This window comes from Klebsiella sp. WOUb02 (genome assembly GCF_050058015.1).
In the GTDB taxonomy this organism is placed as follows: Bacteria; Pseudomonadota; Gammaproteobacteria; order Enterobacterales; family Enterobacteriaceae; genus Klebsiella.
This window is the reverse complement of sequence record NZ_CP170106.1, coordinates 57,672-516,454: the sequence shown is the minus strand read 5'-3', so window position 1 is coordinate 516,454 and position 458,783 is coordinate 57,672. Positions and strand designations below refer to the sequence as shown.

General features: G+C 58.2%; 396 protein-coding genes, 6 tRNA genes, 2 other RNA genes, 57 pseudogenes and 1 riboswitch (2 of these 462 cut by a window edge). Of the genes and pseudogenes, 229 read left to right on the top strand and 232 right to left on the bottom strand.

Features of this window, described 5'->3' with window-relative positions:
- The 6 genes and pseudogenes from ABOC21_RS04625 to ssuD form a co-directional block, all read right to left on the bottom strand.
- On the bottom strand, positions 1-806 hold the 5' portion of the coding sequence (locus ABOC21_RS04625) for a MetQ/NlpA family ABC transporter substrate-binding protein (RefSeq protein ID WP_133600423.1). 73 nt of this gene lie to the left of the window's left edge; the window shows 806 of its 879 coding nt (coding positions 1-806); it begins with the start codon at positions 804-806; the stop codon falls past the left edge of the window.
- Positions 803-1,501, bottom strand: coding sequence for a methionine ABC transporter permease (locus ABOC21_RS04620; protein ID WP_426812097.1), 699 nt, complete (start codon positions 1,499-1,501; stop codon positions 803-805). Before ABOC21_RS04620 ends, ABOC21_RS04625 begins: the two co-directional genes overlap by 4 nt.
- Positions 1,498-2,517 (bottom strand): methionine ABC transporter ATP-binding protein, encoded by a 1,020-nt coding sequence (locus ABOC21_RS04615; RefSeq protein WP_426812096.1) that lies wholly within the window; start codon positions 2,515-2,517, stop codon positions 1,498-1,500. The genes ABOC21_RS04620 and ABOC21_RS04615 overlap by 4 nt, the downstream gene beginning before the upstream one ends.
- A complete protein-coding gene (locus tag ABOC21_RS04610) occupies positions 2,514-3,920 on the bottom strand; it encodes an LLM class flavin-dependent oxidoreductase (protein ID WP_426812095.1) in 1,407 nt (468 codons plus the stop codon). Before ABOC21_RS04610 ends, ABOC21_RS04615 begins: the two co-directional genes overlap by 4 nt.
- Positions 3,921-3,960: 40 nt before the next feature.
- A pseudogene (locus tag ABOC21_RS04605) lies at positions 3,961-5,356 on the bottom strand (FAD/NAD(P)-binding protein).
- A 27-nt stretch (positions 5,357-5,383) separates the two neighbouring features.
- A complete protein-coding gene (gene ssuD, locus ABOC21_RS04600) occupies positions 5,384-6,574 on the bottom strand; it encodes an FMNH2-dependent alkanesulfonate monooxygenase (protein ID WP_426812094.1) in 1,191 nt (396 codons plus the stop codon).
- Between the two features lie 271 nt (positions 6,575-6,845).
- On the opposite strand from ssuD, the pseudogene ABOC21_RS04595 reads away from it, so the two are divergent.
- Together ABOC21_RS04595 and xni are read left to right on the top strand one after the other, a co-directional pair.
- A pseudogene (locus ABOC21_RS04595) lies at positions 6,846-8,791 on the top strand (aliphatic sulfonate ABC transporter substrate-binding protein).
- Between the two features lie 157 nt (positions 8,792-8,948).
- Positions 8,949-9,706: pseudogene (gene xni / locus ABOC21_RS04590) on the top strand (flap endonuclease Xni).
- A gap of 103 nt (positions 9,707-9,809) precedes the next feature.
- Here xni and fucO read toward each other — a convergent pair.
- Together fucO and fucA are read right to left on the bottom strand one after the other, a co-directional pair.
- Positions 9,810-10,958, bottom strand: a complete 1,149-nt coding sequence (gene fucO / locus ABOC21_RS04585; protein WP_426812093.1) for a lactaldehyde reductase — start codon at positions 10,956-10,958, stop codon at positions 9,810-9,812.
- 27 nt (positions 10,959-10,985) lie between these two features.
- A complete protein-coding gene (fucA, locus tag ABOC21_RS04580) occupies positions 10,986-11,633 on the bottom strand; it encodes an L-fuculose-phosphate aldolase (protein ID WP_426812092.1) in 648 nt (215 codons plus the stop codon).
- A 567-nt stretch (positions 11,634-12,200) separates the two neighbouring features.
- Here fucA and fucP point away from each other — a divergent pair.
- The 5 genes and pseudogenes from fucP (at position 12,201) to fucR (ending at position 17,989) form a co-directional block, all read left to right on the top strand.
- Positions 12,201-13,512 (top strand): annotated as a pseudogene (fucP, locus tag ABOC21_RS04575) (L-fucose:H+ symporter permease).
- Positions 13,513-13,542: 30 nt separating this feature from the next.
- The gene (gene fucI, locus ABOC21_RS04570) at positions 13,543-15,318 is read left to right on the top strand and encodes an L-fucose isomerase (RefSeq protein WP_426812091.1); all 1,776 of its coding nucleotides are present in this window, start codon (positions 13,543-13,545) and stop codon (positions 15,316-15,318) included.
- A gap of 52 nt (positions 15,319-15,370) precedes the next feature.
- Positions 15,371-16,790 (top strand): annotated as a pseudogene (gene fucK / locus ABOC21_RS04565) (L-fuculokinase).
- A 1-nt stretch (position 16,791) separates the two neighbouring features.
- Positions 16,792-17,214 (top strand): L-fucose mutarotase, encoded by a 423-nt coding sequence (fucU, locus tag ABOC21_RS04560; protein WP_095098716.1) that lies wholly within the window; start codon positions 16,792-16,794, stop codon positions 17,212-17,214.
- 58 nt (positions 17,215-17,272) lie between these two features.
- Positions 17,273-17,989, top strand: coding sequence for an L-fucose operon activator (gene fucR, locus ABOC21_RS04555; RefSeq protein ID WP_426812090.1), 717 nt, complete (start codon positions 17,273-17,275; stop codon positions 17,987-17,989).
- A 62-nt stretch (positions 17,990-18,051) separates the two neighbouring features.
- Here the strand turns inward: fucR and rlmM are convergent.
- The 3 genes and pseudogenes from rlmM to gcvA (ABOC21_RS04540) form a co-directional block, all read right to left on the bottom strand.
- Positions 18,052-19,154: pseudogene (rlmM, locus tag ABOC21_RS04550) on the bottom strand (23S rRNA (cytidine(2498)-2'-O)-methyltransferase RlmM).
- Entirely contained in the window at positions 19,147-19,542 is a 396-nt protein-coding gene (locus tag ABOC21_RS04545; protein ID WP_426812089.1) for a DUF423 domain-containing protein, read from the bottom strand. The pseudogene rlmM and the gene ABOC21_RS04545 overlap by 8 nt, the downstream one beginning before the upstream one ends.
- Positions 19,543-19,561: 19 nt before the next feature.
- A pseudogene (gene gcvA / locus ABOC21_RS04540) lies at positions 19,562-20,480 on the bottom strand (glycine cleavage system transcriptional regulator GcvA).
- Positions 20,481-20,914: 434 nt separating this feature from the next.
- On the opposite strand from gcvA (ABOC21_RS04540), the gene csdA reads away from it, so the two are divergent.
- On the top strand, positions 20,915-22,120 hold the full coding sequence (csdA, locus tag ABOC21_RS04535; RefSeq protein ID WP_426812088.1) for a cysteine desulfurase CsdA: 1,206 nt from the start codon (positions 20,915-20,917) through the stop codon (positions 22,118-22,120).
- Positions 22,120-22,560, top strand: a complete 441-nt coding sequence (gene csdE, locus ABOC21_RS04530) for a cysteine desulfurase sulfur acceptor subunit CsdE (RefSeq protein WP_426812087.1) — start codon at positions 22,120-22,122, stop codon at positions 22,558-22,560. Before csdA ends, csdE begins: the two co-directional genes overlap by 1 nt.
- Before the next feature lie 19 nt (positions 22,561-22,579).
- Here the strand turns inward: csdE and tcdA are convergent, their stop codons facing one another.
- Positions 22,580-23,386 (bottom strand): tRNA cyclic N6-threonylcarbamoyladenosine(37) synthase TcdA, encoded by an 807-nt coding sequence (gene tcdA / locus ABOC21_RS04525; protein WP_426812086.1) that lies wholly within the window; start codon positions 23,384-23,386, stop codon positions 22,580-22,582.
- A gap of 67 nt (positions 23,387-23,453) precedes the next feature.
- Positions 23,454-24,551 (bottom strand): murein transglycosylase A, encoded by a 1,098-nt coding sequence (gene mltA / locus ABOC21_RS04520; protein ID WP_426812085.1) that lies wholly within the window; start codon positions 24,549-24,551, stop codon positions 23,454-23,456.
- A gap of 214 nt (positions 24,552-24,765) precedes the next feature.
- Here mltA and ABOC21_RS04515 point away from each other — a divergent pair.
- The 3 genes from ABOC21_RS04515 to ABOC21_RS04505 all read left to right on the top strand — a co-directional run bounded on the left by ABOC21_RS04515 (position 24,766) and on the right by ABOC21_RS04505 (position 25,088).
- A tRNA-Met gene (locus ABOC21_RS04515) sits at positions 24,766-24,842 on the top strand.
- Between the two features lie 48 nt (positions 24,843-24,890).
- Positions 24,891-24,967, top strand: a tRNA-Met gene (locus tag ABOC21_RS04510).
- A gap of 44 nt (positions 24,968-25,011) precedes the next feature.
- Positions 25,012-25,088: transfer RNA gene (locus ABOC21_RS04505), tRNA-Met, on the top strand.
- A gap of 166 nt (positions 25,089-25,254) precedes the next feature.
- On the opposite strand, the gene cobS is transcribed toward ABOC21_RS04505, so the two are convergent.
- The 6 genes from cobS to amiC all read right to left on the bottom strand — a co-directional run bounded on the left by cobS (position 25,255) and on the right by amiC (position 31,758).
- Positions 25,255-25,998 carry an adenosylcobinamide-GDP ribazoletransferase gene (cobS, locus tag ABOC21_RS04500; protein WP_426812084.1) on the bottom strand — a complete coding sequence of 248 codons (744 nt, stop codon included), beginning with the start codon at positions 25,996-25,998 and terminating at the stop codon, positions 25,255-25,257.
- Entirely contained in the window at positions 25,995-26,540 is a 546-nt protein-coding gene (gene cobU, locus ABOC21_RS04495) for a bifunctional adenosylcobinamide kinase/adenosylcobinamide-phosphate guanylyltransferase (RefSeq protein ID WP_426812083.1), read from the bottom strand. Before cobU ends, cobS begins: the two co-directional genes overlap by 4 nt.
- Positions 26,534-28,057 (bottom strand): cobyric acid synthase, encoded by a 1,524-nt coding sequence (locus ABOC21_RS04490; RefSeq protein WP_426812082.1) that lies wholly within the window; start codon positions 28,055-28,057, stop codon positions 26,534-26,536. Before ABOC21_RS04490 ends, cobU begins: the two co-directional genes overlap by 7 nt.
- 53 nt (positions 28,058-28,110) lie before the next feature.
- Entirely contained in the window at positions 28,111-29,070 is a 960-nt protein-coding gene (cbiB, locus tag ABOC21_RS04485) for an adenosylcobinamide-phosphate synthase CbiB (RefSeq protein ID WP_426812081.1), read from the bottom strand.
- Positions 29,071-29,404: 334 nt separating this feature from the next.
- Positions 29,405-30,490: a threonine-phosphate decarboxylase CobD gene (gene cobD / locus ABOC21_RS04480; RefSeq protein ID WP_426812080.1), complete on the bottom strand. Its 1,086-nt coding sequence runs from the start codon at positions 30,488-30,490 to the stop codon at positions 29,405-29,407.
- 14 nt (positions 30,491-30,504) lie between these two features.
- Entirely contained in the window at positions 30,505-31,758 is a 1,254-nt protein-coding gene (gene amiC, locus ABOC21_RS04475; protein ID WP_426812079.1) for an N-acetylmuramoyl-L-alanine amidase AmiC, read from the bottom strand.
- 229 nt (positions 31,759-31,987) lie between these two features.
- On the opposite strand from amiC, the pseudogene argA reads away from it, so the two are divergent.
- A pseudogene (gene argA / locus ABOC21_RS04470) lies at positions 31,988-33,320 on the top strand (amino-acid N-acetyltransferase).
- 65 nt (positions 33,321-33,385) lie between these two features.
- Here the strand turns inward: argA and recD are convergent.
- The 12 genes and pseudogenes from recD to rppH all read right to left on the bottom strand — a co-directional run bounded on the left by recD (position 33,386) and on the right by rppH (position 51,918).
- The gene (gene recD, locus ABOC21_RS04465) at positions 33,386-35,224 is read right to left on the bottom strand and encodes an exodeoxyribonuclease V subunit alpha (RefSeq protein ID WP_426812078.1); all 1,839 of its coding nucleotides are present in this window, start codon (positions 35,222-35,224) and stop codon (positions 33,386-33,388) included.
- Positions 35,221-38,766 (bottom strand): exodeoxyribonuclease V subunit beta, encoded by a 3,546-nt coding sequence (gene recB, locus ABOC21_RS04460; RefSeq protein ID WP_426812077.1) that lies wholly within the window; start codon positions 38,764-38,766, stop codon positions 35,221-35,223. The genes recD and recB overlap by 4 nt, the downstream gene beginning before the upstream one ends.
- Positions 38,763-41,648 carry a pitrilysin gene (gene ptrA, locus ABOC21_RS04455; RefSeq protein WP_426812076.1) on the bottom strand — a complete coding sequence of 962 codons (2,886 nt, stop codon included), beginning with the start codon at positions 41,646-41,648 and terminating at the stop codon, positions 38,763-38,765. Before ptrA ends, recB begins: the two co-directional genes overlap by 4 nt.
- Positions 41,649-41,776: 128 nt before the next feature.
- Entirely contained in the window at positions 41,777-45,148 is a 3,372-nt protein-coding gene (gene recC, locus ABOC21_RS04450) for an exodeoxyribonuclease V subunit gamma (protein ID WP_426812075.1), read from the bottom strand.
- Positions 45,149-45,160: 12 nt separating this feature from the next.
- On the bottom strand, positions 45,161-45,484 hold the full coding sequence (locus ABOC21_RS04445; protein ID WP_426812074.1) for a prepilin-type N-terminal cleavage/methylation domain-containing protein: 324 nt from the start codon (positions 45,482-45,484) through the stop codon (positions 45,161-45,163).
- Positions 45,469-45,876: a DUF2509 family protein gene (locus ABOC21_RS04440; RefSeq protein WP_426812073.1), complete on the bottom strand. Its 408-nt coding sequence runs from the start codon at positions 45,874-45,876 to the stop codon at positions 45,469-45,471. Before ABOC21_RS04440 ends, ABOC21_RS04445 begins: the two co-directional genes overlap by 16 nt.
- Positions 45,873-46,436: a prepilin peptidase-dependent protein gene (locus ABOC21_RS04435; protein ID WP_426812072.1), complete on the bottom strand. Its 564-nt coding sequence runs from the start codon at positions 46,434-46,436 to the stop codon at positions 45,873-45,875. The genes ABOC21_RS04440 and ABOC21_RS04435 overlap by 4 nt, the downstream gene beginning before the upstream one ends.
- Positions 46,427-46,894 (bottom strand): prepilin peptidase-dependent protein, encoded by a 468-nt coding sequence (locus tag ABOC21_RS04430; protein WP_426812071.1) that lies wholly within the window; start codon positions 46,892-46,894, stop codon positions 46,427-46,429. The genes ABOC21_RS04435 and ABOC21_RS04430 overlap by 10 nt, the downstream gene beginning before the upstream one ends.
- Before the next feature lie 333 nt (positions 46,895-47,227).
- Positions 47,228-48,023, bottom strand: a pseudogene (gene thyA, locus ABOC21_RS04425) (thymidylate synthase).
- Positions 48,024-48,029: 6 nt separating this feature from the next.
- Positions 48,030-48,906, bottom strand: a pseudogene (gene lgt / locus ABOC21_RS04420) (prolipoprotein diacylglyceryl transferase).
- Between the two features lie 221 nt (positions 48,907-49,127).
- Positions 49,128-51,375, bottom strand: a pseudogene (gene ptsP, locus ABOC21_RS04415) (phosphoenolpyruvate--protein phosphotransferase).
- A 12-nt stretch (positions 51,376-51,387) separates the two neighbouring features.
- Complete coding sequence (gene rppH / locus ABOC21_RS04410; protein ID WP_041147036.1) at positions 51,388-51,918, bottom strand: RNA pyrophosphohydrolase; 531 nt, start codon at positions 51,916-51,918, stop codon at positions 51,388-51,390.
- Positions 51,919-52,371: 453 nt separating this feature from the next.
- On the opposite strand from rppH, the pseudogene ABOC21_RS04405 reads away from it, so the two are divergent.
- The 5 genes and pseudogenes from ABOC21_RS04405 to ABOC21_RS04385 form a co-directional block, all read left to right on the top strand.
- Positions 52,372-52,512, top strand: a pseudogene (locus ABOC21_RS04405) (hypothetical protein); the annotation flags it as partial.
- Between the two features lie 88 nt (positions 52,513-52,600).
- Positions 52,601-53,296: a DNA mismatch repair endonuclease MutH gene (gene mutH / locus ABOC21_RS04400; RefSeq protein ID WP_426812070.1), complete on the top strand. Its 696-nt coding sequence runs from the start codon at positions 52,601-52,603 to the stop codon at positions 53,294-53,296.
- Positions 53,297-53,359: 63 nt separating this feature from the next.
- The gene (locus ABOC21_RS04395; protein WP_426812069.1) at positions 53,360-54,073 is read left to right on the top strand and encodes a TerC family protein; all 714 of its coding nucleotides are present in this window, start codon (positions 53,360-53,362) and stop codon (positions 54,071-54,073) included.
- 123 nt (positions 54,074-54,196) lie between these two features.
- Positions 54,197-54,415, top strand: coding sequence for a YgdI/YgdR family lipoprotein (locus tag ABOC21_RS04390; protein WP_004867116.1), 219 nt, complete (start codon positions 54,197-54,199; stop codon positions 54,413-54,415).
- A 220-nt stretch (positions 54,416-54,635) separates the two neighbouring features.
- Positions 54,636-55,676, top strand: a complete 1,041-nt coding sequence (locus ABOC21_RS04385) for an NADP(H)-dependent aldo-keto reductase (protein ID WP_426812068.1) — start codon at positions 54,636-54,638, stop codon at positions 55,674-55,676.
- Between the two features lie 58 nt (positions 55,677-55,734).
- Here the strand turns inward: ABOC21_RS04385 and lplT are convergent, their stop codons facing one another.
- Both lplT and aas read right to left on the bottom strand, forming a co-directional pair.
- A complete protein-coding gene (gene lplT / locus ABOC21_RS04380) occupies positions 55,735-56,928 on the bottom strand; it encodes a lysophospholipid transporter LplT (protein WP_426812067.1) in 1,194 nt (397 codons plus the stop codon).
- Positions 56,921-59,083: pseudogene (gene aas / locus ABOC21_RS04375) on the bottom strand (bifunctional acyl-ACP--phospholipid O-acyltransferase/long-chain-fatty-acid--ACP ligase). Before aas ends, lplT begins: the two are co-directional and overlap by 8 nt.
- A 423-nt stretch (positions 59,084-59,506) precedes the next feature.
- On the opposite strand from aas, the gene galR reads away from it, so the two are divergent.
- On the top strand, positions 59,507-60,523 hold the full coding sequence (gene galR, locus ABOC21_RS04370) for an HTH-type transcriptional regulator GalR (RefSeq protein WP_426812066.1): 1,017 nt from the start codon (positions 59,507-59,509) through the stop codon (positions 60,521-60,523).
- Here galR and ABOC21_RS04365 read toward each other — a convergent pair.
- The 4 genes from ABOC21_RS04365 to ABOC21_RS04350 all read right to left on the bottom strand — a co-directional run bounded on the left by ABOC21_RS04365 (position 60,484) and on the right by ABOC21_RS04350 (position 64,573).
- Positions 60,484-60,963, bottom strand: coding sequence for a GNAT family N-acetyltransferase (locus tag ABOC21_RS04365; RefSeq protein ID WP_426812065.1), 480 nt, complete (start codon positions 60,961-60,963; stop codon positions 60,484-60,486). The genes galR and ABOC21_RS04365 overlap by 40 nt on opposite strands.
- Positions 60,960-61,733, bottom strand: a complete 774-nt coding sequence (locus ABOC21_RS04360; RefSeq protein ID WP_045857414.1) for a GntR family transcriptional regulator — start codon at positions 61,731-61,733, stop codon at positions 60,960-60,962. Before ABOC21_RS04360 ends, ABOC21_RS04365 begins: the two co-directional genes overlap by 4 nt.
- Positions 61,734-61,800: 67 nt before the next feature.
- On the bottom strand, positions 61,801-63,228 hold the full coding sequence (locus ABOC21_RS04355) for a glycoside hydrolase family 1 protein (RefSeq protein WP_426812564.1): 1,428 nt from the start codon (positions 63,226-63,228) through the stop codon (positions 61,801-61,803).
- A gap of 7 nt (positions 63,229-63,235) precedes the next feature.
- Positions 63,236-64,573 carry a PTS sugar transporter subunit IIC gene (locus ABOC21_RS04350; protein WP_426812064.1) on the bottom strand — a complete coding sequence of 446 codons (1,338 nt, stop codon included), beginning with the start codon at positions 64,571-64,573 and terminating at the stop codon, positions 63,236-63,238.
- Between the two features lie 313 nt (positions 64,574-64,886).
- Here ABOC21_RS04350 and ABOC21_RS04345 point away from each other — a divergent pair, with 313 nt between their 5' ends.
- Positions 64,887-65,915 carry a LacI family DNA-binding transcriptional regulator gene (locus tag ABOC21_RS04345; RefSeq protein WP_426812563.1) on the top strand — a complete coding sequence of 343 codons (1,029 nt, stop codon included), beginning with the start codon at positions 64,887-64,889 and terminating at the stop codon, positions 65,913-65,915.
- Here ABOC21_RS04345 and lysA read toward each other — a convergent pair.
- Positions 65,885-67,147 (bottom strand): diaminopimelate decarboxylase, encoded by a 1,263-nt coding sequence (gene lysA, locus ABOC21_RS04340; RefSeq protein ID WP_426812063.1) that lies wholly within the window; start codon positions 67,145-67,147, stop codon positions 65,885-65,887. The two genes, ABOC21_RS04345 and lysA, sit on opposite strands and share 31 nt — an antisense overlap.
- A 135-nt stretch (positions 67,148-67,282) precedes the next feature.
- Here lysA and ABOC21_RS04335 point away from each other — a divergent pair, with 135 nt between their 5' ends.
- Positions 67,283-68,209 carry a LysR family transcriptional regulator gene (locus tag ABOC21_RS04335; RefSeq protein WP_426812062.1) on the top strand — a complete coding sequence of 309 codons (927 nt, stop codon included), beginning with the start codon at positions 67,283-67,285 and terminating at the stop codon, positions 68,207-68,209.
- On the opposite strand, the pseudogene ABOC21_RS04330 reads toward ABOC21_RS04335, so the two are convergent.
- A pseudogene (locus ABOC21_RS04330) lies at positions 68,199-68,279 on the bottom strand (aspartate/glutamate racemase); the annotation flags it as partial. The gene ABOC21_RS04335 and the pseudogene ABOC21_RS04330 sit on opposite strands and share 11 nt — an antisense overlap.
- A gap of 148 nt (positions 68,280-68,427) precedes the next feature.
- Here ABOC21_RS04330 and ABOC21_RS04325 point away from each other — a divergent pair.
- Complete coding sequence (locus ABOC21_RS04325) at positions 68,428-68,754, top strand: cupin domain-containing protein (RefSeq protein WP_426812061.1); 327 nt, start codon at positions 68,428-68,430, stop codon at positions 68,752-68,754.
- Between the two features lie 66 nt (positions 68,755-68,820).
- Here the strand turns inward: ABOC21_RS04325 and kduD are convergent, their stop codons facing one another.
- From kduD to ABOC21_RS04305, 4 genes and pseudogenes are all read right to left on the bottom strand, one after another.
- Entirely contained in the window at positions 68,821-69,582 is a 762-nt protein-coding gene (gene kduD, locus ABOC21_RS04320; protein WP_426812060.1) for a 2-dehydro-3-deoxy-D-gluconate 5-dehydrogenase KduD, read from the bottom strand.
- A 523-nt stretch (positions 69,583-70,105) separates the two neighbouring features.
- Positions 70,106-70,801: a porin gene (locus ABOC21_RS04315; RefSeq protein ID WP_426812059.1), complete on the bottom strand. Its 696-nt coding sequence runs from the start codon at positions 70,799-70,801 to the stop codon at positions 70,106-70,108.
- 257 nt (positions 70,802-71,058) lie between these two features.
- Positions 71,059-72,237: an acetyl-CoA C-acetyltransferase gene (locus ABOC21_RS04310; RefSeq protein WP_426812058.1), complete on the bottom strand. Its 1,179-nt coding sequence runs from the start codon at positions 72,235-72,237 to the stop codon at positions 71,059-71,061.
- 116 nt (positions 72,238-72,353) lie between these two features.
- Positions 72,354-73,224, bottom strand: a pseudogene (locus tag ABOC21_RS04305) (LysR family transcriptional regulator).
- A 140-nt stretch (positions 73,225-73,364) separates the two neighbouring features.
- Here ABOC21_RS04305 and ABOC21_RS04300 point away from each other — a divergent pair.
- The 6 genes and pseudogenes from ABOC21_RS04300 to mrkJ all read left to right on the top strand — a co-directional run bounded on the left by ABOC21_RS04300 (position 73,365) and on the right by mrkJ (position 78,716).
- Positions 73,365-73,826 carry a multidrug/biocide efflux PACE transporter gene (locus ABOC21_RS04300; protein WP_426812057.1) on the top strand — a complete coding sequence of 154 codons (462 nt, stop codon included), beginning with the start codon at positions 73,365-73,367 and terminating at the stop codon, positions 73,824-73,826.
- Positions 73,827-73,937: 111 nt separating this feature from the next.
- Positions 73,938-75,166, top strand: a pseudogene (locus ABOC21_RS04295) (amino acid permease).
- A gap of 115 nt (positions 75,167-75,281) precedes the next feature.
- Positions 75,282-76,148 (top strand): oxidoreductase, encoded by an 867-nt coding sequence (locus ABOC21_RS04290; protein ID WP_426812056.1) that lies wholly within the window; start codon positions 75,282-75,284, stop codon positions 76,146-76,148.
- Between the two features lie 399 nt (positions 76,149-76,547).
- A complete protein-coding gene (locus ABOC21_RS04285) occupies positions 76,548-77,252 on the top strand; it encodes a flagellar brake protein (protein WP_426812055.1) in 705 nt (234 codons plus the stop codon).
- A gap of 4 nt (positions 77,253-77,256) precedes the next feature.
- Positions 77,257-77,841 carry a LuxR C-terminal-related transcriptional regulator gene (locus ABOC21_RS04280; protein ID WP_426812054.1) on the top strand — a complete coding sequence of 195 codons (585 nt, stop codon included), beginning with the start codon at positions 77,257-77,259 and terminating at the stop codon, positions 77,839-77,841.
- Between the two features lie 158 nt (positions 77,842-77,999).
- Positions 78,000-78,716, top strand: a complete 717-nt coding sequence (mrkJ, locus tag ABOC21_RS04275; protein WP_426812053.1) for a cyclic-di-GMP phosphodiesterase MrkJ — start codon at positions 78,000-78,002, stop codon at positions 78,714-78,716.
- A gap of 87 nt (positions 78,717-78,803) precedes the next feature.
- Here mrkJ and ABOC21_RS04270 read toward each other — a convergent pair whose 3' ends face one another.
- From ABOC21_RS04270 to ABOC21_RS04235, 8 genes are all read right to left on the bottom strand, one after another.
- A complete protein-coding gene (locus tag ABOC21_RS04270; RefSeq protein ID WP_426812562.1) occupies positions 78,804-79,400 on the bottom strand; it encodes a fimbrial protein in 597 nt (198 codons plus the stop codon).
- Positions 79,401-79,468: 68 nt separating this feature from the next.
- Positions 79,469-80,464, bottom strand: coding sequence for a fimbrial protein (locus tag ABOC21_RS04265; protein ID WP_426812052.1), 996 nt, complete (start codon positions 80,462-80,464; stop codon positions 79,469-79,471).
- Positions 80,455-82,941, bottom strand: a complete 2,487-nt coding sequence (locus ABOC21_RS04260; protein ID WP_426812051.1) for a fimbria/pilus outer membrane usher protein — start codon at positions 82,939-82,941, stop codon at positions 80,455-80,457. The genes ABOC21_RS04265 and ABOC21_RS04260 overlap by 10 nt, the downstream gene beginning before the upstream one ends.
- Positions 82,942-82,952: 11 nt before the next feature.
- On the bottom strand, positions 82,953-83,654 hold the full coding sequence (locus ABOC21_RS04255) for a fimbrial biogenesis chaperone (RefSeq protein ID WP_426812050.1): 702 nt from the start codon (positions 83,652-83,654) through the stop codon (positions 82,953-82,955).
- Between the two features lie 94 nt (positions 83,655-83,748).
- Entirely contained in the window at positions 83,749-84,357 is a 609-nt protein-coding gene (locus ABOC21_RS04250; protein ID WP_426812049.1) for a fimbrial protein, read from the bottom strand.
- Between the two features lie 454 nt (positions 84,358-84,811).
- Positions 84,812-85,513 carry an ArsR/SmtB family transcription factor gene (locus ABOC21_RS04245; protein WP_426812048.1) on the bottom strand — a complete coding sequence of 234 codons (702 nt, stop codon included), beginning with the start codon at positions 85,511-85,513 and terminating at the stop codon, positions 84,812-84,814.
- Positions 85,514-85,519: 6 nt separating this feature from the next.
- Complete coding sequence (locus ABOC21_RS04240) at positions 85,520-85,909, bottom strand: amino acid-binding protein (protein WP_426812047.1); 390 nt, start codon at positions 85,907-85,909, stop codon at positions 85,520-85,522.
- Positions 85,902-86,228 (bottom strand): antibiotic biosynthesis monooxygenase family protein, encoded by a 327-nt coding sequence (locus ABOC21_RS04235; protein ID WP_426812046.1) that lies wholly within the window; start codon positions 86,226-86,228, stop codon positions 85,902-85,904. The genes ABOC21_RS04240 and ABOC21_RS04235 overlap by 8 nt, the downstream gene beginning before the upstream one ends.
- Before the next feature lie 384 nt (positions 86,229-86,612).
- Here ABOC21_RS04235 and ABOC21_RS04230 point away from each other — a divergent pair, with 384 nt between their 5' ends.
- Positions 86,613-86,825 (top strand): YdgH/BhsA/McbA-like domain containing protein, encoded by a 213-nt coding sequence (locus ABOC21_RS04230; RefSeq protein WP_095099001.1) that lies wholly within the window; start codon positions 86,613-86,615, stop codon positions 86,823-86,825.
- 103 nt (positions 86,826-86,928) lie between these two features.
- On the opposite strand, the gene ABOC21_RS04225 is transcribed toward ABOC21_RS04230, so the two are convergent.
- Positions 86,929-87,801, bottom strand: coding sequence for an EamA family transporter (locus ABOC21_RS04225; protein WP_426812045.1), 873 nt, complete (start codon positions 87,799-87,801; stop codon positions 86,929-86,931).
- Positions 87,802-87,882: 81 nt separating this feature from the next.
- Here ABOC21_RS04225 and ABOC21_RS04220 point away from each other — a divergent pair, with 81 nt between their 5' ends.
- Complete coding sequence (locus ABOC21_RS04220) at positions 87,883-88,389, top strand: MarR family winged helix-turn-helix transcriptional regulator (protein WP_426812044.1); 507 nt, start codon at positions 87,883-87,885, stop codon at positions 88,387-88,389.
- 100 nt (positions 88,390-88,489) lie between these two features.
- On the opposite strand, the gene ABOC21_RS04215 is transcribed toward ABOC21_RS04220, so the two are convergent.
- Positions 88,490-88,912, bottom strand: a complete 423-nt coding sequence (locus ABOC21_RS04215) for a MarR family winged helix-turn-helix transcriptional regulator (protein ID WP_426812043.1) — start codon at positions 88,910-88,912, stop codon at positions 88,490-88,492.
- A gap of 168 nt (positions 88,913-89,080) precedes the next feature.
- Between ABOC21_RS04215 and ABOC21_RS04210 the strand changes: the two genes are divergently transcribed.
- Positions 89,081-90,100 carry an alpha/beta hydrolase gene (locus tag ABOC21_RS04210; protein ID WP_426812042.1) on the top strand — a complete coding sequence of 340 codons (1,020 nt, stop codon included), beginning with the start codon at positions 89,081-89,083 and terminating at the stop codon, positions 90,098-90,100.
- A 71-nt stretch (positions 90,101-90,171) separates the two neighbouring features.
- Here ABOC21_RS04210 and ABOC21_RS04205 read toward each other — a convergent pair whose 3' ends face one another.
- Positions 90,172-90,645: an Lrp/AsnC family transcriptional regulator gene (locus tag ABOC21_RS04205; RefSeq protein ID WP_426812041.1), complete on the bottom strand. Its 474-nt coding sequence runs from the start codon at positions 90,643-90,645 to the stop codon at positions 90,172-90,174.
- Positions 90,646-90,796: 151 nt separating this feature from the next.
- On the opposite strand from ABOC21_RS04205, the gene ABOC21_RS04200 reads away from it, so the two are divergent.
- The 18 genes and pseudogenes from ABOC21_RS04200 to ABOC21_RS04115 all read left to right on the top strand — a co-directional run bounded on the left by ABOC21_RS04200 (position 90,797) and on the right by ABOC21_RS04115 (position 114,557).
- The gene (locus ABOC21_RS04200) at positions 90,797-91,408 is read left to right on the top strand and encodes a LysE family translocator (RefSeq protein WP_426812040.1); all 612 of its coding nucleotides are present in this window, start codon (positions 90,797-90,799) and stop codon (positions 91,406-91,408) included.
- A gap of 942 nt (positions 91,409-92,350) precedes the next feature.
- Positions 92,351-92,956, top strand: coding sequence for a tyrosine-type DNA invertase (locus ABOC21_RS04195; RefSeq protein WP_426812039.1), 606 nt, complete (start codon positions 92,351-92,353; stop codon positions 92,954-92,956).
- Positions 92,957-93,581: 625 nt separating this feature from the next.
- Entirely contained in the window at positions 93,582-94,178 is a 597-nt protein-coding gene (locus tag ABOC21_RS04190) for a tyrosine-type DNA invertase (protein WP_426812038.1), read from the top strand.
- A 495-nt stretch (positions 94,179-94,673) separates the two neighbouring features.
- Positions 94,674-95,222 carry a type 1 fimbrial major subunit FimA gene (gene fimA / locus ABOC21_RS04185; protein ID WP_426812037.1) on the top strand — a complete coding sequence of 183 codons (549 nt, stop codon included), beginning with the start codon at positions 94,674-94,676 and terminating at the stop codon, positions 95,220-95,222.
- A 71-nt stretch (positions 95,223-95,293) separates the two neighbouring features.
- On the top strand, positions 95,294-95,833 hold the full coding sequence (locus tag ABOC21_RS04180) for a fimbrial protein (protein ID WP_426812036.1): 540 nt from the start codon (positions 95,294-95,296) through the stop codon (positions 95,831-95,833).
- A gap of 35 nt (positions 95,834-95,868) precedes the next feature.
- A pseudogene (locus tag ABOC21_RS04175) lies at positions 95,869-96,595 on the top strand (fimbria/pilus periplasmic chaperone).
- A gap of 74 nt (positions 96,596-96,669) precedes the next feature.
- Positions 96,670-99,292 (top strand): annotated as a pseudogene (locus ABOC21_RS04170) (fimbrial biogenesis usher protein).
- Between the two features lie 13 nt (positions 99,293-99,305).
- Positions 99,306-99,833 carry a fimbrial protein gene (locus ABOC21_RS04165; RefSeq protein WP_426812561.1) on the top strand — a complete coding sequence of 176 codons (528 nt, stop codon included), beginning with the start codon at positions 99,306-99,308 and terminating at the stop codon, positions 99,831-99,833.
- A 12-nt stretch (positions 99,834-99,845) separates the two neighbouring features.
- Entirely contained in the window at positions 99,846-100,349 is a 504-nt protein-coding gene (locus tag ABOC21_RS04160) for a fimbrial protein (protein ID WP_426812035.1), read from the top strand.
- A gap of 17 nt (positions 100,350-100,366) precedes the next feature.
- Positions 100,367-101,272, top strand: a complete 906-nt coding sequence (locus ABOC21_RS04155; RefSeq protein ID WP_426812034.1) for a fimbrial protein — start codon at positions 100,367-100,369, stop codon at positions 101,270-101,272.
- Positions 101,273-101,300: 28 nt separating this feature from the next.
- Positions 101,301-102,743: an EAL domain-containing protein gene (locus tag ABOC21_RS04150; RefSeq protein WP_426812560.1), complete on the top strand. Its 1,443-nt coding sequence runs from the start codon at positions 101,301-101,303 to the stop codon at positions 102,741-102,743.
- 176 nt (positions 102,744-102,919) lie between these two features.
- On the top strand, positions 102,920-104,599 hold the full coding sequence (locus ABOC21_RS04145; protein WP_426812033.1) for a ShlB/FhaC/HecB family hemolysin secretion/activation protein: 1,680 nt from the start codon (positions 102,920-102,922) through the stop codon (positions 104,597-104,599).
- Complete coding sequence (locus ABOC21_RS04140; RefSeq protein ID WP_426812032.1) at positions 104,599-105,147, top strand: toxin-activating lysine-acyltransferase; 549 nt, start codon at positions 104,599-104,601, stop codon at positions 105,145-105,147. Before ABOC21_RS04145 ends, ABOC21_RS04140 begins: the two co-directional genes overlap by 1 nt.
- Positions 105,140-112,834, top strand: a pseudogene (locus ABOC21_RS04135) (hemagglutinin repeat-containing protein); the annotation flags it as partial. The gene ABOC21_RS04140 and the pseudogene ABOC21_RS04135, both read left to right, overlap by 8 nt.
- A 129-nt stretch (positions 112,835-112,963) precedes the next feature.
- Positions 112,964-113,521 carry a toxin C-terminal domain-containing protein gene (locus ABOC21_RS04130; protein WP_426812559.1) on the top strand — a complete coding sequence of 186 codons (558 nt, stop codon included), beginning with the start codon at positions 112,964-112,966 and terminating at the stop codon, positions 113,519-113,521.
- A gap of 3 nt (positions 113,522-113,524) precedes the next feature.
- Positions 113,525-113,962, top strand: a complete 438-nt coding sequence (locus ABOC21_RS04125) for a hypothetical protein (RefSeq protein WP_192480449.1) — start codon at positions 113,525-113,527, stop codon at positions 113,960-113,962.
- Positions 113,963-114,055: 93 nt separating this feature from the next.
- Positions 114,056-114,211: a polymorphic toxin type 25 domain-containing protein gene (locus ABOC21_RS04120; RefSeq protein ID WP_426812558.1), complete on the top strand. Its 156-nt coding sequence runs from the start codon at positions 114,056-114,058 to the stop codon at positions 114,209-114,211.
- The gene (locus ABOC21_RS04115) at positions 114,198-114,557 is read left to right on the top strand and encodes a hypothetical protein (RefSeq protein ID WP_426812031.1); all 360 of its coding nucleotides are present in this window, start codon (positions 114,198-114,200) and stop codon (positions 114,555-114,557) included. The genes ABOC21_RS04120 and ABOC21_RS04115 overlap by 14 nt, the downstream gene beginning before the upstream one ends.
- Positions 114,558-114,600: 43 nt before the next feature.
- Here the strand turns inward: ABOC21_RS04115 and ABOC21_RS04110 are convergent, their stop codons facing one another.
- The gene (locus ABOC21_RS04110; protein ID WP_426812030.1) at positions 114,601-115,062 is read right to left on the bottom strand and encodes a SymE family type I addiction module toxin; all 462 of its coding nucleotides are present in this window, start codon (positions 115,060-115,062) and stop codon (positions 114,601-114,603) included.
- A 602-nt stretch (positions 115,063-115,664) separates the two neighbouring features.
- Positions 115,665-116,561 (bottom strand): LysR family transcriptional regulator, encoded by an 897-nt coding sequence (locus ABOC21_RS04105; RefSeq protein ID WP_426812029.1) that lies wholly within the window; start codon positions 116,559-116,561, stop codon positions 115,665-115,667.
- A 100-nt stretch (positions 116,562-116,661) separates the two neighbouring features.
- Between ABOC21_RS04105 and ABOC21_RS04100 the strand changes: the two genes are divergently transcribed.
- From ABOC21_RS04100 to ABOC21_RS04090, 3 genes are all read left to right on the top strand, one after another.
- Positions 116,662-117,492, top strand: a complete 831-nt coding sequence (locus ABOC21_RS04100) for an SDR family oxidoreductase (RefSeq protein WP_426812028.1) — start codon at positions 116,662-116,664, stop codon at positions 117,490-117,492.
- A gap of 313 nt (positions 117,493-117,805) precedes the next feature.
- Positions 117,806-117,940 carry a glycohydrolase toxin TNT-related protein gene (locus ABOC21_RS04095; RefSeq protein WP_076945886.1) on the top strand — a complete coding sequence of 45 codons (135 nt, stop codon included), beginning with the start codon at positions 117,806-117,808 and terminating at the stop codon, positions 117,938-117,940.
- Position 117,941: 1 nt separating this feature from the next.
- Positions 117,942-118,358, top strand: coding sequence for an Imm63 family immunity protein (locus tag ABOC21_RS04090; RefSeq protein ID WP_426812027.1), 417 nt, complete (start codon positions 117,942-117,944; stop codon positions 118,356-118,358).
- Positions 118,359-118,901: 543 nt separating this feature from the next.
- Here the strand turns inward: ABOC21_RS04090 and ABOC21_RS04085 are convergent.
- Positions 118,902-119,189: a SymE family type I addiction module toxin gene (locus ABOC21_RS04085; RefSeq protein WP_426812026.1), complete on the bottom strand. Its 288-nt coding sequence runs from the start codon at positions 119,187-119,189 to the stop codon at positions 118,902-118,904.
- A 775-nt stretch (positions 119,190-119,964) separates the two neighbouring features.
- Here ABOC21_RS04085 and ABOC21_RS04080 point away from each other — a divergent pair.
- On the top strand, positions 119,965-120,429 hold the full coding sequence (locus tag ABOC21_RS04080; RefSeq protein WP_426812025.1) for a hypothetical protein: 465 nt from the start codon (positions 119,965-119,967) through the stop codon (positions 120,427-120,429).
- A gap of 310 nt (positions 120,430-120,739) precedes the next feature.
- Here the strand turns inward: ABOC21_RS04080 and ABOC21_RS04075 are convergent, their stop codons facing one another.
- From ABOC21_RS04075 to gcvA (ABOC21_RS04065), 3 genes are all read right to left on the bottom strand, one after another.
- Positions 120,740-121,069 (bottom strand): NIPSNAP family protein, encoded by a 330-nt coding sequence (locus ABOC21_RS04075; RefSeq protein WP_426812024.1) that lies wholly within the window; start codon positions 121,067-121,069, stop codon positions 120,740-120,742.
- 134 nt (positions 121,070-121,203) lie between these two features.
- A complete protein-coding gene (locus ABOC21_RS04070) occupies positions 121,204-121,686 on the bottom strand; it encodes a hypothetical protein (RefSeq protein WP_426812023.1) in 483 nt (160 codons plus the stop codon).
- Positions 121,687-121,951: 265 nt separating this feature from the next.
- The gene (gene gcvA, locus ABOC21_RS04065; protein WP_426812022.1) at positions 121,952-122,842 is read right to left on the bottom strand and encodes a transcriptional regulator GcvA; all 891 of its coding nucleotides are present in this window, start codon (positions 122,840-122,842) and stop codon (positions 121,952-121,954) included.
- Between the two features lie 120 nt (positions 122,843-122,962).
- Between gcvA (ABOC21_RS04065) and ABOC21_RS04060 the strand changes: the two are divergent.
- The 8 genes and pseudogenes from ABOC21_RS04060 (at position 122,963) to ABOC21_RS04025 (ending at position 129,842) form a co-directional block, all read left to right on the top strand.
- Positions 122,963-123,697: pseudogene (locus tag ABOC21_RS04060) on the top strand (DMT family transporter).
- A 656-nt stretch (positions 123,698-124,353) separates the two neighbouring features.
- Positions 124,354-124,875: a hypothetical protein gene (locus ABOC21_RS04055; protein WP_426812021.1), complete on the top strand. Its 522-nt coding sequence runs from the start codon at positions 124,354-124,356 to the stop codon at positions 124,873-124,875.
- A gap of 129 nt (positions 124,876-125,004) precedes the next feature.
- On the top strand, positions 125,005-125,238 hold the full coding sequence (bamE, locus tag ABOC21_RS04050) for an outer membrane protein assembly factor BamE domain-containing protein (RefSeq protein ID WP_426812020.1): 234 nt from the start codon (positions 125,005-125,007) through the stop codon (positions 125,236-125,238).
- A gap of 253 nt (positions 125,239-125,491) precedes the next feature.
- The gene (locus tag ABOC21_RS04045) at positions 125,492-127,225 is read left to right on the top strand and encodes an ABC transporter ATP-binding protein (protein WP_426812019.1); all 1,734 of its coding nucleotides are present in this window, start codon (positions 125,492-125,494) and stop codon (positions 127,223-127,225) included.
- A gap of 197 nt (positions 127,226-127,422) precedes the next feature.
- On the top strand, positions 127,423-127,968 hold the full coding sequence (locus tag ABOC21_RS04040) for a GNAT family N-acetyltransferase (RefSeq protein WP_426812018.1): 546 nt from the start codon (positions 127,423-127,425) through the stop codon (positions 127,966-127,968).
- Between the two features lie 149 nt (positions 127,969-128,117).
- Positions 128,118-128,522, top strand: coding sequence for a nuclear transport factor 2 family protein (locus tag ABOC21_RS04035; RefSeq protein WP_426812017.1), 405 nt, complete (start codon positions 128,118-128,120; stop codon positions 128,520-128,522).
- A gap of 326 nt (positions 128,523-128,848) precedes the next feature.
- Complete coding sequence (locus ABOC21_RS04030) at positions 128,849-129,436, top strand: TIGR00730 family Rossman fold protein (RefSeq protein WP_426812542.1); 588 nt, start codon at positions 128,849-128,851, stop codon at positions 129,434-129,436.
- Entirely contained in the window at positions 129,429-129,842 is a 414-nt protein-coding gene (locus tag ABOC21_RS04025; protein ID WP_426812541.1) for an NUDIX hydrolase, read from the top strand. The genes ABOC21_RS04030 and ABOC21_RS04025 overlap by 8 nt, the downstream gene beginning before the upstream one ends.
- Before the next feature lie 383 nt (positions 129,843-130,225).
- Here the strand turns inward: ABOC21_RS04025 and ABOC21_RS04020 are convergent, their stop codons facing one another.
- Both ABOC21_RS04020 and ABOC21_RS04015 read right to left on the bottom strand, forming a co-directional pair.
- Positions 130,226-130,690, bottom strand: coding sequence for a hypothetical protein (locus ABOC21_RS04020; protein WP_426812540.1), 465 nt, complete (start codon positions 130,688-130,690; stop codon positions 130,226-130,228).
- A 25-nt stretch (positions 130,691-130,715) separates the two neighbouring features.
- Entirely contained in the window at positions 130,716-131,177 is a 462-nt protein-coding gene (locus ABOC21_RS04015; protein ID WP_426812539.1) for a hypothetical protein, read from the bottom strand.
- A 791-nt stretch (positions 131,178-131,968) separates the two neighbouring features.
- On the opposite strand from ABOC21_RS04015, the gene ABOC21_RS04010 reads away from it, so the two are divergent.
- The 6 genes from ABOC21_RS04010 (at position 131,969) to ABOC21_RS03985 (ending at position 138,215) form a co-directional block, all read left to right on the top strand.
- Positions 131,969-132,376, top strand: coding sequence for an ExbD/TolR family protein (locus tag ABOC21_RS04010; protein ID WP_426812538.1), 408 nt, complete (start codon positions 131,969-131,971; stop codon positions 132,374-132,376).
- Positions 132,377-132,471: 95 nt separating this feature from the next.
- Entirely contained in the window at positions 132,472-133,317 is an 846-nt protein-coding gene (locus tag ABOC21_RS04005; RefSeq protein WP_426812496.1) for an IS5 family transposase, read from the top strand.
- 27 nt (positions 133,318-133,344) lie between these two features.
- Positions 133,345-134,031 carry an energy transducer TonB family protein gene (locus ABOC21_RS04000; protein WP_426812557.1) on the top strand — a complete coding sequence of 229 codons (687 nt, stop codon included), beginning with the start codon at positions 133,345-133,347 and terminating at the stop codon, positions 134,029-134,031.
- 36 nt (positions 134,032-134,067) lie between these two features.
- Complete coding sequence (locus ABOC21_RS03995) at positions 134,068-136,308, top strand: TonB-dependent receptor family protein (protein ID WP_426812537.1); 2,241 nt, start codon at positions 134,068-134,070, stop codon at positions 136,306-136,308.
- Positions 136,309-136,327: 19 nt separating this feature from the next.
- On the top strand, positions 136,328-136,975 hold the full coding sequence (locus tag ABOC21_RS03990) for a MotA/TolQ/ExbB proton channel family protein (RefSeq protein ID WP_426812556.1): 648 nt from the start codon (positions 136,328-136,330) through the stop codon (positions 136,973-136,975).
- Positions 136,976-137,009: 34 nt separating this feature from the next.
- Positions 137,010-138,215, top strand: coding sequence for a phospholipase D-like domain-containing protein (locus ABOC21_RS03985; protein WP_426812536.1), 1,206 nt, complete (start codon positions 137,010-137,012; stop codon positions 138,213-138,215).
- Between the two features lie 172 nt (positions 138,216-138,387).
- Here the strand turns inward: ABOC21_RS03985 and ABOC21_RS03980 are convergent, their stop codons facing one another.
- Both ABOC21_RS03980 and ABOC21_RS03975 read right to left on the bottom strand, forming a co-directional pair.
- Positions 138,388-139,371: an alpha/beta hydrolase gene (locus tag ABOC21_RS03980; RefSeq protein ID WP_426812535.1), complete on the bottom strand. Its 984-nt coding sequence runs from the start codon at positions 139,369-139,371 to the stop codon at positions 138,388-138,390.
- Between the two features lie 327 nt (positions 139,372-139,698).
- Complete coding sequence (locus ABOC21_RS03975; RefSeq protein ID WP_426812534.1) at positions 139,699-140,088, bottom strand: winged helix-turn-helix transcriptional regulator; 390 nt, start codon at positions 140,086-140,088, stop codon at positions 139,699-139,701.
- Positions 140,089-140,134: 46 nt separating this feature from the next.
- Here ABOC21_RS03975 and ABOC21_RS03970 point away from each other — a divergent pair, with 46 nt between their 5' ends.
- Positions 140,135-140,944: an SDR family NAD(P)-dependent oxidoreductase gene (locus ABOC21_RS03970; protein ID WP_426812533.1), complete on the top strand. Its 810-nt coding sequence runs from the start codon at positions 140,135-140,137 to the stop codon at positions 140,942-140,944.
- 24 nt (positions 140,945-140,968) lie between these two features.
- Here ABOC21_RS03970 and alaE read toward each other — a convergent pair whose 3' ends face one another.
- Both alaE and ABOC21_RS03960 read right to left on the bottom strand, forming a co-directional pair.
- Positions 140,969-141,406, bottom strand: coding sequence for an L-alanine exporter AlaE (gene alaE, locus ABOC21_RS03965; protein WP_426812532.1), 438 nt, complete (start codon positions 141,404-141,406; stop codon positions 140,969-140,971).
- A gap of 255 nt (positions 141,407-141,661) precedes the next feature.
- Positions 141,662-142,682: pseudogene (locus ABOC21_RS03960) on the bottom strand (alcohol dehydrogenase catalytic domain-containing protein).
- 174 nt (positions 142,683-142,856) lie between these two features.
- Here ABOC21_RS03960 and ABOC21_RS03955 point away from each other — a divergent pair.
- Together ABOC21_RS03955 and ABOC21_RS03950 are read left to right on the top strand one after the other, a co-directional pair.
- Complete coding sequence (locus tag ABOC21_RS03955) at positions 142,857-143,801, top strand: LysR family transcriptional regulator (protein WP_426812555.1); 945 nt, start codon at positions 142,857-142,859, stop codon at positions 143,799-143,801.
- Positions 143,802-143,988: 187 nt separating this feature from the next.
- Positions 143,989-145,227: an MFS transporter gene (locus tag ABOC21_RS03950; protein ID WP_426812531.1), complete on the top strand. Its 1,239-nt coding sequence runs from the start codon at positions 143,989-143,991 to the stop codon at positions 145,225-145,227.
- 212 nt (positions 145,228-145,439) lie between these two features.
- Here the strand turns inward: ABOC21_RS03950 and ABOC21_RS03945 are convergent, their stop codons facing one another.
- Together ABOC21_RS03945 and yjdI are read right to left on the bottom strand one after the other, a co-directional pair.
- Positions 145,440-145,712 (bottom strand): GNAT family N-acetyltransferase, encoded by a 273-nt coding sequence (locus ABOC21_RS03945; protein ID WP_426812530.1) that lies wholly within the window; start codon positions 145,710-145,712, stop codon positions 145,440-145,442.
- A gap of 11 nt (positions 145,713-145,723) precedes the next feature.
- Positions 145,724-145,954, bottom strand: a complete 231-nt coding sequence (yjdI, locus tag ABOC21_RS03940; protein WP_426812529.1) for a 4Fe-4S mono-cluster protein YjdI — start codon at positions 145,952-145,954, stop codon at positions 145,724-145,726.
- A 259-nt stretch (positions 145,955-146,213) separates the two neighbouring features.
- Here yjdI and ABOC21_RS03935 point away from each other — a divergent pair, with 259 nt between their 5' ends.
- The 4 genes from ABOC21_RS03935 to ABOC21_RS03920 are packed head-to-tail and all read left to right on the top strand — an operon-like array spanning position 146,214 to position 150,934.
- A complete protein-coding gene (locus ABOC21_RS03935) occupies positions 146,214-146,486 on the top strand; it encodes a YtcA family lipoprotein (RefSeq protein ID WP_426812528.1) in 273 nt (90 codons plus the stop codon).
- Between the two features lie 6 nt (positions 146,487-146,492).
- Positions 146,493-147,521 carry a multidrug transporter subunit MdtN gene (gene mdtN, locus ABOC21_RS03930; protein ID WP_426812527.1) on the top strand — a complete coding sequence of 343 codons (1,029 nt, stop codon included), beginning with the start codon at positions 146,493-146,495 and terminating at the stop codon, positions 147,519-147,521.
- Positions 147,522-147,530: 9 nt separating this feature from the next.
- Positions 147,531-149,471, top strand: coding sequence for an FUSC family protein (locus ABOC21_RS03925; RefSeq protein WP_426812526.1), 1,941 nt, complete (start codon positions 147,531-147,533; stop codon positions 149,469-149,471).
- The gene (locus ABOC21_RS03920; protein ID WP_426812525.1) at positions 149,468-150,934 is read left to right on the top strand and encodes an MdtP family multidrug efflux transporter outer membrane subunit; all 1,467 of its coding nucleotides are present in this window, start codon (positions 149,468-149,470) and stop codon (positions 150,932-150,934) included. Before ABOC21_RS03925 ends, ABOC21_RS03920 begins: the two co-directional genes overlap by 4 nt.
- A gap of 45 nt (positions 150,935-150,979) precedes the next feature.
- On the opposite strand, the gene ABOC21_RS03915 is transcribed toward ABOC21_RS03920, so the two are convergent.
- Complete coding sequence (locus ABOC21_RS03915; RefSeq protein ID WP_426812524.1) at positions 150,980-151,354, bottom strand: response regulator transcription factor; 375 nt, start codon at positions 151,352-151,354, stop codon at positions 150,980-150,982.
- Positions 151,297-152,427, bottom strand: a complete 1,131-nt coding sequence (locus ABOC21_RS03910; protein WP_426812523.1) for an AAA family ATPase — start codon at positions 152,425-152,427, stop codon at positions 151,297-151,299. The genes ABOC21_RS03915 and ABOC21_RS03910 overlap by 58 nt, the downstream gene beginning before the upstream one ends.
- A 273-nt stretch (positions 152,428-152,700) precedes the next feature.
- Between ABOC21_RS03910 and ABOC21_RS03905 the strand changes: the two genes are divergently transcribed.
- The 3 genes from ABOC21_RS03905 to ABOC21_RS03895 all read left to right on the top strand — a co-directional run bounded on the left by ABOC21_RS03905 (position 152,701) and on the right by ABOC21_RS03895 (position 155,520).
- Positions 152,701-153,480 (top strand): acetoin reductase, encoded by a 780-nt coding sequence (locus ABOC21_RS03905; protein ID WP_426812522.1) that lies wholly within the window; start codon positions 152,701-152,703, stop codon positions 153,478-153,480.
- Positions 153,481-153,697: 217 nt separating this feature from the next.
- A complete protein-coding gene (locus ABOC21_RS03900; RefSeq protein WP_426812554.1) occupies positions 153,698-154,336 on the top strand; it encodes a TetR/AcrR family transcriptional regulator in 639 nt (212 codons plus the stop codon).
- 20 nt (positions 154,337-154,356) lie between these two features.
- Positions 154,357-155,520 carry a TCR/Tet family MFS transporter gene (locus ABOC21_RS03895; RefSeq protein ID WP_426812521.1) on the top strand — a complete coding sequence of 388 codons (1,164 nt, stop codon included), beginning with the start codon at positions 154,357-154,359 and terminating at the stop codon, positions 155,518-155,520.
- 63 nt (positions 155,521-155,583) lie between these two features.
- Here ABOC21_RS03895 and ABOC21_RS03890 read toward each other — a convergent pair whose 3' ends face one another.
- From ABOC21_RS03890 to ABOC21_RS03860, 7 genes are all read right to left on the bottom strand, one after another.
- A complete protein-coding gene (locus ABOC21_RS03890; protein ID WP_426812520.1) occupies positions 155,584-157,137 on the bottom strand; it encodes a peptide MFS transporter in 1,554 nt (517 codons plus the stop codon).
- A 449-nt stretch (positions 157,138-157,586) separates the two neighbouring features.
- Positions 157,587-158,633, bottom strand: coding sequence for a ferric ABC transporter ATP-binding protein (fbpC, locus tag ABOC21_RS03885; protein WP_426812519.1), 1,047 nt, complete (start codon positions 158,631-158,633; stop codon positions 157,587-157,589).
- Positions 158,634-158,637: 4 nt separating this feature from the next.
- Positions 158,638-160,716: an ABC transporter permease gene (locus tag ABOC21_RS03880; RefSeq protein ID WP_426812518.1), complete on the bottom strand. Its 2,079-nt coding sequence runs from the start codon at positions 160,714-160,716 to the stop codon at positions 158,638-158,640.
- Positions 160,717-160,776: 60 nt separating this feature from the next.
- Positions 160,777-161,808 (bottom strand): ABC transporter substrate-binding protein, encoded by a 1,032-nt coding sequence (locus tag ABOC21_RS03875; protein WP_426812517.1) that lies wholly within the window; start codon positions 161,806-161,808, stop codon positions 160,777-160,779.
- 11 nt (positions 161,809-161,819) lie between these two features.
- Positions 161,820-163,121, bottom strand: coding sequence for an MFS transporter family glucose-6-phosphate receptor UhpC (gene uhpC, locus ABOC21_RS03870; protein WP_426812516.1), 1,302 nt, complete (start codon positions 163,119-163,121; stop codon positions 161,820-161,822).
- Between the two features lie 85 nt (positions 163,122-163,206).
- Entirely contained in the window at positions 163,207-164,748 is a 1,542-nt protein-coding gene (locus ABOC21_RS03865; protein WP_426812515.1) for an MASE1 domain-containing sensor histidine kinase, read from the bottom strand.
- A complete protein-coding gene (locus ABOC21_RS03860) occupies positions 164,748-165,377 on the bottom strand; it encodes a response regulator (protein WP_426812514.1) in 630 nt (209 codons plus the stop codon). The genes ABOC21_RS03865 and ABOC21_RS03860 overlap by 1 nt, the downstream gene beginning before the upstream one ends.
- A gap of 205 nt (positions 165,378-165,582) precedes the next feature.
- Here ABOC21_RS03860 and ABOC21_RS03855 point away from each other — a divergent pair, with 205 nt between their 5' ends.
- Complete coding sequence (locus tag ABOC21_RS03855) at positions 165,583-166,161, top strand: cytochrome b (RefSeq protein WP_426812513.1); 579 nt, start codon at positions 165,583-165,585, stop codon at positions 166,159-166,161.
- Positions 166,162-166,205: 44 nt separating this feature from the next.
- Here the strand turns inward: ABOC21_RS03855 and ABOC21_RS03850 are convergent, their stop codons facing one another.
- On the bottom strand, positions 166,206-166,784 hold the full coding sequence (locus ABOC21_RS03850; RefSeq protein ID WP_426812512.1) for a YceI family protein: 579 nt from the start codon (positions 166,782-166,784) through the stop codon (positions 166,206-166,208).
- Positions 166,785-166,956: 172 nt separating this feature from the next.
- Here ABOC21_RS03850 and ABOC21_RS03845 point away from each other — a divergent pair, with 172 nt between their 5' ends.
- Complete coding sequence (locus ABOC21_RS03845) at positions 166,957-167,376, top strand: GNAT family N-acetyltransferase (protein ID WP_426812511.1); 420 nt, start codon at positions 166,957-166,959, stop codon at positions 167,374-167,376.
- A gap of 196 nt (positions 167,377-167,572) precedes the next feature.
- Here the strand turns inward: ABOC21_RS03845 and ABOC21_RS03840 are convergent, their stop codons facing one another.
- The 8 genes from ABOC21_RS03840 to ABOC21_RS03805 form a co-directional block, all read right to left on the bottom strand.
- Positions 167,573-168,370 carry a transporter substrate-binding domain-containing protein gene (locus ABOC21_RS03840; RefSeq protein WP_426812510.1) on the bottom strand — a complete coding sequence of 266 codons (798 nt, stop codon included), beginning with the start codon at positions 168,368-168,370 and terminating at the stop codon, positions 167,573-167,575.
- A 42-nt stretch (positions 168,371-168,412) separates the two neighbouring features.
- Positions 168,413-169,138 (bottom strand): amino acid ABC transporter ATP-binding protein, encoded by a 726-nt coding sequence (locus tag ABOC21_RS03835; protein WP_426812509.1) that lies wholly within the window; start codon positions 169,136-169,138, stop codon positions 168,413-168,415.
- 10 nt (positions 169,139-169,148) lie between these two features.
- Positions 169,149-169,841 (bottom strand): amino acid ABC transporter permease, encoded by a 693-nt coding sequence (locus ABOC21_RS03830; RefSeq protein WP_426812508.1) that lies wholly within the window; start codon positions 169,839-169,841, stop codon positions 169,149-169,151.
- Between the two features lie 12 nt (positions 169,842-169,853).
- Positions 169,854-170,531: an amino acid ABC transporter permease gene (locus tag ABOC21_RS03825; protein ID WP_426812507.1), complete on the bottom strand. Its 678-nt coding sequence runs from the start codon at positions 170,529-170,531 to the stop codon at positions 169,854-169,856.
- 14 nt (positions 170,532-170,545) lie between these two features.
- The gene (locus ABOC21_RS03820) at positions 170,546-171,454 is read right to left on the bottom strand and encodes an NAD(P)-dependent oxidoreductase (protein ID WP_426812506.1); all 909 of its coding nucleotides are present in this window, start codon (positions 171,452-171,454) and stop codon (positions 170,546-170,548) included.
- A 21-nt stretch (positions 171,455-171,475) separates the two neighbouring features.
- A complete protein-coding gene (rpiB, locus tag ABOC21_RS03815; protein WP_426812505.1) occupies positions 171,476-171,922 on the bottom strand; it encodes a ribose 5-phosphate isomerase B in 447 nt (148 codons plus the stop codon).
- A 14-nt stretch (positions 171,923-171,936) separates the two neighbouring features.
- On the bottom strand, positions 171,937-172,689 hold the full coding sequence (locus ABOC21_RS03810) for a FadR/GntR family transcriptional regulator (protein ID WP_426812504.1): 753 nt from the start codon (positions 172,687-172,689) through the stop codon (positions 171,937-171,939).
- Between the two features lie 406 nt (positions 172,690-173,095).
- Positions 173,096-173,797 carry a helix-turn-helix transcriptional regulator gene (locus tag ABOC21_RS03805; protein WP_426812553.1) on the bottom strand — a complete coding sequence of 234 codons (702 nt, stop codon included), beginning with the start codon at positions 173,795-173,797 and terminating at the stop codon, positions 173,096-173,098.
- A 92-nt stretch (positions 173,798-173,889) separates the two neighbouring features.
- Here ABOC21_RS03805 and ABOC21_RS03800 point away from each other — a divergent pair, with 92 nt between their 5' ends.
- The gene (locus ABOC21_RS03800; RefSeq protein ID WP_426812503.1) at positions 173,890-174,288 is read left to right on the top strand and encodes a VOC family protein; all 399 of its coding nucleotides are present in this window, start codon (positions 173,890-173,892) and stop codon (positions 174,286-174,288) included.
- A 108-nt stretch (positions 174,289-174,396) separates the two neighbouring features.
- On the opposite strand, the gene ABOC21_RS03795 is transcribed toward ABOC21_RS03800, so the two are convergent.
- Both ABOC21_RS03795 and ABOC21_RS03790 read right to left on the bottom strand, forming a co-directional pair.
- Positions 174,397-175,272 (bottom strand): AraC family transcriptional regulator, encoded by an 876-nt coding sequence (locus ABOC21_RS03795; protein ID WP_426812552.1) that lies wholly within the window; start codon positions 175,270-175,272, stop codon positions 174,397-174,399.
- A gap of 479 nt (positions 175,273-175,751) precedes the next feature.
- A complete protein-coding gene (locus ABOC21_RS03790; protein WP_426812502.1) occupies positions 175,752-176,663 on the bottom strand; it encodes a LysR family transcriptional regulator in 912 nt (303 codons plus the stop codon).
- A 148-nt stretch (positions 176,664-176,811) separates the two neighbouring features.
- On the opposite strand from ABOC21_RS03790, the gene ABOC21_RS03785 reads away from it, so the two are divergent.
- Positions 176,812-177,585 carry an SDR family oxidoreductase gene (locus ABOC21_RS03785; RefSeq protein WP_426812501.1) on the top strand — a complete coding sequence of 258 codons (774 nt, stop codon included), beginning with the start codon at positions 176,812-176,814 and terminating at the stop codon, positions 177,583-177,585.
- Between the two features lie 140 nt (positions 177,586-177,725).
- On the top strand, positions 177,726-177,977 hold the full coding sequence (locus ABOC21_RS03780; RefSeq protein ID WP_426812500.1) for a DUF1471 domain-containing protein: 252 nt from the start codon (positions 177,726-177,728) through the stop codon (positions 177,975-177,977).
- Positions 177,978-178,449: 472 nt separating this feature from the next.
- Here the strand turns inward: ABOC21_RS03780 and ABOC21_RS03775 are convergent, their stop codons facing one another.
- Positions 178,450-178,857 (bottom strand): hypothetical protein, encoded by a 408-nt coding sequence (locus ABOC21_RS03775; protein WP_426812499.1) that lies wholly within the window; start codon positions 178,855-178,857, stop codon positions 178,450-178,452.
- Positions 178,858-179,065: 208 nt separating this feature from the next.
- Here ABOC21_RS03775 and ABOC21_RS03770 point away from each other — a divergent pair, with 208 nt between their 5' ends.
- Entirely contained in the window at positions 179,066-180,922 is a 1,857-nt protein-coding gene (locus tag ABOC21_RS03770) for a hypothetical protein (protein WP_426812498.1), read from the top strand.
- A 61-nt stretch (positions 180,923-180,983) separates the two neighbouring features.
- On the opposite strand, the gene ABOC21_RS03765 is transcribed toward ABOC21_RS03770, so the two are convergent.
- From ABOC21_RS03765 to actS, 6 genes and pseudogenes are all read right to left on the bottom strand, one after another.
- On the bottom strand, positions 180,984-181,205 hold the full coding sequence (locus ABOC21_RS03765) for a hypothetical protein (protein WP_426812497.1): 222 nt from the start codon (positions 181,203-181,205) through the stop codon (positions 180,984-180,986).
- 243 nt (positions 181,206-181,448) lie between these two features.
- Positions 181,449-181,955: pseudogene (locus ABOC21_RS03760) on the bottom strand (tyrosine-type recombinase/integrase); the annotation flags it as partial.
- A gap of 12 nt (positions 181,956-181,967) precedes the next feature.
- Positions 181,968-182,813, bottom strand: coding sequence for an IS5 family transposase (locus ABOC21_RS03755; protein WP_426812496.1), 846 nt, complete (start codon positions 182,811-182,813; stop codon positions 181,968-181,970).
- A 61-nt stretch (positions 182,814-182,874) separates the two neighbouring features.
- A pseudogene (locus tag ABOC21_RS03750) lies at positions 182,875-183,546 on the bottom strand (tyrosine-type recombinase/integrase); the annotation flags it as partial.
- 164 nt (positions 183,547-183,710) lie between these two features.
- A tRNA-Gly gene (locus tag ABOC21_RS03745) sits at positions 183,711-183,784 on the bottom strand.
- Positions 183,785-183,864: 80 nt separating this feature from the next.
- Positions 183,865-184,584 (bottom strand): amidase activator ActS, encoded by a 720-nt coding sequence (gene actS / locus ABOC21_RS03740; RefSeq protein WP_426812495.1) that lies wholly within the window; start codon positions 184,582-184,584, stop codon positions 183,865-183,867.
- Positions 184,585-184,852: 268 nt separating this feature from the next.
- Between actS and idi the strand changes: the two genes are divergently transcribed.
- Positions 184,853-185,404 carry an isopentenyl-diphosphate Delta-isomerase gene (gene idi / locus ABOC21_RS03735; protein WP_426812494.1) on the top strand — a complete coding sequence of 184 codons (552 nt, stop codon included), beginning with the start codon at positions 184,853-184,855 and terminating at the stop codon, positions 185,402-185,404.
- Positions 185,405-185,516: 112 nt separating this feature from the next.
- Here the strand turns inward: idi and lysS are convergent, their stop codons facing one another.
- The 5 genes from lysS to xerD all read right to left on the bottom strand — a co-directional run bounded on the left by lysS (position 185,517) and on the right by xerD (position 191,637).
- Positions 185,517-187,034 (bottom strand): lysine--tRNA ligase, encoded by a 1,518-nt coding sequence (gene lysS, locus ABOC21_RS03730; protein WP_426812493.1) that lies wholly within the window; start codon positions 187,032-187,034, stop codon positions 185,517-185,519.
- 9 nt (positions 187,035-187,043) lie between these two features.
- A protein-coding gene (gene prfB, locus ABOC21_RS03725; protein ID WP_143350158.1) for a peptide chain release factor 2 occupies positions 187,044-188,142 on the bottom strand; the annotation gives its coding sequence in 2 pieces (ribosomal slippage) (positions 187,044-188,066 and positions 188,068-188,142; 1,098 coding nt in all).
- 122 nt (positions 188,143-188,264) lie between these two features.
- Complete coding sequence (recJ, locus tag ABOC21_RS03720) at positions 188,265-189,998, bottom strand: single-stranded-DNA-specific exonuclease RecJ (RefSeq protein ID WP_426812492.1); 1,734 nt, start codon at positions 189,996-189,998, stop codon at positions 188,265-188,267.
- Positions 189,999-190,003: 5 nt separating this feature from the next.
- Positions 190,004-190,717 carry a bifunctional protein-disulfide isomerase/oxidoreductase DsbC gene (gene dsbC / locus ABOC21_RS03715; RefSeq protein ID WP_426812491.1) on the bottom strand — a complete coding sequence of 238 codons (714 nt, stop codon included), beginning with the start codon at positions 190,715-190,717 and terminating at the stop codon, positions 190,004-190,006.
- Positions 190,718-190,740: 23 nt separating this feature from the next.
- The gene (xerD, locus tag ABOC21_RS03710; protein WP_426812490.1) at positions 190,741-191,637 is read right to left on the bottom strand and encodes a site-specific tyrosine recombinase XerD; all 897 of its coding nucleotides are present in this window, start codon (positions 191,635-191,637) and stop codon (positions 190,741-190,743) included.
- A gap of 158 nt (positions 191,638-191,795) precedes the next feature.
- On the opposite strand from xerD, the gene fldB reads away from it, so the two are divergent.
- The gene (gene fldB, locus ABOC21_RS03705; protein ID WP_426812489.1) at positions 191,796-192,317 is read left to right on the top strand and encodes a flavodoxin FldB; all 522 of its coding nucleotides are present in this window, start codon (positions 191,796-191,798) and stop codon (positions 192,315-192,317) included.
- A 30-nt stretch (positions 192,318-192,347) separates the two neighbouring features.
- Here fldB and ABOC21_RS03700 read toward each other — a convergent pair whose 3' ends face one another.
- Together ABOC21_RS03700 and sdhE are read right to left on the bottom strand one after the other, a co-directional pair.
- On the bottom strand, positions 192,348-192,758 hold the full coding sequence (locus tag ABOC21_RS03700) for a protein YgfX (RefSeq protein ID WP_426812488.1): 411 nt from the start codon (positions 192,756-192,758) through the stop codon (positions 192,348-192,350).
- On the bottom strand, positions 192,739-193,005 hold the full coding sequence (sdhE, locus tag ABOC21_RS03695) for an FAD assembly factor SdhE (protein WP_045857153.1): 267 nt from the start codon (positions 193,003-193,005) through the stop codon (positions 192,739-192,741). Before sdhE ends, ABOC21_RS03700 begins: the two co-directional genes overlap by 20 nt.
- A gap of 369 nt (positions 193,006-193,374) precedes the next feature.
- Here sdhE and ygfZ point away from each other — a divergent pair, with 369 nt between their 5' ends.
- Entirely contained in the window at positions 193,375-194,358 is a 984-nt protein-coding gene (gene ygfZ, locus ABOC21_RS03690; protein ID WP_426812487.1) for a tRNA-modifying protein YgfZ, read from the top strand.
- An 83-nt stretch (positions 194,359-194,441) separates the two neighbouring features.
- Here ygfZ and trhA read toward each other — a convergent pair whose 3' ends face one another.
- Positions 194,442-195,101 (bottom strand): PAQR family membrane homeostasis protein TrhA, encoded by a 660-nt coding sequence (gene trhA, locus ABOC21_RS03685; protein ID WP_095100095.1) that lies wholly within the window; start codon positions 195,099-195,101, stop codon positions 194,442-194,444.
- A gap of 160 nt (positions 195,102-195,261) precedes the next feature.
- On the bottom strand, positions 195,262-195,573 hold the full coding sequence (gene yqfB, locus ABOC21_RS03680; RefSeq protein ID WP_426812486.1) for a N(4)-acetylcytidine aminohydrolase: 312 nt from the start codon (positions 195,571-195,573) through the stop codon (positions 195,262-195,264).
- A gap of 49 nt (positions 195,574-195,622) precedes the next feature.
- On the opposite strand from yqfB, the gene ABOC21_RS03675 reads away from it, so the two are divergent.
- The 6 genes from ABOC21_RS03675 (at position 195,623) to ABOC21_RS03650 (ending at position 201,560) form a co-directional block, all read left to right on the top strand.
- Positions 195,623-196,351, top strand: a complete 729-nt coding sequence (locus ABOC21_RS03675; RefSeq protein WP_426812551.1) for a MurR/RpiR family transcriptional regulator — start codon at positions 195,623-195,625, stop codon at positions 196,349-196,351.
- A 120-nt stretch (positions 196,352-196,471) separates the two neighbouring features.
- A complete protein-coding gene (locus tag ABOC21_RS03670; RefSeq protein WP_426812485.1) occupies positions 196,472-197,905 on the top strand; it encodes a 6-phospho-beta-glucosidase in 1,434 nt (477 codons plus the stop codon).
- Positions 197,906-198,039: 134 nt separating this feature from the next.
- On the top strand, positions 198,040-198,399 hold the full coding sequence (locus tag ABOC21_RS03665) for a copper resistance protein (RefSeq protein WP_426812484.1): 360 nt from the start codon (positions 198,040-198,042) through the stop codon (positions 198,397-198,399).
- A gap of 47 nt (positions 198,400-198,446) precedes the next feature.
- Positions 198,447-200,459 carry a protein-disulfide reductase DsbD family protein gene (locus ABOC21_RS03660; protein ID WP_426812483.1) on the top strand — a complete coding sequence of 671 codons (2,013 nt, stop codon included), beginning with the start codon at positions 198,447-198,449 and terminating at the stop codon, positions 200,457-200,459.
- A complete protein-coding gene (locus ABOC21_RS03655; RefSeq protein ID WP_426812550.1) occupies positions 200,459-201,070 on the top strand; it encodes a DsbA family protein in 612 nt (203 codons plus the stop codon). Before ABOC21_RS03660 ends, ABOC21_RS03655 begins: the two co-directional genes overlap by 1 nt.
- Entirely contained in the window at positions 201,060-201,560 is a 501-nt protein-coding gene (locus ABOC21_RS03650; protein ID WP_426812482.1) for a protein disulfide oxidoreductase, read from the top strand. The genes ABOC21_RS03655 and ABOC21_RS03650 overlap by 11 nt, the downstream gene beginning before the upstream one ends.
- 50 nt (positions 201,561-201,610) lie before the next feature.
- On the opposite strand, the pseudogene ABOC21_RS03645 reads toward ABOC21_RS03650, so the two are convergent.
- The 8 genes and pseudogenes from ABOC21_RS03645 to ABOC21_RS03610 form a co-directional block, all read right to left on the bottom strand.
- Positions 201,611-202,355, bottom strand: a pseudogene (locus tag ABOC21_RS03645) (SDR family oxidoreductase).
- A gap of 61 nt (positions 202,356-202,416) precedes the next feature.
- Positions 202,417-205,291: pseudogene (gene gcvP / locus ABOC21_RS03640) on the bottom strand (aminomethyl-transferring glycine dehydrogenase).
- Between the two features lie 175 nt (positions 205,292-205,466).
- Positions 205,467-205,856: a glycine cleavage system protein GcvH gene (gcvH, locus tag ABOC21_RS03635; protein WP_426812549.1), complete on the bottom strand. Its 390-nt coding sequence runs from the start codon at positions 205,854-205,856 to the stop codon at positions 205,467-205,469.
- Positions 205,857-205,878: 22 nt separating this feature from the next.
- Positions 205,879-206,973, bottom strand: a complete 1,095-nt coding sequence (gcvT, locus tag ABOC21_RS03630) for a glycine cleavage system aminomethyltransferase GcvT (protein WP_426812481.1) — start codon at positions 206,971-206,973, stop codon at positions 205,879-205,881.
- A gap of 424 nt (positions 206,974-207,397) precedes the next feature.
- Complete coding sequence (gene ubiI / locus ABOC21_RS03625; RefSeq protein ID WP_426812480.1) at positions 207,398-208,600, bottom strand: FAD-dependent 2-octaprenylphenol hydroxylase; 1,203 nt, start codon at positions 208,598-208,600, stop codon at positions 207,398-207,400.
- A 10-nt stretch (positions 208,601-208,610) separates the two neighbouring features.
- Positions 208,611-209,790, bottom strand: a pseudogene (gene ubiH, locus ABOC21_RS03620) (2-octaprenyl-6-methoxyphenyl hydroxylase).
- Complete coding sequence (pepP, locus tag ABOC21_RS03615) at positions 209,787-211,103, bottom strand: Xaa-Pro aminopeptidase (protein WP_426812479.1); 1,317 nt, start codon at positions 211,101-211,103, stop codon at positions 209,787-209,789. The pseudogene ubiH and the gene pepP overlap by 4 nt, the downstream one beginning before the upstream one ends.
- A 23-nt stretch (positions 211,104-211,126) precedes the next feature.
- Positions 211,127-211,707 (bottom strand): annotated as a pseudogene (locus ABOC21_RS03610) (YecA family protein).
- Between the two features lie 166 nt (positions 211,708-211,873).
- On the opposite strand from ABOC21_RS03610, the gene zapA reads away from it, so the two are divergent.
- The 3 genes from zapA (at position 211,874) to ABOC21_RS03595 (ending at position 213,156) form a co-directional block, all read left to right on the top strand.
- A complete protein-coding gene (zapA, locus tag ABOC21_RS03605; protein ID WP_426812478.1) occupies positions 211,874-212,203 on the top strand; it encodes a cell division protein ZapA in 330 nt (109 codons plus the stop codon).
- 40 nt (positions 212,204-212,243) lie between these two features.
- Positions 212,244-212,427, top strand: a non-coding RNA gene (ssrS, locus tag ABOC21_RS03600) — 6S RNA.
- A 126-nt stretch (positions 212,428-212,553) separates the two neighbouring features.
- Positions 212,554-213,156 (top strand): 5-formyltetrahydrofolate cyclo-ligase, encoded by a 603-nt coding sequence (locus tag ABOC21_RS03595; RefSeq protein WP_426812477.1) that lies wholly within the window; start codon positions 212,554-212,556, stop codon positions 213,154-213,156.
- Position 213,157: 1 nt separating this feature from the next.
- Here ABOC21_RS03595 and ABOC21_RS03590 read toward each other — a convergent pair whose 3' ends face one another.
- The 3 genes from ABOC21_RS03590 to rpiA form a co-directional block, all read right to left on the bottom strand.
- Entirely contained in the window at positions 213,158-213,769 is a 612-nt protein-coding gene (locus ABOC21_RS03590; protein ID WP_426812476.1) for a DUF2238 domain-containing protein, read from the bottom strand.
- A 36-nt stretch (positions 213,770-213,805) separates the two neighbouring features.
- The gene (gene serA, locus ABOC21_RS03585; protein ID WP_426812475.1) at positions 213,806-215,038 is read right to left on the bottom strand and encodes a phosphoglycerate dehydrogenase; all 1,233 of its coding nucleotides are present in this window, start codon (positions 215,036-215,038) and stop codon (positions 213,806-213,808) included.
- A gap of 268 nt (positions 215,039-215,306) precedes the next feature.
- Positions 215,307-215,966, bottom strand: a complete 660-nt coding sequence (rpiA, locus tag ABOC21_RS03580) for a ribose-5-phosphate isomerase RpiA (RefSeq protein WP_045857130.1) — start codon at positions 215,964-215,966, stop codon at positions 215,307-215,309.
- Between the two features lie 167 nt (positions 215,967-216,133).
- Here rpiA and argP point away from each other — a divergent pair, with 167 nt between their 5' ends.
- Positions 216,134-217,027 carry a DNA-binding transcriptional regulator ArgP gene (gene argP, locus ABOC21_RS03575; RefSeq protein ID WP_041147167.1) on the top strand — a complete coding sequence of 298 codons (894 nt, stop codon included), beginning with the start codon at positions 216,134-216,136 and terminating at the stop codon, positions 217,025-217,027.
- A 53-nt stretch (positions 217,028-217,080) separates the two neighbouring features.
- Here the strand turns inward: argP and ABOC21_RS03570 are convergent, their stop codons facing one another.
- From ABOC21_RS03570 to tkt, 7 genes are all read right to left on the bottom strand, one after another.
- Complete coding sequence (locus ABOC21_RS03570) at positions 217,081-217,848, bottom strand: oxidative stress defense protein (protein WP_426812474.1); 768 nt, start codon at positions 217,846-217,848, stop codon at positions 217,081-217,083.
- A gap of 83 nt (positions 217,849-217,931) precedes the next feature.
- Positions 217,932-218,573 (bottom strand): arginine exporter ArgO, encoded by a 642-nt coding sequence (gene argO, locus ABOC21_RS03565; protein WP_426812473.1) that lies wholly within the window; start codon positions 218,571-218,573, stop codon positions 217,932-217,934.
- A 139-nt stretch (positions 218,574-218,712) separates the two neighbouring features.
- Positions 218,713-219,570: a small-conductance mechanosensitive channel MscS gene (gene mscS, locus ABOC21_RS03560; RefSeq protein ID WP_426812472.1), complete on the bottom strand. Its 858-nt coding sequence runs from the start codon at positions 219,568-219,570 to the stop codon at positions 218,713-218,715.
- A 190-nt stretch (positions 219,571-219,760) separates the two neighbouring features.
- Complete coding sequence (gene fbaA, locus ABOC21_RS03555) at positions 219,761-220,840, bottom strand: class II fructose-bisphosphate aldolase (protein WP_426812471.1); 1,080 nt, start codon at positions 220,838-220,840, stop codon at positions 219,761-219,763.
- A gap of 202 nt (positions 220,841-221,042) precedes the next feature.
- A complete protein-coding gene (gene pgk, locus ABOC21_RS03550; RefSeq protein WP_426812470.1) occupies positions 221,043-222,206 on the bottom strand; it encodes a phosphoglycerate kinase in 1,164 nt (387 codons plus the stop codon).
- A gap of 48 nt (positions 222,207-222,254) precedes the next feature.
- Positions 222,255-223,274, bottom strand: a complete 1,020-nt coding sequence (epd, locus tag ABOC21_RS03545; protein WP_426812469.1) for an erythrose-4-phosphate dehydrogenase — start codon at positions 223,272-223,274, stop codon at positions 222,255-222,257.
- A 326-nt stretch (positions 223,275-223,600) separates the two neighbouring features.
- Positions 223,601-225,592, bottom strand: a complete 1,992-nt coding sequence (gene tkt / locus ABOC21_RS03540; protein WP_426812468.1) for a transketolase — start codon at positions 225,590-225,592, stop codon at positions 223,601-223,603.
- 277 nt (positions 225,593-225,869) lie between these two features.
- On the opposite strand from tkt, the pseudogene ABOC21_RS03535 reads away from it, so the two are divergent.
- Positions 225,870-226,629, top strand: a pseudogene (locus ABOC21_RS03535) (M48 family metallopeptidase).
- A gap of 42 nt (positions 226,630-226,671) precedes the next feature.
- Here the strand turns inward: ABOC21_RS03535 and ABOC21_RS03530 are convergent.
- The 14 genes and pseudogenes from ABOC21_RS03530 to ABOC21_RS03465 all read right to left on the bottom strand — a co-directional run bounded on the left by ABOC21_RS03530 (position 226,672) and on the right by ABOC21_RS03465 (position 239,390).
- Positions 226,672-228,312, bottom strand: coding sequence for a thiamine pyrophosphate-binding protein (locus tag ABOC21_RS03530; RefSeq protein ID WP_426812467.1), 1,641 nt, complete (start codon positions 228,310-228,312; stop codon positions 226,672-226,674).
- A 14-nt stretch (positions 228,313-228,326) separates the two neighbouring features.
- Complete coding sequence (locus tag ABOC21_RS03525; RefSeq protein WP_426812466.1) at positions 228,327-229,796, bottom strand: aldehyde dehydrogenase; 1,470 nt, start codon at positions 229,794-229,796, stop codon at positions 228,327-228,329.
- 15 nt (positions 229,797-229,811) lie between these two features.
- Positions 229,812-230,576 carry an aspartate dehydrogenase gene (locus tag ABOC21_RS03520; protein ID WP_426812465.1) on the bottom strand — a complete coding sequence of 255 codons (765 nt, stop codon included), beginning with the start codon at positions 230,574-230,576 and terminating at the stop codon, positions 229,812-229,814.
- A 9-nt stretch (positions 230,577-230,585) separates the two neighbouring features.
- Positions 230,586-231,380, bottom strand: a complete 795-nt coding sequence (locus tag ABOC21_RS03515) for an SDR family oxidoreductase (RefSeq protein WP_426812464.1) — start codon at positions 231,378-231,380, stop codon at positions 230,586-230,588.
- Positions 231,364-232,134: an alpha/beta fold hydrolase gene (locus tag ABOC21_RS03510; protein WP_426812463.1), complete on the bottom strand. Its 771-nt coding sequence runs from the start codon at positions 232,132-232,134 to the stop codon at positions 231,364-231,366. The genes ABOC21_RS03515 and ABOC21_RS03510 overlap by 17 nt, the downstream gene beginning before the upstream one ends.
- Positions 232,135-232,143: 9 nt before the next feature.
- Positions 232,144-232,674, bottom strand: coding sequence for a cupin domain-containing protein (locus tag ABOC21_RS03505; RefSeq protein WP_426812462.1), 531 nt, complete (start codon positions 232,672-232,674; stop codon positions 232,144-232,146).
- A 10-nt stretch (positions 232,675-232,684) separates the two neighbouring features.
- Positions 232,685-233,941, bottom strand: coding sequence for an MFS transporter (locus ABOC21_RS03500; RefSeq protein ID WP_426812461.1), 1,257 nt, complete (start codon positions 233,939-233,941; stop codon positions 232,685-232,687).
- A 26-nt stretch (positions 233,942-233,967) separates the two neighbouring features.
- Positions 233,968-235,165: pseudogene (locus ABOC21_RS03495) on the bottom strand (NAD(P)/FAD-dependent oxidoreductase).
- Positions 235,162-236,088, bottom strand: a complete 927-nt coding sequence (locus ABOC21_RS03490) for a VOC family protein (protein ID WP_426812460.1) — start codon at positions 236,086-236,088, stop codon at positions 235,162-235,164. Before ABOC21_RS03490 ends, ABOC21_RS03495 begins: the two are co-directional and overlap by 4 nt.
- Positions 236,089-236,176: 88 nt before the next feature.
- The gene (locus ABOC21_RS03485; RefSeq protein ID WP_426812459.1) at positions 236,177-236,965 is read right to left on the bottom strand and encodes an IclR family transcriptional regulator; all 789 of its coding nucleotides are present in this window, start codon (positions 236,963-236,965) and stop codon (positions 236,177-236,179) included.
- A gap of 14 nt (positions 236,966-236,979) precedes the next feature.
- Positions 236,980-237,729, bottom strand: coding sequence for an SDR family oxidoreductase (locus tag ABOC21_RS03480; protein WP_426812458.1), 750 nt, complete (start codon positions 237,727-237,729; stop codon positions 236,980-236,982).
- The gene (locus tag ABOC21_RS03475) at positions 237,729-238,751 is read right to left on the bottom strand and encodes a Rieske 2Fe-2S domain-containing protein (protein WP_426812457.1); all 1,023 of its coding nucleotides are present in this window, start codon (positions 238,749-238,751) and stop codon (positions 237,729-237,731) included. Before ABOC21_RS03475 ends, ABOC21_RS03480 begins: the two co-directional genes overlap by 1 nt.
- A 10-nt stretch (positions 238,752-238,761) precedes the next feature.
- Positions 238,762-239,070, bottom strand: a complete 309-nt coding sequence (locus ABOC21_RS03470) for a recombinase-like helix-turn-helix domain-containing protein (protein ID WP_426812456.1) — start codon at positions 239,068-239,070, stop codon at positions 238,762-238,764.
- Positions 239,067-239,390, bottom strand: coding sequence for a Rieske (2Fe-2S) protein (locus tag ABOC21_RS03465; RefSeq protein ID WP_426812455.1), 324 nt, complete (start codon positions 239,388-239,390; stop codon positions 239,067-239,069). The genes ABOC21_RS03470 and ABOC21_RS03465 overlap by 4 nt, the downstream gene beginning before the upstream one ends.
- 428 nt (positions 239,391-239,818) lie before the next feature.
- Here ABOC21_RS03465 and ABOC21_RS03460 point away from each other — a divergent pair, with 428 nt between their 5' ends.
- Entirely contained in the window at positions 239,819-241,030 is a 1,212-nt protein-coding gene (locus tag ABOC21_RS03460; RefSeq protein WP_426812454.1) for an MFS transporter, read from the top strand.
- 3 nt (positions 241,031-241,033) lie between these two features.
- On the opposite strand, the gene speB is transcribed toward ABOC21_RS03460, so the two are convergent.
- The 4 genes from speB to ABOC21_RS03440 all read right to left on the bottom strand — a co-directional run bounded on the left by speB (position 241,034) and on the right by ABOC21_RS03440 (position 244,511).
- Complete coding sequence (gene speB / locus ABOC21_RS03455) at positions 241,034-241,954, bottom strand: agmatinase (protein WP_426812453.1); 921 nt, start codon at positions 241,952-241,954, stop codon at positions 241,034-241,036.
- A 203-nt stretch (positions 241,955-242,157) separates the two neighbouring features.
- Positions 242,158-244,134 (bottom strand): biosynthetic arginine decarboxylase, encoded by a 1,977-nt coding sequence (speA, locus tag ABOC21_RS03450; RefSeq protein ID WP_426812452.1) that lies wholly within the window; start codon positions 244,132-244,134, stop codon positions 242,158-242,160.
- Positions 244,127-244,273: an acid stress response protein YqgB gene (yqgB, locus tag ABOC21_RS03445; protein WP_426812451.1), complete on the bottom strand. Its 147-nt coding sequence runs from the start codon at positions 244,271-244,273 to the stop codon at positions 244,127-244,129. The genes speA and yqgB overlap by 8 nt, the downstream gene beginning before the upstream one ends.
- Before the next feature lie 88 nt (positions 244,274-244,361).
- Positions 244,362-244,511 carry a hypothetical protein gene (locus ABOC21_RS03440; RefSeq protein ID WP_426812450.1) on the bottom strand — a complete coding sequence of 50 codons (150 nt, stop codon included), beginning with the start codon at positions 244,509-244,511 and terminating at the stop codon, positions 244,362-244,364.
- A 463-nt stretch (positions 244,512-244,974) separates the two neighbouring features.
- Between ABOC21_RS03440 and metK the strand changes: the two are divergent.
- The 8 genes and pseudogenes from metK (at position 244,975) to ruvX (ending at position 252,429) form a co-directional block, all read left to right on the top strand.
- Positions 244,975-246,130: pseudogene (gene metK / locus ABOC21_RS03435) on the top strand (methionine adenosyltransferase).
- Positions 246,131-246,521: 391 nt separating this feature from the next.
- Complete coding sequence (locus ABOC21_RS03430; RefSeq protein ID WP_426812449.1) at positions 246,522-247,916, top strand: sugar porter family MFS transporter; 1,395 nt, start codon at positions 246,522-246,524, stop codon at positions 247,914-247,916.
- 78 nt (positions 247,917-247,994) lie between these two features.
- Positions 247,995-248,495, top strand: coding sequence for a SprT family zinc-dependent metalloprotease (locus tag ABOC21_RS03425; RefSeq protein ID WP_426812448.1), 501 nt, complete (start codon positions 247,995-247,997; stop codon positions 248,493-248,495).
- 94 nt (positions 248,496-248,589) lie between these two features.
- A complete protein-coding gene (gene endA / locus ABOC21_RS03420; RefSeq protein WP_426812447.1) occupies positions 248,590-249,297 on the top strand; it encodes a deoxyribonuclease I in 708 nt (235 codons plus the stop codon).
- Between the two features lie 93 nt (positions 249,298-249,390).
- The gene (rsmE, locus tag ABOC21_RS03415; protein ID WP_426812446.1) at positions 249,391-250,122 is read left to right on the top strand and encodes a 16S rRNA (uracil(1498)-N(3))-methyltransferase; all 732 of its coding nucleotides are present in this window, start codon (positions 249,391-249,393) and stop codon (positions 250,120-250,122) included.
- A 20-nt stretch (positions 250,123-250,142) separates the two neighbouring features.
- Positions 250,143-251,090 (top strand): glutathione synthase, encoded by a 948-nt coding sequence (gene gshB / locus ABOC21_RS03410; RefSeq protein WP_426812445.1) that lies wholly within the window; start codon positions 250,143-250,145, stop codon positions 251,088-251,090.
- A gap of 359 nt (positions 251,091-251,449) precedes the next feature.
- Positions 251,450-252,013: a YqgE/AlgH family protein gene (locus ABOC21_RS03405; RefSeq protein ID WP_426812444.1), complete on the top strand. Its 564-nt coding sequence runs from the start codon at positions 251,450-251,452 to the stop codon at positions 252,011-252,013.
- On the top strand, positions 252,013-252,429 hold the full coding sequence (gene ruvX / locus ABOC21_RS03400; protein ID WP_426812443.1) for a Holliday junction resolvase RuvX: 417 nt from the start codon (positions 252,013-252,015) through the stop codon (positions 252,427-252,429). Before ABOC21_RS03405 ends, ruvX begins: the two co-directional genes overlap by 1 nt.
- Here the strand turns inward: ruvX and ABOC21_RS03395 are convergent.
- Positions 252,395-253,117, bottom strand: coding sequence for a LuxR C-terminal-related transcriptional regulator (locus ABOC21_RS03395; protein ID WP_426812442.1), 723 nt, complete (start codon positions 253,115-253,117; stop codon positions 252,395-252,397). The genes ruvX and ABOC21_RS03395 overlap by 35 nt on opposite strands.
- Before the next feature lie 345 nt (positions 253,118-253,462).
- Entirely contained in the window at positions 253,463-254,443 is a 981-nt protein-coding gene (locus ABOC21_RS03390; RefSeq protein WP_426812441.1) for a type IV pilus twitching motility protein PilT, read from the bottom strand.
- Positions 254,444-254,459: 16 nt separating this feature from the next.
- Between ABOC21_RS03390 and ABOC21_RS03385 the strand changes: the two genes are divergently transcribed.
- The 8 genes from ABOC21_RS03385 to ABOC21_RS03350 all read left to right on the top strand — a co-directional run bounded on the left by ABOC21_RS03385 (position 254,460) and on the right by ABOC21_RS03350 (position 261,278).
- A complete protein-coding gene (locus ABOC21_RS03385; RefSeq protein ID WP_426812440.1) occupies positions 254,460-255,164 on the top strand; it encodes a YggS family pyridoxal phosphate-dependent enzyme in 705 nt (234 codons plus the stop codon).
- 17 nt (positions 255,165-255,181) lie between these two features.
- A complete protein-coding gene (locus tag ABOC21_RS03380; protein WP_426812439.1) occupies positions 255,182-255,748 on the top strand; it encodes a YggT family protein in 567 nt (188 codons plus the stop codon).
- On the top strand, positions 255,745-256,035 hold the full coding sequence (gene yggU / locus ABOC21_RS03375; RefSeq protein WP_041147205.1) for a DUF167 family protein YggU: 291 nt from the start codon (positions 255,745-255,747) through the stop codon (positions 256,033-256,035). Before ABOC21_RS03380 ends, yggU begins: the two co-directional genes overlap by 4 nt.
- 26 nt (positions 256,036-256,061) lie before the next feature.
- Complete coding sequence (locus tag ABOC21_RS03370) at positions 256,062-256,655, top strand: XTP/dITP diphosphatase (protein ID WP_426812438.1); 594 nt, start codon at positions 256,062-256,064, stop codon at positions 256,653-256,655.
- The gene (gene hemW / locus ABOC21_RS03365; RefSeq protein ID WP_426812437.1) at positions 256,648-257,787 is read left to right on the top strand and encodes a radical SAM family heme chaperone HemW; all 1,140 of its coding nucleotides are present in this window, start codon (positions 256,648-256,650) and stop codon (positions 257,785-257,787) included. The genes ABOC21_RS03370 and hemW overlap by 8 nt, the downstream gene beginning before the upstream one ends.
- A gap of 317 nt (positions 257,788-258,104) precedes the next feature.
- Complete coding sequence (locus ABOC21_RS03360) at positions 258,105-259,151, top strand: sugar ABC transporter substrate-binding protein (RefSeq protein ID WP_426812436.1); 1,047 nt, start codon at positions 258,105-258,107, stop codon at positions 259,149-259,151.
- A gap of 62 nt (positions 259,152-259,213) precedes the next feature.
- Positions 259,214-260,026 carry an ATP-binding cassette domain-containing protein gene (locus tag ABOC21_RS03355; protein WP_426812435.1) on the top strand — a complete coding sequence of 271 codons (813 nt, stop codon included), beginning with the start codon at positions 259,214-259,216 and terminating at the stop codon, positions 260,024-260,026.
- 4 nt (positions 260,027-260,030) lie between these two features.
- Positions 260,031-261,278 (top strand): sugar ABC transporter permease, encoded by a 1,248-nt coding sequence (locus tag ABOC21_RS03350; RefSeq protein WP_426812434.1) that lies wholly within the window; start codon positions 260,031-260,033, stop codon positions 261,276-261,278.
- Positions 261,279-261,339: 61 nt separating this feature from the next.
- On the opposite strand, the gene ABOC21_RS03345 is transcribed toward ABOC21_RS03350, so the two are convergent.
- The 3 genes from ABOC21_RS03345 to trmB are packed head-to-tail and all read right to left on the bottom strand — an operon-like array spanning position 261,340 to position 263,155.
- Complete coding sequence (locus tag ABOC21_RS03345) at positions 261,340-262,059, bottom strand: DUF2884 domain-containing protein (RefSeq protein WP_426812433.1); 720 nt, start codon at positions 262,057-262,059, stop codon at positions 261,340-261,342.
- Between the two features lie 50 nt (positions 262,060-262,109).
- Entirely contained in the window at positions 262,110-262,436 is a 327-nt protein-coding gene (locus ABOC21_RS03340; protein ID WP_095099367.1) for a YggL family protein, read from the bottom strand.
- On the bottom strand, positions 262,436-263,155 hold the full coding sequence (gene trmB / locus ABOC21_RS03335; protein WP_426812432.1) for a tRNA (guanosine(46)-N7)-methyltransferase TrmB: 720 nt from the start codon (positions 263,153-263,155) through the stop codon (positions 262,436-262,438). Before trmB ends, ABOC21_RS03340 begins: the two co-directional genes overlap by 1 nt.
- Before the next feature lie 136 nt (positions 263,156-263,291).
- Between trmB and mutY the strand changes: the two genes are divergently transcribed.
- From mutY to ABOC21_RS03315, 4 genes are all read left to right on the top strand, one after another.
- Positions 263,292-264,350 (top strand): A/G-specific adenine glycosylase, encoded by a 1,059-nt coding sequence (mutY, locus tag ABOC21_RS03330; RefSeq protein WP_426812431.1) that lies wholly within the window; start codon positions 263,292-263,294, stop codon positions 264,348-264,350.
- 28 nt (positions 264,351-264,378) lie between these two features.
- Entirely contained in the window at positions 264,379-264,654 is a 276-nt protein-coding gene (locus tag ABOC21_RS03325) for an oxidative damage protection protein (RefSeq protein ID WP_045857046.1), read from the top strand.
- 50 nt (positions 264,655-264,704) lie between these two features.
- Entirely contained in the window at positions 264,705-265,787 is a 1,083-nt protein-coding gene (mltC, locus tag ABOC21_RS03320) for a membrane-bound lytic murein transglycosylase MltC (RefSeq protein ID WP_426812548.1), read from the top strand.
- A 236-nt stretch (positions 265,788-266,023) separates the two neighbouring features.
- Entirely contained in the window at positions 266,024-267,277 is a 1,254-nt protein-coding gene (locus tag ABOC21_RS03315; protein ID WP_426812430.1) for a nucleoside permease, read from the top strand.
- 60 nt (positions 267,278-267,337) lie between these two features.
- On the opposite strand, the gene ABOC21_RS03310 is transcribed toward ABOC21_RS03315, so the two are convergent.
- A complete protein-coding gene (locus ABOC21_RS03310) occupies positions 267,338-269,476 on the bottom strand; it encodes an ornithine decarboxylase (protein ID WP_426812429.1) in 2,139 nt (712 codons plus the stop codon).
- Positions 269,477-269,906: 430 nt separating this feature from the next.
- On the opposite strand from ABOC21_RS03310, the gene ABOC21_RS03305 reads away from it, so the two are divergent.
- Both ABOC21_RS03305 and ABOC21_RS03300 read left to right on the top strand, forming a co-directional pair.
- Positions 269,907-270,620, top strand: coding sequence for a DUF554 domain-containing protein (locus ABOC21_RS03305; protein WP_426812428.1), 714 nt, complete (start codon positions 269,907-269,909; stop codon positions 270,618-270,620).
- 105 nt (positions 270,621-270,725) lie between these two features.
- A tRNA-Phe gene (locus tag ABOC21_RS03300) sits at positions 270,726-270,801 on the top strand.
- Positions 270,802-271,660: 859 nt separating this feature from the next.
- Here ABOC21_RS03300 and ABOC21_RS03295 read toward each other — a convergent pair.
- The 3 genes and pseudogenes from ABOC21_RS03295 to ABOC21_RS03285 form a co-directional block, all read right to left on the bottom strand.
- Positions 271,661-272,128, bottom strand: a pseudogene (locus tag ABOC21_RS03295) (MFS transporter); the annotation flags it as partial.
- Positions 272,113-272,847 (bottom strand): FGGY family carbohydrate kinase, encoded by a 735-nt coding sequence (locus ABOC21_RS03290; protein WP_426812427.1) that lies wholly within the window; start codon positions 272,845-272,847, stop codon positions 272,113-272,115. The pseudogene ABOC21_RS03295 and the gene ABOC21_RS03290, both read right to left, overlap by 16 nt.
- Before the next feature lie 64 nt (positions 272,848-272,911).
- Positions 272,912-273,142: a substrate-binding domain-containing protein gene (locus ABOC21_RS03285; protein WP_426812426.1), complete on the bottom strand. Its 231-nt coding sequence runs from the start codon at positions 273,140-273,142 to the stop codon at positions 272,912-272,914.
- A gap of 12 nt (positions 273,143-273,154) precedes the next feature.
- Between ABOC21_RS03285 and ABOC21_RS03280 the strand changes: the two genes are divergently transcribed.
- The 4 genes and pseudogenes from ABOC21_RS03280 to ABOC21_RS03265 form a co-directional block, all read left to right on the top strand.
- Positions 273,155-273,724 carry a hypothetical protein gene (locus tag ABOC21_RS03280; protein ID WP_426812425.1) on the top strand — a complete coding sequence of 190 codons (570 nt, stop codon included), beginning with the start codon at positions 273,155-273,157 and terminating at the stop codon, positions 273,722-273,724.
- Positions 273,725-273,736: 12 nt separating this feature from the next.
- A complete protein-coding gene (locus ABOC21_RS03275; protein ID WP_426812424.1) occupies positions 273,737-274,015 on the top strand; it encodes a hypothetical protein in 279 nt (92 codons plus the stop codon).
- Positions 274,015-274,281, top strand: a complete 267-nt coding sequence (locus ABOC21_RS03270) for a hypothetical protein (RefSeq protein WP_426812423.1) — start codon at positions 274,015-274,017, stop codon at positions 274,279-274,281. Before ABOC21_RS03275 ends, ABOC21_RS03270 begins: the two co-directional genes overlap by 1 nt.
- A gap of 38 nt (positions 274,282-274,319) precedes the next feature.
- Positions 274,320-274,598 (top strand): annotated as a pseudogene (locus tag ABOC21_RS03265) (phage tail protein); the annotation flags it as partial.
- A 44-nt stretch (positions 274,599-274,642) separates the two neighbouring features.
- Here the strand turns inward: ABOC21_RS03265 and ABOC21_RS03260 are convergent.
- Positions 274,643-275,896, bottom strand: coding sequence for an IS256 family transposase (locus tag ABOC21_RS03260; RefSeq protein WP_426812422.1), 1,254 nt, complete (start codon positions 275,894-275,896; stop codon positions 274,643-274,645).
- A gap of 164 nt (positions 275,897-276,060) precedes the next feature.
- Here ABOC21_RS03260 and ABOC21_RS03255 point away from each other — a divergent pair, with 164 nt between their 5' ends.
- From ABOC21_RS03255 to ABOC21_RS03245, 3 genes are all read left to right on the top strand, one after another.
- Positions 276,061-276,960, top strand: coding sequence for an HIRAN domain-containing protein (locus tag ABOC21_RS03255; RefSeq protein ID WP_426812421.1), 900 nt, complete (start codon positions 276,061-276,063; stop codon positions 276,958-276,960).
- A 266-nt stretch (positions 276,961-277,226) separates the two neighbouring features.
- On the top strand, positions 277,227-278,201 hold the full coding sequence (locus ABOC21_RS03250; protein WP_151389655.1) for a hypothetical protein: 975 nt from the start codon (positions 277,227-277,229) through the stop codon (positions 278,199-278,201).
- Positions 278,201-278,539, top strand: coding sequence for an STAS-like domain-containing protein (locus ABOC21_RS03245; protein ID WP_265813463.1), 339 nt, complete (start codon positions 278,201-278,203; stop codon positions 278,537-278,539). The genes ABOC21_RS03250 and ABOC21_RS03245 overlap by 1 nt, the downstream gene beginning before the upstream one ends.
- A 48-nt stretch (positions 278,540-278,587) precedes the next feature.
- Here the strand turns inward: ABOC21_RS03245 and ABOC21_RS03240 are convergent, their stop codons facing one another.
- Together ABOC21_RS03240 and ABOC21_RS03235 are read right to left on the bottom strand one after the other, a co-directional pair.
- A complete protein-coding gene (locus tag ABOC21_RS03240) occupies positions 278,588-279,619 on the bottom strand; it encodes a phage portal protein (protein ID WP_426812420.1) in 1,032 nt (343 codons plus the stop codon).
- A complete protein-coding gene (locus tag ABOC21_RS03235; protein ID WP_426812419.1) occupies positions 279,619-281,382 on the bottom strand; it encodes a terminase ATPase subunit family protein in 1,764 nt (587 codons plus the stop codon). The genes ABOC21_RS03240 and ABOC21_RS03235 overlap by 1 nt, the downstream gene beginning before the upstream one ends.
- A 140-nt stretch (positions 281,383-281,522) precedes the next feature.
- Between ABOC21_RS03235 and ABOC21_RS03230 the strand changes: the two genes are divergently transcribed.
- From ABOC21_RS03230 to ABOC21_RS03150, 17 genes are all read left to right on the top strand, one after another.
- Positions 281,523-282,356, top strand: coding sequence for a GPO family capsid scaffolding protein (locus tag ABOC21_RS03230; RefSeq protein ID WP_395347198.1), 834 nt, complete (start codon positions 281,523-281,525; stop codon positions 282,354-282,356).
- 16 nt (positions 282,357-282,372) lie between these two features.
- Positions 282,373-283,425, top strand: a complete 1,053-nt coding sequence (locus ABOC21_RS03225) for a phage major capsid protein, P2 family (RefSeq protein WP_426812418.1) — start codon at positions 282,373-282,375, stop codon at positions 283,423-283,425.
- A gap of 3 nt (positions 283,426-283,428) precedes the next feature.
- Positions 283,429-284,082 (top strand): phage terminase small subunit, encoded by a 654-nt coding sequence (gene gpM, locus ABOC21_RS03220; RefSeq protein WP_101824776.1) that lies wholly within the window; start codon positions 283,429-283,431, stop codon positions 284,080-284,082.
- A gap of 95 nt (positions 284,083-284,177) precedes the next feature.
- Positions 284,178-284,642: a head completion/stabilization protein gene (locus ABOC21_RS03215; RefSeq protein ID WP_101824778.1), complete on the top strand. Its 465-nt coding sequence runs from the start codon at positions 284,178-284,180 to the stop codon at positions 284,640-284,642.
- Complete coding sequence (locus ABOC21_RS03210; RefSeq protein ID WP_004151001.1) at positions 284,642-284,845, top strand: tail protein X; 204 nt, start codon at positions 284,642-284,644, stop codon at positions 284,843-284,845. The genes ABOC21_RS03215 and ABOC21_RS03210 overlap by 1 nt, the downstream gene beginning before the upstream one ends.
- A gap of 3 nt (positions 284,846-284,848) precedes the next feature.
- Positions 284,849-285,064 carry an HP1 family phage holin gene (locus ABOC21_RS03205; protein ID WP_049090061.1) on the top strand — a complete coding sequence of 72 codons (216 nt, stop codon included), beginning with the start codon at positions 284,849-284,851 and terminating at the stop codon, positions 285,062-285,064.
- Complete coding sequence (locus tag ABOC21_RS03200) at positions 285,045-285,554, top strand: lysozyme (RefSeq protein ID WP_049092348.1); 510 nt, start codon at positions 285,045-285,047, stop codon at positions 285,552-285,554. Before ABOC21_RS03205 ends, ABOC21_RS03200 begins: the two co-directional genes overlap by 20 nt.
- A gap of 4 nt (positions 285,555-285,558) precedes the next feature.
- A complete protein-coding gene (locus tag ABOC21_RS03195) occupies positions 285,559-285,942 on the top strand; it encodes a DNZ54_00345 family protein (protein ID WP_101824780.1) in 384 nt (127 codons plus the stop codon).
- Positions 285,939-286,367, top strand: a complete 429-nt coding sequence (lysB, locus tag ABOC21_RS03190; RefSeq protein ID WP_103814693.1) for an Rz-like lysis system protein LysB — start codon at positions 285,939-285,941, stop codon at positions 286,365-286,367. The genes ABOC21_RS03195 and lysB overlap by 4 nt, the downstream gene beginning before the upstream one ends.
- Complete coding sequence (gene lysC / locus ABOC21_RS03185) at positions 286,255-286,500, top strand: Rz1-like lysis system protein LysC (protein WP_227633066.1); 246 nt, start codon at positions 286,255-286,257, stop codon at positions 286,498-286,500. The genes lysB and lysC overlap by 113 nt, the downstream gene beginning before the upstream one ends.
- On the top strand, positions 286,463-286,894 hold the full coding sequence (locus tag ABOC21_RS03180) for a phage tail protein (RefSeq protein ID WP_426812417.1): 432 nt from the start codon (positions 286,463-286,465) through the stop codon (positions 286,892-286,894). The genes lysC and ABOC21_RS03180 overlap by 38 nt, the downstream gene beginning before the upstream one ends.
- Complete coding sequence (locus ABOC21_RS03175) at positions 286,887-287,333, top strand: phage virion morphogenesis protein (RefSeq protein WP_101824788.1); 447 nt, start codon at positions 286,887-286,889, stop codon at positions 287,331-287,333. Before ABOC21_RS03180 ends, ABOC21_RS03175 begins: the two co-directional genes overlap by 8 nt.
- Positions 287,334-287,401: 68 nt before the next feature.
- Positions 287,402-287,974: a phage baseplate assembly protein V gene (locus ABOC21_RS03170; protein WP_426812416.1), complete on the top strand. Its 573-nt coding sequence runs from the start codon at positions 287,402-287,404 to the stop codon at positions 287,972-287,974.
- Positions 287,971-288,333, top strand: a complete 363-nt coding sequence (locus tag ABOC21_RS03165; protein ID WP_426812415.1) for a GPW/gp25 family protein — start codon at positions 287,971-287,973, stop codon at positions 288,331-288,333. Before ABOC21_RS03170 ends, ABOC21_RS03165 begins: the two co-directional genes overlap by 4 nt.
- Complete coding sequence (locus ABOC21_RS03160) at positions 288,320-289,228, top strand: baseplate assembly protein (RefSeq protein WP_426812414.1); 909 nt, start codon at positions 288,320-288,322, stop codon at positions 289,226-289,228. The genes ABOC21_RS03165 and ABOC21_RS03160 overlap by 14 nt, the downstream gene beginning before the upstream one ends.
- The gene (locus tag ABOC21_RS03155) at positions 289,221-289,811 is read left to right on the top strand and encodes a phage tail protein I (protein WP_426812547.1); all 591 of its coding nucleotides are present in this window, start codon (positions 289,221-289,223) and stop codon (positions 289,809-289,811) included. Before ABOC21_RS03160 ends, ABOC21_RS03155 begins: the two co-directional genes overlap by 8 nt.
- 10 nt (positions 289,812-289,821) lie before the next feature.
- Positions 289,822-291,066, top strand: a complete 1,245-nt coding sequence (locus ABOC21_RS03150; protein ID WP_426812413.1) for a hypothetical protein — start codon at positions 289,822-289,824, stop codon at positions 291,064-291,066.
- A gap of 30 nt (positions 291,067-291,096) precedes the next feature.
- On the opposite strand, the gene argE is transcribed toward ABOC21_RS03150, so the two are convergent.
- The 5 genes from argE to ABOC21_RS03125 all read right to left on the bottom strand — a co-directional run bounded on the left by argE (position 291,097) and on the right by ABOC21_RS03125 (position 295,916).
- The gene (gene argE, locus ABOC21_RS03145; protein WP_426812546.1) at positions 291,097-292,248 is read right to left on the bottom strand and encodes an acetylornithine deacetylase; all 1,152 of its coding nucleotides are present in this window, start codon (positions 292,246-292,248) and stop codon (positions 291,097-291,099) included.
- A complete protein-coding gene (locus ABOC21_RS03140; protein ID WP_426812412.1) occupies positions 292,241-292,915 on the bottom strand; it encodes a DUF1028 domain-containing protein in 675 nt (224 codons plus the stop codon). Before ABOC21_RS03140 ends, argE begins: the two co-directional genes overlap by 8 nt.
- Positions 292,916-292,924: 9 nt before the next feature.
- A complete protein-coding gene (locus tag ABOC21_RS03135) occupies positions 292,925-293,347 on the bottom strand; it encodes a RidA family protein (protein WP_426812545.1) in 423 nt (140 codons plus the stop codon).
- 28 nt (positions 293,348-293,375) lie between these two features.
- Complete coding sequence (locus tag ABOC21_RS03130) at positions 293,376-294,641, bottom strand: flavin-containing monooxygenase (RefSeq protein WP_426812411.1); 1,266 nt, start codon at positions 294,639-294,641, stop codon at positions 293,376-293,378.
- 345 nt (positions 294,642-294,986) lie between these two features.
- On the bottom strand, positions 294,987-295,916 hold the full coding sequence (locus ABOC21_RS03125) for a LysR family transcriptional regulator (RefSeq protein WP_426812410.1): 930 nt from the start codon (positions 295,914-295,916) through the stop codon (positions 294,987-294,989).
- Positions 295,917-296,446: 530 nt separating this feature from the next.
- On the opposite strand from ABOC21_RS03125, the gene ABOC21_RS03120 reads away from it, so the two are divergent.
- Positions 296,447-297,937, top strand: a complete 1,491-nt coding sequence (locus tag ABOC21_RS03120; RefSeq protein WP_426812409.1) for an aldehyde dehydrogenase — start codon at positions 296,447-296,449, stop codon at positions 297,935-297,937.
- Between the two features lie 48 nt (positions 297,938-297,985).
- Positions 297,986-299,368: an aspartate aminotransferase family protein gene (locus tag ABOC21_RS03115; protein ID WP_426812408.1), complete on the top strand. Its 1,383-nt coding sequence runs from the start codon at positions 297,986-297,988 to the stop codon at positions 299,366-299,368.
- Positions 299,369-299,431: 63 nt separating this feature from the next.
- Here ABOC21_RS03115 and ABOC21_RS03110 read toward each other — a convergent pair whose 3' ends face one another.
- The 6 genes from ABOC21_RS03110 to ABOC21_RS03085 form a co-directional block, all read right to left on the bottom strand.
- Positions 299,432-300,847 (bottom strand): purine-cytosine permease family protein, encoded by a 1,416-nt coding sequence (locus tag ABOC21_RS03110; RefSeq protein WP_426812407.1) that lies wholly within the window; start codon positions 300,845-300,847, stop codon positions 299,432-299,434.
- Positions 300,848-301,055: 208 nt separating this feature from the next.
- On the bottom strand, positions 301,056-302,522 hold the full coding sequence (locus ABOC21_RS03105; RefSeq protein ID WP_426812406.1) for an aldehyde dehydrogenase: 1,467 nt from the start codon (positions 302,520-302,522) through the stop codon (positions 301,056-301,058).
- A gap of 11 nt (positions 302,523-302,533) precedes the next feature.
- Complete coding sequence (locus tag ABOC21_RS03100; protein WP_426812405.1) at positions 302,534-303,571, bottom strand: LLM class flavin-dependent oxidoreductase; 1,038 nt, start codon at positions 303,569-303,571, stop codon at positions 302,534-302,536.
- Between the two features lie 19 nt (positions 303,572-303,590).
- A complete protein-coding gene (locus tag ABOC21_RS03095; protein WP_426812404.1) occupies positions 303,591-304,517 on the bottom strand; it encodes a flavin reductase family protein in 927 nt (308 codons plus the stop codon).
- Complete coding sequence (locus tag ABOC21_RS03090) at positions 304,504-305,349, bottom strand: alpha/beta fold hydrolase (protein ID WP_426812403.1); 846 nt, start codon at positions 305,347-305,349, stop codon at positions 304,504-304,506. The genes ABOC21_RS03095 and ABOC21_RS03090 overlap by 14 nt, the downstream gene beginning before the upstream one ends.
- Complete coding sequence (locus tag ABOC21_RS03085) at positions 305,321-305,923, bottom strand: amino acid synthesis family protein (RefSeq protein ID WP_426812402.1); 603 nt, start codon at positions 305,921-305,923, stop codon at positions 305,321-305,323. The genes ABOC21_RS03090 and ABOC21_RS03085 overlap by 29 nt, the downstream gene beginning before the upstream one ends.
- 493 nt (positions 305,924-306,416) lie before the next feature.
- Here ABOC21_RS03085 and ABOC21_RS03080 point away from each other — a divergent pair, with 493 nt between their 5' ends.
- From ABOC21_RS03080 to ABOC21_RS03070, 3 genes are all read left to right on the top strand, one after another.
- Complete coding sequence (locus ABOC21_RS03080; protein ID WP_426812401.1) at positions 306,417-307,094, top strand: GntR family transcriptional regulator; 678 nt, start codon at positions 306,417-306,419, stop codon at positions 307,092-307,094.
- Between the two features lie 3 nt (positions 307,095-307,097).
- On the top strand, positions 307,098-307,388 hold the full coding sequence (locus tag ABOC21_RS03075; RefSeq protein ID WP_426812400.1) for a DUF1330 domain-containing protein: 291 nt from the start codon (positions 307,098-307,100) through the stop codon (positions 307,386-307,388).
- A gap of 267 nt (positions 307,389-307,655) precedes the next feature.
- Positions 307,656-307,844, top strand: a complete 189-nt coding sequence (locus tag ABOC21_RS03070; RefSeq protein ID WP_426812399.1) for a hypothetical protein — start codon at positions 307,656-307,658, stop codon at positions 307,842-307,844.
- Between the two features lie 282 nt (positions 307,845-308,126).
- Here the strand turns inward: ABOC21_RS03070 and ABOC21_RS03065 are convergent, their stop codons facing one another.
- Positions 308,127-309,308 (bottom strand): PLP-dependent aminotransferase family protein, encoded by a 1,182-nt coding sequence (locus tag ABOC21_RS03065; protein WP_426812398.1) that lies wholly within the window; start codon positions 309,306-309,308, stop codon positions 308,127-308,129.
- Between the two features lie 131 nt (positions 309,309-309,439).
- Positions 309,440-311,312: pseudogene (gene gss / locus ABOC21_RS03060) on the bottom strand (bifunctional glutathionylspermidine amidase/synthase).
- A 221-nt stretch (positions 311,313-311,533) separates the two neighbouring features.
- Between gss and ABOC21_RS03055 the strand changes: the two are divergent.
- On the top strand, positions 311,534-312,094 hold the full coding sequence (locus tag ABOC21_RS03055) for a DsbA family protein (RefSeq protein WP_426812397.1): 561 nt from the start codon (positions 311,534-311,536) through the stop codon (positions 312,092-312,094).
- A 145-nt stretch (positions 312,095-312,239) separates the two neighbouring features.
- Entirely contained in the window at positions 312,240-313,106 is an 867-nt protein-coding gene (gene yghU / locus ABOC21_RS03050) for a glutathione-dependent disulfide-bond oxidoreductase (RefSeq protein WP_426812396.1), read from the top strand.
- A gap of 31 nt (positions 313,107-313,137) precedes the next feature.
- Here the strand turns inward: yghU and ABOC21_RS03045 are convergent, their stop codons facing one another.
- The 3 genes and pseudogenes from ABOC21_RS03045 to tnpA form a co-directional block, all read right to left on the bottom strand.
- Complete coding sequence (locus tag ABOC21_RS03045; RefSeq protein WP_426812395.1) at positions 313,138-313,428, bottom strand: DUF2623 family protein; 291 nt, start codon at positions 313,426-313,428, stop codon at positions 313,138-313,140.
- A gap of 79 nt (positions 313,429-313,507) precedes the next feature.
- Positions 313,508-314,397 (bottom strand): annotated as a pseudogene (gene yghX / locus ABOC21_RS03040) (YghX family hydrolase).
- A 213-nt stretch (positions 314,398-314,610) separates the two neighbouring features.
- Positions 314,611-315,039, bottom strand: a complete 429-nt coding sequence (gene tnpA / locus ABOC21_RS03035) for an IS200/IS605 family transposase (protein WP_426812394.1) — start codon at positions 315,037-315,039, stop codon at positions 314,611-314,613.
- A gap of 119 nt (positions 315,040-315,158) precedes the next feature.
- Here tnpA and mgrA point away from each other — a divergent pair, with 119 nt between their 5' ends.
- The gene (mgrA, locus tag ABOC21_RS03030) at positions 315,159-316,199 is read left to right on the top strand and encodes an L-glyceraldehyde 3-phosphate reductase (protein WP_426812393.1); all 1,041 of its coding nucleotides are present in this window, start codon (positions 315,159-315,161) and stop codon (positions 316,197-316,199) included.
- 41 nt (positions 316,200-316,240) lie between these two features.
- On the opposite strand, the pseudogene ABOC21_RS03025 reads toward mgrA, so the two are convergent.
- From ABOC21_RS03025 to exbB, 3 genes and pseudogenes are all read right to left on the bottom strand, one after another.
- Positions 316,241-316,736, bottom strand: a pseudogene (locus tag ABOC21_RS03025) (TIGR00645 family protein).
- 139 nt (positions 316,737-316,875) lie between these two features.
- Positions 316,876-317,301 (bottom strand): TonB system transport protein ExbD, encoded by a 426-nt coding sequence (gene exbD / locus ABOC21_RS03020; RefSeq protein WP_426812392.1) that lies wholly within the window; start codon positions 317,299-317,301, stop codon positions 316,876-316,878.
- Positions 317,302-317,307: 6 nt separating this feature from the next.
- Positions 317,308-318,039 carry a tol-pal system-associated acyl-CoA thioesterase gene (gene exbB, locus ABOC21_RS03015; RefSeq protein WP_426812391.1) on the bottom strand — a complete coding sequence of 244 codons (732 nt, stop codon included), beginning with the start codon at positions 318,037-318,039 and terminating at the stop codon, positions 317,308-317,310.
- A gap of 249 nt (positions 318,040-318,288) precedes the next feature.
- On the opposite strand from exbB, the gene metC reads away from it, so the two are divergent.
- Positions 318,289-319,476, top strand: coding sequence for a cystathionine beta-lyase (metC, locus tag ABOC21_RS03010; RefSeq protein ID WP_426812390.1), 1,188 nt, complete (start codon positions 318,289-318,291; stop codon positions 319,474-319,476).
- Positions 319,477-319,606: 130 nt separating this feature from the next.
- Positions 319,607-320,266 carry a DedA family general envelope maintenance protein YghB gene (gene yghB, locus ABOC21_RS03005; protein WP_426812389.1) on the top strand — a complete coding sequence of 220 codons (660 nt, stop codon included), beginning with the start codon at positions 319,607-319,609 and terminating at the stop codon, positions 320,264-320,266.
- Positions 320,267-320,318: 52 nt separating this feature from the next.
- Here yghB and ABOC21_RS03000 read toward each other — a convergent pair whose 3' ends face one another.
- Positions 320,319-321,218: an AraC family transcriptional regulator gene (locus tag ABOC21_RS03000; RefSeq protein WP_426812388.1), complete on the bottom strand. Its 900-nt coding sequence runs from the start codon at positions 321,216-321,218 to the stop codon at positions 320,319-320,321.
- Between the two features lie 196 nt (positions 321,219-321,414).
- On the opposite strand from ABOC21_RS03000, the gene yqhD reads away from it, so the two are divergent.
- Both yqhD and dkgA read left to right on the top strand, forming a co-directional pair.
- Complete coding sequence (yqhD, locus tag ABOC21_RS02995) at positions 321,415-322,578, top strand: alcohol dehydrogenase (RefSeq protein WP_426812387.1); 1,164 nt, start codon at positions 321,415-321,417, stop codon at positions 322,576-322,578.
- A 145-nt stretch (positions 322,579-322,723) separates the two neighbouring features.
- Positions 322,724-323,552, top strand: a pseudogene (gene dkgA, locus ABOC21_RS02990) (2,5-didehydrogluconate reductase DkgA).
- A gap of 119 nt (positions 323,553-323,671) precedes the next feature.
- Here the strand turns inward: dkgA and ABOC21_RS02985 are convergent.
- The 5 genes and pseudogenes from ABOC21_RS02985 to ABOC21_RS02965 all read right to left on the bottom strand — a co-directional run.
- Positions 323,672-325,955 (bottom strand): annotated as a pseudogene (locus ABOC21_RS02985) (YgiQ family radical SAM protein); the annotation flags it as partial.
- Positions 325,956-325,973: 18 nt separating this feature from the next.
- A pseudogene (ftsP, locus tag ABOC21_RS02980) lies at positions 325,974-327,385 on the bottom strand (cell division protein FtsP).
- 84 nt (positions 327,386-327,469) lie between these two features.
- Positions 327,470-328,207, bottom strand: a complete 738-nt coding sequence (plsC, locus tag ABOC21_RS02975; RefSeq protein ID WP_426812386.1) for a 1-acylglycerol-3-phosphate O-acyltransferase — start codon at positions 328,205-328,207, stop codon at positions 327,470-327,472.
- Between the two features lie 252 nt (positions 328,208-328,459).
- A pseudogene (parC, locus tag ABOC21_RS02970) lies at positions 328,460-330,719 on the bottom strand (DNA topoisomerase IV subunit A).
- 147 nt (positions 330,720-330,866) lie between these two features.
- Entirely contained in the window at positions 330,867-331,274 is a 408-nt protein-coding gene (locus tag ABOC21_RS02965) for a YgiW/YdeI family stress tolerance OB fold protein (RefSeq protein ID WP_426812385.1), read from the bottom strand.
- Between the two features lie 151 nt (positions 331,275-331,425).
- Between ABOC21_RS02965 and qseB the strand changes: the two genes are divergently transcribed.
- From qseB to ABOC21_RS02945, 4 genes are all read left to right on the top strand, one after another.
- On the top strand, positions 331,426-332,085 hold the full coding sequence (gene qseB / locus ABOC21_RS02960) for a quorum sensing response regulator transcription factor QseB (RefSeq protein ID WP_426812384.1): 660 nt from the start codon (positions 331,426-331,428) through the stop codon (positions 332,083-332,085).
- A complete protein-coding gene (qseC, locus tag ABOC21_RS02955) occupies positions 332,082-333,431 on the top strand; it encodes a quorum sensing histidine kinase QseC (protein ID WP_426812383.1) in 1,350 nt (449 codons plus the stop codon). The genes qseB and qseC overlap by 4 nt, the downstream gene beginning before the upstream one ends.
- A 106-nt stretch (positions 333,432-333,537) precedes the next feature.
- Positions 333,538-334,119, top strand: a complete 582-nt coding sequence (locus ABOC21_RS02950) for an NAD(P)H-dependent oxidoreductase (RefSeq protein WP_426812382.1) — start codon at positions 333,538-333,540, stop codon at positions 334,117-334,119.
- 35 nt (positions 334,120-334,154) lie between these two features.
- Positions 334,155-334,469, top strand: a complete 315-nt coding sequence (locus tag ABOC21_RS02945; RefSeq protein ID WP_045856859.1) for a putative quinol monooxygenase — start codon at positions 334,155-334,157, stop codon at positions 334,467-334,469.
- 92 nt (positions 334,470-334,561) lie between these two features.
- On the opposite strand, the pseudogene parE reads toward ABOC21_RS02945, so the two are convergent.
- From parE to nudF, 5 genes and pseudogenes are all read right to left on the bottom strand, one after another.
- A pseudogene (gene parE, locus ABOC21_RS02940) lies at positions 334,562-336,459 on the bottom strand (DNA topoisomerase IV subunit B).
- Between the two features lie 30 nt (positions 336,460-336,489).
- A complete protein-coding gene (gene yqiA / locus ABOC21_RS02935; RefSeq protein ID WP_045856855.1) occupies positions 336,490-337,065 on the bottom strand; it encodes an esterase YqiA in 576 nt (191 codons plus the stop codon).
- The gene (gene cpdA / locus ABOC21_RS02930) at positions 337,065-337,892 is read right to left on the bottom strand and encodes a 3',5'-cyclic-AMP phosphodiesterase (RefSeq protein WP_426812381.1); all 828 of its coding nucleotides are present in this window, start codon (positions 337,890-337,892) and stop codon (positions 337,065-337,067) included. Before cpdA ends, yqiA begins: the two co-directional genes overlap by 1 nt.
- 24 nt (positions 337,893-337,916) lie before the next feature.
- Positions 337,917-338,339, bottom strand: coding sequence for a DUF1249 family protein (locus tag ABOC21_RS02925; protein WP_041147275.1), 423 nt, complete (start codon positions 338,337-338,339; stop codon positions 337,917-337,919).
- Positions 338,336-338,968 (bottom strand): ADP-ribose diphosphatase, encoded by a 633-nt coding sequence (nudF, locus tag ABOC21_RS02920; protein ID WP_426812380.1) that lies wholly within the window; start codon positions 338,966-338,968, stop codon positions 338,336-338,338. Before nudF ends, ABOC21_RS02925 begins: the two co-directional genes overlap by 4 nt.
- A 195-nt stretch (positions 338,969-339,163) precedes the next feature.
- Between nudF and tolC the strand changes: the two are divergent.
- From tolC to ABOC21_RS02905, 3 genes and pseudogenes are all read left to right on the top strand, one after another.
- Positions 339,164-340,638 (top strand): annotated as a pseudogene (tolC, locus tag ABOC21_RS02915) (outer membrane channel protein TolC).
- Positions 340,639-340,809: 171 nt separating this feature from the next.
- Complete coding sequence (locus tag ABOC21_RS02910; RefSeq protein ID WP_426812379.1) at positions 340,810-341,478, top strand: DUF1190 family protein; 669 nt, start codon at positions 340,810-340,812, stop codon at positions 341,476-341,478.
- A 5-nt stretch (positions 341,479-341,483) separates the two neighbouring features.
- Positions 341,484-342,645, top strand: a pseudogene (locus ABOC21_RS02905) (glutathionylspermidine synthase family protein).
- Between the two features lie 49 nt (positions 342,646-342,694).
- Here ABOC21_RS02905 and ygiD read toward each other — a convergent pair.
- Positions 342,695-343,486: a 4,5-DOPA dioxygenase extradiol gene (ygiD, locus tag ABOC21_RS02900; RefSeq protein WP_426812378.1), complete on the bottom strand. Its 792-nt coding sequence runs from the start codon at positions 343,484-343,486 to the stop codon at positions 342,695-342,697.
- Positions 343,487-343,689: 203 nt separating this feature from the next.
- On the opposite strand from ygiD, the pseudogene ABOC21_RS02895 reads away from it, so the two are divergent.
- Positions 343,690-343,785 (top strand): annotated as a pseudogene (locus ABOC21_RS02895) (zinc transporter ZupT); the annotation flags it as partial.
- 61 nt (positions 343,786-343,846) lie between these two features.
- On the opposite strand, the gene ribB reads toward ABOC21_RS02895, so the two are convergent.
- Positions 343,847-344,500: a 3,4-dihydroxy-2-butanone-4-phosphate synthase gene (gene ribB, locus ABOC21_RS02890; RefSeq protein ID WP_045856843.1), complete on the bottom strand. Its 654-nt coding sequence runs from the start codon at positions 344,498-344,500 to the stop codon at positions 343,847-343,849.
- A gap of 105 nt (positions 344,501-344,605) precedes the next feature.
- A riboswitch (FMN riboswitch) is annotated at positions 344,606-344,757 on the bottom strand.
- 120 nt (positions 344,758-344,877) lie between these two features.
- Here ribB and ubiK point away from each other — a divergent pair.
- The gene (ubiK, locus tag ABOC21_RS02885; RefSeq protein WP_426812377.1) at positions 344,878-345,147 is read left to right on the top strand and encodes a ubiquinone biosynthesis accessory factor UbiK; all 270 of its coding nucleotides are present in this window, start codon (positions 344,878-344,880) and stop codon (positions 345,145-345,147) included.
- Positions 345,148-345,178: 31 nt separating this feature from the next.
- Here the strand turns inward: ubiK and glgS are convergent, their stop codons facing one another.
- From glgS to ABOC21_RS02865, 4 genes and pseudogenes are all read right to left on the bottom strand, one after another.
- The gene (gene glgS, locus ABOC21_RS02880; RefSeq protein WP_095099573.1) at positions 345,179-345,388 is read right to left on the bottom strand and encodes a cell surface composition regulator GlgS; all 210 of its coding nucleotides are present in this window, start codon (positions 345,386-345,388) and stop codon (positions 345,179-345,181) included.
- A gap of 263 nt (positions 345,389-345,651) precedes the next feature.
- Complete coding sequence (gene hldE / locus ABOC21_RS02875) at positions 345,652-347,085, bottom strand: bifunctional D-glycero-beta-D-manno-heptose-7-phosphate kinase/D-glycero-beta-D-manno-heptose 1-phosphate adenylyltransferase HldE (RefSeq protein ID WP_426812376.1); 1,434 nt, start codon at positions 347,083-347,085, stop codon at positions 345,652-345,654.
- 58 nt (positions 347,086-347,143) lie between these two features.
- Entirely contained in the window at positions 347,144-349,981 is a 2,838-nt protein-coding gene (gene glnE / locus ABOC21_RS02870; protein ID WP_426812544.1) for a bifunctional [glutamate--ammonia ligase]-adenylyl-L-tyrosine phosphorylase/[glutamate--ammonia-ligase] adenylyltransferase, read from the bottom strand.
- A gap of 21 nt (positions 349,982-350,002) precedes the next feature.
- A pseudogene (locus ABOC21_RS02865) lies at positions 350,003-351,302 on the bottom strand (inorganic triphosphatase).
- A 214-nt stretch (positions 351,303-351,516) separates the two neighbouring features.
- On the opposite strand from ABOC21_RS02865, the gene ABOC21_RS02860 reads away from it, so the two are divergent.
- Together ABOC21_RS02860 and ABOC21_RS02855 are read left to right on the top strand one after the other, a co-directional pair.
- Positions 351,517-352,137, top strand: a complete 621-nt coding sequence (locus ABOC21_RS02860) for a TIGR04211 family SH3 domain-containing protein (RefSeq protein ID WP_426812375.1) — start codon at positions 351,517-351,519, stop codon at positions 352,135-352,137.
- 61 nt (positions 352,138-352,198) lie between these two features.
- The gene (locus ABOC21_RS02855; protein ID WP_426812374.1) at positions 352,199-353,440 is read left to right on the top strand and encodes a multifunctional CCA addition/repair protein; all 1,242 of its coding nucleotides are present in this window, start codon (positions 352,199-352,201) and stop codon (positions 353,438-353,440) included.
- 11 nt (positions 353,441-353,451) lie between these two features.
- Here the strand turns inward: ABOC21_RS02855 and bacA are convergent, their stop codons facing one another.
- Positions 353,452-354,273 carry an undecaprenyl-diphosphate phosphatase gene (gene bacA / locus ABOC21_RS02850; RefSeq protein ID WP_426812373.1) on the bottom strand — a complete coding sequence of 274 codons (822 nt, stop codon included), beginning with the start codon at positions 354,271-354,273 and terminating at the stop codon, positions 353,452-353,454.
- A gap of 224 nt (positions 354,274-354,497) precedes the next feature.
- The gene (gene folB, locus ABOC21_RS02845; protein WP_426812372.1) at positions 354,498-354,866 is read right to left on the bottom strand and encodes a bifunctional dihydroneopterin aldolase/7,8-dihydroneopterin epimerase; all 369 of its coding nucleotides are present in this window, start codon (positions 354,864-354,866) and stop codon (positions 354,498-354,500) included.
- Positions 354,867-355,096: 230 nt separating this feature from the next.
- On the opposite strand from folB, the gene plsY reads away from it, so the two are divergent.
- Both plsY and ABOC21_RS02835 read left to right on the top strand, forming a co-directional pair.
- Complete coding sequence (gene plsY, locus ABOC21_RS02840; RefSeq protein WP_426812371.1) at positions 355,097-355,717, top strand: glycerol-3-phosphate 1-O-acyltransferase PlsY; 621 nt, start codon at positions 355,097-355,099, stop codon at positions 355,715-355,717.
- A gap of 210 nt (positions 355,718-355,927) precedes the next feature.
- Positions 355,928-357,397: an MFS transporter gene (locus ABOC21_RS02835; protein ID WP_426812370.1), complete on the top strand. Its 1,470-nt coding sequence runs from the start codon at positions 355,928-355,930 to the stop codon at positions 357,395-357,397.
- 152 nt (positions 357,398-357,549) lie between these two features.
- Here ABOC21_RS02835 and ABOC21_RS02830 read toward each other — a convergent pair.
- Positions 357,550-357,633 (bottom strand): annotated as a pseudogene (locus tag ABOC21_RS02830) (short-chain dehydrogenase); the annotation flags it as partial.
- On the opposite strand from ABOC21_RS02830, the gene ABOC21_RS02825 reads away from it, so the two are divergent.
- The 8 genes from ABOC21_RS02825 to ABOC21_RS02790 all read left to right on the top strand — a co-directional run bounded on the left by ABOC21_RS02825 (position 357,623) and on the right by ABOC21_RS02790 (position 364,350).
- Positions 357,623-358,447: an urease accessory protein UreD gene (locus tag ABOC21_RS02825; RefSeq protein ID WP_426812369.1), complete on the top strand. Its 825-nt coding sequence runs from the start codon at positions 357,623-357,625 to the stop codon at positions 358,445-358,447. The pseudogene ABOC21_RS02830 and the gene ABOC21_RS02825 sit on opposite strands and share 11 nt — an antisense overlap.
- A gap of 9 nt (positions 358,448-358,456) precedes the next feature.
- Positions 358,457-358,759 (top strand): urease subunit gamma, encoded by a 303-nt coding sequence (locus ABOC21_RS02820; RefSeq protein WP_331834903.1) that lies wholly within the window; start codon positions 358,457-358,459, stop codon positions 358,757-358,759.
- A gap of 9 nt (positions 358,760-358,768) precedes the next feature.
- Positions 358,769-359,089 (top strand): urease subunit beta, encoded by a 321-nt coding sequence (locus tag ABOC21_RS02815; RefSeq protein ID WP_426812368.1) that lies wholly within the window; start codon positions 358,769-358,771, stop codon positions 359,087-359,089.
- The gene (gene ureC, locus ABOC21_RS02810) at positions 359,082-360,785 is read left to right on the top strand and encodes an urease subunit alpha (protein ID WP_426812367.1); all 1,704 of its coding nucleotides are present in this window, start codon (positions 359,082-359,084) and stop codon (positions 360,783-360,785) included. The genes ABOC21_RS02815 and ureC overlap by 8 nt, the downstream gene beginning before the upstream one ends.
- A 9-nt stretch (positions 360,786-360,794) precedes the next feature.
- Positions 360,795-361,289, top strand: a complete 495-nt coding sequence (ureE, locus tag ABOC21_RS02805; protein WP_095099600.1) for an urease accessory protein UreE — start codon at positions 360,795-360,797, stop codon at positions 361,287-361,289.
- Entirely contained in the window at positions 361,290-361,964 is a 675-nt protein-coding gene (locus ABOC21_RS02800) for an urease accessory protein UreF (protein ID WP_426812366.1), read from the top strand.
- 8 nt (positions 361,965-361,972) lie between these two features.
- A complete protein-coding gene (gene ureG / locus ABOC21_RS02795) occupies positions 361,973-362,590 on the top strand; it encodes an urease accessory protein UreG (RefSeq protein WP_095099606.1) in 618 nt (205 codons plus the stop codon).
- A 152-nt stretch (positions 362,591-362,742) separates the two neighbouring features.
- Complete coding sequence (locus tag ABOC21_RS02790) at positions 362,743-364,350, top strand: purine-cytosine permease family protein (protein ID WP_426812365.1); 1,608 nt, start codon at positions 362,743-362,745, stop codon at positions 364,348-364,350.
- Between the two features lie 42 nt (positions 364,351-364,392).
- On the opposite strand, the pseudogene tsaD reads toward ABOC21_RS02790, so the two are convergent.
- Positions 364,393-365,407, bottom strand: a pseudogene (gene tsaD, locus ABOC21_RS02785) (tRNA (adenosine(37)-N6)-threonylcarbamoyltransferase complex transferase subunit TsaD).
- A 349-nt stretch (positions 365,408-365,756) separates the two neighbouring features.
- Here tsaD and rpsU point away from each other — a divergent pair.
- From rpsU to rpoD, 3 genes and pseudogenes are all read left to right on the top strand, one after another.
- Positions 365,757-365,972: a 30S ribosomal protein S21 gene (gene rpsU / locus ABOC21_RS02780; protein ID WP_001144069.1), complete on the top strand. Its 216-nt coding sequence runs from the start codon at positions 365,757-365,759 to the stop codon at positions 365,970-365,972.
- Between the two features lie 229 nt (positions 365,973-366,201).
- Positions 366,202-367,950, top strand: a pseudogene (gene dnaG / locus ABOC21_RS02775) (DNA primase).
- A 150-nt stretch (positions 367,951-368,100) separates the two neighbouring features.
- Positions 368,101-369,945 (top strand): RNA polymerase sigma factor RpoD, encoded by a 1,845-nt coding sequence (gene rpoD / locus ABOC21_RS02770; RefSeq protein ID WP_426812364.1) that lies wholly within the window; start codon positions 368,101-368,103, stop codon positions 369,943-369,945.
- A 75-nt stretch (positions 369,946-370,020) separates the two neighbouring features.
- Here the strand turns inward: rpoD and mug are convergent, their stop codons facing one another.
- A complete protein-coding gene (gene mug / locus ABOC21_RS02765; protein WP_426812363.1) occupies positions 370,021-370,527 on the bottom strand; it encodes a G/U mismatch-specific DNA glycosylase in 507 nt (168 codons plus the stop codon).
- A 124-nt stretch (positions 370,528-370,651) separates the two neighbouring features.
- Between mug and ABOC21_RS02760 the strand changes: the two genes are divergently transcribed.
- Positions 370,652-370,727, top strand: a tRNA-Ile gene (locus tag ABOC21_RS02760).
- Positions 370,728-370,797: 70 nt separating this feature from the next.
- Here ABOC21_RS02760 and ABOC21_RS02755 read toward each other — a convergent pair.
- The 12 genes and pseudogenes from ABOC21_RS02755 to ABOC21_RS02700 all read right to left on the bottom strand — a co-directional run bounded on the left by ABOC21_RS02755 (position 370,798) and on the right by ABOC21_RS02700 (position 384,427).
- Positions 370,798-372,128: pseudogene (locus ABOC21_RS02755) on the bottom strand (HlyD family type I secretion periplasmic adaptor subunit).
- Positions 372,125-373,928, bottom strand: a pseudogene (locus ABOC21_RS02750) (type I secretion system permease/ATPase). Before ABOC21_RS02750 ends, ABOC21_RS02755 begins: the two co-directional pseudogenes overlap by 4 nt.
- Positions 373,929-373,978: 50 nt before the next feature.
- Positions 373,979-374,485 (bottom strand): heme acquisition protein HasA, encoded by a 507-nt coding sequence (locus tag ABOC21_RS02745; protein ID WP_426812543.1) that lies wholly within the window; start codon positions 374,483-374,485, stop codon positions 373,979-373,981.
- Between the two features lie 136 nt (positions 374,486-374,621).
- Positions 374,622-377,291 (bottom strand): TonB-dependent hemoglobin/transferrin/lactoferrin family receptor, encoded by a 2,670-nt coding sequence (locus ABOC21_RS02740; RefSeq protein ID WP_426812362.1) that lies wholly within the window; start codon positions 377,289-377,291, stop codon positions 374,622-374,624.
- A 135-nt stretch (positions 377,292-377,426) separates the two neighbouring features.
- Positions 377,427-378,245: a FecR family protein gene (locus tag ABOC21_RS02735; protein WP_426812361.1), complete on the bottom strand. Its 819-nt coding sequence runs from the start codon at positions 378,243-378,245 to the stop codon at positions 377,427-377,429.
- Positions 378,246-378,481: 236 nt separating this feature from the next.
- Positions 378,482-378,979 (bottom strand): RNA polymerase sigma factor, encoded by a 498-nt coding sequence (locus ABOC21_RS02730; RefSeq protein ID WP_426812360.1) that lies wholly within the window; start codon positions 378,977-378,979, stop codon positions 378,482-378,484.
- 124 nt (positions 378,980-379,103) lie between these two features.
- Positions 379,104-379,661 carry a histidine phosphatase family protein gene (locus ABOC21_RS02725; protein ID WP_426812359.1) on the bottom strand — a complete coding sequence of 186 codons (558 nt, stop codon included), beginning with the start codon at positions 379,659-379,661 and terminating at the stop codon, positions 379,104-379,106.
- A gap of 69 nt (positions 379,662-379,730) precedes the next feature.
- On the bottom strand, positions 379,731-380,366 hold the full coding sequence (locus tag ABOC21_RS02720; RefSeq protein ID WP_426812358.1) for a hypothetical protein: 636 nt from the start codon (positions 380,364-380,366) through the stop codon (positions 379,731-379,733).
- Positions 380,287-380,721, bottom strand: coding sequence for an MBL fold metallo-hydrolase (locus tag ABOC21_RS02715; RefSeq protein WP_426812357.1), 435 nt, complete (start codon positions 380,719-380,721; stop codon positions 380,287-380,289). Before ABOC21_RS02715 ends, ABOC21_RS02720 begins: the two co-directional genes overlap by 80 nt.
- On the bottom strand, positions 380,718-381,746 hold the full coding sequence (locus tag ABOC21_RS02710; protein ID WP_426812356.1) for an ABC transporter ATP-binding protein: 1,029 nt from the start codon (positions 381,744-381,746) through the stop codon (positions 380,718-380,720). The genes ABOC21_RS02715 and ABOC21_RS02710 overlap by 4 nt, the downstream gene beginning before the upstream one ends.
- A complete protein-coding gene (locus ABOC21_RS02705) occupies positions 381,734-383,446 on the bottom strand; it encodes an ABC transporter permease (protein WP_426812355.1) in 1,713 nt (570 codons plus the stop codon). The genes ABOC21_RS02710 and ABOC21_RS02705 overlap by 13 nt, the downstream gene beginning before the upstream one ends.
- A 3-nt stretch (positions 383,447-383,449) precedes the next feature.
- On the bottom strand, positions 383,450-384,427 hold the full coding sequence (locus ABOC21_RS02700; protein ID WP_426812354.1) for an ABC transporter substrate-binding protein: 978 nt from the start codon (positions 384,425-384,427) through the stop codon (positions 383,450-383,452).
- 133 nt (positions 384,428-384,560) lie between these two features.
- Between ABOC21_RS02700 and ABOC21_RS02695 the strand changes: the two genes are divergently transcribed.
- Positions 384,561-385,349, top strand: a complete 789-nt coding sequence (locus ABOC21_RS02695; RefSeq protein WP_426812353.1) for a DeoR/GlpR family DNA-binding transcription regulator — start codon at positions 384,561-384,563, stop codon at positions 385,347-385,349.
- 4 nt (positions 385,350-385,353) lie between these two features.
- Here the strand turns inward: ABOC21_RS02695 and dhaR are convergent, their stop codons facing one another.
- Both dhaR and ABOC21_RS02685 read right to left on the bottom strand, forming a co-directional pair.
- Positions 385,354-387,267, bottom strand: a complete 1,914-nt coding sequence (dhaR, locus tag ABOC21_RS02690) for a dihydroxyacetone kinase operon transcriptional regulator DhaR (RefSeq protein ID WP_426812352.1) — start codon at positions 387,265-387,267, stop codon at positions 385,354-385,356.
- Positions 387,268-387,385: 118 nt separating this feature from the next.
- Complete coding sequence (locus ABOC21_RS02685; RefSeq protein WP_426812351.1) at positions 387,386-388,483, bottom strand: glycerol dehydrogenase; 1,098 nt, start codon at positions 388,481-388,483, stop codon at positions 387,386-387,388.
- Between the two features lie 744 nt (positions 388,484-389,227).
- Here ABOC21_RS02685 and dhaK point away from each other — a divergent pair.
- The 4 genes from dhaK to ABOC21_RS02665 all read left to right on the top strand — a co-directional run bounded on the left by dhaK (position 389,228) and on the right by ABOC21_RS02665 (position 394,101).
- Positions 389,228-390,298 (top strand): dihydroxyacetone kinase subunit DhaK, encoded by a 1,071-nt coding sequence (dhaK, locus tag ABOC21_RS02680; RefSeq protein WP_426812350.1) that lies wholly within the window; start codon positions 389,228-389,230, stop codon positions 390,296-390,298.
- Between the two features lie 10 nt (positions 390,299-390,308).
- Positions 390,309-390,941 (top strand): dihydroxyacetone kinase subunit DhaL, encoded by a 633-nt coding sequence (dhaL, locus tag ABOC21_RS02675; protein WP_426812349.1) that lies wholly within the window; start codon positions 390,309-390,311, stop codon positions 390,939-390,941.
- Positions 390,942-390,951: 10 nt separating this feature from the next.
- A complete protein-coding gene (gene dhaM / locus ABOC21_RS02670) occupies positions 390,952-392,373 on the top strand; it encodes a dihydroxyacetone kinase phosphoryl donor subunit DhaM (protein ID WP_426812348.1) in 1,422 nt (473 codons plus the stop codon).
- Positions 392,374-392,451: 78 nt separating this feature from the next.
- Positions 392,452-394,101, top strand: coding sequence for a glycerone kinase (locus ABOC21_RS02665; protein WP_426812347.1), 1,650 nt, complete (start codon positions 392,452-392,454; stop codon positions 394,099-394,101).
- A gap of 85 nt (positions 394,102-394,186) precedes the next feature.
- On the opposite strand, the gene ABOC21_RS02660 is transcribed toward ABOC21_RS02665, so the two are convergent.
- Positions 394,187-394,963, bottom strand: a complete 777-nt coding sequence (locus ABOC21_RS02660) for a siderophore-interacting protein (RefSeq protein WP_426812346.1) — start codon at positions 394,961-394,963, stop codon at positions 394,187-394,189.
- Positions 394,964-395,199: 236 nt separating this feature from the next.
- On the opposite strand from ABOC21_RS02660, the gene ABOC21_RS02655 reads away from it, so the two are divergent.
- Both ABOC21_RS02655 and ygjG read left to right on the top strand, forming a co-directional pair.
- The gene (locus tag ABOC21_RS02655) at positions 395,200-395,739 is read left to right on the top strand and encodes a PadR family transcriptional regulator (protein WP_426812345.1); all 540 of its coding nucleotides are present in this window, start codon (positions 395,200-395,202) and stop codon (positions 395,737-395,739) included.
- A gap of 254 nt (positions 395,740-395,993) precedes the next feature.
- Entirely contained in the window at positions 395,994-397,373 is a 1,380-nt protein-coding gene (ygjG, locus tag ABOC21_RS02650) for a putrescine aminotransferase (RefSeq protein ID WP_426812344.1), read from the top strand.
- A 74-nt stretch (positions 397,374-397,447) separates the two neighbouring features.
- On the opposite strand, the gene lsrG is transcribed toward ygjG, so the two are convergent.
- The 6 genes and pseudogenes from lsrG to lsrA all read right to left on the bottom strand — a co-directional run bounded on the left by lsrG (position 397,448) and on the right by lsrA (position 403,182).
- A complete protein-coding gene (lsrG, locus tag ABOC21_RS02645; protein ID WP_426812343.1) occupies positions 397,448-397,741 on the bottom strand; it encodes a (4S)-4-hydroxy-5-phosphonooxypentane-2,3-dione isomerase in 294 nt (97 codons plus the stop codon).
- The gene (gene lsrF / locus ABOC21_RS02640) at positions 397,738-398,625 is read right to left on the bottom strand and encodes a 3-hydroxy-5-phosphonooxypentane-2,4-dione thiolase (protein ID WP_426812342.1); all 888 of its coding nucleotides are present in this window, start codon (positions 398,623-398,625) and stop codon (positions 397,738-397,740) included. The genes lsrG and lsrF overlap by 4 nt, the downstream gene beginning before the upstream one ends.
- An 11-nt stretch (positions 398,626-398,636) precedes the next feature.
- The gene (gene lsrB / locus ABOC21_RS02635; protein ID WP_426812341.1) at positions 398,637-399,650 is read right to left on the bottom strand and encodes an autoinducer 2 ABC transporter substrate-binding protein LsrB; all 1,014 of its coding nucleotides are present in this window, start codon (positions 399,648-399,650) and stop codon (positions 398,637-398,639) included.
- A 7-nt stretch (positions 399,651-399,657) separates the two neighbouring features.
- Positions 399,658-400,663 (bottom strand): annotated as a pseudogene (gene lsrD / locus ABOC21_RS02630) (autoinducer 2 ABC transporter permease LsrD).
- The gene (gene lsrC / locus ABOC21_RS02625; protein ID WP_426812340.1) at positions 400,663-401,697 is read right to left on the bottom strand and encodes an autoinducer 2 ABC transporter permease LsrC; all 1,035 of its coding nucleotides are present in this window, start codon (positions 401,695-401,697) and stop codon (positions 400,663-400,665) included. The pseudogene lsrD and the gene lsrC overlap by 1 nt, the downstream one beginning before the upstream one ends.
- Positions 401,694-403,182 (bottom strand): annotated as a pseudogene (lsrA, locus tag ABOC21_RS02620) (autoinducer 2 ABC transporter ATP-binding protein LsrA). Before lsrA ends, lsrC begins: the two are co-directional and overlap by 4 nt.
- 219 nt (positions 403,183-403,401) lie before the next feature.
- Between lsrA and lsrR the strand changes: the two are divergent.
- From lsrR to ABOC21_RS02605, 3 genes and pseudogenes are all read left to right on the top strand, one after another.
- A complete protein-coding gene (lsrR, locus tag ABOC21_RS02615; protein ID WP_045856735.1) occupies positions 403,402-404,373 on the top strand; it encodes a transcriptional regulator LsrR in 972 nt (323 codons plus the stop codon).
- Positions 404,374-404,410: 37 nt separating this feature from the next.
- Positions 404,411-406,061, top strand: a pseudogene (gene lsrK, locus ABOC21_RS02610) (autoinducer-2 kinase).
- Positions 406,062-406,173: 112 nt separating this feature from the next.
- Positions 406,174-408,195: an FAD-dependent oxidoreductase gene (locus ABOC21_RS02605; protein ID WP_426812339.1), complete on the top strand. Its 2,022-nt coding sequence runs from the start codon at positions 406,174-406,176 to the stop codon at positions 408,193-408,195.
- 59 nt (positions 408,196-408,254) lie between these two features.
- Here ABOC21_RS02605 and rlmG read toward each other — a convergent pair whose 3' ends face one another.
- Entirely contained in the window at positions 408,255-409,391 is a 1,137-nt protein-coding gene (rlmG, locus tag ABOC21_RS02600; RefSeq protein ID WP_426812338.1) for a 23S rRNA (guanine(1835)-N(2))-methyltransferase RlmG, read from the bottom strand.
- 85 nt (positions 409,392-409,476) lie between these two features.
- Here rlmG and ABOC21_RS02595 point away from each other — a divergent pair, with 85 nt between their 5' ends.
- The 4 genes from ABOC21_RS02595 (at position 409,477) to sstT (ending at position 413,789) form a co-directional block, all read left to right on the top strand.
- On the top strand, positions 409,477-409,980 hold the full coding sequence (locus tag ABOC21_RS02595; RefSeq protein WP_426812337.1) for a M48 family metallopeptidase: 504 nt from the start codon (positions 409,477-409,479) through the stop codon (positions 409,978-409,980).
- Positions 409,981-410,050: 70 nt separating this feature from the next.
- On the top strand, positions 410,051-411,040 hold the full coding sequence (locus tag ABOC21_RS02590) for a Gfo/Idh/MocA family protein (protein WP_426812336.1): 990 nt from the start codon (positions 410,051-410,053) through the stop codon (positions 411,038-411,040).
- Between the two features lie 279 nt (positions 411,041-411,319).
- A complete protein-coding gene (locus ABOC21_RS02585; RefSeq protein WP_426812335.1) occupies positions 411,320-412,288 on the top strand; it encodes a TerC family protein in 969 nt (322 codons plus the stop codon).
- 253 nt (positions 412,289-412,541) lie between these two features.
- On the top strand, positions 412,542-413,789 hold the full coding sequence (gene sstT / locus ABOC21_RS02580) for a serine/threonine transporter SstT (RefSeq protein ID WP_426812334.1): 1,248 nt from the start codon (positions 412,542-412,544) through the stop codon (positions 413,787-413,789).
- A gap of 143 nt (positions 413,790-413,932) precedes the next feature.
- On the opposite strand, the gene ABOC21_RS02575 is transcribed toward sstT, so the two are convergent.
- Entirely contained in the window at positions 413,933-415,420 is a 1,488-nt protein-coding gene (locus tag ABOC21_RS02575) for a UxaA family hydrolase (protein WP_426812333.1), read from the bottom strand.
- Positions 415,421-415,438: 18 nt separating this feature from the next.
- Positions 415,439-416,852: pseudogene (gene uxaC / locus ABOC21_RS02570) on the bottom strand (glucuronate isomerase).
- Positions 416,853-417,333: 481 nt separating this feature from the next.
- Between uxaC and ABOC21_RS02565 the strand changes: the two are divergent.
- The 11 genes and pseudogenes from ABOC21_RS02565 (at position 417,334) to ABOC21_RS02515 (ending at position 424,773) form a co-directional block, all read left to right on the top strand.
- Positions 417,334-418,635 (top strand): MFS transporter, encoded by a 1,302-nt coding sequence (locus ABOC21_RS02565; protein WP_426812332.1) that lies wholly within the window; start codon positions 417,334-417,336, stop codon positions 418,633-418,635.
- Positions 418,636-418,765: 130 nt separating this feature from the next.
- Positions 418,766-419,542, top strand: coding sequence for a transcriptional regulator ExuR (gene exuR, locus ABOC21_RS02560; RefSeq protein ID WP_426812331.1), 777 nt, complete (start codon positions 418,766-418,768; stop codon positions 419,540-419,542).
- A 463-nt stretch (positions 419,543-420,005) separates the two neighbouring features.
- On the top strand, positions 420,006-420,668 hold the full coding sequence (gene yqjA, locus ABOC21_RS02555; protein ID WP_426812330.1) for a DedA family general envelope maintenance protein YqjA: 663 nt from the start codon (positions 420,006-420,008) through the stop codon (positions 420,666-420,668).
- Complete coding sequence (mzrA, locus tag ABOC21_RS02550) at positions 420,668-421,054, top strand: EnvZ/OmpR regulon moderator MzrA (protein ID WP_426812329.1); 387 nt, start codon at positions 420,668-420,670, stop codon at positions 421,052-421,054. Before yqjA ends, mzrA begins: the two co-directional genes overlap by 1 nt.
- Before the next feature lie 148 nt (positions 421,055-421,202).
- Positions 421,203-421,571 (top strand): DUF1090 domain-containing protein, encoded by a 369-nt coding sequence (locus ABOC21_RS02545; RefSeq protein ID WP_426812328.1) that lies wholly within the window; start codon positions 421,203-421,205, stop codon positions 421,569-421,571.
- A 32-nt stretch (positions 421,572-421,603) separates the two neighbouring features.
- Positions 421,604-421,909: a DUF883 family protein gene (locus ABOC21_RS02540; RefSeq protein WP_426812327.1), complete on the top strand. Its 306-nt coding sequence runs from the start codon at positions 421,604-421,606 to the stop codon at positions 421,907-421,909.
- A 2-nt stretch (positions 421,910-421,911) separates the two neighbouring features.
- Positions 421,912-422,311 (top strand): annotated as a pseudogene (locus tag ABOC21_RS02535) (phage holin family protein).
- On the top strand, positions 422,308-422,604 hold the full coding sequence (locus ABOC21_RS02530; RefSeq protein WP_331834944.1) for a YqjK-like family protein: 297 nt from the start codon (positions 422,308-422,310) through the stop codon (positions 422,602-422,604). Before ABOC21_RS02535 ends, ABOC21_RS02530 begins: the two are co-directional and overlap by 4 nt.
- A 220-nt stretch (positions 422,605-422,824) precedes the next feature.
- Positions 422,825-423,217: a DoxX family protein gene (locus ABOC21_RS02525; RefSeq protein ID WP_004867955.1), complete on the top strand. Its 393-nt coding sequence runs from the start codon at positions 422,825-422,827 to the stop codon at positions 423,215-423,217.
- Between the two features lie 73 nt (positions 423,218-423,290).
- Positions 423,291-424,278: pseudogene (locus ABOC21_RS02520) on the top strand (glutathione S-transferase family protein).
- A 126-nt stretch (positions 424,279-424,404) separates the two neighbouring features.
- Positions 424,405-424,773 carry a DUF805 domain-containing protein gene (locus tag ABOC21_RS02515; protein WP_426812326.1) on the top strand — a complete coding sequence of 123 codons (369 nt, stop codon included), beginning with the start codon at positions 424,405-424,407 and terminating at the stop codon, positions 424,771-424,773.
- A 38-nt stretch (positions 424,774-424,811) separates the two neighbouring features.
- Here ABOC21_RS02515 and ABOC21_RS02510 read toward each other — a convergent pair whose 3' ends face one another.
- Positions 424,812-425,708 carry a LysR family transcriptional regulator gene (locus ABOC21_RS02510; RefSeq protein WP_426812325.1) on the bottom strand — a complete coding sequence of 299 codons (897 nt, stop codon included), beginning with the start codon at positions 425,706-425,708 and terminating at the stop codon, positions 424,812-424,814.
- 104 nt (positions 425,709-425,812) lie between these two features.
- On the opposite strand from ABOC21_RS02510, the gene ABOC21_RS02505 reads away from it, so the two are divergent.
- Positions 425,813-426,514 (top strand): pirin family protein, encoded by a 702-nt coding sequence (locus tag ABOC21_RS02505; RefSeq protein ID WP_426812324.1) that lies wholly within the window; start codon positions 425,813-425,815, stop codon positions 426,512-426,514.
- A gap of 24 nt (positions 426,515-426,538) precedes the next feature.
- Positions 426,539-426,700 (top strand): hypothetical protein, encoded by a 162-nt coding sequence (locus tag ABOC21_RS02500; protein WP_426812323.1) that lies wholly within the window; start codon positions 426,539-426,541, stop codon positions 426,698-426,700.
- A gap of 372 nt (positions 426,701-427,072) precedes the next feature.
- Here ABOC21_RS02500 and rnpB read toward each other — a convergent pair.
- The 5 genes and pseudogenes from rnpB to garP all read right to left on the bottom strand — a co-directional run bounded on the left by rnpB (position 427,073) and on the right by garP (position 431,692).
- Positions 427,073-427,450: RNase P RNA component class A (rnpB, locus tag ABOC21_RS02495), an RNA gene on the bottom strand.
- Between the two features lie 32 nt (positions 427,451-427,482).
- Positions 427,483-428,628 (bottom strand): glycerate 2-kinase, encoded by a 1,146-nt coding sequence (gene garK / locus ABOC21_RS02490; RefSeq protein ID WP_426812322.1) that lies wholly within the window; start codon positions 428,626-428,628, stop codon positions 427,483-427,485.
- A 64-nt stretch (positions 428,629-428,692) separates the two neighbouring features.
- Positions 428,693-429,584 (bottom strand): annotated as a pseudogene (gene garR / locus ABOC21_RS02485) (2-hydroxy-3-oxopropionate reductase).
- A gap of 28 nt (positions 429,585-429,612) precedes the next feature.
- Positions 429,613-430,383, bottom strand: a complete 771-nt coding sequence (gene garL, locus ABOC21_RS02480) for a 2-dehydro-3-deoxyglucarate aldolase (protein ID WP_426812321.1) — start codon at positions 430,381-430,383, stop codon at positions 429,613-429,615.
- A gap of 28 nt (positions 430,384-430,411) precedes the next feature.
- A complete protein-coding gene (garP, locus tag ABOC21_RS02475; protein ID WP_426812583.1) occupies positions 430,412-431,692 on the bottom strand; it encodes a galactarate/glucarate/glycerate transporter GarP in 1,281 nt (426 codons plus the stop codon).
- Positions 431,693-432,149: 457 nt separating this feature from the next.
- Here garP and garD point away from each other — a divergent pair.
- A pseudogene (gene garD / locus ABOC21_RS02470) lies at positions 432,150-433,720 on the top strand (galactarate dehydratase).
- Between the two features lie 56 nt (positions 433,721-433,776).
- On the opposite strand, the gene ABOC21_RS02465 reads toward garD, so the two are convergent.
- Positions 433,777-434,586 carry a DeoR family transcriptional regulator gene (locus tag ABOC21_RS02465; protein ID WP_426812320.1) on the bottom strand — a complete coding sequence of 270 codons (810 nt, stop codon included), beginning with the start codon at positions 434,584-434,586 and terminating at the stop codon, positions 433,777-433,779.
- Positions 434,587-434,824: 238 nt separating this feature from the next.
- Between ABOC21_RS02465 and kbaZ the strand changes: the two genes are divergently transcribed.
- The 12 genes from kbaZ (at position 434,825) to ABOC21_RS02405 (ending at position 445,096) form a co-directional block, all read left to right on the top strand.
- Positions 434,825-436,132, top strand: coding sequence for a tagatose-bisphosphate aldolase subunit KbaZ (gene kbaZ / locus ABOC21_RS02460; protein ID WP_426812582.1), 1,308 nt, complete (start codon positions 434,825-434,827; stop codon positions 436,130-436,132).
- Positions 436,133-436,151: 19 nt separating this feature from the next.
- On the top strand, positions 436,152-436,625 hold the full coding sequence (agaV, locus tag ABOC21_RS02455) for a PTS N-acetylgalactosamine transporter subunit IIB (protein WP_095099794.1): 474 nt from the start codon (positions 436,152-436,154) through the stop codon (positions 436,623-436,625).
- 10 nt (positions 436,626-436,635) lie between these two features.
- The gene (agaW, locus tag ABOC21_RS02450; protein WP_426812319.1) at positions 436,636-437,415 is read left to right on the top strand and encodes a PTS N-acetylgalactosamine transporter subunit IIC; all 780 of its coding nucleotides are present in this window, start codon (positions 436,636-436,638) and stop codon (positions 437,413-437,415) included.
- Positions 437,405-438,283 (top strand): PTS N-acetylgalactosamine transporter subunit IID, encoded by an 879-nt coding sequence (agaE, locus tag ABOC21_RS02445; protein WP_426812318.1) that lies wholly within the window; start codon positions 437,405-437,407, stop codon positions 438,281-438,283. Before agaW ends, agaE begins: the two co-directional genes overlap by 11 nt.
- Before the next feature lie 17 nt (positions 438,284-438,300).
- Positions 438,301-438,735 carry a PTS galactosamine/N-acetylgalactosamine transporter subunit IIA gene (agaF, locus tag ABOC21_RS02440; RefSeq protein ID WP_426812317.1) on the top strand — a complete coding sequence of 145 codons (435 nt, stop codon included), beginning with the start codon at positions 438,301-438,303 and terminating at the stop codon, positions 438,733-438,735.
- Entirely contained in the window at positions 438,732-439,865 is a 1,134-nt protein-coding gene (gene nagA / locus ABOC21_RS02435; RefSeq protein WP_426812316.1) for an N-acetylglucosamine-6-phosphate deacetylase, read from the top strand. The genes agaF and nagA overlap by 4 nt, the downstream gene beginning before the upstream one ends.
- A 300-nt stretch (positions 439,866-440,165) precedes the next feature.
- Positions 440,166-441,320, top strand: coding sequence for an SIS domain-containing protein (locus ABOC21_RS02430; RefSeq protein ID WP_426812315.1), 1,155 nt, complete (start codon positions 440,166-440,168; stop codon positions 441,318-441,320).
- Between the two features lie 12 nt (positions 441,321-441,332).
- The gene (gene kbaY, locus ABOC21_RS02425; RefSeq protein WP_426812314.1) at positions 441,333-442,211 is read left to right on the top strand and encodes a tagatose-bisphosphate aldolase subunit KbaY; all 879 of its coding nucleotides are present in this window, start codon (positions 441,333-441,335) and stop codon (positions 442,209-442,211) included.
- A 66-nt stretch (positions 442,212-442,277) separates the two neighbouring features.
- The gene (agaB, locus tag ABOC21_RS02420) at positions 442,278-442,754 is read left to right on the top strand and encodes a PTS galactosamine transporter subunit IIB (RefSeq protein ID WP_426812313.1); all 477 of its coding nucleotides are present in this window, start codon (positions 442,278-442,280) and stop codon (positions 442,752-442,754) included.
- Between the two features lie 52 nt (positions 442,755-442,806).
- On the top strand, positions 442,807-443,604 hold the full coding sequence (agaC, locus tag ABOC21_RS02415; protein WP_426812312.1) for a PTS galactosamine transporter subunit IIC: 798 nt from the start codon (positions 442,807-442,809) through the stop codon (positions 443,602-443,604).
- A complete protein-coding gene (agaD, locus tag ABOC21_RS02410; RefSeq protein WP_095099821.1) occupies positions 443,594-444,385 on the top strand; it encodes a PTS galactosamine transporter subunit IID in 792 nt (263 codons plus the stop codon). Before agaC ends, agaD begins: the two co-directional genes overlap by 11 nt.
- A complete protein-coding gene (locus ABOC21_RS02405) occupies positions 444,386-445,096 on the top strand; it encodes a galactosamine-6-phosphate isomerase (protein ID WP_426812311.1) in 711 nt (236 codons plus the stop codon).
- A 50-nt stretch (positions 445,097-445,146) separates the two neighbouring features.
- Here ABOC21_RS02405 and rsmI read toward each other — a convergent pair whose 3' ends face one another.
- The gene (rsmI, locus tag ABOC21_RS02400; RefSeq protein WP_426812310.1) at positions 445,147-446,010 is read right to left on the bottom strand and encodes a 16S rRNA (cytidine(1402)-2'-O)-methyltransferase; all 864 of its coding nucleotides are present in this window, start codon (positions 446,008-446,010) and stop codon (positions 445,147-445,149) included.
- 63 nt (positions 446,011-446,073) lie between these two features.
- Between rsmI and ABOC21_RS02395 the strand changes: the two genes are divergently transcribed.
- Genes ABOC21_RS02395 through dolP form a run of 4 tightly spaced genes read left to right on the top strand, consistent with a single transcriptional unit; the run spans position 446,074 to position 449,752 of the window.
- Entirely contained in the window at positions 446,074-448,209 is a 2,136-nt protein-coding gene (locus ABOC21_RS02395) for a penicillin-binding protein activator (protein WP_426812309.1), read from the top strand.
- Entirely contained in the window at positions 448,167-448,553 is a 387-nt protein-coding gene (locus ABOC21_RS02390) for a YraN family protein (RefSeq protein WP_426812308.1), read from the top strand. Before ABOC21_RS02395 ends, ABOC21_RS02390 begins: the two co-directional genes overlap by 43 nt.
- A 23-nt stretch (positions 448,554-448,576) precedes the next feature.
- Positions 448,577-449,167, top strand: coding sequence for a DnaA initiator-associating protein DiaA (gene diaA, locus ABOC21_RS02385; RefSeq protein WP_041147373.1), 591 nt, complete (start codon positions 448,577-448,579; stop codon positions 449,165-449,167).
- 9 nt (positions 449,168-449,176) lie between these two features.
- On the top strand, positions 449,177-449,752 hold the full coding sequence (dolP, locus tag ABOC21_RS02380; RefSeq protein WP_041147374.1) for a division/outer membrane stress-associated lipid-binding lipoprotein: 576 nt from the start codon (positions 449,177-449,179) through the stop codon (positions 449,750-449,752).
- 50 nt (positions 449,753-449,802) lie between these two features.
- On the opposite strand, the gene ABOC21_RS02375 is transcribed toward dolP, so the two are convergent.
- From ABOC21_RS02375 to ABOC21_RS02365, 3 genes are all read right to left on the bottom strand, one after another.
- Complete coding sequence (locus ABOC21_RS02375; protein ID WP_426812307.1) at positions 449,803-450,843, bottom strand: permease; 1,041 nt, start codon at positions 450,841-450,843, stop codon at positions 449,803-449,805.
- Positions 450,844-450,888: 45 nt separating this feature from the next.
- Positions 450,889-451,533, bottom strand: a complete 645-nt coding sequence (locus ABOC21_RS02370) for an NAD(P)H-binding protein (RefSeq protein ID WP_426812306.1) — start codon at positions 451,531-451,533, stop codon at positions 450,889-450,891.
- 91 nt (positions 451,534-451,624) lie between these two features.
- The gene (locus tag ABOC21_RS02365; RefSeq protein ID WP_426812305.1) at positions 451,625-452,062 is read right to left on the bottom strand and encodes a YhbP family protein; all 438 of its coding nucleotides are present in this window, start codon (positions 452,060-452,062) and stop codon (positions 451,625-451,627) included.
- Between the two features lie 55 nt (positions 452,063-452,117).
- Between ABOC21_RS02365 and ABOC21_RS02360 the strand changes: the two genes are divergently transcribed.
- Positions 452,118-452,402, top strand: coding sequence for a GIY-YIG nuclease family protein (locus ABOC21_RS02360; RefSeq protein WP_426812304.1), 285 nt, complete (start codon positions 452,118-452,120; stop codon positions 452,400-452,402).
- On the opposite strand, the gene ABOC21_RS02355 is transcribed toward ABOC21_RS02360, so the two are convergent.
- Both ABOC21_RS02355 and ubiT read right to left on the bottom strand, forming a co-directional pair.
- Positions 452,389-452,892, bottom strand: coding sequence for a GNAT family N-acetyltransferase (locus tag ABOC21_RS02355; RefSeq protein ID WP_426812303.1), 504 nt, complete (start codon positions 452,890-452,892; stop codon positions 452,389-452,391). The genes ABOC21_RS02360 and ABOC21_RS02355 overlap by 14 nt on opposite strands.
- Positions 452,886-453,410, bottom strand: a complete 525-nt coding sequence (ubiT, locus tag ABOC21_RS02350; protein ID WP_095099851.1) for a ubiquinone anaerobic biosynthesis accessory factor UbiT — start codon at positions 453,408-453,410, stop codon at positions 452,886-452,888. The genes ABOC21_RS02355 and ubiT overlap by 7 nt, the downstream gene beginning before the upstream one ends.
- A gap of 228 nt (positions 453,411-453,638) precedes the next feature.
- On the opposite strand from ubiT, the gene ubiU reads away from it, so the two are divergent.
- From ubiU to ABOC21_RS02335, 3 genes are all read left to right on the top strand, one after another.
- Positions 453,639-454,628: a ubiquinone anaerobic biosynthesis protein UbiU gene (gene ubiU / locus ABOC21_RS02345; RefSeq protein ID WP_426812581.1), complete on the top strand. Its 990-nt coding sequence runs from the start codon at positions 453,639-453,641 to the stop codon at positions 454,626-454,628.
- A gap of 8 nt (positions 454,629-454,636) precedes the next feature.
- Positions 454,637-455,515 carry a U32 family peptidase gene (locus ABOC21_RS02340; RefSeq protein ID WP_426812302.1) on the top strand — a complete coding sequence of 293 codons (879 nt, stop codon included), beginning with the start codon at positions 454,637-454,639 and terminating at the stop codon, positions 455,513-455,515.
- Between the two features lie 143 nt (positions 455,516-455,658).
- Positions 455,659-456,666, top strand: a complete 1,008-nt coding sequence (locus ABOC21_RS02335; RefSeq protein WP_426812301.1) for a luciferase-like monooxygenase — start codon at positions 455,659-455,661, stop codon at positions 456,664-456,666.
- 51 nt (positions 456,667-456,717) lie between these two features.
- On the opposite strand, the gene mtr is transcribed toward ABOC21_RS02335, so the two are convergent.
- Positions 456,718-457,962, bottom strand: a complete 1,245-nt coding sequence (gene mtr / locus ABOC21_RS02330) for a tryptophan permease (RefSeq protein ID WP_426812300.1) — start codon at positions 457,960-457,962, stop codon at positions 456,718-456,720.
- A 141-nt stretch (positions 457,963-458,103) separates the two neighbouring features.
- On the bottom strand, positions 458,104-458,783 hold the final stretch of the coding sequence (locus ABOC21_RS02325; protein ID WP_426812299.1) for a DEAD/DEAH family ATP-dependent RNA helicase. The gene runs 1,288 nt beyond the window's last position; 680 of the gene's 1,968 nt are visible here — the last part of the coding sequence; its start codon lies off the right edge, out of view — the gene reads right to left on this strand; it ends in the stop codon at positions 458,104-458,106.

Below are 458,783 nucleotides of genomic sequence, written 5' to 3'. Positions count from 1 at the left end.
CGCGGGTCGGAAAACGCCTGTTTTAATTTGACGATATTCTCCTGCGACAAATAAGGCGTGCCGATGACCAATTGCGAAGCGAAGGTGCGCGGCGCCGGCGGGAATAAAATGCCTCTGTCACGCGATACTTTTCCGGCATCAAACTGCGAGACGTAGCCGATTGCCGCATCCACCGAATTGAGCGCCCGCGGCATGGTTAACAGGTCCAGCTCTTTGAAATTAAACTGATGCGGGTTGCCGACGATATTTTTCAGCTTCGCCGTGCGCGGCTCTACCGCCGGGTCGAGCGTAATCAGGCCGATGCGCTGCAGCAGCCACAGCGCCTGTCCCTGGTTGGCGCCATCGTCCGGCACCACGATCGTCGCCCCGTTCGGTAGATCCTTAACCGATTTATAGCGATCGGAGTAAATGCCAAAGGCCCACTGGAACACCGGCACCGTGGTGGAAAGCGCGAAGCCGTTAGCGTCCACCACCTGCTTCAGCCACCACTGATGCTGATAGATGGTTCCGGCGTACTCCCCCTGCGCCACCGCGCGATCCGCCTGCACCGGATCCTGAACCCCCACCGCCTCCAGCTTGAGACCGTAATCCGGCGCGATATGCTCGCCAATGTACTCGATGATCCGCTGCTCGCCGGCCATCGCCGGTTCATAGTGAATTTTCAGGGTGGTGCCGAACACCACCTGCTGCGACCGGGCCTCTCCCCGCCACCACCAGAAGGCGACGGCCAGCGCCACAATCACTACCAGCGCCGCCAGCCACGGCCAGCGGCGGGCCTTACGTAACTCAAACTGTTCTGTTGTCATGAAGAGATCCCCTGCGTGTGGCGAAGTTTGTTGACCAGACGGTCACCGAAAAATTGAATCAGCTGGATAGTGGCGATCAGCGCGATAATGGTGGCGATCATGATGTGATTGTCGAAGCGCTGGTAGCCGTACACCACCGCCAGATAGCCGATGCCTCCCGCGCCGATGGTGCCGGCGATGGCGGAATATTCGATCATCGACACCAGGTTGAGCGTCACCGCCGCCACCAGCGCGGGCAGGGCTTCGCTCAGCTGGGCGCTGCGGATAATCTGCCAGCGCGAGCCGCCGCAGACGATCCCCACGGCGGTGACCTCCGCCGGCAGCTCGCGCAGGGCGTTTTCCACCAGCCGGCCGAAAAACGGCACTCCGGCGGCGATCATCGGCACCACGGCGGCAGGAATGCCGATCGTTGTCCCGGTGAGCCAGAAGGTGAAGGGAATAATCGCCGCCATCAGCACCAGAAACGGCAGAGAGCGCCCCATATTCACCACCCAGTTCAGCACCCGGTACAGCGCGGCATGCGGGAACAGGCCCCGCGACGAAGCGTTGAACAGCACCACCCCGACCGCTCCGCCGAGGGTCACCACAAACAGCATTACAATGGCCACCATCAGCCAGGTTTCGCCGTAGGCGGGCAGCAGCAGCATATGGATCTCGCTCCAGGGGGTATCCTGGCTGATTACCGAAGGTTTCATACCGCCTCCTTAAGTTCCGGCGCGCCGTCAAGCACCTCCGCCGCGATACCGAGCTGCGCCAGCAGCGCCAGAATCCTACCTGCCGACAAGCGCTCGCCCTGAAAGCGCACTCCCGCCTGCAGCCGCCCCGCCAGCCGGCCGTTGATTACCTCAACGTGGCCGCCGAGCAGGTCGATCTGCAGCGCAAACTGCTGGCTCAGGCGGCTGATCCAGTCGGTGGCCACCGGCACATCCCAGCGGTAGCTCAGGCGCAACAGCAGATCGCCCTGGGCCGCCACCGGAGAGAGCGGCAGCAGCTGCTGGCCCAGCAGAGAATCCGGGCGCGCCAGCAGCTCTTTCACCTGCCCGAACTGGAGGATCGCGCCATCACGAATTTCCGCCACCGCATCCGCCGCCGCCCGTACCGCGTCCATCTCGTGGGTAATCAGCACGATCGCCAGGCGATACTCATCGCGCAGGCGTTTAAGCAGATTGAGCACCGCGGCGGTGGCCTGCGGGTCCAGCCCGGAGGTGGCTTCGTCCGCCAGCAGCACCGAAGGACGCAGCGCCAGAGCGCGGGCGATGCCGATGCGCTGACGCTGGCCGCCGGAGAGCTGGGCCGGCCAGGCGTCCGCTTTATCGCTCAGGCCGACGCTTTCCAGCAGTTCGCCGACCCGGGTTTTAACATCCCGCTCCACCACCCCGAGGTACTCCAGCGGCAGGGCGATATTTTGCCACGCCGTTTTGCGGTTCAGCAGCGCCGAGGACTGGAAAACGGTGCCGATCGCCCGCCGCTCGCGGCGCAGCGCCTCGCCGCCGAGCAGCGACAGGTCGTTGCCGTTAACCCGGATGCTGCCGCTATCGGGGCGCTCCAGCAGACTGATGCAGCGCGCAAGGGTCGATTTACCCGCGCCGCTTGGCCCCACCACCGCGGTGATAGAGCCGGTCGGCACCCGCAGCGACAGCCCTTTCAGCACCTCGCTGACCCGCCCGTCCGCCGTGCGGTAGCTTTTATGCAGGTCGTCTATCTCGATCATGTCACCTTCTCCCCCGCCCCGGCGTCGATGCGCACGCCGCGCCGGTAGCTGGCCCCCGGATGCGGGGCCACCAGGCGCGGCCCGGCGCCGAACAGTTTTTCGCGCAGCGTGCCTTCGCGGTACTCCTGCTTGAAGACGCCGCGCTTTTGCAGCTCGGGAATAAGCAGATCCACCACGTCGCGGAAGGTTTCGTGGGTGACGGCGTAGGCGAGGTTAAAACCATCGACATCGGTCTCTTCGACCCACGACTGCAGCTCGTCGGCCACGGTTTGCGCGCTGCCGACGATCAGCGGGCCAAAGCCGCCAATGCCTACCCAGTCGGCCAGCGCCTGCACCGTCCACTGGCGGTCCGGATCGGCGGTGGAAAAGGCCTCGACCGCCGACTGAATGGCGTTGGTATGTAGATACTTCAGTACCTGATCCGGCTGATACTGGCCGAAGTCGATCCCGGTCCAGCCGGAGATCAGCGCCAGCGCCCCCTCGTAGCTGACGTAGGATTTATACTCCTGCCATTTGGCCTGCGCCTCGCGGTCGGTTTCGCCGACAATGACCGTTTGCAGGTTAAAAATCAGGATGCTGCGCGGATCGCGCCCGGCCTCCGCGGCGCGGCGGCGAATGTCGGCCACGGTCTTTTTAAGCAGCGTTTTTGACGGCGCGGCGACAAACACGCACTCGGCGTGCCCGGCGGCAAACTGCTTGCCGCGGCTCGATGCCCCGGCCTGATAGAGCACCGGCGTACGCTGCGGCGAGGGTTCGCAGAGGTGGATGCCCGGCACCGAGAAGAAGTTGCCCTGGTGGTTGATCGGATGGATTTTTTGCGGATCGCTGAAGATCCCCCGTTCACGATCGCGCAGCACCGCGCCGTCTTCCCAACTGCCTTCCAGCAGCTTATAGACCACGTCGAGATACTCGTCGGCGTAGTCGTAGCGCACATCGTGATCGGTCTGCGCCTGATGACCAATGTTGCGCGCCCCGCTTTCCAGGTATGAGGTGACGATATTCCAGCCCACCCGGCCCTTGGTCAGATGGTCAAGGGTCGACAGGCGGCGAGCAAACGGGTACGGGTGCTCAAACGACAGCGACGCGGTCAGGCCAAAGCCAAGATGCTCCGTCACCAGCGCCATCGGGGTAATCAGCGCCAGCGGATCGTTCACCGGCACCTGCGTCGCCTGGCGAATGGCGGCATCGCCGTTGCCGTTCAGCACGTCGTAGATGCCCAGCACGTCGGCAATAAACAGGCCGTCGAACTTACCGCGCTCCAGCAGACGCGCGAGGTCAACCCAGTAGTCCAGATCCTTGTACTGCCATGAGCGATCGCGCGGATGGGTCCACAGCCCCGGCGACTGGTGGCCGACGCAGTTCATATCAAAAGCATTAAGACGAATTTCGCGTTGTGATGACATAGCACTTCTCCACGGCGCGTCCCGATCGAGGGGCGCACGCTTAATCATGAATAACGAAAGAACCCTCGAGCCCCAGCGTCGCCAGCGCTTCGGCGGCGACCGCGGCGGCATGGTCGGCGACCTGCGGCAGCCCCATCAGCTCGCCAAAACGCCCGCGGGCCGCCGGGCCGGAAATCAGTACCTTTGGCGTCACCACGCCATCGCGGCCAATCGCCCGGGAGCGCGAGTCGACGTCGAGCCCGAGCCCGAGCGCGTCGGCGCGGATCAGCCCCTCCTGCGCCAGGCCGCGCAGCAGCGGCTGGCTGTCGATCAGGCCGCCGTGCGCCGGGCCGGTGGTTAGAATCAGGCGATCGACGGTCAGCGATTGAGGGTCGCCGTGGCGCGGAGTCAGGGTCAGGGTCAGCCGGCTGCCATCGCCCTCCAGCGCCGTCAGCCTTGCCGCCTGCACCTTCAGGCTGCCGTCGCGCTGCCGTTGGCTAAGCACATCGGCGACCTGCGGGGCGATGCGGTAGCGATGCACATCCCAGTAGCTGCGCAGATGGCGCAGGAAGCGCTGGCGGTCGGCAAAGCTCAGCCCCTGCCAGATGCTCTGCCCCTGGTTACGCACCGCGTCCAGCACCACCTGCCACGGCAGCCCCTGCTCCGCGGCGTGACGGATATCTTCCCGCACCCGCCGCAGCCGCTGGCGCAGCGAGCCCTGGCGATAGTCGCCGGGCCACGGCTCGGCAGCGCCGCTGATGTTTCCTCTGGGCAGCAGGCCGTGGCGCGAAAATACCGTCACCGGACCGCGATGTCCGAGCCGCGCCAGGGTGGCGATGCTGTCGGCCATCGTCAGCCCGGTTCCCATCACCGCCACCCGCGCATCCGGCGCCACGTCGGCAAGCGCATCCGCACGCCACGGATTGGCAATCAGCGCCGGATGGTCGTGAAACGGGGCTGCCAGGCGCGGCAGCGCCGGCGGCGGATGGCTTACCGCGAGGATCAGCAGATCGCTTTTCAGCAGCCGGCCGCTGGCGGTGGTGACGCCGCGCGGGCCATAGCCGATCGCCTCTTCCCGCAGATGGATCAGCCGTCCCGCGCTCGCCCGCAGCGCATCGGCAAAACGCTGGCTGACGTAGCGGCCAAACTGGCCGCGCTGCGGATAGAGCGCGCCGTCCTCACGCCGCGCCTGCGGGTCGTCGGCGAACGCCGGCTGGCCGCGATACCAGCGGTCGAAAGCGCCCTCCTCCTCGCCCGCCAGCCTGCATCCGCGCGGCGGGAACGTTGATGCGATGGGAGGGCTCGGCGGTGGAGTAGGCCACCCCCGCGCCGGGCACCGCGCGCGGCTCCAGCAGCGTCACCCGCAGCCCGTGCGGGGCCAGGCGCAGAAGCTCAATCGCCACGGCGGCGCCGCTGAACCCGCCGCCGATAATGACCACCTGCGGTTCAGCGCTCATCGGCAATCCCCCTCTGGAGGCAGAAAATCATGTCCACCTCCCGCTCAGCTCGGCGCTGACCTGTTTAACCGGCCGCTTATCGCCGCCGATGGTTTCGCCAAACGGGCCGGTATTCACGCCGCGCGCTTTGGGCTGGGTGTTGCCGGCAAGCGGCAGCAGCGGCATGACCAAATCGGCAAAGCGGTGGGCCTCTTCAAGATGCGGATAGCCGGAGAAGATAAAGTTGGTAATGCCGAGGGCCTGATATTCGCGAATGCGGTCCGCGACCTGTTGCGGGCTGCCGACCAGCGCCGTCCCCGCGCCGCCGCGTACGAGGCCAACGCCCGCCCACAGGTTCGGGGCGATGCGCAGGTTGTCGCGGGAGCCGTTATGCAGGGCGCTCATGCGCGCCTGGCCTGCGGAGTCCATGCGGGCAAAAATTTTCTGCGCTTGGGCGATGGTGTCATCATCCAGATGGGCAATCAGACGGTCGGCGGCGGCCCACGCCTCTTCTTCCGTTTCACGGACGATGACGTGCAGGCGAATGCCGTACTGCAGGGTGCGACCGCGGGCGGCGGCGCGCTCGCGCACGATGGCCAGCTTCTCCGCCACCAGCTCAGGCGGCTCGCCCCAGGTCAGATAGCTATCGATTTGCTCAGCGGCGACGTCAATGGCCTCCTCCGAAGAGCCGCCGAAGTAGAGCGGCGGGCCGTTTTCCTGCACCGGCGGAAAGAGCACTTCCGCCCCTTCAACCCGAATATGCTCGCCGTGATAATCCACCTTTTCGCCTTTCAGCAGGCGCGAGTAAACGTCAAGAAATTCACGGGTCACCTGATAACGCTGGCTATGGTCGAGGAAAATCCCGTCGCCCTTGTTCTCCACCGGATCGCCGCCGGTAACCACGTTGATCAGCAGCCGGCCCTCCGACAGGCGGTCGAGGGTCGCCGCCATGCGCGCCGCCAGCGTCGGCGGCTGCAGTCCCGGACGTACCGCCACCAGATAGCGCAGGCGGCGGGTTAACGGCGCCAGCGCCGAGGCCACCAGCCAGGAGTCTTCGCAGCTTTTACCGGTCGGGATCAGCACGCCGTAGTAGCCAAGGCTGTCGGCGGCCAGCGCAACCTGTTGTAAATACGCTAAATCAACGGGACGTCCACCTTCGGTGGTGCCCAGATAGCGGCCGTCGCCGTGGGTGGGTAAGAACCAAAACACGTTGATCTTATCGCTAGCTTTCTGCGTCATTATCCATTTCCTATATAACCATATTCGATATTCATCGAAGAGTTGTTTAAATTTGGTTATATGAGTGTTAGCGATAATCGTGCCAACGCGGAGAGTTGAATTAAGTAAGTAAAATCAAATAATTAATAAAATTCGGCGCCCGCCAGGCTGTTGCAAATGCGCCAGCGGATGGGGCGAAGCTGCCGCTTTTGCAACAAAACCACAGAGTTTGCCCGTGTTTAGCGCCGCCGCCAGAGGATAAGTTCAAGGCGTTATTTAGCGGAGGACTACCATGCTCAATCCTGAATCCCCGGCCGATACCCCGGTGCTGATCGACCCGGCGTCAAAAGCCTTTCAGAACCTGTTGGATAAACTGGCGCCCACGGAGGCCACCGTGCTGATCGTCGGTGAAACCGGCACCGGTAAAGAGGTGGTCGCCCGCTACCTGCATCACCACAGCCATCGCCGCCAGCAGCCCTTTCTCGCCGTAAACTGCGGCGCGCTCACCGAAAGCCTGGCGGAGGCGGAGCTCTTCGGTCACGAGAAGGGGGCGTTTACCGGCGCGGTGCAGGGGCACCCCGGCTGGTTTGAGGCCGCCGAGGGCGGCACGCTACTGCTCGATGAGATTGGCGAATTAAGCCTGCCGCTGCAGGTTAAGCTGCTGCGCGTGCTGCAGGAGCGCGAGATTACCCGCGTCGGCTCGCGCAAGGCGATTAAAGTCAACGTGCGGGTCATTGCCGCCACCCACGTGGATTTGGCGCAGGCGATCCGCGAACGCCGCTTCCGTGAAGACCTCTATTACCGCCTGAATATCGCCATCGTCCCGCTGCCGCCGCTGCGCCAGCGCCGCCAGGATATTCCGCTGCTGGCCAACCATTTCTTATCGCTCTACGCCCGTCGGCTGGGGCGTCCGACCCGCTATCTGGCGCCCGAGGCGCTGGACCGGCTAATGGACTACCCGTGGCCCGGCAATATCCGCGAGCTTGAGAACACGCTGCATAACGCGGTGCTGCTCAGCAAAGAGGAGGAGATTACCCCAGCCCAGCCTGCGCCTGACCACGCTGCACGCCGCGCCGCAGACGACAACGGATCTTGAGCTGGACGACTTTATCCACCAGCAGCTCGCCCAGCCCGGCGACGCGCTGTGGGAGCGCATGACCGGCGCGCTAATCCGCGGCGCGATGGCCCACTGCGACGATAATCAAAGCCAGGCCGCCGCCCTGCTGGGGATCAGTCGCCACACTCTGCGTACCCAGTTGGCCAACATCGGCATGATTAAAAGCCGCCGCCGGATGGAGTCGGCGCCACGCCGGTTAGCCGAAACCGCGTCCGTAGACCGCGAGCTGCGCATCGGCTATCAGCGCTTCGGCAACCTCGGCATTTTAAAGGCCCGACAGAGCCTCGAGAGCGCCTTCGCCAGCCTTGGCGTCAGCGTGCTGTGGAGTGAATTTCCGGCCGGACCGCAGACTGCTGCACGCCCTCGCCTGCAATGAGATCGATTTTGGCACCACCGGCGAAGCGCCGCCGATCTTTGCTCAGGCCAGCAACGCCGAGCTGGTGTACGTCGCGTGGGAGCCGCCGGCGCCGCAAAGCGTGGCGATGGTGGTGCCGCAGCATAGCGATATCCGCGCCCTCAGCGATCTGCGCGGCAAGCGGATTGCGCTGAATAAGGGCTCCAACGTGCACTGGCTGCTGCTGCAAATCCTGGAAGAGGCCGGGCTGGGGCTGAACGACGTGAAGGTGGTCTACATTCCGCCAAAATACCCTCTCACCGCCAGCGATTATCTGGCGGTCGACGCGTGGATGATGTGGGACCCGCTGCTCAGCGACGCCGAACATACCGGAGAGCTGCGGGTGGTCGCCAGCGGCGAGGGCCGGGTGCACAACCATCAGTTCTATCTCTCGCGCCGCGATTACGTCAATCGCAACGGCGACATCATGCAGCGCCTGCTGCACGAGCTGACGCAAACCGGGCAGTTTATTGATCGCCGGCGCGAGGAGGCCGCCGGCCTGCTTGCCGCCGAATTAGGCATTAACGTCGATTCTCTGGCGATGGCCCTGGCCCGCCGCAGCCACCGCCCGCGGATGATGGATCTTAAGGTCATTCGCGCCCAGCAGACTATCGCCGACCGCTTTTATGCCCTCGGACTTATCAGCAAACCAGTTTCCGTGCGCGAAGCCGTTTGGTACGGGGAAGCGGCCCATAGCGACCTGGGCCTGCTGCTGCACGCCGATTAGCCCGCTTTTACGAGACGCGTTCCGGATTATCCCCGCGCCGATAGCCTCGTTCGCACGGCAATGATACCCTTACATTTCTGAGAACACGGGTCGGGCACGGCGCCCGGCCAGGTCGGCGGGCCGCTCATCCGCCGGGCTAAATGATAAGGAGAGACCTGTGGCCGTTCATCTGTTAATCGTCGACGCGCTCAATCTGATCCGCCGCATTCACGCGGTGCAGGGTTCACCCTGCGTTGACACCTGCCTGCACGCGCTGGAGCAGCTGATCGTCCATAGTCAGCCAACCCACGCGGTGGCGGTATTTGATGATGACGATCGCGCCCACAGCTGGCGGCACCAGCGTCTGGCGGAATATAAGGCCGGCCGCGCGCCGATGCCGGAGACGCTGGAGGCCGAAATGCCCGCGATCCGCGCGGCGTTTGAACAGCGCGGAGTACGCTGCTGGGCCTTAGCGGGCAGCGAAGCCGACGATCTCGCCGCCACCCTGGCGATGAAGGTCGCCCTGGCCGGGCACCAGACCACCATCGTCTCCACGGATAAAGGCTACTGTCAGTCTGCTTTCGCCCACGGTTCGCATCCGCGACTACTTCCAGAAGCGCTGGCTGGACGCCCCCTTTATCGCCAACGAGTTTGGCGTGACCCCGCAGCAGACTGCCTGACTACTGGGGTCTGGCGGGCATCAGCAGCTCGAAAGTACCGGGCGTGGCGGGGATTGGGCCGAAAAGCGCCGCCCAGCTGTTAACCGAGTTTGCGGATCTGGAGGGAATTTACGCCCACCTCGACAAGGTTGCGGAGAAGTGGCGCAAGAAGCTGGAAGAGCATAAAGAGATGGCGTTCACCTGCCGCGAAATCGCCCGTCTGCAGACCGATTTACAGCTCGACGGCAACCTGCAGCAGCTGCGGCTGACTGCATAGTCGGTGTCGCTGGCATAGTCGGTATAGCTGGTATAGCTGGCGGCCGCCGTTTAGCCGGAAAGGGCGATACCAGCATCGCCCTTGCCCCCGGCAGCGGCAGCGTTTACCAGGCGGAGTGGTAAAGCTCGATAATCTCCGTCAGGCTGGCTTCCCGCGGGTTGCCGCCGGTGCAAACGTCATCAAACGCCGCCTGCGCCAGCGCCGGAATATCCTCTTTACGCACCCCGACATCGCGCAGATGCGGCGGGATCCCCACGTCACGATTGAGTTTACACACCGCCTCTACCGCCGCCTGGCGTACCTCCTCTTCGCTTCTGCCTTCAACTTTTTCGCCCATGGCCCGGGCGATATCGGCAAACTTGCCTCCGCAGTACGCGGCGTTATAGCGCATCACGTGGGGCAGCAGAATGGCGTTGGCCACGCCGTGCGGCGTGTTGTAAAACGCGCCTAAAAGATGCGCCATGCCGTGCACCAGCCCGAGGCCGACGTTGGAAAAACCCATCCCGGCAATATACTGTCCCAGCGCCATCGCCTCACCGGACCGGCTCTCGCCGGCCACCGAGCCGCGCAGCGCGCCGGCAATAATCTCTATCGCTTTCAGGTGCAGCGCGTCGGTTAGCGCCCAGGCCGCCCGCGTCGTGTAGCCCTCGATGGCGTGAGTCAACGCGTCGACGCCGGTGGCGGCTTTCAGCGCCGGCGGCATCCCGTCCATCATGTCGGCATCGATAAACGCGACCTGGGGAATATCGTGCGGATCGACGCAGACAAATTTACGCCGCTTTTCCTCATCGGTGATCACATAGTTGATCGTCACCTCCGCCGCGGTTCCGGCGGTGGTCGGAATAGCCATAATCGGCACGCTCGGGGCGCGGGTCGGCGATAGCCCTTCCAGGCTACGCACGTCGGCAAACTCAGGGTTAGCGCTGATAATCCCCACCGCCTTACAGGTATCCTGCGGCGAGCCGCCGCCGATGGCGATCAGGTAGTCCGCCCCGCTCTGCTGAAAAACCCGCAGCCCCTCCTGCACCACCGCGATCGTCGGATTGGGGATCACGGCGGAAAAGATCTCCCACGCCAGACCGGCGGCATCCATCCGGTCGGTGACCTTGCTAACCGCGCCGCACTGAACCAGCGTCTTATCAGTGACAATCAGCGCTTTACGATAGCCGCGACGCTTCACTTCGTCGGATAATGCCGCTATCGCCCCTCGGCCAAACCACGCCGTTTCGTTCAAAATCATTCTGTTCGCCATCGCCCGTCTCCTGTGTGTCGTGCGGGATCACTCTTCGATACGTAGCCCATAGGTTTTGAATTTTTCCAGCACGATGGCTATCGCTTCGTCATCCAGTACCGGCACCGGATCGATAATCGCCAGCGTGCTGAGGTACAGCTGGGCCAGCACCTCCACCTCGTGCGCCAGCCACAGCGCTTTTTCCAGACTCTCTTCACAGGCAATCAGCCCGTGATGCTGCAGCAGGGTCGCCTTGCGGTTTTTTAGCGCGACGGCCACATATTCGGAGAGCTCGCGCGTGCCAAAGGTGGCGTAGGGCGCGCAGGGAATCGAGTTGCCGCCGGCGGCGGCAATCATGTAGTGGATCGCCGGAATGGGCCGGTTAAGGATCGACACCGCGGTACAGTGCACCGCGTGGTTATGCACCACCGCCTGCGCGTCGGGGCGGGTCTGGTAGGCCGCCATATGGAAACGCCACTCGCTTGACGGCAGTTTGCCCTGCTCATGCTTGCCGTTGGCGTCAATCCAGACGATGTGGGATTCGGTGAGCTTTTCATACGGGATGCCCGTCGGCGTAATCAGCATGCCGCCTTCATAGCGCACGCTCACGTTGCCTGCGGTTCCCTGATTCAGTCCCAGCCGGGTCATTTCCAGGCAGGTATCAATAATCTGCCGCGCCAGCGTATTTCGTTCCATTATTTACCTCTCTCAGCGTTTCAAAACAGACCAACAGAATCCTCACGTAACATCATCCCGGCTCTGTCGAATTAATCGGATATTTGCTTACCATCATCATATTGAATAATCAGAATGGAATTGCCATCAGCGTATTCTGTGACCGCCGTCAATTAATCGCCGAGAATAAATAAAACGCCGGTTATTCCCTCCCAAAGAAAACTGCCCGTTATTATTTTTCTTTTTTAATACGGGCATTTTTCTCCGCCTTTAAAAATTGCCCGTTTGCGCAGTAATAAATTAAATCGGGCAGCACCGCTGTGGCTTTTAAATTAAATAGTCTCAAACGGTCATCGTTTTAGATAAATTAAAGTGATGCTAATCACATAAAGCTATAGTCTTCGGGCTAAATGTGACCGCCATCATATTAAAAGGCATTGTTTATTTGAAAATGAATTCATGAGTTCATCCATGAGAGCATTTTATTCGCTGCCGCTTAATCGGAACTCACCTTGTTTTGCCGGCTGGAGAGAGTTGCCAGCCGCATGCTAAAGATGCTGGATACGCTTCTGAACTGATGAGGATGCTATGGGAAACACAACAATACAAACGCAGAGTTTTCGTGCGATAGATGTCGGCCAAAGTAAACGCTATATTATTCCATTCGCTCTGCTGTGCTCGCTATTTTTCCTGTGGGCCGTTGCCAATAACTTAAATGATATTTTACTGCCGCAGTTCCAGCAGGCTTTTACCTTAACTAACTTTCAGGCCGGGCTGATTCAATCCGCATTTTATTTCGGCTACTTCATCATTCCGGTCCCCGCCGGGATCCTGATGAAAAAGCTCAGCTATAAGGCCGGAATAATTACCGGGCTGTTTCTTTACGCCCTCGGCGCCGCTCTATTCTGGCCAGCAGCAGAAATAATGAATTACACTTTATTTCTGCTTGGCCTGTTTATTATTGCCGCCGGACTGGGATGCCTTGAAACCGCCGCCAACCCTTTCGTTACGGTCCTTGGCCCGGAAAGCGGCGGTCATTTCCGCCTCAACCTCGCGCAAACCTTTAACTCCTTTGGCGCCATTATTGCCGTCGTCTTTGGGCAAAGTCTTATTTTGTCTAACGTGCCGCATCAATCTCAGGAAGTGCTCGATAAAATGGCCCCCGAGCAGCTCAGCGCCTATAAGCACAGCCTGGTGTTATCGGTTCAGACGCCGTATATGATTATCGTGGCGATCGTACTGCTGGTTGCCGTACTGATCGCACTGACCAGGTTCCCTTCCCTGCAAAGCGACGACCACGGAGATAGCGCCCAGAGCCTCTTTGACCGCCTCCTTCTCCAGGCTGGTGCGCATTCGCCACTGGCGCTGGGCGGTTCTGGCGCAGTTCTGCTACGTTGGCGCGCAAACGGCCTGCTGGAGCTATTTGATTCGCTATGCTATCGAAGAGATCCCCGGCATGACGCCCGGCTTCGCCGCGAACTACCTGACCGGCACCATGGTCTGCTTCTTCATCGGCCGCTTTAGCGGTACCTGGCTCATCAGCCGCTTTGCCCCGCATAAAGTGCTTGCCGCCTACGCCCTGCTGTCGATGGCGCTGTGCCTGATTTCCGCGCTCAGCGGCGGGCATATCGGCCTGCTGGCGCTCACCCTGTGCAGCGCGTTTATGTCGATTCAGTACCCCACCATTTTCTCTCTGGGGATCAAAAATCTGGGACAGGACACCAAATACGGTTCGTCGTTTATCGTCATGACCATTATTGGCGGCGGGATCGTCACGCCGGTCATGGGCTTTGTCAGCGATGCGGCGGGCAATATCCCGACCGCCGAACTGGTCCCGACGCTGTGCTTCGCCATCATCTTTATTTTTGCCCGTTTCCGTTCACAAACGGCAACCAACTGAACATTTTCCGCATAACGTGAGGAGTCTGGAATGAAAAAAATCAGCTTACCGAAAATAGGCATTCGCCCGGTCATTGACGGACGTCGCATGGGCGTACGCGAATCGCTGGAAGAGCAAACCATGAATATGGCGCAGGCCACCGCCGCGCTGATCGGCGAGAAGCTTCGCCACGCCTGCGGCGCGCAGATCGAGTGCGTCATTGCGGATACCTGCATCGCCGGTATGGCGGAGTCGGCGGCCTGCGAAGAGAAATTTAGTCGCCACAACGTCGGCGTAACCATTACCGTCACCTCCTGCTGGTGCTACGGCAGCGAAACCATCGATATGGACCCGCTGCGCCCGAAAGCCATCTGGGGCTTCAACGGCACCGAGCGCCCGGGGGCGGTCTATCTCGCCGCCGCGCTGGCCGCCCACAGCCAGAAGGGCATTCCGGCCTTCTCGATCTATGGTCACGACGTTCAGGACGCGGACGACAGCTCGATCCCTGCGGACGTCGAAGAGAAGCTGCTGCGCTTCGCCCGCGCCGGGCTGGCGGTTGCCGCCATGAAGGGCAAAAGCTATCTCTCCGTCGGCGGCGTATCCATGGGGATTGCCGGCTCCATCGTCGATCATAACTTCTTCGAATCCTGGCTAGGCATGAAGGTGCAGGCGGTCGATATGACCGAGCTGCGTCGGCGCATCGACCAGAAAATCTATGATGAGGCGGAGCTGGAAATGGCGCTGGCGTGGGCGGATAAAAACTTCCGCTACGGCGAGGACCAGAACGCCAGGCAATACAAACGCAATGCGGAGCAGAGCCGCGCCGTCCTGAAAGAGAGCCTGCTGATGGCGATCTGTATCCGCGACATGATGCAGGGCAACGCGAAGCTGGCGGAGAAGGGCCTGGTAGAAGAGTCGCTGGGCTATAACGCCATTGCCGCCGGTTTTCAGGGCCAGCGCCACTGGACCGATCAATACCCGAACGGCGATACCGCCGAGGCGCTGCTGAACAGCTCATTTGACTGGCACGGCGTGCGCGAGCCGCTGGTTGTCGCGACCGAAAATGACAGCCTTAACGGGGTGGCAATGCTGCTGGGCCACCAGCTCACCGGCACCGCCCAGGTCTTTGCCGACGTCCGGACCTACTGGTCGCCGGAGGCGGTCAAACGGGTGACGGGCCAGCCGCTTACCGGGCTGGCGGAACACGGCATTATCCACCTGATCAACTCCGGTTCCGCGGCGCTGGACGGCTCCTGTAAACAGCGCGATGCCGAGGGCAATCCGACCATGAAACCGCACTGGGAAATTTCGCAGCAGGAGGCCGACGCCTGCCTCGCGGCCACCGAGTGGTGCCCGGCGATCCACGAGTATTTCCGCGGCGGCGGCTTCTCCTCGCGCTTCCTCACCGAAGGCGGCGTGCCGTTTACCATGACCCGGGTGAACATCATTAAAGGCCTCGGGCCGGTTCTGCAAATCGCCGAAGGCTGGAGCGTCGAGCTGCCGAAAGAGATGCACGACCAGCTGGACGCTCGCACCAACTCCACCTGGCCAACCACCTGGTTCGCGCCGCGGCTGACCGGCAAGGGCCCGTTCTCCGACGTCTATTCGGTGATGGCGAACTGGGGGGCCAACCACGGCGTGCTGACCATCGGTCACGTCGGCGCGGACTTTATCACCCTCGCCGCCATGCTGCGCATTCCGGTCTGCATGCATAACGTGGAAGAGGCGAAAATCTATCGCCCTTCAAGCTGGTCGGCGCACGGTATGGATACTGAAGGTCAGGACTACCGCGCCTGCCAGAACTATGGCCCGCTGTACAAACGTTAATACGCTTCCGCCCTTTCATCCTGAAAGGGCTTTTTTTGTTGCAGGAGCAATGATGAAACAAGACGTTATTCTGGTCCTCGACTGCGGGGCAACCAACGTCCGGGCCATCGCTGTCGATCGGCAGGGGAAGATTGTCGCCCGCGCATCGACCCCCAACGCCAGCGACGCCGCAGCGGAAAACGGCGCGTGGCACCAGTGGTCCCTGGAGGCGATCCTGCAGCGCTTCGCCAGCTGCTGTCAGACGCTCGCGGCGGAGCTGGCCGCCTGTCGCATTCGCGGTATTACGGTCACCACCTTTGGCGTGGACGGCGCGCTGGTCGATGAGCGCGGCGCCCTGCTCTACCCGACGATCAGCTGGAAATGCCCGCGCACCGCGGCGGTGATGCACGACATCGGGCGAATCATGCCGGCCCGGCGGCTGCAGGAGATCTCCGGCGTCGGGGCCTTCAGCTTCAATACCTTATATAAGCTGGTGTGGCTGAAAGAGAACCACCCGCAGTCTGCTGGAAAAGGCGCACGCCTGGCTGTTTATCTCATCGCTTATTAACCACCGCTTAACCGGCGAATTCACCACCGATATCACGATGGCGGGTACCGGCCAGATGCTGGATATTCACCGGCGGGAGTTCAGCCCCGAGATCCTGCAGGCCGCGGGGATCCCGCGCCGGCTGTTCCCTACGCTGGTGGAAGCGGGAGAGAAGATTGGCGCCCTCCAGCCCGATGCCGCCGCGCTGCTGCAGCTCCCCGCGGGGATACCGGTATTCTCCGCCGGGCACGATACGCAGTTTGCGCTGTTTGGCGCCGGCGCGCAGCAGAATGAACCGGTGCTCTCATCCGGCACCTGGGAAATTCTGATGGTGCGCAGCGCCGAGGTTAACACCTCGCTGCTGAGTCAGTACCCCGGCTCAACCTGCGAGCTGGACAGCCGGCCCGGACTAACCAACCCCGGGATGCAGTGGCTGGCGTCCGGCGTGCTGGAGTGGGTCCGCCAGCTGCTATGGACGCCGGAGACGCCGTGGCAAACGCTGATTGAGGAAGCGCGCCTCATTCCCGCCGGCGCCGAAGGCGTGAAGATGCAGTGCGATCTGCTGGCCTGTCAAGACGCAGGCTGGCAGGGCGTAACGCTGAATACCACCCGCGCACACTTTTATCGCGCCGCGCTGGAGGGCTTAACCGCCCAGTTGCAGAGCCACCTGCGCACCCTGGAGAAAATCGGCGGCTTTAAGGCCAGCGAGCTTCTGCTGGTGGGCGGCGGCAGCCGCAACGCGCTGTGGAATCAAATAAAAGCCAACGCGCTCGATATGCCGGTTAAGGTTCTGGACGACGCTGAAACAACCGTCGCCGGCGCGGCGATGTACGGCTGGTTTGGCGCGGGCGAGTTTGCCAGCCCGGAGCAGGCCAGAGCCGAGGTGCGCTACCAGTACCGCTATTTTTATCCACAAACCGAACCTGAACTGATAGATGAGGTATGACATGCTAAAAACGATCTCGCCACTCATCTCCCCCGAGCTGCTTAAGATCCTGGCCGAGATGGGCCACGGGGATGAAATTATTTTTTCCGACGCCCACTTCCCGGCCCACAGTATGGGGCCGCAGGTCATTCGCGCCGACGGCCTGCAGGTCAGCGACCTCCTGCAGGCGATCGCGCCGCTGTTTGAACTCGACGGCTACGCGCCGCCGCTGGTGATGATGGCGGCGGTTGCCGGCGACGCGCTCGATCCCGGCGTTGAGCAACGCTATCGCGATGCGCTCTCCCGGGAATCGCCCTGTCCGGAAATCACCCGCATCGATCGCTTTGCCTTCTACGAGCGGGCGCAAAAAGCCTTTGCGATCGTTATCACAGGGGAACGCGCGAAGTACGGGAATATTCTTTTAAAAAAAGGAGTAACGCCGTAATCTCATGCCGGAGCGCCCGCCTGATGCGGGCGTTTATTGACTGACAGGGTGAGAGAAAATGAAAGCGGCACGCCAGCAGGCGATAATAGATCTGCTGATCAACCATAGCAGCCTGACGACTGAAGCCCTATCGCTGCAGCTCGCGGTCAGTAAAGAGACCATTCGTCGCGACCTCAGCGAGCTGCAGTCGCAGGGCAAAGTGCTGCGTAACCACGGGCGCGTCAAGATCATCCACCGGCAGAGCCAGGATAGCGGCGATCCGTTTCATATTCGCCTCAAAAGCCACTATGCCCACAAAGCCGATATCGCCCGCGAGGCCCTTGCCTGGATAGAAGAAGGGATGGTTATCGCCCTCGACGCCAGCTCCACCTGCTGGTTTCTGGCCCGTCAGCTCCCCGACGTCAACCTGCACGTGTTTACCAACAGCCAGCCTATCTGCCAGGAGCTCAGCAAGCGCGAGCACATCCAGCTCACCTGCTCGGGCGGCACCCTGCAGCGTAAATACGGCTGCTACGTCAGTGCCTCGCTTATCCCGCAGCTCAGGTCGCTGGAGATCGATCTGTTCGTTTTTTCCTGCGAAGGCATCGACAGCAACGGCGCGCTGTGGGATTCAAATACGGTTAACGCCGAGTTCAAATCCCTGCTGCTCAAGCGGGCGGCGCAATCTTTACTGCTGATCGATAAGAGTAAGTTTAATCGCTCGGGCGAGGCCAGCATTGGCCACCTCAATGACGTAACGCACATCATTTCCGATGAGCCCATCGCGGCAAAATAGCGGCAGGAAGCGGAAGAAGAGAGCCCGGATAGCGGCGCCACTATCCGGGATACGACGCCAAATTAGCGCTCGTCGCGACGGCCGCCGACGGCCGCCCACAGACGACGGACGTGAACCGTCACTTCTTCGCGATCGTGATACAGCTGGCGTGCCTGAATCTGCGCATTGATGCCGTGTTCATCCAACTGCTCCTGGATGTAGGCCAGATTGCGCGACAGGCTCTTCATAGCGCTTTTTCATCGGTAGCTTCAGGTTGAAGATAGTCTCGCGGCACCAGCCGTTGACCAGCCACTGCGCCATCAGCGCCGCCACCTTAGCCGGTTTTTCTACCATGTCGCACACCATCCACGAGATATTGTTACGGGTCGGACGATAGCGAAAGCCGTCTTCGCGCAGCCAGGTCACCTGCCCGGTATCCATCAGGCTCTGCGCCATCGGGCCGTTATCGACCGACGAAACCCACATGTTGCGCTTCACCAGCTGCCAGGTCCAGCCGCCGGGACAGGCGCCAAGATCCACCGCATACATGCCGTTGGCCAGCCGCTCATCCCACTCATCGGCCGGGATAAAGACGTGGAACGCCTCCTCCAGCTTCAGCGTAGAGCGGCTCGGGGCATCGGCAGGGAATTTAAGCCGCGGGATCCCCATATAGAACGGCGAGTTGTTGTTGGAGTAAGAGTAGCCGGCATAGCAGCAGCCCGGAGCGATAAAGAACACGTGCACCACCGGACGCTTCGACGTTTCGTAGTTGGTCAGCACGCCCGCTTCGCGCAGGGCCCCGCGCAGCGGAACCGTAAACTTGCGGCAGAACTTCATCAGACTCTTTGCTTTCATTGGTATCGGCCACTTCCACCCGCAGGTCGCCGCCCTTCTCCACCACGCCCTGCAGCATGCCGACAATCGGCGTGATGCGATCTTCCGGCGGCAGGTCGCGCAGCAGCTCGCCCACCACAAACATCTGGCGGGCAAAAACCAGCGAGCTGAACGGCAGCTCGCGCGCCAGCTTGTCGCCATCTTCCGCCTGATAGCATTCAAAAACCACGTACCCGGCGTTATCTTTGACGCGGGCAAAACCAAACACCTCAAGGCGGGACGCCTTATCGGTAATTTCTGCTGCGCACTCCTTCTCAAACCCGGGGCGACAATAGAGGACAACCTTATTCATTAACAACGCCCTTACGTTTCAGACGAATTGCACCAATTAACATTAAAATCCAGCCGGCGAGGAAGCTAACGCCTCCCACCGGCGTAACGAACGCCCACAGGCGCAAATGCGACAGCGCCAGGCAGTAAAGGCTGCCGCTGAACAAAACGGTACCCAGCGCCATAAAGACGCTGCTCCAGTAGAACCAGATGCTGATGCGGCGCTGCATCGCCACCGCCAGGCCAAAAATGGCCAGCGTATGGAAGGCCTGGTACTCAAGGCCGGTATGGATCCAGCCCATTTCCGCCACGCCCAGCGACCGGCTTAACACGTGCGCGCCGAAGGCGCCCAGAGCAACAAAGATAAAACCGCTTATCGCGGCGAATATCAGCATAAAACGGCTGGTCATGTTATTACCCTACAATCATTTATTGTTCGTAACGAAAGCGAAATTTTTCTTGTTCACTCGCCGCTTTCGCCAGTATCCACTGCCGGAAGGCGGCTATTTTACCCAGTTCAGCCTGGCTGTCATGACAAACCAGATAAAAGGCATTTTTGCTGACCAGAACATCATTAAACGGGCAGACCAGGCGGCCGGCCTCGATTTCAGACTGGGACATCACGTTATTGGCGAGAGCCACTCCCTGCCCGTGGATGGCCGCCTGCAGCACCATCGCGCTGTGGCTGAAAATCGGCCCCTGCTGGACGTTAATATGGCTTAGACCCAGGCTGGCGGGTATAAGTTTGCCAGTCGCGGCGGGAAGCATCGTGCAATAGCGTATGTTGCGCCAGATCCGCAGGCGTTTTCAACGCCTTGTCACCGGTCAGCAGCATCGGCGAGCACACCGGCAGCAGATACTCGGCGTACAGTTTTTCGACGCGCAGCCCCGGCCAGTTGCCGCGGCCGTAGAAAATCGCCACGTCAACGTCATCCGCCAGCTTATCCTCCTGACGGTCCACCGCCTGGATTCTGACGTCGATTCCCGGATAAGCTGAGTTAAAGCTTGAAAGGCGCGGGACCAGCCACTGAATCGCAAAACTGGGCAACAGGCTGACCGTTAACGCCCCTTTTGCGCTTCGCGCCTGCAGTTTACGCGTCGCCTCCGTCAGCTGCGAAAAAATCTCTTTAATATCCTGAAAATAGCTCTGGCCCTCTTCCGTCAGCAGCAGCGATCGGTTGCGCCGCCGAAACAGCTTCAGCCCCAGAAAATCCTCTAGTGACTTGATTTGGTGACTGACTGCGGCCTGGGTCACAAAAAGCTCATCGGCTGCGCGAGTGAAGCTTAAATGACGTGCGGCTGCATCAAAAACACGTAATGCATTCAGAGGTGGTAATCGCTTTGACATGGTTATTCTGGCTTAGATGTTAAGGCAATTTAACAAACAGGAAACAACAGTTAACCTATTAGTTTTTTTTATCTGAGACATTATAATTTGTCCGTTGAGGTTCTACCAGAAAATACCTATAGTGGCCGCACTTCCTGAGCCGGAACGAAGAGCTTTTTTTTGGAATGCGTGTTCCAACAAGCTTTTGGCTTACGGTTGTGATGTTGTGTTGTTGTGTTTGCAATTGGTCTGTCTTTGCGGACCATGGTGGCTAAGCTACCCCTTTTCACTTCCTGTACATTTACCCTGTCTGTCCATAGTGATTTAATGTAGCACCGCAACGCGCGGTGCTTTTTTTTACCCTCAATTTCCCCTCTATTCCCTGTCCCGCGCTGGTCAGCCTTGCCCTGACGGATAAATTGCGCGACGATCGGCGTATTGCAACGAGGAGTTCCATGAACGCATTCAATCCCGCTCAGTTTCGCGCGCAGTTTCCTGCTCTGGCCGATGCCGGCGTTTACCTTGATAGCGCGGCGACGGCGCTAAAGCCGCTGGCCGCCATCGATGCCAGCGATCGCTTCTATCGCCTCAGCGCCGGTAACGTGCACCGCAGCCAGTTTGCCGCCGCCCGGCGCCTGACCGAACGTTATGAAGACGCCCGCGAGCGCGTCGCGGCGCTGCTAAACGCGCCGTCGGGCAAAGATATCGTCTGGACCCGCGGCACCACCGAGGCCATTAACATGGTGGCGCAGAGCTACGTTCGCCCGCGCCTGCGGCCCGGAGACGAAATCATCGTCAGCGAAGCGGAGCATCACTCCAATCTGGTTCCCTGGCTGATGGTGGCGGAGCAAACCGGCGCCCGGGTGGTGAAGCTGCCCATCGGCGCCGATCGCCTGCCCGACGTGGCGAGCCTGCCCTCCCTTATTACGCCGCGCAGCCGGGTGCTGGCCATTGGCCAGATGTCGAACGTGACCGGCGGCTGCCCGGACCTGGCGCTGACGATCCGCCTCGCGCACGAGGCCGGAATGGTGGTGATGGTCGATGGCGCCCAGGGCGCGGTGCATTTCCCGGCCGACGTTCAGGCGCTGGATATCGACTTTTACGCCTTCTCAGGCCATAAGCTGTACGGCCCGACGGGGATTGGCGCGCTGTATGGTAAAAGCGCGCTGCTGAACGCCATGTCGCCGTGGCTCGGCGGCGGTAAAATGATTACCGAAGTCACGTTCGCGGGTTTTAAAACCCAGCCCGTGCCCTATCGGCTGGAGGCCGGCACGCCAAACGTCGCCGGCGTCATCGGCCTGAGCGCGACGCTGGAGTGGCTGCAGGAGACGGACGTCGCCCAGGCCGAAAGCTGGAGCCGCAGCCTGGCGACGCTGGCTGAAGACGAGCTGACGAAGCGTCCCGGCTTCCGCTCCTTCCGCTGTCAGAGCTCAAGCCTGCTGGCGTTTGATTTCGCCGGCGTGCACCACAGCGATATGGTGACGCTGCTGGCGGAGTCCGGCATCGCGCTTCGCGCCGGGCAGCACTGCGCCCAGCCGCTGCTGGCGGCGCTTGGCGTCAGCGGAACCCTGCGCGCCTCGTTTGCGCCTTATAATACCCAGGATGATGTTTACGCGCTGGTGCATGCCGTTGACCGCGCTCTGGAAATTTTGGTGGACTAATGACGACTCCCAACCTGCAGAACCATCCGTTTGGCACCGCCATCACCGAAGCGACGCTGCGGCAAACCTTCGCCCCGCTGAGCCAGTGGGAAGATAAGTACCGGCAGCTGATTGTGTTAGGCAAAAAGCTGCCGCCGCTGGCGGACGAGGCTAAAGCCCGCGCGACGGAGATTGCCGGCTGTGAAAACCGCGTCTGGCTGGGGCATAGCGTGCGCGACGGTCGGCTGCACTTCTTCGGCGACAGCGAAGGCCGGATCGTTCGCGGCCTGCTGGCCGTGCTGCTGACCGCCGTTGAGGGTAAAAGCGCCGCCGAGCTGCTGAACCACGATCCGCTGGCGCTGTTCGATGAGCTGGGGCTGCGTGCGCAGCTGAGCGCCTCTCGCGGCCAGGGACTCGCCGCGCTGGGCGCGGCGGTGCTCGCGGCGGCCCGCGAGGCTTAACCTGCAATAAGAACGGCGCTTAGCCCTGGCGCCCGGCTTTCGCCAGCATCTTCTTCAGCGCGTGGGATACGGCGACAAAGCCAAAGGTGGCGGTAACCATCGTTGCCGCGCCAAAGCCCGACGCGCAGTCCATCCGCTTAGGTCCTTCCGCGCTGCTTTTCATCGCGCATACGCTGCCGTCGGCCTGGGGATAAACCAGCGCCTCGGTGGAGAACACGCAGTCGATGCCGAGTTTGCCCTTACTGTTTTTCACCACCCCGAACTGGCCCTTCAGGCGCTCGCGCAGCTTCGCCGCCAGCGGGTCCTGGATAGTTTTCGCCAGGTCTGCCACCTGAATCTGCGTCGGGTCAATTTGCCCGCCCGCGCCGCCGGTGGTCACCAGCGGCACCTTATAGCGACGGCAGTACGCAATTAACGCCGCCTTCGGCCGCACGCTATCTATCGCGTCAATCACGTAGCTGAAGCCCGCGCCCATATATTCGGCCACGTTCTCCGGCGTCACGAAGTCGTCAATCACCGTCACCTGACATTCCGGGTTGATCAGCCGGATGCGCTCGGCCATCACCTCGGCCTTCGCCTGCCCGACGTTGCCGCCCAGCGCATGAATCTGCCGGTTGGTGTTGGTGACGCAGACGTCGTCCATATCGATAAGGGTGATGGCGCCAATTCCGGTTCGGGCCAGCGCCTCCGCGGCCCAGGAGCCGACGCCGCCGATGCCCACGACGCAAACGTGCGCGTCGGCAAAGCACTGCAGCGCTTTTTCACCATACAAACGCGCCGTACCGCCGAAACGCTGGCGCCAGGCGTCGCTAATTACAACAGACATATAACCTCAGAATAAAAGGCAGGCTCCCCGACGCGCGCGTGCCGTCGGGGAGCCGGAGAAAGGAGAGTTAACCGCTAAAGACGTTGCCCGCACCCGGAGCGTTTTTCAACACCCAAACGCGGCCATAGTGGTTATACCAGCCTGCGCGGTGCCCGGCCTCCGCGCCGATACCCTGATAGATATCGAAGTGCTGGCCTTTAATCGCGCCGCCGACGTCCAGCGCAACCATCAGGCGCAGCTCGTACTGACCGTTAAACTTGCCGCTATTATCCAGCAGCGGCACTTCCGCCAGCAGAGTGGTGCCCGCCGGGATAATGCTGCGGTCAGAGGCGACCGACGCGCGGCCAATCAGCGGCACCGCGCTGGCGCCCTTCACCGGGGCGAAGGATTGCGGCTTAAAGAAGACGAAGGACGGGTTCTCTTCGAGCAGCGCGCGAACTTCAGCTTCGCTATGGGTTTCGCCCCATTCGCGGATCGCCTGCATCGACATATCTTCTTTCTTCACTTCGCCGCGATCGATAAGCACCTTGCCGATGCTGCGATACGACCAGCCGTTCTTCCCGGCATAGCTGAAGAAGTTCAGCGGCGAGCCGTCGCCAAAATCAATATAGCCGCTGCCCTGAACATCCATAATGAAGTTGTCCATCAGCGAGTTGCTGTAAGCCAGGATATAGCTGTCGCTCAGCCCGCCGGCGTAGATGCTGGCGCGAGACGGAAGCTTGCCGCGCTTCGGCGGCATGCGGTAAATAGGATACTGGAACTCACCCTGACGGGTGTGGCGCGCCTGCACCACCGGGGTGTAGTAGCCGGTAAACTGCACGTTGCCGTAGCTATCGGCGCCCTGCATCTGCCAGGCGTCAATGCCGAACTGGCTCAGCGTGCGGGTATCGCCGCCGGCGCGTAGCCACTGCTGCAGGGAGTTATAGACGTTACTCTGGCTATTATAGAGGCGCGGAGAGGCGCTGCGGATCTGTCTGACCTGTTCGGAGAAGTCGCCCGCGTTAATCGGCGTACCGACCGCATCAGGCTGGTTAACCAGTGAAAACGGCTGGGTGAGCTTTCCTTCATTATACTGCTGACCGCGATCGGTCGGTTTCGAGGAGCAGCCGGCGAGCATCGCCAGTATTGCTCCGGTTGCCACATACTTTGCCCAACATCCTTTCATGGTATCTCTTCTTTTGCTGCTCAGTACCGGTTGGTGATGAGGGAAGATAACAAACCGGCAGGGCTATTGAAATGCGCGATAGCAGCACAAATACAAAATCGGCTAAAAAACGCGCTAAAAACGATTCTTTCTACATCATTCATTACAAAATTATCGATTTAGCAGAAAAAGGGTTGCATCAAAACGTTAGCAGAGTATAGTGCGCATCCACGGACGCGGGGTGGAGCAGCCTGGTAGCTCGTCGGGCTCATAACCCGAAGGTCGTCGGTTCAAATCCGGCCCCCGCAACCAATTAAAATCAGAGAAGTAAGCTTTACTCGATGGAAGAGTAAAGACGGACGCGGGGTGGAGCAGCCTGGTAGCTCGTCGGGCTCATAACCCGAAGGTCGTCGGTTCAAATCCGGCCCCCGCAACCAACTAAAATCTGATGCAAGTTTACTCGATGAAGAGTAAAGACGGACGCGGGGTGGAGCAGCCTGGTAGCTCGTCGGGCTCATAACCCGAAGGTCGTCGGTTCAAATCCGGCCCCCGCAACCAACACAATAAACACCCTGGCGGGTGTTTTTTTGTTTCTGCGTCCCCCGCACGATAGCCTCAGCCCGGCCGGTTCACCGCGCCGCACAACCTCTCTTCGCGCCAATACCTGGATCCGGCCTCATCGCCAGATGCGCCATCGCCGCCTGCAGCCATGGCGCAGGCTGACCTACAGCAGCGCCAGCAGGAAGACCAGCTCGCCGAGCTCAATGGCCGCCCCCAGCGTATCGCCGGTTTGCCCGCCGAGGGTGCGCTTTAAGAGCTGGCCGAGAATGAAAATCGCCGCTACGGTGACCGCCAGCGCCGCCACTCCGCGCATGCCCGGCAGCAGCACGGCGGCCAGAATCGCCGCCAGACCCAGGGTCACGCAGGTTTGGCGCCCGCTCACCTTGCCGATGAATACGTTGCCCAGCCCCTCTTCCCGCGCGTAGCGCTGACGGTACATCAGCAGCACGCTGGTCCCCCGCCCTGCCGCGCAGGCCGCCGCCAGCGCCGCCAGCATCGGCGTGCCGCGCAGCGCCAGTTCGCTGACCACCAGCACCTTCGCCAGCAGGACAAAAACCAGCGCCAGCCCGCCGTGGGTTCCCAGCCGGCTGTCGCGCATGATCTCCAGCATCCGTTCCCGACCACGGGCGGAAAACACCCCATCGCAGGTATCGGCCAGCCCGTCGAGGTGGAAGCCGCCGGTAAGCAGCGCCAGCGCCAGTACGGCAAACAGCGCCGCCAGCGGGAGCCCGCACCACGACTGCACGGCGAGAAACAGCAGGCCGCTCAGTAACCCCAGCAGCGCGCCGACCACGGGAAAGGTGACAATGCCGCGAACGTAGCGGTCGATATCCAGCCCCTGCGACCAGCGCTCCGGTACCGGTAAACGGCTGAGAAAAGAGAGCGTTGCCCAGAATAGTTTGATCATTTTATTTTGACTCCAATACCTGATACCACCAGCCAGACCTCATCCGCAGCCGCCGCCAGGCGCTGGTTAACCCGGCCGGCGATATCGCGAAAATGCCGCGCAAGACGATTCTCGGGGACAATCCCCATGCCCACTTCATTGGTGACCACCACGATCTTCGCCGGGGAGCGCTGGCAGGCGGCGATCAGCGCGTGGATCTCGTCGTCGATCGTCCGCTCCATCGTCGCATAATCCCAGCCGTCGGGATCGCTGTCGCCGCCTTGGGCAAACAGCAGGTTGGTCACCATGGTGGTGATACACTCCAGCAAAATAGCTTCGTCGGGATCGCCGCGTGGGGTAATCAGCCGATCAAGATGCTGCCAGCCCTCGACGGTGCGCCAGTGCGCCGGCCGGCTATCGCGGTGGTGCTGGATCCTCGCGGCCATCTCCTCATCAAAAATCTGCGAGGTGGCGAGATACAGCACCTGCGGTGAGCCGGCGATCAGCGCTTCGGCGTGACGGCTTTTTCCGCTGCGCGCGCCGCCGGTAACCAGAATCAGCATGATGGCTCCTGATGCTGCTGCATAATGTGGTAAATTTTTTCAATATCAATATGTTGACGCATTGCATCCGCCAGAATATCGAACTGCTGCGACTTGTACTGCGCGTAGTGGAGGGTGCTATCCAGCGCCGCCAGGCCTTTGCGCAGACGCAGGCCGTTGACCAGCGCGCGGGTGAACTCATCGCTGTCGAACAGGCCGTGCAGGTAGGTACCAAACGCCAGCCCGTCGTCCGTCATCGCCCCATCCGCCACCGGCCGTCCCTCTTTTTCCAGCTGCAGCAGCGGCCGGCAGTCGCCCTGGCGGGTCGTTTCGCCCATATGAATTTCGTAGCCGCGCACGCGCAGCGCGGAGGCGCCCGCCAGCCAGCCCGGAAGCGCGGCCGCCATCGTCGCCTCAACCAGCGTCGTGGTTTTATGGCGGGCAAACTGCGTCACGGTATTGAGCAGCCCCAGGCCGGGTAACATGCCCAGCCCGGACTCCACGTCATCGAAGATGGTCTCACCGAGCATCTGGTAGCCGCCGCAGATCCCCAGCACCGGGATCCCCTGCCGATGCGCCTGCAGCACGCCCTGCTCCATCCCGCTTTCGCGCAGCCACTGCAGATCCCCCAGCGTATTTTTGCTGCCGGGCAGGATCACCAGGTCGCTCGTCGTCAGATCCTGGGGATGACGGACGTAGCGCACGCGGACGTCCGGCTGCGCCGCCAGCGCGTTGAAATCGGTGAAGTTGGACGTATGCGGCAGCTGAACCACCGCAATCTCAATCTCCCGCTGCGCGGTGCTCAGGTATTTTCCCTTCTGCAGCGCTACGCTATCTTCATCTTCCAGCTCGACCTCCAGCCACGGCAGCACGCCCAGCACCGGAACGCCGGTCAAAGCTTCAATCTGTTCGATGCCCGAGTACAGCAGCGCCACATCGCCGCGGAACTTATTGATGATCACCCCTTTCACCCTGGCGCGCTCCTGCTCCTCAAGCAGCGCCAGCGTCCCGTAGATGGCGGCAAACACGCCGCCTCTGTCGATGTCGGCAACGAGGATCACCGGACACTGCGCCATCTCCGCCATGCCCATATTGACGATATCGCGATCGCGCAGGTTGATCTCCGCCGGGCTGCCGGCGCCCTCCAGCACCAGCACGTCATACTCCTGCGCCAGGCTGCGGTAAACCTCAAGGATCTGCTCGCGCAGCCGCGGCTTGTACTCGTGGTAGCTCACCGCGTCCATATGGGTCGCCACTTTTCCCATCAGCACCACCTGCGCGCTGAGATCGCTGGTCGGCTTTAACAGTATCGGGTTCATGCGCACGTCCGGCGCGATGCCCGCCGCTTCGGCCTGAAAGATCTGCGCCCGTCCCATCTCTTTGCCATCGGCGGTGATGCCCGAGTTCAGCGCCATGTTCTGTGATTTAAACGGCGCCGTGCGCAGGCCGTCCTGGTAAAATATTCTGCACAGTCCCGCCACCAGCACGCTTTTTCCCACGTCGGATGCCGTACCCTGCAACATGATTGCCCGCGTCATAAGGCCTCCTTTATCGCGTTCTGTCGCCTTCGCATTAACACTCACCTTTCGCTTTACGCCGCGCCGGCCAGCAGATAGCGCGCCAGCATAAACAGCGCCAGCGCCAGGGTTGATGCCACCCACATCAGCCGGATTGTGCGGGGGATGTCGTCGACTGAAATGTCGCGCACGTCGTCGCCAATCCACGGCTTTTCTACCCGCTGGCCAAAATAGTTGTTTGGACCGCCCAGCCGGATCCCCAGCGCGCCGGCTACGCTGGCTTCCGGCCATCCGCAGTTGGGGCTGCTGTGGTTATAGCGATCGCGCCAGCCGATACGTACCGCTCCGGGACCATCGTTGCGGCATAAGAAGGCCGCCATACTCAGCAGCAGCCAGCTCAGACGAGCGGGAATAAGGTTGGCGACATCGTCAAGGCGGGCGCTGACCATGCCAATGGCGCGATACTTTTCGTGCTTGTAGCCCACCATTGAATCGAGGGTATTCACGGCTTTGTAGGCCATCGCCAGCGGTGCGCCGCCGATCAGCAGGAAGAAGAGCGGGGCAATAATGCCGTCGACGGTGTTCTCCGCCACCGTCTCCACCACCGCGCGGTTAATCTGCTCCGGCTGGAGCTGAGACGTGTCCCGCCCGACGATCCACGAGAGCTTCTCGCGGCTCTGCGCCAGGTCGCCCGCGCGTAGCGGACGTTCAACCGCCCGGGCGCAATCCGCGAGGCAGCGGCCGGCCAGCAGCGTAAAAATCATCCACACCTCAAGTACCCAGCCAAGCCAGGGATGGATGCTCTCCGCCAGCGTCAGCGCGCCCCAGGATACGCCCCACGTCAGCCCCACCACCACCAGCCACATCAGCGCGCCGCCGAGGCGCAGCGCCCTGTCGCTATGGCAATAGCGCCTGACGACGCGTTGCACGCCGGTAATGAGGTGGCCTATCCAGCGTACCGGGTGGGGCCAGCGCGGCGGATCGCCGATGATGATATCGAGGAGCCAGGCAGCGCACCAGGCAAGCAGCGTCATCGCGCGAACCTCGAAGGCGCCTGCCGGCGTACGGAAATAGATGAATGGAGTCCTGCCGCCATACCCGGTTCCTGTTCAGGGCGGTCGGGGGGGATAAAGGTGCGCCGCGGGATCCTTTCGCCGGTACGCCTCTGAACACCCTACTTACCACCGAGATTGTTGGTGATGACCAACGGGCAGGATTTCTGGCTTAGCGTCAGCATCGCAGCGGCGGAGAATTTTGCTCCCGTCGCTGGCGCCCGTTGGTTTCTATCGCGAAAGCGTCCTGAAGCTCTGGCGTTCGCTTAATAAGGAACGGCATTATGCCACACGGATGCGCCGACGGCTTGCGAAGTCAGACGTTGGGGGAAAGGATCTGCGCCAGCGCCGCCAGCAGGCGTTGATTCTCCTCCGCGCTGCGGATCGCCACGCGGAAATAGCCAGCCCCGAGGCCGGGATAGTTGGCGCAGCTGCGAATCAAAATATGCTGCTGCAGCAGCGCATACTGCAGGTCGATGCCCGACATATCGAGGCGCAGAAACAGATAGTTTGCCTGGCCCGGATAGACCGTCAGGCCGGGAATCTGGCGGAGCCGCTGGTAAAAGCGCGGCCCCTCTTCGCCCAGCCACTGCCGGGTTTTCTGCTGGTAGACGCGATCCTGCAGAATGATCTCCCCGGCCAGCGCGGCGAACGCGTTAATTGTCCACGGCATTTGCCGCTCGCGCATCCGGGCGACGGCGCGTTCATCGCCGTTGACCAGATAGCCCAGGCGCAGGCCGGGGATAGCGTAGAACTTGGTCAGCGAGCGCAGTACCCAGATATGCGGGTTATCGCGCAGCAGAGGAATAAACCCCGGCTGGTCGGGAATAAAATCGATAAAGGCCTCATCGAGGATCAGCGCGATGCTTAGCGCTTTGCAGCGCGCGGCAATCGCCGCCAGCAGCCGGCGATCCGGCAGCAGGCCGGTTGGATTGTTGGGCGTACACAGGAACAGGCAGTCAAGATCCGGCGTCAGGGCCGCAAGAAGAGCCTCGGTCAGCTGCCAGCCGTCCTCTTCCCGCAGCGCGAACTCGCGGATCGCGCAATCCACCGAGCGCAGCGCGCGGCGATATTCGGCAAAGCCGGGCACCACAATCATCGCCTGACGCGGCTTCAGGCCGTTTACGACGGTGAAAATCGATTCGGTTTCGCCATTGCCTGCGACGATCCACGAGGCGGGAATATGATGGTGTTCGGCCAGCGCCTCGTGCAGCTGCTGATAGTCGACGTCGGGATAGCGCTCCGCGCGCTCAAGATTAGTAATCAGGGCGCGTTTCAGGCTTTCAGGCATGCCCAGCGGATTAATGTTGGCGCTAAAATCGAGCAGCAGCTCGGGCTGAATGCCCAGAAGCGCCGCCGCCTCCCGCGTATTGCCGCCGTGGGCGCTCTGTAACAGGGCCATCTCCGCTCCTTCTATCAGCCAAGCCTTGCCAGCGTTGCGCCATCGGCGAAGTAGGCCTTAATCCCCGCCAGAATCGACTCGGCGACCTGCTGCTGGAAGGCCGCCGTTTTCAGCTTGCGCTCTTCCTCAACGTTACTGATAAACGCCGTTTCCACGAGGATCGACGGAATATCCGGCGCTTTCAGCACCGCAAAACCGGCCTGTTCAACCTGGTTTTTGTGCAGATTATTGATTCGGCCCATCTTCTGCAGCACGGCCTTCCCAAACTTCAGGCTATCGGAGATGGTCAGCGACTGCACCATGTCGAACATCGTATGGTCGACGTAGCGATCGCCGCTCTTGCTGACCCCCCCCACCAGATCGGAGGCGTTCTGGGTTTGCGCCAGATACTTAGCCGCGGTGCTGGTGGCGCCTTTGGTGGAGAGCGCGAAGACCGAAGAGCCGCTCGGCTGGCGGCTGGTAAAGGCATCGGCGTGAATGGAGACGAAGAGGTCGGCGCGCTGCTTTTGCGCCTTGGCGACGCGCACCTTCAGGGGAATAAAGATATCTTCATTGCGGGTCATATAGGCCTTCATATTCCCCTCTTTTTCGATCAGCGCCCGCAGTCGGCGGGCGATCTGCAGTACAACATCTTTCTCGCGGGTGCGGTATTTGCCGACCGCGCCGGAGTCTTCCCCGCCGTGTCCCGGGTCGAGCATAATCACAATCGGCCGGTCGCGCCCGGCTTTACCCGGCTTCGGCCCGCTTTCCGCCGGCGGCACCTGACGCTCGAGATCGCCCTTGTTGTAATCCTCCAGCAGCGCCAGCAGCGGATCCTGTACGTCGGTCGCCGTAGACGGATAGAGATCCATCACCAGGCGCTCCTTAAAGCCGGCAACCGGCGCGAGGGCAAAGAGCTGCGGCTTCACATTCTGTTTGAGCTCAAACACCATGCGCACCGTTTGCGGATCGAACTGCCCGACGCGCGCGGACTTAATATAGGGATCGTCGTCGCGAATGCTGGTTCCCATACCTTTTAGCACGGAGTTAAGGTTGACCCCTTCCAGATCGACCACCAGCCGCTCCGGATTGCTCAACGCAAACTGCCGATATTTCAGCACATGGTTGGATTCCACCGTAACGCGCGTATAGGTTGACGACGGCCAGACGCGCACCGCGACGACTCGTGCAACGGCGGCTAAACCAACCGGACTGACGCTCATTAACCACATCGCGCTCGCCCCCTGTAAAAAACGGCGACGGCTTAATCCTGACTTGTATCCCGGCATGCCACTCCCAAGCAATAAAAACGCATTCGTATCTAAAACAAACAGATTGACCAGAAACTTTAACGAAAGCCGTATAACCTGTCATCAATAAAAGGGTAAACAATCTTTGGTGGCGCGCTTTAAGTCACAGTTCTTTCGCCGTTTTGGGACAAATTGGGGCTTGCGTTTAGCGGGAAAACAGAATAAAAATACACTTATTACGAATAATCATGCATTGAGGGTTGTTGTCATGGTGAAGGAACGTCGCACCGAACTGGTAGAAGGATTCCGCCATTCTGTTCCCTATATTAACGCCCATCGGGGAAAAACGTTTGTCATCATGCTGGGTGGCGAAGCCATTGAGCATGAAAATTTCTCCAGCATAGTCAATGACATTGGTCTATTACATAGTCTGGGCATTCGCCTGGTGGTGGTCTATGGCGCGCGTCCGCAGATCGACGCCAACCTGGCCGAACATCATCATGAGCCGCTTTACCACAAGCAGACGCGCGTGACTGACGCCAAAACCCTCGAACTGGTTAAACAGGCCGCCGGCATGCTGCAGCTGGAAATTACCGCGCGCCTGTCGATGAGCCTCAACAACACCCCGCTGCAGGGCGCGCACATCAACGTCGTAAGCGGCAACTTCATTATTGCCCAACCGCTTGGCGTGGATGACGGCGTCGATTATTGCCACAGCGGGCGCATTCGTCGTATCGATGAAGAAGCGATCCACCGCCAGCTTGATAACGGCGCCATCGTACTGATGGGCCCGGTTGCGGTATCGGTCACCGGCGAAAGCTTTAACCTGACGTCAGAAGAGATTGCCACCCAGCTGGCTATTAAGCTGAAAGCGGAAAAAATGATCGGCTTCTGCTCTTCGCAGGGGGTGTATAACCAGCAGGGCGAGATCGTTTCCGAGCTGTTCCCGAACGAAGCCCAGGCGCGGGTTGAGGAGCTGGAAGCGGAAGAGGATTACAACTCCGGCACCGTACGTTTCCTGCGCGGCGCGGTGAAAGCCTGCCGCAGCGGCGTGCGTCGCTGCCACCTGATCAGCTATCAGGAAGATGGCGCGCTGCTGCAGGAGCTATTCTCGCGCGACGGTATCGGTACTCAAATCGTTATGGAGAGCGCCGAGCAGATTCGCCGCGCCACCATCAACGATATTGGCGGCATTCTTGAACTGATCAGCCCGCTGGAGCAGCAGGGGATTCTGGTACGCCGCTCCCGCGAGCAGACTGGAGATGGAAATAGATAAATTCACCATCATCCAGCGCGATAACACGACAATTGCCTGCGCCGCGCTCTATCCCTTCCCGGAAGAGAAAATCGGCGAAATGGCCTGCGTGGCGGTCCATCCGGACTACCGCAACTCCTCGCGCGGGGAGGTGCTGCTGAACCGCATTGCGGCCCAGGCAAAACAGATGGGGCTAAGCAAACTGTTCGTGTTGACCACCCGCAGCATCCACTGGTTCCAGGAGCGCGGCTTTACGCCGGTGGATATCGACCTGCTGCCGGAGAGTAAGAAAGAGATGTACAACTATCAGCGCCGCTCCAAGGTGATGATGGCCGACCTCGGCTAAGTGAGCGCCCCCTTCCCGGCTAAGCGTCGCGCGGGCCGGGAAAGGCGAAGCGCTGAAAGCTGAGGCTACCCGCCGCTGGCGAAGATGTCCGCCAGCCCGCTGCGCCGTTCGGTGCGCGCCACGATAGCCTGAGTAAGCACCTGTTCATCGGCATAAATCGAGAGCCGCCGTTTGGCGCGCGTTATCGCGGTATACACCAGTTCGCGCGTCACCAGCGGCACGCTGCGGGAAGGCAAAATCAGGGCCGCGTGGTCAAACTCCGAGCCCTGGGATTTATGCACCGTCATCGCCCAGGCGGTATCGTGTTCCGGCAGACGGCTCGGCTGCACCGACTTAATGCTGCCATCCGGCATCGGGAACCAGACGCGCAGCCCTTCTCCCCTTTCCAGCGCAATCCCAATATCACCGTTAAACAGCCCCAGCGCGCTATCGTTGCGCGAGATCATCACCGGGCGGCCTTCATACCAGCGCGAATGCCGCGGCAGCGCAATGACCCGCTGACGATTGAGCATCAGCTCCAGCTGTTCGTTCAGCCCGCTAACGCCGTAGGGACCGTCGCGCAGGGCGCACAGTAGCCGGAACTCGCCGAAAGCGGCAATCACCGCCTCCGGCTCCGCCCGTTCGCGCAGCAGCTGGAGATAGCGAGCGTAGCCGGCCTGCGCCTGCGTCAGCATCGTTTCATACTCCTCGGTGGTGCTGAGCGGGTGCAGGGCGATATCGTCGAACGGCTGACGCAGGGTCGTTTTGACGCCGCGCCGATCGCCGGCGTTAACCGCCCGGGCCAGGCTACCGATACCGGAATGGCTGCCAAAACGATAGCTTTTCTGCAGCAGGCACAGGCTGTCGCGCAGGGCGCCCGCCGCCTCGTCTTCGCTGGCAGGTACCGGCAGGCCGGTAAGCCGCTTCAGCTGCGCCGCGCGCTCGACGGTATAGCCGGCATTAACCCAGGCACAAATATCCCCCAGCACCGCGCCGGCTTCCACCGACGCCAGCTGGTCGCGGTCGCCGAGGAAAATCACCCGACCGTGCGCCGGAAGCGCATCAATCAGGCGAGCCATCATCGGCAGATCGATCATTGAGGCTTCATCCACTACTAACACGTCAAGATGCAGAGGATTACCGGCGTGATAGCGCATACGCTGGCTGCCCGGCTGCGCACCCAGCAGACGGTGCAGGGTGCTGGCTTCCGTCGGCAGCAGCGCCTTCTGTTCATCCGTTAGCGGCAGCTGGCGCAGCGCGCTGCCCAGCGATTCGGTCAGGCGCGCGGCGGCTTTCCCGGTAGGCGCCGCCAGGCGGATACGACAGCGGGGCCTATCCGTCGTCTGAATCAGCGCCGCCAGCAGCCTGGCGACGGTGGTGGTTTTCCCGGTGCCGGGACCGCCGGAAATAACCGCAATGCGCCGGGTCAGCGCCACCGCCGCCGCCACCTTCTGCCAGTCGATATCCTCCCCGGCGGGGAATAGCGCATCCAGCGTCGCCGCCAGCCGCGTTTCATCCACGCTCAGCGCCTGATTGGCTTCGTTAAAAAAGCGCGCGACGGTCAGCTCGTTGCGCCACATGCGGTTAAGGTAAAGCCGTTCGCCGCAGAGGATCATCGGCGTCGGGCGCTCCCCGCGGCTCACCGCCGCCGAAGAGAGCAGCAGCGTCGACCAGTCATCAGGCGCGCCGGCCTGCGCCAGCAGCTGCTCGCGCAGGTCGACGGCTTTCCCGCTCAGCACGTCGTCAGCGGCAAGGCGGGAGAGCGGCAGGCAGACGTGCCCTTCGCCGGCATCGCGGCTTAGCACCGCCGCCGCCAGCCTCACCGCCGGGTGCGCATCCTGAGCGACCATCAGCGCAAACTGGACGTCAAGCGGACGTAACAAACGCTGGTTTGCTGCCTCAAGCAGCAGCTCATCCATGGTCATGAGGCGATCTCCTGAACTTCACCGGCAAACAGGGCGTCCAGGCCGTCGATTAGCGGCCGCTCGGGGCGCGTGGTAAATATCCCCTGCCCGCCGTCCTGTCCGTCCATTCCGCGTAAAAAGAGATAAATGACGCCGCCAAAGTGGCGCTCATAGTCATAGTCAGCGATGCGGTGGCGTAAGTAACGGTGCAGCGCCAGGCTATAGAGCTGGTACTGTAAATCATAGCGGTGCGCGCGCATCGCCTGCGCCATCGCCTGTCGGGTGTAGGCTTCGCGATCGTCTCCCAGCCAGTTGGATTTGTAATCCAGCAGGTAGTAACGATCATTATGACGAAACACCAGGTCGATAAACCCTTTCAGCATTCCGCGTACCTGGCGGAAATCAAGCTCCGGGCACTGCGCCGAAAGCGGGTCGTAGCGGCGAACCAGCGCGTCAAGGCGCCGCGGATCCAGCGGGGCCGCAATGGGTAAATAGAACGCCATCTCAACCTGCTTGTCCGCCGCCGCGAGCTGATTCAGCGCGATATCGGCGCCCGGCAGCGGCGTACGCAGGACGTCATCCAGCCATTGGCTCAGCACCGGCGTCCACTGTTCGCCAAATCCGCCGGAGCGCAGCTTTTCCGCCATCCAGTCGGCGGGAACCGGCTGGGTAAAATCGAGGTTTTCAAACAGGCCGTGCAGAAATGTCCCCGGCGACGCCCCGCGCGGGAACTGATGGGGAGTGAGCTGCGGCTCCTCGATCACCTCCCCCACGCCGGCGGCGTCAACGTCAAGACGGGGCAGTAAATCCTGCGCCGGGCTGTGGCCATGCTGCTGTAGCCCGGAGTAGCTGGTGACCCGCCAGTCATCGACGATCGCACGCGCCAGCATTCGCGCCGACAGCGGGGGGAGAACCTCCTGCGGAGCCTGCCAGGGCTGCCGATCGGCGACGCCGGGGGTTTGCAGCGCAATATCCGCGCTGCAGAATGCCTGCAGGCAGGCCGTCAGCCCCGCGGCATCCATCGCTTCGCCTCCCTGCAGAAGACGCCCCAGCGCGCTGTGGTGAAAATCGCTATCGCCCGGCTTATCGCTGCGCCGGGTGCTGAGCGGCGCCACGCCAAGGCTGCAGTGCCAGACCGCTCGCGTCAGGGCCACGTACAGCAGGCGTAAATCTTCCGCCAGACGCTCCGCTTCCGCCAGCTCGAGGCTCCCCTCATTCTGTTCAAGGTCGAGCACCGCCGCAAAGGAGTCGCGATCGTGATAAAACGCCTGATCCTGTTTACGGAAGCGGGCGATAAACGGCAGCCACACCAGCGGATACTCCAGACCTTTCGATTTATGGACGGTGACGATCTGCACCAGATGCTTGTCGCTTTCCAGGCGCATCTGCTGGCTGGAGGCGTTGCTGTCCGGCTCGGCGATGCGCTGCGTCAGCCAACGCACCAGCGCATGCTCGCTTTCCAGCTGGTTGGCCGCTTCCTGCAGCAGTTCGCTGATATGCAGGATATCGGTTAACCGGCGCTCACCTCCCGCCGTCACCAGCAGATTTTCGGCGATGTTCCGGGCGGTCATCAGCGCTCTTAGCATCGGCATCACCCCGCGCTGACGCCAGATGCGGCGATAGTCGCTAAATTCTTCCACCAGCGCATCCCACGCGCGCTCATCCTGGTTAAGGTTTTCAATATCGCGGGCGTTCAGGCCGAAAATCGAGGTCGCCAGCGCGCTGCGCAGCGTGTTTTCACGTTCGGGCGCCAGCGCCGCCTGTAGTACCCACAGCAGCTCCTGCGCTTCCGGCGTTTCAAATACGCTATCGCGGTTGGAGAGATAGACCGAGGGAATGGCCAGAAGCTGCAGCGCATCGCGGATCAGCGACGCCTCCTGGCGATTACGCACCAGCACCGTGATATCGGAAGCCTGCACCGGCCGAGCGCGATCGTCGCGCCACAGCAGCGCCCGCCCCTGCTGGCCGGCGCTCAGCCAGTCGCGAATTTGCGCAGCACAGAGCTGGGCCATAAAGGCTTGATAATCCCCCGCGCCCACCGCTTCGCCCGGCATCAGCCAGATGTTCATTGCCGGAACCGCATCGTCGTCGACGGTAAAACGCAGATGCTGGTTTTTCGGCGCCGACTTCACCGGCAGGAACGGGATTTCGCGGAACATAAACGGATTATCGCTGAGGCTAAACAGGCGATTGACGCTCTCCACCATCCCCGGAGCGGAGCGCCAGTTGGTATCCAGCGTGTAGTGCGCGGCAACGTCGCCGCGCGCCTTCATATAGGTAAAGATATCCGCGCCGCGAAAGGCATAAATGGCCTGTTTGGGATCGCCGATAAGCAGCAGCGCCGTCTCCGGCTGCCGCCGCCAGATGCGGCGAAAAATGCGGTACTGCTGCGGGTCGGTATCCTGGAACTCATCGATCATCGCCACCGGAAAACGCTGCCGGATCGCGCTGGCCAGCGCTTCGCCGCTTTCGCTGCGTAGCGCATCGTCGAGGCGGCTGAGCATATCATCAAAACCGAGCTCGCCGCGGCGACGTTTTTCCCGCGCCACCGCTTCGCGGATCTCCACCATTGCCCGGGCGATTACCAGATCGGTGAGGGTCAACGGCGCGGAGAGCAGCGCCTCAATCGCGCTAAACAACGGGTGAACCGGCGGTTCGCCATCCGTTTTGGTGCGTTCGTGCAGGAACGGCCGGGAGAATTTTTCCAGCGCCTCCGGCAGCCGGTAACTGAGCGTCTCTTCCTGCGCCCAGGCGTTGACTTTCTCTATCCATTTTCCCTGATTGCCGCGGTTGAACTTACGCCGGTCGAGGCCGGAGTTTTCCAGCACGCTTTCAATCTCGCCCACCTGCTCGCGCCACTGCCGCTTCACCGCGTCGATGCGCGCGATGATTTGCTGATGGCGTTCGGCCAGCGTCTCTTCCTGCGCCGGCGGGGATTTCAGCTGCGGGGCTTCGCCCTGTAGCCAGCGGTCGAGGGATTTCAACAGATCGCGCGGGCCTTTCCACGCTTCGTGGATAACCGCCGCGATCTCGCGCGGCAGCGGATAGCAGTGGCGGCGCCAGAAATCGGCGCAGGCCTGGTAACGGAGCCGGGATTCGTCCTCGATCAGCTGCTGTTCGAAGAGCATGCCGGACTCAAACGCGTTGAGGCTGAGCATGCGCTGGCAGAAGCCGTGGATGGTGAAAACCGCCGCTTCGTCCATCTGCCGCTCCGCCAGCATCAGCGTTTGTGCGGCGTGGTTTTTGTCCGGGATTTCCGCCAGCAGCGCGGCGTAGAGAGGGTCGGCGGCGGTTTCACGCAGGCAGGCGATACGCAAAGCGTGGATATTGCTGCGGATGCGACCGCGCAGCTCCTCGGTCGCCGCCTCGGTGAAGGTCACCACCAGCAGCTCCTCCACGCTTACCGGCCGGGGAAAGGCGGATTCTCCGCCCAGCCCCAGCAGCAGCCGGAGGTACAGCGCCGCGATGGTAAAGGTCTTTCCGGTGCCCGCAGAGGCTTCTATCAGGCGCTCGCCCGTCAGGGGCAAGCGCAGGGGGTCAAGAGGCTCGGCGGTTTCGGTCATTCATTCTCTCGCATCAGGGGTAAGGATTTCTGCAATGCGCTGACGGTTTCCCAGACTTTGCTGCCCGGCAGCAGGGCGTAATCGGTTTTACCATTCTGGCTACCGGATACTTGGGACAATATCGCCATGCCCTGCGGATCCACCACCGTCTGATGGAAGAAGTCGGCAAGTTTTTGCGGCGTCAGCAGTTTAATCTGAGCCACTACTTTATCACGTGAATCGAAGCGCATATTACCGCGATCGAAATCTTTGCTCAACTGCGAGGCTTCCCCGCCCAGCGTTTGCGGCGCCTGCATCATCTGGGCGATCGTCGCCTGCTGAATTTGCGCAAACTCTTCCGCGGTCATCGCCCTCAGCTTTGCTTCCGCCGTCGGGAAGAAGGCCTGGAAGCGCTGCCACAGGAAGGCGGGCTGCTTATCGCTGCTTTGCAGCAGGAAGCCGACGCCCCACTGGCGGCCAACGTTCATCGAGAACGCGAAGACCGCATAGCCCAGCTGTTCTTCAGTACGCAGCTGGTTATAGAACCACGGCTGGATAATTTGCCCGAGTAGAGAGCTGGCGGCAGAGCTGCTGTACTCATCGATATTCGGCGGCGCAAAGACCGCGGCCAGGGCCGAGTCGGTGCTGCTGCCGGTTTTTTCAAAAATGGCCAGCTGCTTGCTGTTCACCAGCACGTCTTTGTTGCGGCACCATTCGTTGCCGTCGGAGCCCAGCTGTTGCTGAATATGGCGCGCCATATCGGTGGATTGCCCGGCGCTCAGGTTGCCAATCACCAGCAGCTCCGGACGCCCTTTCGCCTTCAGGTTGCCACGGTAGGCCAGAACCTCCTTGAGGGTGATTGACGGCAGCAGCGCCCGGCGCTCCTCGCGCTGGAAGTACGGCACCTGCGACACCATCTGGGCCGGCATAATCGCCTGATCGTACGCTTTGCCTTTATCCGCCGAGTCCATCATCTGCGCGTACCAGGATTTCGCCTGTTCCAGCTGCTCCTCGGTCGGGACGTAGCTGAAGTAGCCGTCCAGCAGCGCGGTGAACAGCTGCGGCAGCCGCTGGGTGTAGCCGTTAGCGTTAACCATCAGCCCGTTGTTGGCGCCGGTAGAGAAAGTGATGCCTCCCACCGCCGCCTGGTTGCTGAGCTGGTCGAGGGCAATCCCCGCCAGATAATCGTTGAGGGCAAACATCACCTGGCTGCGGGCGCTGTCCATGGCCTGCGGGTTACGCAGCACCAGCGACACGTCGGCCTTCGGCTCGCTGGCGAAGTACTGGCTCGGGGCGTAGACCACCCGCAGGGTCGGCTCATCGACGATCAGCTGCGGATGCGGATAGGCTTTATCGCTGTTGATAAGCGTGAAGTCGTCCGGAATATAGGGATTCAGCGTCGGCAGCTTAAGGTCAATCGCGCTGGCTTTCTGCTGCCAGTCGGCAAAGGTCTGCGCGCTGATTTTATCCACCTGATACGGGGCGTTGACGAAGTAGGCGCTCTTGTTATGCGGCTCCTGCGGGCTGATGTACCACACGCGCGCGTTTTGCGGGGTCATCATCGCCAGGCGGTCTTTAATCGCCTGCGGATCGTAGCGATCGGCAATATTCACCACGTCGAGGGTATGTTCTACCGGCACGCGGATCATGGTATCCGCCAGCCATTCAACGTAGTCCATATCGCGGTTGATTGAGGGATAGCGGAAGTCGAGCGCCAGCACATGCGCCAGCTCGTCGAAATAGCGCTTATCGATGCCCTGGGTGCGCAGCAGGTTGAGGTAACTGAAGATCGCCGCTGCAACCTCGTCGCGATGCGCCAGGCCCTTATCGGTCAGGGTTGCGGAAATCGCCAGCACCCCGCTGTTGCCGTTCACCACCGGATCGGAGTCCGCGCGGATGCCTTCAACCAGGCCCTGCTGCTGCAGCCAGTCGGACAGCGTGCCGGGGCTGCGGTTGCCGATCATATAGGTCACCAGCTCGTCGGTCTTGCTGCGGAACTGTTCGCTGTTGTTATCGATGCGGAATTCGACGCGCAGCACCTTGCGAGGCATCGCCGGCACGTAGTGAATGATGATGCCTTTTTGCGCATCGGTCACTACCGGGACGTTAATCACCGGCCTGTCGATATTGTGATTCGGTACCCGGCCGTAGGTTTTGGCGGCGATACTCGCCAGCTCCGGCAGCGGTTTATTGCTGTAAATAACCGCCTTCATCAGGTTCGCGGAGTACCAGCTGTCGCGGAAGGTATGCAGCGCAGCAAGAACCGGTTTTCCCGGCTTATCGCTCAGCGTTTCAAGGTTGCCGCCGGAGAAATGCGCCGCCGGGTGCGCCGGGTTTATGGTTTCGGCGCTCACCTGGGCCATGCGCATCCCGTCGCGGGTACGCGCCATGGTTAATTCGGCATTGACCGCATTACGCTCGCGGTCGGCATATTTTTTATCCAGCAGCGGAGAGGCTATGGCATCCGCCAGGCGATCGACCGCCCCGTCCAGCGCATCGTTCTCAACTTCCAGATAGAAGGCGGTACGATAGGGGGCGGTGCTGGCGTTGTGGCTGCCGCCGTGCATTTTCAGGAACTCGGCGAGGCTGTCGGGCTGCGGATAGTTCTTCGAGCCCATTAGCGTCATGTGCTCGAGAAAGTGCGCCAGACCCTGGTGCTCTTCCGGATCCTGCAGCGACCCCACCGGCACCACCAGCGCCGACAGTGATTTTACCGCCTGCGGATCGGAAACCAGCAGAACGATCATGCCGTTATCGAGGTGGATCGCCTGATACTGACGCGGATCTTTTTCGCTTTTGCGGATGGTTTCCTGAACGGGCTGCCATCCGCTATCTGCCTGACTTAACGGCGCCCAAAGGGCAGCCAGCACTACAATAACCTTGAACCATAAACTACGGGGCATTCACGGACCTCACCATTAACAAACTTTCGCTGCGCTGAGCACAGCGTTGATAAAAACATCAGTCCGTGATTCGTTGCGCATGATAATTGAAGAGCCGTCATCTGCGCAATTTTTATACTATGACAATTCTATTCGGACTGATGGAAACGAAATACCGGCAACAGATAACGCTGCGCCTGAGCAATGATTTCGTCATAGTAAGCCGGCTCAAGGGTGCGCCACAGGCGCTGGTACCAGACATCGCTACCCTCGCCGCCAACCACCATATTGCCTTCATACGCCTGCAGAAACTTGCTGCGCGCTTTTTGTTGCGTCTCGTCGTCCATTAACATGACATCCTTTTCGGCGTCATAACAGGCTTTTAGCCATGCCCCCGCGCTTTCAGGTAGCAGCAGCAGCGGTTTTGACATGCCCTGCAGATAGCCGTCAACCAGCTCATCAAGATATCCCTTCGCCTGCTCCTGCGCCAGCGGCGGGAAACGCCATTCGCCTTCCTTACGTACCAGTAGCCGACTAGTGCCGGTTCCGCCGCCAGCACAGTAGACAAGGTGCTCCAGCCAAAGTTGCATTCCCTGCGCCACGCTGAGCAGCGAGGGCCGCCAGCGCAGCAGGCCGTCAGATTGTACCTGCTGCAGCCATCCGGTTATGTTGACTCCGTTACATTGCAAATCGATTTCCATGCTTTGTCCCGGCTGGCGGCTGGCCACCACCCGTTCCGCGAGGTTCTGCATCTCCTGGCGCTGGGCCTCCCAGGCCAGTTCGCCGAAGGCTCCGTAGGGCAGTTCGCCCGCCGCGCGGAAGCGGCGGTACATCACCGAGGCGTCCTGCTGTTCAATTAGCGTATTCAGCAGCTGCTGGTTGAGCTGGTAGCGGCTCAACCCTTCGAGGGTGAACGGTTCGTCGTCCGGGATCTCGCTCTCCTCTGAGCGGAAATTTACCCGCAACCGCTGCTGGAAGAAGGCGCGAACCGGATGCTGCCAGAAGCGCAGCAGCTGTTCAAACGGCAGGGTGTCGATGTCCGCCGCCGGAAGCGGCTGGATAAAGTCGCCGTGCGCCTCCCCCTGCTGGCTGGCGGCAGCCAGCCATTCCCGGGCGTAGCTTTGCTCTTCATCGTCGCGGAAGTTGGCCGTATCGAAGGGCATGCGGCTATGCAGATGGGTAATATGCGCTTTGACCCGCCGCTCGCTGGCGTCGCAGTCCAACGCCTCGTCTCCCTCCAGGCAGTGGCTCTGGCCGATATAATCCGCCAGCTCCTGTACCAGCACCGACGGGTAGCGCTCGCTATTATCCTGGATTGAGCGGCCGATATAGCTGATATAGAGCTTCTGCTCGGCCGACATCAGCGCTTCGAGGAACAGGTAGCGGTCATCATCGCGACGGCTACGATCGCCGCGCTGCGGCTTCTGGCTCATTAAGTCGAAGCCCAGCGGCGCCAGGGCGCGTGGGTAAACGCCGTCATTCATCCCCAGCAGACAAACGACTTTGAACGGAATAGAGCGCATTGGCATCAGGGTACAGATATTGACCGGGCCGGCCAGGAAACGCTGGCTGATACGCTGCTGATCGAGGCGCTGCGCCAGCTCATCGCGCAGCAAAGAGAGTGGCACCGTCTGCGTATACTGCGCCTGCGCGCCTTCGCCAATCACCGCCTGCCACTGCTGTTCAATCAGCGCCAGCGCGGCTTCCGTTTCGCCGTCGGGCAGGAAAAAGTCGTCCAGCAGGCCCCGGCACAGCGGCAACCATTCCGCCAGCGGACGTTCAACCGCTAGCTCCCGACGCCAGAGGTTTAGCTGCATCAGCAGCGACGCCAGGTTGCCTACCAGTTCGGCAATCAGCCCGCTGGACTCGTCGTACGGCAGGACCGACTGCCACTCTCCCTGGCTGCTGTCCATCGCATAGCCCAGCAGCATCCGCGTCAGGCCAAAGCGCCAGGTGTGCTGCCCGGTGGCGGGGAGATCCAGCTCGCGCACGTTATCGTCATCCATGCCCCAGCGCACGCCGGATTCGTTCACCCACTGACGCAGATAGCGCAGCCCTTCTTCATCGATATTGAAACACGCCGCCAGCACCGGGACATCCAGCAGAGCCAGCACGTCTTCGCTGGCAAAGCGGCTGTCGGGCAGGGAAAGAAGCGTGATGAACGCCTGCAGCGCCGGATGCGATTCGCGGGCCCGGCGGTCCGAGATGGCCCACGGCAGCCAGCGCTCGCCGCTGGCGGCACCGAACACCGCTTGTATATAGGGGCTGTAGCTGTCGATATCCGCCACCATCACGATAATATCGCGCGGCGTCAGGTCGGGGTCCTCCTCCAGCATCGCCAGTAGCCGGTCGTGCAGCACTTCTACTTCGCGCTGCGGGCTATGGCAAACGTGAATGCTCAGGCTGCGATCCTTCGGGGCCAGCAGACGCTTATCGCGGCTATGGGCGAACTCTTGCGCCGTACGCCCCGCCACCGCCTTGGTGCGCAGCTCGAGGATATCCGACTGCAGGTTATGCAGCAGGTTATCCGGGGCGATATCCACAAATGCGTCCAGCTCTTCGTAACGCTCCAGCCCGGCCAGCAGATAGATGTAGTCCCGTCCCAGCTTGCCCCATGAGGCCAACAGCGGGTTGCCGACATCCTGCTCGCCTTCGTCGTTAAACAGACCAGGAGCCTGCTCCGCATCGCGAAATAGCGGCAGCTCTCGCGGCTCGCGATGGTGGCGGCGCTGGCGCGACATCAGCTTTGCCAGAAAAGCCGGGTCTTTAATATCGCCCCAGTAGTAGCGGCACGGGTTGGTGAAAAGGACGTAGACATCAACGTGTTTGCCGAGCGCCTGCAGCGCCTGCAGGTAGACCGGCGGCAGCGCCGAGATGCCACAAATAAAGACCCGCGACGGCAGCCCGGCCGGCGGCTCATCCGTGTCCTCAAGCGCGCGGATAAAGCGCTGGTACAGGTTGGCGCGATGCCACAGCGGCTGTCCCAGCTCGGCGGTATGTTCGACTAACGCTTTCCACAGCGGCGCCTGCCACTGCTGGGCGTCTCCCAGGCCGTCAACGCGTTCATCGGCTTCCCAGCGCATCAGCCATTCCGGGCGATAGACCAGATACTGGTCGTAGAGATCCGCCACCCTGGCCGCCAGTTGAAAGAGCTTACGCTTGTCGCTATCGTCGCTGAGGTAGTGGCGCAGCAGGGCGAAGGAGTCGTCATCCAGCCGCTGCGGCAGCAGGGTCATCAGCTTCCAGCTCATGCTCTGTTTGCTAAAAGCGCTTTCTCCGGGGATATCGGAGAGCACGCGCACAAACATATCCCAGATAAAGCTCGCCGGGAGAGGAAAGTCGATGTTGGCGGCAATGCCGAAGCGTTTTGCCAGCGTCATCTGCAGCCATTGCGCCATCCCGGTACTTTGCACCAGCACCATTTCCGGCTTGAAAGGGTCGTCCAGCCGCTGGCGCTCGACGATAAACTCCATCAGCGCTTCAAGGACATCCAGACGGTTTGAGTGGTACACCCTTAACATATTCGCTCCTGGCTACTGGCTGACCGGGCAGTGCAGCCGGGTCATCTGTACCCGCTTTTCCAGCGGCATAGTGATCGTTACCGTGATGCTGACACATCTTGCTGTCGATGTCTGCAAGCGGGTGACGCTCCCGCCTGTCGGGGATTCCGGCGGCTTAAGCTGAGCATAACGCCACGCATCGCGCCACAGCTGGCGATACTGGTTTAGCTGAGTAAAGCCGCTGGCCAGCCCGCGCTGGTAGCCGCTTAGCGCAGTGATAACCATCACCAGCAGCGCCGTTGCGAGGATCGTTTCCGGCAGGCTGAAGCCCCGCTGGCGGGTCAGGGGATCTGACATAAATTCGGCTCCTTCAGCGGGCAAAAATCGCTCCAGCCGTGGGGCGAGAAGCGCACGCTTCCCTGCTCAACCCGGGCAGAGTGCCACAGCAGCACGCTGCCGCTGGCGGCGATCAGCAGCGCCGACGCATCGCTAAAAATCCGCAGACAGACGCGCCAGCCTTCGGCGCCCGAGCGTCGACACGCCTGTTCTTCCTGCGCTGACCAGGCTTGCGTTTTTCCCCACTGCAGGGCCGAGTGCGCGCCTGCGGTATCGCGCAGCGCCCGGGTTTCACCAGCGGTTTGCGCCAGCAGCGATCGCTGCTGCTGGTTCAGCCCCTGCAGCAGCAGGCTGCCGAGCGCCAGCAGGAGCAGCACCATCAGCAGCGAAGAGAGCCCGCGCTGACGGTTCACAGGTTATACCCCGTCACGCTATATTCCGCCTGCGCCGTGATGCGGGGATCCAGCGTCGAGCGCGCGGCCAGTACGATGCTAAGCTCCGGAGCGAAACCGGTAATATTGTGACGCTTAACCTGAAAGCGGGTCACCTCGATGGCGCTGGGGTTGGTCATGCGCTCCCAGCCTTGCTCGCCGCAGCTGGTCGCGCCGCGCCGGGTTTCGAGCGCGCCGTTGCGCAGCCGAAACCCCGTCGCATCGGACATAGCCTCCGGCGAGGTATTCCAGACGCCGTCGCTCGCGCTGTCCCAGCGGACGATCGCGCAATCGCCGCTGCCGGCAATGTGCAGCGGCTGCCCAACGCAGCTGCCGCGACAATAGCCGGCGCGCTGCAAATGCTTAGCGATCGCGTACAGCCGCTGCCAGAGCTCATTCTCCAGAGAGTGCTGCTGGGTCTGTTTCAGCACCTGTCGTTGCAGCGCGGGCAGAAAGCGCGCGGTTCCAAGGAGTAAAATGGAACCAATAGCCATCGCAATCAGCGTCTCCGGCAGCGAGAATCCTCGCGCGTTTACAGACATGATGCCGTCTCCATGCCGCGACAAAGGCGGATACGCCCCCAGTTAGAGACAATGATATTCCAGCCATCGCCGGCGCTTTGCAGACGGATATGCCCGGCCCAGGCGCTGTTGCGCAGGCCGTAAAAACCCAGGCCCGGCGTGATGTTAGTCAGCGAGACTTCAGGCCAGTGCGGACGCAGCGTAAAGGGGCCCTTCGCCGCGCAGTCGGCCGGGGTATCAGCGGTGCTCAGGCACCAGCCCTGCTCCGCCTGGCCAACGCTCAGCAGCCGATCGCGGTTATGCCAGTTGGCGTCATCGCGCAGCAGCACCAGATAGTCGCGAACCTGAACGGCGGTTTGCCACAGGCGCTGTTGCTGCTGCCAGCGGTTCCAGCCGAACATCCCGCTGGCGCCGAGTATCGCCACCAGCGCCAGCGTCACCAGGGTTTCAATTAGGGTATAGCCACGTTGTCTGTTCATAGGGCGAGTATGGGGATGACCCGGTCCCGGCGCGAGGGGCCGTTCCGCGGTTAGCGTAGCGCGTCGAAGAGTATCGGGAGATTTACAGGGAGTTGCAGAAAATCAGGAAGCAGGCGAGCAAAAGCGGCGTCGGCCAGAACGCGTAGTCCGGCGAAAGGCCCGAGAAGTCCGGGCGCAAAAACCGGCGCAACGCGCGTCATCGCGGTTGGTTAACAGAAGTTACGCCCGGCGTCGATTATCGCGGCAGGGACAAAAAAATGCCAGTCGGCGGCTTAGCTGACTGGCATGGATGCGATGGGCGTCGGCCCGGCTTACCGCGAGATAGCCCCGGAATTAAATCGCCACCGGCGCTTTAATTCCCGGATGCGGATCGTAGCCTTCGATTTCAAAGTCCTCAAAGCGGTAGTCAAAAATCGACGCCGGTTTGCGCTTAATGACCAGCTTCGGCAGCGGGCGCGGCTCGCGGCTCAGCTGCAGATCGGTCTGCTCAAGGTGGTTGCTATAGAGATGCGTATCTCCGCCGGTCCAGACAAAATCACCCACTTCCAGATCGCACTGCTGCGCCACCATATGCACCAGCAGCGCGTAGCTGGCGATATTGAACGGCAGACCGAGGAACACGTCGCAGGAGCGCTGATAGAGCCTGACAGGAGAGCTTGCCGTCGGCGACGTAGAACTGGAAGAACGCGTGGCACGGCGCCAGCGCCATTTTATCCAGCTCGCCGACGTTCCATGCCGAAACGATGATTCGGCGCGAGTCCGGGTCGTTTTTCAGCTGTTCCATCACGGTGCTAATCTGGTCGATATGGCGGCCGTCCGGCGCTGGCCAGGAGCGCCACTGCTTGCCATATACCGGCCCCAGATCGCCATTTTCATCCGCCCATTCATCCCAGATGGTGACGTTGTTTTCGTGCAGATACGCCACGTTGGTATCACCCTGAAGGAACCACAGCAGTTCATGGATGATGGAGCGTAAATGACAGCGCTTGGTCGTCACCAGCGGGAATCCTTCCTGCAGGTTAAAACGCATCTGATGGCCGAAAATCGAAATCGTGCCGGTACCGGTGCGGTCATTTTTTTGCGTACCCTCGGCGAGCACTTTCTGCATCAAATCAAGATACTGTTTCATGGTTCCTCAAGAAGTTTGTTGCTGCGGACGACGGCGGTACGCCCAGACCATCATAATGATACCCGCAAGCACCATTGGAATCGAAAGAATCTGCCCCATGCTGATGTACTGGACCCATTCGCCGGTGAACTGCTGATCCGGCTGGCGGAAGAATTCAACGATAATACGGAACAGACCGTAGCCGATCAGGAACAGGCCCGAGACCGAGCCGGTCGGGCGCGGTTTGCGGATAAACAGGTTCAGGATCAGGAACAGGACGATGCCTTCCAGCGCCAGTTCGTACAGACTGCGAGGCGTGTCGCGGCAGGGCTCCGTAGGTGTCGAACAGCGATTGCCACTCCGGGTGCGAAGGTAGCAGCGCCATGTCTTCCGCCCGCGAGCCGGGGAAGATCATCGTGTAGTGGAAGCTCGGATCGACGCGGCCCCACAGCTCGCCGTTAATGAAGTTGCCCAGGCGACCGGCGCCGAGGCCAAACGGGATCAGGGGCGCAATAAAATCAGAAACCTGGAAGAAGGTGCGTTTGGTGCGTTTGGCGAAAATGATCATCACCAGGATCACCCCGATCAGACCGCCGTGGAACGACATACCGCCGTCCCAGACGCGGAACAGATAGAGCGGATCCTGCAGAAATACCGGCAGGTTGTAGAACAGGACGTAGCCGATACGGCCGCCGAGGAAGACCCCGAGGAACCCGGCATACAGCAGGTTTTCAACTTCGTTTTTAGTCCAGCCGCTGCCCGGACGATTGGCCCGACGGGTGGCTAGCCACATCGCAAACACGAACCCAACCAGGTACATCAGGCCGTACCAGTGAAGGGCGACTGGCCCAACGGAAAATATTACCGGATCAAACTCCGGAAAATGCAGGTAGCCACTATTCATCTGTCACCATAAAGACTTGTTATTCCGCCGGAAGTGGACGGCGGTGATCTTGCGCACTCGCAGAAAACGGGCGCTCCAAAGGTTGCGAATGATAGCATAAGCGCCAGGCACGATCCGCGCCGGGCGTGTAAAAGATATGTATACGAATGCGAATAAGCGCCGGAAAATTCCCCGCAGGCGGCGCGCTATGCCCGGACTGCGGCGCAGGCGCCTTAGCAAAACTATCTTCCGCCGCGAATCAGGCCGCCCAGCCCCCGACGCTCCATAAAGGCCGCAACCTGATGGCGAACTTCCGTCGTCATCTGCGCCTCCAGGCTACGCCGGGAAAGCTCCTGGGCCTCTGCGATATCAATGCGGCGCAGCAGGTATTTGACCCTTGCCACCGACCGGCCGTTCATCGACAGATGGCGATAGCCAAGGCCAATCAGGATGGTGACGCACATCGGATCCCCGGCCATTTCACCGCAAAGCCGCAGATCGATGCCGAAACGCTCGGCGTCGCGGGCAATCATCGCCAGCGCCCGCAGCACCGCCGGGTGCAGGCTGTCATACATATTCGCCACCCGGGTATTGTTGCGATCGACGGCGAGGATGTACTGCGTCAGGTCATTGGTGCCAACGGAGATAAAATCAACGCGGCTGGCCAGCTGCGCCAGCATGAAGACCATCGACGGCACCTCCAGCATCACGCCAAGGCGCGGGCGCGGAATGGCGTAGCCAATCATCTCTTCAACTTCGCGGCTGGCGCGGTCGATCAAACGGCGCGCTTCATCGACCTCATCGAGGCTGGTAACCATCGGCAGCAAAATGCTGAGGTTGCCGGTGGCGGCATTCGCGCGCAGCATCGCCCGCACCTGGATCAGGAAGATCTCCGGCTGATCGAGCGTAATGCGGATCCCGCGCCAGCCGAGGCACGGATTCTCTTCGCTGATCGGCATATACGGCAGCTGCTTATCCGCGCCGATGTCGAGGGTGCGCAGCGTAACCGGCTTCTCGTTAAACATCTGCAGCATGCCCTGATACTGGGCGACCTGCTCCTCTTCCGACGGAAAGCCGCTCTGCAGCATAAAGGGGATTTCGGTACGGTACAGGCCGATACCATCGATAAAGCCGCCGAGCTTCTCTTCATGGCCGAGGCTCAGGCCGGCGTTCAGCATGACCTTCACCCGCTCACCGCTTTTCAGCTCAGAGGGGCGTTCAAGGTCATCTTCCGCCAGGCGGCTGAGCTCGTTCTCTTCGCTGATTAAACGCTGATACTCTTTCAGCAGCGCCGGCTCCGGGTCGACCAGCAGCTCGCCGCGGTAGCCGTCCACCACCAGGGTGTGGCCATGCAGCAGTGAAGGCTGAATATCGGCCCCCATCACCGTCGGGATCCCCAGCGCGCGCACCATGATGGCAGCATGCGAGTTGGCCGCTCCGTCGCGTACGACAACGCCGGCCAGCCTGTCCTGGGGGACTTCCGCCAGCGTCGTCGCCGAGAGTTCGTCGGCGACCAGGACGATCCGCTCCGGCCAGGTGTTTGGCCCCTGAGTGGTATCGTCAAGATGAAACAGCAGCCGCTGGCCCAGCGTGCGCAGATCGCCGGCCCGCTCTTTAAGATAGCCGTCGCTGAGCGCCGCAAACTGCTCGGCGAATTTCTCGATAATTTTTTTCACCGCCCATTCGGCGACGGCCCCTTTGTCGACTTCCGCAAAGAGTTCGCGACGCAGGCGCGCATCGGAGAGCAGGTGTGAATAGAGGTCGAAGATAGCCGACGTCTCTTTTTGCGCCCCGGCGGCGTAGCGCTTACTGTAGCGACGAAACTCGTTGGCCGCCTCTTCCAGCGCGCCGGTCAGACGCTCGCGTTCGGAAACCGTGTCCAGCGTCGAGGCTTCGTATACCTGCTCCATCTGCGGCAGGCTGACGTCCATCCAGCCTTCGGCGATGGCCACCCCCGATGAGGCGGGCAGCGCGCGGATCCGCGTCTGGCGATACTGGCCAAATAGCGCGGTCAGCTGCGACTGGGAGAGAATGGCGGCCATCTGCGTCGCGAGGGTAACGAGGAAGGACTCCTCGCTTTCGTCAAACTGACGCAGCTCGCGCTGCTGCACCACCAGCACGCCCAGCAGACTGACGGCGCTGGATAATCGGCACGCCGAGAAAAGCGCGGAAACGGTCCTCTTTGACGGCCGGAATATATTTAAAGCTGGGGTGTTTTTGCGCATCGGCAAGGTTGATGGGCTCCGCAAGGCGCCCGACAAGGCCCACAAGGCCTTCGTCAAAAGCGAGCGCAACGGTGCGCCCGCGAGGTTTTTTCAGCCCGCGAGTCGCCATCAGGTAGTAGCAGCGTCGGTCGTGGTCGGCCAGATACACCGAGCAGACTTCCGTTTCCATCGCTTTGCAGATATCCGTGACCAGAATATCCAGCGCCTCGTTTAAACGCGGCGCGCTCGCGACCTTCTCGACGATTTCTCGTAACCGAGTGAGCATAATGTGCGTGGCTTAACCTCTTTTACGTCGATATGCAGGCGCGCTTTGCGGCTTAGGTGCGGTTTCGGCCAGCGACATGGTGACGCTGGCGAACTCTTTCATCACCCGGCGGTAAACGTCGCGCTTAAACGATACCACCTGACGAACCGGATACCAGTAGCTTACCCAGCGCCAGCCGTCAAACTCGGGGGTGCTGCTGGTCTGCATATTGACTTCCGCATCGCTGCCGATTAACTGCAGAAGAAACCACTTCTGTTTCTGGCCGATACAAACCGGCTTCGTGTCCCAACGCACCAAACGTTTAGGCAATTTGTAACGCAACCAGTTACGGGTAGAGGCCAGGATGCGGACATCTTTACGACTTAGCCCAACCTCTTCAAACAATTCCCGATACATTGCCTGCTCGGCTGATTCTCCTGGATTAATGCCCCCCTGCGGGAACTGCCACGAGTGCTGGCCATAGCGCCTGGCCCACATGACCTGGCCCTGGCGATTACAGATTACAATACCGACATTTGGGCGGTAGCCATCGTCATCAATCACCGGACTACCTCAAAATAATCTTCAATGTGAACGATTGTTTCACACTCGCCGGAAACGGTAAACCACTCTCTTGTCACACGGCTCACGAATAACATTTGAATAACTCACAGTTATCAGCAGAGTTATAAACAGCGTCGGCTATCGCAGCGCCATTTTATTCACTTTTTCTGTGGATAGAGTTGTGAAGAAGTATGGAATTACCCAGGGAAAACCCGGAGTAGTCCGAACCGCTTAGCGGTAGCAATATTTAATAATGGCATTATATTCATTAAGTTATAATTCATTCCTTTCATAACTTGCAGCGCAACGTGATGATCGTCACACATGAGATCCCGACGCTGATGAAAGATCGAGCAATGTCGGTTTTATCCACAGATTACGCGAGCTCATTGGGCATATTTTGTCTAAAAATTCGATTTTCGTCGCACGTCAAGGCTGTAAATGGAAACAGTAGTGACGCTTTTCCCCAGTTATCCCACTTTTCTGTGGATAACATGGTGTAAGATCCTGTTCATTGCCAGTGACCAGTTCTGGAAAACCCGCCGCACTCATTTTCAGGGCGGCAAAAAATATAAAAAAAAGTCATATGAATCATCAAATTGTCATACTTACCCAGGAAAAGGTAAACTCTATCCACAATGCACAAAAATAGCGTTCATTTTTTAGCCAGAGGTTTGATCTTATGCCCACCCTTTCGCCCCTGCTTGCACCGCCGCAAACCCAGCAGCAGCTTTTAGCCCAGGCCCAGCGGCTGGCGGGCTATTCGCTGGGCGAGCTGGCCGCGCTGGCGGGAATTCCGATTCCGCGCGATCTCAAGCGCGATAAAGGCTGGACGGGCATCCTGCTGGAGATTTGGCTGGGCGCCAGCGCCGGGAGTAAACCCGAGCAGGATTTCGCCGCGCTGGGCGTCGAGCTGAAAACGATCCCCGTAGACGCTCAGGGGCGGCCGCTGGAGACCACCTTTGTCTGCGTCGCGCCACTCACCGGCAACAGCGGGGTCACCTGGGAGAGCAGCCACGTTCGCCACAAGCTCAAGCGCGTGCTGTGGATGCCGGTAGAGGGCGATCGCGCGATCCCGCTCGCGCAGCGTCGGGTCGGGGCGCCGCTGCTGTGGACCCCCAGCGAAGAGGAGGATCGCCAGCTGCGAATGGACTGGGAAGAGTTAATGGATCTGATCGTGCTGGGCCAGGTCGAACGCATTACCGCCCGCCACGGCGAAGTGCTGCAGCTGCGTCCAAAGGCCGCCAACAGTAAGGCCCTAACCGAGGCAATCGGCGCGCACGGCGAACCGATCCTCACCCTGCCGCGCGGTTTCTACCTGAAGAAAAACTTTACCGCCGCCCTGCTGGCCCGCCATTTTCTGCTTAGCCACGATTAATTTTTTGTTCTGCCTGCCGGGTTGCATATAATTGCGACTTTCTTTTTTGCAGGACTTTGAACAATGTTATTTGCATGGATAACCGATCCTAACGCCTGGCTGGCGCTGGGTACGCTGACGTTGCTGGAGATCGTACTCGGGATCGACAATATTATTTTTCTCTCTCTGGTTGTTGCCAAACTGCCCACCGCCCAGCGCGCCCACGCGCGACGTATCGGGTTAATGGGCGCAATGCTGATGCGTCTTACGCTGCTGGCCTCTATCGCCTGGGTCGTTAAGCTGACCAACCCGCTGTTCAGCGCGTTCGGTCACGACGTCTCCTTTCGCGATCTGATCCTGCTGCTCGGCGGCCTGTTCCTGATCTGGAAAGCCAGTAAAGAGATCCACGAATCGATCGAGGGGGAAGAGGAAGGGCCGAAGACCAACGTCCACTCGTTTATGGGCGCCATTGTGCAGATTATGCTGCTGGATATCATTTTCAGCCTCGATTCGGTGATCACCGCCGTTGGCCTCTCGGACCATCTGTTCATCATGATGGCCGCGGTGGTTATCGCGGTGCTGGTGATGATGTTTGCCGCCCGCTCGATTGGCGACTTTGTTGACCGCCATCCGTCGGTGAAAATGCTGGCGCTGGCATTTTTGATTCTGGTTGGCTTTACCCTGATGCTGGAAAGCTTTGGTATTCACATCCCGAAAGGCTACATCTACTTCGCGATGTTCTTCTCGATTGCCGTCGAAAGCCTCAACCTGCTGCGTAATAAAAAAAATCCGCTGTAGCCCGCAAAAATGCAGCCCAAACCTGGGCTGCAATCTTTTTTAAGACTTTACTGCTTTTTATGTCCCACAAATCAGGCTATTAATACACTGGTGTGAGGTGCGACCATTATAGAGGTGTTAACGATGAAAAAATGGGCAGTGTTGATTTCCGCCGTAGGACTGGCCTTCTCGGTTTCCGGTTGCAGCAGCGATTACGTTATGGCGACCAAAGACGGGCGCATGATTTTGACCGACGGCAAGCCGGCGGTTGACGACGATACCGGTCTTATCAGCTACGAAGATCAGCAGGGCAATAAAATGCAGATCAATCGTGACGACGTTTCCCAGATTATTAAGCGCTAAAAGATTGCCGCGGCTAAACGCCTGGCAACGCGCCTTCGGCAATAAATCACGGTGTTGAGAAAAGAGTCGGGTAAACCTGATACGTCCGCTGTAGCAGCCCGCGGACCCTACCGGCCCGGCTTTTTTGATCTTTTTACTTCCTCTTTTTCTTCCCCTCTGCCATTTTGATACTCCTTTGTCGGGGAAAGCCTGATCTTGTCAATAAAAAAGGAAGCCGGCTATGCAGTATCACCGTATCCCACACAGTTCTCTCGAAATCAGCACGCTGGGGCTGGGCACTATGACTTTTGGTGAACAGAATAGCGAGGCCGACGCTCACCAACAGCTCGACTACGCTGTCAGCCAGGGCATCAACCTGATCGATGTCGCTGAAATGTATCCCGTCCCGCCGCGCCCGGAAACCCAGGGCCTGACGGAAACCTACGTCGGCAACTGGCTGGCGAAACACGGTAGCCGCGAAAAGCTGGTTATCGCCTCTAAAGTCAGCGGCCCTGCGCGTAACAACGACAGCAGCATCCGTCCGAATCACGTCCTGGATCGCAAAAATATCCGCGACGCGCTGCACGATAGCCTGAAGCGCCTGCAGACCGATTATCTCGATCTTTACCAGGTTCACTGGCCGCAGCGCCCAACCAACTGCTTCGGCAAGCTGGGCTACACCTGGACCGACTCCGCGCCGGTGGTCACCCTGCTGGACACCCTGGAAGCGCTCACCGAATTCCAGCGCGCCGGCAAAATCCGCTATATCGGCGTCTCCAACGAGACGGCGTTCGGCGTGATGCGCTATCTGCACCTCGCGGATAAGCACGACCTGCCGCGCATCGTCACCATCCAGAACCCGTATAGCCTGGTGAACCGCAGCTATGAAGTGGGCCTGGCGGAAGTCAGTCAGTATGAAGGCGTTGAGCTGCTGGCCTACTCCTGCCTGGCGTTCGGCACGCTGACCGGCAAGTATCTCAACGGCGCGAAGCCGGCCGGGGCGCGCAACACCCTGTTCAGCCGCTTTACGCGCTACAGCGGCGAGCAGACGCAGCTGGCGGTAGCGGCATACGTCGATATCGCAAAACGGCATAATCTCGATCCGGCGCAAATGGCGCTGGCCTTCGTGCGCCGTCAGCCGTTTGTCGCCAGCACGCTGCTCGGCGCCACTTCGCTGGAACAGCTGAAGACCAACGTTGAAAGCCTGCATCTTGAGCTTAGCGAAGAGGTGCTGGCGGAGATTGAAGCGGTGCACCGGGTTTATACCTACCCGGCGCCGTAAGGGGCCTTTGTGGGCTACGGCACGCCCGGCGCCGTAGCCCGTCTAAGCGCAAGACGCCTTAGCGCCGCCGTCCCCAAAACCACAGGGAGGCGATAGCCAGCGCGAACGCCGCGCCAAAGACCACCCCGATGCCAACCACCGGAATGCCCGCTTTGACCGCCATCGAGTAGAACCCCAGCATCAGCAGCATGGCGACGTTTTCGCCAAGGTTCTGCACCGCAATCGCGTTGCCCGCGCCGACGGTATGCTTCCCGCGCTCCTGCAGCAGCGCGTTGAGCGGCACGATAAAGAAACCGCCGAACGCGCCGAGCAGCAGCAGCAGGCCAAACGCCGGCAGAAGCGCATGCTGGAGGGTAAAAAAGATTACCGCGACGCCAATCAGAATCCCGGCAGGCATGCAGCGGGAGACCGTTTGCAGCGTCACCAGCTTCGCCGCCGCTCCCGCGCCCAGCACGATCCCCACCGCCACCATCGCGTTCAGGTAGGTGGGCATAGCGTTGTTCGAAATCCCAAGCGCCACGGGAACCCATAGCACCAGCAGGAAGCGCAGCGTTACGCCGGCGCCCCAGAACAGGCTGGTTCCCACCAGCGAAAAGCGGGTCTCCCCGTTGCGCCACAGCGTTTTACAGGCGCTGAAGAAGCTGTGGGTCATCGGCGTAAAGCGCCAGGATTGTCCCGGACGCGCCGCCGGCAGTTTCGGGATCCACAGGTTCGCCACTACCGCTGCGCCGTAAACCAGCGCGCAGAGGGCCAGCGCCGCCAGCACGTGCCAGTCCGCGAGGATGCCGCCCGCCATCGAGCCCAGCAGAATCGCCGCGATGGTCGAGGACTCCATCAGGCCGTTGGCTTTCACCAGCTTATCACCGGTGGTCAGCTCGCCGAGAATGCCGTATTTCGCCGGGGAGTAGGCGGCCGCGCCGATACCCACCAGGGTGTAGCCGAGAAACGGGTTCACGCCGAAGCAGATACAGCCGGCGCCAACCAGCTTCATGCCGTTGGCGACCATCATCACCCGCCCCTTGGCGAAGCTGTCGGCAAACTGCCCGACAAACGGCGCAAAGAGAATGTAAGCACCCACAAACAGCATCTGCATCACCGGCTGGCTCCAGTCCGGGTAGAACTGCTGCTTCATCAGCGCAAGGGTCGCAAACAGCAGCGCGTTATCGCCAAATGCCGACAAAAACTGGGCGCAGATAACCGCCACCATCCCCTTCGAATACAGCGAATTGTTAGTATGTACTGACTCACTCATCAGAATGTTCCGTCTCTTCAACCATACTTTTAAGGGTGACAAAGTCCGGCTTGCCGCTGCCGAGAACCGGGAGTCTGCTTCAGCCAGCGAATGTCGCGCGGCACCGCCAGCTCAGGCACGCCGTGTTCACGAGCGTAGCGCAGCAGCTTTTCGCGATTCAGTTCATTATCAGTGGTGAAGAGCACCAGGGCCTCGCCTTTGCTGGCATCCTGCCTGATGGCCGTACCGTGCATCCGCTCAGGAGAGACCGCCAGCGCCATCTGCTCGACCATCTCCAGCGACACCATCTCACCGGCAATTTTAGCAAAGCGCTTCGCGCGCCCCTGAATACGCACATATCCCTGCTCGTCAAAGGTGACGATATCCCCGGTGTCGTACCAGCCGCTCTCCGTTTCGCCATGCTGATTTTCCGCCGCGGGGGCCTCCAGCACGCCCGGATTTTCCACCCGCAGATAGCCGTTCATAATGTTCGGCCCTTTAAGCTGCAGACGACCGCCCTGTTCAATGCCCGGCATCGCCAGCAGGCGCGCGTCCATTCCCGGTAAGATCCGCCCAACGGTGCCCACCTTCGCCGCCATCGGAACGTTAATCGACACCACCGGCGCGCACTCGGTTACGCCATAGCCTTCGAGGATGCGCAGGCCAAACTTGTCCTGCCACAGCCTGCTTAGTGCTGTCCTGAAGTTTTTCCGCCCCGGCCACCACGTAGCGCAGACGATAAAAATCGTAGGGGTTGGCGAAGCGGGCATAGTTCCCGAGGAAAGTTGAGGTGCCGAACAGCACCGTACAGTTACGGTCATAGACCAGCTCCGGCACCACGCGATAGTGCAGCGGGCTAGGATAGAGAAACACTTCCGCTCCGGTAAACAACGGCGTGAACAGGCCGACCGTCAGGCCAAAGGAGTGGAACAGCGGCAGCGCCGACATAAAGCGGTCGTTGGCGGTAAAATCGGCGATGGTTTTAATCTGCTCGACGTTGGCAAGGATGCTCTTGTGGCTATGCACCACGCCCTTGGGGTGGCCTTCCGAACCGGAGGTGAAGAGAATGATTGCCGCATCTTCCGGCTGCTGCCTGACCTGCGCCAGCTTCGGCATCAGCAGATGGCTGAAGATCCACAGCTTATCGGCGCTGGTCACCTCGCCTTTTAAATCCTCAAGAAATACCCAGCGCACCTGGGTCAGCCTGCTCCGGCAGGTGCCAGAGCTTGCCCTTATCGAGGAAGGTGCGGGAGGTGAACACGGTTTTGATTTCAGCGGCGGTAATCGCGCTGCTCAGGCCTTTTACCCCGGCGGTATAGTTCATCATCGCCGGAATGCGCCCGCGCGCAATCGCGCCAAAAATCACCGCCGCGCTGATCCCGGCGTTCGGCAGCATCAGGCCGATTTTTTCGCCCTGAGCGCTGTATTTTTCCAGAATACGCGCGACAAACAGCGTTTTGGTCAGCAGCTTGCGATAGGTATCCGGCTGGAAGTTAATATCTTCCACGCAGTTTTTCCGCGCGCCGAAACGGTCCTGCGCCGCCAGCAGAGATTCATACAGCGTTTCCCGCGGGCGCACCGCCATCCGCGCTTCCATCATTATCTGATGCAGCATTTCGCCGGCAATTTTGCGGCGATCGCGGGCCCGGGGCGCTTCCGGCATCGGCAGATGGGTGGGCGGCAGCAGGTGCAGCCGAATGCGCGGGAACGGGCGGCGTCTGACCAGCCCTTTCAGCCGGCTGAACGGGGTCAGCTCGGCGCCTTCGATACGCAGCGGAATAATGGTGGCCTGCGACTTCGCGGCAACGAATGCGGCCCCATCGTATATTTTCATCAGCGATCCGCTCACCGAGATGCGCCCTTCCGGGAAGATAACCACCGGCCGTCCCTGCTCAATCAGGCGCACGAGGTGTTTAATCGACATCGGTTTTGTCGGATCGAGGGGGACAAAATCGATAATCGGCGACAGGGCGCGCATAAACCAGCGCTGGCTAATGGAAGAGTACACCGCAAAGACCGGGCGAACGGGAAGAAACAGCGCCAGCAGGACCCCGTCGAGGAAAGAGACGTGGTTCGGGGTAATGAGGACTTTTTTGCCATGCAGAGCCTGCGTGTCACCGGTCAGCCTGACCCGGTACATTCCTTTGAACAGCAGCCTGAAAAATGCCAAAAGCATAACAACTCCATTTGACCGGTTATTAAGTCATTGCAGGTTACACGAGAAGGCGCTTGAAAGCAGTGTGGGGGAGAATTTTCAGGATAAAAAAAACCTGCGCATCTGCGCAGGTCGGTGCAAGATAATCAGTACGAAAAGCGTACTTAAGAAACTCACCTATCAATACCTCTGGGACAAGCAGAATATCAACGCAGTGAACGGAGAAACCAGCGAACATTCGCAACAGCTAATCGCAAAGTGTAACCAAAGGTGTGAATTTCCCCCCTGCCGTTTCATTCACCGCGCCGGCTGTGTGTAACTTAGTCATCAGCAGAGCAAACCTGCATCACATTTGCGTTAACCCGTAAGCCCTTATCCTTGAATCTGCCGCGCTTTCCCGTAACATAGCCTAAATGTAAACGCTTTCCCTATAAAAGGTCTGGTATGGCGACAATTAAGGATGTAGCCCGACTCGCTGGAGTGTCCGTCGCTACCGTATCCCGCGTGATCAACAACTCCCCGAAAGCCAGCGAGGCTTCCCGTCAGTCGGTCAGCGCGGCGATGGAAACGCTCAACTACCACCCGAACGCCAACGCCCGCGCGCTGGCGCAGCAGTCAACGGAAACCGTCGGCCTGGTGGTGGGCGACGTATCCGACCCCTTTTTCGGCGCCATGGTCAAAGCCGTCGAGCAGGTCGCCTACAATACCGGCAACTTTTTGCTGATTGGCAACGGCTACCACAGCATCCAAAAAGAGCGCCAGGCGATTGAGCAGCTCATCCGCCACCGCTGCGCGGCGCTGGTGGTACACGCTAAAATGATCCCCGATGACGAGCTCGCCGGGCTGATGAAGCAAATTCCCGGCATGGTGCTTATCAACCGCATACTGTCCGGCTTTGAGCAGCGCTGCGTCGCGCTGGACGACCGCTACGGCGCGTGGCTGGCGACCCGCCATCTGATCCAGCAGGGTCATACCCGCATCGGCTATCTGTGCTCCAACCACGCGATTTCGGATGCCGAAGATCGTCTGCAGGGCTACTACGACGCGCTCAAAGAGAGCGGCATTGCCATTAACGATCGGCTGGTGACCTTTGCCGAGCCAGATGAAAGCGGCGGCGAACAGGCGATGACCGAACTGCTGGGACGCGGCAGGAATTTCACCGCCGTCGCCTGCTACAACGATTCGATGGCCGCGGGCGCGATGGGGGTGCTGAACGATAACGGCATCGACGTGCCGCGCGAGATTTCGCTGATTGGCTTTGACGACGTTTTGATATCCCGCTACGTTCGCCCGCGTCTGACCACGGTGCGCTACCCGATCGTCACCATGGCGACCCAGGCGGCCGAACTGGCGCTAGCGCTGGCGGACAGGCTCCCGCCGCCGGAAATCACCCACCTGTTCAGCCCGACGCTGGTTCGCCGTCACTCGGTGGTCGCCCCGTCGGAGAGCGACAGGTCGTAGCGGTAGAGGTGCACGGCGGTGGCCGGATAGTCCAGGCCCTCGCCGATATAGCGCCAGCCGAAGCGCTCATAAAAATCCCGGCAGGCGGAGTAGAGATGCAGCTGCGGATAGCCGCTCCGGCGGGCATAATCAATAACGTGCCGCTGCAGTTCACCCGCCAGCCCCTGCCCGCGCGCCTCTTCGGCGACGTACAGCGCCGCCATCCACGGAAACAGGTCCTGACGGCTGATCAGATCGCAGCGCCAGAGCCCCACCGTTCCCAGCAGAAGATCGCCCTCAACGGCAATAAAGGTCAGCGGCAGCGCCCCCGGCGTCTGGCTGTAGGCGACGATGCTGGAAAAAAAAGCCTGCGGCAGCGTCTCGCCGCCGAAGGACTGCCACAGCCACTGTGCGACCTGCGGCGCGTGCTGCGGAGCGGCGTAGAGGGGCAGAATGGTCATACCGGCTTTCCCTGAAAGATCGGTACCGACTCAAACAGATAGCCGTCGAAGTCCGGCGCGTCTTCGTCCGACAGCTCCAGCAGGCTGTTTTTAACATTTTCCAGGTGCTGCCACATCGCCTGCCAGGCGCCCATCACGTCGCGACGGCGCAGCGCGGCGAGAATCGCCTGCCGCTCGCCGAGCCACTTCAGGCGATAGGCGCGGCTGGCGATATGCACATTAAACTGCTGCCAGAGCGGGCTGCTGTCCATCTGTAGCCAGATACGCTCAACCGTTGCCAGCAGCATCTGGTTTTGCGTCGCCCCGGCCAGCACCAGGTGAAACATCCGCGCGTTATCCTGGGAGGCGTCGTTGCCGGCAATCGCCCGCTGCTCCTGCTCGATGATGCGCTTGAGGTTGTCGATATCGGCGCGCGTCGCCATTTTCGCCGCAAAGGCGGCAATGTTGCTCTCCAGCAGCTGGCGGGCCTGCAGAATCTCAAACGGACCGACGTCGCTGCTCAGCATCTGCTCTTCCTCGCTATCATCCTCGTGGGGGATACGCATCACGTAAACGCCCGAGCCCTGGCGAATATCGACCGTGCCCTGCAGCTCCAGCATCAGCAGGGCTTCGCGGACGATGGTGCGGCTGACGCCGTAGGTTTCGGCGATATTGCGTTCCGGCGGCAGCCGCGACCCGATGGGATAACGCCCCTGCGCAATCTGGGCGCGCAAATCATCGCCAATTTCCTGGTAGGGTTTCTTTTCCGGCGGAATGATGGCCTTCTCCACAATATCACCTGTGCCTTATCTGCGAGTGAATCCATATCGGCGCTATCTTAGCAAAATTTACGCCGGGCTAGCGCAACTCATCGTCGATATCCAGCGTCAGCTCGCGGCTTTCGCGCAGCGTGCGAAACCAGCTGGCGGAAGCCTTCGGCCGCCGCGCCCGGCCGTTCTGCAGATCGATTTCAATCAGCCCGTAGCGATTTTTAAAGGCGTTCATCGGCGACACGTTGTCGGTAAACGCCCACAGCATGTAGCCGTGACAGTTGGCTCCCGCCTCCCGCGCGAGCAGCGTTTGCCAGAGATGCTCGCTGATAAAGCGAATGCGGTACTCGTCGACAATCGTGCCTTCGTCGTTGCGAAACTGGCTTTCGTTTTCGACGCCCATGCCGCTTTCGGCGATAAACCACGGAATATTGCGGTAATCATTTTTAATCCGCATCGCCATATCAAAGACGATACGCGGATAGATTTCCCAGCCGCGGGAGGCGTTCATTCGCCGCCCGGGCAGCTCGAAGGGTTCGTAATACCAGGCCGGATGGAACGGCGTCTGCGGGTGCCAGGCGCGCGACGGCGCCTTAACCCGGTGCGGGTAGTAGAGGTTAATGCCCAGCTCATCCACGGTATTGTCGCGGATAATCGCCAGCTCTTCGGCGCTGTAGTCCCAGGCGACGTCGTGCTGCGCCAGCAGCGCAAACAGCTCTGGCGGGTATTCGCCGTGGACCAGCGGGTCGAGGAAGATGCGGTTATAGAACAGATCGTAAACTTCGGCGGCGCGCACGTCGTGAGCCGCCGCTGAGCGCGGGTAGGTCACTTCCGGATTGAGAATGCAGCCTACCGTTCCGCGATAGCCCTTGTCGCGAAACAGCCTGACCACCTTCGCCGTCGCCAGCACCTTGTGGTGGTTCCACTGCATCCAGGTCCCGGTATTTTGCTCGTAGGGCCAGCGCAGCGCGTCAAGGTAGACGCGGGTTTGCACGACAATCGGTTCATTGAAGGTAAACCAGCGCGTGACCTTTTGGTGATAGCGGGCGAACACCTTCTCCGCGTAGCGGACGAACAGCTCGACGACCTTTTTTGCCGCCCAGCCGCCGTACTGCTCCAGCAGGTAGCCCGGCAGCTCGTAGTGTTCAAGGCAGATCATCGGCTCGATGCCGTTAGCCAGCAGCTCGTCAAACAGCTGGTCATAGTAGGCCGCATACTCCTCATCAACCGTGACGTTTTCATAATCGGTCAGAAAGCGCGACCAGTTGATTGAGGTGCGGTAGTGGGTCAGGCCCGCCAGCTTCATCAACTGGACGTCCTCGCGAAAGCGGTTGATAAAATCGGTGGCCACCGCCGGGCCGTAGCCGTTATGCCAGACGTGGCGGTCGCGTTTGTACCAGAGATCGGGCCAGGAGTCCTGCCCCGCTTTCTTACCGCTCCAGCCCTCGGTCTGCCAGGCGGAAGCCGCCGCGCCAAGGATAAAATCGTCGGGAATCGCAATCCTTTTTATGCTCATCATATCCTCAGGCATTGTTGGCGATCTGTGAGTTTTCCGCCTGCCGCTGCGCGGTTTCCAGACGGCGGGAGGCAATCTTCACAAACGGCAGGTAAATCAGTACCGCGGTGATGATACAAACCAGCTGGGTCACCACCGCCCCCATCGAACCGGCGGTAGAGAGCCAGGCGTTAATCAGCGGCGGCGTGGTCCAGGGCACCATCACCACCGCTTTTCCGGCAAAGCCGGCCGCCGTCGCGAAGTAGCCGATGCTGCCGGTCACCAGCGGCGTGATGATAAAGGGGATCGCGAGGATCGGATTGAGCATGATCGGCATACCGAAAATCACCGGCTCGTTAATATTGAACAGCCCCGGGCCAATCGATAGTTTGGCGATCTCTTTCATCTCCTTGCGCCTGCTGGCGATCATTACCGCAATCAGCAGGCCGATGGTCAGCCCCGAGCCGCCGATGCTCATGTAGACGTCCCAGAACGGCATGGTGATAATATTCGGCACCTCTTTTCCCTGCTCGAAGGCGCTCATATTGACGGTAATCGCCCCCAGCAGCAGCGGCTCGCGGATCGGTTTGATCATCTGATTGCCGTGAATACCGATCACCCAGAACAGCTGGGCGACGAACATCAGCAGCAGGATCCCCGGCAGGCTTTGCACCACGCGCTCCAGCGGCTGCTGCACCACCAGGTAGACTGCGTCATACAGATACATGCCGGTTAGCTGATGGAAAATAAAGCCAAAGGTGGCGATGGCGGTGGTGGTAATAATCGCCGGGATCAGCGCCGAAAACGACGCCGCTACGTTCGGCGGCACGGTATCCGGCATCTTTATCTTCAGGCCCTTGCGCGTCTCCAGCCAGCAGTAAATCTCTACCGACAAAATGGCGATAAACATGCCGAGGAACAGGCTTCGGGTGTCTGAAAACTGGCGCAGCAGCACGTCTTTGACCACGTGCATCTGGCCGTCAACCATCATCTCGACGGTGGTTGGGGTGACGCAGATAAAGCAAATCACCGCCAGCAGGCCGGGGAACAGGCTCTTGATACCGTTAATGCGCCCCAGCTCGATGCCGATCAGAAAAACGGCGCCGATATTAAGGAAGTTGAGGGTCGCATAGTTGATAGCGCTGGTAATCGGCTTGAGCGCGGCGAGAAACGATAGCGACTGAAAGCTGGCGAGTCCGTTTTTCGGGTCCAGCACCATGTTTGAGATCAGCACCGAAAAGGCGCCAACGATGATCACCGGCATCAGGGTAATAAAGGCGGATTTTATCGCCATGATGTAGCGGTAGCTGTTGAATTTCGTGGCGAAACTCCCCAGCGAGTCGATCAGTTTTTCCTGCAATGCCATAGAGGATACCTCAGGTTGAAGGGCTTTTTGCGCGCCAGGTGTACAGCCGAGCACCTTTTGGCATACCAAAAAATAGTAACTGGCGGCAAAAAGTTCTGTGATTAAGATCTCAACGCGCAATTTGGCATTCCAGATTTTTATAAAATTAAATATTGGCATACCGCATTGGCGGCATCGATTTTCACCGCGGCGCAGTTCCTGCAAAAAGCGTGATCCCGATAGTTTTTTGCACGGCGTAGAGGTCATATCCCCCTGAATGTCTGTGATAAACTGCGAAACACCACGTGATATCAGGAATCGATGAATGGCTACAATGCTGGATGTCTCAATTCGCGCAGGCGTCTCTAAAGCGACGGTTTCCCGCGTGTTGAACGGCACAGGTCAGGTAAAAGAGAGTACCCGTCAGCAGGTATTCAAAGCGATGGAGGAGCTGGGGTATCGGCCGAACTTTCTCGCCCGTTCGCTGGCCAACCGCACGAGTAACAGCATCGGACTGGTGGTTTCCACCTTCGACGGCTTCTACTTTGGCCGTCTGCTGCAGCAGGCCTCGCGCCAGACCGAAGCCTGGGGAAAGCAGCTGATTGTCACCGACGGCCACGATGCGCCGGAGCGCGAAGAAGAAGCGGTGCAGATGCTTGCCGATCGCCAGTGCGACGCCATCATCCTCTATACCCGCCATATGAGCGAAAAGAAGATCATGTCGCTGATCGACTCCGTCGATATGCCGCTGGTGGTGATTAACCGCGACGTCAGCCTCGCCCGCGAGCGCTGCGTGTTCTTCGAGCAGGAGGATGCCGCCTTCCAGGCGGTGAACTATCTGATTACTCAGGGCCATCGCGAGATCGCCTGCCTGACGGTCCCCATGCACACGCCAACGGGCAAAGCCCGCCTGCAGGGCTACCGTAAGGCGCTGAAGAAAAATGGTATTGCGTGGGATCCGGCGAAAGTAAAATACGGCGATTCAACGATGACCCGCGGCTACGAGCTGTGCCGGGAGCTGCTGGAGGAGAAAACGCCGTTCAGCGCGCTTTTTTCCTGTAACGACGATATGGCGCTCGGCGCCTCAAAAGCGCTGCATCAGGCGGGGCTGCGGATCCCGCAGGACATTTCGCTATTTGGTTTTGATGACGCCCCGAGCGCAAAATGGCTGGAGCCGGGCCTGTCGACGGTCTATCTGCCCATCGATAATATGATCACCACCGCCATCGATCAGGCGATCAAGCTGGCTAACCATCAGCCGATCGAAACGATCCCGCCGTTTACCGGCACGCTGGTGCTGCGCGAGTCGGTCACGACGGGTCCCTTTTTAGATCAGATTTGCTCTAAGGCCAGCAGCTCCTGAATGGTCTGGCGGCGGCGAATCAGCCGCGCGCTGCCGTTATCGAACAGCACTTCCGGCAGCAGCGGGCGGCTGTTGTAGTTCGAGGACATCGACGCGCCGTAAGCGCCGGTATCGTGCAGCACCAGATAGTCGCCCGGCGCCACGTCAGGTAGCAGGCGCGTTTCCACTTTCCCCCCTTCCTGCTGGGTGAAGACGTCACCGGATTCGCACAGCGGCCCGGCGACCACGGTTTCAATCATCGGCGCCGCGCTGAGGTCGCGACCGTCCGCCGCCAGGGCGCTGATATGGTGGTAGCTGCCGTACATCGACGGACGCATCAGGTCGTTAAAGCCGGCGTCAATCAGCACGAAGTGACGGCTGCCCATCTCCTTCACGCTGCGCACCTGGGAGACCAGCACGCCGGATTCCGCCACCAGGAAACGGCCCGGTTCGATCTCCAGCTTCACCGGATGCCCCAGATGCTGCGCCACCTGCTCGCGCGCGGCGTTCCACAGGCCGTAATAGTGATCGGTATCGATCGCCTCTTCGCCTTCACGATAGGGGATCGACAGGCCGCCGCCGGCGGAGATCGCCTGCAGATCCTGACCAAACTCGATCACCTGGCGCACCATCGCGCCGCACACCTGCTCGAGGTGGGCATAATCCACCCCTGAGCCAATGTGCATGTGAATCCCCACCAGCTGCAGCTGATAGCGGCGCATCACCTCCAGCGCCGCCGGCAGATGGCTATACCAGATCCCGTGCTTGCTGTTTTCACCGCCGGTATTGGTTTTCTGGCTGTGGCCGTGACCGAATCCCGGATTGACCCGCAGCCATACGCGATGGCCCGGCGAGACTTCGCCCAGCTGGCTCAGCATATCCACCGATCCGGCGTTGACCGGGATCTGCAGCGCCTTGACCCGCTCCAGCGTTGCGTCGTCGATCAGATCGGCGGTAAAGACGATATCTTCCGGATGCTGCTGCGGATCGTAGCCCGCCGCCAGCGCGCGCTCAATCTCGCCAAGCGAAACGGAATCCACCTTCACGCCCTGCTCGCGCATCAGGCGCAGGATATGAATATTCGAGCACGCCTTCTGCGCAAAGCGCACCACGTCAAACTTGCCGAGCTGGGCAATCTGGCGGCGAATAATCTGCGCGTCGTAGACCCATACCGGGCAGCCAAACTCGGCGGGCAGGCGCAGCAGGTTATCTGCGGTCAGGTCGGTATCGGTGGCGTAAAGCGAGCGTGGCATGGTGAACTCCGGCGTTGTCTGCGTTGGGCGTGTTTTTTTATGATTACGCCATAGCCTGAAGGGAATAAAAAATATCGTTTTGTCGTGAGCCTATGCAAAAATGATATGGATACCTGATGCCACCCGAGAGCCGCCATGCCCGCCGTCAATTTGCGCCATATCGAAATCTTCCACGCGGTGATGACCGCCGGCAATCTGACCGAGGCCGCCCGCATGCTGCATACTTCGCAGCCGACGGTCAGCCGGGAGCTGGCGCGCTTTGAAAAGGTGCTGGGACTGAAGCTTTTTGAGCGCGCTCGCGGCCGCCTGCAGCCCACGGTCCAGGGGCTGCGGCTGTTTGAGGAGGTGCAGCGGTCGTGGTACGGGCTTGACAGGATCGTCAGCGCGGCGGAAAGCCTGCGCGAGTTTCGCCAGGGCGAGCTGTCGGTGGTGTGCCTGCCGGTCTTTTCCCAGTCGTTTTTACCGCTGCTGCTGCAGCCGTTTCTGGCGCGCTATCCGGAGGTCAGCCTGCAAATCGTCCCCCAGGAGTCGCCTCTGCTGGAGGAGTGGCTCTCCGCCCAGCGCCACGATCTTGGCCTGACCGAAACCCTGCATACGCCCGCCGGCACCGAACGTACGCCGCTGCTGACGCTGAATGAAGTCTGCGTCCTGCCGCAGGGCCATCCGCTCGCCGCGAAGCAGGTTCTGACCCCCGCCGATTTCCACGGCGAAAACTACATCAGCCTGTCGCGGACCGACAGCTATCGCCAGCTGCTTGACGCTCTGTTCCTCGAGCATCAGGTCAAGCGGCGGATGGTGGTCGAAACCCACAGCGCCGCGTCGATTTGCGCGATGGTGCGCGCGGGCGTCGGCATCTCGATCGTCAATCCTCTCACCGCCCTCGACTATGCCGAAAGCGGCGTCGCGGTGCGCCGCTTCAGCGTCGATGTGCCCTTTACCGTCAGCATGATCCGCCCGCTGCACCGCCCCGGATCGGCGCTGGTCGACACCTTTATTCACCATTTGCAGCACAGCCTGGCGCAGATTCAGCGCCCGCTCGATACGGTGCTGAAGAAAGCATAAATGCCATCGCGTCCGCGGCATGAATGGCCGCGGTATCAAATCCCGGCCCTTCTGCGGGCACCAGCGGGCCGCTCGTTTTCACCATGCGTTCCTTTGATGGTTCCCCGGAGAAACAAACTTGTGATCGGCTTTCCACTTCTCTCGTCGAGCGTTTCCATTTAGAAAATTATCCTATAAATTAAATGAAACATTGTTTCATTTAACTACAGGACCAGCGGATGTTTATTTTTCATAAAGAGACCACCCTCGACGATCTGGGTAACGGCGTGACCCGGCGTATTCTGGCGCACGATGGCAAAATGATGGCGGTTGAGGTTAATTTTGACGCCGGGGCCGTCGGGCCTATGCACAACCACCCTCACGAGCAGCTGACCTACGTGCTTTCAGGCGAGTTCGAATTCACGATCGGCGATGAGAAACATGTGGTTAGCGCCGGCGACACGCTCTACAAGCGCCCGCATATTATGCACGGCTGCGTGTGCCTGAAGGCGGGAACCCTGCTGGATACCTTTACGCCCATGCGTCAGGATTTCCTGCAAGGCTAAATTAGCGTTAAGGCATAAAAAAACCTGCCCTCTGCGGCAGGTTTTTGTACGCCACAGCGGGGATAACTAGCGCGCCAGCCAGCCGCCATCAACCGCCACGGTATAGCCGTTGATGTAGTCAGACGCGCTGGAGGAGAGAAACACCACCGGCCCCATCAAATCGCCCGGCAAACCCCAGCGGCCCGCCGGAATGCGCTCAAGGATTTCGGCGCTGCGCTGCTCGTCGGCGCGCAGCTGCTGGGTATTATTCGTCGCCATGTATCCCGGCGCGATAGCGTTAACGTTGATGCCGTGCTTCGCCCACTCGTTCGCCAGCAGACGGGTCACGCCCATCACGCCGCTTTTTGACGCGGTGTAGGAAGGTACGCGGATGCCGCCCTGGAAAGAGAGCATGGAAGCGATGTTGACGATCTTGCCGCCGCTGCCCTGGGCAATGAAATGCTTCGCCGCCGCCTGAGACATAAAGAACACGCTCTTGATGTTCAGATCCATCACGTCATCCCAGTCCTTTTCGCTGAACTCAAGGGCATCCTGACGGCGAATCAGGCCAGCGTTGTTGACCAGAATATCGATATGGCCAAATTCAGCGACGGCACGCTCCAGCAGCTGCGGGATCCCCTCAATCTGGCGCAGGTCGGCGGTCAGGCTCAGAAAACGGCGGCCCAGAGCGGTGACGCGCGCAATTGTCTCCGTTGGCTCAACAATATTGATACCGACAATATCGCAGCCCGCTTCCGCCAGACCTACCGCCATGCCCTGGCCCAGCCCGGTGTCACATCCGGTCACAACCGCCACTTTACCCTGGAGAGAGAATGTATCGAGTATCATACCTGGTTCCTTTATCTTTCAGATGGCCCGTACTACACAGGCGCGGTTCTATCGATTTGACCGGCTGCTTGCGCTGGCCATTATGGTAAGAAGAACTCTCTGGGGCTGGCCCATCATAAAAATAAAACAGAGTTCCGTTTTTTAGTGGGCCCATCTTAGCTCCGGGCAAGGTCATTTTCAATAATAATTAAAACATCGTTTCATTTTTAAGACTGGCAAATATTAAAAATGCAAAACAGATCACGAAGCGTCGATCCACTCTGCGGATAAAACCAATTAAATTCTTTTAAATACAAATCATTACATCAACTTAGAAAATCATCATCAGATCTCAAAAAGTCGGTATAAAAACAAAGTTGCCTCTCCATGCCGCCGGCCGCATTCAGGCGAACGGGGGTCGCTGTAACGGACGCCCCCGCCCCTTTCGCGCCAGCTGGCATGAATGATAAAAGGAGAAATGTGGCGGATTAACGGCAAAACCCCGGCTAACCGCGCCGGGGTAAAGGATGGGCTTGGGTTGATCTCAGAAGGTATAGGCCACGCCTACGCGGAAGCGGGTCTGACGGTCGCTGCGGTCGTTGACGCCAACGTTACCCACCTCGCCGTAGGGAGCCCAGTTTTTATCCAGCTTATACGCCAGCTTAACGTTATATTCCTGGGAGTAGGGTTTATTGTTATTACGATTTATGCCTTCGCTACTGCGGGCATAAACGTAGTTCAGCTCGGTACGCCAGTCGCCCATCACGAAGCCCGCCCACGCGTCGCCGCGGTTAACCTTATCGTCCTCTTTGCCCGCGCTTGCCGGATAGCGGGTGTAGTCATAACGGTAGCGGGCGGCCACGTAGAAACCGTTATCGAAGCTGTACTGCACGCGCAGGTTCGGCTTATAGATCGAGCGGCTATCGTTACTTTCAATATTAAAACCCGGAGCGATGGAGAAATTCTTGTTCGCCTTCCACTGCCAGCTAATGGTTTCTTCATGCCCGTTGCCAACAAAGTCTGAATAAGGCTGCGCGGTGTTATCCCCGCCTGACTTCCACTTCGCCTCGACGGAGAAACCAAAGCCGTTGGCGAACCGGTGCGATACCAGGGCACGGTCGGCGTTGGTTTTATCAGTTTTACCGCCGTCGATAAATTCATGACGCAAATCCACCGTCACGGCAGAAGCGGCAAAAGAGGCGGCGCAGAGAGTAGCAAGGGCCAGAGATCGTGCAAACATAGGATACCCCTTAAAAAGTAAAATGGTGTTTCTATTTTCTGAAACTGAATTTTATTTTTTAAGATATGGTGCTTTAGTGATCGAGATCGTAATTATTTGTTTCAAAAATCGTGGCGCTTAACGGCGTGATAAAGCTCAACAAAAAAGACCGCTATTCGCGATTTTTGCCGAAATACGCTGTGGAAATGGGGCTTAAAACCTATAAAAAAGCCTCCTGGATCACAGAAGGCTGAGGAGGGAAAATGCATTTGGCGCCGCTACGCTCGCTCCACCGCCAGCGCGACGCCCTGACCGCCGCCGATGCACAGCGTGGCCAGCCCTTTACGGGCGTCCCGCTTGATCATTTCGTGGACCAGCGAAACTAAAATGCGGCAGCCGGAGGCGCCGATCGGGTGACCGAGGGCAATGGCGCCGCCGTTGACGTTGACCCGCCGCTCGTCCCACTCCAGCACCCTGCCCACCGAAATCGCCTGCGCGGCAAACGCCTCGTTGGCTTCAATAAGGTCAACCTCGTCCAGCCGCCAGCCCGCTCTTTCCAGACAGCGGCGGGTCGCATGTACCGGCGCAATCCCCATCAGCGCCGGATCGACGCCTACGCTTGCGAACGCGCGGATCCGCGCGAGGATCGGCAGGCCAAGCTCCAGCGCCTTCGCCTCGCTCATCATCATCACCGCCGCCGCGCCATCGTTAATCGTTGAGGCATTGCCTGCGGTTACCGAACCAAGGCGGTCGAAAGTCGGCAGCAGGCGGGCCAGACCTTCCGCGCTGGCGTCCACCCGCGGCTGCTCATCGGTATCCACCCGTCGCGGCGCGCCGTTGTGTTCGGTTATCACCGGGACAATCTCGTCGCGAAAGCGGCCGGAGTCGATCGCCCGCCGCGCTTTGTGCTGCGAGCTCAGCGCCCAGGCGTCCTGCTGTTCGCGGCTGATGCCGTACTCCCGCGCCAGGTTTTCCGCCGTTACGCCCATATGGTAATCATTGAACGCGTCCCACAGGCCGTCGTGAACCAGGCTATCGATCAGCTGGCTGTTTCCCAGCTGCGCCCCGGTGCGGCTATCGGTCAATACGTGCGGCGCGCGGCTCATATTCTCCTGGCCGCCGGCAATCACCACATCCGCCTCACCGCACTGAATGGCCTGGGTGGCGAGATGCAGGGCCTTCAGCCCGGATCCGCACACGTCGTTAATTGTGATTGCCGAAACGGTATTCGGCAGCCCGCCGCGGATCGCCGACTGGCGCGCGGGGTTCTGCCCGGTGCCGGCGGTTAAAACCTGCCCGAGGATCACTTCATCAATCGCCTGGGGATCGATTCCGGCGCGTTCGACCAAAGCCTTAACCACCAGACTCCCCAGCTCCACCGCCGAGTGGCGCGATAGCGTCCCCTGGAAGCAGCCAATAGGCGTCCGCAGCGCGCCGACGATCACGACATCTTTCATCCTCTACCTCTGCCTGGCTCTGTGCAAAGAAACACCAACATAGTAGAGAATTGTTATCAAAAAATTTCGCAAATGTTTAAAAAAAGTGAGGCAAATCACAAAGATTTGCGGCGATTTTACTGCCCCTGACGCTGTAAATGCTGGCGCAGCCAGCTGCCCGCCTCTCCCGGAGGCGCCCGCTTATTCCATAATAAATCGACGGAAATAGCCCGCGGCCAGCCCGCAATGTCGAGCGGCACCAGCGTTCCGCCGCCGGCAAACTCCTCAACCAGCGCGCAGGGCAAAATGCACCACCCCAGCCCCTGTACCGTCATGCTGAGCAGCAGCAGGTAGTTGGGCGCCGACCATACCTGCCCCTGGGCGGGACCGCTCCTGCTTTCCAGATAGGTGCTCAGCCGCAGGCTCGCGCCAGCTGTGCAGCTCATCCCAGACGACCCTCTCCTGCGCCGCCAGCGGGTGCCGGGGCGCCACGTAAATCGCCATTGCGGTTTGTAGCGGCAGGCGCGTACAGCCGATTTCCGGAGGGTAGCTATCCCGGGCCTCAATCAGCCCTACCTGCGCGCGCTCCTTTTGCAGCAGGTCGACAACGTCCTCATCCTCACCGATCAGGCACTCAAATTCGGTGTGCGGAAAACGGCGGTCGAACTGCTCCAATAGATCTTCAAGGACATCGGGATGCAGCGTATCGGAGAGCACAAAGGTGAGCCGGGCCTCCGTTTCGCCGGACAGGGAAATGGCCAGCTCATCGAGGCGGTCGCTTGCCGCCAGAATCGCCTTCACGTAGCCCAGCACCTGCTCGCCCTGCGGAGTCAGCACCGGCTGACGGGCTGAACGATCGAACAGCGTCACGCCGAGATCGGCCTCAAGGTTTGAGATAGCGGTGCTAACGGTGGACTGGCTTTTGCGCAAGCGGCGCGCGGCGGCGGAGAACGAGCCGCAGGCCGCCGCTTCGACAAAAGCGGTGAGTGCTTCGGGAGAATAGCGCATGAACTATCTACTTTATCGATGGATACTATCTTTTGTTTATCATATTTACCCATAAAATGCGGAGTAATTTCTTATCACGCGTTCAGCCGACATCGCTAATAAAGGGCTGTGAACGCCGGCGTTACCCGGAGGTAAACACCATGCAACAGAACAACCTGCAGCGTAAGTCGCTGACGGAACGTATTATTCACGCGGTCAGCTTTGAGGGCCTCGCCACGCTGATCCTCGCCCCCACCGCGGCCTGGCTGATGCAGCGATCGGTAGTCGAAATGGGCGGCCTGAGCATTCTCCTCGCGACGCTGGCGATGGTCTGGAACCTGATTTATAACGCGCTCTTTGACCATATCTGGCCGGTTTCCCTCGTGATCAGAAACCTGAAAGTTCGCGCCCTGCACGCCATTGGCTTCGAGAGCGGATTTATCGTTATCGGCGTCACCGCCGTCGCGCTGCTCCTCGGGGTCTCGCTGCTGCAGGCGTTTATGCTGGAAATTGGCTTTATGCTGTTCTTCCTGCCCTACACCATGCTGTTCAACTGGGTCTGGGACACGCTGCGGGTACGGGTGCTCAAGTATCGCCAACGGCGGATCCCCGCGCGAAGCTAAACGCGGCCGCTCCCGGCGCGGCCCGTCATCGAAAACTATCACCACGACCAAAAGGTAGATGTGGTAAATTACACTCCTTTTTTTTGGTTTTATGGTTGATAAATTCACACAATGTCTAAAATTTGGTCAAAAGAAGAAACTCTCTGGAGTTTTGCCTTATATGGCACTGCCGTAGGCGCTGGCACTCTGTTTTTGCCGATCCAGCTAGGGTCCGCCGGCGCCGTTGTTCTGCTCATCACCGCGCTGGTCGCATGGCCGCTGACCTACTGGCCGCACAGGGCGCTGAGTCAATTTATCCTCTCCGCTAAGGTTGTTCCCGGCGCAGGCATCACCGGTGCGGTCAATCACTATTACGGCAAAAAGGTCGGGAATCTGATCACCGGGCTCTACTTCCTCGCCTTTTTCGTGGTGGTCCTGATTTACGCCGTGGCGATCACCAACTCCCTGGCCGAACAGCTGGCGCGACATATACCGATTACCGCCGGCGTGCGCGCGCTGCTCAGCCTTGCCGTCGTTCTGGTCCTCAATCTGATCTTCCTGATGGGGCGTCACATCACCATTAAGGTGATGGGCTTTCTGGTGTTTCCGCTGATCGCCTGCTTCCTGTTCCTCTCTATCTACCTGATCGGCGACTGGCAGCCCCGGCACCTCACCAGCCAGTGCAGCTGGACGCGCATACGTTCCACCAGGTTTGGATCTCAATCCCCGTGATGGTTTTCGCTTTTAGCCATACGCCGATTATTTCAACTTTTGCTATCGACCAGCAGGAGAAATACGGCGAGCAGGCGATGGGTAAATGCAAAAAAATCATGAAAGTGGCCTATACCATCATCTGCGCCAGCGTGCTGTTTTTTGTCGTCAGCTGCCTGCTGGCAATACCGGCTCCCTATATCGAAAGCGCGCGCAAAGAAGGCGTCACTATCCTCTCCGCGCTGTCGATGCTCCCCGGCTCCCCGGCCTGGCTGGCGGTAACCGGGATCGTCGTGGCGGTGGTGGCGATGTCAAAATCCTTCCTCGGGACCTACTTCGGGGTGATTGAGGGTGCCAGCGAAATCGTGAAAACGTCGCTGGGGCAGATGGGAATCCGCAAAAGCCGCGCCTTTAACCGCGCGATGTCGATCCTGCTGGTTTCGGCGCTGACCTTCGCGGTGTGCTTTATTAACCCCAACGCCATCTCGATGATATACGCCATCAGCGGACCGCTGATCGCCATGATCCTGTTCATCATGCCGACCCTATCGACGTACATCATTCCCGCCCTCAGACCGTACCGATCGCCGGGGAATTTCATTACCCTGGTCGTCGGCCTGCTGTGCGTTTCGGTGATGTTCTTTAGCTAATCCTCCCCTGCGGCGACGGCCACCGCCGTTGCCGCACGTTCTGCTAATATTCCCGCCGCTGAATATCCCCTGACCGGTTTACACTTAGGCAGTGCATACTACAGGGGGAGTCTCTATGTCCAACGTACGGCAATCCGGAACCGGCACCTTAGGCGACCGTCAGGTTTATCGCCTGGGATACGGGGCAATGCAACTGGCGGGCCCCGGCGTATTCGGCCCGCCTGCCGATCCTGAAAACGCGATTCGCGTACTGCAGGCGGCGGTGGCCGCGGGGGTCAACCATATCGATACCTCCGATTTTTACGGCCCGCACGTCACCAACCAGCTGATCCGCAGGGCGCTGCATCCCTACCCTGACGATCTCTGTATCGTGACCAAAGTCAGCGCCCGCCGCGATGAAAAGGGGAACTGGCTGCCGGCCATGTCGCCGGCGGAGTTAACCCAGGCGGTTGAGGATAATCTGCGAAACCTCAATCTCGACGTGCTGGAGGTCGTAAACCTGCGCAGCATGCTGGGCACCCACGGCCCGACCGAAGGATCGCTGGAAGGCCCGCTGACGACGCTGCTCGAGCTTAGAGAGCGAGGGTTAATCCGCCACATTGGGCTCAGCAACGTCACCGCCACGCAGGTCGCCGACGCGCAAAAGCTGACGCCCGTCGCCTGCGTGCAGAACCAATATAACGTCGCGAATCGCCAGGATGACGAGCTTATTGACGCGCTGGCCGCACAGAATATTGCCTACGTTCCCTTCTTCCCGCTCGGGGGCTTTACGCCGCTTCAGGCGCAGGAGCTGAACGATATCGCCGCCGAACTTGCGGCGACGCCGATGCAGGTCGCCCTCGCCTGGCTGCTGCAGCGGGCCCCCAATATTCTGCCGATCCCCGGCACCTCATCGCGCCAGCATCTTGAAGAAAACCTTGCCGCAGCCGCCTTAACTCTGCCCGCCGGCGCTCTCAGCACCTTAGATAACCTCAAACTTTGAGCTCCGTCCCCTGCCGCCAACGTTTCTAAGCGCATGGCGACAGGGGTCTTCTGGCGCTAATATTTGCCTGGAATTAACTCAACGCTGCTGGCACTATAGATCCTACAAATGGGTATTTGCCCCGCCGTCCTTTCGCACGTACCCCTATAGCAAGCGTCATTTTATACTATTTAGACCGGCCTCCTTATTGGAGGCCGATGTCGTTTGTATCTATCCTATTCTTTGAACTCTTGATTACAGGAAAAACAACTGCTGATTCGACGTTTATACAAATCAATTTAGCCACAAAGATAGCTAATAACATCAAACGCTCATTAAAACATCTGATTAACACAATCAGAATGTTGCTATTGCTATAAAAAAATCCACACACAATATAAAAATTAACAAGGACTTCACATGACAGAGGGAACAATAAAGGCCAGTAAGTATGAGATCATTGCTATTTTCAGGGAGGAACTCAGAAAACAGTCTGAGATAGAAATTTTCTATAATAACAAAAGTTTTATCACTAAACTGGCACGTGTAGATTTTGCAGAATTTCACATCGTCACCCACAGTAAGCTCCCTCCGGGGCACAAGTTCAAATTTGTTCTGCATAGCGATTCAGGGAAGATAGAGTTCTGCTCAACGCTGAAGAAACATTCGGGGAGCGGCGCCGCTAAAGGTAATAAATTTTCATTTACCTTACCGGAATGTATCCAGGTGGTTCAAAGACGACGAGACCCGCGCTTTCGCCTACAGCATCAGCATGATTTTTTTTGTCATGGCCGCCATAAGAATGGCGAGAACTATACTTTTGAAATTAAAGATATTTCAGACGGCGGCTGCGCGCTGATGGCCAAGAACCCCAACCTCAAGTTTCTGACTCACAATGCAATCCTCAAAAATGCGATTCTTTCAGTCGCCGAATATGGGGAAATCACCGTCGACCTGGTGGTTAAAAATGTCGTGACGGTGACCCTCGACGAGGAGGATGAAAAAGAGGAAAGCTATCATCAGATTTCCTGCCAGTTTAAGTTCCGGCATCAGGACGATAAGAGAAAAATAGAGAAAATACTGCTTGATTTGATCCTCGAAGCGAAGAGAAAAAAGAGAGTCTGAGCCCTTGGAGAGTATATTTATGTATACCGATGACAACCTCATCGGTCAATCAATACATCGTTATATGATTGATAACAATAAAAACGTTATCACCTTAAGCTATCACAATATTATGCGAGGGGAGACCCTTCCTCAGGCTAAAATTATTATTTTTAACGTCATTCATAAGGATATTTCTGCTGCCAATATGGTGCGCTTACTTAACAAAATGCGCTTCTGCCTGGCGCGTTGCGTCCGGCTGGTGCTGATCGTCAGGAGCGATATCGCCGGACTGTGCCGGGAGCTGATTTTTTTAGAGAATTTGCTTATTTTAACTGAAAAATCATCGCTTAACGATTTTTCAGAGAGCACAAAGGTGCCGACCTCCGCCGTCGATTACCGCTTTATGTTAACCCATAAAAAGCTCTCGGTCCGAGAGCTTCAGGTGCTGGAGCTGCTCATGGCCAGCTATAACAACAAGCGTATCGCGACGCTTCTCAACATTGATCATAAAACGGTGCACAGTCATCGCATTCATATCATGAAAAAGCTCGGTATGGACAGCTCCCGGGTTATGAATAAAAAAATAGTCACCATGTATCAGTGTTAGACGTTTTTCGCCACGCCCTGAAAACCAAAACAAGTGACCAATCAAAATATCGTCATCAATTGGTCACTTGCTTTTAATAAAAATTCACATCGGCAGCAAGGTCCCCTATAATATTTTCACCCTGCAGCCTCCGCTTGCTAAATTTCCGACACGAGAAAATGAACGCTAACATATTTTCAGACCATAACTTATCACGTGGCGATATCTCTGTTCGTTATGTTTTTCAGAAAATGTTCTCGCCGCAGGACAAACTGGTTGCCGTTGAATGCCTGAGCCGCTTCGATTATATTCCCGTAGCGCCTGAATTTTTCTTCCGTCATGCCAATAAAACGCTCCGCGAAAGTATTTTCATGGAGCAGCTGGCGCTGATTGAGAAGCATAAGGCGTGGTTTATTAAGAATAATATTTCTGCCACCATCAACGTAGACGACCATATCCTCAGTATTTTACGCCAGCCACAGATCGAAGAGTATATTCAGCGCCTGGGCTGCGTCCATTTTGAAGTGACGGAAAATTCTAATAACCTGCTTAATAATGCACTTAGCGCCTGGCAAAGCACGCAAACCACCACCCTCTGGCTGGATGATTTCGGCGCTGGCAATGCGGGCATTAACGCCATTCGCGGCTATCATTTCGATTATGTAAAAATCGACAAAGACTTTTTCTGGCATTTAATGCAAAAAGAGTCCGGGCGACCGCTAATGGATGCGCTGGTGACTTTCCTTGCCCACAATAACCATAACGTTATTATTGAAGGGGTAGAAAGCGAGGTGCATAAAAAATGGCTCCAGGGAATGTCGTGGTTCGCTATTCAGGGACACTACTGGAAAGAAGTTAGCATTGAAGAACTGGTCGAAGAAGATAAAGTCATTTAAAAAATGCCGGGCTCTCCGGCATTTTTTTGTTCAGACAGAATCATTAACTTAGCGAAAAGTGCGCTTTACGTCCAGGCGCGCAGATTGTTAATTATAAACCAGCTCCCAGGTGGCCCAGCTGGTCATCGGACCGGAGGTGGCTTTTTCCGGCGCCGGGGAAACGTAGCCGATATAATAGGTAAATACGCCGCCATCTAGCGCTTTTTCTTTAATCGGCACCCGATTTTGCAGCGGATCGGCCGGCACAATTTTATTGCTCTTATCCAGAGTATTATTGTCATTGGTCGACAGCGCCAGGTAAATGTTACGCGCGCCGTCCGGCAGGGTATTCGCCAGATAGCCCGCATTTTCATTGTTGACATTATTGACCATAAACCCGTCGATCCAGCGAACGTTCACCGCACGGACTTCGCTTTGGTCCGCCGCGCCGCCGTCGTGACGCAGCTGACAGTTCGACAGTTCAAGAGTAAAGGGCTGCGCTTTCATAAAGGCCCCGGCCCCGCGATCGTGCACCTCCGCCAGGCTCACCGGCGCCAGCCAGACGCTGCCGCTGCCGGCATTATGGCCGCCGTTCAGCGCCACGCTGCAGGAGATATCCGTTACCCGGCCGGCAAAATCCACCCGCCCGTTATCATAGTTGGTCATAAAACCCGCGGCGGAAGAGGCAACAAGCAGGCCGCTCATCGCCAGCAGGCCGGCAAATCGTTTGCCGCTGCGCTTATATCCATTTTCCTTCATACCCGCCTCCCGAATTAATCGTACGTCAGGTTAAAGATCATATGCGACTCAACCTCGCCGGTGCTGGTGGCCGCCGCGTACTGATAAAAACGCGCCAGGAAAGGTATCGTGATGTAGCGCGTTTCCTGGTTGCTTAGGGTACCGACGTTGTAATTCTTATTGAACTCAACCGGCACGCCGCCTTTTAGCACCTGAATCCCAATCCCTTTAGCCATCGCGCTGCCAGCCTTTTCGTTCAGCAACGCTCCCTGGGTGACGCTCGTGCCGGTGGCAAGCGTACCGGAGAAAGAGGCCTCGATATTGGCGTAGCCGGTCGCGCTCAGCCCGCCGCTGCACTGCAGCTCAATATTAAAATTTTTGCCGCCGGCGTAGGTGCCGACGCCGTTCAGATCGCTGCGTTTAATGGTCCCGACGTCAACGTTCATATTCTTACCGCTGAGTACCGTACAGGAGGGCGAGACCACGGTAATCGCATTGGCGCTGAGGTAGGTTTCCAGAATCGGGTTGTTGCCCCGCTCCCAGTCGTAGGAGGTATATTTCCCCGCCGCCAGAGTACCGCTGCCGGTAGTCGCGGCGGTTTTAATAATCTCCAGCGTAAAGCGGGAGCCTTCCAGCGAGTAGTTGGTGGTACGGTTGATGGTGGAGGAGTAGACATCGGGATAGGTGATGTTTACCGTCGAGCCGCCGCGGCTAAAGCGCATGCCGATGCCCGGCACGTTGGTGGAGTAGACCTTATTCCCCAGATCGGTGGCGCCGGTGGAGACAATCTTCGCCGCAAAGCGGTTGGTGCCGGCGGTACAGCTGTAGCTGGCCCCGCCCGACGCGCTCATCGTCCAGTCCCGGGAGACAATCACCGAGCCCACCGGCAGATCGGGCGGCACGACGACCCTGCCGACGACCATATCCAGATTCACCGTCGGCTGCGACAGGCGCGTACAGGCAGCCCAGGCGGAGGTGGTCCCCAGCGCCATTAAGCCAATAAAAAGCGTCAGTTGTTTACTCAGCGACATACCGTTTCCTTTGATTTTGCCTTGCCCAGTTCCACCGTGCACTGTCCGCCGCTCCACTTAACGGTCGCGTGCTGAACGCTGGCGTCACTGATAAACATCATGCTGCCCTGGCCGACCACGCCGATCTCTTTACCGCTCGGATCGAAAATGCTGGCAGCGAACGGCAGCGGCTGGCCATTCGCCTGGCGCGCCTGAATCGTAATGTTGTTCTGTACCGTGGTGCCAAACGACACCTTCACGACGCTGCCTTCCCACGGCACCACCTGCGCCACGGTGCGATCGAAGGCGATATCGTCATGGCTGCCCTTCGGATCGATCTCGATGGAGTTAATCCGGTACGGGCGCAGATACGGCAGGATGGCGTAGCCGTTGCCGTCGACGCGGGTACCCGGCGAACCCGGCAGCATCGCGCCTGCGGCATCTTTCGCTTCGATAAGCGCCATCGTGCTGCCGCTTTCCGGCGAGAACACCACGCCGTGACGATGGGCGATCAGCGTCCCGCTGGCGCCCAGGCCGCTCTGACGATACCCCTCGCCCTGGCTATAGCTGCCGTTCAGGGTGGTCCACGGCGTGCGGTAGCTTCCGTTCAGCGCGACGTCATGCTGGCCGCCGGTGGCGGTGGTCGTCGAGACGCCGTAGTTAAGGTTGTTCTCGCTATCCAGCGAACCGTTAATCCCGATCTGCGAACTGCTAAAGCGCGAGTTATTAAACGAAGTATTCGACGTCAGGTTGGCGGTCCGGTTCTCGCCAAACCACAGCGGATAGCTGAAGTTAAGCGAGATGCGATCGTCGCGATTGTGGCCGGAGCTGTCCGGCGTATACACGCGCTGCGCGCTGGCGGACCACGAGAGGCGGCCGAACATATTGTTGTAGCTCAGCTGATACTGCTTCTCGGTGCCCGAACGGTTCCAGTAATCAGAGATCCGCCCGCTGAGATAAAAACCGCCCCAGCCGTCCGGCAGGTTCTGGTTAACGGTGAAGGTCATGCCGTTTTTCTGCCGCCACAGGGTGTAGCTGCTGTTGCGGTTCTTCTCCTGGTCGACGGCGTACAGCGCGTCGTTCAGGTTGTAGTAGCCTTTGGTGGAGTAGCGATAGGCCGCCAGCACGATGCTGGTCTGGGTATCGGTAAACATCCGGTTAAAGGTGGCGCGGTAGCTCTGGCCGCTCTCGTCGAGGGTGTCGCTTTTCAGCCGCGACTGGGTAATATCCAGCGACAGCGCGCCGATACCGGTATTCATCCCGGTCCCCAGCAGGAACGCCTGGTAATCGTCAAAGCCGGTGACGCCGGTATAGCCGGTAAAGACGTTATTCAGGCCATGCTGCCAGGTCGCCTGGTAGAGCATCGGCTTATTCCGCAGCCCGCTGTCATCGACCTTACCGGCCGACAGCGCATAGCGGGTCATCCCCGGACGCAGCAGCTGAGCCACCGAGGCATAGGGAACGCTAAACACCTGCACCGAGCCATCGGCCTCTTTGACCGAAACTTCAAGGTCGTTACCGTATCCGGAAGGGTAGACGTCCTGCAGGGTAAACGGACCCGGCGGTACCGAGGTCTGATAGATAATGTTGTTTCCCTGACGCACCGTCACCAGGGCGTTGCTCTGCGCCACGCCGCGAATTTCCGGCGCGTAGGAGCGCATTCCGTCAGGGAACATGTTGTCATCAGTCGCCAGGTTTACCCCGCGCAGGCCGATGGTGTCGAAAAACTCACCGTTGGTGAAAATCTGCCCGCCGCTGACGATCGAGTTGATCTGCGGGATCGGCCGCTGAAGATAGGTCTGGTTGCTGTTCCAGTGCGCTTTCCCCTGCTGCTGCTGCCAGTTCAGGTTACCGACGTGCTTGAGCAGCCAGCCGTCCCAGGAGAGACCCGCGTTAAGCCCCAGATAGGCGCTGCTGTTATCGGAACCGTTATTCCCGGAAGTGTGGCTGGTCCAGGTATTGGCCATCCAGCCGAGATTCAGCGCCGTAATGCCTTTATCCCAGAACTCCGGGCTGACATAGTTTTTCAGGCGCTGATCTTCGTAGATTTGCGGCACGGAAATTTCCAGCCGTAGGGAGGACTGAATCAGGTTGTCCTTGACGTTTTCTTCGTTACGCCACTCTTTCAGACGCCCGCAGTAGCCTTCCTGCTTTCCCAGCTGGGGGTTGAGCTTTTCCGCGGCGATGCCGTAGCGTTCAAGCATCTCTTTGGTGTAGCAGATCCCCATGTTGCCGTCTTTATCACGGGTGACCTTCAGATCGTAGCGTCCTTTCCACTCGTTGTTGGTATAGACGTCAAGCGAATAGGTCCCCTCAGAGATGGCGCTGGAGGAGAAGCGTGACAGATCGACCTTTTCCCGGCTGCCAACAATGAAGCCGTCGTTAAACTGGTATACCGTTCCCGGATTTTCCTGTCCGCTGGAAAAGGGTGGAAAGCAGAGCAGCGCCATGGCGATCGCCGAACTTAACCTTCCCGGGCTGATAGTCCTCTGCTTCATGGTAGTGTCCCTTATTTAACGGCTACTTTCACTGCCACATCTGCGCCATAGTCATTGATATTATTAATCGTCAGGGTCTCGCCTCTGCTCACGGCGGAAGAGAGGGCAACGGTCTGACTGGACTGTGGAGCAAGCATCACCGTTTTGCTGTTCAGGGCCTTGCCGCCGTCACGGGAAATACGGCTCACGGTGAGATAAAATGGCGTAGGGTTGCTGACCGACAGGCTGCTACCGCTGGCAGAAAGCGCTAATTTCTCCGGCGCAAGGTCACGGTTGCCCAATCCGGTCGGGCGGTAGATAAACTTAAAGCGCGAACGAATTGCCAGCTGCAGGATGTTCTGCCCTTCATTTTTTGGATTAGCTTCTACCGGCGGTATTTCCAGCAGATTAAGCCACCACAGCGTCTCTTTATCTTTGGCAAGCCCCGCGCTGCTGCCAAGCTTAATACGTAAGGTCTGCCCGCTTTTGGCATCCACGCGGGATATTGGCGGCGTAATAATAAATGGCGTGGTAATCGTATCCGGCGTGGCGTCGGCGTTGCCGTTATCCAGCCAGGCCTGCGCCAGCGCCGGGCGATCTGCGGTATTAGAAAGCTGTACCGTTATTTCTTTTTCATTTCCGGGATAAATAAAGCGGGTGCCGTTAACAATGATATTGTTGGCATGGGCCGCAAAACTAAAAATGAAACAGAAACAAAGGGCAATACGCTTCATGCTGACCTCAGACGGGAAAAAAATAAGCGGCAGCGGCTGCCGCTTTATCAGGCATATAACCGCCTCAATCGAGGCGACTATTTTCAGACGATAATTACTGGTAGGTAATTTCGTAAGTAGCGTAGCTGTTAACCACACCGGTAGTTACGGTAGCCGGGGTGCTGGTTGCATAGCCAACGTAGTAGGTGAAGCGCGCGCCATCCTGAACGGCAGAAGCATCGCCAGTTGCTTTAGGCTGAGTGCTGTCGCCCGGGATGATTTTGTTGCTCAGAGTAGTAGCGTCGTCTGTAGACAGAACCAGCTGGATGTTTTGCGCGCCGGAAGCTTCGGTGTTAGCCAGGTAGCCAACCTGTTTGCCAGCAGCGCCGGCCAGCAGGTTACCGCCGGTCCAGTTGACGCCCAGTTTAGCTACGTCGTCCTGTTTGGTGCCGTCAGCAGCCTGGCAATCAGAGACGTCAATGGTGAAAGATTTCGGTTTCAGGTAGGTGTCTGCACCCGCCGCTTTCACTTCAGTTAAGGTTACCGGAGACAGGTAAACGTTAGCATCGCTGCCCTGGCCGTTTACGGAAACAGTACAAGATACGTCGGTAACTTTACCGAAGAAATTAACCTGGCCACCGCCAACATTGGTATCAGCCGCATTTGCCGCTGCCATACCGAAAAATGCCGTGGCCATTGCTGCAGAGAGAAGAACCTTTTTCATTGCCATTTCCTTGTCAGAGTGAGTTTTGTATCAATAAACCAACAGTAAATCTGCAGGCGATAAGAAACGTTATGCGATGCCCACCGCTGCAACTGTGAATAGAAACTTCGACTGACCGGAAGCCGCAATATTTAAGGCGTCAGGACGCGAATTCAAATAATGAATTCGATAATGCTGTCGGCGTCAAAGAATGCTATTTTTCGCTGGTAAATATACATTTGCTTATAACTTGTTACATCACGCTGACGATAGCCAGAGCCTATTAATTAATAACAAACAATAATCACAAACGATGGCTTTGTTATTTACTTCAGGAGGGATAAGGCGCCAAGGATATATCTGTGGAGAGTAAATATAATGACAAATATTGCTATTTGATGGCCATCGGGAACAATCTGAATAATATCGAGAATGGGTTACGCGAGATCCAATACACCAGGTTCAGCCGCCGCTCCTACAGCGGCAGCCGGAAGTGGCGGGCCAGGGCGCGCTTTCCTTCCGCGCTAACGGAAACCTCGCGAAAACCCGGCGTCAGAATAAACCAGCCCTTTTGCTGACCATGCTGCAGCAGCGCGGCGCCAACGCTCCCGCCGGCATGAAAGCGCCTTTCGCTCCAGTCCAGGCAGGCGCAGCACGCTTTGCGTCGGCGATCGCCGGTCAGGACGATCCCAAGACGGGAAAAGTGCGCTTCCCCTGCCGGCGTCACCGCCGATCCGTCGGGCGTAATCCAGGCCTCGTGCAGTAAAAAGTGATAAATATCCACCGCCAGCTCGCCGGCGAGGTGATCGTAACAGGTCCTGGCCCGGCGTAAATTAACCGGCGTACGGGTGGTCAGCGTCAGCGCGCCCTTCCCGGCCATCGTCATCATATTCTCCACTAAGCCGGCGACGTCCGCCCCCGCCAGCCGATAGTAGCGGTGCCGCCCCTGCGCCAGGCACACCAGCAGCCGGCCGTTCACCAGGCGACTCAGGTGCGCGCTGGCGGTGGAGGCGGAAATGTCCGCCGCCGTAGCCAGCTCCGTGGCCGTCCACGCCCGGCCGTCCATCAGGGCACAGAGCATTTTCACCCGCGAGCTATCGGCCATGGCGGAAGCCATCGCCGCCATGGCGACGGCCAACGACTCATCATCGGTAATGACTGCGGCAGGTTTGAGCATAATGCCTCACGCGTTAGTGGCCCAGCGGCGCGTCGCCTCCTGCGCCAGCGGGAAATTATCGGTAACCAGAATCAGGCGATTAGCATGGTCGCTGTACTGGGTCAGAATATTGACCCCCTGCCCGGCCAGTGCGCGGGCGATGGCCCCCAGCTCTCCCGGCTGCTCCTGCTTCAACCGACGAATAAGCGGCTGCGTGACCGCCGCCACCGGGATCCCGGCCTGTTCCAGCGTCGCTCTGGCGCGCTCGCCGTCGGTCACCAGGAAGTGGGCATGACACCGGTCGTCAACGGTGAAGACGCCCCCGCCCTCCAGGCCCACCCCGCCGCTGCCGAGCGTTTGCCCAAGTCGCGCCAGCTCGCCCGGCCGGTTTGGCAGAATCACATAAATATCATACATGGCCGCGATCCTCGCCTCTTTCCGTGCCGTATTCGCGCATCAGCCGGGTAATGCGAATCTGATAGTCGGCAAAGATACTCTCCTTACCCTCCTGCTGGGCCTCCCGGTGGGCGAGGTTATTTTTCCACGCCAACACCGCCTGCTCGTCGCGCCACCAGGAAAGCGACAGAATTTTCCCCGGCGTCGTCAGGCTCTGAAAACGCTCAATGCTGATAAAACCATCGATAGTGCTGAGCAGCGGCTTAAGCTCCGCAGCGAGCTCCAGGTAGCGCGCCTGGCCTGCTGGCGCAACCTCGGCTTCAAAGAGTACGGCAATCATTGTGTCATCCTTATTTATTCAGCGGTGCCGCCACTCTATGCCGCCCGCCCCGCCAATACTTCGCCGGCGGACGAAGTATTGTCCACGCCGCGCGGTTCAAAAAACAACCAAATAATTCACCAAAACAATAACCAAGCCCCGTGGAAGAAAAATCTCCGCGCGGTCGGCGTTTATTTTTCCGCAGCAATAAATCACAGAAGCTCTCAACAACCTGCTGTTTTTATTGATTAAGAGAAATTTAAACGTCACCTGACCGTCATCTTAATGGCACAAAAGTGTGATCTAAATCGCACTTTTTGCAACGCACGTTATAGTTAGCAGACTTATTATAAACCCATCGAAAGTGCAGCGCTTTCCACCTGTAAAGTTAAAAGGAAAAACACCATGAAAAACGTAAAATTACTTGCCGCCGCCGGTATGCTGTCCCTGGTTTCTTTTGCTAGCTTCGCTCAGCACCCGGTCAGCGTGACCGCAGATACCCTGGACAACGCGGAGGCTAAAATCGCCACCATCGCTAAAGACCAGGGCGCGTCTTACCACATTACCGAAGCCTACACCGGTAACCAGGTACATATGACCGCCGAGCTCTCCAAATAAGAGAATGGTTGCAGAGGGAACTGCCGGACCGGCCGCCTGAAGGCGGCCCGTTTGGCTCCCGCCGCGCAGTAACCATGCAGTAATGTCGCAATGTCGGGCCCCTTTATGGGGCCTTTTTTGTTAGCGCGCGCTGAATCGACAGCACGCTAAGCAGCACCACGATCAGCCCCACCAGCGCCAGCCCCTGAATCTTCTGCCCGAGAATAATCCAGCCCAGCAGCACCGCGGTCACCGGGCTGAGCAGGCTTAGCGCCGATACCGCCACCGACGGGAGGCGGCTAATCCCGCGGAACCACAGGCCGTAAGCCAGCATCGCCCCTGCCACGCACAGCCACAGATAGCCCGCCGCCTGGATCAGGGTCACCTGCTGTAAAGGCGGATCGACCAGCAGCGCAATCGGCGCCAGCACCACACCGCCAATCAGCAGCTGCCAGCCCGTCAGCGCCACCACCGGCAGCGAAATCGCCCAGCGCCGGGAGAGCCAGGTGCCCAGCGCCATGCTGAGCGCTCCTAAAAACGCCGCGCCGATGCCCAGCGGATCCAGCACCGTCTGCGGAGAGAGCAGCAGCAGCGCCATGCCGATAACGCCGGTACAGGCCGCAGCGACCGCCATCCACGGCGACCGCTGCCTGTCCACGGACCAGGCCTGCAGCATCACCAGCAGCGGCTGAATGGCGCCGATCACCGCCGCCAGACCGCCGGGTAAGCGATAGGCGGCAATAAACAGCAGCGCCTGGAAGGCGCCAATATTGAGGATCCCGGTGACCGCCAGCTTCCACCACTCATTGCGCAGAGGAACGCGACGGCACCAGATTAACAGGGCGATCCCCGCCGGAAGCACCCGCAGCAGCGCCGCGATAAACGGCCTGTCCGCCGGTAATAGCTGCGAGGTTACGATATAGGTCGTCCCCCAGATGGCCGGAGCCAGGGCGGTCAGTAGCAGATCAAAAATGGGCGAACGCGAGAGAAAGGTCATGATTTTATCTTCACATCAAGGTAAATTAGTCAGCCAAGTATGTATCGATAAATATCTTGATATCAAGGTAACCAGGCACAAATGGACAAATCACCGCAAACAGACGCCGTAGACCGCATTCTTGAACAGTGGAAACGGGAGCGTCCCGATCTTGACTGTAGCCCGATGGGGCCGATTGGCCGCCTGAAGCGCTGCGCCATGCTGCTGGAACCGCGCGTCGAGGAAGCGTTTATCCAGCACGATCTGGTGCGCTGGGAATTTGATATGCTGGCGACCCTGCGCCGGGCGGGAGAGCCGTTTACCCTCTCGCCGACCCAGCTTTTTTCGACGCTGATGATCACTTCCGGCACCATGACCCATCGCCTGAAAGCGCTGGAAAAACGGGGATTCATCTGCCGCCTGGCGAATCCGCAGGACGCGCGGAGCATGCTGGTGGCCCTGACGCCTGCGGGTCGGGAGCTTATCGATCGCGCGGTTGAAACGCACGTCGAGAACGAACGTCGGCTGCTGGCGGGACTCACCGCGCAGCAGCGCCAGCGGCTCAACGACGCGCTGGCGGAACTGATGCGCCTGCTGGAAGAGGACTAGCAGCCGGTCCCGGCAGCCTGAGGCGCCACCGCTGCCGGCAAACGGACCGACCGCCGGAGTAAAAACAAACAGGATGGCGCCCCCGTCCTGCACGCCGCAGCTATAAGTCTTCCAGCAGATTTTTGGCGAGCTGTTTGAGGACATTCAGCTCATCATCGTTCATCGTCATAAAGCAACGCATCTGCTTTGGGATATCAACGATCTGTTCCTTCAGCGCCTGCGCCTTTTCGGTCAGGACGACTTTCTTCATCCTTTCATCGCCGGCAACCGAAACCCGGTTTAAAAACTCTTTGGCTTCCAGTTTCTGTACCAGCGGAGTCAGGGTTCCCGAATCAAACAGCGTTTTCTCGCCCAGCTCCCTGAGCAGGATATTATCCTGCTCATAGAGTGCCAACAGCACAACAAACTGTGGATACGTTAAATCAAACGCTTTCAGCAGCGGCCTGTATTGACGGATCAACGCATTGGCGACCGAATACAGGGAGAAGCATAGCTGATCGCCTAATATACTGTTTTCTTTCATTTTAATAGCCCTACGCAAGCGTTCTGATGAAAAAAGTATAAATAATATTTGACTAAAAGTATATTGCGCGCATGTATTACTCACGCAATCAAGTTGCACGAAGAAGAGAACGTGAAGACTCTCTTCTGCACAACACGCGAAATACAAACTTTATCGAGGGCCGTTATCATGAAAACCGTATCCACCATCCTGACTTCTACTCTGTTCGCTTCTATCGCCTCCGTTGCTTCCGCACAGCCAGTCAATACTCCGGCGCCGACGGCTGGCGTACGGGCATTTCTTGACGTCCTGAATTCTGGCCACGGCAAGCCGATGGAGCAGATGACTCCGCAAGAGGCTCGTCAGGTGCTGATTGGCGCGCAAAAAGGGGTAAAACTGCCGGCTGCGCAGGTGTCCGAAAAAACCATCAGGGTAGATGGCCAGGACATTACGTTGAAAATTGTTAAGCCGGAAAATGTAGCCGGTAAGCTGCCGGTGTTTATGTTCTTTCACGGCGGCGGCTGGGTGCTGGGTGATTTCCCGACCCATGAGCGTTTAATCCGCGATCTGGTCAGAGAGTCAGGCGCCGCGGCCGTTTATGTCGATTACACTCCCTCGCCTGAAGCGCATTTCCCGGTGGCGATCAATCAGGCCTATGAAGCGACAAAATGGGTGGCGACGCACGGCCAGGAAATCGGCGTTGACGGAAGCCGTCTGGGGCTGGTGGGGAATAGCGTTGGCGGTAACATGGTCGCCTCCGTTGCCCTGCAGGCAAAACAGTTCGGCGGGCCGAAAATTCGCTATAACGTGATGCTGTGGCCGGTAACGGATGCGAACTTCGATAGCGCCTCGTACAACCAGTATGAGAACGGCTATTTTCTGACGAAAAATATGATGAAATGGTTCTGGGACAACTATACAACCAGCGCCGCCGACCGTAATAACATCCTTGCCTCTCCGCTGCGTGCGACCACTGAACAGCTGAAGGGCTTCCCGCAGACGCTGATTCAGACGGCCGAGCTTGACGTACTGCGCGATGAGGGCGAGGCGTTTGGACGCAAGCTTGATGCGGCAGGCGTGCCGGTGACCGTCACCCGCTATAACGGTATGATCCACGACTTTGGCCTGCTGAATCCGCTGAGTGAAGAACCGACGGTTAAAACGGCTCTGGAGCAGGCAGGAGCAGCGCTGCACCAACATCTGCAATAAATGAAAACGCCGCACCAAATGGCGACGGTGCGGCGTGCTGCTTGCATAAACTCGTCGCGCCTGCAAAGGCGCTATCGCGACGAATTCAGGCTCTCCAGCGGAAAAGGTCGATCCTGCACCACGGTTTTCATCACCAGGGTCGATCGCAGGTGCTGAACGCCGGGCATCGCGGAGAGCTTGTCATCATACAGCTTCTGAAAAGCCGGCAGATCGCGGGTCACCACGTGCATCAAATAGTCCGGATCGCCGAACAGACGCTGCGCCAGCACGATCTGCGGGATCTCTTCGACCGCCTCTTCAAAGGCGCTCACCGCTCGCTTATCCCCCTCTTTTAAGGTTGCAAAGACGATCGCCGTGAAGTTAAAGCCCATCTTCACCGGATCGAGACTGGCGCGATAGCCGGTGATGGTCCCGTCCTGCTCCAGCGCCCGCAGCCGCCGATGGCACGGCGAGAGGCTGAGATTGACCCGCTCCGCCAGTTCAGTTATCGAGAGGCGGCCGTCGGCCTGCAGCTCGGCAAGAATTTTTCGATCTATGCTGTCCATTTGGAAGATTTTCGCTTTTAAAGGGTATTTTAAGCATAACATTGAAAGCTCATTGCGCGTCATTCCCGATATTCTTGCGGTTAACTTTTCCCAGGCGTGTGAGCGCAATCGCCATGCAAAATACATCCAGGCCCGGTGGGGAGACCCCACGATGGAAATGAGTTTTATCGCGAGCTTCTGGCTGGTCTCTTTTCTGCTGATCGTCACGCCGGGGGCCGACTGGGCCTACGCTATCAGCGCCGGCATTGACGGACGACGGGTGGTTCCTGCCGTGGCAGGACTGATGTCAGGACATCTGTTGGCAACCCTCGTGGTGGTCGCCGGCGTTGGGGTGCTGATCGCCGGACATCCGCTGGCCCTGTCGGCCATCACGCTGCTGGGCGCAGCCTATCTGCTGTGGCTCGGTATCGGCATTTTACGCCATCCGTCGACGCCGTCGGCCGCCGAACGGCGGGCGGACAGCTGGCAGGGCTGGGCAATAAAAGGACTTTGCATTAGCGGCCTGAATCCAAAAGTCTTTCTTTTGTTCCTCGCCCTGCTGCCGCAGTTTACCGATCCTCACGGCAACTGGTCGCTGGCGATGCAGATGTTGGCGCTGGGCTGCCTGCACCTGATAACCTGCACGGCAATCTATTTACTGGTCGGCTACGGCTCCAAAACGGTATTAGGCGCCCGCCCCCGGGCGGCGCAAAGAGTCAGCATGCTTTCAGGCATCATTATGATTATTGTTGCCCTGCTATTATTCTACGAGCAGCTCAGATAATGCCGACGCTAAGGGGTAAACGGGAATCAATATTGCTCTGCGCGTTTAATCGCTGATTCCGCTGCGTAAATTTATTGCGCGGCGGTCAGCGCTATTTCCACCAGCCTCCCGGGACGCTTCCCGCATCATAAAATATCCTGCCAGGTGGCTCTAAAATTGCGTTTCCGCTGCCAATGATCGCCATCTCAAGCTACGCAATAAAATTAGCGCGCTTATTTATCCGTAAAAAAACCGACACAAAAAACTCCAGATGGCTCCAAAAGACTCCAAACAATTCGCAGGCAAAGCGTGCTGCTGGCTCAGCGATGCCGGAGGAGTTTCTTCCCGATCGACGGCGTAAATAATTCACCGCCGGCGCCGCACATATCGCTTTACTTATTATTACTATTCTCCGCATTAATTTTGCAGTATGGTTTAGGCGCTGTTGTAGTGATGCAGTGAATGCTATCCGCCGTGCATATCGTTGTTCGCCGGCTGCGGGACATTTACGCGTTATTCATCTGCGGTCCGCGGCCTGAATCCTCCCGTCAGGGAATGATGACAAGCCCGCCGGGAGTTTGATTATTACACTACCATGCGTCGGGCGTGCGCCAGACCACAGCCTATGCCTCTATATTTATGGCGTGCATAACCAGGAGAAAAGCAGGATGAAGCGGACGTTAAAGCCACCAGCAAAACCTCATGTTTTCAATAATATAAACTACCATAATGACCCTTTTATGAAGCTACCGATCCTCAAGCGCGGAGATACTTTCTGCTTCATTCATTATCTCAAACGTAATGCACTAACCCGGCTGTAATATATGCCGGAATACCTTTCCTGTCCTCTAAAAGCACGGCGGAAAGGTGAAGTTAACAATTTAAAATTACAGTCGGATGTAAAAACTGGTCTGCAGACGTTGACCAGAACGTAATGTATGCCTGAAATTAAAAGGGATGATAATGAAAAACAATGCTGATATCAAAAAAAGGAACTTCCTGACTCAAGCCGAAATAGAGTCGCTGTTAAAAGCAGCTAATACCGGAGCGCACGCCGCGTGTAATTACTGCCTGACGTTATTGTGTTTTATTCACGGCCTGCGCGCCAGCGAAATATGCCGTCTGCAAATATCCGATATCGACCTCCGCTCTAAATGTATTTATATTCATCGGCTGAAAAAAGGATTCTCTACCACCCACCCGTTGCTGAATAAAGAGATTCAGGCATTAAAAAACTGGCTGGATATCCGCAGCGACTATCCCGATAGCGACAGCGAATGGCTATTTTTGTCACGCAAAGGCAATCCCCTCTCGCGCCAGCAGTTTTACCAAATTATTTCTTCATCCGGAGGTCATGCCGGGCTGTCGCTGGAAATACATCCGCACATGCTCCGCCACTCCTGCGGATTTGCGTTAGCCAATATGGGGATCGATACGCGACTGATCCAGGACTATCTCGGACACCGTAATATCCGCCATACCGTCTGGTACACCGCCAGTAACGCCGGGCGCTTTTACGGTATCTGGGACAGCGCCGAAGAGCAGCAACGCGTTAGCCTTATCCAGTAATCGCAGCCAACGCCAGGGAGGGCGTTGCCACGAACCGCGGCCGGGGGAAACATTAATAAATATTAACCATGCGTTAATTGCGATTAATGTTCCCGCAAGTTCTTATTTCATCAATATAGAATCAAATAGCGATACCCCTGGATATATTCCGGATATCCATGCGCTATTTATCACCAGGCGTAACCATTGCTATGCGAATCAACTCGAATGCCGCGACGGCTGAGGGTTATTCGCTACGGTCGCCCAGAAGGGTCTGTGAAATCATAAGGTTCCGGCAGCTGTGGCCGGCTAATCCGGCAAACTAAAATAGCCTCACGGGACAAGTTTTAAACTCTTGCGCGCTATTTCACATCTATAATATCGCCAGCGATAGCTTTTTCCCTTTTGATTTTATGAACCTGGCAACAATTACCGGCGACGCTATTGTGGGATGCCATAAAATCCATAAAAATAAGAATTATCGCGTGGCGTTATTTTGGCTATGTGTAAATGTAATGTGATCGCCTATTTGAACTTAAATACCTTCATATAATACGGTTTTAACATCGCAGATTATTTTTCGATCAGCCTGATCGTTTTTTCAGGCTGAGGCCTTGGTATAAATTAAATACAGGAGCAATGTATTGTGAATCGACGTCGTTTTCTTACCGCCAAAGAAGTTCAGGCTATGATGCTGGCCGTCCGGGACGGGCCCACCGGCGAACGCGATTATTGTCTTATTCTGCTGGCGTTTCGCCACGGCATGCGCATCAGTGAACTACTCAACCTGCACTACCGCGATCTTGACCTCAGCGAGGGGCGCATCAACGTCCGCCGGCTGAAGAACGGATTTTCAACCATCCACCCGCTGCGCTTTGACGAACTGGAGGCGATTGAGCGCTGGACCCGGGTTCGCGCCGGCTGGAAGGCCGCACAAACCACCGACGCTATTTTTATCTCCCGCCGCGGCAGCCAGCTCTCGCGCCAGCAGGCGTACCGCATTATCCGCAGCGCCGGCGAAGAGGCCGGAACCGCCACCCACACCCATCCGCACATGCTGCGTCATGCCTGCGGCTACGAGCTCGCCGAAAGAGGGACAGATACGCGTTTGATTCAGGATTATCTGGGACATCGCAATATTCGCCATACGGTGCGCTATACCGCCAGCAACGCCGCGCGTTTTGCCGGATTATGGGAAAGAAATAATTTGCTGGATAAAAACGTCCCTGAACAGAAGAAATAAATTATTACTTTGATAAATAAGATAAATTTCTTGAATGAACAGGTCAATTGGGGCCAAACTGTTTATATCATAAAAATGTTTTGTAATCTTTTGCAACCGGCAAGTGCATACATTTCCAAAAATAATAAATATCTAACTGATTAACAACATTTTTTACCTCGACATTTCTTTACTTTCATTTCTCTGACATTCGTAACCTCGCCTTTTCTTCTCCGCCGAATCCCCCGCTCCGCCTACGCTATTAAAAATAAAAAATTAGCATAAAACACCAATATAAAGCGCAAAAAACCCAACAACAAAACAAAAACCCCAAAAAATTCAACATAAAAAGCACTTTAACCCAATGAGTCAAAATGGCCCCAATTGACTCATCGTTGGGGCAAAAACTGAGCACAGCCGGCAGTCGGACCATTCGGCTGACATATGGAATGCCTGGAAGGCACAAAGACTGCCAATTTCGGTTCGTAATATCGACATTGTTTAAAGGAAAACAACATGAAAATCAAAACACTGGCAATCGTTGTTCTGTCAGCCCTGTCCCTGAGCTCCGCGGCGGCTTTGGCCGATACCACCACGGTAAACGGCGGGACGGTGCATTTTAAAGGGGAAGTGGTCAACGCCGCCTGTGCAGTTGACGCCGGCTCAATCGATCAAACCGTGCAGTTAGGCCAGGTGCGTTCAGCTAAGCTCGCTACCGCGGGCAGCACCAGCTCCGCCGTTGGTTTCAACATCCAACTGGACGACTGCGATACTACCGTTGCAACTAAAGCCTCTGTTGCCTTCTCCGGCACGGCGGTCGATAGCACCAACACCACCGTACTGGCGCTGCAAAACTCCGCAGCCGGCGGCGCAACTAACGTCGGCGTCCAGATCCTCGACAAAACCGGCACCGCTCTGGGTCTGGACGGCGCAACCTTCAGTTCGGCAACCACGCTGAACGATGGCACCAACATCATTCCATTCCAGGCTCGCTACTACGCGACCGGCGCGGCCACTGCCGGTACCGCTAACGCCGACGCTACCTTCAAAGTTCAGTACGAGTAATTCACTCATCACGCACGGATGCTCGTCGGGCCAGGATGGCCCGTTATCCATACAGGACTGGGGTAATCACGATGCAAGGAATGAAATCAGGTCTGCTGATCGTTTTGCTGCCGCCGCTGGCGCTGGCCGGTAACCAGTGGAACGTCACCCTGCCCGGCGGCAGCATGCGTTTCCAGGGCGTGATCATCGCCGAATCCTGCCGCGTGGAAGCGGGAGACCGGCAGCTGACGGTCAATATGGGGCAAATCAGCAGCAATCGGTTTCATTCAGCGGGCGAAGATACTGACCCCGTTCCTTTCGCTATCCATCTGCAGGATTGCAGTACCGCGGTCAGCCAGCGGGTGGGCGTGACCTTTCACGGCGTGGCCGATGGCAAAAATCCAGACGTGCTCTCGGTGGGCGAAGGCCCGGGGATTGCGACCGGCGTCGGCGTGGCGCTGTTTGACGGCGAGGACCATCCGATCCCGCTCAATAGCCCGGCGGCGGCCTGGTCACGGCTGTATAGCGGACCGACCACGCTACATTTTGTCGCCAAATATCGGGCGACCGGACGTCAGGTGACCGGCGGAGCCGCGAACGCTCAGGCCTGGTTTGCTTTGACCTATCAGTAACCAGCCAGCAGGCATACCGGATACGGGAATCAACGGTGAGTATAAAAGGGGAAAACGTGAGAAAGAGACTGGGGATGACGCAAAGCCTGGTGGCGGGATTGTTGATGATCGCCACCGCCGGGTTTAGCACCGCTGCCGATGCGGGCGTGGCGCTGGGAGCCACCCGGGTTATCTATCCTGCCGGGCAAAAGCAGGTCCAGGCTGGCGGTAACCAATAACGACGACAGCAGCACCTATCTGATTCAGTCGTGGGTAGAAAACGCCGACGGTCAGAAGGACGGCCGGTTTGTGATCACCCCGCCGCTGTTCGCCATGCAGGGCAAAAAAGAGAACACCCTGCGGATCATCGACGCCACCAACAATCAGCTGCCGCAGGATCGCGAAAGCCTGTTCTGGATGAACGTTAAGGCGATCCCGTCGATGGATAAATCGAAGCTCAGCGACAATACCCTGCAGCTGGCGATTATCAGCCGCATCAAGCTCTACTATCGCCCGGCTAAGCTGGCGCTCTCGCCGGACCAGGCGACGGAGAAGCTGCGCTTTCGCCGTAGCGCAGGCACCCTCACGCTGATTAACCCGACCCCCTACTACCTGACGGTGACCGAACTCAACGCCGGAACCCGGGTGCTGGCAAACGCGCTGGTTCCACCGATGGGCGAAGCCTCGGTGAAGCTGCCGCCGGACGCCGGCAGCGAGATCTCCTGGCGGACGATTAACGACTACGGCGCGCTGACCCCGCGGATGAAGGGCGTCGCGCAATAGCTACGGGGAAACCAGCGTTATCCCCTGAAATATAATAAGAACTGACAGCCGGGCGACTTCGGACCGGAGGGATTATGTCACATCTGAAATATGGACCGAACCGTTTGGTTTCTCCGCGCGCCCGGCGTCATGCCCCACGTTTTGCGGGGGCGCTGCTGCTTGCGCTGGCCGCGCAGCCCTTTGCCGCGCGGGCGGAGCTCTATTTTAACCCGCGTTTTTTGGCCGACGATCCGGCGGCGGTGGCGGACCTCTCCAGCTTTGAGAAGGGTCAGGAGGTGCCGCCCGGCACCTATCGGGTCGACATTTATCTGAACAACGGCTTTATGACCACCCGCGACGTGACCTTTAAGGCCGGGGAGGAGGATCATCGCCTGGCGCCCTGTCTGACCCGCGGGGATCTGGCGAGCATGGGCGTCAACACGCCCGCCGTGGCGGGAATGGAGACGCTGGCCGCCGACGCCTGCGTACCGCTCGCCGCCCTGATCAAAGAGTCCACCAGCCGCTTCGACGTCGGCCAGCAGCGCCTGTACCTGACCGTTCCCCAGGCCTTTATGGGCAACCGCGCGCGCGGCTATATTCCCCCGGAACTGTGGGATGACGGGATTACCGCCGGGCTGCTGAACTACAACTTCACCGGCAACAACGTGCACAACGATATTGGCGGCAGCAGCAACTATGCTTACCTCAATCTGCAAAGCGGCCTCAACCTCGGCGCCTGGCGCCTGCGCGATAACACCACCTGGAGCTACAGCAGCGGCGGCAGCTCATCGAGCAACGAGAATAAGTGGCAGCACGTCAACAGCTGGCTGGAGCGGGATATTGTTCCCCTTCGCTCGCGCCTGACGCTCGGCGACAGCTATACCAACGGCGACGTGTTCGACGGCATCAACTTCCGCGGCGCCCAGCTGGCCTCTGACGACAATATGCTGCCGGACAGCCAGAAAGGCTTCGCCCCGGTCATTCACGGGATTGCCCGCGGCACGGCGCAGGTCTCGATCAGGCAAAACGGCTACGAGATCTATCAAAGCACGGTGCCGCCGGGACCGTTTACGATCGACGACCTCTATGCCGCAGGTAACGGCGGCGATCTGCAGGTCACCATCAAAGAGACCGACGGCACCCGCCAGGTCTTTACCGTGCCGTGGTCAACGGTGCCGGTGCTGCAGCGCGAGGGCCATTCGCGCTTCGCCCTGACGGCGGGGGAATACCGCAGCGGCAACGACCAGCAGGAGAAACCCAAATTCTTCCAGGGAACGCTGCTGCACGGCCTGACGGCGGGCTGGACGCTGTACGGCGGCTCCCAGCTGGCCGACCGCTACCGCGCCTTTAACCTCGGCGTCGGCAAAAACATGGGCGAGTTCGGCGCCGTATCGCTGGACGTGACCCAGGCAAACGCCACCCTGCCCGATGACAGCAAGCATCAGGGGCAGTCGCTGCGCTTCCTCTATAACAAATCGCTTAACGAGGTCGGCACCAATATTCAGCTGGTCGGCTACCGCTACTCCACGCGGGGCTACTACAGCTTTGCCGATACCACCTATAGCCGGATGAGCGGCTACGACGTCGAGACCCAGGACGGCGTTATCCAGGTGAAGCCCAAATTCACCGACTACTACAACCTCGCCTACAGCAAGCGCGGCAAGGTGCAGGTCAGCGTCACCCAGCAGACTGGGACGCACCGCCACGCTCTACCTGAGCGGCAGCCATCAGACCTACTGGTCAACCGGCAAGGCGGACCAGCAACTGCAGGCCGGACTCAACGCCGCGGTGGACGATATCAACTGGACGCTGAGCTACAGCCTGACCAAAAACGCCTGGCAGCAGGGGCGCGACCAGATGCTGGCGGTCAACGTCAACATTCCGTTCAGTCACTGGCTGCGCTCGGACAGCAAATCTGCGTGGCGCCACGCCAGCGCCAGCTACAGCATGTCGCACGACCTCGATGGCCGGATGACCAACCTCGCCGGTCTCTACGGCACGCTGCTGGAGGATAACAACCTGAGCTACAGCGTGCAGACCGGCTACGCCGGAGGCGGCGCCGGCAACAGCGGCGGCACGGGCTATACCGCGCTGAACTACCGCGGCGGCTACGGCAACGCCAACGTCGGCTACAGCCGCAGCGACGGCTTTAAGCAGCTCTACTACGGCGTCAGCGGCGGCGTGCTGGCCCACGCCAACGGCGTGACCTTAAGCCAGCCGCTGAACGATACGGTGGTGCTTATCAAAGCGCCCGGCGCGGAAAAGGTGAAGGTGGAAAACCAGACCGGCGTGCGTACCGACTGGCGCGGCTATGCGGTGCTGCCTTACGCCACCGAGTACCGGGAGAACCGGGTGGCGCTGGATACCAACACCCTCGCCGACAACGTCGATCTGGACGACGCCGTGGTCAGCGTGGTGCCAACCCATGGCGCGATCGTCCGCGCCGACTTCAGGGCCCACGTCGGGATGAAGCTGTTGATGACGCTCACCCACAACGGCAGGCCGGTGCCGTTCGGTGCCATGGTGACCTCGACGAGCAATCAGAGCGGCAGCATTGTCGCCGATAACGGCCAGGTCTACCTGAGCGGGATGCCGCTGGCCGGCCGGGTACAGGTGAAGTGGGGAGACGGGCCGGATGCCGGCTGCGTGGCCGATTATCGCCTGCCGCCGGAGAGCCAGCAGCAGGCGCTCAGCCAGCTCTCCGCCGTATGCCGCTAAGGAAAGGATCATGATGACAAAATCGCTCTATTTGCTGCTGGCCGTGCTGTCGCTTGCCGTGGCCAACGCTTTCGCCGCCGACAGCACCATCTCCATCAGCGGCTACGTACGGGATAACGCCTGCGCGGTGGCGGGAGAATCAAAGGATTTTACCGTCGATCTGCTGGATAACGCCGCCAAACAGTTTCATGCCGTCGGCGCAGTCACACCCGCGGTGCCGTTTCGCATCGTCCTGTCGCCCTGCGGCAGTTCGGTTACCGCGGTAAAGGTTGGCTTCACCGGGGTGGCGGATAGCGACAACACCAGCCTGTTAAAGCTGGACAGCGGCGCGTCGGCCGCGGCGGGAATGGGGGTGCAGATCCTCGATACTCAGCAGGCGATGCTGCCGCTGAACGCCGCCTCCCCGGCGATAGCCTGGACCACCCTGACCCCGGGGCAGACCAATATCCTGAACTTTTACGCCCGCCTGATGGCGACCCAGGTCCCGGTCACCGCCGGGCACGTTAACGCTACAGCGACCTTTACGCTGGAATTTCAGTAACCGGAGGCTGAGATGAAATGGACTCCCCCAGGATGGCTTGCGGCCGGCGCGCTGCTGATGGCCGCCTTCTCGCTACAGGCCGCCGACGTCACCATCACCGTTAACGGCAAGGTGGTGGCCAAACCGTGCACGGTTTCGACAACCCACGCCACCGTCGACCTCGGCGATCTCTACACCTTCAGCCTGGTGTCGGCGGGGGCCGCTTCGGCGTGGCACAGCGTGGCGCTCGATTTAAGCAACTGCCCGGTGGGCACCTCGCGGGTGGTCGCCACCTTCAGCGGCACCGCGGACGGCACCGGCTATTACAAAAACCAGGGCACCGCCGGCAATATCCAGCTTGAGCTGCAGGACAGCGGCGGCACCACGCTGAACAACGGCGCCAATAAATCGGTGCAGGTCGATGACGCCACCCAGTCCGCCCATTTCCCGCTGCAGGTCAGAGCGCTGACGGTAAACGGCGGCGCCACCCAGGGAACCATTCAGGCGGTGATTAACGTCACCTACACCTACGCCTGAATCAGGAGAGTACGTTTATGAAAAAAATAGTCACCCTGCTGGCCGCGCTGGCGATGATGGGCTGGTCAATTAACGCCTGGTCCTTCGCCTGTAAAACCGCCAGCGGACAAACCATCCCCATCGGCGGCGGTAGCGCCAACGTCTACGTCAACCTCTCTCCCGCGGTGAGCGTCGGGCAAAACCTGGTGGTCGATCTATCGACGCAGATTTTCTGCCATAACGACTATCCGCAGACCATCACCGACTACGTGACCCTGCAGCGCGGCTCCGCCTACGGCGGCGTGCTATCGAGCTTCTCCGGTACCGTAAAATACAACGGCAGCTCCTATCCGTTCCCGACCACCACGGAAACCTCGCGGGTAATTTACGACTCAACCACCGATAAACCGTGGCCAACCGCGCTCTACCTGACGCCGGTCAGCACCGCCGGCGGGATCGCCATTACCTCCGGATCGCTTATCGCCGTACTGATCCTCCATCAGACCAATAACTACAACAGCGACTCCTACCAGTTCGTCTGGAACATTTATGCCAATAACGACGTGGTGGTGCCGACCGGCGGCTGCGACGTCTCCGCCCGCGACGTGACGGTGACGCTGCCGGACTATCCCGGCTCGATGGCGGTCCCGCTAACGGTGCACTGCGCGCAGAACCAGACGCTGGGCTACTACCTGTCAGGCAATACCACCGGCTCCGGCAACGCGATCTTCACCAATACCGCCTCCGCCTCGCCGGCGCAGGGGATCGGCGTGCAGCTGACCCGCGGCGGTACGGCGGTAGCCGCCAACAGCCCGGTATCGCTGGGTACGGTCGGAACCTCGCCGGTTAGCCTTGGGCTGACCGCCGAGTACGCGCGCACCAGCGGGCAGGTCACCGCCGGCAACGTGCAGTCGATTATTGGGGTGACGTTTGTCTACCAGTAAGGCGCCCGTCCCGCCGCCCGACCCGGCGGTGGAGTACATCCTCTCTCCCTGTTCAATGGCCGCGGAGGGGCTCTCTTCGCTGATCGGCGCAGGCGGGCGGCGGCCGAGGTTTTTATCGCCCCAGGCCCATGACGCGCCGTCGCTGCCCGCCCCGGCGACCGTCGGGCGGATCGTGGTGTTTCTACCTGACGATCCCTTCTGGCTGCTGTTTACCCTCCGCCAGGCGGCGCTGCTACTTGACCGTAGCGCCAGCGCGCTGCCGATGCTGATCCTCAGCCGCAGCCCCGCCGGCTGGCTGTGGCAAACGCTGCTGCATCTGGTGGGCAGCCGGAGCCGTCTGGCCGCCGTCAAAACCGCCGCCTCCGACCTGCCCTGCCGACAGCTGGCCTCGCTGCTGGGCCAGGCGGCGCCGGACTACCCGTCGCTGGAGACGCTGGCCGGCGACGAAGCGGCGGCGCGCGGCATTCCCCCGACGGGGCTGAGCAAACCCGAATTCAACGCCGCGCTGGACTGGCTGCGCGGATACAGCATTACCCGCCAGGCCGAGCTGCGCGGGGTTAGCCATAAGACCCTCTATAACCAGAAACTGTCAGGACTGAAAAAGATGGTGGAACAGCATCCGCATCTCGCCACCCGCTTCCCCGGAAGCCAGGCAAAAGGGCACAAAGCGCAGGCTTTCGCCACGCTTTCGGCGTTTGAGCGCGAGTTCGTGCATGCGATCCACTGTCGGCAGGTGTTTCCGGTATTCCAGCCCATTACCGATGGCCGGCTGATGCTCAAGGGGATCGAGGTGCTGTCGCGCTGGCGACGCGGCGGCAATGTGCTGCTGCCCGGCGAGTTTCTGCCGCTGGTGCGCGCGGAATATGCCTGGCTGCTGCTGACGGCCTTTGCGCTGCGGGAAGCGGTTCAGGGCATCAACCAGCATCGCGGCGAGTTCTACTTCTCGGTGAACGTCCCGCCGGCTATCGCCGGGCATAACAATCTCACCCGGATGATGGAAGCGGCCCGCCAGCAGCTGGGCGATCCGCGCTGGGCGGAGAGGCTGGTACTGGAATTTGCCGAAACCATCGATCTCAACCGCCAGGGCGAGATCGGCAGCAATATCGTGAAATTACAGCAGCAGGGCTTTCGCATTATGCTCGACGACTGCTTTTCACAAAGCAGCGTGTTGTTTCCGGTCCGCGCGGTGCGCTTTAGCGAGTACAAGCTCGATATGAGCATCGTGAATGACTTCCAGCACGACCTCCACGCGCTGGCGCTGGTAAAAAGCCTGATCTACTACTGCCAGCTGACCGGCAGCCGCTGTGTTGCCGAGGGGGTGGATAGTCTGGAAAAGCTGAATATGCTGAAGGCGCTGGGGATCGACCGCTTTCAAGGCTATCTGATCTCACCCCCGGTCAATCGCGACAACCTCGAAGATCTTATTCAACGCTTTTCACCGGGACGCTGCGCCGCGCCCGCGGCCGGATAAAACGCGCTTCCTGCTGAAATCACAGCGGTTTATTCCGAATCCCACCCTCCACTCTCCTGCGTCCCGGCAGGGGGCGCGCTCTTTTTCGGAATATGCCTGGTTCCCTTTTCTTGACAAAAATTGAACAATTTTACACAAACTCACATTTTGTTCATTTTCACATTGCAAGGATGCCAATGAACCGCAAAGCCATTCTTTGCCAGGCGATCGCCGCAGCTATAGGCCTGTTTTTTCTACTACCGGCCCACGCCGCCGGCCCTGACGATCAGTTTATTATCCAACAGCAGCGTCAGAAGGCGCTGGAGCAGCAGCTGACGCCGCCGACCCCGGACGTGCGCCTCTCAAAGCCCTCCTCCGGCTTCGGTCAAATTCCCTTCCCGACGGAAACCCCCTGCTTTCCCATCCACCGCGTGGCGCTGAGCGGTCAGGAAGCGCTCCCCCGCTGGCTGCCGCTGCAGCGCATCGCCGACCAGGCGCAGGGGCGCTGCCTCGGGGGGAAAGGGATTAACCTGCTGATGAGCGCCCTGCAAAACCGGCTGGTCGACGGCGGCTGGATCACCACCCGCGTGCTGGCGCCCTCCCAGGATTTAAAAAGCGGCACCCTGAAGCTGACGATCGTGCCGGGCTACGTACGTCACGTACGGCTAACGGAGCAGAGCGACGACTATATCCGGCTGTATAGCGCCTTTCCGGCCCATGAGTGCAATTTGCTCGACCTGCGCGATATCGAACAGGGGCTGGAAAATCTCCAGCGTCTGCCTACCGTCGAAGCCAGCATGGAGATTGTCCCCGGTGATAATCCCGGCGAGAGCGATATCGTTATTACCCGCAGGCAGGCGAAGATGTGGCGCCTGGGGCTGTCGCTGGACGACTCGGGCACCGAAACCACCGGCCGCTATCAGGGCGGCGTGACGCTATCTCTGGATAACCCCTTCTCGCTCAGCGATCTACTCTATCTCTCCGCCAGCCACGATCTCGACGATAGCGGCGGCAAGAGCAGCCGCAACTACATTGCCCACTACTCGGTACCTTACGGCTACTGGATGCTGGGGGTCACCGGCAGCGACTACGACTATCACCAGACGGTGGCCGGGCTGAACAGCGATTACCGCTACAGCGGCAAAAGTAAAAATCTCGACGTGCAGCTCAGCCGCGTTCTGCACCGCAGCGGGACGCAGAAAACGACCTTCACCTACGACGTGCTGGCCCGCGAAACCCGCAACTACATCGACGATACCGAAGTGGGCGTCCAGCGTCGCCAGACCGCGGCCTGGCGCGTGGGGCTACAGCATCGCCACTATATTGGCCAGGCCACTCTCGACCTCGGCGCCAGCTACCAGCGCGGCACCCGCTGGTTTGGCGCGCGGCCCGCGCCGGAAGAGTACGTTGGCGATGCCACCGCGCTGAGCAAAATCACCCAGCTCAACGCCCAGCTCGACCTGCCTTTTACTATCGGCGGCGAGAATTTCCGCTACAACGTGCAGTATCTGCGCCAGATCAGCAACACCCCGCTGACGCCGCAGGACCAGTTCGCCATCGGCAACCGCTGGACGGTGCGCGGATTCGACGGCGAGCGCACCCTCAGCGCCAGCCACGGCTGGTACGTGCGCAACGATCTGGCCTGGCGCACGCCGCTGGAGAATCAGGAGCTCTATCTCGGCGCGGACTACGGTGAAGTCGGCGGCTATAGCGCTGATTATCTTATCGGCCAACACCTGGCGGGCGGCGTGCTCGGCGTTCGCGGCAGCGCCTTCAATACCGGCTACGACCTGTTCGCCGGAACGCCATTCTCGAAGCCGGATGGGTTCCACACCAGCGCCGTGACTCTAGGCTTCAACCTGAACTGGAGCTGGTGATGCGTACTGGACAATACGAGATTAAGGCGCCGCTGATATTCGGCGGCTCCGACAACGAAGCCGAAGTGCTGGGAGCCAGCGTCTGGCTATGGATGCATTCGCCGATGCACCGCGACGCTCCGCTGCATGCTCTGCCCACCCTGCTGATGCCGATTATCAAGCGCCGCCAGTATGTGCTGGTTATCAAAAACGAGCGGCCGGTGTTTTTTCTCAGCTGGGCATGGCTCAACCGCGAGTCGGAAGCCCGCTATCTCACCCGTCCGGCGATTGAGATGCGCGAGGCGGACTGGGACAGCGGCGACCGGATGTGGTTTTGCGACTGGATCGCGCCGTTCGGCCATACCGCCGCCATGAACGCCCTGATGCGCCAGGACGTCTTTGCCGATCACTGCGTTCGGGCGCTCTATCACCGCGGCGAACAGCGCGGCAAACGGGTGGTGATGTTCCACGGCCGCCGCGTCAGCCGCGAACAGGCCAGGCTCTGGCGGCTGACCCACCCGCTCGCCGTCAACCTGCCGGAAGCGTTTAAAGGACTAAACCATGAATAAGAACCTCTACCGTATTGTTTTCAATAAAGCACGCGGCATGCTGATGGTGGTGGCGGACATCGCCCGCTCCGGACGCGCCGGCTCCGCACGTTCTTCCGCGCCGGGAAGCCTACCGCGCCGGCTGCACGGTAAAATCAGCGCCATCAGCTTCAGCCTGTGGCTGGCGATGGGGGTGATTCACCCGGCGCAGGCCAATATCGTCGCCGACGCCGGCGCGCCGAAAAACCAGCAGCCGACGGTGATGCCGAGCGCCAACGGCACGCCGCAGGTCAATATTCAGACCCCGTCGGCCGCCGGGGTATCGCGCAACACCTACAGCCAGTTCGATGTCAACCAGCAGGGGGCGATCCTCAATAACTCGCATAAAAACGTGCAGACCCAGCTGGGCGGCATGGTGGCGGGGAACCCCTGGCTGGCGAAAGGCGAAGCGAAGGTCATTCTGAACGAGGTGAATTCGCGCGACCCCAGCCGGCTGAACGGGATGATTGAAGTGGCCGGCAAAAAGGCCCAGGTGGTGATCGCCAACCCGTCCGGCATTACCTGTAACGGCTGCGGCTTTATCAACGCCAACCGCGCCACCCTGACCACCGGCCAGGCGCAGATTAACAACGGCAATCTCACCGGCTACCAGGTCGAACGCGGCGAAGTGGCCATCGAAGGCGCCGGGATGGAGAGCTCGGGGGCCGACTACACCGATATTATCGCCCGCTCGGTGAAGGTTAACGCCGGGCTGTGGGCCAAAGATCTGCGGGTCACCACCGGGCGCAACCGGGTGGATGCCGCCCACCAGCGCATCGAAAAAACCGGCGACGATCCGGCAACCCGCCCGCAGTCTGGCGGTGGATGTCGCCAGCCTCGGCGGCATGTACGCGGGTAAAATCCGCATGGTCGGCACCGAGAGCGGCGTCGGGGTGCGCAACGCCGGCGCCATCGGCGCCCAGGCCGGGAGCGTAAGCCTGAGCGCCGACGGCCGCATTGAAAACAGCGGCACGCTGCGCGCCAGCGAAAACGCCGCCGTCCGCACCGCCGGCGAGTTCAGCAACGGCGGCGCGCTGACCGCCGGCCAGAACGTGGATATTCAGGCGGCCAGCCTCACCGGCAGCCGCGGCAGCGTGCTGGCCGCCGGGGTAAAAAATGACGGCAAGCTGGCGGAGAGCGGCGACCTGCGGCTGCACGCCGACGGCCAGCTGAGCGTCCACGGCCAGACGCTGGCCGGCGGAAACCTGAACGCCAGCGGCCAGGGGGTGGACATCAGCGGCAGCCAGACCCAGGGCCGGCGGGTCGAGCTGGACAGCGGCGCGGGCCACCTGCTCACGCAAAACGCCGGGGTCAACGCCCGGGATCTGACCCTGCGCAGCGGCCAAACGCTCAACAACGACGGCGGCACGCTCAGCGCCGACGCAATAACCCTCTCCGCGCAGCATCTTTCGAACCACAAAGGCAAGCTGGTGCAGACCGGCGGCGGCGCCCTGGCGGTGAATCTGCCGGGCGATATCGATAACCGGGAAGGTGAAATTGCCGCCAACGGCGATATTCAGCTCGCGGCGCGCGCCGTCGATAACCGCGGCGGGAAAGTGCTGGCGGCGCAGGGCGGCAGCCTGACGGCGCAGACCCGGACAGCCCTGGATAACCGTAAAGGCACCCTCGCCGCGGCGGGAAATACCCGGATCGACGCCGGGGATCTCAACAATAGCGAAGGGCTGATCTCCGCCGCCACCGGTAGCGGCGAGATCCGCAGCGCGCAGGCGATCGGCAACAATAAGGGCCGCATCGAAGCGGCCAAAACCCAGACCATCAGCGCCGCCGGGCTGGATAACCAGCAGGGGGTTATCGTCGCCGACGGGGCCACGCTGGCGCTCGCCGACGGCACCTTCAACAACCAGTTCGGGTCGCTGTATTCGCACAGCGCGCTGGCTATTTATAGCGGCGCGCTCAATAACCAGTCCGGCTACCTCGCCAGCGGCGGGACGCTCACCTTCAAAGGGGGCGCTGTTGATAACCGTGCCGGTCAGTTCGCCGCGGAGCAGGCCCTGAACGCCAGCTTCGGCTCCTTCCTGAACCACGAGGGCAGCCTGAAGGCGCTGGGCGCGATGACGCTGCGCGGCGGCACGCTGGACAACGCCCACGGGATCGTCGGCGCGGGCGGCGCGCTCGACGTTGGCGTCACCAGCCTCGACAACCGCCTGGGCACCCTGTTCAGCAACGCGGACGCCCTTCTCCACGCCGACCGGCTGGACAATCAGGGCGGCCAGCTGGCGGCGCAGCGGACGCTGAGCGTTAGCGGCGGGCAGCTGATCAACGATAGCGATGGCCTGATCCAGAGCGGCGGGAATCTGACGCTCGCCGCGGACGACATCAGCAACCGCAGCGGCAGCATCATCAGCAGCGCAGCCGCCACCCTGCGCAGCCGGCAGCTGCGCAACGGCGGGGGAGAGATCCAGAGCGTCGGCGACCTGCTGATCGATAGCGGCCGCGGCATCGTGGACAATATTTCCGGGCTGATGCGCAGCGGCGCGACGCTAACGCTCACCGCCGCCAGGCTTATCAACCACAATACCCCTGGCGACAATCAGGGGCTGGAGGCGCAGAACATCGCCCTCGCCACCGAGACGATCGATAACCAGAGCGGGATGATCCTGGCCGATAAATCGCTGACGGTACGCAACGACGGCGAGCTCAACAACCGCAGCGGCGGGCTGGCGGCCTCCGGGACGGTGGATATTCGCGGCGACGGGCTGGCGCTGCTTAACCAGGACGGCACGGTGAAAGCCGGCGAGATGCTGCGCATCGACGCGGAAAGCCTCGACGGCGGCGGCCAGTCTGCTGTCGCTCGGCGACATGTCCCTGAGCAGCCGCCGGTCGCTGAATAACAGCGGGACGATGGTGGCCAACGGCAGCTTCACGCTCACCTCAGCGGGGGATATCACCAACGGCGGTAAGCTGCTGGCGGGCAGCAGACTCGACCTCACCGGCCGCAGCCTGAGCAACGGGGCCAGCGGCGAAATTAACGCCGGGCAAAACACGCTTAACGTCAGCGACACCCTGTTCAACGCCGGACTGATCGACGGCGGCTATACGCGGATTAACGCCGGAACCCTCACCAACAGCGGCAGCGGGCGCATCTACGGCAACGCCGTTGGCGTCAATGCCGTCACCTTCAACAACCTGGCGGAAAACGGCACGGCGGCGACCCTTGCCGGGCGCGAGCGCGTCGATCTCGGGGTACAGACCCTGAACAATCGCGACCACGGGCTGATCTACAGCGGCGGCGATCTGCTGATTGGCGGCGCGCTGGGAGATAACGGCGCCGCGATCGGCCGGGCGGGAACGATCGATAACCACAGCGCGACGATCGAATCCGCCGGGGATATGACGATCGCCGCCGGGCAGATCAACAACATCAACGATCGCTTCACCACCGGGATCGTCACCGTTGCTCAGGAGCAGGTAACCGAATATCAGCACACCGGTTCCCCCAACCGCTGGAACGCCGCGGACGAGGGCGTGTTTGTCGACGGTAATTCCGCCGACGGCCTGCGCAATCTGAATACCCCGGACGACACCGGCAGCAATAACGATAGCTTCAACCAGTTCGACTATACCCGCACGGTGGAAGAGACGCGGATCCTCGAATCCGACCCGGCGAAGATCCTCGCCGGCGGCAATATAACGCTCACCGGCGACCGCCTGCTGAACGATAAGAGCCAGGTCATCGCCGGCGGCACCCTGGCGATCGCCGGCCTGCGGGAGGTGAAAAACGACGACGTAACGGGCGAGCGGCGGACCACCGATGTCGGTACCGCCACCCACTACTACCGCATTCGCCACAAAGGGGGCGACGAGCAGGGCCGCGACCGTACCGCTTATACGCCGCCGACCGAAATTCAAAGCATCTCCCTGAAGCCGGGGCAGCTCATCAGCGGCGGCAGCGTCGAGGGCACGCCGCTCACCATCGCGCCGCTGACCCCGCAGGGCACGGCGGCGGCGATCGGCGTGGCGGGCGCCGTCGCCGGTCAGCACGCCGTTTCGCCCGGCGAGCCGGTCACGCCGCCGGCGGGCCAGCAGTTTGAGGTCACGCCCGCGGAAGGGGCGATTCGCATCGTCGGCCCGAACACCACCCTGCCGGATAACAGCCTGTTTACGGTCAACCCGGCCGCCGACGTGCCGTCTCTGGTGGAAACCGATCCGCGCTTCACCAACCAGAAGCAGTGGCTCGGCAGCGACTACATGCAGCAGGCGCTGGCCGGCAACGGCGACACGACGCTAAAACGTTTGGGAGACGGCTACTATGAGCAGCGGCTGATCCGCGAGCAGGTGGTAGCCCTGACCGGCCAGCGCTATCTTGACGGCTACACCAGCGACGAAGAGCAGTTTAAGGCCTTGATGGATCAGGGCATTACCTTCGGCAAACAGTACGCGCTGAAGAGCGGCGTGGCGCTGACCCCCGAACAGATGGCGCTGCTGACCGGCGATATCGTCTGGCTGGTGAACACCACGGTGAAGATGCCGGACGGCTCGCTGCAGAGCGTGCTGGTGCCGCAGGTCTACGCCAAAGTTAAACCGGGCGACATCGACGGCTCCGGCGCGCTGCTCGCCGGGAATAACGTCAGCATCAGGCTCAACGGCGACCTCTTCAACAGCGGCACCCTTAACGGCCGCCGCGTCCTGCAGCTTGACGCCGACAATATCACCAACCGGGCGGGAACCCTGCTCGGCGACGACGTGCGCCTGAACGCCCGCAACGATATCAATAACATCGGCGGCATCATCCAGGGCGACAGCAGCCTGCAGGCGGTGGCCGGACGGGACATCAACGCCACCACCACCCTCGCCGACGCCCGGAGCGTCAGCGGCGATAACCGCTTCAGCCGCACCACCATCGACAGCGTCTCCGGCATTTATGTCCAGGGCGACGACGGCAGGCTGACGCTGCACTCCGGCCGCGATATCACCCTCAGCGGCGCGCAGGTGGTCGCCAGCGGCGAACGCGGCGAAGTCCAGCTGGTGGCCGGGCGCGATATCCAGCTCAACGACGTCACCACCGCCTGGCGCGATAATCTGGTGTGGGATGCCGACAACGCCCTCAGCCAGAGCCAGAGCAGCAGCACCGGCAGCGAAGTGACCGGCAAAGGCAGCGTCACCCTCAGCGCCGGAAACGATCTCAGCGCCCGCGGCTCCCTCCTCTCCTCCGGCGCGGCGCTGAACCTCGGGGCGGGCAATAACCTCACCCTCGCGGCGGGCGAAAACAGCCAGGACCTGGACGAGCGCCACAAGGTCACCGGCAGCAGCGGCTGGCTGTCCAAAACCACCACCCGCACCCAGGACAGCGTCTCGCGGCAGACGGCCCAGGGCAGCGAGCTGAACGGCGACAGCGTCGGCATCACCGCCGGCAACGATCTCACCGTGCGCGGCAGCAGCGTGGCCGGCAGCGGCGACGTGGCGCTGTTGGCGGGCAACGACCTGCGGATCGACACCCGGGATGAGTACAACAGCGAGCAGCACCTGAAGCAGGAGAAAAAATCGGGGCTAATGAGCTCCGGCGGGATCGGCTTCAGCTACGGCACCCAAAGCGTTAAAATCACCGATACCGGGGCGGATGTTACCCGGGCAGGCAGCACCGTCGGCAGCGTGAACGGCGACCTGACGCTACGCGCGGGCGACAACCTGACGGTCAACGGCTCCGATCTGATCGCCGGCCAGGACATGGCCCTGAGCGGCAAAAACGTCGCCATTACCGCCGCCGAAAACCAGAGCCGGCAGACCCACGTGGTCGAACAGAAAACCTCCGGCCTGACCCTGGCCCTCTCCGGCGCGGCGGGCAGCGCCCTCAACAGCGTGGTGCAGGCCACCCAGGACGCCAAATCCGCCGGCAGCAGCCGCCTGCAGACCCTGCAGGGGGTGAAGGCGGCCCTCTCCGGCGTGCAGGCCGGCCAGGCCGCGCGTCTGGATGCGGCGCAGGGCAACGATCCGGCCAACAACAATACCGTTGGCGTCAGCCTCTCTTACGGTAGCCAGTCGTCGAAATCGACTCAGCGCAGCGAGCAGACCACCGCCCAGGGCAGCAGCCTGACGGCGGGGCGCGACCTTAGCATCACCGCCCGCGAAGGCGATCTGAACGCAGTCGGCAGCCAGTCTGAAGGCGGGCAACGATGTGGCCCTCTCCGCCAGCCGCGACCTGAACCTGATCTCCGCTGAAAACACCTCGCTGCTTGAAGGCAAAAACGAAAGCAAAGGCGGCACGGTCGGCGTCGGGATTGGCGTGGGCTCCGGAGGCTGGGGGATCAGCGTCTCCGCCAGCGCCAACAAGGGCAAAGGCAGCGAAAGCGGCAACGGCACCACCCACAGCGAAACCACCGTCGATGCCGGCAACAATCTGATCCTCAACAGCGGGCGCGACACCACCCTCACCGGCGCTCAGGTCAGCGGGGATACAGTTATCGCCGATATCGGCCGCAACCTGACCCTCACCTCTGAGCAGGACAACGACCGCTACGATTCAAAACAGCAGAACGCCAGCGCCGGAGGCAGCTTCACCTTTGGCTCCATGAGCGGCTCCGCCAGCGTCAACCTCAGCAAGGACAAGATGCACAGCAACTACGATTCCGTGGTGGAGCAGACGGGCATCTTTGCCGGCAAAGGCGGGTATAACATCACCGTCGGCGGGCATACGCAGCTGGATGGCGCGGTGATTGGCTCGACGGCGACGGCGGACAAAAACCGCCTCGACACCGGCACGCTGGGCTGGGGCGATATCGACAACCGCGCCGATTTTAAAACCGAGCACCAGAGCGTCGGGTTCAGCAGCGGCGGCAGCATCGGCAGCCAGTTTGCGGGGAACATGGCCAACGGCCTGCTGACCGGCGGGAACAACGAGGGCCACGACAGCAGCACCACCCGCGCGGCGGTCTCCGACGGTACGCTCATTGTCCGCGACCAGGGTCAGCAGACCCAGAACGTGGCGAACCTCAGCCGCGACGTGGAGCATGCCAACCAGACCCTGTCGCCGATCTTCGATAAAGAGAAAGAGCAGCAGCGCCTGCAGCAGACCCAGCTGATTGGCGAGATTGGCAATCAGGTGGCGGATATTGCGCGCACCGAGGGACAGATTAACGCCATCAACGCAGGCAAGGCCGAGCTGGCGAAGGAAAAGATCAACGAGCCGGAAAAAGGCGCCAGCAAGGAGGCCTGGGAGAAATATAACGCTAAGCTGGCCGCAACTGACGGCTATAAGGCCGCGCAGCAGCAATGGGGGACCGGGAGCAGCGTCCAGCAGGCGATTCAGGCGGCAACCGCCGCCGTGCAGGGGCTGGCGGGCAGCGACCTAAAGGCGGCGCTGGCAGGCGGCGCGGCGCCGTATGTGGCGGAGGTTATCGGCCACTACAGCAATCTGGACGATGCGGGCAAGGTCGCCGCGCATGCGGTGGTCAACGCCGCTCTTGCCGCCGCGCAGAACCAGAGCGCCCTCGCCGGTGCCGCTGGCGCTGCAACCGGTGAACTGATCGGCATCATCGCCACGCAGATGTACGGCAAAACGGTCAGCGAACTGGACGAAACTCAGAAGCAAACCGTCTCGACCCTGGCAACCCTGGCGGCGGGACTGGCGGGTGGGCTGGCTGGTGACAGCAGCGCATCTGCGGTTTCCGGCGCGCAGGCCGGGAAGACGACGGTGGAGAATAATAATCTGGCTCTGATTGCACGTGGTTGTGCCGCTCTCTCGCCGTGCAGGAATAAGGTTGCAGAGCAGCTACTGGAGATAGGTGCAAAAGCTGGAATAGTGGGTCTTGCCGGAGCAGCCATCAAGGATGTTGCCGATAAGATGACGTCAGATGAACTGGATCACCTGATTACCCTGGAAATGCTGGGTAATGATGAGATCACCGGAAAATATCTGAGTTCTCTTCAGGATAAGTACGCTCCCTCACATACAGGGAATAATGATGGTCAGGTTAATATCGGGCCAAATAATACAGGGAACAATGACAGTCAGGCGAATACCGGGCCGAATGATACTGGTAATAATCAGGTTTCAGGTCAAGGTGCCACAAATACCGGGAACACGGAAGGTGCGCCGGATACTGGCGGAAATACCACAGTAACACCGATCCCGGATGGACCGAATAAGGATGATTTGGCTTATCTTGCTTTAAAAGGAAAAGAAGCCCAAGAGGCTGCTGGGAAATTAGGCTTTGACCGAAGAATACCAGCACAAAAAGCACCATTTAATTCACATGGTCAGCCAGTCTTCTATGACGGGAAAAATTACATTACACCTGACATTGACAGTCATAATGTTACCAATGGCTGGAAAATGTTTGACCGTAGAGGGAATCGTGTGGGAACTTATGACAGCGATTTAAACAGGATTAAGGACTGATATATGTTTGGTATTTTCCCTGAGGATAAACCATTAGATATCGAGGGTGAATGCGTTTTACCTGCGTCAATAGTCATTGATGATTTTTCAGAAATGATGAATATACCTCTATCTTATTGGAATATAAAGAACTACAAAGATAGCTGGAGAGACTCTCTTAAAGAGGGTCTGGAAAATAAAAAGCATGCTACTTTAGCTGTTTCAATGTACGAGCCTGAAAACGTGAATTTTATATTTACTTGGGTTCTATATTTCTCGGGTGATGATGTATTTGTTCAAAATAGCATTTTATTTTTAGATGAATGCCCAGGGTTCACTCCTGAAACTATAAACAACTTCACTGAACCACGAACAACGCATAATGAAGATGGTATGAAAATATCGGAATGGAGTACTAATTTAAAAAGCGTTCTTGATTTTTATCATAGCCTTAAACGTTAGTAAAAGACCACCTCCTGAGGAGGTGGTCTTTTTCGAATGTCTTCTGTAAGAGGGGCTACTGTCACCTTCCGATAACGAACCCAATAATTCCATATATTTTCCATAAGCCTGCACCGAGATCATGTTAGTTTTTCCTTCTCTGTCGGGTCAAGTATAGGTTTTACTGGTTCTTCCACTGCCCCTCACGGTGAAAAAATAGAACTGAACGGCGATACTACTAAGGAAATTTACCACCATGATTTCAAATGATATGGCGCTTAATACATCAGCGCTAGTTATGTTGTTCTTCTTAGCCGCATGGGGAGCATGTTTTTTTATATTTGTATATAAAAAACTTGGTGGATCGAAAGTAGGTAGAGATGCGTTGCTATACTTCAACTTTATGTTTTTCAAGAAGGATACGTTTTCAAACATCGCCTTGATTTTTCTCGTGCTGGGTTATATTTCAGCAGCATTTCTAGAATATCGAAGAGAGTTTTATGATTTGAAATTGTTTGCTGACTTATCTGGAGGAGTCTCTTTTCTTCTCTTCGCTGCATATGGGAAATATTTTTTTCATGATTACACTGAATACGAAATCATTTACCAGGGTTGAATAGTCAAATCCCGGCTGCTGAGCCGGGATTTGACCTTAAGGATCAGTCACGGCTTCGCTTCAGGCAATCATAGCGGGGCTTCTCCCGCCGGATGACCGACAGATCACCGGTATCGTTAAGCGCACCGGGGAACGTCTTGATCCACAAGTCCATTTTCTTCTTGCTGAAATGAGCCGTGCTTAGCCCTTCGGCACAACCGAACAGCTCCCGGCTGTTCTGGGCGGTGATCACAATACAATCTGGCATCACTCTGATTTTTACCGGCATACCCAGCGTAAATCCGGCCTGCGAAAGCCAGTCACCCTGGAGCGGGATATAGTCATGTCGCATACGGTCGTAAAACTCCGTGCGGTTAAGCGGTTGTGATGACTCCGTAGTGGATCTATTCTGCAAGTGCTTAACTGGTTTTTTACGTAACAGCTCGCAATTTTCGCCACTAGTTTCTGATTCATCAGATTCTATTTTGGCAATAGCACTTTCTGGCTTAAAATTCTGCTCAGCCATATTCAACTCCTGTTCAGTTGTCTGTGGTTAGCGGTAAGAAGGTGTTCCACCACCTCCTTACCGCGCTCTTTAAAAATCGTTCTACCTATTCCATCCTTCCGTTATGACAAATGACAATTTTTCTGCCTTCATTATATCGCACTGAATAAAAACACAGTATATATTACATGGACAGTTTTGATTATTGCGAAGTTGATTCAGGAAATAATATATACCTAAGTAACTTCAAGATGCAGAATGGTAGTACTCAAACAAGATACCCTTATCGCTATCCGGACTATTGCTCCTGCAACTTGAAGTATCATGGATATAACTTCATGTAACGTTGCATTATTAATAAGAGCACGCAATTTTTCTGTCATCAGTAGCGGTATTGATGGTATGTATCCCCTGCCCTCCGCCAAGAATGGTGGACAGTCAAATCCCCAGGATATGGTGGTACGTCAGACGGTCCAGGCAACGGGTCGAATGACCACACCAAAGAGCAGCTTTGAGCAAGAGCGAACGTTGAAAATAAGACAATACTTTTAATAACAGAGTGTTATGCCAGTAATTCTTTTTCTGGGTCAGATATGTCCATTGGCCCGAGTAGTCGAATAGTTTCAGACGCGCGTTGTTGCTTTGATTATGTCGACAAACAACCGTAACGCGACGGGCATATGACGATTATGCGAAAAATAGAGCGCGATACCTTGCGAGGCTATTGTCCAGTCGTCAAGCAATGTCACCAGGCGCTGTGTATCCAGCCCGTGCTGAGCATAGCGCTCCGGCACATAAGCCACCCCTAATCCGGCGGCGGCAGCTTCTGCCATTAAAGCACCGCTGTCGAGAGTCAGACTGCCAGGTACATCCAGCGCAAATCGTTGCTCACCCTGCTGATATTCCCAGTGATAGCGTTTACCGCTTGGCAGACGCTGTCGCAGGCATACGTGCTGCAAGATATCATGCGGATGCTGAATTGGTGGTCGTGATGCTAAGTAATCAGGTGACGCTATAGTAACAAAGCGTAACGGCCCGCTCAGGAAAATGGCCACCATATCTTTAGGCACATCTTCAAACAGCCGTATCCCTGCATCAAACCCTTGCTCAACAATATCAACCAGTTGCCCCTGCGCGACTAAATCAATTTCAATCCCTGGATATTTTTGGATGAATGTCGGCAATATTGTTTCCAGCAGGAGGCTGATAGCTGCATCACTGGCGCTGATGCGCAATCTACCATAAGGCTGGTGATCGCTGGCGGTAACGTCATTCAGTAGCTCGTCCATCTGACTGAGTAGCGGAGCCATGCGCTCAATCAGCATTGCACCTGTTTCGGTCAACGACACACTTCGCGTCGTTCGATGGAAAAGTCGCACGCCAAGCGCAGTCTCAAGCCCCTTTATTGTGTGACTGAGCGTTGAGCGTTTAAGTCCGAGTACATCTGCAGCGCGACGAAAGCTGCGCTGGTCAGCAACAGTTTTCACCGCCAGTAATTCATTCCAGGACGGGCGCTTCATTGTTTAATATTTCCCACCATCTCATGCCAATTTGAGGAGATTATGCCATCAATCATTCGTTATATGATGATCGTCGGTTCACTAAACGGAGAGAAAAGTAATGAAAACCTGGCTAATTACCGGAGCATCCAGCGGCCTGGGCCACCTGATGTGTGAAAATCTGCTGGCCCGTGGCGATCGGGTAGTAGCAAGCGTCCGGCGTGAAGGCGCATTAGATGATATGCGCGCGCAATACGGAGATAATTTACAGTTAATCGTGCTTGATATCAGCAAAACAGCAACCATTAAGCCCATCATTGAAACTGCATTCGCACAGGCGGGTCAGATTGATGTTGTGGTGAGCAACGCGGCTTATGGGCTGTTTGGAGCAGCGGAAGAACTGAGCGATATGCAGATTGAACGGCAGATTGTGACTAATCTTACCGGCTCAATTCAGCTGATTCGCGCCGTGATTCCCTTTTTACGGAAACAGGGCGGCGGTCGTATTGTGCAGGTTTCCTCGGAAGGAGGCCAGATTGCATATCCTGACTTCAGTTTGTATCACGCCACTAAATGGGGAATAGAAGGTTTTGTCGAAGCAGTTCGACAGGAAGTTGCGACTTTTGGCATCGACTTTTTGCTAGTGGAGCCGGGACCGACGGCGACGAAATTTGCTGCGGGGCTGGATATTGCCGATGCCTTACCCGTTTACAGAGATACCGCCGCAGGAAAACTGCGGACAGCGCTGATGAGTGGCGAGTTTGAGATCAGAGGTGATGCGCAAAAATGCGTGACGGCGATGATCGCTGCTGCTGATGCTGACGATGCACCACTGCGCTTACCGCTGGGCAGCACTGCATATAACAATATTGAAACGGCGTTAAACATGCGACTGCATGCACTGCGGGAAATGAAAACCGTGGCATACAGTGCAGATAGACTGAAGGCGTAGGCAGATTCATTCGATGGGGTAACCGGAAAAAAAGATTTACTGAGTTCCCCCCTTTAAATAGCGGATGTCCGCTTTTGGCACGGAGCGGACTGTCAGATTAGGCCTCAACCAGTTCATACGCTGCATCGGATCACCAGGAATCTCCTTCTCTTCCGCCCACATACCCCCCTATCCTATTACGCCAACAATTAACTAACATGCTAATAAATAATAAAATACTACAGAATCAAGGGACCATTTTTCGCTAAACTACATGCATGGCAGATCTGTGGATCATGGTGAGCGGTAGCCTTGCCTGCTGCCACTTAACGGTATGTCGCTTATCCAGGGAAAAATAGCGCCTGCTTTTGGTGAACCTGGCGGAGGTATTCAGATCCTGCCTGATATGAAGGAGCGAGTAGATGTGCAATGGTTATTAGATAACAAATACATTCGGAAGGTTAATTAAGATGTTAACAAATATTAACGTTCTTCAGAAACAGGTCGATATACTGGTTGCAAAAATCGATTTTCCAGCCCAGTCGATCATTCTTCATACTTCACCTGTCGGTGATGGTACACCCTACATTTCTTTTGAGAACGGAAAATATAATTATATCTGTTCCGAGAGAGGATATGAGTTTTCCAGAAAGGTGACTTCATCTATAGATGAGCTACTTTATTGGATAATCTATGATTTTGTACACGCCGTTGCAGTGGATTATGAACTCTCTAACCGAATTCCTGGAAAAGACAGTCGACGCATATATTTTCATAAGATTATAGAGCTTATGCACATGATAAGTGAAAGTTGGGGGCTAAAAGCGCAGAGTCATCTTGATGAGATACTTATTAACAGCCCTTATGAAGACAGTCTTTATCCCTGAACTTACATTTTAAACAACATTCCCTCTTCTAGCGGGAATGTTGTTGAGAATAATGTGCTGGCCTCCCGGGATTTGGGTGATTGCCGGACAATGTCAGCGGAAGCCTGTGGTAAAGCCAAAGAATTAAGCCAGAAGGTCCTCGATAAGGATCTGCCTTCTGTTGAAGATATGCGCGATAAGCTATACAAAATAGTTATTAAATAAACTTGTGTAGAAAGATACACCTAAACAAGATAACGAAGGTAAAAAATGATTTCATATATCAAACTATTAATTTACTCTTGCATTTTCTGCATATTGGTCTGCTTTATTTTAGGCGCTGGAGCTTCATTCATTGCATATATTAAAAACGGTTACTTTTTGATCCCCGAAGGACAGATAAAAAGAGCAATTGTTTTTGGATGCATTGCAGGGGTGGCTATTACGTTAGCAACTATAGTTTTTAATTTAATAGATAAATACAACTCGCGAAAATCACCTCCTTCAGATCCTGATTGATGTTCACAAAACCCCGGTGTCAGAGCCGGGATTTTACCTTAAGGGTCAATCACGACTTCGCTTCAGGCAATCATAGCGGGGCTTCTCCCGCCGGATGACCGGCAGGTCACCGGTATCGTTAAGCACACCGGGGAACGTCTTGATCCACAAGTCCATTTTCTTCTTGCTGAAATGAGCCGCGCTTAACCCTTCGGCACAACCGAACAGCTCCCGGCTGTTCTGGGTGGTGATCACAATGCAATCTGGCATCACTCTGATTTTTACCGGCATACCCGGCGTAAATCCGGCCTGCGAAAGCCAGTCACCCTGGAGCGGGATATAGTCATGCCGCATACGGTCATAAAACTCCGTGCGGTTAAGCGGTTGTGGTGACTCCGTTGTGGATTTATTCTGCGAGTGCTTAACTGATTTTTTACGTAGCAGATCGCAATTTTGCTATTAGTTTCTGATTCATCAGATTCTATTTTGGCAATAGCACTTTCTGGCTTAAAATTCTGCTCAGCCATATTCAACTCCTTGATAGTTGTCTGTGGTTAGCGGTAAGAAGGTGTTCCACCACCTCCTTACCGCGATATTTAATAATCTTTCTACCTATTCCATCCTTCCGTTATGACAGGTGAAAATTTTATCTGACTTCATTATATCGCACTGAATAAAAACACAGTATAGATTGCATGGACAGTTTTGATTATTGCGAAGTTGATTCAGAAAATAATATAACTTCATGTAACGTTGCATTATTAATAAGAGCACGCAATTTTTCTGCCATCAGTAGTGGCATTGATGTTTGTATCCCCTGCCCTCCGTCAAGAATGGCTGGCTGTCGAACTCCGCCTCCTATCCCCTGGATACTGTGGCTAGTCAGATGTACAGGCACCGAGGTGAACGGCAAAACTAAAGGGCAGTAATGAGCGATAAACCGAAGTTCACAACCCCATGACTAACATTGAAGTGTCCTAAGCAAAGGGGAACAGGTCACCGTCAGTCAAAAGAACCCGAGTATTCGTGAAATATTGTCAGTTACGATTTAGCTGTAAAAATCATCCTGGCGCTCTTACCGCCATTCGGCAAAAATATGCCAATGAGTAATTTACTGAGCAGGCCTGGAATGATTCTAAACTCAATTATGTGGCTGGCATCAACACTGCTTTTTTTCGTCTGGATCTTTGGTATCACACTGAAGAATACTTTCCGCACCAATGCGAAGCATTTTGTCATCCTGCTGGTCGTGCACCTAACGCTTAGCTTTGCTGCAATTGCGCTTAAAAAACATGGTGTCGTCCTTTTGCACAAGGGCGACAGTCCATGGCTGCGCCTGAGCCTGGGGCTTCTGGTGAAAAGCTATATGGCACTAGTTATGACCATGATGACAAGTTTTATGATGGCTCTAGCCAGCAGAGGCGCGCAACAGATGACGCACTTTCATAAAACTCACAATGCGGCCAACATGCACCGTAACCCGCTGAAATTTTACCTGCGGCAGGAAAACGCCATTGTCTGGGTCTATCGCCTGTTATTTCTCGCAGGTGGCGCTTATATCCTGTGGGCCATATGGTTTCGGTTGTCGTTTTAGGGGATGGAGGAATACGATATACCCAAGCCAAACTCTGTGTTTACCTGCTTCACTGATAGCCCCCAGCGGTATGGAAGGGGTCAGTTTGGATATCGAAAATTATTGTACGTTAAGGTGATTTTTTGTACCTCTGAGCTGTGGTAGAGCTTAACCACTTTGACAGGCAGTTTTGAGCGAGAGGCAGAAGTTTAGCTTGCAGCATAACGTTGGCATTATGTGTATTAGCTCCTACTCGATCTAGCACGTTTGATATCCCGAGCCAGAACTAATATGACAGTATGTCTGCAATCTTCACGGGATAGAATTGGGCTTACACTCGTAGCCCATCCACACTTACCGGAGACAGTGGCATCACTGTTTTAATGCATGTTTCGATGCAGTCAATGATGGATTCGCGTGGCCCGCTGCGCCAGTCTGTGCTCGCGTAGAAGGATTCAAGCACCGTATTCATATTTTCAGCACTTTCAAAGGCTCGAATGAGATAGTAGCAATCGGAATCATGCAGAGAGTTACCAAACGCCACGACATCAATTCCGTGGCGTTGATGAAGAGGAACACTGATTTCCTGCATGATGGTGTGAAACGTAGCTCCAGTGCCTTTGTGTAATGTGTATTGCAGTATCTCGACCGTTTTTTTCATAAATGCTCTTCCGATGTTGGCTCGAGGCAGACATGCCCGGGGACGCAAAGCATCTGTTATGAACGATGAGAGGAAGTTTGCGTTCGTTGTTACCGCTGATGGAGGTCACATCCGTGGCAGGGTGGCAGGTAATGTTACTCATACATCCACGGCACAGGCTCACCAATATAGGTGAGTGTACAACACCGGCAAGTAACCTTAACGTCCTTTCCCGTAATCGAAGGGTTTACCTGTTGTAGAATTCCATTTCCATCAACGAACAGGCCCGGATAAAAACTGCTGTCGCCAATGCGGACTAAATCCCTTTGTTGATGCTCATGCAGCGCGACCAACCAGAATACAGGAACGGTGGTATCAAGACGTCCACATACCTCGCTGAATATGTCATCCCACGGGTTGCCAATCTGTTTGATAAGAAAGTTAAACAGTGGTGTGTAGTCCCGGCCACGCTTCTGCCTGCCATGCATTGTTTCGCGCTTTGGCAGCAGATCATCTCCGACTCTTTTACGATTACGTTCCCAGCGGTACTCAGCACCCGGATTAGTAGAACAATGCCGCGTAGTCGTGTTGTCGCTGCGATATAGTTTACGAGACTTGTTCAATAGATGAGTGCGCATAGCTCGCTCTTTTGCATCCTTCCTTTTGTGAGTCCGTAACCCGCCGGAGCCAGATTCAGTAGCTTGTGACCGCATAAACAATGGGCAAATCTTAAAACGTTCTCATTCTGCTGAAATATCTCCCTACTGACAACTACCAAAAAGTCCGCTGCTGGCACGGAGCAGACACGCTCCTGGAACTGAAGGTCTGCTGAGAGCGAAGAGCGGAATTTGCGACCTTATGAATTAGATTGAACCTGAATCAACATCTTTATTTTCTCTCACCTTATATTGCAGGGTATTTATTGGCTGCTGTTGTAATCCAGTCACGGAACCGGCGACTTATTTTCTGTAATATAGCGGACTCTTCGTACACCAGGTAGTACGCAATCGGCGAATCAACCGGAATTTTCAGCGGGTTAATCAGCAAGCCACTTGCAAGTTCTTCCTGAACAAGAGCACTGCGAACAAGCGCGATGCCTTTACCTGCGATTGCGGCCTCAATCACGCCGTTGGAATCGACGAAAACAGGACCAGTATCAGTATTCACATTGGCAATACTCTGTGCACGAAACCAGACGGACCAGTCCAGCCGGTGTTCATCATGCAACAGCGTATACTCTGCAATATCGTTCGGTGATGAGAGTTCGTGTTCTGGTACAATTAATCGGGGGCTACAGACCGGGAGAAGTTTATCGTTCACCAGGCACTCAGACTCCATTCCAGGGTAGCTACCAGCGCCGTGCCGGATAGCGAAATCAATCCCCTCAGACAGTAAATCAACCTGTCTGTTGGTTGTACTGATTTGTACTTCCACACCCGGATTGGCTTTTTCAAATGCAGGCAGCCGCGGCAGCAGCCATTGAATGGCAAAACCACTTGTGCAACTAATCGTTACTTTGTTTGCCTTTCCATCATTCGTTAAGCGTTGTGTTGCTTCTGCTATCTGGCTGAAAGCGGGCCGTATCGCCCTCAGATAGATACGCCCCTCAGTTGTCAGTTCGAGACGACGAGGACTGCGTATGAACAATCGAGTGTTCGTCACGTTTTCGAGTTTTGCAATCTGCTGGCTGACAGCGCTGGACGTTACACATAATTCTTCAGCAGCGGCCTTCATACTCATAAGTCTTGCCGCAGACTCAAAACACATAAGCGCATGTAAAGGTGGAATTTTCATCAGATATCGTGCTTTATAAGTTAGAAAATCTTAAGTATAAACAAAAATCTTGTTTGTCGACATGTCTGGCATGATTCACAGTTTCGTTGTTACTTCCCCTTCAAAGAAAAAGGAACTGTTATGCGTGTTGCTGACTATCTCCGGTTACTCCTGCTTGCCGTTATTTGGGGAGCGAGCTTTCTCTTTATGCGTATAGCTCCCTTTCTGATGTATTGCCTTGCGGCCAAATGGCTACCTGCCGGGTATTCAGCCATTTTGAATGCAACAACGCCTTTGATGGGGGCACTCGTTGGATTTTCATGTTTTGCGGAAAAACTGACACTTCGAAAATAGGCTGGCATATTCCTGGGACTTGTCGGCATCATTGTGATCACCACAATTGGTAAAGTATTGTCTGCGGATAAGCAAATTGCCGGTGTTATTGCCTGTCTCATCGCTACCGGTTGTTATGGGGTCGCCAGTTTTCTGACACGAAGCTGGATTGCCAACAAAGGCGGACTCGATCCTAAAATTGTCGCTTTCGGTAGCCAGATGGGGGCATCTATTTTTCTGATGCCTTTTTTTCTATGGAGCACCAGCATTGGTCCTACTGTTAACTGGCAACAGCAAGAGGCATGGATAAGCGTAATTGCAGTGGGAGTGATCTGTACTGCGTTTGCTTACATATTGTATTTCCGTCTGATTGCCGATGTCGGGCCATTACGTTCATTAACAGTGACATTCTTAATTCCTCCGTTTGGCATGCTGTGGGGATATACTGTGCTGGGCGAAATCATTAACAATGGCTTCATTATAGGGGCGACAATTATAGGTGTTGCTGTCTGGATGGTTGTGAGCCCGGAAAAAACTAATTAATGGTTAAGTATGATGAATAAAAACAACGAGCTTTCATAACCAGGAAGCCTGGAGGGGTTTAATTAAGAACTAATTAACTCAAAAGCCTATATTTATCAGTAATTATTTTTTAATTGACTATAAAAATAAACGTCCGTTTATGGCACTTAGCTGCCAGAGCAGTGTGCTGAGCCCGCTTCGAGCGAAAAGCCGAAGCGAGCCTTACAACACCATGATTAGTTTGTCGAAAGATACCCTAAAGTGAATGCTCTGGTTTAGCGGGATATTTAAACTGAGATCATCACCAGTCGCGGAGCAGATTTGTGCTGGTACAAGGAATAAAACTACCCGCTGGGGTCTTCCGCCCCTCTCTCCCTTTTGAATCCTATTACGGACTCTGATTACATGAAACTCTACCAACTCGCTAATAAATAATAAAATATAATAAATCCGCCATTTTTGATAGACTACGAGACCGATAGCCCACGGTTCATCGTACAGTGGTGGCATTATTTCCCCACGATAACGACGATCCCGGCTTCTGGCTTAGGTTCTTGTTATGAACCATCGTTTTGCCCGCTGTTAACAGGCGAAGTAGTTCGCCATCAGCAACAGGCTACGATGGAAAAGTGTCGGCATCATTGCCGCCAGGATTCATTTTTAATAAAAGGATTATTATGAAATCAACACTCAACTCATTCATTATTATTATAAGTTCCGGCTTATTATCAGGGTGTGCATCCTACTGGGGGAAGGTGCCCTATACGCCACCACCCGAATCGGAAACCAATATTGCTAAAATTCGGTTAATTGGTAACCCTCCCGGGTTTACCATCAGCCAGCACGGTAAAAAGCCTGGGGCGGTTGATGATACAAGCATCGTAATATTGCGACCGACTCACGACCTTGGTTTTCCGAAAGCCTCAAGCGATAGCGCAAGATATAAAGAAACATATTATGATACAACCGTGTATGCCAATACCCCGACCCGGGTGGGCTTCAGGTTTTTGTACGGCTGCCGCGATGTTGGTTACGCCTTTGTTCCGCAAAAAGGAGAAACGTACGAGTTTAAACTATCCACAAGCGATAAAAGTGGCTACTGCGTACTTTATGCAACCCATCTAAAATATGATGCTGAAAATAATATTTATGTAGATGACTCTGTCGAAAAATACCCGAATTATACTTATTCTGAATAATCGACAAAGGGAATAAATGAATAGAATAACCACTTTATTGGCCTTATGTTTAACCCTGCTGATTTCAGGTTGTATCGGCCATATAGACAGAACGCATGAAGGGAGTGTACAAAAACTCTCAGAAAAAGAGTGAGTAAAAACTTAATACCCGGTAAAACGACAAAAAGAGATGTCCTGCTGCTGCTCGGCCGCCCGACGCTACCTGAGGACTATAACGTTAAAAATGACTGGGTTTATCATTCTAAAACCACCGGTAAGGCACTCTATGTCATTGCCCCGGTAAACTATGACAAAGAGGTAACATTGACTTTAAAATTTAACGACAACAAGACGTTAGTCAGTAGCCAATATCGCGCAAACTGACCCGGTTTGTGGGGCGCGTGATATTGCTTCATCAACCTGAAATAAATGCGCCGGTGTTCATCGGCGCATTTATTTCAGGCATGGTTAGACACAACTGAGGCGTATGGCTTCTGCTACGGGTGAGAGATAGAGGTGCTTGTTTGCAACCCATTTCCCTACTCAATAAATTCATTAATGCAATTGACATCCATTCTCATCTATTATTACCCGCACATCGCACGATCCATGGCTGCTGCAACAAGGGAGGTCGTCAGTGCTACTGGCTATCAGGTACGTCTTTGCTTCATGTCCACTCCGTATTACCGCGCTCATCGCCGTTGTATTGCTTCAGGGGCTGATACCGGCCCTCAACGTCTTTATGACCGGCCAGATCATCAATACGCTGCATGCAGCGCAAACCACCAACGGCGAGCTGATGCTGAACGTCGCTGTTTGGTGTGTCTCACTCCTCGGCATGCAGCTGATGCAGCCCCTGGTCAATCTTGTTCAGGGGGATGTCACGGAGATTTCGACCAATTACTTCAGCGCTAAGATCATGCGCCGCATGAATGACTCCTTTTCCCTGAGCCTGTTTGATAACAAGGCGCGTTACGAGCAGCTGGAATATTTGAAAAAAGAAGCCGCCTACCGGCCGCTTAATTTCATCATCTGTATCATTTACGTCATCCGGGCAATTATCATGGCCGGCAGTTTGCTGTTGGTTCTGCTCAACTATTCAGGAGCAGGAGCGGCCATTTGCGCACTCTCCGCCATACCGATGATTGTTACCAATATACGTATTCAGCAGAGATATGTGCGGGACTTATTCCTCACCTCTAAAGATGCGATTGCGATGCGCTACGTATACGGCGTCAGTATGGACAAGAGTTTTTTGCAGGAGATCCGGCTATACGGCCTTGGAAAATATCTGCTGAATAAATTTAACGTATCTGCCCGCCATACCTACTCACGCATGCACAAACAGCGCATCCGCGCGCTCATCGCGCCCGTGCCAGCGATGGTGCTGAGCCTGGGGATGCTGTTCGCCGGAGTAACGCTGTTTTTAAGCAACTTACGCACCAGCGATATTGCCGTGGGCGCGCTGGTGATGGTGTTCCAGTCTATTGTGATGATGAAATCGCACCTCGACGAGATAGCCAACTTTGGTTCGAATCTCGTCAGCATGAGCAGTTTTTTCACTCACTATCATTCGTTTATGACGGATAAGATCGAACCGGTGAAAAACGGCCATCTTACCTTACCCACCGAAACGCCTTTTGCACTCAGCATTCAAAATCTCCGATTTCAGTATGAGGGGCGTAATCATCCCGCCCTGGATGGGGTTAACCTTGAAATTGCCCCCGGCGAGAAGGTCGCCATTCTCGGCGATAACGGCAGCGGAAAAACAACGCTGGTTAAAATGATTCTACGTATGTACGCCTTCAGTGAGGGGGCGGTGTCGGTGTCAGGCGTGCCGATCGACAGGCTGGATATTGAAAGCTATCGGAATCAGATCGCCACCGTGTTTCAGGATTACGGAAAATATGAGTTCACGGTGGGCGAAAACATTGCCCTGAATAATTACGACGCAGAGACCCCGTCACCCGCGGTTGATGAATTGCTGAAACAGGTAGGGTTCCCGTATGGCCAGCACACCCGGCTGGGCAAGCAGTTCGGCGGCGATGAGCTCTCCACTGGGCAGTGGCAACGGCTGGCGATTGCGCGAGCGCTATACCGCAAGGCCAGTTTGTTTATTTTTGATGAGTTCTCTTCGTCGCTCGATCCCGAAACCGAGCATCGGCTATTTAATGACATTCTCGCCCTCAACACGACGGTCCTCGCCGTGACGCACAGACTCGGTAACATCAAAGAATTCGACCGAATTATCGTGATGTCTGCCGGAAAGGTCATCGAAAATGGCGACTTCGCCACGCTAATGAGCCAACGAGGAAAATTTCACGACATGTGGCACGCGCAGTTTAAATCGGTGATGGCTCAGGCGGTTTAATTCTACGGGAGTCGTACGCAGTTGTTTTGTACGTCACTGCGGATGTCACTGCGCCAAAGTTAACATTATTACCCCCTGGCGTATGGCGGACATACCCGAAATCGAGCAAGGCGATGGCTTCGCAGCCGAAGTGTGCTTAAATCAACCTGCGGAGCCATCGAAGCCAATACATTGAAATCAGCAATCGGGAGGTAAGTTTGCAGCTTGAAACCAGGCGTTTATGTCTTAGACCAGTAGTTGCATCAGATGTAGCCGATCTATTCAGGATATATGGCGACCCTGCCACGAACCAATTCAATCCGGCTGGACCTTATCCTGATATTCAACATGCGCAGGCGGTTTTGAATCGATGGATAGACCATTGGGTCGCCAATGGTTTTGGTAACTGGGCAATATCCCTTTTCGACCGCCCCGAAGATATCATTGGTTTCGGTGGGTTGAGTATCCTCAGCTATACCGATCAGCCTTTCAATAATCTGGGGTATCGGTTTGCGACTGAAGCGTGGGGAAAAGGGCTGGCGACGGAGTTTGCTGAATATGCCGTCAGGTATGGGTTTGAGGTAATTAAACTTGCAGAAGTTAATGCTGTTGTAAGAGCAAACCATCTGGCGTCGCAAAAAGTTCTGCAAAAAGCAGGACTGAGCTACATCAGAGATATAGATGATGTCAAAGACGCCCCACCAAGCATGCTATATGCGCTTCGTTTTGATGACTGGCATATAAGTAAAAGCATGCCCGGTTGATAAACCGGCAGATCGTATGGTGAATGCAGCCATAAGAATGAGTCACTTGCCAACTGCTCTCAATTACATCACTTAACGGCACTGCGGGATAAGGTGATTGTTAAGACAATCAATTAATCTAAAGACCCTTAACTACGGATTGACAAGCTATGACAATTCAAACACCGCAGGCAGTAACGGAAGCTTTTTTTCATCGTATAGCCACAGCAGAAGATGTGAATGAAATAGCTGAACTGGTTAGTGAAAATGTGGACTGGCTGGTCGCCGGGAATACTCAGGTAGTTCCCTGGATTGGCCGCAAACACGGCAGAAAAGGTGTAGCAGAATTCTATGCGCAAATCCGCTCACAGATTTCATCAGAACATTTTGAAATCAAAGATATCCTTATCAAAGATAAGCATGTAGTGGCTATCGGTGAGCTTGCATCACGCGTTAAAAAAACGGATAAGCTGATTGAAACCGAGTTTGTACTCGATATGCGCATTGAAGATGGCCTTATTACCCGTTTTCGCATGTTTGAGGATAGCCACGCAGTTTCCGAAGCATGTCTTTGATTTGTAGCTATCCTTGCGCCCTCCAGATATCCATTCAAACGAGCGTACAGCGAACTTTTTCGTTATTGAGAGCTCACTGACTTAATACCATTTCAATATTGGCCTGACCCTTGTTCAATCATACTAGCTCACATTCGCTCCGGGTACGAAGCGGATGTGAGTGCTGTTGGTCAGTTGAGAGCAAGGAACTGTCGTTTGGTCTACAAATCATTTGCCTTCTTTTACTGAAGAATATCACTCATCCACTTTCCCGCGGGGGACATGTTAAGATGTACCTCCCTGGATCTCCCATCACGTGGATTTGTTCATTTTTTTGAGGAGAAAATATGCGCACTGTAGGAATATTCTGTGGTTCTTCTGAAGGCTGTACACCAGCTTACATGGAGGCTGCTCGTCTTGTTGGTAGATGTTTAGCTGAACAGAGTATAAATATCGTTTATGGTGGCGGGCGCGTTGGTTTAATGGGTGCCGTAGCCGACTCAGCTCTCGCATATGGTGGTCATGTAACAGGTGTTATTCCAAAATCCTTGCTGGAACGTGAAATTGCCCACACCGGGTTGTCCGAGCTGCAGGTGGTGGATAACATGCACCAGAGAAAATCTGTGATGGCAGAGTTAGCATCCTGTTTCATCGCATTACCGGGTGGTGCAGGGACTGCTGAGGAGATATTTGAACAGTGGACCTGGGCCCAATTAGGAATACATGACAAACCCTGTGCGTTTCTGAACGTTAATCACTTTTACAATCCTCTAAGAGTGATGGTACATCAGATGGTAAGTGAAGGTTTTATGAAACAGGATTATGCCGACATGCTTATTTTTTCTGAGAATTTGCACGATATTATCGATTATTTTAAAACCTATACACCACCTGCTTCAAAATGGACAACGTGGAGCGGAAATCGCCATGCTTGAGCAAAAAACGATTCATATTGCTGCAGCGGTCATGATGGATGACAAAGGGCGATTACTGCTGGTCAGGAAAAGAGGCTCCGTGTATTTTATGCAACCCGGAGGAAAAATTGAGCCAGGAGAAGACGCTCACTCAGCACTGATTCGGGAACTCAGGGAAGAGCTTAATCTTGAACTATCACAAGAAGAGCTTACTCCGCTTGGCGAATTCACAGATAGCGCTGCTAACGAACCCGGATATCTGCTTCATGCCTGCATGTTCAGCATGGAAAGGCGCATTCAGGATGTGAAGCCTGCTGCTGAAATTGAGGAAATTCTCTGGTTATCTCCTTCCAATATATCGTCCAGTCAACTGGCACCGCTAACGTTAAACAAAATTGTCCCGCACGTGTGGCCATCGACACCTTAGGTCATCTGTTGCCCGGTTTCATATAGTCATCTCTACCATCGTCTGGAAGGTGGCTATATGATTATTAAAGTTCCTCGCCGATGAACCCTACCTGATGTTATAAACTACCCCTATTGGCACTTAACGGACAAGTACGTAGGTCTGTCATGAGTGAGGAGCTAAAGTTCGCCTATAGTAGTAATACTCATATTGCCATGTGGAAATTAGCGGGGAGCAGGTCAGGTTTTATATCAGTCGTCTTTTGACATCCATTTTTAGGCACAATGCTATCTAGGAGTAAATCAGCTGGAAGTTTTCACGTATTTTCCTGGGAATGTTGGAGATAGTATCCATGAGTTGAATGAGCGGGAAAGCAACGGCTTTCCCTTTTCTATACATTATTTTCAATATGTCGTTCTGACTAACCCGATGAAAAGTAACAGTCCTACTATAATTATCATGATGAGGGCAAAGCGACGAAATGCCATCCATTGCTTATACTCTCTGGCATCGGCTTCACGAATCAGTTTTTCTACGTCTGTTTCCTTTTTTTCGTATTTTTCTCTTTCCAGTATATGGCGATAATGTTTCCTCATCCCATAAACAGAAAACTGAAACCAGATGAGCATGGCTGGATATACAACAACTACTGTTCTTACTATATCTCTCGGAAATGAGTTTTGCCCCGGCAGTAAATAATCATAAACCCTGAAGAAAAATAAAATAAAAAGAAATGCCACGCCCGCTCCGACCCAATATTCAATGTGGGTGGATATGGCATTATATGCATCTTTAAAATTTTTCCTTCTTAAATCCCGAGGAAGCCCTGCTAGTTCTGGAATGCTTTTTTTGGCCCAGTAAATTTTCATGTGAATATCCCTATCATCATTGACGTTAGTTTATGAAAACCTCTTTCGCTCTTTTTGATAAATAAACATACAAGAGAGGGAGTGAAAAAATAGACATATCAATCAACAAGTTATTAATGTATCCAGCAGCAATAATATCGACGCCAACATCTACCACATAAATCCCATATGCATAACTTGTGGCATGAAGCAATATATAAATAGAATGAATGTAGAGAAGTAGTTTTTTAGTTATTCTTTTTCTTTTAAAGAAAGCATAAAGAAAAACAACACATAAAACAGATAGAATAAAAAGAGCAACAAAAGAAGTTATGAAGTACCCTCTTATCTGAGAGTCACCATCCAGTGACCTGTATATAGTAAAAAACGTATACATTAGATCTATTCTTGTTATTAATATGTAGCAAACCGATAGCATCATAACAAAAAGGATCAAGCCAAATTTCATCTCTTTTGTTTTTTTTGCGGCTATATTTTTTCCTTGCATAAGGCATCCTTGTTATTTTAGCAGTCCTGTTAACTCATTTTTTATTCCATTTCGTATATAAACATATTTCCGAAGGATAATTTCTCGCTGCCGGTAAAAATCATTTTTTCTTCTCAGGTCACATAAGCCCCCTTAATTGCCTGATAATTATAGCTATAAATGGTACTGTTGCAAAACTGAAAATGGTGGCTATCAGCGCACTAATGAGGAAACTGGTTAACTGGTGTTATGACGTACTGAAGGCGAAAACCGCGTTTTGTGACGAAATATGAGGTCTGTGCTGCATACCGACTTTCGCTAAGCTGAAAACATAGCTAATGAAAACGCTCATAAGGATCACCGGGCGTGGTCCAGTTAGTACAGGCAATTTTTACGTCCGCTCCTGGTACTTAGCTGCCAGAGTAGTGCGCTGAGCCCGCTTCTAGCGAAAAGCTGAAGTTAGCCTTACACCACCATGATTAGTATGTCGAAAGATATCCAAAAGTGACTGGTCTGGTTTAGCGGGATACTTACAGATGCATTCTAAGCCCGGTTCTCAGGCTTTAGTCTGACCTATACGTCATGGTTATTAAATAGTTACCTTCCCGGACAGGCAATGTGTCGCATCGCCGACTTATACCCCAGCAATGTTCTGATCCTAACCGGATCCAAAATTCGATTTATTTAATAAAGCATATAGATGGTTGTTTTTCACAAAAATGAGTGACTTGTGATAATAAAATAATAAATTTGTAACAAAAAACAAACAAAGCGCTTCTATATTGACCCCTTCAATTTTTGGGGGGAGTGCCATGCGTAACTGGAGTGAGCCTAAAAAGAATAAAGCCCATATCGAACTGATCCCGATGATCGATGTGATGATGTTTTTACTGGTTTTCTTTGTCCTGATTAGCCTGAATGTGATCCCGGCTCTGGGCCTGAAAACCCAGCTGCCGTCGGCCAGTAGCGCCCAACAGCTTAAACCGCAAAAAAAAGCCATTATCACCCTCGGAGCCGGTGAACAGCTGCAACTGGACGGTCAACCGCTGGCCCTTGATGCGTTGGTGCGGACCTTGAAGCAACAGCAGCAGGAAAGCCAAACCACCACCATTATCGTGAACAGCGATAAAGACGTTGTGGTGGAACGCCTGGTCGCGGTGATGGATACCTTACGTCAGGGCGGCTTCTTCTCTATTTCCATCTCCACACGGAAGCAGTGATATGTATCTGCTTTATCGCTCACGTCACGTTGTTAGGCTGTGTCCCGTAATCACCTGAGCTATAGTAACTGTCTGTTTCCACAACATATTAAACTATGGCTCGCTACGACATTCCCGATGAAGCATGGACTATCATCCAACCCTTTCTGCCAGCAGCGTCTGCCTCTCCACAGGCCGGGCGTCCGTGGGCGGAGCATCGTATGATCATCAACGGCATGTTCTGGGTGCTGTGTTCAGGTGCACCATGGCGTGATTTACCTGAACGGTACGGCCCATGGAAGACCGTTTATAACCGCTTTAACCGATGGTCAAAATCGGGTGTGATTAACATTATTTTCAACAAGTTACTTTCAGACTCTGGATGCACATGGCCTCGTGGACTGGTCGGCCACTGCACTGGATGGCAGCAATATCCGGGCGCTGAAATGTGCTGCCGGTGCGCAAAAAAACAACCCGATATCACCGGAGATAATGGGCTGGGTCGCTCTCGCGGTGGTTTTGGCACCAAAATTCATCTGGCGACAGACGGAAGTGGTCTGCCGTTAAACATCGTACTGAGTCCCGGTCAGGCTCACGAAAGCCAGTTTGCACAACGTCTTCTGGACGGTATCGGTGTTCAGCGCCAGAACGGAAGTATCAAGCGCCGTGGTCATGCAGTACTGGCTGATAAAGCCTACTCCGGACATGCGTTACGTAACGAACTGAAAAGAAGAGGGATAAAAGTTGTCATCCCGCGTAAATCCAATGAAAAAATGGCCACAGATGGTCGTTCACCACTCGATCGTGAAGCCTACCGCAATCGCAATGTTGTTGAGAGGTGCTTTGGTCGCCTGAAAGAATACCGCCGCATTGCCACACGTTACGACAAAACGGCGAGGAATTATCTGGCGATGGTGAAACTGGGTTGCATCCGATTGTTTTACAAGAGGTTATGTAATTAAGGGACACAGCCTAGCTGGCTACCCGCGATAGTTGTCGCCGGATGCTTACTGTTCGTTAGCCAGCATGCCGTGCTGCAGGTTAAACCGCATTATGACGATACGGTAATGGAGCTGTCACTGGCCGAGCCAGAGCCGCCGCAGCCGCAGCCCGTCCCGGAACCTCAGCCAGAACCGCCGCCGGAACCTCAACCTGAGCCGGAAACGATTGCTGAACCCGTCGTTCCTGCCCCGGAACCCATTATCCAGGCCAGACCGATTGTTAAGCCGAAACCTAAACCGAAGCCAAAACCGGTCCATGAGAAAGCCCCGAAGCCGCAGGAGCGCGAGGCTCATCAGCCCGCCGCCCTTCGCAGCCCGGTGAGTAAACCAGCCGCGCCCTCTTCTCCTCCGGCACCGAAAGCAAACGCGCAGGCGGCGGAAAACGGCTACATGCAGGCGCTGCGCCGCGAGTTGGAGCAGCGTAAACGCTACCCGAGCGGCCGTCAGGCTTCACTGGAACGCCCACAGGGCAACGTTGAGGTCTGGCTGGAAGTCGACCGCAGCGGCAGAGTGCTGTCTTCCGGTATTGCCAGCAAGGCCCCGAGCATGTTGCTCAATCGCGCAGCGCTTAGCTCTTTACAAAGTATCAGCCAGCTGAAGCCCTTTCCTGAAGAGGCTTTTGCCGGGCAAAGAAGCAAAAAATTTACCGCAACGTTTAATTATCACGCTCCATAAAACCTAATTAATAATTTGTTTTTTATAGGAAAAAAAATGAAGAACTTTAATTATTCTGGGATTGCGTTAGCCGTGGTGTCGGCATTGTTATCGGGTTCCTCGCTGGCGGCGGAAAGCAGCGATGTGGGAGAAATTAACGTCAAAGGGCAGTCGCTCGGCGGCGGTCTGATGGTGCAGGAAGACAGCAGTAAAGCGCGTTCTACTCTGACTAAAGAAGCCATGGACAAAGCTCCCGGCGCCAGCAACGCCATCGATATGCTGAAATATACGCCGGGTATGAACGTCAACAGTAATGACGCCAGCGGCCTGAGCGGTATCGACTACACTATGCGCGGGATGAACTCCGATCAAATCGGCTTGTCGATGGACGGCATTCCGATTAACGACTCGGGCAACTACGCGGTTTATCCAAACCTGCTGGGCGATGCGGAAAACCTTGAGCAGATCTTTGTTACCCAGGGCTCTTCCGAAGCGGATGGTCCGCATATCGGTTCCAGCGGCGGTAACATCGGTCTTGTCACAAAGCGTCCGGCAAAAGATTTCGGCGGCTTCGTCAAGCAAACGCTGGGGAGCAATAATCTCAGCAAAACCTTCGCCCGCCTGGAGACCGGTGAGTATAACGGCTTCAGCAACTGGCTCTCTTACTCACATACCGAGGCCAAAAAATGGCGCGGAGAAGGACGCCTCTATTCTGATAAGTTCGAGATGAACTCACTGTACGAAGACGGGAACGGCAACAGCAGTAACCTGATCATGAAGTATAACCGCCAGGATAACAGCAACTACAACACCCTAAGCAAAGCGCAGTTTGAAGAGGACCCGCGCCAGGACTACTCGACCACTCCGGCCTATAACAACAAAGGTCAGTTGAACAAATATTACAAACTTAACCGTAATCCGTTTGAAACCTTCACCCTCTCTTTTTCACAAAGACTGCAGCTGCGGGACAACCTCGCGTTGACCGTTCAGCCCTATTACTACTGGGGTAACGGCGGCAGCTTTACCGGTCAAACGGCCTCAGTACTGTCTAATACCTCCGATAAAGCCGGGCAGTACGACCTGAGCAATTTAAGTTCTAATACCTACTACCGGCCTTCGTGGACCCAGACCTGGCGACCGGGCGTCACCACCAAATTGAAGTGGGATATTAACGACGAGCATAGCCTGGATATCGGTTACTGGTATGAGCGTGCGCGCCAGTCGCAGACCCAGCCGTTTATCAGCATTCAGGATGATGGCAATCCGGCGAACGTCTCAGGTAAACCAGGCGGATCCGATCAGGTGAAAGACGCCAACGGCAACACGGTACAGGGCCGTAACCAGTACACCATCACTCCGGCGCAAAAAGTATGGCTTCAGGATACCTGGTTCGTGACGCCGGACTGGACGCTGGTGGGTGGGCTGGCGTATCAGTACGTCGAGCGCATTGGTGATAACAAAGGTAGCCTGTATAACGCCCCGGAAAAACGTAAGGCGACCTACCATGAATTCCTGCCGAACTTTAGCATCAGCTACAAGCCGGATATGGAAAACCAGCTGTTCTATAACCTGACGCGCAACATGCGTACGCCGCCAAACTACGTACTCTACAACGTGGGCGATTCAATCAGCACCAAGCCGGAGCTGAGCTGGAACCACGAGCTGGGCTGGCGTTTCCAGCGTGAAGATATGCTGCTGAGCGCGACGCTTTTCTATATGCGCTATACCGACCGTCAGATTTCGACCACCAATGCTGACGGCGACTACGAAATGATGAATATCGGCAGCGTCGAAAGTAAAGGCGTGGAGCTCGAGTGGAGCGGTGAGCTGCCGTACAACTTCAACTACTACACCTCTTACACCTACACTCATTCCGAACAAAAAGATGACATTGTCAGCAACGGCGGTAATCCACTGCCAACGGCGGGCAAAACGGTACCGAACGTCCCGAAAAACATGCTTAACATGTCGCTGGGCTATGACGATGGTCTCTATTACGGCAGCTTCGGCGGCAAATACGTCAGCTCGTTCTATGGCGATTTGACCAACGACGAAAAAATCGGCGGGCGCACGGTCTTTGATGTTGCCGCGGGCGTTCATCTGCCGGTGGACAAAAAGATTGTTAAAAGCGCCACCCTGCGTTTTGGCATCGATAACCTGTTCGATAAACAGTACCTGACCTCCGTACGCTCGACGACCTTTAACGCGGCTCCTTACGATGGCGTGAAGGCCAGCAACCCGTATTACAACGTCGGCGAAGAGCGCACCTTTAGCGTTTCGCTGGAAGCAACCTTTTAATTAACCGGAGGGCACTTTGATGGATGCCAACCTGATTCACGACATTATTTTCTACGTTATGTATGCCGCGCTGGCGATCGCCGTGGTGATACTGGTCGAACGCGGGCTCTATTTTTCGTGGGCCCAACGTCAGGCTCAGCGCTTTGAGAAGGCGCTGACGCCGGAGGTACGCCGTGTGTCGGACCTGCCGGAATCGCTGACCAGGCGCAATAGCCTTCCGCTGACCCTTATTCTGCCAGTACTGGAGAAAAAACTGGCGGCAGAAGACCGGGAGGCGGTGAGCGATTTGATTGACGCCCAATATCTGCTGAGCAAACCGCAGATGTCGCGTGGGCTGTGGATGCTCGAAACCGTCGTCACCGCCGCGCCGCTGCTGGGCCTTCTCGGTACGATTCTGGGGATTATGGATACTTTTAAGGCGCTCTCCGCCTCGGGCGTCTCTGATGCCAGCATGGTTTCCGCCGGCATGGGCACCGCGCTATACGCCACCGGCCTGGGGATCGCAATCGCGCTGCTGTGCCTGGTGGGTAATAACTACCTGCAAAGCCGCATGGAGGGTATTAACGAGCTGCTGAAGGTGCTGCTGATCCGTGCCGGAAGCCCGGTCAGTCGTCCGGAACAGGGCGGTAATCGCTGGGAAGGGCGCGAGGCGCAGCGCTATGCCTGATTATCGTCGATACGGGTGGCCGGGTGGCCGCCTGATGAGTCTGCTCATGGGCACCTGGATGCTATTCAGCCCGTCCGCACAGGCGGAGTTCTCGATACCGGGCTACGAACTGGTATATAACGCGCCGCAGGAAACCACGCTACAGAATAATGATTTGCGCAATGCTGCCGAGGTCTGGCAGCAAATGTTTGACTCGGCGCGCAGCCATATCGATCTGGCGCAGTTTTATGTGGCAAATGAAAAAGGCTCTCTGCTGGACGGCGTGCTGAAGCATCTGCAGGCCGCCGGGGAACGAGGAGTGAAGATTCGTTTTCTGATGGAGGAGAAAGGAGTTGGCCTTTCGACGCCAGAAACGCTGGCGGCGCTGAAAACGATCCCGAACCTCGAGCTGCGGATTATTCCGTTCCATCGGCTGACCGGTGGTATTGTCCACGCTAAGTATCTGCTGGTGGATGGCAAAGAAGCCTTTGTCGGTAGTCAGAATTTTGACTGGCGCGCGCTGGAACAGATTCAGGAAACCGGCTTGCGAATCAGCGATGCGCAGGCGGTGCGGCAAATTCAGGCTATTTTCGATCAGGACTGGCAGGCGCAGGCCCTGCTTGAAGAGAATAAGCCGGTGCCGAAGCTGGCGTGGCAGGCGCCGGAGTCGGCCCCGCAGGGCAATTATCTGGTTGCCAGCCCGCGCGATTATAACCCGAGCGGGGTGATTGACTCGCAGGTTGAACTCCCGCGTCTGATAGCCAACGCCAAATCACGGATTCGGGTACAGGTGATGGATTATGCGCCGCTATCGTGGGGAGAAAAGGGGAAGCGTCCCTTTTACTCCCCCATTGATAACGCCCTGCGCAGCGCGGCAGCGCGTGGTGTGCAGGTTGAACTGATGGTTGCCAGCTGGAATCTGAAGAAGCCGGATGTGTTCTGGTTAAAGAGCCTGTCGCTGGTGCCTAACGTTCAGTTGAAAGTGGTGACGATCCCTCCCGCAAGCCGTGGATTTATCCCGTTTGCAAGGGTGGTTCACAGTAAGCTGATGACTATCGACGGCTCGACAGCCTGGGTGGGAACCAGCAACTGGAGCGGCGGCTATTTTGATAACTCACGCAACCTTGAGCTGGTACTGAATAGCGTGCCGATGGCCGAGCGTGTGGATGCGCTTTACAGCCAACTGTGGAACAGTCGCTATGCGGAGCCGATCAAGGTTGATTTTGATTATCCGCTCCCCCACCCCGCCCGCGAACACTAAAATAGAAACGTAGCTGATGATTCAGGCGGGTACTGTGTGATTACACAGCCCGTCTTCTGCGTAAGGTGGTTGGTACGCCGAGAGTGAAAAGCAGACAAATGCGTTAAAGCATGGTGAATACTTTTAAAAAATAAATCGTTTTTTTGGCAGAACACTGAGGCCAGAGTAGCTGTTACTTTTCGGGTAAAGGTGAGTTGTGGATCAGGAAATGCTCAATCGAGTCGATTAAACCGGGAGCTAAGGGGAGCGCTGGTTCAGCGTATGAAGCGATATTCACCATGCGATCGACCGAAGTAATTTCCTTCATAACATGGTTCATATTGGGCAGTATAACCAGGGACGCTTGAGGATTCGCGGCTTTAAGCCGTCTTGCATCCGTTTCTTCCACCTGGAGATCGCGTTGCCCTTGTAGCACTAACACGGGTTTGGAGATACTCGAAATGAGCTTACCCGGATTATATGAAAACGCATTGATCAAAAATCCCTGAACCGCAGGATTAAAGAGATTTTGCAATGCTGGATGCATATTCGTAATATCGACCCGCCGCCGATGCTCCAGAGCATCAATTATCGGTAGCGCCTGCTTTAATAACATTTCGTTTTCCGGATTAGCGTTAAGCTGCCCCCTCAACACCTCCCCCATCGGCCTCCCGGGCGTTGCGATAAGAACCACGCCGCACACATCATCTTCTTGAGCCGAAGCAAGTGCGACTACGCCTCCTTCGCTGTGTCCCAAAACCCAAACACGGGGAGTTTGCATCTGACGTCTAAGTACTTTTACCCAGGTTCGAACGTCGTCAACATAGTCAGAAATCGTCACCGCATTGGCATCCTCTACGGCCATTGCGCTAGCGAACATTCCACGTTTGTCGATACGAAGCGTTGCAAAGCCTTTTGCAGCCAGGCCTTCAGCAAGAAGTCGGTAAGGCGATGCATTCACACCAAGCGGGTTGTTTCCATCCCGATCGGTCGGCCCGGAGCCAGGAACGATAAGAATAACGGCGGTCGGTTTTGAATTTGGGGTGAGTAACGCGCCTTTCAAAGGACCTTTTGGCCCAGCAGCATCCAGGACAGTTTCGGGAAAGGTCATCGGCACTACCGCCAGACTTACAAATGGGCATGCGCTCAAAAGAGCAATAGAGGCGGTAATATTCATCGGTGATGTCCCTGTAAAACTCAGCGCGCCTGTCAATTTATATTATAAACATGGCCTGCTCTCCATTGTTTAATACATCAGTGGCGTTAGTAAAGTCCGCTCCTGGCATATAGACGATCGTCATATTACGCTCCGCTCATCAGTCCCCTTTTCTCCAGCGAGCGAACTGCGGATCATGGCAAAATAGTAGCCTCGCGCCCAATTCTCACTGACGCACAGCCCATCTCCGGCAATGATGTTCAAAGCGATGATGGCACAATATCGCCTCCGCCTGACACAACGTCTGATATGCCGTGCCAACACACCTGATTGGGTCGCCCCCTCCCGCTAAGTATCATCCGTCTTTTCAAGATAATGCCGCGAAAACTCTCTCATCGAAATCAACACCGGCAGCAGGGCCATCCCCGTTGCGGTCACTGCATATTCAACACGCGGGGGCTGTTCGCCAAAATCGGTCCTGAAGATGAGCCCGTCGCTTTCCAGCTTGCGCAGATGCTGAGTCAGCACCTTATGGGATATTTCAGGCATGCTTTTTAAGAACTGCGAGTGGCGCATGCCGGGCTCGGCGCAGAGCCTGAAGAAGATCGGCAGCGTCCATTTTGCGGAAATTAATTTAACCACCTGAGTCACATAGGCAACGGAGCCCTCTGGCCCCAGACAGCGTTCTCTTTCTTCATACTCTACAGGCACTTTTAGGTGCCTAATTGATTCATTCATCGGTTTATCTTCCAATGGGCGGCAATAGGGTTACAGGAGAAAAGCGATGGACCTGAAGCTTAAAGGTAAAGCTGCGCTGGTAACCGGCAGCAGCAAAGGTATCGGTGAGGCTATCGCCAGAGCGCTCGCCAGTGAAGGGGCTACCGTCATTATACACGGCCGCGATCGGTCAAAAGCGGAAAGCGTCGCGAACGACATTAAAAATCAGGGCGGGCAGGCCTACTTTGTCAGCGGTGATTTGACGAGTGACGATGATGTCAGGCTTCTTTTCGAGCGGGTCAATTCCTTCCCGGAGTCGGTAAATATTCTGGTCAACAACGCCGGCGGTTCCGGACCCACTGAAGAGTGGACGTCAACCCGTCCGCAAACATGGGCTGAAGGATATGATAGAAACGTCCTCTCCGCCCTGCGGGTTATCAACCATTTTCTTCCGGGGATGCGCGCTCAGGCGTGGGGAAGGATCATCAATATTTCGAGCCTGGCGGCGCTGATGCCGCCGGACAAGCGGCCAGATTATGCTGCGGCGAAGGCCGGGATGCTTGCCATGACCTCATCCCTGTCAAAGGCGGTTGCGCAAGAAGGTATTACGGTGAATACCGTTTCACCCGGCACCATTCATAGCCCCAGCCTGGACAAAGCCTTCCGGCAAACGGCTAAAAATATCGGCCTGGCTTACGATGCGCAATGGGGAGATATTGAACGGTCGGTGCTTCCCATGTTCGCCCAGGTTCCGATGGGCCGCGTTGGCACGCTTGAGGAAATAGCCGATGCCGTTACATTTCTTGCCAGCCCTCGGGCAAGCTACATTACCGGAACAAATTTAAGACTTGATGGCGGCATGTGGCCCGGACTCTAAAGGCGCAGCGAGTCGTAGCCCCGCTCAGCTGTTCAACGACATCGGCTTACTCCCCCCAGGAGGCAGGCCAAATAACCGACGCACCCAGTTAAGAAACGCGCCGTAAGGCCTGCCCAGACAAAGCATCATCAGCGCGGCGCCGAGGGTGCCTCGAATCAGCCCGCTTCCCGAGGCGCCGCTGAAGGCAATAATCAGCGCATAGATCGGCACCTGGAAACTGACGAGGGCCGCGCTATCCCATAGCAGCTGAGACACCCGCCCGGGACCGGCGCGGCGCATCAGCCAGTCCCGCCAGATGCCGTAGGGCCTTGCGACCGGAAGCATCAGCGCCGCCCCCAGCAGGCGGGCGTGGAGAACCTGCTCCCAGGTCATACCGGCGATCGCCTGTTCGTTAATGATGCCGGTTGTGGTGAAAAAGAGGATCAGCGCAGCGGTATCTGCAATAAATGCGGTCCGACGCATCGACCGTTCCGGGGGTTGAGACAAATTACATTTCCTGTCGTGGTGGGGGGATTAAACGCCCTCTCATTCACCGAGAAGCTTAAAACTATAGCATACGAGCATAATCCATCACCCCGCCCTGCTATCCGCTGCCCGCCTTCCCCATGCCTCTTAAAGGTCTCCCCTGCCTCGGCCCCGGAGCGGCCGCCTGCCGGGGCAATAAAACGCCGCCCTTTCAGCTCCGCTCTTGCGCGGTGAATAGCGCCTCCGCCCGCATCACCGCGCGGGCGTAAACACGCCCCGGAAGCGCATCTTGCCGGAGGCCAGACGCTCGTAGGCTTCCGTAGCCTGGTCCAGCGAAAATGTCTCCACGATCGGCTTCACTTTGCCTTTTGCCGCCAGATCGAGCACCTCGCTCAGGTAGTGCTGCCCGCCATGCGTTGAGCCGATGACGCGCTGACGCATCATGTGAAACGGCACGCCCTCTGAGGAGATCGAAAACGGCCGGTTAAAATCAAGCCCGCAGAGCACCACTCTGCCGTCGGCCCGCAGGCCGGTGAGCGCATCCTCCGCCGCATTGAAGTGGTTGGTGGTGACCAGCAGCACGTCCGCGCCGCCCATTTCCCGCAGCGCTTTCCCGTTCGCCACCACATGGTCGGCCCCCAGGCTGGCGGGCCAGCGCATGCTTATCCGCTGAATGGGTAACGGCAATAGTTTCAAACCCGCAGGCGCGGGAGAGCTGCAGCGCGACATGCCCCAGCCCGCCGATACCGACAATCGCCACCTTCTCACGAGGCTGCGGCGCGGCATCGCGTAAACCGCTCCAGGTGGTATAGCCTGCGCACATCATGGGCGCCGCATCGACATAATCCAGTCCGTCGGGCAGAAGCACGGTTCCTTCAGCCGCAATCGTAATATACTCCGCGTGGCCTCCCTGCGCGGCAAAGCCGGTGGTACGCGGCTGAACGCAGTTCATCGCCGTCTGGCCCGTCAACGGCCGGTTTTCACGGCAGTACGGGCAGCGGCCGCAGGACGATTGCACCCAGGTGGTTCCCACGCGATCCCCCACCACGCGCGTGTGGACCCCAGCCCCGACTTCGACAACCTCCCCGACAACTTCATGACCCGGCGTTTGCGGATAAATATCGCCCCCATACCCCTGCGTCGCCCAAACGTCGGTGTAGCACATGCCTGAAGCATGTACTTTTACCAGCACCTGCCCGGGCTCGACCTTAGGAACAGGGACTTGCTGGACTTCCCACGGCCGGTTGGCGCCGGTCATAACAATCGCTTTCATTTTCATTTAGTTGTCCTTATTTCACTGGTCGTTGATGAAGGAAGCAGGCTCGCGCGTGACGGCGCGCGGTTACCATTAATGGGAAACGCAAAGTTAACGAAGCATGTTGAGTTCCTGCTATTTCGAGTCTATGGTTCGTGGATTATCAAAACAATCCACGCAATTTTTGATGTGATGATGAAAGACATTCACCAATTGAAGGACGCTGATTTTTCAGCCTTTACCGCTTTTCTGGCCGTCGCGGTTAACCGCAGCTTTCGTGCGGCGGCGATCCAGCTGAACATGACGCCGTCGGCAATCAGCCATTCGATCAAGGTCCTAGAAAAGCGGCTGAACGTCCGGCTTTTTCATCGGACCACGCGCAGCGTTTCGCTGACCGAGGCGGGAGAGCGCCTGGTTGCCAAATTACGTCCGGCGATGGCTGCGATTAGCGATGCGCTGCAGGAACTCGACTCACATGACCAGACGCCCACTGGAACGGTGCGGATCAACGCCAGCGAGGGCGCCATTCGCCTGGTCCTGAAACCCATCCTGGCCGACTTTCTGGCGCGCTATCCCGGCATTCACCTCGATATCGTTAGCGATGGCAGACTCAGCGATATTGTCGCCGACGGCTTCGATGCCGGCATCCGTCTGGCCGAGGCGGTGCCAAAGGATATGGTGGCGATTTCGCTTATGGGGCCGGTCCGTTTCGCCGCGATCGCCTCGCCCGATTATTTCAAGCGCCGCGGGCGCCCCACCGTTCCGCAGGATCTTTATCACCACGATTGCATACGCTTTCGCTTTGACAGCGGGGCGATCTATCGCTGGGAGTTTGAACGTAAAGGATTCATTGAAAAGATTAACGTCACGGGGCCGCTGACGTTGAGCGATCAGCCCATAATGGTGGAGGCGGCGATCGATGGAATCGGGATCGCCTTTGTACCCGATCACCTTGCCATGGACGCATTGCGCGACGGCCGTCTTGAACGGGTTTTAGAGGAGTGGTGTCCATCGTATCCCGGACTTTGCCTTTACTATTCCGGCCATCGTCACGTTTCACCCGCCCTGCGAGCGCTGATCGATGAGCTGACCCGGTGCGCTAAGCCCGAGCCGCCGGGCAAAACGGCGAATACTTAGACACGCATGCTGAAACCCATTTAAGATAATCAACCGCATGCTAAGCGCACGCCTCGCCACTGTCCGCACGGACAAGATGCCGCACTCTGCAATGTGCAAAAAAAGATAACAAGAGCCCGTTACGGGCTGCTCACCGGACCGGCGCCACGATGCCGGCCGGAACATTGGTTTTGAATGGGATAAGACTATGGGTTCACTGGTATCCGCAGCGGACGATTCGCTGCTGCGGCACAGGTCGTTCGTCACTTTTTGGCTGGCGCGCACCTGTTCATCGTTTGGCTTTCAGATGTTTTCGGTTGCCGTTAGCTGGCAAATTTACGCCATCACCCACAGCGCGATGGCGCTGGGGATGATCGGACTGATGCAGTTCCTCCCCTCAGTGCTGCTGGCCCTGCCCGCCGGACACCTCGCGGATCAGTTCGATCGCCGGCGCATCGTGCTGCTAGGCCAGCTCATCGAATGGGCGGCGCTACTCGGGCTGGTGGCGCTGACGCTGCTGCACTGGGCGGACAAAGTTGAGATTTGGGGGCTGGTCTTCTTAATCTCGGTGGCAAAAGCGCTGGAGTGGCCGGCGATCACCTCGATGCTGCCGGCGCTGGTGCCGCCGCCGATCCTCGCCCGCGCGATGGCGGCCAGCTCCGTCGGGGGACAGGCGGCGGTGATCGTCGGCCCAACCCTGGGCGGCCTGCTGTACGTCGCCGGTCCGGAAGTGGTGTACGGCGTCTCCGCCCTGTTCTATCTGTTCTCGATTGTGCTGGTGAGCCGGCTGCGCTACGAACGGCCGCCGCAAACCCGCCTGCCGATGAACCTCAAGAACCTGTTTGCCGGCGTGCATTTTATCCGCGAGAGAAAAGACGTGCTGGGGGTGATCTCGCTCGATCTGTTTGCCGTGCTCCTCGGCGGGGCGACGGCGCTGCTGCCGATCTTCGCCCAGGATATTTTGCACACCGGCCCGTGGGGGCTGGGGATGCTTCGCGGTGCGCCGTCGGTCGGCGCGCTGCTGGTGGGCGTCTGGCTCAGCCGTAACAAGCTGGAGAAGAACGTCGGCCTGATCATGTTCGCCTCGGTGGCCGGCTTTGGCCTGGCGACGCTGCTGTTTGCCCTCTCGACGAAGCTGTGGCTCTCCCTGCTGGCGCTGGCCGCGCTCGGCGGGTTCGATATGGTGAGCATGGTCATTCGCGGCGCGCTGGTGCAGCTGGATACACCGGATGATATGCGCGGCCGGGTGAACGCGGTGAACGCCATCTTCATCAATACCTCGAACCAGCTTGGCGAGTTTGAGTCCGGCCTGCTGGCGGCGTGGATGGGGGCCGTACCGGCCGCGGCGCTTGGCGGGATTGGCACGCTGGTGGTGGTGGCGATATGGATGACTATTTTCCCGCATCTGCGCAAACGGCAGAAGCTGGAAAATGAAAGCACCCGCTGATAGCAGAATCGCCGCTTGAAGATGCGGCGTACTTTATGCGCGAAGCCGCAAACGCGCTGTCGAAATAATATTGACGCGCGCGGTTGTGGTAAAAATTTCTGGCTAAGCTGTTTCTCAACGAAATAAGCGCCAGAAAAGAGATCCCGGATGCGGCAAGCGCGCCTGCCTTCATCCCCTAAAATTTAGCGCCGGCGAAAGCCGGCGCATTTATATCAGGCGCGGATATCATCGTATTCGCGGGTATTATCAAACTCGTGTTTAGCAAACGGACATAGCGGGATAATTTTACGCTGCTCGCCGCGCATTTTTTCCACCACCTTCGCCACCAGCTGTTTACCCACGCCCTGCCCTTTCAGACTCGCGTCAACGTCGGTATGTTCGATAATGCTGAGATGATCTCCGGTGGGGACAAAGACAATTTCGGCAAGCTGATTGCCTTCGGCGTCATTGACGTAAAACTTGTTGTGGCCTTCCAGTATTTCCATCAGGTCCCCACTTATTTTTGGCGATACTTCAGGGCGCCGCTCGGGCAGGTATCGATGACGCGCACGACCGTGGCGATATCCACCTCGTCCGGCGCGATCCACGGCTTACGCTTCAGATTGAAGAGCTTCGCGCTACCGCGTACGCAATTCCCCGAGTGCTGGCAGATTTGCGTATTGAAGTAGACATCGATTTTCTCTCCGCTGTAGACGCGAAACCCCGCGTCCAGTAGTTCCTTATCCATGACATTGCCCCATTATTTTTATTGTTCAGATCCTAAGCATAGTCGTGGCGCCAGGCGCTGACTACGGGCGGCGGCAGAAACCCTCCGCCTCTATTTCGCCGTCCCATCGCCATTAATGCAAAATAAATGCGTTGATATTCACCAGCTTTGTAAAACCGAGCCTCAACCGGAGGCAGAAATATAGGCCTTGAGTCTTCCTGATTGCGCGCAGGGGGATTAAACTCATTCCATAATGATATGAGCGCTCAGGAACTCTCCCTTGAATCGTATAGTGAAGCTGGCCCCTCCGGCACTATTATTAGCTGCGCCTTTAATTTCTGGCTGCTCTTTATCGCCGGCAATCCCGGTATTAGGCGCCGCATTTCCCGGCTGGTTCTTCTGTTTATTAGGCGGCGTATTTTTACTCATTCCCTGCCATATCCTGATCGTCCGCCGGGGCTGGCAGCCGCGATTTTCGCCGCTGGTCTTCAGCTACCTGGCGCTGATGTTCCTGTTCGCCACGATCCTGTGGTTCCTTTTCTTTGTTAACTAAGCCGCTATGACAAACTCCAGCCCAAGCGTATTACGGAAAAAGTGGCCCCTGCTGGCCCTCGTCCTCGCCGCGATCGTGGCGCTTATTGTGGTTATCTGGCAGCTCCAGACCTCGCCGGCCACCAACGACGCCTACGTCTACACCGACACCATTGACGTGGTGCCGGAAGTGAGCGGGCGGATCGTCGAGATGCCGATCCGCGACAATCAGCGGGTGAAAAAAGGCGATCTGCTGTTCCGCATCGATCCGCGCCCCTACCAGGCGATGCTCGACGATGCCAAAGCCCGGCTGACGACGCTGGATGCGCAAATCATGCTGACCCAGCGCACGGTTAAGGCCCAGGAGTACAACGCCCAGTCGGTGGCCGCCGCCGTAGAGCGCGCCAGGGCGCTGGTTAAGCAGACCACCTCATCCCGCACCCGCCTTGAGCCGCTGGTGCCGCAGGGCTTTGCCTCGCAGGAAGATCTCGACCAGGCGCGAACCGCGGAGAAGGCCGCCCGCGCCGAACTGCAGGCGACGCTGCTGCAGGCGAAGCAGGCCTCCGCCGCCGTCTCCGGCGTAGACGCGATGGTTGCCCAGCGGGCGGGGATTCTGGCGCAGATTGCGCTGGCGGAACTGCATCTTGAATTCACCGAAGTCCGCGCCCCCTTCAACGGCGTGGTGGTGGCGCTGAAAACCACCGTCGGCCAGTACGCCTCGGCGCTCAAGCCGGTGTTTACCTTAATGGATGACGACCGCTGGTACGTGATCGCCAACTTCCGCGAAACCGATCTTAAAAACGTCCGCCCGGGGGTTCCGGCGCGGGTCACCGTCATGACCAACCACGACAGATCCTTCGCCGGGGTAGTGGATTCCGTGGGCTCCGGGGTGCTGCCCGAGGGCGGGAGCGTGATTGAAGGCCTGCCGATTATTCAGAAGAGTATCAACTGGGTCCACGTTTCCCAGCGCTTCCCGGTGAAAATCGCCGTCAAAGATCCCGATCCTGAACTGTTCCGCATGGGCGCCTCCGCCAGCGCCGTGCTTCAGCCGCAGTAAGGGGGCGGCATGCAGAACCTGTGGTCGTTTCTGAGCCGGGAACTCCGCGATGTGTCGGGTCGGGCCAACTATACCCTGCGCCTGACGCTGAGCTGCGCGGTGCTGATCGTCCTGTTTATGACCTTGCAGATCCCCTTTCTGGCCGTCGCGCTGATCGTGGTGTTTTACGTCAGCCAGCCCAACGTGCTGATGATCAAGCTGGTGAGCGTGGTGTTTTTTATCACCGTCAGCGTGGCGCTGGGCAGCGTGCTGCTGATCATCAAATGGACCTATGATTATCCGCTGATCCGCCTGGTGGCCTCGGTATTCCTGTTTTTCGGCGCGATCTACCTGATGCGGGTGCTGGGCAAGCTGGGGATGGCCTTCTTCGTGGTGGCGCTGGTGGTTATCTACGCGCAAACCTTCCCGTCGATGACCAGCCAGAGCGAGATTCTGGTGCGCCTGCTGCTGTGGCTGTGGGTGGTTATTAATACCGCCATCGTGGTCACCCTGCTGGTTAACGCCTGTTTTCAGCAGGCGTTTCCCGGCTACCAGTTCAAGGCGCGGATCGTCGTCCTGCTGCGCCAGGTTGCGCAGCTCCTCGAGCAGCCGGGGCCGCTGAAAAACCAGCCGACGTTTAAAGAGATCGCCGGAAACTTTGCCCAGCTCAACGCGCTCTATAAGCAGGCCACCCGCTCCAGTCCGGAGATTGCCGCCGACCCGCAGGGGTGGCAATCGCTGATGGCCGCAGCGCTGCATTGCTACCACCTTGCCGCGCTGCTTCAGCCGGGGGATGACCATCCCGCGGAGCGCCAGCAGCTCTCCGCCGCGCTCTTGGCGCTGGCCGGGAACCTGCACCCCGACGCGCTGCCCGCGCAGCCGGAGATCGTCGCCCGGGATAGCGCCAACGGCGTGATCCTCCAGGAGATGACCGCCACCCTGGGCAAGCTGGCCCGCGGCGAAGCGGTTGCGCTGCCGGCCGGGGAAGAGGAAAAAGCCCCGCTGCTGCTGCCCGATGCGTGGAGCAATCCGGCCTACCTGCACTTCGCCCTCAAAACGCTGCTGGCGACCCTGCTGTGCTACGTTTTCTATACCGCCGCCGACTGGCAGGGCATTCATACTATTATGCTGAGCTGCGTGATTGTCGCCCAGCCGGGGCTAGGGGCGACCCTGCAGAAGACCTGGCTGCGCATCGGCGGCGCCCTGCTCGCCACCCTGCTGGCGCTGCTGATGATCGTCTACGTTCAGCCGCATACCGAGTCTATCGTCGGGCTGCTGGCGATGGCGCTACCTGTGATGGCGCTGTCGGCCTGGATCGCAGCCGGTTCGGAGCGTATCGCCTACGCCGGGATCCAGATTGGCTTTACCTTTTCGCTGGCCTTCCTCAACTGGTTCGGGCCGCTGGCTAATTTAACCGAACTGCGCGATCGGGTTATCGGCATCCTGCTCGGGGTGCTGGTCTCGTCGATCGTCCACCTCTACCTGTGGCCGGATAGCGAAGCCGTGCAGCTAAAATCGCGCCTGGCGCGGCTCTACCGGCAGATCGCCGGCTACCTGCGCGCCGGGGATGATGAGGTCAAGCTGGTGCCGCTGTTCCACTCCCTGAACGGCACCGAAACGCTGATGCATCGGGTGGCGGCCGAGCCGCTCAACGCCTGGGCCCACCCGCATCCGGAGGCCAAAACCTGGCCGGTCAAAGCGACCTGGCTCCAGGCCCAGGAGATCGTGCGCTTAAGCGAAGGCTACCGGCTGTACGCCGCGCCAGGAGATGATTTCCTGCAGCGCAGCGCCGCGCAGCTCCAGGCCTACGCCGAGGATATCGAACGCCAGCAGGCCGCGCCGGAGCCGCTCCGCGGGCTCCATCCGGATCGCCGCAATCCCTTTGGTCCGCCGCTGGCGACCCTACTGACGACATTACCGACGTGGTCGTCCGCACCTTCAGATCTTCCGCGACAGGCAGATAAGTCATGAGAAAAATGGACACCGCAGCACGCTATCTGCGCTACTCACCCCTCGCTTTCCTCCTGCTCGCCGGGTGCGCGCTGATTCAGGACGAGCCGGCGCAGGTCAAGATAGTCAACCCGCAGCAGGCGGAACTCGCGCAGGTGATTCATCTGGCGAACAGCGGCTGGCCGGCGGCCAGATGGTGGGAAGGCTATGACGACGCCCAGCTCAACATGCTGGTGAACCGCGCGCTGCAGAACTCCCCGACCATGCAGGCCGCCCGGCTGCGCATTTCGCAATCGCAGTCCACTGTCGAGCTGGCGCAGTCGGCACTGGGCGTGCAGGCCACCGCGGTGGCGGCGCAAAACCGCCTGCGGGTGACCAACAGGCAGTTCACCTGGCCCTACTCCTACTCTCTGCCGGTCGATAAAAACGGCCCCTGGTACACCCTGAATACGGTGGGCGTCGGCGCGACGCTGAATATCGATTTATGGGGCGCCGACCGCGCCCACGTCGCGGCGGCCATCGGCGAGAAGAACGCGCGCCAGGCGGAAACCGCCGGTATCGAGCTGGATCTCGCCAGCAGCGTGGCCCAGCTGTACTTCGCGATGCAGGCCACCTTCCAGAAAATCGAGCTGCTCAACCAGCTGGAAGAGATCGCCCGCCTGTCGGTGCAGGCGCACGAGCACCGCACCAGCCGGGGCGTGGAGGATAGCGTCGATATCGCCAACGCCCGGGCCGAGCTGCTGGCGGCGCAGCAGCAGACGATTGCCGCCAAAGGCGCCCTGACCCAGTATCGCGAAACCCTGCGCGCGCTGATCGGCGCCGGCGCCCATAGCATGCCGGAGATCCATCCGGCGCCGCTGCCGACGCTGCAGGAAACGCTGCCCGACGCGCTCTCCTTCGAGCTGCTGGCCCGCCGCCCGGATCTGCAGGCGCTGCGCGGCTACGTCAGCGCTTCGTTAAGCCAGGTCGATGCGGCGAAGGCGGCGTTTTACCCGCACTTTGATATCAAGGCCTTCTGGGGATATAACGCGCTGAGCGTCGGGGATCTGTTTAAATCGACGTTCCAGCAGATCAACCTGCTGCCCGGCCTCTATCTGCCGATCTTCGACGGCGGCCGCCTGAACGCCAACTTGCGCTCGGTGCGCACCGCCAGCAATATTCTGATTAAGCAGTACAACCAGGCCGTTCTCGACGCCGTTCGCGACGTGGCGATAAGCTCCAGCCAGCTCAACGATCTCAACCAGCAGGCGGCGCTCCAGCAGCTGAAGGTGACCGCCGCCCTCGCCACCACCCACAGCGCCAGCGCGCACTATCAGCGCGGGCTGCTCAGCTATTATGCCGCCCAGGAGGCGCGTCGCCCGGCCATTGCCGAACAGCTGATGCTGCTGGATATCCAGGCCCAGCGCCTGAGTACCGACGTTACGCTGATCAAAGCGCTGGGCGGCGACTATCGCAGCCCGCTGGCTGAAATTAGCGAGAAGTAATCCATGCGGGGCGGCGAACGCAGCCCCGCAGAAGTGCCTATGCGCTTAGTTTAATAGCCGCCACTCCCGCGCCTGATTGAGCGCCTGGATGCGGCCGCTGACCTGCAGCTTTTCGTACAGCTGCTTGAGATGCCATTTCACGGTTTCCGCCGAAATCCCCAGCTCCCGCGCCATTCCCTTATTCGAGTAGCCTTCGGCAATCAGGCGCAGAGTTTGCCGTTCCCGCTCGGTTAAGCGTACGTCCGGCGGCGCGACGCGTCCGGCGCTGGGCTGGATCCCGGCGGCGGCAAACTGCGCCAGCAGTTCCTGCAAATCGGCGCTGAACTCCGCCCCCGCCGCGCCGCGTTTAGCGATCAGCTGAATTAACGACGCCAGCGCCGGGCCGCCGTCCAGCAGGCTGCGCAGCAGCTTCTGACGCATTGCCCGCCGCAGGGCGGGAACGCCGATCGCCGCGGCCTGCTCCCGGGCATTCGCCTGCCACAGGGCCTGGGCCTGCAGCAGCCGCAGGCGCACGGCGAACAGCCACTCCCCGCAGCGCTCCTGCTCGGCCGCCAGCGTATCGAGGCGCTGCGCAGCCGGTTGAGCACCGACGTTTGCAGGAGAAACTCGAGCGCCTCGGCGGGCAAAGGAGCAAAAATGACTTCATCAAGATAGCGGGCGATCGAGCGCGAGCCGGCGCTCAGCCCGCCCGCTGCCGGATGGGAGTGCGCGCGGCCGCTGGATAAGGTGGCCATTTTCATCCCCGCGACCCAGCCCTCCGTCAGGGCCAGCAGCCGGGGGATCTCCTGCTGGCCGTATCCCGGCGCCAGCGCGGCGGAAAAATAGGCGCTGGCTTCGCTGACGTTAAAGCGCAGCTCGCTATCGTCCACCTCCACCAGCTGATCCTGCATTTGCAGCCGGCCGAGCGCCAGCGTCGGCTGGCAGCGGCTGCCGATAATCAGGTGCAGGGCGGGCGGGGCGTGGTTCAGCAGCCAGCTTAGCCCCGCGTGGATCGCCGGGTGGGAGATGTTCTGGTAGTCGTCAATGATGAGATACAGCGGGTGCGGGCAGCGCTGGAGCTGGTTAACCAGCTCCGCCAGAAACAGCGGGAAATCGGCCGCCAGGCCGTCATCCGCCGACTGGAGAAAGACCGGGCTCCACCCTTGCCACAGGGGCGCCAGCGCCGCCTGAAGATAGCGCATAAACAGCGGCGGCGGGCCGTCGTCTTCATCAATGCTCAGCCAGGCGAGGGCATCCCCCTGCCGCTGGCGATGGTGGTACCACTGGGCCAGCAGGGTCGTTTTGCCGAACCCGGCCGGGGCGCACACCAGCGTCAGCGCGCTGCCTGCTGCGGCATCCAGACGCCGCAGCAGGCGCTCGCGCAGCTGCAGCGAGCCGGGTGAGCGAGGCGGCGTAAAGCGGGTGGCGATAAGCGGCAGCTTACGCGTAAAAGCCAAAGGTTGTTCGGGAACAAACTCGCTCAGAGGGTCATCCGTTGCGGGCAAAAATTCCATCGTGCCGTTACCTTTTCAGCCAGTCCATGCCCCGAGTGTACCCAAGGAGAGGCGGTTGAACCAAGCCATCGCTGCGATATCCGAGCGCGCTCCAGCTTTTCATCACTGCGCCCCATTCCCCCCCGGCTGGGGGGTAGGCCACGCCTATCCGCCGCTATAGAGTAGGGTCATTCTCTGCCGCTGATGCTCCCCTGGTCCGCTGCGCCCTTCCCGCACCGGGCCCGCTACGCATCGGGCAGCCGTCGTTTATTAATCAGCTCAAGGTGAGTAGAAATGGCTATCGAAAATAAAGTGGCGTTGGTCACCGGCGCAGGTCAGGGCATTGGCCGCGGGATTGCTTTACGTCTGGCGAAAGATGGCGCATCGCTGATGCTCGTCGACGTTAACCCGGAAGGAATTGCCGCCGTCGCCGCTGAGGTTGAGGCCCTGGGCCGCAAGGCGGCCACCTTCGTCGCCAATATCGCCGACCGCGATCGGGTTTACGCCGCGATTGACGAAGCGGAAAAGCAGCTGGGCGGCTTCGATATTATCGTTAACAACGCCGGGATTGCTCAGGTGCAGGCGCTGGCCGACGTGACCCCGGAAGAGGTCGATCGCATCATGCGCATCAACGTCCAGGGCACGCTGTGGGGCATTCAGGCCGCGGCGAAAAAATTTATCGACCGCCAGCAGAAGGGTAAAATCATCAACGCCTGCTCCATTGCCGGGCACGATGGCTTCGCCCTGCTGGGGATCTACTCCGCCACCAAATTTGCCGTCCGCGCGCTGACCCAGGCGGCGGCCAAAGAGTATGCCAGCCGCGGCATCACGGTAAACGCCTACTGTCCGGGAATTGTCGGTACCGGCATGTGGACCGAAATCGATAAACGTTTCTCCGAGATCACCGGCGCGCCGGTGGGGGAAACCTACAAGAAATACGTGGAAGGCATCGCACTGGGCCGCGCCGAAACTCCGGACGACGTGGCCAGCCTGGTCTCTTATCTCGCCGGCCCGGACTCTGACTACGTTACCGGTCAGGCGATCCTGATCGATGGCGGTATCGTCTACCGCTAAATCCTGACGCCGGGCCGCGCTCACCGCGCGGTTCGGCCCCTGGCCTCTCCTTCAGTCCACACGCCTTCTGTCGCTTAATTTCTCGCTTCACCTCACCCGCGCGCACGCCGGCTATCCATCATCGTACTGGACTTAATTTTATATCGATCATAATATTTTACCCGACATAAAATTATCCTGTCGACATCGACACCAGCCCGACGGAGCGAATACGTGAATACCCACCAGCAGGCGCAGGGTCTGCGCGAGCAAAAAAAGCGCCTTACGCGCCAGCAGTCTCTCCAATACCGCCACCGAACTGTTTATTCAGCACGGTTTTGATAACGTCACCATTGCCGATATTGCCGCCGCGGCCGGCGTCTCGAAAATGACCGTGTTCAACTATTTCCCGCGTAAAGAGGAGCTCTACTTCGATCGCATCGACGAAATCCACCAGCTGCTGCAGCAGGCCTTCGATCGGCATCCCGAACGGACGCCGGTCGCGGTGCTGGAAACGCTGGTCCAGGAGCTGATGAGCCAGCAGCATCCGCTGGTGAGAATGGATCGCCGGGTGGCGGCATTCTGGCAGGGCGTTGAGGCCAGCCCGTCGCTGCAGGCCTACGCCCTTGAGCAGTTTGCCCTCCTGACCCGGGCGCTGGGCGCAATGCTCGCGTCGCACCTTCAGCGGCCCGATAAGGACCCGCTGGCGCAGCTGATCGCCAGCATCGTGCTCAACGGCTGGCGCATTGCCTTTAGCGACGCGCTGCGCCTGCAGCAGGACCCGCCCGCCGACGCCGTTCGCGAGCATTTCCTCACGCTTCTCGAACGTAGTTTTCATGCCGCCCGCGCCGCCGCGCAGGATACGCCCTATGCGTAGCTCCCCGCGGTGAGCCGACCATGAACCGAACCCTGAGCGTTATTTTTATCACGATCTGGCTCGACGCCGTCGGTATCGGGCTGATTTTCCCACTGCTGCCGCAGTTGCTTAAAGAGGTGCTCCACACCGCCGATATCGCCCCCTACATCGGCGTTCTGGCGGCGCTGTACGCCCTGATGCAGTTTATTTTCGCTCCCCTGCTCGGCGCGCTAAGCGATAATTTCGGCCGCCGCCCGATACTGCTGATTTCACTGGCCGGAGCGGCGCTCAACTATCTGCTGATGGCCTTTTCCAGCCACCTTTGGCCGCTGCTGCTCGGGCGGGCAATCGCCGGCCTCACCAGCGCCAACCTTTCGGTGGCGATGGCGTGGCTAACGGACGTAACGCCGGCAGAAAAGCGCGCCGGCCGCTTCGGGCTGTTCAACGCTACCTTCGGCGCGGGATTTATCATCGGCCCGGTGCTCGGCGATTACGCCCTGCGCCTGCCGTTCCTCGTCGCCGCGGCGCTGAACGGAGCGAACTTCCTGCTGGCGCTGCTGGCCCTGAAGGAGTCGCGTCGGCCGGCGAAGCACAAAATGGCGATCGCCGAACTCAATCCCCTGCGGCCCATGCGCTGGCTATTCTCGGCCAAAGGGCTGCCCAGCATCGCGCTGGTGTTCTTCTTCTTAAGCGCCACCGGGGAGGTCTACGGCGCCTGCTGGACGCTGTGGGGACAGGATATGTTTCACTGGAACGGGCTGTGGGTCGGCCTGTCGCTGGGCGCGTTCGGCGTGTGCCAGATGCTGGCGCAGGCGTTTTTGCCCGGCCCGGCAACCCGCAGGCTCGGCGAGCGCGGAGCTATTCTCTGCGGCATCGCCTGCGCCGGAGTAGCGCTGATTATCCTGGCGCTGGCCCGCCAGGGCTGGATCGTCTTTGCGGTGATGCCGCTGATCGCCCTCGGCGGGATCGGTACGCCCGCGCTGCAGGCGCTGGCCACCCGCCAGGTCAACGCCGATCGGCAGGGGCAGCTGCAGGGGGTGCTGGCCTCCACCGTCAGCCTGGCGTCGATCGTCGCGCCGCTGGCCTTTTCGTCGCTCTATTTCGCTCTCAAGACGCGGTGGCCCGGGGCGATCTGGCTGTCGGTGGTGGTGCTGTACGCCGTTGCCGTGCCGCTCATTTACCGCTGCACGCGCCGGAAGCCGTAGCTCGCAGACGAAAAAAAACCGGCGCATCAGGCGCCGGTTTGCCGGATATCGTTTCTTTTACCGTCAGGCGTTAGTCGCCGGTTTCTGAGCGGTTTTAGTCTGGGTATTTTCCAGCATCCGGCGTACCGGAACGATCAGCACGCAGAGTACGGCGGCGCAGATCAGCAGCGCGATCGAGCAGCGGGCGAAGAGATCAGGCAGCATATCCAACTGGTCGGCCTTGACGTGGCCGCCAATCAGGCCGGCGGCCAGGTTACCCAGCGCGCTGGCGCAGAACCACAGCCCCATCATCTGGCCGCGCATTCTTTCCGGCGCCAGCAGGGTCATGGTCGCCAGACCAATCGGGCTCAGGCACAGTTCGCCCAGGGTCAGCATCAGAATGCTGCCGACCAGCCACAGCGGCGACACGCCCGCCCCGCCGCTGCTCAGCACGTTCTCAGCGGCCAGCATCATCAGGCCGAAGCCGCCGGCGGCGCAGAGAATGCCGATAACAAACTTGGTGATGCTGCTCAGGCGGACGTTTTTACGCGCCATCGCCGGCCATGCCCAGCTGAATACCGGCGCCAGCAGAATGATAAACAGGGCGTTAATCGACTGGAACCATACCGCCGGAATTTCGAAGCTGCCGATGGTGCGGTTGGTGTAGTCGTTGGCGAACAGGTTAAACGACGTCGGCTTCTGCTCGAAGGCCGACCAGAAGAAGGCGGCGGAGACCAGCAGGATAAAGCACACCAGCAGGCGAGCGCGCTCTTTGCGGTTCAGGCCGGCGAAGGCGAACAGATAGATAAAGTACAGGGCGACCGACGCCGCAATGACGTACACCAGAGTGCTGGCGACCGCCACGGGGTTAATCACGATAACGCCCTGAGCAATCAGGACAATCACCGCCGCAACCCCGACCGCCAGCGCCAACAGCCAGGCGCCGACACCGTTTTTCTTCGCCACCGGACTGTTCCAGGTGGAGTCGAGGCCGACTTCGCTGTCGTAGCGCTTCATGGCCGGAACGGCGAACAGGCGGAAGATAACCAGCGCCACCAGCATCCCGATACCCCCGATGCCAAAGCCCCAGTGCCAGCCGTGGGATTTGATCAGCCAGCCGGAGATCAGCGGGGCAATGAACGAGCCCATATTGATGCCCATATAGAACAGCGAGAATCCGCCGTCGCGGCGCGCGTCGCCCTTCTTATACAGCGTGCCGACCATCACCGAGATACAGGTCTTAAACAGGCCGGAACCGAGCACGATAAACATCAGCCCGATGAAGAACAGGGTGTCGCCCATCCACGCAGAGAGGGCAATCGACAGATGGCCGAGCGCAATCAGAATCGAGCCGTACCACACCGCCTTCTGCTGCCCCAGCCAGTTATCCGCCAGCCAGCCGCCCGGCAGCGCCGCGAGATACATACTGCCGGCGAAGATACCGACGATCGCCGACGCGTTTTCGCGCGCCAGCCCCATTCCGCCGTCATAGACGGTGGCGGCCATAAACAGGATTAATAGCGGGCGAATGCCGTAAAAAGAGAATCGCTCCCACATTTCGGTAAAAAACAGCGACCCTAGCGGATAGGGGTGACCAAAGAAGGTCCGAGTTTCGTTTTTATTAACAGAGGAATGCATAACTTCTCCCAATAAGGTGCGCCGAAGCGCCTGTAAATCGCGGAAAGCGCGTTGACCATTTTTTCATTTGGCCAATCATTTACTTAAAACTTAATATTATTTAACCATTTGATAACCGGATGGTGGTTTTGTCTAGCCCCTTACCCGGACTTTTTAGATGAAAAGTCGACAAACGTCTGCTTTTATAGATTTTAAGTTGGTTGAGCCGTGAATGCTGTTGACATTGCCATCGCGGGGATTTTTATTATTTTCTTGTTTATAAACATAATGTTAATGAATATCTATTCTGCAAAGATGGATCGCCAGCGGCGGCGGGATTGCGTGATTAAAACCGGGATAAATGTAGGGTTGGCAGGGTCTACGGCGGGAAAGGTTGATAAACAGGGCTCTTGATTTTGCGTTGCCGGCGAACGCCGGCGGCCCCCTGCCGCGAAGCAGGGGGCGGACTCCTATGCGACATCCTGTAACAAAAATATCCCGTAGGGGTGAATCTGCAGGAAGTAGCTCTCCCCGACGTCGGGCTGCAGGCGGGTGGCGTTGATTTGCAGCAAAATTTGCTGGCCGTGCCACTCGACGATCGCCTCATACTGCGGCCCCATATAGGCCACGTGGCGGATGACGCAGCGCTGGCTCTCAAGCCCCTGCTGGCTGAGGGTAATCGCCTCCGGGCGAACGCCGACGGTACCGCTTCCGCTGGCGATAAAGTGCGGCGGGCGCGGCAGGCGATAGCCGTGGATCTCCACGCTTTCGGCGCTGAAGCTGGCCGGGAACAGGTTTGCATCGCCCATAAAGCTGGCCATAAAGCGCGAAGCGGGCTGACGGTACAGCTCCTGCGGCGAGCCAATCTGCATGATGCTGCCTTTGTTCATCACCAGCACCGTATCGGAGACCGCAAAGGCCTCGCTCTGATCGTGGGTGACGTACAGCGAGGTAATATTGAACTGCTTTTGCAGTTCGCGGATCTTATCCCGCATGCTGCGGCGCAGGTTGGCGTCAAGGTTGCTCAGCGGCTCATCAAACAGCAGCACCTTCGGCTTGAGGATCAGCGCCCGGGCCAGCGCCACGCGCTGCTGCTGGCCGCCGGAGATCTGATCGACAAAGCGATCCTCGTAGCCCTCCAGATCGACCATCGCCAGCGCCTCCTTCACCCGCGCTTTTGTCTCGCTGCGCGATACGCCGAGCATCTTCAGGCCGTAGCCGACGTTCTCCCCCAGCGACATATGGGGAAACAGCGCGTAAGACTGGAACACCATGCAGATATCGCGCTGCTGGATGGAGCGGTGGGTGACGTCTTCGCCATCGATAAAAATCTGCCCGCTGGTGGGCTTTTCCAGCCCGGCCACCAGCCGCAGCACCGTGGTTTTCCCGCAGCCGGACGGCCCGAGCAGCGTCACCATCTGCCCCTGCGGAATGGCAAGGTTAATGGTTTCGATAACGGTGTTATCACCAAAGCGCTTGCCGACGTTGCGCAGTTCAACGAAATGTTTTTGAGTCATAGAATTACGCCTGATTTTTGGCTTTTGAGCGGGAGATTCGCGCCTCGCCGATCAGCCAGTCAAAGAGGAAAATAATCGCCAGCATCACGACGATCAGAATGGAGCCGTAGGCGATCGCCACGCCATATTCGCCGTCCTCGACCCGGTTCAGAATATAGGCCGTTGCCACCCGGGTATCCGGCGTGACGAGGAACACGATCGCGCTGACGGTGGTAATGGCGCGCACAAAGCTGTAGATCAGCGCCGACAAAATGGCCGGGCGCAGCAGCGGCAGCAGGATATGGGTAATGGTGCGTAAGCTCCCGGCGCGCAGGCTGAGCGAAGCCTCATCCAGCGATTTATCGATCTGGCCCAGGCCGGCAATGCCCGCCCGAATGCCGACCGGCACGTTGCGCATCACCATCGACATAATCACAATCGCCGCCGTGCCGGTGAGATAAACCGGCGCGCTGTTGAAGGCCAGAATGTACGACACCCCCGCCACGGTGCCGGGAACCGCGAAGCACAGCATGGTGGTGAACTCGATGGTCTTTTTGCCCCTGAACTGCTGGCGCACCACCACCCAGGCGATCAGCAGGCCGAAGGCGGCGGTGATCGGCGCCGCAATTCCGGCGTACAGCAGGGTATCCAGCAGCGAAGGCCACGCGCCGTCGCTCATCCCCTGGCCAAAGAGCTTAATAAAGTTATCCAGCGTCAGGGTGTAGTCCACGCCCCAGTTGACGGTGAAGCTGCCGTAGAAAATGCTGCCGTAGAGCAGGGCGTTAAACGCAATCCAGATCGCCAGCAGGGCCACCACGCCGCGCACCAGCATCGCCGGCAGCGGCTGCACGTCGCCGCGGTAGGACTTGCCGGAAACGGTGACGTAGGAGCGCTTGCCGATCCACATATACTGCACGCAGAACACCAGCAGCGAGAACAGCAGCAGGAACGCGCCGAGGGTGCTGGCGGCCTGATAATCCAGCTGCGAGCCGGTAATGTAGAAGTAGATCTGCGTCGCCAGAACGTCGAAGTTGCCGCCCAGCACCAGCGGATTGCTGAAGTCGGCCAGCGACTGCACGATAACGATCAGGAAAGCGTTCGCCAGCGCCGGTTTGAGCAGCGGGACGAATACGCCGTTAAAGGTTTGCCAGCGGCTGGCGCGCAGGGTATACGACGCCTCCTCCAGCGAGGGATGGATAGTCTTGATGGCGCCGTCGAGGATCATAAACGCCATCGGGGTAAAGGCCAGCACCTGCGCCAGCCAGATGCCGGAAAAACCGTACAGCCAGTTGGTGTTGGTCAAACCGAACCAGGTCACCATAAATTCGGTCACGTAGCCGGAACGCCCCATCATCAGCGTGACGCCAAGCCCCACCACGAACGGCGGGGTAACGATCGGCAGAATCGAGAAGATGCGCCCGATGATGGCGCTGCGCTTCGCGATGCGGGTGGTGTAAATCGCCAGCACCAGGCCGAAGAAGGTGCAGCCGATCCCGACGGCAATCGACAGCAGGATCGAGTTGATAATGACCTGCACGATATGCGCCTGGGAGAGGACGCTGACAAACGCCAGCGGCGCGAACTCCCCGGCCGCGTTGGTGAACATCGGGATAAAAATGGCGATGCTCGGCCAGACGATAAAAATGCCGATCAGCGCGATGATGGTAATCAGCGAGCCAATCACAAAGCGATCGCCGCCCAGCCACTCGAGGCGCGTCAGCGCCAGGGTCACGATCGCGCCCAGCACCACGAACAGCACGATGGCGGCGTAGCCCAAACCCCGGCCCTCTACGCTGGCGCTGATGACGATAAAGGCCATGCACAGCAGCGCCCAGCCGGCGTCAAAGTAGTGGCGGGCCCGCTGCTCGCGGCGCGCTTCGCTCAGCGGGCGAACCAGCAGCAGGCTCGGCAGCAGATACCATAGCCAGCTAACGTTGACCTGCGACCAGCCGTAGGCGGCGAGGATCTCGTCGCGCGTCGACTCCAGCAGGCCGTAATCCAGGCTCCAGCCCGGCAGCAGGGCAAACGCCAGCCAGCCGAGTAAAACCCACAGGAATACCGCATCCCGTTTTTTCGCGGGATGAAGAGCTAATGTGTGTGACATAAGTTTTCCGGGTGTTGTTGGCCCGACGGGGACGCCGGGCGATAACCACTTGTCGCGGGCTTATTGACCCATCTTCACGTCGGCAACCCATTTGTTAATGAGCGCCTTGCGGACTTCCGTTGAGCCGTACTTATCCATGTCATAGCTGATAAGCTTGAGGTCATCGAGCTTCAGCGAGTTTGGCGAGGTTTCCGCCGTGGTGTTGGTGAGGATTTGATAGGATTTGCCCTTCTTCCACGCCAGCTCCTGGGCATCCTTCGACAGCACCCAGTCAACGAACAGCTTCGCGTTATCCGCGTTGCGCGCGCCCTTCAGAATGCTGACGCCGCCAATCTCATAGCCGGTACCCTCGCACGGGGAGATCAGATCCAGCGGCGCGCCCTGCTCTTTTTCCAGCGAGTAGTCGTGGAGGAAGCCGATGCCGATCGCCGTTTCGCCGCGCGCGGCGTTACGCGCCGGGGCGATGCCGGATTTGGTGTACTGGGAAACGTTGGCGTTGAGCTGCTTCAGATAATCAAACGCCTGGTCCTCACCCCACAGCTGGACGAAGGTCGCCAGCGCGGTGTAGGCGGTGCCCGAGCTCTGCGGATCGGCAATCTGGATCTCGCCTTTGTACTCCGCTTTGGTCAGATCTTTCCAGCATTTCGGCACCGGCAGATTCTTCTCTTTCAGCCGCTGCGTGTTGACGCCGAAGCCGAGGATCCCGACGTAAACCGCCGAGGAGAGGTTGCCTTTCACCTTCGCCGGATCGCGGAACTTCTCCATGATCTGCGCGAGGTTCGGAGATTTATACGGCTGCAGCAGCCCCATTTCGCCGGCCTGCGACTGCGGATCGAGAGTACCGCCGTACCAGACGTCGGCCTGCGGGTTTTTCTTCTCCGCGTCCACCTTCGCCAGGGTACTGCCGGAGCCGTTGCGGATAAACGAGGTTTTAACGTCGTACTTGTCGCCGAACGCTTTGGTTTCGGCTTCGCACATTTCGTTGGTGGCGCTGCAGTAGACCACCAGACGGCCTTTAGCCTGCGCCGCGCCGCTGAGGGCGGCGAGCGCGAGTCCGGAAGCAATGAGGGTAGAGAGAAGCGTTGTTTTCATTATTCAGCCCTTCAGGATGTTGTGTGATTGCGAGAAACGGTGACGCCCGACATCAGCAGGGGCATCAGTAATAAACCCATCAAAACGGCGGCCAGCGAGAGCAAGCTGAACATCCCCGACCAGCCGTAGCGTTCGATAACCTGCGACAGCGGCCAGCCGGCCAGCGCGGCCCCCAGATAGGCAAACACGCCGAGAAAACCGCTGATCGAACCCGCCGCCTGCTTGTGCCCATACTCAACGGCGGCAAGGCCAATGAGCATCTGCGGACCAAAGACAAAAAAACCGACGCTGAAAAAGCACATCGCCAGCAGCGCGTAGTGGTGCACCGGCGCCAGCCACAGCGCGGCGACCGAGACCATTAACCCCAGCGTGAACAGCAGGAGCATCGGCGCGCGCTGGCCGCTGAACAGCAAATCTGAACCCCAGCCGGCAAATAGCGCCCCGAGCAGGCCGCCGGCCTCGAACAGCATGACCGTGGCGTTGGCGCTCAGCAGGTTGACGCCGTGGCTCTCCGCCAGCCAGATGTTGCCCCAGTCGTTGAGCGCGATGCGGATCAGATACACCAGCACGTATGAGGCGCCCAGCAGCCAGATCATCGGGTTTTGCAGCATGGTGGCGCGCAGCATCTGCCACAGCCCCATCGGCGGGCTCTGCAGCTCCTGGCGCAGCTCCAGCGGATCGTTGCGCCACTCGCCCACCGTTGGCAGCCCCTCCTCCTGCGGCGTACCCCGCAGCTGGGTAGTCAGCCAGATACCGAGCACGATGCTGATGAGACCCGGCGCCAGCATCGCCGCCCGCCAGCCCCAAAAGTGGGCGGCGAAGGCGCAAATCAGCGGCACAATCGCCCCGCCGATATTGATGGAGGTGTTCCAGCATCCCCACCAAAAGCCGCGTTCGTTGCGCGAGTACCAGTGGGTTAACAGCCGGGCGCAGGGCGGCCATCCCCATCCCTGGAAAAAGCCGTTTAGCGTCCAGATAAACAGCAGCGCCGGCAGGGAGTGGCTAAACACGAACAGCACGTTCAGCACCCCGGTCGCCAGCAGGCCAATCCCCATAAACGCCCGCTGTCCGTGGCCGTCATGCCACAATCCGGCGGCAAATTTCGACAGGCCGTAGCTCAGATAGAACAGCGAGCCGATCAGCCCGATGTCGCTTTTGCTCAGCCCCATGTCCAGCTGCAAAACCGGCAGCACGTAGTTGATGCTTTTGCGCGTCAGGTAGAACGCGGCGTAGCCAATGACCATGCACAGCAGCAGCCTCGGGCGCTGGGTCCGGTAGCGTTGGGCGATCTGTGCGGCAGACAGTGCGGGCATGGCGTTCTCCGTTTAGGCTGACGATATAAAAGCGCGAGGCAAAATGGATGAGAGAAAGTCCGGTGCGGCTAAGACTTTTTCCTGGTTAACGAAGTGTTTGTGACGAAAATGTGGGCAGGTTAACAATTACGCGCGTGCCGCCGCGTGATTCCAGGGTCAGCTCGCCGCCGAGGGCGTGAACCCGCTCGCGAATGCCCTGCATGCCAAATCCCGGCGTATTCTGCGGTCCGAGGCCGCTGCCGTTGTCCCGCACCTCGAGGTACAGGCGGTCGCCCTGCTGGCAAAGCAGGATCGCCACCTCGCTGGCGCCGGCGTGCTTGCTGACGTTATTGAGCAGCTCCTGCAGCAGGCGATAGAGGGTAAAGACCAGGGTTTCGTTGGCCGGCGGGGCCGCCAGCCGGTAGTCAAAGCGGCAGTTAATCCCGCGTTCGGCAAAGGCGAACTCCTTCACCAGATGGTGCAGCGCCTCCTTGAACGACAGTTCGTCCAGCGCCGGGGGGCGCAGCTGGCGCAGCATCTGACGGGTGGAGTGGTGAATGCGCTGGGCCAGCTCGCCGATCTGTCCGGCGGCCTCAATCGCCAGGGCGGTGCCGCCGGCCCGTTTGACCAGCTGCGACTGGATCTGAATGGCGGTGATGTTCTGCCCGATTTCATCATGCAGCTCGCGGGCGAGATGCTTGCGGGTGTCCTCCTCCGTGTGGATCAGCTTCTCCGTCAGCTCGCGCCGGGTCTGCAGCTCCTGCTCCAGCCGGCGGCGATAGCGATCGAGATTGAGCGCCAGATGCTGCTGGCGGCTGATAGCGATGCCAAGGCCGATCCCCAGCAGCGACTGGGTGGCGAGGAAAATCTCAAGCTCCAGCAGATCCGTAAACCCGCCGCCCACCTGGCGCGCGATGGCGATCATCATGCTGCCGAGCAGGCCGGACAGCACACCGCCCTGCCAGCCAAACTTCCACGCTATCACCACGTTAGGCAAAAACACCACGATCAGCAGCAGCCGCTCCAGCGCCGGGGAGAGCACCATCTGGGTGCCGATGCCGATGATAAAAAACAGGCTGCACCAGATAATCAGCGAGGCGCGCAGCGGCGGGTTGCTGGTATCCAGCCCCAGTAGCTGATAGCGATGCTGCTGGCGCAAAAACTCGAACATCAGATAGACAAACGGCGCCAGCAGCACGCCGCCGGTAAACGAGGCCAGCCCGAGCAGCGTCGCGGGGCTTTGCAAAAAGGCGATCAGGGCCAGGGTCTGGAGCAGCGCGTTGGCGCTGACCGCGGCAATCAGCAGCGACAGCCGCTGCCAGTAGAGCGGAAAACGGTACCAGAAACGCTGCGCCATATACGCCGACAGCAGGCCCACCAGTGGAACGATCGCGATCGTGTAGCCGGTCAGCAACTGTTCGCTGCGCAGCCAGACGATCGCCGCCAGCGGCGGCAGGACCACCGCCGGCCAAAAGCGGCGCGGCAGCAGGATCAGCAGCGCCAGATAGACGCCCTGGGGCAGGAACAGCACCGCCTGCTGGCCGTTGTGGGTCAAATAGAAGCTGAGCGTCCACAGCATCAGCCAGCCGCTTCCCCAGGCCAGGGTGATAAATAGCGTCAGGATCGGATGACGGGACGCGCGTGTCATCAATGGCCCATCAGCAGCTGATTATCGAGAGCGAAATGCACCAGCTCAATGGTGCTGCCGCACTGCAGCTTGCTCAGCACGTTAGCCCGGTGAACGTGGACGGTTTTATGGCTCAGCGCCAGGCTGAAGGCGATCGCCTTAACGCTCTCCCCTTTCACCAGCAGCTCGAATATCTCCCGCTCGCGCGGGGTCAGGACATCGAGCGCTTTTGGCGACGATTCGCCGCCGCGCAGCGCCTTAAGCGCATCAACGCACAGGTAGTGACCGCCCATCCCCACCGAACGTACCGCCTGCACCAGCTCTTCCGGGCCGCAGCGTTTGGTCAGATAGCCGCTCGCCCCGGCATCGATGGCGCTCTGCACAAAAGCCGGCGTGTCGTAGATGCTGAGAATAATGGCGCGAAACCCCGACTGCCGCTGGCGCAGGCGTTTGAGCAGGCTCAGACCGTTCTCATCGGGCATGGCGACGTCGAGCACCGCAACGTCAATTTCGCTGCGCATCAGCGCCGGCCACGCCTCGGCGGCGCTGCTGTACTGCCCCGCCACGATGAGATCGTCTTCCAGATTTAATAGCTGGGCAAAACCGGAGCGAACGACCACATGGTCATCCACCAGGGCGACTCTGATCATGATGAAATACTCTTGGCGGAAAGTTGTTTTATGATGCCTGTTAGCGCGGCGCAGGCAATGCCGCAGCCGCCGTTATGTAATGAATGTAACAAAATTGCAATAAACCGGCCCGTGCGGGCGATCGCCCGATAGAAAAATTTTCCGAATAGATATTCCCCCTGGCGCGTTTACCCATCATCAAACACCGCTGATGGAGTCCCCTGCTATGAAAGAACTGTCCCCCACCGCGCAGCGCCAGCGCTATGACCGCCTCACGCTGACGCTGCACTGGCTGACCGCCGCCTGCGTCATCTTTCTCTTTTCCAGCGCGCATATCTGGGCGTGGCTGGAACGCGGCACGCCGTTGCGAAAAGAGCTGCAGGCCCTGCATATCTCGTTCGGCATCGTGCTGGCGCTGACGATCGTCGTGCGCCTGCTGTGGCGTATTATCAGCCAGCGCATCCCGCGCTACGCCCTGCCGCCGACCCGGGATTCGCGTCCGATGAAGTTCGTCGCGCACGCCGTCCACGGGATGCTGTACCTGCTGCTGTTCGCCCAGGCCGCGCTGGGCTTTCTATTTCGCTGGGCGCAGCAGGAGCCGTTCCGCTTTTTTGGCGGGCCCGATCTCTCCGGCTGGGTGAGCATCGCTCCCGCACTCAGGCATACCCTGGGCGAGTGGCACAATAACGTGGCGTGGGCGCTCATTACTCTCGCCTGCGCCCACGCCCTGGCGGCGCTGGCCCACCACTACCTGCTTCGCGATAACGTGCTGTCCCGCATGCTGCCCGGCCGCGCCGGGCGTTAATCCCCGTCGTTAGATAACTCCCACGCGAATAGCGCGCGTGGGAGTTATGCCCGATGCCGAATTTTAGCCTCAATGGCGATATCAATGGTGACGGTATCGCCCACCAGCGCCGCCAGGCTGTCCATATTAAAAGCCGCACGAGAGATGGCGGTCGTCGCATGCAGCGACAGCACCTCCCGGCCGACGGGGTTGCTCGTCGGATCTTTAAGAGCCGCCTCCAGCATGACCGGGCGCAGAATATTTTTTACGCCGAGGTAGCCGAAAACCCGAAAGCGCCCGCCTCCCAGCGCCACCACGCGGCTGCTGGTAAAGCGGATCGCCGGGTAACGATCGGCATCGAAAAAAAGAGGGCCCTTCATTTGCCAGGTCAGCAGATTATTGGAAGCCGCGAGGGTGGCAACCGGGATGTTGACGCTCAGCCGATCGTCCATGTCATTATCCGTATCCAGCGTCAGCTCCCCCGTTACGCCGGCAAGGTGCGCCTGCGAGGTGCCGCCGAAAGCGTGCCATGAAAGCCCGATTGCGGTATCGGGGGTGCTGATGCCGTAACTAACCGGCATCGCGTACAGCGGCGCCGGGCCGAGCAAGAGCCCGAAGGCGATAGCGGAAACAGTGCGCGTCATAGTGGGTTATCCTCAATATTGATAACCGGTAAACGCGCCCGGCCCCGTTTTTATTCATTTCTATTTTTGCTGGCGGATCGGTAATGAGCAGGTTTGCCGGCGACGCGCGCAGCGGTTGAGCGAATGAGTTGTTGATGGTAAACAGGGGAACGCTTAATACGGAGCTCAATAAATGTCAGCAGCCTACGCCATTGTGGAAACCGTTCCCCCGGCAGACGATTTTTGCCGCCTGCGCGTCATCTCCGGTTTAACGCCCCGCCCTCTTGAGGCAGCTAAACGCGCGCTGCCCCGCAGCTGCCACGGCGTATACGTGGAGTATTCCGGGCTGATTGTCGGCATGGGACGCATCGTTGGCGACGGCGTGCTTAACTTCGAGATTGTCGATGTTGCCGTCGATCCGGCGCATCAAGGCAAGGGACTGGGGCGAAAAATCATGGCGCATCTGATGGCCTGGCTTGAGCTGCATGCACCGGCGGGCGCCTACGTCAGCCTGATCGCCGACGTTCCCGAGCTGTATAAAAAATTTGGCTTTCAGCTGGTGCGCCCGGAGAGCGAAGGCATGGCGCTGGTGTGGGGATCGCACAGGAGTTGAAGGTATGCATCGATTTCCTGATGGACTATTTTCAGCAAGATCCTCCCGTTGGCGAAGCGCTGTGGAGGAAAATAACCGCTGAGGATGGGGAGAGCCGGCTGGTTTAGCCAGGGGCCGGCAGGCGCGCTATCGGGGCCGCTAAGCGGCCCTTACCTCCCCGGGTTAGCTAAATTCCCCTGTGACAAGGGGCGATAAACTATTTACGGTTTATTATTTCCGCCGGGATAGCTTCGCCGTGGTATTTTTCGTAAATGGCGTTTAGTTTTCCATTTTTAAGATTGGTGACAATCCATTCATTTAATTTTTCTTTCAACTCCGGTTCACCTTTTTTAACTCCGATAGCTAAATCAAATACCGTTAGGGTTAATTTGGGCTCAAAGCTTAATTTAGGATTCTGTTTTTTAATCTGGTTAACCAGCGTGGCGGAAGTGGCGACCGCATAAGCCTGACCGCTAACGGCGGCGGTGACTAAGGTTGCATCATCATCATAGCGTTGAATGCTATAGCCCTTTTTCATCGCATCCTGGCTCAGCATTGAGTCCTGAGTGGTGCCGCGCGTAACGGTAATGGCGTGCCCTTTTAAATCGGGCCAGTCGCTGACTTTGGTGGCGGCTGGGGCGGCGATAACGGAGCGCAGGCCGGCATAGGCGCGAGTAAAATCAATCACCTGCGCACGCTGCGGCGTGACGGATAGGGTTGAAATGACGATATCTGCCTTACCGGTTTGCAGGTTCGGAATGCGCGTCGGCCCGGTCGTTTCAATAAATTTCAGCTTTAAGCCCCAATCCTTCGCCAGCAGTTCAGCGGTTTCGACATCAGAGCCTACCGGTTTCATCGCCGCATCGAGCATGCCTGAAGGCGGCAGTGACATATCGGTGGCGACGCGCAGCTCGCCGCGTTGTTGGATATCTTCCAGCGCATTTGCCGAGGCCGGCTGGGCGATGAGGACTGTTACCATGCTGGCAAGCAGGGCAATCGATTTTGCGTATTTCATTATTATTCTCCTGATGAGGATGGGTACAGGGTATCGGGTGAATTAAAGATCGTTGGCGATAAACTCCTTTAACGCCTCGGTTTCCGGCGCTTGCAAAATGGCGGCGCTACCGCTTTCATGCACTTTTCCCTGATGCATGAAGATCACTTTATCGGCGACTTTGCGGGCGAAATTCATCTCATGGGTCACCATGATCATCGTCATACCGCTACCGGCCAGCCGCTCAATCACGCGCAGCACTTCGCCGGTTAATTTGGGATCCAGCGCCGAGGTGACTTCATCAAACAGCATCACTTTTGGTTTCATCGCCAGCGAGCGGGCGATAGCGGCGCGCTGCTGCTGCCCGCCGGAGAGCTGCTCAGGATAGCTGTCCACTTTATCCGCGAGCCCGACCTGTTCCAGAACGGAGAGCGCTAACCTTCTGGCTTCCGCTTTCGGCAATTTTTTCACCGCGACCGGACCAAGCGTTATGTTCTGCTCAATGGTGAGATGGGGAAACAGGTTGTAGCTCTGAAATACAATACCGACGTCCTGGCGTAGCTTACGCAGGTCGACTTTGGGATCCTCCACTTTATAGCCGCACACTTCGATGCTGCCGCCGTTGATGGTTTCCAACCGATCAATACAGCGCAGCGCGGTACTTTTGCCCGAGCCGCTGGCGCCAATCAGCGCCACAACCTGACCCTGATTGACTGAGAACGAGACATCTTTCAGCACTGAATTATGGCCAAAACTCTTCTGTACGTTGCTTAAGGTAATGATTGACATAACTTTATCCTTATCCTCGGTTAACGCGTGCCGTAATGGCCTGCAGGCGCTTCGCCTGCTTCTGTGGTGCTCCGCGCTCCAGCCTGCGGCTTAATGCGGAAACCGGAAAACACAGGCAGAAGTAAATGGCGGCAACGGTCAGGTAGATAATAAAGGGCTGGAAAATCGAGTTATTGATGAGCTGGCCAGCACGTGCCAGCTCGACAAAACCCACCACCGACGCCAGCGAGGTGTTTTTGATTATCTGTACCGAGAACCCCACGGTAGGCGGCGTTGCCAGCTTGATAGCCTGCGGCATAATCACTTTGAACATGCGCTGAGTGCACGACAGCGCCAGGCATTCGGCCGCCTCCCACTGCGCGCGCGGAACCGCTTGTATGCAGCCGCGCCAGATCTCACCGAGATAGGCGCTGGCATAAATGGTGAGAGAGATGCCGGCGGCCAGCAGAGGCGCAATCGAATAGCCGAGTTGCGGCAGACCGAAGTAGACCATAAACATGATGATCAGCAGCGGCGTGCCCTGAATCAGCTGCACCCACGCGCTAACCAGAAGACGCAGCGGCTTCAATGGCGCAATGCGACCCAGCGCAATAAGGAACCCCACCAGACCGCCGCCGCCAAAGGCCATGAGCGACAAAATCACCGTCCACAGCGTGCCATCCAGCAGAAACTGCAGATGGGCAAAGTTAAGAGGAATATTCATCAACGGCTCTCCTTAAATCGACGTGCCGAGACGGCGGCGGCGCGGGAAAATCACCTGACCAAATAGCCAGAATATCATCCGCATCAACAGCGACAGCGCGATGTAAATACAGGCCACGATGAAGAACGTTTCAAAGGGGCGATAGGTTTCTGACTGGATAAAATTGGCCGTTGCCGTGAGCTCTTCCGCGGAAATTTGCGATGTCACCGATGATGCCAACATCAGCAAAATAAACTGGCTGGTGAGCGAGGGGTAAACGCGCTCGATCGCCGGGCGCAGCGCCACGTGCCAGTATTGCTGCCAGCGATTCAGCCCCAGCGTTTCTGCGGCTTCCCACTGGCCTTTGTGAATCGACTCGAAGCCGGCGCGCATAATCTCCGCCGTATACGCCCCGACGTTGATGGTGAGCGCAATGACTGAAACCGTGAAAGCGCTGAATGAGAAGCCCAGACTGGAGAGACCAAAATAGACCAGGAAGATCTGCACCAGAAAAGGCGTATTGCGAATCGACTCGACATAAACGCCCGTCAGGCGCGCTAACCAAACCGAATCAGAACGACGCGCCGCTGCGCACAGCGTGCCGATCAGAAAACCGGTTAACGTCGTCACCAAAGCCAGTTTGGCGGTGAGTAGCGCGCCGCTCCACAGAAGCTGCCACTGCGCGAGAATTGCTGTGAAATCGAGCATCATAAGGTCAACCCCGGTTATTTTGTTACGCTGTTTTGCTGGCCGGTCAGGCGGTCGTAAACTTTAAAGAGCGCCTGATTGCCGTTTGCGCCCTCACCATAGGCCTGCGCGTTTTGATACTGCGAGGCGACCAGCGCGGTAGCGGGCAGCGGGACCGGATGCTTCTGAGCGGCCTCCAGCACAAGACGCAGATCTTTCATCATCAGATCGATGCGAAATCCTGCGGAGACGTCGCCTTCAATCATGGCGCTCCCCAGCTTGTCGAGCATCCAGGATGCCGCCGAACCGCCCATCAGCACCTCGCACATCTGAGGAAGATTGATATCCCAGGCGCGCGCCAGCGCTAACGCTTCGCAAATCGCCTGAATATTGATGCCACAAATCAGCTGGTTACATAGTTTTACCGTCTGCCCCGCGCCGGATGCGCCGACGTGATTGAGCGTGGTGCCCATCGCGCGCAGATAAGGAGTAGCCTGAGCAAAGCCCTCGGCGCTGCCGCCCACCATGATCGTCAGATTGCCGTTTTTTGCGCCGACCGGGCCGCCGGAAACCGGCGCATCCAGCATCGTGACGCCAATAGTCGCCAGAGATTCGCTGAGCTGGCGCGTTGCGGCGGGTGCGATAGTGCTCATATCAACAAACAGTTTCCCGCGCGGCGGGTTGCTCAGCAGTCCGCCTGCACCGCGGACGATCTCTTCAACCTGCGGGGTGTCCGGCAGCATCGAGATGACGATATCGGCATCAATGATAGCGCTGGAAAGATCGCTGACTACATCCACGCCATACTGGCGGAGCGCATCACCTGCCGCTGCGACGACATCGAACGCGCGAACGGTAAAACCTGCCTGCGCCAGATTACGCGCCATCTCGCGGCCCATGACGCCAAGTCCAATAAACCCGACAATGCCGGAAGTGCTGTTACTCATCGTTATGCTCCAGATTGATGGTTAGTTAAGTTGTTCCAGCTGAGCGAGCTTCGCGACGCGACGAACAAAGTCGTCGTCATGCACAAATTTCGCTTCGAGGAAGCTGGTAATCAGATCGCGAGCGAGCCACGGCCCGACAATTTGCGCCCCCATACACATGACGTTGACGTCGTCATGCTCCACCGACTGGTGCGCGGAGTGCACGTCGTGACAGACCGCCGCGCGGATCCCTTTTACTTTGTTCGCGGCGATAACCGCTCCGACGCCGGTGCCGCATACCAGAATGCCGCGCCGATCTGCGCTGCTGCGCACCTTGCTGCATAACGCTAAGGCGATATCCGGAAAATCAACCGGTTCGGGATCGTGGCTGCCGACATCGTCAATCTGATATCCGGCCTGATGCAGCCACTGCTTAAGCTCCTGCTTGAGGTGAAATCCTGCGTGGTCACTGCCAATCACAATCTGCATCTGCTGTTTTCCTTTTACGGGGTAGTGAAGGTCGATGAACTGCTGCTGGCCTTGAGGATGGTGGCGCGGCGGCGAAAATCTGAGCCAATCTCGAAGTGGCGGCCAAGTAACTCATCGGCTTTATTTTCATCACGTTCGACGATGGCGGAAAAAATGGCGCGGTGATGGTTAATGAGGAACTCCTCAATCCCCTCGACCTGAATGATCTGCTCGCGGCGGTCAAGGTGCGAACGACGCATCAGCATGCTGATGGACTGGTAAATATTGATAAGCGTGGGCGAACCGGATGCGGTGACGATGCTTTCATGAAACCTGAAATCCGCCAGGGCGCCGAGTTCGGGGGTGCGAATGGTTTCAATGATTTCGCCGAGACAGGCGGCCAGGCGATCGTAGTCACTTTGCGTCGCCCGGCGACAGGCTAAGCGAACGGCCTGACGCTCAATAGCGATTCGTGCCTGCATGACGTCATCAACCACGTTGGGCTGGTGGGCAAGAACGAAAGTAAAGAATTCGCCGAGAATTGAGACATCAGGTTTGGTTACCACGGTACCAATGCCGTGGCGGATCTCCACCGCCCCGACCATGGCGAGCGCCCGCAGCGCCTCGCGAAGTACGGGGCGGCTCACGCCTAACTTTGCCGAAAGCTCACGCTCCGGCAGCAGGCTATCCCCGGCTTTCAGTTCGCCAGTGAGTAACTGGTCCCGCAAAAACTTTACAACTCGGTCATAGCCGCTGCCGGCTTCTGTCTTTTCGCGCCTGATTTCCATGTGATCTCACCAGTGGTCTGTAGTGGTAATACCAATGGTAGATGTGTTGATGAAATATTAACGTGATGTTGATCGTTAATTGACCAGTTGTTTTTGTGATGTAAGCAACAATGAGTGGAGAGAGCTGGACGGAACAAGAAAATGCTTAGCCGCTGGCTGACAAAAGGTTGCTATGAACTGAGCAACGGCGGGCAGATGGGAAACGATCAGATAGCGGAGAGGCTGCTGGTAGCATGCGTTAGGATTTAGCTGAACCGGGAAAAGGACCCGCACAAAAAATGATAGCGGAGCCGTCGCCCGGACCTATCGGGAATGATTAGAGATATCTCCGAACGGAGATCGGCCTGATTTTTTCCAGGCGGCGAGTTAACCCTCCTTCCCTCGAATAGCGGGGAGTGCCTGTACATTACTCTGCACTGCGTTGTTTCATCTCATTATCCCGCCAGCGTTCCCAACGGTTTCTGAGTTCACTCCTGCTGGCGCCAATATTTTCATGCAATATCGTCGCCTGGCGTATTCGATCAACCCGGAAATGACGAAAGCCGCCGCGTAGCTCACACCAGCTAATGAGGAGACAGCTGCTCTGGTCATAGCCCAACATCACCGGCCAAACGGTCCTTTCAGTGATGTCGCCGGATTTGGAGCAGTAATCCAGTAAAAGCTTTTTACCTTCCCGAATGGCGATGCGTATTTTCCGCGTATCGGGTTTGAAGCTGCCTGATTCATCCGGTTTTATCCCTACAGCCGAATAAGATAAATAACCGAGCAGCCGTGCGGGGACTGCCGAGGCGATTTTTGCCAGCACATCGCTGGCGTTATTCGCCAGAGTCGCATCCGGTAAGCGCCGCACCAGCTCTGCGCCAAGAAAGATGGCTTCCAGCTCCTCGGCCGTAAACATCAAAGGCGGCATGTCGTAATCTGCACTTAAAACATAGCCGCAACCCGCCTCCCCCTCTACCGGAACCCTTTGCCCTGCGAGATCCGCAATATCCCGGTAAATGGTTCGCTTTGATACTTCAAGCTCTTCGGCCAATTTCGCCGCGGTGACCGGAAGCGTCGAACGCCTGAGTATCTGGAGAATCTGAAACAGCCTGTCTGCACGTCGCATTTTTTCATCCTGTTGCCACCACGCTGTCAGCATACCTGAGTGAAGATATTTTTCAGAGGCCGCGCTATTCGCCGCCATAATGGAGCTTCGCTATGAAATTCGTATCTGTCCGCCTGATTGCGCAAAACATCAAAGACGTTGTGCAGTTTTATGAATTAGTTACCCGCAGCAAGGCCGACTGGTTAGCGCCGGTTTTTGCCGAAATCGTCACGCCGGTAGCCGTTATCGCCATAGGTAGCGTTGAGACGGTAGCCCTGTTCAAAGAGGGCAGCGCCCAGCCCGCATTGAATCGCTCGGTAATTTTGGAGTTCAGGGTCGAAGATGTCGATGCCGAATTTAATCGCTTAAAGGAGCAAGTTGAAGTGGTTCACCCCCCGAAAGATTTACCCTGGGGAAACAGGACGGCACAGTTTCGCGATCCCGAAGGCTCGTTGATTTCACTTTATACTCCGGTAACGGAAGCAGCGAAAACGCGCTTTAATCGGGGATAAGAGAGAGGCGAACCGATAAGAAGCTCTCCCGGCCGAAAGAAAGCCGGGAGAGCTGCTCGGGGAAGTCTCACGCCTGAGGCGACGACGAACGGGGCCGGCCGAATCAGTTTATTTCAGCGGCAAATAGATATCCGTGAGCAATTCATGTTCCGCCACTTCATGCACAAAGTTGTGGTAGTGAAAGAAGAGCGGGAAGTCGCGCAGCTCTTCTCCGCTACCGGGCAGCCAGTCGCGGTACAGAGCCTGCGCCAGCCCGGTTAACGCGTCGTGCGATCCCTGATGGCGCAGCACCGCGCACCGGCCCGCAGGGATTGCGCTATTAATCACCCCGAAGCGATTGTCTTCGGCAATCGGTGACGTTATCGTTCCGCAAATATGGAACTCAAACTCATCCGCTGGCGTTGTGGCCGGATCGTCCGGAGCAATACCATACGTCTGGCTGCTGGCTACGGGCGAAAAACCCGTACCTTTGCGCCATTCAATAAAGCGGGCCGCAGTTTCGTTTATGAGCTCCGGCTGGCCGCGGTGGCTCAATATGGCAACCGACGTGGCGGAAAAGTTAATGATCCTGACCTGACCTTGCATCGTTTTTCTCCTCGTTTGATAAGGTTCTGATATCCGCTGATGCCACGCTACCCAAGGGGGCTGCTGGCGAAACTGCGTCGGTGACAGGCCAAACATTTGCCGGAAGGCGCGGCTAAATGATTCGGCATGCTGAAAACCGGCGTCGAACGCGATATCAGTGATTTTCTCTAACGGATTAAAAGCCAGCCGATAGGATGCGCGTTTTAAGCGCATCATCTGGATGTAACGACCAGGCGGCATGCCGCAATAGCTGCAAAACTGACGATGGAAATGAAATGGCGAAAAGTGGGCCACTTCGCTGAGCTTTTCCAGCAACAGCGCGTCGTCAAGATGGCGGTCAATATAATCGAAAACCTGATTAAAACGTCTGGCGTAACTATCGGTTTTGTTATCACACATGGCTTCCTCCGTGCCTCTTAATATGCGCAAAGGCGATGTGATTTGCCTGACCGATCTTGCGCAAAATAACAAAACGTCAAAAGAAACCAGTCGCAAGGTGCGGCTTTAGCTGCCGCAGACAGACGCCCTCCCTATGCGGCGTTATCAATGATGGCGCCGGGGAAATAGGTCTTTACGCTGGGTTATTGCCCCTGACCTTCTCTTTGTCTACTTGCTTTAACTCTCTTCCAGAGGCACATACCATTTATCCAGCAAATGAGCGGCAAACGTTCTGGCGTTTGCATGGCGGGCTATACGGGGAGATACATGAATTTCGCGCAGCCCTACAGAACCCGGAGAAGGCAAAAGTGATGATAGTAGCGCTTGCGAAGACGACAGACTGTTCTGGAAGCAAAGAACCTGCGGCAGGATTTGCGCCGGGCAGCGATTGAGCCCTGGACATGGGTTGTTAATAACACCCTGGCCGCGGCTTAACCTTCTTAACCTTTCCTGAGGACCAGAGCTAACCGTGAGTTGCCACTTATCTCAGATGTGGAAGAGCAGTATGCAAAACGTATTGCATTCACAGCGCTACAGAGCGAAGAGTCGGTTGGTATTGACCTGCCGGGAGAAATTGCGAAGTAACATGACTTTATATAATCCTGCACTCTGTCTTCAGGTATACAGGCGATGCCAAAACCGGATAACGCCGCATCAATTCTTTCCGCCTGCAGATTAAACGTTACCTGCCCTTCCACTCTGACCCTTAACGGTTTCCCTTCCTTCTCAAACTCCCAGTGGTAAAGCCCACCGGCTGTCGGCAGGCGCATATTGATACACCGATGATTTTGTAGCTCGTGCGGCGTTTCAGGTGCCGGATTTGCCGCGAAATAAGACGGCGCTCCTACGACGGCCATTCTCATGTCCGGCCCAATTCTTACCGCAATCATGTCCTTATCCACGCTTTCGCCCAGGCGGATCCCGGCATCAAAACGCCCCTCAACAATATCGACAAAGCCGTTATCCACCACCAGTTCGAGATTAATTTCCGGATATTCCCTGAGGAAAGGTTTTAGCTTCGGCCATACCAGGCTTCGAGCGGCATGCTCCCCGGCAGATAAACGGATATTGCCGGAGGCGGTGCCGTTCAGCTGAACCAGCGATTCCAGTTCCTGTTCAAGATCGGCAATACGCGGTTCAAGGCAGGCAATAATTCTCTCACCGGCTTCCGTGGGGGCAACGCTTCGGGTCGTGCGGGTCAGAAGGCGGATATTCAGCCTTTCCTCCAGGGCCTTCATCGCATGGCTGAGTGCAGACTGAGAGACGCCCAGTTTGCCCGCTGCTTTGGTAAAACTTCGCTCCCTTGCCACCACAAGAAAGATTTGTAGTTCGTTGAAGTTTTCTTTGAGCATCGGCGATTTCCTTGTGGAGGCATTCCCTTCATCGCACACTCATGAAGGGTGTTCATAGACACAATCATTTTAGCCCTATTACTGACAATAATGATAATTGATATTCTGACAGTATCAAAAATAAGTCTGAATTATCAGTAGGTTTATCATGAAAATACTTATTGCAGGGGCGACAGGAAGTATTGGCCTTCATGTCGTCATTACCGCTATCAAAATGGGCCATCAGCCTGTAGCGCTGGTCAGAAATAAGCGCAAAGTAAAATTGCTTCCTCGTGGAACGGATGTTTTTTACGGCGATGTTTCATTGCCTGAAACACTCACCGAATTACCGAAAGATATTGATGCCATCATCTTCACTCTCGGTTCCGATGGTCAGGGTCGTATTGGTGCCAGGGCGATAGATTATGGCGGAGTGCGCAATATTTTACGAATATTCAGGGATGTATCTGTTCGTATCAGCCTGATGACCACGATTGGCGTGACTGAACGACTCAGCACCTGGAATCAACGCACTGAGGTTCATGACTGGAAAAGACGTGCCGAGCGTCTGGTCAGGGCCACTGGTCACCCCTATACCATCGTCAGGCCCGGCTGGTTTGATTACAACAATGATGATGAACACCGAATCGTTATGCTTCAAGGAGATCGTCGCCATGCGGGAACACCGGAAGATGGCGTGATATCCAGGGAACAAATCGCCCAGGTTCTGGTCAGTGCCCTGACCAACGACGAGGCAAAAAATAAAACTTTTGAGCTGGTGGCCGAGCGAGGCGAAGCACAGCAGGATCTTACCCCACTGTTTGCAGACCTGCAGACTGATGATCCACAAAAAAATGATGGGGTTTTAGACATAGACAATATGCCTCTCAGGGAAGAACCGGAGTGCATTGTTAACGAGCTGAATATGTATTCCAAAAATTAACTAATCTACAACCCTGACAATTTTGTCATATAGCGGTCAGCCTCATGACAGCTTAAGTCTGTATATTTGAATACACAGATGGAGGAAGTTACTCCTGATACAAGTCCAGTTTCAAGCATATTGTTAAAGAGGTACTAGATATGAAAACACTACTTATTACTACATTGGTCATGGGATTTGTTTCAGTGAATGCCGCATCTGCCGCTCAGGAAATTAACCACGCAGATGGGAAAGAAAAGATGGGTGTAGTCTCAGCCAGCAATGCCTATACGCTTGATGAGTTATCGCATGTTCTTTCTCGTAAGGCTGATGAGCAAGGGGCTACCTCATTCAAAATCCTGTCTACAACGGGAAAAAACAGACTGCACGGCGTTGCTGAAATTTATAAGTAACTCAGAAGCATCTCGAAGGTAGGGTCTTTCCTACAAATAAAAGCAGGAAGCCAAAAATTTTAATCTGTCGAGTCGTCAGCTTCATTTGGCTCTCCAACAGCAGTGAGTACAACTGAGTTCAGTAGACTACTAGAATTCTCTAACAGCTTATTGTAAGGGTAACATTGATATTAATGAGCTTCAGAGGGAATTGGAGCGGACGAAGCAGCTAGACATTCAGGTGTTTCCGTCCATGTATGCAAAATGGCTGCCGATACACCTTCAGGAAATCACTGTAGTTGACCGGCAGCTTTGAGCAAAGAGCGGAACTAACGCTCACTACACCGGGATATCTGGAGCATAGTAGCTGCGTGCAAGTTTGGTTACACAGTTGATTTCGTAACGCTAATGGGTAACCTTACTATCTTACTAAAGGGCCCCAGAAAATGATTAAACATAAATCACTTTGTGCCCCTACTGTAAGTACACTCGTTTAAGTGCCAAGCACTTTTTGAGGTTTCCGGGAGGAAGGAGCATAAACCTTCATGCTCAGCAGTAGCAGTTGGTCACCACTGGTAACCGTTGAACCACAAGACACAGGATCGCCCTCACAGACTACAGGCATACCGTCGATAGTTATCCATGGGCGTGTAGATAACGCTGTGCCTTCATAAGAGGTTTTCCCGTCAGGGTGAGAGGTGTAGGCATTGCCTTGGGCGAATAGACCGAAGCCGCTGAACGTAATAAAGTCCACGGCTTCAGTTGGCGGGCAGGAAGGGAACTTACCGTGCCCAGAGCAACTTGAGGTTTTGACTGCGATTTTTGGCATAAAAATGCCCACAGTTGTTGTACGTGTGGGCAGTTTATTAATAGTTACATTTGAAATGCGGAGAATTTTCATTTTTTGTTGTGATCACTTAAAGACAACTCCTCATTTTTTGTAATGCTTTAGAGGAGGAGGTAAGTTAAAGTATCCTTTTATTGAATTCTCTTACAATGGATTAGTTTAAACAATGGTACTTCACACATATCAAATAAACGAAAATCTTAAACTTACACTGTCCAAAAATGCTCTTAATCATGTCATCCACGGCGAAGTCACGGATAAGGTGTTTGAAACTGATAATGGGGGTATTGCTAAAAAAGTAATCTCTGGAGGATTACACACCTATTCAGGATGGCAGTCTTATTTAAGTAAAGTTCCTGGACTGAAAAATATTTTACTCTATAATAACAAAACCAATGACGAATGGTACTACGAGCGAGAGCTTCAAAATGGAGCTATTTTGTTAAAGTTACCAGAGTCAGTTTTCACCTCTAAAGCAGCAAAGATGACATTATTTCCTGAGAATAATTATAAATCAGGATTTCTCTGGAAAACACTATTTCCAAAGACAGTTGGTGATAGCGAGATTCTTGATTTACTGAATGATGCTTTGTTGAACATCAGCAAACATGAAAGCCGTGATGGTGAGTTAATTTGTTATTATAAAATAGACGAACCGTTGAATTGCATGAGGATCGCTGTTCTATATCGAAACGGTGAAATTAATTCATTCTATCCTACATGGTCTCAACCAAATACCGGGAATAATGGTAAACCTTTCTCATTCTTTGATAACATTGGGCATGTTATTTCAGAGTCTTCATTTGTTAATGAATCTGAAATTATTGACGTTACAGATCAGGGGCTGTTTTCGAAGTTATCTACCCTTGTGGAAATTCAAGATATGACGCCTGAATTATTTCTCACTCGGGGTGCAGTTTCCCAAGACATTAAGGAGTGGGACGACAAACGAATCGACTCAATAAATTCATTTGCGGAGAATTGTAGCTTCGCTGAAATACTGGAGCTATATAATTATGTGAACGATGACGGGATATCTAAGTACCATGACATAGTTTCACAGCATGCGTACTCTCATTTCTTACCAAATATTAAATTATCAGTTGGATTTTTTAATGCAATAAGTTTCAATCAGAATATAGCCGAAGGGATTATGGCTTTGTTTCTTTACGATCAAAAAAACAAATCAAAGTTATATGCCAATACCGTTTTAAATTTAATCAGTAATATGTTTACATCCCCATTTATGGATATGTGGGCTAAAAAGAGAATTCATTTTATAATTGCTAATCTTACTTTAGAGTATCATGATAGAAACTTCCCTGCGGAGTATATTGACTGCCTTTCAACATCGCCAACTCGCAGAGAGTTCTATTCGGAATATTTCTATGATAGTCACAATAAGAAAAAAGACTATAACTCCATTGAAACCTATGAAGAAATCGCTGATCTTTTTGGTTTAATATTAACCCCTCCGCAGTATGAATCAGTCTCCTACTCACATTTTTTACATTATTTTTCAGACAATTTAGGTGAATCATATTCTACTAACTTTACTGACGAGGAAAGGACTGTTTTTTTGCTAGAAGCCTACCCTGGTGATTACTATGAAAATTATGTTCAGGATAGTCTGAAGTTCTTTAATCAAAAAGTTTTCACTCACTCCAGTTTTATTCTAGGAGAATATTTGGAACTTTTTGCTAAAGAGGGGGTTGCAAAACCAATCAAGCTTCATAGAGTAATATATGAATACTTTAAACTTCAAGTCGCTCAACGCTACAGAATTAACTTAAATTACTCCGATTATTATGAAATCCCCGAGGTGGTTACACTCCCTATCGAGAAAAATGATGTTTACGCCACTATATTAAAGCATGAAAGAAATTCTAATCGGTTTATGACGGACACGATTATAGAATCCGTTAAGAAATATTTATTGACTGTTGAAGATACTAATTTATCGAAGGTCTTAAAGGATATTGAAAGAGTGGATAGAAAAGAGATCCCGAGATTTCCAATTCCATACCATTTGATTATTGAGATGGTGAAAAGGCCGGACTCAGTAGATGTTAATTACCTAAAGGCTTTAAGAGTATTAGAGGTAGATGCCACGGTTTAATAAATTATAACCTTCTGTTAAGAGGTCAAATTATCTGGCCTCTTAACCTATATCCATCAAACTAGAATTCCCAAGATGTCAGAAATAAACTAACGACCGTCGCCTTCGCAGGAGATAGATCGTAAAGCGTGAAGGGACTTAACTTGAAGCCTTTGCTTTCGTATAACTCGATGATTGAGGGGGCATTGCTGTTCGTTACGACAATACTGGCGACACGCTGATGGGCTGCTACCAACTCTTCTGCAAGACGGATCTGCTCCTGGAAGGTGAATGGTTTACGCATGCCCCCATTTATGATGAATGGGGGGCACTGGCACCTGAAACATAACCTTGGCAATTAGAGGGGAATGTCCGTAAGCGGCAATAAGTAGACAGTTAAACGCAAATGTAACGTTTAAGAAGTTAGCAGAAATGAAAATCAGTACAAAAAAATTACTGGAGTTCAACTCCTCCAAAACGGAGGAGCTAAGCTATAGAATTCTCGCTACCTACTAATAACTAACTAATTTAACGATAGTCTCAAAAGCTATGATTGATTTTTACTTGCTATAAAATCTCCATACCACTGCATCATCTCCCTCCTCCCGTCCAGATAATGCGCATGGTTATACGTCCCACGAATTGAGTTCTTATCGACGTGAGCCAGCTGTAACTCAATCCAGGCCGAATTGAAACCCTGCTCATGCAAAATGGTACTCATCGTGTGGCGGAATCCATGCCCTGTAACGCGCCCGGCATAGCCGATACGCCTGACCAACACAGTCAATGCCATGTCACTCATCGGTTTCTTAGGATCATTACGCCCAGGGAACAACAACGCTCCTGTACCTGTCATGGGTTTAAGCTGGTTAAGCAGGCCAATTGCCTGGCTTGATAATGGGACCAGATGAGGGCGGCGCATTTTCATGCGTTCCGCTGGTACATTCCAAACCTTTTTCTCAAAATCAAACTCCTGCCACTCCGCTTGCCTCAACTCCCCAGGCCTTACTCCCGTTAAAATAAGCAGTTGCATAGCAATCTTAACAAGCACACTAGGCTGTGTCCCTTAATTACATAACCTCTTGTAAAACAATCGGATGCAACCCAGTTTCACCATCGCCAGATAATTCCTCGCCGTTTTGTCGTAACGTGTGGCAATGCGGCGGTATTCTTTCAGGCGACCAAAGCACCTCTCAACAACATTGCGATTGCGGTAGGCTTCACGATCGAGTGGTGAACGACCATCTGTGGCCATTTTTTCATTGGATTTACGCGGGATGACAACTTTTATCCCTCTTCTTTTCAGTTCGTTACGTAACGCATGTCCGGAGTAGGCTTTATCAGCCAGTACTGCATGACCACGGCGCTTGATACTTCCGTTCTGGCGCTGAACACCGATACCGTCCAGAAGACGTTGTGCAAACTGGCTTTCGTGAGCCTGACCGGGACTCAGTACGATGTTTAACGGCAGACCACTTCCGTCTGTCGCCAGATGAATTTTGGTGCCAAAACCACCGCGAGAGCGACCCAGCCCATTATCTCCGGTGATATCGGGTTGTTTTTTTGCGCACCGGCAGCACATTTCAGCGCCCGGATATTGCTGCCATCCAGTGCAGTGGCCGACCAGTCCACGAGGCCATGTGCATCCAGAGTCTGAAAGTAACTTGTTGAAAATAATGTTAATCACACCCGATTTTGACCATCGGTTAAAGCGGTTATAAACGGTCTTCCATGGGCCGTACCGTTCAGGTAAATCACGCCATGGTGCACCTGAACACAGCACCCAGAACATGCCGTTGATGATCATACGATGCTCCGCCCACGGACGCCCGGCCTGTGGAGAGGCAGACGCTGCTGGCAGAAAGGGTTGGATGATAGTCCATGCTTCATCGGGAATGTCGTAGCGAGCCATAGTTTAATATGTTGTGGAAACAGACAGTTACTATAGCTCAGGTGATTACGGGACACAGCCTACCAGCATAGGTGTTCAGAGTCCGAAGAAACTCAGGCAATTCATCCTGGGTTAAAAAAGCATAGTGCTCTTTCTCATGAGGACTCACGGCGCTGGCTAGATCAGGTGCTGGATTGTACTCGGCCCTGCCAGTCACAACAGCATACTTCCAGACCTCTCCACAGCGCTGGCGAACCTTACGGACCTTCTCAGTTGCCCCTCGTGCTTCTATCTTTGAAAGAACTGCAAGCAACTCCATCGGCTTGATATCTTTGATTGGCCGGTGACCGATATAAGGAAATACATCTTTCTCAAAGGTTCTCATCATCTCTTCACGATAGGACACAGACCAGCGGTCATAGCGACGCTGATACCACTCCCGCGTAAGAGCCTCAAACGAGTTTTCAGCGTCTTGTTGACGACTTAGTTTCTCAATTTTTCTTTCAAGAGAAGGATCATTGCCAGCCGCCAATGTCCTTTTAGCTTCCTCACGTTTGCTTCTGGCTTCAGCTAAAGAAACATCGGGGTAAACGCCAATAGCGAGCAGTTTCTCTTTACCTAGTGAACGGTATTTGAGACGCCAGTATCTTTTGCCGTTGGGATTAACCAGCAGGTAAAGACCACCACCATCAGCGAGTTTGTAGGGCTTCTCTTTAGGTTTTGCAGTTTCAACCTGACGAGCAGTCAGCTTCATTGGGGGTACCTCTCAGCAGGGGGTACAATTATACCCCCATTCATACCCCCATATTGAGCTTGACCCTGGGGGAGTACAATTGAGTTCAATAGACTAATAGAATGCTATAACTGCTGATTTATCAAGGAAAAATTGAGTTAGATGGACTTCAGGAGACTTGAGTTTGGAGCGGGCGAAGGGAATCGAACCCTCGTATAGAGCTTGGGAAGCTCTCGTTCTACCATTGAACTACGCCCGCAAAGAGGTGCGAGGGCCATTATAGACCTTACGCACCGTCTGACAAGACTGAACTATGCTAACTGCTGATAAAATAACCCGTTAGCACTTAGGCTTACTGCCCTGCGGCGGTAAATAGCGCAGCGGATCGATGGCCGTTGCCCGGTAGCGGATCTGGAAGTGCAGACGCACGGAGTCGGCATCGGTGCTGCCCATCGTGGCGATCTGCTGGCCTATCTTCACGCTCTGGCCGTTGTTGACCATCATTTTATCGTTATGCGCATAGGCGCTGATGTAGTCATCGCTGTGCTTAATCATGATCAGATTACCGTAGCCGCGCAGCTGGTTGCCGACGTACACCACCTTCCCCGCGCCGGCCGCGTATACCGGCTGGCCGCGCGTACCGGCGATATCAATCCCCTTATTGCCGCCATCGTTTGAGGAATAAGGCAGGATGACCTTACCGCTGGTCGGCCAGCGCCAGCAGCGCTGCCCTACCGGCGGCCACGTGACCGGCGGCAGAGCGGCCGGCGGCTTAGCCGCAGCGGTGCGGGTCGCGCCGCTTTTCTTCACGCTCTTTCCGCCGCTCGCTCCCAACGCGCTGTTCAGCTTCAGGCGCTGTCCCACTTCGATGGTATAGGGCGGAGAAAGATTATTCAGCCGGGCCAAATCTTTGACGCTGGTGCCGGTGGTGCGGGAAATGCGGTACAGCGTATCGCCGCGTTTGACGGTATAGACGGAACCGGAATCAGATGAGCTGGAGCATCCGGCAATCACCAGGCTGCTGACCAACATCATCGTGATATAAAAGCGTTTTCTCATCGGGCTTCCTGCACTCAACACAAACTCTCACCTCGTCGGAATGGACGATTATCATACCAGCCCGCAGCCGGATCCCCAATCGATACGCCTCTTACCCTTAAGGATTAAACGCCCGGCGGACGGCCGCCTGTGACGCGCCTTCCCGTCAACTGTCCGTTTCATGGGCTTGTTTTGGTAATGCCTTTCGTCCGCGAATAGTCTACCCTAACGGCCTGAGTACATGGCCCGGCGGGTTTGTACCGGGTCATTTTTATTTTCAGGAGTCGTTATGACCGGGGAACACGTCATTTTGCTGGACGAGCAGGATAAGCCAGCCGGCATGCTGGAAAAGTATGCCGCTCACACCTTAGATACCCCACTACACCTCGCGTTTTCCTGCTGGCTGTTTGACGAACGGGGCCAGCTGTTGGTCACCCGCCGTTCGCTGGAGAAGAAAGCCTGGCCGGGCGTGTGGACCAATTCGGTCTGCGGACACCCTCAGGAGGGCGAAACCTTCGAGCAGGCCGTTACGCGGCGCAGTCGCTTTGAGCTCGGCGCCGAAATCACCGCTATCGTGCCGATCGCCCCGCGCTTTCGCTACCGGGCCGTCGCCCCCAACGGCATCGTCGAGAACGAAGTCTGCCCGGTATACGCCGCCCGCGTCACCGGCCCGCTGCGGCCGAATAGCGATGAGGTCATGGACTATCAATGGTGCAGGCTGGCGGATCTGCTAAACGCGCTGGCGATAACGCCGTGGGCCTTCAGCCCGTGGATGGTGCTGGAAGCCATGGATGAGGACGCTCGCGCGGCGCTGCAAAACTACGTTGCGTCACTGCGCTAAGGATCGATAGCGCCTCCTCGCACGGTCAGCGCGCGCAAGCGCGGCGGCGGCCATAAAAAAACCCCGGCGCGCAGGCCGGGGTTTTATCGTTCGCGGTGGGTCGCGGTCGGTCTTATTTAACCGGACGCATCGCCGGGAACAGGATCACGTCGCGGATGGTGTGGCTGTTGGTAAACAGCATCACCATGCGGTCGATACCGATACCCAGGCCAGCGGTCGGCGGCAGGCCGTGCTCCAGCGCGGTCACGTAGTCTTCGTCGTAGAACATCGCTTCGTCGTCGCCGGCAGCCTTGGCGTTCACCTGGTCGAGGAAACGCTGCGCCTGGTCTTCGGCATCGTTCAGCTCGCTAAAGCCGTTACCGATTTCACGGCCGCCGATGAAGAACTCAAAGCGGTCGGTGATTTCCGGGTTCTCGTCGTTACGACGCGCCAGCGGAGAAACTTCAGCCGGATACTCGGTGATGAAGGTCGGCTGGATCAGGTGCGCTTCCGCCACTTCTTCGAAGATCTCGGTCACGACACGGCCCAGACCCCAGCTCTTCTCAACCTTGACGCCGACGGCGGCGGCAATCGCCTTCGCGGAGTCGAAGTTATCCAGATCCGCCATCTCGGTTTCCGGACGGTATTTCTTGATAGCCTCGCGCATGGTCAGCTTTTCAAACGGCTTGCCGAAATCAAAGGTCTGATCGCCATAAGGCACCGCGGTGTTGCCGAGAATATCCTGCGCCAGGGTACGGAACAGGGATTCGGTCAGCTCGATCAGGTCCTTATAGTCCGCATACGCCATATAGAGTTCCATCATGGTGAACTCTGGGTTATGACGTACGGAGATGCCTTCGTTACGGAAGTTACGGTTGATCTCGAACACGCGCTCGAAGCCGCCGACAACCAGACGTTTGAGGTACAGTTCCGGCGCGATACGCAGGTACATGTCCAGATCCAGCGCGTTGTGATGGGTGATGAACGGACGGGCGGAGGCGCCGCCGGGGATCACCTGCATCATCGGGGTTTCAACTTCCATAAAGCCGCGGCCGACCATGAACTGGCGAATGCCGGCCAGGATCTGCGAACGCACTTTAAAGGTGTTGCGGGATTCGTCGTTGGAGATCAGATCCAGGTAACGCTGGCGATAGCGCGCTTCCTGATCCTGCAGGCCGTGGAACTTGTCCGGCAGCGGGCGCAGGGCTTTGGTCAGCAGACGCAGCTCGCTGCAGTGGATAGAGAGCTCGCCGGTTTTGGTTTTGAACAGCTTGCCGCGGGCGGCGATGATGTCGCCGAGGTCCCACTTTTTGAACTGCTCGTTGTAGACGCCTTCCGGCAGATCGTCACGCGCCACGTACAGCTGAATGCGACCGCCGACGTCCTGCAGGGTGACGAAGGAGGCTTTACCCATGATACGACGGGTCATCATGCGGCCAGCGACGGAAACCTCAACGTTCAGCGCCTCCAGCTCTTCGTTTTCTTTCGCATCGAAGTCAGCGTGCAGAAGGTCTGAGGTATGGTCACGACGAAAATCGTTGGGGAACGGGATACCCTGCTCGCGCAGCGCAGCCAGCTTTTCACGACGGCTTTTCAGCTCATTATTAAGGTCAATTGCCGCGTCAGCGCCCTGTGCTTGTTGTTCAGACATGTTGGTTCCTCATAACCCTGCTTTCAGACTTGCTTCGATAAATTGATCCAGGCTGCCGTCAAGCACCGCCTGAGTGTTGCGGGTTTCCACCCCGGTGCGCAGATCTTTAATGCGGGAATCATCCAGCACGTAAGAACGGATCTGGCTGCCCCAGCCGATGTCGGATTTGGTATCTTCCATCGCCTGCTTCTCGGCATTTTTCTTCTGCATCTCCAGTTCATAAAGCTTGGCTTTCATCTGCTTCATGGCCTGGTCTTTGTTTTTGTGCTGCGAACGGTCGTTCTGGCACTGCGTGACTAACCCGCTTGGAATGTGGGTAATACGCACCGCGGATTCGGTACGGTTAACGTGCTGACCGCCCGCGCCGGAGGCACGGTAAACGTCAATACGCAGGTCCGCCGGGTTGATCTCGATATCGATATCGTCATCGACTTCCGGGTAAACGAATGCGGAGCTGAAGGAGGTGTGGCGACGGCCGCCGGAGTCGAACGGGCTCTTACGTACCAGGCGGTGAACGCCGGTTTCTGTACGCAGCCAGCCGTAGGCGTAATCGCCGATAATCTTGATGGTCACGGACTTGATGCCCGCCACTTCGCCTTCCGACTCTTCGATAATTTCGGTCTTAAAGCCGCGCGCTTCGGCCCAGCGCAGATACATGCGCGTCAGCATGCTGGCCCAGTCCTGCGCTTCGGTGCCGCCGGAGCCGGCCTGAATATCGAGGTAGCAATCGGCGCTGTCGTACTCGCCGGAGAACATGCGGCGGAATTCAAGCTGCGCCAGCTTCTCGTCGAGCACGTTAAGCTCGGCGACGGCTTCGTTGAAGGTCTCTTCGTCTTCGGCTTCAACGGCCAGCTCCAGCAGGCCGGAAACGTCTTCGAGGCCCTGGGACATCTGATCGAGGGTGTCAACGATGGCTTCCAGTGAAGAACGCTCTTTGCCCAGCGCCTGTGCGCGCTCGGGCTCGTTCCACACGTCTGGCTGTTCCAGCTCGGCGTTTACTTCTTCCAGACGCTCTTTCTTAGCATCATAGTCAAAGGTACCCCCTAAGAACGTCGGAGCGCTCCGTGAGGTCCTGAATACGGTTTTTTACCGGATTTATTTCAAACATGATCGATTTTCTTTTAATGGATTGGTCAAAATGCGGTGATAAGAGCGGAATTGTACCGGATCCCCGCTCTCTTTTATACACACTTCAGCCTTCAGGCGGCCTCTTTGTTGCCGGTTTTTTCGTCACAGCGGCCAAAGATGGTCAATGATAAGCTGCAGGCTGCGGTTGCCGCGAAACTCGTTGATATCGAGCTTATAGGCGAGGGTCACTTCGCGCACGCCGTTATCCGGCCAAATCGAGGTATCGACGTTGAAGGCGATCCCGTCCAGCAGCGGGCCGCCGCCAACCGGCTCGACCATCACCTTGAGGTGCCGCTCGCCCACCAGACGCTGCTGCAGCAGGCGGAAGCGGCCGTCGAACAGCGGCTCCGGGAACATCTGCCCCCAGGGCCCGGCGTCGCGCAGCATCTGCGCCACCTCCATGCTCATCTCCCCGGCGGCCAGCGGACCGTCGGAAACCACTTCCCCCTGCAGCAGCGCGGGGTCCAGCCACTCGGTCACCAGCTCGCCGAAGCGCTGCTGGAACTCATCGAAGCGGGCATCTTCCAGCGACAGCCCCGCCGCCATCGCGTGGCCGCCGAACTTGAGGATCAGCCCCGGGTTCAGCGTGTCGAGACGCTCCAGCGCGTCGCGCATGTGCAGCCCTTGCACCGAGCGGCCGGAACCTTTTAACAGCCCGTCGCCCGTCGGCGCGAAGGCGATAACCGGACGATGAAAACGCTCTTTAATGCGCGAGGCGAGAATGCCGACCACGCCCTGATGCCACTGCGGGTGATACATCGCCAGCCCGCCGGGCAGCGCCTCGCTGCTGCGTTCAAGCTGCTGGCAGAGGGTGAGCGCCTCCGCCTGCATCCCCTGCTCTATCTCTTTGCGGGTCTGGTTCAGGGCATCCAGCTCGTTGGCCAGCACTCGCGCCTCACCGGCGTTATCGCACAGCAGCAGCGCCACGCCGACCGACATATCGTCCAGCCTTCCCGCCGCGTTCAGCCGCGGGCCAAGGGCAAAGCCGAGATCGCTGGCCGCCAGCTTCTGCGGGTCGCGGTTGGCAATTTCCAGCAGCGCCTTAATTCCCGGACGGCACTTGCCCGCCCGAATGCGGCTCAGCCCCTGCCAGGTAAGAATGCGGTTATTGGCATCCAGCGGCACCACGTCGGCCACCGTGCCCAGCGCCACCAGATCCAGCAGCTCCGCGAGGTTAGGCGCGGCAATTCCCCGCGTTTCGAACCAGTTTTTATCGCGCAGGAAGGTGCGCAGCGCCAGCATCAGGTAAAACGCCACTCCGACACCGGCCAGCGATTTTGACGGGAAGCCGCAGTCGCGCAGGTTCGGGTTGACGATGGCCTCCGCCGCCGGCAGCGTGTCGCCCGGCAGGTGGTGATCGGTAACCACCACCGGGATCCCCAGCTCGTGCGCGCGATCGACGCCGCTGTGCGAGGAGATGCCGTTATCGACGGTCATAATCATCTGCGCGCCGCGGGCGTGGGCCTGCTCGACCACTTCCGGACTCAGTCCGTAGCCATCTTCAAACCGGTTCGGCACCAGATAGGAGACGTTGCCGTAGCCCAGCGCGCGCAGCGCCAGCACGCTCAGAGCGGTGCTGGTGGCGCCATCGGCGTCAAAATCGCCGACGATCACAATATGCAAATCCTGCTGGAAGGCGTCGTAGAGCATCTCCACGGCTTTATCGATGCCGTTGAGCTGCGCCCACGGCAGCATGCCTTTAACGCCGCGCTCCAGTTCCTGCGCGCTGCGTACGCCGCGGCTCGCGTAGAGCCGCTGCAGCAGCGGCGAAAGGTCGGCGGGAAGCTCCGCGCCATCGGCCGCCTCGCGGCGGCGCAGTTGTGTCTGTTGTTTCACGCGAATTATTTACCGCTGGTTTGTTTTTGATGCTCATCGAGGAAGGCTTTCAGCTCTTTCGGCCCCTGATAGCCCGGCAGCAGGTAGCCGTCGCTCAATACCATTGCCGGCGTACCGTTGACGCCGAACTGCACGCCAAGCGTGTAGTGCTTGCTGATATCCACGCCGCAGCTGGCCGGCTGTACGCCCTTGCCGCCCATCGCATCATTAAGGGCTTTATTGCGATCTTTGGCGCACCAGATGGCCTGCATATCCTGCTCGGTCTGGCTCTGCAGCCCCTGCCGCGGGAAGGCCAGATAACGAACGGTGATGCCCAGCGCGTTGTAGTCGCTCATCTCCTCATGCAGCTTGTGGCAGTAGCCGCAGGTGATATCGGTAAAGACGGTGATAACGTGCTTTTCCTGCGGCGCCTTGTAGATAATCATCTCTTTTTCCAGCGCGTTCAGCTTACCCACCAGCAGCGAGTTAGTGACGTTAACCGGCTGGGCGCCGCTGACGTCATACATCGGCCCCTGAATAACGTGCTTGCCGTCGTCGGTCACGTACAGCACGCCGCCGTCGGTCAATACAGTGCTCATGCCGGCGACAGGCGAGGGCTGGATATCCGTGCTCTGCACGCCCAGCTTGGCCAGCGACTGCTTGATCGTCGCGCTGTCGGCGTGCGCCGTGCCGGAGAGCGTTGCCGCCAGCAGGGTGAACATCAGTAAACCTTTTTTCATACTCAATCCTTTTTATTCAGCACTCACGCCCGCGGGTGGTGCTGTTGATGAAGTTGTCTCAGACGCTCGGTCGCCACGTGGGTGTAAATTTGCGTCGTCGAGAGATCGCTGTGTCCCAGCAGCATCTGCACCACGCGCAGGTCGGCGCCATGATTGAGCAAATGCGTCGCAAACGCGTGGCGTAAAACGTGCGGGGAGAGCTTCGCGCTATCGATCCCCGCCAGCACCGCGTAGTGCTTAATGCGATGCCAGAACGTCTGCCGGGTCATTTGCTGCGCGCGCTGGCTGGGAAAGAGCACGTCGGAGGCTACGCCGTTCAGCAGCCAGGGACGACCGTACTCAAGGTAGTTCTCAACCCACAGCACCGCCTCTTCGCCGAGCGGCACCAGCCGCTCTTTGTTGCCTTTCCCCACCACCCGCAGCACGCCCTGGCGCAGGCTGATATCGCTCATCGTCAGGCCCACCAGCTCCGAGACGCGCAGGCCGGTGGCATACAGCACCTCCAGCATCGCCTTGTCGCGCAGCTCCAGGGGCTGCTCCACCAGCGGCGCCTGCAGCAGGCGGTCCACCTGCGCTTCGCTGAGATCTTTCGGCAGGCGCTGCGGCAGCTTTGGCGACGCCAGCAGCGCGCTGGGATCGTCGGTACGGATTTTTTCCCGATACAGATGCTGGAAAAAGCGGCGCACCGCGCTCAGCAGCCGCGCGGTGCTGGTGGCCTTGTAGCCGCCGGTTTGCCTTTCGGCCAGCAGCGACTGGAGATCCTCCCCGCTAACGCTGACAAGCGTCAGCCCGCGATGGTGCAGCCACTCCACGACCATCGTCAGGTCCCGACGGTAGGCGCTTAGCGTATTTTCCGCGAGGTTGCGCTCCAGCCACAGGGCATCAAGAAACTGTTCGATTTGTGCCAGATCCTGTTCCACATCGGCCTCTTTGCTCGTTAAATCGTCCCCAGTATACCCAAATAAGCCGCACGACTGGACAAAAACGGCGGCGACGGGCTGCCTGAAGTATGACGGGTATCATCACCTTTCTGGTAGACTAGACGCAAAGTCACAGCATGAATTGAGATGTTTACGCCATGAACATAGGCCTTTTTTACGGTTCCAGTACCTGCTACACCGAAATGGCTGCGGAGAAAATCCGCGATATTATCGGCCCTGAATTAGTGACCTTGCACAACCTGAAAGATGATTCCCCCGAGCTGATGACCGGCTACGACGTGCTGATCCTCGGCATCCCGACCTGGGATTTCGGCGAGATTCAGGAAGACTGGGAGGCCATCTGGCCGCAGCTCGAGACGCTGGATCTGCAGGATAAGATAGTGGCGCTGTACGGCATGGGCGACCAGCTGGGATACGGCGAGTGGTTCCTCGACGCGCTGGGCATGCTGCACGACAGGCTGGCAACCCGGGGCGTGAAGTTTATCGGCTACTGGCCGACCGAAGGCTATGAGTTCACCAGTCAGAAGCCAATTGTTGCAGATGGCCAGCTGTTCGTTGGCCTCGCGCTCGATGAAACAAACCAGTATGACCTGAGCGACGATCGTATCCAGAGCTGGTGCGAGCAAATCCTTGCGGAAATGGCCGAACAGTTCGCCTGAGCTTAGCGACGAGCCTGGCGCGCCAGGCTCTTAGTCCTGCGCCGGTTTGTGCAGCACCAGCCGGCGCAAATCGCGCCACTCCCTCGCATCCATGCTATCAGCCGCCACCCACAGGTGCTGGCTGCGACGCGTTTGCGTATGGCGCAGACGCAGCAGCATCCCGCTGTTAATCACCCATGGCATGCCGACGATCTCCCACTCCGCTTTTTGCCAGCGCAGCCGGGAATCGGTCAGCAGCTTTATTTCTCCCTGGCAGGCGTGGATCCGCCGCTGGCTGCGTACGCAGTCAAACACCACCAGAGAGAGCAGCAGTAGCCATAACGGGGTGTAGCTGAGCGGCCAGGGCATCAGCAGGACGATAGCCGCCACCACGCCGTGGAGCAGCAGCGAGAACCACTGCGAACGCCAGGAAATGCGTAAATCAGATTGCCACAGGACCACGTTCCCGATTCCGAGTCTGGATTAATTTTACCATCCGCTGCAGCTGCGCGTCGGAGGGTTCGCCGTGATTCATCAGCCAGTTGAACAGATCCGGGTCGTCGTTTTCTAACAACCGGATGAACAGCTGCTTGTCTTCATCGCTGAGCGTATCGTACTCATACTCGAAAAACGGCATGATGGAGATGTCGAGTTCACGCATACCCCGGCGGCATGCCCAGTGGATGCGGGCTTTATTAGTAATGTCCATGTTATCCTTCCAGCGTAAAGGTATATACCCGTCATACTTCAAGTTGCATGTGCGTTAGCCGCGTTCGTTCCCCCCAGTCACTTACCCGAGTAAGCCCCTGGGGACTCGCTCACTTGCCACCTTCCTGCAACTCGAATTATTTAGGCTATAGGTTAGTTTAACCCGTTTTTAGCTCTTACTTTACAGCATTATCGAGAAGCGCGAGCAGCATTCCACAAAAACCGTAAATTTATTATGGTATTATCCGTTCCCTTCGTTCGCCCCCTTACGCCCTTAGGGCACAAATGGCCTGCCAAAAGCGCTTGCATTGCACCATAGCTCTTTTACCATTAGTCACTCACTCTGCGTTAAGCTATTCAGGACATGACTATGGCTTTTACACCTTTTCCTCCACGTCAGCCCTCCTCTTCCGCGCGGCTGCCGTTAACGCTGATGACCCTGGATGACTGGGCGCTGGCGACGATCACCGGTCAGGATGCGGAGAAATATCTGCAGGGGCAGATCACCGCTGATGTCAGCGCGCTGACTGACGATCGCCACCTGCTGGCCGCGCACTGTGACGCCAAGGGTAAAATGTGGAGCAACCTGCGCGTGTTTCGCCGCGACGGCGGCTTCGCGTGGATTGAGCGCCGCAGCCTGCGCGACGCGCAGCTGACCGAACTGAAAAAGTACGCGGTGTTCTCTAAGGCGACCATCGCCGCGGATGATGAACACGTCCTGCTGGGCGTCGCCGGTTTCCAGGCCCGCGCCGCGCTGGCTCCGCTGTTCAGCGAACTGCCGAATGCCGATAAACAAGTGGTGACCGACGGCGCGACCAGCCTGCTGTGGTTTGCCCATCCGGCGGAACGTTTCCTGCTGGTTACCGACGCTGAAACCGCCGTCCGGGTGACCGAAGCCCTGCGCAGCGATGCCCAGTTGAATAATAGCCAGCAGTGGCTGGCGCTGAATATTGAAGCGGGCTTGCCGGTCATCGATAGCGCCAACAGCGCGCAGTTTCTGCCGCAGGCCACCAACCTGCAGGCGCTGGGCGGCATCAGCTTTAAAAAAGGCTGCTATACCGGGCAGGAGATGGTCGCCCGGGCAAAATTCCGCGGCGCCAACAAGCGGGCGCTGTGGTCGCTGACCGGGAAAGCCAGCCGCGTACCGCAGGCCGGGGAAGATCTTGAGCTGCAGATGGGCGAGAACTGGCGCCGCACCGGCACAGTGCTGGCCGCAGTACAGTTAGATGATGGTCAACTGCTGGTACAGGTGGTGATGAATAACGACATGGAGGCGGACAGCGTGTTCCGCGTACGCGATGATGCCGGCACGTTAAGCATCACTCCGCTGCCGTACTCGCTGACCGAAGAGTAGCTTTCCGTTGCGAATAGGCGTCAGCGCCCTTGCCCCGAGGCGGCGCTGACGCTCCTTTCCCCGCTCGCCGCACGCCCGCCGATTTAGACCTGCCCGACGTACAGATAGATCGCCAGGAAGTGACAAACGCTGCCGCCGAGCACAAAGCCGTGCCAAATAGCATGGTTGTAGGGTATCCGCTTGCAGACGTAGAAGATAACCCCCAGCGAATAGACGATCCCTCCGACCGCCAGCAGCGTCACGCCGCCAACCGCCAGCTTAATCGCCAGCTGATAAACCACGATGAGCGACAGCCAGCCCATCGTCAGATAGGTGACCAGAGACAGGATTTTAAAGCGGTGCGCGATGGTCAGCTTAAACAGGATCCCCAGCAGCGCCAGGCTCCAGATAACGATCATCAGGCCGCGCGAGAGCGGCGAGTTGAGCCCCACCAGCAGAAAAGGGGTATAGGTTCCCGCAATCAGCAGATAAATGGCGCAGTGATCGAATTTTTTCAACCATAGTTTCGCCCGCTGGTGCGGAACCGCGTGATAGAGCGTGGAGGCGAGGAACAGCAGAATCATGCTGCCGCCGTAGAGGCTGTAGCTGGTAATCGCCATCGCGCTGGCGTTAGCGTCCACCGCCTGCACCAGCAGCAGCACCAGGCCGACGATCCCAAACACCAGTCCGATCCCGTGGCTGATGCTGTTGGCAATTTCCTCTGCCAGAGAATATCCCTGGGTGATTAATGGTTTGCGAACCATATTTGACTCCGAAAACGTAAAAGCTTTCAACGCCCACCTAGGGTAACTGAGAATTATTCCAGTGAACACCTGTTAGCTAAAATAAAACGATGAATATTTTTAAGCAGTTTAAAATCATAATGTTACAGTTAAATTTCACCTAACAGTCGTTCGCTATTTATCAAAGCAGTTTGAATTCAATGACATAAAACTGGTCTTCATCCGGGTAGATCTCCGCGATAACCTGCCGCAGCTGCGCGAGGGTCATATTTTCCTGCTGCGCGTGCCGTTCGCTCAGCGTCGCCAGGGTTACCGTGGAGGTCGCGACCACGCTAATCGTGCAGAAATAGCCGTCATCTTCATAGCGCCCGACGCGTAGCACGTCGCCGACCTTGAAGTGCGACTCCTCGGCGTTGCGGATGGTGATCGTTTTGCGGCCGCTAAGGATGTCGTCCTGAAAGCGCTGAAAAAAGGTTATGTCATTCGGCTGCATGATATGATTCCGTCCTGGTCATTCTGAATTGTGAGTTATTACCGTGAGTATGTTCTCCCACGCCGCTATTGCCAGTCTCAATAATCTTGAGATGATGGTCTACCACTACGTCATTAAGAATCGTGACAAAGTGATGTATATGACCATCCGCGAGCTGGCGGAAGCCGCCGGCGTTTCCACCACCACCGTGCTGCGCTTCTGCCGCAAGCTGCAGTGTGAGGGGTACTCAGAGTTTCGCATACGCTTTAAATTATATCTCGAGCAGAATGAGCCTCTACAGGCAAATATCGGCGCCAGCGAAATAATGAGCTTTTTTAAAAGCGTCAATAACGATGAATTTGATAATTTGCTCGAGCGCGCGGTGGATATTATCCTCGCCTCAGAACGTATTATTTTCGTCGGTGCCGGAACCTCCGGCGCGCTGGCGAAATATGGCGCACGGTTCTTCTCCAACGTTGGAAAATTCAGTAACCATATCGACGATCCCTATTTTCCGGTAACTAACGATATGGCCCGCAACGCGCTGGCGATCGTCCTCTCCGTTTCCGGCGAAACCGAAGAGATCCTGCGCTTTGCCAGCCAGTTCAGCCTGCACCACTGCAAGGTGATGTCGATAACCAGCCACGAACACTCGCGGCTGGCGAAGCTGGCGGATTTCAACCTCTCCTGGCACATACCGCAAACGCGCATCGGCGGCGTCTACGATATTACGACGCAAATTCCGGTGATTTATATTCTTGAAAGCCTGGGGCGTAAATTAGCCCGTAAAATAGCCTGAAAATAACACCCTGTTTTTTCGCTGTAACATATTCCAGGCACGACAAATTGTTATATCGTGACATTTATATGCCCTTTGCTAGACTCGAAACCAACGAAACATCAGACGAGATTAGCAGCAATGAAAAAAATCCCCTTAGCGAAAGATTTTTTATGGGGCGGCGCGGTGGCGGCGCACCAGGTGGAAGGCGGCTGGAATAAGGGCGGCAAAGGCCCGAGCATTTGCGACGTACTGACCGGCGGCGCCCACGGCGTACCGCGCGAGATTACCCGCGAGGTAGAGCCGGGTAAATATTACCCCAACCACGAAGCCATTGATTTCCACGGCCGCTACAAAGAAGACATCAAGCTGTTCGCCGAAATGGGCTTCAAATGTTTCCGCACCTCCATCGCCTGGACCCGCATCTTCCCGCTCGGCGACGAAGCTCAGCCGAACGAAGAGGGGCTGCAGTTCTATGACGACATGTTCGATGAGCTGCTGAAGTACAACATCGAACCGGTTATCACCCTCTCCCACTTTGAAATGCCCCTGCACCTCGTGCAGCACTACGGCGGCTGGACGAACCGTAAAGTGGTCGATTTCTTCGTGCGCTTTGCCGAAGTGGTCTTCGAACGCTATAAGCACAAAGTGAAATACTGGATGACCTTTAACGAGATCAACAACCAGCGTAACTGGCGCGCGCCGCTGTTCGGCTACTGCTGCTCCGGCGTGGTCTATACCGAGCATGAAAACCCGGAAGAGACCATGTACCAGGTGCTGCACCATCAGTTTGTAGCCAGCGCGCTGGCGGTGAAGGCGGCGCGACGCATCAACCCGCAAATGCAGGTTGGCTGCATGCTGGCGATGGTCGCCCTCTACCCGTTCTCCTGCAAGCCGGAAGACGTGATGTTTGCTCAGGAGTCGATGCGCGAACGCTACGTCTTCACCGACGTGCAGCTGCGCGGCTACTACCCAACCTACGTCCTGAACGAGTGGGAACGCCGCGGCTTCAGCATCAGGATGGAAGAGGGCGATGAACAGATCCTGCGCGAAGGCACCTGCGACTACCTCGGCTTCAGCTACTACATGACCAATGCGGTGAAGGCCGAAGGCGGCAGCGGCGACGCCATTTCCGGCTTTGAAGGCAGCGTACCGAACCCGCACGTGAAGGCCTCCGACTGGGGCTGGCAGATTGACCCGGTGGGCCTGCGCTACGCGCTGTGCGAGCTGTACGAACGCTATCAGAAGCCGCTGTTTATCGTGGAAAACGGCTTTGGCGCCTATGACAAAGTCGAAGAGGACGGCAGCATCAACGATGACTACCGCATCGACTATCTGCGCGCCCACGTTGCAGAGATGATCAAAGCGGTCACTTACGATGGCGTCGAGCTGATGGGCTACACCCCGTGGGGCTGCATCGATTGCGTCTCCTTCACCACCGGCCAGTACAGCAAGCGCTACGGCTTTATCTACGTCAACAAGCACGATGACGGTACCGGGGATATGTCCCGCTCGCGGAAAAAGAGCTTCAGCTGGTACAAAGAAGTGATTGCCAGCAACGGCGAAAAGCTCTGATTTCTCGTTCTGCCTTCTCCTCTCCCCTCGTCGGGGAGAGGCATAATCCCCCGCCCGGACACTTCTTTACAGCTTTCGCATTGCCAAAACGCTTTCGCCCGCTAAGATAGGCCACGTGAATATTTGAGGCGATCATGATTAAGCGACAGCGCAAAGCCATTCTTCTTGTAGTTCTTGCCTGCCTGGTGGTGCTGGTATGCACCGCGCAGCGTATGGCGGGGCTGCACGCGCTGGTGATGGACGCCGCCGCCGTGACGCAGTCGGCCCAGCAGGGGCCGGACAACGCCGAAGCGCCGGTCACCCCCTGCGAGCTGAGCGCTAAGTCGCTGCTGGCCGCGCCGCCGGTGCTGTTTGAAGGGGCTCTGTTCGCTTTCGCCCTCCTGCTGACGGTGCTGGCGGCGGTGCCGCCGCGCATCAAGCGGCTGTGGCCGCCCCGCGTTATCTCCCCTCCCCGGCTACGGGTGCATCTGCAGCTATGCGTCTTCCGTGAATGAGATTCCCCTGACAGTTCAGGTTAATCAATCATTTACGGAGAAAATTTATGCTTATGGTATTCAGGCGACTGCTGGTCTGCCTGCTTTGGCTATGGCTGCCCGTCAGCCAGGCCGCCGACAGCGGCTGGCTGCGCGCCGCCGATAATCAGCACGCCAGCGTCAGGCTGCGCGCGCAAAACGAGGGCGGCGGCGCGGCCCGCCTGCTGCTGGACGTGGCTCTGGAAAAGGGCTGGAAAACCTACTGGCGTTCGCCGGGCGAAGGCGGGATCGCGCCGGCGATCGTCTGGGATCAACCGCTGGCGGTTAGCTGGCGCTGGCCGGTGCCGCAGCGTTTTGAAGTCGCCGGTATTTCGACCCAGGGCTATCACGGCAGCGTCAGCTTCCCAATGGCGCTCCAGGGCCAGATACCCGCGACGCTGAGCGGCGTGCTGACGCTTTCCACCTGCAGCAACGTCTGCATTCTGACCGACTACCCCTTCTCGCTGGATATGACCGCTCCGGCGGGCAACGACTTTGGCTACGATTATACCCGCGCCATGGGCGCCCTGCCGCGGCCCGACGGGCTGACGACGCACCTCTCCGCCGGCTACAGCAGCGGCAGACTGACGGTAACCGCCGTTCGTGAAGCCGGCTGGCAGCAGCCCTCCCTGTTTATCGACAGCATGGAAGACGTCGATTTCGCTAAACCCACCTTTACCATCAAGGGCGACACCCTTACCGCCACGCTGTCGGTCACCGACGGCTGGGGCGAGGCGGCGCTGGACCTGCGCAATAAGCGCCTCTCGCTGGTGCTGGCCGACGGCGGCCAGGCGCAGGAGAGCTCGCTCATCATCGGCGCAGCGTCCCCGGTTCCCGCTACGTCGTGGTGGTGGGCGTTGCTGATGGCGCTGGCCGGCGGGCTGATCCTCAACGTCATGCCCTGCGTTCTGCCGGTGCTGGCGATGAAACTCGGCTCGCTGGTGCAAACCGGCGTTCACCAGCGCGGCGCGGTGCGGCGACAGTTCCTAGCTTCGGTTAGCGGCATCGTGACTTCTTTCCTCGCCCTGGCGCTAATGATGACGCTGCTGCGCCTCGGTAATCAGGCCTTAGGCTGGGGGATCCAGTTCCAGAACCCGTGGTTTATCGGCGTCATGGCGCTGGTGATGGTGCTGTTCAGCGCCAGTCTGCTGGGGCTGCTGGAGATCCGCCTCTCCTCCCGCGCCAGCACCTTCCTCGCAACCCGCGGCGGCAATGGCCTGATGGGGCACTTCTCCCAGGGCGCGCTGGCCACGCTGCTGGCAACTCCGTGCACCGCGCCTTTTCTCGGCACCGCGGTTTCGGTGGCGCTGGTGGCGCCGCTGCCTCTGCTGTGGGGCATCTTCTTCATGATGGGATTAGGCATGAGCCTGCCGTGGCTGCTGGTTGCCGCCTGGCCCGGACTCGCCCTGCGCCTGCCGCGCCCCGGCCGCTGGATGAACGCCGTCCGGGCGGCGCTCGGGCTGATGATGCTCGGATCGTCGCTGTGGCTGATGAGCCTGCTGACGGTACACACAGGCCGCACGCCGGTGCTCGCGCTGGCGGTGATATTAGCGGTCGTACTGCTGATTGCGACGGCCCGGCGCTACCGCTGGCGTACGGCGCTGCGGGCCGGCGCGCTGGCGCTGGTTGTCGCGGCGGCGGTCGCCTTCGTTTCCCCGCCGGAGGGTCAGGGAGCCAGACGCGACCGGGTGAAGTGGCGGCCGCTCAGCGAGCAGGCCATTGCCGCCGCCCTTGCCGACCATAAGCGGGTCTTTATCGACGTGACCGCCGACTGGTGCGTGACCTGCAAAGCGAATAAATACAACGTGCTGCTGCGGGATGAGGTGCAGGACGCGCTCTCCGCGCCTGACGTGGTGGCGCTGCGCGGCGACTGGAGCCGGCCGTCGGAAACCATCAGCCGTTTTCTGAACGCTCGCGGCAGCGCCGCGGTCCCTTTCAACCAAATTTATGGGCCGGATTTAGCCCAGGGCCAGATACTTCCCGCGCTGTTAAATCGTGAAGAGCTGCTCGCCACGCTATCCGCCGCCAAAGGACAACAATGATGAGAACGATTACCGCCCTCCTGCTGCTGTGCATTTCGGCTTTTGCCTTCGCCGCCCCGGCGCCGCAGGCAGAGTCATCTTCCGACGCTCAGCTGGCGAGCCTGCTGTTTAACGACCCCAATAGCCCGCGCATCGGGGCCAAAGAGCCGCGTCTGACCATCGTTTCATTTACCGACTACAACTGCCCCTACTGTAAGCAGTTCGATCCGCTGCTGGAAAAAATCGTCCACGATAATCCCGACATCCTGCTGATCGTCAAGCTGCTGCCGTTTAAGGGGCAAAGCTCGGTAAACGCCGCCAAAGCGGCGCTCTCGACCTGGCGTCAGCAGCCGGACAAATTCTGGGCGCTGCACCAGCGGCTGATGGCGAAAAAGGGGTATCACGACGATGCCAGCATTCTCGCCGCCAGGCAGAAGACCGCCACCGATGGCGTAAAGATAGATGATGGCGCGGTGGATTCGTTGAAGATGAACCTGATTTTGTCCCAGGTGCTGAACATTCAGGGGACTCCCGCAACCATCATCGGCGACGAAATGGTCGCCGGCGCCATTTCATATGCCGATCTGCAGGGGCTGGTGAAAGAGCAGCTGGCACAACCCCATGAGCAGTAAACTGCGCCGCTGGCTACGCGAGCTGATTATCCTGCTGCTGCTCGCGGCGGCGGCTATCGGCGGGATGGATTATCTGCGCCGGCCCGCGCTGCCGCAGAATTTTACCGGCACGCCGCTGCAAACCGTTGACGGGCGGACGGTCGATCTGCGCGCCATGAGCGAGGAGCGCCCGCTGCTGCTCTACGTCTGGGCGACGTGGTGCGGGATCTGTCGCTATACCACGCCCTCCGTCGCGGCGCTGGCCGCCGATGGCGGCAACGTGATGACGGTGGCGCTGCGTTCCGGCGATGGCCCGGCGCTGGAGAGGTGGCTGGCGCGCAAAAAAATGGCGCTGCCGACGGTTAACGATCCCGACGGGCGGCTTTCAGGCCAGTGGGACGTACAGGTGACGCCAACCCTGGTGGTGATTTCTCGCGGCGAGGTGAAATCCGTCACCACCGGCTGGACCAGCGGCTGGGGGATGCGCCTGCGGCTGTGGCTGGCGTCATAACCCGCTGAGCCCGGGCAGACCGTCGCCCGGGATTTCGCACCGGCCGGAGGCTATTTTCCTCCGGCCAGCTCAAGGAAGCTGCCGGTGACGTAGGAGGCTTTATCGCTCAGCAGCCAGGCGATGGCCTGGGCGACCTCTTCCGGCTGCCCGCCGCGCTGCATCGGCAGCATCGACTTCACGCGATCGACTCGTCCAGGCTCTCCACCGGAGGCGTGCATTTCGGTATAAATCAGGCCCGGACGCACGCCGTTAACGCGAATGCCCTGCGCCGCCACCTCCAGCGACAGGCCGGTGGTCAGCGTATCGATCGCCCCTTTCGACGCGGCGTAGTCGACATACTCAAACGGCGCACCCAGCCGCGATGCGGCGGAAGAGACGTTAACAATCGCACCGCCCTTGCCGCCGTGACGGTGCGACATCCGCTTTACCGCCTCGCGACAGCAGAGGAAATAGCCGGTGACGTTGGTGCTCAGCACCCGGTTAATCCGCTCGGCGCTCAGCTCTTCAACGGGAGCTCTGGGTAAACAGAATGCCGGCATTATTTACCAGCGCGCTCAGGGGTTCGCCAAGCCGGTCGATGCCGGCAAACATCGCCATCACCTGCGCTTCGTCGCTGATATCCGCGCGTAGCGCGATAGCTTTGCCGCCCCCGGCAATAATCTCATTCACCACTTCCGTCGCCGCGTTCACGTTGTGATGATAATTCACCGCCACGGTATAGCCTTCCTGCGCCAGCAGCAGCGCCGTCGCCCTGCCGATTCCGCGGCTGGCGCCGGTAATCAATACTACAGCCATCTTAGCCTCCCAAAAAAATAAAGGCGCCGGAGCGCCTTTAAAAGATAGTCTAATCAGCCAATTACTGATATTCACTCAGCGGAACGCAGGAGCAGAACAGGTTACGGTCGCCGTAAACATCGTCCAGACGCTTCACCGTCGGCCAGTATTTGTTCGCCTGCCCTGCCGGGAACACCGCCAGCTCGCGGGTGTACGGATGGCCCCATTCGGCAACCAGCTCGCCCTGGGTGTGCGGGGCGTTCACCAGCGGGTTATCCGCCAGCGGCCACTCGCCCGCCTGCACGCGGTCGATTTCGCCGCGGATCGCCAGCATCGCCTCGATAAAGCGGTCCAGCTCGGCTTTGCTTTCCGATTCGGTCGGCTCAACCATCAGCGTACCGGCCACCGGGAAGGACATCGTCGGCGCATGGAAGCCAAAGTCGATCAGACGCTTGGCAATGTCCAGCTCGCTAATGCCGGTTTCTTCCTTCAGCGGACGAATATCCAGAATACATTCGTGCGCCACGCGGCCGTCGCGGCCGGTATAGAGCACCGGGAAAGCCTCTTTCAGGCGCGTCGCAATGTAGTTGGCGTTGAGGATCGCCACCTGGCTGGCCTGCTTCAGCCCTTCCGCACCCATCATGCGGATATACATCCAGCTGATCGGTAAAATAGAGGCGCTGCCGAACGGGGCCGCGGAAACCGCGCCCTGACGGGTCAGCATGCCTTCAATCTGCACCACGCTGTGGCCCGGCACGAACGGCGCCAGGTGCGCTTTAACGCCGATCGGTCCCATGCCAGGGCCGCCGCCGCCGTGCGGAATGCAGAAGGTTTTATGCAGGTTAAGGTGCGACACATCCGCGCCGATAAAGCCCGGAGAGGTAATGCCCACCTGCGCGTTCATGTTTGCGCCGTCGAGGTAAACCTGGCCGCCGAACTGATGCACGATTTCGCACACTTCGCGGATGGTCTCTTCGTAAACGCCGTGGGTTGACGGGTAGGTCACCATGATGCAGGAGAGGTTCTCACCCGCCTGCTCCGCCTTGAGGCGCAGATCGGCGAGATCGATGTTGCCGTTTTTATCGCAGGCCACCACGACCACCTGCATCCCCGCCATCTGCGCCGATGCCGGGTTGGTGCCGTGCGCCGAGCTTGGGATCAGGCAGATATCGCGATGACCTTCATTACGGCTTTCGTGGTAGTGGCGAATCGCCAGCAGGCCCGCGTATTCCCCCTGAGCGCCGGAGTTCGGCTGCATGCACACGGCGTCATAGCCGGTCAGCTTCACCAGCCAGTCGGAGAGCTGGGCGATCATCTGATGGTAGCCTTCCGCCTGTTCTGCCGGGCAGAACGGGTGCAGTTCGGCAAACTCGGGCCAGGTGATCGGGATCATTTCCGCCGCGGCGTTAAGCTTCATGGTGCAGGATCCCAGCGGGATCATCGCCTGATTCAGCGCCAGATCTTTACGCTCCAGCGAGTGCATGTAGCGCATCATCTCGGTTTCGCTGTGGTAGCGATTAAATACCGGGTGGGTCAGGATCGCATCGTCGCGCAGCATGCTGGCCGGGATCGAGCGGCTGTCGAGCGCCACGTCTTTGTCCAGCGCATCGATATCCAGCCCGTGCCCTTCGCCAACGATCGCGCGGAACAGGTTGAGCACGTCTTCGCGGGTGGTTGCTTCATCAAGGGTGATGCCGACCGCGTTGTGAATGTCGCTGCGCAGGTTAATTTCCAGCGCCTCGGCGCGCGCCAGCACCGCGGCTTTGTCGGCAACGTCGACGCACAGGGTGTCAAAGTAGTGCGCGTGGCGCAGCTTGAGCCCTTTCTTCTGCAGGCCGGCGGCGAGAATATCCGTCAGGCGATGGATGCGGCCGGCGATACGCTTCAGGCCAGCCGGACCGTGGAAGACCGCGTACAGGCTGGCGATGTTGGCCAGCAGCACCTGGGAAGTACAAATATTGGAGTTCGCTTTCTCGCGGCGGATATGCTGCTCGCGGGTCTGCATCGCCATGCGCAGCGCGGTGTTGCCGGCGGCATCTTTCGATACGCCGATAATACGGCCGGGCATGGAGCGTTTGAATTCATCTTTTGCCGCGAAGAAGGCCGCGTGCGGGCCACCGTAGCCCATCGGCACGCCGAAACGCTGGGCGGAACCGAAGACGATATCGGCGCCCTGCTTGCCCGGTGCGGTCAGCAGCACCAGGGTCATAAAGTCGGCCGCCACGCTCACTACCACTTTGCGCGCCTTCAGCTCGGCGATCAGGCCGGAGTAATCGTGCACTTCACCGGTAGTACCGACCTGCTGCAGCAGCACGCCGAAAACGTCCTGATGATCGAGCGCTTTGTCCGCATCATCGACGATAACATCGAAGCCGAAGGTTTCCGCGCGAGTGCGCACTACATCCAGGGTTTGCGGATGCACGTCGGCAGCCACGAAGAAGCGGTTCGCGTTCTTCAGCTTGCTGACGCGCTTCGCCATCGCCATCGCTTCCGCGCCGGCGGTTGCTTCATCCAGCAACGAGGCGGAGGCGATATCCAGCCCGGTCAGATCGAGCGTAACCTGCTGGAAGTTGAGCAGCGATTCCAGACGGCCCTGCGACACTTCCGGCTGATAAGGGGTATAAGCGGTATACCAACCCGGATTTTCCAGCATATTACGCTGAATAACCGGCGGCAACTGCACGGCGGTGTAGCCCATGCCGATGTAAGACTTAAAGCGCTTGTTACGCCCGGCGATCGCCTTCAGTTCCGCGAGGGCGGCGAATTCCGTCGTCGCGTCGCCAACCTGCGGCGGCGTTGCCAGTCTGAATATCCTGCGGCACAATCTGGCCAATCAGGGCGTTAAGCGAATCGGCGCCAACGGTTTTCAGCATCTCCTGCTGTTGCTGAGCATCCGGACCGATGTGACGTTCAATAAAGGCGCCGCGGTTTTCAAGCTGACCTAAAGTCTGAGTCATGAGCGATGGTTCCTGAAACGTGCAGTGAATCGTAATTGTCTGACAGGTTTGCCCGCTGGAGCACAAACGCCAGCCGGGCTTTAATACGCAAAATCATTCACGCGGCGGGCGGCGACGCTCCGCGGCTTACAAAAGCCAGCGACCGACGCGCCTGCGGCGTGAAGGATGGAGGTACTTACTCGTCTTCTAACAGCGCGGCGTAGCCCGTCGCGTCCAGCAGCGCCGCGATCTGAGTTTCATCGCTGGCTTTGATCTTGAAGATCCAGCCGGCGGCGTACGGTTCGCTGTTAACCAGATCCGGAGAGTCGTTCAGCTCTTCATTCACCGCCACGATCTCGCCGCTAATCGGGGCATAGATATCCGAGGCCGCTTTTACCGACTCCGCAACGGCGCAGTCATCGCCGGCGTCAACGCTCGTCCCGACTTCCGGCAGATCGACGAAAACCATATCGCCAAGCAGCTCCTGCGCGTGCTCGGTGATGCCAACGGTGTAGGTGCCGTCGGCTTCTTTGCGCAGCCATTCGTGTTCTTTACTGTATTTCAGTTCTGCTGGTACGTTGCTCATCATTCATCTCCAAAAGGGGGAATCACGCAACGGCTTTGCCGTTACGCACAAAAACGGGTTTAGTCACTTTTACCGGCATTTCGCGGTTGCGGATCTGTACGACGGCCGTTTCACCGATGCCCGCCGGTACGCGCGCCAGCGCAATACTGTAGCCCAGCGTCGGGGAGAACGTTCCGCTGGTGATAATGCCCTCTTGCTGATTACCGTCAGCGTCGGTAAAGCGCACCGGCAGACCGCCGCGCAGCACGCCCTTCTCGGTCATCACCAGGCCAACCAGCTGTTCGGTGCCTTTTTCACGCTGCAGCTCCAGCGCTTCACGGCCAATAAAGTTGCGATCGGCAGGTTCCCAGGCGATGGTCCAGCCCATATTGGCCGCCAGCGGGGAGACGCCTTCGTCCATATCCTGGCCGTACAAGTTCATCCCAGCTTCCAGGCGCAGCGTGTCGCGAGCGCCGAGGCCGCAGGGCTTCACGCCCGCATCCAGCAGGCTGCGCCAGAAATCGGCGGCCTGCTCTTTCGGCAGCGCAATCTCATAGCCCGCCTCGCCGGTATAGCCGGTGGTGGCGATAAACAGATCTCCCGCCTGTACGCCAAAGAACGGCTTCATGCCGGCAACGGCCTGGCGCTGCTGCTCGTTAAACAGGGTGGCGGCTCTCTCTTTCGCCTGCGGCCCCTGGACGGCGATCAGCGCCAGATCGTCGCGCACAGTTATCTCCAGGCCATAAGGTTCAGCCTGCTGGCTAATCCAGGCGAGGTCTTTTTCGCGGGTCGCGGAGTTAACCACGAGGCGGAAATAGTCTTCCGTCAGGAAATAGACAATCAGGTCATCGATAACGCCCGCCGAAGCGGTCAGCATTCCGCTGTACAGCGCCTTGCCCGGGACGGTGAGCTTCGCCACATCGTTAGCCAGCAGATAGCGCAGGAACTCGCGAATCCGGCTACCGTGGAAGTCGACGATGGTCATGTGCGAGACGTCGAACATGCCGGCATCGCTGCGCACCGCGTGGTGCTCATCAATCTGGGAACCGTAGTGCAGCGGCATCATCCAGCCGTGGAAGTCCACCATGCGAGCGCCGCACAGCGTGTGTTGTTCATACAACGGAGTCTGTTGAGCCATCTTTTCCTCGTCGAATAAAACGGAACCAGCTACTTTTTTTGGCGGCGATTTCGCCCCGCGAAATCCGGCATCGGAGCCCTTCTCTGGCGCCGACGCAAACGTTACCTTTGGCCTGAACTTACCACCGAAACCGGCGTTAAACCATAAGGTAAATCAGGACATCACATTAGCTTATGACCAAATCTCGCCGAAAACTCTACAGAATTATTGACTGGTAAAAAGCGATTTATGCCACATAAAATTAACATAAAAAAACAACCAGGCAGGTGATGATGATATTTTATGCGAAAAAATGGGCCTGATTTCTTTCACAAAAAAAGAGAGGCATTAATAAAACTAATGCGAAAAAATGGCTGAGATTAGATTATTTCAAATGAGAGGGGGAAACCCGGCGCGAGGGCCGGGGGAGAGAAGTGTGACGCGCTTAACGTAACCAGGCCGGAAGGTCGTTCAGGCCCATCGCCTGGCGGATCAGTTGCGGCTTGACGCCCGGCAGCGTATCGGCCAGCTTGAGGCCGATATCGCGCAGCAGCTTCTTCGCCGGATGGCTGCCGGCAAACATTTCGCGGAAGCCCTGCATTCCTGCCAGCATCAGCGCGGCGCTGTGCTTGCGGCTGCGCTCATAGCGACGTAGATACAGATGCTGGCCAATATCCTTGCCCTGGGCATACAGGCGCCGGATCTCATCGATAAGCTCGGCGGCATCCATAAAGCCGAGGTTCACCCCTTGCCCGGCCAGCGGGTGGATGGTGTGAGCGGCATCGCCAACCAGCGCCAGCCGATGGGCGGCAAACTGGCGCGCGTAGCGGCCGGTGAGCGGGAAAACTTCGCGCTCGCTCTCAAGCTGGCACAGGCCGAGGCGGTTATCGAAGGCGATATTCAGCGCCTGATTAAACGTCGCCTCATCCGCCTGCTGCATCTGCTCCGCTTCCTGCGGCGATAGCGACCAGACGATAGAGCACAGGTGCGGATCGCTGAGCGGCAGGAAGGCGAGGATGCCGTCGCCGTGGAAGGCCTGGCGCGCGATGGCCCGATGCGGATCCGCGGTGCGGATAGTGGCCACCAGCGCGTGATGGCGATAGTCCCAGAAGGTCAGCGGAATATCGGCTTTGTTGCGCAACCAGGAGTTGGCGCCGTCAGCGCCGACCACCAGCCGGGCGGTCAGCATGCTGCCGTCCTGCAGGCTGAGAAAGGCTTCGTTCTCACCCCATGCCACCTGCTGCAGCTGCGCCGGGGCCAGCAGCGTGACGTCAGAACAGCGCTGCGCCTTTTGCCACAGCGCGTGGTGCACCACCGCATTTTCAATAATGTGCCCGAGGTGGCTGAAGCCCAGGCTTTGGTCATCAAAGCTGATGCGGCCAAAGCCGTCTTTATCCCACACTTCCATACCGTGATAGCAGCTGGCGCGGCGGGCGATAATGGTTGACCAGACGTCAAGCTTGCTCAGGAGCTTCTCGCTGGCGGCGTTAATCGCCGAGACCCGCAGCGCTGGCCGCGCATCGGCGCCCAACGGCTGTGGCTCAGCCTGCTCAAGTACGGCGACGCGCAGCCCGCTGCCCTGCAATCCGCAGGCCACCGCCAGCCCCACCATGCCACCGCCCACAATGGCCACATCAACACTTTGCACGTTCAACTCCTTAACGGGGGACCCAACCGAGGGTACGCTGCGCCAGCGCATCGCGCGCCGGAGTAAATAATTCCATCGCCATCAGGCCGACGTTGCGCCCCGCGACCAGCGGCGTCCAGCGGTTGGCAAACAGATGAACCAGGCCATCGGTCACGCCAATAGTGGCGGACTTATCGTCCGCGCGCCGCGCCTGATACTGGTCAAGCAAGGCATAATCGCCGGGGTCACGGCCGCTGGCGCTGGCCCCGGCGACGATTTCCGCCAGGCTCATCACATCGCGCAGGCCGAGGTTAAACCCCTGGCCGGCAATGGGATGCAGCGTCTGCGCCGCGTTGCCAACCAGCGCCAGGCGATGGGAAACCGCGCGGCTGGCGCTGGTTAGCGCCAGCGGATAAACGCTGCGCGCCCCGGCGTGGGTAATACGCCCCAGCCGCCAGCCAAACGCCTGCTGCAGCTCGTGACAAAAACGTGCATCCGACCAGCTCAGGATGTCGTCATACCGTGACTGAGGATGGCACCACACCAGCGAGCAGCGGCCCTGCGACATCGGCAGCATCGCCAGAGGACCGTGCTCGGTAAACCGCTCAAAGGCGCGCCCCTCGTGGGGCAAAGCGGTGCTGACGTTGGCAATGATCGCCAGCTGTTGATAAGGCTGCTGCTGCCAGCTGATACCGCAGCGGGCGCCGATGGTCGAACGCGATCCGTCCGCCGCCACCAGCAGCCTGCCGTCGATCGTTTCGCCGCTGTCCAGCGTGATGCTGACGCCCTCCTCCCATCGGCTGACGTTTTCTACTTTTGCCGGACAGTGCAAAGTAATACCCGGCGCATCGCGCAGCTGCGCAAACAGGCGCTGGCCGACGTCGTGCAGTTCAACGACCTGGCCCAGCGCCGCCAGGCCATAGTCCTGCGCATCCAGCGTGACGAACCCCGCGTGGCCGCGGTCGCTGACGTGCACGCGCTGAATCGGCGTCGCGCAGTCGGCGATCTCCTGCCAGATACCGACGCGCGCCAGACTGCTGGCAGGTGCCTGCCGCCAGCGCAATCGCCCTGGCGTCAAATCCAGGATGCTGCGAGGAGTCCGGCGCCGCCGCTTCCACCAGATGAACCGGCAGCGCGCCGTCGGTCAACCGGGAGATAGCCAGAGCCAGGGTCGCGCCGGTCATTCCGCCGCCAACGATCAGCACGCTCATGATCGCGGTGCCGCCGCCATCAGCGCTTCGATGTCGTCCGCGCTTTTCACTACCCCGGCGGTCAGATTTTCATTGCCGTCAGCGGTGATCACAATATCGTCTTCGATGCGAATACCGATACCGCGATACTGCGGCGGCACATCGGCGTCCGTCGCAATATACAGACCCGGCTCAACGGTCAGCACCATGCCCGGTTCGAGAACCCGGGAGCGGTCGACATCGTAGTTTCCGACATCATGCACGTCCAGTCCCAGCCAGTGGCTCAGGCCGTGCATAAAGAACGGGCGGTGCGCATTGTTAGCCAGCAGCTCGTCAACATCCCCTTTAAGGATGCCGAGGCGCAGCAGGCCAACGACCATTATCCGCACGACTTCCTGATTTACCTCCTGAATAGAGGTACCTGGGCGGTAGAGCGTCAGCGCGGTTTCCAGCGATTCGAGGACGATGTCATAAATCTCGCGCTGGGCCGGACTAAATTTGCCGTTGACCGGGAAGGTGCGCGTGATATCGCCCGCATAGCCGCGGTATTCGCAGCCGGCATCGATCAGCACCAGATCGCCATCGCGCAGCTCGCACTCGTTTTCGGTGTAATGCAGAATGCAGCCGTTGTCGCCGCCGCCAACGATGGTGTTATAGGAAGGGAAGCGGGCGCCGTGGCGGTTGAATTCATGAAGGATTTCGCCTTCCAGCTGATATTCGTACATCCCCGGCTGACATTTCTCCATCGCCCGGGTGTGGGCCAGCGCGGAAATTTCTCCGGCGCGGCGCAGCACGTCAAGCTCTTCTGGCGATTTGAACAGGCGCATCTCATGCACTATCGGCCGCCAGTCGATGACGGAATTTGGCGCCTGCAGGTTCTGGCGCGAGCCTTTACGCAGCTTTTCCAGCGCCGTGAAGACGATTTTATCGGCGTAGGCATATTCGCCCTGCGCAAAATAGATGGCGTCGAGGCCGTTCAGCAACTGGAACAGCTGCTGGTTAATTTCGCTGAACGCCAGGGCGCGATCGACGCCGAGCTTCGACGGCGCGGCGTCCTGCCCAAGGCGACGGCCGAACCAGATTTCCGCCGTCAGATCGCGGACGCGGTTAAACAGCACGCTGTGGTTATGGGTCTCGTCGCTTTTAATCAGCACCAGCAAAGCTTCAGGCTCATTGAAGCCGGTGAAGTACCAAAAATCGCTGTTCTGCCGGTAGGGATATTCTGAATCTGCGCTGCGTACCGCTTCCGGCGCGGCGAAAATGAGCGCCGCGCTGCCCGGCTGCATCTGCGCTAACAGAGCCTGGCGACGAGAAAGAAACTCCTGCTGTGTCATGACGCCCCCTCAACAAATTGTAATTAGTGTAGTGTCGGCTTGCGTACTTCCGGCGCGGTTGGCTGCTGGCGCGAGAAGTTTTCGTGGCACAGCAGCGCGGCAACGCGTACGTACTCGATAATCTCTTCCAGCGACATCTCCAGCTCTTCCTGGTCTTCGTCTTCGTCGTAGCCCAGCCTGCGCAATGTTGCGCAGATCGTCGATGGCTTCGCCGGTTTCATCTTTGACTTTATCCAGCTTCGGCTGAGTCACGCCAAGGCCCAGCAGGAAGTGGTTCACCCAACCGGCCAGCGCGTCGGCACGTTCAAACACGCTCACGTTCTCACCTTCCGGCAGATAGAGGCTGGAACAGAAAGCCGTCGTCTTCCAGCGAGTCGCTGGTCGCGGAATGCATGCTGCGCAGAGACTGCGCCAGTTCATGGCCGAATGCGAGACCTTCGTTCGTCAGGTCGTGCACCAGCGGCTGCCAGCTGCTGTCTTTATTGCCGCCGCACAGGATGCCGCTGATTAGGCCGTGCATTTCGGCCGGGGTTAAGCCCACGCCCTGTTGGTTCAGTAACTGGTCTACGGCGTTGTAACCAGGCATTTCGTTCTGTATAGACATGCGCATTCGTCATCGTTGGGAGGAATATTCATGATATGCTACCACTTTGGACCCTGGTGAACCAGAATAGGGCTTGTACCTTCGCATCAGGGTAGCTATAGTGTCGCCCCTTCGTCGTCCCGGGTACGGGCGTGAAGGCCGCGCAGTCAATCAGCAGGAAGGTGGCATGTCTGCACAACCCGTCGATCTCCAAATTTTTGGCCGTTCACTCCGCGTGAATTGCCCGCCTGAACAAAGGGATGCCTTGAGTCAGGCAGCTGACGACCTGAATCAGCGGTTGCAAGATTTAAAAGAACGCACTAGAGTCACAAATACTGAGCAGCTGGTCTTCATCGCCGCGTTGAACATCAGCTATGAGTTAACTCAGGAAAAAGCGAAGACCCGCGACTACGCCTCCAGTATGGAACAGCGTATTCGGATGCTTCAGCAGACCATCGAGCAGGCGTTGCTTGAGCAAGGTCGCATAAGCGAAAGAGCCGGGCCGAAGTTTGAATAACACTTTGCAATGAACTGTGTTAGAGTAATCGCAGAACAAAATTTCTCTGAGATGTTTGCAAGCGGGCCAGTCCCCTGAGCCGATATTTCATACCACAAGAATGTGGCGCTCCACGGTTGGTGAGCATGCTCGGTTCGTCCGAGAAGCCTTAAAACTGTGACGACGCATTCACCTTGAACCAAGGGTTCAAGGGTTACAGCCTGCGGCGGCATCTCGGAGATTCCCTTCTTTATTCGCGCTTCATTTCTTACGACTTCACTTTTAGCATTTCATCTACTCTGTATTACACTACGCTACATGCACAACCGGCTCACGCTGTGACGTGATAATGCCAAATCAGGCGATCTCTCATGACCCAAGTTTCCGATCCCCGTTTAACCCGACCGCAGATTCGCCAGCACATCCGCCAGCTTCGACGCGCGCTGACGCCCGAACAGCAGGCCCGCTTCGCCGGGCTTGGCGCGAACCGCATGATGGCCTATCCGCCGGTGAACCTCGCGCGAACCGTGGCGCTGTTTCTTTCCTTTGACGGCGAGCTGGATACCCAACCGCTGATTGAACAGCTGTGGCGGGCGGGAAAACGCGTCTATCTCCCCGTGCTCCACCCTTTCAGCCCGGGAAACCTGCTGTTTTTGCACTACCATCCGCAAAGCGAGCTGGTGATAAACCGCCTGAAAATTCACGAACCAAAGCTCGACGTGCGCGACGTTCTGCCGCTCTCCCGGCTGGATGTGCTGATTACGCCGCTGGTGGCCTTTGACGCGCTCGGCCAGCGCCTGGGAATGGGGGGGGGATTTTACGACAGGACGCTGCAAAACTGGCGGCAGTATCCTCTGCAGCCCGTCGGCTACGCCCACGATTGCCAGCAGGTCGACGCGCTGCCGGCGGAGCCGTGGGATATCCCGCTGCCCGCGGTGGTTACGCCGTCAAAACTGTGGCAGTGGCCGTCGTAGGTTATTTGCCGTCGAGCGCCCTCAGCTGCCGGTTATGCCGGGCGCTTAGCAGGAAGATCGTCGCCAGCGACCCCAGCAGGGCGCAGAACATATCCGACTGGGTGTCCCACGGATCGCCCTGGGTACCGAGAAAATCATCCGCCCCCTGCCCCATCGCCAGCGCCGCCCACCATTCAATCAGCTCGTAGGTCGCGCTGATGGCCAGGGCGATGCAGCACACCAGAAATGACAGCATCTTGCGCCCGCGGACGTAGCCGCCGCGGATAAGTATTTCCCGCGCCGCCAGCGCCGGCACCAGCCCCTGGAAAAAGTGGCCAAGTTTATCGTACGGATTGCGGCTTAGGTTCAGCCACGCCTGCACGTCAAAACCAATTGGCACTTTGGCATAGGTATACATCCCGCCCACCATCAGAATAACGGCGTGAAAGAAGATAAGCGTGTACAGGAGCGGCGTGAGCGGGTAGCGCGAACGCGTCGCCAGCAACAGCGGAACGATGATAATGACCGGTGTCACTTCCATCAGCCACGTGAGGCGGTCATGAGTGCCAAATCCTGTCCATGCCAGGATCAGCAGCAGGAGCAAAACGCCGGTATTAAGCAGAGTTTTATGCATAGGTTAAAGGGATCCCCGCAGGGATCCTTTAGTTAATCAGAACAACAGACGCGCGCGGATGGTGCCCGGAATCGCCTTCATCGCCTGCAGCGCCTGCTGCGCCACGTCCTCGTCAGCTTCAATATCGATAACCACGTAGCCCATCTGCGGGGTGGTCTGTAGATACTGCGCCGCGATGTTGATGCTCTGAGCGGCAAAGATTTGGTTGATTGCGGTCAGCACGCCGGGGCGGTTTTCGTGGATATGCAGTAGACGGCGGCCGCCGTGCAGCGGCAGCGACACTTCCGGGAAGTTAACCGCGGAAAGGGTTGAGCCGTTGTCGGAGTACTTCGCCAGCTTGCCCGCCACTTCCAGACCGATGTTCTCCTGAGCTTCCTGGGTAGAACCGCCGATATGCGGCGTCAGGATCACGTTGTCGAACTCGCACAGCGGCGAGGTGAACGGATCGCTGTTGGTCGCCGGTTCGGTCGGGAAGACGTCAATTGCCGCGCCCGCCAGATGCTTGCTCGCCAGCGCAGCGCAGAGGGCCGGAATATCGACCACGGTGCCGCGAGAGGCGTTGATCAGCAGCGCGCCAGGCTTCATCAGCGCCAGCTCTTCCGCGCCCATCATATTTTTGGTGGAGGCATTTTCCGGCACGTGCAGGCTCACCACGTCGCTCATATTCAGCAGGTCGGAGAGATGCTGTACCTGGGTGGCGTTACCGAGCGTCAGTTTGCTTTCAATATCATAGAAATAGACGTGCATCCCCAGCGATTCGGCCAGAATGCCCAGCTGCGTACCGATATGGCCGTAGCCGATAATACCGAGCTTTTTGCCGCGCGCTTCAAAGCTGCCGACCGCCAGTTTGTTCCACACGCCGCGGTGCGCTTTGGCGTTCGCTTCAGGGACGCCGCGCAGCATCAGCAGCAGCTCGCCAATGACCAGTTCGGCAACGGAGCGGGTGTTAGAAAACGGGGCGTTAAAGACCGGGATACCGCGTTTAGCCGCCGCGTCCAAATCTACCTGGTTGGTACCGATGCAGAAGCAGCCGACGGCGACCAGCTTTTCTGCGGCAGCGAAAACCTCTTCCGTCAGATGAGTACGGGAACGCAGGCCAATAAAATGGGCATCACGGATCGAGGCCTTCAGCGCTTCGTTATCGAGCGCGCCTTTGTGAAATTCAATGTTGGTATAGCCTGCAGCGCGGAGGTTATCCACCGCCTTTTGATGCACGCCTTCAACCAGCAGAAACTTAATCTTGTCTTTTTCCAGTGATACCTTAGCCATTTCCCCGTCCTGTTTTGTCTTATCTGATGTCGTGCGGAACGACACTTCATCCCAGCAACATATCAAAAAAAACTATCGCAGCAATATGAACGTTTGCGTCGACGTCCTGAAGAAATATCACTCAGAGGGAAATAGCAGGACAAAAAACCAGAAAGGGAAAGAAAGGTAGATTGTTACTCAGGCTAGTTGCATAAATGTGACAGAAGTCACCGAATTCATCCTGACGAAAAAATATTTGCGAGGGAGCGATTCGCTCCCTCCGAGCGGATTATTTTACGATGGTTTTGACGCCATCGGCGGTGCCGATCAGCGCGACATCGGCGCCACGGTTGGCGAACAGCCCCACGGTCACGACGCCTGGGATACCGTTAATGGCATTTTCCAGCGCGATCGCGTCGAGGATCTCGAGGCCGAAAACATCGAGGATGACGTTGCCGTTATCGGTGATCACGCCCTGACGATACTCCGGACGGCCGCCCAGCTTCACCAGTTCGCGCGCCACGGCGCTACGAGCCATAGGAATAACTTCTACCGGCAGCGGGAATTTGCCGAGGATATCGACCTGCTTGGAGGCGTCAGCGATACAGATAAACTTGTCCGCGACCGAGGCGATAATCTTCTCGCGGGTCAGCGCCGCGCCGCCGCCTTTAATCATCTGCATATGGCCGTTGATCTCATCCGCACCGTCCACGTAAATACCTAAACGGTCGACGCTATTGAGATCGAATACCGGAATGCCCAGGCTTTTCAGCTTTTCGGTGGAGGCATCGGAGCTGGAAACGGCCCCCTCAATCTGCCCCTTCATTGTGCCCAGCGCATCAATAAAATGCGCGGCCGTGGAGCCGGTGCCGACTCCCACGATGGTGCCCGGCTGTACATACTGCAATGCCGCCCAGCCTACTGCTTTCTTCAGTTCATCTTGCGTCATGGTTATGGTCCGAGATGTGAATACCTGAGGCGCATTATAGAACATCGGGGGTGTTATTGTCCCTGCGACGGGGATCACACATCTGAGCAGACTATTTTCGTCTTCATCAAAAAGAAATTTATGTCATAGTGCAAGTTAATGAAAAGTTATGGGGGTACGCCAGAGCAATGAAACGACCGGACTACAGAACACTACAAGCGCTGGACGCGGTGATAAGAGAACGTGGGTTTGAGCGCGCCGCGCAGAAGCTATGCATTACACAGTCCGCCGTCTCTCAGCGTATTAAACAGCTGGAAAACATGTTCGGCCAGCCGCTGCTGGTGCGTACCGTACCGCCGCGTCCGACCGAGCAGGGGCAGAAGCTGCTGGCCCTGCTGCGCCAGGTTGAGCTGCTGGAAGAGGAGTGGCTGGGCGATGAACAAACCGGCTCGACGCCGCTGCTGCTGTCGCTGGCGGTAAACGCCGACAGCCTGGCGACCTGGCTGCTGCCGGCGCTCTCCAGCGTGCTTTCCGACTCCCCTATTCGCCTGAATCTGCAGGTGGAAGACGAAACCCGCACCCAGGAGCGCCTGCGCCGCGGCGAGGTGGTCGGAGCGGTCAGTATCCAGCCGCAGGCGCTGCCAAGCTGCCTGGTCGATCAGCTCGGGGCGCTGGACTATCTGTTTGTCGCCTCGAAAGAGTTTGCGCAACGCTATTTTCCCAACGGCGTAACCCGCTCGGCGCTGCTCAAAGCGCCGGTGGTGGCCTTCGATCATCTCGACGATATGCACCAGGCGTTTTTGCAGCAGAACTTCGATTTGCCGCCGGGCAGCGTGCCATGTCATATCGTTAACTCATCGGAAGCCTTTGTGCAGCTCGCGCGCCAGGGCACCACCTGCTGTATGATCCCACATCTGCAGATTGAGAAAGAGCTGAACAGCGGCGAGCTTATCGATTTAACGCCGGGCCTGTTCCAGCGCCGGATGCTCTACTGGCATCGTTTCGCGCCGGAAAGCCGAATGATGCGCCGGGTCACCGATGCGCTGATTGCCTACGGCCACAAGGTGCTGCGCCAGGACTAAACGCCGGGCATAAAAAAAGCCACTTCAGCTGAAGTGGCTTTTTTGCATCTGGCTTACTGCGCCGCGGCGGCCGGTTTCTCCGGCTGGGCTGGCTGAGCCGGCTGGGCTGACTGACCCGGCTGCAGCTCAAAGACCACATCCACCTGATCGTCGAACTGGATCGTCGCCTGCTCGTAGGTTTCCTGAGCGGAAACCGGCGCGGCATCGGCGGCTTTCATCATGCGAACCATCGGGCTCGGCTGATAGTTCGAGACATGGTAGCGAACGCTATAAACCGGGCCCAGCTTGCTGTGGAAGCCGGCAGCCAGCTCCTGAGCCTGGTGCACGGCGTCGTCGATCGCCGCCTTACGCGCCTTATCTTTATAGGCGTCCGGTTGCGCAACGCCCAGCGACACCGAGCGAACTTCGTTCAGACCGGCCTTCAGCGCGCCGTCCAGCAGACCGTTAAGCTTGTCCAGCTGGCGCAACGTCACTTCGACGGTGCGCACGGCGCGGTAGCCTTTCAGGATGCTTTTGCCGTTCTGGTAATCATAGTCAGGCTGGGTACGCAGGTTCGCGGAGTTGATATCCTTCTTGGCGATGCCGTTCTTTTCCAGGAAAGAGAGGTATTGCGCAACGCGGTCATCGGCCTGCTTTTTCGCCGATGCGGCATCTTTCGCGGCCACGTTGACCTCAATTGCCAGGGTCGCAATATCGGGCGCCGCAGCAACGCTGGCGGTCCCCGAAGTCACAATGTGGGGGCCATTTGGCAATTCATTTGCCTGAGCCGCCATTGAGCTGAATCCGATTGCTGCCGCCAGGGCCATGAGCTTTAACTTCACTGTCGTTTCTCCATCTACATTGGTCGCCGATATACGGACGCATGTCAGCAAGCTTAACGCGTATACGCGGAAAGTCCATCGGACTAAGCCTGGTTGAACAAAACCTGTAGGTGTAGAAGGCCATCTTTCGCCAGCTGGACGGCAATCAGCCACATCACCAGGCCAACCAGCAGGTTAATGATCCGCTGCGCCCGGGCGGTGCGCAAACGCGGCGCCAGCCAGGCCGCCAGCAGAGCGAGGCCGAAAAACCACAGGAACGAAGCGCTGATAGTGCCGAGCGCAAACCATCGCTTCGGCTCAACCGCCAGCTGCCCGCCCAGGCTGCCGAGCACCACAAAGGTATCGAGATAGACGTGCGGATTCAGCCAGGTTACCGCCAGCATGGTGACAATAATTTTCCAGCGCCCCTGCTGCATCACCTCCGCGCTCGCCAGCTCCAGATTGTCGCTAAAGGCCGTTTTCAGCGCGCCGAAACCGTACCATAGCAGGAAGGCCACGCCGCCCCAGGTCACCAGCGCCAGCAGCCACGGCGATTGCATCAGCAGCGCGCTGCCGCCAAAAATACCGGCGCAGATCAGCAGCAGATCGCTAATGGCGCACAGCAGCGCAATCATCAGATGATACTGGCGGCGAATCCCCTGATTCATCACAAACGCATTCTGCGGCCCAAGCGGCAAAATCATAGCCGCTCCCAGGGCAAGCCCCTGAAAGTAATACGATAACATAGTGGTTTTTCCGATGAGGTCGTTAATGCAGCTGAATATAACGCGCCAGAATCATTAGAGGAAATTGATAATATTAATCATTGATAAGACGTGCTAATAAAGGCCAGCGGGCGCTGGCCTGGTGAGTGCGGGTGTGGAGCTACTCCGCCTGTTCCTGCGGGCGGATAACGTGCACGTCCATCTGCGGGTACGGGAAGCCGATACCGTTGGCATCAAAGTCGCGCTTGATGCGCTCCAGAACGTCCCAGTAAACGTTTTGCAGATCGCTGCTCTGGCTCCAGACGCGGACCACATAGTTAACTGACGACGCCCCCAGCTCGTTGAGACGTACGGTCCTTTCGCGATCTTTCAGAATGCGCTCGTCGGATTCGATAATGTTGGTCAGCAGCTGCTTCACCTTATCAATATCGGCATCGTAGGCGACGCCAATAATAAATTCGTTGCGGCGAACCGGTTCACGCGAAAAGTTAATGATATTACCGGCGATGATTTTACCGTTCGGGATCACCACAATTTTACCATCGGCGGTGCGCATGGTCGTGGAGAAAATCTGCACGTTCAGTACGGTGCCGGCCACGCCGCCGAGATCGACGTATTCACCCGCGCGGAACGGGCGGAACATCACCAGCAGCACGCCAGCGGCGAGGTTGGACAGCGAGCCCTGCAGCGCCAGACCAACGGCTAAACCGGCGGCGCCGAGTATGGCAATCACCGACGCCGTCTGCACGCCGACGCGGCCTAAGGCGGCAATCAGGGTAAAGGCGATAACGGCGTAGCGCACCAGTGCGGAAAGAAAATCGGCAACGGTGGCATCAATCTTACGTGCCAGCATCAGACGGTTAACCGTGTTCGACACCATGCGCGCGACGATCATCCCGACGATAATAATCGCGATCGCCGCGACGATATTGACGGCATAGCTCAGGAGCAGCTCCTGATTACGCACCAGCCACGAGCTGGCGTTGTGTATGCTATCGGCAACGTTCAAATCTTCCATTTAACATTCCTTATAACTAACCCGGGCGGGAAATAAAAAACCAGGCCTGCAAAACGGCAGGTAGGTTAAGGGTAAACAATAAGCGCCTGTTTTGCCAAGTCGATCACAGTTTCTCTCTGGAATATCCTTTTGGCGTAGAAACGAAAAAGCCCGCAGTTAAGCGGGCTTCAGGGTAAGAAACAGAATTTTCTTACAGAACGTCGATCGCGTTCAGCTCTTTAAATGCCTGCTCCAGACGAGTCACCATGGACGCCTGAGCAGCGCGCAGCCATACGCGCGGATCGTAGTATTTCTTGTTCGGCTGGTCTTCGCCTTTCGGGTTGCCCAGCTGGCCCTGCAGGTAGGCTTCGTTAGTTTTGTAGTACTGCAGGATACCGTCCCAGGTTGCCCATTGGGTATCGGTATCGATGTTCATTTTGATCACGCCGTAGCTTACGGAGTCTTTGATTTCCTGAGCAGAAGAACCGGAACCGCCGTGGAAGACGAAGTTCAGGCTGTTGTGCGGCAGGTTGTGTTTCTTAGAAACATATTCCTGAGAGTCGCGCAGAATAGTCGGAGTCAGAACCACGTTGCCCGGTTTGTACACGCCGTGTACGTTACCGAAGGAAGCAGCGATGGTGAAACGCGGGCTGATCTTGCTCAGTTCAGTGTACGCGTAATCAACGTCTTCCGGCTGGGTGTACAGAGCAGAAGCGTCCATGTGGCTGTTGTCCACGCCGTCTTCTTCGCCACCGGTGCAGCCCAGTTCGATTTCCAGAGTCATGTCCAGTTTGGCCATGCGCGCCAGGTATTTAGAGCAGATTTCGATGTTTTCGTGCAGGGACTCTTCGGACAGGTCAATCATGTGGGAAGAGAACAGCGGTTTGCCGTGAGCGGCGAAGTGTTTTTCACCCGCGTCCAGCAGGCCGTCGATCCACGGCAGCAGTTTCTTCGCGCAGTGGTCGGTGTGCAGAATAACCGGCACGCCGTAGTGTTCAGCCATCTGGTGAACGTGGTGCGCGCCGGAGATAGCGCCGAGGATTGCCGCGCCCTGAGGAACGTCGGTTTTCACGCCTTTACCCGCGATGAACGCCGCGCCGCCGTTAGAGAACTGAACGATAACCGGAGATTTAGCTTTTGCAGCTGCTTCCAGAACGGCGTTGATGGAGTCAGTACCCACACAGTTAACCGCTGGCAGTGCGAAGTTATTCTCTTTAGCTACCTGGAACACTTTCTGAACGTCATCACCAGTGATCACGCCAGGTTTTACAAAATCAAAAATTTTAGACATGTTACGTAGTCCTGTATCTTCGGCCGTTTCTGCTCGTCACAATTCGTGCTGCCGGTGCGTTGGCTCTTCTCGCTTACCGCCGCCGCTAACTTGCGTAAGCCGCCGGGGTTCGCCGTGTCGCTGCCTGCCGGCAACGCGAATTATTTAGAGCGACAATTGAATAGAATTTGAAAAACAGGCGGTGTTACCCGCCTGTACAAACTTACTTCTTAGCGCGCTCTTCGAGCATTGCTACTGCTGGCAGTACTTTACCTTCCACGAATTCGAGGAACGCGCCGCCGCCAGTAGAGATGTAGGAAATTTTGTCCGAGATGCCAAACAGGTCAATGGCCGCCAGGGTATCGCCGCCGCCGGCGATGGAGAACGCTTCGCTGTCGGCGATAGCGTTAGCCACGATTTCGGTCCCTTTACGGAAGTTCGGGAACTCAAACACGCCGACCGGGCCGTTCCACAGGATGGTTTTGGCATTTTTCAGGATCTCAGCCAGCCTCTGCGCGGAAACGTCGCCGAGGTCCAGAATCTGCTCTTCATCTTTGATGTCGTTAACAGATTTCAGGGTTGCGGTTGCCGTTTCGGAGAATTCAGTCGCGACGCGAACGTCGGTCGGAACCGGGATGTCGCAGGTCGTCAGCAGACGCTTAGCTTCGTCAACCAGGTCAGCTTCGTACAGGGATTTGCCCACGTTGTGGCCCTGAGCGGCGACGAAGGTGTTGGCGATGCCGCCGCCGACAATCAGCTGATCGGCGATTTTAGACAGAGAGTCCAGAACGGTCAGCTTAGTGGAAACTTTAGAACCGCCGACGATGGCAACCATCGGGCGAGCCGGCTCTTTCAGCGCTTTACCCAGCGCGTCCAGCTCGTCAGCCAGCAGCGGGCCGGCGCAGGCGACGTCGGCAAATTTACCGATACCGTGGGTAGAAGCCTGGGCGCGGTGGGCGGTACCGAACGCATCCATAACGAACACGTCGCACAGCGCCGCGTATTTTTTAGACAGCTCTTCGTCGTCTTTCTTTTCGCCTTTATTGAAGCGAACGTTTTCCAGAACGACCAGTTCACCGGCGGCAACGTCAACGCCGTCCAGGTAATCTTTAACCAGACGTACCGGGCTGGAGAGTTTGTCTTTCAGGTAATTAACAACCGGCAGCAGAGAGAATTCTTCGTTGTACTCGCCTTCGGTCGGACGACCCAGGTGAGAAGTGACCATCACTTTAGCGCCCTGCTTCAGAGCCAGCTCAATGGTCGGCAGAGAAGCACGAATACGCGCGTCGCTGGTTACTTTACCGTCTTTAACTGGTACGTTCAGATCGGCACGGATAAAAACGCGTTTACCAGCCAGATCCAGATCGGTCATCTTAATTACAGACATGGTGAATCCTCTCGTTGATTCATAAAGTTTTGCAAGCGCTCACGCGCTTTACCTGAAACCTTGAGCGGCCATCGCTAACGTGGTGTCGAGCATCCGGTTAGCAAAGCCCCATTCGTTATCGCACCAGACCAACGTTTTGATCAAATGCGCTCCACTCACCCGCGTCTGGGTGCCATCAACGATGGCGCTGTGCGGATCGTGGTTAAAATCTGTCGAGACTAACGGTAATTCCGTATAGTCAACTATACCATGAAATGTTCCCTGCGCTGCTTTTTGCAGCAACTGGTTGACTTCACTAGTCTTTACCGGTTTTTTCACCGTTACGCTCAGGTCGATCGCCGTCACATTTATCGTCGGTACGCGAACCGCGATCGCTTCAAAACGGTCGTTAAACTGCGGGAAAATACGCGCGATCCCCGCCGCAAGTTTAGTATCAACCGGAATAATTGACTGACTGGCCGCGCGCGTGCGGCGCAAATCCGGATGGTAGGCGTCTATAACCTGCTGATCGTGCATGGCGGAGTGGATCGTCGTTACCGTCCCTGACTCAATCCCCCAGGCATCATCTAACAACTTAATGACCGGAATAATGCAGTTGGTGGTGCAGGAGGCGTTGGAGACAATACGGTGCTCTGCACGCAGCTCGTCATGGTTCACGCCGAACACGACGGTGGCATCGAGATCGTTGCCCCCGGGATGCGAGAAGAGAACCTTCTTCGCGCCAGCCTGAAGATGGGCTGCGCCATGTTCACGGCTGCCGTAAACCCCGGTGCAATCCAGTACGATATCAACCGCCAGCTCTTGCCAGGGCAGCGCCTCTATTGAAGCTTCGTGCAGCAGGCGAATGACATCATCGCCAACGTAAAGCTGCTCCCGCTCCTGGCGAACGTCCCAGGCAAAGCGCCCATGGCTGGTGTCATATTTCAACAAGTGCGCGATGCCCGTAGCATCCGCCAGCTCGTTGATAGCCACCACGGTAATTTCCGCACGACGCCCGGATTCATATAAAGCGCGAACCACGTTGCGTCCTATGCGACCGAAGCCATTAATCGCAATGCGTATGGTCATAGGTCTCCTGCAAGGTTATCCCTGATGTGAGGTGGCTGACAGAGTAATCCAGCAACGCCCGGAGGGAAACCTTACCCGTCGCAAACTGCGACTGATTGATTAATTGTCGAACATTTAGACAACTGAAACGCTTCAGCTAGAATAAGCCAAACGCGGAATAAAAGGAATGCTTGTCCAGCACGAGAAGCCTGTAATCTGACCTATATCACATTTTCACTGGAATAATATGCAGCCTCGTGACGAGCATCGGGAATAACGGCCACAAAAAAGCCGGGCGTTAGCCCGGCTCATTCTTATACCACCGTCGCGGTGCGCGTTGCTCAGAACTACAGCAGCGCTTTCGCCTTCGCGACAACGTTCTCCACGGTGAAGCCGAACTCTTCGAACAGCAGCTCCGCCGGCGCAGACTCGCCGAAGCTGGTCATCCCGACTATCGCGCCGTTCAGACCCACGTATTTGAACCAGTAGTCGGCGATACCCGCTTCCACCGCCACGCGGGCAGAGACCGCTTTCGGCAGCACCGATTCACGGTACGCCGCATCCTGCCTGTCAAACGCGTCGGTGGACGGCATGGAGACCACCCGCGCCTTCACGCCTTCGGCTGTCAGTTTATCCCACGCGGCAACCGCCAGCTCCACTTCCGAACCGGTGGCGATGAAGATCAGCTCCGGCTGCCCGGCGCAATCCTTCAGCACGTAGCCGCCGCGGGCGACGTTTGCCAGCTGCTCTGCCGTACGCTCCTGCTGCGCCAGGTTCTGACGCGACAGGATCAGCGCCGTCGGGCCGTCGTGACGCTCCACGCCGTATTTCCACGCAATCGCCGATTCCACCTGGTCGCACGGACGCCATGTGCTCATGTTCGGCGTCACGCGCAGCGAAGCCACCTGCTCGACCGGCTGGTGCGTCGGGCCGTCTTCCCCCAGACCGATGGAGTCGTGGGTGTAGACCATCACCTGACGCTGTTTCATCAGCGCCGCCATACGCACCGCGTTGCGCGCGTATTCCACGAACATCAGGAAGGTGGAGGTGTACGGCAGGAAGCCGCCGTGCAGGGCAATCCCGTTGGCAATCGCGGTCATGCCGAATTCACGCACGCCGTAGTGGATGTAGTTCCCGGCGCTGTCTTCGTTAATCGCTTTCGAACCGGACCACAGGGTGAGGTTGGAAGGCGCGAGGTCGGCGGAGCCGCCGAGGAATTCCGGCAGCAGCGGGCCAAAGGCTTCAATCGCGTTCTGCGACGCTTTACGGCTGGCGATTTTCGCCGGGTTCGCCTGCAGCTTAGCGATAAATTCACTGGCTTTGGCGTCGAAGTCAGCCGGCATTTCGCCCTTCATACGACGGGTGAATTCAGCGGCTTCCTGCGGGAAGGCGCCGGCGTAGGCGGCAAACTTCTCGTTCCACGCCGCTTCTTTCGCCTGACCGTCCTCTTTCGCATCCCACTGCGCGTAGATGTCAGACGGGATGTCGAAGGCCGGATGATGCCAGCCCAGCGCTTCACGGGTCAGCGCGATTTCCGCGTCGCCCAGCGGCGCGCCGTGGGAGTCGTGGGTGCCGGCTTTGTTCGGCGAACCGAAGCCGATGATGGTTTTGCACATCAGCAGGGACGGTTTGTCGGTCACCGCGCGCGCTTCTTCCACCGCGCGTTTGATGGCCTCAGCGTCATGGCCGTCCACGCCGCGCACCACGTGCCAGCCGTAGGCTTCAAAGCGTTTGGCGGTGTCGTCGGTGAACCAGCCTTCCACGTGACCGTCGATGGAGATGCCGTTGTCGTCATAGAACGCCACCAGCTTGCCCAGCTTCAGGGTACCGGCCAGGGAGCACACTTCGTGAGAAATGCCTTCCATCATGCAGCCGTCGCCCATGAAGGCGTAAGTGAAGTGGTCAACGATATCGTGGCCCGGACGGTTGAACTGCGCCGCCAGGGTTTTCTCGGCAATCGCCATGCCGACGGCGTTGGCAATCCCCTGGCCCAGCGGGCCGGTGGTGGTTTCCACGCCGGGGGTGTAGCCGACTTCCGGGTGGCCCGGGGTTCTGGAGTGCAGCTGACGGAAGTTTTTCAGTTCTTCAATCGGCAGGTCATAACCGGTGAGGTGCAGCAGGCTGTAAATCAGCATCGAGCCGTGGCCGTTGGAGAGCACGAAGCGGTCGCGGTCGGCCCAGGCCGGGTTGTTCGGGTTATGGTTCAGGAAATCACGCCACAGGACTTCGGCAATGTCAGCCATACCCATCGGGGCACCCGGGTGGCCGGATTTGGCTTTCTGTACCGCGTCCATGCTCAGCGCACGAATAGCGTTAGCAAGCTCTTTACGTGAGGACATTTTGACTCCAGTTCGGACTGTTGAAGGCCATACCCTTAACGACTTGACGAGAGCGCGTTTTGGGCTACGCCAGAAAAAAGTGTCAACAATGTAACCCAAGCGGCAAAGCATGTACATGGAGCATCCTTTTGTGGTTTAAGAAATCTCCGGAACACGTTGTGCTGCCCCGGAATCCTCTCGCCCGTCTCACGCAATACTCTTTATAATTTGTGCAGGATGCGACATGCTGATCGTCGCCTTTTTCAGACAAAAAATCGTAAGATTGTGGAAGATAAAAATGAAAATTCGCTCAACTATTCTTGCCCTTGGGATTGCAGCAACCCTTACCGGATGTCAGAACATGGACTCCAACGCCCTCCTCAGCTCCGGCGCCGAAGCTTTCCAGGCCTATTCTCTGAGCGACGCGCAGGTCAAAGCCCTCAGCGATCAGGCCTGCAAAGAGATGGACAGCAAAGCCACTCTTTCGCCGGCCAGCAGCGAATACAGCAAGCGTCTGAATAAAATCGCCGCCGCGCTGGGCGACAATATCAACGGCCAGCCGGTCAACTACAAAGTCTATGAAACCAAAGACGTCAACGCGTTTGCGATGGCTAACGGCTGCATCCGCGTCTATAGCGGCCTGATGGACATCATGAACGATAACGAAGTGGAAGCGGTTATCGGCCACGAAATGGGCCACGTCGCGCTGGGTCACGTGAAGAAAGGCATGCAGGTGGCGCTCGGCACCAACGCCGTTCGCGCCGCCGCCGCGTCGGCGGGCGGTATCGTCGGCAGCCTGTCCCAGTCTCAGGCTGGGCGATCTGGGCGAAAAGCTGGTGAACTCGCAGTTCTCCCAGCGCCAGGAGTCGGAAGCGGACGACTACTCGTACGATCTGCTGCGTAAGCGCGGAATTAATCCGTCGGGACTGGCCACCAGCTTCGAGAAGCTGGCCAAACTGGAAGCCGGGCGTCAAAGCTCAATGTTTGACGATCACCCGGTATCGCAGGAGCGCGCTCAGCACATCCGCGATCGCATGCAGGCGGACGGCATTAAATAGTCCCGGCGCCCCTCTCTGCACGCGCCAGAGAGGGGGAACGACTTAATACAGCGTTTTCTGCGGCGGCCCGGCAAAGCGCAGGGCGCCAATCTCTCCCATTTTGATCTCCACCACCGACGGCCCCGGCATCGCCAGCGCTTCGGTCATCACCGCCAGGAAATCCTCCGCCCGCTCAACGCTCCACGCCTGCAGGCCGATGGCCTGCGCCAGCAGCGTGAAATCCGGGGTATGCAGCTCGTTGTAATACTGGCGGCCGCCGAAATACTTATCCTGAATCCCGCGCATCACGCCGTAGCCGCCGTCGTTCATAATCAGCAGCGTGACGTTAGCTTTTTCCTGCGCCAGGGTCGCCAGCTCCCCCAGATTGAGGCTCAGACCGCCGTCGCCGACGAGGCCGACCACCTTACGCTGCGGATTGGCAATCGCCGTGCCGATCGCCATCGGCAGGCCCATGCCAATGGCTCCGGCCAGCGAGTGGATGTTCATTAACGGGCCGTGGGCGCGGAACAGACGGCTCCCCCACAGGCTGCCGGAAACGGTGATATCGCGCACCAGGATCCCGTCGCCAGGCAGCGCCTGGGCGATGGCGTCGTTCAGCTGAGCGTAGGCGCCGCACTGCTCGCGCAGCCCGCGATCCGCCAGCGCGACCGCCTCTTTGACCTTCTCATCCCACTGGACATTGCCCCATTCGCGGCCCTGCGCTTTTTCCGCCAGCGCCGCCAGCAAAGTGGCGCAGTCGGCGATCAGCGTGTTATCCATCAAATAGTTACGGCTGGCCGCCGCCGGGTCGATATCAATCTGCACCCTTGGCGACGGCAGCTCCAGGGTCCAGGAGCGGGTTTCGTTGCTGCGCAGGCGCGAGCCCGCCACCAGGGTAAAGTCACATTGCGCCATCAGCGCTTCAACGGACGGCGAATTGTGGAACGCGCGCAGGCTGGCGCGGTGCCCGTCCGGCAGCACGCCGCGGCCGTGGGTGCTGGAGATCACGGTCATCCCGGCATCGGCCAGCTTTTTCACCGCCGCCGCGCTGCCGATGGCCCCGCCGCCCAGCCACAGCAGCGGCCGTTTAGCCTGCCGGAGCTGCGCCCACAGCGCATCGACGGCGGCGCTATCGGCAGCCGCCGCCGGAGCCGCTTTCAGCGCGGCGGTCACCAGCGATGCCGAAATTTTAGCGCCCTGAATATCAATCGGGATCTCAACCGATACCGGCCCGCACGGCGGCGTTTGCGCCTCCTGAATCGCCTTATGCAGAATCGCAATCGCCTGGTTAGCGTTGCTGATGCGGTACGCGCGCTTCGAGCTGGCCTTCAGGAAGGTCAGCTGGTCGCGGGTTTCGTGAATAAAACCGGTATCGGCATCGAGCCAGGTCTTCTCCACCTGGCCGGTGAGGTGCAGCAGCGGCGTACAGGCGTTCATCGCCTCCACCAGCGCCCCTACCGCGTTGCCGGCTCCGGCGCCGGTGCTGGTCAACGCCACGCCCAGCCCGGAAAAGCGGCCGTGGGCGTCGGCCATGGTGACCGATCCGGCTTCGCCGCGCGCCGGGACAAAGCGGATATTTCCGCGCTGGCCTACCGCATCGGCGATCGGCAGGTTGTGAATAGAGATGACGCCGTAAATAGCCTCAACCTTGTACTGCTCCAGCGTTCTGGCGATGGCTTCGCCGACGGTTATCATTTCGCTCATTGCACACCCTTCTCTTAGTCGCACCAGTGGTTGACGCTATTACCCGTCGCCAGATAAATGCTCTTTTGTTGCATCCAGGCCTTGAGCCCCTGAATCCCTTTTTCGCGGCCCAGGCCGCTCTCTTTAAAGCCCCCGAACGGGGTCGAAATGGAGAAAACCTTGTAGGTGTTGATCCACACCGTCCCGGCTTCCAGGCGATCGCTTAAGCGCAGGGCGCGTCCGCTATCCCGCGTCCAGATCCCCGCCGCCAGGCCGTAGACGGAATCATTGGCTTCGCGGATCAGCGCCTCCTCATCGCTGAAGGTCATCGCCACCAGCACCGGGCCGAAGATCTCCTCCCGGCAGGCGCGGGCCGCGTTGGTCAGCCCTTCAACGATGGTCGGTTGAAAATAGCTGCCTGCCGCCAGCGCCGGATCCGCCGGGATCTCGCCGCCGCACAGCACCCGGCCGCCTTCGCGTTTCGCCAGCTCGACGTACTCCAGCACGCTGTCGCGGTGCTTAGCATTAATCAGCGGCCCGACGTGGGTCTCCGCGCTAAACGGATGGCCGATCCTGAGCCCGCGGGTCAGCTCCAGCAGGCGCGCCATCAGCTGCGGGTAGACTTTTTCATGCACAAACAGCCGCGAACCGGCGATGCAGGCCTGGCCGCCGGAGCTAAAGATGCCGTAGCAGATGCCCCGCGCCGCCTGCTCAATATCGGCATCTTCCAGCACGATAGTCGGCGATTTGCCGCCGAGCTCCAGCGACGCCTGGATCAGCTTGTCCGCCGCCACGTGCGCCAGATGACGTCCGGTGCTGGTGCCGCCGGTAAACGAAATTTTACGCACCAGAGGATGGCGGGCCAGCGCGTCGCCAATCACCGATCCTTTCCCCGGCAGGACGCTGAGCAGGCCCGCCGGCAGGCCGGACTGTTCAAAGATCCGCGCCAGCTCCAGCGCCATCAGCGGCGTGGCCTCCGCCGGCTTGAGGATCACCGCGTTACCGGCGGCGATCGCCGGGGCCACTTTTTGCATTTCGCTGGCGATCGGCGAGTTCCACGGGGTGATTGCCGCCACCACGCCCAGCGGCTCGTAGCGGCTGAGCGTCAGCAGATCCGCCTGCCGGGGGGTCGGCAGTTCGCCCTCCAGCAGTTCGCAGGCGGCGGCGAAGTAGCGGGCGCTGCCCGCGGCGCTCATCACCAGGCCTCGCGCCTCCGCCAGCGGCTTGCCGTTGTCGCGGCTCTGCATCCGCGCCAGCTCATCAAGGCGGGATTCGATAATATCCGCCACCTTATGCAGGATCTTTGCCCGCAGATGGGGCAGCATGCTGCGCCACGCCGGCTGGCGCCAGGCGCTTTCGGCCAGCGCGATCGCCTCATGCAGATCGTCAAGACTCGCCGCGTGAAGCGTGGCGTTGACCGAGCCGTCGGCGGGAAACAGGCTGTGCATCAGGTTGCCGCCGCCGCAGCGCCAGCGGCCGCCGATAAAAATCTTTAACTCATCCATCGTCGCCTCTTTGCGCTATGCCAGTTCGCGGCAGGCGCGAACCGCGCTCAGTGCCGCCAGGGTGGAGGTTTTTGGGTTGCTGGCGAGCGGTAGTCCGCTGAGCTCCAGGTGGAACTCGCCAAACGCGCCCTGCACGTGCAGCGTATGGGTATTACGTTTGGTCGTCGGATCGACCATCAGCTGTACCCGGGTATCGTCCATCCCGATGCCGCCCAGCGCCACGGTTGCCGCAACGTTGGCGTTCGCCGGAAACAGGCGAGCCGCTTCGCGCGCACTGCCTTCAAAAAATATTTTCGCTTCACTGACCGCGTTGAGGTCGATGAGCATTTCCGCATAGCTGCCGCGCCAGCTGGCCGGGCTTTTGCGCGACCGGTAGGTCACCTGCTCAAGACCGCCCTCTTTCGCTGCCGCCAGGCCGTCGATACCGGCCACCGCTCCGGCAAGCAGAGTTAGCCGGCCTCCGGCGCTCGTTAAACGCTTTTCCAGCTCGCCATCCGCCAGCGCGCCGGTAGAGATCACCGCCAGATGCCAGCCGCGCTTGAGGATCCCTTCGCCAAACTGCGCCACCGCCTGCTGGCTGGCGCACTCCAGCACCAGATCCGGGGTGTCCATGCAGGATTGCGGGTCCGTCAGCGCCACCACCGCATCGCCGAAGCGCCGGCGGATAGCCGCGTGATGCGCCTCGCGCGCCACCACCCAGCCCAAAGCGACCTGCGGCGGCAGCCGTTCAATCACCGCCTGCGCCATTGCGCCATAGCCGATGAGCATGATCTTTTTCATCTCAACTCCTTACAGATGGCGGCAAAAGCCGCCGGAGACATCCAGCGCCGCGCCGGTGGTAAACGACGCCAGCGGCGAGGCGAGGAACAGCAGCGCCTGCGCCGGCTCGTTCGGCCTGCCGAGACGCGCCATCGGGATCCCGCGTTTCCGGGCGATATCCGCCGTCCACGCGGGCCAGCACTGGCTCTTGTCCGCGCGGTTTTCAAAGCGCCGCCGCCACTGCCCGGACTCCACCATGCCGAGCAGAATGGAGTTCACGCGAATGCCTTTGCTAATCAGCTCCTTCGATAGCGTCAGGGTCATGTTGAGCAGCGCCGCACGGGCGGCGGAGGTGGCGATCATGTGCTCCTCCGGCTGCAGCGCCAGCAGCGAGTTCACGCAGGTGATCGAGGCGATATCCGAGCGCTCAAGCTGCGCCTGGAAGGCTTTTACCGGGTTAATCACCCCGAACAGCTTGAGCTCAGCCTCGTGCAGCCACGCCTCGCGCGGCGTATCGGCGAAGTGCGCCACGTACCCCTGGCCGGCGTTATTAATCAGCATGTCGGTATCGCCGAAACGGGCCGCGACCGCGTCGGCAAAGCCCTGCACCTCCTCTTCTTTCAGCACGTCGCAGCGGTAAGAGAAGACCTCCGCGCCGGGATATTCGTTTTGCAGCGCCGCGTGGGCGCCGGCGAGCCGGTCCGGATCGCGGCCGCAGAAGGCGACCTTCGCCCCTTCGGCCAGCAGCAGGCGCAGCGTTTCAAAGCCAATCCCTGACGACCCGCCGGTGACCACCGCTACGCGGCCCTCAATTTGTGCATTCATCGCGCACCTCTTCCCCTACCCGTAAAAGCTGTTGATTGAAAAATGTGTCGTTATCGAGATAGCTGGCGTGCCCCGCTCGCGGGATGCTGACGTACGGCATCCGGTAGCGCAGCGCCAGGCCGTGCACCAGCTCCGGCTGGGTAATGGCATCCTGTTCACCGCACCACGCCTCAAAGCGACCGCCAAAATCGCCAAGCCAGCGGTGAATATCGTCATGGGCCAGCATCCACGCCGCGGCCAGGTAGCCCTCGGCGCGCAGCCTGCGCATGCCGGCGGCGACGACGGCGACGTTGGCCTCATCGCTACAGGGGTGCAGCAGCTTTGCCGCCCGGTCCTGCGCCATCGCTTCGCCGCCGGCGGCCATCTGCCGCTGCCGGCCGCGCCAGACTTTTTCACGCTGCGCGGCTTCTGCCCGGCCGTAGCCCTGAGCGGCATCGGCTAAAACCAGGCGCAGAACCCGCCCGGGATACTTTGCCGCAAAGGCGCTGGCCACCAGCGCGCCCAGCGAGTGGCCCACCAGCACCGCCCGCTCAACGCCGGCGCGGTCGAGCAGCCGCGCCAGCGCTTCGGCGTAGTCGCCGGCATCCGCACGCTCGGTCGAGAGCATCGGGCTTTCGCCATAACCGGGCATATCCCAGGCCAGCACGCGGTAGCCGGGCAGCGCCATCTGTTTATGCCAGGAGGCCGCGCCGGAGCTGATGCCGTGCAGCAGCATCAGCGGCGTGCCGCTCCCCTGTTGACGAAAACCCGTCATACCGCCTCCTTAATTCCGCTTCACTTTCGACAGGGGATGATCTTCCGGGTAGGTCGGGATATTCGGCTTGCGGGTGCCGAGCATCACGCACATCAGCGCCTCCTCTTCGCCGTGGTTAAACAGCCCGCGATAGATCCCCGGCGGGACGGAGATCAGGTCGCGCTCGCGCAGCACGGTTTCGGTGTAGCTATCGCCGTCCTGAACCATCAGGGTGATCTGCCCCTTGAGCATGAAAAACACCTCTTCGACGTCATCGTGCAGGTGCAGCGGCCCTTCGCACTTCGCCGGCAGCACCATGGTGGAGAAGGTGAAATTCTCCGCCGCCACGGTATTTGTGTCGCTGGCCACGCCGGTGGCGCCGGTGCCGATGTAGCGCATCTGGGCGCGGCGGTATTTCGGGTCGAAATCGGCCTGGAACTTCAGCGCGTTCCAGTCATATTTGCGCCCTTCAAAGCGCGCGATACGCGACTCAATCCACTCTTCCATCGTCAGGTGCTCAGGCTTAAGGCCCCGTTTTGCAGTTACGCTTGTATCTGTCATCGTCTTCTCCTCAGTAACGTCTTAGCAGCGGCAGCAACAGGAGACAGCCTACGACCGCCATCACCGCCAGAAAGATCAGTCCGGAATCCATGCTATCGGTGAAGGCGATCAGCGCGCCCATCACCGCAGGCGACAGCGCGCCGGCAAAGTTTCCCAACCCGTTGAAAATCCCACCCGCCGTGGCGCTGACCCGGGGATGGGTCGCCTTCGCCAGCAGCGCGAAAATATTGGGAGCGCCGGTTCCCCACATGAAGGTGCTCAAGCTCATCGCCGCAATAACCGTCAGCGGGCTGGTGAAGTGCATCACCGCCGCCAGCCCCAGCGCCGCCCCGGCCAGCGAGATAAAGCAGGCCGCCGCGCGTTTATCCACCCGGTCGGAAAGCCACGCCCCGATAATTTCGCCGAGCAGCATGGCGATAAACGGCATCGACGACAGCCAGCCGGCGTGCTCCAGGTGGATGCCCTTGCCCTTAATCAGGTAGCCGGGGAGCCAGCCGTTGATGCCCCACAGATAGGCGAGGAAGGCGATATTGAAGACGCAAATCATCCAGAAGTGCGGGCTGACAAACAGCTCCCGGCGCGCGCTGCGCCGCTCTTCCCGCGGGCTCTCGGCCGCGGAGGTTTTGCCCTCCAGCCGGATGCCGCGCAGGCTGATACGGACAAAAATCAGCACCGGCACCGTCAGCATCGCCATCGCAAAGAAGGTGCTTTGCCAGCCGAAGGTGCTGAGCAGCCAGATGGAGAGCGGGAAGCCGATGGCCGCGCCAACCGGCGTACCGAGCAGCCACAGCATGGTGGCGCGCGCCTGCAGGCGCTGCGGGAAGGTATGGCGCACGATGGCGAAAGCCAGCGGAAACAGCGGCCCCTCGGCGATACCGAGCAGCACGCGCAGCACGATCATGGCGCCGTAGCTGTGGGTGAAGCCCATCATCACCATCAATACGCACCACGCCACCATCATGCCGGTAAGCAGGCGCAGCGGCGCGATGCGGTCGCCCAGCCCGCTGAGCAGCACCGAGGAGAAGCCGTAGCTCAGTAAAAAGGCGCTCATCAGGATGCCGAGGCGCGTGGTATCAAAACCGATGCCCATCGCCTGCTGGAAGTGGCTATCGGAAAACAGCGCCGCAATGCTGATTTTGTCGAAGAACGCCAGCAGCACGCAGGCCAGCAGCGCCAGCGGAATGGCCCAGCGAACCGTTTTTTCAGGCGCGTGGACGCCCTCACCGCCCGCCACGGAGGGCGCGGTGTTTGTCTCTAATGTGGTCATCTCTCCCCCTTAAGGGTGCGCGGGTGTTATCGCAATGACATCAGCGAAAAGGTCAGATCGTCGAGCGGCACCGCGGAAAGATCCCTCCCCGTTGCCATCCAGCGCTTCGCCAGCTTGACGGTGCGCGCATCGTTAAACGCCACCAGCCTGGCTGAGCCGGCCGTCGCCAGCGATCGAGAAAAACAGCGGCCCTTGCGGATCGCGGCGAACCACCGTCCGGGTTCCCGGCTGGGGAATACCGAGGATCTGAATATTGTGCGCGTATTGATCCGACCACAGCCACGGCGCTTCGTCGTAGCCCTCGGCCTGCGGATCGAGCATCGCCTTCGCCGTCGCCACCGCCTGATTCTGGGCAAAGGCCCACGACTGAATGCACAGACCATACCGATGATGGCGGGCGACATCGCCGGCGGCGAAAATAGCCGGATCCGCGGTCCGCCCCTGGGCGTCGACCACGATCCCACGATCGACCGGCAGACCCGCCTCCTGCGCCAGCTCGAGGTTAAGATCGACGCCGATCCCCACCACCACCGCGTCGAATGTCTGACGCTGGCCATCGCAGCGAATAACCGGCAGGCCGTCGCTATCTTCGAGGCCAAGCGCGCCGCATCCCGTGCGCACGTTGACCCCCTGCTCGCGGTGCAGCCACTCCAGCTCCTGCGACACCTCGCCGCTTACCGAGCGCATGCACAGCGCCGGCTGCTGTTCATACAGCGTGACCTCGACGCCGCTTTTGCGCGCCGAGGCGGCGATCTCGAGGCCAATCCAGCCGCCGCCGACGATCGCCAGCCGGGTGCTGGCCGCCAGGCGCGCCTTCAGGCGCCGGGCATCCTGCCAGTGGCGCAGGGTGTAGACCTGCGGGTGCTGCGCCCAGGCCTCGCCGGGCAGGCGGGCGCGGCCGCCGGTGGCGATCAGCAGGCGGTCGTAGGCCAGCCGCTCGCCGCCGCTCAGGCGCACGGTTTTCGCCTCGCGATCGATGGCCTCAGCGCGCTGCGGGCGATACCACTTCAGGTCCAGCGCCCGCTGAGCTTCCGCGCTAAACAGACGCGGCAGCGTCGGTTCGGCCTCCAGCAGCGCCGCTTTCGACAGCGGCGGGCGCTCGTAAAAATCCCATTCTTCTTCGGCGATGACGCAAATCTCGCCGTCAAAGCCTTCATCACGCAGCGTTTTTGCCGCCCAGCCGCCGGCCTGGCCGCCGCCGATAATCACTATCCGCACCGTCATACCGCCTCCGGCTTTTTCTGCTGGCGGCGGGTATCGTGGTCGATACCGCCCTCCACCGCCCACTCGGTAAAGGAGACCAGGGAGTGTTCCAGTTCGCGCGGCTGCCAGTTTTCCGTCAGATAGTCGTCGTTGGTGTAGTACTCAAACGCCCCGCCGGTCGGGCTGTTGACGTACCAGAAGTAGGCCGAAGAGACCGGGTGGCGGCCGGGGCCGATAAAGGTGCTCCACTGGCTTTTGTTCATCGCGATCCCGCCGCCGATCACTTCGTGAATATCGCGCACCGTAAAGGCGACGTGGTTAAGGCCGCGCCTGGGGGTCGGCAGCTGTAATAAGAAGAGATTGTGATGCCCGCCGCGGGCGCCGCAGCGCAGGAACACCGCGCGGTTGATATAGCGATCGGAAACCTGGAAACCCAGCACCTCGCGATAGAAGGTCTCTACCGCCGCCAGTTCCTCAACGAAGAACACCACGTGGCCGATGTTGATCGGCTGGGCGCGGTCATAAACCGGGCTCGGCGTATCGATCCGCCGCACGTCGCCCCACTGGTTTATCGGCTCAACGTCCAGTTCAACCGGCGTCTGCTGGCTTACCTGGACCCGCAGCGTCATGCCGTTCGGATCCTGGCACTCGAGGGCGCCGTCCACTTCGCGAAAGGCCGGCTGCAGCGCCAGCTTCGGCCGCAGCGCGTCCAGCGCCGCCTGGTCCGCCACCCCCCAGCTCATCCGGCGCAGGGTGTTGCCCGCCTCAAAGGCGGGCGGCAGATCCGGGCTGTTGATCGGATTGAGCATGACCCGGGCGCCGCTCAGGGTGGTAAAACCCCGGCCGCCGGCATCGCTCGTCAGGCCAAAATCACGCATAAATTTGGCGCTATGGGTCAGGTCGTCGACGCCAAATTCCAGCGTTTCAATTCCGGTTACACTCATCGTTCGTTGCCTCTTTACCGTTCTGTCGCCCGGATTTGGGCGTAAAACATGCCCGACGCAGATCAGCGCCTGCAGTTAAAATATTGATTTAAATGGCCTGAGCTAAATGCCCGAGGAAGCCTGAAATTTTGTCCGCCGCCATGCTGACATCGTTTTGCAGCCGCTCGCGATCGGCCTGCGGGATCTCATCCGACGGCACCAGGATACTGACGACCGCCGCCACCCGTCCGCTGCGATCGTAGACCGGGTAAACGATGGAGGAGATGCCGTGACGGTAGAAGGACTCGCCAATCACAAAGCCCCGCGCTTTATCCTGCTGTACCATCTGCCACAGCGCTTCGCGGTCATGCATTTGCCCCGGCGTATTGCCCGGCAGCCGCTCGTCAGGGAACAACTGTTCGAACTCGCGGCGGGAGACATCGGTCAGCAGCATGCGGCCAAGCGAGGTGCAGTGGACCGGCAGGCGGGTGCCGATACTGACCTGATTGATGCGCGAGCCGGCGGCGCTGACGCGGGCGATGTAGATAATGTCGCGCCCGTCGCGGATCGCCAGGTGGCTGCTGCACTGGCTGGTATCGCGCAGCTGTTCAATCACCGGCTGACCGACCTGCGCCACATCCAGGGAGGCGATATACTCAAAGCCCAGACGCAGGACGTTCATCCCGAGCGAAAAGGTATTGGTGCGCGGATTGCGCTCCAGAAAGCCCATATATTCCAGCGTCTGCACCACGCGATAGGCGGTCGCCTTCGGCATATCCACCAGCCGATGCAGCTCGGCGAAGGTGAGATCGCGATGCTGCTCGCCAAACGCCAGCAGCAGCTCCAGCCCCCGCTCCAGGCCCGGCACCAGGTACTTCACTTCCCGCTCGTTTGCCATACCGCCTCGCCTCTTTAGTTAAAAACAAATCCGCCGTTGACCGGGATCAGCTGTCCGGTGATAAACCGCGACAGCTCGCTGAGCAGCCACACCACGCTGCCGGTGACATCTTCCGGCTGCTGGGCGCCGCTCAGGGCCCGGCCGTTCTCATACAGCTGATGACGTTCAGCCGGAACGTACTCGGTGGCCTCAACCCGGGTCAGACCCGGCGCGATAGCGTTAATGCGAATGCGCTTCTCGCCGAGCTCCCGCGCCATTGAGCGGGTCATGGCGATAACCGCGCCTTTGCTGGCGACGTAGGCCATCAGGCGGGGCGCGCCCCACAGCGCGGTATCCGACGCCACGTTAACGATCCCGCTGCCTTCACGCAGCAGCGGTATCGCCGCCCGGGTCACCAGCCAGGTGCCCTTGACGTTAACCGACATCACCCGATCCCACAGATCCGGATCGTAATCGATCATATTCTTGCCGCCGACGCCGGTGGCCATCGCGGCGTTATTCACCAGCCCGTCGATGGAGCCCCGTTCGCCAATCGCGCTAAAAACCTGCGCGATTGAGCGCGGATCGGCCAGATCGATAACGTAAGACTCGATGGCAAAACCCCGTTCGCTGAGCCCATGCGCGCTCTCGGCCAGTTGGCCCTCGAGGATGTCGCACATCACGACTTTCGCGCCCTGCTCCGCGCAGGCTTTGGCAAAGTGATAGCCCAGCCCGCGCGCGGCCCCGGTCACCACGATACGTTTTTCGTTCAGCAGCCCGTTCATCAGGCGGCGCCCTGCTGTTCTTCGCGCGCCGCCAGCTGCTCTTTGGCCGCTTTTTGCATCATGCGGCGCAGGCGCGATAGCCCGACGTCGTGCTGATAGAGGTATTCATGGTCGCGGGCGTTCGGCGCCAGGCTCTCCAGCACCACGCGATCCTGCTCCAGCACTTCCCAGTGCAGTTTTTCCAGACGGTTGCGGTACATAAAGCGCCACATATCGCGCTGCCAGCCCTGCACGCCGCGAATACGCCAGAAAAAGACCCGACAGTTGTCGTTATCTTCCGGCACCACCATGCCGACGATAAAGAAGTGGCCTCCTGGCCCAAAGCGTTTCTGGTACGGAATTGACAAGCGCATCCAGCAGGCGCCGCTGTTGCCGAGCTCCACCCAGTCAAAGTTGACGCCGCTCTGCCCTTTCTTCTCAAAGATGAAGCCGGTTTTGGTCGGCTGCAGCACCATGTCCGCTTTACGCTCGCCCTCCGCCATCGAGTGCGAAGAGGAGTGCAGGTAGGTGCCGTGCATCGGGTCCATAACGTTTTCCAGCGCGTACTGATAGTTGCATTTCCACGCGGCGGTACAGAGAAAATTGCTGTATTTGTCGCCGTTAGCCAGCTCTTCCGGGAAGCTCAGCTCATCCGGCTGCTGGTTCGCCGTGGCGCCAAACCATAAAAAGATCGCCCCGTGCGCTTCCTGAACGCTATAGCTGCGCACGCACTGCTGGCCCACCAGCGGACACTTGTCGACCGCCGGGACATCTTTCACTTCGCCGCTTCCCGCCACTTCCACGCCGTGATACCAGCAGGCGATGCGGTCGCCGAGGTTCCAGCCCATCGACAGGCGCGCGCCGCGGTGCGGGCAGCGATCTTCCAGCGCCTGCACCTGACCGTCTTTATTACGCCAGATAACGATCTGCTCGCCGAGGCGGGTAATGCCCACCGGCGCGGACTGCACCTCCCAGCTTGCCAAAACCGGATACCACAGGCCGCGTAAACCTTTATCGAGATAGTTTTGTACCGTTGTCGTCATCGCTGTGTCCTCAGTATCCGTTTACCTGCAAAAAAGCCTCAAAGCTGGCTTCGCTCCACGGTTCGCCCTGCTGGTCGTGCATGCGGAGACCGTTCAGCCCGTCCACCAGCTGCGTCAGGCTCTCCGCGCCCTGCTCAAACAGCCCTTCGAGGGTGGCGATAAGCTGCAGTTCCCAGTTCTCCGGAACGCGGCTGCGGGTTTGCCAGATAAGATTTTCGTAGTCGCCCGGCTTGTGGATATGGCCGTTTCCGCCTTCGGCGGGCGGCGTAAACTGGCGGCTTTCCGGCAGCGCCGGGTTGAAGTTCAGGGTTTCGCTCATGCGACGCTCTCCTCGATAAAAGTAATCTGGATCTGATTGTCGAATACCCGCACCGGATAACGATTGAGGTTACGACCGCCCGGCCCGTGCAGGCATTGACCGTTTTTCACATCAAATACCGCTTCATGCAGCGGACATTCGACCTTGCCGTCCTCCACAAAGCCCTGGCTTAGCAGCGCGTAGGCGTGGGGACAGACGTCCTCCAGCGCGTAATACTCGCCATCAACCAGATAAATGCCGATCTCTTTACCGTCGATATTGCCGCTATAAGGGAAATCTTCCTGTACCTGCTCTGCGTCACATACGCCTATCCAGCTCATCACGATCCTCCAGGCTTTGTTTCATATATGAAACTCTGTTTCTTATTTAATACGGTCAATATAAAAGCGTTCAATCTTTCGTCAAGCGGCAATGTGAAGGATTTGTTAATAGATCGTGATTTAATTATCTAAGTGTGCAATCGATCACGAAAAATTGCTGTGATATGAAATTGTGATATTTAAAAGGTGGCGTGAAAATACATTAAGCAGGCGCTTAAATTTTCGAAAATGACTATTGACTTCTTTTCATGATAATCATTAAAAATGATAAATCCGGTTTAACATCGGGTTTCACTGGTGAAACAGAAATAAATTAATTTATTATAAAACAACAAGCTTCACCTATGAATCATTTTACATGCGTGACTATCACCGCTATTTAAAAATAGCGCCATTGATTCATAACAGACCGGGAGAAAAGAATAAAAATGACCGCAAGATGGCAGGGAACAATCGCGCTGACGTTGTTAATTATCATCTCTTATATTGACCGGGTGAATATATCCGTGATGATAATTAATCCTGATTTCGCCGCCCACTTTCAGCTAAATGAAAACAGAATGTTACAGGGAATGCTAATGACCTGCTTTCTCGGGGGTTATGGGCTGTCGGCATTACTATTGACCCCGCTGATAGAAAACCGCCTCCACTATCGGCAGGGGCTGTTAATCAGCATCGCTATCTGGGCGGCGGTATGCGCCGTTTCTCCGCTGCTCGGCTCGCTGTTCGGGATGCTGATCGCCCGCGTTATCTTAGGCATTGCGGAAGGACCGCTATTTTCACTCAAAACGCGGTTTATCAGCGACAGCTTCGCCGCCGGCGAGATCGGCAAACCGAACGCGATCACCGCGCTCGGGGTCTCATTGGGGCTGGCGGCGGGCTTCCCGCTGGTCACCTTTTTAATCGAACATCAGGGGTGGCAGGGCTCTTTCTATAGCCTGGCCGCGCTGAATCTGCTGCTCGGCGGCGGGCTGATCTGGCGCTTCCTGCCGGCTCCGGCGGCGGCGGCGAAAAGGTGCCGTTCCGGCTTCAGGCAGACTTTTCGGCTGGCCTGGCGGACGCCGCTCCTCGGCTGGATCCTGCTGGTCGAGATCGCCACCCTCAGCTATCTGTGGGGCAGCAGCGCCTGGCTGCCGGCCTGGCTGCGCGATGAGCACCACTTCTCGCTACAGGCGACCGGCGTGCTGGCGGCGATCCCCTTTCTGCTCAGCCTTGGCTCAAAATTTCTTGGCGGCGTGCTGCTCGATAAAATGAGTCCCGAGCAGGCCCCGCTGCTGTTTATTAGCGGCGGCTTTCTGACCGCCTGCTCGATACTGGCGCTGATGCTCAGCCATCAGCCGGCGTGGCTGGCGCTGTTTATGCTGTCGGCCAATATCTTCTGGGGGCTTCAGGGGGCGGCGATACCGGCGGTGGTGCAGCACCACGCGGAGAAGGAGGCGGTAGGCAGCGCCTACGGGATAATTAACGGTATTGGCAATATCTGCGCGGCGTTTATCCCGCTGCTGATGGGGCTGGTGATGAAGACGGTAGGCTCGGTCAGTTCAGGGTTTTCGGTACTGGTGGCGTCGCAGGTCGTGACCCTGCTTGCCGGTGGCGTACTGCTGCTGCGCATGCGTCGCGCAGCAGCCGTTAGCGCCTGAGGCTTATTCGCCCTTTTTCGCCGCCTGGATATAGAGCATTTCCAGCGCCAGAGTCGCCGCCGCCAGGGCGGTGATCTCGGACTGGTCGTAGGCCGGCGCCACTTCCACCACGTCCATGCCGACGATGTTGAGATCCTTCAGGCCGCGTACAAGCTTGATCGCGCGATCCGAGGTCAGCCCGCCAATCACCGGCGTACCGGTGCCCGGCGCAAACGCCGGATCCAGGCAGTCGATGTCGAAGGTCAGGTAGACCGGCATATCGCCGACGATCTGTTTGATCTGAGCGATAACATCGTCAGCGGTGCGATCGTTAACCTGGCCCGCGTCCAGCACGGTAAAGCCGTTGTCTTTGTCGAACTCGGTGCGGATACCGATCTGCACGGAATGGTTCGGATCGATCAGGCCTTCGTTCGGCGCGGTGTAGAACATGGTGCCGTGGTCAAACTCGCAGCCGTTGGCGTAGGTGTCGGTATGGGCATCGAAATGCACCAGCGCCATTTTACCAAAATGTTTTGCGTGCGCGCGCAGCAGCGGCAGAGTGACGAAGTGATCGCCGCCGAAGGAGAGCATACGTTTCCCGGCCGCCAGCAGCCTTTCCGCATGCGCCTGCAGCTTCTCGCTCATTTCCCGCGCGTCGCCGAAGGCGTAAACCAGATCGCCGCAGTCAACAACGTTCAGACGCTCGCGCATATCGAAGTTCCACGGGAAGCGGTTACCTTCCCAGGCCAGGTTGGTGGAAACCTGACGAATCGCTGCCGGGCCGTGACGCCCGCCCGCGCGACCGGAGGTTGCCGCATCAAAAGGAACGCCGGTGATCACCCAGTCGGCGTCGCTGTCGTACGGCTGGAAGTTCAGCGGCAGACGCAAAAAACCAAACGCGTTAGAGACCAGGGAATTATCGTATTGATGACCTAAAGTGCTCATGGGTGTGACCTCTTTTTACAGGCGATGTAGTTAAAAATGCACATAAAAAAACCCCTCCGCGTCGTTAGGCCCGACGAGGAAGGGTTTGAATAGGGTGACTGCTTGTTGGGCGAATTATCGCCGTTAATGCGTGCGGGTTCAAGTCGGTATCGCGTTTGCGTGACCTGATGCCCCCTCCTTCAGCAGAGAGGGCCCGGCGCATTTTACTCGTCTTCCAGATAAGTGTAGCCGTACAGTCCCGCTTCGAACTCCTCGAGGAACTGCTGCTGCAGCGCCTCGTCGAGACCGGAGTTTTTCACCTGATCGCGGAACTGGGTCAGCAGCGTGTTCGGGTCCAGCTGCACGTACTGCAGCATATCCGCCACGGTATCCCCTTCATCGGAGAGCTCGACTTCGACGCTGCCGTCAGGGAAGACGAACACGTCCACCGCTTCGGTATCACCGAACAGGTTGTGCATGTTGCCGAGGATCTCCTGGTAGGCGCCGACCATAAAGAAGCCCAGCATCGGCGGATTCTCAGGATCGAATTCCGGCATCGGCATGGTGGTGGCGATGCCGTCGCCGTCGACGTAGTGATCGATCGCGCCGTCGGAGTCGCAGGTGATATCGAGCAGCACCGCGCGGCGTTCAGGCACCATGTCCAGGCCTTCCAGCGGCATCACCGGGAACAGCTGATCGATACCCCACGCGTCCGGCATCGACTGGAACAGCGAGAAGTTGACGTAAATTTTATCCGCCATCCGCTCCTGCAGCTCGTCAATGATTGGGCGGTGCGCGCGGTTGCTCGGATCGAGCTGTTTCTGCACTTCATGGCACATGTTCAGATACAGCTGCTCCGCCCAGGCGCGCTCCTGCAGGTTAAAGGTGCCGGAAGAGTAGCCGATATGAATATCGTGCAGATCCATCTGGCTATCGTGCAGCCATTCACGCAGGGAGCGGCGGTTGCCGGTCTCGTGCATCTCTTGCCAGGTTTCCCACATGCTCTGCAGCGGGCGCGCCGCATCTTGTGCAGGCGGGGTCGCCTCGGTGTATTCGTTGCGCTCAACGCCGATAATATTGGAGACCAGCACGGTATGGTGCGCGGTAACCGCGCGCCCGGATTCGGTAATCACCGTCGGGTGCGGCAGGCCGTTCTCTTCACAGGCATCGCCGATCGCCCAGATAATGTTGTTCGCGTACTCGTTGAGGCCGTAGTTCACCGAACAGTCGGACTGCGAACGGGTGCCCTCATAGTCCACGCCCAGGCCGCCGCCGACGTCAAAGCACTGAATATTGACGCCCAGCTTATGCAGCTCGACGTAGAAGCGTGAGGATTCGCGCACGCCGGTGGCGATATCGCGAATGTTGGCCATCTGCGAGCCGAGGTGGAAGTGCAGCAGCTGCAGGCTTTCCAGATGCCCCGCCGCGCGCAGAATCTCAACCAGCTGCAGAACCTGCGTTGCCGCGAGGCCGAATTTCGATTTCTCGCCGCCGGAGGACTGCCATTTTCCGGAGCCCTGCGAGGCCAGACGCGCGCGGACGCCAAGACGCGGCACCACGTTCAGGCGCTCGGCCTCTTCCAGCACGATGGCGATTTCCGACATCTTTTCGATGACCAGATAGACCTTGTGGCCCATCTTTTCGCCCACCAGCGCGAGGCGGATATATTCACGGTCTTTATAGCCGTTACACACGATCACGCTGCGGGTCATGCCAGCATGCGCCAGCACCGCCATCAGCTCCGCCTTCGAGCCCGCTTCGAGGCCCAGCGGTTCGCCGGAGTGGATCAGCGACTCAATTACCCGGCGATGCTGGTTAACCTTGATCGGATAAACCAGGAAGTAGTCGCCGTTATAGCCGTAGGATTCGCGCGCACGCTTGAAGGCGGCGTTAATCGAGCGCAGGCGATGCTGCAGGATCTGCGGGAAGCAAAACAGCGCAGGCAGGCGTTGCCCTTGCGCTTCGCGCGCTTTGACTAATTCGGCAAGATCGACGCGCGCTTCCGGTACGTCAGGATCCGGGCAAACGCTAATATGGCCCAGTTCGTTGACGTCGTAGTAGTTATTACCCCACCAGGCAATATTATAAGTACGTAGCATTTTGCTAGCTTCCTGGGAGCTCATCGCCACCTCCTGCATAGAACGTAGTACACCGTGTTCGCCTGCTGACGAAGGCGAAACCATAGACATGTCGTCAGACATAGCGAACCTCAATTTTAGTAATAAGTGTAAGACAGTTAACCACTATCGCAGTCCAAAGACGCGATAACAACCCATGAACAGTCCTAAACCCCAGCAGATAGTGCTGGCGCTGCGGCTGCGCGACCGGTTTCTTTTTCATATGATAATAAAACACGTACCCGAACGTAGTGTGACAGTCCGGAGAAACCACGAGAAAACTCTTGCGATAGCGGCAAGAGAGCCCTTGTTCAGTTTTCTGACGACCTTCCGGCCCTGGAATCCTGAGAAGCGCCGAAATGGGTAGAACATCGGCAGGTATGCATGAAAGAGATGCAGATTGCGGGATAGTGACGCGCGACGGAACGACGCGACGAATCAGGTGAAAAACGTGGGTTCATTATCTGGTATCACCTCCACACTGCCCCGAAACGGGCCAGCGACAAGCCAAAGCTATCTACCTGGCAGCAGGCGGAAGGGCCGCTGCGGGATTCTGTTAACACAGAGTGCTTAACCCGGCTGGAAGTGGCGTCACGAGGTACTCTTCGTGCGCTGTCATAATGAGCCGCGCGCGGCGTTTTATACCGATAAGCAGGCTAAAATGCAAAATAAAAATATGCGTGTTGCCGCGTCTGGCAGGAAAAATTTCCACCGGCTATTGCGCATAAATGCGATGCGCATCAAAAAAGTCTGGAAATGGGATTAAGATTTGACCTAAAATAGCCGTCCAGAAGTTAATCCGTCTATACTGATTAACACTCAGACTGCTCGTGTCACTACCTGCAAGCTTTGGTAGAGTCGTCTAACAAAGCCTCTCCACACAACAGTATGAGCTATACGAATACTCCACAGGTAAAATAAAACATGGCAAAACACCTTTTTACGTCCGAGTCCGTATCAGAAGGGCATCCAGACAAAATTGCTGACCAAATCTCCGATGCCGTGCTTGACGCGATCCTTGCCCAGGATCCGAAGGCCCGCGTCGCGTGTGAAACCTACGTCAAAACCGGCATGGTTCTGGTTGGCGGTGAAATCACCACCAGCGCATGGGTTGATATCGAAGAGATCACCCGTAACACGGTTCGTGAAATTGGCTACGTGCATTCCGATATGGGCTTTGACGCCAACTCCTGCGCCGTGCTGAGCGCTATCGGCAAGCAGTCCCCGGACATCAACCAGGGCGTTGACCGTGCCGATCCGCTGGAGCAGGGCGCGGGCGACCAGGGCCTGATGTTTGGCTACGCCACCAACGAGACCGACGTGCTGATGCCGGCGCCGATCACCTACGCCCACCGTCTGGTGCAGCGTCAGGCTGAAGTGCGTAAAAACGGCACGCTGCCGTGGCTGCGTCCGGATGCGAAGAGCCAGGTGACCTTCCAGTATGACGACGGCAAAATCGTCGGCATCGATGCGGTGGTGCTGTCGACTCAGCACGCGGAAGATATCGATCAAAAATCGCTGCAGGAAGCGGTGATGGAAGAGATCATCAAGCCGGTTCTGCCGACCGAATGGCTGAACAGCGCCACCAAATTCTTCATCAACCCGACCGGCCGCTTCGTTATCGGCGGCCCGATGGGCGACTGCGGCCTGACCGGACGTAAAATCATCGTTGATACCTACGGCGGCATGGCTCGTCACGGCGGCGGCGCGTTCTCCGGTAAGGATCCGTCGAAAGTTGACCGTTCCGCGGCTTACGCGGCGCGCTATGTGGCGAAAAACATCGTTGCCGCAGGCCTGGCCGACCGCTGTGAGATTCAGGTTTCCTACGCTATCGGCGTGGCCGAGCCGACCTCTATCATGGTTGAAACCTTCGGCACCGAAAAAATTGCTTCCGAGCAGACTGACTCTGCTGGTGCGTGAATTCTTCGACCTGCGTCCGTACGGCCTGATCCAGATGCTGGATCTGCTGCACCCGATCTACAAAGAAACCGCGGCGTACGGCCACTTTGGTCGCGAACATTTCCCATGGGAAAAAACCGACAAAGCCGCCCTGCTGCGCGAAGCCGCCGGCCTGAAATAAGCGCGCGCTTTACCGTTTCAAAGGCCAGCCTCGCGCTGGCCTTTTTCTTGCTGTTTTCCCCCACTCCGTTCCGCGCCTCTCCCCCGTTCGTTCCCGCATGGCGGGATAATGAAAGCGATTACATCAGGTTAATAGCCATTAGTTAGCTGCGATGCAGCGCAAATGAAACAACCATTCACAATGTTACATCTTGTTTCAGGAAAGTCTGATTTCGGTTTTTTACCCTGTCGACTAAAGTTATACATTACATTGATTTTAATAAATTTTCTCTGATTACACTTCCTTACGTTAGTGTAACCGATTACACAGTCGTGATTGCAATCACATTTTTTTGCTACCTACTCCCCTACTCTAAGCATCGACAGAATCAATAACTCAACTGGAGGGCGTTATGCCTGACAACAAAAAACAAGGGCGCTCGAACAAAACGATGACGTTCTTTGTCTGTTTCCTCGCCGCACTGGCCGGCCTGCTTTTTGGCCTTGATATCGGCGTCATTGCGGGTGCCCTGCCCTTTATTGCCAAAGAGTTTCAAATTAGCGCTCACACTCAGGAATGGGTGGTGAGCACCATGATGTTCGGCGCCGCCGTCGGCGCGGTCGGTAGCGGCTGGCTCTCCTTCAAGCTCGGCCGTAAGAAAAGCCTGATGATCGGCGCTATCCTGTTCGTTGTCGGCTCCCTGTGCTCCGCCGCCGCGCCGAACGTTGAAGTGCTGCTGATTTCCCGCGTACTGCTCGGCCTCGCGGTGGGCGTCGCCTCCTACACCGCCCCGCTGTACCTCTCCGAAATTGCGCCGGAGAAAATTCGCGGCAGCATGATCTCGATGTACCAGCTGATGATCACCATCGGTATTCTCGGCGCCTATCTGTCGGATACCGCGTTCAGCTACAGCGGCGCATGGCGCTGGATGCTCGGGGTCATTATCATCCCGGCCGTCCTGCTGCTGATTGGCGTTTTCTTCCTGCCGGACAGCCCGCGCTGGTTTGCCGCCAAACGCCGCTTTATCGATGCCGAACGTGTGCTGCTGCGCCTGCGCGATACCAGCGCGGAAGCCAAACGCGAGCTCGATGAAATCCGCGAAAGCCTGAAGGTCAAACAGTCCGGCTGGGAGCTGTTTAAAGAGAACAGCAACTTCCGCCGCGCGGTGTTCCTCGGCATTCTGCTGCAGGTGATGCAGCAGTTCACCGGAATGAACGTCATCATGTACTACGCGCCGAAGATCTTTGAGCTGGCGGGCTACGCCAACACCACCGAGCAGATGTGGGGCACGGTTATCGTCGGCCTGACCAACGTGCTGGCGACCTTTATCGCCATCGGCCTGGTTGACCGCTGGGGCCGGAAGCCAACGCTGATCCTCGGCTTTATCGTCATGGCCGTCGGCATGGGCGTGCTGGGCAGCATGATGCATATCGGCATCCACTCCACGACCGCGCAGTACTTCTCCGTGCTGATGCTGCTGATGTTTATCGTCGGCTTCGCTATGAGCGCCGGCCCGCTGATCTGGGTGCTGTGTTCAGAAATTCAGCCGCTGAAGGGCCGCGATTTCGGCATCACCTGCTCCACGGCCACCAACTGGATCGCCAACATGATCGTCGGTGCGACCTTCCTGACCATGCTGAATTCGCTGGGCAGCGCGAACACCTTCTGGGTCTATGGCGGCCTGAACATTCTGTTCATCTTCCTGACCCTGTGGCTTATTCCGGAAACCAAAAACGTTTCGCTGGAACATATCGAACGTAACCTGATGCAGGGTCGCCCGCTGCGTGAAATCGGCGCTCGCGACTAGCCATCACCGCGCTTCCTCCCCTCGCGGGAGGAAGCTTCTTCTTGCTCTCCTCTCCTCGCCGCACTATCCTCTGGCGCTATGAAGACGCCCCGAATTCCCATCGCTACGCAGCAGGCCGTGATGCGCAGCCTGCGGGAAAAACTCGCCCTCGCGAACCGCAAGCTTGAGCGCCGCTATCCGGAACCCGTGCTGGTTTATCAGCAGCGGGGAACCTCCGCCGGCACCGCCTGGCTGGACAAGAATGAAATTCGCCTCAACCCGGTGCTGCTGCTGGAGAACCAGCAGGCGTTTATCGATGAGGTGGTGCCGCACGAGCTGGCGCATCTGCTGGTGTGGCAACACTTCGGCCGCGTGGCGCCGCACGGCAAAGAGTGGAAATGGATGATGGAGAGCGTGCTGGAAGTGCCGGCCCGCCGCACCCACCGCTTCGAACTGGACTCAGTGCGCCAGAATACCTTCCCCTACCGCTGCCGATGCCAGCAGCACCAGCTTACCGTTCGCCGTCACAATCGCGTGATGCGCGGAGAAGCCACCTACCGCTGCGTTCGCTGCGGCGATCTGCTGGTCGCTGAAGAGTAAATATCGGCTATAACTGGAAATTTTCTGCTCTGACTGATTGTATCTGACAATCGCATTCGCTACGTTGCGGGCTCGTTTTGCCACGGAGTTCACGATGTCCCGTACGCATTTTTTTGCCGCAGCGTTGCTGACTGCGGCCTGTAGCGGCCAGGCTATGGCCGAAGGAATCCACAGTTTTTCCCAGGCAAAAGCCGCCGGAGTGAAGATTAACGCCGATGCCCCCGGCGACTTCTACTGCGGCTGCAAAATCGACTGGCAGGGTAAAAAAGGCGTTATCAATCTGCAATCCTGCGGCTATAAGGTGCGGAAAAACGAAAACCGCGCCGGCCGCGTCGAGTGGGAGCACGTCGTTCCGGCGTGGCAGTTTGGCCACCAGCGCCAGTGCTGGCAGGACGGAGGGCGTAAAAATTGCGCCAAAGATCCGGTTTACCGCCGGATGGAAAGCGATATGCACAACCTGCAGCCAGCGGTCGGCGAGGTCAACGGCGACCGCGCTAACTATATGTACAGCCAGTGGAACGGCGGCGAAGGCCAGTACGGTCAGTGCGCGATGAAGGTCGATTTTAAAGATAAAGTCGCCGAGCCGCCGGCGCGCGCCCGCGGCGCAATTGCGCGAACCTACTTCTATATGCGCGATAGCTATCAGCTCACCCTTTCCCGCCAGCAAACCCAGCTATTTACCGCCTGGAATAAGATCTACCCGGTCACAAGCTGGGAGTGCGAACGCGATGAGCGGATCGCTAAAGTTCAGGGCAACCACAATCCTTACGTCCAGCAGGCTTGCCAGGCGCAAAAGAGCTAACCTACACTAGCGGCAATTGTTAATTTGCAGATCCCGCTATTCTCCCGCGACGGCGGGGAAGAGAGGATCTGCGCGAAGAACGGAATATCAAGCATGCGCACTCCCCGCATCCACCACCCTGAGCCGATTATCGTCGGTAGCCAGATAGCCCTTTCCGACGACGCGGCGAACCACGTTGGTCGCGTATTGCGAATGAGCAAAGGCCAGGCCATTCAGCTTTTTGACGGTAGCAATCAGGTATTTGCCGCGACTATCGTCGACGCGGGCAAGAAAAACGTGACGGTTGAGATCGTCAGCGGCGAGAGTGACGATCGCGAATCGCCGCTGCATATTCACCTCGGCCAGGTGATGTCGCGCGGCGAAAAGATGGAATTTACCATCCAGAAATCGATCGAGCTCGGAGTAAGCCTCATTACGCCACTGTTTTCCGAGCGCTGCGGCGTTAAACTGGATGCCGAACGCTTGCAGAAGAAGATTCAGCAGTGGCAAAAAATCGCCATCGCCGCCTGCGAGCAGAGCGGCCGCAACGTGGTGCCAGAGATTCGTCCGGCCATGCAGCTGGAGGCCTGGTGCGCAGAGCAGGATGATAGCCTGAAGCTGAACCTGCATCCTCGCGCCAGCGCCAGCATCAACACGCTGCCGCTGCCGGTGGAGCGCATTCGTCTGCTGATTGGCCCTGAAGGAGGGCTGTCAGCGGAAGAGATCGCGATGACCGCTCGTTACCAGTTTACTGATATTCTGTTGGGACCGCGCGTTCTGCGTACAGAGACAACTGCGCTAACCGCCATTACCGCGCTACAGGTGCGTTTTGGCGACTTAGGTTGAAGCGTTAACGGAGAATAATAATGATCAAGCTCGGCATCGTGATGGACCCCATCGCAACCATCAACATCAAGAAAGACACCAGCTTCGCCATGCTGCTGGAAGCCCAGCGTCGCGGCTACGAACTCCATTATATGGAGATGAACGACCTGTACTTAATCAACGGTGAGGCCCGCGCCCGTACGCGCACGCTGAGCGTAGAGCAGAACTACGACAAGTGGTACGAGTTCAGCGGCGAGCAGGATCTGCCGCTGGCGGATCTCGACGTGATTCTGATGCGTAAGGATCCGCCGTTCGATACCGAGTTTATTTACGCTACCTATATTCTGGAACGCGCGGAAGATAAGGGCACGCTTATCGTCAACAAACCGCAGAGCCTGCGCGACTGTAACGAAAAGCTGTTTACCGCCTGGTTTGCCGACCTGACGCCGGAAACGCTGGTCACCCGCAACAAGGCGCAGCTGAAAGCCTTCTGGGAAAAGCACGGCGATATTATTCTCAAGCCGCTGGACGGCATGGGCGGTACATCTATTTTCCGCGTGAAAGAGGGCGATCCTAACCTGCCGGTGATTGCGGAAACGCTGACCGATCTGGGCAGCCGCTACTGCATGGCGCAAAACTATCTGCCGGCCATCAAGGACGGCGATAAGCGCGTGCTGGTGGTCGACGGCGAACCGGTTCCCTGGTGCCTGGCGCGTATTCCGCAGGGCGGAGAGACGCGCGGTAACCTGGCCGCCGGCGGCCGCGGCGAAGCGCGCCCGCTGACCGAGAGCGATTGGGCGATCGCCCGCCGCGTCGGCCCTACGCTGAAGGCCAAGGGCCTGATTTTCGTCGGTCTGGATATCATCGGCGATCGCCTGACGGAAATTAACGTCACCAGCCCGACCTGCGTGCGCGAGATTGAGGCCGCCTTCCCGGTCTCCATCACCGGGATGCTGATGGACGCCATCGAGAAGCGTCTCGCTAAGTAATCCGCCGCTTCTGGATGAGCCCGCTGGACGCACAGCATCCTGATTGCATCTGGAACCAGCCAGCTTGCTTCAACGAAAGAGTAAAGGGGCCAACGCCCTTTTACTCTTCGTTTTTTTTGTTATTCGTTATTCGCTTTTTTACCTTTCTCCCTTCGAGCCGATAGATTCAACGAAAGATTTCGCGCTACAGGAAGGCGGCGACGCAGCGAGCGCCCGGGAGCATAGTTTACTATGTGACCGGGGCGAGCGAGGAAGCCAACGCACCTGTAGCGTGAAAGATAAAGTTGAATCGACAGGGCGGCACTTTGCCCGCATACTAAATGCTGCTTTTTGAACCACCAGGAACAGAACCTCTGACAATGAATTTACAGCATCACTTTCTGATTGCCATGCCTGCTCTTCAGGACCCCATATTCCGCCGCTCCGTGGTTTACATCTGCGAGTATAACGATGACGGTGCGATGGGCATCATCATCAACAAACCGCTGGAAAATCTGCAGATTGACGGGATTCTGGAGAAGCTGAAAATTGTCGCTGAGCCGCGCAATCCCGATATTCGTCTCGATAAGCCGGTCATGCTTGGCGGCCCGCTGGCGGAAGATCGCGGCTTTATTCTGCACTCGCCGCCATCTGATTTCTCTTCCAGCATCCGTATTTCCGACAATACCGTGATCACCACGTCGCGGGACGTGCTGGAAACCCTCGGCACCGATAAACAGCCGAGCAACGTGCTGGTCGCGCTGGGCTACGCCTCCTGGGAGAAGGGACAGCTGGAGCAGGAGCTTCTTGATAACGCCTGGCTCACCGCTCCGGCCGATCAGAATATTTTGTTTAAAACGCCGATTGCCGATCGCTGGCGCGAAGCGGCAAAGCTGATTGGGATCGATATTGTGACGATGCCCGGCGTTGCGGGGCACGCATAATGAGCGGAACCTTACTGGGCTTTGATTTTGGCACCAAAAGCATCGGCGTGGCGGTTGGGCAACGCATTACCGGCACCGCCCGTCCTCTCCCGGCGCTCAAAGCGCAGGACGGGAAGCCGGACTGGAACGTTATCGAAAAGCTGCTGAAAGAGTGGCAGCCGGAAGCCGTTATCGTCGGCCTGCCGCTGAATATGGACGGCACCGAGCAGCCGCTAACCGCGCGCGCGCGCAACTTCGCCAATAAAATTCACGGCCGCTTTGGGGTACAGATTACCCTGCACGATGAGCGCCTGAGTACGGTTGAGGCCCGCGCCGGGCTTTTCGAGCACGGCGGGTTTCGCGCCCTGAATAAAGGCAGCATCGACTCGGCCTCGGCGGTGGTTATTCTGGAAAGCTACTTCGAGCAGGGTTTTTAAGCCCGCCGATGGCGGCGCCGAAGCCGGTGCCGTCATTGTGATAAACCTGGTGACGGAGATGTTCGTTAGCCCAGCTCACCGCCTGGGTACGATTCTTCACGCTCAGCTTGCGAAAAACGTTATACAGATGAGTGCGCACCGTATTTTCACTAATGAACAGCGCCCGGGCGATATCCATATTCGTCGCACCGCAGCGCAGCTCGTTTAAGATCTCACATTCCCGCTCCGTCAGCGGAGAGCTTTCCGCCGGTACCGATGCATGATTCGCCGCGTACATCGCCGGATGCATCACGCTCAGTTCAGCCGTCTGTTCGCCGTTCAGCACGGCCTTAACGCCCTCAATTAAACGCGATGCGTCATCGTCATGGCGGAAGACGCCGTAGAGCGCGGGCCACTGCGCCATCTCATAGAGCTCATACTTTTGCGCGCTGTTGATAATCAGCAGTCGCGGATTCTCTGCGTGCGTTCGAATAATATCCCGCCACGCTCCGTTCAGTTTTTTATTCGATACGGCAATATCAAATAATATTACGGAGTCCTTCGCCAGGGGCTTATTGATATTATGCAGGGTAACTGCCATCGATAAAGTTTCTGCCAGTCCGCTGACAAACGATTTACTCTGAATCGACGGCTGAGTAATAAAGAAAACCTGACGAGAATGAGAATATTTACCTGATAAATTAATCACTTAAAACCCTCCTTAGCAAGCGTCCACCATCATGGTGGTTAAATGAATTAAAACAAAAAATCACATACTTATTAATAAACTGAAATAAACTTACATATCAAAAAAATATCTTGTGGGAATCATCCTATCCCCACAAACAGCATAAGGTGAATTCATTAAAAGTGTCAAAAGGTAATCTGAACTTTTTCCCGTTTCTGCGAGGATAATACCAAATAGAATCCCTGCGGCTCATTATTCTGACGTTGTCACTGACTCTTACCTATATTTAAAATCAATATCAAAGAACATTAATAAAACATTCTGCTAACAACAAACTGGCACGATGACTGAATATAAAATCTCCGGCTACAGGCGACCTGCGGAGACACGCTGTTGAAAACTTTGCGTAAAAGTCTGCATTCCGCTCTGCTGTCCGGTCTGCATAACGCCGGGCAGCTGATGGGTTTTCCCTTCGCGGATCAAATTTGCCACCGCCGGGGTATTAACCAAAAGCTCGAATAGCGCAACTCTCCCGCCGGATATATCCGGTAATAATTTTTGCGCCAGTACGGCGCATAAACTTCCCGCCAGTTGGCCGCGAACCTGCTCTTTTTCCTGCGCAGGAAAAACGTCAACCAGGCGCTCAACCGCCTGCGCGGCACCGCGGGTATGCAGAGTCGCCATCACCAGGTGCCCGGTCTCCGCCGCCGTCAGCGCCAGGCGGATAGTCTCGCTGTCGCGCAGCTCGCCCAGCAAAATGACGTCCGGGTCCTGGCGCAGCGCCACCCGCAGCGCCGCGGCAAACGACGGCGCGTGGCGGCCAATTTCGCGCTGCTGGACCAGGCATCGTTCGCTGTCATGGACAAACTCCACCGGGTCCTCAAGGGTCAGAATATGGCCATCGAGGCGCTGATTGAGATAGCCAACCATCGCCGCGAGGGTGGTCGATTTACCGCTGCCGGTGGCGCCGGTGACGAGGATCAGCCCGCTCTCTTCATTGAGCAGCTCGGTTAGCGCGGCGGGGACGCTCAGTTCATCAAGCCGCGGGCAGGCTTCCGGCAGCAGGCGCAGCGCCAGCGATAGCCCGCGCGTGTGGGCAAATGCGCTGGCGCGCAGGCGCAGCCCGCCGGGTAGCGCCAGCGCAAAATCAACCTGTCCGCCGGCCTGCCACTGGCCCTGCTGCTCATCATTGAGCCACTGCGCGAGTATTTTGCCGATCTCCGGCGAGGTGAAGGGCGCGGGCTCCAGCCTCCCCTGACGACGCCAGCGCGGCGCCGAGGCATTGCACAGGTGTAGATCGGAGACGTTATGCTTTACACTAAGGGCCACGATTTCTTCCAACTCCATAACTCATCCTCGGAATATGAACGATATTGCGCATAACCTGGCACAGGTCCGGGACAAAATCTCAGGCGCTGTCGCCCGCTGCGGCCGCTCTCCAGAAGAAGTTACGCTGCTTGCAGTGAGTAAAACCAAACCTGCGAGCGCGGTTGAAGAAGCGGTGGCTGCCGGTCAGACGGCGTTCGGTGAAAACTACGTGCAGGAAGGGGTGGAAAAAATTCGCCACTTTCAGGATGCCGGGGTTCGCCATCTACAGTGGCACTTTATTGGCCCGCTGCAGTCCAACAAAAGTCGTCTGGTGGCGGAACATTTCGACTGGTGCCACACCGTCGACCGGCTGAAGATTGCCGCCCGGCTTAGCGAGCAGCGTCCGGCGCATTTGCCGCCGCTTAACGTGTTGATTCAAATTAATATCAGCGACGAGCAAAGCAAATCGGGGATCCCGCCAGAGGAGCTCGATGCGCTAGCGGCAGAGATCGACGCCCTGCCGAATCTGCGGCTGCGCGGATTAATGGCCATTCCGGCCCCCGAGTCAGAATATGTCAGGCAGTTTGCCGTCGCCCAACAAATGGCGGTAGCATTTGCGCGACTTAAGGCGCACTACCCTGCGGTCGATACGCTGTCTCTGGGAATGTCGGATGATATGGAAGCCGCTATCGCGGCGGGAAGCACTATGGTGCGCATCGGGACCGCAATCTTCGGTGCGCGCGACTACAGCAAAAATTAAGGAATCTGAGGAACGCCATGAAGACGTTGACTTTCCTGCTCTCAACGGTCATTGAACTCTACACTATGATCATGTTGTTACGCGTCTGGATGCAGTGGGCACGCTGCGACTTTTACAATCCCTTCTCGCAGTTTGTGGTGAAGGCAACCCAGCCGGTGGTTGGGCCGCTGCGCCGCATTATCCCGGCGCTGGGGCCGCTCGATAGCGCCTCGTTGCTGCTGGCCTTTATTCTCTGCGTCATCAAAGCCATCGTGCTGTTTATGGTGGTCACCTTCCAGCCGATCATCTGGATTTCCGCGCTGCTGATCCTGATTAAGACTATCGGCCTGCTGATTTTCTGGGTCCTGCTGCTGATGGCGATTATGAGCTGGGTGAGCCAGGGCCGCAGCCCGGTTGAATACGTGCTGATGCAGCTCGCCGACCCGCTGCTGCGCCCGATTCGCAGAATGCTGCCGTCGATGGGCGGGATTGACTTCTCGCCGATGGTGCTGGTTCTGCTGCTGTACGTGATTAATATGGGCATTTCCGAACTGCTTCAGGCAACCGGTAACGTGCTGCTTCCGGGGCTGTGGATGGCGCTATGAGTGCCGTCGAAGCCTGCGCCGACGGGCTGGTCCTGCGGCTGTATATTCAGCCCAAGGCCAGCCGCGATAGCATCGTTGGTTTACATGGCGACGAGCTCAAAGTCGCCATTACCGCCCCGCCCGTTGATGGTCAGGCAAATGCCCACCTGATTAAGTTCCTCGCCAAACAGTTTCGCGTCGCGAAAAGCCAGGTGCTTCTTGAAAAAGGCGAACTGGGCCGCCACAAGCAGATAAAAATCATCAACCCGCAACAGATCCCGACTCAGGTCGCGGCGCTGACAGAATAAGAGCCTCGCTCTAAACAGGATTAATCATGCAAAAAGTTGTTCTCGCCACCGGCAATGCCGGAAAGGTCCGCGAGCTGGCCTCGCTGCTGGAAGATTTTGGTCTGGATATCGTTGCTCAAACCGAGCTGGGAGTAGACAACGCCGAAGAAACCGGCCTGACGTTTATCGAAAACGCCATTCTGAAGGCCCGCCATGCCGCACAAATTACCGGCCTGCCGGCGATTGCCGATGACTCCGGCCTGGCGGTAGATGCGCTAGGCGGCGCGCCGGGGATCTACTCCGCGCGCTACTCCGGCGAAGATGCCAGCGACCAGCAGAACCTGGAAAAGCTGCTCGTCGCCCTGCGCGACGTCCCTGACGATAAGCGTCAGGCGCAGTTCCACTGCGTGCTGGTCTACCTGCGTCATGCCGCAGATCCAACGCCGATTGTTTGTCACGGCAGCTGGCCCGGAGTGATTGCCCGCAGCGCCGCAGGCAGCGGCGGCTTTGGCTACGATCCTATTTTCTTTGTTCCGTCTGAGGGTAAAACCGCGGCGGAGCTGAGCTGTGAAGAAAAAAGCGCGATATCCCACCGCGGGCGCGCGCTGAAACTGTTACTGGAAGCATTACGTAATGGCTAATTTGCCACCTCTGAGCCTGTATATTCACATCCCGTGGTGCGTGCAGAAGTGCCCGTACTGCGATTTTAACTCGCACGCGTTGAAGGGCGAGGTACCGCACGACGACTACGTGCAGCACCTGCTCAACGATCTGCGGGCCGACGCGCACTACGCCCAGGGCCGTGAAATCAGGACTATTTTTATCGGCGGCGGTACGCCAAGCCTGCTCTCCGGGCCGGCGATGCGGACCCTGCTTGACGGCGTTCGCGCCTGCCTGCTGCTGGCCGCCGATGCCGAGATTACCATGGAGGCCAACCCCGGCACCGTGGAGGCCGATCGCTTTGTCGAGTATCAGCGTGCGGGGGTCAACCGGATCTCCATCGGCGTGCAAAGCTTTAGCGAGGCAAAGCTGCAGCGTCTGGGACGTATTCACGGCCCGGCCGAGGCGAAACGCGCGGCGCATCTGGCCACCGGCCTCGGCCTGCGCAGCTTCAACCTCGACCTGATGCACGGCCTGCCGGACCAGTCGCTGGATGAAGCGCTGGACGATCTGCGCCAGGCCATCGAGCTCAGCCCGCCGCACCTGTCGTGGTATCAGCTGACGATTGAGCCCAATACCCTCTTCGGCTCCCGTCCGCCGGTGCTGCCGGATGACGATGCGCTGTGGGATATTTTTGAGCAGGGGCATCAGCTGCTGACGGCGGCAGGCTATCAGCAGTATGAAACCTCCGCCTATGCCAAACCCGGCTACCAGTGTCAGCACAATCTTAACTACTGGCGCTTTGGCGACTACCTCGGCGTCGGCTGCGGGGCGCACGGTAAGGTGACCTTCCCTGACGGACGCATTCTGCGTACGGCAAAAACGCGTCATCCGCGCGGCTACATGGAAGGCCGCTACCTTGAGCGCCAGCACGACGTCGAGGCGGCGGACAAGCCGTTCGAATTCTTTATGAACCGTTTCCGCCTGCTGGAAGCCGCGCCGCGTGACGAATTCAGCCGCTACACCGGCCTTGATGAGAGCGTGATTCGCCCGCAGATTGATGCCGCTATCGCCCAGGGCTACCTGGCAGAAGACGCGCACTGCTGGCAGATAACCGAGCACGGTAAGCTGTTTTTAAACTCGCTGCTGGAGCTGTTTCTGAGCGAAGATTAAGCATCCGGGCGGCCCTTCGCCGCCCGTTTTTTTGCCGCACGCCCCCCCCCCCTTTTCACGGTCGTTTTTTCCTCCGCGCTTCGGTCAAAGCGCCTGCGCCTTTTTTATTCAGATCTTTGCAGCCAATCACAAATACGCATCGATATTTTTCCATTTCTTGACTCCTTTTTTGCGCAGTGATAATCCTGCTTCATCGGTTGAGCAAATGTAAAACCGAAGTATCCTACATGTGAATTATTGGTAACTCTTATTAAAAAAGTCTTTATGACGTCGGCCCATGCCGGCGGGCTCAAGCATATAAAAAAGAGGGTAAGGCAATGAATTACCGTAAAGTTTTTATCGCACTTGCAACAATATCCGCCGGCGTTACCGCTTCAGCACAGGCCGCGGACTCCGCCACGGTCGCCTTTTTAATGCCCGATCAGGCATCAACACGCTACGAGCAGCATGATTTTCCCGGCTTCAAGGCGGAAATGAGCAAACTGTGCGCCGACTGCAAGGTCATTTATCAAAACGCCAACGCCAGCGCCAGCCTGCAGCAGCAGCAGTTCAACTCGGTCATTGCCCAGGGAGCGAAAATCATCGTTCTCGATCCGGTGGACTCTTCCGCCGCCGCCGCGCTGGTTGCCAACGCCCAGGCGCAGGACGTCAAAGTGATCGCCTACGATCGCCCTATCCCGGCGAAACCGGCTGATTTCTACGTCTCGTTTGATAACGAGGGCATTGGCTATGCTATCTCTAAGTCCTTGACCGACCATCTGAAAGAGAGCGGCGTACCGCAGGATGCCGGGGTGCTGCAAATCAACGGCTCCCCTACCGACGCGGCGGCGGGTCTGATCCGCGACGGTATCCATCGCGGCCTGAAAGAGTCGGGCTACAAAACTCTGGCGGAATTTGATACGCCGGAATGGGCGCCGCCAAAAGCGCAGGAGTGGGCGGCCGGGCAGATAACCCGCTTTGGCGACAAAATCAAAGGCGTGGTTGCCGCCAACGACGGCACCGGCGGCGGGGCGATTGCCGCCTTCAAAGCCGCCGGCGTCCAGCCGTTACCGCCGGTGACAGGCAATGACGCCACCATCGCCGCGCTGCAGCTCATCATTGCCGGCGACCAGTACAACACCATCTCAAAACCGTCTGAAATCGTCGCGGCGGCGGCGGCGAAAGTGGCCGTCGACTTTATTCAGGGTAAGAAGCCTCAGGCCAGCACCACCCTGTACAACACCCCTTCGCAGCTCTTCACCCCGGCGGTGATCACCGCGAAAAATATTAAAGCGGAAATCTTCGATAAAAAGATCCAGACCTACGCTCAGGTTTGTACCGGCGAATACACCGCAGCCTGCCAGAAGTTAGGCATCGAAAAGTAATTTTGCCCACGCGCCCGTCATCCAACGGCGGGCGTAGTTTCGCAATAATTGAGGTCTCTTCCATGTCGCAAGAACAAGAGAAAACATCCACCGCCGGGCAACCGATCCTGAAGCTCAGCAACGTCTCTAAACACTTTGGCGCCGTCTGCGCCCTGGCGGATATCGAGCTGGAGGTCCACGCCGGTGAAGTGGTGGCGCTGGTTGGCGATAACGGCGCGGGGAAATCCACGCTGGTCAAAATCCTCGCCGGCGTGCATCAGCCCACCGACGGAACCATCGAGTTCGACGGCAGGGTCGTCACCCTTGATAGTCCGGGGAAAGCGCTGGAATACGGCATCGCCACGGTTTTTCAGGATTTAGCGCTGTGCGAAAACCTGGACGTGGTGGCTAACCTGTTTTTAGGCCAGGAGATCTCGCCTTTACAGCTGGATGAAGTTGCCATGGAGGTACGGGCGTGGACGCTGCTGCAGGAGCTGGCGGCCCGCATTCCGTCGGTGCGCGAGCCCATCGCTTCGCTCTCCGGCGGCCAGCGCCAAACCGTCGCCATTGCCCGCTCTCTGCTAATGAACCCGAAAATTATCATGCTGGATGAGCCGACCGCCGCCCTCGGCGTCGCCCAGACGGCGGAAGTGCTCAACCTGATCGAGCGCGTTCGCGAACGCGGCCTCGGCGTCATTATTATCAGCCATAACATGGAAGACGTGCGCGCGGTGGCCGATCGCATCGTGGTGCTGCGCCTCGGGCGCAATAAAGGGGTCTTCACCCCCGACGCCACCAACCAGGAGCTGGTCGCCGCCATTACCGGCGCAACGGAAAATGCCGTTTCGCGCCGCGTTGAACGTAAATCACAGTTAAGTTCTTCTGGAGTGATTTAATTTTATGAACAGCAAGACAGAATCCCGCCCGGCCCTGGATCGCGGCGACGAGCGCGTCCAGCACAACGATGGTCTGTTCGGCGTGGTGCGTGCGCAAATCAATCGTATCAAGACCGGCGATCTCGGCACCGCCCCGGTGATTGCCGGACTGATCGTTATCTCCCTGGTGTTTACCTGGCTCAACCCGGTGTTTATTGCGCCGAATAACCTGGTTAACCTGCTTTTTGACTGCGCCACCGTCGGCTTTATCTCCCTGGGGATCGTCTGCGTGCTGATGCTGGGGGAAATCGACCTTTCGGTAGGTTCGATGAGCGGCCTTGCCTCGGCGATTGTCGGCGTCTTGTGGGTCAACGCGGGCTGGCCGGTGGCGGCGGCTATTGGCGTGGCGCTGCTGTGCGGTATCGCCGTCGGTCTGATTTACGCCCTGCTCTATAACCGCGTCGGAATGCCGAGCTTCGTGGCGACGCTCGCTGGCCTGCTCGCGCTGCTCGGGATGCAGCTGTACATTCTTGGCCCCAGCGGCAGCATCAACCTGCCCTACGCTTCGCCGCTGGTTCGCTTCGGCCAGCTGATGGTGATGCCGGGCTGGTTCTCCCATACCCTGGCCCTTCTGCCCGGTCTGGCGCTGCTGACGTTTGGCCTGAAAACCCGCGCACGCCGCCTGCAGGCCAACCTCTCCGCCGAGTCCGTCAGTTCGCTGCTGCTGCGCGCGGTGCTGCTGACGGTGATTTTTGAGGCCGCCGTTTTCTACCTCAACCTGGGCCGCGGCGTGCCGTGGATTTTCGGCCTGTTTGTCGCGGCGGCGATGGTGCTCAACTATGCGCTGAAGCGGACAAAATGGGGCCGCTCGATGTTTGCGGTCGGCGGTAACCGGGAGGCCGCGCGCCGTTCGGGAATTAACGTCAGGGCCATTTACGTCAGCGCCTTTGTGCTTTGCACAACGCTGGCGACATTCGGGGGGATTCTGGCGGCTTCGCGTCTGGCCTCGGCCAGCCAGCAGGCCGGTACCGGCGACGTTAACCTCAACGCCATCGCCGCGGCGGTGATCGGCGGCACCAGCCTGTTTGGCGGGCGCGGCAGCGCCTGGTCCGCGCTGCTGGGGATCATCGTGATTCAGTCGATTTCGAACGGTCTGACGCTGCTGAATCTGCCCTCATCGCTGCGCTATATCATTACCGGCTGCGTGCTGGCGATTGCGGTGATTATCGACTCGCTGGCCCGCCGCTCCCGCGTGTCGCACGGGCGCGCCTGAATCGAGAGGCTTAAAGAGAATAGTGCGCGGCTCGGGCGTTACGGGCCGCGCAATGAAAAGGTTATTGCAGTGAACTCACCAGCGTCTTGCGGCTCTCTTCAAGGGAAACCACCCGGCTGCAGACGTCTTTGCCGAACTGCTGGAAATCCGCCTCCTGATTCTTCCACTCCTCCTGAATCGCCGTTTGCAGACCGCCGAGGCTACCGAGGATCCCCTGCAGCGGATTGCCGCCGCCCTTGAGAACCGCCTTCGCGCCCATCTCGTTAATGCTGTCCTGCAGGATGCCGCCCATCGCCTGATTGACCAGCTGCTGGCCGTCGGCGCGGACCTGATCGATCGCTTTGTAGTGGAAGGTCAGCCCATCGCTGCGGTGTTCAATAATACGATTCATCTGCGTTTTTAGCTGCGCGTCCAGTTTGGTCAGGCGGCCGTGCATGCTGCTGCTGGTTCCCACCTGCTCGGTGATGATTTTATCCAGCGCCGTGCGGCCTTTTTCAACCCGCGCGCGGGCGCCGTCGTCAATCCACGGCAGGCTGCTGCGCAGGCTGGCCTGATAGTCCTGGGCCTGCTCGCGCTGGGCCGCGTTCAGGGAATACTGTTTTCCGTTCCAGGTCAGGCTGCCGTCCGGCATAATCACCAGATCGCCGTTTTCCCCTTTCACCTGCACCTGCTGCGGGCTGAGGATCACGTCGTCACGCGGCGTGACGCTACACTGGTAGTCCGCATGCGCGGTTAAAGCGGTAACGGACAGCGCCACCGCCAGCAGCGTTTTGCGCATCATAAAACTCCCTTCAGACAAAGCGGGCCGGCAATTGCCGACCCTGGTCAAACTTAGTCCCACCAGACGTCAAAAAGTTCGCTGGTGCGCACGTCGGCAAGCTGCCGCTCTTCCAGCCACTTGCGGACAATGGCCTGATGCTCTTCGGTGCATTTACCGATCTCCTGCATGCAGATCAGGCCTTCCCAGGAGAGGTAGCCGCTGCCGTCAAACGCCAGCTTGTTCGGCTCGATCACTTCGTTGATCAGGTCATTTACGGTCTGGTCGATATGCTCTTCGCTGCTCCCTTCCGGGAAACGCCAGGCGACGGAGAAGCCCATTTCCTGAAACTCGTCGATATGCATTTTCTTACGCAGACGACGGCTACGATTCTTTGCCATTATTTCACCCTCTCGAACATTAAGTCCCATACGCCGTGGCCAAGACGATGGCCACGCTGTTCAAATTTGGTTACCGGGCGCGATTCCGGGCGCGGTACATAGTCGTTGCTTTCAGACCGGTTACGATAGCCGTCGAGCGACGACATCACTTCCAGCATATGCTCGGCATATTGCTCCCAGTCGGTCGCCATATGGAAAACGCCGCCGAGCTTGAGCTTGCTTTTCACCAGTTCAGCAAACGGCGCCTGCACGATGCGGCGTTTATTATGCCGCGCTTTGTGCCACGGGTCAGGGAAAAACAGCTGCACCATATTGAGGGAGTTATCGGCAATCATGGTGTGCAGCACTTCGACCGCATCGTGGCACATCACGCGCAGGTTTTGTACACCCTCTTCCTCGGCGGAAGCGAGGCACGCCCCGACGCCCGGAGAGTGGACTTCAATACCGAGGAAATTCTGCTCCGGTTTCGCCTTAGCCATCGCCACCAGCGAGGCGCCCATGCCAAAACCGATCTCTAAGGTGACCGGCGCCTCGCGGCCAAACAGCGAAGCTAAATCAAGCGGCGCATCGGTGAACTCAACGCCCATCACCGGCCAGAGAGTATCCAACGCGTGCTGTTGCCCTTTGGTCAGGCGGCCCTGGCGGCGGACGAAGCTACGAATGCGGCGCAGAGGACGGCCGTTTTCATCGAACTCCGGAGATATGACGTCGTTTTTCATAAAGGTTAGGTCTGCTTGTGAATGTGGGCGGAAAACGGGCATTATCCAAAGTTACCCGACGGATGCAAGGGTTTACAGCCTCTCGCCCTTGTGCTGCAATCTGCCACCCTGTTATCGCAATTCCGGAGCTGCAGCTTTGACTTTTCTCGCCGCGCAATTTTCAGCCCAGGTGCTGGAGTGGTACGACAAATACGGGCGTAAAACCCTGCCATGGCAAATCGGCAAAACGCCCTACAAAGTATGGCTCTCCGAGGTGATGTTGCAACAAACGCAGGTGGCAACGGTTATCCCTTATTTTGAACGCTTTATGGCGCGTTTCCCAACGGTTAGCGATCTGGCGAAGGCCCCGCTGGACGAAGTCCTGCATCTGTGGACCGGCCTCGGCTACTACGCCCGGGCGCGTAATTTACATAAGGCGGCGCAGCAGGTGGCCAGCCAGCACGGCGGCGAATTCCCGCAGACCTTTGAAGAAGTGGCCGCGCTGCCCGGGGTCGGGCGCTCGACGGCGGGCGCCATTTTATCGCTCTCTCTGGGTAAGCATTTTCCAATTCTCGACGGCAACGTGAAGCGCGTGCTGGCCCGCTGCTATGCGGTAAGCGGCTGGCCGGGAAAAAAAGAGGTTGAGAAGCGGCTTTGGGGGATTAGCGCGGAGGTCACGCCGGCCAAAGGGGTCGAGCGTTTTAACCAGGCGATGATGGATCTCGGGGCGATCGTCTGCACCCGCTCGAAGCCCAAATGCGAGCTTTGCCCGCTGAATAACGGCTGCGAGGCGTACGCCAATAATTCATGGACTCAATATCCAGGCAAGAAACCGCAGCAGACGATTCCGCAACGCACCGGCTATTTTCTGCTGATGCAGCACGGCGACGAGGTGTTTCTCGCCCAGCGCCCGCCGGTGGGCCTCTGGGGCGGATTATTCTGCTTTCCACAGTTTGAAGACGAAGAGACGCTGCGCGAGTGGCTGGCACAGCGGCAGATCAAGACCAATAATCTGACGCAGTTGACCGCATTTCGCCACACTTTCAGCCATTTCCACCTGGATATTGTGCCGATGTGGCTTACAGTGCACTCATCAGGCGCATGCATGGATGAAGCCGGCGCACTCTGGTATAACTTAGCGCAGCCGCCGTCGGTCGGTCTGGCGGCTCCCGTGGAACGTCTGTTGCAACAGCTGAAGGCCGGAGCGCTGGTATAGCGTTCAGGCGAATCAAAGAGGATTTATCATGAGCAGAACTATTTTTTGTACTTTCCTGCAGCGCGAAGCGGATGGCCAGGATTTCCAGCTCTACCCGGGCGATCTCGGCAAACGCATCTATAACGAGATCTCCAAAGAGGCCTGGGCCCAGTGGCAGCACAAGCAGACCATGCTAATCAACGAGCAGAAGCTCAACATGATGAACGTCGAGCACCGCAAGCTGCTGGAGCAGGAGATGATCAAGTTCCTGTTTGAAGGCAAAGATGTGCATATCGAAGGCTATACGCCGCCGGAAAAATCGTAAGCGCCAGACGGCGGTTACGCACAATCCACACAACGCACGCTCCCGGAATGATGAAAAAATATTTAGCGCTAGCGCTCATTGCGCCTTTGCTCGCTTCGTGTTCCACCTCGAATAAACGAGGTGGCGAGTACAACGAGGCCTGGGTTAAAGATACCAACGGCTTCGATATCCTGATGGGTCAGTTCGCCCATAACGTCGAAAATATTTGGGGCTATAACGAGGTTCTGCTTGCCGGGCCTAAGGACTACGTTAAGTACACCGATCAATATCAGACCCGCAGCCACATCAACTTTGATGAGGGGACCATCACCGTTGAAACCATCGCCGGCATCGATCCTGCCGGGCGCCTGCGCCAGGCGATTATCAAAACCCTGCTGATGGGCGACGATCCGAACTCCATCGACCTCTATTCCGATGTCGACGACATTCAGATTTCGAAAGAGCCGTTTCTCTATGGCCAGGTGGTGGATAACACCGGCGCGTCGATTCGCTGGGAGTGGCGTGCCGCGCGCTTTGCCGACTATCTGCTGCAAACTCGCCTTAAGAGCCGCAGCAACGGCCCGCGAATGATCTACAGCATCACCATCAACCTGGTGCCGAACCACCTCGATAAGCGTGCACATAAATATATCGGCATGGTGCGCCAGTCGGCGCGGAAGTACGGCATTGACGAGTCGCTGATTCTGGCGATTATGCAGACCGAATCCTCTTTCAACCCTTACGCCGTCAGCAACTCCGACGCGCTGGGCCTGATGCAGGTCGTCCAGCACAGCGCCGGGAAAGACGTTTTCCGCTCCCAGGGGAAATCGGGCCTGCCGAGCCGCAGTTTCCTGTTCGATCCGGCCAACAATATCGATACCGGTACCGCGTACCTGGCGATGTTGAACAACATCTATCTTGCCGGTATCAACAACCCCACCTCGCGGCGCTACGCCGTCATCACCGCCTATAACGGCGGCGCGGGGAGCGTGCTGCGGGTCTTCTCCAGCGATAAGGTCCAGGCCGCTAACATCATTAACAGCATGACGCCGGGCGACGTCTACTCGACGCTCACCACCCGCCACCCCTCCGGGGAATCCCGCCGCTACCTGTATAAAGTCAACACGGCGCAGAAATCCTACCGCCGCAAATAGGATCGCCATCCTCTACCCGGCTCTCAGCGCGAGAGCCGGGTCGTCCAGCACTTTTCCGCGCCGCTCCATACGAAAACGTTATTTGCGTCACAATCTAATCTGCAAATTAATATGGATTGCATTTATTTGCGGAAGGTAACAAAACATGATGCCGCTTACTGATAGAATTTCACCAAATCGTAGTCCTGAATGTAACCATAACAACAGATCCCCCGCTTACTCGTGAGGAAAATAACATGAACCTTAAGCTGCAGCTTAAAATATTGTCGTTTCTGCAGTTCTGCCTGTGGGGTAGTTGGCTGACTACGCTAGGCTCCTATATGTTTGTGACGCTTAAGTTTGACGGAGCGTCTATCGGTGCCGTGTACAGCTCGCTGGGTATTGCCGCCGTGTTCATGCCTACGCTGCTGGGGATCGTGGCGGATAAGTGGATCAGCGCGAAATGGGTGTATGCGCTATGTCATCTGGTCGGGGCGGGGACGCTGTTTATGGCGGCCCAGGTCACCACGCCGGGTGAGATGTTCCTGGTTATTCTCCTCAACTCGCTGGCCTATATGCCAACGCTGGGGCTGATTAACACCATCTCCTACTATCGTCTGAAATCCTCCGGGATGGATATCGTCGCCGATTTCCCGCCTATCCGTATCTGGGGAACCATCGGTTTTATCATCGCCATGTGGGCCGTCAGCTTCGCCGGCTTCGAGCTGAGCCATATGCAGCTTTATATCGGCGCAACGCTCTCCGTCGTGCTGGCGCTGTTCACCCTGACGCTGCCGCATATTCCGGTCTCTAACCAGCAGAAAAATCAGAGCTGGAGCACCATGCTGGGCCTGGACGCATTTGCCCTGTTCAAAAACAAGCGGATGGCGATCTTCTTTATCTTCTCCATGCTGTTAGGCGCTGAACTGCAGATCACCAACATGTTCGGCAATACCTTCCTGCACAGCTTCGACAACAACCCGCTGTTCGCGGGCAGCTTTATCGTCGAGCATGCGTCGGTAATGATGTCGATTTCCCAGATCTCCGAAACCCTGTTTATCCTGACCATTCCGTTCTTCCTGAGCCGCTACGGCATTAAGAACGTCATGCTGATCAGTATCGTGGCGTGGATGCTGCGCTTCGGCCTGTTCGCATACGGAGACCCAACTCCGTTCGGCACCGTGCTGCTGGTTCTGTCGATGATTGTCTACGGCTGCGCCTTCGACTTCTTCAACATCTCGGGTTCGGTGTTCGTCGAGAAAGAGGTGAGACCGGAAATTCGCGCCAGCGCCCAGGGGATGTTCCTGATGATGACCAACGGCTTCGGCTGCATTCTTGGCGGCATCGTCAGCGGGAAAGTGGTGGAGATGTATACCACCAACGGCATCACCAACTGGCAGCCGGTATGGCTGATCTTTGCCGGATACTCGCTGGTTCTGGCCTTCGCCTTCGTCGCGCTGTTTAAGTACAAGCACGTCAGACAGCCTGCCGCTGTCCAGCAGAGCGCCTGATAGCAGGACGCCTGCCGGGCAACCACACACCACGCCCCGAGCTCGCGCCGGGGCGTTTTTTTATGCCTTCAGCACGTTGCCGTACAGCCGCTTGATGCCGTCGGGATCCGTTTCGCTGTAGACGCCCTGCAGCTCCGGCGAGAAGCCGGGCAGCATATTGACCCCCTCCTCCAGCGCGAGGAAGTAGCGCAGCACCGCCCCGCCCCACACCTCGCCCGGCACCACGCACAGCACGCCCGGCGGATACGGCAGCGCCCCCTCCGCCGCAATGCGGCCTTCGGCCTCGCTCAGGCGCACGAGGTCAACGTTGCCGCGGATAAATTCGCGGTTCGCGTCCTGCGGATTCATCACCACCCGCGGGAAGCTCCGCTTACGGAACATCTCTTTTTGCAGATCCTTAACCGCAAAACTGACGTACAGATCGTGCATCTCCTGGCACAGCTCGCGGATCGTGTAATCGCGATAGCGCACCGGATACTTGTTATAGATGGTCGGCAGCACGTCGGCCAGCGGGCTATCGGCTTCAATATGCTGTTCAAACTGCGCCAGCATCGCCACCAGCTGGGCCATTTTTTCAGCGCTCTCGGCCGGGGTCAGCAGGAACAAAATCGAGTTCAGGTCGCACTTCTCGGGCACAATGCCGTTCTCGCGCAGGTAGTGCGCCAGAATCGTCGCCGGGATCCCGAAATCGGTATATTCGCCGCTTTGCGCGTCGATGCCCGGCGTGGTCAGCAGCAGCTTGCAGGGGTCAACAAAGTACTGATCGCGCGCATAGCCCTCAAAACCGTGCCAGCTGGCGCCCGGCTCAAAGCTGAAGAAGCGCCGCTCGCGGGCGATGGCTTCGGTCGGATGATCCTGCCACGGGCGCCCGGCCACCGTCGGCGGCACAAACGGCTGAATCATTTTGCAGCGGGCGAGGATCGCCTTGCGCGCTTCAATCCCCAGCGCCACGCAGTCAGCCCACAGCCGACGGCCGCTTTCGCCTTCATGAATTTTGGCATTCACGTCCAGCGCCGCAAACAGCGGGTAAAACGGGCTGGTTGACGCGTGCAGCATAAAGGCGTTATTCAACCGCTTGTGCGGGCAGAATCGCGCCTGGCCACGCAGGTGGTTATCCTTTTTGTGGATCTGCGACGTTTGCGAGAAACCGGCCTGCTGTTTATGCACCGACTGGGTGACGAAAATGCCCGGATCTTCCGGCGTCAGATCGAGCAGCAGCGGCGAACAATCGGCCATCATCGGAATAAACTGCTCATAGCCGACCCACGCGGAATCAAACAGGATGTAGTCGCACAGGCTGCCAATTTTATCCACCACCTGACGGGCGTTGTAGACGGTGCCGTCGTAGGTGCCAAGCTGAATCACCGCCAGGCGGAACGGCCGCGGCGCATCGGCCTTCTCCGGCGCCGCTTCGCGAATCAGGTTGCGCAGGTAGCCTTCGTCAAAGCAGTGCTCATCGATGCCGCCGATAAAGCCGAACGGGTTGCGCGAGGCCTCCAGGTAGACCGGCGTGGCCCCGGCCTGAATCAGCGCCCCGTGGTGGTTGGATTTGTGGTTGTTACGGTCAAACAGCACCAGGTCGGCGCGGGTGAGCAGCGCGTTGCAGACCACCTTATTCGCCGCCGAGGTGCCGTTAAGGACGAAATAGGTCTTGTCGGCGTGGAACACCTTCGCCGCGAACTTCTGCGCATGTTTGGCGGAGCCTTCGTGAATCAGCAGGTCGCCCAGCTTAACGTCGGCATTGCACATGTCGGCCCGGAAGAGGTTCTCGCCAAAGAAGTCAAAGAACTGGCGGCCCGCCGGATGTTTTTTAAAAAACTCCCCGTGCTGATGTCCCGGACAGGCAAAGGTGCTGTTGTCCATCTCGACGTACTGGGTCAGGGTGTTAAAGAACGGCGGCAGCAGGTTATCTTCATAGCGGCAGGCGGCCGCTTCCAGCTCCAGCCACTCCTGCTCTTTGCCGGCGATCACCGCCGCGACGCCGTCCGGCTTTGCCACTTCGCTTTCGCTGAGCAGATAAACCGGTAGATTAAACCCGCTACGCTTAAGCAGGGAGAGGATGCCGCTGCGGCTGTCCGCCGCGGTAATGACGACTGCCGCCACATCGGTAAAATCGGTACTGTCCAGCGCCACCACGCGACGGTGGGTGGAAAGATGGGGGACCAGCTCGCAGCTGGCGGCAATGTGCATTGATTTCATTAGCGCGAATACCCGTTTCCGGAGAGTAAAAGGCCTCAGACAGGGCGTTCACGCCTTGTCCAACGAAATGTCAGGGTCCGACTGGATTCCAGCTCCGACCGCCCGACATCAGTAAAAGCAGACCGGGTCCGCTTTTACTGTTGTCCTGCAGTGAGCATACGCTGCCTTCACCGCATGAGGGGAAGAGGATCGAGACTAAGAGTAGCAAGATGAGGCGGCTTACGCATCCGCGCGCGGCGGCAATGCGTTGGCGATGTGGTCATCCCGGCGGCCTCATAGTTGAAGAGAAGAAAATTCGCGCAATAATGTCACCTTTGCCATACCCAGGCAAGATGAATTACATATGCAGTTACATCACTGTTCCACGAGCCTTTACGCCGTGGCAGGTTCATAATAATGCACTTATTAGGATAATTAACGGGAGCACGCTGTGGTTACAGGGCCTTTTATTAACGCCGGCGCGGTGCTGGCAGGCGGCATCGTTGGCGCACTGTTAAGCCAGAGATTGCCGGAGCGCATCCGCACATCGATGACTTCTATTTTTGGTCTCGCCTCCTTGGGCATTGGTATTCTATTAGTGGTTAAATGCGCCAACCTGCCGGTGATGGTGCTCGCCACCCTGTTGGGCGCCCTGCTGGGCGAAGTGTGTAATATGGAGAAAGGCACCAACGCGCTGGTCGGCAGGCTGCAGCAGATATTTTCGCCGAAGGGCAAGCAGCGGGTCGCCGCCCATGACTCTTTTGTTCAGAGCTACGTCGCGATTATCGTCCTGTTCTGCGCCAGCGGAACCGGGGTCTTCGGCGCGATGCGCGAAGGCATGACCGGCGATGCCAGTATTCTTATCGCCAAAGCGTTCCTCGACTTTTTCACCGCCACCATTTTTGCCTGTTCTCTTGGCATTGCCGTCGCGGCGATAAGCGTTCCGATGCTGGCTATTCAGCTCAGCCTGGCGGCCTGCGCCGCGTTAATTATGCCCTTGACGACCCCGATGATGATGGCCGATTTCAGCGCCGTTGGCGGAATGCTGCTGCTGGCGACCGGGCTGCGCATCTGCGGTATCAAAATGTTTGCGGTGGTCAATATGCTGCCGGCGCTGGTGCTGGCCATGCCGCTATCGGCAGCCTGGAGCCTCTTTTTCGCCTGAAGCTGCGTGCTTTTAATGCAATGTGGTGATAGATTGTCCATCCTGCGTTGATTTGATGAAATTTCGTTGACGCAGCGAGGTGAATCGGTTTTAATGCGCCCCGTTGCCCGGATAGCTCAGTCGGTAGAGCAGGGGATTGAAAATCCCCGTGTCCTTGGTTCGATTCCGAGTCCGGGCACCACTAATTAGAAGAACCAGCCTACGGGCTGGTTTTTTGCTTTTCTGCAGCCGGACTCTCCATCGAACTACGTTCGATTATTCGCCGCCAGCGGCTCACCCCTTCGGGGCCGACGCGACAGGTGCGCCGTTCAACGCCTTCGGCGTTAGTCCGAGTCCGGGCACCACTATTTAGAAGAACCAGCCTACGGGCTGGTTTTTTGCTTTTCTGCAGCCGGACTCTCCATCGAACTACGTTCGATTATTCGCCGCCAGCGGCTCACCCCTTCGGGGCCGACGCGACAGGTGCGCCGTTCAACGCCTTCGGCGTTAGTCCGAGTCCGGGCACCACTATTTAGAAGAACCAGCCTACGGGCTGGTTTTTTGCTTTTCTGCGGCCGGACTCTCCATCGAACTACGTTCGATTATTCGCCGCCAGCGGCTCACCCCTTCGGGGCCGGCGCGACAGGCGCGCCGTTCAACGCCTTCGGCGTTAGTCCGAGTCCGGGCACCACTAATTAGAAGAACCAGCCTACGGGCTGGTTTTTTGCTTTTCTGCAGCCGGACTCTCCATCGAACTACGTTCGATTATTCGCCGCCAGCGGCTCACCCCTTCGGGGCCGGCGCGACAGGCGCGCCGTTCAACGCCTGCGGCGTTAGTCCGGGTCCGGGCACCACTATTTAAAGAACCCAGCCTATGGCTGGTTTTTTGCGTTTGTAGATTCCGTTTCGGCGAATTCATCATTTCCTTCGACAGACGGCGGAAAAATGACCGGCTCTTCTGGTAGGCCCTGCCGGTATCCCGTGGATGCCGCATTTGATGTCGTTAAACCGGGAAACCTCGAAATACCGGCTTACGGTCGGGCAAGCCCGACCGCCATCCGTCAGAAACTGATCCTTTCGACTTTACCCACCACGAAAATGTAAGAAAGCGCACCAATTAGCGCCACGCCAGAGACAAAAATAAGGGCCGGGGCAAAATTGCCACCGCTGACCAGGTATCCGATAACAATCGGAATAACGATGGAAGATAAATTACCGATAAAGTTGAACGTTCCGCCAGTCACACCGATGGCTTTCATCGGCGCAATTGCCGATACCAGCGTCCAGGTGATAGAGGAGAATCCATTACCAAAAAATGCGAGCGTCATAAAGCAGACAATGAAAGTGGTATTATCGGTAAAATTGGCGCCGACAATGGAGGTAGACAGCAGCAGCCCCAGAATTATCGGGAGCTTCCTTGCAAGGGTGATACTATGCCCCCGTTTGATAAGCCAGTCCGAGAATGTCCCGCCGAGCAGCACACCGGCAAAGGCCGCCAGAAATGGAATAGAGGTCAGGAAACCGGATCGTTCCAGCCCAGAATCACGGGGATACCTGCCAGGAGATTGAGGTTAGCGGCCGGAGATGAACTCAGTTTGCCGGCAATGACCCAGGGCTGATCATAAGGGGGGATGAGATGGTCAGGCACTCCGGCCCAGCGGAGTAGCCGGGTAGAAGGGCGCTGTGTGCGCTGGTTAACAATGCCTTTAAGGCTGGTGAGGTCAGAACGCCACTCGCCTGTCAGTTGCCAGATCGCATACTCTTTCAGCTGCACGAGATGGCGGGCACGGGATAACAGATCCGGTTCATTTCTGGCCAGCCATTTCAGTTTTGGCGCAATAAAGGCAGGGCCAATCAGCATATCCATGCCAAGTTCGTCGTGGAGCTCTTCTCTGGAGAAGGTTTCAATCAGCTCTTTCGCTTCCTGGCTTGCTCTGCTGTCCATCCATGAAATGACATTCGTGAGAGGCTCACCGTCATTATCCACGAGGAAGTGCGCACTGATTTGTGAGCTAATAGCAATGGCTTCAATACAGTATGTCTGCCCCGCCTCGCTGGATAAGCGCATCAGCATTTCACAGATATTTTTCCAGATCTCCCGGGGGTTCTGTTCCACGTGGCCCGGTGACGGGAAATAAAGAGGGTAAGACGCTTTATCAGAAAACAACTCATGCCCGAACTTATCGATAAGCACCAACTTACTGGAAGTAGTCCCGATATCTAATGTAAGAACGACTGAACTTTTCATTATTTAAGCCTTATTCTGGGTGAGCCCCAAAAAATGAAACGTTTCATTTTTGGTTAAAAAAAAATCAAATGGCCCGGGTGGACTCCCGGACAAGTAATTCAGGTTTCAGAAGCGTTGTTGTTACAGGTGCCGTGTTGTTACTCTGAAGACGGTTAAAAATAGTGTTCGCCGCATGCATGCCAATCAGCAACGGTGACTGTGTAACCATCGTGATCTGCGGTGAAACGATATCCCACATAAAGTTATTCTCGTTAATAAGAATGAGTGAGACATCTCCCGGGATATTGATACCCATGGTTCTGGCTTCATGTACTGCACCGGCGCACTGTGTGTTATTGACCGCATCCTGAACGGGTTTCAGGCGCGGGGAAAATATTACTGCGGGTTCCGTAGCTACAGTGAGTCCACGTTCGGCTTCGCCAGCACCGGCGGAAGTGCTTATAACTTCTATGCCTCCGGCGGCACGCGTGGTGCATATCTTTGGGGGAACGTGTTTGGGTTGATTATCAAGGATTCCAGCTCATACGCATTCCAGTACCAGGATGCCGAAAACAACTTCATCACGGGTATGGATGCTTCCGGGCGCTGGCAGCGCATGAAGTGGTCATTTACAACCACGGATATGGGGGCTGTTGCCTCGTCTTACAGCTGCATCACTGCGGCCAGTCCGACAGCAGATAGTTCAGCGATAACCATGCCCCCGCAGAGCCACGGTAAGGTTTTCTTTGTCCGTAATTTCTCGGCCGATGTCGCGCTGACGTTGATTGGCAGTTTTGAAAAAGGCGCAGGTACGTTCCAGGTGCCGGCGCTTAATACGATGGTTTTTTTTTCTGACGGTACCTACTGGTATCCGATGACCCGTTATTTACCGGTTTAATGCGAGGCCGATATGTCATTTTCTGTTTCCCGTACGCTTGAGCGTCACATTGAATACCCCGCGCTGGGTGTGGTGAACACCTCGACGTTTTCCACTGAGCTGATTATTTCTGTCAATTCCGTCGGCGTGATGGACGAGACTGCAAAGCTGGCCGTCGTGGCGTTCAGCCTGACGCTGAGCACTGACAGCACGGTCTCACTGACCCGCGAGGAGCTGTTTACGTATTCCGACAGCGAAGCGCTGGCAGCGGAAGCCGAATCCTTCCTGATATCTCTTTACAATAAGGACTGATGATGAAAACGAAACGCGAGCTTGAGCTTGAAATTGAACTGTATTCCACCAGAGAACAACTGCTGAACGCGCATTACGAAATCATGGCGCGTGACGGTGAGATGAACTCAGTATTGTTACATGAAGCCAGGGTAGAACTGGAAAAAATGAATGTGGACGGTGATATGCAGTCAGATACCGCAGCTCAGGGAGAGCAGGCGCGCGACACCCGGAAAACCCACGCTGGTACAGGTGAAAGAACAGACCAGACCGCTGTCGCGGGTTGAGTCAGTGTCTTCTGTTCTTGTAAAAATGAGGTGGCGGCGTGAGTGAGAAAAAATATATTTCGCTGGTAACCACTGCCGGACTTCAGCGGATTGCCGCCGCAGTTGTGAGCGGAGAAAAGGTCGGCATCACGCGGATGGCCGTAGGTGATGGCAATGGCGTGCTGCGTCTGCCTGACTCCGGTCAGTCAGGTCTCGTGAATGAACTTTTTCGCACCACGCTGAATGGCCTGAAAGAGGCCGGGGACGTAAAAAATATTATCGAAGCGGAAATGATAATGCCCCCGGAGGTCGGCGGTTTTACCCTGCGTGAGGCGGCATTGTTTGATGATGGAGTTATTGTCAAATCTGGTGTACGAAGACATCAGGCGACGCTCCGATCTGATGCTTCATCTTCCACCTGTTCGCCGTCTTTAAACGGCACGTTGTTGACCACCAAAGTCAACAGCTCGAATCCCTTAAGTCGATTCCAGTTTTTCTGCGCTGACTGGAGCAACTTGAATACCATCGCCAACGTCGTCGCTCTCGAGCCACAGTTCTTAGCTCGTTTGCTGCGTAACCGAACTGTCGCAAATGCCGATTCGATGGGGTTAGTCGTCCTTATTGACGCCCAGTGTGCCGCCGGGAAATCGTAGAAGGCGAGCAGATCTTCTCGATCCTTCGTCAGCTTCTTCATCGCTGCCGGATATTTGTCGCCATACTTCACCAGCATCGCATCCAGCGCCGTGTCTGCTGACACACGGTTCTCTGCCAGCCAAATATCCCTCAATTCACTTTTTATCTTCGGCTGCACCGACTTCGGCAACGAGGTCAGTATGTTAGCGGTTTTATGTACCAGACAGCGTTGGTGCCGGGTGTCAGGAAACACTTTCGACAGTGCATTCCAGAAGCCCATTGCGCCATCACCGGTTGCCAGCTTCGGTGATATCGTCAGGCCACGTGTGCGCAGCCCGCTCAGGAGCTCGTACCAACTCGCCTCCGACTCCCTGTAACCATCTTCAACAGCAATCAGCTCCTTACGACCGTGTTCCGTGACCCCGATGACAACCAGCAGGCACAGCCGATCGTCCTGCCGTACGTTGCTGTAAATACCATCAGCCCAAAGATAGGCATACCGCGTATCGCTCAGGTCGCGTTGTGCCCAGATATGGTGCTCATCCAGCCACTGAGCCTTAAGACGACTGATGGTGCTGGCCGAGAGGCCGGAAGCCCCTTCGCCGAGCAGAGCCGACAGGGCTTCGTGGAAATCGCCGGTAGAAATCCCACGAAGGTACAGCCAGGGTAGCAACTCGTCTACGGATTTAGCCCGCTTCAGGTAGGGCGGTAACAAGGCACTGTTGAAGCGTATGCCGTTGCCACTGCGATCCCTGACCTTTGGGACTTTGACGCTGACATCGCCGATACCGGTCTGAATGCGTCGCTCAGGTAGAAAACCGTTACGCACCACCGCCTGGCGGCCATCATCGAGTCGGCGCCCGGCAAACCGGGCGAGCATAACTGCCAGTTCTGCTTCAACGGCACTGGCGATCAACTGCTGTGCGCCGGTTCGAAGTAAATCATGGAGTGGGTCGGTGGCCTCAAGTAGCTCAGGCAACACCTGTAGGGTAGACTTGGTCATGGCGTATCATCTCTCTGTTGTTGAAATCCGGGAAGAAATCAATCAGCAGGATACGCCACCCTCTTCGGATCCCCATACACCACAAATGAACATAACTCTACATCCAGAAAGGAAGCCATCATCTCAGATGTACAAGAACGGACACTAAGGTCAGGCTTGGACATTTGCAGTCAATTCAAGACTTAACCCATGAGCCAGCAACGTTGCTACTTATTAATGAGCGACTAGGCTTTAATATAGAAGATCTTTGCGGCAGAATACGCGCGCTTACAGGTATAGATGCAGGAGAAGGGGCGCTTTCTTCAGCTAGGGCCGAGTGGGTGATTAGACTGTTACGACGCCGACATTCGAGGTTAAAACTAATAACTAACATGCGAACTATCAATCACATTGTCGAGCCATTGCGGTTGTGGCTTACTTGGCAGCCTGCAGGTGGTGGTTCTCGTTATGTCGTAGGGCATATTGATCGAAATGAAGGTGATCAATACACCTTCACGTACAACTTCGGGACTGCTGATTTCGATACAGCTATCGAAAAAGGGTTTCAAGGGCACCCGGCATTTCAGTTCAAGCCACAAGTTCACACTAATAACGTGCTTGAACCATTTTTACGCCGTTTGCCTCCAAGAAAACGTAAGGATTTTACTGAGTATCTGGCTCAACACTTGTTACCTGCTGATTTTCCTGGTTCTGACTTTGCCTTACTGGGCTATACGGGGGCAAAGTCTCCAGCAGATGGATTTAGTCTCATTAACGATTCGTCGGTTTTTGAGCGTAGCTGTGAATTACTCTTAGAGGTGGCAGGTACTCGTTACCAGGAGGGGCTGGACCTCTCGTTGGTTCAAGTTGGTGATCCTGTGGAATTTGTTGCTGAACCAGATAACCCGCATGATAACGATGCTGTTGCGGTTATGCATGCAGCAGGAAGATTGGGATACGTAAACAAAGTCCATTGCAAAATAGTAAAAGCCAGTGCTAAGGCTAAAAAGCTCAATGCTTTTGTAGCCAAAAAAAATGGCACTAAAACTAGGCCGTTGGTCTACCTGCTGGTTGAATGTCAGTAGTGTGCATGTCCATGCTGCATGAATCCGCATGGTAGTTCGACGATCGTTTTAGCTTAGGCCCGCCAGGAATGGCGGGCTTTTTCGTCTCTCATGCAGGTGCATGAAAACCGCTACACAAAGCGGGCAGGCGTGGCGGGGATACGAGCGCGCGCTACCACTCGCAATAGGGATGGTGCGACTTATGTACCCTCAAGAGCCGTGTTGGTTTTGCTCTAGCAAGGGGGAAGTTATATGATGAGCAAAAATGAACAAAAAAGGCTCAGTCAATGGGGTTAGGATTAAAAGACGGTATTTTACATACAGCAGCGTTTCATAACAAAGACACTAACCAGCTACTTTTACCTAACAACCACTGCCATCCGGGATTTATAACTGTGCTGGCAGCTTATGTTAATCATTATCGAATTACGGAAGAAAACTGCTCTTTGCCTGGTCGTGACTACATGAGTGCAATCAATATGCACGGAGCTCTCTGGGGGGTAGACCGATATCAACAGGAAAGGCTTAATGTAGGTAGGCATTATAGCTTAGTCACTGCACTTACTAATGTTGAAGCGGTTGATATCGCTACGAGCAGCATCAATAACTGTGTAAGACAGTTAACTTTTCCTGATCGAGCTCCGGGAGAGTACCCAAAGGGGCTAACTGACCTGACGCATGTCATTGGCGAGTTGCATGACAACGTATGGTCGCATGGCAAATCGTCAGGTTTTTCATTTGCCCAACGTTCTGCTGTTCCGTATACGCAAAGAAGGGAACATTATCTAGAGTTCTCCCTGGCAGACTGTGGTTTAGGCTTCTTGCGAGAGTTACGGCGTGCTGGTATTCCCGGTATTGAAACGCATCAGGACGCGATTGCATGGTGTATACAGGAGGGAAACTCCTCAAAACATGCCGATTTGCAAGATGATTGGGCTCAACAAGTACCCGGGGACTTTATGGGAGGGAACTTGTTCGGCGCAGGTGTTAAGGTAAAAGAAAAAGACAATAATCATCAAGGTCTTGGATTAGATCACTTGATGAAATTGGTTAAAACTTATAACGGAGAATTGCAACTGGCTACAGGAAATGTATGCTTAGAGGCAATTGGTGACGAAGTAACCTACACTCAGTTACGTAATGATTGGCCTGGAGTGGCTATTTCTTGTCGTTTTAAGATTCATGAACTGGCAGTTGATAAAGATAACGAAGAAAATGACCCTCAGCTTATGGAAATCATGCGGGCGTTAGGAGGAGAGTAATGAACAAAATCGCATACAAGTTACCCGAGGGTGACCTGGCTTCGCGCAATCAGGCTATCCCCCAGCGGCATCAGATTGAAGTGCTTATCAAAGACGGGAATGCAGTTGATCTGGATTTAAGCGGCGTTTACTCGATCTCTGAGTCTTACTCAGATGAAATATTCGGGGTCCTAGTTGTTAAATTTGGTGTTACTAGGGTGCTTAGCCAGATTAAAATTCGTAACGCATCACCGTCAATCTTGAAAAGCATAGCGAAAGTGATCCAGCGTCGTAGCAACGAAGTTGCAACAAAGAAGTCTCAGTCTGCTGGATTTGATGGTGTATGTGCAGTTTGCTAAATATCATTCAGATATAAAAAGGCGCTCCAATCGGGCGCCTTTTTTCTATTAGCTAATATCCAGCGTGTAAGATTCGAACTGGATCACCTCTTCACCCAACCACTTATTCAGCTCCTGCAATCGCTTCTGCAGTGGCATCAGTTCGTTGCGGACAAAGACGCGGCTGGCCTTTTCCACGTCACCGAATCCGCCTGTGTTGTTGGGGATGATGCCCATCATCTGCGGCGGTACGCGGTGCGCGGCCATCATGTCATCCCGACTGACGTTTTTGATATTCAGAAACTCATCCTTTGCCGCTACTTCTGACAGTGGGATGATCTGGATGCCGTCCTTTTTTCCGTTGGGCGAGTACATAAACAGGTTGCGGAAGTTCCCCGGTCCTTTGGCGCTTTTCATCGCATGGCGGATGTTGTTCACGTCCTCCTGGTTCTGCGCCGCGTCGGTCATGTACATGATAAATCCTGCGTGGCTGCCGTTGAGATAATACTTCCGGCGGAACAGCGTTGCGGACTCATTCAGCAGGGTTGACGGGATGGCAGAAAGATAACCAGGAAGCCCGTAGACTTCCTGGTTAATGTCAGGTTCCAGAAGGTGAAAAATGCTGCCTTCGGTGAACTCATACGGCTGAGTGGTCATGCCGTATTGCACGAACCAGTATGTATCGAGGTCAACTCCGCGCCGCGTGTATTTCGCCAGGGTAGGCTCCAGTGACAGCACGCCACCGAGCCGGTTAGTGCGCTTTTCCAGGTAGGCATTACCAAACACCAGGTAATCCTGAACAAAACGGGTAAAAGCCTGCTGGCTAAGCAGGCGGTGCGGGATGTAGGTACTACTGAGAATGTCACGCTTAACAGCGATCGGCGAGCTGTGATGCACGGCGGCGCGGTAGGTGCGGGACAATCCGTCAAAGCTTACCGGCGGTTCGTACCAGCGATCCATCTGTACGCATTCCACATAATCCAGAAGTTCGCGGCGGTCCAGTACAGGAATGGGATCGCCAAAGCTGAACGCCTGGGTAGATGCTGAATCATTGTTTTGTACGTCAGGCGGCATGACGTCCTGTACGGTGTTCTCAGTCATTAAAAAATCTCCACGATGTTACTGGTGTTTGCTGCCTCGCCCTGCAGCGGTTCGTTAAACAATGCGTGCATGGTCGCCCAGGCCAAATCTGCATGGCTGGCTTCTTCGCTGCGGCTGGCTTCGTAGGTGGGGCGGTTGCCGCTGGCGGTGGTGGCCCGGCGGATAGCCATGAATGACTGCGCAATGTCGGTATGACCGGCGTCAAACTCAATGCGGCGGTGACTGATGATGTCGTATGCCTTGAGCACAAGGGCGTTTTTGACGTTGGGGTTATAGACAAACTCCCGGACGGCAGGGAAAAAGCCTTTGACGTTTTCATAGACGCCGTGACCGACGCCGGTAGAGTCAATGCCGATATAGGTCACGTTGTATTGCAGTGTGAGCTGGCGGATGGCTTCTGCCTGGGCGCGGAAGTCCATTCCCCGCCACTGGTGGCGCTCCAGTATGCGGAACTTACCGCCGGGAACGGCAGGCGGGGCGATAACGACGCACCCGGCGCTGTCACCGTTCTGCGTGCCTTTCGCCGGGTCATATCCGATCCATACCTCGCCCCAGCCAAACGGACGCAGAGCCAGTGCATGAAAATCTTCCCAGACCTCCCAGCTGTCCACCATGCAGGCCTGCAGGTCGGAAAGCGGGAACACGGACGCGAGATCATCAATAAACTCGCACATCAGCAGGTTCTGGTATTCGTCCGGGCTGTATTCCAGTCGCAGCTGGTCGAGGTCGAACAGGTTACAGCCCCCGCGCACGGCATCTTCTACCGTCACGATCTGCCTGAACTGACCATCAGCACAAAGCAGGCCAGCCGCCAGCGCCGAGTGGGTCAGGTCGATATCCACACGGTCCGATTTTGAGCGACCACGGTTATACAGCGCACCAGACCAGAAGGGGTAGGCGCTGTGCGTCAGGCTGGACGGGGTGGAGAAATAGGTTTGCCGCCACTTTTTGTGCAGCGCCATACCGGAGGCGACTTTGCGCAACTCCTGGAATTTCGGTATCCAGAAATATTCATCAAGGTACAGATTGCCATGGTAGCTCTGCGCGGTGCGGGCATTGGTCCCCAGAAAATAGAGCGTGGCACCGTTCGGTAGGACCATCGGATCGCCTTTAAGCTCAACGTCTACTTCTTTGGCAAACTCAATGATGTACTGCTTAAACACGTGCGCCTGAGCTTTACTTGCTGACAGGAAAATTTGGTTACGTCCGGTAATCAGCGCATCGATCAGAGCCTCACGGGCAAAGTAAAACGTCGCCCCGATCTGGCGAGATTTAAGCAGATTACGGATTCGGTTTGTTTTTCCTGCCTCCCACCAGTGGCGCTGATAATCGAACATCGAGCTGTGGAAAACCTCTTCCAGCTTTTCGATCTGTTCGTCGCTGAACAGGTTTTTTTCAGGGGGTTTGCGGGGGCCGCGGTTGCGGTTTTCCACGTTCGGGTTTAAATCGGCCTCGTTGCCGCCGTTGTTAAATTTCCCGATGCGGGCGTGGCGCTCGGACTGGCGCGCCAGCAGGTCAATCTCCTTAAAGTCCTTCCCTTCTTTTTGCTCCTTCATGATCAGCTGGCAGTACCGTGCGGCCGTAGTGAGCTGCATCTGGTCAAGCGGACCGTAGCTGCCCCATTTGTCGCGCTTTTTCCAGCTGTGAACGGTTGCGGCTTTCTCGCCCAGCATTTCTGCAATGCGGGCTATGCGGTATCCCTGAAAATACAGCAGTAGTGCCTGCCGACGGGGATCGAGGTCTGCGGGGGTCATCGTTTCCATGGGACAAACATACGGGCTTGCCCTGAGCCTTTCCCCGGCTGGCTTTTGTGTGGTTTACCGCACAAGGTCTGCGCGTTGTTTCACTCCCTCCATCACAGCAACCATAAGGCCTCACTGAGTTATTTGATGGAGTCGCTCAAATGGCAGTTAAAGCAAAACGCTTCCGCATTGGTGTGGAAGGGGCAACAACCGACGGGCGCACCATTGAGCGCGCCTGGCTGGAGCAGATGGCGGCCAGTTATAACCCGCAGGTCTATACGGCGCTGATTAATCTGGAACATATCAAGGGCTACACCCCGGACAGTCCATTCCGCCGTTTCGGGACCGTGGATAAGCTGGAGGCTGAAGAAATTGCGGATGGCCCGCTGAAAGGGAAAATGGCCCTGTATGCGTGGATCACCCCGTCAGATGATCTGGTGGCGTATACCCGCAAGCTGCAAAAGCTGTTCACCTCGATGGAGGTCAATACCAGTTTTGCTGATACCGGCAAAGCGTACCTGGTTGGTCTGGCAGCGACTGACGACCCGGCAAGCCTGGGTACAGAAATGTTGCAGTTTAGCGCCAGCGCCAAAAGCAACCCGCTGGCAGGGCGCAAACAAAGCCCGGAAAACCTCTTTACCGCCGCAGAAGAAACGCTGATCGAGTGGGAAGAGGTCCAGGGCGAAAAACCCTCCCTCTTTGCCCGCGTTACCGCGATGTTTACCAAAAAAGAGCAAACCGATGATGCGCGTTTTTCTGATGTGCATCGTGCTGTTGAGCTGGTCGCCACCGAGCAGCAGAGCCTGAGCGAACGCACCGATCAATCCCTGTCCGCGCAGGGTAAGCGCCTTGCTGCGCTGGAAACCTCCCTTCAGGAGCAGCAGACCGCCTTTGCGGAACTGGAGCAGCAACTGCAACAGGAAGACAGCCGCAAAGATTATCGCCAGCGCGCGCCGGGCGGTAACGCGCCGGCAGGCACCCTGACCAATTGCTGATGGAGCATAAGAACCAATGAAAAAGAAAACACGTTTTGCCTTTAACGCCTACCTGCAGCAGCTGGCGCGCCTGAATGGCGTAGAAGTTGAGGAGCTGTCCAGCAAGTTCACCGTGGAACCATCGGTGCAGCAGACACTGGAAGACCAGATCCAGCAGTCCGCCGCATTCCTGACCATGATTAACATCATTGGGGTGACTGAGCAATCAGGCCAACTGCTGGGGCTGGGCGTCGGCAGCACCATTGCCGGGACGACTGACACGACCACGAAGGAGCGCGAACCAACCGATCCGACGGTCATGGTTGATGTTGAGTACAAGTGCGAGCAGACCAACTTTGATACGGTGCTGACCTACGCAAAACTTGATCTGTGGGCGAAATTCCAGGATTTCCAGGTGCGCATCCGTAACGCCATCGTCAAGCGCCAGGCGCTGGACCGCATCATGATCGGGTTTAACGGTGTGAAGCGTGCCAAAACCTCAAAGCGTACCGATAACCCGCTGCTGCAGGATGTTAACAAAGGCTGGCTGCAGAAGGTCCGCGAAGATGCGGCAGATTGCGTGATGGGCAGCACCACGGCTGAAGATGGCACCACTACTGCAGACCCGGTGAAGGTAGGCAAGGGCGGTAAATATGCCAACCTGGATGCACTGGTGATGGATGCCGTCAATGAGCTGATTGATCCGATTTTCCAGGATGATGCGGAATTGGTTGTGATCTGTGGCCGTGAGCTGCTGTCTGACAAGTATTTCCCGCTGGTCAATAAGGAGCAGGCAAACACGGAGGCGCTGGCCGCTGATCTGATTATTAGCCAGAAACGCATGGGTGGCCTGCAGGCCGTCCGCGCCCCGTCATTCCCGGCTAACGCCGTGCTGATCACCCGTCTGGATAACCTGTCCATCTACTGGCAGGAAGATACCCGCCGCCGTTCGGTCATTGATAACCCGAAACGCGATCGCATCGAAAACTTCGAATCCGTCAATGAGGCGTATGTGGTGGAGGATTACCGCTGCGTGGCACTGGTGGAAAACATCACCATCGGCGACTTCAGCGCCGGAGCAGGGGAGTAACGCATGAGCCTGAGTCCCGCACGGCAGCACCGCCTGCGCGTTCAGGCTGAACAGGCCGCCCGTCAGGGCGGCAGTGTTCGCCATGCGTCGGGGTATGACCTGATGCTGCTGCAGCTGGCGGAGGACCGCCGCCGCCTCAAGGGGGTGCAGTCCACCGTGAAAAAGGCACAAATCAAGGTGGAGCTGTTACCCAAATATACCGCCTGGGCGGATGGTGTTCTGGCAGCCGGTGGAGCGCAGCAGGATGACGTGCTGATGTTTCTCATGCTCTGGCGTATCGATGCCGGTGATTTTGCCGGCGGCCTGCAGATTGCCGCGCACGCGCTTAAGCATGGCTGGGTGATGCCGCAGGCGCTGGGCCGCCGCAACGTGCAGACCGTTGTCGTGGAAGAGCTGGCAGACCAGGCGGAAGCCGCGCAGCGAATGAAAGCTGAATTCCCTGCTGACGTGCTGCTGCAGGCACTTTCGCTGACGGATGCGCTGGATATGCCGGACCAGTCCCGCGCCCGACTGCATAAAGCCATCGCCGCCGTGATCAGCGAGTCCCGCCCCGCCGCAGCCCTGAACCACTACACGTTTGCGCTGCAGCTCGATCCCCGCTGCGGTGTGAAAAAAGACAAAGAGCGGCTGGAGCGCCATTTGCGTAACAGCCACTAACGGAACGTGCCCCGCGCACGGGCGGCACGGGATGGCGACAGGCAGCGCCTTATCAAAATCCCGTTCACCGCCCACCTTTTCAGGAGAAAACCCGCATGAGATTTGTTGCGCCAGAACAGGCGCCGGAACAGGCGGAGGTCATCAAAAACACCCCATTCTGGCCCGATGTGGATTTGTCGGAGTTTCGCAGCGTGATGCGAACGGATGGCACGGTGACGTCGCCGCGTCTCGGGCAGCTTATCCGGTCTGCTATGTCGGAGGTCAACGCGGAACTGTACGAATACCGCAAGCGCCAGCAGTTGCTGGGGTTCCAGACCCTGGCAGACGTACCGGCGGAAGTGCTGGACGGCAAAAGCGAGCGCATCCACCACTACCACAACGCCGTGTATTGCTGGGCACGTGCGCAGGTAAATGAGCGTTACCAGGACTATGACGCCACGGCATCCGGCGTCAAACGAGGCGATGAGCTGGCGGAGGCCAGCGGCGATCTGTGGCGTGATGCCCGCTGGGCAATCAGCCGGGTGCAGGATGCACCCCACTGTACGGTGGAGCTGATCTGATGAAAGTGCGTGCGTACCAGGGTGACACGGTGGATGCGCTTTGCTGGCGTCATTACGGGCGCACGCAGGGCGTCACGGAGCAGGTACTGCAGGCAAATCCGGGGCTGGCTGAGCATGGCCCTTTTTTACCTCACGGGCTGCAGGTGGAGCTGCCGGATATTGCAACCACTACCACGGTGCAGACCGTCCAGTTATGGGACTGAATGATGACGCTTGAACGGATCAGCGCCTTTATTACGTATTGCATCGCTGTGCTGCTGGCGATGTTGGGCGACTTATCGCTGAAAGATGCCTCTACGGTGGGCGGTGTGCTGATTGGTCTGCTGATGCTGGCGATCAACTGGTACTACAAACACAAAACCTATCAGCTGCTACGCGGCGGGAAGATAACCCGGGGGGAATATGAATCCTTCAATCGTTAAGCGCTGCCTGGTGGGTGCAGTGCTGGCCATCGCTGCCACGCTGCCCAATTTCCAGCAGCTCCACACCTCAGTGGACGGGCTGAAGCTGATTGCCGATTACGAGGGGTGCCGCCTGCAGCCGTACCAGTGCGACGCTGGCGTGTGGACCGATGGCATCGGTAATACCTCGGGCGTGGTACCGGGGAAGACCATCACAGAGCGGCAGGCGGCGGGGAACTTCATCACCAACGTATTACGGGTAGAAACCGCGCTGGCGCGGTGTGTCCTGGTGAACGTGCCGCAGTACGTTTATGACGCCCTGGTGTCGCTGGCGTTCAACGTCGGCACGGGCAACGCCTGCAGCTCAACCATGGTGAAGTTTATCAATCAGAAGCGCTGGCGCGATGCCTGCTATCAGCTGCCGCGCTGGGTATATGTCAAAGGCATATTTAATCAGGGGCTGGATAACCGCCGTGGGCGTGAGCTGGCCTGGTGCTTAAAAGGAGCATAACGAAATGAAAAAGAAATTTATCAGTGGGTTGCTTTCGGTGCTGTACGCAGCGCTGATGATTTTAAGTCTCTTTGTCCCAAACGGCATGGCCTCGGCGCTGGTCACTGGATTGACCTGGGTAGCCTGTTTGTTGGTCTGGGTGGCGGTGCTGCTTTGCCTGGCTGGGTGGTATGCGGGTGGCATTCATCGGGAAGAGGCAACGCAGGCGCTGACCCGCTTTTTCAGTACGCCAGGAAACCAGGTGATCAGATGGGCCAGGCGTTCACTGCTTGTGATTTTTCTCGCCTTTACGGGCCACGTTGTCACCCTGGTATTTTATCTGCTGACGCTGGTCGCGCTTAAGGTTCTGCGTGCACAGGTTGTTGATGCGCAGCCGGTGACGGCATGACGCGCGCGCTGGCGGTAATTCTTGCGCTCGTACTGGCGGCGCTGGGCTGGCAGTCATGGCGACTGAATGAGGCCAGTCGCACCATCGATAAGCAAGGCAACGACCTGAAAGTGAAGGGCGACAAACTGGCAAAAACGAACAGCCAGCTGATCGCCCTGTCCATCCTGTCAGAAACCAACAACCGGGAACAGGCGCGGCTTTACGCGGCGGCAGAAAGCACAAACGCACTGCTGCGAAGCCGCCAGCGCCGGATTGAGGAGCTAAAACGTGAAAACGAGGATTTGCGCCGCTGGGCTGGTACTCCTTTGCCTCCTGACATTATCAGGATGCGCGAAAGACCGGCCCTCGCCGGAGGTGCAGCTTACCGTGAATGGTTGTCCCAGGGTGACGCAGTGCCGCCTGGAAAAGTCAGCGGCCAGCACTAACGGCGATTTGCTGGCTGCGCTGGATGACGCTGAGGCGGCCTGGTCAGTCTGTGCTGACAAGGTGGACACGATAATTTCCTGCCAGGAGCGAAACAGTGAACAAACCTCAGTCCCTACGCCTCGCCCTGAATAAAGCCGTGGCGTATGTCCGGGACAACCCGGACAAACTGCATTTATTCGTGGATAACGGATCGGTGGTGGCGACCGGCGCAGCGTCGTTGTCCTGGGAGTATCGCTATACCCTTAACGTGGTGGTCGTGGATTTCAGCGGCGATCAGGGATTACTGATGGCTCCCATGCTGGCCTGGCTGATGGAGAATCAGCCCGATGCTATCCATAACCCGGAACTGCGTGAAAAGCTGTTTACGTTTGAGGTCGATATCTTGCGCAATGATATCTGCGATATCAGCCTGAACCTGCAGCTGACAGAGCGCGTGATCGTCAGTGCTGAGGGTGACGTGTCCAGTGTCGAAGCGGTGCCGGAACCGGACGAACCGGAAGAAATGTGGGCGGTGCGCCGTGGCTGAGCTGCAGGAAGTTGAAGCCTGGTTAGATGCGCTGCTGGCGGGGCTGGAGCCTGCTGCACGTAAGCGCATGATGCGGGAGCTGGCGCAGCAGCTGCGCCGCAGCCAGCAGAAAAATATCAGAATGCAGCGAAACCCGGACGGCACGGCATACGAACCACGACGGGTAACGGCACGCACTAAAACTGGCCGCATACGTCGGCAGATGTTTGCCAGACTCCGCACCACAAAATACCTGAAAGCCGTAGCCAGCCCGGACTCTGCCAGTGTCGAATTTGAGCGCAGGGTGCAGCGTATTGCCCGCGTTCATCATTACGGTCTGCGTGACCGTGTCAGCCGAAGAGGGCCGGAGGTTCAGTATTCACAGCGCCGGTTACTCGGCATCAATGACGAAGTGGAGGACATTACGCGCGATACATTTTTGCGCTGGCTGTCTGACTGATTTTGTGTCAGGGACGACACAATCCGCCGCGCTGCCTCACGCACTCCGCGCGTGGCAATCTTGCCCTCATGAATACCCAATTAACCGAAATCATGCGCCTTATCACCAATCTGATCCGCACCGGTATTGTGACCGAAGTGGACCGGGACGGCTGGCTGTGCCGGGTGAAAACAGGCGACCTCGAAACCAACTGGATTAACTGGCTGACCTACCGTGCCGGGAAGTCACGCACGTGGTGGTGTCCGTCGCCGGGGGAGCAGGTGGTGCTGTTCAGTCTGGGCGGCAATCTGGAGACAGCGTTTGCGCTTCCGGCCATCTACTCCGACGCGTGCCCGCCGCCGTCAGACTCTGAAAGCGCGGACGTGACCGCATACGAGGATGGCGGCTGGTTCGAATACGACCCGGCCACCGGGCGCTGGATTATCCGGGGTGTTAAAGCCGTACTTATCGAATCCTCGCAACTGGTTTCCTGCAAAACAGGGGAGCTTGTGATCGAGGCTGACACGACGCGGATTAACAGCAACGTGATCCTGAATGGCGATGTGACCCATGGCGGCGGGGAAATGACCTCAAACGGCATTGTGGCCGATAAGCATAAACACCCTGGCGACAGTGGCGGGACGACAGGAGGCCCAATTTGACGCTCTATATCGGGATGAATCGCGAGACCGGCAATGCCATTACGGAAACCGACCACCTGCGCCAGTCCGTACGGGATATTTTGCTGACGCCGCAGGGCAGCCGCCTTGCTCGCCGGGAATACGGTTCCCTGCTGTCCGCGCTGATTGACCAGCCGCAAAACCCGGCGCTGCGCCTGCAGATCATGGCGGCGGTGTACGTCGCGTTGCAGCGCTGGGAGCCGCGGCTACAGCTCGACACCATCACGATTAACAGCAGCAGCATGGATGGCGCAATGGTGATTGAGCTGGCAGGCCAGCGCAATGACGGCGTGCCGGTTTCCCTTTCCGTATCGACAGGAGCAGCCAATGGCAGTTATTGACCTTTCCCAGCTGCCACCACCGCAAATCGTGGATGAGCCGGATTTTGAAACCCTGCTGACAGAGCGTAAGGCGGAGTTTGTTGCGCTCTATCCTGCAGAAGAGCAGGAAGCTGTGGCCCGTACCTTAACACTTGAATCTGAACCGGTGGTGAAAATGCTGCAGGAAAATGTGTACCGGGAGCTGCTGCTGCGCCAGCGGATTAACGAGGCGGCACGGGCTGTCATGGTGGCCTATTCCGGCAGTGATGACCTGGATAATTTAGGCGCTAACAATAACGTGCAGCGCCGGGTGATCACCCCCGCAGACGATACCACCACGCCACCGACTGAGGCGGAAATGGAATCGGACGCGGATTATCGGCAGCGCATTCCGGCTGCCTTTGAGGGGATGAGCGTTGCCGGGCCCGTCGGCGCGTATGAATATCACGCACTTAGCTCGGATGGCCGGGTGGCCGATGCCTCGGCGTTCAGTCCTTCCCCGGCGGAAGTGGTGGTGACAGTTCTGGCCCGCGACGGTGATGGCACCGCGCCGGATGATTTGCTGCAGGTGGTCGGGGATGCCCTGAATGATGAGACTGTGCGCCCGGTGGCGGACCGGGTGAGCGTGCGATCTGCTGAGATTATCAGCTATGAGATCGACGCGGTTTTGTATGTTTACCCCGGTCCGGCGAAAGAGCCGATTCTGGCGGCGGCGAAAGCGCAGGGCGCGGCATATATCAACGAGCAGCGCCGCCTGGGGCGTGACGTCAGGCTATCCGCGATTTATGCCGCGTTGCATGTGCAGGGCGTGCAGCGCGTTGAGCTGATGAAGCCCCTGGCTGACATGGTGTTAGATAAAACCCAGGCGTCCTATTGCACCGACTTTAAAGCAGAGATTGGTGGCTCTGATGAATAGCCTGTTACCGCCGGGATCGTCCGCGCTGGAGCGCAGGCTGGCGCAGGTCTGTTCTGGCATCAGCGATTTAAACGTGCCGCTGCGCGACCTGTGGAACCCGTGGAAATGCCCGTCCAAGTTTCTGCCTTATCTGGCCTGGGCATTTTCTGTAGATGGGTGGGATGAGTCCTGGAGTGAACAGGAAAAGCGACGTGTTATCGGTGAATCATTCTGGCTGCACCAGCGCAAAGGCACTGTGGCTGCTCTCCGCCGGGTGGTGGAAAGTATGGGTTACAACCTGTCAGTTGAGGAGTGGTGGCAGATAGCTGATCCCGCAGGAACATTCCGTTTAGAGGTAGATGTTAATGCTATTGGGATAACAGCGGCATTGTTATCAGAGCTTGAACGGCTGATTGAAATCACAAAGCCGATCAGTCGTCATCTGGCAACTATGAGCATCTCCACCCCAACCAGCGGCGCGGTATTTATGGGGGCAGCTATATGCAGCGGCGAAATTATTACGGTGTACCCGGAAGATTATCAACCGGAAGATAATGTGACTTATAACGGCCAGATCTTCCACGATGGCAATTTCAGTTATTAGGTGAATATTAATGGCAAATATCAGCGAATTACCCTCATGGGATTCAGTTAATCTTATTTCCCGCTCGGAGCGCGTGGAAGGCGGTCAGGACGGTGCGGCCAACCGGCCGCTAAAGCAACTCGCGAACCGCACGGCGTACCTGAAAGAGCAGCAGGATAATTTCAGCGAAGATATTTCCGGCAAGGTAGATGCGAGAAGCACATTCAGTGCGGGCGCAATGCTGCATTCCCCGCGGGATGAAATCTGTTACGGCCAGCTGCGCCTGGTCTGGACGGGAGATTTCCCCAAAAGCGTTCCGGCGGGGTCGTCCCCGGAGACAACAGGGGGGACCGGACCGGGAAACTGGGCTTATGCCTCTGATGCTGTCATGCGTCAGCAGATGGTCTCGGAAAATATTGAATTGGGTGATGCACTTTCAGTCGTTAAACAACCGTTCAGCGGCTCAAAAGCCCGTCGACAGCATGACTTTAACTCGGAAAGGTTCAGCTTTTTTGATGTGCCTGGTGCTCACCTGGGATTGTTCAACCCGTATACCGATTACGAAAATAAAGCTCGCGCCGAGGCGGTCAGCCGACGCGCGGTTTACTACGGCGTTGGCCAGCTCGTAGCACCGAGAATGGGGTTTAAAACATGGAAACATCTTGATGGTGCCTATGACCGTTCCTGCATCGTTTCCATCCGTAACACAATGACGCCCGATGATATGTCGGAGCCTTCAACGCAATCATTCGGAATCAGCTCGGCGGCGGCGCTGGCAAAGTACGCCAACCGCGACGGGGTCGGGATTTACTGCCACATTGTGGCACCACCGGAACTACTGAAGAGCGTGAATACGACCTTCACCGCCACCACGGTAACCTGTTCTGACCTGACGCCGGAGGTGATTGCAAAGCTGAGATACCATCAGATTATTGACGTCAACGGCAGCGACGGGGTGTGGTACTCATCCCTGATTGTTGCCGTCGATGCTGATACGCAGACCATCACCATCGACACCGGCTGGTATATCGTTTCCGGGACCGGCACCGGCATACCTGCGGCTGGCGCGACGATGCGTGTAGCCGGTCTTACAAAGGTATGGGGTGGTAACTGGCTTGTTTCAGTTAATGAAGACTCCCGCGCGACGTCGATGGCAGGATTTGAACTCGGCATGTACAACCGCAAGGCAGCGATTGCCGGGGTGGGCTACGGGTATGACATGTACAGCGGCGGAGATTACAACATCGAGATCGGCCAGGCACAGATCGGGAAGTAAAAAACGCGCCTTAATTCAGGCGCGTAAACGTTAAGACAGCATCATCCAGCGGCGCAGATTACCCAGCATCGTCAGGCACTTCTCCAGCTGAGCCACGGCAATAAACTCATCCGCTTTATGCCCTTGATCCATACTTCCGGGCCCGCAGATAAGCGTGGCGACCCCCGCTTCGTCAAACAGACCGCCCTCGGTGCCGAAGGCCACGGTGGAAAACGCTTCGCTTCCCACCCACTGCGCCAGCCAGCCGGCAAATTCCGACTGCGGATCGCTGAGCAGGCCCGGATAGCGGCTGAGCGGACGAAAGGTAATATCCGCCTGCGCCGCAGTCGCCCGCATCGAGGTCAGCAGCTCGCCCGCGGCATAGCCGTGCAGCTCGGCGAGCGTCGGCTCGATCGAGACGTCCGGCAGATGGCGGATTTCAAAATCAAACTGGCAGCTTTCCGGCACAATATTGAGCGCCGCCCCGCCGTTAATCACCCCAACCTGCAGGGTGCTGTAAGGCGGGTCAAAGCGGCTATCCTGGCTTTGCGCCAGCTTTTCGCCGAGCGTACCTAAACGGGTAATCAGCTTTGCCGCATATTCGATAGCGTTGACGCCGCTGGGGGCGTAGGCCGAATGGCAGGCCTTGCCCTGCACCGTACAGCGCATGGCCAGCTTGCCTTTATGGCCGTAGACCGGACGCATCTCGGTGGGCTCGCCGATAATGCACAGCGCCGGCTTATCCTTTGAGGCTTTAAGATGCTCCACCAGGCTGCGTACGCCCAGGCATCCGACCTCCTCATCGTAGGAGAAGGCCAGATGCAGCGGCATGCGTAAAGGTTGGGAGAGAAAGTCGGGAACGGCGGCCAGCACGCAGGCGATAAAGCCTTTCATATCGGTGCTGCCGCGGCCGTAGCACCGGTCGTCGCGCAGGGTGAGTTCAAACGGGGGCACCGTCCAGCGCTGCCCGTCAACCGGGACCACGTCGGTGTGGCCCGACAGCATCACGCCTCCCGGCCCCTCGGGGCCAAAGCGGGCGTAGAGGTTGGCTTTTTTGCCTTCCTCATCAAAGAAAAGCCGCGTGGCTATGCCATAACCGCGGAGATACTCATCGATATAGTTAATCAGCTGCAGATTCGATTCGCGGCTGGTGGTGTCGAATGCCAGCAGCGTTGCCAGGATCCGTTTCAGGTCGCTATTCATCACCGGGTACTCCGTAACTGGGGGCCTCCCGCGGGTCGAGCGCGCGCGTAATATAGGCCTGCATCTGCGGCTCGTACGCCAGCCACAATGCGCTAAGTTCGCCAATCGGATCCTGCTCATGCCAGTCAACGCGCAGGTCGACCAGCGGCCAGGAGTAATCATCCACCACTTTCACCGCCGCAGAGTGCACCGGCCCGGCCTCGCCGCCGCAGTCCAGCCCCGCCTGCAGCGCGGCCAGCAGGCGCGTCGCCATCTCCCCTTCGGCCTGCTGGAATTCGGTAACTATCGCCTCAACCACCGCGGGGCTGGCCAGCATATTGCCGCCGGCAATACAGTTCACCCCTTCGGCGACGTGATAGATGCCGAGGGTTTTATCGCCGCTAAACGAGGCCGTTTCCCCGCTGGCGTTGATGGCGATAATTTGACGATAGCGGCTGAAATCATCCTCCGCCAGCGCCTTGCGTAGCGCCTTTTCCGGCGCCAGCCCCTGCTCCAGCTGCGCGAGCGTCAGCTGGCCGAGGGCAGGCAGGGTGATATTTTGGCTGGATACCGCGCCGACTCCCGCCTGCAGCCACGGACAGCGGGCGCCGACGGCTATGCTGGAGGAACTTATGGCGATGCCAAACTGCCCGGTTTCCGGGCAAAATGCCGCGATAGAAAACGTCATGGCGGCTCCTTATTTCACATAGCCATCGGGGATCACGGCGATCACGTCAATTTCCATCAGCCACTGCGGCTGCGCCAGGGCGGAAATAACCAGCCCGGTGGAGATAGGAAATACGCCCTTCAGCCACCTGCCGACTTCCTGATAGACCGGCTCGCGATAGCGCGGGTCGATAATATAGGTGGTGGTTTTCACAATATGCGAAAGGTCGCTTCCGGCCTCTTCCAGCAGCTGCTTGACGTTTTTCATCGCCTGCTCGGCCTGCGCCTGCGGGTCGCCCAGCCCCACCAGATTGCCTTCAAAATCCGTGCCCACCTGGCCACGCACGTAGACGGTGTTACCGGCGCGCACGGCCTGGCACAAATCGTTGTCCAGGCTCTGATTGGGATAGGTCTCTTTGGTGTTAAACATGCGAATACGGGTATGTGTCGGCATCATTTTTATCCTGATTAATAGCTACAGTTCAGCGCTGACCGGCATCCCGGTACTGGCTGTATTTCCGCTGGGTGGCGATATGGTCGGCAATGTGCTTCGCATCGTGCCAAACGCCCCAGATAAAGGTCGAACCCCGCCGCGACAGCCACGGCAGGCCGAGGAAATAGACCCCCGGTTCGCTGGATACGCCGCGCTGGTGCTGCGGGCGATTCTGCTCGTTAAAGGCGTTAACGTTGAGCCAGCCGTAATCGACGGCGTAGCCGGTCGCCCAGATAATGCTCGTCACCCCGGCCTGCGCCAGATCCAGAGAGAGGATCGGCGACGTCATGCACTGCGGATCGGCTAAAAATTCACGCGCCGCGGGCTCCGCCGGTAAATCGAGGCCGTTGGCGGCAACGTAGGCATCGGCGGCGTCCAGCAGCGAGAGGTAGTTTTCATCGCCGCGGCGGATGTTGTCGCACAGATCCGCCTGGAAGGTCGCGATGCCGGATGCAAACGCCTTCGTCAGCCCGACCAGGGTGATGCCGCGCTGCGCCAGCTCGCGAAAATCTACCGTCCGCCCGCCGTGGGCGCCGCTCACCGCGATGGTGACGTGCTCTTTCCCCGGCTCGCTGGCGGGAGCGTCCCACAGGCCCAGCACCCCCAGCCACCAGCAGAAATCGCGGCTGCGGTAGGAGCGCGGCGGCCGGTCGTGGGCGCCGACGGAGAGATAGACCTGGCGGCCCGCGCGCTGGAGCTCATCGGCGATCTGCACGCCGGAAGAACCGGCGCCAACCACCAACACCGCGCCGGCAGGCAGCTGCTCCGGGTTGTAGTATTTGGCGGAATGGATCTGATGAATGCTGCCCTCTTTCGGCGCAATCGGCGGAATAACCGGTTTCTGGAATGGCCCGGTCGCGGCAACGATACGCTGCGCTTCGATCACCCCATCCGTGGTTTCAACGGTAAAACCGGGACGTCCGCTGTTGCGCACCGCGCTTTTTACCTCCACGCCGGTACGCACCGGCAGGGAGAATTTCCTGACGTAATCTTCAAAGTATTGCGCCACGTCGCCCTTGGGAATAAAGCTATCCGGCTGGCCGCCTTTAAACTCCATTCCCGGGAAGCGGTCGTGCCACGCCGGGCCGTTCGCGACCAGAGAATCCCAGCGTCCGGTTCGCCAGGCCTCCGCGATACGGTTTTTCTCGATAACCAGATGCGAGATCCCCAGCTGAGTCAGATGCTCACTCATGGCAATACCGGCCTGACCACCGCCAACAATCAGCGTATCAATTTCTGTTTTTTCTACGGTCATAAATGTGTCCTTCGAATGGAGTTTAATCGCCAGGAATAAACCACTGCGCAGGACCGAGGTTAATAAACAGTAACAAACAGGTAAATTATTATAAATTTAGACCCTGAAAATAAAATAGTGATGCAGAGCGCAGCGCCTTGAATCTACAAGGTAAAAATGACGGCATCGCAAAAAAGCCGCTGAATAATTTTATACTTAATGCTGATTTATCGCCGCTAAGAGAGCAAAGGCGCGAGGATATAAAAAATATATGCAGAGGATCGTTTTTTTATATTCAGAAAATAAGGCGCGCAATATAAAAACGGCCCGTGCGGGCGCGGGCCGCTGCGCCGAATAAAATCCGCGTCAGGCTACCTGCACCTCCTGCTGCGGCGGGCTGAGTACCGCGTTGCGGCAATATTCCATAAACAGCTTAGCGGGATTAGTGGGCTCGCTGCTGCGCAGATGGGCCATTACCAGCGTCGAGTTGGCCATCTCATCCTGAATTTCGACGCAGCGCACCCGCTGCCCGTCGTAGGTGATATCAGAAACCGGGCGGGTCACCAGAACCGAAAAGCCCAGCCCCTGGCCGACCATGCAGCGCACCATCTCAATCGACGGCGAACTATAGGCCACCTGCGGGTTGTAGCCTTTATCTTTGAAAATACTGATGAAATAGTTACGGCTGGGGACGACGTCCAGCAGCACCATCGGCAGATGGCTCAGCTCCGACAGCTTAACCGACGCCCGCTGCGCCAGCGGGTGATTCGCCGGCAGCAGCGCGTAAGGCTTTTGCGGGGCGTTCAGGCTCTCGGTCTGAATGGAAATATCCAGCTCGAGATCGTACATAAACGCCAGATCGAAGCGGCCACGGTGCAGGCCGTGGGCAATTTCATGCTGCTCGCCGTCGTAAATTTTAATGGTGATATCCGGATAAATAGTCTTAAACCCGGCGATCAGCGACGGTAAATAGAGCGGCGCCGCGGTCTCAAAGCAGCCGATAGAGATAATTCCTGACACCAGTTCGTTATCGGCCCTCGAGTTTTGCTCGAACTGGTACGAGAGCCGGAGCAGCTCCTTCGCTTTTTCATAAAAGCGCTGCCCGCTGGAGGTCATGGAAACCCCCTGCGCATGGTGGCGAATAAAAAACTGCTGCTCAAACATATCTTCCAGGGTTTTCACCGCGATGGAGATAGACGGCTGCGCGATATGCAGCTGCCGGGAGGCTTCGGCAATGCTCTCCGCTTCGACAACGGCAACAAAGTATTTGAGCTGTTTCAGGGTGAAATGGGGCATACGATACCTTATTTTTTGTTGGCAAAGAGATAGGCTGAACAGGATTAAACTATGCTCCCCTTCGGGCGCAACCCCGCCGGCAAATAAAGATCAACAATCCGACATCGGTCAGATTTTTACAGAAAATTAACATGCAGGCGCTGGAAAAACGGCGGCCTCGTCACGGGACGGCGGCATAGCGACAACGGCCAAAAAAGACCGGTTATATTTTTTTAGTTACTTTACACCATTAATAACAATATTAGATATTTCCAGACGCGCCATCATAAGCCGACGTTAAAAGTCCGTCGTGAAAATAAAATCTCTTTAATTACATATCATTAAAATCTCAGATAGCGAGTTCCTTTGAGCAGCGTCACATAAAGCACCAGCGCAAAAATCATCGGGCCGGCGGCCGTTTGCCGGGCTAACAAAGTTTTTTATAGAGGTTACCTAAATTTTTAGTCCTTTCTCACTTCTCCCCCCTTCGGCATCATGAATTAACGGCAACAAACAAATAACAATTACGCAACACGATAACGGAGAGGCTTATGACTGACAGAAACTATTGGCACAGCAGGCTGCAGGAGCAGCGCTGGATCAGCCATGCCATCGTCGATGGCCAGCCCTACGTCGCCAAAAGCCGCCGCGTTTTCCCGGTTATCAACCCCGCGTCCAACGCGGTGCTCGCCGAGGTCACGGCGCTTCAGGCAGAAGATATTGCTATCGCGATCCAGTCTTCCCGTAAGGCCTTTGACTCGGGCGTCTGGTCGGGGCTCTCCGCGCAGGAGCGCAAGAGCGTTCTGCTGCGACTATCGGGGCTGATCCTCGAACATCGCGAAGAGCTGGCGCTGCTGGAGAGCGCGAGCATGGGTAAGCCGGTCAACGATGCGCTGAACGTTGACGTTCCCGGCGCGGCGCACGTTTTCTCGTGGTACGCCGAAAGCGTGGATAAGATTTACGACGAAGTGGCGCCCGCCAGGAAGGGCTCTCTGGCGACCATCACCCGCGAAGCCATTGGCGTCGTGGCAGCCATCGTGCCGTGGAACTTCCCGCTCGACCTCGCCTCATGGAAGCTCGGTCCGGCGCTGGCGGCGGGCAATAGCGTGATCCTCAAGCCGTCGGAGAACTCGCCGTTTTCGGCGCTGCGCCTCGCGGAGCTGGCGCTGGAAGCGGGTCTCCCGGCGGGGGTCCTGAACGTCGTTACCGGGCTGGGGACCGAAGCCGGCAGCGCCTTAGGCCTGCATAACGACGTCGATACCATTACCTTCACCGGCTCTACCGCCGTCGGCAAAGCCTTTATGGCCTACTCCGCGCAGTCCAACCTCAAGCAGGTCTGGCTGGAGTGCGGCGGCAAAAGCGCCAATATCATCTTCGCCGACTGCGAGGATCTCGATCTGGCCGCCGAAAAAGCGGCTTTCGCCATCTGCTTCAACCAGGGCGAGGTCTGCTCGGCTAACTCTCGCCTGCTGGTCGAGCGGACGATTTACGCCGAATTTATCGCGAAGCTGCAGGAAAAAATGCGGGCATGGGCGCCGGCTCACCCCTTCGATCCTGAGGCCAAAATGGGCGCCATGGTCAGCGCGGCGCATGCGCAAAAGGTCATGAACGCCATCCGCGCCGCCGAACGCGCCGGCGCCCGCGTCCTCGTCGGCGGTCGCGAGATTGAGATCGACGGCGTCGCGAACTACGTGGAACCGACGCTGATTGAAGCCGCGAATACCGATACCGCTCTGTGGCAGGAGGAGATTTTCGGCCCGGTGCTTGCCGTGATGCCTTTTGACGACGAACAGCAGGCCGTCACCCTGGCCAATCAGCACATTTACGCCCTCGCCGCCTCGGTGTGGACCGACGATCTCCACCGCGCCCATCGCGTTGCCGGAATGCTCAACGCCGGGACCGTATCGGTGAATACCGTCGATGCGCTGGACGTTACCGTGCCGTTTGGCGGCAATAAACAGTCTGGTTTTGGTCGCGACCTGTCTTTGCACGCCTTTGACAAGTTCACCAGCCGCAAAACGACCTGGTTCCAGTTTCGCTAGCACCCGGCAGCTTTCGCATTTTTAGATTCCGCTTACAGGAGAGAGAAGATGACTACCTCGAACAACCCGCAGCGCAGCACCCCGGATTACCAGAGCGCGGACGCCGCGCACCATATCCACGCCTTTCTCGACCAGAAGGCGCTGAACGCCGAGGGGCCTCGCGTGATGGTACGCGGGGAGGGTCTGTACCTTTGGGATAACGACGGCAACAAGTACCTCGACGGCATGTCCGGCCTGTGGTGCACCCAGCTCGGCTACAGCCGCCAGGATCTGGCGGATGCGGCAGCGGCGCAGTTCGCCAAACTGCCGTATTACAATATGTTCTTCCATACCACCCACCCGACGGTGATCGAGCTCTCCGAGCTGCTGTTCAGCCTGCTGCCGCCGCACTACAGCCATGCGATTTACACCAACTCAGGCTCTGAATCGAACGAAGTGCTGATCCGCACCGTTCGCCGCTACTGGAAGATCCTCGACAAGCCGCAGAAGAAGGTGATGATTGGCCGCTGGAACGGCTATCACGGCTCAACCCTGGCCGCCTCCGCCCTCGGCGGGATGAAGGCGATGCACGCCATGGGCGGCATGATCCCCGACGTGGCCCATATCGACGAGCCCTACTGGTATATGCACGGCGGCAGCCTGACGCCGCACGAGTTTGGCCTGCGCTGCGCAGGTCAGCTTGAGGAGAAAATACTGGAGCTGGGCGCGGAAAACGTGGCCGGTTTCATCGCCGAGCCGTTCCAGGGCGCGGGCGGGATGATATTCCCGCCGGAAAGCTACTGGCCTGAGATCCAGCGCATTTGCCGGAAGTACGACGTCCTGCTGTGCGCCGATGAGGTTATTGGCGGCTTTGGCAGAACCGGCGAGTGGTTCGCGCATCAGTACTTTGGCTTCGAGCCGGATACGCTGTCTATCGCCAAAGGGCTGACCTCCGGCTACGTGCCGATGGGCGGCCTGGTGCTGAGCAAACGCATGGCGGAAGTGCTGGTTGAAAAAGGCGGCGTCTTCGCCCACGGCCTGACCTACTCCGGCCACCCCGTTGCCGCCGCCGTGGCGATTGCCAACCTGAAGGCGCTGCACGACGAAAACCACGTCACCAACGTGCGCGACAACACCGGCCCGTATCTGCAGAAAATGCTGCGCGAGGTGTTCGACAATCACCCGCTAATCGGCGAAGTTCAGGGCGCCGGCCTCGTTGCGGCCCTGCAGTTCGCAGAAGATAAAAGCACCCGCCGTCGCTTCGCCAATGAGAACGAGCTGGCCTGGCGCTGCCGGACGATCGGCTTTGAGGAGGGGGTGATTATTCGCTCGACGCTGGGGCGGATGATTATGGCGCCGGCGCTGATCGCCGGACGTAGCGAACTGGACGAGCTGGTCGAAAAGACCAAACGCGCCGTCGACCGTACGGCGAAGGAGGCCGGCCTGCTGTAACTCTCTGCCCGCCGACAGGCCGGCGGCAGCGCAGGCGCGGGCATCCAGCCCGCGCCGCATCCTTCAGGAACCGTTATCCAACAGACCGCGCGCAACGTGCTCCTGCTCACGCATTGCGAACGGCAACGGGTCCCGACGATGAAAACGCAGATACGCCGCGCTGGTCAGGACCAGGCTTATCATCCACGAAATATCGGCGCCGGGGATCAGGTGCGCCCAGGGTCCGGTGAAGAAGGCGTTTTCAACAAACGGGATCTGAACCAGCACCCCGGCAAAGTAGATCAGCAGCGCGCGGCCGTTCACCAGACCGTAGCGCCCGCCGTCCGCGCTAAAGATGGCCGCAATATCGTAGCGCTGCTTGTTGATAACGTAGAAATCGAGCAGATTGATCACACACCACGGGATCAGCACGCCGATCAGCGCCCAAATCAGATTGAGGAAAAAGGCGACAAAGTTGGCCGCTGCCGCCACGGAAACCAGCACGCCCCCCACCAGTACAATGGCCGAGAAAATCATTCGCACCCGAGCATCCGGCCGCCACTCCGGGCGAAAAGTCTGCACAGCGGTAATCAGCGATAGCACCGATCCATACAGATTCATCGAGTTATGGCAGATAATATTCAGCAAAAACAGCACCATCAGAATCGGCCCCAGCCAACCCGTCGCCTGGCGCACCGCCATCATTGCATCGCCTTCACCGCCCACCGTATTGATGGCCACCACGCCGACCATAAACGCCAGAATGGTGCCGCTACAGGCGCCAAGCCATGTGCAGATAAACGGCTTAAAGACGCCGATACCGGCGGGTAAATAGCGCGAGTAGTCAGAGGTATAGGGTGAGAAGCTCATTTGCCAGACCGCACAAATGCAGAAGGTCGCAAACCATCCGCTGAGGTTAAACGCGCCGCGATGCCAGAAGCTGGCGGGCAGCGGCTGCAGCAGCATAATGACAAGCCCCGTCACCAGCGCAATCCCCATGACCCAGGCGCCAATTTTATTAATGCGATGGATAAAACGATAGCCAATCACACCGATAATCGTCGCCGCAATGGCGCCAATAACCGTCGCGCTGGTCACCGGCAGCGTGGGGATCACGTTATTGATGACCTTGCCGGACAGCGTGACGTTAGAGATAAAAAAGCCCAGATAGATCGCGGTGGTAAAAGCCACCACCAGCAGCGAGCCGTAGCGGCCAAACTGTGCCCGGCTTTGGACCATCTGCGGGATACCCACCCGCGGCCCCTGGGCCGACGTCAGGGCCAGAAATACGCCCCCGAACATATGGCCGGCAACAATTGCGCTGATGGCCGACAGAATATTGAGATGGAAGGTCTGGACAGATATTGCTCCGGTCACCACGGCCAGAGGGGCAATATTCGTACAGAACCACAGGGTGAACAGGCTGCGCGCCTGACCATGCCGCTCGTTCTCCGGCACATAGTCAACCGTCTTATTTTCAATTACGTGACTCCGGGACATTCGATCCTCCGCTAATGGGGATTTTTTATTTAATATGTAGGGTTCGGATACTAAAAAAGAGCACGACCTGGCCTGGGCTCATCATGATCCCGGTGGACTACAGGCTGGGTGGGTTATTCCATTAAGACAGCGGCCGCGCGCTCTTCATGAGACAACAGCAGCTGCCGTCGCGCCGGCCATAGCGCGACGAATACCGATCGAGCGCGATTCAGCGCATGATAAAAGGGTCGTCGATAGGCTCATCGCTGGTGCGTAGCCATACCGTTTTGGTGGTGGTGAACTCCAGCGCCGCCTCCATTCCCCCTTCCCGACCATGGCCGGAGAGACCGTAGCCGCCAAAGGGCGCCAGCGGGGAGACCATCCGGTAGGTGTTGATCCACACCACGCCGCAGCGCAGGTCGCGCGTCGCGCGATGGGCTCGCGCCAGGTTGCGGGTGAAAACCCCCGCCGCCAGGCCGTAATCTGTGGCGTTAGCCAGGCGAATCGCCTCAGCTTCGTCGCGGAAGGTCACGACGGAGAGAACCGGGCCAAAGAGCTCGCGCACAACGCTTTCGGCCTGCGGCACAGAGGAGCAGTCGAGTATCGTTGGCGGAAAGTAATAGCCCGGGGAATCGACGGAATAATTGCCGACGATACAGCGCGCGCCCTGCTCCAGAGAACGATTAACAACCTCTTCAATAAGCGATTTTTGCCGTTGGGTGCATAGCGGACCAAACTGCGTCGCCGCATCGTCAGGAGCACCGATAACGATGCGCTCCACGCGCGCCACCAGCTTTTCGAGCAGCCGTTCCTTCACGCTTTCGGCAACCAGCAGCCGCGAGCCGGCCACGCAGCTCTGCCCCGATGCGGCAAAAATCGCCGCCACCTGCGCGTTGGCGGCGCTATCCAGATCGGCATCGTCAAACACGATAAACGGCGATTTGCCCCCCAGCTCCAACGTGGTTTTACTGAGGTTTCGCGCACTATTACGCACGATATGGCGCGCCGTTTCCGGCCCACCGGTGAAGGCGATATGGGCAACGTCAGGGTGCGTGGTCAGCACGGTGCCGCACTCCTCAGCAAATCCGGTAATCACGTTGCAGACTCCCGGCGGGAAGCCGGCCTCAGCGATCAGGCGAGCAAAGGCCAGCAGCGGCGCCGGTGCGCTTTCCGCGGCTTTCACCACCAGGGTGCAGCCCGCCGCCAGCGCCGGGCCGATTTTCACCGCCGACAAAAATAGCTGGCTGTTCCACGGAATAATTGCCGCCACCACTCCTACCGGCTCGCGCCGGGTCCAGGTCTCGGTGTCCACCTTATCGATGGCCAGCGTCCGTCCTTCCATCTTATCCGCCAGGCCGGCGTAATAGCGGTAGTACTCCGCGACGTAGGCTATCTGCGAGCGGGTTTCGCGAATAATCTTCCCGGTATCCGCGGTTTCAAGCCGCGCCAGCTCTCCGGCATGTTGTTCCACCAGATCCGCCAGCTTCAGCAGCAGCTTTCCGCGCGCGCTGGCGGTCAGCCCGCGCCACTCCGGGGCCTCAAAGGCGCGCTTCGCAGCGGCAACCGCGCGGTTCACCTCGTCGCTTCGCGCCTCGGCTATCTCTGCCCAAGGCTGCGCCGTGGCCGGGTTAAGCGATACGAAGCTGGCAGCACCAGATTCAAAACGACCATCAATATAGAGCTTGAACGATTCCATCTCGACACCTGTTAATGAAATTCGGGCATAACCTGCTGGATAAAGCGGGTCAACGAGGCTTTCTTACGCTCGAACGACATTCCGCTATCGATCCACAGGGCGAACTCGTCATAGCCCAGCGCCTCATACTTCTTCAGCCGGGTAATCACCTCGTTTGGCGTACCGATAGCGAGATTCTTGCGCATCACCTCTGCGGAGTAGTAGCCGTTAGCCGCAATCTCCTCCTCGCTCAGCGGCTGAATAAGTCCCTGGCTGACCGGACGCTCGTTTTTAAACCATGTGCCGAAGTAGTTGTAAAAGCGGTTCAGCTCCCGAGCTGCCTGGCAGGCATCGGATTCATCTTCCGCCACAAAACCGTGCTGGAGCAGCATAATTTTCAGCGGTTTTTCCGGCGCCAGGCGGGCGCGCGTTTCGTGGAAGCACTCGGCGAGGCGGACGATCTCCTCTTCACCCTGGTGCAGCGGCGTCACCTGCACGTTACAGCCATTGATCACGGCAAACTCATGGCTGTTGGGGTCGCGGGCGGCAATCCAGATCGGAGGATGCGGCCGCTGCTTCGGCTGCGGCGAGGAGGTGGATGACGGGAACTGCCAGAACTCTCCCTGATGTGCATAATCGCCCTCCCACAGTTTTTTCACCGCCGGCACCAGCTCGCGCATCCGCTGTCCGGCTTCCCAGGCGGTGAGACCGGGCATCATGCGCTCATACTCATAGCTATAGGCGCCGCGAGCGATTCCCAGCTCCAGGCGACCGCCGGTAATTATATCGGTCATCGCCGCTTCCCCGGCCAGCCGCAGCGGGTGGTTAAACGGGGCGACAATGGTGCCGGTACCCAGGCGCACGTTTTTGGTTCGGTTGGCTAAATCGGCAAGGTTGATAAACGGATTCGGCGCAATCGTGAAATTCATACCGTGGTGCTCACCGGTCCAGATGGCATGCATTCCCGCCTGGTCAGCCATTTCACATAGCGTCATCATCTCACTGTAGAGCCGATCCTGCGGCTCATCCGGCGAGATTCGTTCCATATGGATAAATAATGAGAGTTTCATCAGAGGCTCCAGATTAGGTTCAGCTGGCGAATTGTTTGACCAGGCCGTTGAGCTCGTCGCCGTAATAAATGCTGTAATTACCGACGGCATTTTCCCGAACAAAGCGGTTCATCAGCGATTTCAGCGCTGAGTCACTAATCGGCAGTGCGGCGATTTTTTCCAGATCGAACCACTGCGCGTTTTGCAGCACCGGCAGCTCGCCTTCCGCCTCGGTCGGCAGCGCGCACAGGAAGACAATATGCTGCTTGTTGTTCTGGCGATTTTCATAAACCGAGTAGACAAACCCCGGACTGGCGTGAACGGCCAGTTCGCTGATTAACGCGTTGAGGGTATCGCTGACGCTGCCCTTTGCGACGCTGCGGGTCGGCAAACGATAGCTGCCCTCATGCCCGACCATCACCGCCCGGCCCTTGAGCTCAATCAGCGCGCTGACCTCAACGCTGAGCCGGTTAATTAGGGCTTGCGCGTTGTGGTACGGCGTGAAATATGCGCCGCGGTAGTAGCCCAGGCCGGCCGTACCGGTCGAGTCAAAGTCCTCGACCCTGCCGATTAAAATGGCGTGGTCGCCAGCGTCCACCACCTGCTCCAGCGCGCAGTCAAACCACGCGGAACAGTCGTCAATCAGCGGCGTACCGTTTTCGCTGGCGCGCCAGTCGATCGCCCCGAAGCGATCGTCGACCTTCTGCGCAAAGATATTGGAAGTCTCCTGCTGCTGCTCGGCAAGAATGTTAATGGCAAAAAAGCGGCACTCGGTAAAGTTGGCGTAATTTGCCGAACGCTTATCGATGCTGACCAGCAGCAGGGCCGGATCCAGCGAGACCGATGAGAATGAGTTAGCGGTGAAGCCAATGGGTTCGCCGCTTTTACCGCGGCTGGTCACCACGGTGACGCCGGTCATGAAGGCGCCAAACGCGTCGCGAAGCTGTCTACGTTTATCTGTTTGCATAAGAAAGTCCTGCCGTTTCGGTTTTGTTGCCCTGTGACGCGGGGTCGTACTGCAAAAAGCTCAGCATTTCGTGATTTACCCGTCGGGCATCTGTCAGGCTGACCATATGCCGCGCCCCGGCCACGATCACCACCTGCCCCTGCGGCGCCGCGGCGGCCATCTCCCGCGCCATTTGCGGGCTGGAGTTAGCGTCCAGCTCGCCGGTGAGCACCAGCACCGGACAGCGCATCTCCTGCCAGCGGTCGGCGTACAGCCGGTCGCCGTCGGCGAAGGCCTGATAGGCCGCGGCGTAGCCCTGCTGATTGACTTCGGCCAGCCAACCGCCGACCTGCTCGCGCAGAAGAGCCTCCTGCGCATCATCGCTAAACCAGCGCGAGAGTGGCGAATCGAGCTGAGCTTTGCCCGCCGCCAGCTCCCTGGCCCGCTGCCGCACCGCGCGGCTGGCGGCCTCATTGCGGCGATAAACGCCGCTCATCACCACGGCATGGCTAATCTGCTGCGGATGGTCGATTGCCAGCCCGGCGGTAATCAGCGCACCCATAGAGTGCCCGGCGACGGCAAAACACTCCTCCGGCTGGGTGTGAAGAAAATCGGACAGCCAGCCAACATAGTCCGTTAGAGCGACGGGCTGGCGGAACGCATCGCTCTCCCCATGTCCCGGCATGTCGACGGCGATCACCCGAAAATCACGGCTTAGCACCTCTATCTGCGGATACCACGAGGCCGCATTCATACCGACGCCGTGAATCAGGACCAGAGGCTCGCCTTCACCCGCCTCCAGGTAGCTGACCCGCATCTGGCGGTCAGACAGCAGCTGGGTTTTGCGCATCATGGCCTAACTCTTTCAGGTCGGAATAACGGTTGCCAATGCGGTGATGCGGACGGCCGCCGGTTGCGGCGCCTAAGGCCACCAGGATTTCGTCATAGCGCGGCGCATCGCTGATATTGAACTGCATCGTCAGGTAGTGCTCGCGGCTACCTTCGTCGTTTTTATGCATCATCGGGATGAGCACCGCCGAGTTAGCCGGACCGCGCGTATTGTTGAAGGCCAGATAGTTTTTGCTCTGCACCGCGCTGCGGTAATGGTTACCGAAATGCAGAGTGTGAATCAGCGCGGAGGCGTGCTCCAGCTCGCCGTCGAGACCGACAAGCGCGCTCTTGCCAAAGGCTTCGATATTCTCGCCGCTGCCCGTCTCGTTGATAATCAGGCGGGTCAGCAGTTCGCCCAGAATCGGCGCAAACTCACGGATCTGCGGCGTCAGGTCATCGACAAAACCCTGCCCTGCCCACGGGTTGCGAATGACTGCCGCGGCCGCAATCATCACCAGCGGTTTCGCCGCCGCTTTCCCCCCATCAACATAGACCGTTTCCGTTGTAACTAACGTTTTACGAATCGCGGGATGCATAAACTCTCCTCAACATGGTTAATGAATTGATAATTAAATGTTTCGGGAGTGGTATAGCATTGGCGAAATTAAGCTGTCAAAATATGGTATACCATAATACGGTATGATTAATTTTGCGGTTTTGTCATCTCCCTGACAGCCTGCGGTATGAAGTAACTCAGTGATTACCTTCGCGTTTAGCCAAGGGGAACCGTTGACCGATTTAGCAAATACGTCCCCCGCGCCCCGCCTTCGGGATGGCGGAAAGAGACAAATAAAAGAATAATAAAATCAACAAATTAATTAATTTTTCGCCGGGAGGTGTTTTTTTATTCAGCAGAGTTTAGATTTGTGAGCCAGCGCAATTTTGCTCATTTCAGACCACGGAAAAGCGGGGTTATCCTGCATGAGCGGGCATTGCGTCAGCGAACAAAAGGGTGCTAATAGTAAAACGATTCTCCTCTGCGGGCCGTGTAGCCGCTTTTGACTCATTCGATAAACACAGAGGGATTTGATGGTTGATAACCATTCGCTAAAAATTGAGACCGTACCGATCACGCTGCGCGAGCTGGCCCTGACCAAGGTCCGTCAAGCGATTATCGCCGGCTATTTCAAAGCCGGCGACCGGCTGGTTGAGCGCCAGCTTACCGAACAGCTTGGCGTCAGCCGCAGCGTGGTGAGGGAGGTCATTCGCTATCTTGAAGCCGAGGGGCTGATCGAAACCCTACCCAAAAAAGGGCCGATCGTTGCGGTGCTCAACTGGGAGAGCGCCGAGCAGATCTACAACATTCGCATGCTGCTTGAGCAGGAGGCGGCCTGGGATTGCGCAAGGCTGGCAAATGCGGAGGATAAAGCTCGCCTGTATGCGCAGCTGCAGCAAATTGCCCAAGCCTCGCGCGAGCATGACGATATCAAACGGGTTGAAGCTTCTCAGGCCTTCTATGAGACCCTGTTTCAGGTTGCGAAGCACACTATCGCGTGGGAAATCGTGCAGCGCCTCAATAGCCGAATCAGCCGCCTGCGCGCGCTAACGCTGGCGTCGCCCGAACGCCAGGTCGCCGGCTTTGAGCGGATGTCACGCATTTATCACGCTATCGACAGCAACGATCCGCCGCTGGCAAAGCAGGCGGTTTTTGATCACCTCAGCGAAGCCTCGCTGCTGGCAAAAGAGATCCTTTCCCGACAGGAGTAGACGATGGCAGCGTACTGGATTGCCCACGTGAATATTCACGATCCGGAGCAGTATCAACACTATATGGATTTAGCGCCAGCGGCCTTTAGCCGCTATAACGCGCGCTTTATCGCCCGCGGCGGCCAGGCGCAAACCCTTGAGGGCCAGCCCTTCGCCAAACACGTGCTGATTGAGTTTGCCGATATGGAAAGCGCCCTGGCCTGCTACCACTCAGCCGAGTATCAGCAGGCCAGGGCGGCGCGAGCGGAGGTTGCCGAAGCGATGATTACTCTCGTCGAAGGCCTGCCGGCCTGATGGCCCGAACGCCCACGGGCCTCCGCCGGAAGCTGAGACGGTAACAATTTCATCTTAAACGTCGCCCCGCCGATGATTTGCGCAGCACCCGGCGGGATCGACGAAACGTTACGCGATGCGTAAAGGTGAAACAGAAATTATGTTGCAAAAAATCAGGGAGTTCGCTTGCATAACCGTTGGCAATGGTTGCTGTTACCACAAAAAGTAGTTGATCTGATACGCACAAGCTCTTATTTTGCTTATCAGTTTTTCAAATGAGATAAAACCATGCCTACTATTACAGCCGGTAGTATGAAAGAAGCCAAAGAATTAATTAACTGCGGAAAATACAGGGAAATTGTTCTTAACTTTGATATTGATGCCGACGATTTTTTCATTCTCGCGACATCCCAGCACACCACCAAAATCACCATTTCCGACAAAAGCACCCACTCACCGGTAAAATTAGAAAAATAATTAAAAACCTCTGAGGTATTTCTTATGTTGCTATTTATTGGCACAGCGGCAGTTGCTTTTCTCTCTTCATTAATGCTGATCTGGCTCGACGATCGCATCAGCGAGCAGGATTAACCTCCAGCGCGCAGTTCTCTTCTCTTATTTTACATGCCCGTATGCGCTCGTCGTGAAGCGCTACGGGCTGTTCCAGCAGGCGTCATTCAACCAGGCTACGGCTCATCGTTGTGCGGAAAAGCGTGAAGGCTCCGCGCCGTCCGGCGACGCGGAGTGAAAGCGCGGTCGTTACAGCGATTTCGCCAGGCGTTCGACGGCGGTCAGCAGACCCGCTTCCGACACCGTTGAGTAGGAGAGGCGCAGCGTGCGGGTATCCGGATTGTCGTTATAGAACGCTTCACCCGGCACGTAGACCACGCCGTTTTCGAGGGTCTTTTTCATCCATTCCATGGTATCGAACGGATAGCGGAAGCGCGCCCACAGGAACATGCCGCCTTTTGGTCGGCTGAACTCCAGATGCTCGCCAAGCTGGCTCTCAAGGGCATCGGCCAGCCCGACGCACTTCTTGCGATAGTCTTCACGAATCAGGGCGATCTGGCTCTCCAGGCGATTCATCGCCAGATATTCCGCGGTAATCACCTGCGACAGCATGTTGGTGTGGAGATCCGCCGCCTGCTTAACGATCACCGTCTGCTGCGCCAGCCAGTCCGGCATCACGATCCAGCCAATGCGCATGCCCGGGGCGAGGATCTTGGAGAAGGTCGAGGTGTAGACCACCTGGTCTTCGCAGCCGAGCTCCTGCGCGTACTGATACAGCGGACGGCGGACTTCGTCGGTAAAGCTGATTTCGCCGTAGGGATCGTCTTCGATAATCACGAAATCATGCTGCTTCGCCAGCTCAACCACCCGACGGCGGCGATCGGCGCTCAGGGTTTTGCCGCCCGGGTTGCCGAAGGTTGGCACCAGATACACGGCCTTCACCTTCGTCGTCTCCAGCAGGTCCGCCAGCTGTTCCACCAGCATGCCGTCGTCATCGGTATCGACGCTAAGGATATTCGCCTGCGCCAGCTGGAACACCTGCAGCGCGGCCAGGTAGGTCGGGCGCTCGACGACGATCGCATCGCCCGGATCGAGCAGCGTACGCGCGACGATATCCAACGACTGCTGCGAACCTGAGGTGATATAGACATGGCTTGCCGGGCAGGCAACGCCGCGCGCCTGACACAGTTCGCTGACGGCCTGACGCAGCGGCGGATAGCCTTCGGTCAAACCGTACTGGAACGCATCGTTGAAACGCCCGCCCATTGCCTGCTGCACCGCCAGATTCAGGCCTTCGGTATCAAACAGCTCCGGAGCCGGGATCCCACCGCCCAGTGAAATAACGCCGGGCAGTTTACTGTGCTTGAGAAGTTCGCGGACGGCGGAGGGCTTAAGTTCACCCGCGCGGGCGGCGAGTCGCCGATCGTGCATATTATTTTCCTTTTTTGTCTGTCTTGTTGTTGTGGTTTGTTAACTATTTAGTACCCGGTTTTAGCGAAAATGCCCCGGCAGCGCGACGCTTCCGGGGCTTTTGCGGGCCGTGCGATTCGGCGCCGCCGGGATTATCGTCTATCGTTGTCTTTCAACACAATTAGCGGTTCGATATCGCTCTCTTTTTTGACCACCAGCGAATCGTCGCCGCGCAGGCAGGTGCCGCCGTAGTTGCCGCCAACGGTAAAGGTGCATACCTGAATGTATTTACCATCCACTTTCGGCAGGCACCACAGACTGCTGGTAAATATTTTTGCGATCGACAAACTTCCCGCTGGTCTTATCCAGCACCTCGTCGTCGGGACTTATCAGATCGATATTGTTCCCGCAGCGCCCGGAGATGGGCTTAATGGCATAGCCGGTTTTCGCCAGATCGTCGTTGACGACGAAATCAGTATCCAGCAGATAGCGATGGTTCGGGAACAGCGACCACAGCACCGGCAGAATCGCCTTGTTGCCGGGGATCACCGTCCACAGCGGTTCGAATACCAGCACCTCGGGGCGCAGCAGAACGTCAATCAGCCGCACCTCATTTTGCGGATGCCCGGTACGGATCGGCACGGCGGCGTACTCGTCGGCGCTGACCTCGCGCACCTGCTCGATGGCGGTTTCCCATGCCCAGGTTTTCCAGACGCAGTTAACCAGCCGCCCGTCGCCGTCAATCAGCTGTCCGGCGGCGTCCCAGCGCAGCTCATCGAGGCCAAAGAGGATTTTGCTGTCGAAGCCGGCCTGGGTGAGCGATCGCTGAATAAACAGCGCATGATAGTTCTCCTCCAGATCCTTATCCTGCATGATGTGCACAAAAGGCCGCGCCCGGCTGTGCTTCCACGCCCCCGCCAGCTCATCCAGCAGATCTTCCGCCGGGTTATGCCCGCTGCCGTAGTAGCCCTGCTTCAGCCACTGTTCGAGGATCAGCCCGCCTTCGGTATGACAAGAGGCGGAGTCGGCGTTGTATTCATAGACCTTCAGCCCGCGCTCGTCCATACAGAAATCCATGCGGCCGGTAATCATATGGTGGCGACGTCGCTGCCACGAGAGGCGCAGACGCGGCCAGAGAATTTTGGGGATATCGAACAGCGCCAGCAGGCTGTCGTCTTTCATCACCTTATCGGTGGCGTGCAGGTACATCAAATGCAGCTCGTTGGTCGCCTTGATCAGCTCCTGCTCGGCGCTTTCGGTAATGGTGAAATACTGGTAGGGATCGGCGTTAATAAAGTGGCCGTTGGCGTCAACGTAGGCTTTCTGCAGCGTATCTTTTTCGTTCAGCCACTTACCGCGAAACTGCCCGTTGTTCGGCAGGCGGGCGCCGCGAATGGTCATCGCTTCGCCCGGCAGCACCGGCTGCGGCAGGCTGTGCTCGGTATCGGCGGTCTGGATCATCCAGCCGAGGATCTGGGTATCCGTAAAGGTATCTTTCAGGGTGTAGATGCCGTCCTTCACGTCGAGGATTAATTCACGGGTCCACTGCTGGCCCTGCGGCAGCGGCCTGTGGATAACGTTTTGCTCGGCGATCCTGACCTTATTACCCACCAGTTGGGTAATCACCGCCACGTGGCCGGTATGCTTGAACTCGCCGCCCTTCTGCCAGACCAGCAGAGAGCCCGCCATCGGCGGACGACGCGAGCCGTTAGCAAAGGCCTGCAGCGGCAGAATGTTGTCGTTAACCACCTCGCGCAGAAAGCGCAGGGAGAAGATTTCGTACGCCATGCCGACGTCGGTGAAGACAAAACCGTAGGTGAGAAACAGGAAGCGGCGCGCGAACTCAACGCACTGCCATTTGTGCCCCATATACTCGTTATTGATATAGCTGCGGAACGTGGCGTCATCCGGATAGTCTTGCGGATTTAAGCTGCTGTAGTTCGATGAATAGATTGCCACGCCGCCCGGCGCGTAGCCTAACAATGTACCAAAAGGGGCATCGCTGCTTGTCGATCCTTTGCTCATTAGCCTGACCTCAAATTAATGCAGCCCGGGCAGTTGGCGGAACAAAACTCCCTCTTCTTATCCTGCCGCAGGCACTTACCAGACAGAGGTGGAATAATGATACCACTCATTCGGTTTGCGAATTGTGCCCTTACGGAAAATAACCCTGCGCCGCAGGGCAAAAGTGATATCGTTTATCTCAGATATAACAACAAATCGCGAATTAACGTCAGGAGTTGATTATGAGCACACAACCACATCTGCAAGCACAACCGCTGGTCTGGGGACATGGCCCGCGTACCTTCGAGGTTTTCCTGGAGCCGACCTGCCCGTATTCGGTACGCGCATTCAATAAGCTCGACGACCTGCTCGACGAGGTCGGCGCGGATAACGTGACCATCAAAGTTCGCCTGCAGTCCCAGCCCTGGCATATGTTCTCGGGGGTCATCGTACGCTGTATTCTGGCGGCCTCCACCCTGCCGCACGGCAGAGAGCAGGCGCATAAGGTACTGCAAGCAGTAGCCGATCATCGCGAAGAGTTCGAATTCACCGACCACTGCAGCGGGCCGAATATGAACGCTACCCCGCAGCAAATCGTTGAGCGTATCGAGCGCTACAGCCACGTTCTACTGTCCGACGCCTTCGCCCGCCCAGAGCTGCAGGCGGAGATCAAATGGCACAGCAAATATGCGCGCCAGAACGGTATCCACGTGTCGCCAACCTTTATGGTCAACGGGCTGGTGCAGGCGGATCTCGGCAGCGGCGACGATATTAGCGTCTGGGCCGCGCGGATAATGGCCTGATTTAGGGCGCAGCCCCGGCGTGCGTAACGCGGCCGGGGAAGCCGTCCGGGTATATCGCCAGCGGGTGAATAAGCCTCACACTGTTAAATCCTTAATACGCCACCTGCTACACTCCCTGAACACCTCACTACAAAGGCAGATCAGCATGTCAGAGAATAACTACCAACCCCCGAAAGTGTGGGAATGGAAGCAGAACAATGGCGGCGCGTTCGCCAACATCAACCGTCCTGTCTCCGGCGCAACCCATGAACAAGAGCTGCCGGTCGGCTCGCATCCGCTGCAGCTTTACTCCCTGGGAACGCCTAACGGCCAGAAGGTGACGATCCTGCTGGAAGAGCTGCTGGCGCTGGGCGTGAGCGACGCGGAGTATGATGCCTGGCTGATTCGGATCGGCGAAGGCGATCAGTTCTCAAGCGGCTTCGTTGCGGTGAACCCGAACTCAAAAATCCCTGCGCTGAGCGATCGCTCAACCACGCCGCCAACGCGCGTGTTCGAGTCCGGCAACATTCTGCTTTATCTCGCGGAGAAGTTCGGTTTCTTCCTGCCCAAAGATCCGGCCGGGCGCACCGAGACGCTGAACTGGCTGTTCTGGCTACAGGGCGCGGCGCCGTTCCTCGGCGGCGGTTTTGGCCACTTCTTCAACTACGCGCCGGTGAAAATCGAGTACGCCATCGACCGCTTCACCATGGAAGCCAAGCGCCAGCTCGACGTGCTGGACAAACAGCTCGCCGCTAACCGCTACGTAGCCGGGGAAGAGTACACCATCGCCGATATGGCGATCTGGCCGTGGTACGGCAACGTGGTACTCGGTGGCGTCTACAATGCCGCCGAATTCCTCGATGCCGGGAGCTATAAAAACGTTCTGCGCTGGGCGCAGGACGTAGGCAGACGCCCGGCGGTTCAGCGCGGACGGATCGTTAACCGCACCAACGGCCCGCTTAACGAACAGCTTCACGAGCGCCATAGCGCCAGCGACTTCGACAGCCAAACCGAAGACAAGCGTCAGGCCTAAGGCTACGCCAGCCGAAGGCTTCGGCCTTCGGCTACTTGCGCTCCAGGCGGTATCCCGCCATAAAGTAGCGCATCGCGGTGCAGGAATTTCCCTCCTTAAAGAAATCCATAACCATATTCCGGTCCAGACCATAGCGTCGGGTGAGAATCCCGGCCTCCCACGCGCTCAGCTGGCGATCGCCGGTCTTTTCAAACATCCGCTGAGAATAGCCGAGCACAAACCCGCGCTTATAGTCGGCACAGAAATTCGCGGCGCTGCTGGCGCTGTCGGCCTGAGCCGCCTGCAGCCCGGCCATTAAACCTTTACCAAAATGGTTATCCATCGCTTTCCCCTCAATCGTTATATACAAAATTATATAGCGACTTTTTGAGCAATGGGTAGCGCTATTTCAGCCGATCGCGCTAGCGTAAATACTTCCCGAACCAGGCGAGGGTTCTCTGCCACGCCAGACTCCGCGGCGGCCCGGTCATAGCGCGGCGTGGAGTCGTTATGAAATCCGTGATTAACCCCCTGATAAATATAGGCCTCATAGATCTTATGCTGCGCTTTCAGCGCCTCTTCATAGGCCGGCCAGCCTTGGTTGATGCCGCTATCGAGGCCGGCGTAGTGCAGCAGCAGCGGCGCCTGAATCTTATCGACCTCGTTGAGCGGCGGCTGCCGGCCGTAGAACGGCACCGCGCAGGCCAGTTCAGGGATCGCCACCGCGGCGGCGTTGCAAACGCCCCCGCCGTAGCAAAAACCGGTGATGCCGACTTTTCCCGTCGCCTGCGGATGCTTCGCCATAAACGCCACCGCGGCAAAAAAGTCGTTCATCAGCTTCACGGGATCGACTTTCTGCTGCAGCTCCCGCCCCTCATCATCATTGCCGGGATAGCCGCCGACGGAGCTCAGGCCGTCCGGCGCCAGGGCGATATAGCCCGCCTTCGCCACCCGCCGGGCAACGTCTTCAATATAGGGGTTGAGGCCGCGGTTCTCATGCACCACCACCACCGCCGCGGCTTTGCCGGTCATCTTCGTCGGTGTTACCTGGTAAGCGCGCACTTCGCCATGACCGTCCGCAGAGGGGTAGTGAATATACTCCGCGCGGATATCCGGGTCGGTAAACGCCACCTGTTCCGCCAGGGCATAGTTGGGTTTTAGCAGGTTAAACAGCGCCAGCGCAGTCATGCCGCCCACCGTATATTTCCCCGCCAGCCTGGAGAAATTCGCGTTTGCTGATTTTGCCGTGGGCATAGTAGTCATAGTACTCGAGCAGCTGCTGTGGAAAATCTTTGGCCGTCAGTCGCGTCATCGCATGTTCTCCGTAAGTGAAGGCCCTTTAAGCAAAGCATAAGCTCGCCGGGATGCCAGAAATCTCGCGCAGTGTGATCCAGCAAACGCCTGCTCAGCGGTTTAGCGTATAAAGTAGAACGTCGTTTTAAGTAAGTATCCTCCGGCAGAGCCGGAGGCTTTAGGGTGAGCGCCTCAAAGGCGCCGACAAACCATGAGCCGCCCAGGGCGGCTGCTATACGTTCAGTTTCATTTGATCGTATCGTTCGTCTTCTCTCTCCTGGTTGCGTATGTACGCCCTGACCGTGGCTTCATCCAAACCAACGGTTGAAACGAAATAACCTCGAGCCCAGAAAACTTCACCGGTGAAGTTTTTACCTCTGCCGAAGTGTCGTGCTATCGCTATCGCACTTTTTCCCTTCAGATAGCCGACTACTGTCGATACCGAGTACTTTGGCGGTATGCTGATGCACATGTGGACATGATCGCGCATCAGATGCCCCTCCAGAATCTGACAGCCCTTCTGGCTCGCAAGCTCGTGGAATATTTTTCCCAACTCATGCCGCAGCGCACCATATAACCGCTGCTTCCGGCGTTTAGGGATATAAACCACGTGATATTTACAGTCCCATTTCGTATGGCTTAAGCTCTGATAGTCTCTCATCACGAATCCTCATCTCTTGGCGGAGATTTCAGATTCGCGCGACTGACTTAAAGGTCAAACCTTTCGGAGTCCCCCGGCAAAGCCGGGGGTTTACCGGATTTAATTAAAAAGGAGAGAGCATGTCCTGGTTCGCTAACCCTGGCCGCTACGATCGGATGCAGTATCGCTACTGCGGCAAAAGCGGCCTGCAGCTTCCCGCGCTGTCGCTGGGCCTGTGGCACAACTTTAGCCACGGTAACGCCCTCGATGACCAGCGCGCTCTGCTTCGCAAGGCCTTCGATCTGGGCATTACCCATTTTGACCTGGCCAATAACTACGGGCCGCCGCCCGGCAGCGCCGAGGAAAACTTCGGCCGCCTGCTGCGCGAGGAGTTTGCCGCCCACCGTGACGAACTCATTATCTCGACCAAAGCCGGCTATTCGATGTGGCCGGGGCCCTATGGATCCGGCAGTTCGCGTAAATATCTGCTGGCCAGCCTCGACCAGAGCCTGCAGCGCATGGGGCTGGAGTACGTCGATATTTTCTATTCCCATCGCGTGGATGAGAACACGCCGATGGAGGAGACCGCCGCCGCGCTGGCGCAGGCGGTGCAGAGCGGTAAGGCCCTGTACGTCGGCATCTCCTCCTATTCGCCGGAACGCACGCAGCAGATGGCGGCGCTCCTGCGCGAGTGGAAAATTCCGCTGCTGATCCATCAGCCCTCCTATAACCTGCTTAACCGCTGGGTCGATAGCAGCGGACTGTTGGACACACTCGAGGAGAATGGCGTCGGCTGCATCGCCTTTACGCCGCTGGCGCAGGGCCTGCTGACCGGCAAGTATCTTCAGCAGATCCCGGAAGGTTCGCGGATGTTCTATGAAGGGAAACGAGATCGCGGCCTGACGGAAACGATGCTCAGCGAGTCGAACGTCCGGAGCCTGCGCCTGCTGCAGGAGATGGCGCACGATCGCGGTCAGAGCATGGCGCAAATGGCCCTGAGCTGGCTGCTGAAGGATAACCGGGTGACCTCGGTACTGATTGGCGCCAGCCGTCCGCAGCAGCTGGACGAGAACGTAAAAGCGCTGGAAAACCTGACTTTCAGCGCCGAAGAGCTGACGCAGATCGACCAGCACGTGGCCGATGGTGAGCTCAATTTGTGGCAGGCTTCGTCGGATAAGTAAACCGCTGGCCCGGTAGCTAAACGCCGCCGGGCAGCCAGGGATCAGTGCTTAACTTTGGTCAGGCGATCGAGATAGCCCATCACAAACGCCGACAGCACAAAGGTCAGGTGGATAATGACGTACCACATCAGCTTATTGTCCGGCACGTTCTTCGCGTCCATAAACACCCGCAGCAGGTGGATGGAGGAGATCGCGACGATGGCGGCGGCCACCTTATTTTTCAGCGAAGTGGCATCCATTTTCCCCAGCCAGCTGAGCTTCTCTTTGCCCTCGTTGATATCCAGCCTGAGAGACAAAGTTTTCATACCCCGAGAACATCACCATCACCAGCAGGCCGCCAACCAGCGTCATATCCACCAGCGACAGCAGGGTCAGGATCAGGTCCGACTCCCCCACGCTGAAGATCTGCGGCAGGATGTGGAGAATCTCCTGAAAAAATTTGATCGATAGCGCCACCAGCCCCAAAGAGAGACCAAAATAAACCGGTGCCAGCAGCCAGCGTGAGGCGTACATGGCATTTTCCAGAAAACGTTCCATAAGACCCTGTAAGTTAAAAAAATGAGCGGCATTATATCGCAACCCGCCAGCCTGAATGCAAGATCCCGTCGGCGCTGCGGATCGGCAGACGTAAAAAAGGCTGGCGCAAGGCCAGCCTGGGGAGAGATGTCGGTGAGGGCTACTGCGCTTTAACGGTCTCTTCGCCCACCAGACCAATCTTCAGATAGCCCGCCTGATGCAGGGTATCCATGACCTTCATCATCGTCTCATAGTCCACGGTTTTATCGGCGCGGAAGAAGACGGTGGTGTCTTTCTTACCTTCAGTCAGCGTATTCAGCGCATTAACCATAGTCTCTTCGGTAACCGGATCGTTGCCGAGGAACATGGTTTTATCCGCCTTCACCGACAGGTAGATCGGTTTTTCCGGACGCGGCAGCGGCTGGCTGGAGGACGCGGGCAGGTTCACCTTCACATCAACCGTCGCCAGCGGAGCCGCCACCATAAAGATAATCAGCAGCACGAGCATGACGTCGATAAACGGCGTCACGTTAATATCGTGCATTTCGCCGTTATCATCGAGGTTTTCGTTAAAATGCATCGCCATAAAGCATCAACCTACTCGTAATTTCTGCGCGGTACGCACCGGCGCAGTGCCGCTGGCGCTGAGGTCCAGATCGCGGCTCTGCAGCAGCAGGACCTGGGCGGCGACGTCGCCGAGAGTGGCTTTGTAGCTGCCGATCATGCGAGCGAAAACGTTATAGATAACCACCGCCGGGATAGCGGCAAACAGGCCGATTGCCGTTGCCAGCAGCGCTTCCGCGATGCCCGGGGCGACAACCGCGAGGTTGGTGGTTTGCGTCTGCGCGATGCCGATGAAGCTGTTCATGATGCCCCAGACGGTACCAAACAGGCCGACGAACGGGGAGATGGCGCCGATGGTCGCCAGGTAGCCGTTACCGCGGCCCATATAGCGACCGACAAACGCCACGCGGCGCTCAAGGCGGAAACCGGTACGTTCTTTAATACCTTCGTTATCTTCGACGCCGGCCGACAGCTCGAGCTCGTTCTGCGCTTCGTTGATAAGCTGCGAGCTCAGGCTTTTCGGATGGAAAGCGTTGGCGATATCGCTGGCCTGGTCGAGGGAGCGGGCTTCGCCGAGAAGCTGCTGTTCGCGCTTGAGGCGGCGCTTGCTGGAGAGCATTTCAGCACCTTTGCCGAAAAAGATAGCCCATGTGACTATCGACGCCAGAATCAGGCCGATCATCACGACCTTAACGACAATATCGGCATGATGATACATACCCCAAACGGAAAGATCCGCCTGCATCAAATTATTACCCACTCTGAGTCTCCAGGACGTAAATCACAAAATCTGAGCATAATAATATCAAAACGGCATCGAATTGATAGTGGTTCTCATTAGTATTTACACTGTGCAGCAAATCACGTTTATTTTCCCTGCGCTTACGCAGTAAAAAAGTGGCCGCCGGGGGATTTGGTAAAATTTTTGCCTGTATCCGCCCTAAGTCGGTACACATCCGGGTATTCATGCTAGTTTAGACGTCCAGACGTATAAAAACAGGCAAAAAACATGGCTGACAAACATCTTGATACCGCCCTGGTCCACGCCGGGCGCAGTAAAAAATATACCTTAGGATCGGTCAACAGCGTGATTCAGCGCGCTTCATCGCTGGTGTTCGACACCGTCGAAGATAAGAAACATGCCACCCGCAACCGGGCGAAGGGCGAGCTGTTTTACGGCCGTCGCGGCACGCTGACCCACTTCTCGCTGCAGGAAGCCATGTGCGAGCTGGAAGGCGGCGCCGGCTGCGCCCTGTTCCCCTGCGGCGCGGCGGCGGTGGCCAATACGATTCTGGCGTTTGTTGAGCAGGGCGACCACGTTCTGATGACCAATACCGCCTACGAGCCGAGCCAGGATTTTAGCACCAAAGTTCTTGCCAGGCTCGGCGTAAGCACCGGCTGGTTCGATCCGCTGATTGGCGCCGATATCGCCCGCCTGGTCCAGCCGAATACCCGCGTGGTGTTCCTCGAGTCTCCGGGGTCGATAACTATGGAGGTCCACGACGTTCCGGCGATCGTCGCGGCCGTACGCCGCGTTGCCCCGGAAGCGATCATCATGATCGACAACACCTGGGCGGCAGGCGTGCTGTTCAGGGCGCTGGATTTCGGCGTCGATATCTCGATTCAGGCCGGCACCAAATACCTGATCGGCCACTCCGATGCGATGGTCGGCACCGCGGTCGCCAACGCGCGCTGCTGGGACCAGCTGCGTGAGAACGCCTATCTGATGGGGCAGATGCTCGACGCGGATACCGCCTATATGACCAGCCGCGGCCTGCGCACTCTCGGCGTGCGCCTGCGTCAGCACCACGAGAGCAGCCTGCGCATCGCCGAATGGCTGGCGCAGCATCCGCAGGTGGCGCGGGTCAACCATCCAGCGCTGCCGGGCAGCAAAGGGCATGAGTTCTGGAAGCGCGACTTCACCGGCAGCAGCGGCCTGTTCTCGTTTATTCTCAATAAGCGGCTGAACGATGCCGAGCTGTCCGCTTATCTGGACAACTTCAGCCTGTTCAGCATGGCCTACTCCTGGGGCGGTTTTGAATCGCTAATCCTCGCGAACCAGCCGGAGCACATCGCCGCCATCCGCCCCGAGGCTGAAGTCGATTTCAGCGGCACGCTGATCCGCGTCCATATCGGTTTAGAAAATGTTGACGATCTGTTGGCGGATTTAGCGGCGGGCTTCGCGCGTATCGTGTAAAGTGACGGCCAGTGGCAATAATTGCGGACGTTCTGTTAGAGGCGGCCGCTTTTGTTGCGCCCGGGATCAAGGTGTTCTGGGCTCTTCAGGAGTACACTAGGCAAAAATACGGTACCACTTAGGAAAGTCCATGGTTGTTATTCAAGAGATTGTCGCCGCGCTCTGGCAACATGATTTTGCCGCATTGGCGAACCCTCACGTTGTGGGCGTTGTATATCTGGTCATGTTCGCGACCCTGTTTCTCGAGAACGGTTTGCTGCCGGCCTCATTTTTACCCGGAGACAGCCTGCTGCTGCTCGCCGGCGCGCTGATTGCTAAAGGCGTCATGGACTTTGTGCCCACCCTTGCCATTCTGACGACGGCGGCCAGCCTCGGCTGCTGGCTGAGCTATGTCCAGGGGCGCTGGCTCGGCAATACCGAGACCGTTAAGGGCTGGCTTTCCCATCTACCGCAAAAATATCATCAGCGTGCGACCTGCATGTTTGACAAGCACGGGCTGCTGGCCCTGCTGGCCGGCCGTTTCCTGGCCTTTGTCCGCACCCTGCTGCCTACGATGGCCGGTATTTCGGGGCTCTCCAACCGCCGCTTCCAGTTCTTCAACTGGCTCAGCGCGCTGCTGTGGGTCAGCGTGGTTACCGGACTCGGATATGCGCTAAGCATGATTCCTTTCGTCAAGCGCCACGAAGATCAGGTGATGACCTGCCTGATGGTACTGCCTATCGCTCTGCTGGTTGCCGGCCTGCTGGGTACGCTGGTGGTGGTCATTAAGAAAAAGTTCTGCAACGCCTGATTGACCTTCCCGGGAGGGCGCCAGCGCGCCTTCCCGCAGCGTGCGTTTCCCGTTACATCCCCTGAATCGTTCTGATCCGCGCCGCATCTTCGCCCGGCGTCATGCCAAAATAGCGCTTAAACTCCCGGCTGAACTGCGACGCGCTTTCGTAGCCTACGCGCATCGCCGCCGCGCTGGCCTTCATCCCGTCGTGGATCATCAGCATCCGCGCCTTATGCAGGCGATAGCTTTTCAGATACTGCAGCGGCGAGGTGCTGGTGACCGATTTAAAATTGTGATGAAACGCCGAGACGCTCATGTTGGCCTCCGCCGCCAGCTGATCGACGCTCAGGTTCTCGGTGTACTGGCTTTCAATGCGTTTGAGGACACGGCTGATCAGGCTGAAGTGCGTTTGCCGGCTGACCAGCGCCAGCAGCGCCCCGCCGCACGGCCCGGTCAGCACGTAGTAGAGCATCTCGCGAATAATCTGTTTGCCCAGAATGCGCGCATCCAGCGGCCGCTCCATCACGTCCAGCAGCCGTTCAGCGGCGCACAAAATCTCCTCCGAGAGCGCCGCCGAGTTGATTCCGCTCGATGCCACCGCGGGCTGGAAGCGCTCATCCTCGCCAATATCCATCAGCAGCTCCTGCAGCTGCAGAATATCCACGTTCAGCCGCAGCCCCGCCAGCGGAACCTCCGGCGTCGCGAAGGTCTCGCACTCAAACGGCAGCGGTACCGTCAGCAGCAGATATTCATTGGTGTCGTAACGGAAAGTCCGCTCATTTATATAGCCAATTTTATGACCGGAAAAGAGAAAAACGATGCCCGGCTGATACATCACCGGCGTGCGCGTTCCCGGCTGCGTGCCGTACAATAACCGAATATCAGGCAGCAGCTCGCTGAGTTTTTCTTCGTTATTTTTCAGCGTATTAACTTTTTCAGTTAGCAGCTGACAGATCCGGGAACGCTTCATTTACGATGACTCTCCAGTCGTTTTTTCACGACTTCATTGTGCGCATTCCGCAGCTTTTTCTCCAGTCCTGCGGAGAAATGGGCAAGACATCGGCAGGAATGTGCATTGAGGGTAACGGATGAGGAGACCACAATGTCCGTCATCTGGCCGGGATATCTTCTCCGTCGGCAGTTTTCTCTTATTGAGGTGATGAGCAATGAACAATTTCGATCTGTATACCCCAACCCGTATCCTGTTTGGTAAAGGCGCCATCGAAAACCTGCGCGATCAAATCCCGGCGGGAGCCCGTATTCTGGTCACCTACGGCGGCGGCAGCGTGAAAAAAACCGGCGTACTGGATCAGGCCCTGAGCGCGCTGAGCGATTTTGAGGTGCTGGAATTCGGCGGCATTGAACCGAACCCATCCTACGAAACGCTGATGAACGCGGTCAAAATTGCCCGTGAACAGCAGATCACCTTCCTGCTGGCGGTGGGCGGCGGCTCCGTGCTCGACGGGACGAAGTTTATCGCCGCGGCCGCGCATTATGATGAAAACGTCGATCCGTGGGAAATCCTTGAAACCCACGGTAAAAACGTCAAAAGCGCGATCCCGATGGGCTCCGTGCTGACCCTGCCGGCGACCGGCTCCGAGTCCAATAAAGGCGCCGTCGTTTCGCGTAAAACCACCGGCGACAAGCGCGCCTTTATGTCTTCCCACGTGCAGCCGGTGTTTGCGATCCTCGATCCGATTTACACCTACACCCTGCCGCCGCGCCAGGTTGCCAACGGCGTGGTTGACGCATTTGTCCATACCGTTGAGCAGTACGTGACCTATCCGGTTGATGGCAAAATCCAGGACCGCTTTGCCGAGGGCATCCTGCTGACCCTGATCGAAGATGGCCCGAAAGCGCTGCAAGAGCCGGAGAACTACGACGTGCGCGCCAACATTATGTGGGCCGCGACCCAGGCGTTAAACGGCCTGATCGGCGCCGGCGTTCCGCAGGACTGGGCAACGCATATGCTGGGACATGAGCTGACCGCCATGCACGGCCTTGATCATGCCCAGACTCTGGCCATCGTACTGCCGGTACTGTGGAATGAAAAACGCGATGCCAAACGCGCTAAGCTGCTGCAGTACGCCGCCCGCGTGTGGAATATTACCGAAGGTTCTGAAGATGAGCGCATCGACGCGGCCATCGCCGCAACGCGCAATTTCTTCGAACAGCTCGGCGTGCCGACTCGCCTGAGCGGCTACGGTCTCGACGGTAGCTCCATCCCGGCGCTGTTGGCTAAACTGGAAGAACACGGCATGACACAGCTCGGTGAAAACCAGGATATCACTCTCGACGTCAGCCGCCGTATTTACGAGGCTGCACGCTGATTTTCCCCTGCTGATCCCCCCTCTCCTTCGCGTCATCGGATGCGAAGGAGAGGAGTTTCACTACCGTTTTTAGCTATTTCGTCCAGACTTAATGCTACCCCTTAGCGAGATGTACCCCGCTAAGCTTCATTAACAGGAGGAAGGCATGACACATCCAACCGTGATAAAACTGCACGACGGCAACCTGATGCCACAGCTGGGCCTCGGCGTGTGGAAAGCAGGCAACGAGGAGGTCGTCTCCGCCATTCACAAGGCGCTGGAAGTCGGTTATCGCTCTTTTGACACCGCCGCCGCGTATCAAAACGAAGCCGGCGTCGGCAGCGCGCTGAGCCAGGCAGACGTCCCTCGCGATGAGTCTGTTTATCACCACCAAGCTATGGAACGACGATCAAAAACGCCCGCATGAAGCTCTGCAGGAGAGCCTGAGCAAGCTGCGGCTCGACTACGTCGATTTGTATTTAATGCACTGGCCGGTTCCGGCGATCGACCATTTCGTTGAAGCCTGGAAGGGCATGATTGAGCTACAAGAACAGGGGCTGGCCAAAAGCATTGGCGTCTGTAATTTCCAGGTCCACCACCTGCAGCGGCTGCTTGACGAAACCGGCGTCGTGCCGGTGATTAATCAGGTCGAACTCCATCCCCTGCTGCAGCAGCGCCAGCTGCACGCCTGGAACGCGACGCACAAAATTCAGACCGAATCCTGGAGCCCGCTGGCTCAGGGCGGCGAAGGCGTATTCGATCAGAAAATCGTCCGCGAGCTGGCCGACAAGTACGGTAAAACGCCGGCGCAGGTCGTGATCCGCTGGCATCTCGATAACGGCCTGGTGGTGATCCCTAAATCGGTGACCCCTTCGCGTATCGCGGAAAACTTTAACGTCTGGGATTTCCGTCTCGATAAAGACGAACTGGGAGCAATGGCGAAGCTGGATATCAACAAGCGCCTCGGGCCAGATCCTGACCAGTTTGGCGGCTAACCTTCCTACCTGACCGCAGGGCGGTTTTCGCGTATCCCGGACGGCGACGCAGCGGCCACCGTCCGGGCGACCTTATCCCTTAACTCCTTCACCCCGGCAAGCCTTGCGCTGCCGGGGAATTTCGCCTTAGCGGGACGCCGGGCGCAGGCGTTTTTTCGCGCCAACAGCAGGCGTCTGGCGCTGATGCTCAACCGGCGTATGCCTGGTCAGGGCCGGACGAATATGGCGATTCTGGCGACGCGCTTCCCGCATCTCGTCCAGCGTCGGCGCAGGCACCAGACAGTCGCGGCGTGAACCGATCAGATGCTTTTTGCCCATGGCTTCCAGCGCCTGGCGGATCAGCGCCCAGTTTGCCGGATCGTGGTAGCGCAGCAGCGCTTTATGCAGGCGGCGCTGCTTATCCCCTTTCGGCACCACCACGTCTTCGCTTTTATAGCCAATCTTACCCAGCGGGTTCTTGCCGGTGTAATACATGGTGGTTGAGTTGGCCAGCGGCGACGGATAGAAGTTCTGCACCTGATCGAGACGGAAACGGTTTTTCTTCAGCCACAGCGCCAGGTTCACCATATCTTCATCGCGAGTGCCCGGATGCGCGGAGATAAAGTACGGAATCAGATACTGCTCTTTCCCCGCCTGCTTTGAGTAGGTGTCGAACAGCTCTTTGAAGCGATCGTAGCTGCCCATCCCCGGCTTCATCATCTTCGACAGCGGGCCCTCTTCGGTATGTTCAGGGGCGATCTTCAGATAGCCGCCGACGTGGTGGGTCGCCAGCTCTTTGATATAGCGCGGATCCTCCACGGCAATGTCATAGCGCACGCCGGAGGCGATAAGGATTTTTTTGATCCCCTTCAGATCGCGGGCGCGGCGGTAGAGATTAATCGTCGGCTCGTGGTTGGTATCCATATGCGGGCAGATGTCCGGATAAACGCACGACAGGCGACGACAGGTCTGCTCCGCACGCGGCGACTTGCAGCGCAGCATATACATATTGGCCGTTGGGCCGCCGAGGTCGGAAATCACCCCGGTGAAGCCGGGAACCGTGTCGCGAATCGCCTCGATTTCGTTAACGATCGAGTCTTCGGAGCGGCTCTGAATAATGCGCCCTTCATGCTCGGTAATCGAACAGAAGGAACAGCCGCCAAAGCAGCCGCGCATAATATTGATAGAGAAGCGGATCATCTCATATGCCGGGATGCGGCTATCGCCGTACGCCGGGTGCGGAACGCGCTTATACGGCAGCGCAAACACGCTGTCCATCTCCTCCGTCGACAGCGGAATGGCCGGCGGGTTAACCCAAATATAGCGCTCGCCGTGCTTTTGCATCAGGGCGCGGGCGCAGCCGGGGTTGGTTTCATGATGAAGAATACGCGACGCGTGGGCGTACAGGACCTTATCCCCTTTGACCTTCTCAAAGGACGGCAGCAGAACATAGGTTTTTTCCCACGGTTTCGGGCGCGGCGGCTGCACGGTGACCGGTTTAACCTCTTGTTTTGCCGGCTGAACGGTTTTGTTATCCGCACACGGCAGATCTTCGCCGTACGTATGCGGGATCGGATCGATTTTGCCCGGCGTATCGAGACGGGTGGAATCGACGCCGCTCCAGCCCGGCAGCGCTTCTTTCACCATGATTGCGGTATTGCGCACGTCGCGAATCTGCGTAATCGGCTCGCCGGCGGCCAGGCGGTGCGCCACTTCTACCAGCGGACGTTCACCGTTGCCGAACATCAGCATATCGGCCTTCGAATCAACCAGCACCGAACGGCGCACGGTATCGGACCAGTAGTCATAGTGCGCGGTACGACGCAGGCTGGCCTCAATGCCGCCGAGAATAACCGGGACGTCTTTCCACGCCTCTTTACAGCGCTGGGTATAGACCAGAGTCGCGCGATCCGGGCGCTTGCCGGCGACGTTGCCCGCGGTATAGGCGTCGTCATGGCGCAGCTTGCGGTCGGCGGTGTAGCGGTTGATCATCGAGTCCATGTTGCCGGCGGTGACGCCGAAGAACAGGTTCGGTTTACCCAGACGCATAAAGTCATCTTTATTATTCCACTCCGGCTGGGAAATTATCCCAACGCGGAACCCCTGCGCCTCCAGCATGCGGCCGCAGATGGCCATACCGAAGCTTGGGTGATCGACGTAGGCATCGCCGGTGACCAGAATGATGTCGCAGCTATCCCAGCCAAGTTGATCCATCTCTTCGCGTGACATGGGTAAAAACGGCGCGGGGCCAAAACAGGCGGCCCAGTACTGCGGCCAGGAAAACAGGTCACGACCCGGTTGGATCAGGGATATTGCGCTCATATTGCTTCCGGGGAAAAATGATAAAAAAATAACCAAAGGGCGGCGATTATAAGCCGGATTGACGCATAAAATGAAGGGAGATTTTGTTACCCCGGCCGGGATTCGGCCAGGGGATGGGCGTTACGGCGCCGGATTCACCAGGATCTGGCCAATCGAGCCGCGATCGGCGAGCTCCAGGGTCTGGCTGAGGTACTGGAACGGGAAGTGTGCCCAGGAGGGCTGGGCGTAATACACCAGCAGCTCCACCTGGCCGTCGATCCAGACGGTATCTTTCCAGCCGCGATCTTCCGGGAACGGCGTGGAACCATTGACGTTGCGCACCTGGAACATCACCCCTTCGATATGGAACGACTGCGGCATGTCGGCGCGTACCGTCCAGCGCTCCCAGGTTCCCTGCAGGGCGGTAATATCGATACGCTGCGGATCCCATAGCTGACCGTTAATTCCCGGATCGTCGCCGAGGGAGATATCGCGGCTGCGGGTCGGCGTGCCGGTCAAAATTTCCGTCGGCAGCAGGCGTACCGGCAGGCTGTCGGTGACCAGCGGCAGCAGGCCCGTTGGGCGCAGGGTTAACAGCAGCGTCGAAATCAGAATGCTTGAGGGCTCGAAGAAACCGCGAATGCGATCGACGATGCTCGCCGCCTCGCCGCAGGTAATCGACACCTCATCGCCGTTGGTCATGTCCACCAGGATCTCACGCCGTTCGCCGGGAGCCAGAGAGACTGTTTCAGCGAAACCGGCGCCGGCAGAAACCCCTGATCGCCGGAGATAACGTGCAGCAGTCGGCCATCGCTCATCTGCAGCTGGTAGCGGCGGGAGTTAGAGGCGTTCAGCAGGCGCAGACGCACCCAGCCGCGCGAGACCTCCACGTACGGGCCCTGTACGCCGTTAACCAGCAGCGTATCGCCGACGAAGCCGCCGCTGCCCGGTTCGCTGTATTCCGGCGTGCCGAAATTATCCAGCCGCTTGTCCTGAATGATGACCGGAAAGTCATCCACGCCGTAGTGGTTAGGAATGGGAAGATTTTTGCTGACCTCGTCTTCCACCAGCCACATCCCCGCCAGGCCGTTATAGACCTGTTTGGCCATATGGTTTGGCGTATTCGCCTGATACCACAGGGTAGCGGCGCTCTGGCGGATGGGCAGCACCGGCGCCCAGTCGGCGTTCGGCGACATCATGCGCGCCGCGCCGCCAATTAGCGGGCCGGGAACCTGCAGGCCGCGAATGGTCATAGCGACGTTTTCCGTCAGCCGGTTGCTATAAATCAGCTTAACGTCATCGCCGTTCCACACGCGAATCGTCGGCCCAAGATAGCGACCGTTTACGCCCCACACCGACGCGCGGGTGCCCGGCGTAAACGACCAGTGCGCGCGCTGCAGGGTCAAAAACAGCGGCTGGCCGCGGCGCGACTCGAGCAGCGGAGGAACGGGCAGTTCTGGCTGCTGGCCGGCGGCATGTGCGTTCAGCGGCACGGCTCCCGCGCACAGCGCTACGCCTGAAGCCTTAATAAACTGACGCCGACTGAGTGACATATTAACTCCATGAAATACTGACAAATCAGAAAGGGAATTCGTTTCCCGCTAGCACCAGGCCCGCGCTATCGCGGCGTTTCCTGTCTATTTCTTACCCGCGGCTTCGCGCTCCGCGACTTCGCGATCCAGCTCTTCAATCTTCGCGGCCATCAGCTCGCGGCAGTGTTTCGCCAGCGCGCGCACGCCGTCTTTACCAAACTCGCTGGTATCAACCGGCGGCAGCATCTCAACAATGACCAGGCCGTTATTCAGGCGATTGAGTTTAATTTTATTCGAAGTATTAGAAACGCATACCGGAATAATCGGCACGCCAGCGGCGATAGCCGCGTGAAAAGCGCCGGTTTTAAACGGCAGCAGGCCGCGGCCGCGGCTGCGCGTTCCTTCCGGGAACATCCAAAAAGATATTTTGCGTTTTTTAAACGTATTCACCACCTGAGCGATCGTCCCGTGCGCCTTCGCCCGGTTATTACGATCGATCAGCAGGTTCCCCGTCAACCAGTACAGCAGGCCAAAGAACGGCACCCACACCAGACTCTTTTTACCCACGGTGACGGTTGGCGGCTGCACGATGTTTGCTGCCGTCACCATATCATAGTTGTTCTGGTGATTAGCGATGTATATCGCGTTGCCGTAGCTTTGTGCATCGGCGGGCTTGCGCGTTTCCACCTTCAGACCGAATACCGGAGAGAGTCGGCCAAAAAGATGGCCGAAGGTCGCCACGTGTTTCGGGTTACGCGGACTGAATAAGCAGTAAATACAGCCAAATATGCAGACAAAAATACAGTAAATAACAACGATAATTAGTCGAAAAATAAATAGCATAGCTACCTCTAAAACCCAAACCGCTGAAAATAATACCCGTGATACCGCAGGCTGCGCTCTCCGACCCTTGCGGGCCGCCGCGGGTATTAATCAGGATACAGATTCGTTATTCGCCCGTTGAAGACGCCGGGAGCGACTGACCACCCGGCATATCTTGAATGATTTTGCGTCTATTGTTAATCGCAACGACCGAATAAACAACGGTTTGGCGGCAAATGTTAACACCCTCCCCCGTGGAGGAGGATGCCCATATTACTCTTCGCTATCGCCCGCCGAGGCGCGATGAGGCGAATCAACGTCCACGCGATCGATTTTCTGCAGCCCGCGCATCAGCGAACCGCGGCGACCGCGCTCGCCGGTGACTTTTTGCAGCTCTTCCGGACGCAGTTTGATCTTGCGTTTGCCGACGTGGATGGTCAGCGTACTCTGCGGCGGCAGGACGAACAGATACGCCAGGCCATCCTGCCCGGAAGCGGCATCCGCAGACGGAATATTGATAATTTTATTGCCCTTGCCTTTCGACAGACTGCGGCAGATCGCTGACCGGGAACATCAGCATGCGCCCGGCAGAAGTAATGGCCAGCAGCATATCGGACTCGTCTTCAATCACCAGCGGCGGCATCACCCGCGCATTTTCCGGCAGCGAGATCAGCGCCTTACCGGCGCGGTTGCGCGCGATGAGGTCGTTGAAGGTGCAGACAAAGCCGTAGCCGGCGTCGGAGGCCATCAGCAGCTTCTGGTCGTCGCCTTCCATCAGCATATGTTCGACGCTGGCGCCCGGCGGCAGCGTGAGCTTGCCGGTAATCGGCTCGCCCTGGCCGCGGGCCGACGGCAGCGTAATCGGGTCGATGGCGTAGCTGCGCCCGGTGGTATCAATAAACACCACCGGCTGATTGCTCTTGCCCTTCGACGAGGCTTTCCAGCTGTCGCCGGCTTTATAGCTTAGCCCCTGAGCGTCAATGTCGTGGCCTTTGGCGCTGCGCACCCAGCCCATTTGCGACAGCACGATGGTTACCGGCTCGGACGGCAGCATATCGTGCTCGCTCATCGCCTTCGCTTCTTCACGCTCGCGCAGCGGCGAACGACGGTCGTCGCCAAACGTGTCGGCGTCGGCCTGCAGCTCTCTCTTCAGCAGGTTATTCATTTTGCGCTCGGACGCCAGAATAGCCTGCAGATTATCGCGCTCTTTTTCCAGTTCGCCCTGCTCGCCGCGGATTTTCATCTCTTCCAGCTTAGCAAGATGACGCAGCTTCAGTTCGAGGATCGCTTCCGCCTGCGTTTCGCTGATGCCAAAGCGCGACATCAGCGCCGGCTTGGGCTCATCTTCACGGCGGATGATTTCGATGACTTCATCGATGTTCAGGAACGCAACCAGCAAACCCTCAAGGATGTGCAGGCGCTTGAGCACCTTCTCCAGACGATAGTTCAGGCGGCGACGGACGGTATCGCGACGGAAGGTGAGCCACTCCGTCAGGATCTCCAGCAGGTTTTTGACCGCCGGGCGGTTGTCCAGGCCAATCATGTTCAGGTTGATGCGGTAGCTTTTTTCGAGATCGGTGGTCGCGAACAGGTGGTTCATGACCTGATCCATATCCACGCGATTAGAGCGCGGGACGATCACCAGACGGGTCGGGTTTTCGTGATCCGACTCGTCGCGCAGATCGTCAACCATCGGCAGCTTTTTATTACGCATCTGGGCGGCGATTTGCTCCAGCACGCGGGCGCCGGAAACCTGATGCGGCAGCGCGTTAATCACCACCGCGCCGTCCTCTTTCTTCCACACCGCGCGCATGCGCACCGAGCCGCGGCCGTTCTGATAGATTTTGCGGATCTCGGCGCGCGGGGTAATGATTTCAGCTTCGGTGGGGTAATCCGGTCCGTGAACGATATCCAGCAGCTCGTCGAGCGAAGTCTGCGGCTTTTCAATCAGGGCGATGGCCGCTTTGGCCACTTCGCGCAGGTTGTGCGGCGGAATATCGGTTGCCATCCCGACGGCGATACCGGTGGTGCCGTTGAGCAGAATATTCGGCAAACGCGCAGGCAGCATTTTCGGCTCCTGCATCGTACCGTCAAAGTTAGGCACCCAGTCAACGGTTCCCTGACCCAGCTCGCCCAGCAGCAGCTCCGCATACTTTGACAGGCGGGATTCGGTATAACGCATCGCGGCGAAGGATTTGGGATCGTCCGGGGCGCCCCAGTTGCCCTGACCGTCCACCAGCGGGTAGCGGTAAGAGAACGGCTGCGCCATCAGCACCATTGCCTCATAGCAGGCGCTATCGCCGTGCGGGTGATATTTACCCAGCACGTCGCCGACGGTGCGGGCGGATTTTTTGAATTTAGCGCTGGCGTTCAGACCCAGTTCGGACATCGCATAAACGATGCGCCGCTGGACCGGTTTCAGGCCATCGCCAATGAACGGCAACGCCCTGTCCATGATGACGTACATGGAATAGTTCAGGTAGGCGTTTTCCGTAAATTCATGCAGCGCAAGGCGCTCTGCCATATCGCTCATTAATCGTGAATCCTCAATCTGCGTACCGACCGTTCGGGCGGCAAAACTACCCGCGATAATACCCTATCTAACGCCCTGAGTCACAGGGCGTTAGACCGGTTGAGAATTCTGCTATGCGGAGCGGCAGCGGCGCCCCGCTCAGAGGCTTTACGGGGCGACTTTGCTTAGCTGCTTCACGTCGATTTCTACCGAGTTCCAGTCCTTATCGACCTCACCCTGAATTTCCACCGTATCCTTCGGCGTCACGGTGACGCCATTCCAGCGCTTGTGGTCAATATCGACATTCACCGTGCCGGAAGCATCCTGAAATTTGTACAGGTCGTCGGAAATACGCTCAACGATTTTACCGCGCAGGGTCACCCAGGCATCGTCGCGCAGGGATTTCGCATTCTCTACCGTCGTCACGCTGCCGTTCGGGCCAATAAAGCCGCCCTTTTGCGCGGCGCTCTGGCTGGGTTGCGTTGCACCAGGGCCGGAGAAACCACCCGGTTCGGCAGCCAGTACCGGCATAGAAACTAAAGCAACGATCGCGGTCATTGCGGCGATTTTCTTCATGATGTGTTCTCCCTTGATGTTGATATCGCCACCATTAAAGCTGGCAAAACTTAACAACTTCTTAAGCGGGAAAAAGAAATTTTATTGCTGTACAGAGGGCGCCGCAACGCGTTTTACTGCGCGTATATCCGCGAGCCACAGGAGCAGGCCAATGCGTATTTTACTGGTGGAAGACGACAAACTCATCGGCGACGGCATCAAGGCCGGGCTGAGTAAAATGGGCTTCAGCCTCGACTGGTTCACCCGCGGCGAAGAGGGAAAAGCCGCGCTCTACGCCGCCCCCTATGACGCGGTCATCCTCGATCTGACGCTGCCCGGCATCGACGGTCTCGATATCCTGCGCGAATGGCGCGATAAAGGTCACCACCAGCCGGTGCTGATCCTCACCGCGCGCGATGCGCTCAGCCAGCGGGTTGAGGGGCTGCGGCTCGGCGCCGATGACTATCTGTGTAAGCCTTTCGCGCTTATTGAGGTCGCTGCCCGCCTCGAAGCGCTGGTGCGTCGCGCCCACGGCCAGAGCAGCAGCGAACTGCGCCACGGCAACGTCACTCTCGACCCCGGCCGCCTGACGGTCACCCTCGCGGGGGAGCCGCTGGCGCTGAAGCCCAAAGAGTTCGCCCTGCTCGAACTGCTGATGCGTAACGCCGGGCGCGTGCTGCCGCGTAAACTCATTGAAGAAAAGCTCTATAGCTGGGACGACGATGTCTCCAGCAACGCCGTGGAGGTCCACGTACACCATCTGCGCCGCAAGCTCGGCAGCGAGTTTATCCGCACCGTCCACGGCATTGGCTACACCCTGGGGGACGCATGAAGCGGCTGGGTCGGCTAAGCCTGCGCGTTCGCCTGACGCTGCTTTTTTTCCTGCTCACCGGCCTGGCCTGGGGAAGCGCCTCGTTTATTGCCTGGCAGCAGACCACCCACCAGTTGGATAAGCTGTTTGATACCCAGCAGCTGCTGTTTGCCCGTCGTCTGAGCGCGATGAATTTCGACGAGCTGCATACTTCTCCCCCGCAGGTGCGGACGAAAAAGAAGGTCAGGCATGGCCACCTTGACGACGACGCGCTGGCCTTCGCCATTTTTAGCGCCGACGGCAAAATGGTGCTGCACGATAGCGAAAACGGCGAGGATATTCCGGGGGATAAGCGACGGGAAGGCTTCAGCGACGGCTACCTGCATAACGATGATGATGAGTGGCGCTTCCTGCAGCTCACCACCGCCGACGGCCGCTACCGCATTGTCGTCGGCCAGGAGTGGGACTACCGCCGGGAGATGGCGCTGGATATCGTCAGCTCGCAGCTGACTCCCTGGCTGGTGGCTCTGCCGCTGATGTTTCTGCTGCTGATCGTCCTGCTCAGCCGGGAGCTGGCGCCGCTCAAGCGGCTCGCCCGCACCCTGCGCCTGCGCGCGCCGGATTCGGCAGAATCGCTTAACGTCGCCAGGATCCCCAGCGAGGTCCGCCCGCTGGTCGATGCGCTGGATCAGCTGTTTGCCCGAACTCACGACGCTATGATCCGCGAGCGCCGCTTTACCTCAGACGCCGCCCACGAGCTGCGTAGCCCGCTGGCGGCGCTGAAGGTGCAAACCGAGGTGGCCCAGCTGTCAATGGACGACCCGCAGGGCCGTGAAAGGGCGCTGGCGCAGCTGCACGTCGGGATCGATCGCGCTACCCGGCTGGTCGATCAGCTGCTGACGCTGTCGCGCCTCGACTCCCTGGCCGCGCTCGAAGACGTGGATAGCGTCGCCATCGACGAGCTGCTGCAGTCAGCGGTGATGGAGATGTACCATCCGGCGCAGCAGGCGGGCGTTGAGCTCCGCCTGCATCCGCACGCCGCGAAGGTGACGCGCGTGGGTCAACCGCTGCTGCTTGGCCTGCTGGTGCGTAACCTGCTGGATAACGCCGTACGCTACAGCCCGCGCGGAAGCCGGGTGGATATCATCCTCGACGCCCGCGGGTTTCGCGTTTGCGATAACGGCCCGGGCATCAGCGCCGAAGCGCTGGCGCGTATCGGCGAGCGCTTTTATCGCCCTCCCGGCCAGGATGAGCCGGGCAGCGGGCTGGGGCTATCTATCGTCCGCCGCATCGCCGCCCTGCACAGCATGACGATTACCTTCGATAACGCCCCCGGCGGCGGCTTTGAGGCGCGGGTCGTCTGGTAGCGGGATTATTGCTAAAAAAGCAAAAGACTTTGCACATTTCGCTCATTTTACCGCCCTGGCCGGTGGGCTAAAATAGCCGACAAAATTGAAACGCCAGGGGTAAAAAATGAGCAACATTCTGATTATCAACGGGGCAAAAAAATTCGCCCACTCTAACGGCCAGCTAAACGACACCCTGACCGAGGTCGCGGATGGTTATCTGCGCGACGCCGGGCATGATGTTAAAATCGTCCGTGCCGAAAGCGAATACGACGTGAAAGCAGAAGTACAAAATTTCCTCTGGGCCGACGTCATTATCTGGCAAATGCCGGGCTGGTGGATGGGCGCGCCCTGGACCGTGAAAAAGTACATCGATGATGTCTTCACCGAAGGCCACGGCTCGCTGTACTCCAGCGATGGCCGCACCCGCTCCGATGCCGGCAAAAAATATGGCTCAGGCGGTTTAATTCAGGGCAAACGCTACATGCTCTCCCTGACCTGGAACGCGCCGATGGATGCCTTTACCGATGAAGCGCAGTTCTTCCACGGCGTCGGCGTTGACGGCGTTTACCTGCCGTTCCACAAGGCCAACCAGTTCCTCGGCATGACCGCCCTGCCGACCTTTATCGCTAACGACGTGATTAAAATGCCTGATGTTCCGCATTACATCGCAGAATATCGCAAGCATCTGGCGCAGATTTTTGGTTAACTAAAGGTCTATATACAGAAGGAGTTGAGTACATCATGTTGACAGTGATTGCAGAAATTCGCACCCGTCCTGGCCAGCACCATCGCCAGGCGGTGCTGGATCAGTTCGCCAAAACGATTCCGCTGGTTTTACAGGAAGAGGGCTGCCACGGCTACACGCCGATGATCGACCATGCCGCAGGCGTCAGCTTTCAGAGCACCTCGCCCGATTCCATCGTGATGGTCGAGCTGTGGGAAAGCGTGGCGCATCTCGAAGCGCACCTGCAAACTCCGCATATGAAAGCCCACGGCGAAGCGGTGAAGGGCGACGTGCTGGAAGTCAGCATTCGTATCCTGCAGCCCGGGGTTTAAGCAAAGATGTGAACCAACGGCCGGCAGGATTGCGGCCAGCAAAAAGGGAGCCAGAGGCTCCCTTTTTTGTACGATGCCTGCCGTCAGCCGGCTCAGGCTTCAATATCCGCCATATCGCCTTTTTCCTGCAGCCAGTTGCGGCGATCTTCCGAGCGCTTCTTGGCTAACAGCATATCCATCATCGCGGTGGTCTGCTGCTCGTCCTCATCGCTGATAATCAGCTGAACCAGACGGCGGGTGTTAGGGTCAAGCGTGGTTTCACGCAGCTGCATCGGGTTCATTTCGCCCAGCCCTTTAAAGCGTTGTACGTTCGGTTTACCCTTCTTGCGCTTGAGCTGCTCAAGCACCCCGGCTTTCTCTTCTTCCGTCAGCGCGTAGTAAACCTCTTTGCCGAGGTCAATGCGGTACAGCGGCGGCAGCGCCACGTGGACGTGCCCATGCTTGACCAGCGTGCGGAAGTGCTTAACGAACAGCGCGCAGAGCAGCGTGGCGATGTGCAGGCCGTCGGAGTCCGCATCCGCGAGGATACAGATCTTGCCGTAGCGCAGCCTGGCTCAAATCATCGCTATCCGGATCGATACCGATCGCCACCGAAATATCGTGCACCTCCTGCGAGGCCAGCACTTCATCCGAAGAGACCTCCCAGGTATTGAGGATCTTGCCCTTCAGCGGCATGATCGCCTGATACTCGCGGTCGCGCGCCTGCTTGGCAGACCCGCCCGCCGAGTCGCCTTCTACGAGGAACAGCTCGGTACGGTTGAGATCCTGGGCGGTGCAGTCCGCCAGCTTGCCCGGCAGCGCGGGGCCGCTGGTCAGCTTCTTACGCACCACCTTCTTAGCCGCGCGCATCCGGCGCTGGGCGCTGGAAATCGCCATTTCGGCCAGCAGACTCCGCGGCCTGGACGTTCTGGTTCAGCCACAGGCTGAAGGCGTCTTTTACCACGCCGGAGACGAAGGCCGCGCACTGGCGCGAGGAGAGGCGCTCTTTGGTCTGGCCGGCGAACTGCGGATCCTGCATTTTCACCGACAGCACGTAGGCGCAGCGATCCCAGATATCCTCCGCCGAGAGCTTGACGCCGCGCGGCAGAATATTGCGATATTCGCAGAACTCGCGCATGGCCTCCAGCAGGCCCTGACGCAGGCCGTTAACGTGCGTCCCGCCCTGCATGGTCGGGATCAGGTTGACGTAGCTTTCGGTTAGCAGCTCGCCGCCTTCCGGCAGCCACAGCAGCGCCCAGTCGACCGCTTCGGTTTCACCGGAGAAGTTGCCGACGAACGGCTGTTCCGGCAGCAGCGGCAGGCCGTTCACCGCTTCGCGCAGATAGTCCGTCAGGCCATCTTCATAGCACCAGCGCTGCTCGCTGTTGTTCACCAGGTCACGGAAGACGATCTCCACGCCGGGGCACAGTACGGCTTTGGCTTTGAGCAAATGGGTCAGGCGCGATACGGAGAAGCGCGGGCTATCGAAGAAGCTTTCATCCGGCCAGAAGTGCACGCTGGTACCGGTGTTACGCTTACCGCAGGTACCGGTAACGTGCAGATCCTCGACCTTATCGCCGTTCTCAAACGCAATGCTGTAGACCTGGCCGTCGCGGCGTACGTTAACCTCAACGCGCTTCGACAGGGCGTTGACCACCGAAATCCCCACCCCGTGCAGGCCGCCGGAGAACTGGTAGTTCTTGCCGGAAAACTTGCCGCCCGCGTGCAGCCGACACATGATCAGCTCAACCGCCGGAACCCCTTCTTCAGGATGGATATCGACCGGCATGCCACGCCCGTCGTCGATAACCTCCAGCGATTGATCGGCATGAAGAATGACCTCCACGCGTTTGGCGTGGCCGCCCAGTGCTTCATCCACACTGTTATCAATAACTTCCTGACCAAGATGGTTAGGACGTGTCGTGTCGGTGTACATTCCCGGGCGGCGGCGAACCGGCTCTAACCCGGTGAGTACCTCAATGGCATCAGCGTTGTATGAAGATTGCGTCATGGTGTGTATTCGTAGGTCGTCCAGGGATGCTTAGCGCAGGCCCAGAAAATCGATAATCTGAGTGAAATGATCTTCAAAGCCGACAAATGCATGATTGCCGCCCTCCTCTACCGTCTGCCGGCATGAGGCGTAGTAGCCAACGGCCTGGCGATAATCCAGCACCTCATCGCCCGTTTGCTGCAACAGCCAGAGTAAATCAGGCGATTCCAGCGGGTCGATTTGCATGACTTTGAGATCGTAAATATGGCGAGACTCTAGCACATATTGCTGCCCCGTGTACGGATTCTCATTGAGGCCGAGGAAATTGTTCAGCAGCTCAAACGGGCGCACGGCCGGGTTTACAACCACAGTTGGCAGCATAAAACACTGCGATAGCCAGGTTGCGTAGTAGCCTCCCAGCGAGGAGCCCACGACGCCCAGCGGTTCTCCGCCGTGTTCGAGAACAATCGCTTCCAGCAGCTCCGCCGCTTCAGCGGGGTAAACCGGCAGCTCCGGCACCACCATGTTAATTTCAGGATAATTTTGCGCCAGCCACGCCTTCAGCGCCGTCGCTTTGGCCGACCGCGGAGAGCTATTAAATCCGTGCAGATAGAGGAGCGTAGCCATCAGTATCCTTCTGAAGCGATATCAGGGTGAAATTTCACGCCGCTAAGGCGGCAAACTTCGGTCGTCAGGGTGCCATCTGGATGCAGATCCAGCCAGCGCCAGCCGGGGGAAACGGTATCCAGCGTAAAGTTGTCGCAGTGCGGCTTAAACTGCACGCAGGTTGACGGCGTAGCCATCATGCGTCGTCCGCCCCAGTTGAGATCCAGCTCCTGATGAATATGGCCGCACAGCAGATGCCTGACGCGGGGAAAAGCGGCTAGCGTGCGATCGAGCGCCGCGGCGTTGCGCAGGCTATGCTGATCCAGCCAGCTGCAGCCAGAGGCGAGAGGATGATGATGCAGCAGCAGCAGCGTATAGCGTTCAGGTTCTGCCGCGAGCTTGTTCTCAAGCCACTCCAGCTGAAAATCGCTCAACTCGCCGTGGGGAACGCCGAATACCTGGCTGTCCAGCAGCAGTATTTGCCAGCGGTCGCCGAGCAGAACGCGCTTGGCGGAGGAAATGCCTGATTCCTGCAGCGTGCTGTACATTGCCGGCTGAAAATCATGATTGCCCGGCAGCCAGACGCAGGGCGCAGTAAAACTCGCGATACCCTCAGCGAAGTGCTGATAGGCCGCGGCCGAGTGGTCCTGTGCCAGATCGCCTGTCGCGACAATCAGATCGCACTGGCGCTGCGAGGCGTGGATGGCTTCCAGCACGGCCTGATAGCTTTCCCAGGTATTGATGCCTAACAGCGTTTCATGTTTTTCAGCAAACAGGTGAGTATCAGTAATTTGTAATATCCTGACTCTGGCCTCACCAGCCAAAGGAAGGTTTAACAGGCTTTCCAAATGGTGTCCTTAGGTTTCACGACGCTAACAAACCGGAATCGCCATCGCTCCATGTGCTAAACAGTATCTCAGCCAGTCGGCTAAGAACTGGTTAATTTGATGCTTTTCGTCGCGTTGATGCAACTTTTTATTAGGATAATCATACCGCGCTTTGAAGCGAAAAATCTGCTGACTCGAACACACTTCGGCCACCATCGCATCATGATACAGGCGTACCGTCATGGACGGTAAGCTCCAGTAGCTTACCGCCGGCGCCGTTTGCTCAATCGACACCAGTGTAGTGTAGCGGGTCGATTCAACGATAGTTAGCCGGTACTGCGCACTGCCCACCTGGTAGCCCGCCATATCGCCCACTGCATCGGTTCGCGGCAGCAGGCGGCGCAACTGGGCAAAATTGGTTTCACACAGGCGCATCATTTCCGGGAAGTCAGGCGTATAACGCTTCATTTTGACCACTCATTACGTAAATTTTGATAGTGCAGCTGCAGCCATTGCAGCGCGATGACAGAAGCTGCGTTGTCGATCTTCCCTTCTTCTACCCACTGATAAGCCTGCTCCCTGCTGACCACATGAACCCGAATATCCTCATTTTCATCCGCCAGGCCGTGAATGCCTTTTGCCGTCGTCGCATCGACTTCCCCCACCAGAATCGACAGCCTCTCGCTGGTGCCGCCGGGGCTCGCCAGATAGCTCAGCACCGGCTTTGTCCGCCCAACGTCAAGGCCCGCCTCTTCTACCGCTTCACGCCGGGCGACCTCCTCAGGCGTTTCGCCTTCTTCAATCATGCCGGCCACCATTTCGAGCAGCCACGGGCTCTCGCTGGTGTCATATGCGGCAATGCGAATCTGCTCGACCAGCACAACTTCATCACGTATCGGGTCAAAGGGTAGCAAGACAGCGGCATGCCCGCGCTCAAAAATTTCGCGCGTCACTTCGCCGCTCATCCCGCCGTTAAACAGACGGTGGCGAAAACGGTATAAATCCAGCGAAAAAAAACCACGATAAAGCGTTTCGCGTGCAATAATTTCTACATCGTTTTTAGCGAAGGTAATTCCCTGCTTGTTGGGCTTGCTCATTGTCGGTGTCCTGCGAATTCGAAAGTAGGGATTTATAAGCCGTTTGGCTACCGTTTTACAGTCCGTATGTTAGATTGGTGCAAATTACCGCCGGATGGCACGTAACGCCAACTTTTTACGGCGGCAGACTCTATACAATCAGCAGATATATTTAGCTTTTGGGCAGCGCTTTATGCTTCACAACAAGGAATGCAAATGAAGAAATTTTTCCCCATCCTTATCGGCCTGGGCCTGACTGGCTTCAGCGCCATGAGCCAGGCAGAAAACCTGATGCAGGTTTATCAGCAGGCGCGTATCAGCAATCCTGACCTGCGTAAATCAGCAGCCGATCGCGATGCTGCATTCGAAAAGATCAACGAAGCACGTAGCCCGTTACTGCCTCAGCCTCGGTCTGGGTGCAGATTATACTTACACCAATGGCTATCGCGACAGCAACGGCATTAACTCGAACGTCACCAGCGGTTCGCTGCAGCTCACGCAAACGCTGTTCGATATGTCGAAATGGCGTGCCCTGACGCTGCAGGAAAAAGCGGCCGGTATTCAGGATGTTACCTATCAGACTGACCAGCAAACGCTGATTCTGAACACCGCGACGGCCTACTTTAACGTGCTGAGCGCCATCGATACGCTCTCCTATACCGAAGCGCAGAAGCAGGCGATCTATCGTCAGTTGGATCAGACCACCCAGCGTTTTAACGTGGGCCTGGTTGCCATTACCGACGTGCAGAACGCCCGTTCCCAGTACGACTCCGTGCTGGCCAACGAAGTCACCGCGCGTAACGACCTCGACAACGCGGTTGAAGCGCTGCGTCAGGTGACTGGCAACTACTATCCGCAGCTGTCGTCGCTGAACGTTGACGGCTTCAAAACCAACAAGCCGGAAACGGTGAACGCGCTGTTGAAAGAAGCGGAAAACCGCAACCTATCGCTGCTGCAGGCTCGTCTGAACCAGGATCTGGCGCGTGAGCAAATTCGCCAGGCGCAGGACGGCCATCTGCCGACTCTGGATTTAACCGCCTCCACCGGCGTCTCCAACACCTCTTATAGCGGTTCAAAAACCCATAACAGCAACCAGTATAACGACAACGACGCGGGCCAGAACAAAATCGGCCTGAGCTTCTCGCTGCCGCTGTATCAGGGCGGAATGGTTAACTCGCAGGTGAAACAGGCGCAGTACAACTTCGTCGGCGCCAGCGAACAGCTGGAAAGCTCGCACCGCACCGTGGTGCAGACCGTTCGCTCTTCCTTTAATAACATCAATGCTTCAATCAGCAGCATCAACGCCTACAAACAGGCGGTGGTCTCTGCCCAGAGCTCCCTGGATGCGATGGAAGCCGGCTATTCCGTTGGTACGCGTACCATCGTTGACGTGCTGGATGCGACAACTACGCTGTATAACGCCAAGCAGCAGACTCTCCAGCGCGCGTTATAACTATCTGATTAACCAGCTGAACATCAAGTCCGCGCTCGGCACCCTGAATGAGCAGGATCTGGTTGCGCTGAACAATACCCTGGGTAAACCTGTCGACACCTCACCGGATAGCGTTGCGCCGGAGAACCCGCAGCAGGACGCCAGCGCCGACGGCTACGGCGGCAGCGCGGCGCCAGCGGCAATGCCGGCTTCTACCCGCACCACGAAAACCAGCGGCGCGAATCCTTTCCGCCAGTAATCTTCGTTGCGTCATCGCGCTCCGCGTAACGGATTCCGTTAAGCGGAGCGCTAAACGTAAGGCAACGTAAAGATCCCCTGCTTTCCGCCCCTCTTCGCTTCATTTTCCACCACTCATCCTCTATCCTGAGCGTTAACAAAACGCCATACCACTGGGTCCAGGAAGACAAACATGAAACGGACAAAAAATATTAATCATGCCTCGTTCCGCAAAAGCTGGAGCGCTCGCCATCTGACGCCGGTCGCGCTCGCCGTGACGGCCGTCTTTATGCTCGCCGGTTGCGAAAAAAGCGACGAGACGGTTTCTCTGTATCAAAATGCCGATGACTGCACCGCCGCCAACCCTGGCAAAGGCGCAGAGTGCACAACCGCCTTTAATAACGCGACCAAAGAAGCCGAACGTACCGCGCCAAAATACGCCACCCGCGAAGATTGCGTAGCGGAGTTCGGTGAAGGCCAGTGTCAGCAGGCGCCGGCTCAGGCAGGCGTCGCGCCGGAAAATCAGGCCCAGGCGCAAAGCAGCGGCAGCTTCTGGATGCCGCTGATGGCCGGCTACATGATGGGCCGCATGATGGGCGGCGGCATGGGCGCGCAGCAGCCGCTGTTCAGCTCGAAAAACCCGGCCAGCCCGGCCTATGGTCAGTACACCGATGCCGGCGGCAAGAGCTACGGCGCCGCGCAGCCGGGCCGTACGATGAACGTACCGAAGACGGCGATGGCGCCAAAACCAGCGACCACCAGCACCGTGACCCGCGGCGGTTTCGGCGAGTCGGTGGCGAAGCAGTCCGCCATGCAGCGTAGCGCCGCCGGCACCTCTTCTTCGCGCTCAATGGGCGGCTAACGCTCATGGAAAGAATCAGCATCACGGAGCGCCCGGACTGGCGCGAAAAGGCGACCGAATACGGCTTTAACTTCCATACCATGTACGGCGAGCCGTACTGGAGCGAAGAGGCCTATTACAAGCTGACCCTGGCGCAGGTTGAGAAGCTGGAAGACGTTACCGCCGAGCTGCATCAGATGTGCCTGCAGGCGGTGGAAACCGTGATCGGCAGCGATGAGCTGATGGCCAAATTCCGCATCCCCAAACACACCTGGGGCTTCGTGCGCCAGTCGTGGAAAACTAACCAGCCGTCGCTCTATTCGCGCCTCGACCTGGCGTGGGACGGCGTTGGCGAGCCCAAGCTGCTGGAGAACAACGCCGATACGCCAACCTCGCTGTATGAGGCGGCGTTCTTTCAGTGGATTTGGCTGGAAGATCAGCTCAACGCCGGCCTGCTGCCGGCTGGCAGCGATCAGTTCAACAGCCTGCAGGAAAAGCTGATTGAGCGCTTTACCGAGCTCCGCGAACGGTTTGGCTTCCAGACTGCTGCACATGGCGTGCTGCCGCGATACCGAAGAGGATCGCGGTACCGTCCAGTATCTGCAGGACTGCGCTGCCGAAGCCGGCGTCGCCACCGAGTTCCTCTATATCGAAGATATCGGTCTGGGCGAAAAGGGCCAGTTTACCGACGTTCAGGATCAGGTTATCGGCAATCTGTTCAAGCTTTATCCGTGGGAGTATATGCTGCGCGAGGTCTTCTCCACCAAGCTGGAGGACGCCGGCGTACGCTGGCTTGAGCCGGCATGGAAGAGCATTATCTCCAACAAGGCGCTGCTGCCGCTGCTGTGGAAGATGTTCCCGAACCACCCTAACCTGCTGGCATCCTGGTTCAGCGAAGACGCGCATCCCGAAATGGAGAAGTACGTAATCAAGCCGATTTTCTCCCGCGAAGGCGCAAACGTGTCGATCGTTGAAAACGGCAAGGTGCTGGAAGCGGTAGAAGGCCCGTACGGCGAAGAAGGGACCATCGTGCAGGAGTTCTATCCGCTGCCGAAATTTGGCGATAGCTATACGCTGATCGGCAGCTGGCTGATCGACGATAAGCCAGCCGGGATCGGCGTTCGCGAAGATCGGGCGCTGATCACCCAGGATCTTTCACGTTTCTATCCGCACATTTTCGTCGAGTAGTATCCTGCCCCGGCAGCACTGCGCCTGCCGGGGCGTCTCCACTTTCTCGCTACGCGCCCACCAGCACTGACAGCATGCTTAACGACCCCATTTCCATCCCTTCTACCGGTATGGAAATCGGCTCTTCGCCGTCCCAGGCGCCCAGCACGTACAGCAGCGGCAGGAAGTGTTCCGCCGTCGGGTTTGACAGCGACCCGCCCTCATGCGCCAGATAGTTCACCAGCGGATGTTCCGCGGCCGGCCCTTTCCAGGTCAGATTCGTTTTCACATACTCGTTAAACGACTCCGCCCAGGGATACGGCGTGCTCTCGCCATGCCAGCGCGCCGTGCGCAGGTTATGCACCACGTTACCGCTCGCAATCAGCATAATGCCCTCATCACGCAGCGCCGCCAGCCTGCGCCCCATCTCCAGGTGCCAGGCCGCCGGCTTGCCGCTGTCGATGCTCAGCTGCACCATCGGAATATCGGCATCCGGATACATTTTGATGAGCACGCCCCACGAACCGTGGTCGAAGCCCCAGGCTTCTTTATCCAGCGCCACCGGTACAGGCGCCAGCAGCTCAACCAGACGCTGCGCCAGCTCAGGGGAGCCCGGAGCCGGATAGTGCGTATCGTACAGCGCCTGCGGGAAGCCGCCAAAATCGTGGATCGTTTTCGGCGCTTCCATCGCCGTGACGCCGGTACCGCGCGTAAACCAGTGCGCGGAGACCACCACAATCGCCCGCGGACGCGGCAGGGTTTCGCCCAGATGCCGCCAGGCGCGGGTATAGATGTTATCTTCCAGCACGTTCATCGGGCTGCCGTGGCCTAAAAACAACGCCGGCATTCGGGTAAGGGACATGATGATATCCTTGAGTAGAGGAGATTTGATGCCTTCACATTACGCGTTTTTGCAGCAGGATAAACTCAGATAAGCGTGATGATCATCATCAGAAAATTTGAATGTAAGCCGCGGTAAAGGGCATGTTTCCCTCTCGCTGCTTATCTCGCTGATGGAGATGCTCCCTGCCGCGCCGGGCGCCGAGGGGATGTCGACGTTGCCCGGTTGATGAGCTCATGCCGCCGGCAAAAGAGATCGATCCGCAAAGCAACCCAGGCTATGGCGCGCTGTGCGGCATGTCGGTGATGGGAGTTGGCTAACGCCAAAAACAACAAAGCCCACGGTTAAGTGGGCTTTAGTTTAGAGCACAGCGAAGCCGAATCAGCTGGCTTTACGCTCGTGCTCGCGGCGATAGGCCACCAGATCTTCAATGGTGACCACCGCCATATTGTGCTGCTGAGCAAATTCGATGCACTGCGGCGCGCGAGCCATCGAGCCATCGTCGTTGGTCAGTTCACACAGAACCCCAGCCGGCTTGAAACCTGCGAGAGTCACCAGATCGATGGTGGCTTCGGTGTGGCCGCCGCGGGTTAACACGCCGCCCGCCTGGGCGCGCAGCGGGAATACGTGGCCAGGGCGATTCAGGTCGGATGGTTTTGCGCCATCGGCAATCGCGGCGCGCACGGTGGTGACGCGGTCGGCTGCGGATACGCCGGTGGTGACGCCTTCCGCGGCTTCGATGGTCACGGTGAAGCCGGTGCCGTAGGCGCTGGTGTTATTTTCCACCATCATCGGCAGGTCGAGCTGCTTGCGGCGTTCATCGGTCAGGCACAGGCAAACAATACCGCTGCCGTGGCGAATGGTCAGCGCCATCTGCTCAACGGTCATGGTTTCGGCGGCGAAAATCATATCGCCTTCATTTTCACGATCTTCATCATCCAGCACCATCACACCGCGGCCTTCGCGCAGTGCATTTAAAGCGTGTTCCACACGTTCAAAAGCGGTACCAAAAGAGGAAAGGAGCGTCTGATTCATGGTAAAAAAACCTCATTAAAATTATGGTTACCAGAATCAGGGCAGTCTTAGGAGTGCCGGTTAAGCGGCAAAAGTCAACGCAAGCGGATCGCAATCCGGCTGAGCCGTTACTCTCTCCCATCCGGACTCTAACCGTCGGCCCCGGAATTACACCGGATCTGCTGACCTTTCTGCTTTCGCAAAAAGCGCTCGCGGGCTTTCAACGCTATGGTTGATTTACCGCCGGTGGGGAATTTCGCCCCGCCCTGAGAATAAGCGGGATAACTATAACGCTATTGATTATCCTCGGCAATGCATAAGCTTCAAACATTTCTGGTTTATAGGCGGCGCCGATCGCACTACAATGGACGTTAAATCGATCAGAGCAGGAAACCACCATGATTGACCCGAAAAAAATTGAACAAATTGCCCGCCAGGTCCATGAATCGATGCCGAAAGGCCTTCGTGACCTTGGGGAAGACGTGGAGAAAAAGATCCGTCAGGTGCTCCAGTCGCAGCTGACCCGCCTGGATCTGGTAGGCCGTGAAGAGTTTGACGTGCAGACTCAGGTGCTGCTGCGCACCCGCGAAAAGCTGGCTTTACTCGAACAGCGCATCAGCGATCTGGAAAGCCGTTCGGCCGCGCCGGGCGCCGAAGAGAAGCTGTAAAAAATAACGGGCCATCAGGCCCGTTGTTGTATTAGTGTTCCAGCTCTCGCGCCGGCGCCTCCGCCTGGCTGACCTGACGACAGTAGAGCTCGTACCGCTGGCAAAACCATTCACGATGGTCCTCATCCATATTGCCGACGATGGCCTCAAGATCAACGACGTGGCCCTGCGCGCGCATTCTGGCAAAGCTCAGCGCCAAAAAGTCAAAATTATTCATTGAATACAGGTCGTTATGGTTCATCCGCATACTCCTTCAGCCGTTGGTGTTCTGAGTGGTCATATGCTTTACTGACTTCAGTATTTATCTTTACGTTAACTTTTTTTGCGCGAAAAATGCGCAAAATAAGAACAATTCTTGCGCTGAATCATTTCCATCATCAATAAATAAATAAAAGCCCGCGATCGGACGATCGCGGGCCGCTTTAAGTACAACTTTTTCGCTACCTTCCCGATCGCGCCATGCTTATCGGGATCATCGTCAAGCCACCGTTCGGCGGGGAAACATTACTTCCCGCTATCTTTCTGGATCTTCTTGATAATGTTGGTGGTCGAACAGCCATCTTCAAAATTGAGCACCAGCACTTCACCGCCGTTTGCCCAGACCTCTTCGCTTCCGGCAATCTGTTCTGGCTTGTAGTCGCCGCCTTTCACCAGCAGATCCGGCAGGATCCCGGCGATCAGGCGCTGCGGCGTGTCCTCTTCGAAAGAGACCACCCAGTCAACGGCCTCCAGCGCGCCCAGGACGATCATCCGCTGCTCAAGCGGGTTCACCGGACGGGACTCTCCTTTCAGACGTTTGGTCGACGCATCGCTGTTCACCGCCACAATCAGGCGATCGCCCAGCTTGCGCGCATTTGCCAGATACGAAACGTGGCCCGCGTGCAGAATGTCAAACACGCCGTTGGTCATCACCACTTTCTCACCGCGCTTGCGCGCCGCGGCAACCGCCTGCTTGAGTTCTTCTTCATTCATCACGCCAAAACCGGTCTCCGCGCGCCCGCGGACCGCGTTTTCCAGCTCGATCGGTGAAACGGTCGAGGTGCCCAGCTTGCCGACGACCACGCCGGCCGCCGCGTTGGCGAAATAGCACGCCTCTTCCAGCGTATTGCCTGAGGCCAGCGTCGCCGCCAGTACGCCAATCACCGTATCGCCGGCGCCGGTGACGTCATACACTTCCTGCGCCTGGGTTGGCATATGCAGCGGCGGTTTGCCCGGCTGCAGCAGCGTCATGCCCTGCTCGGAGCGGGTCACCAGCAGCGCGGAGAGTTCAAAATCAGCAATAATCTTCAGGCCGCGCGCAACGATTTCCGCTTCGTCCTTACATTTTCCCGCCACCGCTTCAAACTCGGAAAGGTTCGGAGTCAGCAGGGTGGCGCCGCGATAGCGCTCGAAATCGGTGCCTTTCGGGTCGATCAGCACCGGGACGCCCGCATCCCGCGCCAGCTTAATCATCGTCTGCACGCTGGCCAGCGCGCCCTTCGCATAGTCGGAGAGGACCAGCGCCCCGATTGAACTCAGCGCCTGCTGAATACGTTCGTGCATGGGCTGCGGATCGACGCCGGAAAAGCCCTCTTCAAAATCAAGACGGATCAGCTGCTGGTTGCGTGACAGCACGCGCAGCTTGGTGATGGTCGGGTGCGTCGGCACCGAAACGAAGTCGCACTTCACGTTGACGTCGGCCAGCGCTTTACTCAGCGCTCTGGCGGCATCGTCAATCCCGGTCAGGCCCACCAGTCGCGAGGTCGCGCCGAGCGACGCGATATTCATCGCTACGTTTGCCGCGCCGCCGGGGCGTTCTTCGATATTTTCCACTTTCACCACCGGCACCGGGGCTTCAGGGGAAATTCGGCTGGTGGGACCATACCAGTAGCGGTCCAGCATCACATCGCCAACCACCAACACTCCTGCTCGTTCAAACTCCGGCAGCGTTACTTTCATTACTCTCTCCTGCGAGATGCAAACTTTGCGCGCGATAATAGCACACCCGGTTTTTTAGTTAAGCCATCAACCACTTCTGCCAGCTGGCGCTAACCTGCTCACGCTCCTGAGCAAAAGCCTCCGGCGCGACGTTTCCCGGCTGCTCCTGCAGCGCCAGATGGTGCAGCGCATCGCGCAGCGTGGTGTAGGCATGGGTCAACGCCCGGGCCTCTTCTTCATCCATAATGTCGTTCTGCGCCAGCAACTCCAGAATGCGCACATTATCGGACCAGCGCGTCAGCTTCGGCTTGTCGTGGGCATAGCGTAAGACCAGATACTGGGTGATAAATTCAATATCGGTGATCCCGCCGACATCGGCTTTAATATCAAAGCGATCGCGCTGCTTATTGCCGAGATGGGCGCGCATTTTCTCACGCATTTCCCGCACCTCGGTCTGCAAAGTCGCCCCCTCGCGCTGGCGGGTGAGGATTGCGCGACGGATCTCATCAAACCGCGTCTGCAGCTCGGGATCGCCGTAGACCACCCGCGCGCGGACCAGCGCCTGATGCTCCCAGGTCCAGGCCTCATTTTGCTGATAGTCGGCGAATGAGTCGGCGGTGGTGACCAGCATGCCCGCGGCGCCCGACGGACGCAGGCGCGCATCCACTTCATAGAGGATCCCGGAAGAGGTGCGGGTGCTGAAGAGATGCATAATGCGCTGCGCCAGACGCAGATAGAACTGGCGGCCGTCAATCTCGCGTTCGCCGTCGGTCATGGCCTCCTGCGGGCAATCATGGAGGAACACCAGATCCAAATCGGAGCTGTAGCCCAGCTCCCAGCCGCCCAGCTTGCCGTAGCCGACGACGGCAAAACCGCGCCCCTGACGTTCGCGCAGATGCGTCGGCTGGCCATAGCGCGCCACCATCTGCGTCCACGCCTGCTGAACGACCGCGTCAATCATCGCCTCGGCCAGCCAGGTTAAGTGATCGCTTACTCTCATCACCGGCAGCGTGCCGGCGATGTCCGCGGCGGCAATATGCAGCAGCTGCGCCTGCTTGAACTGACGCAGCGCCTCCAGCTGCTGCTCTTCGTCCTCTTCCGGTACGCGCAGCAAATACTGGCGCAGCTCATCGCGATAGGCGTCGGTTGCCGTCGGCTGATAGAGCGTATTCGGATCCAGCAGCTCGTCCAGCAGCAGCGGATGGCGCGCCAGCTGGCTGGCGACCATCGGCGAGGCGGCGCACAGGGCGATCAGGTGCTTCAGCGCGCCGGGATACTCGCTGAGCAGCTCCAGATAGGTCGTGCGGGTCACGATGCCAGTCAGCAGCGGCGTAATGCGCGCCAGCGGCAGCGGCGCATCGGCGCGCGAGCAGACTTCGCTGAGCAGGTGCGGCATCAGCTGATCCAGCACCTGCCGCCCGCGCGGGCCAATGGTGCGCCTGTCGAGCTCTTTGCGGAAATCGGCGATCAGCGCCAGCACGCTGCGCCGGTCGCCATCATCGAGATGCGCCAGCGCCGGACTGGTATCATCCTCCTCCAGCGGGTCCTGCCACAGCTCGCGCCAGAACTCTTCCAACTGCTCATCCGGCGACTGGGCTTCGTCATCGCCGATCAGCTCGTTGAACACCCGCCGGACGCTGGCCATTTTCTCTTCCAGCTGCGCACTCAGCGTCTCCCAGTCGGCAACGCGCATCCCCCACGCCAGGCGAGCGCGGTTGAGCTCATCCTGCGGCAGGGTTTGCGTCTGCTCATCGTTGATGCTTTGCAGCAGGTTTTCGAGGCGACGTAAGAACAGGTAGGCCTCGCGCAGCCGGGAAGCATCGCCTTCCGGCAGCAGATGCAGTTGCTCAATAGCCTCCAGGGTTGGCAGCAGCGCCCGCAGCTGCAGCGCGGGCTCGCGGCCGCCGCGGATCAGCTGAAAGACCTGAACGATAAATTCAATTTCGCGGATCCCGCCGGCGCCGAGCTTGATATTGTCCTTCAGCCCGCGGCGGCGAACCTCGCGGGCAATCATCCCTTTCATATTACGCAGCGACTGGATCACGCTGAAGTCAATGTAGCGACGGAAGACGAACGGCCGCAGCATGGCGCGCAGTTCGCTGGCATAAATGCCTTCGTTATCGCCCATGATCCGCGCCTTCACCATCGCATAGCGCTCCCAGTCTCGCCCCTGCTCCTGGTAGTAATCCTCCAGCGCGGCGAAGCTCAGTACCAGCGGACCGCTGTCGCCAAACGGGCGCAGGCGCATATCCACGCGGTAGACGAAGCCGTCCTGGGTGGCCTGATCGAGGGCCTTAATTAAGCGCTGGCCAAGGCGGGTAAAGAACTGGGCGTTATCCAGCTCGCGGCGCCCGCCGCAGGTTGCGCCGTGCTCCGGCCAGGCAAAAATCAGGTCGATATCGGAGGAGAAGTTAAGCTCTCCTCCGCCAAGTTTGCCCATCCCGAGGATCAGCAGCGGCTGCGGCTTACCTTCGGCGCTGCAGGGCGTGCCCCACTCCCGGCAGCAGGCGGCATACAGCCAGTCCCGGGCGGCGACAATCAGCGTCTCCGCCAGCGCGCTGAGCTGCTGCAGACTGCTCTCTTCGCTGACCAGCGATAGCGCCTGGGCCCAGGCGATGCGCACCATAATCCGCCGGCGAAACAGGCGCAGCTCGCGCATCAGCGCCGCTTCGTCGTTGACCTCCGCCAGCGCCGCCTGCAGCCAGTCGGCATAGTGGCGCCACTCATCCGCTTCCGGCGGCGAGCTCTCCAGCTCCGCCAGCCACTGCGGCTGGGCAACCAGGCTCTGCTCGACGAAATCGCTGAACGCCATAACCGACTGCGCCTGCGGACTTAACGTTGATGATGGAAAATCCGCCGGCAGCCGGTCTACAACCGTCTGCCAGTGCTGCTGTAACTGCGAAGAAAGCGGCATTATAGGGGTCTCCCTGGCCTGAAATTATCGTTTTCCACTATGCAGCCAGAACGGTTCCGCGGCCAGCGCCTGGCGACGGAAATATTCAATGACGCTGCTGTCCCGGTGCTCAACGGCCCGCCGAAGCTCTTTCCAGTTTTCCAGCCACGGCGATGCGGCCTCGGCGTAGGCGCCGGCTAACAGCTGAATAGCGTCGATTTCGCGCGCCAGACGCGGCAGCTGGCCGGCATACTCGTCGCCCAGCGACTGCAGGAACGCATTTTTTAATTCTGCCGCCGCCCGCGAAAGCTGAATATCGGCAAAGCGTTTAAAAGATCCGGCAATTTTCTTCTGCGCATTTTCGTTGAGGAACCCGCGCCAGCCGCGGCTGACCAGCCATTCCGTCAGCATCAGCTTCGCGCTGACGGTGGCGATGCTGAACAGTGCCGCCTGCGCGTTTTCAGCCGCAGACAGCGCCGCTTCCGCTTCGCTTAGCTGCTCGCGCAGCGCCGCGGTGGCTTTACGCGGCACGATGCCGCCAAACAGCGCCAGCGTATGGCGCAGGCGGGCAATCGCCCGCAGGATTTCACCTTTCGCCGCCGGATTGCCGCGGCTCCAGACTTCATCATGATAAAGCCAGTGGGCCAGGGCGTTCTCCAGCGCCGCCTCCATGCCCTGCTCAACGCTGGCCTTCGCTCTAACCGGCAGGATATCCAGCGCGGTCAGCGGACGTTCGCCGTCGCCCTGAGCCAGATGGTAGCCTCGCGCCGCCTTGCTCAGACTGCCCTGACGCAGCGCGCCGGTATCCAGCAGACGACGGGCGAGGATCAGTACATCAGAGGTATTGCCGGACAACAACTCCAGCTCCAGTTCACAAATGGCTTCCTGATGCTCGCCGGCCTTAACCTCGCCGCGATCGAGGGCGATTTCAATCTGGCTATCGCCTTCGCTGACCAGCCATTTTTCGCGTTCAAAATCAGTGCTGAAGAGCGGCTGTACGCTTTGCGCCAGCTCGGCCGGCAGTTCGCCCTGCGGCCACACTTCCGCCGGCAGCAGGCTCAGGGCCAGCTCCGGTTTTTCCAGCGGGATGTTGTATTCCGGGCGCTGGTGCAGCCCGCCCACCACCCGGCCGGCAATTTTCAGGGTCATTTCGTAACGACCGCGATCGCCGCGAATACGCAGCCCCATATCGTGACGGCGCAGCCAGTTATCCGCCGTTTCATAATAAATATTGAGCAGTCTGTCCTGCGGGCGCGTGCTGCGCATTGAGCGTATTAAGGTGCTGACGCAGTGTTTCCACACCGTTGTCGGAGACGATAAATTTTAATTCGATTTCTTGCGCCATGACTGAATTCTTCCGCTTCTGTGCTCTGCAGGGAAAATACGGCGAACTAACGCCAATATTTCTTGTCAGTAGATAATATTTTGCGGCGAATAGCCATGCAATGCGCATTTTGCCGGGCCACCTCCTGGATGTTTCCGATTGTGGCGGAAAACTTTGCGTCGCCATGGTGATGCCACTACTATCGTTCAACTTTTTATGACCAAACGATGACCTGATGCCTAAATTACGCCTGATTACGATAACTTTGCTGGCGCTTAGCGCCGCTACGGCGGTTCATGCAGAAGAAAAACGCTATGTTTCTGATGAACTTAACACCTGGGTCCGCACCGGTCCTGGCGATAATTATCGCCTCCAGGGAACTATCAATGCCGGAGAGCAGGTCTCTCTGCTGCAGACTAACGACAGCACCAACTACGCCCAGATCCGCGACGGCAACGGCCGTACCGCCTGGATCCCGCTGAAAGAGCTGAGCAATGAGCCCAGCCTGCGCACCCGCGTACCGGATCTCGAAAATCAGGTTAAGACCCTGACCGACAAGCTTAACAACATCGACACCACCTGGAACCAGCGCACGGCGGACATGCAGAAAAAGGTCGCCGGCAGCGATAGCGCCATTAACGCCCTGAAAGATGAGAACCAGAAGCTGAAAAATGAGCTGGTTGTCGCGCAGAAAAGGGTCAACGCCGCGAACCTGCAGCTTGATGATAAGCAGCGCACCATCATTATGCAGTGGTTTATGTACGGCGGCGGCGTGCTGGGCGTCGGCCTGCTGCTTGGGCTGGTGCTGCCGCATCTGATCCCGAGCCGCAAGCGTAAAGACCGGTGGATGAACTAATTCGTCTTCTCTGCCAGACTTACGTATCATCCAGCGCAAAGTAGATACGGGAGAATCAGGCGTGAAGATTTATTTGGTCGGCGGTGCCGTCCGGGATGCATTACTCGGACTACCGGTCAAAGACAAAGACTGGGTGGTGGTGGGCGCCGCGCCCTCAGAGCTGCTTGACGCGGGCTACCAGCAGGTAGGCCGCGATTTTCCCGTGTTCCTGCACCCGCAAAGCCGGGAGGAGTACGCCCTGGCGCGAACCGAGCGTAAATCCGGCGCTGGCTATACCGGCTTCACCTGCTACGCCGCGCCAGACGTCACTCTCGAACAGGATTTGCTCCGCCGCGACCTGACGGTGAACGCCCTCGCCCAGGATTCAGACGGCCAGATTATCGACCCCTACGGCGGCCGGTCCGATCTGCGCCAGCGCCTGCTGCGCCACGTGTCACCCGCTTTTAGCGAAGATCCGCTGCGCGTTCTGCGCGTCGCGCGCTTTGCCGCCCGCTACGCCCATCTCGGCTTCCGCATTGCGGATGACACCATGACGCTGATGCGCGCGATGGCCGATGCCGGCGAGCTGGCGCACCTGACGCCGGAGCGGGTATGGAAAGAGACCGAGAGCGCGCTGGGCACCCGCAACCCGCAGGTCTTTTTCCAGACCCTGCGCGACTGCCGCGCGCTCGGCGTGCTGTTCCCGGAAATCGAGGCGCTGTACGGCGTCCCCGCGCCGGCCAAATGGCATCCGGAAATCGACACCGGCCTGCATACCCTGATGACCCTGACCATGGCGGCGATGCTGTCGCCGGAAATCGACGTGCGTTTCGCCACCCTGTGTCACGATTTAGGCAAAGGGCTGACGCCGAAAGCGCTCTGGCCCCGTCATCACGGCCACGGGCCAGCCGGCGTCAAGCTGGTCGAGCAGCTTTGCGCCCGCCTGCGCGTCCCGAATGAGATCCGCGACCTGGCGAAGCTGGTCGCCGAATTCCACGATCTGATTCATACCCTGCCGATTCTGCAGCCCAAAACCCTGGTCAAGCTGTTCGATAGCATCGACGCCTGGCGCAAGCCGCAGCGGGTAGAAAAAATTGCCCTTACCAGCGAGGCCGACGTTCGCGGTCGCACCGGCTTCGAAGCCTGCGACTATCCGCAGGGGCGTCTGCTGCTGGAAGCGTGGCATGTCGCCCGGTCGGTCTCGACGAAAGCGGTGGTGGAGGAGGGTTTTAAAGGGCCGGAGATTCGCGAGGAGCTGACGCGGCGGCGTATTGCGGCAATCGCGCAGTGGAAGGAAGAACGCTGCCCTCAGCCGCAGGGCTGAGGGCCAGGGCCTTAGAAGAAGACCACGTAAACAGCCGCCGCTACGATAAAGCGGTAGATAGCGAACGGAATAAACGAAATACGTTTAATCAGCTGCAGGAAAGTTTTAATCGCAATCAGCGCCACAATAAACGCCATAATAAAGCCGACGGCAAACATCGGAATATCGCCGGCGTTCAGGAAGCCGATGCTTTTATATACGTCCAGCACGGTGGCGCCCATCATCATCGGTACCGCCAGCAGGAACGAGAACTCCGAGGCCGCATAGCGGCTGACGCCCATCAGCATACCGCCGGAAATCGTCGCGCCGGAGCGAGAAAAGCCCGGCCACAGCGCCAGGCACTGGAAGCAGCCAATCACGAACGCCTGACGATAGGTCATATCGTCAACGCCTACCGCGCGCGGCTCCTTCGGCTTCAGCACCTCGGCGGCAATCAGCAGCACGCCGCCGACAATCAGCGCGTACATTACGTTGACCGGGTTAAATAGCGACTTAATGGTATCGTGGAATATCAGGCCCATCACCACCGCCGGAATCATCCCCAGTAAAATATGGATAAGCGATAAGCGTCCGCTGCCCAGCCCTTCATGCGTAGGTGGTTTACCGAAATGAATACCGATCAGGCCAAACAGGCGGCGCCAGAACATAACGACCACGGCAAGAATAGAACCTAGCTGAATGACCACCTCAAACGTATTTGCAGTATCACCTTCAAACCCCAGCAGATGGCCAACAATAATCATATGACCCGTACTGGAAACAGGTAAAAACTCCGTCAAACCCTCAACCACACCCAATATTGCCGCCACCAGCAGCGAGTGTATATCGCTCATCCAATAAACCCTTTAAAAGTAAAATGAAAAAACCAGGCACTACGAGCCATGCCATCAGGCGTCATTGGGGCAGCCAGTTTGGCCTCGGACGGCGCGTCAATTCCGGAGCGTACACGGAGTACGTGAGGAATTCGAGCCCCGTGCGAGGAGAATATGGCAAATAAAATAACCCGATGGCCGGCACTAAGACCTGTATAAGCCCAAATTGTTTAATCAATATGACCTTAAAAGTTTTGTTTCAGATTAAGGCCACGCTCAATGATGACGCCGACGTTGGCCGCGCGGGCAACCGCTCCCGGTTTGCTGACTTTAATCCGCACCCACGGTGAGGAGAATTTTGCCAGCAGCAGATCGGCAATTTCTTCAGCCACGCGTTCCACCAGCGCAAACCGGCCCCCTTCAACGTGGCCGATCACCAGCTCGCTAATATCGGCATAGCTGAGGCAATCGCTCACATCATCGCTGGACGCCGCTTTACGGTTATCCCACGCCATTTCGATATCGAACACCAGCTTCTGCTCAATGGTTTGTTCCCAGTCATAAACACCAATAGTGGTGATTACCGAAAGTTGCTCTATAAATACAATATCCATCACGACCTGCCTGCTTTTTGGCTAAACCGGATACCACTTCCGGCGAATTATGCGTATTATCCACAGATGCAAAGACATCCCCTAAATAATTTGCGTTGCAGGAAGGCGGCGGCGCAGCGAGCTTCCGGGAGCATAGCGTCACTATGTATCCGGGCGCGCGAGGAGAGCCAACGCACCGGCCGCGCCAAGGATGACGGGGATAAAACGACACTTTCAAAATGGAACAGCTGATGAGTGCAATCGCGCCTGGACTCGTTATCCTTGCCTACCTCTGCGGCTCAATTTCCAGCGCCATTCTGGTTTGCCGCCTCGCCGGCCTGCCCGACCCTCGCGATAGCGGCTCGGGCAATCCCGGAGCGACCAACGTCCTGCGAATTGGCGGCAAGGGAGCGGCCGTAACGGTGCTTATTTTCGACGTGCTCAAAGGGATGCTGCCGGTCTGGGGCGCCTGGGCGCTCGGTCTAACCCCTTTCTGGCTGGGCCTGGTGGCGATCGCCGCCTGCATTGGTCATATCTGGCCGGTTTTCTTCAATTTTCGCGGCGGCAAGGGCGTGGCGACTGCTTTCGGCGCTATCGCGCCCATCGGCTGGGATCTCACCGGCGTCATGGCCGGAACCTGGCTACTGACCATTCTGCTCAGCGGCTACTCTTCGCTCGGCGCCATCGTCAGCGCGCTTATTGCGCCGTTCTACGTCTGGTGGTTCAAGCCGCAGTACACCTTTCCGGTATCGATGCTCTCCTGCCTGATCCTCCTGCGCCATCATGACAACATCCAGCGCCTGTGGCGCCGCCAGGAGACCAAAATCTGGTCCCGGCTGAAGAAGAGCAAGAAAAAGCCGGAACAGAAATAATCTCCGCGCCCGGCGCCGCCGGGTACGATTTTCCCCGACAATATATTTTGATTCCCCGGCTTTATAGCCAATCATTCCGCCATGCCGCCGTTTAAAAGATAATTCTTTCACGACAATCACTTAGTTATGTCTTATAACCAAAAGTGATTTATTGCCCCGCCCCGCGATGTTTACTCTGAATCTCCTGATAAGACACAACAGAACAATAATATGACAGACGTAATCAATGCGACGCCGGTTACAGCGGCAGGGTCGCCTGACGGGGAAGTTCGATGGATACGCGGCGCGGCGGACGTTTCGCGCCTGATTAACGAGGGCGGCAGCGGGCGCAGCAACGCGCGCATCGTTATGGGCATCGCGCTCGGCGGCATTTTTCTCGATGCCTACGATCTTGGCTCTCTGGCCTTTGGCCTGAAAGACATTACCCGTGAATTCAACCTGACGCCTGCCGGCACCGGTATGGTGGCCTCGGCCATCACCTTCGGCGCCATCGTCGGCGCGCTGCTGGGCGGCTATCTGACGGATAAAATCGGCCGCTACCGCGTCTTTATGGCGGATATGCTGTTCTTCGTGGTTGCCGCTATCGCCTGCGCGCTGGCGCCCAACGAATATGTCCTCACCGGCGCCCGGTTCGTCATGGGGCTCGGCGTGGGTATCGACCTGCCGGTGGCGATGGCCTTCCTGAGCGAATTTTCTAAGCTCAAAGGGCCGGGTAACAAAGCCGCCAGCGTCGCCATGTGGTGCCCGACCTGGTACGCCGCCATCAGCGTCTCATATCTGCTGGTGCTCTTTTTCTACGCCGCGCTGCCGGAAAGCCACAGCGACTGGCTGTGGCGGCTGATTCTCGGCTTCGGCGCGATCCCCGCGCTGGTGATTATCGCCATTCGCAGCCGCTATATGAGCGAATCGCCGGTTTGGGCCGCCAACCAGGGCAACCTGCGTGAAGCGGCCTCTATTCTGCGCCAGGCGTACAACATCAACGCCCACGTGGCGCAGGACGCGCTGGATAAACCGGCGCCGGTAGTGAAAAAAGCGCAGTGGAGCAACTATTTACGCCTGTTCCAGGGGGGTTACCTGCGACGTACGACCCTGGCGACGCTGCTCTCCGTGGTCTCGTCATTCGCCTATAACGCCGTCGCCTTCGGCCTGCCGGTGATTATCTCCAGCTTCTTCGTCCAGTCGATGCTGACCACGATTCTGATCTCGCTGGCGCTGAATCTGCTCTTCGCCTTCGTCGGCGGGCTGCTGGCGGTACGGCTGGTGCCGCGCCTGGGGGCGTGGAAAATGTCGCTGGCGGGATACGCCTGCCAGCTGGCGGCGCTGCTGGGGCTGGCGCTGATTGGCCGCCCGGAAGGCGCCGCCGAAGGGATCGCCGCGGTCGCCATGCTGGCGCTGTTCCTCTTCGGCCAGGGCTTTGGCCCCGGCGCGCACACCATGACCTTTGCCTCGCTGAGCTACCCGACTTCGCTGCGCGGCGTCGGCGTCGGCCTCAACCAAACCCTGATGCGCAGCAGCTCAACGCTGTCGCTGTTCCTCTTCCCGCTGCTGGTCGCGGCGCTGGATACGCGCGTCTTTTGGGTTATCGCCGCGGCGCCGCTTATCGGCCTGCTGTCGCTGCTGACCATCCGCTGGGAACCTTCGGGCTACGATATCGACGCCGAGGATTATCAGGATAAATAGCGTTACCACCGGGCGCTCGCGCTGAGCGCCCTTTATCCCACCGCCCCTTCACCTTTCAACATGTAGCTATCCCGCCTGCGGGGGAAGGTCCAGGGACGGACTCTATCCGCAGCCGCCGGGTGGTTTACCGGCCAACAACCATAAGCTTTTCATATGATCGGGATGCTTTGCGGCCGATCAATACTCATCGCTGCTGTTTTATCTTGAGTTTGCAGGGGCGCAACATTGCACAGCACCATGTTACCACAGACTAAAAAAGGCTGGCAGGCTACGCTGGATCTCCGCTTTCAATCTACCGGCGATAGAACGGTCCTGACCGCTTCCCGTCACGTTGGCCCGTTAACCGTCCAGCGCCCTTTTTATCCCGAAGACGAAACCTGCCACCTCTATTTATTGCATCCGCCGGGCGGCATCGTTGGCGGCGATGAGCTGACGATTACGGCCGCCCTCGACGGCGGCAGCCACGCGCTGATGACCATGCCCGGCGCCAGCAAGTTTTACCGCAGCAGCGGCGCGCAGGCGCATCTGCACCAGCGCTTCACCGTTGCGGCGCACGCTATTCTGGAATGGCTGCCGCAGGACGCCATTTTTTTTCCCGGCGCGCGGGCTAATCTGCATACCAGCTTCCACCTTTGCGCCACCAGCACCCTTTTAGCCTGGGATCTGCTGTGCCTCGGTCGCCCGGTGATGGGCGAAGACTTTAGCCATGGCACCCTCATGAACCGGCTGGAGGTGTGGGTTGACGAGTCGCCGCTGCTGGTGGAACGCCTGCACCTCGCCGATGGCCAGCTGGCCTGCATCGCCCGGCGGCCGTGGGTGGGGACGCTGCTGTTCTATCCGGCGAATGAGACCCTGCTCGACGGCGTGCGCGAACGGCTCGCCGGGCTCGCCAGCTACGCCGGCGCCAGCCTGACTGACGGCCTGCTGACGGTCCGATTGTTAAGTGATGATAATTTGCTGTGCCAGCGGGCGATGCGCGATATATGGCAGTTTATGCGCCCGCATCTGACCGGGAAACCCCCGGTTCCTCCCCGAATCTGGCTGACCTGAGAGAGCGCTATGGAACTGACCCCCAGAGAGAAAGATAAGCTGCTGCTGTTTACCGCCGCGCTGGTGGCGGAACGCCGCCTGGCCCGCGGGCTGAAGCTGAACTACCCGGAAGCGGTGGCGTTAATTAGCGCCTTTATTATGGAGGGCGCCCGCGACGGCAATAGCGTGGCGGCGCTGATGGAAGAGGGCCGCCACGTCCTGACCCGCAGTCAGGTGATGGAGGGCGTACCGGAAATGATCCCCGACATCCAGGTCGAAGCCACCTTTCCGGACGGCTCGAAGCTGGTTACCGTCCACAATCCGATAATCTGAGGTTCCGCGATGATCCCAGGTGAGTACCAAGTGAAACCCGGCCAGATAGCCCTTAACGCTGGCCGCGTAACCCGCAGCATAATCGTTGAAAATCACGGCGACCGGCCGATCCAGGTGGGATCGCACTATCACTTCGCCGAAGTGAATCCGGCGCTGAAGTTCGACCGCGAGCAGGCGACGGGCTATCGCCTGAATATCGCCGCCGGTACCGCGGTCCGTTTTGAACCCGGGCAAAAGAGAGAAGTGGAGCTGGTTGCTCTTGCCGGCACCCGCGCGGTGTACGGCTTTCGCGGCGCGGTGATGGGAACACTGGAGGCAAACGATGAGTGAAATTTCACGCCAGGCCTATGCCGATATGTTTGGCCCCACCACCGGGGATAAGGTGCGCCTTGCGGACACCGAGCTGTGGATCGAGGTCGAAGACGATCTCACCACCTACGGCGAAGAGGTGAAGTTTGGCGGCGGAAAGGTGATTCGCGACGGCATGGGCCAGGGGCAAATGCTCGCAGCGGAGTGCGTCGATCTGGTGCTGACCAATGCGCTGATCGTCGATCACTGGGGGATCGTGAAAGCGGATATCGGCGTCAAAGAGGGGCGCATCTTCGCCATCGGCAAAGCGGGCAACCCGGATATCCAGCCGGACGTCACCATCCCTATCGGCGCGGCGACGGAGGTTATTGCCGCCGAAGGTAAGATAGTCACCGCCGGCGGCGTCGATACGCACATCCACTGGATCTGCCCGCAGCAGGCGGAAGAGGCGCTGGTCTCCGGCGTCACCACCATGGTCGGCGGCGGCACCGGACCGGCGGCGGGCACCCACGCCACCACCTGCACCCCCGGTCCGTGGTATATCTCGCGGATGCTGCAGGCGGCGGATAGCCTGCCGGTCAACATCGGCCTGCTGGGTAAAGGCAACGGTTCCAACCCGGACGCGCTGCGCGAGCAGGTGGCGGCCGGGGTGATAGGCCTGAAAATCCATGAGGACTGGGGCGCGACGCCCGCGGCCATCAACTGCGCGCTGACCGTCGCCGATGAGATGGACGTTCAGGTGGCGCTGCACAGCGATACCCTCAACGAGTCCGGGTTTGTCGAAGATACGCTGGCGGCGATTGGCGGGCGTACCATCCACACCTTCCATACCGAAGGCGCCGGCGGCGGCCACGCGCCGGATATTATTACCGCCTGCGCGCACCCCAACATTCTGCCCTCCTCCACCAACCCGACGCTGCCCTACACCGTCAATACCATCGATGAACACCTCGATATGCTGATGGTTTGCCATCACCTCGACCCGGACATCGCGGAGGACGTGGCGTTCGCCGAATCGCGCATTCGCCGCGAAACCATCGCCGCCGAGGACGTCCTGCACGATATCGGCGCTTTCTCGCTGACCTCCTCCGATTCGCAGGCCATGGGCCGCGTCGGCGAGGTGGTGCTGCGCACCTGGCAGGTCGCCCACCGCATGAAGGTCCAGCGCGGCCCGCTGGCGGAAGAGCGCGGCGACAACGACAACTTTCGCGTTAAGCGCTATATCGCGAAATACACCATTAACCCGGCGCTGACCCACGGTATCGCCCATGAGGTCGGCTCGATTGAGGCCGGCAAGCTGGCCGATCTGGTGCTGTGGTCCCCGGCGTTCTTCGGCGTGAAGCCGGCGTGCGTGGTGAAGGGCGGGATGATTGCCATCGCGCCGATGGGCGATATTAACGCCTCTATTCCTACCCCGCAGCCGGTGCACTATCGGCCGATGTTCGGGGCGCTGGGCAGCGCCCGCCATCGCTGTCGGCTGACCTTCCTGCCGCAGGCGGCGATAGACAGCGGCGTGGCGCAGCGCCTCAATCTGCACAGCGCCACGGCCACGGCGAAGGGCTGCCGAACGCTGCAGAAGGCCGACATGATCCATAACGGCCTGCAGCCCAATATTACCGTTGATGCGCAAACCTACGAGGTGCGCATTGACGGGGAGCTAATAACCAGCGAACCGGCAGAAGCGCTGCCGATGGCGCAACGTTACTTTCTGTTTTAAGGAGTCCGGATGCTGTATCTGACCCAACGCGTGGAGACGCCGGCGCAGGCAACGGCCAGCGTTACGCTGCCGATTGATGTGCGGGTAAAAAGCCGAATCAAAGTCACCCTTAACGACGGGCGCGAAGCGGGCCTGCTGCTGCCGCGCGGCCTGCTGCTGCGGGGCGGTGACGTTCTGAGTAATGAAGAGGGCAGCGAGTTTGTCGCAGTCATTGCCGCCGATGAGGGCGTCTCCGTCGTGCGCTGCGAGGACCCGTTTACGCTGGCGAAAGCCTGCTATCACCTCGGCAACCGCCACGTTCCGCTGCAGATTATGCCCGGCGAGCTGCGCTACCACCACGACCACGTGCTGGACGATATGCTGCGCCAGTTCGGCCTGCAGGTAAGCTTCGCCCGGCTGCCGTTCGAACCGGAAGCCGGCGCCTACGCCAGCGAGAGCCACGGGCATGGACACGGGCATCATCATGGCCATAGCCACGATGACCACCATGAGCACAGCCACTGAATGTCGTCGCTGGAAAAACGCCTGCGGCTGATGCAGTTGGCCAGCAGCAACCTGCCGGTGGGCGGCTATAGCTGGTCGCAGGGGCTGGAGTGGGCGGTGGAAGCGGGCTGGGTGGCCGATACCCAGGCCTTTGAACGCTGGCAGCTGCAGCAGATGGAGCAGAGCTTTTTTACCGTCGATCTGCCGCTGTTCGCCCGCCTCTATCGCGCCTGCGAAGATAACAACCTGCCTGAGGCCCGGCGCTGGGCGGCGTATCTGCTCGCCTGCAGAGAAACCCGCGAGCTGCGCGAAGAGGAGCGTAACCGCGGGGCGGCATTCACCCGACTGCTTGCCGACTGGCAGCCGGAGTGCCCCAAAGAGTGGCGGACGCTGTGCCAGCAAAGCCAGCTTGCCGGGATGGCCTGGCTTGGCGTGCGCTGGCAAATCCCCCTTGCCGATCTGGCGCTGAGCCTCGGCTATAGCTGGATTGAGGGCGCGGTGATGGCCGGCGTTAAGCTGGTGCCTTTTGGGCAACAGGCCGCGCAGCAACTGATCATCCGCCTGTGCGATCGCTATGCGGCGGATATGGCCAGCGCGCTTACCGCCCCGGACGAGGCGATCGGCTCATCCACGCCGCTAGCCGCCATCGCCTCCGCCCGGCATGAAACGCAGTATTCCCGATTATTCCGTTCTTAGGAGAAAGTATGAACAACTACAAACATCCGCTGCGCGTAGGCGTCGGCGGCCCGGTCGGTTCCGGGAAAACCGCGCTGCTGGAAGCGCTGTGTAAAGCCATGCGCAACACGTATCAGCTGGCCGTCGTCACCAACGATATCTACACCAAAGAAGATCAGCGCATCCTCACCGAAGCCGGCGCGCTTGAGCCGGAACGTATCGTCGGCGTCGAAACCGGCGGCTGCCCGCATACCGCCATCCGCGAAGACGCGTCGATGAACCTGGCGGCGGTGGAAGCGCTGAGCGAAAAATTCGGCAACCTCGAGCTGATCTTCGTCGAAAGCGGCGGCGATAACCTCAGCGCCACCTTCAGCCCCGAGCTGGCCGATCTGACCATCTACGTTATCGACGTGGCGGAAGGGGAGAAAATCCCGCGCAAAGGCGGCCCGGGGATCACCAAATCAGACTTCCTGGTGATCAACAAAACCGACCTTGCACCGTATGTGGGCGCCTCGCTGGAAGTGATGGAGCGCGACACCATGCGGATGCGCGGCGAGCGTCCGTGGGCCTTTACTAACCTCAAGAGCGGAGACGGCCTGCAGAGCATCATCGCCTTCCTCGAAGACAAAGGCATGCTGCGCCGCTAGGCCCGCGCACCATCCGGACGCGCCCGCGCCCGGATGGTGCATTCGACGCCCTCTTTTTATCCTCCCCTCCCTCACGTCCCCTGCGGCGCCTGCTCTACGAAGTGGCATAAGGTTTGCTAATTACAGTCATACCTGACCATTAAGGAATGACTATGTCATCACTGGATATTAAAACTGAGCTACCTGCACAAACCGGCACCTCCGGCTCCCGTGAAACCCTGGAAGATTACACCCTGCGCTACGCTCCGCTGAGCTTTCGCCGCTGGGGGCCGGGCGTCGTCGCCGTCACCGCGCTGGGCGGCATTGCCTATCTGGCCGACTTTTCTATCGGCGCCAGCATCGGCATGGCGTGGGGCACCACCAACGCCATCTACTCGATCCTGCTGGCCGCGCTGGTCATTTTCCTGACCGGCATTCCGCTGGCGATCACCGCTGCCCGCTACAACATCGATCTCGATTTAATCACCCGTAGCGCCGGATTCGGCTATTTTGGCTCGGTCATTACCAGCATCATTTTTGCCGGATTTACCTTTATCTTCTTCGCCCTTGAAGGCTCGATTATGGCTCAGGGGCTGCTGGTTGGCCTCGGGATCCCGCTGTGGATGGGCTACCTCATCGCCACCCTGATGGTACTGCCGCTGGTCGTTTACGGCATGAAGGCCCTGACCCGTCTGCAGGTCTGGACCACGCCGCTGTGGCTGGTGCTGATGGTCGTGCCGGTGGCCTGGCTTATCGCCAAAGACCCGCAGCTGGTGGATGGCTTTATGAACTTCGCCGGTAAGAACGACGCCTCGCGCGTGGATTTAACCGCCATTATGCTGGGCGCCGGGGTCTGCCTGTCGCTGATCATGCAGATCGGCGAGCAGATTGACTATCTGCGCTTTATGCCGCCGAAAACGGCGGAGAACAGCAAAAGCTGGTGGCTGGCGGTCTTTTCCGCCGGCCCGGGCTGGGTGGTGCTGGGCGCGATTAAACAGATTATTGGCGCCTTCCTCGGCTTCTACCTGCTGACCCGCTTCCCGGCGGTACATAACACCGAGCCGGTTCAGCAGTTCGTCAGCGTCTTTGACAATCTGGTGCCCGGCTGGCTGGCGCTGACCCTGGCGGTAGTGCTGGTGGTTATCTCGCAGATTAAAATTAACGTCACCAACGCCTACTCCGGCTCGCTGGCCTGGACCAGCGCCTGGACGCGCACCACCCGCAGCTATCCGGGGCGGATCGTCTTTGTTGTCGTCAACCTCGCCATCGCGCTGGCTCTGATGGAGGGCGATATGTTCAGCGCCCTGTCGTGGATCCTCGGCTTTTACTCCAACTTCGCCATTGCCTGGGTCGTGGTAGTCGCTACCGATATTACCGTCAATAAAGGCCTGCTGAAGCTGGCGCCAGCCCAGCCGGAATATCGCCGGGGGATGATCCATAACGTTAACCCGGTGGGCGTGGTTGCCTTTGCTCTCGCCGCCGGGCTCTCTATCTGCACATTCTTCGGCCTGCTCGGCGCCACCCTGGCCCCGTTCTCGCCGCTGATTGCGCTGGCTGTCGCCCTGGTGATGACGCCGCTGATGGGCATTCTGACCCGCGGCCGCTACTACATCAAACGGTACGATGACGGCATTGCCGAACCGCGCTACGACGCGCAGGGGAACGCCTCCACCACCGTGTATCGCTGCATTACCTGCCGGGAAGAGTACGAACGTCCGGACGTGATGCACTCGGCAAAACATCAGGGGGCGATTTGCTCGCTGTGTAAGAGTATGGAATAGCGCAGAAAGGCAGGCCGACGCGAGGTCGGCCTGTTAGCAGGATCAGGCCGCCGGCAGCTCGGCGAGCGGCCAGCGCGGGCGCACGGTGACGCCGAGGTCGGGCTTCGCGCCGCTCCGCAGGCGCACCATTCCGGCGTAGGCGATCATCGCACCGTTATCGGTACAGAACTCGGGGCGAGCGTAGAACACTTCCCCGCCGCGCTTTTGCATCATCTCGGCCAGCTTCGCGCGCAGCGTGCGGTTGGCGCTCACGCCGCCCGCCATCACCAGGCGCTTAAAGCCGGTCTGCTCCAGCGCCCGGCGGCACTTAATCATCAGCGTATCCACCACCGCATCTTCAAACGCCCGCGCAATGTCCGTCCGGGTCTGCTCGTCATTTTCATTATTGCGGATGGTGTTGGCGGCAAAGGTCTTCAGGCCGGAGAAGCTAAAATCCAGCCCCGGACGATCGGTCATCGGGCGCGGGAAGACAAAGCGCCCTTCGCTGCCCCGGGAGGCCATTTTAGAGAGCATCGGACCGCCGGGATAATCGAGGCCCAGCAGCTTCGCGGTCTTATCGAACGCTTCCCCTGCCGCATCATCGATTGATTCACCCAGCAGTTCATACTGACCAATACCGGTCACGCTAATCAGTCTGGGTATGGCCGCCGGAAACCAGCAGCGCCACAAAAGGATACTCCGGCGGATTATCTTCCAGCATCGGCGCCAGCAGATGCCCTTCCATATGGTGTACCGGGATCGCCGGTACGTTCCAGGCGAACGCCAGCGAACGGCCTACCGTGGCGCCAACCAGCAGCGCGCCGACCAGCCCCGGCCCGGCGGTGTAGGCAACCGCATCAATATCTTTTGCCGTTAGCCCGGCCTCTTTCAGCGCCGCCTGGATCAGCGGCACCGTTTTACGCACGTGATCGCGCGAAGCCAGCTCAGGCACCACGCCGCCGTAGTCAGCGTGCAGTTTCACCTGACTATACAATTGGTTGGCCAGCAGGCCTTGCTTATCGTCGTAAATGGCGATGCCGGTTTCATCGCAGGATGTTTCAATACCCAGTACACGCATGTCTTGTTTTACCTCGCTCTAATACCGCGCAGTTTAGGACCAATGCGGGTTGATGTATACCCTAAGAATGCCGGGCAGCAGCGCGACACGGCCCGGCGCCCGCAGGGGATACGCGAGCGGGGCGGGCGGAGAAAGCCCGGCTCGGGACGCTCGCCGGGGCGGCGGATATAAAACTTTGTTCGCCCCAGCAAGAACCCTCGTGTATACTCCTCACCCTTATAAAAGTCCTTTCAAAAAGGGCGCAGGTGCTTTACAAAGCAGCAGTAGTTGCAGTAAAATTCCGCACCATTTTGAAATAAGCTGGCGTTGATGCCAGCAGCAAACCGAATTAATCAAAGGTGAGAGGCACATGCCGGTAATTAAAGTACGTGAAAACGAGCCGTTCGACGTAGCTCTGCGTCGCTTCAAGCGTTCCTGTGAAAAAGCAGGTGTTCTGGCGGAAGTTCGTCGTCGTGAGTTCTATGAAAAACCGACTACCGAACGTAAGCGCGCTAAAGCTTCTGCAGTGAAACGTCACGCGAAGAAACTGGCTCGCGAAAACGCACGCCGCACTCGTCTGTACTAATCTGTTGAGGGCTAAAGCCCTCAATTCAGGCTGAGTTGTAAGTTGTAAGGCCGTGCTTCCGGAAGGAATGCGCGGCTTATTTTCGTTTATGCATTAGCATATATACCCACCCCTTCAGGATGCACCAAAGCAGCATAAGAGCGAGTCCCGGGAGCTGATTGACGTCAGCGGCAGGGGGCGCATCGGCGCTGAAGCAGCTTGTCGGATAAGGTGTATAATTATGGGGCCTATGGCTGGACGAATCCCACGCGTATTTATCAATGACCTGCTGGCGCGAACCGACATCGTCGATCTTATCGACGCGCGGGTAAAGCTCAAAAAGCAGGGCAAGAACTACCATGCGTGCTGTCCATTTCATAACGAAAAAACCCCCTCTTTTACCGTCAACGGTGAAAAACAGTTTTACCACTGCTTCGGCTGCGGTGCGCACGGCAACGCCGTCGACTTCCTGATGAACTACGACAAGCTCGAGTTCGTGGAGACGGTCGAAGAGCTGGCCGCCATGCACAACCTTGAAGTGCCGTACGAAGCGGGTAACGGACCCAGTCAGATAGAACGCCATCAGCGGCAAAGCCTCTATCAGCTGATGGATGGTCTGAATGCGTTTTATCAGCAGTCTTTGCAGCAACCCGCCGCCGCTCCTGCGCGCCAGTATCTGGAGAAGCGTGGTTTAAGCAGCGAGGTCATTGCGCGCTTTGCGATTGGCTACGCGCCACCCGGTTGGGATAACGTTTTAAAACGTTTTGGCGGTAATCAGGAAAACCGCCAGTCGCTTATCGACGCCGGCATGCTGGTGACTAACGATAAGGGACGCAGTTACGACCGCTTCCGTGAACGGGTGATGTTCCCGATTCGCGATAAGCGAGGCCGGGTAATTGGTTTTGGTGGTCGCGTGCTGGGTGATGCCCTGCCGAAGTACCTTAACTCCCCGGAAACCGATATTTTCCATAAAGGTCGTCAGTCTGTACGGCCTGTATGAAGCGCAGCAGAACAACGCCGAACCGCCGCGTTTGCTGGTTGTCGAAGGCTATATGGACGTCGTAGCCCTGGCGCAGTACGACATTAACTATGCCGTCGCGTCCCTCGGTACGTCGACCACCGCCGACCATATTCAGTCTGCTGTTCCGGGCGACCAATCAGGTCATCTGCTGCTACGACGGCGACCGGGCGGGCCGCGAGGCCGCATGGCGAGCGCTGGAGACGGCGCTGCCCTATATGTCCGACGGCCGTCAGCTACGCTTTATGTTTCTGCCCGACGGCGAAGACCCGGATACGCTGGTGCGTAAAGAGGGTAAGGCCGCGTTTGAAGCGCGGATGGAGCAGGCTCAGCCGCTCTCGACGTTTTTGTTTAACAGCCTGCTGCCGCAGGTTGATTTGAGCACCCCGGACGGACGGGCGCAGCTCAGCACGCTGGCGCTGCCGCTGATCACTCAGGTTCCGGGCGAGACGCTGCGCATCTATCTGCGCCAGGAGCTGGGCAACAAGCTGGGGATTTTAGATGACGCCCAGCTTGAGCGTTTAATGCCAAAAATGACAGAAAATGGCGCGCCGCGCCCTGCTCCGCAGCTAAAACGCACGACCATGCGTATACTGATAGGACTGCTGGTGCAAAATCCGGATCTGGCGCCGCTGGTACCGCCTTTAGCGGGCCTGGATCAGCGTAAAATACCGGGACTGGGCCTGTTCAGCGAACTGGTTAACGCCTGTCTGTCTCAGCCGGGTCTGACCACCGGACAACTTTTAGAGCAGTATCGCGGCACAAATGAGGCCGCGACCCTTGAAAAACTGTCGATGTGGGACGATATAGCAGATAAAGATATCGCTGAAAAAACCTTCACCGACTCGCTTAACCATATGTTTGATTCACTGCTTGAACTGCGACAGGAAGAGTTGATAGCTCGCGATCGCACGCACGGCTTAAGCAGTGAGGAACGCCGGGAAGCTCTGGACTATCAGCCAGGAGCTGGCAAAAAAATGAATTGCACGGCTTAAGTGCCGAATATCGCTCGGGAAGCCCCCGACAGCCGCGCTGAGGCGCAGCGGCAATAATATAAGTACGCCCTCGCTTTAAATGCTGGCAGCTTGTCTGCCAACACCAATCAAACGAATTAAGTGTGGATACCGTCTTATGGAGCAAAACCCGCAGTCACAGCTGAAGCTTCTTGTCCAACGTGGTAAGGAGCAAGGCTATCTGACCTATGCCGAGGTCAATGACCATCTGCCGGAAGATATCGTCGACTCCGATCAGATCGAAGACATCATCCAAATGATCAATGATATGGGCATTCAGGTGATGGAAGAAGCGCCGGATGCCGACGATCTGCTGCTGGCTGAAAACAGCAACAACACCGACGAAGATGCAGAAGAAGCTGCTGCACAGGTTCTGTCCAGTGTTGAATCAGAAATCGGACGCACGACCGACCCGGTGCGCATGTATATGCGCGAAATGGGTACCGTGGAACTGCTGACCCGCGAAGGCGAAATTGACATCGCTAAGCGCATCGAGGACGGGATCAATCAGGTCCAGTGCTCCGTTGCCGAATATCCGGAAGCCATTACCTACCTGCTGGAACAGTACGATCGCGTTGAAGCTGAAGAAGCGCGCCTGTCAGACCTGATCACCGGATTCGTCGATCCGAACGCCGAAGAAGACCTGGCGCCAACCGCCACGCACGTCGGCTCCGAACTGTCTCAGGAAGAGATGGATGACGACGAAGAAGATGAAGAAGAGGACGACGACGACAGCAGCGATGACGACAACAGCATCGACCCTGAGCTGGCGCGCGAGAAATTCGCCGAGCTGCGTACGCAGTACGAGCAGACCCGCGACACCATCAAAGCAAAAGGCCGCAGCCACGCCGCAGCGCAGGAAGAGATCCTCAAGCTGTCTGAAGTCTTTAAACAGTTCCGCCTGGTACCGAAACAGTTCGATTACCTGGTCGGCAGTATGCGCAACATGATGGACAGAGTGCGTACTCAGGAACGCATCATCATGAAGCTGTGCGTCGAACAGTGCAAAATGCCGAAGAAAAACTTCATTACGCTGTTCACCGGCAATGAAACCAGCGAAACCTGGTTCAACGCGGCCGTAGCCATGAACAAGCCGTGGTCTGAAAAGCTGCACGACGTCAAAGAAGACGTTCAGCGCGGCCTGATGAAGCTGCAGCAGATTGAAGAAGAAACCGGCCTGACCATCGAGCAGGTTAAGGATATCAACCGTCGTATGTCCATCGGCGAAGCGAAAGCCCGCCGTGCGAAGAAAGAGATGGTTGAAGCAAACCTGCGTCTGGTTATTTCTATCGCCAAGAAATACACCAACCGCGGCCTGCAGTTCCTCGATCTGATTCAGGAAGGTAACATCGGTCTGATGAAGGCGGTAGATAAGTTCGAATACCGTCGCGGCTACAAGTTCTCCACCTACGCAACCTGGTGGATCCGTCAGGCGATCACCCGCTCCATCGCGGATCAGGCGCGCACCATCCGTATTCCGGTGCATATGATTGAGACCATCAACAAGCTCAACCGTATCTCCCGCCAGATGCTGCAGGAAATGGGCCGCGAGCCGACGCCGGAAGAGCTGGCCGAGCGCATGCTGATGCCGGAAGATAAAATCCGTAAGGTGCTGAAAATCGCCAAAGAGCCGATCTCCATGGAAACGCCGATCGGCGACGATGAAGATTCGCATCTGGGTGATTTCATCGAGGATACCACCCTCGAGCTGCCGCTGGACTCCGCCACCACGGAAAGCCTGCGCGCCGCCACCCACGACGTTCTGGCCGGCCTGACCGCCCGTGAAGCGAAGGTCCTGCGTATGCGTTTCGGTATCGACATGAATACCGACCACACGCTGGAAGAAGTGGGTAAACAGTTCGACGTTACCCGCGAACGTATTCGTCAGATCGAAGCGAAAGCGCTGCGTAAGCTGCGCCACCCGAGCCGCTCTGAGGTTCTGCGTAGCTTCCTCGACGATTAACCGTCAGGCAATAAATGCAAAAAGCTCCCTGCGGGGAGCTTTTTTTTGCCCGGTGTTTGCCTCCAGACGCGAAAGCTATAGCCCGCGCGACGCCAGCGCGTCGTCAAGCTCGCGATAGGCTTCCACCAGCTTATCGAGCGTTGCCCGGTTCAGTCCGCTGGGATTCGGCAGCACCCACAGCTCGGTCGCCCCGATGGTCGCCTGCTGCCTGCCCCACTGCACGCTGCGCGCCTGAAAAGCCTTCTCAAAGGCCTGCTTGCCGAGAACCGCCAGCGCCCGCGGCTGATACTCTTCTATTTTCCGCACCAGCTCTCGCCCGCCGCTGCGCAGCTCCTGCAGCGCCACTTCGCTGGCCTGCACCGTCGGACGCTCCACCAGCATGGTGATCCCGCAGCGGGTGTCGAGCAGCTGGAACTCCTCTTCCGGCTTCAGCTGCCGGTCGGTAAAACCCGCCTGGTGAATCACCTTCCAGAAGCGGTTCCCCGCGTGCGCGAAGTGAAAGCCGGTATGGGCGGAGGATTTCCCCGGATTGATGCCGCAGAAGACCACCCGCAGGTTCGGCGCCAGAATATCGTTAATCATCTTGTCCCCTGCTCAATAGCTAAAAGCTAATTATAAAGGATTGAAAATGCGTTGTTTATAAAAACAGCAGCCGCGCGTTTTAGGCTGGATTGCGTCTGCCAGTTACTTTATAATCCCTCGCCACGGCCCCTTAGCTCAGTGGTTAGAGCAGGCGACTCATAATCGCTTGGTCGCTGGTTCAAGTCCAGCAGGGGCCACCAGACAAAAAAAGGACTTAACCATGAAAATGGCTAAGTCCTTTTTATTTGCCCGCTCGCCAGCGGGAGCCCGTCAGGATTCGGTCAGCGCCAGGTGCAGGCGGTCGGTCAGCGGTTTCAGCAGATAGTTCATCAGCGAACGCTCGCCGGTGCGGATAAACCCTTCAACCGGCATCCCGGGCCGAATCGTTAATCCCTGCAGCTTGTCCATCCCCTCCTGCGTGACCTTAACGCGGAGCGCGTAATAGGGCTTCCCGGTTTGCTCATCGACCAGGCGGTCGGCGCCGACCATCGTGACCTCCCCCGCCACGCGCGGGGTGGTGCTTTGATCGAAGGCGGAAAATAGCAGCTCCACCGGCAGGGCCTGATGCACCTTATCGATCAGCTCGACCGGCACGCGGGCTTCGACCTCCATCGGCGAATCCTCCGGCACGATCTCCATCAGCTGCTGCCCGGCCTGAATAACGCCGCCCTCGGTAAATACCGCCATGCCGACCACCGTTCCCGCCACCGGCGCCTTAATCTGCGTATCCTGCAGATCGGCCTGCGCTTTCTCCAGCTGGTTTTTCAGCGCGGCGATCTGCGCCTGGCCGTCCGCCAGCTGGGTATTAACCTCTTTACTGTACTCATCCCGACGCTGCTGCGCCTGCAGCCGTAGCTCGATCGCCTGCCTCTGCAGCCGCCCGATGCTGCCGTGGGTTTGTGAAATCTCCCCCTCCACGCTGGCAAGCTCCCCCTCCATCGACAGCAGACTGATTACGCGCCACGTAGCCCTTCGCGGCCAGCCCGCGGATGCCGGAGAGCTGCTCGTTGAGCAGACGCTTTTGCTGCTGCTTGCTGCTCAGTAAAGACTGCATGCCGCTGAGCAGCGCCTGGGTGCCGGCCACCCCTTCATCAATGGCCGCCAGCTCGCTGCGCAGGGCGGCGCGACGGTTGATTAACAGCTGACGCTGCAGCGCCAGCTGCTCCACCACCTCCGGCTCATCCCTGACCGCCGCCAGCTCGGGCAGCAGCACGATCTCATTCTGCCCCGTTCGTTCCGCCGCCCAGCGCGCCATCTGCAGCTGCAGGCTGCGCAGACTGGCTTTGCAGCGCGTCGCGTCGGGTTTGCGTAGTCACGGTATTCATCACCACCAGCACCTGGCCTGCCTGCACCTTCTCACCATCGTGGACGCGCAGCTGCGCAATCACCCCGCCGCCGGGATGCTGCACCGCTTTACGGTTGCCCGTCACCACCACGCTGCCGGAAACCGGCACCCCGCGGTCGAGCGGCGCAAAGCTGGCCCAGCAGAGAAAGCCGCCGAACCCAACGAGCACCAGCCACAGCCCCCAGCGTAAATAGGCGCGCTCGCTGAAGGCCGCCTCGTACCCGGCCAGCTGCTCCGATAACGTCAGCGCTTTCATGATTTGCCCTCAGCCCGCACTCGCGGTGACACCGCGGTATAGCCCACGTTAAAACCGCCGTGCCGTCCCGCGCCAATCGGCGTCACCGCGCCGGAGGTCGGCGCGCGGGCCATGCCCGGCAGCTTTTTCAGCACTTCGGCGCTCGGGCCCTCGTGCTGCATCCGGCCGCCGGCCAGCACCAGCAGACGATCGGTAATCGCCAGAATATCCGGTTTATGGGTCACCAGAACCACGCTTTTTCCTTTCTCTTTCAGGGTCAGAATCGCCTGCTGCAGCGCCGCTTCGCCCTCTTTATCGAGGTTGGCGTTCGGCTCGTCCAGCACCACCAGCGCAGGTAGGCCGTAGAGCGCGCGGGCCAGCGCCACCCGCTGACGCTGACCGCCCGACAGACCGCTGCCGCCTTCGCCCAGCACCGTGTCATAGCCCTGCGGCAGGCGTAAAATCAGCGCGTGGATGCCGGCCATCTGCGCGGCCAGCACCACGCTGTCGGCATCCACCTCGCCAAAGCGGGCGATGTTTTCCGCCAGCGTCCCGGCAAATAGCTGGATATCCTGCGGCAGATAGCCGATATGCGGACCCAGCGCCGTTTTATCCCACTGATGGATTTCGGCATCGTCCAGCCGCACGCTGCCGGATAGCGGTTTCTGCACGCCAACCAGCTGCTTCATCAGCTGCGTTTTACCCGAACCAGAGGCGCCAATCACCCCCAGAACGGTGCCGGCAGCCAGCGAAAACTGCAACTGCATTAATATGGGCTGACGGCCTCCCGGCGCGGTAATCGTCAGTCTGCTCAACGCGTAAATGTCCCCGGGGCGCGGGCAGCGGTAAACGCTCGGGCTGCGGCGGATTCGCGGCCAGCAGCACCTGCAGCCGCTGCCAGGCCTCGCGGGCCGCCAGCCACTGCTTCCAGCTGCCGATCAGCTGATCGATAGGCCCCAGCACGCGGCCAATCAGGATCGAGCCGGCGATCATCATGCCGGAGGTGATATCGCCGTTAACCGCCAGCAGCGCGCCGCAGCCGAGCATCAGCGACTGCAGAGCCAGCCGCAGCGTGCGCGTCAGGGAGGTGATCAGCGCCATTCTCTCGCTACCGCGGCTTTGCAAATGTAAAAACTCTGCGTGCTGGCAGCGCCAGCGCTGACGCAGGGTTTGCAGCATCCCCATCGCCTCTATCGCTTCGGCCTGCCGAAGCTGGCCGTTGGCCCGCTGGCTGGCATGGAGCGCGACCTTTCCCGCCCGCTCCAGCAGCGGCTGGCTTAAGCGCAGATTGAGCCAGGCCAGCGCCAGCAGCAGCGCCGCGCCGAGGGTCGCCAGAACGCCAAGCCACGGATGCAGCAGATAAACCACCAGCAGATAGAGGGGAAACCAGGGGGCGTCAAAAAAGGCGAACAGCGCGCTGCCGGTGGCGAACTGGCGTAAGCTGGTGAGGTCATTTAACGCCTGGCCTGCCAGGACGTTACCCGTTTTCAGGTTGGTGCCGAACGCGGCGTCAAAAACCCGCGCGTTAAGACGCATATCCAGCTGCGCGCCGAGGCGGATGACCAGCCCGCTGCGCACCCACTCCATCAGGCCAAGAAACAGCAGCAGGCCGACGATCATCAGGGTCAGCATCGTCAGCGTCATAAGGTTGCCGGACGGCAGGACCCGATCGTAGACCTGCAGCATATATAGCGCCGGCGAGAGCATCAGAATATTGATCGCCGCAGTAAAAAGCGCCACGCACCAGAAGCCGCGCCGGCAGGTCGCCAGCGCCGCCAGAATCTCCTGCCGTCCTGCCTGAGGCGCCTGAGTTTCGCTCATTCTTTCTCCTGCCTGAACCGTTTCCCCGCCGTGGCGGGGAAACGGTAGGGTTATGCCGCCAGCAGATCCGTATGGTCTGCGGTTGCCGATGAGCCCACGACCGCCGCGATCTGATCGAAGGTCGAATCGATGCTCAGGTTGTACTGGTCAAGGATGCCGTTCAGCGCGGTTTCCAGCGCGCTGGTATCGCCGGACATCAGGCCATAAACCACCTCATGCACGATACCGTCATGACCTTCGGACTGCGCGCTGCTCAGGCCCAGTCCGCTGAAGCTAACGTCCAGCGCCTGGATGTTGTACGGCGAAGAAGTGCCGCCCTGCAGGCCGTCGCCGAACGACAGGCCGTCAAGGGAGCCGTACAGCGTGTGTGCCGGGTCGGCAAACAGGGTATAGGTTAAGTTTCCTTCCGCCACGAATGAGGTGATGTTATTCGCGGTACTGGTGATAGCGTACTGGCTTCCGGACAGCGCACCGCCGTAGAAGCCGCCGGAGTTGCTATCGTCCACGTTACCGTTGGTATGGTTAACGTCACCAAATGTGGCTGACCATTCAGCCAGATAATCATGAATGCTATAGCTGCCTACAGAGTCTGTCGTAATCCACTGAAAATGCCATATTGGTCTCCTGATATTACAGATATCGCGGCCTTTTTACGTGCAGAGCACGCCCGAACTGCGCCGCGTCATACGGGGGTTAAAAGCGATATTCGATGCCGCCCTGCACGGTGCGCCCGCGGCCTAAGGTATTGCCCAGGGTTTCGCCATAGCTGACCACGTAGGCGCGGTTGGAGACGTTCTCCACGGAGCCGCGCAGCGTCAGGTTGTCGGTCACGCGGTAGCTGGCGTAAAGGTCAAACAGGGTGTAGCGCGGCCAGTCGGCCAGATAGGGGTAGTTGCTCGGGACGCTGTGATCCTGATATCCCGGCGCAAAACGCACCGTGACGCCGGCGTCGAGCTTGCGGTCAAAGGCGCGACCGCCGAGGGTCAACGAGCCGCGATCGCCGGGGAGGAACGCGGCGGAGCTGAACTGGCTGCCGCCGTCGCAGGTCACGAAGTTGTTCGCCTCGTCATTATCTTCCCAGTACCAGTTATTGGCGCTGCCGGCGCCCTGCTGCTTCCCGCCCAGCCACGCTTTCCGCGAGCAAAACTCGTTTTTGCCGATCATGTGCGTGTAGGTGAAGTCGGTATACACAAAGCCCGCATCGTAGTTCAGCTGATACTCGATCCCGCGGAAACGGGTGCTGTTGAGGTTATTGACGTAGGCGGTGTTGCCCAGCCCCGGTTGGGTGATGCCCGGCTTTTCGCGGTTAATCGCCATGCTGATATAGTTCGATACCTTGGTATCGAAGTAAGCCACTTTAACCGCCAGGCGATCCTCCTCCTGCAGCAGGCCGCCTTTCAGCAGGTTCACCCCCACTTCCCAGGCGCGGGAGCGTTCCGCCTGCAGGAACGGGTTGGGATACTGCGTGGAGTCGCCGTGGGCGCTGCCGCTGGTCAGGGTTTCGGTAATCGCCGGCGGACGCCAGGAGCGACCGTAGGTGGTATACAGCTCCAGCCAGTCGACGCCCGGCTTCACCGCCAGCGCCAGCGTCGGCGAGACGCGGGACTCTTCGCGATCCACCAGCCATTCATGGTAAGAGCTGGAGATGAGGCAGCCGCTCAGACGACGCGAGGTGCAGGGATTATCAATGGTGTAGGTCGCTTCGGGGTAATTCATGCCGGTGGTGCCGCGCAGACGATAGCGGTCATAGCGCAGCCCGCCTTCGACGGTAAGCCAGTCGTCGTACTCGTAGGTCAGCGTGGAGAACAGGCTGAATATCGACCGATTCCCGCCGGGCGTCACGCCCTCCATATCCTCAGACGTTGAGCGGCTGGTGGCTTTGTCATAGTAAAACTCTGCGCCGTAGTTCGCCTTCAGCGTATGCTCCGCGGCCAGCGAGAAGTGCGAGGTGTTTTGCAGCTGGGCGCCGTAGGTGCGCAGGCGGGTTTGCGTCCAGTAATCGTCCGTCGTCCCGCTGCCGTAAGTATCGCTGTTCGAGTCGGTATCGACGTAATAGAGCTTGGCGTGCAGATCGAGCCAGTCGCGATCGTAGGGCGCGAGGCTGTAGTCGAGAGCGACGTTGCGCGCCATCACCACGTCGTAGCCGCTCTGCTTCCAGCCCAGCGTCCGGTCATCGCCTTCGCCGACGGCGGTCAGGGTGCTGGCCGTCGGCGAACTCACCTGGGTTTGCAGATAGCTCAGCTGCAGGCGCTGGTTGGCGGGCAGATTCCAGCCCACCTTCGCCATCCGCGACAGCATCTTGTAGCGGCTGTCGGTAATCTGATTGTTTTTTAAGGCGCTGGCGTAGCGATCGTAGTTGCCGGTGTCGTTGTTGACGCGAATGTCGCCGATATCGCCTTTATTGCCCGGCCAGTAGTCGCTCAGGTGGCGCTCGCTGGCGGCCAGCAGAATATCCCCCGTCTCATTGCCCCACGCCAGCGCGCCGCTGCCGATAAAGCGGGTGCCGTTATCGCCGGTGCTGGCGTGCAGCTTGCCGCCCAGCTCTTTGCCGTCATAGATGAAATCGCTGGCGTTGAGAGTGTTAAAGGTGGCGATGCCGCCCAGCGTGCCGGCGCTGCCCATGCCGCCGGTGGTGCCTTTGTCGACGGTGACCCCGCTCAGCAGCTCCGGATCGATATACATGGTGCCGTTACGCTGACCGTGGCCGCTCTTCTGGAAGTTCTGCCGCATGCCGTCGATGTTCATGTTAACGCGGCCATAGTCCTGCATCCCGCGAATATTCACCGACAGGGCCGGGTCCTGCTGGCTCACGCTGGAGTAAACGCCGGCGGTCTGTTCGAGAATATCCGCCGCGTGCCGAGCCGGCCGATCGTCCATCTTCTTGCGGTCGATCACGCTGACCGAGCGAGGCTGTTCGTAGACCCAGTCATCGGCGGAATAATTTAAGGTAGCGGTAACGGTCAAGGTGTCGTCATTCACCGGCCCGCCGATGCGGGTTTCATCGGCGCGCTTCGTGCGGAGAATTATCTGCCCGTCGGCGGTAAATTCCGGCGCCACGGCGTTGTTGCCAATCAGCTGACGTAGCGCGGCGGCGATCGGCATCGTGCCGTTCAGCGGCTGCGACTTCATCCCCTGCACCGTGCGGTCTTCAAAAAAGATCTGCACGCCGGACTGCTCGCCAAATCGTAGCAGCGCGCTTTGCAGGGATTGCGGGGGAATGGCGAAGGTTTTGTTCTGTTTTACCGCTTCCGTTGCCGCCGACGCGGCCTGGCTCAGAGCCGGCGCTGTCAGCGCTAACGTCAGAGATATGGCAAAAGCAAGGCGACGACGGCTTTTGCAAAATTGGGGCTGTAATGGGTGCATGTGTGTACTCAATTATCGTTGATAATGGTAATCAATCTCATTCAACAATAAAGACGAACGACGTACGCAAACCCGTAAAAATTTTTTAGAAAAAGTAAAAATATAAAAATGGGGCCACAAAAACGCCCGCAGAGCCTAGTACAGGAGCGTCATTCCCGGCAGCGTCACCTGCTTCGCCCCCAGCGTCTGGCGCAGGGTTTCAACGGCGCGATCGGGCTGCTTGAGCGCGAAGGCGCCGCTGACGGTCCGCTTTCTCAGCGCCGGATTGACGACGACAACGGTTTGGTTCTGGTAGCGGTTTATCCGCGCGATCGCCTCGCTTACCGGCTGCTGGTCGATAATCAGCCAGCCGCGCCGCCAGGCGAACTGCGCCGGCGAAACCGAGTGCCGCGTCAGGCGATTATCGGCATAGCGCGCGCCCTGCTGCTCAGCCAACACCAGCGACTGCCCTTTATAGCTGACCCGCACGCTGTGCTCGTGCACCGCCACGTCCGCCCCGCTGCCGTCAAGATCGACGCTGAACTGCGTCCCTAATGCCTGGGTGGTGCCGCCGTTCGCCTCTACGCGAAAGGGGCGCGTCTCGCGGCTGCTCAGCGGCGCCACGGTAAACCAGGCGTTGCCGGACAGCAGCGTAACCCGCCGCTCCCGGTCGTTAAAATGCAGCTCGATGGCGCTGCGGCTATCGAGATCGACCCGGCTGCCGTCCGGCAGCGTCACCTGGCGAATTTCGCCGGCGGCGGTGTAATAATCGGCCTGCCAGCGCAGCCAGGCGTCGGGAAGCAGAAGCAGTGCGGGCAGGGACGCCAGCACCACGACGGCGGCGGCCGCCCAGTGGCGCCAGCGGGGACGAGCGCTCGCCGCCGGCGGGACGGGCAGAGGTAGAGGAACCACCGTGGACGATAGCGTATCCGCCGCCCGGGCAGCCGGGGCCGATCGCGGCAGCGTGCCGAGCATCAGCCACAGCCTGCTGCGCCTGAATCAGCGCGTCGGCATGCTGCGGATCGGCCTCCCGCCACGCGGCCATCTCCCGCTCCTCATCATCCGTCAGCGACCGCTCGGCCATTTTCACAGCCCATAGCGCGGCCTGCTGACGTATTGCCTCACTCAACTGACTCATTTCACTGCTTCCTGACTATCCGGGTTAATCATTAAGACGTTTGAACCAGGTAAAACCCGTAAAAAAAATGCCATTATTTCTGTATTCCGCACATCAGGGTAGCCAGCGCCTGCGCCAGATGTTTTTCTACGGTGCTGAGCGATACGCCCAGCCGCGCCGCAATTTCCGCCTGCGGCAGCCCCTCAAGCCGGCTAAGACGAAAAATAGCCTGCGTCCGTTCCGGCAGATTCATCAGCTGGCCGATAATCCTCTCAACCTGCTGCAGGTCAATCGCGCGCTGCTCGGCGCCCGGATCGTCGCTGGGAAAGTGGGCCATCTCATCATCGCTGAACGCCATGGTTTGCCGCCGCTGCTGCTGGCGGTAGTGATCGAACAGCAGATTCCTCGCCGTACGGAACAGATAGGACTCACTATCCTGAATTTTTCCCTGCGGATAATGCTCAAAGAGGCGGGCAAAGCTCTCCTGCATCAGATCGTCAGCCAGCTGCGCATCGTGCAGTTGGCTTTTCAGATACGCCAACAGCGGCTGGGCATGACGCTCAAACAGCACCTGCAACTCAATATTGGACATTAACTTTTCCCTGAAGAGCCTGCATCAAAGCCACTATAAATCACATAAATGATTCTCATTTTCAACTGGCTTTTTTGACCGCGCCGCGGCGGAAGCGTTCGGAGGGAGGCGGATGGGGGCGGGCTTAGCGCTCGTCGGCTTCCTCCAGCGGAACGATGCGCCACTCGTTCGGCTGCTGTCCGGGCGAAATCCACATCGGCACCACGTTACCGAGCCGGATGCCGTAGGGCGTACCGAGCGCATGGCGGCGCAGCACGCGAAACACGCCGGAATGGGCGATAATCAACGGGCGCTCGTACTGCGTCAGGATCGTATTCAGCGCGCCGGTCACCCGCTGGCAAAACGCTTCCCAGCTCTCCCCGCCCGGCGGCGTCTCTTCATAGGGCGGCTGCTCCGTCCACGGGCGCTGCTCTAACTCCCCCCAGTCCCGCTCGCGCAGATCGTCGAACACCGTATAGGGCACGCCGGGGAGCGCCAGTTCGGCCGTTTGCCGCGCGCGCAGCAGCGGGCTGACGGCGACGCCGTTCCAGCGATAGCGCCCCAGCAGCGGACGAACCTCCTGCGCCTGCAGCTCGCCCTCTTCGGTAAGCGGTACGTCCGTGCTTCCGCCGATCAGTTTATCCCGGTTGAGGGCCGTTTCGCCGTGGCGAACGAAGACAAAAGGCTTACAGATTATTGGCATAGTTCCATCTCGATCGTCGGATGAGTCATAATTTGGCAGCTCAACGCCTGCTGCCACAGAAGCGGGTTGTCAATGGCGATAAACAGCGGCGCGAAATAGCGGCAGGAGAGCTGAGAGATCAGCGTTTGCAGACAGTCTGACGGTGGGGTGCACATTCCAGCGGCAAAAATCGACGTCGCCTGCCAGCCACTGCTGGTGAGCGAGCTGATTCAGGTGGCCGGTAAACAGGGTTCGATGCTGAAAATCCTCCCGCGCCCGCAGCGCGCCCGCCATGCCGCTCATGCCGTCGGGGTCGGCGGCCAATACCAGCGGCGCGTGGGGCGAAAAGAGCGGAAGCGCCGCGGCCAGCGCCCGCAGCTCCGCGGCGACGCCATGCTGCAGACTGCCATCGTCATGCTCCGCCATCTGCGCCAGCATGTGCAGGCAGGCGGCGTCCATGGCGACGTCTGGCCGCCGCTCGCGGGCCATAAATAGCGCCAGCTCGGCGGCGCGTCCGGAAGGCGGCACCGGGCAGAGGGTCGGCTGTAACAGATGCGCGCGCAGCTTTTCCCGCTGCCGGCTTTGCGGCACATCGTATAAACCGTAGGAGGCATCCACCAGCGCCAGGCGCGCGGGAGGCGGAACATCAAAGCGGAACAGCAGGGATTCCATGCTGATATCGCCGCTGTAAAACAGGCCGCCCGCCACGTTCAGATGGAACCACATCCCGCCCCAGGCGTGGCCGCAGTCTGCCGGTGGTCACGGTTATCTCGCCGAGGGAAAACTGACCGCGCACCGCCACCGGGCGGACGTTGCGCCCCGCAGGCAGCGCCTGGGCGGTGACGGCGCTGCAGTAGACGGGAATTTCCGCCGGCAGACGGCTCAGCCCGGCAATATGATCCACATGATCGTGGCTTAGCAGAATGGCGTCGATATCCGCCGGGACCGGCCACGGCGCCTCATCCGGCTCCAGCGCGCCGCCGGCATCCAGCAGGATGCGCTGGTGCGGCGTGCTCAGCAAAATGGCCGCCGGAGCCTTGCGGTGTAAGCCGCTAATGATTTCGATCTTCACGCCCTTCACGCCGCCTCCAGACGCCAGCCCTGGGTCAGCCGCACGCGGACGCTCTGCTGCGCCCGCAGCGGCGAGTGGTGGAAGGCGCTCAGCGACTGCCCGTCAGCGAGGCGCAAATCCACCAGATAGCGCTCTCCCTGATAGATACAGTTTTCCACCTCCGCGCTTAGCCCGCTCTCCGCGAGCTGCACGTGTTCCGGGCGCACCAGCACCGGCTGCGCCGCCGCATGCTGGCCCGCGGAAAATCCCTCATGCAGCAGAGCGCAGTCCAGCTGGCGCTGCTGGCCGGGGATCGCCAGCGACAGCACCTGCCCCTTACCGATAAAGCGCGCCACCCAGGCGTTTTGCGGCTGCTGATAGAGCTCCTGCGGCGCGCCCCACTGCATTAACGCGCCCTGATGCATCACCGCGATATGGCTGGCCAGCGCCATCGCTTCCGCCTGGTCGTGCGTCACGTAGACAAAAGTGGCGCCGGTACGGCGGTGAAATTCCCGGAACGTCTGCTCCATCGTCGCGCGCAGGTGCCGATCGAGGTTCGCCAACGGCTCATCCAGCAGCACCACCTGCGGCTCGGAGACCAGACAGCGCGCCAGCGCCACCCGCTGACGCTGGCCGCCGCTCAGCTCCTGCGGCGAACGCCCGGCATAGGCCCCGAGCTCGACCACCTCCAGCGCCGCCATCACCCGCTTCTGCCGGGCGGCGCCGTTAACTTTACGCAGCCTGAGCGGATAGCCGACGTTCTCCGCCACGGTCATGTGCGGCCACAGGGCGTAGGACTGAAACACCATCCCCATATCTCGCTGTTCCGGCGGCAGGTGGACGGCGCTATCCGCCAGCAGGCGATCGCCCAGCAGCAGGCGTCCGTCGCTAAGCTGCTCAAGACCGGCAAGAATGCGCAGCGTGGTGGTTTTGCCGCAGCCGCTCGGCCCCAGCAGCGCGGTGAAGGCGCCCTGCGGGATGGTCAGATTGAGATCCCGTACCACGGTCTGGTTGCCAAATACTTTACTGAGCCGCTCCAGCCTCAGTTCTGCCATGGAATCACTCCTTTGGGTAAATATCTGCCGAGCGCGCTGAGCAGCAGCATCACCACCGCCACCAGCGCCACCACCAGTACCGAAACCGCCGACGCCAGCACCTTATCTCCGCTCTCATCAAGATTGAAAATCATCACCCCCAGCGTCTCTTTGCCGGCGCTCCACAGCAGCGCCGATACCGTCAGCTCGTTGACGGCGGAGAGGAACACCAGCAGCGCGCCGGCAAACGCCGCCGGCGCCATCAGCGGCAGTACGATGTGGCGCAGGCGCTGCGAAACGTTCGCTCCGGCGAGGCTGGCGGCCTCCTCCATCGCCGGGTCCAGCTGCAGCATGCTGTTGTGTACCGGCTTCAGGCAGACGGTGAGAAAACGGGCAAGATAGGCGAAAAAGATAATCGTCAGCGTGCCGATGAGGCTGATATTCAGCAGCGGCAGCGGGCGGGCAAACAGCAGAATGCAGGCAATCGCCAGCACCACGCCGGGCAGGGTGTAGGGAATATCGATAAGGTTGTGCAGCCAGCGCAGCGGCCGGGAAGGATGGCGCACCAGCAGCCACGCCAGCGGCAGGCTGAGCAGCATCAGCACCGCCGCGGCGCTAATCGAGAGCAGCATGCTATTGCTCAGCGCCCGCCAGGTGGCGCTCTGCGCATCAACGACGCCGCGCCAGGCGGCAAAAGTCAGGGTCTCACCGTTGAGCGGCACGCCGAGCGTCGGCACCAGCGAGGTGGCGATCAGCGCCAGCAGCGGCGCCACCAGAATAGCGAACAGCACGACGCCCAGCAGCGCCTCCGTCGCCAGTCGCCACTTACCCAGCGAGAACCCCAGCGCGCGTCCCGCCATGCCAATCAGCGGCAGCGCGTAGCGGCGCTGCATATGGCCCTGGACGATAACAATCCCGATCGCCAGCACGCCCATCAGCACCGACAGCGCCGCCACCTCGTTGAGCATCGACGGGCCGAAGCTGGAGAGCGTCTGGTAGATATAGACCGGCAGCACAAACAGGGAGATCGGGATCCCCAGCATCGCCGGGATGCCGAAGTTGCCGAGGGCGGAAACAAAGGCAATCGCCGCCCCGCCCCATAACGCCGTGCGGCACAGCGGCAGCACGATATCGAAAAAGACCCGCCACAGCGAGGCGCCGTTGAGCCTGGCCGCTTCGATATGCTCCTTCGGCAGGCACTGCAGACTGCGTGCGCAGGGCCAGAAACACCAGCGGCGCATGCTGAATGCCGAGCAGCAGGGCGATGCCCTGCGCGGAGTAGAGCGGATTGGCGCTGCCAAATCCCGGCGCCAGGCCGATGCTGTTGAGCAGAATGCTGCTCGGCCCGAAGAGTGCAGCCAGCTCAGGGCGGTGACCTGCGGCGGGATCATCATCGGCAGCATAAACAGGAACACCCACACCGGCTTAAAGCGGATATTGGTCAACGCCAGGCAAAAGGCGAACAGGCTGCCAAGCAGCAGCGAGATCAGCGTTCCCAGCCCGCTGGTATACAGGCTGTTATACATCGCGGTCCAGGTGGCGGGGTTGCTCAGCACGCGCCACAGGCTGCTGTCGCTGCCCTGCCGCCAGTCGATCAGCGCCGCGATAAGCAGGCGCAGGCTGGGCAGCAGGCTGACCAGCGCCACGAGGCATAATAGTAGCCACAGCAGCCCCTTCAGCGAGCCGCCGCCGGCGTTTTGCCGCAGAGTCATATCGCTCATCAATTAACGGCTGCCGAACAGGTCGGCAAAGCGCTTTTTGTTCGCCTCGGTATCGGCCAGCGCTTTGGCGGCGTCGAACGGCATCAGCTTAATGCTGTCTCGCGGCGGGAAGCCCTTCGGCACCGGCAGCGAAGCATCGGCCGGCAGGTAGCCCTGCTGCAGCACCAGCTTCTGCCCCTCGGTCGAGAGTAAGAAATCGATAAACGCCTTTGCGCCCTGCGGGTTTTTGGCGTTCTTCAGCATCGCTACCGGCTCGGTGACGATGCTGACCCCCTCTTTCGGGAAGGTAAACTCGATGGGCGCGCCCTTGGCCTTTTCGCGAATAGCCATGTAATCCACCAGCACGCCGTAGGCCTTGCTGCCGGACGCGATGGCGTTCATTACCGCGCCATTGCCGCTTTGCGGCATCGCGCCGTTCGCTTGTAGCTTCTCGTAGTATTGCCAGCCGAGATCGGGAGCGTTCATTAGCGTGGCCTGATGGATCTGCGCCGCGCCGGAGTAAAGCGGGCTGGGCAGCGTGGTCATGTTCTTCAGCTCCGGCTTGAGGAGATCCAGCCAGGAGGTCGGTTTAACCGGCGCTTTAGTATTCCAGGCGATGCCGGTGGTGATCAGCTTGGTGCCGTAGTAGTAGCCGTCTTTATCATACAGCTGCGCGTCAAAGCGGGCGGCCTGCGGCGAACGATAGCCGGCCAGTAAGTTCTGCTGCTTCAGGGCTTCCATAGTGACGCTATCGGCGATCAGCAGCACGTCCGGCGCGGCGGCGCCGGCGGCGAGCTCGGCCTGCAGGCGCGCGGTCAGCTTCGTGGTTCCGTCACGGATCCATTTCACCTCAATATCAGGGTGCGCTTTTTCAAAGGCGCTGACGGTGGTCTGCGCATCTTCGTTGGGCTGGCTGGTATAGAGCGTCAGCGTCGATTTGGCAAAAGCCGATGCGCTCATGATGGTCAGCAGCATCGCCGCCAGCGCGTTTTTGTTATTCATCGTTCCGTCCCCGTGTTTTCGTTGCGACGATTAAAACAGGGGAATCTGACAAAAATATGACCACCTTCTTTCGTAGTCATAGTTTCATATTGCCGCGCTAGCATGGCCGAAAATAGCGTGACAGGAAGGGAACATGACACCGGAAACCCGTCGCAGCGCCATTGTCGCCCTGGCGACAGAACGCGGCGAAATCAGCATTGAAGCGCTGTCCAGACACTTTGGCGTCTCGCTGCAAACCATACGCAGCGATCTGCGGGACCTGACGACGCAGGGGCTGCTGCTGCGCCGCCACGGCCTGGTCGCGCCTTTCGCACGCGAAAATATCGCTTACCAGCAGCGGGAGATCGTCAATATCAACGGCAAACGCTGGATTGGCGAACAGGTTGCACAGCTGCTCTGCGGAGCGCAAAGCTGCTTCCTCGGCACCGGCACCACGGTGGAGATGGTGGCGCACGCCCTGCCGAAGAGCGTTTCTCTCGCCGTCTTCACCAATAACCTGCACGCCGCACAGCCGCTCAGCCAGCTTCCCGACTGCGCGCTGACGATAGCCGGCGGCCGTATCCGCAAGCGCGATCTGGATATTATCGGCGGCGACGCCCTGGCGTTCTTTAGCCGCTACCGGGTTGATATTGGCGTGGTCTCCGTCGGCGGCATCGACGAAGCCGGCGAGCTGTACGATTTTAACGATGATGAAGTGGTGGCGCGGCGGGCGTTAACCGCCGGCGCGGACGTCACGGTGCTGGCGATCGACAGCACCAAGTTTGGCCGCACGGCGCTGTGCCGCAACGGCCACGTCGGCGATTTTGACTATGTCGTCAGCGAACGTCCCCCGACGGCGCAGCAGCGGACGGGGCTGGCCCAGCGCCGGACGCAATGGCTGTGCCGCGACGCCGCCGCTGCCCTGCCGCCATACGGCGAGTAGGCGTCTACTCCAGATGCTTCCGCTTAAACTGGCCGGCGTCGATGTCATACTGCTTCATCTTGCGCCACAGCGTGGTACGCCCGATATTCAGCAGCTGCGACATCTCCTGGACCCGGCCGCTGGTGACGCGGGCGGCGTGGATAATCGCCTCTTTTTCAATGGCGCTAAACGTCAGGCTGGCGGGGAGCAGCGAAGAGGAGGTGTCGCTGCCGGTACGTTCGGTAAACAGGTACTCCGGCAGGTTGCTCAGGCGAACGTGCCCGTTGTCGCTGCTGATCGCGACGTTTTCAATAATGCTGTTCAGTTCAAAATCATTCCCCGGCCAGGAGTAGTTCACCAGCTGCGCCAGGGCGTCATCGTCCACCTTCAGGCGCGACGAGAAGCGCTTTTCCAGGCTCCGCAGACGGTTATGCACCAGCGAGGTGATGCTGTTGCGCCGCGCCCGCAGCGGGGGAATCACGATCTCAAACGAGTGGAGCGCGTAGTACAGCTGGCGGCTAAAGCGGTTCTGCTCCACCAGGTTGGCGAGGTCGACGGTGGTCGTCGCGATCACCTTCACGTCCACCGGGATCAGGCGCCGGGCGTCGAGGCGGGTTAATACGCCCTGCTTAATGACCTGCAGCAGCGCCGACTGCAGCTCCGGCGCCAGGTACTCGATTTTTTCCAGAAACAGGGTGCCGCCGTTGGCCAGCTCCAGCCGGCTCAGGCGGCCGTTTTCGTCATCGGTCGGCGCGCTGCCCATAAAATCCTGCCCGAGCGCGCCGTCGGCGTACAGCTGGCAGTTCACCGCGATATAGGGGCCGCCCGCCCGCTCGCTTTCATTATGGATGGCCTGGCTGAGCAGCTCTTTGCCGACGCCCTCTTCCCCGCACAGCAGTACCGGAAAAGCGCCTCTCGCCGCCTGGCGACCAAAATGAATCAGGCGCCGGGTTTCCGGATCGCCCGCCGACATCTGCTCAAAGGTGTGGCTCACCTTGCCCAGCTGGCTGGTCATCAGCTGGCGCATCTGTTCCACCGGGTGCAGCAGCAGAATAAAGCTGTTGCCCTGCTCTTCGACAATCGGCTTCAGCGTGATCACCGCATCGACAAACTGGTGCTGGCTTTCGAAGGTGACCTCCGCATGATTCAGCCCGCGCGCGTGCTTAATCGCCCGGCGCAGCAGCGCCGGCAGGGTCACCAGCTCGTTAATATTGCGTCCCTGGCTGGCCTGCGCGTCGAGATGCAGCAGCGTCGCGGCCCGCGCGTTGAGAAACTGCAGAACCCCCTGCTCGTTCCACGCCATCACCCCGTCATCCATGCTTTCCAGCAGGCCGTACATCTGATTAAGGTGCCGATTGGACTCGGCCAGCAGGCTGTCGGTGAGCAGAGAGTTGCCCACCTCGCGGGCAATCGCGAGGGTCAGCGATAAATCCGCCGTCGCCTGCTGCTCCGTCAGGCAGCACAGCGAGATCGAGCCAAACAGCCGGCCGTGGTTATCAAACACCGGCGTCGAGCTGAACGACCACGGCCGCAGCGCCTGCTTAAAGTGGCTGTCGCCGGCGGTTTTCACCGGCTGTCCGAGCATCGAGGCCAGGGAGAGCGCGCAGCTGCCGATAATGCTTTCCGCGCAGTAGCTGCCGTCACGAAAGCCCAGCCCGGCAAGCTGGTCAAGGGTTTGCGGATCGCCGCAGCGGCTGAGAATACAGGCGGACTCGTCGAGGATAAACAGCCCGCAGGGGCGGTTATCCATAAACTCCCAGGCATCCTCCAGCGCGGCCTGGCCTATCGTCAGCAGCGCGGTCTTACGCCGACAGATGGATTCAAACGTCAGCCCCTGCGCCTGGTGCGGCGCCTGCCAGGTTTCCCGCTGCATAAACTTGCTGCAGCGATGCCATGACTGGGTTATCACCGAAGAAAAGCTCTGAGTCTGCGCAGTCATATCCGTTTCCGCTGTGTTAAAAACGACCGGGTTAAAAACGACAACCCCTCCGGCAGAAGCTGCCGAAGGGGAGAAGAGGTCTCTTGACTCTCCAGAGAAGAGACTTAGCGGCACGCTATCACCGCGCCAGCCACTGCTGCCCCAGCAGGTCGGCGGTCAGAATCGCGGCGTAGACGCTGCTGGCGGTCACCGGGAACGGCATATTGTGGATGGTTTCGCCCGGCGCGCAGGTCGCCTGCGCCACGGCCGAAATTTTCCCTTCAATGCCCTCCTTGACGCCCATTTGCGCAAGGGTCACCGGCAGGCCCACTTTCTGGCAGAAGTTCAGCACCGTTTCAATCTCTTCCAGCGGGCTGTTTTGCAGCACCAGCTGGGTCAGGGTACCAAACGCCACTTTTTCGCCGTGGTACAGATGGTGGCACTCTTCCAGAATAGTAAAGCCGTTGTGGATCGCGTGCGCCCCGGCGAGGCCGCTGCTTTCAAAGCCGATACCGCTGAGGTAGGTATTGGCTTCGACGATGCGTTCCAGGGCATCGGTCACCACCCCCGCCTGGGCGGCAAGACGCGCCTTTTCCCCCTCGGCCAGCAGCGTATCATAGCACAGGCGCGCCAGGCTCAAGGCCGCCGCCGTGGACTGGCCGCCCGCCATGCTGGTTGCCCTGGCGTCAAAACAGGCCTTCGCTTCAAACCAGGTGGAGAGCGCATCGCCCATCCCGGCCACCAGCAGGCGCACCGGCGCTTTGGCGATAATCGCCGTATCCATCACCACCATATCCGGGTTTTTCGGATAGATCAGATACTCTTCAAACTCCCCCGCTTCGCTGTAGATAACCGACAGCGCGCTGGTTGGCGCATCGGTAGAGGCGATGGTGGGGATAACCACCACCGGCAGCTTCTGGTAAAAGCCGATGGCCTTCGCCGTATCAAGGGTCTTGCCGCCGCCAATCCCCACCACGCCGCGGCAGCCGTGCTGCTGCAGAATCGCGATCAGGCGGTTGATTTCCGCATGGCTGCACTCGCCGTTAAAGCGCTCGGCATGGCAGCTAATATTGTGGCTATGCAGGCCGTTAAGCACCTTGTCTCCCGCCAGCTTCATGACGAAGTCGTCGGCAATCACGAAAAAGCTGTCCGCGAGGTTTTTGGCGTACTCGCCGAACAGCGTGGATGCATCGGGTCCCTGGAGATATTTGGCTGGAGATTGAATAACTTTTAGCATTCCTTTCACCCTCAAATAAGAGCCTATCCCACCAGGCGTAATTGGCGTAGCCAGTTTGAACACGGACAGCTCGGAGAAACCGGAGCGTACACGTAGTACGTGAGGATTTCGAGCACTGCCCAGGTTCCAAATGGCAAGTAAAATAGCCCTAATGGGATAGGCTCTAAGTGCATGTTTTTACATAATGAGCCCTGGCGCCGCGTCGTTCAGCCTTCTGCAAATGAGGGGAACGGGGAGCGCTGCCGGAGCGATGCAACCACTGTAGGGCGAGCGGAGAACAAAAAAATCTTTCGCCTTTTTGTTCTGATATGGAACAGAGAAAACTTTTTTGCGTTTCACATTGAAACACTAATCGCGATGAAACGCCGGGATTGCGATCCCGATCCGCCCATTCGGCGTAAATTTACGCGTAATACAGCATAGCTCACCGGGAAATCGGCCGTCAGCAGCGGAAAAAAACGAAAACCCGCTTCGTCATCGGCCGGTTATCCGCATCGGGGCGGCGTGAAAAAAACCGCTCTGGGTCGCATTTTGCTTTTTTCTTCGCAATAAACGTTTCATTACGGAACATTTATCAGCAATCACGTTCCGGAATGAAACCCACTGCCGGCAGATTTTTTTTTTCGCTAACTCAGCCAGAATCACTACATCGCCGGACAGCGCATATCGGCTGGCGACCCCCTACACGATGACCGCCTCCGCCAGCAGAGAGGCGGCATCGAACCACTGCGACGGAGCATGAAGATGAAAAAACTAATTAATCGTGTCGAAGATGTCCTGAGCGAACAGCTGGCGGGCCTGGCGAAGGCCCATCCCGAATTAACGCTGCATCAGGACCCGGTGTACGTCACCCGCGCCGATGCGCCGGTTGCCGGAAAAGTGGCGCTGCTCTCCGGCGGCGGCAGCGGACATGAGCCAATGCACTGCGGCTACATCGGCCAGGGCATGCTCTCCGGCGCCTGTCCCGGGGAGATCTTCACCTCGCCGACGCCGGATAAAATGTTTGAGTGCGCGATGAATATCGACGGCGGCGAAGGCGTGCTGCTGATTATCAAAAACTACACCGGCGATATTTTGAATTTCGAAACCGCCGCCGAGCTGCTGCATGAGAGCGGCGTCAAGGTCACCACCGTGGTGATCGATGACGACGTGGCGGTGAAGGACAGCCTCTATACCGCCGGCCGCCGGGGCGTGGCCAATACCGTGCTGGTTGAAAAGCTGGTGGGCGCCGCCGCCGAGCGCGGCGACTCGCTGGAAGCCTGCGCCGAGCTGGGCCGCAGGCTCAACAACCTCGGCCACTCCATCGGCGTCGCCCTCGCGGCCTGCACCGTTCCTGCCGCCGGGCAGCCCTCTTTTGAGCTGCAGGATAATGAAATGGAATTCGGCGTCGGCATCCACGGCGAGCCGGGGATTGACCGCCGCGCCTTCAGCTCCCTCGACCAGACCGTGGACGAAATGTTCGCCACCCTGCTGGAAAACGGTACCTACAGCCGCACCCTGCGCCAGTGGGACCCGGCCAAAGGCAGCTGGCAGGACGTCCAGCAGAGTAAACAGGCGCTACAGAGCGGCGACCGCGTGATCGCGCTGGTCAATAACCTCGGCGCCACGCCGCTATCGGAACTATACGGCGTCTACAACCGCCTCGCCGAACGCTGCGAGGAGAGCGGGATCGCTATCGCCCGCAGCCTTATCGGTAGCTACTGCACATCTCTGGATATGGTGGGCTTTTCCATCACCCTGCTGAAAGCCGACGACGAGACGCTGGCCCTGTGGGATGCCCCCGTTCATACCCCGGCGCTGAACTGGGGCCATTAAGGAGCACAACATGTCACTGAACAGAACGCAGATAGTTAACTGGCTCTATCGCTGCGGCGAGATCTTTACCAAAGAGCGGGATTTTCTTACCGGGCTGGATAAAGAGATTGGCGATGCCGACCACGGCCTGAACATGCATCGCGGCTTCAGCAAGGTAGTGGAAAAGCTGCCTTCTATTGCCGATAAGGACATCGGTTTTATCCTTAAAAATACCGGGATGACGCTGCTTTCCAACGTTGGCGGCGCCAGCGGCCCGCTGTTCGGCACCTTCTTTATCCGCGCGGCCCAGGTAACCCAGGCGCACCAGAGCCTCAGCCTCGACGAGCTGTATCAGATGATGCGCGAAGGCGCGGACGGCGTGGTCAACCGCGGCAAGGCGGAGCCGGGGGATAAAACGATGTGCGACGTCTGGCTACCGGTCGTTGCATCGCTGCACCACTCCAGCGAACAGCATCTGTCGATGCAGGCCGCGCTGGATGCCGCCAGCCAGCAGGCGGAGATCGCCGTCCGCTCCACCATCACCATGCAGGCGCGCAAAGGCCGCGCCAGCTATCTCGGCGAGCGCAGCATCGGGCATCAGGATCCGGGCGCGACCTCGGTGATGTTTATGATTCAGGAGCTGGCCGCGGCAGCCAAAGAGTAAGGAAAAAGCGATGGTAAACCTGGTGATTGTTTCTCATAGCGCCCGGCTGGGCGAAGGCGTCGGAGAACTGGCCCGGCAGATGTTAATCGGCGACGGCTGCCGGCTGGCGATCGCCGCCGGGATTGACGATCCTGAGAACCCGATCGGCACCGATCCCATTAAGGTAATGGAGGCGATTGAATCCGTTGCCGACGCCGATCACGTGCTGGTGATGATGGATATCGGCAGCGCCCTGCTGAGCGCCGAGACGGCGCTGGATCTTCTCGATCCCGCCATCGCCGCTAAGGTTCGCCTCTGCGCGGCCCCGCTGGTCGAAGGTACGCTGGCGGCCACGGTCAGCGCGGCGACCGGGTCAACGATCGACAAGGTTATTGAGGACGCCATGAATGCGCTGGAGGCTAAGCGTGTTCAGCTGGGGTTACCGTCGCCCGCCCAGGCCGCCCCTGAGGCGACCCCCTTTGCCGGGGATGACGGCGCGCGGTCGGTTTCGGTGGTGATTAGCAACCACAACGGCCTGCACGTGCGTCCGGCCTCGCGCCTGGTGGCGGCGCTGGCCGGCTTCAACGCCGATCTGCTGCTGGAAAAAGGCGGGAAGTGCGTGGCGCCGGACAGCATCAATAAAATCGCGCTGCTGCAGGTGCGCCGCGACGACCGGCTAAGGCTGCTGGCCCGCGGACCGGATGCCGAGGCGGCGCTGGCCGCATTCCAGGCGCTGGCGGCGGAGAACTTTGGCGAGCAGCCGGACGCCGCCCCGGCGGCTTCCGCCCCCTCCACCGCTCGGGTCCAGGGGAAGGCGCTGTTTTACCCCCTGCCGCATGCCGAGCCGAGACGGCGAAACAGCGCCAATAGCGCCAAAGAGCAGCGGCGCCTGAAGCAGGCCATTGACCAGACCCTGGCGGATCTCAGCGCCCTGACCCGCCTGGCGGAGGAGCGCTATTCCGCCGATATCGCAGCCATTTTTTCCGGCCACCATACCCTGCTCGACGACCCGGACCTCTATGACGCCGCCTGCGCCATCCTGAGCAAGGAGCAGTGCTGCGCCGAGTGGGCGTGGTATCAGGTGCTGGTCGATCTCAGCCAGCAGTATCGCCAGCTGAGCGATAGCTATCTGCAGGCGCGCTATATCGATATCGAAGATCTTCTCCACCGTACGCTGCGCCATCTTCAGGGCCGCAGCGAGCTGCCGCTGGCGGTGAATGAACCGGTGATTATCATCGCCGATGATATCTTCCCCTCTACCGTACTGCAGCTCGACGCCCGGCAGGTCAAAGGGATCTGCCTGCAGGGCGGAAGCGACGTCTCCCACGGCGCGATTATCGCGCGCCAGGCCGGGATCGCCTGCCTGTGCCAGCAGGGCGACGCGTTAAAAACGCTGCACGGCGGCGATGCCATCACCCTTGATATCGCCGGCAAGCGCATTATCCGCGGGTAAGCCGTTACCTGCCCCACTGACCTTACGCCGGAGGCCCTGCCTCCGGAGATTTTTTTCGCTCAACCTGCAGGAACCGTTATGTCTCAATTCTTTTTTAATCAGCGCACCAGCCTCGTCAGCGACGTTATTGAAGGGGCGATTATCGCCAGCCCGTGGAATAACCTCGCGCGGCTGGAGAGCGATCCGGCGATTCGCGTAGTCGTGCGCAGCGATCTGAATAAGAGCAACGTCGCGGTGATCTCCGGCGGCGGCTCCGGCCACGAGCCGGCCCACGTGGGCTTTATTGGTAAAGGCATGCTCACCGCCGCCGTCTGCGGCGATATTTTTGCCTCACCGAGCGTCGATGCGGTGCTGACGGCCATCCAGGCCGTCACCGGCGAAGCGGGCTGCCTGCTGATCGTCAAGAACTACACCGGCGATCGCCTGAACTTTGGCCTCGCGGCGGAGAAAGCGCGTCGTCTGGGCTATAGCGTCGAGATGCTGATTGTCGGCGACGATATTTCGCTGCCGGATAACAAGCATCCGCGCGGCATTGCCGGGACCATCCTGGTACACAAAGTGGCGGGCTACTTCGCCGAACGCGGCCACAACCTGGCGACCGTGCTGCGCGAGGCGCGGTACGCGGCGAACAACACCTGCAGCCTCGGCCTCGCGCTCTCCAGCTGCCACCTGCCGCAGGAGGCTGAAGAGGCTCCGCGTCGCCATCAGGATCGGGCCGAGCTGGGGATGGGCATTCACGGCGAGCCCGGCGCTTCGGTTATCGCTACCCAGAACAGCGGGCAGATTATGCAGCTGATGGTGGAGAAGCTGACCGCGGCCCTGCCGGCAACCGGCCGTCTGGCGGTAATGCTCAATAATCTCGGCGGCGTATCGGTCGCGGAGATGGCGATCCTTACCCGCGAGCTGGCCAATACCCCGCTCCATCAACGCATTGACTGGCTGATTGGCCCGGCTTCGCTGGTCACCGCCCTGGATATGAAAGGCTTCTCGATTACCGCGATCGTGCTGGAAGAGAGCATTGAGAAAGCGCTGCTCTCCGAGGTGGAAACCGCCAGCTGGCAGAAGCCGGTTCAGCCGCGCGCCGTCGGCGTTATGCCCTGCTCGCTGCGCAGCAGCCGCGTGGAGTTCCAGCCTTCAGACCATAGCCTCGTGGCGGGCTACGTCGGGACGGTGACCGCCACGCTGTCCGATCTTGAGGCCCACCTCAACGCGCTGGATGCCAAAGTCGGCGACGGCGACACCGGATCGACCTTCGCCGCAGGGGCACGCGACGTGGCCGACCTGCTGCATCGCCAGCAGCTGCCGCTCGCCGACCTCGCCACCCTGTTTGCGCTGATCGGCGAACGCCTGACCGTGGTGATGGGCGGCTCCAGCGGCGTGCTGATGTCTATTTTCTTTACCGCCGCCGGGCAGAAGCTGGAACAGGGCGCCGGCGTCGCCGAAGCGCTGAACGCCGGCCTGGCGCAGATGAAGTTTTACGGCGGGGCGGACGCAGGCGATCGCACCATGATTGATGCGCTGCAGCCGGCGCTGACCTCGCTGCTGGCGGCGCCTGAGGACCTGCGGGCGGCGTTTGCCGCGGCCGAGGCCGGGGCGGAGAGCACCCTTCACGCCAGCAAAGCCAACGCCGGGCGCGCGTCGTATCTCAACAGCGACAGCCTGCTGGGCAATATGGACCCGGGCGCCTACGCGGTGGCAATGGTGTTTAAGGCGCTGGCGGAGCAATAGCAAGAGCCGGACCTTCCCGCAGATGCCTGCGGGAAGGTCCGGAAAGCAGGGAGTTTTGGCAATACGGCTCGGGATTGCGCGGCGCTTATTTACTGTGCCAGTAGGCCTGGGAGCGCACCAGTTGCGGGTCAATCTCCTCCCCTTTAAAGCGCTCAAGCAGCGATTTCACCACCGCGCCTTCGCCGGTTACCCAGATAAAGTAATCCTCAGCCGGGACGCTCAGCTGCGCCAGACGTTCGGCCACCGCTTCGGGGTTATGGCCCACCACCCACTCGATATTGAAGCCAGCAAACTCCGCCAGATAGTCTTTATAAGACTCATCGCCAATGGTGACGATCGCCGTCACCTGCGGCCGAACCGGCAGCCGGCTTAATGCCTGCAGGCGGCGAAGCAGCGCGGGCATGCCGGACTCATCGCCAACGTACAGCTGCCAGGCGTAGTCTTCCGGCACCACCAGCGAACCGCGCGGCCCGCCAATCACCAGCTTATCGCCGACGCTTGCCGCCAGCGCCCAGCGGCTGGCGATACCGCCGTCATGAATAAAGAAATCATAGGCCAGCTCGTGGCGTTCGGCATCGTACAGCGGCGTGTAGTCGCGGCTCGCCGGGCGCACGCCCTCGCCCCAGTCAATGCCTTCCTCCGTCACCTGCGGCGGAGTAAAGGTCGCGCCCTCCTGCGGGAAAAAGAGCTTGGTATGGTCATCAAACCCCTGCGAAACGAAACCATCCAGCGCTTCGCCGCCCAGCACGATACGCTGGAAGCCGGCGCCCACGCGCTCAACGCGCAGCACGGTGAGTTCGCGGAAACGGAGTTCGTTTTGTACGCGTTGCGGATACTGCGTTTTTTTCATTGTTGTCATCATCAGCGGCCTTCGTGAAATTAAATAGATATATCTAAACTTTCTGCAAATGATAATGATTGCCATTAAAAAAGAATGCAAGATCTTTTTTGATATAGCCTAACCAAAGGGCATAAAAGTCCAAAAAGTAATTTAATATCCTTTAATTTCAATATATTGAAATTAATATTTTAATCATTCTTGCCTGATGAATGTATTTAGATATAAATTAGATATATCAAAATAAGCAGGAGCTAACGATGCACAACCATCATGAAGAAGGGCACGACTCGCGCGAGCATCACGCTGAACATGGCGGGCGCAGAGGCGGCGGGCGGCGCCAGCGTTTCTTCGGCCACGGCGAGCTGCGGCTGGTTATCCTCGATATCCTCACCCGCAGCGCCAGCCACGGCTACGAGCTGATTAAAGAGATCGAGAGCCTGACCCAGGGCAACTACAGCCCAAGCCCCGGCGTTATCTATCCCACCCTCGACATGCTGCAGGATCAGGGGCTGATCGGCGTTGAAGAGGAAAACGGGCGGAAGAAAATCTCGATCAGCGAAGACGGTCGTCGCCTGCACGCGGAAAACCTGCAGCCTCTGGCCCATATTCAGGAGCGTCTTCAGGCGCGAATGGTCGGCTACGAGCTGCGCAAAAATCCGCAGATGAAGCGGGCGCTGGGAAATTTTAAAGCCGTACTGGATTTAAAAGTGAATCAGCAGGCCATCAGCGAAGCGCAGCTAAAGCAGATTATTGCCGTCATCGACCGCGCGGCGATGGAGATTTCCCAGCTCGATTAAGCCGTCGCCCCACGCTTCTGCCCCAGCGTTGGGCAAAACGCACCGCGGCGAAGCACGCGGCGTAACGTCCGCAGGGCGCATGCCGCGCCCGCTCAGGAGTAAAGCATGCCAAAAATATCGCTGGAAGATTAAATATTGCGCAATCGCGCTTTCACGCTGCGTTTATCCCGATTTTCAGCTCCTGCACCGAAGTGGCGTAATCCCTGCAATACTTAATTCAGTATCATGTGATACGCCCATCCCAGGAGCTCATTTTGAACAGGTTACCTTCCAGCGCATCGGCTCTGGCCTGTAGCGCGCACGCACTGAATCTCATTGAGAAGCAAACGCTCGATCATGAGGAGATGAAAGCACTTAACCAGGAGGTCAGGGAGTACTTTAAAGAGCACGTGAATCCGGGGTTTTTAGCGTATCGAAAATCTGTTACCGCTGGCGGGGATTACGGAGCCGTAGAGTGGCAGGCGGGAAGTTTAAATACGCTTGTCGACACTCAGGGGCAAGAGTTTATTGATTGTCTGGGTGGCTTTGGAATTTTTAATGTAGGGCACCGTAATCCAGTCGTTGTTTCCGCCGTAGAGCACCAGCTCGCTAAACAACCCCTTCATAGTCAGGAACTGCTCGATCCGCTGCGGGCCATGCTCGCCAAAACGCTGGCGGCCCTGACGCCGGGCAAGCTGAAATACAGCTTCTTTTCCAATAGCGGCACCGAGTCGGTCGAAGCGGCGCTGAAGCTCGCTAAAGCCTACCAGTCCCCGCGCGGCAAATTTACCTTTGTAGCCACCAGCGGCGCTTTTCACGGCAAATCGCTGGGCGCGCTGTCCGCTACCGCCAAATCGACGTTCCGTAAGCCTTTTATGCCGCTGCTGCCGGGGTTCCGTCACGTGCCGTTTGGCGACATCAACGCCATGCGCACGCTGCTCAGCGAGTGTAAGAAAACCGGCGATGACGTCGCGGCGGTGATCCTTGAACCGATCCAGGGCGAAGGTGGGGTGATCCTGCCGCCGCAGGGTTATCTCCCGGCGGTGCGTAAGCTGTGCGACGAGTTTGGCGCGCTGCTGATCTTCGACGAAGTGCAGACCGGCATGGGCCGCACCGGTAAAATGTTTGCCTGCGAGCATGAAAACGTCCAGCCGGACATTCTGTGTCTCGCCAAAGCGCTCGGCGGCGGCGTGATGCCGATTGGCGCGACGGTTGCCACCGAGGAGGTGTTCTCGGTGCTGTTCGATAATCCGTTCCTGCACACCACCACCTTCGGCGGTAACCCGCTGGCCTGCGCCGCGGCGCTGGCGACGATCAACGTTCTGTTGACGGAGAATCTGCCGGCGCAGGCCGAGCAGAAAGGCGATCTGCTGCTGGACGGCTTCCGCCTGCTGGCTCGCGAGTATCCGGAGCTGGTGAACGAAGTCCGTGGTAAAGGGATGCTGATGGCCATTGAATTCGTGGATAACGAAATCGGCTATGACTTTGCCAGTCTGATGTTCCGCCAGCGGGTGCTGGTGGCCGGCACCCTGAACAACGCGAGGACGATCCGCATCGAACCGCCGCTGACCCTGACCCTTGAGCAGTGCGATCTGGTGCTGAAAGCGGCGCGGAACGCGCTGGCCGAGCTGCGGGTTTCAGTGGAAGAAGCCTGAGGATAGTCAACAAAAAGCCCGGTGGAAGCGATATTCACCGGGCTTTTTTACGCCTGCCGGTCAGCTTTCCAATGCTATTCCGGCAGCAGGCCAATAAAGCTGCGCTTCTGCCGCGGCTGCGACATCATCTCATCCAGCTTCTCGACGCAGGCCAGATAGTGCGGCGTTTTTTTGTGCGCCAGCACGGCTTCGTCATCCTTATAGGCCTCGTAGATAAAAAACCGCGTCTTCACCTCCGGGTCCTGCAAAACGTCGAAGCGCAGGTTGCCCGGCTCCTGCAGCGCCCCTTCATGGTTCGCGCGAAAGACGTCGAGAAACTCGTGCACCCGCTCCGGCTTGATATTGATTTCGACCAGCGTCACGTTCATTTCAGCTCCCCCTGCTTCTCCTCCTGCCAGAACTGATACGCCTCGCGGGCGCTCATATTCTCGTGCACCACTTTCTTCACCGCCCTCAGCATCGCGCGCGGCGCGCTGGACTGGAAAATATTGCGTCCCATATCGACGCCGGATGCGCCCTGGTCAATCGCCCGCCAGCACATCTCCAGCGCCTCCTGCTCCGGCAGCTTTTTGCCGCCGGCGATCACGATCGGCACCGGGCAGCTGGCGGTCACTTTTTCAAAGCCTTCTTCAACAAAATAGGTTTTTACGAACTGCGCCCCCATCTCGGCGGCGATGCGGCTGGCCAGCGAGAAATAGCGCGCGTCGCGGGTCATCTCTTTACCAACCCCGGTGACCGCCAGCACCGGCATGCCGTAGCGGTTCCCGGCATCCACCAGCTTAATAATGTTGCCGATCGACTGATGTTCATATTCGCTGCCGATATAGACCTGCGCCGCAACCGCGCAGACGTTGAGGCGCAGCGCGTCCTCCATCGTTACCGCCACGCATTCGTTGGAAAGCTCGCTGAGGATTGAGTTACCACCGGAGGCGCGCAAAACCACCGGCTTATTGGTGGCCGCCGGTACCGTGCTTCTTAAGATCCCGCGAGTACACATCAGCACGTTGGTCTCAGCAAACAGCGGGGCGATGGAGAGATCGATCCGCTCAAGCCCGGTGGTCGGCCCCTGAAAATAGCCGTGGTCGAAGGCCAGCATCACCGTACGGTTGCTCTGCGGGTTAAAAATGCGCGCCAGCCGGGACTGCATCCCCCACTCCAGCGATCCGCAGCCCTTCAGCCCATAGAGAACGTTCTGCTGCGGTCGGCCCAGGCCGAAGTCCTTCCCCTCTTTGATATCGTCTAAATCTGCCATTTCATCCCCCGTCAGAAGTCGTAGTTGTTGATGTTCTCTTTGGTGAACACCACGCGCTCCGGCAGCAGCACGATGCCGTTGCCCTTCGCCTCATACTGGTAGCCCTGGACGCTGTTCGGCTCGACCTTCAGCGTCCCGATATCTTTGACCTCCACGCTATCGCCAACGTTAAGATCGCCTTTTTTCAGCAGACGATCGGCGACGTTAACCGCAATTTTCCCCTGCAGAACCACATCCCACAGGCCGAAAGCCTTCACCGTCCCGCGCTCGACATACGGGCGCATAACGTTCGGGGTGCTAAAGCCGACGATCGCCACTCCCTGACGCTTGAGGTTCTCCGCCGCCTGCGCCGCCGCCGGCAGTGCGTTGGCGTCCGGGGCGATAATGGCGTCGAGATCCGGATAGGCTTTTAATATTCCCTCGGCGGTTTGCAGCGATTTGGTGGCGTCGTTATAGCCGAACTGGGTGGTCACCACCTGCCACTGTGGGTGCTCTTTGGCAATCTTCTCTTTGGCCTCTTTGACCCACTGGTTCTGGTCGGTCACCGTCGGACTGGAGTAGAAGAACGCCACCTTCGCGGCCGGTTTGCTCACCTGCTGCGAGGCCATATCCACCAGCAGGCCGCCGAGCTGCTGCGGGGTGCCCTGGTTGATATAGATGCTACGGCACTCGGGTTTGGTATCGGAGTCCCAGGTCAGCACCTTCACGCCGCGCTGCATCGCACGCTTGAGCGCCGGGCACAGGCCGTCCGGCGACACGGCGGAGACGATAATCGCGTTGTAGCCCTGGTTGACGAAGTTGTTGATCAGCTGCACCTGGCCGGAGACGCTCGGTTCGGTCGGGCCGTCGTAGGTAACGTCGACGCCCAGTGCCTTGCCCGCCTCTTTCGCGCCGTTGCCGCCGCTGGTAAAGAAGCCCACGCCGACGAGTTTAGGGATAAAGGCAATGCGGTCTGCGGCCTGGGCGGTCACTACGCTCAGCGCCAGCGCCAGGGCGCTCATCTGCAGGATTCGTTTGGTTTTCATCGTATGTTTATGCTCCGAGTGTTTTATGCGCGAGAAAAGCGTCGCCAGGCCATACGCACCCATTCACGGTGCAGACTCAGCGAGCGTCCCATCACCACCACAACCAACAGCGCCCCTGACAGCGCGCTCGACACCTGGTTGGGGATGCCGACCATCTGTAAACCTTGTTGTAAATATCCCACCAGCAGCGCCGCCAGCGCCGTGCCGATAATGGAACCTGAACCGCCGTAGATATTGGCCCCGCCAAGCACCGCGGCGGTCAGCGCCGGCATCAGCAGGTCGCGGCCTAAATCCGAACGCGCCGAGCCGAAATAGGAGACCATCACCAGCGCGGCGATGGCCGAGGCTACGCCCACCAGGCCATACAGCACGTACGGCATGCCGTTCACCGACAGCGCGGCATAGCGCGCGGCGCGCGGATTTTGCCCGAGCAGAAACAGGTGGCGGCCAAAGCGCCCGCGGTGGGCCAGCAGCCAGAAGAAAAAGGTGATGACGATAAACAGCACCAGCGGCAGCGGCAGCGGCAGCGGCAGGCCGAACAGCGTCAGGTTGGCGAAGGCGGTGAAGGCGTCGGGGAAGCCGCCAATCCCTTCATAGCCGGTCGCGCCCGCCATGCCGGAGAGCAGCAGCGCTCCGCCGCCGTAGAGGTACAGGGTGCCGAGGGTGATCACCAGCGGGCTGATGCCGGTGTAGTGGATCAGCGCCGCGTTAAGCAGTCCGCACAGCAGGCCAAGCAGCAGCGTTAGCGGGATGGCCAGCCCCATTGGCCAGCCCGCCTGCATCATCACCCCCAGCGCGATGGCGCACAGGCCAATGGTCGAGCCGAGCGAAATATCGATCCCGCCGCTAATGATCACCAGCGTCAGCGGCAGGGCCACGATGCCGATACAGATAAAATCGCTGGTGCTGAACAGCAGTATATTGATATCCAGCATCCGCGGGTTAATGGCCCCGAACAGCAAAATTTCCACCACCAGCAGCGCCAGCAGCGCGCTTTCCCAGCTGAGCTTCATCACGCCACCTCTTTGTTTTTACGCTTTGTGAACGGGGCCACGCGCTTTCCCCCCTTATTACCGGGCTGAAAGCGGGCATATTTCAGCGCCCGCTGGTGGCGGTTCAGCGCCTGGCGCAGCCGCCCGTCGAGCACCAGCACGCCGAGCAGCACCAGCCCGGCGATAAAGTCGTTCCACCACGCCGGGAGCCTGAGCAGTACCAGCACGGTATCAATCTGAGTGAGGAAGAAGGCGCCGAGAAACGCGCCGATGAGCGTCCCGGTGCCGCCAAGCAGGGAAATACCGCCGAGCACGCAGGCGGCGATAGCTTTCATCTCCAGCCCGCTGCCGGTCTGGTTGGGCACGAAGCCAATCTGGGCGGCAAAAACAACACCCGCGCAGGCGGCCAGCATGCCGTTAAGGGTGAAGGCGAGCATCCGCGTGCGGTTGACCGCCACGCCCAGCTGGCGCGCGGCGGTGAGATTATCGCCGACGGCGTAGAAATCGCGGCCGGCGGCGGTCCGCGACAGCATCCAGGCCCCGGCCAGCAGCAGCGCCAGCACCAGCCAGCCCAGCGGCGAGACGCCGATAAACGCCGGTTCCGAGAGCGACTTGAGGCTATCCGGCAGACCTTCGATCCATTTGCCGCCGGTCCACAGCAGCATCACCCCGCGATACAGCCCGAGGGTGCCAAGGGTGGCGACAATCGCCGGAATACGCAGCCCCACCACCAGCAGGCCGTTAAAGGCCCCCGCCAGCGCGCCAATCGCCAGCGCAAACGCAATGGCCGCCGTCAGGCCATAGCCGCCGTTGAGCGCCACGCCCACCGCGATAGCGCTCAGGCCGACGGTTGAACCGACGGAAACATCGATGTTGCGGGTCAGCATCACCAGGGTTGCCCCGAGCGCCAGCAGGCAGAGGATCTGCGAGCTGGCGAAGATCATGCCCAGGGTCTGCAGGCTGAAGTAGGCCGGGTTGAGCGCCACCAGCCCGGCGAACAGCACCACGATGGCGAGAAAGGCGCTCAGTTCGCGATTTTTCAATAACGTTTTCATGCCGCTCCTCCAAATGCCAGCGTCATCATGCGTTCAACGGTCACCGCCTGCCTTGCCAGCTCGCCGCTTTGCCGACCCTGATGCATCACCAGCACCCGGTCGGCGAGGCCAACAAACTCATCCAGATCGCTGGAAATCATCAGCACCGCCACGTTCTGCGCGGCGACGCTTTTCAGCAGCTGGTAGATATCGGCGCGGGCGGAGACGTCCACGCCCCGCGTCGGCTCGTCGACGATCAGCAGCAGCGGGTTGGCCTCAAGGCAGCGCGCCAGCAGCACCTTCTGCTGGTTACCGCCGGAGAGGGTACGCACCGGCTGGTCGCTGTCGGCAAATTTGATCCCCAGCGCCCGGTGATAGCGCTCCACCACCGCCGCCTCGCGTTTATCCTGCTGCCACAGCGACGGCTGGTTAAACATCACCGTGTTCCAGCGCACCGGCGCATCAAGAAACAGCCCGGAAACCTGGCGATCTTCCGGCAGATAGACCAGCCCGCCGGCCAGCCGGGCGCGGGTGCTGGCGTCGCTGATATCGCGGTTTTCCAGCCAGACCCGCCCCGCCCGCGGCGGCCGCAGGCCGTAGAGGGTTTCGGCAAATTCGGTGCGTCCGGATCCCACCAGCCCCGCGAGGCCGACGATCTCCCCGGCGTAGATCTCAAGGCTAAGATCGATAAAGCCCTCGCCGGTGAGATCCTCCACCCGCAGCACCGGAAAGTCCTGCGGCTGGGTGCGTCGGTTGCCCGGCAACGCCAGCCACAGCTTCTGCGTATCGCTGAGGGCGTGCTCCCGATCGATGGGCGTCATGGCGCTCACCAGCTGATTGTCGCTGTAGTCGGCGGTATGCCCGCTCAGCACCACCGCGCCGTCGCGCATGACCGAGACGTGGCTGGCGATCTGGCGGATCTCCGGCAGCTTGTGGGAGATAAAGACGATGCCGACGCCGAGATCCTGCAGCGCGCGGATCTGGCAAAACAGACGCGCCGTTTCGCCCGGCGTTAAGGAGGCGGTGGGCTCGTCGAGGATCAGGATCTGCGCTTTGCGCATCAGGCCGCGCAGGATCTCGACCATTTGCTGATCCGCCACCTCGAGGGTGCTGGCCGCCGCGTCGAGGTTCAGCTGACAGCTGAGCTGCTGCAGCTTTTCCTGCAGGCTGCGCGGCGCTATCGGCGCGCTTCGGCAGGCGGAACAGGATGTTTTCCCGCACCGTCAGGTTGGGGAACAGCATCGGCTCCTGCGGCACCAGATAAACCCCCTGCTGATGGGCCAGCGCCGGGGTCAGGCGCGCAAAGGTGCTGCCGCCGAGGGCCAGCTCGCCGCTGTCGGGGGTCTCTACGCCGGCGACAATTTTCATCAGCGTCGATTTTCCGGCGCCGTTGCCGCCCATCAGGGCGTGCACCTGGCCGGAAAATAGCGTGAAATCAATTGCCTTCAGCACGCTAATGCCGGAGAACTGTTTGCAGATTTGGCGGGCTTCAAGCAGTGGCTTCATTATCACGCCTCGGTTTGAACAAATGATTTTTTAATTTAATAATGTTCAAAAGCGTAGACCCTGAACTATATTTACAACCGTGCGAGGATCACAGTTTTATGCTTTAGATCGTGTAGAAAAAACCAGCGAACAGCCAAAGATCGGTTTTGCCGGCCGGCTCACATTTTCCGACCGTGCAATAGCGAACATATGATCTAAATTTTTATAAGAGTTCACCTTATGAGCGAAAAACGCATTACGGAAGAGAGCCGTTACGCCGGGCTGGCGTTAGCCGAGGAAGAGCTGGTAGCGCGGGTGGCCTGGTGCTACTACCACGATGGCCTGACGCAGAACGACATTGGCGAACGCCTGGGGCTGCCGCGGCTGAAGATCTCCCGGCTGCTGGAGAAAGGCCGCCAGTCCGGGGTGATCCGCGTGCAGATCAACTCCCGCTACGAAGGCTGCCTGGCGCTGGAGACCGAGCTGCAGCGACGTTTCGACCTCAAGATTGCGCGCGTGCTGCCGGCGTTGAATACCCCACCGATGAACACCCGCCTGGGGATCGGCGCGGCGCAGTCGCTGATGGGCGTGCTGGCGCCGGGGCAGCTGCTGGCGGTCGGTTTTGGCGAAGCGACCATGAGCTGCCTGCAGCATCTGAGCGGCTTTATCAGCTCTCAGCAGGTGCGGCTGGTGACCCTTTCCGGCGGCGTGGGTCCCTACATGACCGGCATCGGCCAGCTGGACGCCGCCTGTAGCGTCAGCATTATCCCGGCGCCGCTGCGGGTCTCCTCCGCCGACGTCGCCGAGATCCTGCGTCGGGAGTCGAGCGTGCGCGACGTGATCCTCGCCGCCACCGCGGCGGATGCGGCGGTGGTGGGCATCGGGGCTATCGACCAGCGCCGCGACGCCACCATCCTGCGCTCCGGCTATATCAGCGAAGGCGAACAGCTGATGTACGCCCGTAAAGGGGCGATAGGCGACATTTTAGGTTATTTCCTGCAGGCCGACGGCAGGCGGGTTGAGGGGCTGGAAATTCACCGGGAACTGCTCGGCGTGACCCTCGACGAGCTGGCGCAGCTGCCGACCATCGTCGGCGTTGCCGGAGGAACGGAAAAAGCGCAGGCGATTTACGCGGCTCTGATCGGCAAGCGGATTAATGGCCTGGTAACGGAAGAGACAACAGCACGCGCGGTGCTCACGCTGGCCTCCTGATGGCCCTGCGCCGCGCAACACCAGCGAGGCGCATGTCATGAGTTACCTGTTAGCGTTAGATGCCGGGACCGGCAGCATTCGGGCGGTGGTTTTCGATCTTGCGGGGCGCCAGGTGGCGGTCGGCCAGGCCGAATGGAAGCACCTGAGCGTGGAAAATGTCCCCGGCTCGATGGAGTTCGACCTTAGCACCAACTGGCAGCTGGCCTGCCAGTGCATCCGTCAGGCGCTGGCCGCCGCTCACCTCGGCGCGGCGGATATTCAGTCCGTCGCCTGCTGCTCGATGCGCGAAGGCATCGTCCTGTACGACCGCAACGGCGAGGCCATCTGGGCCTGTGCCAACGTCGACGCGCGCGCCAGCCGCGAGGTGGCGGAGCTCAAAGAGATTCACGATTTCCGCTTTGAGTCCGAAGTGTATGAGGTCTCCGGCCAAACCCTGGCGCTCAGCGCCATGCCGCGCCTGCTGTGGCTGGCCCACCATCGCCCGGATATCTACCGCCAGGCAGCCACCATCACCATGATTAGCGACTGGCTGGCGGCAAAACTCTCCGGCGAACTGGCCGTCGACCCGTCAAACGCCGGCACCACCGGGATGCTCGATCTCTTCAGCCGCGACTGGCGTCCGGCGCTGCTGGATATGGCCGGGCTGCGCGCCGATATGCTCTCGCCGGTGAAAGAGACCGGCACGCTGCTGGGGGCGGTGACCGACGCCGCGGCGCAGCAGTGCTGGCTGCGGGCGGGCACGCCGGTGGTGATGGGCGGCGGCGACGTGCAGCTGGGCTGCCTCGGCCTCGGGGTGGTGCGCGCGGGGCAGACCGCCGTGCTGGGGGGCACCTTCTGGCAGCAGGTGGTCAACCTGCCGCAGCCGCGCACCGACCCGGAGATGAATATTCGCGTCAATCCCCACGTCATTCCCGGCATGGCCCAGGCGGAGTCGATTAGCTTCTTTACCGGCCTCACCATGCGCTGGTTCCGCGACGCCTTCTGCGCCGAAGAGAAGCTGGTGGCTGAGCGCCTCGGCGTTGACGCCTACTCCCTGCTGGAGGAGATGGCCAGCCGGGTGCCCGCCGGCTCCCACGGGGTGATGCCGATTTTCTCCGATGCGATGCATTTTAAGCAGTGGTACCACGCCGCGCCGTCGTTTATTAACCTCTCCATCGACCCGGAAAAGTGCAATAAAGCGACCCTGTTCCGCGCGCTGGAAGAGAATGCGGCAATCGTCTCCGCCTGCAATCTCGCGCAAATATCCCGCTTCTCGGGGGTCACCTTCGATAGCCTGGTCTTCGCCGGCGGCGGCTCGAAGGGCGCGCTGTGGAGCCAGATCCTCAGCGACGTCACCGGCCTGCCGGTGCGCGTACCGGTGGTGCGCGAGGCCACCGCGCTCGGCTGCGCCATCGCCGCCGGAACCGGCGCCGGGCTGTACGCCGATATGGCGACGGCGGGTGAAAAGCTGGTGAGCTGGCACCGGGTGTTTACCCCTGACCCGGCGCATCGCGAACTCTATCAGGAGATGATGAGCAAATGGCAGTCGGTCTACGCCGACCAGCTCGGACTGGTAGACAGCGGGCTGACCACCTCCATGTGGCAGGCGCCGGGGCTATCTCCGACAGCGCCTCGCCAGCGGACGTAGACCACCGGCGACCGCGCCATCGCAGAGAGCCGATGGCGCGGCGCCGCGCATCATTCTTTGAATCCCATCACAATCGCCGCACTCCCCTTTTCCCTTTTCCCCCGCGACGGCTAAATTAGTAACTCATCCGACCACATAACAATAATGTTACATATTAGCTACTGGAAGCCATTATGAGCCACTATCCGTCGTTATTCGCTCCGCTCGATCTGGGCTTTACCCAGCTTAAAAACCGCGTGCTGATGGGGTCGATGCATACCGGGCTGGAGGAACACGCCGACGGCGCGGAGCGGCTGGCGGCCTTTTACGCCGAGCGCGCTCGCCACGGGGTCGCGCTGATTGTGACCGGCGGCGTGGCGCCCGCCGCCTCCGGCGTCACGATGGCCGGCGGCGCGGTGCTCAACGACGCCAGCCATCTCGCGCATCACCGGCACATTACCGACGCGGTGCATCGCGAAGGCGGCAAAATCGCCCTGCAGATCCTGCATACCGGCCGCTACAGCTACCAGCCGCAGCTGGTGGCCCCTTCGGCGCTGCAGGCCCCTATTAACCGCTTTACCCCGCACGCCCTGAGCCACGATGAGATTCTGCGGCTGATCGACGATTTTGCCCTCTGCGCCCAGCTGGCGCGGGAAGCGGGCTACGACGGCGTCGAAGTGATGGGTTCGGAAGGCTACCTGATCAACGAATTCCTCGCCGCGCGCACCAACCGGCGCGACGATATGTGGGGCGGCGACTATAACCAGCGCATGCGCTTTGCCGTCGAGGTCGTGCGGGCCGTGCGCCAGCGCGCGGGGGACGACTTTATTATTATTTATCGCCTGTCGATGCTCGATCTGGTGCACGACGGTAGCACCCTGCCGGAAGTGATTACGCTGGCAAAAGCCGTTGAGGCGGCGGGCGCGACGATAATCAACACCGGCATCGGCTGGCACGAGGCGCGCATTCCGACTATCGCCACCCCGGTGCCGCGCGGCGCCTTCAGTTGGGTGACCCGCAAGCTGAAAGGCGCGGTGTCGATTCCGCTCATCACCACCAACCGAATTAACGATCCGCAGGTGGCGGAGGCGATCCTCGCGTGCGGCGACGCCGATATGGTGTCGATGGCCCGTCCCTTCCTCGCCGACGGTGAATTCCTGGCGAAAGCGCAAAGCGGCCGGGCGGATGAGATCAATACCTGTATCGGCTGCAACCAGGCCTGCCTCGATCGGATCTTCGCGGGCAAAGTGACCTCCTGTCTGGTTAACCCCCGCGCCTGCCACGAAACCCTGATGCCGGTCACTCCCGCCGTCGCGCCGAAGCGGCTGGCGGTGGTTGGCGCCGGCCCCGCCGGGCTGGCCTTTGCCGTCAATGCCGCCTCGCGCGGGCACCACGTGACGCTGTTCGACGCGCAAAAAGAGATCGGCGGCCAGTTTAATATCGCCAAACAGATCCCCGGCAAAGAGGAGTTCTATGAAACCCTGCGCTACTTCCGGCGCATGCTCGATCTGACCGGCGTCGATCTGCGGCTGAACACGCCGATCGATGCGGATCGGCTGATGGAGTTTGATGAGACGATCCTCGCCACCGGTATCGCCCCGCGGATGCCGGATATCGACGGCATTACGCATCCGAAAGTGCTGAGCTATCTCGACGTGCTGCGCGATAAAGTGCCGGTGGGCGATAGCGTGGCGATTATCGGCTGCGGCGGCATCGGCTTCGATACCGCGATGTACCTCAGCCAGCCGGGCCCCGCCACCAGCCAGGATATTGCCGGGTTCTGCGAGGAGTGGGGAATTGATACCAGCCTGCAAAGCGCGGGCGGACTGCGGGCGGAAGGCCCCCGGCTGCCGAAAAGCCCGCGCCGGATCGTTATGCTCCAGCGTAAAGCCGGTAAACCCGGCGACGGCTTAGGCAAAACCACCGGCTGGATCCACCGCGCCACCCTGCTGGCTCGCGGCGTGAAAATGATCCCGTCGGTAAGCTATCAGAAGATCGACGATGAGGGGCTACACGGGACCATCGACGGCGAAGCGCGGCTATTCAGCGTCGATCGGGTGATTATCTGCGCCGGCCAGGAGCCGAAGCGCGAGCTGGCGGATCCGCTGCGGGCGGCGGGGAAAACGGTGCATCTGATAGGCGGCTGCGACGTGGCGACGGAGCTCGACGCCCGCCGGGCAATTGCCCAGGGAACCCGGCTGGCGCTGGCGATTTAGCCGCGCCTGCCCGGCGGCGCTGCGTCCGTCCGGGCAGCCGCCGCCGGCAGGCCAGTCAATCAGCGCAGCCTGCGCGCCTTCACCGCTTTCAATACCACGAACTTATTGTTAGTGGCGATGGTGGTGCAGTTGCCGAAAATTTTCTTCAGCTTATGGAAATAGTCCAGGTGGCGGTTCGCCACAATATACAGCTCGCCGTTGATCTTCAGGCAGCGGCGCGCGTGGTGGAACATCTCCCAGGCGATATTATCCGTCAGCGCATGCTTCTGGTGGAACGGCGGGTTGCACAGCACGGCGTTGAAGCGGAAAGGCTCCACCCCCGACAGCGCGTTGTTAATCATAAATTCGCAGCGGTCCAGCGCTTCGGGCATATTGCTTTCAACATTCAGACGGCTGGAGGCGACGGCCATCGGCGACTCATCCACAAACACCACGCTGGCCTGCGGGTTTTTCTCCAGCAGCGTCAGGCCAATCACGCCGTTGCCGCAGCCGAGATCGACAATCTCGCCTTCGAGGTTTGCGGGAAGATGTTCAATAAAGAAGCGCGCGCCAATATCCAGCCCGGTACGGGAGAAGACGTTCGCGTGGTTGTGGATCGTCCACTCCGTTCCTTCCAGCTTCCAGCTCAGGGTCTCCGGCGCATCGGCCAGCGCGGGCGCGCTGAAGGTGCAGTTGATCAGGCGCGCTTTCTTCCAGGCCAGAGTGGTGGTGGTCGGGCCCAGCACCTTTGCAAACAACTCCAGCGTCGAGGTATGGATATCCCGCGCTTTGGCGCCGGCGATAATGCGGGTTTGCGGCGTCACCACCAGGCGCAGCGCGCGCAGCTGCTGCTCCAGCAGCGCCATCGTTTTCGGCACTTTTATCAGCACCACGCCCGGCGCCTGCGGATATTCGGCGGTGCTGTCGAGAAACTTGACGCTGGATTCCGCAATATCGTTATGGCGCAGGTTCTCGCGGGTGGCGAGCTCGGTGAGGTAAGAGTCGCCGATGCTATAAGGCGTATGTTCGGCCAGCGCGCAGCTCAAGGTGCCGAAGGTGTCGTTCAGAATCAGGACCGGGCCGTTAATCTCCGTATCGTCCAACTGCTGCAGCAGGTATTCATCCGCCGCTTCCCACGCCAGCAGCGGGTTAACGTCGTCCGTTTCCGGGAAACGTTTCAGTGTCAGTGAACGGAAACCGTTGTCTAAGTGGCTCATCGGCCCTCCTGAGTGGTAAAATTTTGGCGTTATCCCTGAAAAGGGTGCGTGAGTATACCCTTTTTATTTTTTATTTGGGGCTTTGATGAGTCAACTAACTTACCTGCAGGGTTATCCGGAGAGTTTACTCTCCCAGGTGCGCACATTAATCGCCGAGCAGCGCCTTGGCGCGGTGCTGGAAAAACGCTATCCGCAGGGCCACGACGTCAACAGCGATAAGGCCTTGTATCAATATACCCAGGATCTGAAAACCCGCTTTTTACGCGGCGCGGCGCCGGTGAATAAAGTGATGTATGACAGCAAGATCCACGTGCTGAACAACGCGCTCGGCCTGCATACCGCCATTTCACGCGTGCAGGGCGGTAAGCTGAAGGCGAAGGCCGAAATTCGCGTCGCGACGGTGTTCCGCGACGCGCCGGAAGCCTTCCTGCGGATGATTGTGGTTCATGAGCTGGCGCATCTGAAAGAAAAGGACCACAACAAAGCCTTCTATCAGCTCTGCTGCTATATGGAGCCGCAGTATCACCAGCTGGAGTTCGATACCCGCCTGTGGCTAACGCACCTTTCGCTAAATCGTTCTGCGCAGTAGCGCACTGGTTTTGTCATGATGGCATGCTAGAGTGACAAAAGGTTCCCTTTCACGGAGTTCGTCAACCTTTATGATACGTTTCGCAGTTGTTGGCACAAACTGGATAACCCGCCAGTTTGTCGATGCCGCCCATGAAACCGGCAAGTATAAGCTCACCGCCATCTACTCCCGCAGCCTTCAACAAGCGCAGACCTTCGCTAACGATTATCCAGTGGAACATCTGTTCACCTCGCTGGACGATCTGGCGCAGAGCGATGCCGTTGACGCGGTGTATATTGCCAGCCCGAACTCCCTGCACTTCCCGCAAACGCATCTGTTTTTGACGCATAAAAAGCACGTGATTTGCGAAAAGCCGCTGGCCTCCAATATCCGCGAAGCCGAGGCCGCGATCGCCGCGGCGAGGGAAAACCAGGTGGTGCTGTTCGAAGCCTTTAAAACCGCCAGCCTGCCAAACTTCCAGCTGCTGCAGCAGTCGCTGAACAAAGTGGGGCGCCTGCATAAAGCCTTTATCAACTACTGCCAGTACTCTTCGCGCTATCAGCGCTATCTCGACGGCGAAAACCCGAACACCTTCAATCCGGCCTTCTCCAACGGCTCGATCATGGATATCGGCTTTTACTGCCTGGCCTCGGCGGTTGCGTTGTGGGGCGAGCCGCGGGCCGTCCACGCCAGCGCCAGCCTGCTGGAGAGCGGCGTCGATGCCCAGGGCACGGTGGTGCTGAGCTATCCTGACTTCGATGTCACCCTGCACCATTCAAAAGTGAGCGACTCGACGCTACCGAGTGAAATCCAGGGGGAAGCCGGCGCGCTGGTGATCGAGAAAATCTCCGAATGCCAGAAGGTGTGCTTTATTCCGCGCGGCGGGAAAGCCCAGGACCTGACGCAGCCGCAGCATATCAATACGATGCTGTATGAAGCGGAAGAGTTTGCCCGGCTGGTTGAAGCCAATCAGGTTACTCACCCGGGGCTGGAGGTTAGCCGCATTACGGCGCAGCTGCTGAGCGAGATCCGCCGGCAGACCGGCGTCGTGTTCCCGGCGGATAGCCTGCCGGCGGCGTAAAAGAGTGTAAAGTGGCCGTCGGCCACCATTGACGCCATTTATGAGTTGTCATATTTTGTTACGTGCAAAGGGGAGTAACTTCCTTGCCGGTGGATCGTCATTACGATGCGGGTTAAAGCGCATCCGGTCGCCGGGCAACGATAAAAGACCGCGTTCTGTGGATGCGTTCTTTTAGCGTTGTAAGTGAGACCTTGCCGGAAGGCGAGGTCTATGCATAAACACGCAGCGGCTGCCGTCTTCCGACGTCAGCCGTTTTGTTTTTATGTAAGGAATATCGTAATGAATAGTGTCGGCACACCGTTGTTATGGGGCGGATTCGCTGTGGTCGTGGCGATCATGCTGGCTATCGACCTGCTGCTGCAGGGGCGTCGCGGTGCGCATAGCATGACCATGAAGCAGGCCGCGGGCTGGTCAATTCTGTGGGTCACTCTCTCCCTCCTCTTTAACGCCGCTTTCTGGTGGTATCTGGTACAAACCGAAGGGCGCGCGGTCGCCGATCCGCAGGCGCTGGCCTTCCTCACCGGCTACCTGATCGAGAAAGCGCTGGCCGTCGATAACGTCTTTGTCTGGCTGATGCTGTTCAGCTACTTCGCGGTACCGCCTGCGCTACAGCGTCGGGTGCTGGTATACGGCGTTCTTGGGGCGATCGTGCTGCGTACGGTGATGATTTTCGCCGGCAGCTGGCTGATCTCCCAGTTTGAGTGGCTGCTCTACATCTTCGGCGCGTTCCTGCTGTTTACCGGCGTGAAGATGGCGCTGGCGAAAGAGGACGATTCCGCCATTGGCGACAAGCCGCTGGTGCGCTGGATCCGCAGCCACCTGCGGATGACCGATAAAATAGAGGGCGAGCGCTTCTTTACCCGGCAAAACGGCGTCCTGTTCGCCACGCCGCTGCTGCTGGTGCTGATCCTCGTGGAGTTAAGCGACGTCATTTTCGCCGTCGATAGCATTCCGGCTATTTTCGCCGTCACCACCGACCCGTTTATCGTCCTGACCTCAAACCTGTTCGCGATCCTCGGTCTGCGCGCCATGTACTTCCTGCTGGCGGGCGTTGCGGAGCGTTTCTCGATGCTGAAATACGGCCTGTCGGTCATCCTGGTCTTTATCGGTATCAAGATGCTGATCGTCGATTTCTATCATATCCCGATCGGCGTTTCGCTCGGGGCGGTAGGCGGTATTCTGACGCTGACGCTGCTAATTAACGCCTGGGTCAACCAGCAGCACGATAAGAAAAAACGGCTGCAGTAGGCCCTTTGCGGACCGGGTGGCGCGCCCTTTCACCCGGTCCTTCACCTGTACCGCGCGTTATCTCTACCAATGTCACAAAATCGTTAAAATCCAGTTAAAAAATCACATCCTGGCGCAATAAGCAGCATTTTACGCTTTCTCCTCGCCGCTGTTTCCGTATACTCAACCGGGCAAACATTTACTTACATCCGGACATAAACGTAACAAAGAATACGCCCCGGAACGGACGCAACATCACAGGAAGGAATAAATCATGACGACTCATACTCCCCCATCGGGCCTGCTAAAGCGCCTGTCCCAGGGTAGCCTGGTCAAACAAATTTTACTGGGTCTGGTTCTCGGCGTGCTGCTGGCGCTGGTGTCAAAATCTGCCGCCATCGCCGTTGGCCTGCTGGGCACGCTGTTTGTCGGCGCGCTGAAAGCCGTCGCCCCGGTGCTGGTTCTGATGCTGGTGATGGCCTCTATCGCCAACCACCAGCAGGGACAAAAGACCAATATTCGCCCCATTTTATTCCTTTATCTGCTGGGCACCTTCAGCGCCGCGCTGATCGCCGTGCTGTTCAGCTTTATCTTCCCTTCCACGCTGCAGCTGACCACAGGGGCTACGGATATCACCCCGCCGTCGGGTATCGTCGAGGTTATCCACGGCCTGCTGATGAGCATTGTGGCGAACCCGGTTCATGCTCTTATCAACGCCAACTATATCGGGATTCTGGTGTGGGCGGTTGGCCTCGGCTTTGCCCTGCGCCATGGCAGCCAGAGCACCAAAAGTCTGGTCAATGATTTCTCCGATGCGGTGACTTTTATCGTCAGGCTGGCGATCCGCTTTGCGCCGATCGGCATTTTTGGGCTCGTGTCATCAACCCTGGCGACCACCGGCTTTTCCGCGCTGTGGGGCTACGCCCAGCTGCTGCTGGTGCTGATTGGCTGTATGGCGGTGGTCGCGCTGGTGGTTAACCCGCTGCTGGTTTTCGCGCAGACCCGCAGGAATCCCTATCCGCTGGTCCTGATGTGCCTGCGCGAAAGCGGCGTAACGGCGTTCTTTACCCGCAGCTCGGCGGCCAACATCCCGGTGAATATGTCGCTGTGCGAAAAGCTGAATCTCGACCGCGACACCTACTCCGTCTCCATTCCGCTGGGCGCAACGGTGAACATGGCCGGGGCGGCCATCACCATTACCGTGCTGACGCTGGCGGCGGTACATACGCTGGGCATTCCGGTGGATCTGCCCACGGCGCTGCTGCTGAGCGTCGTCGCCTCGCTGTGCGCCTGCGGCGCATCCGGCGTCGCGGGCGGTTCGCTGCTGCTGATCCCGCTGGCCTGCAATATGTTCGGTATTCCCAACGAGATCGCCATGCAGGTCGTGGCCGTCGGCTTTATCATCGGCGTCCTGCAGGATTCCTGCGAAACCGCCGTTAACTCCTCCACCGACGTGATGTTTACCGCTGCGGTATGTCAGGCGGAAGATGCGCGTTTAGCGAAAAACGCCCTGCGCGGCTAATTCGCGGCGATGGGAAGGCCATATAAAACAAAGCGGCACATCATCATCTGAAGCGCCGCTTTTTTTACCCCCGCCCCTTTCCCGGAAGCGGACTAAATACAGCAAAACGAAACGCCGCGGCGGCGTGAAGAATGGTGGAGAGATTAGAGGGTGACGCCGCTTTTGAAGATCGCCAGCTCGCGGAAGTCGTTGCGTTCGTTGCAGGTCTGCCTGCCGCTGGCAATCCCGGCAATAGTATCGACAAACTCTTCCAGCAGCTGCGGCATGGCTTTCCCGTGGATCAGCTGGCCGGCGTCAAAATCGATCCAGTGTTTCTTTTTCGCCGCCAGCTCGCTGTTGGTGGCGATTTTTACCGTCGGCACAAAGCCGCCGTAAGGCGTGCCGCGACCGGTGCTGAATAACACCATGTGGCAGCCGGCGCCGGCCAGCGCGCTGGTCGCGACCGCATCGTTGCCCGGCGCGCTCAGCAGGTTCAGACCGCGCACCTTCAGGCGCTCGCCGTAGCGCAGGACGTCCACCACCTGGCTGGAGCCCGCTTTCTGCGTGCAGCCCAGCGACTTATCTTCCAGGGTGGTGATCCCGCCCGCTTTGTTACCCGGCGACGGGTTCTCGTAAATCGGCTGGTTGTGCGCAATGAAGTACTGCTTGAAGTCGTTCACCATGGCAACCAGCTTGTCGAAGGTCGCTTCATCGCGACAGCGGCTCATCAGCAGCCGCTCGGCGCCGAACATTTCCGGCACCTCCGTCAGGACGGTGGTTCCGCCGTTCGCAATCAGGTAGTCAGAAAAACGCCCCAGCATCGGGTTGGCGGTGATCCCCGACAGCCCGTCCGATCCGCCGCATTCGAGGCCAAACTTCAGCTCGCTGAGCTTGCCAGGCTGGCGCCGGTCCTGGCGCATCGCCTGGTAAAGCTGGTGGAGATGCTCGACTCCCGCCGTTACCTCATCTTCCTGGGCCTGGCAGACCATAAAGTGCACGCGCTGCGGATCGAAATCGCCCAGCGTCTCCCGGAAGGCGTCAATCTGATTATTCTCACAGCCAAGGCCAATCACCAGCACCGCGCCGGCGTTGGGATGACGCACCATGTTTTGCAGCATGGTGCGGGTGTTGAGATGGTCATCCCCCAGCTGCGAACAGCCGTAGGTATGGCTGAAGAGAAAAACGCCGTCGGTGCCTTCCGCATCGTGGGTCTCTTTGAGGAAGCGATTCTGGATCTGGCGCGCGATGCCGTTGACGCAGCCAACGGTCGGCAGGATCCACAGCTCGTTGCGCACCCCGACGTCGCCGTTAGCCCGACGATAAATCTGCACCTCGCGGTCGGCGGGCTGCGCCGACGGCTCGGCGAGATCCGGTTGATAGCGATACTCGTCAAGGTCGCTCAGGTTGGTGCGCGTATTATGGGCGTGAATATGTTCCCCGGGCGCGATATCCGCCAGCGCATGACCAATAGGCAAACCATATTTAATGACGTTTTTTCCCTTCGCAATGCCGCATAGCGCGAACTTGTGCCCGCGGACGATATCCTGGCTTAGCGTCACCACAGCATCGTCGATAGCGACCGTCGTGCCCGCGGCCATATCAGCCAACGCCACCGCGACGTTATCCTGCGAATGGATTTTAATGTATTGCATATCAACCGACCTCTGGTCTTAGTTCAGTTCAATGGCGAAATAATCACGCGCATTGTTAAAGCAGATGTTTTGCACCATCTCGCCCAGCAGACTGAATATCCGCCGGCGCTTCGCCCGCTTCGACCCAGCGGCCGATCATCTGGCACAGGATGCGGCGGAAATATTCATGACGCGTGTAGGAGAGGAAGCTGCGGCTATCGGTCAGCATGCCGACGAAGCGGCTCAGCAGGCCAAGCTGAGCCAGCTGGGTCATCTGGCGCTCCATGCCATCTTTCTGATCGTTGAACCACCAGCCGGAACCGAACTGCATCTTGCCCGGCATCCCCTCGCCCTGGAAGTTACCGACCATGGTCCCCAGCACTTCGTTATCGCGCGGGTTCAGGCAGTAGAGGATGGTTTTCGGCAACAGGTTCTCTTCGTTCTGCTTGCTCAGCAGCTTCGACAGCGCTTCCGCCATCGGCCGATCGTTGATCGAGTCGAAGCCAACGTCTGGCCCTAACAGCTTGAACTGACGCTGGTTATTGTTACGCAGCGCGCCGATGTGGTACTGCTGTACCCAGCCGCGGCGGGCGTACTCTGCGCCGAGGAAGACCAGCACGGCGGTTTTGAACTGCGCGACTTCGTGCTCGCTCAGGACGGCGCCGCTCAGGCGGCGGGCGAGGATGCTATCCAGCTCGGCCTCGCTGGCTTCGGCGAACAGCACCACGTCCAGCGCGTGGTCGGAGACTTTACAGCCGTGGGCCGCGAAGTGATCGAGACGCTTCGTGAGCGCGGACTGCAGATCGGCAAAGCGGCGAATATCGGTATCGGAAACGGCGCCAAGCGTCGCCATGTAATCGCTAAAGGTCGCCTGGTCGATATTAAACGCCTTATCCGGACGCCAGCTCGGCAGAACTTTAGTGGTGAAGCTCGCGTCTTTTGCCACCGCCGCGTGGTGTTCCAGCGAATCCACCGGGTCGTCGGTCGTGCCGACCATTTTCACGTTCATCTGCTGCATGATGCCGCGGGCGGAAAAACGCTCCTCCGCCAGCAGCGCGTTGCAGCGATCCCAGATTTCATCGGCGGTAGCCGGAGAGAGCAGCTTACCTGTAATACCAAGAGGACGACGCAGCTCAAGATGCGTCCAGTGGTATAACGGGTTGCCAATGGTGTGCGGTACGGTGGCGGCCCAGGCGGAAAACTTCTCGCGATCCGACGCATCGCCGGTACAGAGGCGTTCAGCAACGCCGTTAGTACGCATCGCGCGCCATTTATAATGATCGCCTTTCAGCCAGATGTCATACAGATTTTTAAAACGATAATTTTCGGCAATCTGCTGCGGAGGCAGGTGGCAGTGATAGTCGAAAATCGGCTGGTCTTTGGCGTAATCGTGGTACAAGCGGCGGGCGAACTCGCTATCAAGCAGAAAATCTTCGGTCATAAACGCTGTCATTTTCATTTCCTCTTCGCCCCGTGGCGGGGCACTTCAGATGATTGACGATAATGCTGACAAAGTTATCACACCAATTTCTACAGTCCGAAATCTTTTTCGTGAGTTAGATCAATAAACGCTGACAAAAAATTTACCCTAAAAGGAGTAAATAGCGCTGCAGGCCGCGCCACAAGCGGGTTTTCTCGCCCCAAAAAGTACCCACATAAACTTTCCCACTTTTGTGACAGTACGCAACCTTTAAAGTTGTATGACAAGTTATCGTTCTGCCGTCGAAAGATATAAACCACAGGAATGTATTGGCGATGGTTTGCGACATCGCATTGAGCGGTACGGATACCGAATTAAGCAAAACGATTGATGGCAAGGTTCGGGCCATATGGGTTTTCCCCCTGAACCCTCCGTTTCTCCTTCTCCGCCCCGTTTACCGGGTTTGAAGATGGCTGCACTCGCTGCAGAGATATAACAAACGATGAGGTTTTACATGCGTAAAATTAAAGGGTTACGTTGGTATATGATCGCACTGGTGACATTGGGCACCGTGCTGGGGTACCTGACGCGTAACACTGTAGCTGCGGCTGCGCCAACGCTAATGGAAGAGTTACACATCTCCACCCAACAGTATTCCTATATCATCGCAGCCTACTCGGCTGCCTATACCGTTATGCAGCCTGTGGCGGGCTACGTCCTTGATATTCTGGGTACCAAGATCGGCTACGCCTTCTTCGCCATCGCCTGGGCCGTTTTTTGTGGCTCAACGGCGCTGGCGGGCAGCTGGGGCGGATTAGCGCTGGCTCGCGGCGCCGTCGGCGCCGCTGAGGCCGCCATGATCCCGGCTGGCCTGAAGGCTAGCTCCGAATGGTTCCCGGCAAAGGAGCGCTCTATTGCCGTTGGCTACTTCAACGTTGGCTCCTCGATCGGGGCAATGATCGCCCCGCCGCTGGTCGTCTGGGCGATTGTGATGCACAGCTGGCAGATGGCGTTCATCATTTCCGGCGTCCTGAGCTTCGCATGGGCCATGTCGTGGCTGGTATTCTATAAACACCCGCGTGACCAGAAAAAATTAACCACCGAAGAGCGCGACTACATCATCGGCGGCCAGGAGTCTCAGCATCAGATCGACAACGGCAAGAAAATGTCGCCGTGGCAGATTCTGCGCAACCGTCAGTTCTGGGGCATCGCCCTGCCGCGCTTCCTTGCCGAGCCGGCCTGGGGGACCTTCAATGCGTGGATCCCGCTGTTCATGTTTAAAGTGTACGGTTTTAATCTGAAAGAGATCGCGATGTTCGCCTGGATGCCGATGCTGTTCGCCGACCTCGGCTGCATCGTTGGCGGCTACCTGCCGCCGCTGTTCCAGCGCTGGTTTGGCGTCAACCTGATCGTCTCGCGTAAAATGGTCGTCACCATGGGCGCCCTGCTGATGATTGGCCCGGGGATGATTGGCCTGTTCACCAGCCCGTTCGTGGCTATCGCCCTACTGTGCGTCGGCGGCTTTGCTCACCAGGCGCTGTCCGGCGCGCTGATTACGCTCTCTTCCGACGTATTTGGTCGTAACGAGGTGGCGACCGCCAACGGCCTGACCGGCATGGCGGCCTGGATGGCGAGCACCATGTTTGCGCTGGTGGTTGGCGCGCTGGCGGATACCATCGGCTTTAGCCCGCTGTTTGCCGTGCTGGCGGTCTTCGACCTGCTGGGCGCCGTCGTCATCTGGACCGTACTGAAGAACAAATCGGCGGACGACGACCCCACCCCGCTTAGCAGCGGTAAACCGGTGACGCAAAGCTAGCGTCGACGCCGTTCGATTGACCCGCTAAAGCCGCCGCGATAAAGGCGGCTTTTTCATGCCCGGCAGTGGTGGGATGCGCGTAAAAGTGGTATAACAAATCCCATATTGTCGCCATCTTCCGGGAGCGAATATGGAAATCACAGAACCACGTCGTTTGTATCAACAGCTTGCCGCGGAGCTGAAGGCACGTATTGAGCAGGGTGTCTACCTGGTGGGCGATAAACTGCCCGCGGAGCGGTTTATTGCCGACGAGAAAAGCGTTAGCCGCACCGTGGTTCGCGAAGCCATTATCATGCTGGAAGTCGAAGGCTATGTGGAAGTGCGCAAAGGTTCAGGCATTCACGTTATCTCCAACCATCCAAAGTACCAGCAGCCCATCGACGAAGCCCTGGAGTTCGCCAGCTATGGTCCGTTTGAGCTGCTGCAGGCCCGTCAGCTGATTGAGAGCAATATCGCCGAGTTTGCCGCCACCCAGGTGACCAAGCAGGACATCATGAAGCTTATGGAGATCCAGGAGAAGGCGCGGAAAGAGAAGTGCTTCCGCGACTCCGAGTGGGACCTGCAGTTTCACGTTCAGGTGGCGCTGGCGACCCAGAACACCGCGCTGGCGGCAATTGTCGAGAAGATGTGGACCCAGCGCGTGCACAACCCTTACTGGAAAAAGCTGCACGACCATATCGACACCCGCACCGTCGATAGCTGGTGCGACGATCACGACCAGATCCTTAAAGCTCTGATTCGTAAAGATCCGCATGCCGCGAAGCTGGCGATGTGGCAGCATCTGGAAAATACCAAACTGATGCTGTTCAACGAAACCAGCGATGATTTTGAATTCAACGCCGATCGCTACCTGTTTGCGGAAAATCCGGTGGTTCACCTCGATACCGCCGCCAATGGCGTAAAATAAGCGATTATCCTCATTCCAGGCCGGCGCTCAACGTCGGCCCGCTGTCCCGACGAGGTAAGCAAACATCTATAGTGTCAGCCTGTGTAAAGACACTCGCCACCCGCCGCCGCAATCAGCAAAATCAATGAGCAACAAACTGCAATTTATCTGCCGTAAAGTCAGCGGTTTTGTTACAATTAGATGCATTTCGTCGTTCTGCAGCTCGCATTTGCTTATCTTTATCTGATGCACAAAACCCTTCAGGGGCGTTCAGAGGGTAAAGGAAGACGCCCCCGGCAGCGTGGACAGCAACAGCAGCGGGTTTTTCCATGCCAAAAAGTAGCCTGGGACGACCTGAAGAAGATGATGCCAGACAGGGATCCGTTCAGACCGCATCAGCAGCGACCATAATCCAATAACAACCTATGTCGCTAATTTACACTGCGTTCAGACGTACCGTTAACCGATGTACCAGGAATCGTGAATGGAACTATTAACCCAATTGTTAAATGCTTTATGGAGCCAGGATTACGAAACTCTCGCCAATCCCTCCATGATTGGCATGCTCTATTTCGTCTTATTTGTGATTTTATTTCTCGAAAACGGCCTGCTTCCGGCCGCTTTTTTACCGGGCGATAGCCTGTTAGTCCTGGTTGGCGTCCTGATTGCTAAGGGCGCAATGGGCTTCCCCGAAACGCTGCTGCTGCTCACCGCGGCCGCCAGCCTCGGCTGCTGGCTGAGCTATATTCAGGGCCGCTGGCTGGGTAATACGCGGATCGTGCAAAACTGGCTTTCGCACCTGCCGTCCCACTACCACCAGCGCGCGCACCATCTTTTCCATAAGCACGGGCTTTCCGCGCTGCTGATTGGCCGCTTTATCGCTTTCGTTCGCACCCTGCTGCCAACCATTGCCGGCATCTCGGGGCTGAACAACGCGCGCTTCCAGTTCTTTAACTGGATGAGCGGCCTGCTGTGGGTACTGATCCTGACCTCGCTGGGCTACCTGCTGGGCAAAACGCCGGTATTCCTGAAATATGAAGATCAGCTCATGTCCTGCCTGATGCTGCTGCCGGTGGTGCTGCTGGTATTTGGCTTAATCGGCTCGCTGTTTGTGATGTGGAAGAAAAAACACAGAAGTCGGGGCTGATGATGGTTAAAAAACGCCCTTCTCTGCGTAAGGCAGGCTGGATGCTGGGCGGTTCACTTTTACTGTGCGCCCTGTTCTGGCTTTGGCTGGCGGCGCAACAGCAGGAAGCAACCCTCGCTATTCACCCGGTCAGTCAGGATGTCGGTATGCCGGACGGTTTTTCCGTCTGGCACCATCTTGATGCCAACGGCATTCGTTTTAAAAGCATCACGCCGCAAAAAGATGGTCTGCTGATCAAATTTGATTCCAGCGCCCAGGGCATCGCGGCGAAAGAAGTGCTGGGACGCGTCCTGCCGCACGGCTATATTATTGCTTTGCAGGAGGAAGATAACACGCCGACGGCATGGCTCTCCCGCCTGCGCGACACGCCGCACAGATTTGGATAACCTCCAAAATCTGAATATTTTCACGCAGTTTGGTGGTTTCCTGTTTTCCTTACTATGCTTAAGACTGCGGGAGCCATCGGGCTGACGTTAACCAACTGGATCGGGTATATCTTACGGATATGCCCTCACACAATGGAAGGTAGCATCCATGAAACACCGCATCGCTTTGATCCTGGTTTTAACTTCGCTTAGCTCCAGCGCTTTTGCCATCTCCCCCTGTCAGGAAAAAGAGCAGGATATCCAGCGGGAGATTAGCTATGCCGAAAAGCATCACAATCAGAACCGTATTGATGGTCTCAACAAGGCGCTGAGAGAAGTGAAAGCCCACTGCAGCGACAGTAAGCTCAAAGCCGATCACCAGCAAAAAATCGCCAAACAGCGGGAAGAGATTAGCGAACGTCAGCGCGATCTGCGCGAAGCCGAACAGAAAGGCAATGCTGAGAAAATCAGCAAGCGCCAGCATAAACTTGATGAAGCGCAGCAAGAGCTGAAGGCGCTGGAGTCACGTGAGTACTAGTATGTATATGGACCACTTTACAGGAGAGAAAGATGCCTAAAGATAACGTTGCAGACGACCTGCGTGCAGAACTGAAGACTCTGGCTGATACCCTGGAAGAAGTGCTGAACTCCTCCGCGGATAAGTCGAAAGAAGAGATTGGCAAGCTGCGTAGCAAAGCCGAAAGCGCGCTGAAAGAGAGTCGCGTGCGCCTGGGCGAAACCGGCGATGCCATCGTCAGGCAGACCCGTGAAAGCGCCGCTCGCGCCGATGAATACGTTCGCGAAAATCCGTGGACCGGCGTAGGTATTGGCGCAGCCGTTGGGCTGGTGCTGGGTGTCCTGCTGACGCGTCGCTAATTATGGCGGACTCTCAACGCACGCAAGGACCGGGTCAGAGCGTCTTCGGCATTGGCCAGCGCATCGTTTCGCTGCTGGTCGAAATGGTGGAAACGCGTCTGCGTCTGGTGGTTGTGGAGCTGGAAGAAGAGAAGGCCAACCTCTTCCAGCTGTTTCTGATGCTCGGGCTGACCCTGCTGTTCGCCGCGTTCGGGCTGATGAGCCTGCTGGTGCTCATTATCTGGGCCGTCGATCCGCAGTACCGTCTGAACGTCATGATAACGACCACCGTCGTGCTGCTGCTCGCTTCGCTGATCGGCGGTATCTGGACGCTACGTAAGGCCCGGCGTTCAACCTTCCTGCGCCACACCCGCACAGAGTCTGGCTAACGACAGAGCGCTGCTGGAGGACGATCGATCGTGAGCAGTCAACAGGAACGTGAGCGGCGTAAGGCCCTTCTGCTGCGCCAGATCCAGCAGCAGCGGCTGGATTTAACCGCCGGCCGCCGCGACTGGCTGGCGGCCACCGCCCCGCTCGACCGAGGCTGGCTGACGCTGCAAAACCTTCGCTCGTGGGCGATGGTCGGCAGCGGCATCATGGCCATCTGGTCCGTGCGCCATCCTCGCTTTCTTCTGCGCTGGACCCGGCGCGGCGTCGGCGCCTGGAGTACCTGGCGTATGGTCAGAGGCCTGCTGCGCCAGCAATCATCGCGCTGAGCGCCTCCCGGCGTTATTCTCAGGACCTTAACCGGTCCTTTTTATTTGCCTGTCTCACAGGAAATTACTCAGAATTCTTGAAGAAGATCTACAGTTTTCCTTGCTAACAATTACTTCAACCTCTCGCTAATATTCCCTCCATCGACAGCAACCCCGCGTAACTACGCAGGTTTGTGCCAAAAAACAAAATCGCCGCCCTTTGGGTTCTCTGGAGTAAGAAATGAAAAAATTAGAAGATGTTGGTGTACTGGTAGCGCGTATCCTGATGCCAATCCTGTTCATTACCGCAGGCTGGGGAAAAATCACCGGATATGCCGGCACTCAGCAATACATGGAAGCCATGGGCGTACCGGGCGCATTGCTGCCGTTAACCATTCTGCTTGAGTTCGGCGGCGGCCTGGCAATCCTGTTCGGTTTCCTGACCCGTACGACCGCGCTGTTCACCGCCGGCTTTACTCTGCTGACCGCGTTCCTGTTCCACAGCAACTTTGCTGAAGGCGTGAACTCGCTGATGTTCATGAAAAACCTGACCATCGCAGGCGGCTTCCTGCTGCTGGCTATCACCGGTCCGGGCGCATTCAGCATCGACCGCGTGCTGAATAAAAAGTGGTAAGCGCACTATACTGAATTAAAAAGCGAGGAGATATCTCCTCGCTTTTGCTATCTACAGTCTGAAGGAGGAACAAATGGGCCAATTAGTCGACGGCGTCTGGCACGATACCTGGTATGACACCAAATCCACCGGAGGACGATTCAAGCGTTCCGTTTCGGCCTTCCGTAACTGGCTGACCGCCGATGGCGCCCCGGGGCCGAGCGGCGATGGCGGCTTCGCTGCCGAAAAAGATCGCTATCATCTGTACGTCTCTCTCGCCTGCCCCTGGGCGCATCGCACCCTTATTCTGCGCAAGCTAAAAGGCCTGGAGCCGTTTATCTCCGTCTCGGTGGTGAATCCCCTGATGTTCGAGAACGGCTGGACGTTCGACAGCAGTTTCCCGGACGCCACTGGCGATACGCTGTATCAGCACCAGTTTCTCTATCAGACTCTATCTGCACGCCGACCCGCAATACACCGGGAGAGTGACGGTGCCGGTGCTGTGGGATAAAAAGCGGCAAACTATCGTCAGCAACGAGTCGGCCGAAATTATTCGCATGTTCAATACCGCTTTCGACGGCCTGGGGGCGACCGCCGGGGATTACTATCCGCCTGCGCTACGCGAGCCCATCGATGAGCTGAACGGCTGGATTTATGACAGCGTGAATAACGGCGTTTATAAAGCCGGGTTCGCCACCAGCCAGCAGGCTTATGATGAAGCCATTGAGGGCGTATTTGCTTCGCTGGAGCGCCTGGAGCAGATCCTTGGCCAGCACCGTTACCTGACCGGCGACCGGCTGACCGAAGCCGACATTCGTCTGTGGACGACCCTCGTGCGCTTCGACCCGGTGTATGTGACCCACTTTAAATGCGACCAGCGGCGCATCAGCGATTATCCTAATTTGTACGGCTTCCTGCGCGATATCTACCAGATGCCGGGCATTGCCGAGACCGTCGATTTTGGCCATATTCGCAACCACTACTACCGCAGCCATAAAACCATCAACCCGACCGGAATTATCTCCGTCGGTCCGCAGCAGGATCTCAACGCGCCGCACGGCCGTGACCTTCTTTTTCGCTGATCTTTAGGGCGCCCGCCGCGGCGCCTGAAATTTCACAACCGCGATATTTACCCGCCTTTCATTGCCGTCTATTCTTATTACGATTGCTTTAAAAACAAGTGATTGACGGCTAATCGAGGCATAAACATGGACTGGTATCTGCAGGTAATAAGAAACTATATTGGCTTTGGCGGCCGCGCCCGCCGCAAAGAGTACTGGATGTTTGTTCTGGTCAATATCATCCTCACCGGCGTGCTCAGCATTATCGATAAAATGCTGGGCTGGCAGCGGGCGGGAGGTGAAGGCATCCTGACGACGATTTACGGCGTGCTGATCTTTTTGCCGTGGTGGGCGGTACAGTTTCGGCGCTTACATGACACGGACCGCTCGGCGTGGTGGCTACTGCTGCTGCTGATCCCGGTGATTGGCTGGCTGGTGATTCTGGTGTTCAATTGCCAAAGCGGAACGCCCGGAAATAACCGCTTCGGGCCCGATCCAAAATCCCTTTCATCGTGAACAACGCGCGCCGCCTTCGGGCGGCACGCGGCGCTGATTTACTTCCCGCTAAACAGTCGGGGAATTTCCCGCAGGCACCAGGATTTGGCCTCGCCCATGCTATCGCGGCGCCAGGCCATAATAATGTCAATCTCATTGGTATATTCCGGGCTGACAACCCGTAGGCGCCCTTCGGCAATATCCTGCTCCACCAGCGGGTAAGGCATTGTCGCCACCCCCAGCCCTGCCAGCAGCGCCTGGCGCTTATCTTCAATGGTGCTGACCGTTAAACGCGGCTGCTTGTCGAGCAGCTGCACCGTCAGCACCGGACGTTCGCGGGCGGTATCCGCCACCGCCACGCCGCGATATTTCACCCGCGTGACTTCGGAAAGCGGCTCCGGCTCCTGATGAATAGGGTGATTCGGCGCCGCAACATAGACGTTCAGCACCGAGTAGAGCTTACGCGAGTTAATTTCCGACGAAGAGCGAAAATGCATATCCGGCGCGACGACGATATCCGCCCGACCCTGCTCAAGGCGTTCCCAGGCGCCGGCAAGCACTTCGGTAATGACGGAGAGCTGCGTGTTCGATTTGGTCGCCAGCTTCTCAATCAGCGGGAAAAAGTCGCTGGTCGGCACCAGCGCTTCGGTGACGATGGTCAGGTGCGTTTCCCAACCGCGGGAGAGCGCTTCGGCATCGGTGGTGAGCTTATCCGCCGCCTCCAGCAGGACGCGTCCGCGCTCCAGCAGCATGCGTCCGACGTTGGTGAATTTTGTTCGATGACCGGAGCGGTCAAACAGCACCACGTCCAGCTCCTCTTCCAGTTTCTGCATCGTGTAGCTGAGTGCCGAAGGGACGCGTCCGAGCTCGTCAGCCGCGGCGGCAAAGCTCCCGCGCCTGTCGATCGCATCCATGACGCGCAACGCCTCCAGCGTTAATGCTCTCTCTTTAGCCATAGCGCTCTCATTCAGGAAATTTGAATATACCGGGCAGAATATCTGGCTAACAATACAGCGTCCATACCTTTACCATTGATTTAGTGTAAAGAGAGGTCAAGACAATGATTACTACCCGAACAGCCAAACAATGCGGACAAGCAGATTTCGGCTGGCTGCAGGCCCGCTACACCTTTTCCTTTGGACACTACTTCGACCCTAAACTGCTAGGCTACGCCTCCCTGCGCGTGCTCAACCAGGAAGTCCTGGCGCCGGGCGCATCGTTCCAGCCGCGTACCTATCCGAAAGTCGATATCCTGAACCTGATCCTGGAAGGGGAAGCGGAGTACCGCGATAGCGACGGCAACCATCTGCAGGCTAAAACTGGCGAAGCGCTTCTGATTTCGACCCAGCCGGGCGTCAGCTACAGCGAGCATAATCTGAGTAAAGATCGTTCGCTAACGCGGATGCAGCTGTGGCTGGACGCCTGTCCGGAGCGCGAAAATCCGCTGGTGCAGAAGATGAGCATCACCGAAGGTCCACAGCAGCTGTTGGCTTCACCCGACGGCGCGCAGAATAGCCTGCAGCTACGCCAGCAGGTCTGGATCCATCATCTCGAACTCGCGAAAGGCGATCGGATTAACGTCCAGCTCCACGGGCCGCGCGCCTATCTGCAGTCGATTCACGGGACCGTGCACGCCGTGGCGCATGAAGAGGAAAAGCAGGCGCTGACCTGCGGCGACGGCGCATTTATTCGTGATGAAGCTAACATTACGCTCGTTGCCGATACGCCTTTGCGCGCGTTACTGATAGATTTACCGGTGTAATAACGGGAGTCATGGAGCTTATCAGTGAGTAAGAAGAAACCGAAGAAGAGCGCATCGCCGATTCAGCAGACCTTGCCGGAAACAACGAACGTCGTCAGCTTTGGCTACGAAGAGATGCTCAGCGAGCTGGAGGCCATTGTTGCAGAAGCCGAAACGCGGCTTCTGGATGAAGAAAACGCCGCCTGATACCCAAAATCGGCTCCTGCCGGGGCCGAAGCGGGGTTTCCTGAATAAAGTTGAAGCTGACCGCTAAGCCGCATTCTTTTCATGAAAAGCGTCGTGGACAGTCATTCATCCGCGCAGAAAGCACAAAACCCGCCGAAGCGGGTTTTGTGTCGAATGAGTTAAAGATGACCGCTAAGCCGCATTCTTTTCATGAAAAGCGTCGTGGACAGTCATTCATCCATGCAGAAAGCACAAAACCCGCCGAAGCGGGTTTTGTGTCGAATGAGTTAAAGATGATCGCTAAGCCGCATTCTTTTCATGAAAAGTGTCGTGGACAGTCATTCATCCATTCAGAAAGCACAAAACCCGCCGAAGCGGGTTTTGTGTCGAATAAGTTGAAGCTGACCGATAAGCCGGGTTCTGTCGTGGACAGTCATTCATCTAGGCCAGCAATCGCTCACTGGCTCAAGCAGCCTACCCGGGTTCAGTACGGGCCGTACCTTATGAACCCCTATTTGGCCTTGCTCCGGGTGGAGTTTACCGTGCCGCGAACTGTTACCAGCCGCGCGGTGCGCTCTTACCGCACCCTTTCACCCTTACCTGATCCCGCTTGCGCGGGCCATCGGCGGTTTGCTCTCTGTTGCACTGGTCGTGGGTTTCCCCCCCAGGCGTTACCTGGCACCCTGCCCTATGGAGCCCGGACTTTCCTCCCCTCCGCCCGTCTCCCCCGAAGGAGGACGACGACGAAGCGGCGACTGTCTGGTCAGCTTCGGCGCGAAGTATAGAGGGTTTGCCGTCGGTTGTCATCCCTCCATCGCCATCCCGGCCCGCAATGTCGCGGCGACGTTGCGCGACGCGCGATAAATATTGTCCGATGCTCCACGAAACGCCTCTTCCAGCGTCGTAATATTGGTCAGCACGCTGAATACCGCATCGATGCCAAACTGATGCACCACGCCAACGTCGCGGGTCAGGCTGCCGGCAATGCCAATCACCGGCTTATGGTATTTTTTCGCCACGCTCGCCACGCCGACCGGCACCTTGCCATGAATACTTTGGCTATCCAGCCGCCCCTCGCCGGTCACCACCAGCGAGCAGTCGAGAATATGCTCTTCCAGGTTCAGCGCCTGGGTGACAATCTCGACCCCGCTGCGCAGTTCGGCATTCAGGAACGCCATCAGCGCAGCCCCCATACCTCCGGCAGCCCCGGCTCCCGCCACCTGTTTCACGTCCACGCGCAAATCGGTTTTTATCACGTCGGCATAGTGTTCAAGATTGCGATCCAGCTCGAGGATCATCGCTTCGCTCGCCCCCTTCTGCGGGCCAAAAATACGCGAGGCGCCCGCATCGCCAGTCAGCGGATTGGTCACGTCGCAGGCTACGCGGATGGTACATCCCTGCAGCCGGGCGTCCAGAGCGCGAAGATCGATAGCGTTCAGGCTGGCGAGGCTCCCGCCGCCGTAGCCAATCTCGCGGCCGTTAGCATCGCGGAGGCTGGCCCCTAGCGCCTGCACCATGCCGGCGCCGCCGTCGTTAGTGGCGCTGCCGCCGATGCCGATAATGATATTTTTCGCCCCACGATCCAGCGCCTGGAGAATCAGCTCCCCGGTCCCGCGCGATGTCGTCAGCAGCGGGTTGCGCAGCGCCGGTGGCACCAGGCACAGCCCGCTGGCGGCCGCCATCTCGATAAACGCCGTTTTACCGTCGCCGGACATTCCCCAGCTGGCGTTCACCTTTTCACCTAACGGCCCCGTGACCAAAGCGCTATATTCAGAACCCTGCGTGGCGGCGATCATGGCCTCGACGGTGCCTTCACCGCCGTCGGCGACCGGGACGGAAACATATTCCGCATCGGGGAAAATTTCCCGAAATCCTTTTTCTATCGCCTGAGCTACCTCAATGGCAGAAAGGCTTTCTTTATAAGAGTCTGGGGCGATTACGATTTTCATAGTTATGTAGCCTGACAGTGCCGCGCAAGGCAAGAATTACAGGGCGCGTTCCGCGCCCTTCTTGTTAGCGAGTGACTTCCACTTTCGCCAGTTTCTCGTAATAGCATGCCAGCGCGCTGTGGTCGGCGGTCCCGAGACCATCGGCACGCAGCGCCTGCATCATTTCCATCACCGCCGCCGTCAGCGGCAGCTGAGCGCCCACGCCGTGGGACGTATCCAGCGCGTTGGCCAGATCCTTAATATGCAGGTCGATGCGGAAACCCGGCTTGAAGTTGCGATCCATCACCATCGGCGCTTTCGCATCCAGCACGGTGCTTCCCGCCAGGCCGCCACGGATAGCCTGATACACCAGATCCGGATTGACGCCCGCTTTGGTGGCGAGGGTCAGGGCTTCGGACATCGCGGCAATATTCAGCGCGACGATCACCTGGTTGGCCAGCTTAGTCACGTTGCCTGCCCCCACTTCGCCGGTGTGCACGACCGAGCCGGCCATCGTCTTCATCAGATCGTAGTATTTATCGAAGATAGCCCGATCGCCGCCGACCATCACCGACAGCGTGCCGTCGATCGCCTTCGGCTCGCCGCCGCTCACCGGCGCATCGAGCATATCCACGCCCTTCGCCTTCAGCGCTTCGCTGATTTCACGGCTGGCCAGCGGCGCGATGGAGTCTCATATCGATCAGCACAGTACCCGGCTTCGCGCCTTCAATAATGCCGTTTTCACCCAGCGCTACTTCTTTCACATGCGGGGAGTTCGGCAGCATCGTGATAATGACATCGCACTGCTCGGCAATCGCCTTCGCCGTCGCCGCCGTTTCCGCTCCGGCAGCAATCGCTTCAGCAACCGCTTCAGGATTACGGTCGGAAACCACCAGCGAGTAACCGGCTTTCAGCAGGTTTTTGCTCATAGGCTTGCCCATGATGCCCAGGCCAATAAAACCAACTTTCATCGTCATAACGTTCTCTCTCTTTTGATCCCGAGGGTTATTTTTTAAAAGAATCCGCAAGCTTCTGCGTGGCGGAGCGGAATACGCCCAAATCGCTGCCGACGGCAACGAAGGTGGCGCCCCATTCCAGATAGCGGCGCGCATCGGCCTCTACCGGCGCCAGAATTCCGCTCGGCTTACCGTGCTTTTTGGCGCTCGCAAAAATGTGCTGAATCGCGCGCTGCACGTCAGGATGAGCGGCGTTGCCCAGATGGCCTAGCGCTGCGGCCAAATCGCTGGGGCCGACAAAAATGCCGTCAACGCCTTCGGTTGCCGCGATGGCATCGACGCTATCTACGCCCTGCTGGCTTTCAATCTGTACAAGGATGGTGATGTTTTTGTTTGCTTGCGCGAAGTAGTCCGGCACGGCGCCAAACATGTTGGCGCGGTGAGAAACGGAGACCCCGCGGATGCCTTCCGGCGGATAGCGGGTGGAGGCCACGGCGTTCACCGCCTCCTCTTTACTTTCCACAAACGGGATCAGGAAGTTATAAAAACCGATATCCAGCAGGCGCTTAATAATAACCGGCTCGTTGGTCGGGACCCGCACAACCGCGGCGCTGGCGCTGCCCTTCAGGGCCATCAGCTGGGGGATAAAGGTCGTCATATCGTTTGGCGCATGCTCGCCGTCCAGCACCAGCCAGTCAAAGCCCGCCAGGCCTAAGACCTCGGTGCTAATCGGGCTGGCCAGCGCGGACCAGCAGCCAATCTGAACCTGATGCGCAGCCAGCGCCGCCTTGAATTTGTTCGGGAAGATATCGTTATTCATCGCTTATACCTTGTCACTTAACCGTGAATTATTTTTGCAGTTCCATACGTTTGATGTCGCCAACAATGAAGAGATAGCAAATCATCGCCATCAGCGCTGAACAACCGACAAACACCAGCGCCGCGTTAAACGAATGCAGTTCGCTGACCAGATAGCCAATGACCAGCGGAGTCACGATCGACGCCACGTTACCGAATACGTTGAAGACCCCACCGCACAGGCCAACAATCTCCTTCGGCGCGGTATCAGAAATAACCGGCCAGCCGAGGGCGCCAAAGCCTTTACCGAAGAACGCCAGCGCCATCAGAGTCACCACCAGCGCGGTGTTATCGGTGTAGTTACACAGAATAATGGTTGAAGCCAGCAGCATGCCGAGCACGATAGGCAGCTTACGGGCCAGCGTGATAGAACGGCCGCGCTTAATCAGATAGTCGGAGAACACGCCGCCCAGCACGCCGCCGGCAAAACCGCACAGCGCCGGGATGGAGGCCACCAGCCCCACTTTCAGAATCGACATCCCCTTATCCTGCACCAGGTAAATCGGGAACCAGGTAAGGAAGAACCAGGTGATGGTGTTGATAAAATATTGGCCAAAGAATACGCCCAGCATCATGCGGTTGGTTAACAGCTGCTTGATATAGTGGAGTTTCGGCCCGCTGGCCGTGCTGCCGCCGGGCTTTTTATGGTCCATATCCACCACCGCGCCGTTGTCAGAGATAAACTTCAGCTCCTGCTTTGACATCCGCGGATGGTCGGTCGGGTTATGAATCAGCTTTACCCACAGGCCGGTGAGGACAAAACCGATGACACCCATGACGGTAAACACGTGCTCCCAGCCCCAGGAGAAGGTTAACCAGCCGAGCAGCGGCGAGAACAGCGCCAGCGAAAAATATTGCGCAGAGTTAAAGATAGCGGAGGCGGTACCGCGCTCTTTAGTCGGGAACCAGGCGGCGACGATGCGGGCGTTAGCCGGAAACGACGGCGCTTCCGAAAAACCCAGCATAAAGCGCATAATGAACATCGATATCCCGGCCCAGGCAAGCGGAAAGAGGTCAACAAAGCCCTGCAGGAAGGTAAACAGCGACCAGAAGAAGAGGCTGTAGGTGTAGACCTTCTTCGAGCCAAATCTATCCAGCAGCCAGCCGCCGGGGATTTGCATCAGCAAATAGGCCCAGCCAAAGGCGGAGAAAATGTATCCCATCGACACGGCGCTGAGCTGAAGCTCTTTTGCCACTTCGGCTCCGGCAACCGAGAGCGTTGCGCGGTCGGCATAGTTAACGGCGGTGACGATAAATATTATCAGTAAAATTAAATATCAGGTCGGCAAGCCCTTTTTTGTTGCTTCAACCGTATCAAGCATCATTTTATTTACCTCAGGTACTCGGGAGTTACTTTCTTATTATTTAAACGCTACCGTAAAGATGTCTTTAAAATAAAAACAAACATCAAATAGCAAATCCGGCGTGATGAAATCGTCATTCAGTATAAACAGCAGATATCCGCCGCGCATTGTGCATCCGCACAATTAATACGATGGATATAAATATTACTTTAAACATATGCATATAATGATGGGCGCTAATGCACATATTTATGCTTTGATACCGCTGCTGGCGCGGCGTTCGCGATAATGAGTGATCGCCATCACATTTTTGCTGGCGAACTCCTGACATCCTAATTCCACAACACTGAGAACATCCGCAATTAAATTGCGAACCCAGAACTTATTACTTTATTATCCCCACCTGGCTGGAGAATACTGGACAATGGCCGACATCGAAATTAGACAACAATCGCCCAGCGCGTTTTATATAAAAGTACACGACACCGATAATGTGGCAATTATTGTCAATGATAATGGTCTGCAAGCCGGGAGTCGTTTCCCGGACGGACTGGAGCTGATTGAACATATTCCTCAGGGCCATAAGGTGGCGCTGGTGGATATTCCCGTTCACGGCGAAATCATCCGCTATGGCGAAGTCATCGGCTACGCCGTTCGCGATATCGCGCGCGGCAGCTGGATTGACGAATCCACGGTAGAACTGCCCAGCGCGCCGCCGCTGAATACCCTGCCGCTGGCCACCAAAGTCCCGCAGGCGCAGCCCGCACTGGAAGGGTATACCTTTGAGGGCTATCGCAACGCCGACGGCAGCGTCGGGACCAAGAATCTGCTCGGCATCACCACCAGCGTGCACTGCGTGGCCGGGGTTGTCGATTACGTGGTCAAAATCATCGAACGCGACCTGCTGCCGAAGTATCCGAACGTCGACGGCGTCGTGGGCCTCAATCACCTCTACGGCTGCGGCGTCGCCATCAACGCGCCGGCGGCCGTCGTGCCTATCCGCACTATCCACAACATCTCGTTGAACCCGAATTTTGGCGGCGAGGTGATGGTTGTTGGCCTCGGCTGTGAAAAGCTGCAGCCGGAGCGCCTGCTGCAGGGGACGGAAGACGTTCAGCCCGTTGCCGTGGACAGCGCCAGCATCGTGCGGCTGCAGGATGAACATCACGTTGGCTTCAAATCAATGGTCGACGATATTCTGCAGGTTGCGGAGCGTCACCTGGCGAAGCTCAACCGGCGCCAGCGCGAAACCTGTCCGGCTTCCGAACTGGTGGTCGGCATGCAGTGCGGCGGCAGCGACGCGTTTTCCGGCGTCACCGCCAACCCGGCGGTCGGCTATGCCTCCGACCTGCTGGTCCGCTGCGGCGCGACGGTAATGTTCTCAGAGGTCACCGAAGTCCGTGACGCCATTCATCTGCTCACCCCGCGCGCGGCGAACGAGGAGGTCGGTAAACGCCTGCTCGAGGAGATGGCCTGGTACGATAACTATCTCAATCTCGGCCAAACCGATCGCAGCGCCAACCCCTCGCCGGGGAACAAAAGGGCGGCCTCGCCAACGTAGTGGAAAAGGCGCTGGGCTCTATCGCCAAGTCGGGGAAAAGCGCGATTGTCGAGGTGCTGTCGCCGGGCCAGCGCCCGACGAAACGCGGGCTGATATTTGCCGCCACCCCCGCCAGCGATTTTGTTTGCGGTACCCAGCAGGTCGCATCCGGCATTACGGTTCAGGTGTTCACCACCGGCCGCGGTACGCCATATGGCCTCGTCGCGGTGCCGGTCATTAAAATGGCGACCCGCACCGAGCTGGCGAACCGCTGGTACGATCTGATGGATATTAACGCCGGGACTATCGCCACCGGCGAAGAGACGATCGAAGAGGTGGGTCTGAAGCTGTTTGAGTTTATTCTCGCCGTCGCCAGCGGCCGCAAGAAAACCTTCTCAGACCAGTGGGGGCTGCATAACCAGCTGGCGGTGTTTAACCCGGCGCCGGTAACCTGATTGCCGCCCGGGCGGCGCAGCGTTGGGCCTCTCTCCTGCGCGGAGAGGGGCCACGTTTAGCCCTTCACCAGTCGCACATCAATGCCGCTCTTGCGCAGCCCTTCAAGGCTTTCGCTCGGGATCCCTTCATCGACGATAATCATATCAATCCGCTGAGTGTCGATAATCTTATGCAGGCTCGAACGATTAAATTTCGTTGAGTCGGTCACGACAACGATCCGCTCCGCCACCTCACACATCCGGCGATTCAGACGCGCTTCATCCTCATTATGGGTACTCACGCCGCGATCGAGATCGATGGCGTCGACGCCGAGAAACAGCATATCAAAGTGGTAATTCTGTAACGACTGCTCCGCCTGGTCGCCATAGAACGACTGCGACTGGCGGCGCAGGTGGCCGCCGGTCATCAGCAGCTCGACCCCTTCGGCATCCAGCAGCGCATTCGCCACGTTCATCCCGTTAGTCATGACGATCAGATCGGTATGCTGACGCAGCATACGGGCAATTTCATAGGTTGTGGTGCCGGAGTCGAGAATAATCCGGTGCCCCGGTTGAATCAGTTCTACCGCCGCCTGCGCGATGCTGCGCTTCACCGCGGTATTGAGCGCGCTTTTATCTTCCACTGACGGCTCCGCAGCGGGCGTTGTACCGTCACAGATCAGCGCCCCGCCATAGGCGCGAACGGCGATGCCCTGCTTTTCAAGAAAGGCCAGATCGTTGCGAATCGTCACCGTCGAGACGCCATATAGCAGAGCAAGGTCGTTCACCTGCACGCTTCCCTGCTGCCGCAGCCGCTGGATAATTTGCTCGCGCCTCTCACTGGTGCCGCTGATGCGCTTATCTGCAGAAGAGTCGGTACTGCTCATAGGTATTCCTTTAGCTAAATCTTTCGTTTCATTTCGTTTTGCCTATTAACACCTTTCTTTTAGCGGAATGCAAGCCCCGCAACGCGCTACGGCGGTACACATCCTGACGCTGAAACCTTTCATTATGTTTCTTTTGTGAAATAGATCGGAAAACCATTATCTTTCGTTTTATTTTTACAGCACCATAACGCAGTATTAAATGAAACAAAACGAAAGATTAATGTCATTACCATCCGAAATGGAGAGGAAAGTGAAACATCTTACAGAAATGGTGGCACAGCATAAACGAGGAAGTACAAGCGGAATTTATGCCGTCTGTTCCGCCCATCCGCTGGTACTCGAAGCGGCCATTCGTTACGCCCGGACCCGGCAGGCTCCGCTGCTGATCGAAGCCACCTCCAACCAGGTGGATCAGTTCGGCGGCTATACCGGCATGACGCCAACTGATTTCCGCGGCTTTGTCTGCCAGCTCGCCAGCTCGCTCGATTTTCCCCAGTCGCAGCTGATCCTCGGCGGCGATCATCTCGGTCCTAACCGCTGGCAAAACCTGCCCGCAGCCCAGGCGATGGCCAATGCCGACGACCTTATTAAAAGCTACGTCGCAGCCGGCTTTAAGAAGATCCATCTCGATTGCAGCATGTCCTGCGCGGGCGATCCGCTGCCGTTAACCGATGAGATCGTCGCCGATCGCGCCGCCCGACTGGCAAAGATAGCCGAAGAGACCTGCCGGGAACACTTTGGCGAATCCGATCTGGTTTACGTGATCGGTACCGAAGTGCCCGTCCCAGGCGGCGCCCATGAAACGCTTACCGAGCTGCAGGTCACCACGCCTGAAGCGGCGCGCGCGACGCTGGAAGCGCATCGCCGGGCCTTTGCAAAGCAGGGGCTGACCAATATCTGGCCGCGCATTATCGGACTGGTGGTCCAGCCCGGCGTCGAATTCGATCATATCAACGTTATCGACTATCAGCCGCACAAAGCCGTGGCGCTGAGCGCCATGGTGGAAGCTTATGACACGCTGATATTTGAAGCCCACTCCACGGACTACCAGACGCCGCAGGCGCTTCGTCAGCTGGTGAAAGATCATTTTGCCATTCTGAAGGTCGGCCCGGCGCTCACCTTCGCCCTGCGCGAAGCGCTGTTCTCGCTGGCGGCAATAGAGGAAGAACTCCTGCCCGCGAAAGCCTGCTCCGGCCTGCGTCAGGTGCTGGAAAACGTGATGCTCGATCGCCCGGAATATTGGCAAAACCACTATCACGGCGACGGTAACGCGCGGCGCCTGGCGCGCGGATACAGCTACTCCGACCGCGTCCGCTACTACTGGCCGGACAGCCAGATCGATGAGGCCTTTGCACGCCTGGTGCGCAATCTTGCCGACTGGCCGATTCCGCTGCCGCTCATCAGCCAGTATATGCCGTTGCAGTACATCAAAGTTCGCGAGGGCGATCTCAAGGCAGCTCCGCGGGAGCTCATCATCGACCATATTCAGGACATACTGCAGCAGTATCACGCTGCCTGTCAGGGCGTTACGTCCCATAACGCATAACAACAAAGAGGAAAACGCGATGCCAAACATTGTCTTAAGTCGTATCGATGAACGTTTGATCCACGGTCAGGTGGGCGTCCAGTGGGTCGGCTTTGCGGGAGCGAACCTGGTGCTGGTGGCCAACGATGAGGTTGCGGAAGATTCGGTACAGCAAAATTTGATGGAGATGGTGCTGGCGGAGGGGATCGCCGTACGCTTCTGGTCGCTGCAAAAAGTGATTGAAAATATCCACCGCGCCGCCGACAGGCAAAAAATTCTGCTGGTCTGTAAAACACCGGCAGACTTCCTCAGGCTGGTGGAGGGCGGCGTTCCCGTCACGCGTATCAACGTAGGAAATATGCACTACGCCAATGGCAAACAGCATATTGCCAAAACGGTTTCTGTAGACGCGAACGATATTGCCGCGTTTAACGGCCTCAAGGCCGCCGGGGTGGAATGTTTTGTGCAGGGCGTTCCGACAGAACCCGCTTTGGATCTCTTTAAACTACTCTGAGGGATTCATAATGGAAATCAGTCTGTTGCAGGCTTTTGCACTAGGCATTCTTGCCTTTATTGCCGGCCTGGATATGTTCAACGGGTTAACCCATATGCACCGTCCGGTGGTCCTCGGCCCGCTGGTGGGCCTGATTTTGGGCGATCTGCATACCGGTATTTTAACCGGCGGCACGCTGGAGCTGGTCTGGATGGGGCTGGCTCCGCTGGCGGGCGCCCAGCCGCCAAACGTGATTATCGGCACTATCGTCGGCACCACCTTTGCCATTACCACCGGCGTGAAGCCTGATGTCGCAGTCGGCGTCGCCGTCCCCTTCGCCGTCGCGGTACAGATGGGGATCACCTTCCTGTTCTCGGTGATGTCCGGCGTGATGTCCCGCTGCGACCGGATGGCGGCCAACGCCGACACCAGGGGTATTGAGCGGGTGAACTATCTGGCCCTGCTGGCGTTAGGGATCTTCTATATTCTCTGCGCCTTCCTGCCGATCTATTTCGGTGCGGAACATGCGAAAACCGCCATCGATGTGCTACCGGAGCGCCTGATTGACGGCCTCGGCGTGGCAGGCGGCATCATGCCGGCTATCGGCTTCGCCGTGCTGCTGAAAATCATGATGAAAAACGTCTACATCCCCTACTTTATCATCGGCTTTGTCGCCGCAGCCTGGCTGAAGCTACCGGTGCTGGCGATTGCCGCCGCGGCGCTGGCGATGGCGCTTATTGACCTGCTGCGCAAATCTCCGGAACCGGCGGCGCCGGCGGCACAGAAAGAGGAATTCGAAGATGGCATCTAATCAAACCACTCTGCCAGTCGTCTCCGCATCCGAAGAGACGCTGCTTTCCGGCGTGAATGAAAACGTCTACGAAGAGCAGACCCTCGGCGCGGAGCTGACGAAAAAAGATATTAACCGCGTCGCCTGGCGCTCTATGCTTCTGCAGGCCTCGTTCAACTACGAACGTATGCAGGCGTCCGGCTGGCTGTACGGTCTGCTGCCGGCGCTGAAAAAGATCCACACCAACAAACGCGACCTGGCACGCGCCATGAAAGGTCATATGGGGTTCTTCAACACCCACCCGTTCCTGGTGACCTTTGTCATCGGCATCATCCTTGCGATGGAGCGCTCCAAACAGGACGTCAACAGCATCCAGAGCACTAAAATCGCCGTCGGCGCCCCGCTCGGCGGGATTGGCGATGCGATGTTCTGGCTGACGCTGCTGCCGATTTGCGGTGGCATTGGCGCCAGCCTCGCGCTGCAAGGTTCTATCCTCGGGGCGGTGGTGTTTATTGTGCTGTTTAACGTGGTGCATCTCGGATTGCGCTTTGGCCTTGCGCACTATGCTTATCGTATGGGCGTAGCGGCGATCCCTTTGATTAAAGCCAATACCAAAAAGGTCGGACACGCGGCGTCAATCGTCGGGATGACGGTGATCGGCGCGTTGGTGGCAACCTATGTTCGCCTCAGCACTACGCTGGAGATCGCCGCGGGTGATGCGGTGGTGAAACTGCAAACCGATGTTATCGATAAGCTGATGCCGGCGTTTCTACCGCTGGTTTATACCCTGACCATGTTCTGGCTGGTGCGCCGCGGCTGGAGCCCGCTGCGGCTCATCGCGCTCACCGTCGTACTGGGTGTCGTGGGTAAATTCTGCCACTTCCTGTAAATACAAAGAGGTATGCAATGTTAGGTATTATTTTGACGGGTCATGGCGGCTTTGCCAGCGGTATGGCAATGGCGATGAAACAGATACTGGGCGAGCAGTCGCAGTTTATCGCTATCGATTTTCCGGAGACCTCGACCACCGCGCTGCTCACCTCGCAGCTTGAGCTGGCGCTGAGCCAGCTGGACGCTGAAGACGATATCATTTTTCTGACTGACCTGCTGGGCGGGACGCCGTTTCGCGTGGCCTCAACGCTGGCGATGCAAAAACCAGGGAGGGAAGTGATCACCGGTACCAATCTGCAGCTGCTGCTGGAAATGGTGCTGGAACGCGAGGGCCTGAACGGCGAGGCGTTTCGTCTGCAGGCTCTGGAGTGCGGGCACCGCGGGTTAACCAGCCTGGTCGACGAGCTCGCGCGCTGCCGCGAAGACAAACCGATAGAGGAAGGGATATGACGCAGATTCTGCGCGCCAGACGCCTGCTGACCGAGCAGGGCTGGTTTGCCGATCATCAGCTGCGTATAGAAGCAGGCGTCATCACCGCAGTCGAACCGATTCCCGCTGGCGTAACCGCTCGCGACGCCGACCTGCTCTGCCCGGCTTACATCGATATTCACGTTCACGGCGGCGCGGGTATTGATGTGATGGACGAAACGCCGGACGCGCTCGACAGGCTGACAATCTATAAAGCGCGCGAGGGGGTCGGCGCCTGGCTGCCGACCACCGTCACCGCGCCGCTGCCGACCATCCACGGCGCGCTGGAACGCATCGCCCGGCGCGTGCTTTCCGGTGGCCCCGGCGCGCAGGTGCTGGGCAGCTACCTGGAAGGCCCCTACTTCACTCCGCAGAATAAAGGCGCCCATCCGCCAGAGCTGTTCCGCGAGCTGGACGTCGCCGAGCTGGATACGCTCATTGCCCGCTCGCGGCAAACCCTGCGGGTGGTGGCGCTGGCGCCGGAAAAGCCGGGGGCAATAGCGGCGATTCATCATATTAAACGGCAGGGCGTGCGGGTGATGCTGGGCCATAGCGCCGCCACCTATGAACAGACCTGCGCCGCCTTCGCTGCCGGCGCCGACGGGCTGGTGCACTGCTACAACGGGATGAGCAGCTTACATCACCGGGAGCCGGGCATGGTCGGCGCCGGATTCACCACGCCGCAGGCGTGGCTGGAGCTTATTGCCGACGGGCATCATGTCCATCCCGCCGCCATGCGTCTGTGCAGCTGCTGCGCCGGGCAACGTATTGTCCTGATTACCGATGCGATGCAGGCAGCCGGTATGCCCGATGGCCGCTATTCGCTCTGCGGCGCAGCGGTGGAGATGCGCGGCGGTATCGTACGAACGGCTTCCGGTAGCCTCGCAGGCAGTACGCTCTCGCTTGATGCGGCCGTTCGCAACATGGTCGAGCTGGCGGGCGCTGCGCCGGAAGATGCCATCCATATGGCTTCGCTGCACCCCGCCCGCCTGCTGGGGATCGACGACCGATTGGGATCGTTACGCACGGGGAAATGCGCGAATATTATTGCGCTTAACGACCGGCTACACCTTCAGCAAATCTGGATTCAGGGCCAGGCTCTCCCCCTTTAGCCCTTTCATTATGTGTCATGTTGGCCTTCGCTTTCAGCGCGCAAGGCCTTTCTTTTTCTTGCGAAAATAGCATAACTCCTTGCGATTGTTTAATTAAAAACATTATTTATCATTAAGATAGGCATACTCATTGCTTTCCGATCACAATTTTCGTTTTATTTCCTGCTTCTTTTATTGAACTTTCGATTTCTTTCATATAGATTTTATTTAAATGATTACATGAATAAGTGAAACGAAACGAAAGATAGCGACAATTTTGCCAGCGTCTGATGTGGAATTCACACGACTAAGGACTGAGTTATGCCTGAAACCTATACCGCTACCTCCGCCGCGACCGGCACCTGGACAGAAGCCGAGATCCGTCAACAGCCCGCCAACTGGATCCGCTCGCTGACCAACATCGACAATCTCCGTTCGGCTATCGACGACTTCCTCGCGCCGTTGCTGCGTAAAGACGATTTGCGAATTGTTCTGACCGGGGCGGGAACCTCCGCCTTTATCGGCGAGATCGTTTCACCCTGGCTATCGCGCCATACCGGAAAAAACATCAGCGCGGTGCCAACGACCGATCTGGTAACCAATCCGATGGACTATCTGAACGCCGGACACCCGCTGCTGCTGGTCTCCTTCGCCCGATCCGGCAATAGCCCGGAGAGCGTCGCCGCCGTAGAGCTGGCCAATCAGTTCGTCCCGGACTGTTACCACCTGTCGATTACCTGTAATAAAACCGGCAGCCTGTATCAAAACGCGGTAAACAGCGATAACGCCTTTGCCCTGCTGATGCCGGAAGAAACGCACGACCGCGGCTTTGCGATGACCAGCAGTATTACCACCATGATGGCGAGCTGCCTTGCGGTGTTCGCGCCCGAAGCGATCGGCAGCAGGACCTTCCGCGACGTGGCGGATCGTTGTCAGACGATCCTCACCTCGCTCGGCGAATTTAGCGACAGCGTATTTGGCAATGAGCCGTGGCGACGGATCGTCTATCTCGGCAGCGGCGGATTACAGGGCGCGGCGCGCGAGTCGGCCCTCAAGGTCCTTGAGCTAACCGCCGGTAAGCTGGCGGCGTTCTATGACTCCCCAACCGGCTTTCGCCACGGGCCGAAATCGCTGGTGGATAACGAAACGCTGGTTGTCGTTTTTGTCTCCAGCCATCCCTATACCCGGCAGTACGATCTCGATCTGCTGGCCGAGCTGCGCCGCGATCGCCAGGCGATGCGCGTTGTCGCGATTACCGATGAGTCAAATGCCGTTATCGAAGCGGGTCCGCACATTCTGCTGCCGCCTTCCCGCGCTTTTAACGACGTCGAGCTGGCCTTCTGTTTCCTGATGTATGCCCAGGTCTTCGCCCTCGCGCAGTCCATCAGCGTTGGCAATACCCCCGACACCCCATCCGCTAGCGGAACGGTTAACCGCGTGGTACAGGGCGTCGTTATTCATCCATGGCAGGCGTAAGAGGATCGCATCATGAGCATTATTTCAACTAAATATCTCCTTCTGGATGCCCAGGCAAAAGGCTATGCGGTGCCGGCATTTAACATTCATAACGCCGAAACGATCCAGGCGATCCTCGAAGTCTGCAGCGCCATGCGATCGCCGGTGATCCTCGCCGGCACGCCGGGCACCTTTAAGCACATCGCGCTGGAGGAGATCTACGCCCTGTGCAGCGCCTACGCCACCACCTACGACATGCCGCTGGCGCTGCATCTCGATCACCATGAATCGCTGGACGATATCCGCCGCAAAGTCAACGCCGGCGTGCGTAGCGCGATGATCGACGGCAGCCACTTCCCCTTTGATGAGAACGTGAAGCTGGTGAAATCGGTCGTCGAATTCTGCCACCAGCATGATTGCAGCGTTGAGGCTGAGCTCGGCCGCCTGGGCGGCATGGAAGATGACATGAGCGTGGATGCGGAAAGCGCGTTTCTGACCGACCCGCAGGAGGCAAAACGCTTTGTCGAGCTTACCGGCGTTGATAGCCTGGCGGTAGCTATCGGTACCGCACACGGGCTCTATACCAAACGGCCAAAAATCGACTTCCAGCGCTTGGGCGAAATTCGTCAGGTGGTCGACGTTCCTCTGGTACTCCACGGCGCCAGCGATGTGCCCGATGAGTATGTGCGTCGCGCCATCGAACTCGGGGTCTGCAAAGTCAATGTGGCAACCGAGCTGAAAATTGCGTTTTCCGGCGCCGTAAAACAGTGGTTTGGCGAACATCCTGATGGTAATGACCCACGCTATTACATGCGTGTCGGGATGGATGCCATGAAAGAAGTGGTAAAAAGCAAAATCAACGTCTGCGGTTCCGCGAATAAATTAGTGACCTGTTCGCCATCCGTTTCGTAAATTAAACATAATTATATTATTTCAACAACGCGTAACTCACAGCCTATATCGGCAGGAATTACTAATATGAGTACTCCAAATATTTTATTAACCCGTATTGATAACCGCCTGGTACATGGCCAGGTTGGCGTCACATGGACATCAACCATTGGCGCTAACTTACTGATTGTCGTCGATGATGACGTCGCAAATGACGATATACAGCAAAAGCTTATGGGTATTACCGCTGATACCTATGGCTTCGGCATTCGTTTTTTCTCTATCGAGAAAACAATCGCGATCATTGCGAAGGCGGCTCCTCATCAGAAGATTTTTCTCATCTGCCGCACTCCGGCCATTGTCAGAAAGCTGATCGAAGGCGGCCTGTCATTGAAAGACGTCAATGTCGGAAATATGCATTTCTCGGAGGGGAAAAAACAGATCAGCAGCAAGGTATATGTCGATGATAGTGATTTAGACGATCTGCGATTTATCAAGCACAGCGGCGTCAATCTATTTATTCAGGACGTTCCTGGTGATGCGAAAGAGGGCATTCCTGATTAATTGCAGAGTCTCGATATTCTAATAGCTAAAGTCACCATTACGAGGCAACAAAATGCACGAAATTACACTCATTCAGGGCATATCCCTAGCCGCGTTAGTTTTTGTTCTTGGGATAGATTTTTGGCTGGAAGCACTGTTCCTTTTTCGTCCGATTATCGTCTGTACTCTTACCGGGGCGATCCTTGGCGATATCCATATCGGTTTGATCACCGGCGGCCTCACCGAACTGGCTTTTGCCGGTCTGACCCCTGCCGGGGGCGTGCAGCCGCCGAACCCTATTATGGCAGGCGTAATGACGACCGTCATCGCCTGGACAACCGGGGTGGACGCGAAAACCGCAATTGGTTTAGGTCTGCCCTTTAGCCTGCTGATGCAGTACGTCATTCTGTTTTTCTACTCGGCATTTTCGCTCTTTATGGCAAAAGCCGATAAGTGCGCGAAAGAAGCTAATACGGCGGCGTTTTCCCGTCTTAACTGGACCACAACGCTCATTGTCGCCTGCTCCTATGCGGTTATCGCCTTTCTCTGTACCTATCTTGCGCAGGGCGCGATGCAGGCGCTTGTAAAAGCCATGCCGGCCTGGCTGACGCACGGTTTTGAAGTCGCCGGCGGCATACTGCCCGCGGTAGGTTTTGGCCTACTGCTACGCGTCATGTTCAAAGCCCAGTACATCCCTTACCTCATCGCCGGCTTCCTGTTCGTATGCTATATCCAGGTCAGTAACCTGCTGCCGGTTGCGGTATTAGGCGCCGGATTTGCGGTCTATGAATTCTTTAATGCCAAAGCTAAAAATGCCGCCCAGGCGACAACCCAGAAAAACGATGCAGAGGATTACAGCAATGGGATCTGAAATCAGTAAAAAAGATATTACTCGCCTGGGGTTTCGCTCCTCTCTGCTTCAGGCCAGCTTTAACTATGAGCGTATGCAGGCCGGTGGGTTTACGTGGGCAATGCTGCCGATCCTGAAGAAGATCTACAAAGGCGACAAAGAAGGCCTCAGCGCCGCCATGAAGGATCATCTGGAATTCATTAACACGCACCCGAACCTGGTAGGCTTCCTGATGGGTCTGCTGATTTCAATGGAAGAAAAAGGCGAAGACCGCAGCACCATCAAAGGGCTGAAAGTCGCGCTTTTCGGACCTATCGCCGGCATCGGCGACGCAATATTCTGGTTCACCCTGTTGCCGATTATGGCCGGGATCTGCTCCTCCTTCGCCAGCCAGGGCAACCTGCTGGGGCCTATTTTGTTCTTCGCGGTCTATCTTGCCATCTTCTTCCTGCGCGTGGGCTGGACGCATGTCGGCTATTCGGTGGGGATAAAAGCGATAGACAAGGTGCGGGAAAACTCGCAGATGATCGCCCGCTCGGCGACGATACTTGGCATCACGGTAATTGGCGGCCTGATTGCGTCCTACGTGCATATTAACGTCGTCACTACCTTTGCCATCGACGCCACGCATAACGTCGCGCTGCAGCAGGACTTTTTCGACAAGGTGTTCCCCAACATCTTACCGATGGGCTACACCCTGCTGATGTATTACCTGCTGCGGGTGAAAAAAGCGCACCCTGTATTGCTGATTGCCGTCACCTTCGTACTGGCGATTCTGGGTTCCGCGCTGGGGATTCTGTAAATGAGCAGGATGACGTTTCAGGAACTGAGCGACTATCGTGCGCTGAGTGAGGAGGTTAGCGAGCGATTGCTGGCGCTCATTCAGCGTAAGCCCGACGCGGTGATTTGTCTGGCGACGGGCGCGACGCCGCTGCTGGCCTATCAAATGTTTGTTGAAAAGGCGCTGGCACAAAAAGTGGATACCAGTCGGGTCATCTTCGTGAAGCTCGACGAATGGGTTGGCCTATCGGCCGATAACCCGGCGACCTGCGAAGCGTTTTTGCGGCAGCAGATTATCCTGCCGCTCGCCGTCACGCCCGATCGCTATATTGCGTTTACTTCCGATAAGGCTGACGAACAGGAATGCCAGCGGGTTGTTGAACAGATTGCGCGCTGTGGCGGTTTAGACCTTTGCCTGTTGGGGATAGGTAAGAACGGCCATTTAGGACTTAACGAACCCGACGACGTCCTGGAGCCCGCCTGCCATATTACCTATCTCGATGAGCGCACCCGCCTGCACGATATGCTGAAACAGACATCAGCGCCCGTCGAGCAGGGGATCACCCTCGGTCTTAGGGATATTCTGGCGGCAAAAGAGGTGTTACTGCTGGTTGCCGGTGAGGGAAAACAGCAGGCGTTCGCCGCGTTGAGAGAAGGAAAGGTATCAACCCGCGTTCCGGCATCGTTCCTGTGGCTACACCCGCAGGCAGCCTGTTTGTACTGCGCAATGTAGGATCAGCCGGGCGGCGCTGCTCCCGCCCGGCTTATTGAATACAGGGCAACCTACTCGCCCTGCTGCTCCAGAGCATGCTTATACAGCGCGTTTTTCTTCACGCCGTGAATTTCAGCGGCCAGCGCGGCGGCTTTTTTCAGCGGCAGCTCCGCCTGCAGCAGGGCCAGCGTACGCAGCGCGTCCGCTGGCAGGGCCTCTTCCTGAGCTTTAAACCCTTCGACGATCAGCACCATTTCGCCTTTACGGCGGTTCTCATCTTCTTTCACCCACGCCAGCAGCTCGCCGATCGGCGCGCCGTGGATCGATTCCCAGGTTTTAGTCAGCTCGCGCGCCAGCACCACGTAGCGGGACTCTCCCAGCACCGTGCAGATATCTTCCAGGCTCTCCAGCAGGCGGTGGGTGGATTCATAGAAAATGATCGTCCGCGGCTCTTCTTCCAGCGCCTGCAACGTATCGCGACGCCCCTTCGACTTTGCCGGCAGAAAACCTTCATAGCAGAAACGGTCCGACGGCAGGCCCGCCGCGCTCAATGCGGCAATCGCCGCGCACGGACCCGGCAGCGGCACCACGCGGATATTGGCTTCGCGGCAGGTGCGCACCAGATGATAGCCGGGATCGTTGATCAGCGGGGTCCCGGCATCGGAGACCAGGGCGATGTTTTGCCCGTCCTGCAGCTTTGCCAGAAGGGTTTCAGCTTTTTGCTGCTCATTATGATCGTGCAGGGCAAATAATCGCGCGTTAATGCCAAAATGCTGGAGCAGTAAACCGGTATGGCGGGTATCTTCAGCAGCAATTAAATCAACGGCCTGCAACACCTCCAGCGCGCGATGCGTGATATCAGACAGATTTCCTATCGGCGTGGGCACAATATAGAGCTGCCCCTGAGAATTATCTGCTGATTCGTGTTGTTTCATTGTCTCGTCCGTATTGCCGAATTAATATTGAGCATTGAGCCAAAAAAATATCACTGGATACATATGGTACCGTCAACATTTCTTCGTTCTAAACCCGCGCGTTGTCTGCCCGTACTGCTGGCCGCTCTGCTCTTCGCTGGCTGCGGCACCCATACTCCGGATCAAAGCACGGCGTTTTTACAGGGCACGGCACAGGCAAACTCCAGTTACTACCTACAGCAAATGCAGCAAAGCGCGAATAATAGCAAGACCAACTGGCAATTACTCGCCATTCGTGCACTGCTGCAGGAAGGCAAAAAGCAGCAGGCCATCGATCTGTTCAACCGGCTGCCGGCTAATCTCGACAAAACGCAGGCTCGCGAGCAGTCGCTGCTGGCGGTAGAAGTTAAGCTGGCTCAGAACGATATCCCGGGCGCTCAGGCGCTGCTGAGCAAGCTCGATCCGGCAAGTTTCGAGACCAACCAGCAGCCCCGCTACTGGCAGGCGCAAATCGATACCAGCCAGGGACGCCCGTCGATTACTCTGCTGCGCGCGCTTATCGCTCAGCAGCCGCTGCTAAGCCAGCCGAAACAGCAGCAGAAGAATATTGACGAAACCTGGAAAGCGCTGACGTCGATGACCCAGGATCAGGCCAACGCGCTGGTTATCAATGCCGACGAGAACGTCCTGCAGGGCTGGCTGGATCTGCAGCGCATGTGGTTTGATAATCGTAACGATCCGACCCTGCTTAAAGCCGGGGTCAAAGACTGGCAGACCCGCTACCCGCAGAACCCAGGCGCGAAGATGCTGCCGACGGCGCTGGTGAATATGCAAAACTATAAGCCGGCATCAACCAATAAAATCGCCCTGCTGCTACCGTTAAACGGCCAGGCCGCGGTATTTGGCCGCACGATCCAGCAGGGGTTTGAGGCGGCGAAAAACGGCGCCCCGGCGGTTGCCGGAAGCGCGGTGCCGGCACAGGTCGCGCAGGCTGCAAACGCCGCCGGTGACGAGGTGATCAGCCCGTCGCAGGCGGAAACCAGCGATCTCACCTCCGCAAACGCCGCTCAGGCGCCGGTACAGACTCCGGCAGCGGACCAGGCAACGCCGCCGGCGACGGCGTCGACCACTGCACAAACCGCGGTACCCGCCGCCGATCCGGCGGCCGCACAGGACGCTACGCCAGCCGTCGCCAGCGCCGCCCCTGCCGACGCCGCTCAGCCGCCGGTGGCTGCGCCGCAGGCCCAGACGGTTGCCTCAACCCCGGCGAACCCGGCCGCCGAACTGAAAATCTATGACACCACCAGCCAGCCGATGAGCCAGCTGCTGGCCCAGGTACAGCAGGACGGCGCGACCATCGTCGTCGGGCCGCTGCTCAAAAACAACGTCGAAGAGGTCATTAAAAGCAACACCTCGCTGAACGTCCTCGCGCTGAACCAGCCGGAAAAAGTCGAGAATCGCGCCAATATCTGCTATTTCGCCCTCTCTCCGGAGGATGAAGCGCGCGATGCGGCACGCCATATTCACGATCAGGGCAAACAGACTCCGCTGCTGCTCGTTCCGCGCGGATCGCTGGGCGATCGCGTGGTCAGCGCCTTTGCCAACGAGTGGCTGAAGATCGGCGGCGGTACAGTTTTACAACAGCGTATTGGCTCAACCTCCGAGCTGAAGTCCAGCGTCAACAGCGGCATCTCGTTGACCGGTAGCCCGGTCTCCACCCTGCCTTCCGCCCAGGATAGCGCGCCGGGCAACCCGAGCGACGTGCCGGTCAGCAGCGGCGGCAGCGTCGATGCCGCCTGGATCCTCGCCACGCCGGAACAAATTGGCTATATCAAGCCGATGATTGCCCTGCGCAACGGCAGCCAAAGCAGCGTGACGCTGTACGCCAGCTCCCGCAGCGCCCAGGGCACCGCGGGCCCGGATTTCCGTCTGGAGATGGACGGCCTGCAGTACAGCGAGATCCCAATGCTGGCCGGCAGCAACCCGGCGCTGATGCAGCAGGCGCTGTCCGCCGTGCGTAACGACTACTCGCTGGCGCGCCTGTACGCGATGGGCGCCGACGCCTGGTCGCTGGCCAACCATTTCTCGCAGATACGTCAGGTACCGGGCTTTGAGCTGAACGGTAACACCGGCGATCTGACGGCCACGCAGGAGTGCGTGATCAACAGGAAACTGTCATGGCTCAAGTACCAGCGCGGACAGATCGTCGCAGCCAACTAACCAAACAAACCGGCGACGCCTGGGAGGCCCAGGCCCGCCGCTGGCTGGAAAGTCAGGGACTGCGCTTTATCGCCGCCAACGCCCGCGAACGGGGCGGCGAAATTGACCTCATTATGCGCGACGGGGCGGTTACCGTATTTGTTGAAGTGCGCTATCGTCGTAGCGCAGGCTACGGTGATGCCGCCTCCAGCGTCACGCTGAAAAAGCAACAACGACTCCTCCATGCCGCGCGTCTGTGGCTCTCCCGACATAATGGGAGCTTTGATACTGTGGATTGCCGTTTCGATGTGGTAGCCTTCACCGGAAACGACATCCAATGGCTGAAAAACGCCTTTGGCGAATAGCGTAAACGAATTTAAGGGATCCCGTGCTCGATAGAATTAAAGCCTGCTTCACTGAAAGCATTCAAACCCAAATTGCAGCAGCGGAAGCACTCCCGGACGCCATCTCCCGCGCGGCGATGACCCTCGTGCAGTCACTCCTCAACGGCAACAAAATCCTCTGTTGTGGCAACGGCACCTCAGCCGCCAACGCACAGCATTTTGCTGCCAGCATGATCAATCGTTTCGAAACGGAACGCCCTGGTTTACCCGCCATTGCACTAAATACCGATAATGTGGTCTTAACGGCAATAGCCAACGATCGCCTGCATGACGAGGTTTACGCCAAGCAGGTGCGCGCGCTTGGGCACGCCGGCGACGTACTGCTGGCGATCTCCACCCGCGGCAATAGTCGGGATATCGTGAAAGCCGTTGAAGCGGCCGTCACTCGCGATATGACCATCGTTGCGTTAACCGGCTATGACGGCGGTGAGCTGGCCGGCCTGCTGGGTCAGCAGGACGTCGAAATTCGCATTCCCTCACATCGCAGCGCGCGTATTCAGGAAATGCATATGCTTACCGTCAACTGTCTGTGTGATTTGATTGATAACACGCTTTTTCCACACCAGGACGAATAAGGAGAACACATGAAGGCTCTCTCGCCCCTCGCCATCCTTCTTTCTGCGCTGCTGCTTCAGGGATGCGTTGCCGCAGCAGTCGTCGGTACGGCAGCGGTCGGCACCAAAGCCGCAACGGACCCGCGGACGGTCGGCACCCAGGTCGATGACAGTACGCTTGAGCTACGCGTCAACAGCGCGTTGTCGAAAGATGAACAAATTAAGAAACAGGCCCGCATTAACGTCACCGCCTACCAGGGCAAAGTGCTGCTGACCGGTCAATCTCCGGTGGCCGATCTCTCCGCGCGCGCGAAGCAAATTGCGATGGGCGTCGAAGGAACCACGGAAGTCTTTAATGAAGTGCGTCAGGGTCAGCCGATAGGCTTAGGGACCGCCTCTTCGGATACCTGGATTACCACCAAGGTTCGCTCCCAGCTGCTGGGCACGGACCAGGTTAAATCCTCCAACGTGAAGGTGACGACCGAGAACGGCGAAGTGTTCCTGATGGGGCTGGTGACCGACCGCGAAGGTCGCGCGGCGGCGGATATCGCCAGCCGGGTAAGCGGCGTTTCTCGCGTCACCACCGCGTTTACCTACCTCAAGTAAGCACCGCATCCCGGGCTACAAACCTTGTGCTTTGTAGCCCGGAAGAACCATCAGAGTAACGCCAGCCCGCCAACAACCGCGCCGCACAGCGCCACCAGCCCGCCGGTCAGCCAAAGGGCCTTCGCCGGAAACGCCTTATGCAGCATAATCAGCGACGGTACGCTGACCGCAGGCAGGGTGATCAGCAGAGCCAGCGCTGGCGCAAACCCCATTCCCGCCAGCATCATGGTCTGTATGATAGGGATCTCCGCCGCCGTCGGGATAACGAACAGGCAGCCGGCTAGCGCCATCGCAATGACCCAGAACAGGGTGTTGCCGACCACGCCGTCGGCGTGCGGGAACAGCCAGACGCGCGCGGCGCCCAGCGCCAGCACCGCCAGAATATAGACCGGGATTGTGTTCCAGAACAGCGTCCACAGCGCCCGTAGCCAGCGGCTGAAAAAACCGCCCTCGGCTATTTGTGGAGAAAGATCGGGCACGGGCGCCGGCTGAGTCGCAGCCTCTTTAACCCATTTTTGTACCAGCGTCGCCACCACCAGCACGGTCGCGAGGCCGGCCACCAGACGAATCAAGGCAAACTGCCAGCCGAGCACAAATCCCATAAACACCAGCGTCGCCGGGTTCAGCAGCGGATTACCCATCCAGAACGCCAGCGCGCCGCCCATCGACACCTGCTGTTTACGCATGCCTGCAGCCACCGGCGCGGCGCAGCAGGTGCACATCATGCCGGGCAGAGAGAAAATCGCTCCCAGTAACGTACCGCGAAAACGCGATTGCCCGAGGGTGCGCAGCAGCCAGTTACGCGGGATCAGCACCTGAATCAGCGACCCCAGCAGCACGCCCAGCACCGCCGCTTTCCAGACCGCCAGGAAGTAGACCAGCGCGTAATCCCACGCGGCTTTTAGCGGATTGCTATCGGCCTGGGCCAGAATAGATTTACCAATGCTGTGCGTTTCTGCGGCGGTGAAAGCCTTACCGTAATAGGGCTGCCATTTGACAAACCACAGACCAACGATGACGACGAGAAAAAAGAGCGCGGGCTTCCACCATTGAAAAGATGGTGCCGCCTGAGATGAAGACTGACCAGTCATAGCATTCCCCAGCAAGAAATGTGGTTAAAAGCGAAGCGCTGAATACTACGCCTCGCCGGCGGCGATTTCACGTAGTTTTGCCGATGGCAGCACGCTGACGCCTTCCTGAGAGGGCGCGAGCGCTGCGCTGAGCATCGCCCGCGCGACGTCGCCGGCGTCGATGGATTTCCAGTTCCCCGGCAGCAGGCGGAACAGCGGCGCCATCAGCGCTTCATTCGCGCGCTTTTTCTCCCGCTCGCCTAACAGCATAGAGGGGCGAAGGATGGTCAGATTCCGCCACGCCTGGGCGCGCAGCGCCTGCTCCATTTCCCCTTTGACGCGGTTGTAGAAAAACAGCGAATGCGGGTTGGCGCCCATGGCGCTTATGACCAGCATATGTTTTGCCCCCAGCCGTAGCCCGGTCAACGCCGTATCCACCACCAGCGTATAGTCCGCATGAATAAAGGCCTCTTTGCTCCCCGCTTCGCGTAGCGTGGTGCCCAGGCAGCAAAAAACGGTGTCGATCGGATCGACGACCTGGGACAGCGCGTCGCTCAGTTGAGGGTCATGGGGATTAAATACGCCCTGCGTCTCCGCCAGCGGGCGGCGAGTGGGCGCGGCTATCGCCGAAATGGTCGGCTCGCGCACCAGCATTCGAAGTAAGTGCCCACCAACCAAACCGGTCGCGCCTGTTATCAGCACCTGGCTCATGATCTCTCCTGAAGTTCCGCCGCGACAGGCGGCGGATAGCTTGAGAAAAAGTATGCAAGAAAAGGGAGGATTTGCACGCTTGCAGGGGGAATTACTCGCCCGCAGCGTCGCGCAGCCAGCGCAGCTTCTTGCCGAAGCCGAGGGTATTGTCGGTAAACTTAATCTCGTCGGGACGGATTTCCCAGACCGCCGCCGGCAGCGAGCGGGCAACCGGAAAGCGCCTCACGTAGCGCTGACGCATCGTCGCCTCTTCATCTCCGTGGAGCCGGCGAATTTCGCCTTTAAACTGAACCCCGCGAATCAGCGCTACGGTTTTCGGCTGGCCGTTCACCGTCCCGGCAACCTTAGCGCGTTCGCCGGTCATTTGCCCGTGACGAGTTTTCTCATCGCTAAGAAGATAAAAGGTCACGTTTTCAGGATCATAAATGTAGAAAGCGTTAGCGCACCAGAGCTCGCCCTCGCTGGCGACGCACCAGGTGACGACGTGCTGTTTGCCCAGCCAGCGGCCAATCGCGGCAAGCGAATCCATCTTTTTTCTCCAGTGTGCTATGGTGCATACACCTTAACATACCGAACTTTGGACCGTGCGCTGGTTTCTCTATCTGATACGTACCGCCGATAATCGCCTCTATACCGGGATTACCACCGACGTCTCTCGTCGCTTTTGTCAGCATCAGGAGGGCAAAGGAGCGAAAGCTCTACGTGGGAAAGGCGCGCTGCAGCTGGCCTTTAGTCAGGAAGTTGGTGAACACTCACTAGCGCTAAGGGTGGAGTATCGTATCAAGCAGCTAACGAAGCGCCAGAAAGAGCGCCTCGTTGCCGGAGATGGTTCGTTTGAAACCCTGCTGGCGAGCCTTAGAAGCGATTGAAGTGGTCGCAGTACTCAACCAGCCCGTGTACCCCTTCCAGCGCGTCATCGGCCAGAGGACGTACCTGAAACGTCTCAGAGGTGTCCGGCCAGCGGCAGCGCAGATCGAAACGCGCGGCCGGTTCAAAGCCCAGGCGGCCGTACAGCGCCGGATCGCCGAGGGTAACGACCGCGGCGTAGCTAAATTCATTCAGCGAATCCAGCCCCTCATAGACCAGCTGACGACCAATCCCCTGGCCGCGGTAGCTTTCATCTACCGCCAGCGGCGCCATGCCAACCCACTGCAGCTCTTCGCCTTCAACGGAGACCGGGCTAAACGCCACGTAGCCAACAACCTGGCCTTCATCGTCCGTCGCCACCACGCCTAGCGTGATCAGGCCATCCTCCCGTAAATCGTGCACCAGCTGCGCCTCAGCATCGCCGTCAAAGGTTCGGCGCAGCAAAGCGTCGATTCCCGGTGCATCAATTCCAATTTCAACTCGAATCAGCATGCCTCACCTACCGATGTCTGTTCAGGTTTCCGCGGGCTGTTTAAGCCTGCTTCAACAAAATCCGCCAGTTGCAGCAGCATTATGCGCAGCGCTTTCGGCATCTGCTCCAGCTCAATGGCATCCATCAGGTTTTTTACGTACAGCCCCAGCTCGGTATCGCCTTCGATAACCAGCCGACGCTGGAAGAATAGCGTATCCGGGTCCTGCTTACGCGCCGCAATCATCAGCAGATCGCTGGCATCAGCGCTAAAGCTGACGTCCGCCTCCGCCGTTGGGCTAACCACCAGCCGACCCTCGTTTACTGAGGTATACCACAGCAGGCCAATATCGCGCACATTAATACTTAGCCAGCGGCCTTCGAGAAAATCCAGTTCTCCATCCGCCAGCGCCTGCCGAAACTGCCAGCTGAGCACCTGTTCCAGCACCTGACGCTTGAGGGCAAAAGGCGCCAGCTTAACCGGCACGCTCATCAAAGACGGACCAAAGTGGACCAGCCGGGAACGCAATTTATCCAACACAAGCTTTACTCCATGAAAGCAACAGTTCCGCTATTGTGCCATATCAAATAAACGACATAGCGGCGTAAATCAACAAAATCACCATGACGGGTACCTATTATTGGCGCCGCCAATACGCTTTTAACTGCCTCAAATCAAAAATTGTCACCAGAAGGTTAACTAAAATCCCTGCTAATTAACCATTCAGCGTCGCCGACAGGCCGCGTTTTGCAGGAAAAATTATGGAGTCTGCTCTGCCCAGCCGGTAACCTCCCGGCGCTTAAGGCGGCCATCGAAAACGGTGCCGATGCCGTGTATATCGGGCTGAAAGATGACACCAACGCCCGCCACTTTGCCGGCCTTAATTTCACCGAAAAGAAGCTGCAGGAAGCCGTCAGCTTCGTCCATCAGCATCGCCGCAAGCTGCATATTGCGATCAACACCTTCGCCCACCCGGACGGCTACGCCCGCTGGCAGCGTGCGGTGGATATGGCCGCTCAGCTGGGGGCCGATGCCCTGATCCTCGCCGATATCGCCATGCTGGAATATGCCGCCGAGCGCTATCCAAATATTGAGCGTCACGTTTCGGTTCAGGCGTCGGCGACCAACGAGGAGGCGGTGCGCTTCTACCACCGCAATTTCGACGTCGCCCGCGTGGTGCTGCCGCGCGTGCTCTCCATCCACCAGGTCAAGCAGCTGGCGCGCGTTACCCCGGTCCCGCTGGAGGTCTTCGCCTTCGGCAGCCTGTGCATTATGGCGGAAGGCCGCTGCTATCTCTCCTCGTATCTGACCGGCGAGTCGCCGAATACCGTCGGCGCCTGTTCGCCCGCGCGCTTCGTTCGCTGGCAGCAGACTCCGCAGGGCCTGGAGTCGCGCCTTAACGAAGTCCTGATTGACCGCTATCAGGACGGCGAGAACGCCGGCTACCCCACCCTGTGCAAAGGCCGCTATCTGGTGGACGGCGAGCGCTATCACGCGCTGGAAGAGCCCACCAGCCTGAATACCCTTGAGCTGCTGCCGGAGCTGATAGCGGCGAATATTGCCTCGGTAAAAATTGAGGGCCGCCAGCGCAGCCCGGCCTACGTCACCCAGGTCGCGAAGGTCTGGCGTCAGGCAATCGACCGCTGCAAGGCCTCTCCGCAGGATTTTGTCCCACAATCCGCATGGATGGAGACTCTCGGCGCAATGTCCGAGGGGACGCAAACCACCCTTGGCGCATATCACCGTAAATGGCAGTGAGAAACGTGATGAAATATTCATTAGGGCCGGTGCTGTACTACTGGCCAAAAGAGACGCTGGAAGACTTTTACCAGCAGGCGGCAGGCTGTAGCGCCGATACGATTTATCTCGGCGAAGCGGTGTGCAGCAAGCGCCGCGCGACCAAAGTCGGCGACTGGATCGATATGGCGAAAACGCTGGCGGCCAGCGGTAAGCAGGTGATCCTCTCAACCCTCGCCCTGGTTCAGGCCTCCTCTGAGCTGGGGGAGCTAAAACGCTACGTCGAGAACGGCGAGTTTTTGATTGAGGCCAGCGATCTGGGCGTCGTCAATATGTGCGCTGAGCGTAAGCTGCCGTTTGTCGCCGGCCATGCGCTCAACTGCTATAACGCCGTGACCCTGCGTCTGCTGCTCAGGCAGGGAATGGTACGCTGGTGCATGCCGGTCGAGCTTTCCCGCGACTGGCTGATGAACCTGTTGACGCAGTGTGAGGAGCTGGGGATCCGCGAACGGTTCGAGGTTGAGGTGCTGAGCTATGGCCATCTGCCGCTGGCCTACTCCGCGCGCTGCTTTACCGCCCGCTCGGAGGACAAACCGAAGGATGAGTGTGAAACCTGCTGTATCAAATACCCCAACGGCCGCGACGTGCTGTCGCAGGAAAACCAGCAGGTGTTCGTGCTCAACGGTATTCAGACCATGAGCGGATACGTCTATAACCTCGGTAACGAGCTGGCGTCAATGCGCGGTCTGGTCGATATTGTTCGCCTGTCGCCGCTGGATAACGGCATCTTTGCCATGCTCGACGCCTTCCGGGCCAACGAAGGCGGCGCCTCGCCGCTGCCGCTTACCGCCAACAGCGAGTGCAATGGTTACTGGAAGCGGCTGGCCGGGCTGGAATTACAGAGTTGATAAACCGCTCGCTTTGTTAATAGCTATCGTCGCTTTTTAATGCACTATTGAAGCCGCAGCTTTTCTGGCCGGCGCGTCCCAAATGCGCCAGGCTGGAAGAAGACCTTCAATCTGATGACGATGCTGTAGCAAAGTGAGCTTTTATGACTGACAAATCCGTTCAATTCTCGGTGCTCGATCTGGCGCCGATCCCGCAGGGTTCTTCGGCGAAAGAAGCCTTCGCCCACTCGTTAGACCTGGCGCAGCTGGCTGAAAAACGCGGCTATCACCGCTACTGGCTGGCGGAACACCATAATATGGTCGGTATTGCCAGCGCCGCGACCTCGGTGCTGATCGGCTATCTGGCGGCCAACACCCACACCCTGCGCCTCGGTTCCGGCGGCGTGATGCTGCCCAACCACTCGCCGCTGGTGATTGCCGAACAGTTTGGTACGCTGAACACCCTCTACCCTGGCCGCATCGACCTCGGTCTTGGCCGCGCCCCGGGCAGCGATCAGCCCACCATGCGCGCGCTGCGCCGCCATATGAGCGGTGACGTCGATAACTTCCCGCGCGATGTTGCGGAGCTGGTTGACTGGTTCGATGCCCGTGACCCCAATCCGCACGTGCGTCCGGTGCCCGGCTATGGCGAGCAGATCCCGGTATGGCTGCTGGGCTCCAGCCTCTACGGCGCCCAGCTGGCCGCGCAGCTCGGCCTGCCGTTCGCCTTTGCTTCGCACTTTGCGCCGGATATGCTGTTCCAGGCCCTGCACCTCTACCGTACTCATTTCAAACCCTCCGCGCGGCTGGAAAAACCGTATGCGATGGTGTGCATCAATATTGTTGCCGCCGACAGCAACCGCGATGCGGAGTTTCTGTTCACCTCCATGCAGCAGGCTTTCGCTAAGCTACGCCGCGGTGAAACCGGCCAGCTGCCGCCGCCGGTGGAGAATATGCACCAGCTGTGGTCCGCCTCCGAGCAATACGGCGTACAGCAGGCGCTGAGTATGTCTGTGGTAGGGGATAAAGCGAAGGTACGTCACGGTCTGGAGTCGATATTGCGCGAAACCCAGGCCGACGAACTGATGGTTAACGGCCAGATTTTCGATCATCAGGCGCGCCTGCACTCGTTTGAGCTGGCGATGCAGGTGAAAGAGGAGCTATTGGGCTAACCTCTGCCCCGCTTCCCGGCCGAGGGTAGCCCAGCCGGGAAGCTGACGAATTTATTGATAAACCGGCAGTAGGTTAAAGCTCGATAAGAAGTGTACGACAACGTTGCCGACGCCGAATAGCAGGATCAGCGCAATCATCGGCTTTCCGCCCCAAACGCGGAATTGTGGGCTGCCGAAGCGTTTACGCGACGCGCGGGCCAGCAGAGCCGGGACGATTGCCGCCCAGATCGTAGCCGCCAGTCCCGCATAGCCGATGGCATACAGGAAGCCGTTCGGCCACAGCAGGCCACCGATAACCGGCGGGACAAAGGTCATGATCGCGGTCTTAAAGCGCCCCAGCGCAGAATCGTCAAAACCGAACAGATCCGCCAGATAGTCAAACAGTCCCAGCGTCACCCCAAGGAACGAACTGGCTACCGCAAAGTTTGAGAACACCACCAGCAGTAGATCCAGGCTGCGGCTGTTCAGCACGCCGCTCAGCGCCTGCACCAGCACATCAATGTTACCGCCCTTCTGCGCGATGCCGATAAACTCCGCGCGCGGGATATTGCCCATCGTCACCAGCAGCCAGATAACGTACAGCCCCAACGCCAGCAGCGTGCCGTAGACCAGGCAGCGGGTAATGGTGCGGGGATCTTTGCCGTAGTACTTCATCAGGCTGGGGACGTTGCCGTGATAGCCGAAGGATGCCAGGCAGAACGGCAGGGTCATCAGCAGGTACGGCATATAGGATGCGTTTTGTTCGGCAACGTTAAACAGCGTCGTCGGCTGTACGTGCCCCAGCAGGCTCCCGAAGGTCAGGAAGAACGTAATGACCTTCGCCCCCAGCACAATCGCCGTCATTCGGCTTACCGCTTTGGTGCTCAGCCAGACGACAAACGCCACCAGCAGGGCAAAGCCAAATCCGGCCGCCCGCGCCGGAACGTTGAGCGACATCTCGGAAAAGGTATGATGCAGAATTGAGCCGCTGGCCGAGATGTAGGCGTAGGTCAGAATATAGAGCACGAAGGCAATCGACACGCCGTTAATCAGGTTCCAGCCTTTGCCAAGCAGATCTTTGGTGATGGTATCGAAGCTGGAACCAATGCGGTAATTCAGGTTGGCTTCCAGAATCATCAGCCCGGAATGCAGCATGCAGAACCAGGTGAAAACCAGCGCCGCCAGCGACCAGAAGAACCACGCGCCGGACATAACTACCGGCAGCGAGAACATGCCCGCGCCAATAATGGTTCCGCCGATAATCACCACGCCGCCGAATAGGGACGGACGCGATACCGTAGTGGTTAGTGTCGCCATTTAGCGTAATCTCCAGTCAATAATACTTTGCTTATCGTTAGCGTGCAGCACTGTACCAGTACACGAGTACGATTGAAATAAAAAAAGCCCCAATCGTTAAGATCGGGGCTGTATCATTTACTTTACGCTAGCGGGCGCTAATTACGCATCGCCACCGAAACGACGACGGCTTGAAGAGTCGTCACGACGCGGGGCGGAATCTTCGCGACGCGGCGCTGAATCATCACGGCGCGGAGCATGACCTTCACGACGCGGCGCACGTTCGCTGCTGAAACGACGACCATCGCCACGGCCGCCTTCGCGACGTTCACCGCCGAAACCGCGACCGCCTTCACGACGCTCGCCGAAACCACGGCCACCTTCACGACGCTCGCCGCCGCGGCGCTCAGGACGCGGCTGGGCATCGCCCATCAGCTGCATGTTCATCGGCTTGTTCAGGATACGGGTACGAGTAAAGTGCTGCAGCACTTCGCCCGGCATGCCTTTTGGCAGCTCGATCGTTGAGTGGGTACCGAACAGCTTGATGTTACCGATGTAACGGCTGCTGATGTCGCCTTCGTTAGCGATAGCGCCAACGATGTGACGAACTTCAACGCCGTCATCGCGGCCCACTTCAATGCGATACAGTTCCATATCGCCAACGTCACGACGCTCGCGCTTCGGACGATCTTCACCGCTACGCTCAGGACGGTCGCCGCGCGGGCCACGGTCATTGCGATCGTTGCGACGTTCGAAACGATCGTCGCGATCGCGGAATTCGCGTTTCGGACGCATCGGCGCATCCGGCGGCAGGATCAGAGGACGTTCGCCCTGAGCCATTT

What these genes read in the sequence shown, in the direction of transcription:
- ABOC21_RS03810 (WP_426812504.1), bottom strand. Translation starts at nt 172,689, where the DNA reads ATGGAAATCAGGCGCGAAAAGACAGAAGCCGGCAGCGGCTATGACCGA.
- argE (WP_426812546.1), bottom strand. Translation starts at nt 292,248, where the DNA reads ATGAATAGCGACCTGAAACGGATCCTGGCAACGCTGCTGGCATTCGAC.
- cobU (WP_426812083.1), bottom strand. Translation starts at nt 26,540, where the DNA reads ATGCTGATTCTGGTTACCGGCGGCGCGCGCAGCGGAAAAAGCCGTCAC.
- agaV (WP_095099794.1), top strand. Translation starts at nt 436,152, where the DNA reads ATGCCAAACATTGTCTTAAGTCGTATCGATGAACGTTTGATCCACGGT.
- yqhD (WP_426812387.1), top strand. Translation starts at nt 321,415, where the DNA reads ATGAACAATTTCGATCTGTATACCCCAACCCGTATCCTGTTTGGTAAA.
- zapA (WP_426812478.1), top strand. Translation starts at nt 211,874, where the DNA reads ATGTCTGCACAACCCGTCGATCTCCAAATTTTTGGCCGTTCACTCCGC.
- ABOC21_RS04230 (WP_095099001.1), top strand. Translation starts at nt 86,613, where the DNA reads ATGAAAAACGTAAAATTACTTGCCGCCGCCGGTATGCTGTCCCTGGTT.
- fimA (WP_426812037.1), top strand. Translation starts at nt 94,674, where the DNA reads ATGAAAATCAAAACACTGGCAATCGTTGTTCTGTCAGCCCTGTCCCTG.
- lsrC (WP_426812340.1), bottom strand. Translation starts at nt 401,697, where the DNA reads ATGAAAACGTTATTGAAAAATCGCGAACTGAGCGCCTTTCTCGCCATC.
- ABOC21_RS02705 (WP_426812355.1), bottom strand. Translation starts at nt 383,446, where the DNA reads ATGAGCGATATGACTCTGCGGCAAAACGCCGGCGGCGGCTCGCTGAAG.
- ABOC21_RS03215 (WP_101824778.1), top strand. Translation starts at nt 284,178, where the DNA reads ATGAGATTTGTTGCGCCAGAACAGGCGCCGGAACAGGCGGAGGTCATC.
- ABOC21_RS02735 (WP_426812361.1), bottom strand. Translation starts at nt 378,245, where the DNA reads ATGCTCGGCACGCTGCCGCGATCGGCCCCGGCTGCCCGGGCGGCGGAT.
- ABOC21_RS04285 (WP_426812055.1), top strand. Translation starts at nt 76,548, where the DNA reads ATGACAGAGGGAACAATAAAGGCCAGTAAGTATGAGATCATTGCTATT.
- ABOC21_RS04235 (WP_426812046.1), bottom strand. Translation starts at nt 86,228, where the DNA reads ATGATTGCCGTACTCTTTGAAGCCGAGGTTGCGCCAGCAGGCCAGGCG.
- rpiA (WP_045857130.1), bottom strand. Translation starts at nt 215,966, where the DNA reads ATGACGCAAGATGAACTGAAGAAAGCAGTAGGCTGGGCGGCATTGCAG.
- ABOC21_RS03530 (WP_426812467.1), bottom strand. Translation starts at nt 228,312, where the DNA reads ATGAGCGAAATGATAACCGTCGGCGAAGCCATCGCCAGAACGCTGGAG.
- ABOC21_RS03985 (WP_426812536.1), top strand. Translation starts at nt 137,010, where the DNA reads ATGAGTCTGCTCATGGGCACCTGGATGCTATTCAGCCCGTCCGCACAG.
- ABOC21_RS04020 (WP_426812540.1), bottom strand. Translation starts at nt 130,690, where the DNA reads ATGAAAATTTACTGGGCCAAAAAAAGCATTCCAGAACTAGCAGGGCTT.
- mzrA (WP_426812329.1), top strand. Translation starts at nt 420,668, where the DNA reads ATGATGGTTAAAAAACGCCCTTCTCTGCGTAAGGCAGGCTGGATGCTG.
- agaW (WP_426812319.1), top strand. Translation starts at nt 436,636, where the DNA reads ATGGAAATCAGTCTGTTGCAGGCTTTTGCACTAGGCATTCTTGCCTTT.
- ABOC21_RS04345 (WP_426812563.1), top strand. Translation starts at nt 64,887, where the DNA reads ATGCTGGATGTCTCAATTCGCGCAGGCGTCTCTAAAGCGACGGTTTCC.
- ABOC21_RS03510 (WP_426812463.1), bottom strand. Translation starts at nt 232,134, where the DNA reads ATGACGGGTTTTCGTCAACAGGGGAGCGGCACGCCGCTGATGCTGCTG.
- sstT (WP_426812334.1), top strand. Translation starts at nt 412,542, where the DNA reads ATGACGACTCATACTCCCCCATCGGGCCTGCTAAAGCGCCTGTCCCAG.
- ssuD (WP_426812094.1), bottom strand. Translation starts at nt 6,574, where the DNA reads ATGACGCAGAAAGCTAGCGATAAGATCAACGTGTTTTGGTTCTTACCC.
- ABOC21_RS02730 (WP_426812360.1), bottom strand. Translation starts at nt 378,979, where the DNA reads ATGTCCAATATTGAGTTGCAGGTGCTGTTTGAGCGTCATGCCCAGCCG.
- ABOC21_RS02860 (WP_426812375.1), top strand. Translation starts at nt 351,517, where the DNA reads ATGCCTAAATTACGCCTGATTACGATAACTTTGCTGGCGCTTAGCGCC.
- ABOC21_RS03840 (WP_426812510.1), bottom strand. Translation starts at nt 168,370, where the DNA reads ATGAAATACGCAAAATCGATTGCCCTGCTTGCCAGCATGGTAACAGTC.
- ABOC21_RS03470 (WP_426812456.1), bottom strand. Translation starts at nt 239,070, where the DNA reads ATGAGCGAAACCCTGAACTTCAACCCGGCGCTGCCGGAAAGCCGCCAG.
- folB (WP_426812372.1), bottom strand. Translation starts at nt 354,866, where the DNA reads ATGGATATTGTATTTATAGAGCAACTTTCGGTAATCACCACTATTGGT.
- ABOC21_RS04260 (WP_426812051.1), bottom strand. Translation starts at nt 82,941, where the DNA reads ATGAAGCAGAGGACTATCAGCCCGGGAAGGTTAAGTTCGGCGATCGCC.
- uhpC (WP_426812516.1), bottom strand. Translation starts at nt 163,121, where the DNA reads ATGCCCGCACTGTCTGCCGCACAGATCGCCCAACGCTACCGGACCCAG.
- lysS (WP_426812493.1), bottom strand. Translation starts at nt 187,034, where the DNA reads ATGTCTGAACAACAAGCACAGGGCGCTGACGCGGCAATTGACCTTAAT.
- ABOC21_RS03665 (WP_426812484.1), top strand. Translation starts at nt 198,040, where the DNA reads ATGATTAAGCGACAGCGCAAAGCCATTCTTCTTGTAGTTCTTGCCTGC.
- ABOC21_RS03595 (WP_426812477.1), top strand. Translation starts at nt 212,554, where the DNA reads ATGACCCAAGTTTCCGATCCCCGTTTAACCCGACCGCAGATTCGCCAG.
- ABOC21_RS03275 (WP_426812424.1), top strand. Translation starts at nt 273,737, where the DNA reads ATGTCATTTTCTGTTTCCCGTACGCTTGAGCGTCACATTGAATACCCC.
- ABOC21_RS03670 (WP_426812485.1), top strand. Translation starts at nt 196,472, where the DNA reads ATGAAAAAAATCCCCTTAGCGAAAGATTTTTTATGGGGCGGCGCGGTG.
- galR (WP_426812066.1), top strand. Translation starts at nt 59,507, where the DNA reads ATGGCGACAATTAAGGATGTAGCCCGACTCGCTGGAGTGTCCGTCGCT.
- gcvH (WP_426812549.1), bottom strand. Translation starts at nt 205,856, where the DNA reads ATGAGCAACGTACCAGCAGAACTGAAATACAGTAAAGAACACGAATGG.
- ABOC21_RS03950 (WP_426812531.1), top strand. Translation starts at nt 143,989, where the DNA reads ATGGGTTCACTGGTATCCGCAGCGGACGATTCGCTGCTGCGGCACAGG.
- ABOC21_RS03380 (WP_426812439.1), top strand. Translation starts at nt 255,182, where the DNA reads ATGAAGACGTTGACTTTCCTGCTCTCAACGGTCATTGAACTCTACACT.
- ureC (WP_426812367.1), top strand. Translation starts at nt 359,082, where the DNA reads ATGAGTGAAATTTCACGCCAGGCCTATGCCGATATGTTTGGCCCCACC.
- ABOC21_RS03655 (WP_426812550.1), top strand. Translation starts at nt 200,459, where the DNA reads ATGAGAACGATTACCGCCCTCCTGCTGCTGTGCATTTCGGCTTTTGCC.
- ABOC21_RS02405 (WP_426812311.1), top strand. Translation starts at nt 444,386, where the DNA reads ATGAGCAGGATGACGTTTCAGGAACTGAGCGACTATCGTGCGCTGAGT.
- ABOC21_RS03100 (WP_426812405.1), bottom strand. Translation starts at nt 303,571, where the DNA reads ATGAAACTCTCATTATTTATCCATATGGAACGAATCTCGCCGGATGAG.
- ABOC21_RS04225 (WP_426812045.1), bottom strand. Translation starts at nt 87,801, where the DNA reads ATGACCTTTCTCTCGCGTTCGCCCATTTTTGATCTGCTACTGACCGCC.
- ABOC21_RS03260 (WP_426812422.1), bottom strand. Translation starts at nt 275,896, where the DNA reads ATGACCAAGTCTACCCTACAGGTGTTGCCTGAGCTACTTGAGGCCACC.
- ABOC21_RS04030 (WP_426812542.1), top strand. Translation starts at nt 128,849, where the DNA reads ATGCGCACTGTAGGAATATTCTGTGGTTCTTCTGAAGGCTGTACACCA.
- ABOC21_RS04310 (WP_426812058.1), bottom strand. Translation starts at nt 72,237, where the DNA reads ATGAAAGATGTCGTGATCGTCGGCGCGCTGCGGACGCCTATTGGCTGC.
- mltA (WP_426812085.1), bottom strand. Translation starts at nt 24,551, where the DNA reads ATGAAAGGATGTTGGGCAAAGTATGTGGCAACCGGAGCAATACTGGCG.
- ygiD (WP_426812378.1), bottom strand. Translation starts at nt 343,486, where the DNA reads ATGTCCCTTACCCGAATGCCGGCGTTGTTTTTAGGCCACGGCAGCCCG.
- ABOC21_RS04255 (WP_426812050.1), bottom strand. Translation starts at nt 83,654, where the DNA reads ATGAAGCGTATTGCCCTTTGTTTCTGTTTCATTTTTAGTTTTGCGGCC.
- sdhE (WP_045857153.1), bottom strand. Translation starts at nt 193,005, where the DNA reads ATGGACATTACTAATAAAGCCCGCATCCACTGGGCATGCCGCCGGGGT.
- tkt (WP_426812468.1), bottom strand. Translation starts at nt 225,592, where the DNA reads ATGTCCTCACGTAAAGAGCTTGCTAACGCTATTCGTGCGCTGAGCATG.
- ABOC21_RS03790 (WP_426812502.1), bottom strand. Translation starts at nt 176,663, where the DNA reads ATGCTCAAAGAAAACTTCAACGAACTACAAATCTTTCTTGTGGTGGCA.
- yqfB (WP_426812486.1), bottom strand. Translation starts at nt 195,573, where the DNA reads ATGCAGCCGAATGACATAACCTTTTTTCAGCGCTTTCAGGACGACATC.
- ABOC21_RS04365 (WP_426812065.1), bottom strand. Translation starts at nt 60,963, where the DNA reads ATGACCATTCTGCCCCTCTACGCCGCTCCGCAGCACGCGCCGCAGGTC.
- ABOC21_RS04055 (WP_426812021.1), top strand. Translation starts at nt 124,354, where the DNA reads ATGAAATCAACACTCAACTCATTCATTATTATTATAAGTTCCGGCTTA.
- mltC (WP_426812548.1), top strand. Translation starts at nt 264,705, where the DNA reads ATGAAAAAATATTTAGCGCTAGCGCTCATTGCGCCTTTGCTCGCTTCG.
- ABOC21_RS04015 (WP_426812539.1), bottom strand. Translation starts at nt 131,177, where the DNA reads ATGCAAGGAAAAAATATAGCCGCAAAAAAAACAAAAGAGATGAAATTT.
- ABOC21_RS03865 (WP_426812515.1), bottom strand. Translation starts at nt 164,748, where the DNA reads ATGACACGCGCGTCCCGTCATCCGATCCTGACGCTATTTATCACCCTG.
- ABOC21_RS03475 (WP_426812457.1), bottom strand. Translation starts at nt 238,751, where the DNA reads ATGACGACAACGGTACAAAACTATCTCGATAAAGGTTTACGCGGCCTG.
- ABOC21_RS04350 (WP_426812064.1), bottom strand. Translation starts at nt 64,573, where the DNA reads ATGGCATTGCAGGAAAAACTGATCGACTCGCTGGGGAGTTTCGCCACG.
- ABOC21_RS03405 (WP_426812444.1), top strand. Translation starts at nt 251,450, where the DNA reads ATGAATTTACAGCATCACTTTCTGATTGCCATGCCTGCTCTTCAGGAC.
- ABOC21_RS03780 (WP_426812500.1), top strand. Translation starts at nt 177,726, where the DNA reads ATGAAAACACTACTTATTACTACATTGGTCATGGGATTTGTTTCAGTG.
- ABOC21_RS03310 (WP_426812429.1), bottom strand. Translation starts at nt 269,476, where the DNA reads ATGAAATCAATGCACATTGCCGCCAGCTGCGAGCTGGTCCCCCATCTT.
- ABOC21_RS03910 (WP_426812523.1), bottom strand. Translation starts at nt 152,427, where the DNA reads ATGGAATTTTTGCCCGCAACGGATGACCCTCTGAGCGAGTTTGTTCCC.
- ABOC21_RS03515 (WP_426812464.1), bottom strand. Translation starts at nt 231,380, where the DNA reads ATGAATGCACAAATTGAGGGCCGCGTAGCGGTGGTCACCGGCGGGTCG.
- ABOC21_RS03915 (WP_426812524.1), bottom strand. Translation starts at nt 151,354, where the DNA reads ATGCGTCAGAAGCTGCTGCGCAGCCTGCTGGACGGCGGCCCGGCGCTG.
- tcdA (WP_426812086.1), bottom strand. Translation starts at nt 23,386, where the DNA reads ATGTCTGTTGTAATTAGCGACGCCTGGCGCCAGCGTTTCGGCGGTACG.
- ABOC21_RS02605 (WP_426812339.1), top strand. Translation starts at nt 406,174, where the DNA reads ATGAGCCACTATCCGTCGTTATTCGCTCCGCTCGATCTGGGCTTTACC.
- serA (WP_426812475.1), bottom strand. Translation starts at nt 215,038, where the DNA reads ATGGCTAAGGTATCACTGGAAAAAGACAAGATTAAGTTTCTGCTGGTT.
- rlmG (WP_426812338.1), bottom strand. Translation starts at nt 409,391, where the DNA reads ATGAGCCACTTAGACAACGGTTTCCGTTCACTGACACTGAAACGTTTC.
- ABOC21_RS03160 (WP_426812414.1), top strand. Translation starts at nt 288,320, where the DNA reads ATGGCAGTTATTGACCTTTCCCAGCTGCCACCACCGCAAATCGTGGAT.
- ABOC21_RS04005 (WP_426812496.1), top strand. Translation starts at nt 132,472, where the DNA reads ATGGCTCGCTACGACATTCCCGATGAAGCATGGACTATCATCCAACCC.
- ABOC21_RS02910 (WP_426812379.1), top strand. Translation starts at nt 340,810, where the DNA reads ATGAAACGGACAAAAAATATTAATCATGCCTCGTTCCGCAAAAGCTGG.
- cobD (WP_426812080.1), bottom strand. Translation starts at nt 30,490, where the DNA reads ATGGCCCTGTTACAGAGCGCCCACGGCGGCAATACGCGGGAGGCGGCG.
- ABOC21_RS02695 (WP_426812353.1), top strand. Translation starts at nt 384,561, where the DNA reads ATGACACCGGAAACCCGTCGCAGCGCCATTGTCGCCCTGGCGACAGAA.
- plsY (WP_426812371.1), top strand. Translation starts at nt 355,097, where the DNA reads ATGAGTGCAATCGCGCCTGGACTCGTTATCCTTGCCTACCTCTGCGGC.
- ABOC21_RS03845 (WP_426812511.1), top strand. Translation starts at nt 166,957, where the DNA reads ATGTCAGCAGCCTACGCCATTGTGGAAACCGTTCCCCCGGCAGACGAT.
- ABOC21_RS02655 (WP_426812345.1), top strand. Translation starts at nt 395,200, where the DNA reads ATGCACAACCATCATGAAGAAGGGCACGACTCGCGCGAGCATCACGCT.
- agaF (WP_426812317.1), top strand. Translation starts at nt 438,301, where the DNA reads ATGTTAGGTATTATTTTGACGGGTCATGGCGGCTTTGCCAGCGGTATG.
- exuR (WP_426812331.1), top strand. Translation starts at nt 418,766, where the DNA reads ATGGAAATCACAGAACCACGTCGTTTGTATCAACAGCTTGCCGCGGAG.
- qseB (WP_426812384.1), top strand. Translation starts at nt 331,426, where the DNA reads ATGCGTATTTTACTGGTGGAAGACGACAAACTCATCGGCGACGGCATC.
- dhaK (WP_426812350.1), top strand. Translation starts at nt 389,228, where the DNA reads ATGAAAAAACTAATTAATCGTGTCGAAGATGTCCTGAGCGAACAGCTG.
- ABOC21_RS03195 (WP_101824780.1), top strand. Translation starts at nt 285,559, where the DNA reads ATGAAAAAGAAATTTATCAGTGGGTTGCTTTCGGTGCTGTACGCAGCG.
- ptrA (WP_426812076.1), bottom strand. Translation starts at nt 41,648, where the DNA reads ATGCCCCGTAGTTTATGGTTCAAGGTTATTGTAGTGCTGGCTGCCCTT.
- speA (WP_426812452.1), bottom strand. Translation starts at nt 244,134, where the DNA reads ATGTCTGACGACATGTCTATGGTTTCGCCTTCGTCAGCAGGCGAACAC.
- ABOC21_RS03805 (WP_426812553.1), bottom strand. Translation starts at nt 173,797, where the DNA reads ATGCGACGTGCAGACAGGCTGTTTCAGATTCTCCAGATACTCAGGCGT.
- kbaZ (WP_426812582.1), top strand. Translation starts at nt 434,825, where the DNA reads ATGGAGAGGAAAGTGAAACATCTTACAGAAATGGTGGCACAGCATAAA.
- ABOC21_RS04145 (WP_426812033.1), top strand. Translation starts at nt 102,920, where the DNA reads ATGAACCGCAAAGCCATTCTTTGCCAGGCGATCGCCGCAGCTATAGGC.
- gshB (WP_426812445.1), top strand. Translation starts at nt 250,143, where the DNA reads ATGATCAAGCTCGGCATCGTGATGGACCCCATCGCAACCATCAACATC.
- ABOC21_RS03225 (WP_426812418.1), top strand. Translation starts at nt 282,373, where the DNA reads ATGAAAAAGAAAACACGTTTTGCCTTTAACGCCTACCTGCAGCAGCTG.
- ABOC21_RS04155 (WP_426812034.1), top strand. Translation starts at nt 100,367, where the DNA reads ATGAAAAAAATAGTCACCCTGCTGGCCGCGCTGGCGATGATGGGCTGG.
- trhA (WP_095100095.1), bottom strand. Translation starts at nt 195,101, where the DNA reads ATGGTTCGCAAACCATTAATCACCCAGGGATATTCTCTGGCAGAGGAA.
- csdA (WP_426812088.1), top strand. Translation starts at nt 20,915, where the DNA reads ATGAACGCATTCAATCCCGCTCAGTTTCGCGCGCAGTTTCCTGCTCTG.
- ABOC21_RS03855 (WP_426812513.1), top strand. Translation starts at nt 165,583, where the DNA reads ATGAAAGAACTGTCCCCCACCGCGCAGCGCCAGCGCTATGACCGCCTC.
- ABOC21_RS04165 (WP_426812561.1), top strand. Translation starts at nt 99,306, where the DNA reads ATGACAAAATCGCTCTATTTGCTGCTGGCCGTGCTGTCGCTTGCCGTG.
- yghB (WP_426812389.1), top strand. Translation starts at nt 319,607, where the DNA reads ATGGTTGTTATTCAAGAGATTGTCGCCGCGCTCTGGCAACATGATTTT.
- ABOC21_RS03125 (WP_426812410.1), bottom strand. Translation starts at nt 295,916, where the DNA reads ATGCCCCATTTCACCCTGAAACAGCTCAAATACTTTGTTGCCGTTGTC.
- ABOC21_RS04010 (WP_426812538.1), top strand. Translation starts at nt 131,969, where the DNA reads ATGCGTAACTGGAGTGAGCCTAAAAAGAATAAAGCCCATATCGAACTG.
- ABOC21_RS03755 (WP_426812496.1), bottom strand. Translation starts at nt 182,813, where the DNA reads ATGGCTCGCTACGACATTCCCGATGAAGCATGGACTATCATCCAACCC.
- ABOC21_RS03945 (WP_426812530.1), bottom strand. Translation starts at nt 145,712, where the DNA reads ATGGAAATACTGGAAGGCCACAACAAGTTTTACGTCAATGACGCCGAA.
- yqjA (WP_426812330.1), top strand. Translation starts at nt 420,006, where the DNA reads ATGGAACTATTAACCCAATTGTTAAATGCTTTATGGAGCCAGGATTAC.
- rpoD (WP_426812364.1), top strand. Translation starts at nt 368,101, where the DNA reads ATGGAGCAAAACCCGCAGTCACAGCTGAAGCTTCTTGTCCAACGTGGT.
- gcvT (WP_426812481.1), bottom strand. Translation starts at nt 206,973, where the DNA reads ATGGCTCAACAGACTCCGTTGTATGAACAACACACGCTGTGCGGCGCT.
- exbD (WP_426812392.1), bottom strand. Translation starts at nt 317,301, where the DNA reads ATGGCGATGCATTTTAACGAAAACCTCGATGATAACGGCGAAATGCAC.
- ABOC21_RS04090 (WP_426812027.1), top strand. Translation starts at nt 117,942, where the DNA reads ATGTTAACAAATATTAACGTTCTTCAGAAACAGGTCGATATACTGGTT.
- ABOC21_RS03280 (WP_426812425.1), top strand. Translation starts at nt 273,155, where the DNA reads ATGTACTGCACCGGCGCACTGTGTGTTATTGACCGCATCCTGAACGGG.
- ygfZ (WP_426812487.1), top strand. Translation starts at nt 193,375, where the DNA reads ATGGCTTTTACACCTTTTCCTCCACGTCAGCCCTCCTCTTCCGCGCGG.
- ABOC21_RS02465 (WP_426812320.1), bottom strand. Translation starts at nt 434,586, where the DNA reads ATGAGCAGTACCGACTCTTCTGCAGATAAGCGCATCAGCGGCACCAGT.
- ABOC21_RS03795 (WP_426812552.1), bottom strand. Translation starts at nt 175,272, where the DNA reads ATGTGTGATAACAAAACCGATAGTTACGCCAGACGTTTTAATCAGGTT.
- ABOC21_RS03890 (WP_426812520.1), bottom strand. Translation starts at nt 157,137, where the DNA reads ATGCATTCCTCTGTTAATAAAAACGAAACTCGGACCTTCTTTGGTCAC.
- ABOC21_RS04215 (WP_426812043.1), bottom strand. Translation starts at nt 88,912, where the DNA reads ATGAAAGAAAACAGTATATTAGGCGATCAGCTATGCTTCTCCCTGTAT.
- lsrG (WP_426812343.1), bottom strand. Translation starts at nt 397,741, where the DNA reads ATGAACGTGACGCTGGTCGAAATCAATATCAAGCCGGAGCGGGTGCAC.
- ABOC21_RS02685 (WP_426812351.1), bottom strand. Translation starts at nt 388,483, where the DNA reads ATGCTAAAAGTTATTCAATCTCCAGCCAAATATCTCCAGGGACCCGAT.
- ABOC21_RS03055 (WP_426812397.1), top strand. Translation starts at nt 311,534, where the DNA reads ATGAGCACACAACCACATCTGCAAGCACAACCGCTGGTCTGGGGACAT.
- gpM (WP_101824776.1), top strand. Translation starts at nt 283,429, where the DNA reads ATGAGCCTGAGTCCCGCACGGCAGCACCGCCTGCGCGTTCAGGCTGAA.
- ABOC21_RS03345 (WP_426812433.1), bottom strand. Translation starts at nt 262,059, where the DNA reads ATGATGCGCAAAACGCTGCTGGCGGTGGCGCTGTCCGTTACCGCTTTA.
- fucO (WP_426812093.1), bottom strand. Translation starts at nt 10,958, where the DNA reads ATGGCGAACAGAATGATTTTGAACGAAACGGCGTGGTTTGGCCGAGGG.
- ABOC21_RS03525 (WP_426812466.1), bottom strand. Translation starts at nt 229,796, where the DNA reads ATGGATGAGTTAAAGATTTTTATCGGCGGCCGCTGGCGCTGCGGCGGC.
- ABOC21_RS04025 (WP_426812541.1), top strand. Translation starts at nt 129,429, where the DNA reads ATGCTTGAGCAAAAAACGATTCATATTGCTGCAGCGGTCATGATGGAT.
- ABOC21_RS02665 (WP_426812347.1), top strand. Translation starts at nt 392,452, where the DNA reads ATGTCTCAATTCTTTTTTAATCAGCGCACCAGCCTCGTCAGCGACGTT.
- ABOC21_RS02515 (WP_426812326.1), top strand. Translation starts at nt 424,405, where the DNA reads ATGGACTGGTATCTGCAGGTAATAAGAAACTATATTGGCTTTGGCGGC.
- ABOC21_RS04325 (WP_426812061.1), top strand. Translation starts at nt 68,428, where the DNA reads ATGTTTATTTTTCATAAAGAGACCACCCTCGACGATCTGGGTAACGGC.
- ABOC21_RS04160 (WP_426812035.1), top strand. Translation starts at nt 99,846, where the DNA reads ATGAAATGGACTCCCCCAGGATGGCTTGCGGCCGGCGCGCTGCTGATG.
- hemW (WP_426812437.1), top strand. Translation starts at nt 256,648, where the DNA reads ATGGCTAATTTGCCACCTCTGAGCCTGTATATTCACATCCCGTGGTGC.
- tnpA (WP_426812394.1), bottom strand. Translation starts at nt 315,039, where the DNA reads ATGAGAGACTATCAGAGCTTAAGCCATACGAAATGGGACTGTAAATAT.
- yghU (WP_426812396.1), top strand. Translation starts at nt 312,240, where the DNA reads ATGTCAGAGAATAACTACCAACCCCCGAAAGTGTGGGAATGGAAGCAG.
- dhaL (WP_426812349.1), top strand. Translation starts at nt 390,309, where the DNA reads ATGTCACTGAACAGAACGCAGATAGTTAACTGGCTCTATCGCTGCGGC.
- mug (WP_426812363.1), bottom strand. Translation starts at nt 370,527, where the DNA reads ATGATTAACGATATTCTGGCGCCGAACCTGCGGGTGGTCTTCTGCGGC.
- ABOC21_RS03990 (WP_426812556.1), top strand. Translation starts at nt 136,328, where the DNA reads ATGGATGCCAACCTGATTCACGACATTATTTTCTACGTTATGTATGCC.
- ABOC21_RS03850 (WP_426812512.1), bottom strand. Translation starts at nt 166,784, where the DNA reads ATGACGCGCACTGTTTCCGCTATCGCCTTCGGGCTCTTGCTCGGCCCG.
- fbaA (WP_426812471.1), bottom strand. Translation starts at nt 220,840, where the DNA reads ATGTCTAAAATTTTTGATTTTGTAAAACCTGGCGTGATCACTGGTGAT.
- ABOC21_RS04395 (WP_426812069.1), top strand. Translation starts at nt 53,360, where the DNA reads ATGTTATTTGCATGGATAACCGATCCTAACGCCTGGCTGGCGCTGGGT.
- ABOC21_RS04240 (WP_426812047.1), bottom strand. Translation starts at nt 85,909, where the DNA reads ATGTATGATATTTATGTGATTCTGCCAAACCGGCCGGGCGAGCTGGCG.
- ABOC21_RS04100 (WP_426812028.1), top strand. Translation starts at nt 116,662, where the DNA reads ATGAAAACCTGGCTAATTACCGGAGCATCCAGCGGCCTGGGCCACCTG.
- ABOC21_RS04205 (WP_426812041.1), bottom strand. Translation starts at nt 90,645, where the DNA reads ATGGACAGCATAGATCGAAAAATTCTTGCCGAGCTGCAGGCCGACGGC.
- ABOC21_RS04095 (WP_076945886.1), top strand. Translation starts at nt 117,806, where the DNA reads ATGTCGCTTATCCAGGGAAAAATAGCGCCTGCTTTTGGTGAACCTGGC.
- ABOC21_RS04035 (WP_426812017.1), top strand. Translation starts at nt 128,118, where the DNA reads ATGACAATTCAAACACCGCAGGCAGTAACGGAAGCTTTTTTTCATCGT.
- ABOC21_RS03065 (WP_426812398.1), bottom strand. Translation starts at nt 309,308, where the DNA reads ATGCACGATCGGCGACTCGCCGCCCGCGCGGGTGAACTTAAGCCCTCC.
- ABOC21_RS03390 (WP_426812441.1), bottom strand. Translation starts at nt 254,443, where the DNA reads ATGGAGTTGGAAGAAATCGTGGCCCTTAGTGTAAAGCATAACGTCTCC.
- bacA (WP_426812373.1), bottom strand. Translation starts at nt 354,273, where the DNA reads ATGAGCGATATACACTCGCTGCTGGTGGCGGCAATATTGGGTGTGGTT.
- ABOC21_RS04110 (WP_426812030.1), bottom strand. Translation starts at nt 115,062, where the DNA reads ATGGCTGAGCAGAATTTTAAGCCAGAAAGTGCTATTGCCAAAATAGAA.
- ABOC21_RS03285 (WP_426812426.1), bottom strand. Translation starts at nt 273,142, where the DNA reads ATGGGTATCAATATCCCGGGAGATGTCTCACTCATTCTTATTAACGAG.
- ABOC21_RS03120 (WP_426812409.1), top strand. Translation starts at nt 296,447, where the DNA reads ATGACTGACAGAAACTATTGGCACAGCAGGCTGCAGGAGCAGCGCTGG.
- epd (WP_426812469.1), bottom strand. Translation starts at nt 223,274, where the DNA reads ATGACCATACGCATTGCGATTAATGGCTTCGGTCGCATAGGACGCAAC.
- ABOC21_RS02370 (WP_426812306.1), bottom strand. Translation starts at nt 451,533, where the DNA reads ATGAGCCAGGTGCTGATAACAGGCGCGACCGGTTTGGTTGGTGGGCAC.
- ABOC21_RS02375 (WP_426812307.1), bottom strand. Translation starts at nt 450,843, where the DNA reads ATGACTGGTCAGTCTTCATCTCAGGCGGCACCATCTTTTCAATGGTGG.
- ABOC21_RS03045 (WP_426812395.1), bottom strand. Translation starts at nt 313,428, where the DNA reads ATGGATAACCATTTTGGTAAAGGTTTAATGGCCGGGCTGCAGGCGGCT.
- ABOC21_RS02540 (WP_426812327.1), top strand. Translation starts at nt 421,604, where the DNA reads ATGCCTAAAGATAACGTTGCAGACGACCTGCGTGCAGAACTGAAGACT.
- ABOC21_RS04250 (WP_426812049.1), bottom strand. Translation starts at nt 84,357, where the DNA reads ATGAAAAAGGTTCTTCTCTCTGCAGCAATGGCCACGGCATTTTTCGGT.
- ABOC21_RS03355 (WP_426812435.1), top strand. Translation starts at nt 259,214, where the DNA reads ATGTCGCAAGAACAAGAGAAAACATCCACCGCCGGGCAACCGATCCTG.
- ABOC21_RS02950 (WP_426812382.1), top strand. Translation starts at nt 333,538, where the DNA reads ATGAGCAACATTCTGATTATCAACGGGGCAAAAAAATTCGCCCACTCT.
- ABOC21_RS04430 (WP_426812071.1), bottom strand. Translation starts at nt 46,894, where the DNA reads ATGAACAGACAACGTGGCTATACCCTAATTGAAACCCTGGTGACGCTG.
- ABOC21_RS03250 (WP_151389655.1), top strand. Translation starts at nt 277,227, where the DNA reads ATGGGGTTAGGATTAAAAGACGGTATTTTACATACAGCAGCGTTTCAT.
- ABOC21_RS03000 (WP_426812388.1), bottom strand. Translation starts at nt 321,218, where the DNA reads ATGAAGCGTTCCCGGATCTGTCAGCTGCTAACTGAAAAAGTTAATACG.
- ABOC21_RS04385 (WP_426812068.1), top strand. Translation starts at nt 54,636, where the DNA reads ATGCAGTATCACCGTATCCCACACAGTTCTCTCGAAATCAGCACGCTG.
- ABOC21_RS02505 (WP_426812324.1), top strand. Translation starts at nt 425,813, where the DNA reads ATGATTACTACCCGAACAGCCAAACAATGCGGACAAGCAGATTTCGGC.
- ABOC21_RS03110 (WP_426812407.1), bottom strand. Translation starts at nt 300,847, where the DNA reads ATGTCCCGGAGTCACGTAATTGAAAATAAGACGGTTGACTATGTGCCG.
- fucI (WP_426812091.1), top strand. Translation starts at nt 13,543, where the DNA reads ATGAAAAAAATCAGCTTACCGAAAATAGGCATTCGCCCGGTCATTGAC.
- agaE (WP_426812318.1), top strand. Translation starts at nt 437,405, where the DNA reads ATGGCATCTAATCAAACCACTCTGCCAGTCGTCTCCGCATCCGAAGAG.
- ABOC21_RS02335 (WP_426812301.1), top strand. Translation starts at nt 455,659, where the DNA reads ATGACTGACAAATCCGTTCAATTCTCGGTGCTCGATCTGGCGCCGATC.
- ABOC21_RS02575 (WP_426812333.1), bottom strand. Translation starts at nt 415,420, where the DNA reads ATGCAATACATTAAAATCCATTCGCAGGATAACGTCGCGGTGGCGTTG.
- ABOC21_RS03955 (WP_426812555.1), top strand. Translation starts at nt 142,857, where the DNA reads ATGATGAAAGACATTCACCAATTGAAGGACGCTGATTTTTCAGCCTTT.
- ABOC21_RS03880 (WP_426812518.1), bottom strand. Translation starts at nt 160,716, where the DNA reads ATGTCACACACATTAGCTCTTCATCCCGCGAAAAAACGGGATGCGGTA.
- ABOC21_RS03835 (WP_426812509.1), bottom strand. Translation starts at nt 169,138, where the DNA reads ATGTCAATCATTACCTTAAGCAACGTACAGAAGAGTTTTGGCCATAAT.
- ABOC21_RS03785 (WP_426812501.1), top strand. Translation starts at nt 176,812, where the DNA reads ATGAAAATACTTATTGCAGGGGCGACAGGAAGTATTGGCCTTCATGTC.
- ABOC21_RS04245 (WP_426812048.1), bottom strand. Translation starts at nt 85,513, where the DNA reads ATGCTCAAACCTGCCGCAGTCATTACCGATGATGAGTCGTTGGCCGTC.
- dolP (WP_041147374.1), top strand. Translation starts at nt 449,177, where the DNA reads ATGAAGGCTCTCTCGCCCCTCGCCATCCTTCTTTCTGCGCTGCTGCTT.
- ABOC21_RS03140 (WP_426812412.1), bottom strand. Translation starts at nt 292,915, where the DNA reads ATGACGTTTTCTATCGCGGCATTTTGCCCGGAAACCGGGCAGTTTGGC.
- ABOC21_RS03070 (WP_426812399.1), top strand. Translation starts at nt 307,656, where the DNA reads ATGCCTACTATTACAGCCGGTAGTATGAAAGAAGCCAAAGAATTAATT.
- ABOC21_RS04200 (WP_426812040.1), top strand. Translation starts at nt 90,797, where the DNA reads ATGGAAATGAGTTTTATCGCGAGCTTCTGGCTGGTCTCTTTTCTGCTG.
- ABOC21_RS03800 (WP_426812503.1), top strand. Translation starts at nt 173,890, where the DNA reads ATGAAATTCGTATCTGTCCGCCTGATTGCGCAAAACATCAAAGACGTT.
- yjdI (WP_426812529.1), bottom strand. Translation starts at nt 145,954, where the DNA reads ATGGATAAGGAACTACTGGACGCGGGGTTTCGCGTCTACAGCGGAGAG.
- ABOC21_RS03240 (WP_426812420.1), bottom strand. Translation starts at nt 279,619, where the DNA reads ATGACTGAGAACACCGTACAGGACGTCATGCCGCCTGACGTACAAAAC.
- ABOC21_RS02800 (WP_426812366.1), top strand. Translation starts at nt 361,290, where the DNA reads ATGTCGTCGCTGGAAAAACGCCTGCGGCTGATGCAGTTGGCCAGCAGC.
- ABOC21_RS04620 (WP_426812097.1), bottom strand. Translation starts at nt 1,501, where the DNA reads ATGAAACCTTCGGTAATCAGCCAGGATACCCCCTGGAGCGAGATCCAT.
- rpsU (WP_001144069.1), top strand. Translation starts at nt 365,757, where the DNA reads ATGCCGGTAATTAAAGTACGTGAAAACGAGCCGTTCGACGTAGCTCTG.
- amiC (WP_426812079.1), bottom strand. Translation starts at nt 31,758, where the DNA reads ATGCCGGGATACAAGTCAGGATTAAGCCGTCGCCGTTTTTTACAGGGG.
- nudF (WP_426812380.1), bottom strand. Translation starts at nt 338,968, where the DNA reads ATGAGCAAGCCCAACAAGCAGGGAATTACCTTCGCTAAAAACGATGTA.
- ABOC21_RS02660 (WP_426812346.1), bottom strand. Translation starts at nt 394,963, where the DNA reads ATGATGACAACAATGAAAAAAACGCAGTATCCGCAACGCGTACAAAAC.
- ABOC21_RS03460 (WP_426812454.1), top strand. Translation starts at nt 239,819, where the DNA reads ATGACCGCAAGATGGCAGGGAACAATCGCGCTGACGTTGTTAATTATC.
- ABOC21_RS03875 (WP_426812517.1), bottom strand. Translation starts at nt 161,808, where the DNA reads ATGAAAACAACGCTTCTCTCTACCCTCATTGCTTCCGGACTCGCGCTC.
- ABOC21_RS03650 (WP_426812482.1), top strand. Translation starts at nt 201,060, where the DNA reads ATGAGCAGTAAACTGCGCCGCTGGCTACGCGAGCTGATTATCCTGCTG.
- garK (WP_426812322.1), bottom strand. Translation starts at nt 428,628, where the DNA reads ATGAAAATCGTAATCGCCCCAGACTCTTATAAAGAAAGCCTTTCTGCC.
- ABOC21_RS04390 (WP_004867116.1), top strand. Translation starts at nt 54,197, where the DNA reads ATGAAAAAATGGGCAGTGTTGATTTCCGCCGTAGGACTGGCCTTCTCG.
- ABOC21_RS02925 (WP_041147275.1), bottom strand. Translation starts at nt 338,339, where the DNA reads ATGAAGCGTTATACGCCTGACTTCCCGGAAATGATGCGCCTGTGTGAA.
- yqgB (WP_426812451.1), bottom strand. Translation starts at nt 244,273, where the DNA reads ATGAAAAAGAAACCGGTCGCGCAGCCGCAGCGCCAGCACTATCTGCTG.
- ABOC21_RS03095 (WP_426812404.1), bottom strand. Translation starts at nt 304,517, where the DNA reads ATGCAAACAGATAAACGTAGACAGCTTCGCGACGCGTTTGGCGCCTTC.
- argP (WP_041147167.1), top strand. Translation starts at nt 216,134, where the DNA reads ATGAAACGACCGGACTACAGAACACTACAAGCGCTGGACGCGGTGATA.
- glgS (WP_095099573.1), bottom strand. Translation starts at nt 345,388, where the DNA reads ATGAACCATAACGACCTGTATTCAATGAATAATTTTGACTTTTTGGCG.
- ABOC21_RS04130 (WP_426812559.1), top strand. Translation starts at nt 112,964, where the DNA reads ATGACGTCAGATGAACTGGATCACCTGATTACCCTGGAAATGCTGGGT.
- ABOC21_RS04220 (WP_426812044.1), top strand. Translation starts at nt 87,883, where the DNA reads ATGGACAAATCACCGCAAACAGACGCCGTAGACCGCATTCTTGAACAG.
- ABOC21_RS03205 (WP_049090061.1), top strand. Translation starts at nt 284,849, where the DNA reads ATGACGCTTGAACGGATCAGCGCCTTTATTACGTATTGCATCGCTGTG.
- mrkJ (WP_426812053.1), top strand. Translation starts at nt 78,000, where the DNA reads ATGAACGCTAACATATTTTCAGACCATAACTTATCACGTGGCGATATC.
- alaE (WP_426812532.1), bottom strand. Translation starts at nt 141,406, where the DNA reads ATGCGTCGGACCGCATTTATTGCAGATACCGCTGCGCTGATCCTCTTT.
- ABOC21_RS02740 (WP_426812362.1), bottom strand. Translation starts at nt 377,291, where the DNA reads ATGCACCCATTACAGCCCCAATTTTGCAAAAGCCGTCGTCGCCTTGCT.
- ABOC21_RS04270 (WP_426812562.1), bottom strand. Translation starts at nt 79,400, where the DNA reads ATGAGCGGCCTGCTTGTTGCCTCTTCCGCCGCGGGTTTTATGACCAAC.
- idi (WP_426812494.1), top strand. Translation starts at nt 184,853, where the DNA reads ATGACCGGGGAACACGTCATTTTGCTGGACGAGCAGGATAAGCCAGCC.
- ABOC21_RS03360 (WP_426812436.1), top strand. Translation starts at nt 258,105, where the DNA reads ATGAATTACCGTAAAGTTTTTATCGCACTTGCAACAATATCCGCCGGC.
- ABOC21_RS04140 (WP_426812032.1), top strand. Translation starts at nt 104,599, where the DNA reads ATGCGTACTGGACAATACGAGATTAAGGCGCCGCTGATATTCGGCGGC.
- ureG (WP_095099606.1), top strand. Translation starts at nt 361,973, where the DNA reads ATGAACAACTACAAACATCCGCTGCGCGTAGGCGTCGGCGGCCCGGTC.
- ABOC21_RS04315 (WP_426812059.1), bottom strand. Translation starts at nt 70,801, where the DNA reads ATGTTTGCACGATCTCTGGCCCTTGCTACTCTCTGCGCCGCCTCTTTT.
- ABOC21_RS03980 (WP_426812535.1), bottom strand. Translation starts at nt 139,371, where the DNA reads ATGAATATTACCGCCTCTATTGCTCTTTTGAGCGCATGCCCATTTGTA.
- ABOC21_RS03350 (WP_426812434.1), top strand. Translation starts at nt 260,031, where the DNA reads ATGAACAGCAAGACAGAATCCCGCCCGGCCCTGGATCGCGGCGACGAG.
- ABOC21_RS03480 (WP_426812458.1), bottom strand. Translation starts at nt 237,729, where the DNA reads ATGAACGGGCTGCTGAACGAAAAACGTATCGTGGTGACCGGGGCCGCG.
- ABOC21_RS03290 (WP_426812427.1), bottom strand. Translation starts at nt 272,847, where the DNA reads ATGAAAAGTTCAGTCGTTCTTACATTAGATATCGGGACTACTTCCAGT.
- recD (WP_426812078.1), bottom strand. Translation starts at nt 35,224, where the DNA reads ATGACCATGGATGAGCTGCTGCTTGAGGCAGCAAACCAGCGTTTGTTA.
- dhaM (WP_426812348.1), top strand. Translation starts at nt 390,952, where the DNA reads ATGGTAAACCTGGTGATTGTTTCTCATAGCGCCCGGCTGGGCGAAGGC.
- hldE (WP_426812376.1), bottom strand. Translation starts at nt 347,085, where the DNA reads ATGAAAGTAACGCTGCCGGAGTTTGAACGAGCAGGAGTGTTGGTGGTT.
- ureE (WP_095099600.1), top strand. Translation starts at nt 360,795, where the DNA reads ATGCTGTATCTGACCCAACGCGTGGAGACGCCGGCGCAGGCAACGGCC.
- ABOC21_RS03135 (WP_426812545.1), bottom strand. Translation starts at nt 293,347, where the DNA reads ATGCCGACACATACCCGTATTCGCATGTTTAACACCAAAGAGACCTAT.
- ABOC21_RS03675 (WP_426812551.1), top strand. Translation starts at nt 195,623, where the DNA reads ATGTTCTCCCACGCCGCTATTGCCAGTCTCAATAATCTTGAGATGATG.
- recB (WP_426812077.1), bottom strand. Translation starts at nt 38,766, where the DNA reads ATGACCGAAACCGCCGAGCCTCTTGACCCCCTGCGCTTGCCCCTGACG.
- garL (WP_426812321.1), bottom strand. Translation starts at nt 430,383, where the DNA reads ATGAATAACGATATCTTCCCGAACAAATTCAAGGCGGCGCTGGCTGCG.
- ABOC21_RS03905 (WP_426812522.1), top strand. Translation starts at nt 152,701, where the DNA reads ATGGCTATCGAAAATAAAGTGGCGTTGGTCACCGGCGCAGGTCAGGGC.
- fucU (WP_095098716.1), top strand. Translation starts at nt 16,792, where the DNA reads ATGCTAAAAACGATCTCGCCACTCATCTCCCCCGAGCTGCTTAAGATC.
- mgrA (WP_426812393.1), top strand. Translation starts at nt 315,159, where the DNA reads ATGTCCTGGTTCGCTAACCCTGGCCGCTACGATCGGATGCAGTATCGC.
- agaC (WP_426812312.1), top strand. Translation starts at nt 442,807, where the DNA reads ATGCACGAAATTACACTCATTCAGGGCATATCCCTAGCCGCGTTAGTT.
- ABOC21_RS04195 (WP_426812039.1), top strand. Translation starts at nt 92,351, where the DNA reads ATGAAAAACAATGCTGATATCAAAAAAAGGAACTTCCTGACTCAAGCC.
- ABOC21_RS03775 (WP_426812499.1), bottom strand. Translation starts at nt 178,857, where the DNA reads ATGAAAATTCTCCGCATTTCAAATGTAACTATTAATAAACTGCCCACA.
- ABOC21_RS02395 (WP_426812309.1), top strand. Translation starts at nt 446,074, where the DNA reads ATGGTACCGTCAACATTTCTTCGTTCTAAACCCGCGCGTTGTCTGCCC.
- dhaR (WP_426812352.1), bottom strand. Translation starts at nt 387,267, where the DNA reads ATGACTGCGCAGACTCAGAGCTTTTCTTCGGTGATAACCCAGTCATGG.
- ABOC21_RS03090 (WP_426812403.1), bottom strand. Translation starts at nt 305,349, where the DNA reads ATGATGCGCAAAACCCAGCTGCTGTCTGACCGCCAGATGCGGGTCAGC.
- rsmE (WP_426812446.1), top strand. Translation starts at nt 249,391, where the DNA reads ATGCGCACTCCCCGCATCCACCACCCTGAGCCGATTATCGTCGGTAGC.
- ABOC21_RS04545 (WP_426812089.1), bottom strand. Translation starts at nt 19,542, where the DNA reads ATGACCAGCCGTTTTATGCTGATATTCGCCGCGATAAGCGGTTTTATC.
- ABOC21_RS03105 (WP_426812406.1), bottom strand. Translation starts at nt 302,522, where the DNA reads ATGGAATCGTTCAAGCTCTATATTGATGGTCGTTTTGAATCTGGTGCT.
- ABOC21_RS03860 (WP_426812514.1), bottom strand. Translation starts at nt 165,377, where the DNA reads ATGATCAGAGTCGCCCTGGTGGATGACCATGTGGTCGTTCGCTCCGGT.
- ABOC21_RS02510 (WP_426812325.1), bottom strand. Translation starts at nt 425,708, where the DNA reads ATGGCTAAAGAGAGAGCATTAACGCTGGAGGCGTTGCGCGTCATGGAT.
- ABOC21_RS04615 (WP_426812096.1), bottom strand. Translation starts at nt 2,517, where the DNA reads ATGATCGAGATAGACGACCTGCATAAAAGCTACCGCACGGCGGACGGG.
- ABOC21_RS02710 (WP_426812356.1), bottom strand. Translation starts at nt 381,746, where the DNA reads ATGGCAGAACTGAGGCTGGAGCGGCTCAGTAAAGTATTTGGCAACCAG.
- ABOC21_RS03210 (WP_004151001.1), top strand. Translation starts at nt 284,642, where the DNA reads ATGAAAGTGCGTGCGTACCAGGGTGACACGGTGGATGCGCTTTGCTGG.
- ABOC21_RS02565 (WP_426812332.1), top strand. Translation starts at nt 417,334, where the DNA reads ATGCGTAAAATTAAAGGGTTACGTTGGTATATGATCGCACTGGTGACA.
- ABOC21_RS03995 (WP_426812537.1), top strand. Translation starts at nt 134,068, where the DNA reads ATGAAGAACTTTAATTATTCTGGGATTGCGTTAGCCGTGGTGTCGGCA.
- ABOC21_RS03520 (WP_426812465.1), bottom strand. Translation starts at nt 230,576, where the DNA reads ATGAAAAAGATCATGCTCATCGGCTATGGCGCAATGGCGCAGGCGGTG.
- ABOC21_RS03150 (WP_426812413.1), top strand. Translation starts at nt 289,822, where the DNA reads ATGGCAAATATCAGCGAATTACCCTCATGGGATTCAGTTAATCTTATT.
- ABOC21_RS04085 (WP_426812026.1), bottom strand. Translation starts at nt 119,189, where the DNA reads ATGCGGCATGACTATATCCCGCTCCAGGGTGACTGGCTTTCGCAGGCC.
- ABOC21_RS03925 (WP_426812526.1), top strand. Translation starts at nt 147,531, where the DNA reads ATGCAGAACCTGTGGTCGTTTCTGAGCCGGGAACTCCGCGATGTGTCG.
- ABOC21_RS02390 (WP_426812308.1), top strand. Translation starts at nt 448,167, where the DNA reads ATGGCTCAAGTACCAGCGCGGACAGATCGTCGCAGCCAACTAACCAAA.
- ABOC21_RS04105 (WP_426812029.1), bottom strand. Translation starts at nt 116,561, where the DNA reads ATGAAGCGCCCGTCCTGGAATGAATTACTGGCGGTGAAAACTGTTGCT.
- fbpC (WP_426812519.1), bottom strand. Translation starts at nt 158,633, where the DNA reads ATGACTCAAAAACATTTCGTTGAACTGCGCAACGTCGGCAAGCGCTTT.
- ABOC21_RS02790 (WP_426812365.1), top strand. Translation starts at nt 362,743, where the DNA reads ATGTCATCACTGGATATTAAAACTGAGCTACCTGCACAAACCGGCACC.
- ABOC21_RS04290 (WP_426812056.1), top strand. Translation starts at nt 75,282, where the DNA reads ATGTCCAACGTACGGCAATCCGGAACCGGCACCTTAGGCGACCGTCAG.
- ribB (WP_045856843.1), bottom strand. Translation starts at nt 344,500, where the DNA reads ATGAATCAGACGCTCCTTTCCTCTTTTGGTACCGCTTTTGAACGTGTG.
- ABOC21_RS02965 (WP_426812385.1), bottom strand. Translation starts at nt 331,274, where the DNA reads ATGAAGAAAATCGCCGCAATGACCGCGATCGTTGCTTTAGTTTCTATG.
- ABOC21_RS03245 (WP_265813463.1), top strand. Translation starts at nt 278,201, where the DNA reads ATGAACAAAATCGCATACAAGTTACCCGAGGGTGACCTGGCTTCGCGC.
- ABOC21_RS03115 (WP_426812408.1), top strand. Translation starts at nt 297,986, where the DNA reads ATGACTACCTCGAACAACCCGCAGCGCAGCACCCCGGATTACCAGAGC.
- ABOC21_RS04180 (WP_426812036.1), top strand. Translation starts at nt 95,294, where the DNA reads ATGCAAGGAATGAAATCAGGTCTGCTGATCGTTTTGCTGCCGCCGCTG.
- nagA (WP_426812316.1), top strand. Translation starts at nt 438,732, where the DNA reads ATGACGCAGATTCTGCGCGCCAGACGCCTGCTGACCGAGCAGGGCTGG.
- mdtN (WP_426812527.1), top strand. Translation starts at nt 146,493, where the DNA reads ATGACAAACTCCAGCCCAAGCGTATTACGGAAAAAGTGGCCCCTGCTG.
- ABOC21_RS03660 (WP_426812483.1), top strand. Translation starts at nt 198,447, where the DNA reads ATGCTTATGGTATTCAGGCGACTGCTGGTCTGCCTGCTTTGGCTATGG.
- ABOC21_RS03385 (WP_426812440.1), top strand. Translation starts at nt 254,460, where the DNA reads ATGAACGATATTGCGCATAACCTGGCACAGGTCCGGGACAAAATCTCA.
- lsrB (WP_426812341.1), bottom strand. Translation starts at nt 399,650, where the DNA reads ATGAAAACCAAACGAATCCTGCAGATGAGCGCCCTGGCGCTGGCGCTG.
- ABOC21_RS03270 (WP_426812423.1), top strand. Translation starts at nt 274,015, where the DNA reads ATGATGAAAACGAAACGCGAGCTTGAGCTTGAAATTGAACTGTATTCC.
- ABOC21_RS03500 (WP_426812461.1), bottom strand. Translation starts at nt 233,941, where the DNA reads ATGACCACATTAGAGACAAACACCGCGCCCTCCGTGGCGGGCGGTGAG.
- ABOC21_RS03085 (WP_426812402.1), bottom strand. Translation starts at nt 305,923, where the DNA reads ATGCATCCCGCGATTCGTAAAACGTTAGTTACAACGGAAACGGTCTAT.
- ABOC21_RS03075 (WP_426812400.1), top strand. Translation starts at nt 307,098, where the DNA reads ATGGCAGCGTACTGGATTGCCCACGTGAATATTCACGATCCGGAGCAG.
- lysB (WP_103814693.1), top strand. Translation starts at nt 285,939, where the DNA reads ATGACGCGCGCGCTGGCGGTAATTCTTGCGCTCGTACTGGCGGCGCTG.
- ABOC21_RS03920 (WP_426812525.1), top strand. Translation starts at nt 149,468, where the DNA reads ATGAGAAAAATGGACACCGCAGCACGCTATCTGCGCTACTCACCCCTC.
- ABOC21_RS03505 (WP_426812462.1), bottom strand. Translation starts at nt 232,674, where the DNA reads ATGACAGATACAAGCGTAACTGCAAAACGGGGCCTTAAGCCTGAGCAC.
- argO (WP_426812473.1), bottom strand. Translation starts at nt 218,573, where the DNA reads ATGTTATCGTATTACTTTCAGGGGCTTGCCCTGGGAGCGGCTATGATT.
- gcvA (WP_426812022.1), bottom strand. Translation starts at nt 122,842, where the DNA reads ATGAAAATTCCACCTTTACATGCGCTTATGTGTTTTGAGTCTGCGGCA.
- ABOC21_RS02835 (WP_426812370.1), top strand. Translation starts at nt 355,928, where the DNA reads ATGACAGACGTAATCAATGCGACGCCGGTTACAGCGGCAGGGTCGCCT.
- ABOC21_RS03825 (WP_426812507.1), bottom strand. Translation starts at nt 170,531, where the DNA reads ATGATGCTCGATTTCACAGCAATTCTCGCGCAGTGGCAGCTTCTGTGG.
- ABOC21_RS03895 (WP_426812521.1), top strand. Translation starts at nt 154,357, where the DNA reads ATGAACCGAACCCTGAGCGTTATTTTTATCACGATCTGGCTCGACGCC.
- kbaY (WP_426812314.1), top strand. Translation starts at nt 441,333, where the DNA reads ATGAGCATTATTTCAACTAAATATCTCCTTCTGGATGCCCAGGCAAAA.
- ABOC21_RS03155 (WP_426812547.1), top strand. Translation starts at nt 289,221, where the DNA reads ATGAATAGCCTGTTACCGCCGGGATCGTCCGCGCTGGAGCGCAGGCTG.
- ABOC21_RS04355 (WP_426812564.1), bottom strand. Translation starts at nt 63,228, where the DNA reads ATGAGCATAAAAAGGATTGCGATTCCCGACGATTTTATCCTTGGCGCG.
- ABOC21_RS03325 (WP_045857046.1), top strand. Translation starts at nt 264,379, where the DNA reads ATGAGCAGAACTATTTTTTGTACTTTCCTGCAGCGCGAAGCGGATGGC.
- ABOC21_RS03820 (WP_426812506.1), bottom strand. Translation starts at nt 171,454, where the DNA reads ATGAGTAACAGCACTTCCGGCATTGTCGGGTTTATTGGACTTGGCGTC.
- cobS (WP_426812084.1), bottom strand. Translation starts at nt 25,998, where the DNA reads ATGATCAAACTATTCTGGGCAACGCTCTCTTTTCTCAGCCGTTTACCG.
- plsC (WP_426812386.1), bottom strand. Translation starts at nt 328,207, where the DNA reads ATGCTATTTATTTTTCGACTAATTATCGTTGTTATTTACTGTATTTTT.
- ABOC21_RS02700 (WP_426812354.1), bottom strand. Translation starts at nt 384,427, where the DNA reads ATGAATAACAAAAACGCGCTGGCGGCGATGCTGCTGACCATCATGAGC.
- agaD (WP_095099821.1), top strand. Translation starts at nt 443,594, where the DNA reads ATGGGATCTGAAATCAGTAAAAAAGATATTACTCGCCTGGGGTTTCGC.
- endA (WP_426812447.1), top strand. Translation starts at nt 248,590, where the DNA reads ATGTCCCGTACGCATTTTTTTGCCGCAGCGTTGCTGACTGCGGCCTGT.
- ABOC21_RS04115 (WP_426812031.1), top strand. Translation starts at nt 114,198, where the DNA reads ATGATTTCAAATGATATGGCGCTTAATACATCAGCGCTAGTTATGTTG.
- ABOC21_RS03970 (WP_426812533.1), top strand. Translation starts at nt 140,135, where the DNA reads ATGGACCTGAAGCTTAAAGGTAAAGCTGCGCTGGTAACCGGCAGCAGC.
- ABOC21_RS04335 (WP_426812062.1), top strand. Translation starts at nt 67,283, where the DNA reads ATGCCCGCCGTCAATTTGCGCCATATCGAAATCTTCCACGCGGTGATG.
- trmB (WP_426812432.1), bottom strand. Translation starts at nt 263,155, where the DNA reads ATGAAAAACGACGTCATATCTCCGGAGTTCGATGAAAACGGCCGTCCT.
- ABOC21_RS03465 (WP_426812455.1), bottom strand. Translation starts at nt 239,390, where the DNA reads ATGAGCTGGATAGGCGTATGTGACGCAGAGCAGGTACAGGAAGATTTC.
- ABOC21_RS04445 (WP_426812074.1), bottom strand. Translation starts at nt 45,484, where the DNA reads ATGTCAGATCCCCTGACCCGCCAGCGGGGCTTCAGCCTGCCGGAAACG.
- ABOC21_RS02545 (WP_426812328.1), top strand. Translation starts at nt 421,203, where the DNA reads ATGAAACACCGCATCGCTTTGATCCTGGTTTTAACTTCGCTTAGCTCC.
- pepP (WP_426812479.1), bottom strand. Translation starts at nt 211,103, where the DNA reads ATGACACAGCAGGAGTTTCTTTCTCGTCGCCAGGCTCTGTTAGCGCAG.
- mscS (WP_426812472.1), bottom strand. Translation starts at nt 219,570, where the DNA reads ATGGAAGATTTGAACGTTGCCGATAGCATACACAACGCCAGCTCGTGG.
- lplT (WP_426812067.1), bottom strand. Translation starts at nt 56,928, where the DNA reads ATGAGTGAGTCAGTACATACTAACAATTCGCTGTATTCGAAGGGGATG.
- ABOC21_RS03430 (WP_426812449.1), top strand. Translation starts at nt 246,522, where the DNA reads ATGCCTGACAACAAAAAACAAGGGCGCTCGAACAAAACGATGACGTTC.
- kduD (WP_426812060.1), bottom strand. Translation starts at nt 69,582, where the DNA reads ATGATACTCGATACATTCTCTCTCCAGGGTAAAGTGGCGGTTGTGACC.
- ABOC21_RS03490 (WP_426812460.1), bottom strand. Translation starts at nt 236,088, where the DNA reads ATGAGTGTAACCGGAATTGAAACGCTGGAATTTGGCGTCGACGACCTG.
- ABOC21_RS02725 (WP_426812359.1), bottom strand. Translation starts at nt 379,661, where the DNA reads ATGCCAATAATCTGTAAGCCTTTTGTCTTCGTTCGCCACGGCGAAACG.
- ABOC21_RS04435 (WP_426812072.1), bottom strand. Translation starts at nt 46,436, where the DNA reads ATGTCTGTAAACGCGCGAGGATTCTCGCTGCCGGAGACGCTGATTGCG.
- ABOC21_RS03425 (WP_426812448.1), top strand. Translation starts at nt 247,995, where the DNA reads ATGAAGACGCCCCGAATTCCCATCGCTACGCAGCAGGCCGTGATGCGC.
- ABOC21_RS03230 (WP_395347198.1), top strand. Translation starts at nt 281,523, where the DNA reads ATGGCAGTTAAAGCAAAACGCTTCCGCATTGGTGTGGAAGGGGCAACA.
- fldB (WP_426812489.1), top strand. Translation starts at nt 191,796, where the DNA reads ATGAACATAGGCCTTTTTTACGGTTCCAGTACCTGCTACACCGAAATG.
- csdE (WP_426812087.1), top strand. Translation starts at nt 22,120, where the DNA reads ATGACGACTCCCAACCTGCAGAACCATCCGTTTGGCACCGCCATCACC.
- ubiK (WP_426812377.1), top strand. Translation starts at nt 344,878, where the DNA reads ATGATTGACCCGAAAAAAATTGAACAAATTGCCCGCCAGGTCCATGAA.
- fucR (WP_426812090.1), top strand. Translation starts at nt 17,273, where the DNA reads ATGAAAGCGGCACGCCAGCAGGCGATAATAGATCTGCTGATCAACCAT.
- ABOC21_RS02595 (WP_426812337.1), top strand. Translation starts at nt 409,477, where the DNA reads ATGAGTCAACTAACTTACCTGCAGGGTTATCCGGAGAGTTTACTCTCC.
- ABOC21_RS04080 (WP_426812025.1), top strand. Translation starts at nt 119,965, where the DNA reads ATGATTCTAAACTCAATTATGTGGCTGGCATCAACACTGCTTTTTTTC.
- metC (WP_426812390.1), top strand. Translation starts at nt 318,289, where the DNA reads ATGGCTGACAAACATCTTGATACCGCCCTGGTCCACGCCGGGCGCAGT.
- mtr (WP_426812300.1), bottom strand. Translation starts at nt 457,962, where the DNA reads ATGGCGACACTAACCACTACGGTATCGCGTCCGTCCCTATTCGGCGGC.
- qseC (WP_426812383.1), top strand. Translation starts at nt 332,082, where the DNA reads ATGAAGCGGCTGGGTCGGCTAAGCCTGCGCGTTCGCCTGACGCTGCTT.
- cbiB (WP_426812081.1), bottom strand. Translation starts at nt 29,070, where the DNA reads ATGACGCTGCTTGCCTGGTGCGCTGCCTGGCTCCTCGATATCATCATC.
- ABOC21_RS04210 (WP_426812042.1), top strand. Translation starts at nt 89,081, where the DNA reads ATGAAAACCGTATCCACCATCCTGACTTCTACTCTGTTCGCTTCTATC.
- ABOC21_RS02590 (WP_426812336.1), top strand. Translation starts at nt 410,051, where the DNA reads ATGATACGTTTCGCAGTTGTTGGCACAAACTGGATAACCCGCCAGTTT.
- ABOC21_RS03170 (WP_426812416.1), top strand. Translation starts at nt 287,402, where the DNA reads ATGAATACCCAATTAACCGAAATCATGCGCCTTATCACCAATCTGATC.
- dsbC (WP_426812491.1), bottom strand. Translation starts at nt 190,717, where the DNA reads ATGAAAAAAGGTTTACTGATGTTCACCCTGCTGGCGGCAACGCTCTCC.
- ABOC21_RS03440 (WP_426812450.1), bottom strand. Translation starts at nt 244,511, where the DNA reads ATGAACCCACGTTTTTCACCTGATTCGTCGCGTCGTTCCGTCGCGCGT.
- ABOC21_RS03235 (WP_426812419.1), bottom strand. Translation starts at nt 281,382, where the DNA reads ATGGAAACGATGACCCCCGCAGACCTCGATCCCCGTCGGCAGGCACTA.
- lsrR (WP_045856735.1), top strand. Translation starts at nt 403,402, where the DNA reads ATGAGCGAAAAACGCATTACGGAAGAGAGCCGTTACGCCGGGCTGGCG.
- fucA (WP_426812092.1), bottom strand. Translation starts at nt 11,633, where the DNA reads ATGGAACGAAATACGCTGGCGCGGCAGATTATTGATACCTGCCTGGAA.
- ABOC21_RS03130 (WP_426812411.1), bottom strand. Translation starts at nt 294,641, where the DNA reads ATGACCGTAGAAAAAACAGAAATTGATACGCTGATTGTTGGCGGTGGT.
- ABOC21_RS02815 (WP_426812368.1), top strand. Translation starts at nt 358,769, where the DNA reads ATGATCCCAGGTGAGTACCAAGTGAAACCCGGCCAGATAGCCCTTAAC.
- pgk (WP_426812470.1), bottom strand. Translation starts at nt 222,206, where the DNA reads ATGTCTGTAATTAAGATGACCGATCTGGATCTGGCTGGTAAACGCGTT.
- ABOC21_RS03340 (WP_095099367.1), bottom strand. Translation starts at nt 262,436, where the DNA reads ATGGCAAAGAATCGTAGCCGTCGTCTGCGTAAGAAAATGCATATCGAC.
- rpiB (WP_426812505.1), bottom strand. Translation starts at nt 171,922, where the DNA reads ATGCAGATTGTGATTGGCAGTGACCACGCAGGATTTCACCTCAAGCAG.
- ruvX (WP_426812443.1), top strand. Translation starts at nt 252,013, where the DNA reads ATGAGCGGAACCTTACTGGGCTTTGATTTTGGCACCAAAAGCATCGGC.
- ABOC21_RS04125 (WP_192480449.1), top strand. Translation starts at nt 113,525, where the DNA reads ATGTTTGGTATTTTCCCTGAGGATAAACCATTAGATATCGAGGGTGAA.
- yqiA (WP_045856855.1), bottom strand. Translation starts at nt 337,065, where the DNA reads ATGGCTACGCTCCTCTATCTGCACGGATTTAATAGCTCTCCGCGGTCG.
- agaB (WP_426812313.1), top strand. Translation starts at nt 442,278, where the DNA reads ATGAGTACTCCAAATATTTTATTAACCCGTATTGATAACCGCCTGGTA.
- ABOC21_RS02585 (WP_426812335.1), top strand. Translation starts at nt 411,320, where the DNA reads ATGAATAGTGTCGGCACACCGTTGTTATGGGGCGGATTCGCTGTGGTC.
- ABOC21_RS02720 (WP_426812358.1), bottom strand. Translation starts at nt 380,366, where the DNA reads ATGTGGTTCCATCTGAACGTGGCGGGCGGCCTGTTTTACAGCGGCGAT.
- ABOC21_RS03485 (WP_426812459.1), bottom strand. Translation starts at nt 236,965, where the DNA reads ATGGCAAACGAGCGGGAAGTGAAGTACCTGGTGCCGGGCCTGGAGCGG.
- ABOC21_RS03080 (WP_426812401.1), top strand. Translation starts at nt 306,417, where the DNA reads ATGGTTGATAACCATTCGCTAAAAATTGAGACCGTACCGATCACGCTG.
- ABOC21_RS04070 (WP_426812023.1), bottom strand. Translation starts at nt 121,686, where the DNA reads ATGCGCACTCATCTATTGAACAAGTCTCGTAAACTATATCGCAGCGAC.
- yggU (WP_041147205.1), top strand. Translation starts at nt 255,745, where the DNA reads ATGAGTGCCGTCGAAGCCTGCGCCGACGGGCTGGTCCTGCGGCTGTAT.
- mutH (WP_426812070.1), top strand. Translation starts at nt 52,601, where the DNA reads ATGCCCACCCTTTCGCCCCTGCTTGCACCGCCGCAAACCCAGCAGCAG.
- ABOC21_RS02525 (WP_004867955.1), top strand. Translation starts at nt 422,825, where the DNA reads ATGAAAAAATTAGAAGATGTTGGTGTACTGGTAGCGCGTATCCTGATG.
- ABOC21_RS02365 (WP_426812305.1), bottom strand. Translation starts at nt 452,062, where the DNA reads ATGGATTCGCTTGCCGCGATTGGCCGCTGGCTGGGCAAACAGCACGTC.
- ABOC21_RS03200 (WP_049092348.1), top strand. Translation starts at nt 285,045, where the DNA reads ATGAATCCTTCAATCGTTAAGCGCTGCCTGGTGGGTGCAGTGCTGGCC.
- ABOC21_RS04490 (WP_426812082.1), bottom strand. Translation starts at nt 28,057, where the DNA reads ATGACGCGGGCAATCATGTTGCAGGGTACGGCATCCGACGTGGGAAAA.
- speB (WP_426812453.1), bottom strand. Translation starts at nt 241,954, where the DNA reads ATGAGCACTTTAGGTCATCAATACGATAATTCCCTGGTCTCTAACGCG.
- ABOC21_RS04300 (WP_426812057.1), top strand. Translation starts at nt 73,365, where the DNA reads ATGCAACAGAACAACCTGCAGCGTAAGTCGCTGACGGAACGTATTATT.
- ABOC21_RS03315 (WP_426812430.1), top strand. Translation starts at nt 266,024, where the DNA reads ATGAACCTTAAGCTGCAGCTTAAAATATTGTCGTTTCTGCAGTTCTGC.
- rsmI (WP_426812310.1), bottom strand. Translation starts at nt 446,010, where the DNA reads ATGAAACAACACGAATCAGCAGATAATTCTCAGGGGCAGCTCTATATT.
- recC (WP_426812075.1), bottom strand. Translation starts at nt 45,148, where the DNA reads ATGTTAAGGGTGTACCACTCAAACCGTCTGGATGTCCTTGAAGCGCTG.
- ABOC21_RS04075 (WP_426812024.1), bottom strand. Translation starts at nt 121,069, where the DNA reads ATGAAAAAAACGGTCGAGATACTGCAATACACATTACACAAAGGCACT.
- ABOC21_RS03590 (WP_426812476.1), bottom strand. Translation starts at nt 213,769, where the DNA reads ATGCATAAAACTCTGCTTAATACCGGCGTTTTGCTCCTGCTGCTGATC.
- ABOC21_RS04265 (WP_426812052.1), bottom strand. Translation starts at nt 80,464, where the DNA reads ATGTCGCTGAGTAAACAACTGACGCTTTTTATTGGCTTAATGGCGCTG.
- ABOC21_RS03830 (WP_426812508.1), bottom strand. Translation starts at nt 169,841, where the DNA reads ATGAATATTCCTCTTAACTTTGCCCATCTGCAGTTTCTGCTGGATGGC.
- ABOC21_RS02355 (WP_426812303.1), bottom strand. Translation starts at nt 452,892, where the DNA reads ATGCTGATTCGAGTTGAAATTGGAATTGATGCACCGGGAATCGACGCT.
- actS (WP_426812495.1), bottom strand. Translation starts at nt 184,584, where the DNA reads ATGAGAAAACGCTTTTATATCACGATGATGTTGGTCAGCAGCCTGGTG.
- ABOC21_RS04610 (WP_426812095.1), bottom strand. Translation starts at nt 3,920, where the DNA reads ATGTCATCACAACGCGAAATTCGTCTTAATGCTTTTGATATGAACTGC.
- ABOC21_RS02340 (WP_426812302.1), top strand. Translation starts at nt 454,637, where the DNA reads ATGAAATATTCATTAGGGCCGGTGCTGTACTACTGGCCAAAAGAGACG.
- ABOC21_RS02430 (WP_426812315.1), top strand. Translation starts at nt 440,166, where the DNA reads ATGCCTGAAACCTATACCGCTACCTCCGCCGCGACCGGCACCTGGACA.
- ABOC21_RS03765 (WP_426812497.1), bottom strand. Translation starts at nt 181,205, where the DNA reads ATGCGTAAACCATTCACCTTCCAGGAGCAGATCCGTCTTGCAGAAGAG.
- ABOC21_RS02945 (WP_045856859.1), top strand. Translation starts at nt 334,155, where the DNA reads ATGTTGACAGTGATTGCAGAAATTCGCACCCGTCCTGGCCAGCACCAT.
- lysA (WP_426812063.1), bottom strand. Translation starts at nt 67,147, where the DNA reads ATGCCACGCTCGCTTTACGCCACCGATACCGACCTGACCGCAGATAAC.
- lsrF (WP_426812342.1), bottom strand. Translation starts at nt 398,625, where the DNA reads ATGGCAGATTTAGACGATATCAAAGAGGGGAAGGACTTCGGCCTGGGC.
- ABOC21_RS03975 (WP_426812534.1), bottom strand. Translation starts at nt 140,088, where the DNA reads ATGAATGAATCAATTAGGCACCTAAAAGTGCCTGTAGAGTATGAAGAA.
- ABOC21_RS02820 (WP_331834903.1), top strand. Translation starts at nt 358,457, where the DNA reads ATGGAACTGACCCCCAGAGAGAAAGATAAGCTGCTGCTGTTTACCGCC.
- ABOC21_RS03370 (WP_426812438.1), top strand. Translation starts at nt 256,062, where the DNA reads ATGCAAAAAGTTGTTCTCGCCACCGGCAATGCCGGAAAGGTCCGCGAG.